This window comes from Streptomyces sp. NBC_00344, from assembly GCF_036088315.1.
Lineage (GTDB): Bacteria > Actinomycetota > Actinomycetes > Streptomycetales > Streptomycetaceae > Streptomyces.
This window is the reverse complement of sequence record NZ_CP107996.1, coordinates 112,753-566,960: the sequence shown is the minus strand read 5'-3', so window position 1 is coordinate 566,960 and position 454,208 is coordinate 112,753. Positions and strand designations below refer to the sequence as shown.

Genomic DNA, 454,208 nt, shown 5'->3' with positions numbered 1-454,208 from the left:
GCCTCGTCCGAGTCATGGGCCGTCCTTCCCCCATACAGATCCGGGGCGAGCGCCACGAACCCCGCCCGGGCGAACCGGTCCGCCACATCGGCGATGTGGTCGGTGAGACCCCACCACTCCTGGATCACGATCACGCCGGGGCCGCTGCCGGAATCCGGCAGTGCGAGATAGCCGTACGCGGTGCCCTCGGCGCTGGGGAAAGAGAGGTTCTGACGGGCATGCTGTGCCGACACTGGGGACGCTCCTTGGATCATGAGAGCCGTGCGTGGTTCGCCGTGCTGCACTCCACGCTGTCATGATCCGGCAGCGGAGGCGCCGACTGTGCTCGAAAGTCCGTTCCGCCGCATCCTCGGTCTGGGAGCTGTCGGGGAAGTCCGCTTCGCCGGCGTTCGGGCTCGGACGCGTCACGGCTGTGCCGGCGTACTGCTCGGGTTCGGTTGTTGAGGGCCCGGGCCGGATGCGGCCGGTTCGCGGTCGTCCACGGGTGCGGGACGCCGCCGGCGGGGCAGTAGCAGCGGGCTGGTGAGGATGAGCAGTCCCGCTACCGTGAGAGCGGTGCGCGGGCTGGTGACGCCGGCGAGCAGCCCGCCGAGCGCGGTGAAGACGGCGATGGACGCCTGCTGGCCGATCGACCAGGCCGACAGGGTGCGGGCGACGAGCCGCCTGGGGGTGTGTTCGAGCCGGTAGGTGGCGAGCACCGGGGTGTACAGGCTCATGTTGACGATGATCGCCAGCTCGACAGCGATCACGGTGACGAGCCCGACGACGCCGGGACGGACGAAGGCCAGGCCGATGAGCCAGATGGCGCGCAGGGTGCCGACGGTCCGGAAGACGCCATGACGGCCGTAGCGGGCCACGACGCGGGGGGCCAGCCGGGAGCCGATGAGTCCGCCGACACAGGGGGCGGCGAAGGCGAGGCCGTACTGCCAGGGTGCGAACCCGAGCTGACGAAGGAGGAGCACCGCCAGCAGCGGCTCGGTGGCCATGATCAGACCGGCGACGAGCATGTTGTTGAGGTAGAGCGGCCGCAGACCGGGATCGCCCAGGATGTGCCGCCAGCCGTCAAGCAGGGCGCCCGCCCGGACCGGGCTCCTGCCGGTGGTCTGCGGTGGTTCCTCCCGGCCGCGAATCGCGGTGATGCCCAGCGCGGAGAACAGATAACTGAGCGCGTCGGCCGCCACGGTGGTGACCGGTCCGAACAGCCCGATCGCCATGCCGCCCAGCGGTGGCCCGACCGCGATGGAGCTCCAGTTCGTGGACTCGAACCGCGCGTTGGCCACGAGCAGGTCATCCGGCCGGACGAGGGCCTTCAGGTAGGCGCCGGCGGCCGCGTTGAAGGCGATCTTGGATGCGGCGACCACGGCCGAGACCACGAACAGCTGGACGAACCCGAGCCGGCCGAGGGCGTAGGCGACCGGGATCGTCGCCAGGACCGCAAGCCGGGTCAGGTCCATCGCGATCATGACCGGGCGCTTGCGCCGGAACTCCACCCACGGCGCGAGTGGCACCGCGATCAGCGCACCCACCGCAGGCCCCACCGCAGCCAGTGCGGACACTTCGGCCGGGCCGGCATGCAACGCCAGCACGGCGATCAGCGGGACCGCCCCGAACCCCAGCGCGGTGCCGTAGGCACTGACCGCATAGGCCGCCCACAGCCAGCCGAACTGCCGCCCCAGTGACCGTCTCGCCACCACGGTGCGCACCTTCCTTTCGCATGACACAACTCGTCGTTGGATCGCTGCGCATCAAATCAATGCCTGCGAGGGGGGAGCAAACAACCGACCCGGCGGCGAGCCACAACCATGTGTTGTCCCAGTAGAGTCACGTGGATGGACCTCGACGCCGTGCGCACCTTCGTCGCTGCTGCCGAAGCCGGCCAGTTCCAGCAGGCCGCCGCTGCGCTGTCGATCACCCAGCAGGCCGTCTCCAAGCGCATCGCCGCACTGGAGCGAGACCTGGATGTGCGCCTGTTCACCCGCACCGCCCGCGGCGCCGGGCTCACCATCGACGGCCAGGCATTCCTGCCTCACGCCCGTGAACTTCTCCGGGTCGCAGAGCGGGCCGATGCGTCCGTCCGCCCCGGCCGGCGCGCTCTGCGCGTCGATGTCGTCAACCGGCGGATCGTGACAGCGGGGCTTCTCCAGGACTTCTACCGCATACATCCCGGGACCGAACTGGATGTGGTGACCCTGGACACCGACGTCGACGGCGCGATCGCCGCTGTCGAAGCCGGGACGATCGACGTCACCTTCCACGGCGTTCCCGCTCAGCAGCGGCTGCCCGGGGCGATCAGGGCTGTCCGGGTGATCGACGAGCCGCATCAGCTCCTCGTCGGACCCGGCCACCCGCTCGCCTGCGCCCGCGCCGTCACGCCCTGGCAACTCGCCGGACACCGGATCCGCATGCCCGGTCTGGACGCTCGCGGCGAGGTGGCCGCCTACTACGACGAACTCGCCACCGCTTTCGGCGTCACCATCGACGTGATCGGACCCGTCTTCGGGAACGAGGCGCTGCTGGCCGAGATCGCAGGCTCCTCGGACCTGGCGACCCTGGTCGGTGAAGGCTCGCGGTATCTGTGGCCCGACAGCTATGACCTGAGGCGCATACCGATACGTGACCCGGCGCCCGTCTACCCGATGTCACTGATCTGGCGTGGCGACAACCCCCATCCCGCGCTCATCGAGCTGCGCCGTTACCTCGACTCCAGACGACCGGACTCACCCGATACCAACATCTGGATACCGAAATGGGAACAACGGGCAGCCTCGAGGTCATGAGCGGGACTCGCACATCACGAGACGACCCGGCGGGCGTCCCGCTGCGTGGGCTCCGGGGCACGGGCCTGCCGCAGAGCGCACGTCCACACGACCGCTTCCACACCTTCCCCGGAACCGGTGATCAGCCCGGTGTTGACCGCGGTTGCGTGGCTGCCGCCGGGCAGAAGGCGTACCGTCCGTGCGCCCGGCTGGTAACTGAACGCGGCCGACGGTCCGTTCGGGCCGTGCCCCGCACTTCCCACCATCAGTCCGTGCCGGTTGACCGCTTCGACCTGCCCTGTGGTCTATCCGGACGGCAGCGGCACCCGGTGCACCGACCGGCCGGTCCAGCAGACCGGCAGTGACTGCGAGACGCCGACCGTCAGGCCCCGCGGACCGAAGCCGTTCACCTGGCTGCTTCCGGTGTCCGGCAGCGAGTGCAGCACCCTGATCGATGGCGTGCAGGCAGCGGCACCTGCGGCGGACACCCTGGCGTGCGCCGGTCCGGCGGGCACGGTGCCGATGAGCGAAACCGCGGCCATCGCGGCCAGTGCGGTCGGACGTCCGCTTCTCGTGGCCGATTCCCCCTGCCCCGGGAAGCCCCGGAGTGACGTGTCCATGGAAGTCATGGTGGGGGCGCCGACCGGCATCCGTGCCAGGAACCGTTCATTCCTACGTATATGTGCGCAGTGTCGCTCGCGCCCGTACGGTCCTCACCGGGGCCTGCCGGGTGGGCGTGGTCGGCGCAGGCTGTCACTCTCCGGCTGCGCCGTCGGAGAGCTCACGTGCGATGTCGAGGTGTCCGGCGTGCCGGGCGTACTCCTGGAGTACATGGAAGAGGATCCAGTTCAGCGTCGGCTGCTCGTCCGCGCCGAACCTGCCTCCGACCGTGCCGGGCGCGGAGGTGTCGGCGCCGGTGACGATCGAGCGGGTGTTCTCGCCTCCGGCATGCAGCAGAGCCAGCAGTTCCGGGAGGGTCTCCCCGGGCTCGACCTTCCAGCGGCCGTCCGGATCTCCCCCGGCGGAGTCGCCCCACGGCTGGTCCACCTGCTCTCCGGCGAAGCCCCAGCGCAGCCACCTGCGCTCCATGAACACCAGATGCTTGAGGAGCTCCAGCGGCGTCCAGCCGGACGGCAGGCGGCTGGACCTGAGGTCTGTTCTGCTGAGGCCGGTGAGTTTGTTCTCGATCTCCGATCGGTAATAGTCCAGATAAGCCAAATGCAGCTCAAGCGAGTCGCTGAGGTTGCGCTCGGGCTCCGTCATCACAGCCTCCTTGGGAACGGATCCAAGATAGCCCGCCCTTCCAGTGAGGTTTCCGGCGTACGGTCCAGTGCGCCAGGTCCGTCGCACTGCGGGTGCAGCCGCTGCGGGGGGACCATGGAAGGCGACGGTCAGCACGGGTCCGACGCAGTGACGGCAGGGAAAGGTCGGCTATGGGCGGCACCGAGGAGTTTGCGGCCGGCGATGACGAAGCGCAGGCAGGTGTGGTCCCCTCGTCGACCGGAGGGCTGCTGGACGTCCTCGGGGTCGCTGCGATGGTGCTGGATGCCGAAGGGCGTGTTGTGCTGTGGAGCCCGCAGGCAGAGCATCTGCTGGGTTACTCCGCCGATGAGGCGCTGGGCCAGTACGGCGCTCAGCTCATGGTCGCCGAGAGGCATTTCGATCTCGTGCTGAGGCTGTTCTCCCAGGTGATGAGCAGTGGGGAGAGCTGGGCGGGGGTATTCCCCGTACGGCACAAGGACGGAACCACACGGCTGCTGGAGTTCCGCAACATGCGGCTGCTCGACGACCTCGGGGACTTCTACGCCCTGGGGCTCGCCACGGACCAGGAGACGCTGCGCCGGGTGGAGCGGGACCTCGCGCTGTCCGTGCGGTTGGTGGAGCAGTCGCCGATCGGGCTGGCAGTGGTGGGAACCGATCTTCGGTATCGGACCATCAACGCCGCGCTGGAACGGATGGACGGCCAGAGCGCGGGAGACCGCATCGGCCGACGGGTCGGGGAGATCCTGCCCTTCGTCGACGCCAAAATGATCGAGGCGCAGATGCGGCAGGTCCTGGAGACCGGCACACCGCAGGTGGACCGGCAGGTGGTGGGTCACAACGCCGCCGAACCCGGGGCCGACCGCGCCTGGTCGGTTTCGCTGTACCGGCTCGAGGACTCGGGTGGCCGGATTCTGGGCCTCGCCGTCTCGGTGATCGACGTGACCGACCGGTACCGGGCGGCGGCCGAGGCGGAGCGGGCGCGGCACCGTCTCGCCCTGGTCGCGGACGCCTCGGTACGGATCGGTACCACCCTTGATCTTGAGCAGACGGCCCGCGAGCTGGCGGATGTGGCCGTGCCCGCGCTCGCCGACATCGCGGCCGTGGACGTCCTCGACACGGTGCTGCAGGGCCAGCCGAGCCGGAAGGAGGGTCCGGCGGCCATCCGGGCCCTGGCTGTCGCCTCCGCCTACCCGACCGTCGCGACGGACGCGGCCGATCCGCCGGGGGAAGCGGCCCACTACGGTGCGGACCGGCTGGTCACCCGCTGCGTGCGCACCGCCAGACCGGTCAGGGAGCCGCACCTCGACGCGGAGAAGATGTCAAGCGTGGCCCGCGACAGCCATGCGGCGGCACTTCTCACCGAAGCCGGAGTCCATTCGTACCTGGCGGTCCCGCTGATCGCGCGCGGCGAGGTGCTGGGCGCTCTCGACCTCAAACGCGCCCGCAACACGCTGCCCTTCACCGAGGACGACGCCCTGCTGGCAAGCGAACTGGCCGCTCGCGCCGCGGTGTGCATCGACAACGCACGTCTCTACCGCCAGCAGCGGGAGACCGCGCTGACCCTGCAGCGCAGCATGCTTCCCCGGACGCCCGGCGACCTCGTCGGACTCGAGGCCGCGTCCCGCTACGAACCGGCGGGTTCCGGCTACGAGGTGGGCGGCGACTGGTTCGACATCATTCCGCTGCGTGACGGCAGGACCGCGCTGGTGGTGGGCGACGTCATGGGCAGTGGCATCTACGCCGCCACGACCATGGGGCGACTGCGTACCGCTACCCAGACGCTGTCCAGACTCGCCCTCGATCCCGCCGAAGTCCTGCGGCACCTCGACGGGATCATCGCCGACCTGGACCCCTGGCTCGCCACCTGTGTCTATGCAGTCTTCGACCCGGACAAAGGGCAGTGTTGCGTGAGCACCGCCGGTCATCTTCCACCGGTCCTGGTGCCGGCAGCGGGCGTCCCGCACCTGCTCGACCTGCCCACCGGCGCACCGCTGGGCGTGGGCGGTATCCCCTTCCGGGACCTCACCATCGACCTCGCTCCGGGAGACCGGCTGGTGCTCTACACGGACGGTCTTGTCGAAACCCGCGACGAGGACATCGACGCCAGGCTGGATGCTCTCCTCGAACTGCTGCGCACCCCCGACCGGACGCTGGAGGACACCTGTGACCGGCTGCTGCGTGAGCTCCGCAATCCGGATGAGCAGGACGACGTGGCCCTTCTCATCGCACGCGTCCGCCCTCCTCACTCGAGTCCGCCGCCCACGACGGATGTCCGGACCGGTTGAGCCTGGCCGCTGTCCCTCTGCCGGGCTGAAGTGTGTTCACGGGCCGGTTCCAGATGCGCCGAACGCGGCTGAGCGCCGTTTTCGGGGGAACGCTGCATTGACCGAAGCGACTCGAGTGAGGCAGCGCATGGCAGAGACGAAGGACCAGCTTGTCGGGGAGCCCGATGGGGCCGACGCCGAACCGGCTCCGCCGGGGGACGAGGAGAAGGCGGGCTGCGCCGAGGTGCGCCGCAGGGCCAGGGGCCTGACGCACCACGAGGCCAAGGCCGGGCTGAAGGAAGCCAGGAGCCGGCTGGAGGGCACCGGGAGCGGCGACCGCGCACAGGGCGACGGCGCCGTACGTGCCACCGCCGAGGTCGAGGAGTGGGAGCGCATCGTGCAGCTGCTGGCCGATGAGGCGGGTGCCTACGACCCCGCTGCCGATGCCTACTTCCAGGGGCAGCTGGCGGCCCGAGCCGATCACGCGAAGGACCGGGGGGACGAGGCGGCCGCCGATCGCCACGACGCTGACGGCCAGGGGTGAGGCGGGAAGCGCAAAAGGGACATTGTTGTGCAAAAAATATAAAAGTAGCGTTAAAGGTATTTACCTCCGGGGTATCGGCGAAGTATGAACCTGTCGCAATGGGACTTCGCCGCCTCCCCGGGGTTGAACCTCATCATCGCTCCGGTAGTGGGGCTGATCGTCGTGGGCGTGCTCATCGCTGCTTTCGCGTGGGGACGCCGGATCAGGGCGCGTGAGTCCCGCACCCCCCGCCCGGACGAGCAGCCGAAGCTGCCGGAGGGCGGCCCGGTGTGGGAGGTCACCGAGGTCCGGGAGCCCGATGAGATGCCGCGCCAGGCGCATGACCGGATCCTCCCGCACGAGCTCAAGGGCAACGGCGGCACACGTACGAGTTCGTCCGACAAGCCGCGTGAGTGGAACGAGAACTCGGGCGGCGGTTTCGGGAGCGGTGGTTTCGGAGGCTGAGGCAATGACGCCGGAGCGCCAGTGTTCCTTCGTTCGGCCGAGCCCGCCCGACCTCACATTGCAGGTCATCCGACGGGGGATTTGAATCACTTCTGTCAGGTATCGGCGTGGAGGTGGCTGTGGTGCTTTCGGCGCGTGGCATTTTCCAGGAGATCGTCCGCAGCGACGAGGCCTTCAGGCTCTTCTGTTCCATTGCGGCGGGCGGGGAATCGCAGGGCGGCTGGGAGAACGGCCGTATCGCCGCGCTCGTCCCGGGAACCATGGCCGATCTCGCACCGAAGATCGCCCGGCACGGAGCCGACGAGGACAAGCACGGGAGGATCTTCAACGCGCTGCTCAAGAAGCGCGGTCTGGAGCCCGTTGAGGTACCGCGGGAGATGGACTACACCATGCTTCTGGAGCGGAGGGGCATCGGGCTGAGCCACGAGAAGCTGCGCCGGGACGACCGCCTCTCGGAGAGAGACATCGTCGTCTACCTCTCGCACAGCCGGGTCACCGAACAACGGGCATCCGACCAGATGAACGCGCTGGTGAAGTACGTCGGCGACCAGCAGGACATCGGCCGGGCGGTGCGGATGATCTGCAAGGACGAGGACAACCACCTCGCCTACTGCCACGAGGAACTTCTGCGCCTGGTGATGATGGGCCATGGGCAGACCATCAGGGCGGTCCTGCGGGAGAGCGCCATGGCGGAGATCCAGGAGTACCGGAAGGTCGGTCTAGCGGTGATGGAGCAGATGGGCCGCATCCTCGGCTGGCCGAGGAGCAAATCGGCCGTGCTGGCCGCGGGCATCAACTCCCTGTACGGATATGAGCGGTTCGGAGGGTGGCACCGGATGGTCAGCCTCGCCATGCCCGAACGACGGGACCCGCTGGGCACCCCGGCGCCCGCCACCGCCTGACGGCGGGCGCGGGTCCTTCGGTGGGTGGGGGCCCCGGCGAGCCCGCACGTCCCTGCGGTTGCCGGCTTCCGCGGGCGGCAGTTGTCGGCGCGCGGTCCGGCCGCCCTCGTCATCCGATCTCGGACACCCGGCGGACACCGGCCGGCCCGCGGCCGGTGTCCGCCGGGTGGGGCGGATCAGCCGAGGCCCACCCGGGCGGCCGCCTCGGCCCAGGACCGCCGACTGCCGCACGGCTGGTAGTGGCGCAGATGCTGGGTGCCGGCCACCAGCCTCCGCATGTCGCTCCGGTCGCCCACCAGGCCGTGGGCCCGCGCCTGCACGAGTACGTTGCCGAGCGCGGTCGCTTCGGTGGGACCGGCGATCACGCGCAGCCCGGTGGCATCGGCGGTGAGCTGGCACAGCAGTTCGTTACGACTGCCCCCGCCGACCAGGTGCACCACGTCGATCTCGCGCCCTGACAGCTCGGCGGCCGTGAACAGTGCGGCACGGTGCGCCAACGCCAGGCTCTCGATGATCGACCGGACCATCGAACCCTGATCGGGGGGCGGTTGCTGGCCTGTTCTGACGCAGTACGCGGTGATGCGGGCGGGCATGTCGCCCGGTGGCAGGAACTCCGGCGCGCCGGGGTCGACGAGCGCGCCGAAGGGACGGGCCCGTGCCGCCAGCGCGAGCAGCCGCCCCAGATCGGTGGGCAGGCCGCGAGCCGACCAGACCCGCTGCGTCTCGGAGAGCAGCCACATCCCCATGATGTTGCGCAGAAAGCGGTAAGTGCCGTCGATTCCCCGTTCGTTGGTGAAATTCGCCTCCCTGGACGCCTCGGTCACGACCGGCGCGTCCAGTTCGAGTCCGGCCAGTGACCAGGTGCCGCATGAGATGTAGCCGAAGCGGTCGGTGCGAGCCGGCACCGCGGCGACGGCCGACGCCGTGTCGTGGGAGGCGACGGTGGTCACCGGGGTGCTTCCGGCCAGGCCGGTCCTGGCCGCCACCTGGGGCAGCAGCGTCCCCGCGGCCTCGCCCGGCAGGCGTATCGGCGGCAGCAGCGAAGGGTTGATGGCCAGGCGTTCCAGGAGAGCGGCGGACCATGTGCCCGACCGGGCGTCGAACAGACCGGTCGTGGACGCGTTGGTGGCCTCGGCACCCACGGAGCCGGTGAGCCAGTGCACGATCAGGTCGGGGATCAGCAACAAGGTGCGTGCCGCCGCGAGCTGAGCGCTCCCGCCGGCCGCGGCGAGCTGGAAGACCGTGTTGAACGGCAGGTGCTGGAGACCGGTGATGCGGTACAGCTCCTCCGGGGGCACCGACGCCCATACCTCAGGGACCGCACTCTCGGTGCGGCTGTCCCGGTAGTGGTAGGGGTTGCCCAGCAGATGTCCGTCCGCGTCGAGGAGACCGTAGTCCACCGCCCAGCTGTCCACCCCGACCGACAGGACATCAGTGGACTGCGACACGGCCCGCAGCCCGTCCAGTACACCCCGGAAAAGACTCTGTACATCCCAGTGCAGGCCGCCGGACAGACGCAGCGGCCGGTTCGGGAAGCGGTGCGCCTCACTCAGGCTCAGATGCTCTCGCCCCACCCGGCCCATCATCACCCGTCCACTGGTGGCGCCCAGGTCGGCAGCGGCGAATACCGGGTGTGAGGCGGAGGAGTGACTGGGGGACGGCACGGTGGCTACCTCGTTCGGTACGCAGCGGAGCGACGTGGGGGTTACGGGGCCGGTATCCCTCAGCGCAGGAATGCGGCGGCCACACCGGCATCGACGGGGATGTGCAGGCCGGTGGTGTGCGTGAGGTCGCCGCCGGTCAGTGCGAAGACCGCGTTGGCGACGTGCTCGGGCAGCACCTCGCGCTTGAGCAATGTGCGCTGGGCGTAGAACTCGCCGAGCTTGTCCTCCTCCACCCCGTACACGGCGGCGCGCTGTGCGCCCCAGCCGGCGGCGAAGATGCCCGAGCCGCGCACCACGCCGTCAGGGTTGACGCCGTTGACGCGGATGCCGTGGCCGCCGAGCTCTGCGGCCAGCAGCCGCACCTGATGTGCCTGGTCGGCCTTGGTGGCCGAATAGGCGACGTTGTTGGGGCCGGCGAACACCGCGTTCTTCGAGGCGATGTAGACGATGTCGCCTCCCTGTCCCTGGTCGATCATGAGGCGGGCGGCTTCCCGGGAGACCAGGAAGGAACCACGGGCCATGATGTCGTGCTGAAGGTCCCAGTCGTGGGCACTGGTCTCGAGCAGTGGCTTGGAAATCGAGATACCGGCGTTGTTGACGACCAGGTCCACGCCGCCGAAGGCGAGTGCGGCCTCCTGGAATGCGGCCGTGATCCGGTCCTCGTCGGTCACATCGACACTCACGGCGACAGCCCGGTCGGGGCCGCCCAGTTGCGCGGCGACAGCGGCGGCGGTCTCCGCGTTCAGGTCGGCGACCACCACACAGGCACCCTCGGCCGCCAGCCGGTGGGCGATGGCCTTTCCGATACCGGATCCCGCTCCGGTGACCAGTGCGACCCGGGCAGCCAGCGGTTTGGGCCCGGGCATCCGCTGGAGCTTCGCTTCCTCGAGCGACCAGTACTCGATGCGGAATTTCTCCGACTCCTCGATCGGGGTGTACCGGGACACCGCTTCCGCACCGCGCATCACGTTGATCGCGTTCAGGTAGAACTCGCCCGCGACCCGCGCCGTCTGCTTGTCCCTGCCGAAGGAGAACATCCCCACGCCGGGAACCAGAACGACTGCCGGATCAGCGCCGCGCATCGGCGGTGACCCGGGCGTCGCGTGCCGGTCGTAGTAGGCCGCGTAGTCACCGCGGTAGTGCGCGTGCAGCTCCTTGAGGCGGTCGGTCACCTCCTGCAGCGGGGCGGTGGGGGGCAGATCCAGCACCAGCGGACGGACCTTGGTGCGCAGGAAGTGGTCCGGGCAGGAGGTACCCAGCGCGCTGAGCCTGGGATGCTCGGCGCGGGCCAGGAAGTCCAGCACCGGGGAGCTGTCGTCGAAGTGGCCCACCTGCCGGCGGTCGGTGGACGCCAGGCCGCGCAGCAGCGGGGCGAGGGCGGCGGCGCGCTCACGGCGCTCGGTCTCCGGCAGCGGCCCGAACCCGTCGAGCGGCGGGCCGAAGGGCTCAGGAGCGCCCTTCTCCTCCAGGAACATCTGTGCCTGGCGGATGATCCGCAGCGAGTTCTCCTCGCACTCCCGCGACGTTCCGCCCCACGCGGTGATGCCGTGCCCGCCCAGGACGCAGCCGATCGCCTGCGGATTCGCCCTGTGCACCGCGGCGATGTCCAGGCCGAGCTGGAAACCGGGCCGGCGCCACGGCACCCACACCACGCTGTCGCCGAAGCACTCGGCTGTCAGCTTCTCGCCGTCGGCGGCGCAGGCCAGTGCGATGCCGGAGTCGGGATGCAGGTGGTCGACGTGCGGGGCGTCCACCAGACCGTGCATGGCGGTGTCGATGGACGGCGCGGCACCGCCCCGGCCGTGCAGGCAGAAGTCGAAGGCGGAAACCATGTCGTCCTCCCGCTCCACCCCCGGGTACACGTCCACCAGCGCGCGCAGCCGGTCAAGCCGCAGCACGGCGAGCCCGGACTCGGTGAGGGTGCCCAGGTCTCCGCCCGAGCCCTTGACCCAGAGGAGTTCGGTCGGGGCGCCGGTCACCGGGTCGGGGGCGGAGCCCTTCGCGGAGGTGTTGCCGCCGGCGAAGTTGGTGTTCTGCGGGTCGGCACCCAGGCGGTTGGAACGCGCCAGCAGTTCGGCGGCCTGCGGAGATGACGTCATGACGTGGATTCCTTCGGTTCCTGGGAGGAGGAGCAGTGGCCGGGGTACGGCCCGGGGGGCACTGCGGGCGCGCTCAGGCGCCCCAGCCGGCCTGCACGCCACCGACGCGCTCCTTGACGATCCGCTGCTGCCAACCGGAGGCGCGGTAGGCGGCGACCGGGTCCGGGTCGAGCCCCTGCTCCTGGCGCACTTCTGCCAGCAGCGGGCGCACATCCGCGTTGTAGGCGTCCATCAGCACGGAGTTGGCCGTGAGGACGTCACCGCTGTTCTGCGCCTCGCGCAGCACGTCCGTTTCGACCAGCAGCGCCTTGGCGGTGGCCTCCTGGACGTTCATCACGGAGCGTATGACGGCCGGAATCTTGGCCTCGATGTTGTGGCACTGGTCGAGCATGAACGCCACACCGGTGCGCGGGGCGAACCCGTCGTTCTTCGCCACCTCGTGGAGGATCCGGAACAGCTGGAACGGATCGGCGGCCCCGACCATCAGGTCGTCGTCGGCGTAGAAGCGTGAGTTGAAGTCGAAGCCGCCGAGCTTTCCCTGCCGCAGCAGGAAGGCGACGATGAACTCGATGTTGGTGCCCGGCGCGTGATGCCCGGTGTCCACCACGACCTGTGCCTTGTCCCCGAGCGTCAGGCAGTGCGCGTACGACGTCCCCCAGTCGGGCACATCGGTGGTGTAGAAGGACGGCTCGAACAGCTTGTACTCCAGCAGGATCCGCTGGTCGTCGCCGAGGCGCTCATACACCTCGCTGAGCGCATGCGACAGCCGGTCCTGCCGGGCGACGATGTCGTCCTGGCCGGGGTAGTTGGTGCCGTCGGCGAACCACAGCTTCAGGTCGCGCGAGCCGGTGGCATCCATGATGTCGACGCATTCCAGCAGATGGTCGATGGCGCGACGACGCACCCCCGGGTCGGGGTTGGCGACGGACCCGAGCCGGTAGGCGTCGTCCTGGAAGACGTTGGCGTTGATCCCGCCGAGCCGCAGCCCCAGATCCTTCGCATACCGCGAGAGCCCGGCGAAGTCGTCCACCCGGTCCCAGGGGATGTGCAACGAGACGACGGGAGCGACGCCGGTGGCCGCATGCACCTGCGCGGCGTCGTCCAGTTTCTCGAAGGGATCACGGGGGACCCCTTGCTGCGTGAACACCTTGAACCGGGTTCCGGAATTCCCGTAGCCCCATGACGGGGTCTCGATCACCTGCGATTTCAGGGCGGCCTTCACGGCCGACAGGTCAGACATGGTGGTCACTCCTGGAACAGGGGCGGACGGGGGTACAGCGCGATGTGCGGAGGCCGGCCCATGGAATGAATCGATTCACGCGATGAACGTAAAGTGCCTCCAGGTCTGTGTCAAGGCGTGCTGCCATCACTGCGGAGCAGTTCAGCGGCGGCGATCGGCGCATGACTGGGGAAGCCGGGCCGGGGTTCCCGGCATCGGAACGGAGATTTGAATCAATTCATGCCCCAGCTGCCCTAGCTGCCCCGAGCCGGGTGCCGGATCCGGCGCGCCACTGGCTTGAACCCGGGCGGGTCTCACGGGGCCGCGCGGCGGGGACGCGCCGGTGGCCGGAGGTGCGTCCCCGATGAGGCGACGGACACCGGCCGGCGCGGTGAACACCCGTGCCGTGTAATGGCGTTGACCGATGCAGGGTCACCCGTGGTACTTCTCGATCTCCTCGCCCTGCTCACAGTTGAGCCCGCCGCAGTCACCCGGGCGATCGGCCTCGGCAGGTCGGGTGGGCTCGAACGCACACCGCGGGGCGTGCGTGAGCAGGCGGTGGGGTTCAGCTCTTCCCGTGAGCAGACGGGGCAGACGGGGCAGACCCGAAACAGTCGAACAGGAAGGGCGGGCACGATGCGCGACATGACAGAGGACGAGTGGCGGGGATTCGTCTCCCACGGCACGCGTACCGGCAAACTAGCCGTCACCCGCGTTTCCGGTGAGCCGCATGTGACACCCGTCTGGTTCCTGCTCGATGAGACCTCCGCGGCACTGCAGGTGGTTTTCACCGTCTGGGGAGACTCCGTCAAGGCACGCGCCCTGCGTCGCACACGCCGGTTCAGCCTCTGTGTCGATGACCAGGAACCGCCCTACTCCTATGTGCAGTTGCGCGGCACCGCCGAACTCAGCGATGACGCGACCGCGTTGCGCTCCTGGGCCCGCCGGCTCGGGAGCCGCTACATGGGCCCGGAAAACGCCGAGGCCTACCAGCAGCGCAACGCGGTACCCGGCGAGTTCCTCGTACGGGCCACGGTGGAGCACGTCATCGCCCGCTCCGGCATCGCAGACTAGCGCCGTCGCAGTCAGTTTCTGTCCCGAAGTCTGCCCCGAACGGGTGGTGCGTCCCGGCCCGGCCGGCCTCCGGCCGGGGCCGCCGCGCTCAGGCGTCGGCGCGATCAGCGGACGCGTCCACGCGGTTTCAGCGGTACGGGCGGCAGCTCCGGAGCGGCGAGCCTGCCGCCGTCATACCCCACCACCTCGCCGAATCGGTTCCCCGACATCCAGTCCGCACGCGCCTGCGCGATCTCCTCGTTGGACCGACCGACGAAGTTCCACCACATCACGATCTCCTCCTCGAACGGCTCGCCGCCCAGCAGCATCAGACCCGCGTCCGACACCCCGCGCAGCGGGAGCCCGGTACGCCCGCAGCCGAGGTAGAGCATCGCGCCCGGTTCCACCGGGACGTTGTCGACATGGGCCTCGCCCGACATCGCCAGCACCGCGTACTCGAAGTCGGGATCGAGCGGCAGCGTGACCTCCGCGCCTGCGGACAGCGCCAGATCGGCGCCGACAAGAGGGCTGTACACGGTGCCGGGGGAGCGGGCTCCGTCGAGCTCACCGAGGATCACCGTCGCGGTGAGGCCCTGGCCGGTCAAGGCCGGCAGATCGGCGTGGTGCTGGAAGTGCGGCTCGACGGCGCGGTGGGCTTCGGGGAGAGCCACCCAGAGCTGGGCTCCGTGCAGCAGGCGGGCGTGCGAACGCGGGCTCTCCTCCGAGTGGCTGATCGCCCGGCCCGATGTCATCAGCCCCAGCTCACGCGGGCGGACGGTCTGCAGGCTGCCGATGCTGTCCCGGTGCAGCACCTCGCCCTCGTGCAGCCAGCTCACCGTCTGCAGACCCATGTGCGGGTGGGGTGGAACCTGCATCCCCGGCTCGTCAGCGATGTCGTCAGGCCCGTAGTGATCGACGAAGGCCCACGCACCCACCATCCGGCGGCCGAGATTGGGGAGCAGCCTGCGTACCTCGGTCGATTCGCCCAGCTTGACCCGGCGAGGGCTGAGGAGCTCGCGTACCGGCTCGGCCACGACGAAGCCACGGCCGCCACAGACGGAGAGGGTCGACCGGCGATCAAGATTGCTCATGACGGACAACCTAGCGCCGTGGCAGGCGCACTCGGACCGACACCGCTCGTCCCGGCCACGGGGGCCCGGCTCGCGAGCCGGGCACTCGAACAGCCCATCGGGGCGGGCGCCGTTGCGGCCTCCGGACTGAATCGGCACCTGACCGCGCCCATCGAACCGACCTCGGGCCGGACCCCGGTGGGCGGCTACGGTGCCGCGTCCGTCAGGCTGGACCCTGCCCACCTGACCACGGGCCCCCGCCGACCTGCTGCGTCCGGGCCCCCGGCGGCGCCTTCCGGGTGGCTCATACGGCGCCCGATCCATTCGATCGCATGAATCGTTTCATGATTGTGATGGCGTGACTGTTCGGTACATGGATAATCGACCGCCTCAAAGGTCGTCGAATTTTTCGCTGCATACCCATTGACGTCGCGTGACGATCAGCCCTAGCTTCCGTGCCATTGGGTTGAAACCTTTCATGTTCAGCGGGACACTCGCCGTCCGTCACCGAGGAGCTCTCATGACCAAGTCCGACCCGGGCGCGGACACCGTTCCCGTGCTCGCGCTGGAGGACGTCTCCAAGTCCTTCGGAGCGGTCCGGGCCCTGCAGAACGTCGCGCTGCGCCTGTCCGCCGGTGAGGCGCACGGGCTGGCGGGTGAGAACGGGGCCGGCAAGTCGACCCTGATCAAGATCCTCGCCGGAGTTCACAGGCCCGATCACGGGCAGGTGCTGCTCGATGGCGTACCCGTCGAGTTCCACGGCCCGGCCGACGCCCGCGATGCGGGTGTCGCCGTGATCTACCAGGAGCCGACGCTCTTCCCGGATCTGTCCATCGCCGAGAACATCTTCATGGGCCGCCAGCCCCGGCGGACGCTGCGCCGTATCGACCGCAGGGCCGTGCACGACGCGACCGACGCCCTCATGCGCAGACTCGGTGTGCGGCTGGATCCGGAGAGGCCCGCGCGTGGGCTGTCCATAGCGGACCAGCAGATCGTCGAGATCGCCAAGGCGCTCTCTTTCGACGCCCGCGTTCTGATCATGGACGAACCGACCGCCGCGCTGACCGGCAGTGAAGCCGCCCGCCTCTTCACGGTCGTTGAGACCCTGCGGGCCGAGGGCGCGGCGGTGCTGTTCATCTCGCACCGCCTCGAGGAGATGTTCCGCCTCTGCCGTCGCGTGACCACACTGCGCGACGGCCGGCTGGTGGCCACCGAACTGCTCGACGGGCTGACCGAGGACGATCTTGTCCGGCGCATGGTGGGCCGTGAACTCGGTGAGCTCTATCCCAAGGCGCTCACCACGCCGGGTGATACCGCCCTGTCCGTCAGCCGGCTGACCCGCGAGGGCGTCTTCCGGGACGTCAGCTTCGATGTGCGCAGAGGGGAGATCGTCGCACTGGCCGGGCTGGTCGGTGCCGGACGCAGTGAGGTGGTCCAGGCCGTGTTCGGGGTCGACCGGGCGGATGCGGGTGAGGTGACGGTGAACGGGCAGCGGCTGCGCGCCGGTTCACCGACCGCTGCCATGGATGCCGGGATCGCGCTCGTCCCCGAGGACCGGCGGCAGCGCGGTCTGGTGATGGACATGTCCATCGAGCGCAACATCGGGCTCACCGGCCTGGACAGCCTCGGCCGCGCCGGACTCGTACGGCGGACGCTCGAGTCGGCAAGGGCCGCCGACTGGGCGGTGAGGCTGCAGCTCAAATACAACAGGCTCGGCGACAGCGTCGGTGTGCTCTCCGGCGGCAACCAGCAGAAGGTGGTTCTCGCCAAATGGCTCGCCACCGGTCCCAAGGTGCTGATCGTCGACGAACCCACCCGCGGGATCGACGTGGGCACCAAGGCGGAGGTGCACCGGTTGCTGTCATCGCTGGCCGCCGAAGGCCTCGCCGTGCTGATGGTCTCGTCCGATCTGCCCGAAGTCCTCGGGATGGCGGACCGGGTACTGGTGATGCGCGAAGGCCGCCTCGTCGCCGAGATACCCCGGGCCGACGCCACCGAGGAATCGGTGATGTCCGCGGCCGCCGGGCGCACCGGGAAGGAGAACGAGGCCGCATGACCACCACACTCGACAAGCCCGCGCCCACGCGGGACGGCGCCCGCTCTCTCGTCGACACCGTATTCCGGGCCCGCGAGATCAGCATCGGCGGCGCTCTCGTCCTGCTGATCCTCGGCACATGGATCGCGAACCCCGGATTTCTCGACGACCAGGGCATCAAGGACCTGCTGCTCAACTCGTCGATCCTGGTGCTGCTCGCGGTCGGCCAGTCCGTCGTCGTGATCACCCGCAACATCGACCTCTCGGTCGGATCGGTCACCGGGCTGACGGCGTTCGCCTGCGGGCACTTCGTCTCCGGGACGGACCGCAGTGCGTTCACCGTCGTCCTGCTGGGTCTCGGACTGGGGGTCGTCTGCGGCCTGGTGAGCGGCGCGCTGGTCAGTTTCGGACGGGTGCCCGCGCTGGTCGTCACCCTGGGCATGCTCTATGTCGTCCAGGGAGTCGACCACGCCTGGGCGCACGGCGAGCAGATCAACGCCGTCAATGTCCCCGACGCGGTGCTCGCCCTCGGCACGGGGAGCATCCTCGGCATCCCGTATCTTCCGCTGATCTCCGCCGTGGTGCTCGTCGCCACCGGCTACTTCCTGCGGACCTACCGCAGCGGACGCGAGCTGTACGCCATCGGCTCCAATCCCGAGGCCGCCCGCCTGGCCGGCATCCCCATCCGCCGCAGGATCCTGGCGGCCTACGCCTTCTCGGGCGCGGTCGCCGGATTCGCCGGGGCGCTGTGGCTGGCCCGGTTCGGCACCGTTGTCGCCGACGCGACCAACGGCTGGGAACTGACCGTCGTCAGCGCGGTCGTGGTCGGCGGCGTCGCCATCACCGGCGGCACCGGGGCGGTATGGGGGGCGGCGCTCGGCGCGCTGCTCCTCACCACCATCGGCAGCGCCCTGGTCGTGCTCAAGGTCGACTCCTTCTGGCAGCAGGCGATCACCGGAGTGCTGCTGCTCGCGGCCATCACCACCGACCGCATCGTGCAGGTGCGCACCACCAGTGCCCTGAGGAAGAGGAGCAGGCGATGACCGCTTTCACCAAGTACGTCCGCTGGGACACCGTGGTCACCGTGCTTCTGGTCGCCGTCTTCCTCGCCGGCGCGGGCACCACGGGCGGTTTCGCCGACACCTCCAACCTCTCGGCCGCCCTCGACGACACCGCCGAGATCGCACTGATCGCGCTGCCGATGACGCTTCTTGTCGTCGCCGGGCAGGTCGACCTCTCCGTTGCCTCCATGCTCGGGCTCTCCAGCGCGCTCGCCGGGGCCCTGTGGGACGCCGGCTGGGCCTTCGAGCTGATCGTGCCCGTCTGCCTGCTGGTCGGTGCGGCCGGCGGGCTGCTCAACGGCTGGCTGGTCACCCGGATCGGTCTCCCCTCCCTCGCGGTCACCATCGGTACGCTCACGCTCTACCGGGGTCTCGCATCGGTGGTGCTCGGCGACAAGGCGGTGGCCGACTTCCCCGACGCCTATGCGCAGTGGGCGGCGTACACCAGGACGGTTCCCGGCACCTTCGTCCCCTACCCGGTCGCGCTGTTCGTCGTGCTCGCGGTGATCACCGCCGTCGTACTCCACTGCACCGGTTTCGGACGCTCGCTCTTCGCGATCGGGGCCCAGGAGGACGCCGCGTACTTCGCGGGTGTCCGGGTCAAAAGGATCAAGATCGCGCTCTTCGCGGTCTCCGGTCTCGTCGCCTCCTTCGCCGGGATCGTCTACACCCTCAGGTACGGGAGCGCCCGCGCCGACAACGGCATCGGCCTGGAACTCGTGGTCATCGCCTCCGTCCTCCTCGGCGGGGTCGACTTCGACGGCGGGAAGGGCACCCTGGGCGGCGCGGTGGCCGGAGTCCTGCTGATCGGGCTGCTGGGCAATCTGCTCACGCTGAACGATGTGTCCAACGAAGTCCAAGTGATCGTCACCGGCCTGCTGCTCATCGCGTCGGTCCTCACCCCCCGCGTCATCAGCGCGGTCTCCGAGCGCCGCCACCTTCCCGACCAGATCTGACCAGAGAGGCCTGTTCCGTCATGAACCTGCGCACCCGCACGATCGCCGCCACGGCCGCGGTTTGCTGCCTCGCCCTCGCGGGCTGTTCCGGCACCACCAAGGACTCGGCGAAGAACGACGACAAACCCACGGCCGGCGCCGCCAAGGCCAACCCCGGCGCGCCGCTGAAGAAGGGCCTCAAACTGGCCTTCCTGCCGAAGCAGATCAACAATCCCTACGAGCAGATCGTCGACAACGCGGGCATCGCCGCGGCCAAGGAGTTCGCCTCGACGGGCAAGGAGGTCGGCCCGTCCGATGCCAAGGCCTCCTCCCAGGTCTCGTACATCAACACCCTCACCCAGCAGCGCCAGAACGCCATTCTCATCGCGGCCAATGACCCCAACGCCGTGTGCGGTCCGCTCAAGCAGGCCATGAAACAGAACATCAAGGTCGTCGCCTACGACTCCGACACCGCCAAGGACTGCCGGCAGATCTTCATCAACCAGGCGAGCTCCGAGCAGATCGGCCGCAGCCAGGTCCAGCACATCGCCGAACAGCTGCACCACAAGGGTCAGATCGCGATCCTCTCGGCCACCCAGAACGCGACCAACCAGAACACCTGGATCTCGTACATGAAGGACGAGCTCAAGAAGCCCGCGTACAAGAACATGAAGCTGGTGAAGGTCGCCTACGGGGACGACGACGACCAGAAGTCCTTCCAGGAGACCCAGGGGCTGCTCAAGGCGTACCCGAAGCTGAAGGGCATCATCTCGCCCACCACGGTCGGGATCGCCGCCGCCGCGCGGTACATCAGCGCCTCCTCGTACAAGGGCAAGGTCGTGGTGAACGGCCTCGGGACGCCCAACCAGATGCGCAAGTACGTCAAGGACGGCACGGTCGGCCAGTTCGCGCTCTGGGACCCCAAGAAGCTGGGGAAACTCGCCTCGTACGCGGCCGCGGCGCTCGCCTCGGGGCAGATCACCGGAGCCGAGGGGGAGAAGTTCAAGGCCGGCGACCTCGGTGAGTTCACCGTGCTGAAGGACGGCGAGGTCATCCTCGGACCGCCCACCGTCTTCGACAGCAAGAACATCGACCAGTTCGACTTCTGAGCGACAGGGCCGGGGGACATGACATGAGCGCACGCACACCCGCCGTGGCCCGCCGCCCGAAGATCGGGCTGGTCGCGGGCGGACTCGGCGTGTACTGGACGCAGTTCCCCGGGCTGCTGCCGCAACTGCGCCGCTCGGCTGCCAGGGTGGCCGAGCGGCTTCGGGGCCATGACGCGGATGTGGTGGACGCAGGGTTCATCTCCGACGCCGAGGAGGGCGCCGCGGCCGCCGAGACCCTGCGTGCCGCGGGATGCGATCTCATCGTCGGCTTCCTCACGACGTACATGACCGCGACCATGCTGGCACCGGTCGCCCAGCGCAGCGGAGCACCGGTGCTGCTCGTCAACCTCCAGCCCACCGAGGCGATGGACCACGCGTCCTTCGGCACCGGGGAGTGGCTCGCCTACTGCGGCGCCTGCCCGCTGCCGGAGATGGCCTCCACCTTCGAACGCGTCGGGGTGGACTTCCGCTCGGTCTCAGGACATCTGGAGGACGAACGGGCCTGGGAGCGGATCGGCCGCTGGGTCAGGGCCGCCGGGGTCCGGTCGGTACTGCGCCAGGGCCGGCACGGTCTGCTCGGTCATCTCTATCCGGGGATGTACGACGTCTCCACCGACCTCACCATGGTGCCGGGCAGTCTCGGCGGACATGTCGAGGTCCTGGAGATCGACGACCTGCGGGTCCGGGTCGAGCAGGCAGGCGACAGGGAGACCGAGGCGAAGCTCGCCGAGGCGCGCGGCGTCTTCGAGATCGCCGGCTCGGTGGCGGCCGACGATCTCGCCTGGGCCGCCAGGGTCGCCGTCGGGCTCGACCGGCTGGTCGCGGACTTCGACCTGGATTCCCTGGCCTACTACCACCGCGGTCTCGGCGGTGACATCCATGAACGCCTGGGAGCCGGTCTCATCCTGGGCGGTTCGCTGCTGACCGCACGCGGAATCCCGGTCTGCGGAGAATACGAACTGCGTACCTCCCTCGCCATGCTGATCACCGACCGGCTCGGCGCCGGCGGCTCCTTCACCGAGCTCCAGGCGCTGAACTTCCGGGACGGGGTGGTGGAGATGGGCCACGACGGGCCAGGGCACCTTGCGATCAGCGACGGCCGTCCCGTTCTGCGCGGTCTCGGTGTCTACCACGGCAAGCGAGGATGGGGGGTCTCCGTGGAGTTCGACGTCCGACACGGACCCGTCACCCTGGTGGGTCTCGGCCAGAGCCGTGACGGCCGCTACCGGATCGTCGCCGCCGAGGGGAAAGTCGTCGGCGGACCGCTGCTGCAGATCGGCAACACCACGTCCCGGGTCGACTTCGGAGCCGATCCGGGGGAGTGGACCGATGCCTGGAGCGCCAGCGGTGTCGGCCACCACTGGGCGCTGGCCACCGGGCGGCTGCTGCCGGACCTGCGGGCACTGGCGGGCCTGACCGGCCTCGAACTGGTGGAGGTCACTGTCTGAGCGTGCGCGCGGATGGTGGACGATGAGGAACGTCGTCCGTACCACCAGGAGCCCTCGTGACCAGCTACCGCCAGCCCGGCCTCGTCCTCACCGACCACCGCTTCCGGGTGCCCCTGGACCACGCTGAGCCGGGCGGAGAACAGATCGAGGTCTTCGCCCGCGAGGTGGTCGCCGCGGGCAGGAAGGCTGCCGGGCTGCCCTGGCTGCTCTACCTGCAGGGTGGCCCCGGCTTCGGGGCCGACCGCTTCACCGGAAAACAGTCCTGGCTCGCCCGCGCGGTGCGGGAGTTCCGGGTGCTGCTGCTCGACCAGCGCGGAACCGGCGCATCCACGCCGGCCAATCGTCAGACCCTGCCCCTGCGTGGAGGTCCCCGTCAGCAGGCCGGCTATCTGGCGCACTTCAGGGCCGACTCCATCGTCCGCGACTGCGAGCTCATCAGACAGCGGCTCACGGGCGGCGAGCCCTGGACGGTGCTCGGGCAGAGTTTCGGCGGCTTCTGTGCCGTCCACTACCTCTCGGCGGCCCCGGAGGGCCTGGCCACCGCGCTGATCGCCGGCGGCCTGCCCGCGCTCGACGCGCACGCCGACGACGTGTACCGGGCCGCATACCCCCGTATCGCACGGAAGACCGCAGCGCACTACGCCCGCTATCCGCAGGACGTGGGGCGCGCCCGCGAGATCGCCGCCCATCTCGGCGCCGAAGGGAAAGCCCTCAACAGCGGTTACACGCTCACGATTGAGGCCTTTCAGTCGCTCGGTATCGTGCTGGGTACCGCGGACGGCAGCCACTCACTGCACCACCTCCTGGCGGACGCCTTCGTCACGACGGAGCAGGGTCCCCAGCTGTCCGACTCCTTCCAGGAGCGGGTGCACGGGGCGCTCTCCTTCGCGGCGCACCCGCTCTACGCCCTCGTCCACGAGTCCATCTACGGCCAGGACAACCGCCCGACCGCATGGTCCGCCGAGCGGGTACGCGCGGAGTTCCCCGCCTTGGACGTGGGCCGGGCGCTGGCAGGGAACGGTCCCGTGCCGTTCACCGGGGAGTCGGTGCACCCGTGGCACTTCAGTGTGGACCCCGCGCTGCGACCGCTGCGCGAGACCGCCGACCTGCTGGCCGCCCGCACGGAGTGGGCCCCGCTCTACGACGCCGGCCGGCTCGCGGTCAACGAGGTGCCGGTCGCGGCCGCCGTCTACCACGACGACATGTATGTGGACACGGAGGACGCACTGCGCACCGCCCGTGCCATCCGCGGTCTGCGCACCTGGGTGACCGACGAGTACGAGCACGACGGGCTGCGGGCGGGCGGACCGCGGGTACTCGACCGGCTGCTCGCGCTCGCCAGGGACGAAGTCTGAACGACCGGCGGGGGCGCCCGGACGACACGGCCGGTGATCTTCGGCCGGGTCACGCGGTGCCGCGCCCTATCCTGCGGCCATGACAGGCCAACTGGAAGCCATGCCCACCGACTGGCAGCGAGCGCTCGCCGTCGTCGCCCACCCCGATGACCTGGAGTACGGCTGCTCGGCGGCCGTCGCAGCCTGGACCGACGGCGGACGGGAGGTGGTCTATGCCCTCGCCACCCGAGGTGAGGCGGGCATCGACACCATCGAACCCGGCAGGTGCGGTCCGCTGCGCGAACAGGAGCAGCGGGCGAGTGCGGCGGTGGTCGGGGTGCGCACCGTGGAGTTCCTCGGTCACCAGGACGGTGTGATCGAGTACGGCACAGGGCTGCGCAGGGACATCGCGGCCGCCGTCCGACGGCACCGCCCGGAGCTGGTCATCACGCTCAACCACCGGGACACCTGGGGCGGGGTCGCCTGGAACACGCCGGATCATGTGGCCGTCGGCCGGGCGGTCCTGGATGCGGTGGGGGACGCGGGAAACCGATGGATCTTTCCCGAGCTGACCGAGCGGGGACTGCCGCCGTGGGACGGCGTGCGCTGGGTTGCCGTCGCAGGGTCGTCGTCGCCCACGCATGCGGTGGACGCGAGCGACGGGCTCGAACGGTCGGTGCTGTCCCTGCTGGAGCACCGCAGCTATATCGAGGTGCTGACGGACGAGGATCCGGAAACGTACTGCCGCACCTTTCTGACCGGCAACGCGGAAGCAGCTGCCGAACGCTTCGGCGGCAGGCCCGCCGTCACGTTCGAGGTCTTCCCCCGCTGAGCGCCGCCGCTGCCGCATCCGCCGGAAGACTGGGGAAACGGGTTCACAACGAGGCAAGCGACCGCTTAGTATGCGCTGAGCGCAGTTCAGCCTACGGTGTGTGGAGGCCCCCCGATGCAGGCATGGCAAGTGCACGAGAACGGCGAGCCGGGTGAGGTGATGCGCCTGGACGAGGTGCCGGAGCCGGAAGCCGGACCTGGGCAGCTCAAGCTGAGGGTGCTTGCTGCGAACATCAACTTCCCCGACGCGCTGCTCTGCCGCGGCCAGTACCAGGTGCGCCCGCCGCTTCCGTTCACCCCCGGTGTGGAGATCTGCGGCGAGACGGCCGACGGGCGCCGGGTGATCGCCAACCCGGCCCTGCCGCACGGCGGTTTCGCGGAATACGTCGTCGTCGACGAGGCGGCGGTGCTCCCCGCACCGCCCGCGCTGGACGACGCAGAAGCGGCGGCGCTGCACATCGGCTACCAGACCGGCTGGTTCGGGCTGCACCGCAGGGCGCGGATCCAGGCCGGTGAGACCCTGCTGGTGCACGCCGCCGCCGGCGGTGTCGGCAGCGCGGCCGTACAGCTCGGCAAGGCTGCGGGCGCCACGGTCATCGGTGTCGTCGGCGGTCAGGACAAGGCCGTGATCGCCGCGGAGCTCGGCTGCGACCTGGTCATCGACCGGCGGTCCGAGGACATCGTCGCGAAGGTCAAGGAATTCACCGGCGGCAGGGGCGCGGACGTCGTCTACGACCCGGTCGGTGGGGACGCCTATGCCAAGTCCGCCAAGTGCGTCGCTTTCGAGGGTCGGATCGTCGTCGTCGGCTTCGCCAGCGGCGCCATCCCCAGTCCCGCGCTCAACCACGCGCTCGTCAAGAACTACACGATCATGGGGCTGCACTGGGGGCTGTACGCGCAGAAGGACCCCGCGTCCATCGGCCGTTGCCACGCCGAACTGACCGCGCTCGCAGCGCAGGGCACCATCAAGCCGCTGGTCTCCGAGCGGGTCGCCCTCAAGGATGCCGCGGGCGCCGTCCAGCGTGTCGCCGACGGCGTCACCACCGGCCGCGTCGTGATCATCCCGGAAGGAGCCGTCCGATGAAGGACAGCAGCCCGAAGCCGGACGCCGGCGAACTCCGGCGCCGCACCCGTGACCTGCTGGCGGCGCACCCCCCGGCGGTCACCGGCCACACCGACTTCCTCAAGGCACGCTTCGACGCCGGGCTCGCCTGGGTGCACTACCCCGAGGGGCTCGGCGGGCTCGGCGTCCCCCGCTCCCTGCAGGAGGTCGTGGACGCCGAACTCGCCGCCGCCGACGCGCCCGACAACGATCCGCGGCGTATCGGCATCGGGCTCGGCATGGCCGCACCGACCATCCTGCGCTACGGCACCGAGGAGCAGAAGCGGCGCTTCCTGCGCCCGCTGTGGGTCGGCGAGGAGGTGTGGTGCCAGCTCTTCAGCGAGCCCGGCGCCGGCTCCGACCTGGCCGCACTCGCCACCCGTGCCGTGCGTGACCCCGCGACCGCTGAACGAGCGGGCGATGACGCGGCCGAGGAGAGCGACTGGATCGTCAACGGCCAGAAGGTCTGGACATCCAGCGCGCATCTTGCACGCTGGGCGATCCTCATCGCACGGACCGACCCTGATGTGCCCAAGCACCGCGGCATCACCTACTTCATCTGCGACATGACCGACCCGGGCGTCGAGGTGCGGCCACTTCGGCAGATCACCGGTGAGGCGGAGTTCAACGAGGTCTTCCTGACGGATGTGCGGATCCCCGCGGCCCACCGGCTCGGCCCGGTCGGCGAGGGCTGGAAGGTCGCGCAGACCACCCTCATGAACGAGCGGGTCTCGATCGGCGGCTCCCGCATCCCGCGCGAGGGGGGCATGATCGGACCCGTCGCGCAGACCTGGCGTGCGCGACCCGACCTGCGGACACACGATCTCCATCAGCGGCTCCTCACCCTCTGGGTGGAAGCCGAGGTCGCCAGGCTCGCCGGTGAGCGGCTGCGCCAGCAGCTCGTCGCCGGGCAGCCGGGCCCCGAAGGCTCGGGCATGAAACTCACCTTTGCCCGGCTCAACCAGGAGATCAGCGGCCTCGAGGTCGAACTCCTCGGTGACGAAGGCCTGTTGTACGGCGACTGGACCATGAGCCGTCCCAGCCAAGTCGACTTCACCGGCAGAGACGCCGGTTACCGCTACCTGCGTTCCAAGGGCAACTCCATCGAGGGTGGCACCAGCGAAGTGCTGCTGAACATCGTCGCCGAGCGAGTCCTCGGACTGCCGTCCGAGCCACGCAACGACAAGGACGCCGCCTGGAAGGATCTGGCCCGATGACCGACCTGCTCTACTCCGAGACCGAGGACGATCTCCGTGCCGCGGTCCGTTCGCTGCTCGCCGGCCGCCTCGACACGCCGGGCCTGCTGTCCCGGGCCGAGTCCGACACGCCGTACGACCATCAGCTGTGGACGTCCCTCGCCGCCGAGATGGGGACGGCGGGACTGCTCGTCCCCGAGAAGCTCGGCGGCCAGGGCGCATCCCACCGCGAGGCCGCCGTCGTGCTCGAGGAACTCGGGCGAAGTGTCGCCCCGGCGCCGTATCTCACCAGCGCGGTCGTCGCGACCGAGGTACTCCTCGGCCTCGACACGGACAGCGCACCGGTCGCCGGGCTGCTCACCGCGCTTGCCTCGGGCGACGGCGTGGCGGTCCTCACCCTCCCGCTGGCGACCGCCCCCGGCGTGTCGCACCTGCCGGCCGGCCTGACCGGCACGGTCACCGGCGTCGCCGACGCGATCGCCGCCCGGACGCTGCTGGTGCCCACGTCCGAGGGGCTGTACGCCGTCGACGCCAAGGCCCCCGGCGTCACCGTCGAGCCGCTGGTGCCGCTCGACCTCACCCGACCGCTCGCCGCCGTCACCTTCGACGGAGTGCGTGGTGACCTCCTCGCGGACGCGGCCACGTCGCGGACGGCTGTGCACCGGGGACTGCTCGCCGGTGCGGGGCTGCTCGCCTCCGAGCAACTGGGCATCGCCGAGTGGTGTTTGGAGGAGACGGTCAGGTACACCCGCGAACGGCATCAGTTCAACCGGCCCGTCGGCGGGTTCCAGGCGCTCAAGCACCGGATGGCCCAGCTCTGGCTCGAGGTCGTGTCGGCCCGGGCCGCGGCGCGCAACGCGGCCGACGCACTCGCCACCGGCAGCCCCGAGACCGAACTCGCGGTCGCCGTCGCCCAGGCGTACTGCGGACGGGTCGCGGTGCGAGCGGCGGAGGAGTGTATTCAGCTGCACGGCGGGATCGGCATGACCTGGGAGCACCCCGCACACCTGTATCTCAAGCGCGCCAAGTCGGACGCCGTCGCGTTCGGTTCGGCCGGCGCGCACCGCACCTTGCTGGCCGGTCTCGTCGACCTGCCGGCACCGCGATAGTACGCACCTGACGGTCACCGTCAGTCAACACCCGAACGGCCTACAGAGCTTCTGCCGGTAACGGGCGCCTCCTCCGCCACACTGGCGGCCGAATGCCGCATATCCGGTGCGGCGGAGGAGGGTGACCATGGCCATCTCGATCTCACTGCTGGTGCTTCTGCTCGTTCTTGCGGTGATTTTCCTGCGCGGTGGCGGACTCAAGATCTCGCACGCGATCGTCTGCGCCCTGCTCGGCTTCATGCTGGCCAGCACGAGCGTCGCACCGACCATCCAGCAAGCCGTCACCGGTACCGCGCGCCTGGTCAGTACGATCCAGCCCTGACCATGCACCGAAGGGCGACGTCACAGCAGTTGTGACCGGATGAGGAAGCGCACCCCCTCCGGTGCCTCGAGGGAGAAGCCGCTGCCCCGCCCCTGCACGACATCGACGATCAGCCGGGTGTGCGACCACACCTCCTGCTGGCTCGCCGAGATCCAGAACGGGACGGGCTCCGTGACGCCGTCGACGGTCAGCGACTGCAGCAGGACGTCCGAGCCCCCGGTACGGAACTCACCGTCCGGATAGCACATGGGCGCGCTGCCGTCGCAGCAGCCGCCCGACTGGTGGAACATCAGCGGTCCGTGGGTCTCGCGCAGCCGCCGTATGAGCAAGGCGGCCGCAGGGGTGACTTCCACGCGTGGTGCGTCGGACATCGCGGCCTCTCCGTCATGACCCGTCTCCGTGGTCCGGCCCGGCGACCGCGGACGCAGCCGCCGGTGCGGTACCCCCAGCAGAACCCCGGCGACGTTGCGAGAGGGTTGCACTCGTCCTCAGGAGCGGCGTACTCCTCCGCCCCACTGCCCGCGGGCCGCATCGAGTGCGGCGAGGTAGGCGGCGTAGCCGTCCTCGTACACCTGACGGGACGCGGGGCCCGGCTCAACGGTCCGGAACGACTGGGGCTTTGTCTCCGCGGGTTCGCCGAGGAAGCGGCGGGCCACCCGCACCGCGCCGAGCGCGCCCACCTCGTTCTCCACCGGGATGCGGATGCCACGGCCCAGGACGTCCGCGAAGAGCTGTGCCCAGGGCCCCGAGCGGGTGCCGCCGCCGCAGGCGGCGAGGGTGCCGGTGAGACCGGCGGCTTCCAGACAGTGCCGAGCGGCGTAGCCGATGGCCTCGCACATGGCGCGCACCGCGTCGGCCGGAGTGTGCGTGAGGCTGAGCCCGTCGAGGCGGCCCCGTGCCCCCGGGTCCACGAAAGGAGCCCGCTCCCCTGCATCGGAGAGGAACGGCAGCGCGCTGACGCCATGCGCACCCGGCGGGCTGTCGGCGAGCAGTTGGTCGAGGTCGGACGTGGTCCTACCGGTGAGAGTGAGGATCCACTCGAGGGCGGCGGTGCCGACCATCGCGGGCATGGAGCGCAGCCAGCGCCCGGGGTCCGGTGTGCACAACCACATGCCGGCCGGCTCCGCGGAGTCGTCGGTACGGGCCTGATCGGTGAGAACCTGGCACGCCAGGGTGGTGCCGACGATCAGCAGGCCGTCGCCCACCCCGCGGACACCGCTGCCCACCGCACATGCCGGAAGGTCATAGGGGCCGGCGGTGAGCGGCAGCCCTTCGGGAAGTCCCAGCAGTGCGGCTCCCCTTGCGTCGAGCGCCAGCACGGTTCCCGGTGCGGCGGGAGCGGGCAGCAGGCGGACCTGCTTCTCGATCCCGCAGGCGGCCAGCGCCGCGCGGGAGTAGGTGCGGCTCACCGGGTCGAGGAAGGGCAGAGTGGCATCGGACGCGTCCACGCTGACCCGGCCGGTGAGGCACTGGGCCACGGCGTCCACGCAGTACCCCGCCGTGGCCGCGCGCCGCAGGGTCTCCGGTTCGTGTTCCTGCAGATGGGCCAGGAGCGGGGCGTGGCACCCCGGGAACATGCCGGAGCCGGTGTGGCGGTACACCTCCTGGACAATGCCGTCCTGCAGCCAGTGCGCCACCCGGTCGGACGCCCGGCCGTCCATCCAGGAGATCGCCGGGCGGACGGCGCGCCCGTCGTTGTCGCGCAGCCACAGGCCGTCTCCCTGCCCGGTGAGGGCCAGCGCGGCGGGCGCCTCGTTGAGCACGGCAGTGACTTCCCGTACGACCTCGGCGACCGTACGGACCACATCGCCGAGGTCCTGCTCGACCCGGCTGCCCGACAGCCGCTCAAGGACGCTGCGGCGGGTGGCGGAGGTCAGGGTGATGCCCTCGCTGTCGAAGGCCACCGCCTTGGTGACGGAGGTGCCGATGTCGATGCCGATGAGCACGCTCATGGCCGCGGAGCCTCCTGGACCTCGGGATTGGCGGGATGGGCAAGCTTCTCGCCCCGTACGAACCGGGCCGCCTCCGCGGCGGTGATGGCGGCGGCGCGGTGCGCGGTCTGCCGGGTGGCACCGGCCAGATGCGGGGCCGTGACGACATTCGGGGCGTCGTGCAACGGCCAGTCGGCGGGCGGGGGTTCGATGTCGTACACGTCGAGCGCCAGGGCGCCGATGCGGCCGCTGCGCAGCAGCCGCGGAAGCGGGCCGTAGTCGATGAGACCGCCGCGCGCGGAGTTGACCAGCACCGCCCCCCGGGGAAGGAGCTCCAGCTTTTCGGCATCGATGAGGTGACGGGTCTCGGGGGTGAGCCGGGCGTGCAGGCTCACCACACTGCTGCGGCGCAGGAGTTCGTCGAGAGTGACGTGATGCACGCCGTCGGCCCTGACGGCCTCGGGATCGGCGTAGGGGTCGGCGACCAGGACGTGGGCACCGAAGGCGCGCAGTACCCGGGCGACGATGCGGCCGATCGCTCCGTATCCGACGAGTCCCACGGTCGCGCCGTCGAGTTCGATGCCGGCCTCGTCGTAGGCGTAGAAGTCACCGCGCCACTTTCCGCGTTTCAGCTCGGCGTCGGCGGTGGTGATCCGCCGCATGGCGGTGAGCATCAGGCCGATGGCGAACTCGGCGGCGGCGGGGGCGTTCCTGCCGGGTGCGAAGGAGACGGCGACGCCGTGCCGGGTGGCGGCGGCGAGATCGACGTTGACCGGGCCGCCCCGGGAGACCGCGACCATGCGCAGCTTCGGGCAGGCCGAGAAGACCCGCTCGGTGAAGGGAGCCATCTGTGTCACACAGATCTCGGCGTCGGCGAGGGCTTCCACGATTTCCTGCTCGGTGCCACTCGCCTCATGGACGTCCCCGACCGGTCCGAACGGCTCATAGGGCCAGGGGAGTGTGATGTCGGTGATCTCCGGAGCCGTGCCGAGCTCTTCGCGCAGAGCCGCGCGGAGGAGATCCGGGCGGACGAAATGATCACCGGCGGCGAGGATGCGCATGGATCGGGGCCCTTCGTCGGGTCACGGTGGCGCCGCGGGGCAACTCGGCCGCAGTGCCACTGTCACTGGCGCTGATAGATTTAACATCATTGTTTTGAAGAATCAATGCGACTGCGGCCGCGCCCGTGCCGCCCGCTCGGCCGGCGCCTGCGGCGTGGGTGAGGCCCGCGGTGAGGGAGAGGCTTTCGATGACGTCCCGGCTGTTGCTCGTGCGGCACGGCGAGACCGAATGGCACGCGGAGAACCGGTATGCAGGTGTCTCCGATGTCGCGCTGACCGCGAAGGGCCTGCGGCAGGCGGACGAGCTGGCGGGCTGGGCGGTGCGGCGCGGTGTCGACGCCGTGGCCTGTTCACCGCTCAGCCGCGCTCTCTTCACCGCCCGGCCCGCTGCCAGGGCCCTCGGCATGGAGCCCGAGGTCGTCGAGGCGCTCCGCGAGGTGGACTTCGGCTGGGGCGAGGGCCGTACCGTCGCGGAGATGGCCGCCGAGGACCCGGAAGCCGTACGGCGCTTCCGGGAGGACGCGGAGACCGGTGCTTTTCCGGGATCCGAGGCGCCGTCCGCCGCCGCCGCCCGCGCGTCGGTGGCACTGCGCGGTCTGGCGGCACAGCACCCCGGGCGCACCGTCCTGGTGGTGGCGCACAACACCCTGCTGCGCATGGCGCTGTGCGCGATGCTCACGATCCCGGTGGGCCGCTACCGGCTGGTGTTCCCCCGGCTGGACAACGCGGCGGTGACCGAGATCGAGGTCGGCGGCGACAGGACCGCGCTGCGGACGCTGAACGTCCCCACCGGGACGTCCGTCCCCGGCCATGCGCGAAACTTGGGCGCATGACAACGACCGGTGCGGAAGCCCGCAGGCAGATCATCACCGAGCATGTGCTGGAACACGGGACGGCGACCGGGGCCGAGCTCGCGGAACTCACCCGGGTGAGCCTGATGACGGTGCACCGGGATCTGGACGAGCTGGCCAGGCGCGGGGTGCTGCGCCGCTTCCGGGGCGGAGTCTCCGCGCTGCCTTCGACCGTGTTCGAGTCAAATCTGGACTACCGGCTCGGCGTGAACACCGCCGAGAAGGAGGCCATCGCCGAGGTGGCGGCCGAACTGGTGGAGCCGGGCATGTCGGTGATGCTGGACGACTCGACCACCGCGCTCGCACTGGCCGGGCGGCTGGTGGACCAGACGCCGCTGACCGTGGTGACCAACGCCCGCCGGGTCATCGACCTGTTCGCCGGCCGGGACGGGATACGTCTGATCTCGCTGGGCGGTGAGTACTCCCACCCCCATGACTCCTTCCTGGGCGTGCCGTGTCTCGAGTCCATAGAGGCCCTCTCGGTGGACATGGTGCTGGTCTCCACGTCGGCGATGGACGCCCGGATGACCTATCACCAGGAACAGGATGTCGTGCTGGTCAAACGGGCGATGCTCGCCTCCGGTACGCGCAAGGTATTGCTGATGGACCGCACGAAACTGGCCAGGACCGCGCTGCACCGACTGGCGCCGGTGGAGGACTTCGACCATCTTGTGGTGGACGACGGCGTGAACGGGGAACTGCTCGCGGCGCTCAGGGAGCGCGCGGAGGTCCGGGTCGCGGCCATCCGTCGATAACAGGCTTCTTAAAGTATTGCGTGTTAATTTCACAGAGTTCATGATGCGTTCTCGTTGCGGCATCACATCCGCGGCCCATGACACCTCACTGTGGAGGCACGAGCAATGAGCACTGACGCACCCGCCGAACGCTCGGTCACAGCCTGGGACCGCGCCGGTATCCCGCGCCCGCTCCTCTTCGGTTTCATCGGCGTCCTGATCTTCATGATCGGTGACGGAGTGGAGTCCGGCCTGATCGCTCCCTTCATCGAGGACCACGGCGGCGGCAGCGAGGTACGGGCGAGCTATGTGATCACCGCGTACGGTGTCGCCGTCATGCTCGCCTCCTGGCTGTCCGGTGCTCTGTCCGAGCTGTGGGGACCACGGCGGGTGATGCAGATCGGCCTCGCCGTCTGGATCGTCTTCGACGCGCTCTTCCTGGCTTTCGGAGCGGCCCAGGGCAACTACGCGCTGATGCTGGTCTTCTACGGCCTGCGCGGATTCGGCTACCCGCTCTTCGCCTTCTCCTTCCTGGTGTGGGTCACCGCCACGGCGCCGGTGGCCAGGCTCGGCGCGGCCGTCGGCTGGTTCTACTTCGCCTTCACCGGAGGCCTGCCCACCCTCGGCTCGCTCACCGCCTCCGTCACCAATCCCCTGCTGGGCAGGTTCGGCACCCTCTGGGTGGCCCTCGGCCTGATCGTCGTCGGTGGTGCCTTCTGTCTGTTCGGCGTGCGGGAGCGCACCGGGTACTCCCGGCTCGCGCCTCCCGGGGTGAAACCCGTCCAGTCGCTGACCCGCAGTCTCTCCATCGCCTGGACCAACCCCAAGGTCGCTGTCGGCTGCGTCGTCCGTGTCATCAACACCGCCCCGCAGTTTGGTCTCTGGGTGATCCTTCCGGCCTTCTTCACGGATGAGATGGGATTCACCGACGGTGACTGGCTGCGGCTGCTGTCGATCATGTTCGCGACCAACATCTTCTTCAATCTGCTCTTCGGGCTGGTCAGCGACAGGATCGGCTGGCGCACCACGATCGGGTGGTTCGGTGCGGTCGGCTGCGCGCTGAGCGTCCTCGCCCTGTACTTCGTGCCCAAGCTGATGACCGGCAACTACTGGGTCGCGGTGGGAGTCGGCATGGTCTACGGCGCCACACTCGCCGGGTTCGTCCCGATCTCCGCGCTGATGCCTTCCCTGGCTCCCGAGAACAAGGGCGGTGCGATGGCTCTGCTGAACCTCGGGGCGGGCGGCGCGGCCTTCGTTGGTCCGGCCATCGTCTCGGTCTTCCTGGGCCCGCTCGGCCGCGACGGCGTTGTGCTGATCTTCGCCGGCCTGTATGTGGTCGCCGCCGTGCTGACAGTCTTCCTGAAACTGCCCAGGGCGTCGGAGGAGGCCATCGAGCAGGGCAAGACGCTCCATGAGGCCGCCGAACCGATCGCGGCGCCCGCCACCTGAGCCCCGCCCCGGTTCGTACGCAGCCGAGCCGGGGCTCGAGCCGGCCAGGCATGATCTGTCCGGGCACGAACGGCCCGAACCCGAAAGGACCTGTTCCCAGGATGAGCACCACCGCTGACACCGCCCGCGCCCATGCCCCTGTCGTGGCCGGTATCGATGTGGCCACGGCCGCGGTGCGGGTGCTGTGCGCGGATGCCGAAGGACGGATTCTCGCCGAGGGGCGCGCACCGCTGCCTCAGCCGGTACGCGGCCCCGGCGGCCTCAGTGAGCAGGACGCCCGCACCTGGTGGCCCGCCACCGCCGCGGCCCTGCGGCAGGCCACCGCAGCGTTGCCGGGCGGCGGCCGGGAGGTGGTCGCCGTCGCCGTCTCCGCCACCTCGGGGACCCTCGTACTGGCGGGGCCGGACGGGGAACCGGTGGCCCCGGCCCTGATGTACGACGACCGCAGGTCCGCAGACCTCAACGCCAGGGCGCAGGAACTGGGCGCACCGCGCTGGCGGGCGCTGGGTCTTGCCGTCGGCCCGACAGCCGCGCTCGGCAAGTTCGTCCGGTTCGCCGAACGGGCGCGCCAGGGTCAGAACGTCCTGCACACCCCGGACCTGATGGGCCGCAAGCTGACCGGCCACCCGGTGGCCACCGACTGGAGCCACGCGCTGAAGAGCGGCTACGACCCGCGCGCGGGGGAATGGGCCACCGAGGTCTTCGGGGAGCTGGGCGTCCCCGCGAGCGCGATGCCCGCTGTACAGGCTCCGGGCACCCGGTCCGGCACCGTGTCGGCCGCCGCTGCGGATGAAACAGGTCTGCCCGCGGGCTGCGAGGTCCGGCTCGGTATGACGGACGGCTGCGCGGGCCAGATCGCCACCGGGGCCGTGCGGCCCGGTCAGTTCGTCGGCGTGCTGGGCACCACCTACGTCCTCAAGGGCGTCACCCGCGAATTGGTCACCGACCCGGCGGGCGCCCTCTACAGCCACCGGCACCCGGACGGCTGGTGGCTGCCCGGTGGAGCGTCGAACACGGGCGGCGAGGCCGTGGCGTCGGTGGATCCGGCCCGTCTGCCGGGCCTCGACGCGGGAGCGGAGGCCCAGGGCCCGGCGTCGTATGTCAGCTACCCGCTGCGCCGTGAGGGCGAGCGGTTCCCGTTCGTCTCCGGTGAGGCGCGCGGCTTCTCCACGGGTGCTCCCGCGGACGAGGTCGAAGCGCACCGGGCAGCGCTCGAGGGGGTGGCCTTCCTGGAACGCCTTTCGCTCGAGCGCGTCCAGGCACTGGGTGTCGAGGTGAGCGGCCCGTTGCACGCGGCCGGCGGCGGGAGCCGCAGCGCATTGTGGTGCCGGGTCCGGGCAACGGTGCTCAACCGGCCGCTGCGGGTGGCCGAACGGGCCGAAACCGCGTTCGGCGCAGCCCTGCTGGCAGCTGCCGGAACTCTTCACCCCGACCTCTCCGCGAGCGCGGCCGCGATGGCCACGGCGGGCCGCACGGTCGATCCGGTGGAGCGGGAGCGGGCCCAGCTCGAGGAGTCGTACCAGTGCTTCCTCGCGGAACTGCGGACGCGGGGCTGGCTGAGCGGCGGCTGACAGCGGCCCGTGCCCGTGGCGGAGGTGGCCACGGGCTCCCCGGCCGGGGAGCGCCGGAACGTGGTGCCGCCGGGGGCAGCCGTTCCGGCGCCGGCGGACAGCGGCTCAGGAGCCGAAGATGTCCGCGAAGGCCAGCCGGTTCTGCGACACACCACTGCAGGTCGGCGACGCGGCCGCGGCCACGGAAGTGCATGCCTGGTCACGGTTGACCGACCAGTAGGACAGCCGTCCCACACCGTTCGTGGATGCCCAGCTCTTCACCGTCGAGGCGTCGGCCGTGGTGAAGACCGAGCCGTCGTCATTCACACCGATCATGGGTGTGATGCCGAGATTGGCGTACGTGTAACCGGAGTCCACGGACTGCAACTGAGCCAGGGTGCTCTTCGCCGCGCTGATCGCGGCCTGTCCCATGTCCTGGGAGCCCTGGTAGTAGTCCATCGTCATGATGTTGACGACGTCGATCCTGACACCGGCGTCCTTGGCGGCCCTGATGATGTTGACGCCGTCGGCGGTCAGTCCGTCGGGCAGGACGGGGAGGGTGACCGAGAACGACAGGCCGGGATTCGCGGCCTTGAGTGTCTTCATCGCGCTCATGTTCCGAGCGGCGGCCGCGGTGTCCGCGATCGCCGCGCCCTCGATGTCGAAGTCGAGCGAGCTGGGCGCATAGGAATCGATGATCTTCTGGTAACCCGCGTTGACGGCGCTCTGGTCGCTGCAGCTCCAGGCCAGCGGCAGTCCTGCCGCACCGCCGGACGACACGATGACGGAAGCACCCTCGGACTTGGCCTTGCTGATCAGTGGATCGGTGTAGGAGTCGTTGCCGACCGGCAGGGTGTCTCCCCAGATCTGATTGCATCCGGAGCCGATGACGAAACCCGCGGTGAACGTCTTGACGCCGTGCTCCGTGATCGCGGTGTCGAGCACACCCTCCTGGGAGTTGGACATGTCGGTGTAGGGCGCGAAGCTGCCCGCGGCCGCCGGAACCGTGGTCGACGCCGATGCGGGGAGGGCGGCGATTGCGGCCCAGGCGACGGTGGCAGCGGCCGTCAGAACGACGGCTGCCCGGGAGGCGGGGATCGTTCGACGGGGCGAGGTGGGGGACGCCGATGCATCATCCGGTCCTTTCGATGACAGTGGGGAACGTCATCAAGGTGCGGCGGGCCGAAGTGCAGGGGGCGTCCCGAACGGCAACTTGACGGCGTGCAGACAAGAGATTGGACTAGACCAAGTCCCCTGTCAATACGCCGGTCGCCCTGGGGGAAGCAGGCAGCGCACCCCCCCCATGCCGCCGCCCGCAGGCCCGAGACAGGCGGTGGATGCGATCGCGGGGGCACTCGCCGCGGAAAGCGAGCCCTCGAACCGGGCCCCGGCACCACACTTGTGGCAAAGGACCACGCCCGCTGACGCGCGCGGGGGCCCGGCCTCCCGGGCGCTCTTCCGCGAGTGCGCCGTTCCGAAGGCGACGGCGGAATCCACACCGCGTCAGATGCCCGTGCGGCGGCCTGTTCGCACGGCCGGCGTGCCTGTTCGCACGCCGGCCGTGACCGGGCACCCGGTGTTCCCCGGAACTTCACCCCCGCGGAGCTTCCGGCCCGCGGCCGCTGTTTCTAGTCTCACCGTGCACACCGTCCCCGTTCAGTTGCCCGCACACCGGAGGTAAGCCGTGTCCGGCCGGTCCCCGCGATGGTCCACGCCCCGCCGCACCCGTACCGCTGTTGCCGGTTTCGCCGGCCTCGCCACAGCCGCCGCAGGACTGTGGGCCGCCTTCGGCGGCGCTTCCGCAGCTCAGGCGGCGAGCGCCGTCCCGACCCCCGACCACGTGGTCGTGGTGGTCATGGAGAACCACGCGTACAACCAGGTCATCGGCAGTTCGAGCGCGCCGTACATCAACTCTCTGAAGTCCGGAGGCGCCAACCTCTCGGCCTCCTATGCCGAGACGCACCCGAGCCAGCCCAACTACTACGCCCTGTTCTCCGGCTCCACCCAGGGTGTCACCGATGACAGCTGTATCAAGCCCGGTTTCTCCTCCGCACCCAACCTCGCCTCCGAGCTGATAGCTGCGGGCCGGACCTGGGCGAGTTACAACGAAACGCTGCCCAGCCAGGGTTCGACGACCTGCAGCAGCGGCTCGTATGCGCAGAAGCACAACCCGTGGTTCGGATTCAGCAACGTTCCGGCCTCGTCGGCCCGCACCTTCAGCCAGTTCCCCACCGACTACACCGCGCTGCCGCAGGTGTCTTTCGTCACACCGAACCTCTGCAGCGATATGCACGACTGCTCGGTCGGTACAGGTGACACCTGGCTGAAGAACAACCTCGGCGCGTACGCGACCTGGGCGAAGACCCACAACAGCCTGCTCGTCGTCACGTTCGACGAGGACAACCGACTCGCCGGGAACAAGATCCCGACTGTGCTGTACGGACAGCCGGTCACCCCGGGCTCTTCCTCGTCGACGACCTACAACCACTACAGCCTTCTGCGCACCATTGAGGACATGCACGGCACCGGACACGCGGGCCAGGCCGCCGGCGCATCCGACATCACGGGGATCTGGGCCTCCTGACATGTACGTAGCAGACAGTCGCAGCTCACCTGCTGCGGCGGACGCCGCCCGGCTCATGTCCGGGCGGCGTCCTCGCGTAGCCCCCACCGTGCTGGCTCTGGGCTCCGTCAGCCTGATCACCGATGTCTCGTCCGAGATGGTCACCGCGGTTCTGCCGCTGTACCTCGTGACCGGGCTGGGCCTTTCGCCACTCGGGTTCGGGCTGCTGGACGGCGTCTACAACGGATTCAGTGCGCTGGTACGTCTGGTCGGCGGGCATCTGGCCGACCGCGGCGGCCGTCACAAATCGGTGGCGGCGCTGGGATACGGGATATCGGCGCTGTGCAAACCCCTGCTGCTGATGGCGGGTTCACTTCCGTTGATCGGAGCCGTGCTCGCCGCGGACCGTACGGGTAAGGGCCTGCGGACGGCTCCCCGCGACGCTTTGATCTCGCTGGCATCCGCTCCCGAATCCCGGGGCAGGGCGTTCGGTGTGCACCGGGCGATGGACACGGCGGGCGCACTGGGCGGCCCCCTGGTGGCCTTCCTGATCCTCAGACAGGCCGCCGGGGGATACGACGCGGTGTTCTCGGTGAGTTTCTGCTTCGCCGCGGCGGGTGTGACGGTACTGCTGCTGTTCGTACCGTCACGAACGGCAACCCTCCCGGCTGCCGACGACGGCCTCCGGGTCTCCTTGAGGTCTGCGGTGGCCCTGCTGCACGTCCGGAACGTGCGGCGAACGGCCCTCTGCGCCCTCCTGCTGGGCCTGGCGACCGTGAGCGACTCCTTCGTCTATCTGCTGCTCCAGCACCGGACGGGGGTTCCGGACCGTTGGTTCGCCCTGCTGCCGGTCGGTACGGCGGCCGGGTTCCTGCTGCTGGCCGTACCGCTGGGACGACTGGCAGACCGGGTGGGCAGCTGGAACGTCTTTCTGGGCGGGCACATCGCACTGCTGGCCGCTTACGGGCTGCTCCTGCCGTCCTGGCGGGGCGGTGCACTTCCGTATGCGGTCCTCGCCCTGCACGGCTGCTTCTACGCCGCAACCGACGGAGTGCTGATGGCCGCGGCGGCCGGTTCGGTGCCCGCTGAACTCCGTTCCAGCGGGCTGGCGTTGATCCAGACCGGTCAGGCCGCGGCGCGGTTCCTCTGCTCGATCGCCTTCGGCGCTGCGTGGACCGTGTGGGGGGACCGCACGGCTCTCACCACGGCGGCTGCCGCCCTCGTCTTCTGTGCCACAGGGGCTGCACTTCTGCGTCCGGCCGGGGAAGAGGCCGTATGAACCTGCACAGGAAGCTGCTGGTTCTGGGGGTGACGATCATCGTCCTGGCGGGCATCGCGCTGACGTCCGTGCGACATGCCGCCTACCGTGCTGATCACAGGAACCAGGCGCAGGCCGGTGGCCCACCGGTGACGGCAGGCCCGGTGTCCCTGTCGGCGGGGCCCGGCCGGCAGATCGTCTTCCGCAACATGGCCTGGGGCCCGCACCGTGACGAACTCTCCACGGTCCCGGCGTCGGACCCGTCGGGCCCGCGCACGGCATCCGGTACGAAATGCCTGCGCTTCTACGCGGCCGCCGGCACGGGGGTCTGTCTGCAGGCCGAACGCGGAGCCATGCGGGACACGTATCGCGCAGTCGTCCTCGACGCCCATCTGAAGGCGCGCGCCCACTATCCGCTCCCGGGCATACCGACCAGGGCCCGTGTCTCCCCGTCCGGCCGTCTGATCGCCTGGACGGTATTCGTCGGCGGCGACTCGTATGCGGGGACGAATTTCTCCACCCGAACCGCGGTCCTGGACACCCGGACCGGCCGGCTCGACAAGTCCCTCGAGGACTTCCGTTTCGTCAGGGACGGTCGGCCCCTGCACTCTGCCGACATCAATTTCTGGGGTGTCACCTTTGCGGACGACCAGCACTTCTACGCGACCGCGGCCACGCACGGTACGACCTATCTCGTTCGCGGTGATCTGAGATCCCGCTCGGTCACGACCCTCCGGACGAACGTCGAGTGCCCTTCGCTGTCGCCCGACGGCACCCGGATCGCCTTCAAGAAGCGCGTGCCGGGACTGCCGGCGGATGCGCCCTGGCGCCTGTACGTCCTGGACCTGCCCTCGATGGAGGAGACCCGTCTTGCCGAGACGCGCAGCGTCGACGACCAGTTGGTGTGGCCGGACGACCACACCGTCGTCTACTCGCTCCCCGGCGACTACGGCGCCGATCTCTACTCCGTGCCCGCAGACGGTTCCGGCACCGCGCACCGGTTCATGCGCGCCGCACTCGCGCCCGCCTATCTCGGCTGAGGGGCGGTGGGAGTTGCCGCATCCGGTCTGTGGGCGCCTCCGCTCGTCACTCGGGGCCGGGACCGCCCCGCCGCGGGCGCTCCGCGGTTGTGCGGGTACGTGTCAGGGCGGATTCTGTAGGTAATGAACCGAGCCGGTGTGGCGCAATGAGTGAGTGGAACACGGCGAAGAGTGACGACTTCCGTGGTCCCCTCGATGTCACCCGGGCTGCCACGGTGGTTCTTGATGCCCAGGACAGGGTCATCGGCTGGAGCGCCGAGGCAGAGGCCCTTCTGGGCTACCCGTCGGACGAGGTCGTCGGGCGGCCCGTGGCCGCGCTCCTCTCACCCTGGCCGGCGGCGGGCCCGCAGGAAGCCGAAGAGCCCGCAGAGGTACCTGCCGGTTCGCCGTTCGGCCGCAGCGAGATCCGCTTGGCGCTCCACCGGGACGGCCACCGGCTGAGGATCGCCACCGCGCTGTGTCCGCTGACCGGCGGCGGCCCGGCTCAGTGCGTGCTCGCAGCGGCCGAACTGGGGGATGCCCGCCTGTGGGAGTCGCGGCTGTCCATGCTGCACGGGCTGGCCACCCAGTCACCCGTCGGCCTCGGTATCTACGACACCGATCTCCGTCTGACCTGGTGCAACTTCGCCTACGAACAGCAGGTGGGGCAACCCTTCGAGGAGTTCCACGGCATGCGGGCCGATGAGCTGTACTCCGAGGGCAGGTTCGTGACCCCGGGATATCCGGACACCCTCGACACGGTGATGCATCACGTTCTCGACACCGGCGAGCCGATCCTCGACCTGCACTTCCGTGGCGAACCGCCCAGCGACCCGGGCACGGATCACCTCTGGTCCTGCTCCTACTATCGCCTGCAGGGGGCCGACGGGGAGGTCATCGGCGTCTGCGAGGACGCCTTCGACATCTCCGACCGTTACGAGGCACAGCGCCGGCTGGCCCTGCTCGTCGAGGCGGGGCGGGGCGTCGGCGCCGCCCTGGACGCGGTCGCCACGGCGGAGGAGTTGACCTCCGTGGCCGTGCCGGACTTCGCGGACGCGGTCACCGTCGATCTGGCCGCGGCCGTACTGGACGGGGATGTGCCCGGCCCGGGAAACGCCGCGGAGATGGCCCTGGTGCGCATCGCCACCCGGTCCGTTACCACCCGCCGAGAGGGCGGCTCCCCGGCCAGGGAAGAGCAGCTGCGCTCTCCGCCGTTCCCCGTCGACCACCCCCCGGACACCCCCCAGGACCGTGCGCTCGCATCGGGCGGTTTGGTGCTCCACGAGAACACCCTGGTCGTGCCGCTCCGGGCGGGAGGCAGCACGCTGGGACTGCTCACCTTCGTCCGCGCCGTGGACTCGGCCACCTTCGACAGCGGTGAGGTGGCGCTGGCCGACGAGCTGGCGGCCCGTACCGCGGTGAGCATCGACAACGCCCGCCGCTTCACCCGGGAGCGCTCCGCGGCCCTCGCCCTGCAACGTCAGCTGCTGCCGCAGCACCTGCCGCGCCAGTCGGCGGTCGATGTCGCCCACCGTTATCTCCCCACCGACGACGTGAGCGGAGTCGGCGGCGACTGGTTCGACGTCATCCCGCTGTCCGGCACCCGTGTGGGGCTGGTGGTGGGGGATGTGGTGGGCCACGGCCTGCAGGCGGCCGCCACCATGGGCCGGCTGCGCACGACCGTCCGCGCGCTCGCCCAACTCGACCTGCGTCCGGATGAGTTGCTCAAACGCCTGGACGATCTGGTGGGACAGACGGCGGACGAGATGAGGGAGGTCCCCGACGCGCAGGCCGGCGGTGACGATCTCGCCACCGGGGCGACCTGCCTCTACGCCGTCTACGATCCGGTCTCGCGGCGATGCGTGATGGCCAGGGCCGGGCATCTTCCGCCCGCGATCGTGGACTCCGGCGGTGAGGTGTCCTTCCCCGCCCTGCCTGCCGGCCCGCCGCTGGGACTCGGCGGCCTTCCGTTCGAGTGCTCGGAGATCGAACTGCCGGTGGGCAGCCTGCTGGCTCTCTTCACCGACGGTCTGGTCGAAGCCCGTGGCCGTGACGTCGACGAAGGTCTGGGCACCTTGGTGCGGGTGCTCGGCGACCGGGAGAAGCCGCTGGAAGACCTCTGCGACCGGATCGTGGCGGAACTCCTGCCGGAAGGCACGGCGGCCGATGACACCGCACTGCTGCTCGTCCGCACCCGGGAGCTGGCGGCGGGCTCGGTCGCCGAATGGGAGCTGCCCGCGGAGCCCCTGTCCGTGGGCCGTGCCAGAGACCTGGCGAACGAGCAGCTTCACACCTGGAATATGGACGAGATGTCCTTCACGACCGAGCTCGTCGTGAGTGAGCTGGTGACCAATGCGGTCACGCACGCCGACGGGCCGCTGAGCCTGCGCCTCATCCGCGACCGCACCCTGCTGTGCGAGGTGGCGGACGCCGGTCACACCTCTCCTCATCTGCGGCACAGCGCGGAGGACGACGAGGGCGGACGTGGCCTTTTCATCGTCGCCCAGCTGGTCCAGAGATGGGGAACGCGCTACACCCCCTCCGGGAAGACCATCTGGACCGAGCAGGCCCTGCCCGCGGCGCCGTGAAACCGGCGCTCGTCAAGGGGGCGGTGCGGGCGGCCCGGCGACCGGGTCCCGGACCGTTCCGGGGTTCGTTGCCGCGTCCGTACACGGGCCATCCGTGCGCCTGGCACCGATGGAAAGATCAAAGTAGGGAGGGGTTAGCATATGAGCACCGCCTAGCTCGAAAGATAAACCTGTGACTGTCAATGACGACGCGTTCACCAACTGGAAGAACCGCGAGGAGATCGCGGAGTCGATGATTCCGATCATCGGGAAGATGCACCGGGAGCGGGACGTCACCGTCCTGCTTCACAGCCGGTCCTTGGTGAACAAGTCGGTGGTCAGCATCCTCAAGACCCATCGGTTCGCCCGGCAGATCGCCGGTGCGGAGCTCTCGGTCACTGAGACACTGCCGTTCCTGCAGGCTCTCACCACGCTCGATCTCGGCCCTTCCCAGATCGACATCGGCATGCTCGCCGCGACGTACAAGACCGACGATCGCGGACTGTCGGTGCACGAGTTCACCGCCGAGGCCGTTGCCGGCGCCACGGGCGCCAACAAGATCGACCGCCGCGAGCCCCGCGATGTGGTCCTCTACGGGTTCGGCCGCATCGGCCGCCTTCTCGCCCGCCTGCTCATCGAGAAGGCCGGCTCCGGCACCGGCCTGCGGCTGCGCGCCATCGTCGTCCGCAGGGGCGCCGGCGAGGACATCGTGAAGCGCGCCTCGCTGCTGCGCCGTGACTCCATTCACGGTCAGTTCCAGGGCACCATCACCGTCGACGAGGCGAACAGCCGGATCATCGCCAACGGCAACGAGATCAAGGTGATCTACTCCGACGACCCGACGTCGGTGGACTACACGGCGTACGGCATCAAGGACGCCATCCTCATCGACAACACCGGCAAGTGGCGTGACCGCGAGGGCCTTTCCAAGCACCTCCGCCCCGGCATCGCCAAGGTCGTCCTGACCGCGCCGGGCAAGGGCGACGTCCCCAACGTCGTCCATGGCGTCAATCACGACATGATCAAGCCGGACGAGCAGATCCTGTCCTGCGCCTCCTGCACCACCAACGCGATCGTCCCGCCGCTGAAGGCGATGGCTGACGAGTACGGCGTCCTTCGCGGGCACGTGGAGACCGTGCACTCGTTCACCAACGACCAGAACCTGCTGGACAACTACCACGACTCCGACCGCCGCGGACGCTCGGCACCGCTCAACATGGTCATCACCGAGACCGGTGCCGCCTCCGCGGTCGCGAAGGCGCTGCCCGATCTCGACGCGAAGATCACCGGCAGCTCGATCCGCGTGCCGGTGCCCGACGTCTCCATCGCCATCCTCAGCCTGCGGCTGGCACGCGAGACCACCCGCGAGGAGGTCCTCGACTACCTGCGCAACGTGTCGCTGACCTCGCCGCTCAAGCGCCAGATCGACTTCACCAGTGCACCCGACGCGGTCTCCAGCGACTTCATCGGCTCGCGCCACGCATCGATCGTCGACGCCGGGGCCACCAAGGTCGACGGTGACAACGCGATCCTCTACCTCTGGTACGACAACGAGTTCGGCTATTCCTGCCAGGTCATCCGCGTGGTCCAGCACGTTTCCGGGGTGGAGTACCCGACCTACCCGGTTCCGGTGGTCTGATCCCACCAGGCTGATACCGACCGGTTGATCCCGTGGTGGTGGAGCCCGGGTCGATGGCGGTGGGCCGGGTCTCGTGGCCCACCGTCTCGTCTTCCGTGAACAGATGTGTCGTAACTGTCCTCGAAATGGGCGAGGGGGTGGCCGCGCCGGCCGGCGCGGCCACGAGAGCGGCCGACGTGTCGTGGCGCCCCGGAAGCCCGCCGAGCCCGTGAGACCGCCGCCGCGCCTTCCCTCTCTCCTGTCCCGGCCCAAGTGCCGCGGACGTGAGCGGGGTCAGGGGTGTCGCCGGCCGGCTCCCGTTCCGTGCCCGGTTGCTTCACCGGCCTGCCCGCCCATAAGGTGAATGCGCTTTCATTCAGCGCCTTCATGCAGGCCGGTGCACCGGCGCAGCACGCGTCGCACGTGGCCGTGAATGCGCGCACGCACCACCACAGAACGGGGCCCCACCCATGAACGGCGCCGCACCGTGAACGCCGCGCCCACGGTGTACGACGTGGCTGAACGCTCAGGCGTGTCCATCGCGACGGTTTCCCGGGTGTACCGCAGCCCGGATTCCGTACGCGCCGCCACCCGTGAACGCGTCCTCGCCGCGGCCCGGCAGCTCGGATACGTGCCCAGCGGCAACGCCCGCGGCCTCGCCAGCCGTTCCACCGGCGTCCTCGGTCTCTGCTTCCCCGACTACGCGGACCCGGACACCGTCGGCGCCGAGGACGACGATGCCGCGATGCTCTACTCGGACCAGATCATCCGGGGCATGGAGCGCGCCGCCCGCCGCCACGGCTACGCGCTGCTGATCGCCGCCTCCCTCGAAGGAGGCCCGGAGAACCTCGTCGCCAAGGTGGCCGGACGGGTGGACGGCTTCGCCGTACTCGCCCGCACCGTGCCGACCGAGGAGCTCGAAGTGATCTCCCGGCGCCGGCCGGTCGTCATGCTGGCCGGGCCCCGCGCCCAGGACCCCTCCCTCGACCACCTCGACCACGTCGAGGTCGCCAACGAGGAAGGCCAGTACGCGCTGACCCGGCACCTCGTCGACGACCACGGGCTGCGCCGCCTCGCCTACATCGGCCTCGCCGACGATTCACCGGACGTCGAGGCCCGGTTCCGGGGCTTTGGCCGGGCCTGCCGGGAGGCAGGCATCGAGGCCGGTGCCGACCCGGCGTTGCGTATGCCGATGATGACCCAGGCGGAGGGCGCCCACGCCGCCGACCTGCTGTGCGAGAAAGAGGCCGAGCGGCCCGATGCGCTCGTCTTCGCCAACGATCAGATGGCCGTGGGCGCGCTCCAGGCGCTTGAACGGCGTGGACTGCGCGTGCCGGACGACGTCGTCGTCACAGGCTTCGACGGCATCCCGCTCAGCCGCCTGGTCCGTCCCACGCTCACCACCGTGCGCCAGCCGATGGTGCGCCTGGGAGAGGAGGCCGTAGAACTGCTGGTGCAGCGCCTGAGCGGGGAGCGTGAAGCGGGTCCCGTCTCCCTGGTGCTCCCCGTCGGCCTGTCCCGCCGGGCGAGCTGCGGCTGCGCCGACCAGGAGACGACTCCGTTCCCGGTCGGCTGACCGCACGGTCTTCGGGATCACGGGCGGACCACCCGGTGGCGCACCCGCCGACTGCCGCGGCCCTCCGGGCGCCGGGTGCGCCACGGACTGTCCACCGGATCCGGACGCCTTCCGGCGCGACCATGGCCGGTCGCCTCCGCCCGCGCAGCTCCTCGGCGGGATCAGCGACGTGGCTCACACATGGTTTCTCCGCGCGCGGATTCGTTTTACGTTGCTGTCGCACCGGTGGTACGCGGACGGCGTCGCGCTGCGGGTGCCGCAAGGGCCGTACCCCAGGTGTCCCGCCCGTTACGGGAGTGTGACCGAGACCCCCTTGCCAGGCCGGGAAGAGCTGCAACAGACTGATGTATGCGCTTACAGACAGCGCATACATTCTGGAGAGCTCAAGGAGGAGCCGTCCATGAACCGCGCCGCCGTAACCGGGTCGCTTGCCCTCACCGTGGCGTCTGCGCTCACCCTCACCGCCTGTGGCGGCTCGGGTGGCGCCGGCGTGGCAGCCGACGCCAAGCAGACGCTGACCGTCTGGGCCATGGGGACGGAGGGGGAGAAGCTCGGCGACGTCGCCAAGGAGTACGAGAAGTCCCACTCCAACATCACCGTCAAGGTCACCCCGATCGGATGGGACGTGGCCCATCAGAAGCTGGTGGCCGCGGCCGCCGCCGGAAAGCTGCCCGACGTGGCGCAGATGGGCGGCAGCTACCTGGGCGAGTTCGCCGACATGGGCGTCCTGGAGCCGGTGGATACCAAGACCGTCCACGAGGGCGACTACTTCCCCGCCGCCTGGCAGCAGGGTTCGTACGACCGCAAGGTCTATGGCGTCCCGTGGTACGTCGACACGCGCGTGCTGTTCTACCGCACCGACCTCGCCCGCAAGGCCGGTGTCGACAAGGCCCCGGCCACCATGGCCGCGTTGCGGAGCGCCGCCGAGGCGTACCGGAAGAAGGCCGGCACCAAGTGGGGACTGTCCATACAGCCGGGCGGCCTGGACACCGTGCAGAGCTTCTACCCGTTCCTTTACTCGGCCGGGGGAGCCATCCTCGACAAGGACGGCAAGGCCGTCGTGAACTCCGCCGCCGCCGTCAAGGCGCTGGAGAACTACGGCAGCTACTTCGGCAAGAACCTCAGTGAGAAGTCCGTCCGTCCCGGCTATGACGTGACCAAGGACTTCAACACCGGCGCGGTGCCCATGTTCTTCGGCGGCCCCTGGATCACGAACCTCCTCGACGAGAACTACCCCGGCCTCAAGGGCAAGTGGGCCGTCGCCCCGGTCCCCGCCGACCAGGCGTCCGTCTCCTACGCCGGCGGTTCCAGCCTTGCCGTCTCCGCCGACAGCGATCACAAGGCAGCCGCCAGGCAGTTCGTCTCCTATCTGACGGATGCCAAGGGTCAGGCCGACTGGTTCGACCGCACCAACGACCTGCCGGCCAACACCGCTGCCTGGAAGTCGGGCGAACTCGCCACCGACCCCACCATGAAGGTGTGGCGCAAGCAGATGGACACCGCCCGGACCATCCCCTCGCAGCCCAAGCTGACCGAGATCACCTCCAAGGTGGACACCGCCATCGAGTCGGTCACCCAGGGCAAGTCCACGGCGAAGGAAGCCCTGGACAAGGCCCAGTCCGAGATCGAAGGCCTCGTGCGGTAGGAGAGCGTCCCCCCATGTCCCTCACGACAGAACCGGCCGCACCCCGAGCGGCCGTCGGAAAGAGCCCCCGCGGCGGGAGTTCCCGCCGCGGTCCGCGAGGCCGCCGCTCGATCAGTCGCCACAACCTGACCGGATGGCTGTTCTCCACGCCCTTCCTGGCGCTGTTCGGCGTCTTCATGCTCTTCCCGATCGTCGCCACGCTGTTGATGAGCTTCACCGACTTCGGAGCCAGGGACGTCACACGGCCACTGGAGACCGAATTCGTCGGCCTGAACAACTACACGCAGCTCTTCCAGGACGAGAAGTTCCTCACCGCCCTGTTCAACACCGCCTACTTCGTGGTCGTCGGCGTTCCCGCGACCCTCGTCCTCGGACTGCTCGCGGCAATACTGCTGAACAACGGCATCGACCGGGCCCGCGCCTTCTTCCGGGTCGGCTTCTACGCGCCCGTGGTCACGTCCATCGTCGCCGTGGCCGTCGTCTGGCGGTTCGTGCTGGACCCCTCGGACGGTCTGGTCGCCTCGCTCGCCTCCGAGGTCGGCCTGAGAGCACCGGACTTCCTCGGCTCGGAGACCTGGGCGATGCCGTCGCTGATCGCCATGGCAGTGTGGCGCAACCTCGGCACCGTGATGGTCCTGTGCATCGCCGGCCTCCAGGCGATCCCCGCCGATGTCCGCGAGGCCGCCCGCCTCGACGGCGCCGGTGCCTGGCAGGAGCTGCGCCGCATCACCGTACCGTTGCTGCGACCCACCCTGCTGTATGCGACGGTCATCACCACCATCGGCTATCTCAACGTCTTCGAGGAGCCGTTCGTGATGACCCAGGGCGGACCCTCCGACTCCACCCTGACGGTGTCCCTCGACATGTACCGCGAGGGTTTCAACTTCTTCCACATGGGCTACGCCAGCGCCATGGCGTACGTCCTGTTCGTCGTGATCATGGCGATCACGATGCTCCAGCTCCGTCTGCTGAAGGACAACACCTGATGACCGCCGAGCCGGCCGTCAAGGCCCACCGCCCAGGGCGCACCGGACGGGTGCGCAGGCCCCTGCTCTACACGGTCGCCTCGGCCGCACTGCTGGTGATGGCCGCCCCGTTCCTGTGGATGGCGCTGTCCGCGTTCAAGACGAAGCAGGACCTCACGGCGAGCCCGCCGGTGTGGATCCCCTCCCGCTGGACACTGGACAGTTTCACAGCGCTCCTCGACCAGCTCGACATGGGGCGCTACTTCCTCAACTCGCTGATCGTGGCCGTACTGGTGACCGCCAGCAACCTGCTGTTCTGCTCGATGCTCGGCTACGCGCTGGCCAAGCTGGACTTCACCGGCCGCTCCAAGGTCTTCGCGCTCGTCCTCGCCGCCCTGATGGTCCCCGGCAACCTCATGATCCTTCCGCTGTACGTGCTGATGAACGGCCTCGGCCTGATCGACACCTACGCGGGCCTCGTCCTGCCGTTCGCGGCCGGCGCGTTCGGGGTCTTCCTCATGCGGCAGTTCATGCAGTCGGTGCCGGACGAGCTGCTGGAGGCGGCCCGCCTCGACGGGGCGGGGGAGTGGTACATCTTCTGGCGGATCGTGATGCCGCTGGTCAAGCCCGCCCTGGCGACGCTGACGATCTTCACCTTCCTCGGTTCCTGGAACAACTTCATCTGGCCCCTGATCGCCACCAACGACCCCGGCAAGTACACCCTGCCGGTGGCCCTCGCGACCTTCGCCAACGACCCCAACCGCACGGTCGGCGGTGGCAACGGCATGCTGATGGCCGGCTCCCTGCTCGTCGTGCTGCCGGTCCTGGTCGTCTTCGCCCTCCTGCAGCGGCACTTCACCCAGGGCATCGCCACCGCGGGCCTCAAGTAGCCCGGCCGGCACCACACGTGCGGGGCTGCCGCCCCCGCAGTCCCCGGGGCCCGCCGGAACATGCCCTCCCCCCCCACCCCCAGAAAGAACAGCGACAGACGATGACGCACACCACCCGCTTTCCCGACGGCTTCCTGTGGGGCGCCTCCACGGCCGGTCACCAGATCGAGGGCAACAACGTCAACAGCGACTGGTGGCGCAAGGAGCACGACCCCGCGGCCGGCATCGAGGAGCCCAGCCTGGACGCCTGCGACAGCTACCACCGCTGGGAGCAGGACATGGACCTGCTCGCCGGACTGGGGTTCAGCGACTACCGGTTCGGTATCGAATGGGCCCGCATCGAACCGGTCCGCGGCACCTTCTCCCGCGCCGAGATCGCCCACTACCGCCGCATGGTCGAAGGCGCGGCCGCCCGCGGTCTGCGCCCGATGGTCACCCTCCACCACTTCACCGTCCCGCAGTGGTTCGAGGACCTCGGCGGCTGGACCGCCGACGACGCGGTCGACCTGTTCGCCCGCTACGTCGACCAGTGCGCGCCGGTGATCGCCGACAGCGTCCGCCATGTGTGCACCATCAACGAGCCGAACATGATCGCCGTCATGGCCGGCGCCGCGAAAGCCGGGAACCAGGGCTTTCCGCCCGCGGGCCTGCCCACCCCCGACGAGGAGACCACCCGCGCGGTGATCGCCGCGCACCACGCGGCCGTCAAGACCGTCCGCGCGAACCACCCCGGCATCCAGGTCGGCTGGACCATCGCCAACCAGGTGTACCAGGCCCTGCCCGGCGCCGAGCAGGTCACCGCCGACTACCGGCATTCCCGTGAGGATGTCTTCATCGAGGCCGCCCGTGGCGACGACTGGATCGGCGTGCAGTCCTACACGCGTACCAAGATCGCCCCCACCGGCCCGATCCCGGCCCCCGCCGACGCCGAACGCACCCTCACGCAGTGGGAGTACTACCCGGCGGCGGTGGGCCACGCCCTGCGTCACACCGCCGACGTCATCGGCCGCGACATGCCTCTGATCGTCACCGAGAACGGCATCGCTACCGCCGACGACAGTCGCCGCGTCGACTACTACGCCGGCGCTCTCGGCGAGGTCGCCGACGCTATCGAGGACGGCCTCGAGGTCCAGGGCTACCTGGCATGGAGCGCTCTGGACAACTATGAATGGGGCTCCTTCAGGCCGACCTTCGGTCTGATCGCGGTGGACCCGACCACCTTCGAGCGCACCCCGAAGCCGTCCGCCGTCTGGCTGGGCCGCCTCGGCCGCGATCGCGCCCTGCCGCGCACCACGTCCTGACCTCTCCATGCCCGGGAGCCGGCCGGCCCTGACACCGGCCGGCTCCCGTCACCGTCCGACACGACGTGCCCCGGCGTCATGGCCGGCCCGGCACCCGGGCCAACGGATCCCCGCACCACAGCAACTCGGCACCATCACGGCACGCGTACCTCCCGTCTGCCCCACCGCACAGGAGAGAAGACCCGTATGAACCGTCGTAGCTTCCTGACCGCTGCCACTGCCGCCGCGGCCGTCACCGGCGCCGCACCGTTCACGGCCACCGCCGCGCCCGCTCGCCGCACTGACTCCGAACGCCGTCTGCTGCGCGAGTGGTTCACTTCCACCTACCGCTCCATGGCGGCCATGACGACCGAACTCGGCCTGGCCGCAGACAAGATCGACGTCAGCGGGGGCGGAACGCCGGTGCCGTCTGCGCAGACCTCGCCGACCAACATCGGGTGCGGTCTGTGGTCCACCGTCGCCGCCGCCGGTCTCGGTGTCATCTCCGATGCGACCATGCACCGCAGCCTGACCCGCGCGGTCACCGCCGTCGAGCGGCTGGAGCGTGCCCACGGTTTCTGGTTCAACTGGTACGACCCGCACGACGGATCGGTGCTGACGACCTGGCCGGAGAGCGGCGACCCCGTACGCCCGTTCCTGTCCACCGTCGACAACGCGTGGCTGGTGACCGGACTGCGCATCGCCGCACACGCCGACCCCGCCCTGCGGCACCGCATCGGTGCACTCCTCGACGGTGCCGACTGGTCGTACTTCTACACCCCCTACGACCCCGCCGACCCGATCGCTGGACCAGGTCAGCTCCGGGGCGGCTTCTGGCCGGACAAGCCCGGCAAGGGCGAACCCACAGGCCACCACTACGGCGCCCTCAACACCGAGCCACGAATGGCCAGTTACCTCGGAATCGCCGACGGATCGCTGCCCGCCGAGCACTACTGGCACCTGATGCGCACCATGCTGCCCGGCATGGGACAGGAACAGGAGCCGCAGGGCGAGTACGTCGTGATCGACGGGGTGCGGGTGTGGGAGGGGCACTACACCTACCGGAGCCGCAAGCTCGTGCCCACCTGGGGCGGCTCCATGTTCGAGGCGCTGATGGTTCCGCTGTTCGTACCCGAAACCCAGTGGTCCCCGCGCTCCTGGGGCACCACACACCGGCGCTACGTCCGCAGCCAGATCGAACATGGCCTGGTGGAGGAGAAGTACGGCTACTGGGGCTTCTCCCCGGCCTCCATCCCGGCCGGCGGCTACCGCGAGTACGGCGTCGACGGCATCGGCATGCAGGAGGACGGCTACGACTCACTCGGCGTCGTCACCCCGCACGCCTCGTTCCTCGCGCTGCCCCAGGCGCCGGCCGAGGCGCTGTCCAACCTCCGCGGCATGGAGCGCGCTTTCGGCGTCTACGACGACCGCTACGGCTTCCGCGATTCTGTCTCCATCGACACCGGCCGTGTCAGCGACTTCGTTCTCGCCCTCGACCAGGGCATGATCACCGCGGCTCTCGCCCAGCACCTGAGCCCGGGCCTGCTCCAGACCCCGTTCCGGACCGGCGGCTTCAACGCCCGGGTGCGCCCGCTGCTGGCGAAGGAGCGGTTCTCGATCTGAGGCCGGAGGGCGTCTGACGGGTAATCACTGCGGTCAGGCGCCCTTCACCCGGGTCCGGACCGTACCCACGAACGCCGCCCACTCGCCCCGGCCGACCCGCACTACCGGCCCACCACCCACGACCTTCGAGTCCCGTACGTACACGGCGTCCAGGCCGGGGGCCACCTCCACGCAGTCGCCGCCGCTGGTTCCGCTGTAGCTGCTCTTGAACCAATTCAGTTCAGCGGCCGGAGCCGTGTGCTGGTCGGTGCTCATAGCTCCCCTGCCATGCGCTCGATGAGACGAGAGGACTCCTCGGTGTTGAGAGCCTGTGTGCGCAGCATCCCATACCGTAGCCAGAATTCGCTGACCTCGTTCTGAGCCGACCTGACGGTCACCACGTCCTGTGCCTCGACGTAGACCTGCCGTGCGCGATCCATTGACTCCAGCAACACCATTGGCCCGTTGAGTCCGCTGTGGGCCCCTCGGGAGGTCGGCATGATCTGGAGTTCGACGTTTCGCCTCTGTGAGCAAGTCAGCAGGCTTTCCATCTGCTCGCGCATCACCGCGGCGTTGCCCACCACTCGTCGAAGTGCGTCTTCCTCCACCACGAACACGAAGACCACGGGCGGGCTCTTGGGAGCGAGCAGGCTCTGCCGCGCCAGGCGAGCTGCGACACGTTGCTCGATCGTCTCATCGTCCAACGGTGGGAAGTGAGCTTCCAGCAGTGCTTGTGCGTAAGCCTCTGTCTGCAGGAGCCCAGGGATGAGGAGGGGATCGTACGAAAACCTGCTCAGTGCCTCCGCCTCGATCTGCGCGAAGTTACGGAAGAACCGTGGCAACTTGGCCCGGTCCACCTCGTCCTGGAGCGCCTCCAGAACCCCACCTGCCTCCAGCACCCGCTCCGCCGACACCGTGAACGCCGCCTTCGCCGGCCGCCGCCCCTGCTCGACCGAGGCCACCTGCTCCAGCGAGTAGCCGATCGCGTCCCCGAGTTGCTGCTGATTCAACCCCGCCCGCTTGCGGAGATGCTGGAGCAGCACCCCGTACGCCGACCACACCCCCGGCGGCTCGGACCCTTCGTCCTTCGTCCTCGCCATGCGCTCCGTCCGTGTGTCCCGCACGTCCCGTTCCGTCTTCACAGTCCCACGCCCTTCCATCCCGCGCCGCACCCGCCCGAGTCCGCGCTCGCCACCGGTTCATGTCCAACGCGCATCGCGGGAACCGGGACACGGACCGAACCCGTACAACGCTCGTACAGGACCCGTACGGTCGGGCCACAGCCGGTCGCCCGTACCGTACGACCAGGGCGACGTACGGCCTTCATCCCTGTTCAGCGGATCAAGTGGGCTACCACGCTGACACCGTGACAGACCATCAGTTCGCTGACGAAGCGAAGCCGCCGCTCGCCCCCACCCGCCGGCTCACCCTGCGCTTCAGCAGTACGAGACGCGGCGCCCGCCTCGCCCGGCGGCTCGCCGTCCAGCAGTGCACCGAGTGGACAGGCCACCCGCACACCTCCGACCCTGCCCGTACCGTCGCTCTCGTCACGGCCGAGCTTGCGTCGAACGCCATCCGCCACGGCAGCCTCCCGGGGCGGGACTTCCGGCTGACACTGCTCCTGCTGACCCACGGCATTCGCGTCGAGGTGACGGACACCCGCCCCGAGCACCTGCCACCGCTCGTGACGCCACAGCCCGTCGACGACGAGACCTCGGGCCGCGGACTGCTCATCGTCCAGGCGTGCGCCGACCGCTGGGGATGCTCGGTCCGGGACGCGTACACGAAGACCGTCTGGGCGGAGATCCTCACCCATGGACACGCCCCGGCGGCAGTCGTCGGCCACGCGCGCCAGACGTAAGAGGTCAGCCGCTCCCGAGCCCGGCGGGTCCGGCGTCGAAACCGACGCCCAGCAGCGCGCCGACCGGATACCCGGGCGTGGGCGAGCGGATACCCCCTCGCGCCCGGACCACAACCGGCGGCATAATCCTTCGAGTTCCTCCCACCGGACGCCTACTCTGCCCACATGGCCCACGCGAAGACCTCTTACGTCTGTCTGCCCTGCCGGGCCTCGTACAAGCAGCCCTACGACCGGGACAGGCAGCGGATCTGCCCCCGCTGCGCGCGGCAGCTGATCCATGTGGGCTCGTCCTTTGCCGCACCCCGCCGCCGGGACACAGCGGCCTGGCGGACGCTGTCCGTGCTGTTGCACGCAGGCGTCCGCTTCCACAAGAGCTGCTGCGGCGGGCCCGGTTACCGTCCCCGCACCCTGAGCGAGGTCCGCGAGCGGATGACGTACGCCCTGCGCAGCGGCGAGCCCTTCGCGAGGGCGCTCGTACGGCGCGAGGTGCCCTGACCCCGACGCGTGGCGGAGACAGGCAACCACCCGACGGGGCGAAACCGGCCCGCCTGTGGCCTAGTTCTCCAGGCGGACCGGCATCAGGAGTGAGAAGGCGCCCTCGTCGTCGGGGCGGCGAATCGCGAGCGGTGCCGTGGGAGCGCCCAGCTCCAGGACCAGTTCGTCCCGCGCTCCGGCAGTGAGCGCGTGCAGCAGGAACTCGCGGTTGACGGCGACGTTGTTCTGGTCGTCGGCATCGTCGCCGCCGTCGTCGCACACGATCACGGTCCCGTTCGTCACCCTGAGCACACTGAGGTCGCAGGGCTCGCTGTCCTGCTTGCGCGTCTCGCTCGCGCGGACCGGACCGCTTTCCAGCGCCTCCCGGAAGGTCGCCGTGTCGACGTGGGCCCGGCGGCCCGCCGGGAGGCGGACGAGGCGGCGGTAGTCGGGGAACTCGTGGCCGAGGCTCTGGCCGGCCGTCTGCCGATCGCCGTTCTCCAGCGTGACGCGGTCACCGTCCACCGCCAGCTGGACAGGCTCATCGCCCGTCAGCAGCGCCCGCATCGCGTCGGCGAGCGGGAGGGGCACGACAACCTGCGTCCGGGGCCCGCCGTGCCTGGTTGTGCGTGTCTGCGCGACGGCCATCCGGTACCGGTCGGTGGCCACGAGGTGGAGTTCATCTCCCTCGATGTCGAACAGGATGCCACCGAGCATCGGCAGCTCCCGGTCGGTACTGGCCGCGAAACGGACCGCCTCAAGCGCGGCGGCCAGCTCCGGGGCGGGGACGGACAGCCGGGCCGTGGCGGTGCGGGGCGAAGTCATGGGGTTCTCCCTGTGGTCGAGTAGCGCTCGGAGCGTGGAGAACTCACCGCGGGCGTCGGACAGCCCCAGTGCGAGGCGGCGCAGATGGGCATCGAGGAGACCCCGCACCAGCTCCGTGTCCTGGCCGGCCCAGCCGGCCAGGACGAGCCGGATGTCGGCCAGAGGCATGCCTGCCCGTCGCAGCCGGGCCAGCAACCGGGCCTCCTCCAGCTGCGGGGGCTCGTACCAGCGGTAGCCGCTGCCCGGGTCCACCCAGGCGGGGACCAGCACGCCGGCCCGGTCGTAGAACCGGAGCGCGCTCACGCTCAGTCCGCCGTCCCGGGCCATCTCCCCAATGCTGCGCATCTCGTTCTCCACACCCGGAACTCTGCGCCCTCGACATGGTCGAGGGTCAACATCGGCCACTGCCAGGACCTAGGGCACGGGCAAGGCGGTCTTCGCCGGCACCTGGGTGCAGACGGTGGATGCCGTGGGACACGGTGTGGGCAACAGCCTCAAGGCTGTCAACACGCTCGTGGATATGCCGGATCCGATCGCGAACTTCGTCGGCGGTCCGCCGGATGACCCGAACGCTCTGCGGATCGGACGGCCATTTCGCCTTCGCCGAGTTCCCATCGGCGGAGGGGGGGCACGACGAGCGGCCTCTCACCGGGAACGGGAAGGGTCCCTGGTACCTGTACCGCGGCGGCAAGGACGCCCCACCTCCCTCCCTCGACCTGAAATACAACGCGGAGCTGTTCTCGCTCTACTTCACGCGCTCGTCGGACGGCACGGTGACCGCGATGGGGTTCGACGAAGAGGACCGGACCTGTTCGTTCAAGGAGAGGGAAGAGGCATGACAGAGCACTGATTCCGTGGACGGGTCCGGCCGGAGTTGCCTTGTTGCCCGTTCCCAGGACGGCACGGGCGGGCCCCAGGAGCGCCGCTCCGGGGAACCGCCCCCGCGCTCAGGCCCTCACCAGTCGTGCATGGTCCCGTCGGCCAGCCGGTTCACCGGGAGGTACGCCGGCTCGTACGGGAACCGGGCCGCGGCCCCCTCGTCCAGCTCCACACCCAGCCCCGGCTGATCACCGGGGTGCAGCAGGCCGTCCCCGAACCGGTAGGAGGTCCGGAAGACCTCCAGGGTGCGGGGCGAGTGGCGCATGTACTCCTGGATGCCGAAGTTGTGTACGGCCAGGTCGAGATGGAGCGCCGCGGCCATGCCGACGGGGGAGATGTCGGTGGGACCGTGCATCCCGGATTTGACGCCGTACACGGCGGCCAGGTCGAGGATTTTGCGCATCGCGCTGATACCGCCGGTGTGGGTCACCGCCGAACGTACGTAGTCGATGAGCCGCTCGTGCAGCAGCGTGGTGTAGTCGTGGACGGAGTTGAACACCTCGCCGATGGCCAGGGGAGTGGTCGTGTGTTCGCGGACCAGGCGCAGCGCGGCCTGGTCCTCACCCGGAGTGGCGTCCTCCAGCCAGAACAGGTCGTACGGCTCCAGAGCCTTGCCCAGCCGGGCTGCCTGGATCGGCGTCATCCGGTGGTGCCCGTCGTGCAGCAGGGGCAGTTCGGGCCCGAACTCGTGGCGCACCGCCTCGAAGACGGTGGGCATGTGACGCAAATAGGCCCGGGTGTCCCAGATTTCCTCGGCAGGACGGGCGTGGCCCGAGCCGCCGCGGCGGGCCGGTTCGTAGTCGTACCGTTCACCGCCGCCGGCGGCAGAGGCGGCCACCCCGTAGACGGACTCCAGGCCGGGGATACCGCTCTGCACGCGAATGGCGCGGTAGCCGTCCGCCAGATGTGCGCGGACGGAGTCCAGGAGTTCGGGGATGTCGCGCCCGGAGGCGTGCCCGTAGGCCAGCGCCCCGGTGCGGGAAGCGCCGCCGAGCAACTGGTAGAGCGGCATACCTGCGGCCTTGGCCTTGATGTCCCACAGGGCGGTGTCGACAGCTGCGATGGCGGCCATGGTGACCGGCCCGCGCCGCCAGTAGGCGCCCCGGTACAGGTACTGCCAGGTGTCCTCGATCGCACTCGCGTCGCGGCCCGTGAGCAACGGGGCGACGTGTTCGCGCAGATAGGCGTCGACAGCCAGCTCGCGGCCGTTGAGCGTGGCATCGCCGAGTCCGGTCAGCCCGTCGTCGGTGGTGATGCGAAGGGTGACGAAATTCCGGTCGGGACTGGTGACGACGGTTTCCGCTGAGATGATTTTCATGGGTGCTCCTCGATGACGTGCGGGGTCAGGAGGCGGGTGCCGGGCCCGCCGGACGGGTGGGGAACGCCGGCGTGCGGCGCGTCCTCACGGCTCCCGCCTGGCGACGACCACGCCGTAGGGGGCGAGTGTCACCTCGTCGAGCGCCCCGCCGTCCAGGTCGGTGAGCTTGCCCTCGTGGACCTCGGGGCGCACGGTCAGGCTGTCCGGGTGCTGGCTGATGAACCAGACGAAGGAGTGTCCGTCGGGGTGTGCCATCTCGCCGGTCACCACCCTCCCGTCGGCCACGGTCACCGCGGGTGTGACACCAGCCTCCGCGGCCAGTGCCGCGTAGAGGCGCCAGGTGGGCTCCGGGTTGACCGCGGCCGTGACGGCGGCCATGTGCTCCAACGGGTAGGTGCAGAGGATCATCTGACCCGATCCGACCCGGTGCCGCAGCAGCGCCGGCCGGCCGAGTGCGTCGGTGGCCACGACCTCGGCGCCATTCGGCACCACCGGCAGATAGGTGCGGGAGTGCTCGGTGCCGCCCACGGGGAAGACCATTTCGTCACCGGCCGCGAGGGTGCCGAAGTCCTGCTGGAAGACCATGCGCAGCTGGTCATCCTCGATGGTGTCGGTCAGGCCGTAACGCAGCTGCTTGGTGACACCGAATGTCTCGTCCAGCTTCGGCCACCAGGGTCCGCGCTGGGTCCCGTGCGTGCCGACGAAGTACGACGCGTAGACCGTCGCGCCCCGGGCGGCCTGCTCGCGCAGGGTGCGCCAGCCGGGCGCGGTGAGCTGTTTGGTGCTCGGCAGCAGATACAGCGAGCTGTCGGCAGGCAGCCCGTCCGCCTCCCGTGCCACCCCAACCGGCAGGTCGGCCTCCCGGGCGGCCACGTAGGACTGCCGGGTCACCGACAGGACGGCTGCGGCGTCATCGGGCTGGGTGAACGGGTACATCTTCTCCAGGAACGAGGAGACGACCAGGGTGATGCCGGAGTCGGGGCGGGTCAGCCGGTCGAAGTCCGTGCTCCGGAGGACCTCCGTGAACCTCTTCACCTCGCGCAGCTGTTCCTTGGGCCTGCCCAGATCGTCGGTGAGCCCGAAGTGCATCTCGAAGGGGTGGTGGCTGTAGGGCTCCTGGTCCTCCAGCGCGTCGTAGTCGGTGTTGTTCCACGGGATCCAGCCCGTCGCGCCCGCCAGGAGGGTGTTGTGCAGGATCTGCCGGTAGTAGTGGGCGGCGTGCTCCTCCGATGTGTAGTCGGACGTCACCCCGAACTCCTCCATGATGACCGGCTTGCCGCCCAGATCGAGGAGTTCGCAGGTGAAGGCGGCGCCGAGATTCTGACGTACCGGATCGTTCTCCATGCGGTACACGTGAGGGCCGTGGAAGTCGATCAGCGGCTCCAGGTCGCGTACCCGGAAGCCGTTGTCGGCCCCGGTCATCTCCACCCCCCAGGAGCCGTCGCCGACCGACACGGGCTGGTGCGCGCCGGCCTCCCGCAGGGCACCGATCAGGGTGTGCGCCCATGCGGTGACGTGCCGGTGGTCAACGGTGCCGATCCCGCGCGAGCGCCAGTCGGCGTAGATGGGGATCTCGTTGGACAACAGCCATCCGGCGACGGCTTCGTGGTCCTTCCAGCGGGACGCGCACTCGCTCACGTACCAGGCCTGCCGCTCGACAAACCACTCGTCGGCGAACACGTCGCGTCCCTCGCGCCAGGCGGGATCCCAGTTCTGGCCCGACATGTGTCCCACGATGAACGTCGGCACGGTCGTCATGCCGAGTGCCCTGTGCCGCTCCAGGAAGTCGTCGAAACGCTCCAGCATCAGGGGGTCCAGGCGGTCGGGCTCCGGCATGAAGTCGGGCCAGTACAGAAAGCTCCTGGTGAGGGTGATGCCGTGGTCACGCAGGGTCCGCAGTTCCTCGTCGATGACCGCGCCGTCGTAGGAGCGCCACATCAGTGGACCGCCGGTCCTGGACCAGAAGTTGACGCCCACCCAGGTCATGGGGCGGTCCGACGGGCCGAGTTTGGCTGCGTTGCGGTGCATAAGTGTCCTGTCGGTCGAGATTGATCGTTCCCCACAGGTATATCGATTGACTGGCTGTCTGTCGAGTCATTGCCAGCTCATGAAAGGGCTGTTAAGGTCCGGCGAAATCCGAAGTAAATCGTTTTCCCGCCCCGTGTGGGGCGGTGACGTACAGGAGCGCCGATGAAACGAAGGCTGGCCGTCGTGGTGGCCACCGCTGCCGCGACCGTCCTGGTGGCTTCCTGCGCAGGACCTCTCGATCCCAAGACCGACGATCCGCGAACTCTCGTCGTGCACAGCCGGTTCTCCGCCGGAACCCAGGGCGCGGACGTCTACGCCTCGGTGGTGAAGCAGTTCGAGCGGGAGAACCCTGGGCTGCACATAAAGAACCTGTACAGCGGCGACGACATCTTCAACACGTTCGAGACGTCCCGCCTCGCCGACAAGGAGTCGGACGTGCTGATGGTCAACCTCTACGACAAGTCCTTCTCCTGGACGGGCCTCGGCGCCACCCCGCCGGTCAACCGCTACCTCAAGAACTGGGGCCTGACCGGCCGGGTGCAGCCCGCGGCGCTGAAGGCGTGGACGGACGGCAAGGGACGGCTCCGGGCCTTCCCGTGGATGGGCTTCACCTGGCCGGTCCTGGTCAACACCGACTTGCTGCGCAAAGCGGGCGTCAGCCACCCGCCGCGAACCATGGACGACCTGATGGACACGGTGCGAGCGCTCAAGGCGAAGAAGATCCCGCCCATGACCATCGGCGGGAACGACTGGTCGGGGCAGAAGTTCCTGATGCAGGTCATGCAGGGCTATCTCCGGCCCGAGGTGGCCCGGCGGGTGTTCAGTGAAGGCGGCTACTGTGCCGAACCCCAGGCCATGAAGGGGCTGGAGCTCTTCGCCAGGTTGCGTGACGCCGGACTGTTCGTCAAAGGGGCGCAGGGCCTGGGCGCCGACCAGATGAACGCGGACTACTTCGAGCAACGCGCCGCGATGATGCCCGCGCTCTCTTCCACGATCGCTGCCGTCCCCCCGGCCGTCGCCGAGCACACCGAGGCCACCGGCTTTCCCTCCCCGGCCGACGGCACCTACGGCAAGCCCACGCTCTACAACGGCATGACCTCCACCGGGATATGGGTCACGCCCAACGGGACAAAGAAGCTGGGGCTCAGCGAGAAGTTCGTGAAGTTCATGTACCGCAAGGACATCGTCCAGAAGTTCATCGACCGGTCCGGATACGTCATGAACCTGCGCGGCCAGGGCCCCTCGTCGCAGCTTCCCCTGGTCGGCCGCTCCGTCGGCGTCTCGCACAGCGACGACGTCAGCGAGGTCGTCATGCCCGACTCCTACGTGCCCGCGGCGGTCTCGACGCCGCTCAACCGCGCCACGTCCATCGCCTACACACCCGGGACAAGCGCCGGCGCCATGTGCAAGGCCCTCGACACCGCCTACCGCAGCTGACCGGAAGGGTCATGATGGCCACGACAACGATGTCCACCACCACTACACCCGCGCCCGCCCCCGGCGCGGTCCGCCCATCGAGGCGTACACCTCGCACCACCGTGATGGCCGTGCCGGCCCTCCTCTGGTACGCCGTCTTCATGGTCGGCCCGATCGGTGCGATCTTCGTGATCTCGGTCCTGCGCTGGCCCGGCATGCTCGCCGAGGTCGGCTTCGCCGGACTGGACAACTACCGAGCGGTCCTGAGCGACACCCTGTTCTGGGACTCGGCTCTCAACAGCGCCGTCCAACTGGTCATCGCCGTCCCCGTGATGATCGTCGGGGCGTTCATGCTGGGCTACTTCATCTCCACGAAGCCGCGCGGCTACCGGGTCCTGAAGGTCATCGTCTTCACCCCGGCGCTGATCTCCGCCTCCGCCAAGGCCATGATCTTCTGGGGCATGTTCGCGCCCAACGGCATGATCAACAAGCTGCTGTCCGGTATCGGCCTCGGTTCCCTTCAGCACGCCTGGATCGCCGACACCTCCACCGCGTTCGGCTGCATCATCGCCATCGACATCTGGAGTGGCATCGGCTATACCGCCACCCTCTACGCCGCCCGCCTGGACGCCCTGCCCACCTCCGTGTACGAGGCCGCCGAGATCGATGGTGCCGGACACTTCCGGCGCATGTGGCGGATCGCCTTCCCGATGGTGCGTGAATACGTCGGCATAACGGTGATGCTGCAGTTCCTGTGGACGCTGTTCACCTCCGCCCAGAACGTGCTGCTGCTCACCCAGGGCGGCCCCGGCAACAGCTCCACCAACCTCTCCTTCCTCGTCTACCAGAAGGCGTTCGTCCAGTCCGACCTGGGCTACAGCCAGGCTGCGGGAGTGCTTCTCTTCGCGGTCGGGCTGGTCGGCATGCTCGTCATCCGCCGGCTCTTCCGCCAGCCCTACTGACGCCGCGCGGGCCGGCACCCCGCCCGTATCCGATTACCGCCGAGACCGCCCCCTGGAAAGGACCTAACGTCATGGCCCGTCACCCCGTGAGCCGAACCCGCCGCCTACCCGGTGCCGGGCGCATCGCCGCCTACCTGGGTGCCTGGGGCTACGCCCTGGTGCTGGTGCTGCCCCTCTACTACCTGTTGGTGTCCTCCTTCAAGAACAACGACGAGATCTTCTCGGATCCGCTCGGACTGCCCGACTCGCTGTCCCTCACCAAGTTCTCCACCTCGATCCATGACGCACGCCTGGATCTGGCCATCCTCAACTCGCTCATCGTCACGCTGTGTTCGCTGGCCGTCGTACTGATCCTGGCGGTTCCCGCCTCCTATGCGCTGGCCCGCGCCAAAGGGCGGGTCGCCACCGCCATCGAGCGGGCCTTCTCGCTCGGCTTCCTGATCCCCACCTTCGCAGCCCTCGTCCCCACCTTTCTTCTCGCCGCGCAACTGGGCCTCTTCCACACGCGTACCTTCATCATCCTGTTCCTGCCCGCCACCTCGCTTCCGCTGGCGGTGGTGCTGCTGACCCAGTTCATGCGCACCGTGCCCGACGAGGTCGAGGAAGCCGCCCGGATGGACGGTGCGGGCAACTGGACGGTCCTGATCCGTATATATCTGCCCATGGTGGTCCCGGGCATCGTCACCGTGCTCATCCTGAGCTTTCTGGCCTTCTGGAACGAATACCTCTACTCACTCGTGATCATCGGGCCGGACCAGGCCCAACGCACCATCCAGGTCGCGGTACCGACGCTCCGTTCCTCGCTGTCCACCGATTTCGGGGTGCTCTCGGCTGGTACCGTGGTCACTCTCATTCCTGTGTATGCCGTGTACTCCGTTCTGCAGCGGCGTATGGAGGGGGCCCTGATGGGCGGCGCGGTAAAGCTCTAGTGAGGAAGGGGCACTCGCCGCTCGCGGCGACAAGGACGAAAGTGGCCCAGCGCAAGAGCAACCGGACGACGATCAGCGATGTCGCGGCGCTGGCAGGTGTCTCGGTCTCCGCCGTCTCGAAGATCGTCAACGGCAAGGGATCGTTCCCCGAGCCCACCCGCGAACGGGTGCTCTGGGCTGTCAGCCAGCTGAAGTGGTCCCCGTCGGCTGCGGCCGTCGCCCTGCGGGGCGCGAAGACGCGGGCCATCGGCATGGTCGCGAGCCGCGCCCCGGACGTCCTCAACACCGACCCGCACTTCGCGTTGCTGATCGCGGGCATCGAGAGCGAACTCGCGCCACGCGACTACGGGCTTCTCCTGCACATCGTCGGTGAGCACCCCGCGGCCGAGGAACGCGCCTACCGGCGGCTGGCCGACGAGCGGCGCGTCGACGGGGTGATCCTCACCGAGAGCCGCATCAACGACCACCGGTTCTCCCTGCTGCGCGGTCTGCGGCTGCCCGCCGTCCTGGTCGGCACGCCGTGGGAGCAGGACCCGATTCCCACGGTGCAGGCTGCCGACCAGGACCAGGGCATGAAGGACGCGGTCGATCACCTGGTGGCGCTCGGTCACCGGCGTGTCGCCTACGTCGCAGGGCCCGAGGACCGTGTGCACACCGGCCATCGCCGGCTGGTCTTCACCGAGACGCTGGAGTGCCACGGTCTGCTGGCCAGCCACATGCTGACCTCGGACTTCGCGGCCCGCACCACGGGCCAGGTCGTCGAGCAGGCCCTGCGGGCCGACAACGCCCCTACCGCGATCGTCTTCGCCAACGACATGATGGCGCTCGCGGGAATCTCCGCGGCCCGTCGCGCGGGCCTGGACGTCCCCGGCGATCTGTCCGTCATCGGCCACGACGACCTGCCCGTCGGTCAGCTCATGTATCCACGTCTGACCACCATCAGGCAGGACCTGGAGCGGCTCGGCCGGGTCGCCGCTCTGAGTCTTCTCCAGCAGCTCGGCGAGGAAGAGATCGCGCCGGTGCCCACGGTGGTCTCTCCCCAGCTGATCGTGCGGGAGTCCACCGCACGGGCCTGCTGAGGGGAGGCCCGCAGGCACTTCACGAGGGAGTCCCTGGCCGGTGCCCGCGCCTTGGCTCGAAAATGCCCCGGGACAGCTAAGCCGTCCACGAAGCGCCAGACGCCGTCTGTGCCACAGTCGTGCGCGGGGGCGCTAGGCGTTGCTCCACCCGGCTGCGCTGGAATACGAGGCCAGCAGGTCCACCACGAAGAGGAGGGTCGAGCCCGCAGGGATCAACGGTGATGGCGACTGATTGCCGTAGCCGAGACGTGGGGGAATGATGATCTCGCGTCGACCGCCGACCTTCATCCCCTTCACCCCCCGGTCCCAGCCCTTGATGACTCTGCCACTGCCCAGGGCAAACTTGAACGGCTGGCCCCGGTCCCAGGAGGCATCGAACTCCTTCCCGGACTCGAAGGCCACCCCGACGTAGTGGACCCTGACCACCATGCCCGGCTTCACTTCGGCGCCGTGCCCGACGACCAGGTCCCGGATGGTCAACTCGGTAGGCGCGTCCCCCTTCGGAACGTCGACCTCGGGCTTCGTCAGTTCACTCATTGCACCCTCATCGCTCTCCGCCGAATGTCCTCCGCATGGGCCGGCCGGACACATGACACCCCATGCGGCAGATGGACACGCTACCGGGAGTGCCGAATCCGCCTGGAGGTCACATCCCGTGTTGCTGGCAACGCCGCTCGGTGCCCCGGGGCTGGTTCGACGAGGCCGCGTCCACGTTCGGCTCGCCGTCATGGCGCCGGAGCTTCGGTGACTGGGCGGCGGCGCCCGTCCCGTCCGTCATCAGGAGAGCCGTGCCGATCTCGATGAGGCGGTCGGCGAGGTCCGGGCGCTCGCCTGTGACTGTCGTGCGGGCCGTTGGCCTGCACACCCAAGGGCGCGACGCCCGCCTCCGCCGAAGCGAACCGTGCGGCCGTGGCCCGGTACGACATGGACGACCGGCAGGACTTCCACGACAACGACCGCGGGTTCATCGCCCCGTTCCCCGACAAAGCTGTACGCCGCCGACGGCCGCGTCATCTTCGACGCGAGCCGGTTCGACCACATCGACGACGACGCCCCGGCACCCGACTTGAGGCTCTAGAAGAACCCAAGTTTCTTCGGGCTGTATGAACAAAGAACGTTCTTGGTCTGCTGGTAGTGGTCGAGCATCATCCGGTGGTTCTCGCGGCCGATGCCGGACTGCTTGTAGCCGCCGAAGGCGGCGTGCGCCGGATACGCGTGGTAGCAGTTCGTCCAGACCCGACCCGCCTGGATCGCCCGGGCCGCCCGGTACGCGGTGTTGATGTCACGGGTCCAGACACCGGCGCCGAGCCCGTACAGCGTGTCGTTGGCCGTGGTGATCGCGTCGTCGAAGTCGCTGAAGGAGGTGACCGCGACGACGGGGCCGAAGATCTCCTCCTGGAAGACCCGCATCCGGTTGTCGCCCTCGAAGATCGTCGGCTGTACGTAGTACCCGCCGGCCAGCTCGCCGTCGTACTCGATCCGCTGTCCGCCGGTGAGGATCTTGGCTCCCTCCTGCTGTCCGATGTCGAGGTACGAAAGAATCTTCTCCAGCTGGTCGTTGGACGCCTGGGCGCCGATCATGGTGTCCGTGTCCAGCGGATGGCCCGGAACGATCTTCTCCGTGCGGGCGATGCCCGCTTCCAGGAACTCGCCGTAGTGCCCGCGCTGGATCAGCGCGCGCGAGGGACAGGTGCACACCTCGCCCTGGTTGAGCGCGAACATGGTGAAGCCTTCGAGCGCCTTGTCCCGGAAGTCGTCGTCCGCCGACCAGACGTCGTCGAAGAAGATGTTCGGTGACTTCCCTCCGAGTTCCAGGGTGACGGGCCTGATGTTCTCCGATGCGTACTGCATGATCAGCCGGCCCGTGGTGGTCTCCCCGGTGAAGGCGATCTTCGCGACGCGAGGGCTCGACGCCAGCGGCTTGCCCGCCTCGGCGCCGAAACCGTTCACGATGTTGACGACCCCCGGCGGCAGCAGATCGGAGATCAGACTCATCCAGAAGTGGATGGAAGCCGGGGTCTGTTCGGCGGGCTTGAGCACTACGGCGTTGCCCGCGGCCAGCGCGGGCGCCAGCTTCCAGGTCGCCATCAGGATGGGGAAGTTCCACGGGATGATCTGGCCGACCACCCCGAGCGGCTCATGGAAGTGATAGGCGACGGTGTCGTCGTCGACCTCGCTGAGCGTGCCCTCCTGGGAACGCAGCGCCCCGGCGAAATACCGGAAGTGGTCGACGGCCAGCGGGATGTCGGCGGCGAGGGTCTCGCGCACCGGTTTGCCGTTCTCCCAGCTCTCGGCGACCGCGAGTTCTTCGAGATGGGCCTCCATCCGGTCGGCGATCCTGTTCAGGATGTTCGCCCGGTCACCGGCCGAGGTCCGTCCCCAGGCGGGGGCCGCGGCGTGGGCCGCGTCCAGGGCGCGCTCGACGTCTTCGGCCGTTCCCCTGGCGATCTCGGTGAACGTCCGGCCGTTGACAGGGCTCGGGTTCTCGAAGTACTGGCCGCGGACCGGCGGTACGAACTCGCCGCCGATCCAGTGGTCGTAGCGGGACTCGTACGAGACGATCGCGCCGTCGCTGCCGGGCGCTGCGTAACGGGACATCTGTGTGGCCTCCCGGAATCCGCGCCGCCCACCGTCGGACGACGCCCTGGCAGAGGCTAGGAACCGGGAGGTTGCGAACAGGTTGCGGCGGCCGTCGTCAGTTCCCGCCCGGCCGGTCCGCCTTGATCATGTCGGCACACTTCTCGCCGATCATCATCGTCGTGATGCACGGATTCACGGCGGGAAGGAAGGGCATCACGGAAGCATCGGCGACCCGGAGTCCGCGTACGCCCTTCACCCGCAGCTGGGGGTCGAGCGGGGAGTCCTCGTCGGCCGCGGCTCCCATCCGCACGGTTCCCGCCGGGTGGTAGACGGTGTTGTGCGTCTCACGGATGTAGGCGAAGAGCTCGTCGTCGGACTGGGCGTCCGGCCCCGGTGCGAGCTCGGCGCCGGTCCACCCGGACAACGAGGCCTGTCCGGCGATCTCCCGGGCGAGCCGCAGCCCGTAGGTCATCACGCGGATGTCGTGGGCGTCGGTGAAGTAGCGCGGGTCGACCCTGGGCTTGTCGCGGAAGTCGCGGGTACGCAGCCGCACCGTGCCCATCGAGCGCGCCCTGGTGACGTTCGGAGTGAGACAGAACGCGTTGTCCGTCGTCGGGTAGCCGCGCCGGTAGGTGTTCATGTCGAACGGCACCGAGCCGTAGTGGAACATCAGGTCGGGCCGGTCCAGTCCGGGCACCGTGTCGGCGAAGATCCCGATCTCCCACCACTGGGTGGAGGCCGTGACCATGGGCTGCTTCGCCTCCCACATGATCACGCCCTCGGGGTGGTCCTGGAGGTGCGAGCCGACGCCGGGGGAGTCCACGCGGACATCCACCCCGCACTCGCGCAGATGCCCGGCCGGCCCGATTCCCGACAGCATCAGCAGTTTGGGCGAGTCGATCGCCCCGCAGCTCACAATGACTTCGCGCGCGGCTGTGACGCTGCCGGTGTGGATCGTGTCCGGTTCCAGATACTCGACCCCGGTGCAGCGCTTGTTGTCGTCGAAGAGCAGTCGCTTGGCCTGGAGGCCGGTTCGGATCTCCAGATTCTTCCGGCTGAGCACCGGGTGCAGATACGACACCGAGGCCGACGAACGAGTGCCGTCCGCACGGCCGTTGATCTGGAACCAGTGTGCCCCGCGGACCACGGTGGAGCCGGTGTTGAACGGCGTGGTGGGGATACCGGCCTCCGCACATGCGGCCAGCAGCGCCTCACCGCACGGGTCGTTCGGCGGGACGCTGCGGATCGTGACGGGGCCCGAGCGCCCGTGGTGGTCGCCGGGCGCGTCGTTGGTCTCGAGCCGGCGGTACAGCGGGAAGCAGTCGGTGGCGCTCCAGCCGGTACACCCCAGAGCGCCCCACTCGTCCAGATCCTCGGCCGGTGCCCAGAAGGCGATGCAGGAGTTGTGCGACGAACAGCCGCCGAGCACCTTGGCACGGGCATGCCGCATGAAGCTGTTGCCGTTCTCCTGCGGCTCCACGGGATAGTCCCAGTCGTAACCGGACTCGAGCAGCGCCATCCAGCGGTCGAGTTGCAGAACGTTGTCGTCACCGACGTCCGATGGCCCCGCCTCCAGCACACAGACGGTGACGTCGGGGTCCTCGGTGAGCCGGGAGGCGATGACGGCGCCCGCGGTACCGCCGCCCACCACCACGTAGTCGTACTCCTGCACAGGGTTCTGGGCGGACATCGCTGCTCCTGTATCCGGGTGTTCGGAGGGGTGAGGCCGGACGGTCACGGCACGGTGGGCGGCGTCGCGTCCGCGACGACGGCCCGGTGCGCCTCGAGCGTGCCGGTCCGCTTGCGCTGGACGAACCAGTAGTAGAGGAACCCCCCGCCCGCGACGATGCCGATGAAGACGAACGCCCCCCAGCGCAGATACCAGTGGTGCGGGCCTGTCGCGTTGTAGACCTCGGGGCGCGGCCAGGCCAGGTTGAGGGACATGGCCGCACCCCACAGCACCGCGAGGATGTTGACGGGAAGGCCGAACCTGCCCAGCGTGAACCGGCCCTCGACCGGCTCCCAGGTGCCGCGCAGCCTCCGGACCAGCATCGGCGCCGTGACCAGCAGATAGGCCAGATAGATCATGATGATCGCGATGCTGGTGATCACCGAGAAGATCTGCGGCTGATTGATGTTGACCACGAGGATCGCGACGGCCACCAGTCCGATGATGATCGCGGGGAGCACCGGTGTCTTGAAACGGGGGCTGACCCTGGCGAGCAGCGAGGAGGCGGGCAGACAGTTGTCGCGGGCCATCGCGAACGCCAGCCGGATACCGGCCGCCTGCACCGCCAGCTCGCAGACGGTGATCGCGATGACCACACACCACAGCACGATCTGGCCGACGGTCGACCCGAGCGTGGAGAGGACCACGTACTGCAGTCCGTCCACCGCCAGCTTCTTGGACTGCAGATTGGGCACGGCCAGCAGGGCGAACAGCAGAATCAGCCCGCCGAGGAGGAAGGAGAAGCACAGCGCGCGCAGAATCGCCCGGGGGGCGTTACGACTGGGGTCCATGCTCTCCTCGCCGAGGGATGAGGCCGTGTCGAAGCCGTACATCACGTAGGCGGAGGCGAGGGACGCGGTCAGGAACGCGCCGAAGTAGCCCAGGGGCATGCCCGCGCCGATCCCGTAGGTCTGGGTGATCGCGGAGGGGCCGCGGGTGATGTGGGCGGCGAGCAGGATGATCAGTACGACAGCCGCGATCAGCTCGATCATCACACCGGCGGAGTTGATACTTGCCATCAGTTTGACGCCGAAGGCGTTCACCAGGGTGGTGAAGAGGATCAGCACCGTGCCGAGCAGTACGGCGTTCTTCGCGGCGTCGGTCGAACCGCTGCCGTCCCCCACGAACTGGAACACGCTGGAGATCTGAGGCAGCGTCACCTGATAGGCGAGGGCCACCGCGGCCAGCGACACCATGGTCGCGGTGAGCATCATCCAGCCGCCCAGCCAGCCGATGTGCGGCCCGCCGAGTTTCTTCGCCCAGTTGTAGACGGAACCCGCCACCGGATAGCGGGCAGCCAGCTCGCAGAAGCAGAGGGCGACCATCAGCTGGCCGATGAAGACCATCGGCCAGGACCACCAGTAGGCGGGCCCGCCGAAGCTGACACCGAAGTAGAACAGCTGGAAGGTGCCCGTGAGGATGGAGATGTAGCTGATCCCGGCGGCGAAGGTGTGGAAGTTACCGAGTGTGCGCTTGAGTTCGGGCTTGTAACCGAACGCCGAGAGCGAGTCGTCGTCCTCCTTGCTCTGCTTCGCGCCCCGCTCTGCTTCATCGGGTTTGCCGGCTCTGTCCTTCTTCACTCGAACCACCTCAGCGGCTTCGGAGAGAGATTGCGCCAGATGTGTTTGGCTTCCTGGTACTCCGCCAGTCCTGCCGGCCCCAGCTCGCGGCCGAACCCGGACTGCTTCATCCCGCCCCATTCCGCCTGGGGCACATACGGCTGGAAGTCGTTGATCCATACGGTGCCCGCGCGCATCCGGGACGCCACCCGGTGGGCCTTGCCGACATCCTGTGACCAGACCCCGCCCGACAGACCGTAGACCGTGTCGTTGGCGAGGGCGACGGCCTCGTCCTCGTCACGGAACCGCTCGACGGTGAGCACCGGGCCGAACGACTCGTCCCGCACCACGGACATCCCGGGGGTGCACTCGTCCAGCACCGTCGGCAGGTAGTAGAAGCCGTCGCTCAGCGCCGGGTCGTCGGGGCGTGCCCCGCCGCAGCGCAGCACGGCGCCCTCGGCAAGACCGGCGGCCACATAGGTCTCGACCTTGTCGCGGTGGCCGGCGGAGATCAGCGGTCCGGTGCGGGCGTTCTCGTCGAACGGCCCGCCCAGCGGGATCGCCCGGGCCCGCTCCACCACGTCGTCGACGAAACGGTCGTGCAGCTCGTCCTGGACCAGAAGTCGCGCCCCGGCCGAACACACCTGGCCCGAGTGCAGGAACACCGCGGTGAGCGCGTAGTCGACGGCCGCCTCGTATTCGGCGTCGGCGAAGACGATGTTGGGATTCTTGCCGCCCAGCTCAAGGGCGACCTTCTTCACCGTGGGCGCGGCAGCCGCCATGATGCGGCGTCCCGTGACCAGACCGCCGGTGAACGAGACCATGTCGACCCGCGGGTCCTCACTCAGCGGCGCCCCGGCGGTCGGCCCCGCTCCCAGGACGAGGTTCGCGACCCCGCCCGGCAGGCCTGCTTCCGCCAGCAGCCGCATCAGGATGATGGCGGTATGGGGGGTCAGCTCGCTGGGCTTGAGCACAAAGGTGTTGCCCGCGCCGAGCGCGGGTGCGACCTTCCAGGCGGTCTGCAGCAGGGGGTAGTTCCACGGAGTGATGAGTGTGCAGACACCGACCGGCTCGTGCACCACGCGGCTGTCCACGCCGGGGTCGCCGGTGTCGACGATCCGGTCGGTGCCGCCCGCCGCCACCAGGTTCCCGAAGTAGCGGAAGCAGTTGGCGATGTCGTCCATGTCGTACTCGCTCTCCACGAGCCGCTTCCCGGTGTCCAGGGATTCGGCGCGGGCGAGCGTGTCCTTGTCCCGCTCCAGCAGAGCGGCGACGCGCAGCAACAGGGCGGCCCGCTCGGCCGCGGGTGTCGACGGCCAGGGTCCGCGGTCGAAGGCCTCACGCGCGGCGGCGATGGCGGCAGCGGCATCCTCCGCCCCCGCCTCGTCCACGGTCGCCACCAGGGTGCCGTCGGCGGGGCAGCGGATCTCGCGTACCTGCCCCCCGGCTGCGGCGGTCCAGGTGCCGCCGATGAACAGCTCAGGCATGCAGACTCCTCCGGGTCGGGCGCTCGGTCATGCCGGGCACGCCCCTGCGGTGCTCCATGAAGTGACAGTAAGGAGGTTCCGGAGTCTTCGCAGTGCGGGACGGGGCAGTCGGGGGCCCGGATCCCTCAGCCGCTCTGCCGGATGTCCAGCTCCCGCAGGCGCTCGAGAGCGACCTGGCGCTGCGGAGGCGGCAGGGCGGACGCGAAGGCGCGCCAGACGGGCAGATCGTCCTCGCCCCATGGGCTGTACGCCCAGTCCGCCAGCAGTGCGGGGTCGGCGCGGGCTATCAGCGCCGCCCGCAACTGATCCGAGATCCTGCGTCGCAGCCGCGCCACCCCGGGTGCCGGCGACCCGGGCAGCAAGGGTCCCGGATAGCCGCTCATGGCGGAGGCCAGAGCGCCCGATGCCAGCCGGCGCCGCACCTGGTCGAAGTCCGTGACGAGAGGTGCGGCCAATCGGTACGGGCGCGACCGCAGCAGATCCGCGCCGAGCTGTCCGCGCAGTCTGAACATTTCCGCGCGCAGCGTGACCGGGGTGACCGACTCGTCTTCGTACAGATCCACCAGCAGCTCGTCCCCCGTCACACCGTCAGGCCGCTGTGCGAGCAGGGTGAGCAGCTCGCTGTGTCTGCGGCTGAGCACGAGCTTCCGGCCGTCCGCCACGAGCAGCCCCTCGTCCCGCCCCAGCACCGACAGCTGCATCGCCCCGGTCGTGGGGGCCGGCGCGAGGAGCGCGAGCTGCGACTCGGCGGCCCGCGCGACCGCGCCGATGAACGCCAGGCTGTGCGGATGGGCGAGCCGGTCGCCGCCGGTGATGTCCACCGCGCCGATGAGCCGTCCGGTGGACGGATCGTGAATGGGCGCGGCGGCACAGGTCCACGAGTGGACGGGCCGCTGGAAGTGCTCGGCCGCGAAGATCTGCACAGGACGGTCGACGGCGATCGCCGTGCCCGGCGCGTTGGTCCCGGTGGCCGTCTCCGCCCAGGACGCTCCGGGGACGAAGTTCATCCGGCCGGCCTCCCGCCGGGCGCCCGCATGTCCCTCCACCCAGAGCAGCCGGCCGTGTGCGTCGCACACGGCGATCAGATGCTCGCCGTCCATGGCGTAGGCGCCCATCAGTTCCCGGAAGAGCGGCATCACCCGGGCCAGCGGATGCCCGTCGCGGTACGCGGCGAGTTCATCCGCCGGCAGCTGGGTGCCTGCCGCACCCTCCCTGCTGACCCGCGCACGCGAGGAGCGCTGCCAGGAGGCGGCCACCACGGTCCGCACCGGGCGCTCGACCCGGCCCCTGGAGGCGAACGCCTCGTAGGCGCCATGCAGTGTCCTGCGGCGCTGCGCGGGGTCGGCGCCGCTCCGCAGGGCCACCCATGGATCGGTCAACCGGGCCTCCCGGACGACGGTGTCGGTCCTGACATCGTCGTCGCGGTGGAGCGCATCGGCAAGGACCCCGGCGTCAGACGCCGTTGACCAGCCGGATGTAGCGCACCCAGTCCCAGAGGGGGCCGGGGTCCGTGTGGTCGGTTCCCGGCACTTCGACATGTCCGATGATGTGGGTCCGGTCCTTCGGGATGCCGTACCGCTCGCAGACGGAGGCGGTCAGCGCCGCCGACTGGGTGTACAGGGCATCGGTGAAGTACGCGGGCTGGTCGACCCAGCCCTCGTGCTCGATCCCGATACTGCGGGTGTTGTAGTTCCAGTTCCCGGCGTGCCAGGCGATGTCGTGCTCACGTACGCACTGCGCGATGTAGCCGTCCGCCGAGCGCACCACATAGTGGGCGGAGACCGCTTTCGCGGGATTCTGGAAGATTCCCAGTGTATTGCCGAAGGTCTCCTGGGTGACGTGGATGACCACGCGGTCGACGGCATACGTGGAAGGCCGGCTTGACGCGCTGTAGTTGGAGGTGGAAGCGGGGTTCCAGTGGGCGGACGGGTAGTCGACCGCGGCGGTGCCGGCATCAGCGCGGGTGGCGGGTAACAGGAGCCCGGTCGCGGCCAGTGCTGCGCCCTGAAGAATCCGTCTGCGGCCGGGGCCCGATCCAGTGCGTGTCATGGAAGCCTCCTGAAGGGTGGGGGAATCAGAGGTGGGTGAGTGCGGCCACCGTGTCGCGGAGATGCCGGTGCAAGGCGCGGTGGGGCTCGCCCGGGGGCAGCCATTCCTTGCGGATCTTCGCGACACAGGTGTAGTTGGTGTCACAGACATTGGCGAGCGGTGCCTCACCCGCCTGTGACACGAGTTGGTAGGCGTGGGGTTCGGACAGACCGTAGGCGCCGGCCGTTCCGGATGCCTGCGCGCCACCATCGCGAGCACCGCGACACCGGTCAGCATCCACCCGCCGACGACCGGACCCGCGTAGGACACGGGAGGTGTGAGCTCCGGGACGAAGCCGAAGGCGGAAAATCCGGCGGCGGCCGGCGGCGCCGGGACGAATGCGGAGATGGTCACCGCCATCATCACGAGGGTGTCCGGGGGTGTACGTCCTCGTCGACCCGGTCCGCTTCGGCTTCACCCGCCCCCACCACCCGTGTGCGATGGCTTCGCCTCCTGGACCAGAACCCGATCCCTCCGGCATTCCCGACTCCCTGCGCCCGACGACCGTGCAAGAGTCTCGCGGGCCCTACGGTACGACGCGGGCTGGTGTGGCGGAAGAGGTCTACGGGCGTAGGAGGGTTGCCGCACCCCGTCCGGCGAAGGCCGGCCGGCGGCGCCGGACCGGGTCGCCGAAGGTGCCTCACCCGACGGATCCCGGCGTACGCCTCCACGATGCGACGCGGTGCCCGCAGGCTCGCGTTGGTGGCAGCACCACTACCGCGGCAGGGGGGTTCCCCCTCTCCTTTCCGGGTGGTGGCGCCATGGGTTCCGGCGTCACTGGGCCATACGTTTCATGAGGTCAGCGCATGGCCCAACAGACCGGAGACCGATATGCCGCACACAGCCTCGCTGCTGGTTGGACCGGAGCAGCGGACGGGCAGTGATTTCGCCCCCTTGCTGAGGACGGTGAAGGCGCACGGACTGCTGGCGCGGCGCACCCGCTGGTACATCGTCAGCATGGCCGCCAACCTGGTCGCCCTTGCCGCGACGGTCACTGCCATGGCTTTCACCGGTGACTCCTGGTGGACCCTCGCGGCGGCCCTCCCGCTGGCAGTTCTCTGGTCGCGTACCGCCTTCTTCGGGCATGACGCAGGACATGCGCAGATATCCGGCGACCGCAGGGTGAGCAGGGCTGTCGGCCTCTTTCACAGCGATCTGCTGCTCGGCATGAGCTACAGCTGGTGGAACGACAAGCACAACCGGCACCACGCCAACCCCAACCACGTGGACAAGGACCCCGATGTCGGGGTCGGCGTCATGGTCTGGACACAGAACCAGGCATCGCAGCGGGAGGGCCTCGCACGCTGGCTCACCCGTAACCAGGCCCGCCTGTTCTTCCCGTTGCTCCTGCTCGAAGGCATCGCCCTCAAGGTCTACGGGTTCCGAACGGTGCTCGCCAAGGACGACTGCCGTCAGGCGCCCCGCGAACGGGCCGTCGAGGGACTGCTGCTCATCACCCACCTCGCCGGGTACGCCGGCTTGCTGCTGATGGTCATGTCGCCCGGCAAGGCCATCGTCTTCGCGCTGCTGCACCATGCACTGTTCGGCCTTCACCTCGGCATGACCTTCGCGCCGAACCACAAGGGCATGGAGATGCCCGACCCGGCCGGCGAGCGCTGGGGACATCTGCAGCGACAGGTGCTGACCTCGCGGAACGTGCGCGGGGGAGTGTTCACCGACTGGCTGCTCGGCGGTCTGAACTACCAGATAGAGCACCACCTCTTCCCGAGCATGCCGCGGCCCCATCTGCGGCACGCTCAGCCGCTGGTCATCGAGCACTGCCGAGCACTGGGCATCCCCTACACGCAGACCTCGCTGATCGACTCGTACCGGCAGGCGCTGACACATATGCACCAGGTCGGTGAACCGCTGCGCACGGGCCGTGGATGACCGGTCGGCGGAACCGTGGGGCGTGTCCGTGCGTTCTAGCAGTCAGAGGGTGGCAGCAGCCACCGAGGAGGCGTCCAAGATGTCCAAGCCCGCAATGATCGCCGTCGGAGGCGTGGTCGCCGGAATCATCCTGATTCCCCTGATCGGCTTCTTCCCCGCCCTGCTGGTGCTGATCGGTGTGCCCGTGGTCGCCTATCTGCTGCTCGACTCCAGTCAGCGCCGGAGGCTGCGCCGGATCACCCGTAAGGAGATCGGCCGCTGACGCCGCTCGCCTCGAACCTGCCGGGCTATCGTCGGCGGACGATCACCGGTACACCGAGGGGGTTTCCGAATGACGGGTGGCACGGTCACTACGGTCAGCAGCAACGGTGAGTACACCTTCACCAAGCCGAACCGGGAGAGCATCACGCTGTTGAGGGGGCTGGGTGTCGAGGGCGACATCCACGCGGGTGTCACGGTGAAGCACCGGTCACGGGTGGCGCAGGATCCGACTCGCCCGAATCTCCGCCAGGTGCACCTGATACATGAGGAGCTTTTCGACGAGGCACGTGCCGCGGGGTTCGACGTGGGCCCGGGACAACTCGGTGAGAACGTCACGACCGGCGGAATCGATCTGCTCGGGCTGCCGGCCGGCACGCTGTTGCGCCTCGGCGGCGAGGCGGTGGTCGAGATCACGGGGCTGCGCAACCCGTGCCTCCAGATCGACGCCTTCCAGCACGGTCTGCTCAAGCAGATGGCCGGGCGCGACGACGAGGGCAACATCGTCCGGAAGGCCGGGATCATGAGTGTGGTCGTGACCGGTGGTGTGGTGCGGCCGGGCGATCCGATCGGGGTCGAGCTCCCGGCCGGTCCGCACCGGGCCCTGGAGCGGGTCTGACCTCCCAGGCCGGCCCGGGCTCAGGTGGGGCGTACGGCCAGGGAGTCCAGCGCCTTCAGCAACCCGGGCAGCTCGGTTCCGCGTCCGACCGGCACCACTTCACCCGGCTGGTCGTCGAGCAGCACGAACGCGATGTCATCGGTCCTGGCGACCAGGGACCAGCCAGGACCCTCGGCCCGTAGCGTGCGTGCCCCGTCGGGTGCGAAGGACGAACGCACGCGTCCCGGCGGCGGCGGGGACTCCACATAGGCGTGCAGCTCTTCGATGACATGGCGTGCCGGTCCGGACAGCTTTCCCTCGCTGTCGGCAGGTGTGGTGAAGGATTCATCGCCGCCGATCTGTTCCCGCCAGGCGGCCCATTGCGAGGCGATCTCATCGGCACCGAGACGCCGTTGAGCGGGCCCCCATTCCTCCGTGTCGGGCGGTGTCAGCGGTGGCCGGCTGCCTTCGGGCAGTGCTTCGGGGCCGGGATCGTGCGGAGCGGGCACATTCGGCGCCGCGACGGCGACGGCGAGGGGCCAGCCCGGCAGCGAGACGACGATGGAGCGGTCGTCCGGTGAGAGGTCGTACTCCATTCCGCAGTCCCAGGAGGCGATTGCCACGGCGACCAGCGATACGTCGTCGATGACCACGGTCCATCTCGCGCCACCACCGTCCTGGCCCAGCACGATTCCGTAGCCCTCGGCATACGGCGCGAGCCCGAGCGCCTCGCACGCGGCCGGGTAGTCGTCGCCGAGCACGCTCGGGAACTGGGCTGGGGTCAGCAATACCGCAGTCAGCACAAAAAGTGCATCCTCGCTGGCATCGTCCGTCCCGGTCACGCCGCCTCCTGATTGATCAGTCGTCGGCGCACCTTAACCAGTGGGTAACCCCGGCGTCGAGTGCTTGAGCGGGGGAAACGGCTGCGACAGGCTCAGGCGGCGGGAAGGCCGAGCAGGGTACGAGCCACCGTTTGCGGGCTCTCGTCGCGTTCGCGGGCCAGGGCGATGACCGCCCTGCAGGCCAGTTCACTGACGCCGAACGAGAGCGCCTCGGGCGACACCCATCCCACGGCCTGGTCCATACGCTCCTGATCATCCTGGGCCGACGCCGACACATAGGCGGCCGCGGCCTCGAATATGTTGTGCTGCCGTCCCGCTTGTTCCACGGCCGGCGAAGTGCGGTCCGGATCCACAGCGAACATTCTTCTGAGCCTGGTCAACACCTGGACCACCTCTCCCTGGAGCGGGTCGCACCGTCCGTCGCTTGCCTCGTTTCTTCCCCCTTGGCCCCGGCGGAACACCGAAGAGCCGAAGAACAGGACGGCCCGGAGCGGTACGGCGCCGTTCGCTCGGTGCCGCCACTCAGCCCCGGCGGACGGCCAGCGCGAGAAACCGGTCGCTTTCATCGACATAGCGACTCAGCTGCCAGCCCGCTGCGGCGAGCAGCGGCCGCAGCCGCGACTCGGCCCGCTGATCGTCCCCGGTGAGGACGCGTCCCTGCCGGGCGGCCAGAGCCGCCCTTCCGATGGGGTGGAAAAGGGCCAGCAGACCTCCGGGCCTCACCACTCTGGCCAGTTCGCGGAGATTCGCCTCCGGCTCGGGAAGATGGGCGATCAGCCCTGCCGCGAGCACCGCATCCAGCGACTCGGTGAGCAGCGGAAGCCGCGCGACATCGGCGAGGATCAGCAGTGCCTCGCCGTGCCGTCCGGCGCGCTGTGCCGCCTCCAGCATGGCGGGAGTCACGTCGACGCCCACCACATGGCCTGCCGGTCCCACCGCCCGGCGCAGCGGGGTCAGGGCCCGGCCGGTACCGCAGCCCGCGTCGAGGACCGCATCTCCCGCACGAAGCCCCAGATCGGCCACGGCACGCGCGAACGCAGGTCCGTCATCAGGGAAGCGCGTATCCCAGCCTGCGGCTCGCGTGCCGAAGAACGCCTGGACATCTGTGTGGTCATGGGCCATGGGGAGATGATCCCAGCCGATGCTCCCGCGCAGGCCTCCAGGCGGCACCATCGAATACCATGAAAAGGAGCAGATGAGGCATTTCGGCGCTTCGTACGCGTCCCCGAGGTGGCGATCGGGTGGGGTGTCTCCGTCGTGGAGGAGGATCACCGATGGCGACGGGCCATGCACTTCGCACTCCCCGGCACCATGTCGCGCTGAACGAGCACCTGCCGGTCGACCACAGACTCAGTCGCGTCTATCGCTTCGGCGCCGGACTCACGGGGCTGTTCCTGCTGGCCTTCGGAATCCTCGGACTCATCGACCGGATCGGCTTCTTCAATACCGGTGGCGACATGGTGATGGGGCTGAACACCAACGGGGCGCTCAGTATCATCTCGATCGTGATCGGTGGACTGCTGCTGGCAGGCGCCGCCATCGGCGGAAACATCGCCTCGATGCTCAACATGGTCGTCGGCGTGGCGTTCCTGGCCAGCGGGTTCGTCAATCTCGCCCTGCTCGACACCGGTTCCAATTTCCTTGCCTTCCACATACAGAACGTCCTGTTCAGTTTCGTGGTCGGCGTTCTGCTCATGACTTTCGGCATGTACGGACGGGTGAGCGGCAGCCTGCCGCACGACAACCCCTACTGGCGGGCCAGGCACACCGATCAGGAGCGTGCCGGGCACCCCGAGCACTGAACACCGGTGACGACGGACCGACGCGGACCGAGAGGCGCCGGTGCTGCGGCCGGGCCTCGCCGCCCCGGCCGTAGGCGGCGCTGCCCTCAGCCCGCAGCGAGCGAAGCGAGATGCCCGGCGAGTGTTTCCCTGGGCTGGAACGTCGCCCCGAACAGTGCCACGTGCTTCCAGTGGAGCGAGCCGTCGGGCGCGATCAGGAACACCGCGCGACGCAGCCCGATGCCGGGCGCCGCGATACCCAGAGCCCGGGCCACCGAGCGGTCGGTGTCCGCCAGCAGCGGCATCCGCAAGGCGTACTTGCGCGCGAACTCCTCGTGGCTGTCCACACTCTGCGGGCTGATCGCCCAGACCTCGGCGCCGCAGTCCGTGAAGGTCTCCAGGCCGCTGGAGTACGAACACAGCTGTTTGGTGCAGACGGAGGTGTCGTCCCCGGGATAGAACGCGAGCACCAGCGGGCGGCCCCGATGCTCGCTCAGGGTGTAGTCACGCCGGTGGAACACGCCATCGTTCAGAACTCCACCGGGCAGGGTGAAGTCCGCAACGGGCTTGCCGGGCGCGGGGGTCGATGCCATTGATCACTCCGAAGATGTTGGGTACCGGTGAGTATGCGGCCCGCGAGTGCGGTGGGAACACCCTCAGCCGGCCGTGACCACGACCGAGTGCCACCCGCTCGCCCCGTTCGGGATGGTGTTGGTGCGCTTCTCGGTCTGGACCGCGCCCGTGCGGTCGGTGGCCCGGACCGTCAGGGTGTGACTGCCGGAGGTGGGTTTCCACGGCAGGGACCACTGACGCCAGGTGTCGGTCGTGTCCTCCGCGGCGAGATGAGCCTGCTGCCAGGCGCCGTCGTCCACCCGGACCTCGACCCTGTCGATACCGCGGTGCTGCGCCCAGGCGACTCCCGCGATCATGATCGTCTTCCCGGTGGAGGGGCGGCCGAACGGCTTGGGGGTGTCGATGCGCGACTCCGTCTTGATCGGCGCCTTCTTCGACCAGTCCCGCTTCACCCAGTACGGGTCGTAGCTGTCGAACGTGGTGAGCTCGATGTCCTGGATCCACTTGCAGGCGGAGACGTATCCGTACAGGCCGGGGACGAGCATCCGTACCGGGAAGCCGTGCGCGAAGGGGAGCGGCGTGCCGTTCATGCCGAGTGCGAGCATCGCGTCGCGGCCGTCCATGATGTCCTCGACCGGGGTGCCGATGGTCATGCCGTCCACCGAGCGGGCCACCAGCTGGTCGGCCGGACCTCCCTTCGACGGGGGCCGCACACCCGCCTCCTTCAGGAGGTCGGCGAGGCGTACGCCGATCCAGCGGGCATTGCCGACGTAGGGCCCGCCGACCTCGTTCGACACGCAGGTCAGGGTGATGTTCCGCTCGATGAGTTCCCGGTGCAGGAGATCCTGGAAGCGGACGGCGACCGGCCGGGAGACGCCCTTGCCGTGGATGCGCAGCTGCCAGCTTCCGGCGTCGACCTTGGGAACCACCAGGGCGGTGTCGACGCGGTAGAAGTCACCGTTGGGGGTGATGAACGGGCTGACCCCGGGGACCCGGAGCTGTGCGCCCCTGGGAACAGGGGCAGCCGCGGATGCGGGCCTGGGCAGGACCAGAGCGGTGCGTGAGGCGACGGCGTCGTCCCCGCGGGAGCTGTTGAGTACGCGGCCGACGGCGCCGGCGCCGGTGGAAGCCGCGGCGGCGGCGGTCGCGGCGATGATGAAGCCACGGCGGTCCCAGCCACTTTCCGTATCCTCGCCCCGAGCCTCCGTGCCGGTCCTCGCCCTGCCTGGCAGCAGCCCGGCCAGCCAGTACAGCAGAGCGGCGCCCGCCAGCGCGCCGACCACCGAGGGCAGCGCATCGGCGAATCCGGTGGAATCCGGCCGGCCGACCGCGGCCACGCCCCCGACCACACCGAAGAGCAGTACCCCGGCCGCGCCCACCCGCCGGAGGCGGAGCGACAGGAGGCCGAGAGCGACGGCCAGTGCAGTCAGAACAGCGAGAATGCCCAGCTGCAGTACGAGTTTGTCGTTGGTGCCGAACTGGCGGATCGCATAGTCCTTGACGGCCGCGGGAGTGCGGTCGATGGCCGCACCGCCCACCGCGATGACCGGCCCGGCCTCGGGGCGCACCGCGGCCGCGACCAGTTCCGCGACGGCGAGCGCCGCATAGCCCGACAGCAGCCCGGCCAGTGCGCCCAGTGGTGGGCGAATCCATTTCCTCGCTGTTTTTGTCACGTTCCGGTCTTCGGAACCGAGAGCTCCAGGGATTGGTCGGATCACGCGAACGGGCCGCTGGAAACGCCCGATCGGCTCCCCCCGTCAAGCAGGCCGGCCGGACACCGGCCTGCACGAGCACGCGCCGCCCGTCCGTCGATCCACGGCGAACGCGGGCGGCGGCCACCGGCCGACGACGCGATCGCGACTCTCCGGTAACGCATCTCCTTGCCGACAGAGCGGCATTGGTGAAGGCTGGCCGCAATTCTCTGGAGCCGGGGAACCAATGATCGGGGAGGGCCGGGACATGGCGCTGGGCAAGGGACTCGACTGGCTGCTGGACGATCTGACGAACCGGGTCGAGCACGTGCGGTACGCGCTGGTGCTGTCCAACGACGGTCTGGTGACCGGTGCGAGCAAGGAGCTGGCGCGGGAGGATGCCGAACACCTCGCGGCTGTCTCCTCGGGCCTGCACAGCCTCGCCAAGGGGTCGGGGCGCCACTTCGGGGCCGGGGCGGTCCGGCAGACCATGGTCGAGTTCGACGAAGGGGTTCTCTTCGTCACGGCGGCCGGGGACGGAAGCTGTCTCTGCGTGCTGGGTACCGCTGAGGCGGACATCGGGCAGATCGCCTACGAGATGACCCTGCTCGTCAACCGTGTCGGTGAACATCTCGCCGTAGCGGTGCGGCAGCCCGAGGACACCGCGGCGCCCTGGTGACCGACGGCCTGTGTCATGCCTGCGGGGCCCATGGGACGGGTCTCGGTGACGGCGCGCACGATCGAGTGACAACTTGAGGTTGACAGTCGGCAGGTGTCAACCTAAGGTTGACGCATGGTGAATCCCGTACCGATGGCGAATCCGGTCCGCCTCGACGACCTGATCGCGGCCATCAAGAATGTCCACACCGACGCACTCGAGCAGCTGACGGACGCGGTCATGGCCGCGGACCACCTGGGGGACGTGGCCGACCATCTGATCGGTCACTTCGTGGACCAGGCGCGCCGCTCGGGCGCGTCCTGGACCGACATCGGCAGGAGCATGGGCGTCACGAGACAGGCCGCCCAGAAGCGCTTCGTCCCCAAGGCGCCCGCGGATGGTGGGCCGCTCGACCCCGCGCAGGGGTTCGGCCGCTTCACACCGCGTGCACGGAACGTCGTGGTGGCGGCGCAGAACGAGGCCCGCGAAGCGGGAAACGACGAGATCGGCCCCGTGCATCTCGCGCTGGGACTTCTGACCGAGCCGAACGCGCTCGCTGCCAAGGCGATGCTCGCCCAGGGGGTGCGACTCGACGCTGCCCGCGCGGCGATGGCCGGCGGGCTCCCGCCGGCGGCGGACCAACTGCCCGATCTGATCCCCTATGACACGGCTGCGCGGAAAGCGCTGGAGCTGACCTTCCGAGAGGCCCTGCGGCTCGGGCACAACTACATCGGGACCGAGCACATCCTGCTCGCCCTGCTCGAACTCGAGGACGGGGCAGGTCCATTGACACGTCTCGGCATCGGCAAAAGGGCCGCCGAAGCCGACATCGCCGACGCTCTGGCAGCCGCGGTGGACGCCCAGAACCAGGAGTGACGCCGGGCCCGGGCCGGGTCTGCCCGACCGGGCCCCGCCGGGCGGACCGGTGACCGGAAGCAGTGGCTGCGTCACCGACCGCGCCTCCCACCCGATACGGTTCTGTTGTGGTGATCAACGGGGAGTACACGACGCCCGGAACCGCGCTGCTGCTCGCGGCGGCCCCGGCGGGCAGGGGCCGGCTGACTGACGCGGCCTCCGTACTGGCTGCGCTCGCGGCTGTGCCGCCGAGCGCTCTCACCGGAACCGATGCGGCGACGGTGGTCGAACTCGCGGACCCGTTGGAGCCGCAGACCGTGCTGACACGGCTGCGCGCGGTCGCCTCGGCCCCCGGCCCGCTGTACCTGTATCTGGCCGGGCAGCTGCAACTCGACCGCAAACAGCGGCTGGTGCATCTCGCGCTGGCCCGTACGACGCCGGCCACCGTGCGCTACACCGGCCTGCCGTGGCACTGGCTGGCCGGTGAACTCGCCGTCCGCCCGCCCGGATCCACGACCGTGGTCGTCGACCTGGTCGCCGACGCGGAATGCTGGCAGCATCTGTCGGGCGGTGGTTTCGGTCTCGGCCCGGGCGTCCGGATGTACGGGCGAATCGCCGCGCAGCCCTTCCGGCGTACCGCATCCGCTCCCGGATATCTGAAGGCCATGGCCGCGATCTGGCGCAGCGGTGCGAGGCCGCCGATGGACCAGCTCCATGAACTGGCCGCGGCACGGAGCGAATCCGAGGGCGCCCTGCTCTTCGCTCCGGTACACGGCGCGCCGTCGGGGCCGCCGGCTGCGGGGCCGGCTGTTCCCGGGCAGTCGGACCGCCGGCCCGGGCCGGCCGATGCGCCTGTTCCTGCCCCGGATCCGCATCCGGCGATACTGTCGGCCGCACGCGCGGGACGCCACACCGAAGCCGCCGCGGCGGCCTCCGCGTGGGAGAGCGAGGCGCTGCGTACCCACGGACCGGGTTCGGTGCAGGCGCTGCACTGGCTCGAGGTGCGGGCCGACCTGGCCCATCTCGCCCAGGACCCGGGCCGCAGCTGTGAGTTGTGGATGATGGCCGCAGGCGTACGTCTTCGCGGTGCGCAGACCGCGGACGATCCCGAGGTCGAGGCCGCAGTGGACCGCGCCCATCATGAATGGGGGCAGATCGACGACCCGGCTCGCGCCCGCACCCTTGCTCAGGACCTGGTCGCCTTGCGCCGTCGGGTTCCGGGACGCCAGCGCGGCGCTCTGCAGCTGCTGCAACAGCGCCTGGACCAGCTGGAGATCCGTGAGACAGGAGCGGCACGGCCGAGCTGAACGAGGCCACCGGTTCCGAGAGGGCTCCATCCGGCCGGACCCGCAGTGCGGGACGAGCGGCATGACCGGAGAGCAGGCCCGTTTCGACCGGCCCGCCGATGTCGCTGGGGAACCGTGCGCAGGAGTGCGGGCCGGGCTCCGGCCTCCTCGGGATTGAGCAACATTTTATCCATGGCCTGATCACGCCGCTTCGCCGTCCTCCGGCAGGAGCGACGGCCGTGTGCGCCACGGGATCGGCCTGCGGACCGGCCGGCGCGGCCTGTTCCGGACGGCCGAAACCCCGGCGTGAGAGCGGTGAGCGGCGCACGGGCCGCGTTGACTGCGTGCAGCTGTGTGACTCACGCTCGTTACATAGGTGCTGATTACAACTGATCCGACCGGCGCGTCGTTCCCCGTGCGTCCGCGGAATTCTGCGGAGTTCCGGCGCCCCCGGTACGCGATCGGAAGCAGGAGGAGATACATGTGTGGCATCACCGGCTGGGTCGCCTACGACCGTGATGTACGTGATGAGTCCGCGACTCTGGATGCAATGACCGAGACGATGTCCTGCCGTGGCCCCGACGACCGCGGCACCTGGATCAGCGGCCCGGTGGGACTCGGCCACCGCCGGCTCGCCATCATCGATCTGCCCGGTGGCCGGCAGCCGATGACCGTCGAGACGCCACAGGGCACGGTCGCCATCGTCTACTCGGGAGAGACGTACAACTTCACCGAGCTGCGCCGCGAGCTGGCCGGACGTGGGCATCGCTTCACGACCGAATCGGACACGGAGGTCGTGCTGCACGGATACCTGGAATGGGGCGCGGGCGTCGCCGAACGGCTCAACGGCATGTACGCGTTCGCCGTCTGGGACGGCCGCCACCGGAAACTGGTGATGATCCGCGACCGTATGGGCATCAAGCCCTTCTACTACTACCCGACCCCGGACGGCGTGCTGTTCGGCTCCGAGCCCAAGGCCATCCTCGCCAACCCGCTCGCCCGCGCCCGGGTCGGCCTGGACGGCCTGCGGGAACTCTTCGCCTTCGTGAAGACTCCCGGCCACGCGTTCTGGGACGGCATGCACGAGATCGAGCCCGGCACCGTCGTGACCCTCGACCACGGCGGACTTCGCCGGCATGTGTACTGGTCACTCGAGACCCGCGCGCACCTGGACGACCGGGAAACCTCGATCGCCAGGGTGCGCGAACTTCTCGAGGACATCGTCGAGCGGCAACTCGTCTCCGACGTACCGCGCTGCATTCTGCTCTCCGGTGGCCTCGACTCCTCCGCCATGACGGCACTGGCCGCCCGCCAACTGGCCGGGTCGGGCGAGGCGGTCCGCAGTTTCGCCGTCGACTTCGTGGGTCAGACGGAGAACTTCGTCGCAGACGAACTGCGCACCACCCCCGACACGCCCTTCGTGCACGACGTGGCGCGGGCATCCGGCACGGACCACCAGGACATCGTGCTCGACTCGCAGGCCCTGGCCGATCCCGCGGTGCGAGCGCATATGATCACCGCTCGTGATATGCCCATGGGGTTCGGTGACATGGACGCATCGCTCTATCTGCTCTTCCGCGCCATCCGGGAGCAGTCCACGGTGGCACTCTCGGGGGAGTCCGCCGACGAGGTCTTCGGTGGCTATCTGCAGTTCTTCGACGCGGACGCCAGGAACGCGGACATGTTTCCCTGGCTGGTGCGCTTCGCCCGGCACTTCGGCGATGACGCCGATGTGCTGCGCCCCGATCTGAGCAAGTCCCTGAACCTCCCGTCCTTCATCGGCGACAGCTACGCCGGCGCTGTCAGCGGCATAGCGCGGCTCACCGGTGAGAGTGACTTCGAGTACCGGATGCGCAAGATATGCCATCTGCACCTCACCCGGTTCGTCCGGGTGCTGCTCGACCGCAAGGACCGGGCGAGCATGGCCGTCGGCCTCGAGGTACGGGTGCCGTTCTGTGACCACCGGCTGGTCGAGTACGTGTACAACACCCCGTGGTCCCTGAAGTCCTTCGACGGCAGGGAGAAGAGCCTGCTGCGGGAGGCCACGGCGGACGTGCTGCCGAAATCGGTGTACGACCGGGTGAAGAGCCCCTATCCCTCCACCCAGGACCCCGAGTACGCCGTCGCACTGCAGCGGCATGCCAAGGAACTGCTCGCCTCCCCGTCCCATCGGGTCTTCGACATCGTCGACCGCGCGCGGGTGCGCCGAGCGGCGGGCCGCGAACTGCCCCAGATCACTCAGGCGTCACGACGCGGACTGGAGCGCACTCTCGACCTGGCGCTCTGGCTGGACCTCTACAAACCGGAGCTGACTCTCTCCTGAGCGCGGTACCGGTGGGCGGCCCGAGCGGGGCCACCCACCGGTCTCGGTCCGAGAAGGCGCAGGTGAGGCCCTTCGGATGGCTGCGCGTTGCGAATTCACCCGGGTGGGGGGACGCTTGTAGCAGTCAAAGTGTGTTCACCCGATTACTTTCGGTGTCCTCGGGGCTGTCATGTCAGACGAGGTGAGGTCGGCCCGCCGCCGCTCACCCTGATGAGGAGACGCAGTCGTGATCACTGAAGTTCATCGCGAGTACGTACTGGACTTGGAAGCAACTCCAGCGAGAGTGCCGCAGGTCCGGCGTATCGTCGCAGCGCACCTTCGCCACTGGCAGCTCGAAGAGCTGATCCAGCCCGTCAGTCTGGGTGTGTGTGAGCTGCTCACCAACGTCCACCGGCACGCGGGTGAGGACAAGCACTGCACACTGGAACTGCGCTGGACGGGCCGGAACCTGACCGCCGCGGTGCTGGACACCAGCCCGCAGCTGCCCAGACTCCGGTGTGCCAGCCCCCTCGTGACCACCGGACGCGGCCTGCCCATGGTGGCAACCCTCAGTGACAGCTGGGGCACCCATGCCACTGCGGACGGCAAGGTCGTCTGGTTCACCATTCGCGGCGAGGCCGGCACCGGCCGCCCGCGATCGCTGCGTATCCCCACCCCGTTCGTCGCCACAGCGGCCCGCGCCGCCGAACAGCCGGACACCGGACTGCTTCAACGGCCCGCCGATGACGTGCAATTCGCCGGACTCGCGGAGGCGGGCCGGTCCTGACGGCTGTCTCTGGCCTCCTCGCGGAGCTGCGGCGCCGGCCCCGCCCCGATACCACCGTGCCCTGCGCAGGCAAGCCGAGCTGTGCAGGGCACGTGTGCGCCTGCGTGCCGCGGTCGGGAGAGCACACCGGCCGGACGGGCCCCCTGGAGCCGCCCGCCGGTCATCCGCGCAGCAGGCCGGTCACGGCCCGGCCGAACACCAGGTTCCCCACCCGGGAGGTGAGGCCGTCGAAGAACCGGGGCAGCCGGGAGACCCGCAGCTCCTCACGCCATACCACCTGGCAGCCCGGGCCGACCGGACGGACCTCGATCTCAGCCCATCCCCGAATGATCCTGCCGCGCTTCTCAAGGCGGCAGAGTCCCGGGTGACCCTCCACGGGCGGCTGCCAGCGCACCACCTCCATGGGGTCGTCGAACCCCGCGAACCCCGCGCCGGTGCGCGCCACGAACCTGGTCCCCGCATCGGTCGGCCCCGGTGTGGTGACGGTGATGCGGGTCAGCGGGACATGCGCGGCGTGCTGTTCCCATCGGGTGAGCCGTCGCCACGCCTCGGTCGCGGGCAGTGCCACGGAGCGTTCGATACGCAGGAGCGCCATGTGCCGACCCTATGGCTGTCCGGTGATCCCGGCCGGGCACGCGGCGTTCGACGGCACCGGCACACACGCAGGACGAAGGTGGTGCGTCTCCACTCGGAAGACACACCACCCTCGGGCTGCTGACCGTGCGATCGCGAGGCGGACTCTGCCGCCACGCTCCTGGCCCGGCGCCTCAGTGGCGGGGGCCCTTCTTCTCGTCACGCATCTGCTTGCTCTGACCGTCGTCGTACTCGATCTGCTCCTTGCGGAGCTCGGCAGAGACCTCCTGCTGCTCGGTCACCTTCTGGGTTTCCATGTGCACCCGCTCCACGGCCACAGCCTCCTTGCGTACAACGGCCTGTTCGGCGTGCAGGATCACCTCGGTCTCGGCCTCGCCGATCCGGGTGCGGCCTGCCGCTTTACGGTCGCCGTCCTTGATCGGCTCCCGCACCAGATGGACCTCTTCGTGGCTGACGGGGACGGTGGTGGTGACGTTCTCGGTGACGACGACCTTGCGCAGGTGCGCCCGGCCCGATTCGTGTTCCTCGGTGCCGACCCGCAGCTGCTCCTCGGAACGGACGATTTCCTCGTCACCCATGCGGCCCGTCATGCCCTGGGCGCCACGAGTCCCGGAAGCGGTGTCCGCTCCGACGGCACCCGCTGTCGTGCCGGAACCGGCAAGCCCGCCGTACATGCCGGCTCCCGACGTGTCCTTGGCGCCGTCGGTGTCGCGCATGTCGGCGTCGGCCGATCCGCTCTTCGCGTCCCGGGTTCCCGCGGTATCCGCTGCCTTGCCGTGCAGCGGCATGGTCGGACGGTTGCCGCCGACGCCGGGGGCGCCGCTTGCCTGACCGGGCCTGCTGAGGCCGTAGTGCTCGTAGAGTTCCTGTTCCTGCACGAGGTCGAGGTGCTGTTCGGCGTCCAGGCGCGGCGCGCCCTTGACGAGTTCCTTCGCGTGCGGAATGTGCAGGGCATCGCCCTCGCGCCGTGCCCCTTCGAGGGGGACGAAGGTCTCCTTGCTGCCGAAAAGGCCGGTCTTGACGGTTGCCCACTCGGGCTTACCGCTCTGGTCGTCGAGGTAGATCTGCTCGACGCCGCCGATCTTGTCCCCGGCGACGTCGTAGACCGTGAGACCGGTCAACTCATCGGGGCTGCGGAAGTCGGCTGCCATTAGTGATCACTCCCTTGTGCGTGGTCCGGCAAGGGGTCGGCTGGCCCCCGCCCGGGGAATCGCGCGTCCTTCCATCGGGTCCTCTGTCCCGCCTCCCGGCAACCATGGACGGAACGGGACGGCTGCCGCGCGAGGCGAGGAGGGCGCTCAGTGCCCCCTGGTCATCCATCTTGCGACGATATGACCCATATACGCCATTCGGGTGGCTGGTCCCGCTGATGGGGGAGGCCTGCTTGCCGAACCAGGGCATCGCGGCGTTGTGGTCGGCGCGTTCAGCGGAGAGCATGGGCGTGGAGGCTGATCGTGCCCAGAAATAGCTCTGCCGGCCGCTCCCGCGACACGGCGCTGGTTCTGCTCACCGCCGCTTCGGGTTCGGTGGACGCCCTGGCGTTCATCGCGCTGGGTCACGTCTTCGCCGGAGTCATGACCGGCAACCTCGTCCTGCTGGCGATCGGCCTCGGGAGCCGGTCACCGGGGGATGCGGGATTCGCCCTGGTCGCGCTGGCCGGATTCTCCGTGGCGGTGGTCGTCACCGGCCGGGTCCTCCGCCCGGTCAACCACCTTGGCGCTGATGGAAACAGGACCGGGCCCGGCGGGAGCGTGGGTCGCGGATGGTGGACCGGTGGCGTGTACGCCTGTCTCGCCGTCGAGACGTTCGTCCTCGCCGTTCTCGGCGTGGTCTGGGCAGTCGTCGGGGGCAGACCGGACGGTGCCGAGCGGGGCGCTCTGATCGCCGTGCTGGCCGTGGCCATGGGGCTGCAGACCGGAGCGATGCTCGCCGCGGGCCCGGGCGGTGCGCCGACGACGTACTTCACCAGCACCCTGAGCAATCTGCTGATCAGTCCGGCCGGCGGTCTCGTCGCCGCTGCCCGGGTCGTCGCACTGGTCGTGGGCGCGGTCGGTGCGGCGGCGCTCCATACCTGGGATCCGGCATGGGCCGCGTTGCCCCCGCCCCTTCTCACGGCCACCGCGCTGATCCTCGCCATGTCGAAGGGACCGCGCAGACGCGGGACATGAGAAGCCCACCGCCGCGGAGCGCGCATCCGGGGGCTGGTCCCCGCGCTGCGTGCACCGTGCCGGTCTTTTCCGGATCCAGGAGGCGTCATGTGCTGGAGCGCGACGGCCGACCTCGCGGCGGGCTCCGCTATCGCCGCGATCGGGGTGGCTTGCCTGGTGCGGGTTCGCAGGGCCAGGGATCTGCCCCTCGCCGCGCTGCCGTTGCTGCTGGGAATCCACCAGATCGTCGAATCGGCCGTCTGGCGTTCCGGCGGCGGTACCGGCGCGGACGTCACCGCCTGGGCCGTGATCGCTCTGCCGCTGCTCGCCCTGTGGGTGCCGCTCGGCGTGCTCCTCGCCGCCCCGCGGTCCGCACGGCGCCGCCTCGTCCTGCCGGCCGCGGCCGGGCTGGCCGCCGCTGCGACCCTGGCGATCTGCATGGCGCGCAGGCCGGTCATGGCCGAAGTCCGCGGCCACACCGTCGGGTACGCCGTTCATCTGCCGGATCCCTCGCTGGTGATCGTCGGCTATCTCGTTGCCACCATCGGCTCGCTGCTTCTCGCGGGTGATCCGCTGCTGCGCCTGTTGGGCGCTGTGACGGCGGCCGGGGCGGCAGTCTGTCTGCTGCTGTGGCGGCTCGAGTTCGCATCCACCTGGTGTGCCTTCGCGGCGGCCTCCTCGGTGCTGATGCTCATCTGGGTCCGCCGGGGCCCGGCGGGCGGAGCTTCGCCCGGATGCGAACCGGGCGAAGTGCGGTGACCCTGGAGGGGTGGGGGAATCGCGGTGAGAGGATGACTCATGTCCATGATGGACAAGCTCAAGAACATGATGAAGGGCCATGAGGACCAGGCAGGTAAGGGTGTCGACAAGGCAGGCGACGCCGTCGACAAGAAGACCGAGGGCAAGTACAGCGGCCAGGTCGACACCGGCCAGGACCAGCTGAAGGACCGGCTCGGCACCGACCGTGACCAGGGCGGCCCGCCCCGCGCCTGACCGAACGTCCTGCTGCGGCCGTCCCGGTCGAGCGCTGTTCACGTCCGAAACTGTCGTGTACGGCGATCCGGCGCCGGGTGGTGGAGCCCAGCCATGCTGGGCTCCACCACCCGGCGCCGTCGTGCGGATGCCAGGTCCCGGATCAGTCCGCGAGTTCGTCCTTGATGGAGGAGATGCTCAGCACGTCGTCGAACTCGGACAGCTCGGCGACCAGCTGATGCACACTGCCGGTGCCCTCGACGTCCAGCTGGACGAAGACGGTGCCGGCCTCGTCATGCCCCGCTTCGGTCTCCCGGGGTGACGTACCGGCCGGGTGGTCGACCCTGACCTGCACCACCTGGAAGCCCTGGGCGGTGGTGTGCTCCAGAATGCGGGTCAGCACGCTCGTGCCGATCCGGTACGCGAGATGCAGTCTGGTCTGCTCCGATGTGGCGAAGGCGGGGATCCGGCGTGTGGCCCAGGGGTAACCCTGGGCCACCACGAAGTGCACCAGAGTTGCCCCGACCGCCAGCAGCGGCAGACCTCCGCCGCACGCCATACCGATGGCACAGGTGAGCCAGACGGTGGCAGCCGTGGTCAGACCTCGCACGGCATCCCTGCGCACGAAGATGAGACCGCCGCCGATGAAGCCGATACCGGAGACCACTTGGGCAGCCAGCCGCGAGGGGTCGAAGGAGACGTTGTGCAGCGTCAGAACGGCGCTGAAGCCGTACTGCGACACCACCATGAACAGCGCGCTGCCCACGCCGACCAGCGTGTGGGTGCGCAGCCCGGCACTCTTCTGCCTGGTCGCGCGTTCGGCGCCGATGAACGTGGACAGCACGAGAGCCAGGCCCAGTTCGGCGAACTGACGTGCTCCCTGGCCGGCGCCGGGATCGAACAGAGGCAGGGCGACAGCGTGCAACAGATCCTCCAAACCGTGGTGGGACGACCATAGCGAGCCCCGGCTCGGCCGGCTTCGCGCCGGGCCAGCGCCGGGGTGTCCTGCCTGACGCGTGCATCAGTGTTGGTCTAGACCTTGACAGGTTCAGACCATAGGCGCTTGAGTGCCTACACCCCCACAAGCGGACATCGTCGTGCCGGTGTGCCGCGCGAAGGAGTGATCACGTGTCACGACGTATCGCAGCTCTACTCACCGCTCTGTCGGCGGCCATCGGCCTTGCCGCGTTTCTGCCGATGCCCTCGGCGTCGGCGGCCACCTGCGCCACTGCCTGGAACTCCTCCTCCGTGTACACCGGCGGCCTGGTTGCCTCGTACAACGGACACAACTGGTCGGCGAAGTGGTGGACCCAGAACGAGACCCCCGGTTCCGCGGATGTGTGGGCGGACCAGGGATCGTGCGGCGGCGGCACCGAGCCGCCCGCCGACTCGGGCTTCGTGGTGAGTGAGGCCCAGTTCAACCAGATGTTCCCGAACCGCAATTCCTTCTACACGTACAGCGGGCTCACCGCGGCACTGAGCGCCTACCCCGCCTTCGCGAACACCGGCAGCGACACGGTCAAGAAGCAGGAAGCGGCTGCCTTTCTGGCCAACGTCAGCCACGAGACCGGCGGGCTCGTCTACATCGTCGAGCAGAACACCGCCAACTATCCTCACTACTGCGATGCATCCCAGCCGTACGGCTGCCCGGCGGGCCAGTCCGCCTACTACGGACGCGGACCCATACAGCTGAGCTGGAACTTCAACTACAAGGCCGCGGGAGACGCTCTGGGCATCGACCTGCTCGACAACCCGGGTCTGGTGCAGACCGATGCGGCCGTGGCCTGGAAGACCGGCCTCTGGTACTGGAACACGCAGTCCGGCCCCGGCACGATGACCCCGCACAACGCGATGGTCAACGGCGCCGGATTCGGTGAGACGATCCGCAGCATCAACGGCAGCATCGAGTGCAACGGAGGCAACCCGGCGCAGGTGCAGAGCAGGATCGACAACTACCAGCGATTCGTTCAGATCCTGGGAACCACCGCGGGTTCCAACCTGAGTTGCTGACGGGTCGCCCGGAGTCCGGGACACCAGGCGGCGTGGAGCGGCAACCGCTCCCCGCCGCCTGCCGCATTCTCCGGTGCCGCCCGTGACGGCGCGGAAGCCCTCAGGGCAGGTGCGCCTGCTCGGGAGCGCAGGTCCAGATCACCGGGTGCGCGGTGCCCGCCGCATCCGCCGCACCGCCCTCCCCTGCCCGTTTCCGTGAGGGACATCGTGCCGCTCGGAGCGCGGGGCGGAGAGGGATTCGCACGGAAGAGAGCCGGGGCGCCGGCGCCGGGAACACGAAAGCGCGTCGCCGCCCCGCCCGGAAAGGGGAGGTGCGGCGACGCGCGAAGGAGCCCAGGGATCAGGCGACGTTCTTGAACGAGGACTGCTGGGGAGGGTTGCCCGTACGGCCCCGCGAGGAGGAGCCGGAGGAACGGCGGGCCTGGGCGGGGCGGCTGCGCCTGCCGCGAGCCGATGAGGAGCCGCCCTTCGGCCGGTCGGAGACCGGTGACGAGATGGTGACCGGCACACCGGAGGGGGCCTGGGCACCGGTGATGCGGCTCAGCTCGGCTTCGCCGGAGCGCACCTGCGCGACCTGCGGGGTGATCCCGGCATCGGCCATCAGACGGGTCATCTCCCGCCGCTGGTTGGGCAGCACGAGAGTGACCACGCTGCCGGACTCGCCGGCGCGGGCGGTGCGCCCACCGCGGTGCAGATAGTCCTTGTGGTCGCTCGGCGGGTCGACGTTGACCACCAGGTCGAGGTTGTCGATGTGGATGCCACGGGCCGCGACATTGGTGGCCACCAGCACCGTGACATGGCCGGTCTTGAACTGCGCGAGCGTCCGGGTGCGCTGCGGCTGTGACTTGCCGCCGTGCAGTGCGGCGGCGCGGACACCGCTGTTGAGGAGGTGCTTGGTGAGCTGGTCAACGGCGTGCTTGGTGTCGAGGAACATCAGCACCCGCCCGTCGCGGGCGGCGATTTCCGTGGTCGCGGCGTACTTGTCGGCCCCGTGGATGTGCAGGACGTGGTGCTCCATCGTGGTGACGGCGCCCGCGGAGGGGTCGACCGAGTGGACCACCGGGTCGTGCAGATAGCGGCGGACCAGGAGATCGACGTTACGGTCCAGGGTCGCCGAGAAGAGCATCCGCTGGCCGTCCGGGCGCACCTGGTCGAGGAGCTCGGTGACCTGGGGCATGAAGCCCATGTCGGCCATCTGGTCCGCCTCGTCCAGCACCGTGATCGCGACGCGGTCGAGGCGGCAGTCACCGCGCTCGATGAGGTCCTTGAGGCGGCCGGGCGTCGCCACGACGATCTCGGCTCCGCCGCGCAGCGCACTGGCCTGCCTGCCGATCGACATGCCTCCGACCACGGTGGCGAGCCGAAGCTTCAGCGACCGGGCGTACGGGGTGAGCGCATCCGTGACCTGCTGGGCCAGCTCCCGGGTGGGAACGAGGACCAGAGCCAGCGGCTGGCGGGGCTGCGCGCGCTGCCCGGAGGTGCGGGCGAGCATCGCCAGGCCGAAGGCGAGGGTCTTGCCCGATCCGGTACGCCCGCGGCCCAGCACGTCGCGGCCTGCCAGCGAGTTCGGCAGCGTGGCCGACTGGATCGGGAACGGCTGGCTGACGCCCAGCGCGGTGAGCGTCTTCAGCAGCTCGGCAGGCATGGCCATCTCGGCGAAGGTCGCGGCCGCCGGCAGTCCCGGAGTGAGGGTGACAGGCAGGGCGAACTCGCCCTGCGGTGCCGATGGCCGGCGGCCTCGGCCGCCGGAGCGGCTGGGGCCACCGGAACGGGCGGGTGCGCCCGAGCGGTTCTGCCCCTGCGAGCGATAGCCGCCGCGTCCGGCGCCCGAGCCGGTACGGGTGCGTGAATAACGGTCGTTCGTGCGAGCTGTGCGGTCCATGCGGATCCTCCCTCGATGTGGCACGTATCGAGGAATTCTCGGCAGAGAAACAATGGCCGAAGAATCGCAAGAACGAGCCGAAGAAAACAAGCAGTCCTGGCCGGGCGATTCAGTGAGGCGCCGAGCCGGAAACATTGAAATGGCCGGCATCTTCCGTGCTAAGGCGGATGAAATGCCGGCTCAAGGTGTTCGGACGGAGTGCGTCCGTACGTGTGGAGCGGTGCGACCTGATTCGGACGGAACAGTCAGCACTTCCGGTCCCGGGCGGGCCTCGTGACCTCGGAGGCGACCGGAGGGGGCCGGGAACAACGACGAGCTGGGGCCCGCACCCCAAGGTGCGGGCCCCAGCTGCGTGTCATGCGTCAGGCGGGGACGATGTTCTCCGCCTGCGGGCCCTTCTGGCCCTGCGTGACGTCGAAGGTCACCTTCTGGCCTTCCTGGAGCTCGCGGAAGCCCTGCGCGGCGATGTTCGAGTAGTGGGCGAAGACGTCAGCGCCGCCACCCTCCTGCTCGATGAAGCCGAAACCCTTTTCCGCGTTGAACCACTTCACGGTGCCAGTAGCCATGTCAAACTCTCCTTCAGGGCAATAGAGCCCGGAGAACCGCACTGTGCGATCCTCACATCACTGCGATGATTACCCCGTCCGGAATACCCCGGAAATACAAAAGTGCGCTCATCAGCACAGAAAGCCGACGAGAGCACTTGAAGTCTTTGGGAACCACAACTGCAACTGGTAACGACAGTAGCACGCTGCGGACCGCGGGGCACGGCGGGCATATCCGCTGACACCGCCATGTCGCAGATCCTGGTTGCTTCCCAGGTCTATTTCTGTACCAGCAGAAATAGATATTCAAGCCCGCCCGTCGGGTGTTTCGGCGAGCACGGTGCGAGGCGGCTCATCCGGCCGGTCCTGCGGCCCGGTCCGGGTGCTGTCACATCGGTCGTGTCGCGTACGTCACCGTTCGGACGAAGGGGCGGCGGCGACGGCAGGGGTCGCAGGGCCGGTGCCGGTGCTCCGCGCGGTGCTTCCATGGGTCTCAGCCCGCGGCGGTGGTCTCCACCGCCTCGACGGCCCTGACCAGAGGGGCGAGTTCCGGATTCACGGACGCCTCGTCGAGTGCGGCACGCAGCGCCGCGTTGTTGGTGGGGCGGGCGTGCTCGAGAAGTTCCAGGCCGGAGTCGGTGACATTGGTGTAGATGCCGCGCCGGTCGGTGGGGCAGAGGTAACGGGCGAGCAGGCCGCGGTCCTCCATCCGCGTGACGAGGCGGGTTGTCGCGGACTGACTGAGAACCACCGCGTCCGCCACCTGCTTCATCTGGAGATGGCCGCCCACCCCGTCGTGCTGGCGGCTGAGCACGTCAAGCAACGAGTACTCGCGCACGCTCAGCCCGTGGTCCGCCTGCAGCCTGCGTTCGATGTGTGCCTCGATCCGCCCGTGCAGCAGGGAGAGCGCGCACCAGCTCTGGGCGAGGGCGGTCAGTGCCGGGTCCGTTGCGGTCATCAGTGCCTCCTGCGGTGACGCCCGGCGTGCGGATGGGCCGGGGCGCCGTCGTGTGGTGCGCGTACCACTATACCGCGCTTGCAATTAACCAGCGTCTGCAATTATTGTGTTCGCCAGTAAGGCGCTAGCGCATCAATCTTGGAAGGTGCATGTCTCATGCCTCTCGCGCTCCTGGCCCTCGCCATAGGGGCCTTCGGGATCGGGACCACCGAATTCGTGATCATGGGGTTGCTCCCCGATGTCGCATCCGACTTCGGTGTCTCGGTGCCCACTGCCGGCTTCCTGGTGACCGGATACGCGCTCGGAGTCGTCGCCGGTGCTCCGCTCATGACAGTGCTGGGTACCAAGGTCCCCCGGAAGCGGATGCTGATGCTCCTGATGGGATTGTTCATCGCGGGCAACCTCGTCTCCGCGCTGGCACCCACGTTCGGCCTGATGCTGACGGGGCGGGTGATCGCCGCGCTCGCCCATGGTGCGTTCTTCGGTATCGGTTCGGTGGTCGCCGCAGATGTGGTGGCCCCTGAGAAGAAGGCCGGCGCCATTGCCATGATGTTCACGGGTCTGACCGTCGCGAACGTCGTGGGCGTGCCGCTCGGCACCTTCGTCGGCCAGAGCGCCGGATGGCGGGTCACCTTCTTCGTGGTCGCCGCCCTCGGCCTGCTCGGTCTGCTGGGCATCGCCAAGCTGGTGCCGGACATGCCCAGGCCCGGCGGCGTACGTCTGCGACACGAACTGGCCGCCTTCCGTAACGTGCAGGTGTTGCTCGCCATGGCGATGACTGTGCTCGGATTCGGCGGAGTCTTCGCCGCGATCACCTACATCGCGCCGATGATGACGGGTGTCGCCGGCTTCGCGGACTCCTCGGTGACCTGGCTGCTCGTGATCTTCGGCCTCGGAATGGTTGCGGGCAATCTGACCGGCGGGAGGTTCGCCGACCGGGCGCTGATGCCCATGCTCTGCTCCGCGCTCGGCGCGCTGGCCGTGGTCCTGGCCCTCTTCACGGTGACCGCGCACAACGAGGTCACCGCCGCCGTCACGATCTTCCTGATCGGCGGCCTGGGATTCGCCACCGTCCCGCCCCTGCAGAAGCGCGTCCTCGACCAGGCGTCCGGCGCCCCGACCCTGGCGTCGGCCGTGAACATCGGCGCCTTCAACCTGGGCAACGCCCTGTCCGCATGGCTCGGCGGGATCGTCATCGCCGCCGGCTTCGGCTACACCGCCCCGAACTGGGTGGGCTCGGCACTGGCCGCATCCGCGCTGCTGCTGGCCGTACTCTCCAGCGCCCTTGAGCGCCGCTCCACCCGAAGTGCCGCGCCTCGAGCGGCGCTCGCGGACAACCAGGCCGAGCGGCAGCCCGAGGCCGTCCACCACTGACCGGCGCACCGCACGGTCCGACGCCACACGCGTGCGGGACCGCGCACCGCAGCAGACAGCACTCGAGAACAGACAGAAGGACACCATGAGCCCCGTCCCCGACATCACCCTCAACAACGGCGTCACCATTCCGCAGCTGGGCTTCGGCGTCTTCCAGGTGCCCGATGGCGAGACCGCTGCCGCGGTGTCCAGCGCCCTGGAGAGCGGCTATCGCAGCATCGACACCGCTGCCGTCTACGGCAACGAGGCCGGCGTCGCACGCGCACTGTCCGCGTCCGGCCTGCCCCGTGACGAACTGTTCGTCACGACCAAACTGTGGAACACGGACCAGGGGTACGACTCGACCCTGACGGCCTTCGACGCCAGCCTCGACAAGCTGGGTCTCGATCACGTCGACCTGTATCTCATCCACTGGCCCACCCCGGCCCGCGACCGCTACCTCGACAGCTGGCGTGCTCTGGAGAAGCTGCTCGCCGACGGACGCACCCGTGCGATCGGCGTGTCCAACTTCCAGCAGGCCCATCTGCAGCGGCTGCTCGACCACTCCGGCATCGTGCCGGTGGTCAATCAGATCGAGCTCCACCCGGGCCTGGCCCAGGCCGGACTGCGGTCCTTCCACGCGGAGCACCGGATCGCCACCGAGGCCTGGAGTCCGCTGGCCCAGGGCGCGCTGCTCGATGAGCCGGCCCTCACGGAGATCGCCGCGCGGCACGGAAGGTCTCCCGCCCAGGTGGTGCTTCGCTGGCACCTTCAGCTCGGCAATATCGTCATCCCCAAGTCGGTTACACCCGCCCGGATCCGGGAGAACTTCGATGTCTTCGGCTTCGGTCTGACCGTCCAGGACATGGAGACGATCGACGCGCTGGACCGAGGCATGCGCACCGGGCCCGACCCCGACGCGCTCAACTGACCGTGTCACCATGCCGGGCTCGGCCCGTTCCCCGGCCGGGGAACGGGCCGAGAGCCCGGCGCGCATGCCGTCGGCCCCGCCCAGGACCGTCCGGTCACGAGCGGGGCCGACAGTGTCACCCGGGCTTACTGCTTACTTCTTGAAGCCGTAGTCCAGGAGCTTCTTCGCGTCGGCGGTGCGGTTGGCCACCGATGTGGAGGCCAGAACCGTGCCGATGACCGTCTTGCTGCCACGGGTGGCGGCGAAGACCAGGCAGTACTTGGCCTCCGGACCCGAGCCGGTCTTGACTCCGATGGTCCCCGAATAGCTGCCCAGCAGCGTGTTCGTGTTGGTCCACGACATGTAGCGGTAGCCACCGCTCTTCGTCGTGACCTTCTGCTTGGTCGACTTCGTCTTCACGACCGTGCGGAACATCGAGTACTTCAGCGAGTTGCTGGCGAGCTTGGTCAGGTCGCGCGGTGTCGAGTAGTTCGCGCCGCTGCCGATGCCGTCGAACGAGTCGAAATGCGTGTTCGTCAGGCCGAGGCTCTTGGCGGTGGAGTTCATCTTGCCGATGAACGACTTCACCCGGGCTGCCCGAGTGGATCCGCTGCCGAACTTGTCCGCGAGCGCGTATGCGGCGTCGCAGCCCGACGGAAGCATCAGACCGTAGAGAAGCTGACGGACGGTGACTTTGTCCCCGACGATCAGATGGGCCGACGATGCGTTCTTCGAGACGATGTAATCGCTGTAGGCCTTCTGGATCGTGACCTTGGAATCCAGATTGAGATTCTTCTGGGCCAGCACCACCCGGATCGTCATGACCTTGGTGGTGGAGCCGGTGGAACGACGGGTGTCTGCGGCCTTGGTGAAGAGGGTCTTCCCGGTGCCGTTGTTCATCACGAAGCCGCCCTTGGCGACGATCGTGGGTGTCTTGAGCGTGGCGGCCTCGGCCGGGGCTGCGAACGCCCCGGCTGCCAGGACTGCCCCCCCGGTGATGACGACCGTGGATACGCGACGAATGCCTCTAATGCCGGTGATCAAGTTGAATGCTCCAAATGCCCCTATGGTGCGGCCACATGAGAGTGTCGCTTCCTGTGAGACGCGTGGGAGGGGGCGATGGATGTGCAGCTTTGCGATCTTTTTCCGGAGAGCTCCGGAGCGTCGCGCCTTTCACCCGGGTCATGTCGTCACGGCCCCGGCCTTCGGACATCTGAGCCCATCCGGGTGTTCCGTTCCCGCAGGGTGCCCGGCCGGTCACACGGCCGATGTCACCTCTGCGCGCCGACGTCCGGTGGGGTGGTACGCGCCGGGCCCGCGGGTCAGGATGTGCCGCCCGAGAGGATGTCCGGCAGAGCGTGTCCGGCCGGCTCCTCCAGTTGGGCGTAGGTGCAGCTGCCGGGAGCGCGGTCGGGCCGCCACCGGCGCCACTGAGTGGTGTGCCGGAACCGTACGCCGTTCTCCAGGTGGTCGTAAGCGACCTCCAGTACCCGTTCGGGGCGCAGCGGGATCCATGACAGATCCTTCTTGCCGGTCCAGCGGCTCGGTGCCCCGGGGAGCCGGGCCGACTCGTGCGCCGCCTCCTCGGCCCATGCAGCCCACGGGTGGTCCTCCGGCTGTTCCATCCGCAGCGGTTCGAGCTCCGTCACGAGCTCCTCACGGCGCTTCATCGAGAAGGCCGCGCAGACGCCGACATGCTGCAGGACGCCCGCTGAGTCGTACAGGCCGAGCAGCAGCGAACCCACCACGGGTCCGCTCTTGTGAATGCGGTAGCCCGCGACCACCACATCCGCCGTCCGCTCGTGCTTGATCTTGTACATCAGCCGCTCGTTCGGCCGGTAGGGAAGGTCCAGCGGTTTGGCGACCACACCGTCGAGTCCCGCGCCCTCGAACGTCCGGAACCATTCGGCGGCCAGGTCCGGGTCGGTGGTGGCCGGAGCGACGTACACCGGCGCCTCAGCGGCCTCCAAAGCCTCTGTGAGCCGGGTCCGCCGGTCGGCCTGAACGGTCGCCAGCAGGGACTCGTCGCCCAGCGCCAGCAGATCGAAGGCCATGAAGGACGCCGGGGACTGTGCGGCCAACATCTTCACCCGGGACTCGGCGGGATGGATCCGTTCGGTGAGCGCATCGAAGTTCAGCCGCCCCTCGCGCGCGATCACGATCTCGCCGTCCAGCACGCATCGTGGCGGCAGATTCCGCAACAACCCCTCGGCCAGTTCGGGGAAGTACCTGGTCAGCGACTTTCCCGTACGGCTGCCCAGCTCGATCTCCGGTCCGTCCCTGAAAACGATCGCGCGGAAACCGTCCCACTTCCCCTCGTACTGCATACCGGGTGGGATCTTCTTCGCGGACTTGGCGAGCATCGGCTTCACGGGAGGCATGACCGGCAGTTCCATAGCTCGATTCTGCGGCCGCACAGGACGTGACGCCCGATATGCGCATTCCGGGTGCTGCGCCTACCGTGACGCGCATGGGTGCAGCAGTGGAGCTCGAAGTGGGGGAGCGGACCGTACGCCTGTCCAGCCCCGACAAGATCTACTTTCCGGAGCGGGGCTTCACCAAGCTCGATCTCGCCCGGTACTACATCACCGTCGGCGCGGGCATCACCCGTGCGCTGCGGGACAGGCCCACCACTCTCCAGCGTTATCCGGAAGGGCTGGCCGGCGAGTCCTTCTACCAGAAGCGCGCCCCGAAGAACCTCCCCGACTGGATCCCCACCGGGACCGTCACCTTTCCCAGCGGCCGCACAGCGGACGAGATCTGCCCCACCGAGCCCGCCGCCGTGCTGTGGGCGGCGCAGTTCGCCACCTTCACCTTCCACCCCTGGCCCGTACGGCGCACGCAGCCGGACCACCCCGACGAACTGCGCATCGATCTCGACCCTCAGCCGGGCACCGACTTCTCCGATGCTGTGCGCGCCGCCCATGAGCTACGAGCCGTTCTGGCCGACCACGGTGGCCTGCGTGGCTGGCCCAAGACTTCGGGGGGACGAGGACTGCACGTCTTCGTTCCCGTCGAGCCGCAGTGGACCTTCGTGGAGGTGCGGCGTGCCGTCATTGCCTGCGGCCGTGAACTGGAGCGGCGCATGCCGGACCGGGTGACCACGGCGTGGTGGAAGGAGGAACGGGGCGAACGGATCTTCGTCGACTTCAACCAGACGGCCCGCGACCGCACGATCGCCTCCGCCTACTCGGTCCGCCCCCACCCGCGGGCCCAGGTCTCGGCCCCGCTGCGCTGGGACGAGCTGGACTCCGCGGTACCCGGCGACTTCGATATCGCCTCCATGCCCGGGCGCTTCGCCGAACTGGGCGATGTGCACGCGGACATGGAGGACGAGTCGTTCCGTCTGGATGCGCTTCTCGAGCTCGCGGACCGCGACGAGCGGGACCGTGGCCTCGGCGATCTGCCGTATCCGCCCGAATATCCGAAGATGCCGGGCGAGCCCAAGCGGGTCCAGCCGAGCCGCGCCAGGCACGACGAGGCATGAGGTGTCAGTCGCCCGCCACCATTGACGCGGTGTGTGCACGGACCTGCTCCGGCGTCAGGTAGGAGTCCGTGTACTCGAAGTCGCGCAGCGTGGCGCGCTTCTGCGCCTGGAAACCGGTGCGTACGAAGTCGTCCCCGGCGATCGCGTTGATCATCCAGTTGGTCAGCACCCGGGTCTTGGCGACGTTCGTCCGCAGCGCCGACCAGTGGTAGCCGCGTGCCACCGCCTGTGCCGGGAGTCCCCTCAGTTCGATGCCCAGCGGCTTGGACACCGCGTCCTTGCCACCGAGGTCGACGACCAGCCCCAGGTCCTTGTGCACGTAGGGCTGCAGCGGCCGGTGGCGCAGCAGGGCCATGATGTTGTCGGCGATCTTCCGGCCCTGGCGCATCGAGTGCTGCGCGGTGGGCGGGCAGACGGCTCCGTCCCCCTTGGCCAGGTCGGGGACCGCCGCGGCGTCGCCCAGCGCGAAGACACCGTCATGACCCGGCAGAGTCATTTCCGCTGTCACCGCGAGGCGGCCGCGTACCGTCTCCGCGCCGAGGGTCGCGATCAGCGGACTCGCCGCCACACCCGCCGTCCAGATCAGGGTGCGGCACGGCAGCACCCTGCCATCGGTGAACGTGACCTTGTCGGGACCGGCCTCGGCGATCGACACGCCCAGGGACACCTCGATCCCGCGCGCCCGGAGGATGTTCAGCGCGCTGAGGCCCAGCTTGTCACCCAGCTCGGGCATCAGCTTCGGGGCGATGTCGATGAGATGCCACTTGATCAGTTTCGGGTCGATGTGCGGATAGTGCTTGACGGCGTTGGTGGTGAGCCGCTGCAGGCACGCCGCGGTCTCGGTGCCCGCGTATCCGCCGCCGACCACCACGAACTGCAGACGGGAGATCCGCTCGTTCTCGTCCTGACTCGCGTCGGCGAGATCCAGTTGCTCGATCACGTGGTCCCGGACGTAAGCGGCTTCCGCCAGCGTCTTCATGCCGCGGGCGTTGTCGATGAGCCCAGGGATGTCGAAGGTACGGGTGATGCTGCCGGGAGACAGCACGATGTAGTCGTACCGCTCATTGACGATCTCCCCGGTGACCTTGCGGATGACACAGACCTTCGCCTTGGTGTCCACCCCGATGGCACCACCCGGGATGATCCTCGTGCGGTGCTTCTGGCTGCGGCGCAGCGATACGGCGACCGACTGCGGAGTGAGCACGCCCGACGCCACCTGGGGGAGCAACGGCAGGTAGAGCTGGTAGGAGAAGGGCGCGACCAGCGTGATCTCTGCTTCGCCCACAGAGAGCTTGCGCTCCAGTCGCCGCACGCACTCCACTCCGGCGAAGCCGGCGCCCACTACGAGAATCCTGGGTCGTCCCACGGTGTTCGTCCCTTCTCAGGTCTGCACGGTCGTCCCCACCCGCCTGCCCACTAACCGCTGCCTGGCACAGCCCATCTTCGCGGGCCGATCGTGAGTTCGCCTGCTGAGCATGTCGGAGGAGCCCGGTGTGGTGGCGTTCCGGGCGGAAATCAGGCCTGTCCATCGGAAGTACACTCCACACATGGGTGACACGGATGCGATGAGGGAGCGCCTGCGACAGGCCCCTCGGACGCAGGGCCCTGCCGCCCCCAGGGCGCGCTGCCGTGCGCTGCACGGTCACGGCTAGCCGGTTCTCCGCGGTCTCCGTCCGGACTCTTCGTCCGGCCCCATTGTCCGCAAGGGGTTTTTTCCGTCGCCGCTCTTGTGGTGACGCCCCCTGGCGTCCCCGCGTCACATCATTCCGCAGCCTCTGGTCCGGCTCCGGCGCAGCTTCAGGCGCCGGCGCGCGGGCCGGCCGCCGCATCCCCCGAGAGGACCCCCGTGAAGTTGAGCGAGTTGCTGGCCGGGTACGACCACGAGGTTCTGTTCGGCGACCCTGGGACGAGGATCACCGCAGGGGCCTGTTTCGACGCTCACCGTGTCTCGCCGGGTTCGCTGTTCATCGCTGTGCCCGGCCACCGCGAAGGGGGGCCTGAGGCTGTCGGATCCGCGCTGGCCAAGGGAGCCGTGGCGGTGCTCGTCGACGGCGCGTCGCCCTGTCTGCCGGCCGAGGTGCGGACCACGGCTGCGGACGCGTGCGTCGTGAGGGTGGCGGACACCAGGGCGGCCGCCGCGGTCGTCACCTCCCGCTACTACGGCGAGCCCGGCCGGACCATGGACATGGTGGCGGTCACCGGCACCAACGGGAAGACATCTGTCTCCTCCATGGTGGAGTCCTTGCTGCGGATCGCCGAAGGTGTCCGGGCAGGGGTGATCGGGACTGCCGGCAGTCGGATCGGTGACGAGTTGATCCCGATGCCGCGTTCGGTACTCACGACGCCCGAGTCTCCGGACTTCCAGTATCTGCTGGGCCATATGCGCGACCACGGGGTGGGCACGGTGGTTCTCGAGGCCACATCGATGGGACTGCTCCACCACCGGGTGGACCACGCCTTCATCGACGTGGGTATCTTCACCAATCTCACCCAGGACCACTTGGACGACCACGGCACCATGGAGCACTACCGGGACGCCAAACTCCGGTTGTTCGACGGGCTCTGCCGCAGTGCGGTGGTCAATGCCGATGACCCGGTCGGAGCCGCCATCCCGTCGATGATGCCGGGCGCTGTCAGCACGTACGCCCTGGATGCCGATGCCGACTACCGCGCCACGGATCTCGATATGGACGCATTCGGTACGCGCTTCACGCTCCATCACGCGGGACGTAAGTACCCTGCGGCGATTCCTGTCCCCGGGCGGTTCTCGGTGGCCAACGCGCTGGCAGCCGTGGCCGCCTGTCATCTGCTGGGTCATGACCTGGCAGGACTGGTCGCCGCGCTCGACCGAATGCCCCCGGTTCCCGGGCGCCTGGAGCGCTTCGAGACACCTCAGGGGGCCGCTGTGATCGTGGACTACGCCCATTCACCCGATTCGCTGGACAAGGTGCTTTCCGCCGTCCGGGACTTCGCCGAAGGGCGCGTCATCACCGTCTTCGGCTGTGGAGGAGACCGCGACACCACCAAACGAGCGCGCATGGGCGAGATCGCCGGAACCCACTCCGACCTCTGTGTCCTCACCTCCGACAACCCACGGAACGAGAATCCCGAGAAGATCATGGATGAGATCACGCCGGGGCTTACCGCCGTCGGCACCCGCTTCGAGCGGATCACCGACCGCCGCGGGGCAATCGCCTTCGCGCTGTCGGCTGCGGGCCCCGGGGACATTGTGCTGGTCGCCGGAAAGGGCAGCGAGCCTTATCAGATCGTCGGCGAACAGCTGATCCCGTTCAGCGACATGGCCACTGTGCGGGAGCTCGCAGCCCAGCAGGGGTAGCGGAAGGCGCTGTTGAACCGCCGACCCTGCGGGCGGGAAAGCGCAGGACCGCTTCTGGCGGGCGCCGCTCGCCTGCGTCGTCCTCCCGATGCAAGCGTCGCTCCCGCCGGACTCCGGCCGCCCGCCCCTTCCGTGGGGGACGACATGCCGATGTCTCCGTGACCGGCGGGCACGACTGCCTCCGGCCCCTACAGTGGCGGCATGGGGGAATCACGGCCGACCTCGGCTTTCCATTCGGACAACATGGACGCCTCGCACACCGACCGGCTGATCGAAGCACTGGATACCCAGGCGGCAAGCGCGGGCGTGCGGCGACTTCGTGACTGGGGGCACCAGGGGCTGGCCGCGCAGCCCGGTGAACGGGCACTGGACATCGGCTCGGGAACCGGTTCGGAGATCCGGGCGCTCGCGGCGGCTGTGACATCGAGCGGCTACGCGGTAGGTGTGGAGCCCAATCCGGGACTGCGGGAAACCGCCCGGCAACGCGCGGCCGACGCGGGCAGCGTGGCCCGGTTCGTCGGCGGTGACGCCCTCGCCCTGCCGGTCGATGACGCCGACATCGATGTGGTCTGGTGCGAGCGGGTGTTCCAGCATCTTGCCGAGTCGGACAGGGCGGCGGAGGAGATCGCCAGGGTGCTGCGGCCGGGCGGGCGGGTCGCGCTGCTGGACACCGACTGGGCGACGACGATCCTTTATCCGGGCGAACCGGAAGTGGTGGCCGTACTGACCGGCGGTGCGCTCTCCGCGGCCGCCAACCCGCACGCCGGACGGAAACTCGTGGGCCAACTCGCCGCGGCGGGACTGGAGATCGACGATCTCGGCTCCCAGGCGCTCATCCAGGACCCGGGCAAGGTCACCTGGCCCCTCGTCCGTATGCTCGGTGAGAAGGCCGTACAGAGTGCGCTGATCACGGAGCAGCAGCGGGACCGGCTGTACGCGGATCTCACCGCGGCGGCCGAGCGGGGCGGGCTGCACATGTCGGTGACCATGTTCGGAGTCATCGCCCGCAAGCCCCGCTGACCCTCGCCCGGCTGCTTCCGAACTCCCCTCCTCAGGAACCGTTTTGGAGTTCCGCCGGGGAGTCCGTACCATCCGGTGATGATCATGAGAAAACGGTCGGCTGCCGGGGCGTGTCTGCTCCTGGCGGCCCTGGCCGCCGGAACCTTCCCCTCTGCTGCCGTGGCCGGAGAACCGTCCGCGAAGCCGGCACCCAAGGTCGAGCTGGTGCTCGATGTGAGCGGCTCGATGCGGACGCGGGACATCGACGGTGGCTCCCGGATGACCGCGGCGAAGCAGGCGTTCAACGAAGTCCTGGATTCGGTGCCCGAGCATGTGGAACTGGGCATACGCACGCTGGGCGCCGACTATCCGGGCAACGACAGGAAGACCGGGTGCAAGGACACCCGGCAGCTCTACCCCGTCGGTGACCTGGACCGCACCGAGGCCAAGACCGCCGTTGCCACCCTCGCCCCCACCGGCTGGACCCCGATCGGCCCCGCTCTGCAGGCCGCGGCCCGCGATCTCAAGGGCGGGACGGCGACCCGCCGGATCGTGCTCATCTCGGACGGCGAGGACACCTGTGCCCCGCTGGACCCCTGTGAGGTGGCCCGCGACATCGCCGCCCAGGGTCTCCATCTCGTGGTCGACACACTCGGGCTTGTGCCCGACACCAGGACCCGTAAGCAGTTGACCTGTATCGCGGCGGCCACCGGCGGTACCTACACCTCGGTGCGGCACACGAACGAACTCTCGGGACGCGTCACCCAGCTGGTGGACCGCGCGGCCGCGCCGGTCGCCACGCCTGTCGCGACCGAGGGGGCCGGCAGCTGCGCACAGGCCCCCCAGCTGAAGCCGGGCCTCTACAGCGACCGGCAGCGGTTCGCCCAGCACCGCTGGTACCGCGTGGATGTCCGGCCGGGTCAGGAGCTGCGTGCTTCGGTGAGCGTGGCTGCCGATCGGGTGGTCAACGGCGACTACGGAGTCCTGCTGCAGGCCATGACCCAGCACGGCAGGGAGATCGTCCGGGGCCAGGAGACGGGCACCGGTCGTACCGACGCGATTTCCACGGGCCTGCGCTACCCCAAACCGCCGGCCGGCTCCGATGACGCGGACGGCTCATCGGCACCCGCCGAGACGGTCTGCCTCCAGCTCAGCAACTCCTTCTCCGCGCCACCGGCGGTCAAGACCGAACCCGGCCTTCCTGTCGAACTCGACATCGCGCTCGTGGACGCACCCGACCAGGCCTCCGACGTCGCCGCCTTCGGACTCGGCCGCGGCTGGTGGCTGCTCGGCGTTCTGACGCTCACCGGGCTCCTCGCGGGCCTGCTGTGGGGCTGGATCTCACGCTGGCGCCTCACGGTCTGGAGGACCAACTGATGCGTACCACCCGGATACTGCCGGCGCTGCTGGCCGGCCTCGCCCTCTTCGCCTCGGCAGGCACAGCCGTGGCGGGCACGCCTTCGCCGTCCGCGTCTTCGCCGCGGTCGGCGGACGGCGGTGACGACGCCGGTGCCCCGACCGAGGCGGGCACCGACTTCCGTACGGCGACAGCCGTCGCACAGGGACAGCGCGCCACGGCGAGCGCCTCCACCGGCGACTACCTGTACTGGGTCTTCCCGGCCGACGCCGGTCAGAACGTCACGGTCGACGCGACGGTGAAACTCCCCGAAAGCGCCACCCGGCACGGCGCCGCCACCTGGCAGCTCGACATCTACGACGGACTGCGCCGCCGGCAGGCCTGCCGGTACGGCAGCCAGACCCGGGTCGCCGCACCTGACGCCACATCGGTCACCATGACCTGTCACCTGCGGGCCGTGCGGTCCTGGGCAGAACCGTGGGCCAACGACCCACTGCCCGGGAGTTACTACATCAGGCTGACCGTCCTGGACCTGCCGCAGCAGGATCTGGGGCTGCCGGTGCAGACGGAGGTGCAGGCCGCCGCGGAGGACAGCGGCGGTTCCCACGATGTCGGCGGCAGGCTTGCCGCACCGCTCGCGCCGGCCGCTGCCGCCGGAGTGTCACAGGCCGCGGATTCCTCCACGTCTCAGCCTGCGGCCGCCACCGCCGTCGAACCCGAGGACGGCTGGTCGTCAGGCTGGTGGTCCGACCGCTGGATCTGGACCGCGGGCGGAGGGGTCCTGGGGGCTCTCGCCGGCATTGCCGGGTATGCGCTGACCCGCGGGCCCGGCCGCCCTTCCCGCGGAGCGCCCGCCGGACGGGTCTGACTCCCTCCGCCCCGTCCGGCCGGAAGGATCCGGACGGGGCGGACGCGCACGCCGGCGGTCAGCGGGACCGGAGTCCGAGATCGCGCAGCAGCCCGACCGCCTCGGCCGCGCGGGCGTGGGGGACGAACAGATGGTCGTGATGGAACCCGGCGACCACATTGCAGCTCATGTCCGACGCGGCGAGCTCCCGGGCGACCGCCGCGGTGAGGCCGACCGCATCGAGCGCGGAGTGCACGCGCAGTGTGATCCAGCCCGCCACATACCCGTAACCCAGTCCGGCCGCGTCGGCTTCCTGCTGTGTGAGGACGAGGGTGAGGCCCTCCGGCTCAGACACCGTCACCACGGGTGTGACCCCCGGAGGGACATCACCGGTCAGGGTGGCGAACACGTAGCGCCCGTCGTTCAGTTCGGGGCGCATGCCGCTCAGCAGTGTCCGTAGCTCTCTCTCGCCGCTCATGACCAGCAGATTACGCTTGCGGGGGCCGCCGGTCCTTCCCGTCGGTTCCGGGACCGAACCAGGCGCTCAGAGCTTCGCGCAGGACCCGTTGGGGCCACCGACGATCACGACGTCATGGGTCATCGCGGATCTCCTCCCGCCCGGGGGCGTCCGGTGACGGCCCCTTTCTTGCTGTCAGCCTGGGTTGACACGAGGTGCGTGTCAACCCAGACTGACATTCATGGAAACGCGAGATATCTCGGAACGTCTCAGGTCGCACGACCCCGCCGTGGGGCTACGGGCGGTGGGCGCCCTGCACCGGCTGGCCGAGCAGGTCGAGGCGGCATCGGTGGCGCGCGCCCGGGAACAGGGCTGGTCCTGGGAGCAGATCGGGGACGCGCTCGGCGTGTCACGGCAATCCGCACACACCAAACACGGGAAGTGAGACAGCGATGTTCGAACAATTCGCGGCAGGTGCCCGCGCTGTGGTCGCGGCGGCTCTGGACGAGGCGCGGCTGCGCGGCGATCGCCGCATCGGCACCGAGCACCTCCTGCTGGGTGTGCTCCACGATCCTGACTCGTCCGCGGTACGGACCCTCGGCGTCGACCTCGATACCGCCCGCACCGCCCTCGACACTCTCGACCGGTCCGCGCTGGCCGCGATCGGCGTCGATGTCGAGGGTGTCGAGCGTCCGCCGGTCCCGGTTTCGCGCAAGCGCACCCCTCTCACCTCGGGGGCCCGCGCGGTCCTTCCGCGCGCCGTTGGCGAGGTACGCAGGGACGGCAGCCGCCGCATCGGTCCCGAGCACCTGCTGCTCGCGCTTCTCGACTGCGAGCAGCCGGACCCCGCTGCGGAGCTGATGGGACAACTGGGAATCGACAGGACCGCGGTACGCGGTCGGATCCGGAAGGGGTGACGACGCGTCATTCCGGCCAGGCGGAGTTCAGAATGATGTCGACGAAGTCCTGCCGGGCGAATCCGGGTACGAAGTGGGCGAGCACGTCGTCGTTCATGGTCCCGAACGTGGTGTCGGGACGGTCCTTCATCCCCTCGGTGAACGCCCGCAGGATGCGCCGCTTGAAGTCCGGCCGGTGATGCGCGTCCGTCACCGCTCCGATCTGCTCGGTCGTGATCTCATCGAGGTCCAGGCCGATAACGTCGGTTTCCACACCCGCGGTGACCAGGGCGATCTCTGGTTCCAGGTGCTCGGCGATGCCGGGAGTCGTGTGCAGCGCGATGGACAACCACACGGCGCGTGCCTCCGCCTCACTGCGGCCGTGCGCCAGCAGGAAGTCCCGGGCGAGGTCGGCGCCGTCGACTTCGAACCGCTGGTCGGTGCGCCGGTAACGTTCGGTCAGACCCAGGTCGTGGAACATCGCTCCCACGTAGAGGAGTTCGGGATCGGGGTCCAGGCCCCGGTGCCGGCCCTTGAGCGATCCGAAGAGAAATACCCGGCGGGAGTGGTCGAAGAGCAGGGGGCTGGTGGCCGCCCGTACCAGTTCGGTGGCCTCCTGAGCCAGCGCCGTCCCGGGGATCGTGATCCCCGCGATCGTCTCGGTCATCGCGCTCTCCGTCGGTCGTTGTGTTCTGCGGTGTCGGTGTGGTTGTCGGTGCCTGTGAACGTGGCCGTGGCCGTACTCGTGCCCGTGCGAGTGCCCGTGGCGGTACTCATGCCTGTGCCTGCACCTGTGGCCCTACTCGTGCCCGTGCACATGGCCACGGCCGGAGTGCCGACGGATCGCGGGCGGGCCGAACGGTCGGCGGTCCCGCCGACCGTACCGGGCCCGGCAGCGCGGGAACCGCCGGCTGCGGTGGATGCCACCACCGTCACGGCTGACCGGCGGCGGCCCTGAGCGCTGCGATGTCGATCTTCTTCATGCCGAGCATCGCCTTCATCGCCCGTTGTCCGCGTGCGGGATCCGGGTCGTTCAGGATCTCGACCATCCCGTCGGGGGCGACCTGCCAGGAGAGTCCGTACCTGTCCTTCAGCCATCCGCACGGGCCCTCCTGCCCGCCGTCGGAGAGCTTCGCCCAGTAGTAGTCGATCTCTTCCTGGTCGGCGCAGGTGATCATCAATGAGATCGCCTCGTCGAATGTGAACTCGGGACCGCCGTTGATCGCGATGTAGTCCTGGCCGTCGAGGGAGAAGTCGACGGTCAGCACCATTCCGGCGGGCCTGGGGCCGGCCTCGCCGTAGTGGGTGATGCCCTTGATTTCCGAGTTCGGGAACACCGACACGTAGAACTCGGCAGCCTCCTCGCTCTCGGTGTCGAACCAGAGGTTGGGCGTGATCCGGGGCATGACTCTCTCCTTTGGTCGTCGCGATTCCGCCTTGCATCTGTTCCGACTCCCGCGCAGGCCGAAACTCATCGCACCTGACGGCGGAGACCTGCCGCCCATGACCGGCAGGGGAGGGGCCGGAGCGCACCCGGAGAGGTCCTGTCCGGAATCTACTCACCGCGGCTACCAGGCAGTAGCGTCAACGGCGTTCTCCACCCGACTCCGCTGGAGGCTCCATGCGCGCATCACTGTTCAGACCCGCCGGGACTGTTCTGTCCACGGCACTGTTCACCGCGGTCGCACTGTTCGGCACGTCGGCACCTGCCTCGGCCACGGATACCGCGGGGCCGCGTTACTACCTGGCCCTGGGCGACTCGCTGGCCGCTGGATACCAGACACTTCCCGGCGGCGGCCATGTGACCGGTCGCGGCTATGCGCAGGACATCGCCCGCACGCTGGCGGCGCGCGCGTCGGCCGGCGGGGGTTCCTTCGGCTTCGTCGGACTGGGCTGTCCGGGCGAGACGACCGGCTCCATGATCGACGGCGGCTGTCCCTATCCGCACTCCTACGCCGACTCGCAACTCGCCGAGGCGGAGACCTTCCTGCGTACCCATCACGACGCACGGACCGTGGTCACCCTGGACATCGGAGCCAACGACGTCGACCGGTGCATGACTGCGGGAAACATCGATGTCGCCTGCACGGTGGCGGGTATCGGCAAGGTCCGCAGCGGGCTGGACACCATCCTGGACCGGCTGAAGGCCGCAGCGGGTCCGCGTACCCGGATCGTCGGTATGAACCTCTACGATCCCTACCTGGCGGCGTGGATGACGGGCTCTCAGGGACGGTCCGCGGCAGCTCTGTCGGTACCGCTCGGGGACGCGCTCAACGCCACGATCGGCCTCACGGACGCTCTGCACGGGATACCGACGGCCGATGTGGCCGCGGCGTTCCGCACCAACAGCTTCCTTCCGCTCACGCCGCTGGGCGGGCAGCAGGTGCCGCTGAATGTGGCCCGTATCCTGCAGTGGACCAATATGGCACGCGGTGACATCCATGCGAACGACACTGGCTACCAGGTCATAGCGGATACCTTCCTCAAGAAGTTCTGAACCGGCGGTTCATGACCCGGCCCCCGCAGTGAAGACGGGCAGTGCGACCCCGGGGCCGGCGTGCCGCTGCCAGGCCCGGGGTTGCACTGCCCGTCCGGGACGGCCGGCCCACGGAGCCGGCGCGGCTGCGCCCCCCGGCTCCGTGGGCCGGCTCAGGGGCTGCCCGTGCACTGCGGATCGGGTACGACCGCCTGGTGAGCAGGGATGATCTTCGTGTCATCTTCTTCGGCCCGGACAGCGCGGGTCGTGGTGTAGGCGCGCTGTCCCACGGCCACGCATTTAGTGGTGAGACTGCCGGATCCGTCGGGGAATTCGTAGATCTCGGCGGCGGAGTCCTCGCCCGCCCGTCCGCTGACCGGCGCATCCGCCTTGCCCCGCTCATCGTCGTGCTGTCGTGAACACCCGAGTGTGAGCGCGAGGGGGACACAAGCGGCGAGGGCGGCTCGTTTCACCGGCTGCCTCCGCAGGTGCTGTCCTCGACTATCTGGACATTCGACGGGGCCGAGGCGTTCGTCGTGACATACGCGCGATTGCCGTGGCCCACGCATTTGGTGGCGATGTTGCCGAATCCGTCGGGGAAGTTGAACACCTCGGCAGGGGTGTTGTCGCCTGCCTTCCCCGATACCGGAGCGTCGCCCTTGCCGCGCTTGTCGTTGTAGTCCTGCGAACATCCGGACAGAGCCACGAGTACCAGGCTCGCGGCCAGTGCCAGGCCTGTTGCCGTCCTGAAGTCTCGCTGCATGGGCCCCCCTTGGTCGGAACGATCCGGACCTGAAGACGCGGAGCGGCGTGCGGTGGTTGCCGGAGGCCGGTGGCGGTCCGGCCGGAATGCCGGATGAGGGCGTCGGCGGGCGCCCAGCCGCCGGAGGGCGCCGGCGGGCCCCCGTGGACGCCGGGCAACTGTGCCGTGACCGAACAGTCTTCAATCCTTTAACGCGGCCGGGCCTATTGACGTGTTCATGGCTCCATCGCTTTGATGACGGCCGGGCCGCTGACTGCCCTCGTCGTCTCCGGGTGGTGGAAGCCGATCCGGAGTGCGTGGGTCCGACTGCGCCGACACACCTATCTCCCCATGTCCCGGGGGCGAGGTGCGATGTCGAATGGGAGCGCTCCCATTCGACACCGCACCACTCCACCTCAGAGAGAGGAACCATCCCGTGCCCCACCCTCTCCGCACGTTACGAAGAGCTTTCAGGATCGCAGCCGTGCTGGCTGCCGCGCTGTTGCTGCCCCTGGCGGGTGTACATGCGGCGCAGGCCGCGACCGCCGCAGCACCCGGCGACGGCTACTGGCACACCAGCGGCCGGCAGATCCTGGACGCCGAAGGCCATCCGGTGCGCATAGCCGGGATCAACTGGTTCGGCTTCGAGACGGCCAACTACGTGGCACACGGCCTGTGGTCTCGCGACTACAAGAGCATGATCGACCAGATGAAGTCGCTGCACTACAACACCATCCGGCTTCCCTACAGCGATGACATATTCCGGGGCACCCAGCCGTCCAGCATCAACTTCTCCTCCGGCATGAACAGCGATCTGCAGGGCCTGGATTCGCTTCAGGTGATGGACAAGATCGTGGACTACGCGGGCCGGGTCGGGCTGAAGGTCATCCTCGACCGGCACCGGCCGGACGCGGGTGGCCAGTCGGCGCTCTGGTACACCGCGTCGGTCCCGGAATCGACCTGGATCACCGATCTGAAGGCGCTGGCCACCCGGTACGACGGCAATGACGCGGTGATCGGCATCGATCTGCACAACGAGCCGCACGATCCGGCGTGCTGGGGCTGTGGTGACACCACGAAGGACTGGCGACTGGCAGCCGAACGCGCGGGCAACGCCGTGCAGTCGGTCAACCCCGATCTGCTGATCTTCGTCGAGGGTGTCCAGACCTTCGGAGGCGAATCCGGCTGGTGGGGCGGCAACCTCAAGGGCGTCGCACAGTACCCGGTCGAGCTGAACGTGCCCCATCATGTCGTCTATTCGGCGCACGACTATGCGACGAGCGTGGCCCAGCAGCCGTGGTTCACCGACCCGTCCTTCCCCGCCAACATGCCCGGCGTCTGGGACACGTACTGGGGCTACATCTTCAAGCAGAACATCGCGCCGGTGTGGGTCGGCGAATTCGGGACGACGCTGCAGTCGGGCGTCGACCAGAAGTGGCTGTCGGCCCTGGCCGACTACATGAGGCCCACCGGCACGTACGGCGGCGACAGCTTCTCGTGGACCTTCTGGTCGTGGAACCCGGACTCGGGAGACACCGGAGGCATCCTCAAGGACGACTGGTCCACCGTCGACACCGTCAAGGACGGTTATCTGACGGCCATCAAGGCACCGGACTTCAGTGGTGGGGGCAGCGGCGGCGGTGACGTACAGGCCCCGACCGCCCCCAGCGCCCTCAGAGTCACCGGCCGCACCAGCAGTTCGGTGTCACTGACCTGGGCGGCGGGTACCGATGACACCGGGATCGCGGGTTACGACATCTACCGCGGCTCCAGCAAGGCGGGCGCGTCGACCGGCACCACCTTCACCGACACCGGTCTCGCGTCCGGCACTCCGTACACCTACACCGTCCGGGCGCGTGACGCGGCCGGCAACACATCGGCGGCCTCGGCAGCGGTCACCGCCACGACCAGCGGCGGCGGCACCGGCAATGCCGGATGCAGCGCGGCGTACAGCGTGAGCGATGACTGGGGCACCGGTTTCACCGCGGAGGTGACCGTGACCAACACCGGCTCCGCGCCCATCACTTCGTGGCAGGTCACGTGGGGCTGGTCCGGGAGCCAGCAGGTCACCAGCATGTGGAACGCCTCAGCCACCCAGACCGGTAGGACGGTCACCGTGAAGAACGCCGATCACAACGGCGCCATCGCTGCGGGCGGTCACACCGGATTCGGATTCCAGGGAACCCCTGGAGCCGGCGGTGTGCCGACCGTGAGCTGCACCGCCTCCTGACAGGACGCCCCCCGGAGGGGGCTGTCGCAGGCCGCAGGCCTGTGGCGGCCCCCGCGCGGCGCGAAGACCAAGAAGCCTTTAGGGGTAAATGACAGGCACTTGGTAACTTGTCGTTTCTTCTCCTGTCCTGCGGAAGAGGCTTCTCCGGGTGTGCGCCCCAGATCGAGCGCTGCCTGTGCGGCCGTGTCCGCAGCTAGCCGAAAGCGCTGACGATGTCTGAAGTCGGTTCCCCCGCCGCGGGTGCGGTTCCGGATGTCTCCGTCGTCATGGCGGTGTACAACGCCATGCCTGTTCTCACCGAGTGCCTGGATTCGGTCCTTCGCCAGTCGATCGGCCTGGACCGGATCGAGCTGCTTCTGGTGAACGACGGCTCGACCGACGGGAGCGCGGCGGAACTCGACCGCCTCGCGCACCTGTATCCGCAGGTACGGGTGGTGCACCAGGCGAACTCCGGAGGGCCGAGCCAGCCCCGTAACCGCGGGCTGGATCTCGCCCGCGGCCGCTATGTGTTCTTCGCGGACCCCGACGACTACCTCGGGCCGGAAGCGCTGGAGCGCCTGGTGGCGATGGCCGACTCACGGAGCAGCGACGTGGTCGTCGCCAAGGTGGTCGGAATCGGCAGAGCATCGGCACCGCAGGCCTACAAGCACGCCGAGCAGGTGGATCTGTACACCTCCGAGGTGTACCGCTCGCTGCTGCCGATGAAGCTGTTCAGGCGCTCCCTCGTCGAACAGCACCGGATCCGCTTTCCGGAGGACCTCTGGCTGGGCGAGGACCAGATCTTCGTCACCGAGGCGTTCCTGGCGGCGGAGGTGATCTCGGTGGTCGGAGACTATGACTGCTACTTCCTCCGCGCACTGGACAACGGCGGCAACCTCACCGCGCGGCGGCGCGCCCCCGACGACCGCCTGCTGGTCTTCGAGCGGGTGATGGCGCTGGTCGCCGAGCGGGTCTCCGACGCGGTGGGCCGTCGCCGTATGCTCGCCCGTCACTTCCGGTCACTGATCGCGAAGGCGCTGATCCTGTCGCTCACCCAGGACCAGGACATCGCCGACCGGACCGAGGTGACCGCCCGCTGCCGGGCCCTGTGCCACGCCTACTGGGACGACTCGATGGCGCCCGAGCTGTCCGCCCTCGCCCGGCTGCAGCTGTACGCGCTGATGACCGGGCATGATCATCTGCTGCCCGAACTGGCCCAGTACACCGCTCCGGGCGCACCTGATCTGGTGATCGAGTCAGGGCGGGCGTACCGGAGTGACTTCCCCCGCTTCCGGGATCCCGCATCCCGCATTCCCGACGATGTGTACGACGTGACGGACCGGCTGAAGGTCAAACAGAGCGTCTCCGACGTGCGGTGGGCCGACGGGCTGCTGCACGTGGCGGGGGCCGCTTTCATCCCGATGATCGACACTCATGACATGGCGACCCGGCTGGTCCTGCGCGGACGCAGCGGGGAAGGCGAGCGGTCGGTCGCGGTGCGGCACACGGCGACGCCGGAGCTCACGGAGAAGCACGGCGGGGGGCGTTACGACTACGGGCTGGCCGGGTGGACCGCGGAACTGGACCTGAATCACATCGAGGATGACGGCCCGCTGCCGGACGGCGTCTGGGACGCGTACATCCAGGTGCGGGCGCAGGGGGTGATGAGGGAGGCCCGGCTGGCAGCGCCGCCGGTTCTGGCGGACGGGCCTCGGACGCCGCACGGCCATCTCGAGACCGCGGTGGCCTACCGCACCAAGGGCGGCAGGCTGAGTCTCGACATAGGAGGTCTCTTCCACACCGCCCCCGCCCGGGTTCGTGTGCTGGAGGCGGTCTGGGCCGGAGGCATCCTCTGTTTCCGCGGCACGGGGTGGATCAGCGGGGTGCAGGAACGTCCCTTCCAGGCTCAGGTCTTCCTCCGGCGCCGCACCGACGGCCATGAGGTCGCCGTCGAAACCCAGTACGTCCCGCAGCGGGTGGGCCCCGATGAAGCAGTGGAAGGGCTCGCGTTCACGGCGGCGTTCGACCCGCTGACGGTCTACGCGGGAGACCAGCTGCCCGGGGGGGTGTGGGACGCCTTCCTGCGGCTGGCGGTGCCCGGCCTGGTGCAGGACGGCCGGCTCGGAGCGGATGACACCCTGGACAGGCGTCATCTGGGGCGCACCCGGATGATGGCCGGCCCGCAGGGCGAGCCAGGTTTCATCACCCCGGTAGCCACGGCCAACGGGCACCTGGCGGTGCACAGCGGAGAGAGCCTCTTCATGCCGGGAAAGCAGCTGCTCATCTCCCAGGTGTCGCGGGGCAGGGGCCAGGAAGCGCTTGTGCGGGGGCGTATCGGCCTGCACGACCTGCAGTACGGCCAGCTGGCCCTCGTCCTGACCGAGAGCGCAGGCGCCGCACACCGGGTGCCGGTCACCCCGGAACCGGCGCGGCCCGGAGACTCCGCGTCGCCGGAGCAGGAGGCGAACACCGATCAGTGGCCGTCGTTCACGGCGGCCTTCGCTGTCGGAATACAGCAGCTCCGGCGCGCGGGTACGACGGCCCGCTTCGAACTCACCGTGGGCGGGCGCAGCTATGAATCGACGATCCGGCTGACGTGACGGACGCAGGGCCTGTCCGCCGAAGCGCCGTCGCCCGGACGGCCGGTACGGCTGTCCGGCGCTGCGGCCCCTTCGCGGGCTGCGCCAGGCTGCGGGGCCGACGAGCCGGATCGGCCTCGCAGGGCAACGGCCGGGAGGACACGCGGAGTTCCGGTACCGGGTCAGCTGCCGTCAGTCCACCGGCTCGGCCGTCCAAGTGATCAACGGAGGTCGTACCGATGCGCACACCGGGCGCCCCTGGGGGTCGGTGAGCCGCAGCCGCGCGGTCAGGCGCCCGGACCGGACTGCGGCCTCGAGCACTTCGGGTTCCACGGCATCCAGCATCAGTTTGGCCCGGCGGAACATGACGGGCCGTCCGCTGTCGTCCAGCGTGACCCAGGAAAGATAGACGAACCGGCCACCCAGGCCGTTCTGGACATAGGGCCCTGTGATGGTGGTGCCCGTCGAAGCGGGAACGGCTGTGCATTCCAGGGTCCAGACGGCCGACGCGCTGTCACCGGCATGCAGAGCGATCACCTCGTCCGGCTTGTTCCTTGCCTGGACGCCCACATGGATGTCCACGGCGTCGGCGAAGTCGGCGGCGCGGTTGGTGCGACCGGGGAGTGCGGAGGCTTCGATGCGGATCTGCATGAAGTCATTGTCGCGCCGCGGGCGTGGAGCGTTCGCCGTGGGCAAGCAGCTCTCGCAGCCTTATTGACGTGAACCTGTCGATCAATCAATTATTGAGAGCGCTCTCATTCCTCGTGCTTGCTGTCCGCCCCGCCGGTCGTGGAGTTCTCGGAGGTTCCGCATGGAAGCAAAGCGGCAACGGGGGCGGATGCCATGAGCCGCACCATCCGCCGCGACGGCCGCGGCCATGTGTCCGGTCCGCTGAGCGCGTCCCCCGATCCGGCCCCGGCGGCAGGCGGTGGCCGACTGCCCCCGCGTCCACGGCCGGCACGGGTGTACCCGCTTCACACCGAATGATCCGAGTTGTGCTTCGGGGTCGCGTCCGGCTGCGTCGGCCCCTCCCCCCTTCACCCCTTCACCCCTTCACAAGGAGGAAGAGCGTGTACCGACTGAGACTCAACGGGCCCGGACCGCTGCGGAAACTGCTGGCGCCGATGGTCGCCGCGCTGACCTTCGCGGCCGGCTGCACCGTCTTCGGTTTAGCGGCGCCCGCCGCAGCGGCGGTCCCGGCAACGATTCCGCTGACCTTCACCAACAACTCCGGGCGAGCCGACCAGGTCTACGTCTACGACATCGGGACCCAGCTGTCGACCGGCCGGCAGGGCTGGGCCGACGCGAGCGGCGCGTTCCACGCCTGGCCCGTGGGCGGTAATCCGCCGACACCGGCTCCCGACGCCTCGATCGCGGGCCCGGCCAACGGCCAGTCCATGACGCTCCAGCTGCCGAAGTTCTCCGGCAGGATCTACTTCTCCTACGGGCAGAAGCTCGTCTTCAAGCTGACCACCGGCGGACTGGTGCAGCCCGCCGTGCAGAATCCCACTGATCCGAACAGGGACATCCTCTTCAACTGGTCCGAGTACACGCTCAATGACGCCGGACTGTGGATCAACAGCACCCAGGTCGACATGTTCTCCGCCCCTTACGCGGTCGGTGTGAAAGCCCCCGACGGAACCACCAAGAGCACCGGCCATCTGAAGCCGGGCGGCTACAACGGCTTCTTCAGCGCACTCAGAGGCCAGCCGGGCGGCTGGGCCAATCTGATCCAGACGCGTTCCGACGGCACGGTTGTGCGGGCGCTGTCGCCGGGTCACGGCATCGAGTCGGGTGCGCTGCCCGCCACGGTCATGGACGACTACGTCAGCCGGGTGTGGAGCAAGTATGCGGGCTCGACGCTGACCGTGACACCCTTCGCCGACCAGCCCAACACCACGTACTACGGTCGGGTCTCGGGCAACGTCATGAACTTCACCAACGGTTCGGGAGCCGTGGTCACCTCGTTCCAGAAGCCCGACGCCGACAGTATCTTCGGCTGCTACAAGCTGCTGGACGCGCCGAACGACCTGGTACGGGGGCCGATCTCCCGCGCTCTGTGCGCCGGGTTCAACCGCTCCACCCTGCTGGCCAATCCCAACCAGCCCGACACGAGTTCCGCGAACTTCTACCAGGACGCGGTGACCAACCAGTACGCCCGCAAGATCCATGCGCAGATGGCCGACGGCAAGGCGTACGCCTTTGCCTTCGACGACGTCGGCAACCACGAGTCGCTGGTCAACGACGGCAACCCGCAGCGCGCATACGTCACTCTCGATCCGTTCAGCTGAGGGCTGTCCCGGATGGCCGGGCAGCCCCGGACGGAGCTGCCCGGCCGGCTCAGGTTTCGGCGAAGTGTGAGCGTATGGGGGAGATCGCCACGCGCTTGTTCCGTGCTCTTCACCTCTCGGCCCGGGGGGTGTGGGATCGTCCCCGAGACCGTACGCCGTCATCGCCGTGCCTGAACACGGCAGTTGGAGAGGACACCCCACATGTCCCGTCTATTGGCCACCAGATGGATATCCGCCGCCGCTGTCGCCGCCGCGGCGGTCCTGAGTGCGGCGCCCCCCACCTTCGCCGCCCATCCGACGAGCGTCACGCTGTCGTCCACGACGTCGAGCACGCTGGACGACACGTACTACGCGGACGCGGAAGGCAAGACCGGTGCCGCCCTCAAGGCGGCGCTGCACACCATCATCAGTACGCAGTCCAAGGTGACATACAGTCAGGTCTGGACCGCCCTGCAGAAGACCGACGAGGACCCGGCCAACTCGGCTGACGTGATCGAGCTGTACACCGGGCGATCGGTACCCAAGAGCAGCAGCGGCGGCAGCACGGGTGACTGGAACCGTGAGCACGTCTGGGCGAAGTCGCACGGCGATTTCGGCACGGCCACCGGCCCCGGCACCGATCTGCATCATCTGCGGCCGTCCGATGTCACGGTGAACGGCATCCGGGGCAACAAGGATTTCGACAACGGCGGCACTCAGGTTTCAGGCGCCCCCGGTAACTACACCGATTCCGATTCGTTCGAGCCGCGGGACGCGGTCAAGGGTGACGTCGCCCGCATGATCCTCTACATGGCCGTGCGCTACGACGGGGGCGACGGGTTCCCCGACCTCGAGCCGAACGACAAGGTCGACAACGGCACCGCCCCGGCGATCGGCCGCCTCAGCGTCCTCAAGCAGTGGAGCCAGCAGGACCCGCCGGACGCCTTCGAGGAGCACCGCAACGACGTGATCTACAACGACTACCAGCACAACCGCAACCCGTTCATAGACCACCCCGAATGGGTCGCCGCCATCTGGTGAGCACGCCCGGAACGTAGTCGGTGACAGTGAGGGGCCCGTGCTGCCAGGTGCACGGGCCCCTCACTGCCGCCGGAGCGGTGGCGTGCCGCTCATGGGGCGCGTGTCGTCCGGCGCTGTGACCCGCCAGAGATCACCGCGCAGCCCTTAGAATGCCCTTTACGGACAAAACGGAAGGGTCGGCATGGGGCACTGGCTGTACCGGAACATCGTCGAGCCGGGAAAACTTCCGCTGCTGCTGGCTCTGGTCGCCTTCGTGCTGTCGTTCCTCATCGTGCGCTCCATCGCCCGTCTCATCCGCGCGGGGCGCGGACCCTTCGGCAATGTGACGCCTGGCGGTCTCCATATCCACCATGTGGTTCCCGGTGTCGTACTGGCAGTCATCGGCGGCTTCGGCGCAGTGGCCAGCGGCAGGTTCGGCGTCGGGGCCTGCGTGTTCGCCGTGGTGTTCGGAACGGGGGCCGGCCTCGTCCTCGACGAGTTCGCCCTGCTCCTCCACCTGGCCGACGTGTACTGGAGCGATCAGGGCCGCAAGAGTGTGGAGATCGTGGTGCTCACGGCGGCGCTGGTGGCTCTGGTGCTGGGCGGGTTCCTGCCGTTCGGTGTCAACGAGCTCACCCCGCAGGAGGAGCACGGCAGGGCTGCGATCGTCGTCAACGGCGTACTGAACTTCGGCTTCGCGCTGGTCGCTTTGGCCAAGGGCAAGCCACGTATCGCGCTGATCGGTGCGGTGGTCCCCTTCGTGGCCCTGATCGGCGCGATCCGGCTGGCCAGGCCGGTCTCACCGTGGGCGAAGCGCTTCTACCGCAGCCGGTATCGCACGCGCGCCAGGTCGATCCGGCGCACCTACCGGCACGACAGACGCTGGGCCGGGCCCCGCCGCCGGGTCGAGGAACTGATCGGAGGTGCGCCGGACCCGCCGGCCGCTGCCGGCGGGCCCGGACTGCCCCGCTGACCGGTCGGCGGTCCGCGAAAGGCCCACGGTCTGCGAAAGGCCGCCGGTTACGACCTCTGCGGGGCGGCAGCTTTTTTCAGGAAGCTGTTCCAGCCTCCGGCGGGGGCCTGGCCGACGTCGAGCGTGCGGAGCCCGGCAAGAACCCGGGAGTCCTGTACGTCGAGCCAGTCGACGAACTGCCGGAACGAGACGAGTCGTACGTCGCTGATGTCGTGAATCCTGGTGAGGACGGCTTCGACGGCGTCCATGTAGATTCCGCCGTTCCATTCCTCGAAGTGGTTTCCGACGAAGAAGGGCGCCCGGTTGGTGGTGTAGGCACGCTGGAAGCCGGCGAGGTACGCGTCGGTCGCCTGTTTGCGCCAGCCCGGATAGTTGGCGGACGGGCCGTGCGTCGCGTTCTTCGACTGGTTGGCCAGGATGTTGTAGTCCATGGAGAGGACTTCGAAGGAGTGACCGGGGAAGGGGATTCCCTGGAGTGGCAGGTCCCACAGCCCGCCTCGTTTGACGGGCCAGGTCTGACGCCCGCCTGGTGAGCTCGCGTCGTAGCGCCAGCCGAGCTGTGCGGCTGCGGGCAGCAGGTTGTCCTGGCCGAGGAGGCAGGGTGTGCGGGAACCGATGAGTTCCTTCTCGTAGTCGAAGGGCAGCGGCTCCAGATCGCGCCGTCCGGTGTTGGTGCGCCACTGTGTGACGAAGGACTTGGCCTGCTCGATCTCGCTCGACCACTGGGCCGGTGTCCAGTTCGCGACGGAGCCGCTGCCGGCGCAGAAGTGGCCGTTGTAGTGGGTGCCGATCTCATGCCCGTCGAGCCAGGCCTGACGGACGTACTTGAGCGTGAGCGCGAGGTGTTCGTCCGTGAGGTAGCCGATGTCCGATGCGCCGACGGGGTTGTTGGGCGGACGATAGAGGGACTTCTTCGATTCGGGCACGAGATAAAGCCCGGAGAGGAAGAACGTCATCGCCGCGTTGTGCTGTTCGGCGAGATCGAGGAATCGCGGGAAGAGACCGTTTCCCACTTCTCCGGCCCCGTCCCAGGAGAAGATCACGAACTGGGGCGGAGTCTGTCCCGGCTCGAGGGGAACAGGGGGCTCGGGCTGATGCGGCTGCTTTCCGGTGTCGGCTGTCGAGCCGTCTCCGATGAGTCGTACCGAATTCTTGTCGGGGGCGGCACCGGCCTGCGGTGGTCTGTTCTTGTTCGGCGGGGGTGTCTGTCTGCTGCTGTCACAGCCTCCGAGGGCAATCGCTGCCGCGGCCCCCAGTCCCGCACTCAGAACGCTGCGTCGGCTCGCTTCTGGCATGCCGCTCCCTTCGCACCCCAGTGGAGAGAGTGCTTTTTCAGGTTCCATTAGTGTGTTTACCTGAAAGTCATACCGCTCCGAAGGGGTGTTTTGTCCGTGCCGCGCTCAGCGCCGTGACCGAGCACCCGCGCGGCGTAACGGCGAGGGAGTGCGGGCAGCTCCACGCCCCGGGGGCACCGATGCGCCCGACGTCATGGAGGATGGGCGGGATCATGTCCCATGGTGCGTTCACCCGCATCCCCGCGACCGGCCACCGGTATCGACGAAAGCTGACACCTCCCGTGCCCTCAGTGATCCGCCGGTCGGCCGGCGTTCTGCTGCTCACCGCCCTCGCCGGATGCTCCGCCGGTCCGGCCGCGCCTTCCGGTTCCGCCGGTGCGGCCCCGGCCTCAACGGCCGTTACCGGAAAGGGCGTACACCAGCCGACCGCCAACGCCGCTTTCGACTACCAACTGGGCGGCGCCTATCCGCCTCCGGCAGGGACCCGCGCGGTCTCCCGCGACCGCGTCGAGGATCCCGTACCCGGTGTGTACAACATCTGCTACGTCAACGCCTTCCAGTCGCAGCCCGGCGATGCGGTGGCCTGGTGGAAGCGCAAGCATCCGGGGCTGCTGCTCCGCGACGGCGCCGGGGCGCCTGTCGTTGACACGGACTGGAATGAGCCGCTGCTTGACATCTCCACCGGCGACAAGCGCCGCAGTCTCGCGGGCATCATCGGCGGCTGGATCGACAGTTGCGCGGCAGCGGGCTTCGACGCCGTCGAGCCCGACAACCTGGACTCCTACGAGCGGTCGGACGGTCGTCTCACTCCGGCCGACGCGGTGGAGTTCGCCCGGCTGCTGACGCGCCGCGCACACCGTCAGGGACTGGCTGTCGCCCAGAAGAACGCGGCGGACCTCCTCACCAGGCGCGCACGGACCGGCTTCGACTTCGCCGTCGTGGAGGAATGCGGCAGCTATCAGGAGTGCCCTGACTTCGCCGGCGCCTACGACAACAGGGTCTTCGACATCGAATACCGGCAGAAGGACTTCAGGAAAGCCTGCCGTTCCTGGGGAGGCGACCTGTCGATCACCCTGCGGGACCGGGAGGTACGGCCTGCCGGTGAGGAGGGATACGTCCAGCGGCGCTGCTGAGCCCGGTTGCCTGCGCTCGGCTGTCGTGTCCTCTCAGGCACGGGCGGGATAGTCCGGTGCACGTGCGCTTGAGGAGGGCATTCCGTGCGGCGTCCCGACCGCACGGTCGGGACGCCGCACGGAAGCGGGGTGCCCGCGTCCCGGCGCCGCACTCAGGCGGGGCAGCCTGCATCGGAGATCACGTAGTAGCCGGCGCCGGTTTGCGCGAGGGTGTGGCTGATGAAGACGTTGTAGAGGCCCATGTTCTGATTGGACCCGTCGGCGTAGGTGTAGCCGCCGCTCTGGTGAGCCCGTCCCGCCGCGACCTGGCTGTAGTTGGTGGCGGTGTAGCACTGCGGCTTCGAGCCGGTCGTCGTCACGGTGATCCCGGTGGAGCGAGCTCCGGCGGCGCCCTGGGAGTCGACTGCGGCGACCGTGTAGACGTAACTGCCCCCCGCGCTCAGTCCGGTGTCGGTGAAGGATGTCCCGGTGGCCGATCCGGTGGCTGCGCCGTCGCGGTAGACGGTGTAGGAGGCGGCGCCTTCCACCGCGTTCCACGTCAGGGACGCGCTCGTGTCGGTGGTCTGCCCGGCTTTCACGCCGGCTGGGGCGGGCAGGGATCCCGTTCCACCGCCGGGGGTTGATCCGTCCAGCCCCCAGAACAGTGCGGTGTAGTAACTGGAGCAGATGGAGTTGATGTAGTAGGTGCCCGTGGTGCCGCACTGGTCGGTGCCCGACCCCGGGCTGACGGCGAGTCCATGGGCCATACCGGAGATCGAGTAGAGCTCGACGGCGGGTTGTCCGGTGGAGTCGTTGTACGTGCTCAGAGTGGTGCCTCCGGGCAGGCTCCGGGTGCTGGACGCGGTCTGGCCGACACCCCAGACATTGGTCCACTGATCGCGCAGTTCAGTGCCGTTCACCGGGTTCACCGTGGTGTCCGACGTCCCCTGCCAGATGGCTACGCGCGGCCAGGGCCCCGTATGGCCCGGGTGCGAGGCGCGCACCCTGTCGCCCCACTGTGCGGGGGATAGGTTCTGGTTGCTGTTCTGGCAGCCGGAGGCCGCGGCCGATGTGGTGGCACACTGCGCGGGCAGACCCGAAGCCACCGCGCCGCCGGCGAAGACGTCGGGGTAGTCGGCGAGCAGATCGGCGGTCATACCGCCGCCGGCGGAAAGACCGGTGACGTATATCCGGTGGCTGTCGGAGCCGTGCTGTGCTGCGGCCTGGTTCACCATCTGCATGACGGACGCGGCTTCGCCCTTGTCCCGGGTGTCCTTGGTGGAGTCGAACCAGCTGAAGCAGGAGAGCGAGTTGTTGGACGGGTCGGTCTGCGGGAAGACCACTTCGAAGCCCCACAGATCGGCGTACTTCTGCCACCCGGAGTGTGTGTAGTAGTCGTTCGCCGACTGGGTGCACCCGTGCATGGCGACCACCAGAGGCGCGTTCGGCGGGAGGCCTGCCGGAGTGTATGTGTACATGGTCAGATGTCCTGGGTTCGAGCCGAACCCGGTGATCTGCTGGAACCCAACGGCGGCAGTACCGGTCGGCGCCGCCGCCGCGGTGCCGGGCCCGACGGCGAGAATGCCGAGGACGGGGACGAGCGCGAGGTACCTGAAGAGACGGAGTGGACGGAACGGGCGCATGGGGACTCCTGTTGAGTGGGGAAGCCGGAAATCGGGGACGGCATCGCGTCGCCGAGGTGAGGGACGCGGGACGCGCTGCTTCAGCCACCGAGGCCACTGACGCCGGAACCTACGGCCCGGTGGTGTGCGGCGGATATATGAGGGGCCGATACGGACCTGCCGGCCCCGGTGGTGGACCCGGCCATGGCGGGAGCCCTCCACTTGTTCTACAGAACGCCCCTCAAGAGGCACCGGTCCATGGACACGGGCACCACAGCTCGCCACGCGTGCCCTGGCTCCGGGGCAACTCCTCTGAGTCATAAAGGAACTGAGTACGTGTACTCATTCGTGAGTCGGTGGCCTGCCGGACACTGGACCGGAAGCAGGCCTCGACCGGAGACCCGCAGGGGGAGGACAACGCCATGACGGTGCACCGGACGCCTGCGGTTGTCGCGCTGACGGCCCGCCTGCTGGTCGCGGCAACTGCCTTAGCGGCGCCCCGCCCTGCACGGCGCCGTCGCCCGTCCCGTGCCGTCAGGAGCGTGTTCGGTCTCCTCTTCCTCATCGTGCCGTTCGCCGTATCCGCCTGCTCATCCGAATACCGCGCCACCAGTCCGGAAGAGGTCCGCACGCTTGCGGGCAGCAGCGAGGCGGTACAGGCCCGCCAGCGGGAGGAAGCTCGTCTGCGGAGTGTGGTGCGGGCGTACGCTGACACCCCGCTCACCCTCGCCCTGGTCACGGTGCGGGACACCTGCGCGGGAGGATCGGCGAAGGAATGGTTCTTCCAGACGGGTGACGACACTTACAGGATCGACTGCTCCCTGGTTGTCACCGCCTACTACGGAGCCGACCCCGAGCGCATGGGAGACATCGTCGACGCCATCCTCACCGCAGGCGACCGCCCTGGCTCTCTCATCTCGTTCGGCCACGACCAGTACCGCAGGAACCTCGTGGACTACTACCGGGGACATGGACCCAACCCCCTGGGGCCCCATGCACAGGAGCCGGGCATTCTGTCCGACCTCTCTCAGTCGTTGACCTGGGATCCGGTGCACGACCACAACCCGCACCTCCTGACACAGGAGCCTGACCGGTGCATCCGGCACGATCCGCCCGTGACACGGTGTCTGCACGAGCCGGAGTCCCGAACGGTCGCAGCCATCCGCAAGCGCTACGGCTCGGTGTTCGGACTCGAGCTCGGTTCCGCCGACTACTACAAGGTATTCAAGAGCGGCCGGACGAGGGGATGAGTCTGCCACCGTGCAACGGCGCTGCCCGTCCCTGGCCACGCTGACCACGGAGAGACCCGTCGGACCATGACATCCGGGGCCTCCTTCCGCTGTCGGTCAGTGGCATGGCCTCTCTGCGGACGACGGTATGGCGTCGGGAACCATGCCGGGCAGCGTCAATATGGCTGTCGGCCACGTGTGCCCGGTCCCTCATCGTTCCTAGCGTGTGGGCCATGGAAAGTACCCAGAAAACCGGGAGTCGTCCCGCACCGGCCTTCGGACCTGGCGTTGCCGATGAGGCCGGCGGGCGGTTTCTCGAAGGCCGCAAAGCCCTGGTCACGGGCGCTGCCAGCGGTATCGGGCGGGCCTGCGCCCAGGTGTTCGCCACAGCCGGCGCCACCGTGTACGTGGTGGACAGGGCCGCTGAAGCGGCCAAGCGGGTAGCCGAGGAGATCGGCGGCAGCGCCCACGTCGTCGACCTCTCCGACCTCGACAGTGTGGACACCCTGCCCGCCGACGCGGACATCGTGATCAACAACGCCGGGCTTCAGCACATCGCGCCCATCCATGAATTCCCCCCGGCACGGTTCGCTCTCATCCAGCGCGTCATGGTGGAGGCACCGTTCCGGATCCTCCGCAGGACGCTGCCGCACATGTACGCGCAGGGATGGGGCCGGGTCATCAACATCTCCTCCGTCCACGGGCTGCGGGCCAGCGCCTACAAATCGGCTTACGTGACCGCCAAGCACGCCCTCGAGGGGCTCAGCAAGGCAGCCGCGCTGGAAGGCGCCGCGTACGGCGTGACCAGCAACTGTGTGAACCCCGGATATGTGCGCACACCTCTGGTCGAGGAGCAGATCGCCACTCAGGCACTCGCCCATGGCATCCCGCCGGCCGAGGTGGTCGACAAGGTGATGCTGGAGCGGACGGCGCTGAAGCGGCTCATCGAACCGGAAGAGGTCGCCCAGGCCGCGCTGTGGCTCTGCTCCGCCCACACCGGCTATCTCACCGGAGCATCGCTGCCGCTCGACGGCGGCTGGAGCGCCAGCTGACAACCCGTGCCCGGGACCCGGTACACCGTTCACCCCCGCACCCCACCGGCTCCCGATCACCGTGCCCCGCAAACCACCCACGTCCCCACCCCCTCAGAATGGTGATCTCATGGCCGGCGCCGCCGCGCACTCTCCCCGGAATCCAGTACGACCCACCGAACCAGCCGCGCTGCGCCGAGTGGTGGCAGCCAGCCTCGTCGGGACAACGGTCGAGTGGTACGACTACTTCCTGTACGGCTCAGCGGCGGCCCTCGTCTTCGGCCATGTCTTCTTCCCGGAGTCCGACCCGCTCACCGGCACTCTGCTGTCGTTCCTCACCTATGCCATCGGCTTCGCCGCACGACCGCTCGGAGCCATGGTCTTCGGCCACTTCGGTGACCGGATCGGCCGCAAGAAGCTGCTGGTGATCAGTCTGCTGATGATGGGTGGTGCCACCACTCTCATCGGCTGTGTCCCCGGCTACAACACGATCGGTGTGGCAGCACCGGTCCTGCTCACGGTGCTGCGCCTCATCCAGGGCTTTGCTCTCGGCGGTGAGTGGGGCGGCGCTGTGCTGCTGGTGTCCGAACACGGGGACGCCGAGCGACGCGGATTCTGGGCGTCCTGGCCGCAGGGCGGAGCCCCTGCCGGAAACCTGATCGCCGTGGGTGTCCTGTCACTGATGACCACCTTCCAGAGCGACGCCGACTTCGTCGCCTGGGGCTGGCGCGTCCCCTTCCTGCTCTCCGCCGTCCTGGTCGGTGTCGGTCTGTGGGTGCGTCTCTCCGTCGACGAGTCCCCGGTCTTCAAGGCGGCGCTGGCCAAGGCCGAGCAGCGCAAGGCCGATGAGGGCGCTGTCGAGCAGCCACCGGTACTGGCCGTGCTGCGCCACCACTGGCGCGACGTGCTGGTCGCCATGGGGGCGCGGATGGCCGAGAACATCTCGTACTACGTGATCACGACCTTCGTCCTCACCTACTGCGTGGAGCACCTCAAGATCGAGAAGCAGACGGCGCTGAACGCCGTGCTGATCGGCTCGGCCGTGCAGTTCTGTCTGATCCCGCTCTTCGGCGCTCTGTCCGACCGGGTCGGCCGCAAACCGGTCTATCTGGTGGGTGCGGTGGGTGTCGGCATATGGTCCTGGGCGTTCTTCGGCCTGCTGGACACCAAGTCCTTTCCGGCCCTGGTGCTGGCCGTCACGGTCGGCCTGGTCTTCCACAGCGCCATGTACGCCCCACAGGCGGCGTTCTTCTCCGAACTCTTCGCCACGCGCATGCGGTACTCCGGTGCCTCGATCGGAGCCCAGTTCGCCTCCGTGGCGGCCGGGGCACCCGCCCCGCTGATCGCGGTAGCACTGCTCCAGTCGTACGGTGACTCCACACCGATCTCGGTCTATGTCGGTCTGGCCGCGGTGATCACCGTGATCGCGCTGATCGCCGCCCGTGAGACCAGGGGCCGCGACCTCGCCCGGGTCACACCGGGCCAGGACGGCCCCGCGCCCGTGAAAGCCGGGGAGACAGCAGGAGACACGGCCGCGACATCCGCCTGAGCTCGCCGGGAGGGGGCCGCACCCCCGGCCCCCTCCCCAATTCCACATCCCTGCGGCACGATGGTCCACCTCATGTCCCAACAGAACCCGCCGGCCGCCCGCCCGCTCCGACGCCTCCTCGATCTCCTCGCCGACGACGCGCCGGCCGAGGACTTCGGTGCGGTCGCCGCTGAGGCCCGGGCAGCAGGTGTGCCGCCCCAGGAGCTGTCGGAAGTCGAGCAGGCGACGGCAACGGCGCTGCGAATCCGGCGCACCCTGCGCCAGCACCGGCGGCGCGAGATGGAGCTGAGCGCGCTGTTCGACACGGCCAGCGATCTGGCCGGACTGCGCGATCTGGATGCCGTGCTGAAGTCGATCGTCCGCCGGGCACGACAGCTGCTCGGCACCGACACCGCCTATCTCACCCTCCCCGACGAAGAGGCCGGGGACACGTACATGCGGGTGACCGACGGCTCCGTGTCACCGCTCTTCCAGAATCTGCGCCTGGAGCTGGGCGACGGCCTCGGCGGTCTGGTGGCCCAGACAGCCCGCCCGTACGCCACTCCCGACTACCGCACCGACCAGCGCTTCCACCACACCGGCAATATCGACGCCGGGGTGGTCGACGAGGGGCTCGTCGGGATCCTCGGAGTACCGCTGCTGCTCGGTTCGAGGGGCAGCCGGGGCGGCAAGGTCATCGGCGCGCTCTTCGCGGCCGACAGGTCACCGCGCCCCTTCACCCCCGACGAGGTCGCTCTGCTGTGCTCCCTCGCCGCTCATGCCGCGATCGCGATCGACACCGCGGGTGCCATCGCCGATTCCCGGGCTGCGCTGGCCGAGCTGGCGGACGCCAATGCCGTCATCAGGGAACACTCCGCGGCCATGCAGCGCGCGGAGGAGGCCCACGACCGGCTCACCGACCTCGTACTGCGCGGCGGGGACCTGACTGAAGTGGCCGCCGCCGTCGCGAGGCTACTGGACGGGGCCCTGAGCATTCACGACAGCCAGGGCCGCGTTCTCGCAGCGGTCGGACCCGACGGCAGGGCTCCCATGGGGGATGCCGACGATCCGGACCGGGTGGCCGCTGCCACCGGGGAATCCCTGGCAGCGGGCCGCGCCGTGTACCGGGGCGCCACCTGGACCTGCGCGGTACTCGCGGGCCCACGGCTGCTGGGCAGTCTGACGCTGTACCACCGGCCGCATCTCGACGACCCCGACCGGCGGTTGTTCGAACGCGCGGGGGTCATCACCGCACTGCTTCTGATGCTGCGTCACTCGGTGGCCGAGACGGAGAACCGGGTACGCGGCGAACTGATCGCCGACCTGCTGGCAGCTCCCGACCGGGACCCAGGCGCACTGGTCGGCAGGGGCCGCCGCCTCGGCATCGACCTGGAACAGCCGCACCTGCTGCTGGTGGCCGAGGCAGTGGGCTGCGGGCAGGAAAAACTGCCCGGTGCTGCCGTGCAGTATCTGTTCGGCAGCGACGGCATCAGTGCCGAACACGCCGGGACGGCTGTGCTGCTGGTCAGGGCAGCGGACGACGGTTCGCCCGGAGAGGCGGCCAGAACCGCGGCCGCCCAGCTGGCCCACCTCGCGGGCGCCCCGGTCACGGTCGCCGCCGCAGGCCCCGCCGCGGGCCCGCAGGCCGTCGCGGCCGCGTACGCCGAAGCCGCCCGCTGTCTGCGCGCCATGCGAGCCCTCGGCCGGGTGGGGGAGGGAGCCGGCGCGCTGGAGCTGGGCTTCGTCGGGGTGCTGCTCGGCGATGCACGTGACGTGACCGGCTTCGTCGAGGCCACCATCGGATCGCTGCTGGAGTACGACACCAGGCGGGGGACCGTCCTGGTCCGCACCCTGGAAGCCTACTTCGCCTGCGGCGGGAGTCTCACCCGGGCCAAGGACGTGCTGCACGTCCACGTCAACACCGTCGTGCAGCGACTGGACCGTATCCAGGCACTGCTCGGGCCCGACTGGAACTGCCCCGAAAGAGCACTGGAACTGCGTCTTGCGCTGCGGTTGCACCTGCTGGCCGGTGGTTAGGCAGTGTGTGAGAATTCCCGGCTCCCCGAGTACCGGGTTGAGAGAGGCTCCACGAGTTCCGCGGTGGCCACGGCCACGAGACGTGCTGGGACATCGTCGTTCAGCAACTGCCAGTAGACGATCCACACCAGCTCGTGTTCCTCGACCTGGACCACGGCCATGTGCATCGCGTCCACACCTGCAGTCGCCCATTGATACTCGCGGTCCAACTCTTCCTCGAGATGCGGACCGCAGCTTCTCATCACGTGTCCAGCATCGACTTCGGGCGCGGACTCGGCCAGCACCCTGTGGCGTCCTGTATACGGGTCTCGATTGGTTCTGATGGGTCGGGAGTTGAGCTCCGCCGGCAAAGGCCCTTCAAGGGAGTGGAGAGCGGCTCGCGGACGCTGAACAATCGCGGCAAGTGGTCGTAACCGGGGGCCCGTTGGCCGGGTGCACCCGACCGCAGCGCACCGGGGCGGACCTGAGCACGATGACATACGCGCGACCACATACGCACGATGACCCGTTCACGGTGAAGCGGACCGGGCCGACGCGCGCGGGGTGGCGGTGGCACGACGGCGGGCACGGGCGACGGCGATCCGTTCGGGGATCCGCACCACACCGCCGGGAAGCAGCCGGACGATCACGACGAAGACCACTCCCAGCAGGAACAGCGGCTGGGAGAGAGGCACCCGCAGCACGGCCGGAAGGTCCGCGACCGAGCCCGACCCCGCCAGATCGGTGAGCCGGTGGTCGGCCCAGGTGTAGAGCACACCGCCGACGAGCGGCCCCCAGCGGGAGCCCGATCCGCCCAGGACCACCATGACCAGCAGCGAGAGTGTGAAGTCCGATGTGGTGGTCTGCGGGGTGGCGCCTCCGGTGAGCAGCAGATGGACGATGCCGCCCAGCGAGGCCAGCGCCCCGGCCAGCACGAACGCCACCAGCTTGAACCCGTAGGGCCGGAGCCCGAGTACCTCCACCCGGCGTTCGTTCTCCTTGATGCCCTCCCACACCCGGCCGGCCGGTGAGCGGACCGCCCACTGGACGGCGGCCAGGGTGAACACCAGGTAGGCGAGGGCAACCCAGTAGAGGTTCACGGTGTGTTCGATACCGATCAGGCCCGCGGGCAGCCGGTCCGCGGGAGCCGCGCGGCCTTCCTCCCCGCCGGTGACGCCGCCGGGGTTGCGTTCGGCGAGAATGGATCCCGCCTGAGCGAACGCCAGCGTGACCATGGAGAAGCGGATCCCGCTCACTCGCAGACTCACCGAGCCCAGCAGGGCGGCCAGTACCACGCCGAAGAGCAGGCCGAGCAGCGCCGAGACCGCGAAGGGCAGACCGGCTTCCAGCATGAAGGTGTTCGTCGCGTAGGTGCCGCCTGCGAAGTACAGGGCGTGGCCGAAGGAAAGCAGTCCTGTGCGGCCGAGCAGCAGGTCGTAGCCGGTGGCCAATGCCCCGAACAACAGGCACAGCGACATGAGTTGAAGGTTGCCCGGGCTGCCTATGGGGCCGTCGAGCAATCCCGGCAACGGCAGCGCGCTGAAGGGTGCGGCAAGAAGTGCGGTCAGTGCGGCAGCGGGCCACCAGCGGGCGAGCCGGCGTGTCCCGGTGCCCCGGTTGTTGACGGGCATCGGAGCGGTCCCGGTCTTTTCGGCGGTCTGGGTGGCAGTCACGCGAGTCTCCCGGTGAGGCCGCGCGGGCGGGTGAGCAGCAGCGCGGCGAGCAGCACGACGACGGAGAGGTCGCCGAGCCCTGCGGTGGTGCAGTAGTTGGCGAACTGCTGGACGAGGCCGACGACGGCGGAAGCCAGGGCGCAGCCGGCAGTGGAACCCATCCCGCCCATCACCACGACCACGAAGGCGAAGATCAGCAGTGAGGTGCCCTGTCCCGGGTCCACGGACCCGAAGTACAGGCCGCTGAAGGCCCCCGCCAGGGCTGCTGCCGCGCCGCCGATGGCGAACACCAGCGTGAAAGCCTTCCGGACGTCCGTGCCGAGGGCTGTCACCATGGCCCTGTCCTCGACACCGGCGCGCACCACGAGACCGTGCCGGGTGCGTGTGAGGAACAGCTTGAGCACGATCAGAACCAGCAGCGCGGCCGCGATCAGTACCGGACGGTTGACCGGTATCCGGGCGCCGAACAGCCCGAAGGTGCCGGACAGCGCGCGGGGGCCGGGGAACGGGCGGGCGTCGGCCCCCCAGACGGCGGAGAGCAGCGCGGGAACGGCGAGGCCCACGCCCACTGTGGCCAGGACCTGATCGCGTGGACGGGTGTAGAGCGGCCGTATGACGGTGAGTTCGAGCAGCACTGCCGCGAGTGTGCCGGCGGCCGTGCCGAAGGCCACCGCGAGCACGAAACCTGCTCCACCCGTACCGGCACCCGGGAGGTGGCCGGCAGCGGCCCACCAGGTGGCGTACGCCCCGACGGACAGCAGCGCTCCGTGTGCGAAGTTCAGCACATCCATCAGGCCGAAGATCAGTGACAGACCGGAAGCGACCAGGAAGTAGAGGGCCCCCAGGCCCAGACCGGTGAAGACGAGCAGAACAACGGTGGACATCAGGTACCCGCTTCCACGGCCCGGGACGACTTGCGGTGATCCGCGGTGCTGCCGACCCCGAGCAGCCTGCGGGTGGCATCGGCATCGGAGAGCAGGTCTGCCGCCGGCCCGCGGTACGCGGTACGGCCGTCGGCGATCACGGCACAGTGCACGGCGAGGCGGCGAACCACCGCCAGGTTCTGCTCCACCAGAAGGACAGGCACTGCTTCCGCCGCGCGCTCCAGCACCTGTGCCACCTCGGTGACGACCCTGGGCGCGAGGCCCTTGGTCGGTTCGTCCGCGATGATGAGCCGATTGTCGTTCAGCAAGGTGCGGGCGATCGCCACCATCTGCTGCTGACCCCCGGAGAGGGTCCCCGCAGGCTGGCGCGTACGCTGCCGGAGCTCCGGAAAGAGTTCGTACACCAGCGCATACGCGGGTTCACCGGCGCCACGGCGCTCGGCGATGCGCAGGTTCTCCCCGACGGTCAGAGCGGCGAACACACCGCGGTCCTCCGGGGCGTAACCGATGCCGCGCCGGACCAGCGCATGGGTGGCCAGACCTGCGGTCCGCCTTCCGTCGATGAGCACATCGCCGCTGTGAGGAGCGAGTCCGATCACGGCGCGCACGGTGGTCGTCTTACCTGCTCCGTTGCGTCCCAGCAGGGCGGTGACCCCGCTGGGCGGTACATCGAGATCGACACCGTGCAGTATGTGCCGGCCGCCGATGACGACCCGCAGATCCCGCACGCTGAGCCGTGGTGCGTCGGACACCGTCACAACGCCTCCCCCAGGTAGGCCTCTTGGACAGTGGGGTCGTTCATCACGGTTTGCGGAGTACCGGCCGCCAGCAGGGTGCCGTGGTGCATCACCGCCAGCCGGTCGGCCAGGCCCAGCAGCGTGTCCATATGGTGTTCGATCATCAGCACGGTGCGGCCCTCGTCCTGATGCAGCGAGCGGATCAGTGCGGTCAGCGCGGGCACCTCCTCGGCGCTCACACCGGCCATTGGCTCGTCCAGCAGCATCAACCGTGGCTCGCCCGCGAGCAGTACGGCCAGTTCCAGCTTGCGTTTCTCACCGTGGGACAGGGCGCCCGCGACCGTGTCGGTGCGGTGGGTGAGACCCGTACGGTCCAGTACCTGCCCCACCTGGTCCGCGAAGCCGGCGGCGCGATGCCAGAGGCGGAGCGATCCGCCGGCCGCCGCCTGGGCGGCGAGCCGCACATGGCCGGCCACGGTCATCGCGGGCCACAGGCTCGATGTCTGGAAGGTGCGGCCCAGACCGGCCCGGGCACGCTCGTGCACCGGCTGGGCCGTGATATCCGTACCGCCGAGTTCGATGGTGCCTCCGGAGACCGGAGCGATCCCGCTGATCAGATTGAACAGGGATGTCTTTCCTGCGCCATTGGGTCCGATGAAGGCGATGAACTCGCCTTCGCGGACATTTAGGGAGACATCGTCGATGATCGTCGCACCGCCGACTCTCCAGTCGATGTCGCGAAGCCGCAGTACCGGGGTGGCGGGGCTCGCATCCGTCATCCCGGGCGCACGCAGTGGTGAAGTGGCGGGGGAGGTCACGGGATCAGTCCGCCAGCTTCTTCGCCGGGGGAGTGGTGGCCGACCTCGGCACCGTGGTCAGCAGCCGTGGTTCGACCGAGGCGCCGCTGCCGGTCAGCCCGGCCGTGAACATCGGCTGGAGCAGGGCATGGTCGGCGGCGCGGATCTGCTCACGGCCCTTGGGGCCCTCGAAGCTCCAGCCCTCCAGCGCAGTGGCCATCGCTGTGGTGTCCGTCGCGCTCCCGGAGTCGATGGCGTGCACGATCATCTGGGCGGCGGTGAAGCCGTCCGGGCTGAACAGGTCCGGTGTTCCTCCCGCTTCGGTGATGCCGTCGAGCATGGCAGTCTCCACCGTGTTCTTGCCCGCCCCCGGGAAGTAGTGGGCGAGGAAGGACACCTTCGAGCCCGCGGAGCCGAAGACGGGGTACGACGCGGTGCCCGCGAGCCCGGTGACCACCTTGCTGGAATCCAGAACGCCCTGCTGGTCGAGAGCCGTCCACAGCGCGGGGGCACTGGCTCCGGCCCAGGCGACATAGACCAGATCCGGCCTGCCGGATCTCACCTGCCTCGCGAAGGGTGTGAGATCGCCGGCACTCGGCGGAGCGAGCACGGAACCGACGTGGGCGCCCTGCTTGCCCAGAACCGTTTTGACGGCAGCCACGTTTGCCTGCCCGAACGCCGAGTTCTGGGCCAGTACCGTCACCTTCCTGCCCTTGGCGTCACCGAGCAGCGACCCGGCGGTCAGGATGTCCTGGTAGGACTGCCTGCCCGACCGGAAGGTGTACTTGTTGATGCCGGTGACCGCATCGGTGGCCGCGGGGCCGCTGATGTTCAGGACCTCGTTCTGCGCGGCCAGCGGCGCCATCTGCAGGGCCACTCCCGAGTCGGTGCTGCCGGCCAGGATCCTGCAGCCCTTGCCGATCAGGGTCTTCGCCTCCGAGACTGCCTTCGCCGGGTCGCCCGCGTCATCCTGTTCGGTGACCACGATCCGGTGACCGGCCGCCTTGCCGGTGTGGTGGGTCGCATGGTCGAGCCCCGCTCTGAAGCCTTCCTCGTACTGCTTGCCGTACGCCGCGAGCGGTCCGCTGCGGGAGTACACCAGACCCACCTTGACTGCGGAGGGGCCCGCACCGTGCGATGTACTGGACCCAGCGGTGCCTGCCGCGCTGCACCCGGCCAGCACAATGCCTGCGGCGAAGGCCGACAACGTGCGCGCATATCTGCTTCGGACGATGTCCGCGGGGCTGAGAGGCATGTGTGCGACTCCTGGAATGTTGCTGTCCGCCGTGATGGATGGCCCGAACGGTAGAAGCAGTGCCGGGAAGCGGACATGGTGACAGCCACCGCATCTTTACGAGGAGCCATGTGCGCCGGGCACATGGCGAGCGGTGTGTGCTGCGGCAAGGGTGTCCGGTGAATGGACAGCCGAGTGGGAGGCAGGAAAGTGAAGCGCGGCGAACTGAGTACCGGCGTACGACGCGGGGCCATCGACAAGGTGGTCGGCTCGGCCGCCGCGGCGGTGGCCGACATCCCGGACGGAGCCATGCTCGCGGTGGGAGGATTCGGTCTGTGCGGCATTCCGTCGGCACTGATCGGCGCACTGGCCGCGGCCGGAACCGCGCAGCTGAGCGTGGTGTCCAACAACTGCGGCGTCGACGACTGGGGCCTCGGGCTGCTGCTGAGCGCCGGCCGGATCCGCCGGATGACGTCCTCGTACGTCGGGGAGAACAAGGAGTTCGCCCGGCAGTACCTGTCCGGTGAACTCGAGGTGGAACTGACCCCGCAGGGCACCCTCGCCGAGCGGCTGCGTGCGGGCGGTGCCGGGATTCCGGCGTTCTTCACTCCGGCCGGGGTGGGCACCCTGGTCGAGGAAGGCGGTCTGCCCTGGCGGTACGAGGCCGATGGATCGGTCGCCGTGGCCTCTCCGGCGAAGGAGGTCCGGGACTTCGGGGAGCGCCGTTATCTCATGGAGGAGGCGATCGTGGCGGACTTCGGGCTGGTTCGCGCGGCCGTCGCGGACCGGCACGGCAACTGTGTCTTCCACGCCGCGGCCCGCAACTTCAATCCGCTCTGTGCCATGGCCGGCCGCGTCACCGTGGTGGAGGCCGAACGCATCGTCGACGCCGGTGAACTCCCTCCGGACTCCGTGCACTTGCCCGGTGTCTACGTGGACAGGGTCGTCGCGGCCGGCCCGCTGTCCGAAAAGCGCATCGAGCGCCGCACCGTCCGTCCCGCCTCGTCCGAGGAGAACTGAACATGCCGTTCGACCGAAACCAGCTCGCTGCCCGCGCCGCCCGGGAGCTGCGCGACGGCGAGTACGTCAATCTCGGCATCGGACTGCCCACGCTCATCCCCGGCCATCTTCCCGCAGGTATCCAGGTGGTGCTGCACTCCGAGAACGGCATCCTGGGTGTCGGCCCCTACCCTCGTGCCGGCGAGGAACATGCCGATGTGATCAATGCCGGGAAGGAGACCGTGACCGTCAACCCAGGTGCCGCGTACTTCGATTCGGCGTTCTCCTTCGGCATGGTCCGGGCCGGCCGCATCGATGTGTCCGTGCTGGGCGGTATGCAGGTGTCGGCCCGCGGAGATCTGGCGAACTGGACGGTCCCGGGGAAGATGGTCAAAGGCATGGGCGGGGCCATGGACCTGGTGCATGGCGCGGGCCGGCTGATCGTCGTGATGGAGCACACGGCCCGGGACGGCTCCCCGAAGATCGTCGAGGAGCTCACCCTGCCTGCCACCGGCAGGCGCGTGGTGGACCGGATAGTCACCGACCTCGCGCTCATCGACGTCACCCCGGAAGGACTTCGCCTGGTCGGGACCGCCCCAGGGGTGAGCCCGGCCGACGTCAGGGTGAGGACCGGCGCGGAGCTGCTGACCGGGGAGCTGTCATGGGCCGACAACTGAGGCACGGACACCGGCCGCAGCTGCATCGGCCCTCTTCTCGTACGGCTACGGCCGGGTGGCGTGTAGCGCTTCATGATCCACCTGGTCCCCGTTTCCCCTCCCGCGCTGTCTCGTCGAATCTGTGACAGCTGCTGGGGGGGGCAGCTGCCGGGGTGGAGAACCAGGCAGGTGGTGGTGGCGTGTGCGACCAGTCTTCCGCGCTCGTCGAGGACTTTGCCTTCGGCTGCGGCGGGTGCGGCGGCCGCCGTGGATGACGGCGCCCTCGGCGGTGAGCGTGCGTCCGTCGGTCCCTGCGGCCCGGATGTGGTTCACCAACCACCGGTGCAGCCGGGTCGTCCTGCGTACGGCGGTGTCAGCCGAGGGGGTTGGCGGTGTCGCGCAGGGTGGCAAGGGCAGGCGCGTACATGCGGGCCTTGATGGTGCCGAGGGTGTCTCCGGCCTTGTTCACCTGGGCCTGGGCGAGTTCGACGGCGGCGGTGCGGACGGCGTCTTCGGCGACCGCCTGGTCGACGATGCCGGCCGCTTCGGCGTCGGTGCCGCCGTAGCGGTGGGCGGTGAGCATGGCCCGGTGCGCGGTCTGCGGGGCCAGCCGGGCCTGGATGAGGGCGGACATCCCGGGAGTGAAGGGGATGTTGATGTCCGCCTCGGGCAGGCACCAGTAGCCGCGGTCGGAGCGCATGACGCGGAAGTCGTGGGCGAGGGAGAACATCGCGCCAGCGGCGAAGGTGTGCCCCTGCAGGGCGGCCACGGTGATCACCGGCAGCGAGAGTATCCGCGCGAACAGTGCGTGGACCGAGACGACGTAGTCCTGGTGCTGGTCGGCATGGGCGAACAGCCAGTCCAGGTCCAGGCCGTTGGAGTAGAACTTCCCCGTCGCGGTGGTCACCAGGGCCCGGGGCCCTTCGGCCTTCTCCACCTCGTCCAGCGCCGCGCCGACGGCGGTGAGCCAGTCGGGGTGGAAACGGTTTTCCCCGTCTCCGAGGTCGATAACGAAGACGTTGTCCTGACGGTCGAGCGTGGGCATATCGGCTCCCTCAATGATGGGCTGGGTGGGGGGTGGTGGGATGGTCAGAGCCTTGGTTCAGGACCGACTGGGGCAGGTCCCGCAGCGCATGGAGCAGCAAGTCGTGGATCTCGGCGGCGGCTGCATCCAGTGGAGCGGTGCTCTGCTCCGCACGGCACATGATCACTGCGCCTTCGACGGCGGCGATGACGAACGCGGCCAGCCTCTTGCCCCGCTGCTCAGGCAGACCGTGCCGGACGAAAAGGCCCGCGAGCGCCTCCTGCCAGCGGGCGAAGACGGTGGCGGCGGAGCGGACCAGCTGCGGGGCGTCGTCGTTGGTCTCCACGGCCACCGCCACGATCGGGCAGCCGGACCGGAAGCCGCTCTCTACGAGCCGCTCGCGCCACAGCGCGAAGAACGCGTCGACAGCCTGCACCGGGCCGTCGGCCTGCATGGCCGCGTCGATCAGGCCGGCGATGAAGTCACCGGCGAGCGCCACCGCTTCGTCGATCAGCTGTGCCCGCCCGCCGGGAAAGTGGTGGTACACCGAGCCGCGGGGCGCACCGCTGTGCTCCAGCACACGGTCGATACTGGTGGCGCCGGCCCCGTACTCGCGCAACAGTGCGGCGGCACTGAGGATCATCCGCTCGCGGCTGTCGCTCTTGCGGGGGCTCACGTGTGCGCCGTCCCTGGGAGGGCCTGTACGAGGCGAGTGTGGACGGGCATACCGGTGGCCTTCCTGGCACGGTCGGGTGAAGCTCACCCACGTGAACTACCTGTCGGTAACTTATGAGATATGGCATAGAACATGCAAGGGCCGATCCCTCACTGCCTGGGCCTCTCGACACTGCTCCACGGCACCTGGCCGTAGCTGTACGAGACCAGGGCCGCATCGCTCGCCCCGGCAGTCCGTGGCTCAGGTGAGCCACGGGCGGCCGGCGGCCGCACCTCCCGTACGGGTCACTTCACCGCGCCTGCCGGTTCCTCCGGTGGTTGGCTGGGAGACGTTCCTCCCGCCTGCGGCCCGACCCGTGGTTCCCGATCGCAGCCCGGGCCGCCCGCCCGGGCACACCCGCTCCGGAAAGCTCAGCGTGAACATGGATCTGATCAGGCCCGGTGGGCGAAGCGATGCCTGACGACCGTGACACTGTCCGGGTGCTGCCGGCCGGCCACGGCCGCCCGTTCGCCGCGGGGGCGGACATCCGGCTCCGTGGTACGCCTCAGCCGCTCTGCCGGCTTCTGGTGCCGGCCTGCCTGCTGAGGGCCCGGAACCACCGCGGCACCGGTACGCGCTGCCCTCGACGGCAAGGTGGCCGACGCCTGTGTCGCACGTGCCGCAGGGCGCGGTTGAGCGCGGCTGCGGGTATGTTGCAACCGGGTCGCCCGCCGGTCCGCTGCCGCCGGTGGACGGTCGGAAACCGCCGCTCCCCGGCAGGCGCACCGATCCGCGCGCCCGGGAAGGGGTAGGCGGATGCCTGAAGTACCCGCACCTGTGGTCAAGCTCGTTCGCAGGACCGCCGAGCCGGTAGCGGCGCAGACACTGCGTTCCACCACGGCTGCTGTCATCTCCTTCGTGATCGCACTGCTGATCCTGCCGCAACATCCTGCCCCGCTCACCGCGCCGCTGACCGCTCTGCTGGTCGTCCAGGTGACGCTCTATGCCACGCTCACCACCGGCATGCGGCGGGTGAACGCCGTCATCGTGGGAGTGCTCATCGCCAGTGCGTTCAGCTCCCTGGTGGGACTGACCTGGTGGAGCCTCGGTCTGACGATCTTCACGGCGCTGATCGTGGGACGCCTGGTACGGGTGAACGAGTTCGTGCCCGAGGTCGCGATCAGCGCCATGCTCGTCCTGGGGGTCTCCCAGGTCGCGTCGATGGCGTGGAACCGGGTCCTGGAAACCCTGATCGGCGCCGGTGTGGGCCTGTTGTTCAATCTGTTCTTCGCGCCACCCGTGTGGGTCCAGCCGGCCGGGGCATCGATCGAGGGGCTGGCCCGCGACATGGGCCGGATGTTCCGCGAGATGGGGGAGGACGTCGGCAGCCGCATCTCGGTCGCGCATGCCGCCGCTCGGTTGCACGAGGCCCGGCGGCTCGACCACGACATCGCCGATGTGGACGCCTCGCTGCGCCAGGCGGAGGAGAGCCTGCGGCTCAACCCCCGTGTCAGGCAGGGGCTGCTGTCACGGGTCGTTCTGCGCACGGGCCTGGACACCCTGGAGATCTGCGCCGTGGTGCTGCGGGTGGTCACCCGTACGATGACCGACCTGTCGAAGGCGCGGACCGGGGAGCCGCTCTTCCCGGCGGAGGTGGCGGCGGAGATCAAGGAACTGCTGGGGCAGCTCGCCGACGCCATCGAGAGTTTCGCGGTGCTGATCACCACGCCGGTCGCTGCCAGTGCCGAGGAGGCAGAGGCCCGGCTGACAGAGGCCCTGGCCGATGGGCACGCAACGCGCGACCGGGTGGCGCATCTGCTGTTGCAGAACGTGCACAAGTACCCCGACCAGTGGCAACTGCACGGCGCCCTGCTGACAGAGGCCGAGCGCATTCTGGACGAACTCGACGTGGACAAGCGCACCGAGCGCCTCACCGAGGAACTCACCGTCCGGTCCGTGGCACTGGGCGAACGGCATCCGCAACTGGCCGCCCTGGCACGCCGGCTGCGTGGCACCACGGATGCCGTCAGGTCACGGGTCGAGCTCTGAACGCAGGCCTGCTGGGCCCGGGCACCGCCCGCCCGGTGGACCTGTACGAACGGGCCGCCGAGGGTGAGTGTTGCCTCGTTGCCCGGCGGTGCGGTGTGCGAGTGGTGTGGCCCCGTACCCGTGGAGACCGTGGCCAGGACGGCCGGAGGCCGTTCCCACCGCGCCCGCGCCCGTTATGTCCGGGCACGGTGGGACGTTGAGCGAAGCCGTGTGCCATCCCGGCCCGCCCGACCGACCGGCCGAAAGAAGTGTGTGTTGCCGTGGCCCGCCGGATCAGGCGGTGGCAGGGGCGGACGCGGCGGCGCTGTCCGAAGTGTTCGACTTGGTGGCGCTGGTAGCGGAGTAGAAAACGGAGTTCTGCTGCTTTGAACGGAGTGCCTGTCCCTTGGCGACCAGCGCTTCGAGAGTGTTGCGCACTACCGTGGCACCCACCTTCCGCTGCGGGTGTGCCTGGGTCAGGGCGGTCGTGACCTCGGAGGCGGAGCGGGGCTCCTTCTGCTGGGCCAGCTGATCGCTGACGAGATCGCGCAGGGTCGGGGCGCCGTTCCGGGAGGCGTGGGTGGTGCTGCTCTTCGACGATGTCTTCGCCGATGTCTTGGCGGGTGCCTTCTCCGATGTCTTCTCGGATGCCTTGCGCGACGACTTCTGCGATGTTCCGGCCGCAGCGGCCGTGCGTGCCGGCTTCTTGACGTTCCGGGGGCGCGGCACCGATGGAGCGGCCGCGCCCGCGGTGCGAGCTGCTCCGCTCGAGGAAGAACCCGTACCCGCCTCGGAAGTCGCCAGTGCCTGCTGCATGTTGGTCAGGAGTGCGTGGTCGAGTTCGAGAGCGGTCAACTGCTCCTTGAGAGCCGCTACTTCAGTGGTGATGCGCTCCTGCTCCTGGCTGTTGGATTCCAGGTCCGCGGTCACCTGCGCGTGGTACTGCGACTTCAGCGTGTGGTCGGGAGAGTTGACTGACATGGGTTCACCCTTCGTCTGTGGGATTCGGCGCCGTACGGCCGATCGGAACGGCCGCCGTCTCCGCCTTCAACGGTGTTCACCGTGACGTGTGAAGCTGATTTCAGGACAGTCTACGGCTGCCGTGCCAGGACATGTTGAGGTGGCAGTCGGCCAACACGTCTCCTGGGTGTGGGCATCGGCGCAAAAAGCACCGTTGTTCGCGCCCCCGAGGGCTTCTGGGATGCGGGCCGTGCGGTTGCTCACACGGTGTACCGGCGCTGGGGCAGCGACAACATGGTGTGGTCCGCCGTTCATCCGTACGTGGGTACGGAGCAGACGCTCCGCCGGCCTCATCCACTGTCCACGGGGCGGGATCGAACCCTCTGATACGCCGCAGAGCCGTCCGCAGTGAGGGATCTCCGACCGTGCTCGTCCGCATACCCACGTACGCGAAGTCAGCGGTGGTTGCCGATACCCGTGCGGAGACAGAGGCGTTGATTCATTCGCCATCGCGTGATGGTGCGAGACGGGGACAGCGGGCGGGGGCAGCCGTTCGGGTGAGGTGTTACCCAGGTGCGCCCGGTGAGTGACACGCGAGGCAGCCGGGGGCAGATAGGGGAACATGAGCGATGAGCAGTCGGCACACGACAGCCCCGATCGGGCCCACCTCCGCCCCGCCGGTGTGAGCGACGCGACCGTCGAAGCACTGGGAACACTGTCGGAGGCCCTGGAGACCGTCGAGCGGGCCCGGGGCCATCTCTACGCCTTCCATCAGCTGACCGGCGGCGCCGATCTCACCCTGGGCAGAGCCGTGGAGCAGCTGCGGGCCGCCGGTCACCGTGAACAGGCCGACCTGGTGGAACACGAGATGGTGGGCCGTAACGTCATCCCCGGCCGGTGGACCTTCCAGATCATGGAGGAGTACAACGCGACCTACTACCGGCCTTTCGCGGCTACGGAGGAACGCGTCAGAACGGACCTCGCCGACGGCCGGGAGCATCTCCATGAGGCGGAGATGAAGGAGGCCCGGCGCACCCGTCACCACCCGGATCACACGGCGAGGCCGCAGTAACCCCACCGCGGCGGGGCCGGGCGAAGCCGCCCGCGTGTTCATCCGTCGGCGCCGTGAACTGCTCGAAAGGCCGTCCTGCCCCGTGTGGCGTATACCGGAAGAGGGGCAGTGGCATGCACGCGCGCGGATCCGTTGGCGCTTGGAGGCAACATGCGAGCTTTGACCTGGCAGGGAAGGCGCGATGTCCGGGTGGAAACGGTGCCCGACCCCCGGATCGTCGATCCGGACGACGTCATCGTCCGGATCACCTCGTCGGGCATCTGCGGATCGGATCTGCATCTGTACGAGGTGTTGGGCCCCTACATGAGCCCCGGCGACATTCTGGGTCACGAACCGATGGGCGTGGTCGAGGAGGCCGGCCCCGGAGTCACCGCACTGTCCGTGGGGGACCGGGTGGTCGTACCCTTCAACATGTCCTGCGGCACGTGCTGGATGTGCAACCAGGGCCTCCACTCGCAGTGCGAGACCACCCAAGTACGCGAGCACGGCACCGGCGCTTCGCTGTTCGGTTTCTCCAAACTCTACGGACAGGTGCCCGGTGGGCAGGCGGAGTTCCTGCGCGTGCCCTTCGGCAACACACTGCCGGTCAAGGTGGAGCACGGCCCTCCCGACGACCGCTTCGTCTATCTTTCCGATGTACTTCCCACCGCCTGGCAGGCCGTCGCCTACGCCGATGTTCCACAAGGTGGCAGCGTCACCGTGCTCGGTCTCGGACCGATCGGTGAGATGGCGGCACGCATCGCCCTGCACCAGGGTGCGGAACTGGTCATCGGGGTGGACTCGGTCCCCGCGCGCATGGCCAGGGCCCGAGCACGGGGTGTGCACACCGTGGACTTCACGGAGCACGGCAAGAACGTGGGTGACGAAGTCCGCCGGCTCACCGGTGGGCGCGGTACCGATGCCGTCATCGAAGCCGTCGGCATGGAGGCCCATGGCGGCGTGACGGCACGGGGCGCGCAGCGGGTTGCCGGAATGCTTCCGGACACACTTGGCCAGAAGGTCATGGAACGAGTCGGCCTCGACAGTATGGCGGCCTTCAACACGGCCATCGACGCGGTGCGCCGGGGCGGAACGATCTCCGTGGTCGGGGTCTACGGCGGAGCAGTGGACCCGGTGCCGATGCTGACCTTGTTCGACAAGCAGATCCAGTTGCGTATGGGCCAGGCCAATGTCCGGCACTGGGTCGACGACATTTTGCCGCTGCTCAATGAATCCGATCCCCTGGGAGTGGACGACTTCGCCACGCACAGGCTGTCGCTTGAGGACGGGCCGCAGGCGTACGCGACGTTCCAGGCCAAGGAGGACGGGATGGTCAAGACGCTGCTGGCGCCCTGACGGCCACCGCACCGACCAAGCATGAGACGGCCCGGAGCATCCGGACCGACCGCGCCCGCGCAGCTGGCCGGTTCGAACAACGGAGGACAGTATGGCCGTACGCCACCAGCTCGTCAGGCGGCCCCCCGACGCGGTATGGGCGGTTCTTGCCGACGGCTCGCGCTACGGTGACTGGGTGGTCGGCACTTCCATGTCGCGGCCCACCACTGATCGGTGGCCCGAGGTCGGCTCCACGATCGAGTACGCGGTGCGGTTGGGCCCATGGACCGCGGTGGGCCACACGATCGTCCGCCGGGCGGAGCCTCCACGCGAGCTCGAGCTCGAGGTGGACAGCGGACCGCTGGGGACTGCGAGGGTCGCTCTCGACGTCCGCCCGTGGGGCGACGACAGCCTTGTCATTGCCGATGAGCATCCCCTTCGCGGGCTGGGCGGCGCCCTGCACAATGCGGCGCTCGACTTCCTGGTCCAACTGCGGCACCGCAGCATGCTCAACAGACTGGCGCAGGTCGTGGAGCACACCGAACAGCCCGCGCCGCAGTGATCGAGCCGGCCGGCCTGAGCGGCGGCGTCATCTCCGCGCGGCGGTGCGGTCAACGGGGGCGCGACCGGCGTCCACCAGCCGCTCGTCGGGCAGTGGCGCCGTGACGGCCGAGTGCCTTCACTCCCGTTGCTGCGAGCGCCTGCGCACAATGACGGCGAGGTCGACGGCCGTCAGTGCGGCGATGATGCCGCAGGCGATGGCCAGGCCCGCCAGCAGTGCGGAACTCGGCGACCCATGAGGACTCGAAGCGGCCGCCCACAGCCCGAACAGCACCGCCCCGGCGACGAACACCGGCAGGGCGGCCGAGGAGAGCACCAGTCGCAGGCCCAGCGCGCTGTACGCGGACAAGGGCTCGGTGCCCGTACGTTCCAGCTTGCGACCGAACATGAGCAGCCCCCTTTCACGGTGCGCCGGCTGATGCACGCCGGCACACCTCCAGTGTGCTCCGACGCAGACGGTTACCTTGCTCGACAGCAACGCAAAATCTGTAGCGCACAGAGTAGACATTGGTGCTCAGGTCGATTAGAGTTGTTCTTGCAGCCAGGAGTGTCGGCTGCACTACCACTGACAGAAGAACGAAAGGGAGGAACGGGCGCCATCAGGATCGCCCGAGCGGAGGTCCAGTTCGCCCGGGCGCGGCAGACCCAGGATTGGCAGGTGGTCCCCGGTCACGCAACGACGATCCCCCGCGACGTCACCGCCTTCGGCGGAGCCGCGGAAAAAGTGAGCCGGTGTACGAAGCCGGCCGATGGTTGATCCCTTCGGGGCCTTGGTGCCATATGCACCAGGGCCCCTCTCGCAGTCCGGAACTGTGCCCTTGGCCGCCGAGCCGAACAGCCGTGACGACAGCTCCACGATGACGACTGCCCCGCGTACACCATGGGCCGAGCTGCCGGGATGCTCGGCACCGCACCGGCATTTCTGAGCGCCGTCGACGAGATGAGCAGTCACCCGCGGCCGCCCGCGAATGCCACGATCGCCTCGAGCGCGGGGTCGTATCCGTCCGCGGTGTCGACCTCGATCCAGGGGGCGTCGATGCGGATCCGGTCGAACGCGTGGTGGTGGGAGGCGTGCTCCGTCACGCTGTCCGGTACAGCGGCCTCGTGCGCTCTCCGTACGGGGTCGTCCGCGAGCCGTCGACGCCGTCGTTGCAGAGCCACGTCGGCGTCGACCACGCAGTGCACGATCCGGATGTCCGCAAGCTCCCGCAGCGGCTCAAGGCCGGGCCGCCAGAGCCGGTCCTGGAAGGCCGCCTCCGCCACCGTTGTCACTCCGGCCCTGAGCAGCAGTTCCAGCACGCCGAAGAACGTGGGCAGCGTGCGCCGTGACAAGTCGTCCGCCGGTCCCGGAGCGAAACCCGGGGTGGCGTGCACCATGCCCTCCTTGATCTCGTCCCGGCAGACGGCAGGGCACCCCACCGCGCGTGCGATGTCATGCGCGAGCGTGGTCTTGCCCGCTCCCGGCGGGCCGCTGACAACAATGAGCAGGGGTCGCGAGTTCACTCTCCAGTGATAGCAGGACGATCCTGAAGCGGAACTCGCGCCCCATGGTGCGCGCTCCCTTCCCGGCCGGACCTGCGTCTGTCAGTCCGTGCGGACCGGCAGCGCCGACTCGCCTTCGGTGTCCACATGCGGCAGCGCCCGGTCCAGCCAGCCTGGGGTCCACCAGGCCCTGTTGCCCAGGAGTGTCATCACTGCGGGTACGAGCAGCAGGCGGACGACCGTGGCGTCGATCAGCACACTCACGGCGAGCCCGAGACCCAGCATCTTGACCACGATGTTGTCACTCAGGAGAAACGCGGCGAACACGCTGACCATGATGAGCGCGGCGCAGGTGATCACCCTTGCCGTGATCTCCAGTCCGTGCGCGACGCTGCCCCTGCTGTCGCGGGTGCGTACCCACGCCTCGTGGACCCGGGCGAGCAGGAACACCTCGTAGTCCATACTCAGGCCGAACACGATGGCGAACATCATCATCGGTACGTAGCTCTCGATCGGCACCTTTCCCGAGACGCCCAACGACGGTCCGCCCCAGCCCCATTGGAAAACCGCGACGATCACGCCGTACGAGGCGGCGATCGACAGCAGATTGAGTACGGCCGCTTTCAGAGCCACCAGGACTCCTCGGAACACGATCAGAATGATGATGAATGCCACGGCGACGACCACGCCGATGATCAGCGGGAGCCGGGCCGAGATGATGTCGAGGAAGTCCTCCTGCGCGGCGGTCGTGCCCGTCACATAGGTGCTGGCATCAGTGCCCGACACGCCTTTGGGCAGGACGTTGTTCTTGAGGTTACGGAAGAGGTCGGTGGTGCCCGCGTCCTGTGGTGAGGTGGTGGAGATCGCTGTTCCGGTCAGCACCGCGGCGTCGCTGGTGGGCTTGAGGGCGCTGACGCTCGCGGCGTCCGGAACGTCGGTCAGGGCCTTCTTCAGATTGTCCGCGAGCGAGGAGCGATCGGCGGAAGGGACCTTGCTCTGGTCGATCACCAGAGTGAGAGGACCGTTCGCACCGGGTCCGAAGGCCGTGCTGATGAGGTCGTAGGCCTTCCGGTCCGTGAAGCTTTTCGGGTCGGCGCCGTCTCCGATGTGCCCGAGGCGGATGGAGAAGAGCGGGATGGCGAGAACCACCACCACGGCGAGCCCGGCGGTAAGGAACAGTGAAGGATGGTGTTCGATGCGCCGCGCGTAGCGATGCCAGCCCCCGACCGGAGCGCCTGGCGTACCTTCGTCTCCGCTGCCCCCCTCGGCGACGGGCTGCCTCACCCGGAATCTGTCGATGCGCCGGCCGGCGAGGCCCAGCAGTGCGGGCACCAGCGTGACGGCACCGAGCACCGCGGTGACGACCGTGACCGCCGCGGCCACTCCGAGCTTCCCGATGAAACTCACCTGTGACACATACAGGCCGGCCAGCGCGACGATGACCGTGCAGCCGGAGACCAGTACCGCCCGTCCACTGGTGGCGACGGCGCGGCCCGCCGCGGTCACCGCGTCCGCGCCGTCAATCACCTGCTGGCGGTGACGGGTGATCAGGAACAGGGCGTAGTCGATGCCCACGCCGAGGCCGATCATCGTGGCGAGAGTCGGCGAGACGCTCGCAAAGGTGAACGCGGCAGCGAGCAGGCTCAGGCAGCTCAACCCGGCGATGACACCGATCAGCGCGGTAACCAGAGGGAGACCCGCGGCGATGATGCTGCCGAACCCGATCAGCAGGACAACGATCGCCACCCCGAACCCGATCGCCTCGCTCGTGAGATCACTGGCCTTGGGCCGGGCGAGTTCGCCCAGTGGGCCGCCGTACTCCACCTGCACACCGGCGGCGCGCAGCGGCTGAACCGCCTGGTCGACGCCATGCAAGTAGGAGGTCCCGTATGTGGTGGGGTTCGCCGCGAACCGTACGGTGATGTATCCGGTTTTTCCGTCGGACGAAAGGGCCCCGGTCGGGGGTGCCGAAGGGCTGGACGGCAGCGGGTTCATGGCGGACAGGACGTGGGGGAGTTTCTGCAGCGAGGCAACGGCCTGGTCGATCTGGTCCGCGAAGCCGCTGAGCTGCTTCTGTTCGTCGTGCAGCACGATCTGTGCGCCGATGCCCCCCGCGCCGGGAGCATGGCGGCTGAGAACCTCGGCGCCTTCGCTCGACTGCGTACCCGGCAGGCTGAAATCGTCGGAGTACACGCCACCGAAGGTGTTCTGCAGGGCGTGCAGCGCTCCGAGCCCGATCAGCCAGATCACGATGACGACGATGAAGTGACGGGCACACCACTCACCGAGTCGCTGCAGCCGCCCCGGGCGGCCTGTCTTCCCGGGCCCTGTCGCCCCCGTGCTTGCTCCGCTCGGTGAGGCCATGAGTTCCCCCAGAGGGTGTGAGCGTCCATCGGATCTACCGAATTGCACTATTCCAGTCATTCAGCCGTAAATCGTGCTTGGCATTGATTCGCCACGCGCTCACGGCGCACGCCGTCGATCCGGCTGTTCCCGGGCGGTGAACGACTCGATGAAGAGTTCGACTCCATGGCGTGCGGTCGGTCGGGGGCTGCCCGCGAGCAGGCGTGATGACAGCTGCCGCGGGCCGGCGGCACGTTCGCCGTTCCCCGCCCGGACACTAGGTCCGGACCCGTGCCGCATATTTCTACCGGCGTCGCGTTGAGAATCCTGGGGCTTTCCCGCGTACTCCCGGTGGACAGGACGAGCCCCCTCTCCCCCTGGAGGACAGTGAGTTGAGCCACCGACATGCGAACAAAAGGACCGGCCTGATAGCCGGGGCTTCCGCGGTAGCCATCGCTGGAGCCGCCTTTCTGCTGCCGAATGCCGACGCGAGCTCCGAACACGACCCTGGCACCAAGGCCTTCGCCCCCCAGGCGGCCGCTCGGCTCGGGACGACACTCGCATCGGCGCTCGGCGATAACACGGCGGGCTGGTACTACAACGCCGATGTCAAGGAGCTGGTCGTCGATGTCCTCGACGCGAAGTCGGCCGAGCGGGTCAAGCGCACGGGTGCGGTCGCGAAGGTCGTGCGCAACAGCCGGGCCGAACTGCGGGGTGCGGCCCGTACGCTGAAGGAGACGGCCTCGGTGCCCGGCACCGCGTGGTCCGTCGACCCGAAGACCAACACGGTCTCCGTCCTCGCCGACAGCACGGTGACCGGCACTCGGATGGCGACGCTCAACCAGGCCCTGCGCAGACTGGACGGCCTTGTGAGCGTCAAGCGGGCGGCTGGTGAGTTCACACCGTTCAACGGGCGGCACCAGGACGGCAACGGCGATGCGGACGGAATGAGCGCGGGCACCGGTGACCAGGGTGCGGCCGATCCCGGTGACCAGGGTGCGGCCGACCCGGGTGACCAGGGTGCGGCCGACCCGGGTGACCAGGGTGCGGCCGACCCGGGTGACCAGGGTGCGGCCGACCCGGGCGATACTCCGACCGACGCCCCCACGGCGGATCCGACAGCGGATCCCAGTGACCCGGCTGCGCCCCCGGCGGCCACCGGCGGTGTCCAGGGAGGCGAGGCCATCTTCGGCGGCGATGTCCGCTGCTCGCTCGGCTTCAACGTCAGTCTGAACGGCGCCCCCGCTTTCCTCACCGCGGGGCACTGCGGCAACGACGCCAAGACCTGGTCCTCGGATCAGAACGGCACCGATCAACTGGGCACGGTTCTGAAGACCACCTTCCCTGTGTCCGACTTCGCGCTTGTGGCGTATGACGACACCACCACGACGCCGCCCAGCTCGGTGGCTCTGGAGGGCGGCGCAAGTCAGGACATCACCCAGGCCATCGACGCGTCCGTGGGTCTTGCGGTGCAGCGCAGCGGCAGCACCAGCGGGCTCCACGACGGCACGGTGACCGGCCTCGACGCCACCGTCAACTACGGCAACGGTGACATCGTCAACGGCCTTGTGCAGACCGACGTCTGTGCCGAGCCCGGAGACAGCGGCGGACCGCTCTTCGCCGACGACGCCGCCGTCGGCCTCACCTCCGGTGGCAGCGGAGACTGCACCGCCGGAGGCGAGACCTTCTTCCAGCCGGTAACTGCGGCGCTGCAGGCCACCGGCGCCACCATCGGTGACGCGGGTGCCGGGCGTGCGGACGACCCCGGTGACGGCGCGTCAGGGACCGTTTCCGTCAACCCCTGACCGACCCGGGGGCGATGCCTCCCGACAGGTCAGCAGCCTTGTCCCGCCGCCACCGGGCGGCCCCGAAGCCCCGGCGTTCCCGCCGGGGCTTCGTTGACGGTGCCCGGCGGACCCGCATTCCGGCCGGGGCGTCCGGCGGGTTCGGAATGCGTCCGGCGGGCACGGACGCGGCGCCCGGTCTTCCCGGGGTGCATGAGACGGATGTGCGGGCCGCCGTGACGCGCCCCGGCGTGCATGTCTTTCGGGTGGGGGAGTCGGCGGGTGCGACGGAAGCCGTGGAGGTCCGGCCCCGGCTGATTCCTGGACGGGTTGTCCAACACGCCTTTTCCATAGGGCCGTTGAATGAGGCTTGACGGTCGATGACAACGGTGTCTCAATACCAGGGAGCCGAACGCGGCTCCCCGGAACCTGTTTTCGCTGCTCCGCCGGGGAGCGCTCTCGGACAGTGTGCGTGACCGGTGCTGCGGGCCACGAGAGGGAGAGGTCCCCGTGAGAAGACCGAAGCTTCTGCTCCTCCTCCTGGTCTGTCTGCTCGTCGGAGCGGCGCAGCCGCCCGCGACAGCCGCGGCTCCGGCCGTCTGTGCGCTGTCCTGCGACGCCCGCGACCCCTCCCTGGCACAGCAGGAGCGCTTTCCGGTCGCGACCAGGGCGGTGAACGGCAGGCGTATCCAGCTGCATGTGTCCGATCCCGACGGTATGGCCTGGGCCGGCATCGACGACGGCAGGCCGGACGATTCGGTGTGGCTCGACCGTTCCTGGGACGGCGGCGTGACCTGGGACGGACTGCTCGGCAAGGCAAGTATCCCCTCGACCTGGACCGGTACCCGGACGCTGATGTACAACCTCTACGATCCGGCCGCCCACCGCCGTGCCGTCCTCCGCGCCTGCGGTGACGCCCAGGGAGTGGCCTGCACCGACTGGGCGTACCCACGGGTCTGTGCCGACCGGTGCGACGGTGCGGACGCCTCCACCGGGACCGGAAGTACCGAACCGGTGCCGGCGACGGTCCTGAAGGGCCGCACCATCGCCCTGCACATCGACAGCGGCGCCATGGCCTGGGCCTCCCTGGCGGGGGGTGCGCAGGGCGACGAGGTGTGGCTGGACCGCTCGTGGGACGGAGGCACGAGTTGGCCCGACGGCTCGTCACTCGGCAGAACCGGCGTCCCCGCAGGCATGACCGGTGTGAGGACCACCGAGATCAATACCTCGGACCGCACCGGACACCTCTACGGCGGCGCGGTGCGGGCCTGCGGCCGCGCGGTGGACGGCGCGAACGGCAGCTGCACCGCCTGGGCCCGGCCCGACGCGTCCCGGACGGCGGCAGCCGCGGACGCTCTGATGTGGTCCTATGACCCGGGCACGGCGTACTGGAAGTCGAGCTGGTGGAACTCCGCGGTAGCCCTTGCCACAATGATCGACTACATGCGGCAGAGCGGAGACACCACCTACGCCTGGATCGTCGACCGCACCTTCGAAGTCAACAAGGGTGCATTCCCGGCCGGAGCCCGGAGTTCCGACCCGATCGAAGGGCACTTCATCAGCCGGGCGACGGATGACGCCGAGTGGTGGGCTCTCGCCTGGATCGACGCCTACGACCTCACGGGAAACGCCAAGTACCTGAACGAAGCGGTGACGATCGCCGACTACGTGCACGGCTACTGGGACACCGGCACTTGCGGCGGCGGCGTGTGGTGGGACCGCGAGCGGACCTACAAGAACGCGGTGACGAACGGCCTCTACATCCGGCTCGCCGCCGAACTCCACAACCGGATCGCGGGGGACACCCAGTGGGTCGGCCGGGCTACCACCGCATGGGGCTGGCTTCTTTCCAGTGGCATGATCAATTCATCGGGTCTGGTCAACGACGGCCTGAACACCGGGACATGTGACAACAACGGCCAGACCGTCTACAGCTACAACCAGGGGCTGGCCATCGGCGCGGGTGTGGAGCTCTGGCGGGCGACCCATGACGCCACCGTGCTGGCCAAGGCCAGGCAGCTCGCCGACGCGGCGATCGCGTCGCCGTCCCTGACGTCGGAAGGGCTGCTCACCGAATCGTGCGACGCAGGCACCACCGACTGCGATGACAACAGCAAACAGTTCAAGGGTGTCTTCATGCGCTATTTGCAGGATCTCGACCAGGTGACGGACGGCGCCTATCACGGCTTCGCGGCCACCCAGGCCGACGCGATCTGGAACAGAGACCGCGACCCACTCAACCGCCTGGGCGAGCGCTGGTCGGGCCGGACATCCGCCGACCACCCCAACGTCCGGGACTGGCGGACCCAGGCTTCCGCGCTCAGCGGCCTGCTGGCCGGCGGCTGACCCGGTTCCCGCCCGCCACGTCCGGGACTATTCCTCGGCGGTCGTGGGGAGTTGCGATGTCGGTCCCGGCCGGAGGGTGCGGACGCGCCGCACGCGTCGTGCGTGCCGTATCCCACTGCGTCACTGTCCGGCTGTGAAGTGCCTGACATAGCGCCGCTGCCACGGGGTCTCCACGGCGCCGGCCGCGTAGTGCCGGCGCACGAATGCCACCGCCCGGTCGGACGGCACCCCGTCGAGCACGGCGAGACAGGCCAGAGCTGTGCCGGTCCTGCCCCGGCCGCCACCACATGCGACCTCGACTCGTTCGCTCGCGGCCCGCTCCCAGGCTTCCAGGAGCACACTCCTCGCCTGCGAGCGGTCACCTGGCAGTGAGAAGTCGGGCCAGCGCAGCCACCGGCTCTCCCAGGGGATGCGGGGTGGCGGCTTGCCCAGGAGGTGCACGGCGAAGGTGGGCGCCGGCCCCGGGGGGAGCGGCCGGCGCAGGCCACGGCCCCGCACCAGGCGGCCGGACGGCAGCTGCAGGACACCGGTGCCCGATGGATCCCATGATTCAGTCACCGGACCAGCCTGCCACGCGGGGCGCCGGCCGGAAGCGAGGATGTGAACTCATCGCCGGTGCGGAACGGTCAGTCGCCTCCCGGGAGCCCGCCCCGTCGCCGGGGTAACCGTTCACAACCGTTCGCGGCCCATTTTCGTCCTACGGTGGAGTGGTCCGCGACGTCCGTGGCCACCGCTCCGTTCCACCCGGATGCGCTCGTCCACGGAGCGTCCAGCGAGAGGCACTTCATGACGACGTCCGTGACAGGCCGGCGCGGCTCGCGGCTGGTTCTTGCGGCAGCCATTGTCATCACCGCCACCCTGACCGGTCCGGCCTCCCGGGCCGCCTCCTCCGCCGGTGCAGGCGGCACACCTACGCCCGGCGCCGCCGGCCTCGGTGATCCCATGTTCCCCCTCGACGGCAACGGTGGCTACCACGTGGGTCGATACACCCTGGACTTCGACTGGCAGGCCACTGCGACACCCTTCGAGGCGAAGGCAGTGATCAGAGCCACCGCCACCCAGGCACTGTCCCGGTTCGACCTCGACTTCGCGGGCAACACACTGCACACCGTGGCGGTGAACGGCGGTACCGCCACAGCGGTACGCACCGGTGACGAACTGGTCGTCACCCCCGGATCGCCCATCCGCAAAGGCGCCGTCTTCACCGTCACCGTCACCTACACCGCGGATCCCACCGGGATGCGTCACCGCGACGACGCCATCGAGGACTACGGCTGGATCCCCACACCCGACGGGACGGTGCTCTATCCACAGCCCAACGGAGCGAAAATGATCTTTCCCGCGGACGATCACCCCAGCAGGCGGGCTCCTGTCACCTTCCACATCAGCGCCCCGAGCGGGCTGACAGCGGTGGCCAACGGCACGCTCGTATCGCGACAGCCGCAACCCGGCGGCCGTACGCGCTGGACCTACGACTCCGAGCAGCCGATCGCGGCGCAGCTGGTGCAGATGGCGATCGGCACGTTCACCGAGGTCGACCGCACGGGTCACGGTGGAATCCCGATTCGTGACTATGTACCCGACGCGCTCGTCGGCCCGACCCACACCTTCCGGGGGCTCACCCCCGGACAACTGTCCTGGCTCCGACAGCGACTGGGGCCCTATCCCTTCCGTCGCTACGGTGTGCTGGTCGGCGACACGGACCTCGGCGCAGCTCTGGAGACCCAGACCCTCTCGCTGATTCCCGCGGCCGATCTGCTCGGCACCAGGGTCGATGCCGAACGGAACATGGTGCACGAACTGACCCATCAGTGGTTCGGTGACAGCGTGGCCCTGCGCACCTGGTCGGACCTGTGGCTGAGCGAAGGCCACGCCCGCTTCTACGAACGCCTCTACTCCGGGGAACACGGGGGCGACAGCTTCGAGGCCGCCATGAGGACGGCCTACGAAGCACACGATCAGTGGCGCCACGACTACGGCGCCCCGGCCGAGCCGACCGAACCCGACCTCTTCAAGCGCATGCGCTACGACGGCTCGGCACTGGTGCTGTACGCACTGCGCGAGAGGGTCGGGGACGCGGCGTTCCAGAAGATCGAACGGGCCTGGCTCAGCACATACCGCGACAGGGCTGCCGGGACGCGCGACTATGTGCGCACGGCGTCCAAGGCAGCCGGCGAGGATCTCGAACCCTTCCTCAACCCGTGGCTGTACGGCCCGAAGACCCCACCGATGCCGAACCATCCGGATTGGGTGACCACACCCGTGCAGGGCTGAACGCCCTGCACGTCCTCACCCGGGGCGGCCGGACGGCCGATGACGACGAGTCGCAGCCCTTGGACGCGGTGGTGCCGAGAAGCACGTCCAGATAGTCACGATCGATGTTGATGGTGGTTCCGGCATACGTCTCCGAGACGTTTCCGGCGTACTGGTGCACTCGCTGGTGATGTGACCAGACGGTGCTGGGCAGGGCGTCGTCAGCCGTGTTGGCGACGCCGTTCCACAGGCCGTCGAAGATGACATCGGGCTGGACCGTGGCGCTTCCGCGGGCATCCACCAGATCGGTGACGGCGGATGAGGAGGAGCTGTAGACGGCCGACTTGTAACCCTGGGAGTGCAGTTCCGTAGTCCAGGCGGAAAGGAAGGCGAGCGCCGTGGAGCGGTAGCCGGAGCTGTACGCCTCCATGTCGTAGTACAGCGGAGTGCCTGGGCCGAATCCCAGGTTCCGCGCGTGGTCGATGGCGTCGTCGGCTGCTGCCGTGCCGTTGCTTGTGGCGGAGGTGATCTGGTGGGCCTGCAGGCCCACATAGAGCGGGATGAAGTGCCAGCCCGCTGCGGCCTGGGCCTTGACCCAGGAGGCGGTCAGGTTGGCCTGGCTGCACGCTCGCTCGGCCCCGCCGATGTAGATGCCCACCGCGCGGTAAGGGGATTCGGCCCTCCAGTCGGACATCGCACTGCTGCTGGGGGCGGTGCAGGCGTCGAAACCCTTGCCGGTGAAGTCGGTGGCGCCGAGCGGCAGCGTGGCCGGGAGTTCAGGTGCGGGAGGCTGCGATTTCCCTCCGGGCGGAAGATGGGTGGGCAGCCCCGCACCGCTGAGAATTTTTCGCACCAGGGATTTGTCCGTGCCGTAGGAGGCGGTCACCCGGACCCTGGTGCCCGCTGCCAGGTACTGGTGGTCGAGTCTCTGATCGATGGTTCCGGTGTCCGCCTTCCTGGTGACGGCCGGCTGCACCAGAAGGGCCTCGGTATGGCCGATGGCTCCGGCCGGGCAGGACTGTCCGGCGCTGGGATTGCCCAGGTAGAGGGCGTGCTGATCGAATCGGACACAGGCGTCGGGCTGGGTGGCGAGGTCGATCACGGACCAGGAAGCGGGAATGACGAACCGGTGACCCCGGTAAGTCACCGTCCGCGTGGCGGAGGCCGGATCCGCGTCGGCGATACCGACAGCGACCGCCCCCAGCAAACCGGTCAGGGCGAGGACGCAGAGTGATTTCCGCATACGGGGAGGGCGCACGAGAGCTCCTTCGGCAAGTGGCGGGTATGACGGCGCGAGGCGGTGAAACCGGCACCGGCCTGCTGGGACGCCGTCGGGCCGGGCGCCGCACTCAGTGCCCGGACACCCAGGAGATTTCACCGCGGGTCATACGTTCCACGTCCGCGGCACCGGCGCACTGCTGCATCCGGGGGATTGGCCGTACGCGGCGAACGGCCGTACCGGGCGCCCGCGGAACATGTTTCCGTGTGCATACGGGGCCCGGTGGATACGGGGGCCGACAGAGCGGCCGGCCCCCGTATGTCCTGTCGGTGGGGTCAGCCCTCGCTGAGGTGCGATGAGACATCCGAGGCGTCGACCAGCGCGACCCGGTGGTTGTACTGAATGGTGTAGAGCTTCCCGCTGCCGACGACCCGCCTGCGGCCGGCGGTGAAGTAGTCGTCCGTACTGGCCGGGGCCCGCGTCGCTGTGTACGCCTGTCCGGCCGGTACCGAGTAGAAGCTCAGCGGCGTCTCGGCCGAGGGGGGCAGATCGGCCGGATACTCCGATGCCCGGGGGTAGCCCGCGCCGTAGACCCGCACGGGCGAGCTGCCCTCGGCCTTGATGATCCGGACACCTCGGCTGATGACGGTGTTCTCGCCGTGCGGGTTGAGGAACCACACCTTCCTGCCGCTGAACCAGATGCCTGTCCAGTCACCGCTGCGCCCCGCGACCACGTACTGCTGCCCGGCCTGCACCGTGCTGCCCCAGTCGTTGATCTCGGCGGTGCCCGCCTTGGCGCCGGGATGGATGGCCGGGTCGGCGAACAGCCCTGCGGAGGCGCTCGGTCCCGTGCGTACCGGAAGAAAGCTCGACGCCTGGGTCCGGTGTGTGCAGGCGCGGGTGGCGCCGGTCGGATCCTCGGCCGGGCAGATCCTGACGGTCTGTTCGTTACGCGAGAACCCGGGAGCGATCGTCAGTACGGATCCCACCGGTCCGACACCCGGCTTGTCCGTCTTCACCGTCCTGAGCATGCTCATGAACTCCGACCAGTCCCAGGAGGGCCCCGGGTCCCAGTGCATGCCCGCGACATAACGGTCCGAAGGACCGGGCACGTTGTCGTGGCCGATGATGTGTTCGTGGTCGAGGGGGACTCCGTACCGTTTGGCGAGGTATTTCACCAGGTCCGCAGTGGCCCGGTACTGCGTCGGGGTGTACCAGGCCGCTCCGTGTGCGGCGAACCCTTCGTGCTCGATACCGATGGAATGCATGTTGAACCAGTAGTTGCCCGCGTGGAACGCGATGTCCTTGCCCTGCGTCATCTGGGTCACGGCACCGTCCGACGCCCGCATCACGTAGTGCGGCGCGGCGCCCTCGGCCTTCCGGAAAGCGGATACGGCGGCATCGTAGGACGACTCCGTGTCGTGGATGACGATGTATCTGACGTCGATCCCGTCGGTGGGCCGGTCGGCTACCTGGCCGTTCGGAGGGGCAGCCGCGAGAAATCGGCAGTCCACGCTCGGGGGGCACTCCGTGGGTGTCTGCGCGGCTGTCTTCAGATGCAGGGCGGCCAGTTGACCGGTGGCCGGCCGCAACGACGGGCGGGCGGGGAGCCGCAACCGCTGGCCGTCCTCCGTACGCCGCTCGATGCCTGTCCTCATGGCGGCGAACACCCGGTCGGCGAATGCGCCGGCCGCCTTCCGGTCGGGCGACTGGGCGTAGTGCGCGACCGCCCCGTACCAGTCCGAGGGGCCGGCGGGCGTGGCGCCGGTCAGCCTCTTCTCGTACCGGGCGAGCAGTGCGGCGCCTCCACGGATGTTGGCCCGGTCACTGGTGCGCAGCTGTCTGGCGGAAAGACCGGTGAGACGCGCGGCCAGCGGCAGGGTGTGCAGGGCCGGATCGGCGAGGAGACCTTTGCGGCCGGTGCGTCCGGCGTCGCCTGCCCCCGCGGATTCCAGCATGCCCGCCGTCACTTCGGTGAGGTTCATCGGGCCGTAGCCGCCGCCGGTGTTGTAGCGGCCGGCGTGCCCCTCCCACCGGGATTCCTGGTACGACACACCGAGCAGGACGGACTCCGGTACATGGAACTCGGCGGCCGCAGCGGCGAATGCCGACTGCCGGGCCGTCCGGTCGGTGCCGCCGGGCCCCTGCGCCTGCGCGGTCGCGGGAAGCAGTGCGAGACATCCCGCCGCCACCGTTCCGCTCATGACGGTGGCCGTCAGCAATCTCCGTGACTTGTCTTTGCGCAAGGCTGTCGCTCCTTGATCCGGGGCCACATCGCGGGCCTGGGGCCGGAGGCGACCCCTGCATGGAGCAGATACTGCACCAGGCGCCCGCCCTTATCGCTGACCACCGGGTAGTGCATTCGGCTGGTTCCAGTGGCGGACACGGTCCGCGGCCGGTACATCCGCTCAGCCCGGCAGGAGCCGGTCCGGCATGTCAGCAGCCGCGCGTGCGGCTTCCCGCGCACGTGGTACCGGCGCCCCGGGCTGCTCCCGGACGATCAGTCGCCGCTCAGCGAACCGGCCCCGGCGGTCTCGTCGCGCAGGACCAGGGCGAGCAGGCCGGGGAAGCGTGCGTCGAACTCGGCGCGCCGCAGCCGGTTGGCGCGTCTGGGCCCCTGGTCGCGCTGCTCGAGCAGCCCGGCCGCACGCAGCACGGCGAAGTGGTGGCTGAGAGCCGCCTTGCCGACCGGCACATCGAAGGTGCCACAGGTGCGCTCCCAGTCACCCGCCCGCGCGAGTTCGCGAACGAGACGGAGGCGTACCGGGTCGGCGAGGGCAGCGAGGGCTGCCTGGACGGGAACGTCGTCGGGGTGGGTGTGCTCGGGTTCCGCCCGGTGGCCCATCGCGGTTCCTTTCTGCTTGCAGAGTGTTCGATGGAAACCATACACTCGGAGTGTTCGGTTTCTGTTGAACAGTCTGATCAGGGGTGGCAGCCATGCGCGCAGTTGAGTTCCACGAGTTCGGCGGGCCCGAAGTCCTCCGGATGACCGATGCTCCCGACCCGGAGCCGGGCACCGGTGAGGTGACCATCGACGTCGCCTACGCAGGCGTCAACTTCGCCGACACCAAGGCCCGGGCCGTCGGATACCGGGTTCCGGCCCTGCCCTTCCGCCCAGGACTCGAGGTCTCGGGCCGGATTCGTGCGATCGGTGCCGGCGTCGAGGGCCTGCGCCCCGGCCAGGAGGTCGCGGCACTCACCCCGCACAGCGGTTACGCCGAGATCGCCCTCGCCCCCGCCTCCACGGTCTTCGCACTCCCGGCGGGTGTCTCCCTGCGCACCGGCGCCACACTGCCGACGGTCCTCCCCACCGTCCAGGCACTCGTGCACGAAGTGGGCAGGCTGCGTGCAGGAGAGACGGTCCTGGTCCAGGGTGCGGCGGGCGGTGTCGGCACCGTGGCGGGCCAGGTCGCCCGGCTCGGTGGCGCGGGCGCTGTCTACGGTGTCGTATCGCGTGCCGAGAAGGTCGAGGAGGCACTCAAGTACGGCTACGACGCCGTGTTCGTGGGCGACGACTTCACCGCTGGTGTCCAGCGGGCCACCAGCGGCCGTGGCGTCGACCTCGCGCTCGACCCGGTAGGCGGCGACACACTGCGCCGCAGCCTGGATTCCCTCGCGCGCTTCGGCCGTCTGGTCTCCTTCGGCAACGCCGGGGGAGCCGCCCCCTGGCAGCTCGGCCAGGACGACCTCTACCCGCGTGGGCTCTCGGTGAGCGGCTTCTCCATCCTCGCCCTCGCCCAGGACGATCCCGAGGCGCTGCGCTCCATCGCCGGCAAGTCCTTCCTGCTCGCCGCCGGCGGCGAGGTCGAACTTCCCGTCACCGCCGAGTTCTCCCTCGACCGGGCCGCCGAGGCCCACCGCCTGATGGACACCCGCGCGACCACCGGCAAGCTCCTGCTGTCGGTCGCCGGGAAGTGAGGAGCCGGGGCCGGTCCCGTCGCCGGTCATGCCGGTAGGATCAACGACCGGGTTCGATCGAGGACTTCGTTTTCGCGGGGGGCAGCCGGTGCGTGGAGGAGAATCAAGTCCGGAGCGTTCTGCGGACACAGCACCGGACATGCCACGGCCCCTGGTGGACGCCGACTGGCTGGCACGCCGGCTTGGCGAACCCGGCCTGGTGGTGCTCGACGCCTCAATCGGCCACCACCGGGATGCCGCGACACGGATCCCCGGCGCGCGGCCCTTCGACATCGACGGGGCGATGTCGGATCACACCGGCCCGCTGCCCCATACGATGCCCGGTCCCGAACGGTTCACCGATGAGATGCGCTCCCTTGGTGTCAATGACGCCGACCGCGTCGTCGTCTACGACTGTGCGGGTGTCTATTCGAGCGCGCGCGCCTGGTGGATGCTGCGGGCGATGGGCTTCGACCACGCCGCGGTACTCGACGGCGGGCTGCCGGCCTGGGCGGGCGCAGGACTTCCGCTGCAGCGAGGGGAGTCCGCCCCCGTTCGCCGCCGAGGCGACTTCACCGCACGGCCCCGTACCGGCCTGGTCGTAGGCCGTGACGAGGTGACCGCCGCCCTCTCCGGACCGGACTCCGCGGTTCTCGACGCCCGCTCCCGGGAACGGTTCGCCGGCTCGGGCACCGAACCGCGGCCCGGGCTGCGGTCCGGTCACATGCCCGGAGCGGTGAATCTGCCGTTCGGCGAGATTCAGCGCGGGGGACTGATGCGTCCGGCAGTGGAAGTGCGCGCTGCCTTCTCCGCTGCCGCGGGCGGCCGGCGGGAGCTGGTGTTCAGCTGCGGGTCGGGCGTCACCGCCTGTGTCCTGGCGCTGGGCGCCGACTTGGCCGGATATCGCGAACTGGCGGTGTACGACGGGTCGTGGAGCGAATGGGGTCTGCCGTCCGGGCCCCCGGTCGTGAACGGCGCGGCCAACGGTGACCTGTTGCTCTGACAGTTTCGCCGCGCCGGGGCGCGTCCACACCGGGCATCGCGGAGGCCCGCGGCGGCCCGTCTCGAAGAGCCGGGCCTGCCCCCGTCGCGGCCCGGAGAAACACAGCAGAGGCCGCCGGCCCGCGCCTGCGGCTCCCGGGTGCGGGACAGGGTTGAGGAGTTGGCCGAAGAGTGTGTAGACCTATTAGGTGGCGGTGACATCTAGTGGAGGGGAGACCGGTAGGACCCCTCCACTACCTGACGCGAGGCCCCATGGCAGTCACCGAAACCGTCTCCTTCCCCCAGGACCGCACCTGTCCCTATCACCCGCCGACGGGCTATCGGCCCCCACAGCCGGGGCAGCGGCCGCTGGTATCCGCCACGCTCTTCGACGGCCGCAGGGTCTGGCTGGTGACCGGACATAGCGAGGCCCGTGCACTGTTGGTCGACCGCAGGCTCTCGGCCGACCGGGAGAACCCGGATTTCCCGATGTTCACCGAGCGGCTCGCCCGTTCCGCCAGGCGCCGTATCGAACTGCTCGGCGTCGACGACCCGGAGCACCACGCGCAGCGGCGGATGCTGATTCCGAGCTTCACCGTCAAGCGGGTCGCCGGACTGCGGCCGCGCATCCAGGAGACCGTCGACCGGCTGCTCGACGCGATGATCGAGCAGGGCCCGCCCGCGGAACTGGTCAGTGCCTTCGCACTGCCCGTTCCCTCGATGGTGATCTGTGCGCTGCTCGGCGTCCCGTATGCCGACCACGAGTTCTTCGAGGCCCAGTCGCGCACACTGCTGCGGGGCCCCGGCGCCGCCGATGTGCAGGACGCGCGGGATGCACTGGACGATTACTTCCGCACGCTGATCGACCGTAAGCGGTCGGACCGAGGGGAGGGACTGCTCGACGAACTCATCAGCCAGCAACTCGACACCGGCTCCATCGATCGCGACGAACTGGTCCAACTTGCCGAGATCCTGCTGATCGCCGGACATGAGACAACCGCGAACATGATCTCTCTGGGTACTTTCACACTCCTGCAACACCCGGTCCAGCTGGCCAAGTTGCGGCAGAACAAGGACCTGCTGCCCTCCGCCGTCGAGGAACTGCTGCGCTTTCTGTCGATAGCCGACGGCGTGTCACGGGTGGCCACCGAGGACATCGAGCTGAGCGGAGTGACGATCCGGACCGGCGACGGAGTCATACTCTCCACCTCGGTGATCAACCGGGACGGCTCGGCGTACGCGTCGCCCGACGAGCTGGACCTCGGCCGGGAGTCGCGCCACCATGTCGCCTTCGGTTTCGGTGTCCACCAGTGCCTCGGCCAGAATCTGGCGCGGGCCGAGCTGGAAATCGCGCTGCGCACGCTGTTCGACCGGATGCCGGAGCTGCGGCTGGCGGCTCCGGCCGACACGATTCCGTTCAAACCGGGCGACACGATCCAGGGCATGATCGAACTGCCCGTCGCGTGGTGACCGGCCCCCTCCCGGAAAGGGTGTTGTGGTGAAGCAGATCAGTATCGATACGGATGTGTGCATCGGAGCCGGTCAGTGTGCGCTGACCGCACCCAGGGTCTTCACCCAGGACGACGACGGCTTCAGCGAACTGCTGCCCGGCCGGGCGGAAGGTGACCCCATGGTCGGCGAGGCCGCGCGCGCCTGCCCGGTTCAGGCGATCACGCTGACGTAGCGGGCGGGGCCCCGGACGGGGAGGGCCCACCGCCGGCGACCGGGCCGATATCAAGAGCGGCCCGGCGCCGGACCCCGACGGCGGTGAAAGAGTGGATGCGCCGGCGCGCCCCCTCGTGGGAACGACGTCCACGCAGGGGCCGGGGCAACACCCATAGCCCGCGCCGGTAGGCTCGCAGGTATGTCAGCCGCTCTTGTTCTTGGTATTGATCCGCATACCGTGGCCGGTATCGACGCGGACGCCATTCGCCGCACCCTCGACGGCGAACTGACCCGATTCGGTGAACGCGGTATCGAGGCATCCATGACCTTGGTGGCGCTCGACGAGTCGGCCGAACCGGCGATTGTGGCGGCACTTGCCGAGCGCGCGTGGGATGTCGTCGTCATCGGGGGCGGCATCCGCAAACCTGAGCCCCTTCTGACGTTGTTCGAGCTGGTCGTGAACCTGATTCGACGTCATGCACCGCAAGCCGCGATCTGCTTCAACACCAGTGGGGGTGACAGCGTCGAGTCGGCCGAGAGGTGGCTCTGACGCCCCGGCGGAACTGCCCGGGCCGGCGTCCTCGGCTCCGGCCCCGGCGCGGCAGGTCCCGGGACGCTTCCCGGGACGTGGCTGCGAGTTCCCGTTGTCCCGATTCTGTAACAGCGCGTGACCGTACAACCTCCGGACGGTTATGCCGGTCGTACCAGATGTGTCGTTGACCAGCGGCACATCGCACGTACATCACAGAGGAAACGGGGAGACATGAAACTCAACCGTCGCATTGCCATGACCGTCACGGGCGTGACCACTCTCGTCGGTGCCACCGTGGCACTCGCACCCGCCGCCGGAGCCACCGGGACGACCACCGCGACCACCAAGACCGCGGTGACCGCCTCCGCTCCGGCCACGAAGGCGGCATCCGCTGCCGCGGCGGCCGCCTACAACGGGGCCTGCGGTACCGGCTATCGGGTCGTCAACTCCGCACAGATCGGCACGCCGAAGTCCCTCGGCACGGTGTACCTGACGTACAGCGCCGCCACCGGCAAGAACTGTGTGGTGACCGTCCGGAACGCCGCGGGCTCAGCAGTGCACATGACCGCTGAACTCACGATTACCGCTACCGGGGAGAGGTCCCGGGACAGCGGTAACTACACCACCTACGCAGGCCCGGTGTATCTGCACGCGGCCGGCTACTGCGTGAACTGGTACGGCGAGATCTCCGGCATCTCCGCCGGAAAGGTCGGAACGAACTGCTCCTCAGCCGCGCGCTGACTCCGAATGGTCCGCACCCACTGACCGGACCGCGTAGTGGACGATCGTGCCGGGGGTATCGCTCCCGGCACGATCGTTTGTGCTCTGCGCCGTTGGAGGCCGCCGCGGGACGGGCTCGGTGTAGGCCAACCGTGTCAAAGTCGGGTGCCACACGGCGGGGGAACACCGTACCGGTATGAAAAGATGGAAAGTGGCACCGTGATTGATCTCATGTTTTTGATCTTCGGAGTCATTGGTGCCTCGCTGCTGATCCAGGCCGTCTGGGACATGGGCCGCAGCCAGTACGAGGGTGAAGACGTGATCATGGTGGAGGCGAGAGCCGTCACCATGGCGGCGAGCGGATCGTTGTGCGCTCTCGTCGGTCTCGCCGGCGCGCTGGTCCTCGCTGCCGCAGGGTGACGGGGCCGTCGGGTTCTCATGATGCCGCGCACAGTCCTCGGTCTGACGGTCTCGCAGTGTGAACTGCCGTCAGTCAGCTGGTTGTTTGCGGTCGGCGACAGCTGAGCCTCTGGTCCGACCCGATCACGCCCCTTGCCATGCGGGCGAGGCGCTCATCGGCTGCGCGATCTTTCTGGCCACGGCGATCGGAGCCACGGCGGGTGTGTCGCTGCTGCACGCGCAGCGCTGTGCCGCTGCCGCCGAGGTCAGCCGCAATGCGCGGCCCCGGCACCCGTTCACCGTGGTGCGGCCGGAGACCGTCAGGGCCGGCGCAGAGGCGGTGTGGGCGGGCACCGGCACGACGGGTTTCTCGACGCCTCACGCGAACGGCGGCTGTTGCTCGACGACTGATGACCGGTCTTCGGCGGGCGGCCGGGTCACGGGGCGGTGGCTCGGTCGCCTTCCCATGCAGCGCGCTGCCGTACCTCCAGCGACTCGATGCGCGCAGACTGCTGCTCGGTCAGCACATCGCACACCCAGTCCCAGTGCAGAGCGACGCGATCACCGGGACTGAGCCCGCCGATCAGTGACCTGCCTCCGACCGACCAGCGCACCACCTCCTGTTGGGAGGGGCCGGTCACCATCGACCGCCCGTCCCAGCGGAGATGACGCGATTCCACGGTCGCGGACTCACCATCGACACGGAGTACGACACCCGTACGGATCCGGCACTGATCGAGTACCGAAAGCGCGGTCGGGTTCCCGCTGGTGCGCAGCATGCGAGCCCATGGGTAGACGTCGAACACCTGGAAACTGTGGTGAGCGAGCGCGCGGTGCGCCGCGTCGCGCCAGGTCCCGCCGGTCTGGCCCCGGAACCGGTCGAGCATGCGGTTCACCAGTGCGGCGGAATCCATCTGCTCCAGCAGGTCGTTACCGATCCAGTAGGCCTCCACCACCCGTACGTCGAGCGGATCGGGAAGCCCCGCCGATTCGGCGAGGAACTCCAGGTAGCACCAGGCGCCGTCGAACTGCCGTGCCCGCCGCTCGATGCCGTCGGTCGCATCGGCCCGTAGCAATGCCGAGGCGTCGGCGGGCCCGCAGTAGCCGAGTTCATTGGGCGGATATGCGTACCGGGCGAAGAGAAGCGCACCCTCGGCGCTCATTCAGCAGATCCTCGGCAGTTGTTCACCGATCGGCAGGCCGACGACGCGTGTTCCGCCGAGACCGGTTCTGGCGACGACCATCCCCGGGTGGTCGGCGACGCACGTGCCGATTCTGCGTGCCCCGTGACCGAGGGGGTGTGCCTGCAGCGCCGCCAGCACCTGATCGGCGGATTCGGCAGGCACGATGGCGATCAGTTTCCCCTCGTTCGCCACCTGCAGCGGATCGAGTCCGAGCAGACTGCACGCGTCCCGCACCATGTCCGGGACGGGCAGTTGCCTTTCGACGAGTTCTACGCCCACCGAGGACGCGCGGGCGATCTCGTTGAGCGAGGCCGACACCCCGCCCCGAGTCGGATCGCGCAGTACATGCAGGTCCGCTCCGGTGGAGAGCATCCCGGCGACCAACCCGGCCAGCGAGGCGGTGTCGCTCTCGATCGCGGTGCCGAACTCCAGGCCTTCCCGGCAGCTCATCACGGCCACACCGTGCACGCCGATGTCGCCGCTGATGAGCACCGCGTCGCCGGGCCGTGCGCGGCGCGGGTCGATGTCGACGCCGTCCGCGATCACGCCGATGCCGGAGGTGTTGATGTAGACACCGTCACCGCTGGCGCTGTCGACGACCTTGGTGTCGCCGGTGACGAGCCGCACACCCGCGGTCCTGGCCGCCGCACCCATGTCCTCCGCGATCCTGCCGAGTTCACTGAGCGCTGTGCCTTCCTGGAGGATGAACGCCGTCGACAGGTACAGGGGTGTCGCGCCCGACATGGCGAGGTCGTTGACCGTGCCGTTCACCGCAAGATCACCGATCGAACCGCCGGGGAAGAACATCGGCTTCACCACGAACGAGTCGGTGGAGAAGGCCAGGCGCCTGCCCGCGTCGACGGTGAGTACGGCCGAGTCGCCCAGCTCCGCCGTGGCGGCGCTGCCGTATCCGGGCAGGAACAGATGCTCGACCAGTTCGCCCGACATCGCCCCGCCGCCTCCGTGGCCCATCACGATGGCGGGGGTGTCCCGCAGAGGAACCGGGCAGGTCCAGCTCTCGAAGTCGAGGTCGGCCAGGGCGTCGGTCACTTCATGCATGGCGTCGGTCACTTCGCATCGACCAGCTCAAGTCGGCGGTACGTGTGGTAGGCCGCGCAGGCGCCTTCGGACGAGACCATCGTTGCGCCCAGGGGGTTCCGCGGAGTGCACTCCTTGCCGAAGGCGGCGCACTCATGTGGCTTGATCAGGCCCTGCAACACCTCTCCCGACCTGCACAGCGAAGATTCGGCCGTGCGAATCCCCGTGACGTCGAAGCGCAGTTCCGCGTCGAAGTCCCGGTATTTCTCCGACAGTCGCCAACCGCTCTGCGGGATCATGCCGATACCCCGCCAGGTCCGGTCGGTGATCTCGAAGACATCCCGCAGCATCGCCATGGCGGGGACGTTGCCCTCGTCGCGGACAGCCCGCGGATAGGCGTTCTCCAGTTCATGGCGGCCCGCCTCGAGCTGGACGATCGTCCGGCGGACGCCTTCCAGGATGTCGAGCGGCTCGAAGCCGGTGACCACGATGGGCACCTTGTACTTCTCCGCCAGCGGAGGGTACTGCGCCGTGCCCATCACGCTGCACACATGCCCGGCCGCGAGGAAGGCCTGCACCCGGCAGCTGGACGACTCCATGATCGCGGAGATCGCCGGCGGGACCAGTACATGGGACACCAGCAGCGAGAAGTTCGGTACTCCGAGGCGCTTCGCCTGGTACACGGTCATCGCGTTGGCCGGAGCCGTGGTCTCGAACCCGATCCCGAAGAACACGACCTCTCGCCCAGGATTCTCCCGGGCCAGCTTCAGCGCGTCGAGCGGTGAGTACACCACGCGGACGTCACCGCCCGCACTCTTCACGGAGAACAGGTCCTGGCTGCTGCCGGGCACCCGCAGCATGTCGCCGAAGGAACAGAAGATGACGCCGGGGGTGGCGGCGATCGCCAGCGCCCTGTCGATGACCTCCAGCGGTGTGACACACACGGGGCAACCGGGACCATGAATCAACTCCACGCCGTCGGGGAGCAGTTGGTCGATGCCATGCCGGATGATCGAGTGGGTCTGGCCGCCGCAGACCTCCATCATGGCCCACTTCTGAGTGGTGGCTGCATGGATCTGGTCGAGCAGCTTCTTCGCCATGTCAGGGTTGCTGAACTCGTCGAGGTACTTCATCGGCCCACTCCTTCGGTGAACTCTTGCTGTTTCGCGGCGCGTTCGAAACCGTCACCGAACTCTTCCGCCAGGATGCCCAGCCTCTCGAAGTTGGCGAGCGTCTCCTGGGCCGACCGCTCGTCGAGTCGCTGAATGGCGAAACCGACGTGCACCACGACGTACTCACCCACGACCACATCGGGGATGTACTGGAGACAGACCTCTTTGCGTACTCCGCCGAAGTCGACATCGGCCATCAGGGCGCCGTCGACTTCGGCGGTACTGAGGACGAGCCCCGGAACTGCCAGACACATGATCCCTCTTCCTTCGCTGTGAATCCCTCAAAGGTGCGCCGGAAGCCGCGAGTTCAGCCCGCTGCGGCGATCAGCAGCTGACCGAAGGCGATGCCGCCGTCGTTCGGCGGCAGCAGCCGTGGGCGGAGCACGGTGAAACCCCGGCGGCTCAGTGCTCCCTGTGCGGCCTCGAGCAGTACGGCGTTCTGGAACACGCCGCCGCCCAGCGCGACCACGTCGAGCGAGCTGCCCTCACGGCAGAGCTCCGCGAGGTCCACGACGAGGGCGGCCACGGCCGCGTGGAAGCGTGCGGCGATCAGCTGCTTCGAGGTTCCCGCCAGTACGTCGGAGACCACCGCGCGGATCACCGGACCGGGATCGGCGATGAAGGGTTCCTCCTCCGCCGATCGGCTGACGGCGAAGGAATAGGTGTCCCGACCGGTGTCGAGGAGGCGCCCCGACCGGGCCAGGCCCTCGAGCTCGACGGCCGCCTGCGCTTCGTACTGCACCTCGTGGCGGACGTCCGTCAGGGACGCGACCGCGTCGAACAACCGCCCCATGCTCGACGTGGGCACGCAGCCGAATCCCGTGTCGAACTGGTGGGCCAGTACATCGCGTTCTCTGGCGGGGCAGGCACGTACCGGCGGCAGTCTGTCGTCCCAGCGGACACCGGCCGAGTGCAGACAGGCGAGCGCCATCCGGTAGGGGCGCAGCACGCTGGCATCGCCGCCCGCCAGCGGTACGTAGCCGAGGTGCGCGGCCCGGTGGAACGACTTGTAGCCGGCGATCAGCGCCTCACCGCCCCAGGCGGCTCCGTCGCTACCGAAGCCGGTACCGTCGAAGGCGATTCCGATGACTCTCTCACCGGCGCCCAAACCGTGTTCCCCCATGACGGAAGCGATGTGCGCGTGATGATGCTGCACGGTCCGCACCGCTCGTCCGAGAGCGTGGTCCCGGGCCCAGTCGCCGGAGCGGTAGCCGGGATGGCTGTCGGCCACCAGCTGGCCGGGCTCGACTCCGGTCAGCTCCCGCAGATGCCTCTCGGTCCGTGTCAGCGCCTCGACGGTGGAGAGGTCCTCCATGTCGCCGATGTGCTGGCTCATCCAGGCGTAGCGACCTTCTCCCAGTGCGCAGGTGTTCTTCAGATCCGCGCCTACCGCGAGCATCGGCGGTACATCGAAGGGCAGCGCCACAGGCAGCGGAGCATAGCCGCGGGACCTGCGGACCGGGAGTTCCCCGCCCGCGACGAATCTGCTGACGGAGTCGTCGCACGGCACATGGATCACCCGGTCGTGCCGCAGCCAGGCGTCGACCAGTGGGGCCAGTTCCGTCAGCGCACGGGCGTCATCGGTGACGATCGGCTCACCGGAACGGTTGGCGGAGGTCATCACCAGGGCATCGGGGCCCGAGGGGTCGTCCCCGATACCGAAGAGCAGGACGTGCAAAGGGGTGTACGGAAGCATCAGTCCGAGGTCCGGGCTGCCCGGTGCCACGGAGTGCGACACCCCGGTCCCAGGCAGCTCGGCGCGGAGGGGCAGGAGGACGATCGGTTTTCGCACACCGGCGAGCAGCGCTTCCTCGTCGCTGTTCATGGTCACGAGCGCGGAGGCCACCCCGAGGCCGCTGACCATCACCGCGAACGGCTTGTCGCCCCGCTGCTTTCGGCGGCGCAACTCGGCGACCGCCTCGTCATTGCGGGCGTCGCACACAAGGTGGTAGCCGCCGAGTCCCTTGACCGCGAGAATCCGGCCGGCGGCGAGCAGTCGACGGGCCCCCCGCAGTGCGTCCTCACCGTCTTCGGGCTGCCCGTCCTTGCGGATCAGTTCGAGCCGCGGCCCGCAGGTGTGGCAGGCGATCGGCTGGGCGTGGAACCGGCGGTCACGTGGATCGTCGTACTCGGACCGGCAGACATCGCACATGTCGAAGGCGGCCATGGTGGTCGCGGCCCGGTCGTACGGCGTACCGGTGACGATCGTGAAACGGGGCCCGCAGTGGGTGCAGCTGATGAACGGATGGCGGTAGCGCCGGTCCGCCGGGTCGCCCATCTCGTCCAGGCAGTTCCCGCACGTGGCGACATCCGGGGAGACGAGCGTACGGGCCCGGCCCGTCCCGCTCGACTCCTCGATGGTGAACCCCGTACCGCCCTGCGTCGGCCGGTCGCTCTCGTGCACGGCCTCGACGACGGCGAGGGGCGGCGCGTCGGTGCGCAGGCGCCGGCCGAATTCCTGCACCGCGCGGGCATCGCCCTCGACTTCGGTGACGACACCCGCACTGGTGTTGGCCACGGAGCCGGACAGCGTCAGCTCCGCAGCGGTGACATAGACGAACGGTCTGAATCCCACGCCCTGCACCACGCCGTGCACCTCGAACCTCCGGCGGATCCGGTCGCGGGGGCGTCCCATCATCTCCAGTCCTGACAGGGCTTCCTGTGCCCGGCCCCGGTCGATGATCTCCATCGCGAAACCCATGTGCAGAAGGACCCAGTCGCCGCTGCCCGGGGGCTCGTCGAGCATTCCGATGTTGATACGCCGCTGCGCCCCCTCCACGTCGACGAGTGCGAGCTGGCCCGCGAAGCCGTCCACGATCTCGACGACTTGGCCGGGGATGCCCAGGCACATGGGTCAGGACCTCCGGGACTCGGTGGATTCGGCGATGCGGTCGGGCCCGGACGGCAGGAGCCGCCGGATCAATGCGTGCACTGCGCCGACCGCTTCGGGTACGGCGGCGGAGACCGGCTCGCTGAGCCCGATACCCTCCTCGACCCCGGCGGGGGTGCAGCCCACCACGTAGGTGAACGGAAGACTACCGCCCAATTGATCCAGATTTGCCAGAACTGCCACGGGATTCATCCCGTGTGCATCGAAATCACCTGTTCCGAGGTCCTCGGCCCGGACTTCGAGTACGGTCAGCTCGCCGGGCGGGCCGTCGCCGGGACAGGCGTCCACCAGTACCAGCGCGTCGTATCCGTCGAGCAGGTCGTAGGCGAGGTGCATTCCCCGGATGCCGTAATCGGTCACCCGGACCCGCGGCGGCAGGCCGCCGGCCTCGGCCAGCCGGCGTGCCACCTCGGGGCCGAATCCGTCGTCTCCGAGGAAGAGGTTGCCGATGCCGGCGACAAGCACGCCCCCGGCCACGTCAGGTCCGGCCCGTGGGGTTCGCAGCGCACCCTTCGGTGCGGGGCCGGATCGCTTCGCTCGTCATGTTCCTGACTCAGCCTCCGCCGGACTGCAGATCGGGAGCGTCCGGGTGCCGGGACTTCCTGGGCTTCACGGAGGTGTCCGAGGTGTCACTGCCCTTGCCCTCGGGGCGGTCGGCAGGCCCGGCGGACGGCTGGTCCGAGCCGGTGCCGCGCGAGCCCTTGGCGCCCCGCTCCTCCTGCGGTTCCTCGGGCCTGTTCCTCTTCGGCGTTTCGTTCATCGCATTCACTTCCTTCGCTCACATCGAACGCATTCTCAGATACCGGCGGATGTCGGGAATCGACATCACCCCGACGGCCACGGCGGCCGCCGCCGCGACTGCGGCGACGGCTGTGGTGATCAGGCCCATGGTTCTCATGACGTGCTCTCCTCTCGGTGCTCCGGGGGGCTCTCGACGGGCAGAGGTTCCAGCTCGTCGGGCGCGAAATAGAAGTAACGGCCGTACCAGTCGTGCATGTCCGACGCGGGGTCGTCCACCAGGACCAGCGCCACATGGGTCTCACCATCGACGTCCGAGAGCACTGCCGTCACCCTGGCCACCTGGCCGGCGAAGAAGAGATCCTGCGCGTCGGCGCGTCGGGACGGGTGCACCCGGACGAGGCTGCCCTTGGTGACGGTGACACCGTCGATCACCACGGCGTCGGACTCCGGGTTCACGGCCGCATCGGCCGCCGGATCCCACCAGGGTGCTCCTCCGGTGTCGAAGCAGGCAGGCTCGGCGTCACGCAGGTCGGCGGCAGGAGAGACACGCGGTCCGTCGACGGTGAGCGCCTCCGGAGCGTGCGGGTCGCGCAACAGCCCGTGCAGCTGCTGCAGCTCTGCGGCGGACATACCGTCGCAGCGGTCGATGATCTCCCGGGCCCGGGGGTCGGTGGCCCTTGCCTCCGCCTTCTCCGACTCGGTCATGGTCATGACCCGCAGTGTCAGGATCTCGTCGATCTCGGTGGAGTCGAAAAGGGCGCCCGGGCTCTGTTCGGCCACCTCCGGATGGTCGTAGAGGATGATCGGGGCCCCGAGCACGACGTCGGTGGACCCTTTCGCTCCGGCAAGCACCGGCCAGCACCTGTGCTGGCGGCAGCGTCCGGCGGGGCCGACCGCCTCATCGGCGGGTTCGAGGAGTGAGGCGAATTCGGTGCCGTGTGCCCGGAGCAGAAGATGCGAGCCGATCAGAGAGACACGGATCGCGGCGTTCTTGTCCGCGGCCGTCCCGGGATGTTCGTTGGCCACCGACACCGACAGCCGGACGAAGCCGTGGTCGACCGTCGTGTGCGCGCGGATCCGGACCGTCAACGGCTCTCGGCGCCGCACGATACGGCCCACCGCGGCGCCGCTCGCGTCCGTCAGCGCCTCGACGTCCTCCCCGCCGGGGACCGTACGGAGCTCATCTGCCGGCTCCTCCAACGAGACCGCGGGCAGCACGATTTCCCGCTCCACCGCCTCGTCCCAGCTCAGCACGGACACGCCGTCCACACTGAGGCCGTCGGTCGCGGTGTGCCCGCCGTCCGCGTTCCGCCGCTGCACCTCGCGCACCTGCAGCTGAAGAAAGCGCAGATGGACGCTGACCGCCGCCGGCCCAGCCGCCGGAGCCTTCAGCAGGCACTGCATCGCCATCCCCGGTTCCTCGCCGAAGCTCGCGGGCGTGGCGGACGGCGGCCCGAGCACCCCGAACTGCCAGCGCGACTGGTTCTTGTGCGAGCTCGCACGGTACGGGTAGAGCAAGTACCCCTCGTAGAGCACCGCATCCGCGATGGCGCGCACCTGGTCGAGCCCTGTGGAGCCGGTGGGACTGACAGTGCTCATGGGACCACCTCACCGATGTCGGCCAGCAACGTGCGCACCGTCTCGTCCCAGCTGATCAGCCCACGCCGCGCACGGAAGTCGGCGATACGGTCCACCACGTCCTGATCCAGCCTGATCCAGCCGGAGTTCGGAAAGTGGAACGTGATCATCTGCCGCCACACGGAGACCGGCATCCGATGGCCGGCCTCACAGTCCCAGGACACCTGCCGTACACCGAAGCCGGCACTTCCCTTGGTGAACACGGTGCCGGAGAACAGCAGGGTGAGCGGTACCGTCCCCTCTTCGAGAGCATGCAGATACCGCGAGCCGATGACGTCGAAGTCATAGGTGCACGGCAGGGCGAGATCGACTTCGGTGGTGCCGGTGAATCCCTGGACCGTCGTGTTGCACTGCATCCAGAGGAACGGCTTCAGGGTGTCGGGCCACCTGTCCCGCCCGCCGAAGAGACCGCGCAGCCCTTCCTCCTCGGACTCTCCGTACGACCTGCGCTGCGGCTCGATACGGACCTGACAGCGCAGCACGATCGCGTGGACACGCTCGGCGGGATCCCCTTCGATGCGCAGCCGGGCGGTCAGCTGCGGGACGACGGTGAACGGCTCGGCGAGAACGTCGAGCACGGAGAACCCGAGGGCGCTCATCGGGGGCCGCCCACGGCTGCGGGCCGGCTGCGGTCCTCCACCTGTGCGAAGAACGCTTCCGTCGCGTCGTGTGCCTGACGGCCGCCGTCGAACCCCCGCCACAACGTCCGCAGTGTGCCGACCAGTTCGTAGCAGGCGTCGATCGGCACCAGATGGCAGCTGCCCTCGCCCCCTTCTGGGCGGCGTACCAGCAGAGCTTCCACATCGGGGCGCAGCACCGACAGCGCGGGGTGCGTCGCGACAATGGTGTCCCAGGTGTTCAGCGGCAGTTCGGACTCGGTCGCGCCTGCGGGGCCGGGATAGAAGGCGGCGAGGCGGCCCTGGACCGAATTGCGGAACAGGAACGCCAGCCCGACCGGGATCTGCATCTCGTCCCAGGTTCTTTCGTCCAGGGCGAGTCCGGAGAAGTGCAGATAGCGTTCGGGAACCGCCCGGTAGCGCAACTGCGCTTCCTCGTCGCTGAACAGCAGATAGCAGGGCCGGCAGCTGCACATCAGTGCTCGGCTGTCCAGGTTCACCACATGAGGATGACTGTGCCCGATCGTGTCGGCGCACATCTCGCAGCGTTCGCCGGCCGCGGGCTTCGGGCGGTTGCGAGTGACCCGCAGCAGCGACGCCACCGGTGATGCGCCGCGTCCTCCGGTGATCATGTGGCCACCGGTGCGGGCACCGCGACCGAGACGGTCGCACCGTCGGCCAGCAGGGGAAGGGGATCCAGGTGGAGAGATTCCGACTCGACGCAGGCACCTGCCCGCCGTACGTCGAAGTGTGCGCGGCAGACCGGGCATCGCAGCACCGCATCACCCGGGGCCCCGCCCAGCCGCCGGGCCAGTGCTGCGCCCTCCAGCGGATTTTCGCACCGGGCACACCAGTCACGGAAGGCGAAGAAGTCCGCTCCGATCCGGCAGGCCAGCACCGGGAACCGGGCGGTCGTGAAACGGACTACGGCACCGGATTCCAGGCCGGTGAGCTCCGGCACCGGCTGCCAGGCCACTCCCGACCCGTCCGAATCGACCGCGGTTTCATGGATCCGCGAGAACAGCGCACCGACCGGGACCATCGGACCGGAAGCTTCGGACGCCACTTCCGCCGCGGTCTCCACCTCGATGGTGGTGATCTCCGGAGCCGCTGCTTCCACCGCACTCTGCACGGCGAGTTTGAGCGTGACCGAGGAGGACGGGCATCCGTCACAGCTGCCCAGCAGGCGCAGCCCGACGACACCGTCAGCGGTGACGCCGAGCAGCTCCACATCGCCCCCGTGGGAGCCGAGGTACGGCCGGACGCTCTCCAGCGCTTTCTCGACCCGGGTCTCCACACTGTAGGGATGCAAGCCGTGCACCATCAGCAGACTGGCCACCAGGTCGTCCGCGGCGAAGCCGGCCAGGACATCGTCGTCCAGTCGGCCCTTCTCGTGCAGCAGGTCGAGGAGCCGCTCGAGACCGGCACCGTAGAAATCGGTGACCAGCCGGACCAGTTCCTCGCTCCGTTCGCGGGCGACGGCGCCCCCCGACGCGCTGGCGGCGATGAGCGTGTCGATGCGCTCGCCGGTCGCCCGCCAGTCACCCGAAAGGGTGTCCACTGGTGTGGGTTCCGGCTCCCCCCGACCGTGCCCGAGGTGTTCCGTCACGTCACCTGCCACTGAGTCGCTCGCTGCGGCGCCGTCCACGGCCGCGTCATCCACTGCCACGTCATTCACTGCCGGCGGACTGGGTGGGGGAGTGCACGAGTTCCAGCTTCTTGCCCTCGCCGAGATACATGTGGACGCCGCAGGGCAGACAGGGGTCGAAGCTGCGCACCGTGCGCATGATGTCGATGCCCTTGAAGTGCTCCCGGTCGTTCTCCTCGAAGATCGGCTGCCCCTGCACGGCGTCCTCGTAGGGTCCCGGAGTGCCGTAGGTGTCGCGCGGGCTCGCGTTCCAGGGGGTCGGCGGATAGGGGTGGTAATTGGCGATCTTTCCGTCCCGGATCACCATGTGGTGGGAGAGGACGCCGCGCACCGCCTCGGTGAACCCACAGCCCACACCCTCCTCCGGGACCTCGAACTTCTCCCAGGTCTTGGTCCGTCCGGCCCGGATCTCCACGAGGGCCTTCTCCGCGAAGTGCAGTGCGCACGCGGCCGCATAGGCCTGGAAGTAGGTGCGTGCCCGGTTGCGCTCAATGGTGTTGCTCCACTTGGGTACGTGCCATTCCAGTTCCACCGGACCCTTGAGCGCGGTCTTGGGAAGATTGATCTTCACGCTGTTGCCGGTGGCCTGGATGTAACCGATGTCCACCAGGCCGGCCAGTGCCGTGGTCCACAGCCGGGCCAACGGGCCGCCGCCGGTGTCGAGCGCGAGATAGTCCTTGCCGTCGAACCACCGCGGGGACATGACCCAGCTGTACTTGTCGTCGAGGTCGCGCTTCTGAGGCTGGGGATTGGTGTGCTGGTTCCACGGATGACGCCGGTCGACGGGGTTGCCGAGGGGGTCGTGGGTCACGAACATCTCCTGGTCCTCCCAGTCGCCGTAGTACGACGAACCGAGCAGGATGCGGATGCCGAGGTTGATCTCCACGAGGTCTGTGGTGACGAGTTTCCCGTCGACGACCACACCGGGGGTCACGTACATCTTCCGGCCCCAGTTGGTCATGTCCTTGTACTCGAAGTTGCAGTGCTCGGGATCCTGGAAGGAGCCCCAGCAGCCCAGCAGGATGCGCCGGTTGCCGACCTGCTCGTATCCGGGCAGGGCCTCGTAGAAGAAGTCGAAGAGATCGTCGTGCATCGGCACGACCTTCTTCATGAACTCCACGTAGCGCTGGAGCCGGGTGATGTAGTCGGTCATCAGCTGGATGGTCGCCACGGTGCCCACACCACCGGGGTAGAGCGTGGAGGGGTGGACGTGCCGGCCCTCCATCAGGCAGAACATCTCCCGGGTCATGCGGCTGACCTGGAGTGCCTCACGGTAGAACTCGCCGGTGAACGGGTTCAGCGACCGCATGATGTCACCGATGGTCTTGTACCCGTGGGCATCCGCATGCGGCGAAGCGGTCCTGTTGGCCTTCTCGAGCACCCCGGGATTGGTCTCGGCGACCATCTTCTCGCAGTAGTCGACCCCTACCAGGTTCTCCTGGAAGATGTTGTGGTCGAACATGTACTCCGCGGCCTCACCGAGGTTCACGATCCATTCGCCGATGTGCGGCGGTTTCACTCCATAGGCCATGTTCTGCGCGTAGCAGGAGCAGGTCGCGTGGTTGTCACCGCAGATTCCGCAGATCCGGCTGGTGATGAAATGTGCGTCGCGCGGATCCTTGCCCTTCATGAAGACCGAATAGCCGCGGAAGATGGAACTGGTGCTGTGGCACTCGGCGACCACCTTCTGCTTGAAGTCGATCTTCGTGTAGATGCCGAGGCTTCCGACGATGCGGGTGATGGGGTCCCACGCCATCTCCACCAGTTCGTCTTTCCCCTGTTTCCCGCTCCCGCCCCTGCGCTGCGTCGCCGTCATGTGGGCCGCCCTCAACTTTCTCTCTTGTGCGGAGTTACCAGTTACGTGTGGCGCCGGTGGTCAGTGCGGGACCTGGCTTACGCCACTTCGGCTCCTGGTCGAGGGTGTGCGTGGTGATCTGACGCAGACGCCGCATCGTCGAGCCGTACGGACCGACGGCCACCGACGAGAGCTTGCCGCCGGGCGGTTCGTCCATGAAGGGCATGAACTTGTCGGGGAACCCCGGCATGGTGCAGCCGATGCAGATCCCGCCGACGTTGGGACAGCCGCCGATCCCGTTCATCCAGCCGCGCTTCGGCACGTTGCATTTGACGGTGGGACCCCAGCAGCCCAGTTTGACGATGCACTTGGGTGAGCCGTATTCGCTCGCGAAGTCACCCTGTTCGTAATAGCCGGCCCGGTCGCAGCCCTCGTGCACGGTCTGGCCGAACAGCCACGTCGGGCGCAGTGCGTCGTCGAGCGGAATCATCGGGGCCTGGTCGGTGGCCATGTAGAGCAGATAGGTGAGCGTCTCCGACAGGTTGTCCGGCTGAATCGGGCAGCCGGGGACGCACACGATCGGGATTCCGGCCTTGGACTTCCAGTCCCAGCCCAGATAGTCGGGTACGCCCATCGCGCCGGTCGGGTTGCCTGCCATGGCGTGGATGCCGCCATAGGTGGCGCAGGTGCCCACGGCGACGATCGCGGTGGCCTTGGGCGCCAGGCGGTCCAGCCATTCGCTGGTGGTCATGGGCTGTCCGGTGGCGGGGTCGTTTCCGAATCCGCACCAGTAGCCCTCGTCGTGCAGCCGCTCGTTGGGGATCGATCCCTCAACGACCAGGACGAATGGCTCGAGCTCGCCCCGGTCCGCCTTGAAGAACCACTCGAGGAAATCGTCGGCTCCGCCGTTGGGGCCGCATTCGAAATCGATGAGGGGCCAGTGCACGGCAACCTGCGGAAGGCCGGGCAAGGCACCGAGCGCAATCTCCTCGATGCTGGGCTGCGTCGCGGCGGTCAACGCCACGGAATCACCGTCGCAGCTGAGACCTGCGTTGATCCACAGGACATGGATCAGCGTATCTTGCGCTTTTACTGCTGCTTCCGTCGGCATAGCACAGCCGCCTTCCGGGGTTGGCTGCCGGCCCTTAGTTTTCCGTAGTCCGGCCCTCGACCCACGCGGGTTATGTCACTCACATTGCTACCATCTAGACCCGGGCCGATCTTCCTGTCAATGCGGGAAAGCGCAATACGATCATGCTCGGTCACGGCATGGGGTGAACGTTCCCGCCGGGCGGTTCTGTAGTTCCCGGGCGGCCGTTACCGGGGAAAGGGCGACGGTCGGAATTGATTCGGGACGGGTTCTGCCACGCGCGTCTGCTCCGGTCGGGTGATTCCGCCCGACGGTCGGTCCGTCGGAGTGTTGTAGGGATCGGCGGCACTTCTACGGTCGGACCCACCGACGCGGGATCGAGGCCGGCATGCATGAATTGTCAATCACGCAGAGCGTTGTCGATGCGGTATGTGAACGCGCAGCGGGCCGTCCCGTGCATTCCGTCAGGGTGCAGGTGGGGATGCTCACCGCGGTAGTGGCCGATTCCATGCAATTCTGCTTCGACCTGGTCACCGAGGGCACCGTGGCCGAGGGGGCGCGGCTGGAGATCGATCAGCCGCCCGGAACCGGGCGGTGCCGTCTGTGCGACACCGTTTTCGCGCTGACCGACCTTGTCCTGCTGTGTCCCTGCGGCAGCGTTGACGTGGAGGTCATGTCAGGTCGGGAGCTTCAGATCGTTTCGATGAGAGTGGGCTGACGTATGTGCGGTACGTGCGGTTGCGATGAAGAGGGCTCCGGCGGAGGTGGCGTCAGGATCGCGATGCCCTCCGCAGGAAATGCGGTGGCGCGCGAGCACCCGCACGGGCACACCCATGAGCACGGCGGCAACCACCAGGAGAGCTCCGGTGAAACCGTCACGCTCGAGCAGAGGGTGCTGGCCAAGAACGAGGGTCTCGCCGAGGCCAACCGTGTCTGGCTGGCGAGTCAGGGAATCGTCGCGGTGAACTTGATGAGCTCCCCCGGTGCAGGGAAGACAACGCTGCTCGAACGGACCGTCAGGGACCTGGCGGAGCGGCGGCAGGTGGCGGTCATCGAGGGCGACCAGGAGACGATGCTCGACGCCGAACGGATCAAGCGGGCCGGATGCACGGTCGTGCAGGTCAACACCGGGGCGGGTTGCCACCTCGACGCGGAGATGATGAACGGCGCGCTGGCCGCGCTGTCTCCCGGCGCCGGATCCCTGGTGTTCGTCGAGAACGTCGGCAATCTGGTCTGCCCTGCCCTGTTCGACCTGGGTGAGCGCAGCAGAGTGGTGATCATCTCGGTGACAGAGGGCACGGACAAGCCGCTGAAGTACCCTCATATGTTCGCTGCTGCGGACCTGGTGGTGATCAACAAGATCGACTTGTTGCCGTACGTGGATTTCGACGTCGACCTCTGTGAGAAGTACGCACGGTCGGTCAACCCGGACGTGCACGTACTGACCGTCTCCGCTACCACGGGTGCGGGGATGGACGACTGGTACCGGTGGGTGGCGGCACAGAACTGACGCGGAACACGGGTTCCACGTCGTCGCAGTGGGCCGTTCGCGCCGCGCCTCCCTCTTTCGGTGCATTCGGAGCCGGTTCACCGGCGGGCCGCGGCCGGATCCGCAGCTGCGGTGTGACGATCAGTGTGCCGGTACGCCGCGGGTCGGTGCCGGGGTGCGTGCGCGCCGGCCCCGCGCGGCCGTCCGCCGCAGTCCGATCGCCAGGAGGTTGTGGTGCGAATCCTGCTCGTCGCCAGCGCGTTCAACAGTCTGACGCAGCGGGTGTACGCGGAGCTCTGCGACCGCGGGCACGGTGCGGCGCTCGTCCTTGCCGGGGATGACGCGTCGCTGCGCGCCGCCGTACACCTCCGGGCGCCACAGTTGATCATCGCGCCCATGCTGAAGACCGCGATCCCCGAGGACATCTGGTCCCAGTACGTATGCCTGGTCGTGCATCCCGGCCCGCCGGGGGACCGGGGTCCCTCGTCGCTGGACCGGGCCGTCCAGGACGGTGAGAACCAATGGGGTGTGACCGTGCTCCAGGCCGCCGCGGAGATGGACGGCGGCGACATCTGGGCCTCCGAATCCTGCTTCCTGCCACCGGTGGGCAAGAGCGATCTCTACCGGGGTGAGATCGCGGATGCCGCGGTCACCGCCGTCCTGCTGGCCGTCGAGCGCTTCGCCGCGGGCAGCTACATCCCGAAGCCGCAGCACGGCCTCGCCGTGCGTTCCCGGCCGTATCTGAGGCAGCACGAACGCAGCATCGACTGGACGGCGGAATCCCGCGAATCGGTCCTGAGGACGTTGCGTGCGGCGGACTCCCAGCCCGGTGTTCCCGACGAAGTGCTGGGGGTGCCCTGCTTTCTGTACGGCGGCCATGCCGAGGACCGTCTGCGGGGGGAGCCGGGGAGCATCCTGGCAAGCCGGGACGGAGCGATCTGCCGGGCGACCGTGGACGGGGCGGTCTGGATCCCGCAGGCACGGCTGCGCAGCGCGCCGGGTGAGCGGCCCGCTGTGAAGTTGCCCGCCGCGACGGTGCTGGGCGACCGGCTGGTGGATGTGCGGGAAGTTCCTGCACCGCTCGAGTTGCTGGAGGGCCGTCGTACCTGGCGTGAGATCCGCTATCGCGAACACGCGGACGTGGGCTTCCTGAGATTCTCCTTTCCCGGCGGCGCGATGAGCACCGGTCAGTGCCGCCGCCTCCTCGCCGCCTACCGTTTCGCCTGTACCCGGCCGACCCGGGTACTGGTTCTCGGTGGCGAACGTGACTTCTTCTCCAACGGAATCCATCTGAACGTCATCGAGGCCGCGGCCGATCCCGCGGCGGAGTCATGGGCCAACATCCAGGCCATGGACGACCTGGTCGAAGCCGTCCTGACCACCAACGACCGACTGGTCGTCGCCGCCCTCTCGGGCAACGCCGCGGCGGGCGGCGCCATGCTGGCGATCGCCGCCGACGAGGTGTGGTGCCGGGAGGGCGCGGTGCTCAACCCGCACTACCGGCTCATGGGACTCTTCGGCTCGGAGTACTGGACCTACACCCTCCCGCGCCGTGTGGGAGCGGACAGGGCCGCCGCCCTGCTGCGGGACGCGACTCCGCTCAGCGGGTCCGCCGCGCAGGACATCGGACTGGTCGACCGGGTGGTCCCAAGCTCCCCGCAGGAATTCGCGGCGGAGGTCGCCGAACGGGCGGCCTCTCTCGCCGGCGGGGCCGCAACGGACCGCCGGATCGCCGACAAGAAGGCGGCTCGTGAGCGCGACGAGTCGGTGCGGCCTCTCGCCTCCTACCGCGATGAGGAATTGACCCGGATGCGGCAGGCCTTCTTTTCGCCGGATGCGCCGTACCACGCGTTGCGCTCGGCGTTCGTGCACAAGCAGCCGTCACCCGATCCGTCCGGCGTCTCAGCGGCTCTCCTTCACTCCGCGCCGTGATCGCTGCTGTGTGACGGGGCGGGAACCGCCGCCTTCGATGGCCCGACCATCGTCACCGGCGTTCGTGCCGCGGACGGCCGGCCGTACGGGCGGCCTGGGCAGGATCCGGCCTACGAAACGGCGCCGCGGGCCCGGCCATCCGAAAGGAGGGCGCTCTCGGTGATGAGAGCGACGGAACCGGGCGCGGTACACGCGTAGGCACCTGCCACCGTGCCCAGTCGGGCGCACTCCTGTACGTCCCGGCCGCCCAGCCGGCCGTACAGGAAGCCGCAGACAAATGCATCGCCGGCGCCGTTCGAGTCGACCACCGGCGCCGATGGAACGGCTGCCGGAATGTGGTGCGGAGTGGGACCGCCGTCCCGGGTGAGGACGTAGGCGCCCTCGGCGCCCGCAGTGGCGATCACCGCCCCGGCCCGACCCTCGCGGAGAATCTCCCGCATCAGGGCCGTGGTGCCCAGGCCCGCGCCCGCCGCGCTCAGAAAGACCAGATCCGAGCGTAGGGCGAACTCCCGGTGGTGGTCGGCCAGTCCGTCCCAGTCATGCAGATCAGCGGAGACGGGCACGCCGAGATCCACGATGTCGTCGAAGAGGTGACGTGTGAAGTCCGAGATGGAGAGGTGGATGTGGCGCGTGCGCCTGAGCCGGGGGAGATAGAACTCCCGGGGCATCCGCAGGCCGGCCGGGTCACGCCCGTCGTAGAAGGACATCCGGCGGCCGGTCGCATCCACCAGGTTCACCGCACGACGGGTTCCCGCTGCGGAGAGCAACGGCACGAACTGCACGTCGCCCGCGGCCAGTCGCTCACGTACCAGCGTGCCGGTCCAGTCGTCCCCGATGAAGTCGAGCAACGCGACGTTCAGGCCGAGTGCGCGGGCTCCGAGGGCCACGTTTCCCCCGGTGTGGCCCGCCCACTCCTCGATCGGCCCGACGTGCACGGAATCGGCGAGCGGTACGGGCAGCGAGCCGACGCGGACCACCGTGTCCACTCCGCTGCCCCCGACCACCAGGACGTCGTACTCCGTGTGTTGTTGGTTCACGGTTCCGCCTCTCGGTTCCGCCGCTGGCCAGTATGACGTGGGGTGCGCGGCCCGTCCGGGGGACGGGCACTCGTCCTGCACGGAAGGCGGATACGGAGGCTGCCCGGGGCCCAGGAATCCGGTGTTCACGCATCCGCCCGGAGTGGGGCATGGGAAACTGGCCACGATCGGGCGGCGGCGCGGGGCCGGGTGTGAGCTGCTCCCCGCATCGAGGCTGTGACGGTCGCAGAAGGACGACGCACGGGGGCAGGCGGACAGCACGGTGAATGCGCAACGGGTGGACGACGGGAAGGGCGCGAGCGGGGGAGGCGCGCCCGACGGCGCGGAGCTGCGCGCGCCCGTGCCCGTCAGTGCGGCGGCGGCACGCTTGCAGGTTGCGGAGATGCTGCACCGCAGGTTCGGCGGGAGTGCCGGAACGGCCCTGGGCGATGGAGTGCTGGCGGACGCGCTTCTGGTGACATCCGAGCTGGTGACCAACGCGTTCCGGCACGGTGGTGGGCTGACCGGCTTCATCGCCGAATGCGGCCCCGACGGGCTGCGACTGGTGGTTGCCGATGCCAGCTCCGATCCGCCTGCCACCACCCCGCGCCCGGCCGGCCAGTTCATCGGCGGCTACGGCTGGCCCCTGGTGTGCCGTCTGGCCAAGAGCGTCGCCGTCACACCGACCGGAACCGGCAAGCGGGTCGAAGCGATCCTGCCTCTGGAGTGAGACCCGGCAGGCCGGGCCGAAGGCAGGCACTTCCCCGGAACCTGAGGTCAGGGTCGTCCGTCCGCTCTGCCGAACCAGTCGAGGCAGAGCACCAGAGCGTCGTCGGGGGTCTCGGTCGCGCGGTGACTGGCCAGCTCGTGGAGCAGCGCGCGGGGGACGGCGGCTGCCGGAAGCAGACTGGTGGAGTGGATCGCCCGGGCCAGGGCACGGTCGCCGTAGACCTCTCCCAGCGGGGAGACGGCTTCATAGACGCCGTCACTCAGGAACAGCAACCGGTCCCCGGGCTCGACGTGGAATTCCTGCGCCGTGTACGGAGTCTCCTCGAACATGCCGAGAGGGAGCTGGGCTTCGAGGGCGATGCGCTCCACCTTTTTGCCCCGTTTTCGCCATAGCTGCGGTGAACCGGCGTCGACCACCTCCACACGGCCCGTAGTGAGAATGAAGCGCAGGAGCAGTGTCGACACGTACGCGTCGCCGCGGTGCTGCTCGTAGAGGGCCTGGTCCGCCAGCGCCGCTTGGTCCGCGACGCCGATTCCGGCTCGTCGTGCGTTGCGCAGGGCGTTGACGGCGAGATTGGTGAGCAGCGACGCGCGGATGCCCTCGCCCATGCCGTTGGTCACGGCGAGCGTGAGTTCGTCCCGGTCCGCGGCCCAGTCGTAGTTGTCACCGTGAATGGAGTACGCGGGCTCCAGTTGGGCTCCGATCGCATACTCCGGTGCGCTGCACGCGCGAGCCGGTAGCAATTGCCACTGCATCTCGGCCGCCAGGGTGAGTCTGCTCACTCTTCGGACCCTCTGGTACAGGTCGGTGTCCCGTTCGGCGACAAGAAGCTCGTGCCCCAGGAGATCCGCGGCATGGGCCAGGTCGTCGATGGCCGCCGGAGTGGACCGCTCGCCCGGCAGCCTGACGGTGAGGATGCCCAGTCGTTCCCCGCGCACCGTCACCGGCAGATGGTGATCCACCGCGTCACCGTGCCGGACCTGCTGCTCGCGTGGCTCCTGGCTGCCGAACGCCCGTCCCTCAGGCGTGTTGTGGAGCGACCGTGACTGCTCCGGGTCGGCAACGGGCTCGAGCGGGTTGAGTACCGAGAGCCCGTAGTCCACGAGATACAGCTGCACGGAAGTGGCACCATGCGACGTGGCGAGGAAGTCTCGGACCGTGTCCACCAGGGCGTACGGTGCCGCCGCGCGTACCGCTTTCTCCATACCGCTGTTCTGGGTCACGGTCTCCAGCATTCTTCAGTGCGATCGGGGAGGTGGCCGCTGCCGGGCTGACAGGGACCTTCGTCGGGTGACACAGTGATGGGATGTCCCGCTTTACCGGTCGGCCCCAGGCGCGTGCGAAGGCCTCCGATGCTGCCCGGGCGGCATCGGAACTACTCGAGCTGCTGTGGGGACGTGGCCAGGAGGCCGCCCCGGCGGGCACCATCTCACCTTCCCAGCTCCGCGCCCTGCTCATCATCGAGAAACGCGAGGGCGCCAACCTGCGTTCCCTGGGCAGGGCCCTCGGATCGCGCGCTTCGTCGGTCAGCAGGCTCTGTGACCGGATGCAGGCCATGGGCCTGGTGGAGCGGTGCCCCAGTCCCACGAGCCGCAGAGAGGTCGAACTGCGGCTGACCTCGCACGGCCATGTTCTGCTCAACGAATACCGCGGCATCCGGGCCCGTGAGGTCGCTGTCGTTCTGGACGCGATGGAGCCGGCCGCCGTTGAGGCGCTCACCAAGGGCCTCACGGCCTTTCACGCCGCGGCCACGGTCGCGCTCGACGTGGAGGCCGGTGGTTCCGGGGATCACCGGGGCGACCAGGTCGCGGACAGCGCATAGCGTCAGGCGGGTCCACTCCCGTGCCGGGACTCCGCACAGCGGGCCGGCCGTCAACTGACTCATGCGTGCAGACTGTTGCCTTATGGTGAATGTTGTCAAACGGCAACTATTACTCCTATCGTGGGTTCGGATCTCCAGGGCGGGCTGTCCGTGCGGCAGCCCCCGTGGCGCCCGACGTCCATCCACAGCTGAAGGACACCACGTGCAAAGACCACCGAAGGCCGGCCAGGCCGTCCTCGTCGCCACCCACCGGCATCAGGGAGCAGCCGTCGTGGTCGTGACCGGAGAGCTCGACATCGACAACGTCGATGCCCTGGAAGCGGCCCTTCACGACGCCGGGACACAGGACACGACACCCGTGGTCATCGACCTCTCGGGTGTCACATTCGCCGACTCCACCACGGTGAACGTCATTCTCCACGGCCGTTCGCAGCTCGACTCCAGGCTGCGGCTCGCAGCCCCCTCACCTTTCATGGAGCGGCTCATCGGCGTCATCGGCCTGGACGGTGCCATGCCGGTGTATGCCACGGTCGACGAGGCGGTCTCCGCGACTCCCTCAGTCACCCCCGGCCCGCATGGCAGTGAGTGACGACGCCAGGTACCGGCACCCGGCGACCAGACCGCGCCGGTCGCGCGCGGGCATCCGGCCGAGTGCGTCCACCAGCGACTCCACCCGCCGGACCTCGACGCGCTCCAGGCGTGCGATGCCGCCCGGTGTCAGGGCGAGCCCGATCTCTCTGCGGTCGGAATCGGCCGGGCTGCGCGACAGTAAGCCGGCGGATTCCAGTCCGCTGCACACACGGCTGGCCCGGGGCAGGCTCAGCCCCACGCCGCGCGCCAAGGCCGTCAGGTTGATACCAGGGCGCTGCCGCAGCGACGCCAGCACTCTCAACTGCTGCTGAGACAGGTGCCCGTCCTCCATAGCGGCACCTTGCAACACCGACGAAATAGCGTCGACAGCCTCTGCGAGTTGCTTTGCTGTCTCGTGAAGAGCTTCGGGGGACACATCTGCGCGACGACGGCGTTGCATCAGGAGATACCGATTTCCCTGTCCGACAATCAGCCCGGCAGCATCAGGTCGGGGCGGACGATCTGTCCACCGGATGACCTGAGCACCTGGTGAGATGCCTGCCCGTTCTCAGGCAGCCCACACGGCGGCTGCCGACGTAGCGGAGGGCCCGACCCGCCCGGCCCGGGTGGTCTCCGAGGATTGGACGGCGCCGTTCTTGATGAGGGCCCACTGCCGGGGTCCACAACTGCTCGACTTCCTTACGCAGCGCGTGGCCGGCGGTGGTGGCCTCGATGAGGGACGCGCGTCTGCCGTCGGCGCAGGGGAAGCCTCCGATCGTCCTGGTCGGCCGGCGGAAACCCTGCGCCCCGTCTCAGCGGAGTCTCTGACTGATGAGCAGGCCGAGGCCTACGGATCCCGAGCCGCGGGCACCCCCGTGTGTGCGTCCGGTCCCGGTCGTACGGCATCCTCTGCTGAGCAAGCAGAACGGGCCCCGTACGGTGAATCGGCTTCCGGTACGGGTTTGTGACGGTGGAGGATTCGGCGCTGATGACAGACAACTCCGACATGGTGGCCTTTGTCCGGGCGCGCCTTGCCGACGAGGAACAGATCGCGCAGGCGGCGGGTGGGGAGAGCTGGCGATGTCCGGCCGAGGTGCCCGGCGAAGTCCATGACCGGACCGCTGCCATCGCATTCACCGTACGGACTCGTGGTTACGACGCGCACATCTCTCTCCAGGACCCTGCGCGCACACTGCGGCGCACCGAGACGAGCAAGGTGCTGCTCGACGAGTACGAGGAGGTCGCGGCTCTGGACACCGACCGTCCGTACCACGACTTCCCCTCCGGCCGCGCGGTCGGACTGGGCTTCGTGGTCCGGCAGATGGCGGCTGAGCATGCGAATCATCCCGACTACCAGGTGAAGTGGCTGCCCAGGTTCACCCAGTAACCGCCGGCCGGGCGCGGCGTCGGGCCACTCTCGGCTGTGCCGGGGTGGAATACGGAAAAGGCTGCAACGACGGCAAGGGCCGATGTCCTGCGGCGCCGTGGAGTGCTGTGGCTCCGCTCGTGCCCTTCGTCCGGCGCCGGCCTTCGACACCCAGGGAGAAGCGGTATGGGCACGGTGCATGCGAAGGCCTCAGGCTCCGCATCCGCTCAGTTGGTGTGGGAACGCTACGCGGTGTACCGCCACTGGGCGCAGTGGGCGCCCCAGATCACGGCCGTCGACGCCCCGGGAGAACGCATCGCACCGGGTGCGCGGGGCACGGTCAGCTCCTGGTTCGGGGTGACCGTTCGGTTCCGCATCGACGACGTGGACGAGACGGGCCACACCTGGTCCTGGCAGGTCCGCCTCGGCCCGCTGAAGGTGCGGCTGCTCCACGCCGTCACGCCGACCGCCGAGGGTGCACTGACGACGTTGACCCTCCGGGGCCCGTGGATCGTCATCGCTCCCTACACACCGCTCGCCCGCCTCGCGCTGCGCCGTCTGGTGCGCGGTGGGCGGTCAGCGCTGCCGGGTCGTTGACGGCGATGCGGGGCCGCCACCGCCCGTGGGCCGGTGTCGTGGCGGGAGACGGTGCAGCCGTACGTCGCTCAGCCGGCCCGCGGCCGCATCGACGGTCATGAAGGTGCAGTACGGCTGACGCCGTCTGTCCGTCGGAGAACCGGGATTGAGCAGCCGTAGGCCCGTCGGCGCTATGGTGTCCCACGGGATGTGACTGTGGCCGAACACCAGTACGTCCAGATCAGGAAAGCGAGCGGAGCATCTCCGCTCGCGTCCCTGCGCGGCTCCCGTTTCGTGCACGACCCCGAATCTCAGCCCGCCGAGAACGGCACTGGCCACCTCGGGCAGCCGGGCCCGGAGCTCCGGGCCGTCGTTGTTCCCATAGACCCCGATGACACGTCGCGCACGGGATTCGAGCAGGTCCAGGGTTGCCGGGTCGACCCAGTCACCCGCATGGATGACGGCGTCGGCTTGTTCGATCGCGTCCAGGAGCGGGTGGGGGAGCAGGCCTGCCCGCTTCGGGAGATGCGTGTCGGAGGTCAGAACCAGATGCATGGGCGTTCTCACCTCCCTGTCGGTGCGGTTCGAGGGTGGCGGCTGTGCCTGGGCAGTGTACGCAGGAGAGGGCTGCCGCGATGGACTCTGTCCCCTGCCGTTGGGGTGGAATCCGGGCGGGCGGTGGCGTGGTGCGTGCCGGTGCCGCGAGCTGGTTCATAAGGTCGGCAGGACCACGGCCCGCCCGGCAGACGGATTCGGCCGGGTTCGGTGACGGGACGTCATAGCAGTACTCCCGGCCTCTTCCGCCGTGTGCGCACGAGGTGTTCGCCGTCTCCGCCGGCCGGTACGGCATCCGGCCGCCCGGCCAGAACAGGTTGGTGTGTCATGTGCCGCTCTTCAGTGCCTCGTTCTCCTGAGCCGCGCAGGCGGAAGCCGTCTCCTCCTGCCGGGCAGGGGCGCAGGTCGGCGCGGCGGCGTCTGTCTGCGGCGGCAGCGATCCTGGCGCTGTGCACGGCCGGGCTGGTGTCCCTGGCGCCGGGTACCGCCGCGGCGGTACCAGCGCCCGGCAGCGCGCCACTGTACGTGTCCGACTACACCGACGGCACCGTGCTGGAGGTACCTGCGGACGGCGGCTCCGGGACGGATGCCCCGATCACCGGACTGACCCGTCCCACCGGTATGGCGCTCAACGCCGCGGGAGATCTCTATGTCTCCGACACCGGCAACAACAGGGTGGTGAAGGTGCCGGGGAACGGCGGTCCGCAGACCGTGGTCCCCGCCACCGACCTGTCGCGGCCGATCGGTCTGGCGCTCGATGCGGCGGGCAACCTGTTCATCTCCGACAGTTTCAACAACAGGGTGGTCGAGGTGCCCGCCGACGGGGGGCCGCAGACCACCGTCCCGACCACGGGCCTGGTCCACCCGGACGGTCTGGCGCTCGATGCGCTCGGCAACCTCTTCGTCGCGGACTTCAGCAACGACAGAGTCGTGAAGGTGCCTGCCGACGGGGGACCGCAGACGACCGTTCCCGCCCGCGGTCTCTCCCAGCCGACCGGGCTGGCGTTCGACTCCGACGGCGACCTGTACATCTCCGACTCGGCGAACGGCAGGGTCGTGAAGATGCCCGTGGACGGCGGACCGCAGGAAACAGTGCCCACGTCCGGTCTGCGCAGCCCGCAGGGGCTGGTGCTCGACGCGGTCGACAACCTCTTCGTCGCCGACTTCGGTAACGACAGGGTGGTGGAGGTGCCGGCGAACGGCGGCGGGCAGAGCACCCTGCCCGTCTCGGGTCTGAGCACCCCGGTCGGGTTGGCCGTGCCACCGGCCCCGGTCCCGCCCACCAATGTGACCGCTGCTCCCGGCCACGCGCAGGCCACGGTGTCGTTCATCGGCAGCGCTTCACCCGCGGTCACCGGCTACATCGTCACCGCCATCGATCTCACCAAGCACTCCCGGGGCGGCCAGGTCGCTCAGGGGCCCGGTTCCCCCATCACGGTCACCTCTCTCACGCCGGGTGACAGCTATGAGTTCACGGTGACAGGGACCAACGCCGCCGGGGCCACCAGCCTCAATTCCGCCCCGTCCCCGGCCGTCACCATTCGCCGCGTCCCCACACGGCTCGCGGCGCGGCCGGCCTCCATGCAGCAGCGGTCGGGGCCGTCGGCCCTGATCGTCAGGGGCCTCCACGCCACCCTCAGCGAGGCCGACGGCACCCCCCTGGCGCGTCAGTTGATCACGTTCACCAACACGGCAAGGACGCGACAGCTGTGCACCGCGGTATCCGACGTTCACGGTGTGGCGCATTGCGAAGCCACCGTCCCGGACCGGACCCGCGGAAGCCGGAGTCTCTACGACGACCTGCGGCATCACGGCTACCTCGCCACCTTCCGGGGCAGCACCACGTATCGGTCCGTCGTGGACACCGCCCCGGTGCGGGTCAGGCACCGGCCCTGACCGGAGGCCCCGGGCCCGGGGTGTTCCGCGTCGCCGTGGCACCGGCACCCCACGGCACTGATCATTTCCAGCCATGTTCGTGATGCGGCGAAACAAATCAAGGGGTCCAGCGCATCGGTGAAGTAGAGGCCAAAGCTTCACGGAGGGCAGGCGATGGACGGGGAGGGGGCTACGCAAAGCCTTCCGGCTTCCGTTCCGTGAACCACCGTATATCCGCCGGAAGTTCACTGATCTTCACCAAAAGTCCGGACTGTGCTCGCCGTAGAACGTCGTTGCCGCAGGTCGGCGGCCCCCGCACCTCATCGCCCTGACCGACCGCACAATTCCTCGGTCACGCACTGTCGTTAGGAATCCCCCAGGTATGCAGCACATACTCCGCCACGCCTGTCGCATCTCGCCGGAAGGTCCGGAGACGGCCAGCAGATCCGACGGCACGGGCGATTGCGGGGGAGCCTCGGAGTGACGCACCGAGGACGGGCAGGCGCCGCGTCGGGTGCGAGGGTTCGTGCACGCTTCTCGCGCATGGTCGCGAGGCTCGCCGGCATACGGGTGGACTATCCGCGCTCGAACCGTGCCGGCCTCCGGCGCTGGCTGCCGTCATGGCGTCAGATCCTGGCCCTCGTTCTGCTCGGGGCGACCAGCGGCGCCGCACTGGTGATGTACGCCTACGCCCGGACGGACATACCGAATCAGCTCAATGCCTTCGCGACCCAGCAGGACAACGTGTACTACTGGTCGGACGGTACGGAGCTGGCCCGCAGCGGCTGGGTCAACCGGCAGGAGGTGCCGCTGTCCAGAGTTCCGCGGCGCGTGCGGAACGCGGTACTGGCGGCCGAGAACGCGAGCTTCTACTCGGATCCGGGCGTATCCGCCTCGGGTATGACCCGCGCGGCTCTGCGGATGATCACCGGGGGCGACACCCAGGGCGGCTCCACCATCACACAGCAGTACGTGAAGAACGCCTACCTCAATCAGGACCAGAATCTCAGCCGGAAGTTCCACGAGATGCTCCTCGCGGTCAAGGTGGACAACCGGCTGAGCAAGAACGAGATTCTCGAGGGCTACCTCAACACCAGTTGGTTCGGCCGGGGAACGTATGGCGTCCAGCGGGCAGCTCAGGCCTACTACGGCAAGGAGGTGGGTGATCTCACGGTGAGCGAGGCCGCGTTCCTGGCCTCGGTCCTCAAGGGGGCGTCCCTCTACGATCCCGCGATCAGCGCGAAGAACCATGACCGGGCGGTGCGCCGCTGGAAGTGGATCCTCGACCGGATGGTCACCACCGGAGCGCTGTCTCCGGCCGAGCGGTCCGCGTACAAGGTCTTCCCCGAGCCGAAGGCTCCGCCCAAGCCCTCCACGGCGAGCGGTCAGCCCGGCTATCTCGCGGCTCTCGCCAAGACCTATGTCCAGAAGGCGGGCCACATCTCGGACTCAGCGTTCGACCTGGGCGGTTATGAGGTCCACACGACGTTCGACAGAATGCGCACGACGGAGCTGGCGACGTCGGTACGCAGGGTCACCAAAGGCTTCGATCCGGCCCACCGGGCGGCCGACAGGCATGCGCACACCGGCGCAGCGTCGATCGCATCCGACGGACGGATACTCGCCGTGTACGGAGGGCCCGACTTCCTCACCCAGGGGTTCAACGAATCCAACTCGATCACCGTCCCCGCCGGATCGGCGTTCACCCCCTTCGTGTACGCGGCCGCTCTGCGCGACGGAGTGCAGCGAAAACGCGGTGAGCCCCGCACCCCGGTGTTCCCGGCCACCGTTTACGACGGTGACGACGACATCCCGGTCATCACACCCGAGGGCCCCTACTGGGACCGCAACGGCAAAGTGGTCAAGGCAGAGAACGACGGGGGCCGTTCGTGGGGGCACATCAGTTTGCGTGACGCGATGGTGCACTCGGTCAACGCACCGCTGATGCAGCTCGGTACGGACGTCGGTTATGAGCGGGTGGCCCGCGCGGCCCAGGACGCCGGGCTCCTCGCCACCAGCCTCGGGGCACGTGTTCCGGGGTTCTCACTCGGCAACTCGACGCCGAGCGCCCTGCGGATGGCCGCTGCCTACGGGACGTTCGCCGCGGGCGGGGTCCACACGGAGCCCTTCTCGGTGGCCCGGGCATCCCGCGGTGGTGAACCCGTGGCCCTGGCGCGGCCGCACCGCGACCGTGCCTTCAGTGCCGAAGTCGGCGCTCAGGTCACCGACGCCCTTCGCGGCGCACTCCGGGGAGGTGGCTCTGCTTCAGCGAACGCGCCCGCCGGCGCCGCCGGCAAGGCCGGAACCACAGCGGACCACACCGCCGGCTGGTTCGTGGGCTACACCGCGCAGGAGGCGACGGCCGTCGTCGTCTACCGCATGAACCTGGGAGACCTGAAGCCGCTGCCGGTCACCGGTCTTGGCGGAGATGCCAAGGCCGATCGGACGTACCCCTCACGGATCTGGAACGCCTATCTGACGTCCGTGGCCGGCAGGAGACCCGATGGGAGCGGCATGTGACGAGGCAGCGCCCTGCCCCACGACGCCGCCCGTCGACCCGTACAGGAAGTGACATCGCGATGACCCGCATACCCCGCACGCTCCGTACCGCGCTCGGCCGACGGCATGTGACGCTGTCCGCGTTCCGCGTCCGTGCCGCCGTGGGGGTGGTGCTTGCCACCGCGGCGGCCGCGGTGGTGGCAATCCCGTTCATCGGCAGCGACACCGACGGGCCCGCAGCGTCACCGCAGCCGGGCATCGCGGCGTCCGCGAACGGAGCCGCACGACCTGCCGGAGCCGGCTCAGCGACCGGGGCAGTCGGAGAGGACGACGAGGCGGGCTGGGACGGGAAGGTGAAGGTGCTGGGCGACGGGTCCACCTCGTACACCGGTCCGCAGCCGGGACAGCTGAAGCCGGAGCGCCTCAAACCGGGTGAGAAACCGCCGCAGTTCGTCGTGTTCTCCTGGGATGGCGCGCTGCAGGGCGACGACAGGCTCTTCTCGCGGTTCCGCAAGGTGGCACGCGAGAACAACGCGCATATGACGTTCTTCCTCACGGGCATCTACCTACTGCCGGAGTCGAAGAAGCATCTCTACAAGCCGCCACAGCACTCCGTCGGCGACTCGGCGATCTCGTACCCCACCCGCGAACACATCCGGATGACCCTGGAGCAGGTGCGCAAGGCATGGGCCGAGGGCGACGAGATCGGCTCGCACTTCAACGGACACTTCTGCGGGAAGAAGGGCGGTGGCGAGTGGAGCCCCGCCGAGTGGAAGAGCGAGATCGACCAGACATACCAGTTCATCAAGAACTGGAAGACGAACACCGGCTTCAAGGACCTTCCCCCGCTGCCCTTCGACCCCGACCGTGAGATCACAGGCGGGCGCGCGCCCTGCCTCGAGGGGCAGAAGACCCTGCTGCCCGCCATCAAGCCTTTCGGCTGGCGCTACGACGCGAGTTCGGCCGGTGACTTTCAGATCTGGCCGGCCAGGAAGCACGGTGTCTGGGATTTCCCCCTCCAGCTGCTGCCCTACCCGGGCGGCACGTTCCAGGCTCTCTCCATGGACTTCAACTTCCTCTACAACCAGACGGGCGGCACCACCCAGGGTGATCCGTCCCGGTGGGCGACGTGGCAGGAACAGGCAAAGAACGCCTACCTCGACGGCTTTGAGCGCGTCTTCCACGGCAATCGCGCGCCGCTGTTCATCGGCAACCACTTCGAGAACTGGAACGGCGGAATCTACATGGACGCCGTCGAGGACGTGATACAGGATGTGTGCCCCCGCAAGGGCGTGCGCTGTGTGTCCTTCCGTGAGCTGGCGGACTGGCTCGACGTGCAGGACCCGGACACGCTCGCCCGGTTGCGGAATCTGGATCCCGCCCAGGAGCCCACCTGGCAGACCCTGATCCGGTAGCGCTCGGCCGGCGGGCCGGGCTCGAGGGCGGCGACGCGTTCTCGCACCGCGGTGCCTGATCCGACCCCGGTGGTGATCACCTGATGCCGGTTGGCGGCTCGCGGGTGAACCGCCCGGGAGCCATACCCGCTACGGGGCCCCGGTCCACCCCTGTTCAGGGGTCCGGTCCGTCCGCGCCGTTGTGCCTATGGGGTTGACGGGAGGCGGAGTCATGGGCACCTTTGTCATGCCCTGGTAAGGAAACTTTCCTAACAGAAGGAGCTCCCCCATGCGTCGTCGTCTCCTCGCCGCGCTCCTCGTCACCGCAGCCGTGCCACTCGCTGCCGCCCTCCCCGCCGCCGCGAGCCCCCATCGAACCGCCACCCCCAGCGGGGTCCAGGAGGGATCGGTGAGCGCATCCGCCCTGCTGGCCAAGGTCACCGGCTGTTCGCAGCTCTCCAACGGCAAGTACCGCACCGATGAGGAGACTTCGGCGACCGTCGCTGTCTGCGGCAAGAACGGAGCGGTCTTCTGGAAGGCGGACATGGACGTCGACTGCGACGGGCAGGTCACCTCACAGTGCAACGGCGACACCGATCCGTGGTTCCAGGACGACACCGCCTTCCATCAGTCCAACGGTGAGCCGCTGAACGCCGCGGCGCTTCCTTACGTGGTCGTACCGAGTTCCAGCAGCATCTGGAACTACTCGTCGGCCGGCATCGAGGGCGGCGGTGTGGTGGCCGTCATCTACAACAACAAGGTCGAGTACGCGGTCGTCGGTGATACCGGGCCGAACCAGATCATCGGTGAGGCCTCCTACAGCGCGGCGAAGGGCCTGGGCATCGACCCCGACCCGGAGACCGGTGGTGCCGAATCCGGCGTCACCTACATCTTGTTCAAGAACGCGACGGCAAACCCCATCGAGAGCCATGACGCCGCGGTGACCCGCGGTGACGCGCTGGCCAAACAGTTCCTGGCCGACAACTGAGGATCGCCGACAGGCCGTGGCCCGATATGTGGCCACGGCCTGCCGGCGATTCCGGGCCCACAGGGCCGCGATGCCGCACCCCGGCGCGCTCCGGCTGCCCGTGGTCGGCGACTACGGGACGGCCCTCAGTCGCGGCCGCCCTTGCCACTTGGCCATGTGCCGGTCATCCGCCTTATGGCGACAGCGCCCGACCGGTCCACCGCACTGCGCATCGCGGCGAACAGAGCGCCTTGCAGGGCAGCGGCCAGCAGGATCTCGCTGAGACCACGGTCCTCGTCCAGGGCGTCCGGGGCGTCGTCCTCGTGTGCCACTGCCTTCCAGGCCTTCTGGAACACGAGCCCGGCCAGTGACCCTGCCGCCCAGCCGAGCACGAATCCGACAGGCTTGTAGGCCAGTGGCAGCTTCTTCTTCTTTTCCTTACTCACCAGAGTCCTTTCGGTGGTGGCTCCAGACAGGGATTCCGGCTGAAACCACCGTATTCCCCGCAGGTGCGCCCTCTAACTGCCCAGAGGGCGCAAGCGACGGGACCTCACGAAGAGGCCCGTTCGGCATGCCGCGCAAGTACGTTGATGTGGGGATTGGTTGGGGTGGATGATCCGGCCTACTCTTCTCCAAGCTTCCGCTTTCCGGTCCATTCCGCCACGGCGAGTCCTGATCCAGACGTTCTCGTTCTGTTTCACGCCTCTCCGGGTGGGTGCCGGGCTTAACCCTGGGGGGTTCATGCACAGATCAAGAGGGTTGTCGGCCACTCTCACCCTGTCGTTCGTCGCCGTCGGCCTGGGGGTGGTCGCGGCGCCCGAGGCGAGGGCCATCACCCCGCCGGTGGCGTTCACGGCGGACGCCCTGCCGACCTGGCAGACGAACGGCATCGTGTGGGCGCTTGCCCAGTCCGGCGGCGTCGTCTTCGCAGGGGGCACCTTTTCCGCGCTGCGGCCACCGGCCGGTGTCTCCGGCGCCCAGCGGGCCGCGGTGAACTTCGCCGCCTTCAACGCTGCGACCGGCGCACCCACCGGTTGCAAGCTGTCCTTCACCGTCGGCAGCGGTACCGCTACGGTCAGGGCTCTGGCCGTGTCTCCGGACCAGAAGACCCTTTACGCGGGTGGCTACTTCGGTGCCGTCAACGGCACCCCCGTCTCCTCGCTGACCGCGATCGACATCGCCACCTGCAAGCCCAGAACCAGCTTCCATGCCGCCTTCTCGGCCACCGTACGGGCTCTGGCCGTCACGAAGGACACGGTGTACGCGGGAGGTGACTTCAGTACGGTCAGTGGCAAGAAACACCAGCGCTACGCCGCGGTCAAGGCCGCCGACGGAGCTGTGCTCCCCTTCACCGCCGATGTGGACAAGCCGGGCCGGGCCATCGCGCTGACCCCGGACGGCACCAAGGCAGTGCTCGGTGGGGACTTCTTCACCGTCAACGGGACCGCTTCGCACGCCTTGGCGGTGGTCGATGCCACATCGGGCAAAACGGCGAAAGCGTACCCGGGCTTCATCCCGGCCAACTCGGTGGTGAAGACCATCGACACGGACGCCACCGGTATCTACACCGGCAACGAAGGTACCGGCTTCGGTGCCTTCGACGGGCGGATCGCGCTCAATGCGAGTAATCTCGCCCAGCGCTGGCGCGACACCTGTCTGGGCGCCACGCAGGCGGTCAAGTCCTATCAGAGTGTGCTGTACAGCGCCTCGCACGCACACGACTGTTCCAGCGTCGGCGAGTTCCCCAACGGTGCGCGTCACCACTTCCTGGCAGAGCCCACCACGGGCACCGGGAAACTGGGCTGGTTCCCGGACACCAATGACGGCAACGGTGAAGGGATCGGACCCCGCGCCCTGACGGTCGCGACGTCCGGCGCCGCTCACTACCTCTGGTCCGGTGGCGAGTTCACCACGGTCAACCGTTCCGCGGCGCAGAGTCTGACCCGGTTCGCCTCCACGGGCGACACGGGAGCGCCCTTGGTGCCGGTCGTCTCCGCAACCTCCGTGAAGGCGGGCGAGGTGCAGGTGCACTGGAAGGCGAGCTTCGACACCGACGACTCCAAGCTGACGTACAAGGTGTACCGGAACGGTGCCGGCACGCCGATCGCGACCGTACAGGCCAGTTCACTTATGTGGTCACGGCCTCAGGTCACCGTCAAGGACACCTCGGTCACGGCTGGGAAGAGCTACACCTACCGGGTCACCGCCTCTGATGCGGCGGGCAACACCAGCGCCAAGTCGGCGACCGCCACCGTCACCGCGGCCTCCGCCAAGGCGGCGACGGGCACCCGCTGAGCAAATGCTCAAGCCGGAACGACCGGTAGGTCCGAACCGAGTGCGGACCTGTCGAGCCGGGAGTTCCGGCGGGTCGTGGCAGTGCCGGCTCCGACCTCAAGCCCGGGCCCCCGGCCCGGGCTTGACGCGTGGACCGGGTCAGCCGACCCCGTCGCCGGGCGCCACCCGGTGGGCCTCGAGCTCAGGCGCGGCCAGCAGCTCGTCGATCAGCTCTCCGGACCCGCCGATGTAGGTGCTCACCAGGTCCACGTCACCGCCCAGGCACCAGGCGCGGTCCTGGGGCCACCAGAGGTCGGGCAGCTCGGCGAACTCGTCCAGGGACGCCGGCGAGACGGCGTCGCTCAGCGTGCCGGCAAGCAGCACCTCGTCCCGGCCCGGTGTCGCGAAGGAGGGCAGCTGATCGAAGTCCCACCTCCCGTACCCGTTCCACAGCCCGTACCAGCAGTGCTCTGAGGTCGCGGTGTGCCGGGCCAGGACGGGGATCAGAGCGCGGGCGACGCCGAGTGGGGTGGGCCCCTCCGCCGGGTGCTCGTCCCACACGCCGGGCAGGCCGTACACCTCGGCGTTCGGGTAGTCGCGGTCCATCCCGATCAGTGTGTGCCAGTCCGTACCCGGCACGACCTCGTGTCCGTACGCTGCGCCCACCGCGGACCATCGCACCGGCCGCTCACCCAGGGACGCGGGATGCAGCACCCGCGCGTAGGCGGCGAATCCCGGGGCGCAGACGCCCGCCACCGTGCCGAATGCGCCGTGGTTGCGTGGCTCGCCGAGCCAGCGGGCCGGGCCGGGATCAGTCTCCACCCGCAGGCGTCCGTACCGTTCGGGAACGGGGTTGCGGTGCACCATGCGGTAGTTGTCCATCCGCTCAGTGTGCCCGGCCCGCCTCGTCATCCGCCCCGTCATCCGTGGCGCGTACCGCTTCCGACGGCCTCTGCGCTGTGGACGGGCCCGGCGCTTTCGGTTTTCGCCAAGCGGCTGTTGCGGCGCCCCCAGCACACGTAGATGAGCAGTCCGGCGGCCATCCAGCCCAGGAATCGCACCCAGGTGATCAGGGGCAGGCTTCCCACAAGCAGCAGGCACAGCAGGAGCGCGACGACGGGGACGAAGGGAACCCATGGTGTGCGGAAACCGCGCTGCATGTCCGGCCTGCTGCGCCGCAGGTACATGACGCCCACGCACACGACGACGAACGAGGCCAGCATGCCGATGTTGCCGAGTTCGGCCAGGTCCTGGATGGGCAGAGCCGCGGTCATCAGCGCCACTGTCAGTCCCAGGGTCCAGGTGATGCGACGCGGGCTGCGGGTCCTGGGATGCACCTGCGCGAACCACTGCGGCAGCAGTCCGTCGCGGCTCATCGCGAAGAAGACGCGGCTCTGTCCCAGCAACATGATCATGACGACTGTGGTCAGGCCGCAGATCGCGCCGATGCCGACGATGCGTACCGCCCAGTCGGCGCCCACGCCGGTGAGTGCGGCGGTGACGGGCGCGGCCGTGTCGAGTTCGGTGTAGTTCCGCATACCGGTGACCACCAGGGTCACGGCCACATAGAGCACGGCGCAGACGACGACCGTGGCCATCAGCGCCACCGGCAGGGTCCGCTGGGGCCGCTTCGCCTCTTCGGCGCTGCTCGCCATGATGTCGAAGCCGGAGAAAGCACCGAAGACCACGGCGCCGCCGGTCAGGATCCCGGCCGTCCCGAAGGATGCGTTGGTGGTGATGCCCGCCCAGCCGAGCAGTGGTTGCTGCCATACATCGCCGCTCCCGTCCAGGGAGCGGGACGCGGGGATGAACGGGCTCCAGTTCGCCGGATCGATGTGGAAGAGCCCGACAGCGATGAAGAGCACGATGGCGGCCAGCTTGACGATCGTCATGATCGTGTTGATGCGGGCGGTGGTGCGTACTCCGGCCGCGAGAACGGCCGTGAGCACCACGATGACCAGCACGGCCGGAACGTTGACCGCTGCCTCCGGTCCTGCGAGCGACGACGGCAGCCGGATGCCGAAGGTCGCCAGGAAGTCGGCGACATACTGCGACCAGCCACTGGCGACGGCGCCCGCCCCCATCGTCATGTCTAGGATGAGATCCCAGCCGATGAGCCAGGCGACGGTTTCGCCGAGAGAGACGTAGGCGAAGGTGTACGCGCTTCCGGCGACCGGGACGGAACTGGCGAACTCCATGTAGCAGAGGGCCACCAGGGCTGAAACCAGCGCGCCGAGGGCGAACGAGACAGCGATCGCGGGTCCGGCGTAGTTCGCGGCCGCGGTACCGGTGAGGACGAAGACTCCGCCGCCTATCGTCACGCCGATGCCCATCATGGTGAGCTGCAGCGGTCCCAGAGTGCGGCCGAGCCGGGTCGCGGGACGCTCGGCGTCGTGCAGGGTGGCTTCGATCGATTTGGTGCGCACGCGGTGCTTCCTTGCTTGTCGTCAGCTGCTGTGGCCCGGCCCGGCGCGGGAACTACCGGGGTGCGTCGGCCAGGCAGCGGGGGAGCTGCTCGGCCAGATGGGAGTAGTCGGCGGCAGTGTTGTAGAGGTGAGCGGACAGGCGCAGGAAGCCCTGTCCGTGCCAGGTGGTCACGGCGATCTCGCAGCCGGTGCGGGCCGAGATGTGGCGCTGCAGCGCGTGCGCGGCGTCCTGGTCGGCGGCGTGCCCGGCCGGGAGCGGTACGAGGCGCATCGCCGGAACCTGGTCTCCGGTGGCCGGCGCGATCTGCGTCTCCAGGGCGTCGGCCAGGGTCTGCTGGGCATGATCGGCGAGTTGCTGCGAGCCGACCCGGAAGGCGTCCCAGCCGTAGTGTTCCTCGATGAAATCCAGTGCGCGCGGCGCCGCGAGCCAGGCTGTCAGGTCCACGGTGCCCTGGCGGTCGAAGCGGCTGGGAAAAGGGTCAGCCGCGCCCCATGAGTCGATGACCGGAAACAGGCGCTGAGTCAGGGGGCCCCGGGCGAAGAGCACGGCGGTGCCGCGTGGCGCGCACATCCACTTGTGCAGATTGCCCACCCAGTAGTCGGCTTCGCCGATCAGGTCCAGGGGGTCGGCAAGGAGCCCCGGTGCGTGCGCTCCGTCGACGAGTACCCGCGCGCCGACGGCGTGGGCGCGCACCGTGATGTCGCGGACCGGGAGGAGACGGGCGGTTGCCGAGGTCACCTGGTCCACGACGACCAGAGAGGTGGCGGGGTTCATCGCGGCGGCCATGAGCCCGGTGACTGCCGAGGAGTCCGCGTCGAGCGGCACATGCACGACGCGCACCCGCGCACCGTCCCTCGCCGCCGCACGGCGCGCGGCCATGTCCACTGCGCCGTAAGCGTGATCGGTGAGCAGCACCTCGCTGCCGGTGGGCAGCCGTTCCGATCCGAGGACCGCGCTGACGCCCGCACTGGCGTTGGCCACCAGCGCGAACGTGTCCGCCGGGGTGTGCATGTGGTGTGCGAGGGCGGCGCGGGTCTCCGCGACGCGGCTGGGCAGGTCCCGGAACCAGCGGTCGGGGTCGCCTTCCATCTCATGCCTCAGCCTCCGCTGTTCGGCCAGGGCGGCCCGGGGTACTGCGCCGAAGGAGCCGTGGTTCAGATGCCGTACGCCCGGGTCGAGAGCGAAGTCGTCGAGGGCGGCGCTGAGGGGAGCAGTGGCAGTGGAGTGGGTCATGATTCTCACAGAGTTGTCTGATGACTCGCTGGAACTGCGGGAAACGGTAGAAGGTGCGATCCTGTCTGAACAGGGGTGTAGCGAAAAAATCTCATTTCTTGATCTCATCGTGGGGCGTAGTCATCAGATGACTGGTGTGTGTCATCGTTGGTTCCGCCGCAGGCCCGGCAGACGGCGCGACGCGGAGGCCGGCGGGGGCGGGGGCGGCCGGACGGGACAGAGGGGGCATGGCAATGGCGGCAATGGACACAGCGGCGCGCGGACTGCGCGCCATGATCGCCGGCGGTGAGCTGGTCGCGGGCCAGCAACTTCTGCCCGAGCCTGAGCTGTGCGCCCGGCTCGGAGTGTCACGTGGTTCACTGCGCGAGGCGGTCCGCTCTCTCGCGGCCCTCGGCATGCTGGAGTCCCGGCACGGATCGGGCACCTATGTCTCCGCGCTGCATCCGGCCCAGATGCTGGGAGGCTTCTCGGCCGTCGTCGACGTCCTTCCCCTCGATGGGCTGCTGGAGCTGTTCGACGTCCGGCGTGCTCTCGAGTCGCACGCCGCATCGCTGGCCGCAGCACGTGCCGATGCCTCGGTCGTCGAGCGGCTTCGTGCCCTGCACGACCGGCTTGTCGAGGCACAGCAGGAGGATGAACTGCACGCGCTGGACCGCGAGTTCCACGCCACCATCTGCCGGGCGAGCGGCAACGAGGCACTCGCCGCCCTGACCGAGGTGCTGCGTTCGCGAGGCAGGCACTACAGCGTGTACGACACCGAGCAGGCCGCCGCAGTACGCAGGGCCAGCGACCTCGGACATGAGGCGGTCATCCACGCACTGAGTGTCAGGGACCCCGCAGCCGCGGCCGCCGCCATCAGCGCCCATCTCTCCCAGACAGAGACCTGGTTGCGCCGTCTGCGGCCCGCACCGTCGACGGAGGAACCAGGGCTCGACGAAGTGCCGCGCGCCTGACGGCCCGTCGGCCGCGGCCACCGCTCGCGTGTTTTGCCGGGACAGCAACAGGATTCACGCCGCCCGCACCGTCCGCCGCATGATCGTTGTGCGGAGCGCTGAAGGGCCGGCCGGTCCGGTACGGGCTCAGCGCACGGCCGACCGAGATCCCAGGAGGACTGATGCGACAGCAGAGCACCGCGGCAACCCACCGTCTGATCCCATCGCCCGCAGGACGGACCCATCTGGTCGAGCAGGGCTCCGGGCCCCTGGTCCTGCTGGTGCACGGATTCCCCGAGCTCTGGTACTCCTGGCGCCATCAGCTGCCCGCGCTGGCAGCGGCCGGGTACCGTGCGGCCGCCATCGACGTCCGCGGCTACGGACGCTCCTCGAAGCCGGACGACGCGGCGGCCTACCGGATGCTCGAACTCATCGAGGACAACGTCGCCGTAGTGCACGCACTCGGCGAGGAGACCGCGGTGGTCGTGGGCCACGACTGGGGCTCCTCCATCGCTGCCAACGCCGCGCTGGTGAGGCCGGACGTCTTTCGCGCGGTCGGGCTGATGAGTGTGCCGTACGTCCCGCGCGGCGGGCCGCGACCCAGCGAGATCTTCGCGCAGATGGGTGGCGACGAGGAGTTCTACGTTTCCCGTTTCCAGGAACCCGGCCGGGTCGAGAGCGAGATCGAACCGGACGTCCGCGGCTGGCTCGCCGGCTTCTACGCGGCGCTGTCCGCGGACACCATGCCCCATCCCGGTGCCCCGGACCCGCACTTCGCCGACAGGGACGGCACGCTGCGCGAACGATTTCCCACAGGCCGGCGACCCGCCTGGCTCAGTGCGGATGACCTCGGCATCTACAGCACGGAGTTCGAGCGGACCGGCATGGCCGGGGCGCTCAACCGTTACCGCGCCATGGACCGGGACTGGGAGGACCTGGCCGCGTTCGACGGTGCGCCCATCACCCAGCCTTCCCTGTTCGTGGGCGGGGCGCTGGACGCATCCACCACCTGGCTGGCCGATGCCATCGAGGCCTACCCCGCCACCCTGCCCGGGCTGCGCTCGTCCCGGATCATTGACGGCTGCGGCCACTGGATCCAACAGGAACGACCCGACGAGGTGAACCGGCTCCTCCTGGACTGGCTTGCCGCACTTCGCGCCTGAAGAGTTCCCGGACCCGGTGCCCCCGCCCCGGGCAGGGGCGGTGTGACAGCCGATGCCCGGCGGCACTGGAACAGGGTGGGTGGAGAGGCGGATACTGGGCGTATGGATGTGTGGGCCAACGGCGTCGCCGACGTGCGGGAGCGGCTGGGGAAGAGCCTCTTCAGCCGTGTGGCGGGTCCTGCGGGGCCCGAGAACCGCGCCCGCATTCACGGAGCCCCCGGGCCGCGCTGGTTCGCCCCCGACCGGCCCATCCGCACCGTGCACGGGGACGCATCCATGTTCATCGGCGGCCTGCGGGCTCTGTTGCTCCAGTCGGTACACCCGCTGGCCATGGCGGCCGTCGCGGCTCACTCGGGCTACCGCGGAGATCCCTGGGGGCGCTTGCAGCGCACCAGCACCTTCCTCGCCGTGACGACCTACGGCACCGCGAACGACGCCCAGGACGCGGTGGACCGTGTGAGGGCCGTGCACGAGAGCGTGCGGGGCACCACAGCGGGCGGGCAGCCGTATCACGCGGCCGATCCCCATCTTCTGGGATGGGTGCATGTTGCCGAGGTCGACAGTTTCCTCCGCGCACACCAGCGTTACGGTGCGCATCCGCTGGACGCCGCAGGCTGTGACGGCTACATCGCGGACACCGCTCGGGTCGCGGCGGCGCTCGGTGTCCTCGACCCGCCGCGTGACCGGAACGAGCTTGCCGCACGGATCAGGGCTTACCGCCCCGAGTTGCAAGCCACTCAAGAGGCCCGCGAAGCCGCGCGCTTCATCCTGTTGCATCCGCCGCTGCCCCTCGTGGCGAGGGCTCCTTACGCGGTCCTCGCGGCGAACGCGGTGGCCGGCCTTCCGGTCTGGGCCCGCAAACCGCTGAGACTTCCCCGCGTGCCGATCGTGGAGGACACGGGGGTGCGGGTGACCGGGCTGGCGATGACGAAGGCGATCCGGTGGGCGATGAAACCCGCCTGATCTCTGCTTGCGTCAGTCACCTTCCGGGTATCGGCCGGGCGAGTGGAGTGCAGCCGAACTGCCAGGACGGGCGCGGACCGCAGGGGCGATTCGAGGGTTGACGGCCCGGTGCCTCCAGTGACGCAGCCCGCACCCGGACGACCGCCGTCGCGGCGCCGGTCGGGTGCACCGGTACCTCCCACGAGTGACAGGCGGCAGGGCCTGGGGCCGCCCGTCCGCTGCCGGCCCTACGGTTGCTTCCATGCCCGATCACCCCGGCCGGGTCGCGCCGATACTCGCCACCGACGGGCCTGCCCCGGCCGACACGAGCGGATGGGCCGCAGAGGTGAAGTGGGACGGCATGCGTGTGATCACCGGCGTAGGCGGTGATGGCACGGTGACAGCGTTCGCCCGTTCCGGGGCCGACGCCACCGACCGCTACCCCGAGCTCCAGGCACTGACCGCGTTGACGCAGGACGCCCCACTCGTTCTGGACGGCGAGATCGTCGCCCTGGATCCGGCGACCGGCAAACCGTCGTTCGGTCTGCTGCAGCAGCGGATGTCGCAGCGCCGGAGTTCCCGCATCCAGGCTGCCGCCGTGGAGGTACCGGTGACGCTGATGCTCTTCGATGTGCTGCAGCACCGCGGGCGGACCGTGGCCGGGCGTCCCTACAGCGAGCGCCGTCGTCTGCTGGAAGGGCTGGCCGCGGAGGCGGCGGGCGACCGGATTCTGGTGCCGCCCGCGTGGATCAACGACGTGCGGTCGGGTATCGCCTGGAGCCGTGAGCACCAGCTCGAAGGTGTGATTCTCAAGCGACTGAACTCCGCCTACCGGCCCGGCCTGCGGACCTGGGACTGGATCAAGGTGAAGTTCCGTCCCTCGATCGATGTGGTCGTCGGCGGATGGCTGGCCGATGCCCGCGGTGGGCCCCGTTCCCTGCTCGTCGGCACACGGAGCACCGATGGCCTGCACTACGTCGGAGCTGTCGGCTCTGGCCTGTCCTCCGTCCAGCGCCGGATTCTGCTGCCGTTGTTGACCGAAGCCGCAGCCGGGACATCACCGTTCACCCAGGGGTTGAGGAGGGCTCCGGACGAGGTGCACTGGGTGCTGCCCCTGCTGGAGGGCGAGGTCCAGTACGCGGAACGCACGCACGGCGGATATCTGCGACAGCCTGCATGGAAAGGGCTGCGAGGACTGCCCGGGGAGTAGGCGGGTGGGGGAGCGACCGGGAGTGCTGCCACCCGGTCGGCGTACCGGAGCCGCCGGCCCGGACCCTGCGCCTTCGCGGGTGTCGGACGGACCGGAGCGGCGACCGGGTCCGACGCTCACGATGTACACGTTCAGGTGTCATACAGGTCCGGAGTTCAGCGAGCGATGGAACGGTGTGTGTTGTGCGGGCGGGGTTAGCGTGGCGCCCGGTAACGTCGTCGGGCCCCGCAGCGACCGGCTGCGGGGCCCGACGAACACGTTGTGGTTACTTCTTGAAAGCGTCCTTGGCCTTTTCCTTGGCCTGGCGCAGGTCGCCCTTGGACTCCTCGGCGTGTCCTTCGGTCTCCATGGATTCGTTGCCCACGGCGGCGCCTGCGATTTTCTTGATTTTGCCCTTGGCCTGCTCGGTCTTCGCCTGAGCCTTCTCGTCCGCAGTCACAGTCGTTCACGCCCTGTCGTAGTCGGAATCAGTGACAGCTTACGCTTGTCCCCGGGCTCCGAAGCCGAAACATTGTGTGCGCGCAGCGCTTTCCTCTCGGGAGTGCGCCGGATAAATGCAATACGAACCGTGGAGTGGTCCGAGCTTTCGGGGGAATCCGGTCCATCGGAGGTTGATGACTATGGTTCCGGTTCTTCTCGTTCTTCTGCTGGCCCTGATCCTTTTCGGCGCGGGTTTCGCAGTGCAGGCGCTGTGGTGGATCGCCGTTGTGGTGCTGGTGTTGTGGCTGCTCGGTTTTGTTGTCCGGCCCACCGCGAGTGGCGGGAGGCGTGGCCGCTGGTACCGCTGGTAAGCCGTGTCCGGCAGGGATGTGAGCGGGTGGGCCCGGACGAAGGACCGGGCGCACCCGCTTTCTGCGCTCCTCGGGTCCTGCGGCCGGTCGGAGATCTCGACGCCGGACGTGAATGTGCTCCGCAGGTAGGACGAGGTGTCTGGATCGACGATGCCCCACCCGGTGCGCACGGTATCGAAACTGAGTCAGTGGCTGCCGTAGGCCTGATTCGGGAACCGCCTGATTCGGGCGCCGGGTGAAATCTCAGCTGACGCGGGTAGCTGTCAGCAGCAGGGGCAGAATTCCTGCTCCTCATCGTCATCGTCGAGGGCCGCGCCTTCGGTTACATGACCGGGTTCGAGGAAGAGGTCATGGTGCTGGGGAGATACCAGGGACGTCGCGGGCTTCTGCGCTCCGGTTCCGTGAAGCAATTCGTGCTGGGCGTCAGGAATCATGACTCAGCCGTTTCGAAGAGGACGGGGCGGACGGGCGCGGGCGCAGGGCCGCGGGAGACGGAATGGGTCACGGCACTCTGCAGCGTGGTGTGGAGCTGGAGCAGAGTGTCGAAATCGCTCGAGGTTCGCACGCGCAGGACTTCCGTGCCCGGCGTGACGGGGCGAAGGTCCGTGACCCGGTGGTCCCGGGCGAGGAGATCCAGCAGGACGGGGTCCGCGAAGATCACGGCCCCGGCGTCAAGTACCACACAGGGGCGGCTCCTTGCCGCGCGGTGCAGCGCTTCCCTGAGGGGGCCGATGGAGTCGGCGTCGATGACCCGGGCCGGCCCGACGGCGTCCTGGGCGCCCAGGACGCCGTAGCGGCCGTTCGTGAGCGAACTCGGATCCCCGGCGGGAACTTTGGGCATGTCCGGAGTATGCCGTGCTGCTGCCCGGCCGTGAAGGGACAGGTGCCGGGCACGGGGCCGCTCCCCCCGCGGCGGCCTTTCACTGTTCACGGTGCAGGGGTCTGCGCAGGGAACTTCGAGCCACCAGGTGTGGTCGGTAGGTCTGCGGGCACAAGCCGTCTGCCCGTACTTCAATAGGGAGTGATCGTCGTGTCGATGCCCGTGCAGGCCCCTGCGGCGTCCGTGCAGCCGGCTGAGGCCGTCGTCCCGGCCTCCCGAGGCCTCGATGTCGGTGAGCTGCCGTGGATCGAGGACGCCAAGAAGGTCGCCCCCAAGGATGCCCGGGCGCTGGGCAGAACCTTTTTCGATCAACTGCGGGTACTCGAAGAGGGCACGCACGAGTACCAGTACGCGCGGAACACTCTGATCGAGATGAACCTGTCTCTGGTGCGGTACGCGGCCAGCCGCTTCCGCAACCGGGGCAGCGGTGACATGCAGGACATCGTCCAGGTGGGCACGATCGGTCTGATCAAGGCCATCGACCGCTTCGACCTCTCGCGCGAAGTCGAATTCACCTCTTTCGCCATTCCTTACATCGTGGGGGAGATCAAGCGGTTCTTCCGCGACACCACGTGGGCCGTACACGTCCCGCGGCGGCTGCAGGAGCTGCGGGTGACGCTGGCCAGGGCGCAGGAGTCCCTCTCCGTGGACCTGGACCGGCAGCCCACGGTCCGGGAACTCGCCGATCATCTCGGACTGAGTGAGGAGGAGATCCTCGACGGCATCATCGCGTCCAATGGCTACACCGCCGGCTCGCTGGACATGCCCCAGGACAACAACGAGCAGTCCCAGGGGTCAGCGGGGCACTCGAGGAGCCTCGCCGATGTCGTCGGCTCGTGCGACCCCGCCATGGAACTCGTCGAGGACTTCCACGCGCTCGCACCTCTGCTGCATACCCTCGACGAGCGTGAGCGCGAGATTCTGACCCTGCGTTTCGGCCAGGAAATGACCCAGTCCCAGATCGGTGCGGAACTCGGTGTCTCCCAGATGCATGTATCCCGCCTCCTCAACCGCACTCTGACGAAATTGCGCAACGGAATGCTCACCCAGGACTGAGCGGGCACACGGGACCCCGTCGTTGCGATCAGTGAGGCTTTGGCCGGAAGTGTCGATGAGTGCAAGACTGCCCGCCATGGACGTGCGGAGCAGGAACAATGTGGTGGTGACAGGGTGCGACAGCGGCCCTGTGCTGGTTCTGTCGCACGGGTTCGGATGCGACCAGAACATGTGGCGGCTGGTGGCCCCGGTATGGGCCAAGGACTTCAGGGTCGTGCTGTTCGATCACGTAGGAGCGGGCGGCTCCGATCTCTCGTCGTGGAGTGAGGAGCGATACGCCTCGCTGGACGGCTATGCGCGGGACGTGGTGGAGATCCTCCGCGAACTGGACTGCGGGCCGGTGATATTCGTAGGGCATTCGGTCAGTTCCATGATCGGTGTGCTGGCCGCGGCGCAGCAGCCCGAATTGTTCGCGAAGCTGGTCCTTCTGACTCCGTCGCCGCGCTACATCGACGACGAGAACTACCGGGGCGGGTTCAGCGCCGCGGATATCGACGAGCTGCTGGAGTCGCTGGAAAGCAACTACCTGGGCTGGTCGTCGGCGATGGCGCCGGTCATCATGGGCAATCCGGAGCGTCCTGAGCTGGGGGAGGAGCTGACCAACAGCTTCTGCCGTACGGATCCGGCGATCGCGCGGGCGTTCGCCCGTGCCACCTTCCTGTCCGACAACCGTGCGGATCTGGCCGCCGTCAGCGTTCCGACGCTGGTGGCACAGTGCTCGAACGACGCGATCGCACCGCCGGAAGTGGGCGCTTTCGTGCACGCCTCGATCGCGGGCAGCGAACTGGTCACCCTGGACGCGACGGGACACTGCCCGCAGCTCAGCGCCCCCGAGTCCACCGCCGCGGCGATTGCCGCCTTCGCGGCGAGAACGCCGTGATGAGCCGCACGGAGCATGACCCCGCACCCGAACCGGGGCCCGACAGCGATGAGGTCCGCTTCTCGTCGCTGCTGGAGGACAGTGCCGAGGACCTCTACGAAAACGCGCCATGCGGCTACCTCTCCACCCTGCTCGACGGACAGATCGCCAAGGTCAATAACACCCTGCTGGGCTGGCTCGGATACCGGCGCGAGGATCTTGTCGGGCGTAAACGCTTCAGCGACCTGCTCACCGTCGGCGGCCGTCTCTACCATGAAACCCACTTCTCCCCGTTGCTGCGCATGCAGGGAGAACTCAACGGCATCGCCCTTGAAGTGAGAACCGCGGACGGCACCCGGCTGCCGGTCCTTGTCACATCCAGCGTGAAGACCGGCATCGACGGCGAACCGCTGCTGATCCGCACCACTCTGTTCGACGCCCGCGACCGCAGGGCCTACGAGACCGAACTGCTGCACGCCAGCCGGCAGGCAGAGGCCGCGCGGCTGGAAGCCGAGGCGGCACGTGCCGAAGTGGAACGGGAACGAGCCCGCCTGCAGCACCTGACCGCCACTCTGCAGCGCACCCTCCTCCCCCCGGCCCTGGACCCGGTACCGGGTCTCGATGTCTGCGCTTATTACCACGTCGCCTCCACCGACCAGGTCGGCGGTGACTTCTACGACCTCTTTCCCCTCAACGGCGGCGCTTGGGGTCTGTTCCTCGGCGATGTGTGCGGGAAGGGCGCCGCGGCCGCAGCGGTCACCTCGCTGGCTCGTTACACCCTGCGCGCGGCAGCCGTCTACGACCCCGACCCCGTCGCTGTCCTCACCAACCTCAACACGGTCCTCGGCCACGAATACCACGGCGACGACCCGCGCTACTGCACCGTCGTCTACGGCCTGCTCACCCCCGTGGGAGACGGCGGGATCCATGAACTGACCCTGGCCGGCGGCGGTCACCCCCCAGCGATCCTGATGCGCGCCGACGGCACCGCGGAGGAACTAGCCACACCCGGCGGCCAGCTCATCGGCGTGCTGCCCGAAGCCCAGATCTCCACCGTGCAGGTGCGCCTGGCCCCCGGTGACACCGTGCTTCTCTACACCGACGGACTCACCGAGGCCCACCACGCCGCGGGCAACCGGGAGCGCTATGGGGACGAGGCCCTGCTGGACTTCACCACAGCACTGGCTCCCACCACCGCCCCCGCTGTCGTCGCGGCCCTCACCGGCCTGCTCGACACCTTCGGCCAGGGTGTGGACGACGACACCGCACTGCTCGCCCTGAGCGTCCCCGCAGCGACCCCCGAAGAGCCGCAGAAGTGAACGACCTGACCTGTACCGTGCGCACCTCGAGTGCCGGGCCGGTGCTCGCGCTGGCCGGCGAGCTCGACCACCACACCGTGCCGCTTGCCCAAGAGGCCCTCGCCGATGCCACCCCGGAGCCGGGCCAGCAGCTCACCATCGACCTGACCGGCCTCGCCTTCTGCGACTCCAGTGGCATCGGCCTGCTCATCGCAGCCCGTAACACAGCCCTAGCCGCGCGCGCCGGCATCGCCCTGGCGTCGGTACCCGAGCACGTCGCCCGCGTCTTCCGGATCACTGGACTCGACCGGGTCTTTGCCACTCACCTCACCGCGCGGGACGCCACCGAAGCCTGGCGCCGGGCTCGCACCGTCTGACAGCGGCCGTGGCGGGACGACGCCGTCCTCGGTGTCCAGCTGTCCGGTTGCAGGTCCACGGCTGCGGCGGGGTCCACTCGGCGATGGGGAGACGCGTGCAGGGCGTCCCGGCTCTCAGGCGCAGCCGGAGCCCTTCCATCAACGTGTGGGGGGTGCAGTCGCTGGGATACGCGGTGGACACCGCCGCTGAGGAGTTCTTGCGACGTCACGTCCGGGTGCGTCCCTGGCGCGCCCCACGCGCATCCACCTGGGCGGTGGCGGGCCCCGGCCGTGGGCCGGCACCGCGCGCATCGGCGCGGATGCCGGGAGTATGGAAGGGGAGCCCAGCGCCGCCCTCCTTTTCCGCAGCCGGCCCCGGTGGACGGACGCCTGGCCAGTCCCCAGCCGGACCAGCGGCTCGGCGCGGATGCCGGGCCCACCGGCCGTCCGGCACAGGCGGGTGTGCTGGGCCGCAGCACTCAGGAGGCACTGCCATGAACAGGAAGACGGCGACGGGTACGGAGTCGAACGGGCCGTGGCCCTCCCCACGGGAGCGTGCCGCCCGGGGCAAGGCGGCCCGCTCCCGGGCATCGCGCTCCAGCCAGGGCGAGTTCGCACCCTCCTCGCACCGGGCCGACCCGGTGGCTGCGATCGAGAAGCAGTCGGCCGACCGGGTCCCGGAACTGGTGCCGATCCGGTACGGACGGATGACGGAGTCACCGTTCCGCTTCTACCGGGGTGCCGCGGGAATCATGGCGAGCGACCTTGCGACCACCCCGGACACCGGCCTGCGCGTGCAACTGTGCGGCGACGCACACTTGCTGAACTTCCGCCTGCTGGCCTCCCCGGAGCGGCACCTGCTCTTCGACATCAACGACTTCGACGAAACGCTTCCCGGCCCCTGGGAGTGGGACGTCAAACGGCTGGTGTCGAGCCTTGTCATCGCCGGACGGGAGAACGGCTACTCCGACGAGGAACGCGCCTCCATCGTCCAGGCCACCGCTCGTTCCTACCGGGAGCAGATGTGGCGCTTCGCCGGGATGCGCCACCTCGACGTCTGGTACAGCAGAGCGGAAGCGGAGCAACTGCAGACCCTGGCGTCGGGTGAACTGCACAAGCGCGGCCGCAAGCGCCTCTCGGGTGCACTGGCGAAGGCGCGTACCAGGGACAGCCTGCAGGCCTTCGGGAAACTGACCCGGGTGGTCGGCGGAGAACGCCGGATAGCCGCGGCGCCACCTCTGGTCACACCACTCGCCGATCTGCTGCCCGGCGCCGAACGGGCCCTGCTCGAAGCGGAGATCAACACGTTGATCAAGCGGTACCGGAACACCCTGCAGCCGGACCGGCAGCACCTTCTCGAGCAGTTCACCGTGGTCGACATGGCCCGCAAGGTGGTGGGTGTCGGCAGTGTCGGCACCCGGTGCTGGATCGTGCTCCTGCTGGGCAGGGACAGCCAGGACCCGCTCTTCCTCCAGGCCAAGGAGGCCGGGGAATCGGTTCTTGCCCCGTACGTGGGGGCGAGTTCGTACGCCTCCCAGGGGGAGCGGGTGGTCGCGGGCCAGCGGTTGATGCAGGCCGCGAGCGACATCTTTCTGGGATGGCAGCGCACCGAGGGCATCGACGGACGTGAACGAGACTTCTATGTGCGCCAGTTGCGCGACTGGAAGGGAATCGTCGAGCCTTCGCTGATGGTGCCGAGGGGCATGCGGCTGTTCGGTGAGGTCTGCGGCGCCACCCTGGCCCGCGCACACGCCAGGTCCGGAGACCGGATCTCTCTGGCCGCCTACCTCGGACGCAGCGACGTCTTCGACCGGGCGATGGTGCGGTTCGCCGAGAGCTATGCCGACCAGAACGAGCGCGACCACCACGCGCTGGTCGGGGCCGTGCGGACCGGCAGGGTGCGTGCGGAGTCCGCCTGAATGGCCGACCTTGGGCACGGTCCTTCCGGCGGTCGATCTCCCGGTAGCCGAGTGCCGACCAGAACGCCAAGGGGACCGGGTTGTTCTCCAGTACCGCGAGCCGGACTCCGTCATGCCCTGCTGTTCGCAGGTGGTCCTCGATGAGAGAGACGGCCTGACGCCCGTACCCATCTCCGTGCAGATCCTCGTGGATCAGCAGCAGCCTGATCCACGGGTCCGGGTCCAGGGGATCGGGGTGCTGATGCAGCAGGAAGGCGACGCCGGTCAAGAGGTCCGCCGGGCCGCGCAGCAGCAGCTGGGGGAGGCGGGGAGCGCGCGTCCCGCGCGACCGGAGGCGGCCTGCGATGAGGCGGCGCCCGGTCGGTGGTGCGCTCCGGAAGCGCCCGAAACCAGCGGACGGAGCCCGGAGTTGCGGAACAACTCTAGAAGCGGGCACAGGGCGCCTGTCATGCTTACGCTGGAATGACTGGCCCCGGTTGCGCCACGAAGTGGTTCTGTCTGCCCGGAGGGCTGCCCGGTCGGCTGGGACTGGTCGGAATCGAGGGACGATGAGACGTCCGGCGTCGGTGTCACCGAGCCATGGGGGCACCCGGTGGATCCACGCGAGCCGCGTCCGCGCGGAGCTGCCACGGCGCTTCGGGCTGCGGCCTTGATGCGGGTGTTCGGCGGGGCGGTGCTTGCCGCTGTCTATGTGAAGGGCAAGCAGGACGCCGGTCTGCGACTGACCGAATCCGCCGGAACGCCGGGCGCCCGCTACGGGCTGTCATCCAGCTGTTCCCTGTCGGGACACACACCCGTGGCGGACGCCTTCCGCACCGGCTGCCCCCTGTGGTTGGACGCGTCCGGTCTCTCCGCCTACGGAGGCACCCCGGATGAGGCGTTGCCCAACGGTGTCTCCCTGGGCGTGCTGCCGCTGCGAGCGAACGGCGGGCCGCTGGGCTGTCTGGTCGTCGTGGACGACGTCGGCGCCGGTTTCGACGCGGATCAGCGCAACCACCTGGAGCTCTACGCGGACCAGGTCACGGCATGGCTCGAGGCGAGCGGCGACCCGGAGCGGCACGCCACCGGCCCTGGCGGGTCCCGGCAGGTGCCGGGCTCCGCCCTGGGCCGGCTCCGGGTCGGCTCGTTCACCCTGGTACTGAGCAGCGGGCAGATCGACGCGGACGCATGGGTGCTCGACCTCCTCGACATCTCCCGCGACGATTTCGACGGACGGGTGGAGACCTTGCTTGCCCACACCGTCCCCGACGACCTGCCGGCGCTCATGTCCATCGTCGAGCCGGCGCATCTGATCTCCGGGGGCCGGGATCTCGAGTTCCGTATCCGCCGCCCCACCGGTGAGCTGCGCTGGCTGCGCCTGCGGTGCCGGGTGCTGGCGAACGGGGACGGCAAACCGGAGCGAGTGCTCGGCGTGGTGGCTGACGCCTCGCATCTGCGGGCCGGCGCGGACGAGGTCTCCCGGGTGCAGCGGCTGTCGGTCGCCCTGGCCGGTGCGATGACCGTCCGAGACGTGAGCAGGTCGGTCGTCGAGGCCCTGCGGGATCCGCTGGGAGCCGATCGGGTGGCGCTCGCCGAACTCGAGGCCGACCGGCTGCGCGTCACCGTCCTCGACCCGCCGGAGTCCGATGCCTGGCCGGATCTCTGGCGATCCGAATGGAGATCCGAGTGGCCCGATGCGCCCGTGACGTCCCTTCCCGCCCTGACGGCTGCGCTGCGCGAGGGCCGGGTGAGCCTCTGGTCGGCGGGCTCCGCGCTGGAACCGGGCCTCGCGGGTGTCGGCCCCGGCGGCCTGGCTGTCCTGGCGCTCCCCGCCGGGGACCGGGTGGTCGGGGTATGCCTGGTCGGCTGGGACGAACCGCATGTGTTCGGTCCGGAGGAACGTGCACTGCTCACCGCGACGGCGGGCCTGGTGGGGCAGGCCCTGGTGCGCGCCCGTTCGCTGGACGCCGAACACGAGCTCGCCACGATGCTTCAGCGCAGTCTGCTGCCGCGCAAACTTCCGCGGCTGCCCGGCGGAGTCGCGGTGGCCCGCTATCTGCCCGCGACGGTGGGTCTCACCGTGGGCGGCGACTGGTACGACGTGATCCGGCTCAGCGAGAACCAAGTGGCGCTGGTCGTCGGTGATGTGCAGGGACACAACGCGGGCGCCGCGACGATCATGGGCCAGATGCGTACGGCGATCCGGGCGTACGCGGTGGAGGGCCACCCCCCCGATGTCGTCGTGTCCCGCGCGAACCGCCTGCTCGTCGGCATGGAGACAGACCTCTTCGCCACCTGTTGCTACGTCGCCATCGACATGGAGGAGGGCGACGCCTGGTGCGTGCGTGCGGGACACCTGCCGCCGCTGCTGCGTGACCCGGATGGCAACACCCGGGAGGTGGAGACAGAAGGCGGCCCGCCACTGGGCGTGCTCGCGGAGGCGGAATTCCCGATGTCCATGGTGGCGCTGGCTCCGGGCGCTGTCCTCGCCCTGCTGACCGACGGCCTCGTCGAGTCATCGAACCTGCACCTGGAGATCGGAATGCGCCGTGTGCGCACCCTGCTCGCCGGTGCGGACCCCTCGGATACCGGCCGGATGGCCGACGCACTGCTCGGTGGTGTCAATCGGCGCGACGACGATGTGGCCCTGCTGCTCATGCGCTACGACGGGATGGGAGCCCGGCCGCTCCGCTCGGGCTGGGCGGTGTGGAGGCTGCCCGACGCGGTCGCGCACGCGCGGCGTTTCACCACCCGTACCCTGCGCTCCTGGGGCGTGACGGAGCAGCCCGATGCGATCCTGCTGATCGTCTCGGAACTGGTCACCAACGCCCTGGTGCACACCAAGGGGCCGGTGCGTGTCGACCTCACTCTCACCGGGGAGCGCCTGAGGGTGGCCGTGAGCGACGCGTCGCCGCGCACGCCTGTCAAACCGACGAGCGTGGAATGGGATGCGACCGGCGGCAGGGGGATCCTGCTCGTCGAGGCGGTGTCGGTGGCCTATGGTTCTGTGCCCCTCGGCGGTGGCAAACAGGTGTGGGCCGAAACCGCCCTGCCGTCGATCGGAGCCTGAGCGCGCGGTCGCCGGGACGCCGGGGCACCTCTTCACCGCATCCCGGCGAAGAACCATCGGTCGGGGAAGTGCGGGCTTTTCTGCGACGCGCGACTGAAATGGCGATGTGGTGAGCTGGATGTATGGACTCCAGTGGGGGCGACCGCGCCGAAGGCCGGAAGCCTGCCGTACCGGCGCGGACGGAGCAGGCGCCGGACGACGGTTTCGAAGTGGACCAGGCGGTGCAGCAGGCTCTGGACCGGCTGACACTCCTGGCCAACGCCGCCGATGCACTGGGCAGCACCCTGGACGTGGAAGAGGGGCTGAGGAGGCTGTGCCGCACCCTCGTTCCCCACCTGGCCGACTGGTGCGCGGTGGACCTGCTGGAGGACAACGGCGCGGTGCGGAGACTGGTGGTCGAGCACCGAGACCCCGAGCGGCTTTCTCCAGGGTTGTACGAAGGGCTTCTCCCTTCCTGCAGGGCGAAGTCGGCTGCTCCGCTGGCCCGTGCGCTGCGCGGTGTCGGACCGCTGCTCCTGACCGACTTCCCCGCTCCGCAGACAGCGGTCGACCCCCTGCACGCCAGGGAGCTGGAACTCTTCGAGCATTTGGGAGCGCACACGGCGGTGGTCGTACCTTTGCGCTCCCGGAGGCAGGTTCTGGGAGCCCTCACCCTGGCCCGCACCGCCCATGACGGCGCCCTGAGCGAAGAGACCTTCCCGTTGGTGGAAGATCTCGCCCACCGGGTCGCGCTCGCCGTCGACAACGCGCGGCTGCATTCCCAGACCCAGCACACATCCGAGCGGCTGCAACGCTCTCTCCTGCCCGAACTGCCCACGGACGGTCCGCTCCGGCTGGCAGCTCGCTACCAGCCTGCGGTGTCGACGGCTGAGGTCGGCGGAGACTGGTACGACGCGTTCGTGATGCCGGACGGGGCCACCGCCGTGATCATCGGGGATGTTGCCGGGCACGATCTGCGAGCCGCGGTGACCATGAGCCAGATGCGCAACATGCTGCGCGGCATTGCCTGCGACCGTAAAGAGCCGCCCGGCAAAATCATCGGTCGCCTGGACGCGGCCATCCACATTGTCTCTCCTCACCAGACGCTGACCTGCATCTACGGGCTCGTGGAGAAGCTCGGCCCGGAGGAGCCCTGGGTGCTGCACTACTCGGCGGCCGGCCATCCCGCGCCGCTGCTGGTCACATCGGAGGGCGAGACCCGTCTGTTGATGGGCGGTCGCGGCATGCTGCTGGGGGTGGAGCCCACCGGGCACCGGACCGGCGCGAAGGAAGCGCTTCCCCCTGACAGCACGGTTGTGCTGTACACGGACGGTCTGGTCGAACGCCGCGACGAGGTTCTCGACCGCGGGCTGGCCCGGCTGCGTCAGCATGCCGCGGCCCTTGCGCGTGAACCGCTGGAAACCTTCTGCGACGAGCTGCTCAGCGGCCTCTCGGCCTCCAGCACCGACGACGTCGCCCTCATCGCGGTCCGTATCCCCACGTTGCACGCAGGACCGCACACCGCAACCACTGAATGAGGGCGGTGGCGGTACCGGCCGCCATGGTGATCGTTGACCACGGTCCGCGGATCGGCCGCTGCGGGACCGATGTGCCACGGACCCCTGGTGGCGCGGGGAAACACGCAGGTCACGAATGCTGCGTTCGGACGGCCGCTCGGTCCTGCATCTCGGCTTTGGAGGCAGGGCCGGGCGCTCGGGCGCCGGCGTCCGATGGCCTCAAAGTTGCGACATGCCCTTTTGGTGTCTGCAAGTGCATCCAACTGGTTCGGTTCAGCTGCTTGACGCCTCCCCGGGGCGAGCTTAAAGTCTGCACATCTGATCACCATCTACATACGTAGACAGTCTGGACGCGAGGAGGCGGGGGCGTTGTTCGACAAGATCGCCGTCAGCGAGGCGGCCTGCCGGTCGTAGGGCCGGGCCGGCGGTGCGCCCGTCACGGCAGTGAGGCGCGCGGGGAAGAGAGCGGCTCCTCGGCGGGCGGGCCGGACCATGTCGCTTTTCAGGGACAGTCGCGTCTCCGGAGATCTGCCGAAGTGCGGTTCCCCGGCCCGGGCTAGGCGGATGCGGGACTTCACCCACGTCTGAGTTCATGGCATGCGCACGCCATATTTCACCCTGATAGAGGAGAGTCGCCAGATGAACGTGCACCCCGAGCCGCGACCCGCGCCTGCCGGCCGGAACAGGTGGGCCAGGTCGCTGCTTGCGCTCGCGCTGGCCGCCGGCGCCGCTGTCCCCACGGCCGGCACAGTGGCACACGCCGCGACTGCTCCGACAGGTGAGCCGAGCACCTTCTCACTGAACGTTCCGGCCGGTGCCGGCGGCGCCGAACTCGCCGACGGTCACCAGGGTTTCTCCGTTGAATCGGCCGACTTCGCCCACGGCTTCCTCACGAGGGACAGGATGGCAGGGCGGCTCAAGACGCTCGGCTCCGACGGGGTGCTGAGACTCGGGGGTTACTCGATGGACCTGGTGTGGCCGGCGTTCGGCAAATGGAGCCGGACATCCGCGCCGAAGGAGGCCATCGGAGGGACCGTTGACCAGTCGGACCTCGATGCGCTGAGGAAGCTCGTGGACGCGACCGGCTGGAAGGTGACGCTCGGCCTCCCTCTGAAGGCTGTGATCGACCCGGCGAAACTGAAGAACCCCGCTCAGGACCCCGCCCCCCGGGTGACGCTCGACCAGATCGTCGCCGAGGTCGAGGCAGCGCACAGAACGCTGGGAGACGACCTGCTGTCCGTCGAGGTGGGCAACGAGTTCGACAACGTCACCACTCTCTCCGGGGGCGAGATGTGGGACACCATGAAGCAGTACGAAGCTGCCGTGCGCGCCGCCGTACCGCACGCCGCCATCAAAGTGGCCGGGCCATCCGCCAACACCGCGGCGACCAACACCAAGCTGGACGATGTCAGCAGGGCCATGCTGGCCGACACATCGGTCGATCCGCAGAAGACGGTGTCCGAACTCTCGTCCCACCTCTACCCGGGCAGCCACTGCGGGACGTCGACCATGACCGTGCCCCAGTTGATGTCATCGGACAGCTACGTCAGAACCCGCACGAAGCTGGCGGGCATCAAGGAGATCGGCGATCGCTTCGGCGGTCGGATACCGATGACCATCAACGAGTCGAACAGTGCTTCGTGCAGCGGGCAGCCGGGGGTCAGCGACTCGTACGCCACCTCCCTCTGGTCGCTCGACTACCTGTTGCAGACCGCGCAGGACGGCATCGACCGGGTCGAGTTCCACACCAACACGGCGGCACTGTGCGGTGACTTCAAACCCCGCAACTCGGCGGACTATCCCATCTCGTACCGCTACTACGGGGCGTTCTGCGCCGCGGACCAGGCCCAGCTCGACGCGAACGGACTCGCGGCGGCGCCGCTGTACTACGGACTCTGGGCCTTCAGCCAGGTGCCGCGCGGCCGGTTCGTCGACCTCGGGCTCGCCGACACGGACCTGGACAAGGTCAGGGCCTACGGGATCAAGGGCCGGGACGGCTCCCTGACGGTCGTGCTCCTCAACGTCCAGGACCCCTCGACTGCGGGTACGACCGCCGACGAGGTGAAGCTCAACTTGCCGGCACGGTACCGAACGGGGCGGCAGGTGACCATGCGCAGCTCCGCGACGGACGGTCTTGGCTCTCCGGACGCGAGCCGGATCACCCTGGGCGACCGCAGTGTGACAGCCGCGGGCAGGGCATCGGGGGTACCGCGGTCGAGGCCGGTGCCGGTCGGCCACCTGTCGGCAACCGTCCGCGTCACCCCGGGAACCGCGCAGATCATCACCTTCAAGCGCTGAGGGCGGGGCCGGACCCCGGAACAAATCCCCGCCGGACACATGTCTTCCCTCCCTCATCTTCATTCCCACGTCTTCATTCTCACGGCACTGCGTGCACCGCATCCGTAACGAGGAGTTCCCATGGCTGTACTGGACTGGGTCGCGCTGGGCGGCTATTTCGTCGTGATGCTCCTCATCGGGGTGTGGTCGCACAAGCGCGTCAGCGGCGTCAGTGACTACTTCACCGGCGGTGGCCGGATGCCCTGGTGGCTCACCGGTATCTCCCACCACATGTCGGGCTACAGCGCCGCGGTCTTCGTCGCCTATGCCGCCGTCGCCTACAGCTACGGCATCACCGTCTACATATGGGCGTTCGTACCTTTGGCCGTGGGTACGGGCGTCGGCGCGATCGTCTTCGCGCCCCGGTGGAACAGGCTGCGCCGCCGGTACGGGGTGGCCTCGCCGCTGGAATACCTCGCGACGCGCTACAACATCTCCACGCAGCAGGCTCTGGCCTGGAGCGGGACACTTCTGAAGGTCTTCGACGTAGCGGCCAAGTGGGCGTCCGTCGCCATCCTGCTCAATGTGTTCACCGGCATGGCGATGAACACCGGCATCGTCGTGACCGGAGTGGTCACTCTGCTGTACTGCACGGTGGGCGGTCTGTGGGCCGACGCGCTGACCGACTTCGGCCAGTTCATCATCCAGGGCATCGCCGCAGTTGCCATGGTCGTCGTGGTGCTCGGAAAGCTGGGCGGAATCTCCGGGGTGAGCACACTCTGGCACCGGTTGCCCGACCACCACACGGAGCCGCTGGTGGGCCCCTACACGGCAACCTTCTTCACCGCGTACATCGTTATCAAGATCTTCGAGTACAACGGCGGTATGTGGAACCTCGCCCAGCGCTACATGGCCACCGACAGCCCGAAGTCCGCGCGCCGGTCCGCCGGGCTGTCCGCGGCCCTCTATGTGATCTGGCCGGCGTTTCTGCTCTTCCCCTCCGTCGCGGCACCGGTGCTGCTGCCGCATGTGGCGGACCCGCAACAGGTCTACGCACTGATGAGCGAGAAGTATCTGCCCGCCGGTCTCGTGGGCCTCACGCTCGCCGGGATGTTCTCCCACACCATGGCGATGGCGTCGTCGGACGCCAACGCGATCTCCTCCGTGGTCGTCCGGGACATGATGCCTGTCCTGTCCCGCAGGGCTCGTGGCATGAGCGAGCGGGCAGGGCTGCTGTCCGCCCGGATCTGCACGGTCGTCTTCATCACACTCAGCATGCTGGTCGCCATCGAAGCCGACCATTTCGGAGGTGTGCTGGGCATCATCGTCGCCCTCGTCGCCGCCGTCATGGGACCGATCTCGATCCCGCTTCTGCTCGGCATGCTTCCCGCCTTCCGCAAGTGCGGACCGCGGGCGGCGCTGATCTCCTGGGCCGCCGGGCTGGCCGGCTACTGGATCGTCAAGTACGGCATGGGCAGCGCCGACCAGACGGCGATCATCGTCACACCTCTGGTGACATCTCTGGTTCTCTATGTGGTTGTCGGCCTCGTGAGCCCCGAGCCCAACGAGGCGGCCGACGCGATCGTCGTGGCCGTGGCCCCGGGCGGCGACGAAGGGGCCGCTGCGGCCGGCCGGATCCCGGTGCCGGCGGACGAACAGCCGCTCATGACACGGGCCGAGGACTGAGCCGCCGCACTCCGGCCCCGAGGCGCTTCCCGCGACATCCTTCCCCGCACGGGGGCCGCAGCACATCACGCGCTGCGGCCCCCGCACCCCGGGCGCACTCTGCCGCCCGGGGCCATCGAGAGGCGGAACAGTGACGCCCGAACAATCGGCCCGATCCACCGCGCTCCGCACCGGAACCCGTCGCACCCGCGGCCGGCGCGGTCTCCGCACCGCGTGCTGCGCAGCTCTTGCCACGATCGCACTGATGGCGTCACCCGGCACCGGCCGGGCCGCCTCCGCTCATGACGGCTCCACCACTCAGCGGCAGCCGGCCGCACGCCACGATTCGCGCCCGGAGCGCGGAGGCAGCATCCCGGCGAACTTCGTGGGACTGAGCATCGAATGGTCCCTGGTGGAGCGGTACATGAGCCCGACGGCCAGGCCGGCCTTCATCCGGCTGCTGCGCAACCTGGGCACCGGTGTGCTCCGTATCGGCGGCTCCTCGCAGGACGTCACCCCCTTCGAAGCAAGCGGCCCCAACAGTGACCGGGTGATCACCCCGCAGGACCTGACGTACATCCGCTCCACACTCGACGCCGTCAACGCCGGACGTCACAGGGCTGAGCGGCCGGCCTGGGGCGTGGTACTCGGTACGGCCATGTCGCCCCCGACCGCGACCCGGCCCTTCGTGAGCCCCGCACACGCACATGCCTTCGTGACCGAGGGGGTCGCCCGGGTCTTCACCGGCGCCGCCGCCGGATATGTGGCAGGAATCGAACTCGGCAACGAACCCGACCTGTCCTACGGGACAGCAGGCCTCGACCACTACCTGAGCGACCTGGCCACGTATGCGTCGCCCGACGTCATCGGCGGATACCCGGTCATCGCACCCAGTACCAGCGAGGACATCCTGCCGTGGCGCAGTGTCGCCGACAGCACCGTGCCCACCCGCTACTTCTGGAACTGGCCACGGATCGTGGACACCGTCGCCGAACGGGCGAAGAGGAACGCGGGGGTCTTCGGCGCATACGCCAGTGACCACTTCTACCCGCTGGCCCGCACCTGCACCGGCAAGCCCTATCGCTGCCCGAGCACCGCCGCACTGCTCTCCCGGGAGCACATGGACAGCCTCGACTACCAGGTCTTCACCCACGCCGAGGCAGCGGACGACCGCGGACTCGGCTACCGCCTGGAGGAGACGAACACCGCAGCGAACCGGGGCGCGGACGGGGTGAGCAATGTCGCCGCTTCCGCCGCCTACGCCCTCGACCTCATGTTTCACGCCGCCTGTCCCCGGCCGCCCGACAACCCGGCGGCAAACGCCGGTTGTGGCACCGGCGCGATCGGTGTGAACTTCCACAACGCGGAGGTGCGCGCCTTCTACGCCCCGGAGGAGGGCAACGCCTACTACAACGCCGTCGACTACGACCCGACCCCGGCCGTCGGGGCCCCCACTGCCGCCCCGCTGTACTACGCCATGCTGATGTTCGGCCGGTTCGCGCAGGGTACCGAAGGGCTGCGTCCCGTCCCGCTGGCCACCGACGAGGGCGCCACTTCGCAGCTCAGCGCCTGGCAGGTCCGGGGCCGGCACGGGGAGCGCCGCCTGTTCCTGATCAACAAGAGCGACCGGCCTTCCACGGTGACTGTCCCGGTGGGTGCTTCCTCGCCGCGGGTCGACCGGATGACACCGTACGACCCTGCCGGCCAGGGCCGGACCGTCGACGCCCCGTACGTGCGCATCGACGGCCGCCAGGTCACCGCGGGAGGTCGCTGGCCCGGCTTCCGGCCCACGGCCGAGTCTGCGGACGGTCATCGGATGACGACGACCGTCGCACCCGGCGAAGCTCTCGTGGTGACCTCGTAGCCCCGCCGCGGGTCGCATACCCCCCCCAACGACCTGAAGGTGAGGACCACCTTTCCCAAGGAACGGCGCGCACACACCGAACCCTTCACGCGAAACAGGAGGACGTACGCATGCTTCGACGCACTCAGGCACTGATACTCGGGCTCGCGACAGCAGCCTCGGCCGCCATACTGCCCATGGCCGCCGGACAGGACTCGACGGCGCAAGCCGCGGTTCGTAAGCAGGTGACGACCGACTACACCCTGCTGCGCCGCAGCCCGGCGTCCTACGTCCTGGGCACGGCCTACCGGAACTGGACCGTGGACGTGCACGGTGACCAGAACAACGGCTACCGATGGGGACGGGTGTTCGGCGACCTGAACACCTGTCTGTGGACCTACTCGGGTGCGCTCGCGGGTGACGCGGCCGCCGACGACAGCTGCGGAGCGGCCACCACCCTGCCGACCTCGATGTTCACCAACGGCCAGATCGGAGGCTCGGCGGACGACGGTGCAACCGTGGCCACCGTCGCGGGCGCCGGCTGCGCGACCTGGGACGGATCGCACATAACCGGATACGGAAATGTCCGTCCCTGGGATGTGCCCGCCGGCGCGAGCGCTCCTGTCAACGGCCAGGTGACGATCGGTCAGACCGTGCTGTGGAGGTATGTCTCTCGCGACGGCAACTGGGTCATGGTGCGCGACCCACGCGCCGGAGGAACCGACGGACAGGGCCTCCAGGGCTGGTACTTCATGCCCCGCGGCTGCCTGCCGGCCGTACTGCCCGGCTGACCGGGACCGCGCGATGCCCGTGCACGGCCCGGCCGTTCCGCGGCTGGGTCCTGCACACGTTCACGGGCACGCGGCCGCACTCGACCGGTCGCGGGCAGGCCGCGATGCGAGGGGCCGATGCCGTCAGAAGCGGGCTCAGTATGCGGAGTTGACGTTGTCGATGGAGCCGTACCGGTGGGCCGCGTAGTTGGCCGCTGCGGTCAGGTTGGCCACGGGGTCGGTGAGCTTGTTGGCGGTTCCGGCGACGTGGTAGGTGTCGAAGGTGGGCTGGATCACCTGGAGAAGGCCCTTGGACGGAACGCCGTTGATGGCGTTGATGTCCGTGTTGTTGACGGCGTTGGGGTTGCCGCTGGACTCGCGCATGATGTTGCGGTGCAGGCCCTCGTAGGTGCCGGGGATGCCCTTGGCCTTCATGATGGCGAGGGAGTGCTTGATCCAGCCGTCGAGGTTGTTGGTGTAGTGCGTGGTGATGGTCTTGCGGTGGGTGGAGCGGTTGGCGGCCTGCGTGCTTGTGTGCTTGTGGGCGGCTGCCTTGTGCTTGGCGTGCTTGGTGTGCTCGGCGGGGTGGGGCTTGGGCGCGTGGGTGGTGGCGCTGGGTGCGTGAGATGCGGCGGGGGTCTGTGCGTGGGCCGGGGCCTGGGCGGCGGCCACGGCGGTGGTGGCGCTTGCTGCCATCAGAGCGGCGGTGGCGATCTTGTGGGTGCGGGTGACGCGGGTGGTGCTGGGCAGGGTGATGCGGGGCATGTGTGGCTCTCTTCCGGTGCGGGGGTGGTGGGGCGGCGACCTGGGTGGCGCGCGTGTGGTGGGGCCGTGGGTCCGGGCCGCCTGGGGTGGTGCTGGGTAGTTGTCGGTGTGTCCGGGATCCATGGTTAGCGCGGACATGAAGCGGTGGCAATGAGGCGATGTACTAACTTTGTTCGTGAGATGGATTGATATGTCCGTTATGGACATGATTTCCGTGGGCGAAGGAGTAGGTGGGTGGGGACTAGTGGGGTTAGTAAGTGACGTAGGTCTCGTGTCTGGCGTCACCCCTGGAGGTGCTCCCGATCGGTGGTGCGGTGTTCCGAAGTGGCGTGGACCACAAGGGGCAAGGGCCAAAAAGGCAGCGACCATACGGAAACGGGTCCCGGCTGCTCGGCCGGGACCCCCGGTTCCTCACCTGCGGTGATGGGCGCCCAGGGGAAGGCGCCAGGTGCGTCGACGGCACACGGCAGCGCCTCTGCTGCCTCCTCGGCGCCACACCGTGACAGGGGGTGACCAGGCGACGAGGGCGCCGCGCTGTCTGCCGGCCGCGCGCACCCTTCTTCCCGCCACCTCGGGCGGCGCGATCCCGTCACATCCCCCCTGTTCTCCCGCAACGCCCGGCCGGGCCGGGTGCGCGACCGTACGCCGGAGGGGTTTCACGGGGGCGCCCGGTCAGTGCGGGGCGGGTGGCTGGGAATCCCCGGGGCCCCGGTCGGTGCGGCGGAGGGTGAAGGCGGGTTCGCCCCGGCGGACGGCGCCGGCGGCCCGGCCCACGGGCCGGTAGCCCCTGCGCTCGTAGGAGGTCAGGTGCCAGGGAACGCTGACGACCATCACCCCGGGGGTGAACAACAGGCGGCTCTTGAGCCACAGGGCGGACTGGTTGTGAAGGAGGTTCTCCCACCAGTGACCGACGACGTATTCGGGGATGAAGACACTGACGACGTCGCGGGAGCTGTCCCGGTTGACGGCCCGCACGTAGTCCACGACGGGCCGGGTGATCTCGCGGTAGGGAGATTCCAGGGTCTTGATGGGCACTTGAATGCCGAAGCTCTCCCACTGCGCACGCAGCGCCTCGGCCTCCTGCCGGTCGACGGCGACGGTGAGGGCTTCAAGGTCGTCCGGGCGGGTGGCGCGAGCGTAGGCCAGGGCCCGCAGGGTCGGTTTGTGGACTTTCGAGACCAGGACCACGGCGTGGACCCGGGAGGGCAGGATTGCTTTGTCGCTTGGGTCGGTGATGGCGAGTTCGGCTGCGGTGTTGTCGTAGTGGCGCCGGATGCCACGCATCATCAGCCACAGCAGCACGGCCGCGATCACCGCGAGATAGGCGCCTTCGAGGAATTTGGTGGCCAGCACGATCACCAGGACCAGGCCTGTCACCAGCGCCCCTACCCCATTGACCACGCGGGCACCGTACTGGCGGCGCCGCACGGCGGGATCGGTTTCGGTGCGCAGGGCGCGGTTCCAGTGCCGCACCATGCCGGACTGGGAGAGCGTGAAGGAGGTGAACACACCAAGGATGTAGAGATGGATGAGGCTGGTGACCGACGCGTCGTACGCCCAGAGCAGGGCGCTGGCGACCACGGCCAGGGCGATGATGCCGTTGGAGAAGGCGAGGCGGTCGCCGCGTGTATGGAGCTGGCGGGGCAGGTACCGGTGCTGAGCGAGGATCGACGACAGCAGGGGGAAGCCGTTGAAGGCGGTGTTCGCGGCCAGGACCAGCACGAGGGCGGTCGCGGCCTGGATGTAGAAGAATCCGATGCTGTCACTCCCGCCGAAGACGGCCGCGGCGAGCTGGGCGATGACGGTGCGTTGCGGGGTGGTGTGGCAATTCCCCCTGAAGCCGGTCAGATCGCAGGTGTTCGTGGTGATGTGGACTTTGGCGACCGTCGCGAGGGTGGTGATGCCGGAGAACATCACCACGGCAATGATGCCCATGGCGGCCATTGTGGTGGCGGCGTTCTTCGACTTCGGTTTGCGGAACGCCGGTACGCCGTTGGAGATGGCCTCCACGCCGGTCAGCGCGGTACAGCCACTGGAGAACGCGCGCAGCGCGAGCATCAGCAGCGCGAAGCCGGCGAGGTCGGCGTGCCCGGGTGTCGGGGTGACGCCGTAGGCGGCGGATTCGGCCACCGGGGCGTCGCCGAAGGCCCAACGGAACAACCCGCTGGCGCACATGATGAGAACGCCGCCGATGAACAGGTAGGTGGGGGCCGCGAAGACGTTGCCTGATTCCCGGACGCCGCGCAGGTTCACCGCAGCGAGCAGAACGACGAAGATCACGGCCAGGCCGGCCCGGTAGTCGTTCAGTGCCGGAATGGCGGAGATGATGTTGTCCACGCCCGAGGCGACGGACACCGCAACGGTCATGACGTAGTCCACCAGCAGGGAGGCGGCCACCACGAGTCCGGCGGACGGGCCGAGATTCGTGGACACCACCTCGTACGACCCGCCGCCGGAGGGGTAGGCGCGTACCACCTGGCGGTAGGACAGTACGACCACAGCCATCAGACACACCACCGCGACCGCTACCCACGACGTCAGATAGAGGTAGGCCAGGCCGCCGAGCGTGAGCACCAGAAGGATTTCCTGTGTCGCGTAGGCGACCGAGGAGAGCGGGTCGGAGGCGAAAATAGGCAGGGCGAGGCGCTTGGACAGCAGCGTCTCCTGAAGCCCCTCACTCGGCAGTGCCCTGCCGATCACCACACGCTTGACCGCATCCGCGAATTTCGCCACGCAGTGAGCGTAAAGGGCATAACGGGCAAGCCGTGACAGCCACACGAGGCGTGGAGGGTTCTCCACAAGCGTCAGCCCGTGTGTCGCTCCAGCGCGCTCACAGGCTACTGCGCAGCGCTTGGCCGCCGGACCGATGTGATCGCCCGTCAGCCGTCAGCCGTCAGCCGTCAGCCGCCGGCGACGCGCCTTGCCGTCGTCCACGTGCCACCGCAAGCGTGAGAGCATTCCGTACATGGATCTCACCGCCCTTGAGCTGGCAGTCCACCGCCTCCGGGATGCCGAGGCGGCGCTGGACGCGGCGCGCGCAGATGTCGAGCTGGAAGCGGTAGCCGCCGTCCGGAAGGGCGGCCCAGTGGACAAGGTCTCCGAACTCTGCGACCTGACCCCTCACGACCTGCTGAGGATGGAGAAACTCACGGGCGACATCCCTGTGAGGTAACCGGCTTCCGGGACGGATTCCCCGGCCCGGAGCGGATCGTCGCGGCGGAAACGCCGGCACCGTGTATCAGCGGAGCCACCGGTCCTCGTCCATGGGACGGTAGAGCGTCACGGCCTTGGGCAGCTTGTCCAGGATCAGCCGCCGGTGGGCGCCGTCGGTGACCTCTCCGTCGTAGGCGAAGTGCGGGTCCCCGCCCTGTACTTCGAGGTGCAGGCGCCGGACCTGTGCCGTGGTCAGTACACGGGAACTGTGCAGCGTCCCGGTCAGGACGGCCAGCAGCAGCCGGGTGCGGGCCAGTGGAGTGCCGGCTTCCACCGCGCGTATGTCGAGGAGTCCGTCGTCCAACTGCGTGCGGTAGGTCGGCGCGAAGCCGGCCGGGTGGTAAATGCCGTTTCCGGCGAACAACAGCCACAGGCTGCGCGGACGGCCGTTGACGACCACGGACAGCGGGCTGCCCGTCGTCAGGACCTTGGCAAGCCCTACGGCCAGTGCCGGCCACTTGCCGATGCGCTTCTGCAGGGCCTCTCGCGCATGGACAAGTTCCGAGTACACCCCGAGGCTGAAGGTGTTGAGGAACAGTTTCTGTTCGTCACCGTCGACCGACGAAGCCCGGCCGACATCGGCGGAGACGGCGTCGCCCGACCGTATGGCGCGTGCCACGTCTTCCATGGTCTGGTTGCCGAGGTCCATGGCGAAGTGGTTGAAGGTTCCGCCCGGAAAGACAGCCAGCGGCACCCGGTGCCGGGCCGCCGTCTCACTTCCCGCGTTGACGGTCCCATCGCCGCCGCACACGCCGAGCGCTCCGTCATCGCCGACCGCCGCGACGGCGGCGTCATGGAGTAGGCCGGTGAGATCGTCACCCGGCTGCATGACCGAGATGTCGGCCTCGGGCAGCAGCGTGCGGAGCGTTTCCTCGGTGTCCTTGCTCCAGGCGATCCCCGACGAAGGATTGACGACAAGATGCAACCCCTTGCCATCGGGGAGGGCCGGGGCGGGCGTGCGCGGCGGGGCGGCGCCTGCCGGGGCTTCCGGTTTGACCGGCCACCAGCGACACGTCACCAGGGCCGCCGCCGCACCGATGCCGATACCGACCGCGGCGCGCCTGCGGCGGTCGGTTCCGGTGCGGGCACGGACAGCGGCGACAGCTGCCGCAGCGGGAAGTGCGGCGAGGCCGTAGCGCGGTGACTCGAGCAGCGCGCCTGCCGCGAAGGCGGCAGCCGACGCGGTCCGGCCCGATGGCAGTGAGGCGGTTCGCGGGCCGGGCAGAATCCCCGGGATGGCATCGAGTACCGGGCGTGCGCTGCGAGCGGCAGGCTTGGCGAAAGCGTGGTTGACGGCGGAGACGACGGCGACCGCCCCGACGCCGCGCAGTGCCGCCCTGCGTGCCGTTCTGCCGCCCGACAGGCCGAGTACGGTCCCGACTCCGAGCCAGATGAGGTCATGGCCTGCGGCCCGGTGTACCAGAGGCGGCAGGAATCCGCCCCGCTCGCGCCCTGGTCTTTCCGCCGATGCGATCCGGCCCGTGAGGGCCAGGGCCCTCCGCAGCGGTCCACGTTGCTTCACGCTTCCACCCATTTCTTGAACGTAGACACTCCGCGGCGCGCATCGGCGTGCTGCCTCACCCTACTTGTGCGGGCCGGGGGCAGTACGGCGATACGGCACGGCGAGCTGCCGGTTGTATGACCGCCGCGTACCCCGGGAACGGCGGATCAACAGGGCCGGCGTGAACTCCCTTCCGGGGCCGGGAGCCGTCCGTACCGATCCGGCCGGGCGCGGAGTTCTGCCGCACGGGTCGCGCAGGAGACCCGAAGACTGTCTTCCTGCCGGCCGGGGAGCTCGCCGGCCGGTCCGGGATCTGGCTGGCAGAGCATCCGGCCGTGGACAACCTGGATGCCCTCAAGTGACGGCCCGTCAGTATTCTGGGCCTCCGGTCAGGACGCGCCCCTGGGGTGAAACCGGAATGTGAACGACCCTGCTCAGTATGCGGAGTTGACGTTGTCGATGGAGCCGTACCGGTGGGCCGCGTAGTTGGCCGCTGCGGTCAGGTTGGCCACGGGGTCGGTGAGCTTGTTGGCGGTTCCGGCGACGTGGTAGGTGTCGAAGGTGGGCTGGATCACCTGGAGAAGGCCCTTGGACGGAACGCCGTTGATGGCGTTGATGTCCCAGTCGTTGACGGCGTTGGGGTTGCCGCTGGACTCGCGCATGATGTTGCGGTGCAGGCCCTCGTAGGTGCCGGGGATGCCCTTGGCCTTCATGATGGCGAGGGAGTGCTTGATCCAGCCGTCGAGGTTGTTGGTGTAGTGCGTGGTGATGGTCTTGCGGTGGGTGGAGCGGTTGGCGGCCTGCGTGCTCGTGTGCTTGTGGGTGGCTGCCTTGTGCTTGGCGTGCTTGGTGACGTGCTTGACGTGCTTGGTGTGCTCGGCGGGGTGGGGCTTGGTGGGGAGCCCGTTGGTGGCGACAGGCTTGATGGCGGTGGGTGCGTGGGTGGCGACGGCGGTGGTGGTGGGCGCCTGGGCGGCCGTGGTGGTCTGCGCGTGGCTGGGGGTCTGGGTGGCAGCGATGGCGGTGGTGGCACCTGCTGCTATCAGGGTGGCCGCGGCGATCTTGTGCGTGCGGGTGATGCGGGTGGTGCTGGGCAGGGTGACGCGGAGCATGCGTGGCTCACTTCCGGTGCGGGGGTGGTGGGGCGGCGGCCTGGGTGGCGCGCGTGTGGTGGGGCCGGAGGTCCGGGCCGCGTTGTTGCTGGTGTGTCCGGGGTCCATGGTTAGCGCGGAGGTGGAGTGGTTGCAATGAGGTGTTGTACTAGCTTTGTTCGTGGGATCAAGTGATATGTCCGTTATTCGCATGGTTTTTATGGGTGAGTGAGTGGGTGCGCGACGACTACAGGAGTTAGTAGGTGACGTAGGTCTCGTGTCTGGCGTCACCTCCGATGGGGCCCTCGGGCCGGTGGCGGGGTGTTGCGAAGTGGCCTGGACCACACGGACATGGACCCCCGAGGGCAGGGACCTCGAGGAACAGGGGGCTGATCGCAAACCCAGGACGTACAGCCGGATCCACGTCCGGCTGCCGGCCTTCATGCGCCGGGAAGCTCCTGGCGGGGTTCCGAGCGCGATGATCTCGGGGCCCGCAAGGAAACTGCCCGGTCCTCCATCGGCGGCGCGACGGAGAACCGGGCAGTTCCGGATGTGGATGGCCGGGGCACCCGGTGTGCGATCAGCTGGGGAACATTCCGGCGGTGGCGTTGATCCAGGTGCCCGTGATGGTGCAGCCGGCGTCGGAGGCGAGGAACGTCGCCAGTGCGGCGATGTCCGCGATCCTGGGTGAGCGTTTCGTCATCCGCATGCTGTCGAGGTGGTCCCTGACACCCTGTACGGCCGCCTCGTCCATGGCCGGAGCACCCGCGGCGGCGAGTTTCTCCGGCGTCAGTGTGTCGGTGACCCCCGCGGTCCAGATCCCGCAGACACGTACTCCGGCCGGGCCGATCTCCTGGGCGAGTTGACGGATCAGGGCGTCGGTCGCCGCGTCGGCAGCTGCGGTTCCGCCCATCATCGGACTGCCGTTGGCGGATGCGCTGTCCAGGGAGAGGATCACGCCTGACCCCTGCGCCGTCATCCGGCGGGCCGCGGCCCGAGCCGTGATGAACTGGCAGGCGATGCCCTGCACGACGGGCCGTGTGTAGTCCTCGACCGACATCTCGGTGAGCGGCACTCCCTGGAAATCGCCACGCGGTACGAGGTTGAGGGAGATGTCGATGCGGCCCGCCCGCTCGACGACCGACGCGGCATGGGCTTCGACGGCCGCCTCGTCGCGTGCATCGAGCACGTCGTACTCTGCGTCGATCGCGGCAGCGACCTTGTGCAGTGTGGACTCCGTACGGCCGGCCAGGAACACCCGAGCCCCCGCCTGTACGTATGCCTGTGCGACACCTGCGCCCAGCGAACCTGCCCCGCCGTAGATCACCGCGACCTTGTCGTTCAGCATGATGATGTCCCTTCGGTCGGACGCCGAGTGCGTCCCTCACCTCATGAGACGCGTATGCCGCGGAAAGTCATCGGTGCCGTGCAGTTCAGAGTGTCATCGGTAGCCCGAACGCGGGGAACAGATGCGGCTCGAATGTGGTGATCTCCGCGATCAACCCGTCCTGGACCCGCAGGACGTCGATCAGCTGGGCCCGGAAGACGCTTGTACCCGGCCGTTGCAGATAGCCGGCGACCGCCGGCTGGCCGTTGGCGCGCACGGGCAGGTGACGCCAGCGGCCGGCGAACATCGGCGACACCGGATCGAGGTTCGGCCGGACGAAACCGAAGAGCGCGTCACGGGTGGTGAACCAGAACGGGTTGGGCGGCATGGTGAGGACCGCGTCAGCCCGTACGAGATCAACCATGGCGTCGATGTCGGCCCGGGCGGCGGCGTCCATGTAGCGATGCAGGAGTGCCAGCTCCTCGGGGCTCGGCTCGCTTGCCGACCAGTCCGTGCGGCGCGCGGGCAACGCTGCCCGCAGGGCGGACCTGCCTCGCTGGACGGCGCTGTTCGCCGAGGCCTGGCTGCTGCCCAGCAGGTCGGCTGTCTCCTTGGCCGACCAGCCTGCGACGTCACGGAGGATCACCGCCGCCCGCTGGCGCGGCGGCAACTGCTGGATCGCGGTCAGGAAGACCAGCTCGAGTGTCTCGCTCGCCACCGCCGCGTCGTCCGGAGCGTTCCGCGGTGCGGGGAGCTCCGGAAGCTGACCGTCGGGAAAGGGCTGGAGCCACGGAAGACGCGGCGGTGGCGGCCCGTCACCGGAGTCCATGCCGGGAACCGGGGCGTACACGGTCGGACGCCGGTTGTTCTTGCGCAGGAAGTCCAGGCATACATGGGTCGCTGTTCTGTAGAGCCACGCACGCGTGTTGTCGACGCCCGCCAGCGTCTCCCGGGCCCGCCAGGCACGCAGCAGAGCCTCCTGAGTGAGGTCCTCGGCTTCGTCGTACGATCCGAGCATCCGATAGCAGTGCACCCGCAGCTCATCCGTGTGCGCGTCGACCAGCGCTGTGAAAGCGTCTTCCCCCATTTTCGTCACACCGCTGGGTGTGACGCTTTCCTCGGTCCGCGTACCGTCCGCCTGCTCCTCGGAGGCCGCGGGCCCGGCAGGGCCACGTGCCAGGCGCGCCAGTCTCCGCAGCTGTGAGAAACGGTTCGACAAAGCCTCGACGTCGGCGTGGAACGCGAGCGGCGGATCCGGCTGCAGCCGCCGCAGCCGGTCCCCGATCTCGGTGATCAGTTCCCTGACGGGAGCCGCCACCGGCTGCCGCCGCTCACGATAGGCGCGCTGCCTGCACGCCTGCGAACAGTACGACGCGGCCCGCCCCGGGCCGTCGCCGCTCTCGATCGGACGCCCGCAGGATCGGCACTTCCCAGTCATGTCCCAGACGCTAGCGTTTCGAACACGGCCGTTCACCGGGAACGGTGTTTCGGGCAGACAGTGAAGTCGTTGACCTCAAGTCGAGTCGAGGTCGTACCTTCCTGCCATGAGTATGGAAACCACCGCGTGGACACAGCTCCACAACGTCATGAACGCGCAGCAGGACCGACGTCCCTTCGACCCTGCCACGCTACGGCGAATCGCCGCGTTCGCCCGGCCGCACAGCCGGCGTATCGGCTTGTTCCTCCTGGTGAGCGTCGCCACGGCACTCCTCGCGGTCGCCACCCCGGTCCTCGCGGGCCATGTGGTGAACGTGATCGTCAGCGGTGGCGAGACGACGACGGTGACGCGCCTGGCCGTGCTCATCGCCCTGATCGCCCTCGCCGAGTCGGGCCTCGGACTGTTGAACCGATGGCTTTCGGCGAACCTCGGAGAAGGACTGATCCTCGATCTGCGCACCGCTGTCTTCGACCATGTGCAGCGCATGCCGGTCGCGTTCTTCACACGTACCCGTACGGGCGCACTCGTCAGCCGGCTCAACAACGATGTCATCGGGGCCCAACGGGCCTTCAGCAACACGCTGTCGGGTGTGGTCAGCAATGTGGTGACACTGCTGCTCACCCTTGTCGTGATGCTCGGCATCTCCTGGCAGATCACGGTGCTCGCCCTGGTGCTGCTCCCGGTCTTCGTGCTGCCGGCCCGCCGGATGGGCACCCGGATGGCGCGGCTCCAGCGCGAAGCGGCCGAGCACAACGCGGCCATGGGAACCCGGATGACCGAGCGCTTCTCGGCGCCCGGGGCAACCTTGATCAAACTCTTCGGCCGACCGGCGGACGAGTCCGCCGAGTTCGCCGCCCGGGCACGCCGGGTGCGCGACATCGGGGTGCGCACGGCGATGGCGCAGTCGGCGTTCATCTCCGCACTCACCCTTGTGTCCGCGCTCGCGCTGTCCCTTGTGTACGGACTTGGTGGTTACTACACGCTGCGCGGGCATCTGCAGGCGGGTGCCGTCGTCTCCCTCGCGCTGCTCCTCACCCGGCTCTACGCACCGCTCACCGCTCTGGCCGGGGCACGCGTCGAGGTGATGAGCGCGCTTGTCAGCTTCGAGCGGGTGTTCGAAGTGCTCGACCTCGAGCCGCTCATCGCCCAGAAGCCGGACGCGCGGCCCGTCCCACTGGGTCCGGTGTCCGTGGAGTTCGACGCTGTGCGCTTCGGATACCCGTCCGCCGACAAGGTGTCGCTCGCCTCGCTGGAGGAGGTGGCCGCTCTGGACACCCGCGGCAGCACCGAAGTGCTCCGCGGGATCTCCTTCCGCGCCGAGCCCGGCCAGATGGTGGCACTGGTCGGCTCCTCCGGCGCGGGAAAGTCGACCATTGCCCAACTGCTGCCGCGGTTGTACGACGTCGACTCCGGCGCTGTCCGCATCGGCGGTGTCGACGTCCGCGATCTGACCACCGACTCCATCCGCGGCGCTCTCGGCATGGTCACGCAGGACGGCCACCTGTTTCACGAGTCGGTCCGCGCCAACTTGCTGATCGCCCGCCCGGCAGCCACCGAGGAGGACCTGTGGGACGCCCTGCGGCGCTCCCGTCTGGACACCCTGATCGCCACGCTGCCCGACGGACTGGACACGGTGGTCGGCGAGCGCGGCTACCGGCTTTCCGGCGGTGAGCGTCAACGGCTCACCATCGCGAGGCTGTTGCTCGCACGTCAGCGTGTCGTCATCCTTGATGAAGCCACCGCACACCTCGACAACACGTCGGAGGCGGCAGTCCAGGAGGCGCTCGGCGAGGCACTCGAAGGCCGCACCGCGGTGGTGATCGCGCACCGCCTGTCCACCGTACGGGCAGCGGACCTGATCCTGGTGGTGGAGGACGGTCGCATCGTCGAGCGGGGTACGCACGAGGAACTTCTGGTGCTCGGAGGCCGTTACGGCGAGCTGTACCAGACCCAGTTCGAGCCTTCCCGCACCGCGACGGCGGATCTCGACTGAGCGCACCACCGGGCGGTGGTTTCAGGGCTGCCTGGAAGGCTGGTTGAGGCCGTGTCCGCCGGGCCGTGGCCTTGGAGTGAGTTGGCATGGGGCCGCGCGAAGGGCCTCACCGCACATTCTCACCCGGGGCCTCGGCCTCGGCGCGCGTCCACGATGCAAGATTTTGCATCTGCTTTCAGTCGCCTCTACGCCAAGCGCCCGTCAGAGGAGCGGAATTCCCTACGGGCCAGCCTCGGGAAGCCGTCCGACGGCGCCTCGACGGGATCCTCCGCTGGCTTTCGCCGGCTGCGATGCGCGTGGGTAAGGATGTCCTGTCTGCGGGAATCGGGTGCCCGACCTGCGGAGAGCCCAGTGGCCCGGGCCGGGATACGTGCGTCAGCTCTCCCGACTTGATCACTTGCGCAAAATGGCGAAATTTCTTTCATGTTCTGCCCGTTCGACCCTACGCTCGGACACTTCCCGTTCGAAATCCGCAAGGCAGGAACCCCATGCAGAGTGCGTTACGTTCTACCGTCCGGGCCCTCGCTCTGGGTCTGTCCATGGTCACGGCCGGGCTCGCGCAGTCCGCTGAAGCCGCCGGGGGCGATGCGGAGGGGCAGGCACCGGGCTGCGTCCAGTACGCGACGAGTTGGCGCTACACCTTCGTCACCAACAGTTGTGACTCCACCCAACTGCTCGCCGTCGATTACCTGCACGGCGACGAAGTCCCGTGCAGGATCGCCGCTCCCGGCGACACCGTCACCTTCCCGGGGTACGGGACCGACGGCAACCAGGTACTGGGGGTGCGACTGTGCCTTGATCCCGCCTCTTGAGGTCTGTGAGGACTGAAGGGGCTATCGGGGCCGTACGTGCTGTGGGCGCCGCCGGCTGTTCGGATGCCGCCCGGGCCGCGGAACCCGGCATCCCCGCCGGCGGCTTGCCGCTGGGGGGGTGGGGAGGCGCCCGGACGCCTCCCCACCCCCCCGCAATCCGCTATCGGACGGTCGGGTCAGCGGTGGCCGTGGCCATCCTGTCCGGGCCCGCGACCGTCGTGGCCGCCGTCGTGCTGTCCGTCGCGGTTGTGGTTGCTTCCGTCGTGGCGCCCGTCGTGGTCGCGGCGCTCGTGCTGTCCGTCACGGTCGTGGCCGCGTCCCTCGTGGCGTCCGTCGCGGTTGTGGTTGCTTCCGTCGTGGCGCCCGTCGTGGCGCCCGTCGTGGTCGCGTCCGTCCTGCCGTCCGTCGCGGTCGTGGCTGCGCTCGTTGTGCCGGTTGTCCCCCTCGTGCCGGGTGCGGCCTTCCTCGTTGCGCCGCCCCCAGGACTTGCTGTCGACGACATGCCCGCGACCGTCGCGGAGCGTCGCGGTGTCGTCGTGGCTGTCCCACACGGACGAGCGACGGTCCTGGTACACATTGCTGCCGGTGTCACGGCCGACGCCGGTGTGGACACGCACCGATCGGTGTCCGCCCAGCAGCAGGTGATGGAAGCGATAGGTGTGGTGGTCGGCGTCGGAGAGCGTCCAGCCGCTCAGGTTGACCGTGTTGCGGCCGGTGTTGGTGACGGTGGCCCACTCCGTGTTCAGGGCGCGTGCGGAGCGGATGTGTCCGGCGCTGTGAATCGTTCCCAGGACAACAGGCGAGCGGTGTGCGGAGCGGCCGTGGTCTGCGGCGGCCGCAGGCAGAGCCGCGGCAGCCAGGAGAGCGCTCGAGGCCACGAGGGTGGCGGCCAGGTGCGTAGCGAAACGGGACACGGGGATCCCCTTCATGCGAGGGCGCGGCACACAGGCCGCGCCGGATGGTTCGGATTCCCGGCAGTGCGCCGAGAGCCATCACTTTCAGGGATCCGTGTCGTCCAGCCGCGGAGAAACCCGCTCACGTTACCAAATCAAGACATGTCGGAATTGGGAGCAGGTCTTGTGCGCGATGGGCAGTCCGAGTCGGCTTCGCCTGGTGCGGGGCAGGGGTTCTGTCCGGAGCGCGCAGCTGTCCGGCCACCTGCATCAGCTGCCCCGCCGCCACGCCCCCGGCACATGCTCCTCGTCCTCGCGGATCCGGATGCGACGCCGGTGCGGCCGCCCGGAAGCTCGCTTCGAGCTGCCCGGGGTGCGCCGACGGTCGGGAACTGGTTCGCTGGTCAGAGTCCTTTTCCTCTGAGGACATATGGAGTGATCATGGATGTGTCAGGCGAATTCGGCAGCAGGATCAAGCAGATGCGTGCCAAGGCGGTAGATCTGAAACAGGAAGCCGAGCGCACCACCGACCCGGACGAGCGGCGGCGGCTCAACGAGAAGGCGCGCAAACTGCAGGACCTGAGCGAGCAGGAGAGCGGCATGGCGAGCGGGGACATCTATCCGCTCGAATGACCACCTGTCCCGGGCCGGGGTCGACGGCACGGTCGCGGCCGGCGAGTGCGAGGAGCCCGCGGGCCGTGCCGAGAAGACGTGGGCGAAGTCGCGCGCCGTAGTCAGCGGGCCGGGCTCGATCTGCTCAGGGCGCCTCGGCTCGTGACCGCGACGGTCAGCTGAGGGGGCGTTCCGCCGGGCACGGAGCCGGAGGGTGCGTTTCCGACCCGCACGGCGCCCATCTTCCGGTAGAAGGATTCGGCGTTCGGGTCCGCGTCGATCCTGAACCGGGTGAACCCCAGCTCCCGTCCTCGAGCGAGGTTGTGTTCGAAGAGCAGGCGGCCCACCCCCTGCCCGATGGCGCTCGGTTCGACGAACATCATGCCCGCATCCCCTTCCGGCGGCGCACCCTCCAGCATGGTGAAGCCCACGATGGTGCCGTGCTTGTCGGCGACGGTGGTCCGTCGGCCGGTGACATCGTTTGCGTGCAGCGTGAGTCATCTCTGCACACGGCGAGGAACATGCATGGCGAGGAGAAAGTACATAAGAGAGTTAAATAAAAAGGTGATACATTCTCCGTATGACGGTGCAGAGTCCCGACGGTGACGGGGTCGACGTCGACGACTTCACCACCGTCGTGGAGACATTCGCAGGGATCTTCATCCGGCTTCCGTCGGTCGAGAAGCTGAGTTTCACGACGCTCTCGGTGCTGCACACGCTCACCCACCAGGGCCCCATGCGGCTGTCGAAACTCACGGCCACCGAACAGGTCAGCCAGCCGGCCATCACGCAGTTGGTGGCCCGGCTGGAACGCGACGGTCTGGTGGAACGCCGGCCCGACCCCAGCGACGGGCGTGCCGTGCTCGTCCGGGTTACGCCCGCCGGGACCCGGGTCGTACACACCCGCCACGATGACCGGACCACACAACTCGCCATTCTCTTCGAGCAGTTGACAGCTGAGGAGCGGAAGGCTGTCGGCGCGGCGCTGCCTGCGTTGATGCGGATGGCCGCGCTGCAAGGCCGGCTCTGACCAGGGGCCTCAGGTGCCCCACTCGCGAAGGGAAACCTCATGGGAGACATGAACATCCCGCTGGAGAAAGCCCCGATCCATGTTACCGATACCGTGCTCGACGACCTCAAGACGCGCCTGCGGCTGACTCGTTGGTCGGCCGACGCCGGCAATGACGACTGGTACTACGGTGTCAGCCGCGCCTATCTCCAGGAGTTGGCCGACTACTGGCTTCACCAGTACGACTGGCGCAAGGCGGAGGCCGCGATCAATGCGTACGAGCACTACTGGGCGACCGTTGACGGCGTTCCTGTGCACTTCATGCGCAAGCCCGGCGTGGGCCCCGACCCCGTCCCGCTCATTCTCACCCACGGCTGGCCCTGGACGTTCTGGCACTGGTCCAAGGTCATCGATCCCCTCGCCGACCCCGCGGCCTTCGGGGGCGACTCCGCCGACGCCTTCGACGTCATCGTTCCCTCACTGCCGGGCTTCGGCTTCTCCGGCCCGCTGCCGGGGAATCCGGACATGAACTTCTGGAAGGTCGCGGACCTGTGGCACACCCTGATGACCGACACGCTCGGCCATCAGAAGTATGCGGCGGCCGGCTGCGATATCGGCGCGCTGGTCACCGGTCAGCTCGGGCACAAATACGCCGATGAACTCCATGGGATCCACATCGGATCGGGCCAGAAGCTGACCCTCTTCAACGGTGACCGCGCCTGGGACCTCAGCGGAGGCCACCCCATTCCCGAGGGCCTGCCGGAGAGCGTGCACCACCGGATCCTCGCACTGGACCGGCGCTTCGCCGTCCACCTTGCCGCCCACGTCCTTGATTCGAGCACCCTCGCTCACGGTCTCAGTGACTCGCCGGTCGGACTGCTCGCCTGGATCCTGGAACGCTGGGTCAACTGGAGCGACAACCAGGGCAATGTCGAGAACGTCTTCTCCAAGGACGACATCCTCACCCACACCATGATCTATTGGGTCAACAATGCCATCGGTACGTCGATGCGCTACTACGCCAATGCGAACCGCTATCCGTGGGTCCCCTCCCATGACCGCCGGCCGGTCATCGAAGCTCCGACCGGCATCACGTTCGTCGAGTACGAGAACCCGCCCGGTGTCACCACGGACCAGCGCGTGCAGCACTTCGCCGGCTCCGAGCGAGGGGAGTGGTACAACCACGTGAATCTCACCGTGCACCCCGACGGCGGTCACTTCATTCCCTGGGAGATCCCGGACGGCTGGGTCGCCGACCTGCGCCGCACCTTCCGCAACCGACGCTGAAGCAATTCTTGGGGCGGTCATCCGGAGACCGTTCGGCAAAAGCGGGGTGCCGGTCGCGCGGTTCGTCGCGTGGCCGGCACCCGGGGTCTCGCAGTGGGTTAGTCCCCGCCTTCGTGGTCGCTGCCCGCGTCGCCGGTTCCGGTCTGGGTGTTGGCCGTACGGTCGACCTCCAGCCAGGAGTCGGCGTGCGAGTTGTCCACTTCGACGGCCGCGACGTGGGTGGGCACGGATACCGAGGACGCGACCAGCGGGCCCCCGGTCGCGGCGGCAGCTGTCCCCTGGCCGAAGGCCGCGCCGATCGCCAGGCCGGCGGCCACCGAGAGGACGCCCCGGACGCCCGCGACGAAGTGTGCCCGGTACGCGGGTGGCCCATCCGACGGGTTTGTCCCGCGGGGGGACCCGACGGGGGTGTGGGTGGTGGATGGTTCGAAGGACGATGTCACGGTCTGGCTCTCCTCACGGCCACCGCGACGAGACGGTGGCCGTTGGTGGTCATGGCCGTCGGGCGGCCGGACGGTACGTCAGGTGAATGCCTCAGAACGAAAGCCGGAGGCTGACGTCAGACGCCCAGGAGCGAGGGGGAGTCGTGGTGACGGCTGATGTTCCGCTCCAGCAGCTTTGTCGACTCCGGTACCCCGATGCCGCGCCCGCCGCCCGCATCCGGGAGGCGTCCGTCCGCTTCCTTCAGATTCCGCAGAGCCGCATCGATGGCCTCGTGTGCGGCGAACAGGCAAGGGGTGGAGTAGATCGCCACGTCCACGTCCAGCGCGTCCAGCTCCGGAAGCGACAGGCGCGGGGACTTGCCACCGGCGATCTGATTGAAGAGCAGCGGCTTGTCGCCGATCACCTTACGGATGCGGCGGATCCACTCCACGCTGCGTACGCCGTCGACGAGCACCACGTCGGCGTCGGTCTTGGCCAGTGCCTCGGCGCGGTAGAGGATGTCGTCCTCCTCGACCGCGTCGGTGCGGGCCACCACGACCATGTCGCCCCGGCACTCCAGGACCATGTTGAGCTTGTCCAGGTACTCCTCGAACGGCAGGACCTGCTTGCCGTCGGCGTGCCCGCAGCGGCGGGGGCGCTTCTGGTCCTCGAGGATCACACCGGATGCGCCGGCCCGGTCCAGTCGCTGCACGACGTGGCAGGCGACCTCCGGGTCCACGTAACCGTCGTCGATGTCGACGAGGAGGTGCCGGCCCGGGAAGGCCAGACGCAGCCGCTCGACGAACGCGACCATGTCCGGCCATGCGATGTAGCCGATGTCGGGAAGGCCGTAGTGCGAGGCCGCGAAACCGAATCCGGAGACGAAGAACCCGTTGTAGTGGTCGGCAGCGACGGACGCCGAGTACATGTCGTAGATACCGATGAGCGGTGTGGTGCCCGGCGCGGAGATTTCCTCGCGCAGCGCGTTTCCATAACGCATCGAACCTCCAGATTTTTCATTTTCAAAGAGCATTACCGCCCTTTGCTTGACCGTAAATTTACAGATCCTTGAAGTTTCGTCCCGGCGTTGTCGGGCTTCGCTCGTGAGCTCTAAGGGGATGCGGCGCCCCGCATATCTATGCAGAATCGTTTCCACCACAGGGCCGATCGGATGATTGAAACGGACTTTCGCCCCGGGAATGTCTGGGCGTGTCGCCCATCCGCCGGCCGTGGTCCGCCGCCCGCACCGGGCCTGGGTGGCAGCCCTCGGCCAGGAGATGGGACAGCGCTTTCCGCCGTGTGAAAACAGGCCCTGGTCGATGGCGGCCGAGCGCCCCCGCGGCCGATACGGCGGGCGCCGGTGCGGGGGGGGCAGAGCGGGTTCCGGGCATGAGCCCGTACCCCGAACGGGCCATCCGGGTGGCCGGCGGAGGCGACCCGCTGTGCAGTGGTGCACGGCGGCCGGTTCCTTGGCCGTCAATGTGCGCTGCCGGAAGGGCGGCCGTTCTGGAGGAGCCTTCCATGAAGAGCAACACCACAAAGGCGGCCGCCATGGCCGCGGTCGCTGTGATCGCTGCCGCGGTCAGCGGGTGCTCCAGCGGGGGCGGGTCGACGTCACAGGGGAGCGCCGCGGGTTCCTCACCGTCGAGCAGTATGCAGGCGTCGAGCACCTCGACCGCATCCGCGGTGAAGACGGTGATGCTGAAGAACACCCCGTTCGGCAAGATTCTCGTCAACGGGAAGGGCCGGACGCTCTACCTCTTCGAGGCGGACAAGACCAGCAAGTCGACCTGCTCGGACGCGTGTGCCCAAGCGTGGCCGCCGCTGATCGTCAAGGGCACGCCGACCGCGGGCAGCGGGGTGCAGACCAAGCTGATGAGCACGTCCGTCCGCAGCGGGGGAAGCAAGCAGGTCACTTACAAGGGCCACCCGCTCTACACGTACCAGGGCGACCACAAGGCCGGCCAGACCAACGGACAGGGGCTCAACCAGTTCGGCGCCAAGTGGTACGTCGTGAACGCGGACGGCAAGAAGGTCACAGCCAAGCCGACGAACAGCAGCAGTTCGCCGACGAGCTCGAGCAGTCCCAGCGCTTCGAGCAGTTCCGGCGGCGGATACTGAATCGGCTCCGTCCGGGCTCGGCGCGGCCCGGCGACGACATCGCGGGTCCCGGCGAAAGGGCGCCCGTGCCAGGTTGAAATCCGGGAGTCCCGGTCCGATGTCCGGACCTGGGACTCCCGGCAGCGTTCCTGAGGGGCGCCCCTCAGGAATCAAGCACGGCGGCGACGGCTTCGATTTCCACCAACTGGTCCGTGTAGCCGAGCACGGTGACACCCATCAAGGTGCTCGGGACGTCGTGGTCACCGAACGCGTCCCGGACCACCTCCCAGGCGGTCACCAGATCCTGTCGCCGAGTGGACGCGACAAGAACCCGTGTGCTGATGACGTTGTTCAGGGATGCCCCGGAAGCAGTGAGAGCACCCACCATGTTCTCGAGGGCCTTGGCCGCTTGCCCGGCGTAGTCTCCGGCGGCCGCCGTTGAACCGTCCTCGTTCAGCGGACACGCGCCGGCCAGGAAGATGAGACGAGCGTCGGCCGGTGCCGTGGCTGCGTAGGCGTACTCGGCCTCGGTCAGGGAGGCGGAGCGGATCAGAGTGATGGCTCGGGCCATGGGCTGTTGGATCCTTTCGCATCGGGCATGAGAGCGCGGCCATCCTGCCAGGGCCTCCCAGCCGTCGCCTGCCCATTTCTGACGCGGTGCCAGGGCGCCCGCCTCCGGACCCGAGTTCCGCTCAGGGGCCCGGGCTTCACCGAGTCGCACCACCGGCCTCTTGGTCCGAATTCCGCCAGCACCTCAGAGTGCGAGCCGTCGACACTGAACTCATGACCGCTTACACGCCTCTCCCCATTCCGCCGGCCACGCTCAAGGAACTTCGCGACACCGACGACGCGGGGCAGCCGCTCCAGCCCGGCACCGCGAGCGAAAACGGCATTCCCTTCCACTGCGTCGGCAGCCCGCTGCGCTGCTGTCTGCGGACCATCGAGCCGGGTGAGCGGGTCGCGCTCGTCTCGTACGCGCCACTGCGGCGCTGGGCGGCGGAGACCGGCGCCCAGCCCGGGGCGTACGACGAATCGGGGCCGGTGTTCATCCATGCCGGGGAGTGCGAGGGGCCTCGAAGCACCCACGACTATCCGTTCGCGCGGCAGGGGGCACTGCGCACCATCCGTCGCTACGGCGCCGATGGCCACATCGTCGGGGGCCGCTTGTTCGAGATTCCCGAGGACGCCGGTGGCGGGTTCGACCAGGCCTTCGATGCGGCGTTCGCCGAGCCGGAGGTGGCGCTGGTGCATGTGCGGGCGCTGGAGTACGGCTGCTTCCAGTTCGAGGTACGGCGGCCGTAGCGGTACCCGAGTACTCCGTGATCCGTACCTGCCTGAGTGGGCGGCGGCTGGCGTCGAGTCGGGAACGCGCATGTGCGCCATAAATCGAACACATGCTCTACTGGGGTCATGGACCGCACTCCTTTTCCCGACGACCTGGTGGCGGCGCAGCGGGACTGGATCCGCACCTACGAAGCGCTCGCTGCTCCCCGCCCGTGCGACGTCACCGGTCTGCGCCGACGACTCCTGCGGCTCTCGGCCCAGATCCTCACCCACCCCTTCTGGCACGTAAGCGGAGGACGCGCGGCCGACCGGGTGGAGCTCCACCGGGTGGCCCGCGCCTGCGAGCGGACGCGTAGCGGCACGGGAGGCGTCACGCGGGTCACGTAGTTCGGGCGTCGCCCCGGCGGTCCGCCTTCAACCGACGAACGCCGACCGGGGAAGGCCGCACCGGTGACCACGAACCGGCCGGCGCACACATGTCACGATGGTGAGGCCGTGCTGCGCGCTGACTGAGGAATGTGGCGGGTGGCGGGCGGCCGCGGTGCGGGAGGCCGAGCACCGATCCACCACGGATACAGGTCGGCCCTCAGCCGGTGAGGGCGTCTTCCGGTGGGGCCGATGTACGGCACATGCCACGTCCAATGGCGCGCGGTACAGCGACTGAAACGCAGCTCCCACATTCCGATCCAGGGGAGGGGCTGGCGCAGTTGCGATAGCCGAGATCGCGTTCAGTCATGCAGGTCGCCTCGAAGTGAGAGATCCACCTGTCAATACCGTCCGTCAGTTCTCTACCTAGGACCGGCCGCGAGGCTTACCGCGCTTCGCGCCTTTGGGGCCTCCGGAACCGCTCCGTGCGTTCTTGCTCGTCGACTTGCCGGTGGCGGGTTTCCGGCGCGCACCAGCTGTATCGGGTCGCTTGGCCTGCTTGGCCTGCTTGGCCTGTTTGGGCTGTGCGGAGGCGGGAGAGCGTCCCCGTGAGCTGTTGACCGTGCGCCCGCGGACGATCCCGATGAACTGGTCCACCAGATCAGTCGTCTCGTCCTGTGGCCACGACAGCGCGATGCGTGACTGGGGGGCTTCCGGGACCGGCCGGTATGTGAGGTCTTTGCGGTGATGGAGGCGGGCGAGTGACTGCGGGACGAGGAGGAGTCCCACCCCCGCTGCCACCAGTTCGACGGCGTCCGCCGTGGTCGCGGGGCGTTCGTTCGCCGCAAGGCCGGGCCGGTGCTCCCAGCTGAGGGTCTCGTCGAGCGGGTGCAGCACGATGTCGTCGGCCAGATCGTCTTCGGACACCTCGTCCACCGCCGCCAGGATGTGGTCCTTCGGGATCACGACCACAGTCGTCTCGGTGTACAGGGGGATCGCACTGAGATCCGTGCCGTCCACCGGCAACCGTACGAATCCGGCGTCGGCGCCGCCGCCCCGCAGCACCTCGAATGCTTCGGCGGGGGACACCGCGACAAGGGTCAGCGGGACCTCGGGCAGCCGTTCGTTCCAGATCCGCACCCACTTGGTGGGTGTGACCCCTGGGACGTACGCGAGCCGGAACGAAGGGGGTACTTCCGAGCCTGTCACTCGGCCAGGTTACCGGGCGTGGTCGGAGGTATCGCACACGCTCGCTACTCTTGACACCATGAAGTCCCACCAGACCGCCCAGACGATGAAGCCCGCCACTGCGGCGAAGAAGCTGGGTGTGTACCTCGAGGCCACGCCCGCAGAGTTCCAGGAGGGTGCAGTCTCGCGTACCGAGTTGAACGCGTTGCAGGCCGATCCGCCCGAGTGGCTGCTGGAACTGCGGCGCAGCGGTCCGCATCCCCGGCCGGTGGTCGCGGCGAAACTGGGTGTCTCCATCGCCGGTCTCGCCCGTGGCGGAGTCACGGACGCACTGACCACCGAGCAGATCGACGCGTTGAAGAGTGATCTTCCCGACTGGCTGCAGAAGGAACGCGCCACCCAGGCGGAGGTCCGGAAGGAAGCGGTGCGGATCAAGGAGAAGAATGCGGAGCGGGACGATCAGTCCCGCCGGCCGCGTTCCTGATCTCCGGCCCCGGCTCTGCCGGGGCTGTCGTCGACGGACCTGCCGGAGGACGGGGCTTCGGCAGAGCCGCAGTATGGCGGAGTCCACGCCGGTACTGATGACGGCCGGGACGCTCGTGACGGCGGCAGCGATGGTCCGTATCCGCTGGGCGCCGGTGGACCCCCTGCCGTTCGTCAGGAACCATCCGCGCCGCACGTCAGCGCCGTCGTGGCATCGGACGGTGACCGGCTGAGGACGATCGCCGGTGGCGAGCCCAACTCCGCGACAGGAGCGCCGTATGGGCAGCCGGAATCGTGAAATGGACGCTCCGGACGCCGAGTTGCCGGACACCCTGAACACACGAGGCCCGAAGCGTCTCCGGCCCGCGAGGAACCCAGGCCGGCGGTGAGATGCCGGTCGCTGTCGGCCCCAGTAGCAGCCAGGTATCAGCACGTTGACAAAAACGCCAGTTCGGGCAGATGGCCGCGGATATATTGTCACCCCGTGATCGACTATGACCGTGAGGCCACGCATTACGACGCCTCCCGCGGAGGTGAGCCCCGGGCAGCCGCAGCGGCAGCGGCGGTCGAAAGGCTGTTGCCGGAGGGTGTGCGGACGGTGGTGGATGTCGCCTGCGGCACCGGGATCGTGACATGGCGGCTGCACCGCCCAGGGCGCACCGTTCTCGGCGTGGACCGCTCACAGGGAATGACCGCCGTGGCCGCGAGCCGGCTGCCTCGTGGTGTGGTGTCCGGGGACGCGACATGTCTGCCGGTCGGTTCGGTGAAGGCCGACGCGGTGGTGCTCATCTGGTTGCTGCACCTGCTGACCGATGTGGCGCCGGTACTTGCTGAGGCCGCTCGGGTCCTGAGCCCGGCAGGCACGCTCGTCACGACGGTCGACAAGGAGGAGGCCGCGTTCACCACGGACAGCGACATCGCGCATGTCACCGCGCCCCTGCGTCGCCAGTATGCGCGCCGCGCACCCGATCAGTTGGATGTCGTGGTGCAGTTGGCAGCCGGCCACGGGCTCCGGCCCGTTGGTGAGACCCGCTTCGCGGGAACCGGACAGGGACAGAGCCCCCGAAGGTGGCGCGAACAGATCAGCAGGGGCCGTGTCCCGTGGGCCGGAGCCGCCGATCCGGAGCAGGTCGAGGGGGTCTGCCGGGAGCTGGCGGCATTGCCGGATCAGGACATCGATCGCCCCGACCCGGTCTACCGCCTCATATCGCTGTCCTGAGCTCCCGCAGCTTCGGCTGCATCAGTGCATCGGGCAGAACCCGGGCGCCATCGCCCCGACCAACGGTATGACCCCTTGAACCGCCGGTGACCGCGGAGTGCCTCGCTGCGGTCGGATCTCACACAGCGAGGCACTCGGAAACATCGTTGCGCCGACTCGCGCCGAGGGAGCCTCAGCGGTGGTTGCTGCTGCGGTGGTTCTTGCTCTGGTGCTTGCTGCTGCGGTTGTTGTCGCGGCGGTTGTCGTCGCGGCGGCGGTGGTGGTCTCCGTTCCGGCCGTCGTCGTAACCCCTGCCGAACTCACCGTTGATGCAGGTGTTGCCGAAGGTGGGGTTGAAAGCGCCGATGAGGTTGACCGAGTTGCCGCAGACGTTGATGGGAACGCTGATCGGCACCTGGATGACGTTGCCGGACAGGATGCCGGGGGAGCCGACTGCGACCCCCCGGGCGCCGCCGTCGGCGGAGGCGCCGGCGGCACCCGCCAGGATCAACGTGCCAGTAGCAGCCAGGAGGGCGGCGCTTTTGAATCGCATGTGCGTGCATCCTTCGTGATCGTGGCGTGCTCGGATACGGGCGTATCCGCACGAGGACCTACGGCCCATCATGTGATCCTCAGCTCACAGGTGGCCTTTGCCCGATGCGGCTCACCGTGCTTCACCCGAATGCTTCTGGGCCTCCCTGACTGCCGCTACCGCTGTGGTCGTTCCCGGTCCGGGGACGCTCGCCGTTCCCGCAGCACCGCCACCGTGCGCTCGCACCAGTCACGGTTCCCCCGCTCGAAGGCCAGACCGCGCAGACAGGTGAGGTACGGGCCGATCCGTTCGCCGTGGCGCAGAAAGTCCTCCTCGCTGATGCTGCCTCGCATCTTCCGCAGCAGTGAGTCGAACAGTCCGATCTTGGCCTCGGCGAAGGCGGTCCGCTCGGTGAGCTGCTCGATGAGCGCCTCGGTGCCGACGTGATCGGCGGCCTGGACCTTGACGAGCAGGTCGTCGCGGACGAAGGAGGGTTTGGCGGCGGCCGCCGTGAACTGTTCCAGTTCTGCCAGCCCCTCGCCGGTGACCCGGAAGAGGCGTTTGTTCGGTCTGCTCTCCTGGACGACCTCCCGGCCGTCGATCAGCCCCTCCTGCTCCAGCTTGGCCAGCTCGGAGTACAGCTGCTGCGGCAGCGCGTGCCAGAAGTTCGCCACACCCATGTCGAACGCCTTGGCGAGCTGGTACCCGCTCAGCTCCTCGTCGAGCAGAGCCGCCAGCACGGCGTGACGCAAAGCCATCGGACCGTCTCCTCCACACCTCTGTTCATGGAACCTCAGTCATGATAGTCAAGAAAATGACTAGTCATAATGTTGATTATCAACCAGACGATCCATCCCGATCAAGGAGAAGCCATGACCACTGTGGACCGCTTCCGCGGCGCCGTCGACAGCAGCGACCTCACCGCGCTCAACGACCTGTTCACCGAGGACATCCGGCTCTACAGCCCTGTGAAGTTCACGCCGTTCGAAGGCAAGCCGATGGTGATGGGGCTCTTCGGAGTCCTCCTGCGTACCTTTGAGGACTTCCACTATGTCGGGCATCTCGACGGCGTGGCTGAGACCAGCGCCGATGGAACGGAGGCGCCGGCCGCCGTGCTGCTCTTCCGGGCCACCGTGAACGGCAAGCAGATCCACGGCATCGATCTGCTGCACCTCGACGGCGACGGGCGGATCAAGGAGTTCACCGTGATGGTTCGCCCGCAGTCGGCGGTTCAGGCCCTGGGCGAGGCGGTAATGGCGGGCCTGGTGGCCGACGGCCTCGTCCCTGCCACGGCCGGTCACTAGGGGCTTTCCCGAAATCCGTGGTGGATCAGCCCGCGGTGTCGGATGCCGGTGTGCCGCTCGGCGAAGGAGCGTCCTCATCCCGGACGTATCCGGACGTTCCGACAGCGTGGCGAGGTGTCGTGGCTGTCGTCGCGCGCCCGCGAGGGGTACGGCGCAGCCCTTGGCCGGGGGAGTGGCCCGCCCTGCGGGCGGGCATGTCGGCCGGCGGACGCGGCAGGACGGTCCGGACCGGGTGAGTCCGGGGAGGGCCTGCGACTATTCGAAGCGCGAGGTGTCGCCCGCTCCCCGGCGTACGATCTCGGCCTCACCGCTGGAGAAATCGATGACCGTGGTCGGCGCGGTGCCGCAGTCGCCGGAGTCGACCACGGCGTCCAGCACATGGTCGAGCCGTTCCTTGATCTCCCAGCCCTGCGTCATCGGCTCGTCCTCGTCCGGCATGAGCAGGGTGCTGGACAGCAGCGGCTCACCGAGTTCGGCGACCAGGGCCTGAGCGACAATGTGGTCGGGGATGCGCACCCCGACGGTCTTCTTCTTCGGATGCAGCAGCTGACGCGGCACCTCCTTCGTCGCCGGGAGGATGAAGGTGTAGCTGCCGGGGGTCGCCGCCTTGATCGCGCGGAACACATCGTTGTCGATGTGTACGAACTGGCCCAGCTGCGCGAAGTCCTGGCAGACAAGGGTGAAGTGGTGACGGTCGTCGAGGTTGCGGATCGACCGGATCCGGCCGATGCCGTCACGGTTGCCCAACTGGCACCCCAGCGCATAGCAGGAGTCCGTCGGGTAAGCGACGAGGGCGCCTGAGCGGATGCTGTCCGCCACGCTGTTGATGGTGCGCCGCTGGGGATTGTCGGGGTGCACGTCGAAGTACTTCGCCATCCGCCAAGCCTATGTGATCAGGGCGGTCAGGTCAGCAAGCGGAGTGCGCGGGAGCCGTGCCGGTGCCCGCGCACTGCCGGTGTCCCGCACCGCCCATACGAGCGGATGTCCCGGACGTCGCCCCGGTCCTCGGCCGGCCGATGCGTGCCCGGCCGGGCGTCGCGTGGGCGGGAACCGCACAGCGCCCGGGCCGGCAGCGGCCCCGCGGGTCAGGAGTAGAAGTTGCGCGGCCAGCGGTGCTTGGCCAGTACGGCGAGCTGGTCGGCGGTGAGGAGACGGCCGTCGCTCAGAGCCGCGTTGCGCTCCACGTTGTGCAGGGTGCGCATACCCGGGATGACGGTGGAGACCGCCGGTGAACTCAGCACGAAACGCAGCGCATGCTCAGCGATCTCATCGGGGGCGATGCCGAGATCGGCGACGATCGCGGCCACCCGCTGTTCGACCTGTGCCGGGCGGTCGCCGCGGAAGTAGCGGTTACGAAAGTCGCCTTCCGGGAACGTCGTGCCGGCAGTGATACGGCCGGTGAGGCCACCCTCGTCCAGCGCCACCCGCACAATGACACCGACGCCGTTCTCCTCGCAGGCCGCCAACAGTGCGTCGGCGGGTGCCTGGTCGAAGATGTTGTAGATGACCTGCACGCTGTCCACGGCGCCGCTCCGTACGAGTGCGAGCGCGCTCTCGGGTTCATGGTCATTGATGGAGACGCCGAACAGGCGGATTTTCCCCTCCTGCTTCAGTTCGCCGATCGTCTCCAGCCAGTCGCCGCGGCCGATCCAGTCATCGTTCCAGACGTGGAACTGAAGTACGTCGAAGTGGTCCAGGCCGCTGGTAAGCAGACTGGTCTCCAGGCTCGTCCGGATGTGCTCACCCGGGAAGGTCCCGGCCGGGTCCAGACCGTCCGGCGCGGGCCACACGCGGTTCTTCGGCGGCACCTTGGTCGCCACGTGCACCTCGTCACCGGCCCGTTCACGGACGACACGGCCGACGATTCGCTCACTCTCTCCGTAACCCCGGGCGGTATCGACGAAATTCACCCCGAGGTCGATGGCCCGGTGCAGCGCGCGTACGGATTCGTCCTCCGTGGCACCCACCCAGCTGGACTCACCGATGCCCCACGCGCCGTAACCGATCTCGGACACGGCCAGTCCACTGCGTCCCAGCTCGCGGTAGCGCACAATCATCCTCCACGTCATGGACCTTGACCCGGTCCGAGCCGGCCCGGGCCGGGAATCACGTCGACGATAGGTGACCGCGTCGTCGGAGTCAGGCGGTTTCGCGGCGCCGTGTGGAGACCGGCCGTGGTTCAGGCTGTGCTTCAGGAGACGCCGCAGCGGGCGATGAGTTCGGTGCGGCCAGGCAGTCTCCATCGCAGTGGGCCAGGAGAGCGAAGAGGAGCGAGTCCCATGCGCATCGTGATCAGTGAGTTCATCAGTCTGGACGGTGTCGTGCAGGCGCCGGGCGGACCTGACGAGGACAACGAAGGTGGCTTCGCGCACGGCGGCTGGTCACACCGGTTCTTCGACCCGCCGTGTCACCCGGGATGCGCGTGGTGTTGTCCCACGCCAGATCGTCGTCGCCCAGTGTCGCGGACACGACGTATTTCGGAATGGCGTTCATCTGGTCTGCGAACGGGTCACCGGCCCGCTCCGGCCACGCCGCGGCCATCGTCTGCCAGGTGCGGCGTCCGAACAGCAGGGCTTGCGCCCTGGTCATCGCATCCTGAACGGCACCGCCCAGCACCTCCGCAGTCGACCGTATCCGGGAACTGCACGAGACCGAGGGCGGAGACCTGTTGGTCATGGGCAGCCCGACTCTCGTACGCACTCTTCTGCGCGAGGACCTGGTCGACGAGCTCCGGCTCATGATCATGCCGGTGGTCCTCGGCGGAGGCAAGACGATCTTCCCTGGAGACGGCATGCTGCGCACGCTCGAACTGGCCTCCACGGCCATCAGCGGCACCGGTGTGCATGTCTGCACCTACCTGCCGGTTTCGGCATCATGAGCCGGGTCGGGCGCTTCCACCGGTGTTTCCCCCCGGCAGACCGGTCTCAGTGGTTCGGCCGTGCAACCGGGCATGGAGGCCCATCCGGGCAGGGGGTCAGGAACGTGTGAGCGCATCCATCGGCGCCGCGGGAACTTCCTCGGTGGGGGAATGGCCGCAGGCGGGCAGGGTCAGGCTTTCCGCCCTGTCGGCGGCGAGCCGCATCGTGTGCCCGGCCTGCTCGCCCGGGCACTGCGCGGCGGCGGTGGTCAGCACCGGGGCGTCAGCCTGCGCTTGGCGCGCCGCTTGTTCTGTACGGTCGTCACGTCGGCGGTTCGGTAGAACGCGAAGCTTGGCGCGCAGTGCTTCGGGGCCGGCGGGGTCGGCGGCGAGGGTCTCGACCCAGAGGTCCTCGATAACCCGTTGCGGCGCGTGAATGCCGAACGCGATGATCGCGGGATGGCTTCGAACCCCTCCGACGGCCGCGCCGGCATTACTGCCGCGCTGGTGAAACGGCTGATCGCTGAGCAGTTCCCGCAGTGGGCCGGTCTCCCGGTGACCCCGGTGGAGGTTGACGGCTGGGACAACCGGACCTACCGACTGGGCGACAGCATGACCGTCCGGCTGCCCACTGCGGCCGGATACGTACCGGCTGTCGACAAGGAGAACATCTGGCTGCCCCGGCTGGCTCCGTCGCTGCCGGTTGCCATCCCGGCGATCGTGGCCAAGGGCGCCCCCGGCCATGGTTATCCCTTTTCCTGGTCCGTACGCGGCTGGCTCGAGGGCAGCACCGCTGCCATCGGGCCCATCGATGACATGGCTCGGTTCGCAACATCGGTGGCGGAGTTCATCCTCGCCCTCCAGCGCTGCGACACCACGGGCGGTCCGCTCGCCGGGGAGCACAGCTGGTACCGGGGGGCGTCGCCGGTCCACTACGACGACGAGACCCGCCGCTGCCTGTCCGCGCTCAGCGGGCGCGTCGACACCGAGCGGGCGACCGCGGTCTGGGACTCGGCTCTGGCCGCCGAGTGGCACGGAGCGCCCAGGTGGTTCCACGGCGACGTCGCCCCGGGCAACCTGCTGGTCGTGGAGGGCGAGCTGGCAGCCGTCATCGATTTCGGAACCTCGGGGGTGGGGGATCCGGCCTGCGATCTGGTGATCGCGTGGGGGATGTTCCAGGGCAGCAGCCGGGAAGCGTTCCGCCGGGCGGTTGCCCAGGATGACGACGTCTGGGCACGGGCCAGGGGCTGGGCGCTGTGGAAGGCCCTGCTGGTGCTGGCCGGCTGCGTCGACACCGACGAGGTGCAGGCCGCCGTCAACCGGCGAGTGATCGACGAAGTCCTCGCTGACCACGACCGCCTCGCCGGCGACGGCACGAACGGGCGTCACCCGGACGTGTTGCGGAAGTAGTGGCCCTGGTCGAGATCGTCGATGAGTCCGGGTCGAGTCGGCTGCCATCCCAGCAGCTCGCGGGTCAGCGCACTCGATGCCGGGGCGTCGGCCGCGAGGAACGCGCCCAGCCAGCCGAAGTGCTCGGCTGTGTCCTCGGGGGATATGGCGGCGACCGGGAGGCCGAGGTGCCAGCCGATCACCTCGGCGATGGTGCGGACCGGCACGTCCTCGTCGGCGACCCCGTGCAGTACGGATCCCGCCGGGGCGATCTCCAGGGCGAGACGGAAGAGGTGCGCGGCATCGAGCCGGTGCACAGCGGGCCAGCGGTTGGAACCGTCGCCGGCGTAGCCGGATACGCCCTTGTCGCGGGCGATGGCGATCAGGGTCGGGATGAACCCGTGATCGCCTTCGTCGTGCACTGAAGGGGACAACCGCACGACGGACGAGCGGACGTTGCACGAGGCGAGGGAGAGCGCCGCCCGCGCGCCGGCGGCCCGGGGCGACACGCCCGACCCGGGATCGGGTGTGTCTCGTTCGGTCGCGACGCGCCCCGGCGTGAGCCCGAGCGTTCCGGACGCGATCACGAGCGGCCGGCCGGAGCCTTCGAGCGCGGCGCCGAGAGTCTCGATGGCCTGCGCATCGGTTCGTGCAGCGCTCTCGTACCGGGAGAAGTCGTGGATGTAGGCAAGGTGGATCACGCCGTCGGACGCGGCTGCACCTTCGCGGAGGCTGTCGAGGTCGTCGAGAGCACCGCGGAGCACCTCGGCCCCGGCGGCGGCGAGGGCATCGGCGGAGGCGTCCGAGCGGGCGAGCCCGACGACCCGATGCCCCGCGCCGATGAGCTCGGGGACGACGGCCGAGCCGATGAAGCCGGACGCGCCGGTGACGAAAACACGCATGGGAAGAACCTCCGGGTGATCGACCGTCCCCGCCTCGGGATCTGCGCCCGGACAGAACGATGTCAGTTGCTGTCATCAACCGTAGCACTCGATGTCAGGCACTGCCATCACGTAGGATCTGGGTATGGGTCGATGGGAGCCGAACGCACGCGGCCGCCTGGAGCAGGCAGCGCTGGAGCTCTACAGCGAGCGCGGGTTCGAACAGACCACCGTGGCGGAGATCGCCAAGCGGGCGGGACTCACGGAGCGAACGTTCTTCCGGCACTTCGCCGACAAGCGCGAGGTGCTGTTCGCGGGAGCGGGGTCGCTGCAGGAGCTCTTCGTGACCACCCTCGCAGGTGCGGCTGATTCCGCGGCGCCGATCGACGCGATAGCAACAGCACTGCAGGCCGCTGCCGCTCCGTTCCAGGCGCGCCGCGAGTATGCACGGCAGCGCCAGGCCGTCATTGTGGCGAACGCGGAGCTGCAGGAGCGTGAGCTGATAAAGCTCGCGCGACTGTCCGCGGCACTCGCCGATACGTTGCGTCGGCGGGGTGTGAGGGACCCGGCCGCCAGCCTGGCCGCCGAGGCGGGTACCGCTGTGTTCAAGGTTGCGTTCGAGCGCTGGATCGAGGCGCCCGACGAGCAGGAGCTGTCGCAGTTCATCAGGGAGTCGCTCGACGAGCTCAAAACCCTGACTGCGGGCACATAGTCGCCTCCGCTGTACGACCGCGACGTCCCGCCTGCGGCCCGGAGGGCCCCGCTACGTCCCCCGCCCAGCGAAGCCGGCCTTCGGTAACGGGACAGGGCCGGACGCGTACAGCGATTGCCCGCCCCTCAGGGGCGGGGGGAGTCGGTCATGCGGCCTCCTGTGCGGCTGACGCCGGCCGTGAGCCCGCTGCTCTGCCCGGGAACCTCGGGGGGCGAACAGGACGGGTCCGCACAGGCCCGCTCACAGGTCGTAGTCCAGCGTTTCCAGGTCCCATACCTGCGCCGGCAGCCCGCCGCCCGGGGTCAGTTCGGCCCAGATCACCTTCCCGGTGGCGGTGTACCGGGTTCCCCAGCGTTCGGCGAACTGGGCGACCAGGAAGAGCCCGCGCCCGCCTTCGTCCATGCCTGCCGCGTAGCGCATATGGGGAGATGTGTTGCTGGTGTCGGAGACCTCGCAGATCAGCGTGCGGTCCCGGAGCAGCCGCACGTGGATGGGCCCGGTGGCATAGCGGATTGAGTTGGTGATCAGTTCGCTGAGGATCAGTTCCATGGAGAAGGCCATCTCGTCCAGTCCCCACTGCGTCAGCTGCTCGGTGACGGAGGCACGCATGCCTGCCACGGCCGCCGGGTCCGAGGGCACCTCCCAGTCGGCGATCCGGTCGGGCGGCACGACCCGGGTACGGGCGACGAGCAGCGCGATGTCGTCGCTCGGGTGCGGCGGGAGCAGTGCGTCCAGCACCGCCTCGCAGGTTGCCTCCGGCGACTCGTCGGACTGGGCCAGAGCGGTCTGCAGGAGGTCCAGGCCCTCGTCGATGTCGCGGTGACGGTCCTCGACGAGCCCGTCGGTGTAGAGCACCAGCCGGCTGCCCTCGGGCAGCTGCAGTTCGGCGGTCTCGAAAGGCAGCCCACCCACACCGAGCGGCAGGCCCGCGGGGACGTCGGGATAGTCCACGGTGCCGTCGGGGTGTACGAGGGCGGCCGGCAAGTGGCCGGCGCGGGCCATGGTGCACCGGCCGGAGGCGGGATCGTAGATCGCGTACAGACAGGTCGCGCCGGTGATGGGCGCGGCGTCGGTCGCCGACTCGCCCAGGTCGATGGTGCCGACGAGTTCGTCCAGGTGGCCCAGCAGCTCATCAGGGGGCAGGTCAAGGGCGGAGAAGTTGTGAACCGCGGTCCGCAGGCGGCCCATGGTGGCGGCGGCATGCAGGCCGTGGCCGACGACATCGCCCACGACAAGCGCGACACGGGCGCCGGACAACGGGATGACGTCGAACCAGTCGCCGCCCACCCCCGCCTGGGCCGGAAGATAGCGGTACGCCACATCCAGGGCGTTCTGCTCAGGCAGGGCGCGGGGGAGCAGGCTGTGCTGGAGCGTGACGGCCATGGCGTGTTCACGGGTGAAGCGGCGAGCGTTGTCGATGCAGACCGCGGCGCGTGTGGCCAGTTCCTCGGCGAGTGACAGTTCGTCCGGTTCGAAGGGGTCCGGTTTCTCGGAGCGCCAGAACGCGACGACCCCCAGCAGGACGCCGCGGGCGCGCAGTGGGGCACTGATGAGCGAGTGGATTCCGTAGGCGACCACGTGTGCGGCTCGCGGCGGGTCCTGGGCCTGCCATCCGGAGTCCGCTTTGAGGTCGGGTGCCAGTACCGCCCGCCCGCTGTCGAACCCGGCGGCCTGAGGTGAAGAGGGGACGAAGGTGATCGTCGCGCCCGTGGGGAAGAGGGGATGGTCGTCCCGGATGCCCACGGTCGCCACCCTCCGCATCTCCATGTCGCTCTCCGCGGTCGGCTCCTCGCCCCGCAGGACGGCCTCGGACAGGTCGACGGTGACGAAGTCCGCGAACCGGGGGACCGCCACCCCGCCCAGCTCTTCTGCCGTCCGGGTCACATCGAGGGTGGTGCCGATGGCGACACTCGCGTCGTAGAGCAGCTCGAGGCGTTGACGCGAGATCTCGGCCCTGCCCGAGAGCGCCCGCAGCTCCGTGTAGTCCCTGAGGGTGGTGACACTGCCCGGCGGCCCGCCCTTGCTGTCCGTGGGCCGGTTGCTCAACGCGAGCAGACTGCCCCCCGAGCGCACGATCTCGTCGGTGACGGTGTGACCGGCGGCCAGCAGGGACGCCACCTGCGTATCCAGGCCGAGCTCGGTGACCCGCTGCCCCTCTGCCTCACCGGGCAGTTTGAGCAGACGGCGCGCCTCGTCGTTGACCAGCAGGAGCCGGTCGTCCCCGCCCACGATGAGGACCCCCTCGCGCACGGCGTGCAGTACCGCGTCATGGTGCTCGTACATCCGGGTCATCTCGGCGGGCTCGAGCCCGTGTGTCTGGCGCCGCAGCCTCCGGCTCATGAGGGCTGTTCCCACCGTGGCAAGCCCAAGTGCGGCGGCGGACGCGCCCAGGAGGAGCGGCAGCTGACGGTTGACTGCGCCGCTGACCTTGTTGATGGTGATCCCCGCGGAGACCAGGCCGACAACCTTCCCGCTACCGTTTTTGACCGGAACCACGGCCTGTACCAGAGGGCCGATGGTTCCGTTGACTTTCTCGGTCAGCGAGCGGCCGGCCTGGGCGGGTGCAATGGTGCCGACGAACTTCTTTCCGATTCTGTCCGGCTTGGGGTGGGTGTAGCGGATTCCGTCGGTGTCCATCACGACGACGAAATCGACGCCGGACCCCTTCCGTGCCGCCTCCGCCCGCGGCTGGAGTACCGCAGTCGGATCGGGGGAGTTCAGCGCCGCGATCAGCCCGGGCGAGTTCGCGAACGTCTCGGCGACGGCCAAGGACCGGTTACGGGCCTCCGTCGTGCTGTCGTGCCGCGCCTGCAGTACGAGCTCCGTGACGGCGACCGCGACGAGCAGCAGCACGATGACCACTTGCAGAGCGAGCACCTGGCCGGCGACCGTGCGTCCCCTGAGCGCGGATTGCACGCGCCGGTAAGGCTGCGGCGCAGCCTGGCAGCCGTCCGCCGTTCGCTGCTCGCGTCGACTCTGAGGGCGCCGACCGGCGAACAGGGAGACCGACAAGGCCCTGAATCGACCCATCAGTCGGGCCATAGGATTATGTTTACACCGACAGCACTCGCCCGGCCAATGGTACGGCGGAGGTTCCTGCATCCTGTGAGGTCGTCCGGGCATGCCGGTCCACCGTATGTGGCTCATTCTGTTGTTGTTGTCTGTGGTTCGTGGGTGTTTCGCCGGTGGCTCGGCCGGGCGAACGGGATCTCAGCCGGAGACGGGGGAGGTCTTGCTGCGGGCCGCCGCGAGTTGCACCGGATCTTCGGCGGGTGGGCCGGGGCCCCAGCGCTGCGGGTCGGTTCACTCTGTCGGCCGGTGGTACGGGACGCCGGGCGCGTCGGGGACACCCCCTGCACTGCGGTCGTCGTCGGGCGCTTCAGCCGTTCCTCGTGACCTTGTCCCCCTGCCGGCCGGTGATCCCATCCGCACCTGGGAGCGAGCGCGGCCCGCTCCACGAACGACAGTGCGGCAGATCATCAGGGGTGGAGCGGGCCCGCTGCTTCCGGCGTCCGGCGGTCAGGACGCCGGCATGACCGGCCCTGGCGTCGCGTCACACAATGGATCATGATGTGGGCATGGCAGGCGCTGGCAGAAGAGCCGAACTGTTCCCGGGAGCTGAGAGCGGCCGCCGGTTCAGCAGTTCCGCGACCGGAGACGAGCGGCGCATGCTCATCGACGTCCTGGGGGCCCAGCGCGCCACGCTGGAGCTGAAGTGCGCCGGTCTGGGCACCGAGTTGTCGCAGCGCTCCGTTGAGCCGTCGACGCTGTCGCTGCTCGGTCTGGTCCGGCACCTCGCCGATGTGGAGCGCCGCTGGTTCCGGAGGGTATTGGCCAGGCAGGAAGTGCCGCCCCTCTTCTCGTCGGAGTCAGATCCGGACGCGGACTTCGACGGCGCCGTGGCCGCCACCGTGGTCGTCGCGGTGGCGTGGCAGGCGTGGCGTTCCGAAGTCGCGTTTGCCGACGGGTTCGTCACCGAGGCACCCGACCTCGATGTCGAGGGTGATGACGCATGGCGCGGAACGGTGTCGCTGCGCTGGGTGCTCATCCACATGATCGAGGAATACGCCCGCCACAACGGCCATGCCGACCTGCTCCGTGAGCGGATCGACGGAGCGGTCGGCCTGTGAGCCGAGCAGCCGGGCCTTCCTGTCGGACCGCCGGCCCCCGGTCGGCCTCTGTGGCGTGATCCGGACCCGCCCCGCTCTCACCAGGAGGGAGTTGGTCCGGCACTCCACCTGGAGAGACCCGGCTCGTGTCTCGTTCATTCGTGCGGAGTTGTTCCAGGTGTGCGAAGAAACGTGCAGAAGGACTGTTACCCGGACCTGTCGGCCGTGCGGGTGGTGCGCCGGGGTGGTGCAACCGGTGGTGCGCCGGAGTATGCAAGGCCTTTCTGCTGATCTTCCGACGGGTGGGTGTAGCGGTCAGTGAATGTCAGGGGCACGCCGATCGCCCTTATATGTCTGATACAGGCGTCGGTCACGCAAATGTCCGTGTCCGGTAACGCACTCCGTGAGGACGGTCTGCGAGCCGGACGGTCGTTGCATGGTGTGGGTCCTCGGTCCAGTAACGGGCCGGGAACCCACACCGCACCCCAGCCACGTTGTCGGCTGGTGGGGCACTGTCCTTGAGGGAGCATCACAATGTCTGCTTCTCGCATCTCCCGCCGTCTGGCAGCCACCGTTCTCGCGGCGGGTGCCGTGGTCGGCGCTACCGCGCTGCCGGCTGCCGCTCACGACGGCGACCGTGGCCGGCACCACCAGGCCGCCCATGTGGTCATCAGTGACGTCCGGGCCGACAGCCCCGGGCACGAGAACGGAACGAACCGTTCGCTGAACGCGGAGTGGGTCGAGATCACGAACAACTCGCGGCGCAGCGTGGACCTGGACGGCTGGACCCTGCGTGACAGGGACGGCAACCGGTACCGCTTCGACGACGTCCGTCTCGGCGGCCGTTCCTCCATCCGCATCCACACCGGCTTCGGCCGCGATACCCGAACTGACCTCTACCAGGACCGTCACCACCAGGTGTGGAACAACCACGACGCCGCGACGCTGCGCGACGCCCACGGCAGGACGGTCGACACCGAGTCCTGGGGCCGTGGGCACCACCACAGTCGCTGACCCGGCTGTCGGGCGGTCATGAGCGGCTCACCATCAGCCCGTTGACGTCCGGACATCCAGCAGATTGTTGAACCGTGTGCCCCCGGCCGGCCCGACCTGCCCGGGGGCACACGCATGAGAGGGCCGCCCGGCCACCCGCCGCGGGCAGGTACCCCGTCGGATTGCGGCTCCCGCTCGCCCTGTACGTGTGCATGACGCCCTCGCTGCGGCATGAGCCGCTGTCCGTTCAGCCGAAACCCTCTGCGGCGCGCAACCGGTCGGACGGAGGCGAAAGGTGCCGGACGCCGGGATGTGGCACGGTGAACATGCAGTCCGATGGATCACCGAGAACCGAATACCGAGGAGGAGATTCCGTGTCGAATCCGCCGCTGCCCGAGACCGCGGTCGTCATGCTGGAGAAGCCCAACTCGGCCGTCATCGCGACACTCCGGTCCGACGGCCAGCCCGTGTCCACGGCCACCTGGTACCTGTGGGACGAGGGCCGCATCCTGGTCAACATGGACGAGGGCCGCAAGAGGCTCGACCACATCCGCAACGACCCCCGGGTCACGCTCACGGTGCTCGACCAGGGCAACTGGTACACCCACATCAGCATCATCGGACATGTCGCCGAGCTGCGTGAGGACAAGGATCTCGCCGACATCGACCGGCTGGCCCAGCACTACCTCGGAAATCCCTACCCGCAGCGGGACCGCGGCCGGGTCAGTGCCTGGATCGAGATCGACCGCTGGCACGGCTGGGGCACACTCAAGGAGAACAGCCAGCCCGGCTGACGGGCGTGCCCGGCGTCTGCCGCGCACCCGTTGTGCGTTGGCGGGATCTCCCGGCTTCACCACCGGGCAACGGCTGTCCCTCTGCTGCGCCATCGTGCCTCCGGCGGCCGGTTCAGCCAGTGGGAGGGATCCGGGCCGGATGCGGGCGAGAGTAGTGGTGCGCTGGGCCAGCTGAGTGCGTTCGTCCGTCCTCACGGTGGGGGCAGAACGGGAGGGCCCCCATGTACGCCGCAGTGGTCCACTCCTTCAGGCCCCGCCCCGCTCCGGGAGACTCCCGACCCCCACACTCTCGGTGCAGCACGAGGTACTGGCCGACGTCCTGGCGGCCGGACCGCACCCACGGGTGCGCCCGGCCGCCGACGGCAGCCACTGCACCTCGGACGGCACCCTGCCGCTGATCCCCGGTGTCGACGCCGTCGGCCGCAACGCCGGAAGGGTAACTGCCCTCCCTCGCCCAGGAGATCGCCTCGGGTGGGCGTGTCCCCGCTGCCGATGCCGCTCGACCAGGTCGAGCAGGCGTGGAGCATTCCGGCCGATCCCGATCGGCGTGTTGTCCTGATCCCCTGACACCTGCACGGCGCCCTTGCTCAGAAGACTCCGGCGGAGCGGAGCCCGGGGCCGGTGCCCCGGGGGGCGTCGCCGCTCGCCCAGCGGTTTCGAGTCGATCAGCGTTTCATATCGGCCGCACACCCAAACCGGCGGCGTACACGCACGGGTTGGGCGCGTGCGGAATCTGCAGACGGCCGCGGGTGAGGGAATTGTGCGCGGGTACACGGACGGGCGGTTCCTTCGAGGTTCGCGAGGGGGAACCAGGAAGGACCTGCCGGGGTGAGGGGTTCGTCGCGGTCGAACTGCTGTGGGCGCTAATGTCGCAGTGAGTACAATTCAACCGTAATTGAGAAGAGGGTTGGCGATGGGCGCGCTGCTGTTCAACGTGACCACGGCGGGACTGATGGTGCTGATGTTCAAGGCCGGTCTGGCCCTGGTCGGTCCGGAACCGGTGGGCCGCCGCCGCATCCCGTGGGCCGCCGTAGCGCTGACCGCAGTCGCGCTCGCCGCCGTAGTGACCCAGCTCTGCTGGCCGGGTGCGATGGGCGCTCTCGACAACGACCCGAATAAATCGGGCTGGTGGCGTGTGGTCACATCGGTCTTCATGCAGAACGGCGGCTTCCTGGGAGCAGCGTGGAATATCGCCACTCTCGCCGTCATCGCCGCCCTGGCGCAGTGGTTCTGGGGCGCTCCCTTAATGGTGGGCCTGTTCGCCGCGGGTATCTTCCTGCCCCAGCACATCGACCCTCTCTTCGGCGCTTCCGGCGGGGTCAGCACCGACCCCCGGAACTTCGCCGGGAGTTCGGGCGCCACCTACTTCCTGGCCGCGACCCTGGCCGCTGCCCTGCTGCTGCGCCCCGGCGCTCCGACCGAGACCCGGAAGCAGCGGCTGCTTGCCCTCGCCGTGCCGGTCCTGGGGCTGACTCTGTGGTTCGCCCAGTCCAACGGGCATGGGCTGGTGGCGTTCTACGGCTTCGCCCTCGGTGCGCTGGTCCGGTTCCTGGCCCGTCCGGTGCTCCGTCCCGGCCTCAACACCTGACGGTGCAGGCGAGAGGCCGGCGCGGGGACCGGAACCGGGGACCGCGATGGACGAGTCAGACGTACGCAACTCGGCCACCCGTGCTGCTGCTTGCACCGCTGCGTGGTTCTGCCGTGACGGATGCCGTCGAACAGAGCACCCACCACAGTGTTTCGGTCCGCGCCGGCAGCGCCGCGGCGCTGCCGGCGATCGGTCGGGCCGGGCTCAGTCACGGTCGAGGGCCGTGCAGACACAGACCTTGTTGCCATCGGGGTCGGCGAGCACGGTGAACGACGGCGCATGTGAATCGTCGACGACGACCCCACCGGCGGCGACAGCGGCCTCGATGCGCGGCTCGGTCACCTCGGGAGCCAACCACAGGTCGACGTGCCAGCGTTGGGCCGGGGGCGTACGAGCGGCGGCAGCCTGGAACCACACGTTGGGGACACGGTTCGTCGGATCAAGGACCGTGTCGTCCACCACGTGAGCGGGATCGCCGGTGAGCAGCGCGGACCAGAACGGGGACAACGCGGTGTCGTCGGCGGTGTCGAGCGCAAGCTCGAGCTGGGCCACCTCGCCGGGAACGGCGCTCAGGCCGTGCTTTCGGGCAAGCCCGCTGATCGCGCGGGCCAGCTCGAGATCCACCGCCGTGACCCACCGGCCTCCGGTGGCGTCGTCAGCGGTGGACACGGTGACATCGAGGAACCCCCGCCCCAGCCGGAACTCAGGGTGCCGGCCGGCAGTGACCTCCGCTTCCGCGACCGCGGACACGAACGAGGCCCCAGTGGCGAGATCGGCAACGCGATAGCGGGTGGCGAGGGCCTGAGCGAGCTTTCGCCAGTCGCCGAGGTCTTTCTCGATCGCTGCAAGGATCTCCTGCGTGCTGAGCATCTCCATGCTTCATGGTCCCAGCTGATCCCGGAGACGGCATCCGGCTCGTCACATCCGGCGCGGCTTCCTCCTGGTCGTCACGGGTGCCTCCGGCACATGATGTGCTCCCCGCCATCTGCCGTGGCCGTGTGTCCGAGCCGGCGCGTCTCACCTGCCTGCGGACCCGGCCGCGGGCAGAATCGCCGCGCCGGAGGACTCAAGAACGGAAAGCCGGTGATGCCGAACCCAGGTTGCGCCTCCGCTCGCCGCATCCACCCGAGGCACTGCATGACGGCCTCGACCACCTCGGGATCGAGCGGCGGGGCATGTCCTGCCGCCATGGTGGCCACGAACTGCTCCAGCGCCTGTCCGATCTGCGCGGGCGTCCACTCGCCGCAGCCCGGCGCGTACGTCCACGGCAGCGGGGCCGGCAGGTCGGAGTTGCCAAAGGCCGCGACGGACACCGCCGTGATGTTCAGCGCGCGCAGGCCCTGATCGACAACTGACAACCAGTCACCGCGACGTGGCGTGAAACAGCTGTTGTCCAGCAACGAGCCGGGGAGGGAACACAGTCGTTCGTACGCATAGCCGTACTGGAAGGCGTGCGCCTTGTCGTCACTGAAGGGGCCGCCTTGGACGACCGCGTGCAGTGCCTCGTACACGGAAGGAGCACCGTGCTCCCTCTCGGATCGGAAATAGTCGTCGTCATGCGCAAGGTCGTCCCTCCGAAACGGCCGCGGATGACCTCGAGCAGCTGATCATCGCCAGACCCGATCAGAGCATGCGTCGCGGCTGCATCGAGCAGGTACACACTGAGCGAGGAACTCATGCGACGACCTTAGGCACGGCCACTGACACTGCCGTGATGCGGTGCTCAGGCAGTCGTCGGCGAGGCGCTCGCCGGTGTCACGGATCGGGGGCCGGCTGCGGCGATGGACTGTGCTGCCGTTGAACCTCATCGTCCGCGGCAGTCAAAGACCCTGACCGTACATACGCAGGAGGAATCATGCGCACACTCGCGATCACGCAGAACATCACCGTCGACGGCTCGATCGAAATGATCACGGACTGGTTCGATCCGAAGGGTCAGGCCAGCGCTGACATGAGCGATGTCCTGGAAGAGAGCCATCGGCAGGACAGCCGGGCCGACGCCTTGCTCGTCGGCCGGCGGACGTTCGAGGACTTCCGCAGCTACTGGCCACTGCAGACCGACGACACCTCGGGCATCACCGACTACCTCAACGGGGTCCAGAAGTACGTCGTCTCCACCTCGCTCACGGACCCGCGGTGGGAGAACTCAACCGTGCTGCGCGGCGATCCGGTCACGGAGGTGAACGAGCTCAAGATGCGGGACGGCGGCCAGGACATCGTGCTCGCCGGCAGTATCACCTTGGCGCACTCGTTGATCGAGGCGGGTCTCGTCGACGAGTACCGCCTGTTTGTCCATCCGGTGGTCCAAGGCCGGGGCCGCCGCCTGTTCCCGGACGGTTACGAGGTCCCGCGACTGCGGCTCCTGGAGTCGAAGGCCTTTCGCAGCGGAATCGTCCTTCAGCGGTACGCGCCCGCCGGACGCTGAGCCTCGGGTGCCCTGCGGTCATGGCCCCGGTCGGTTCGGACGCGGGCCTTCGGCTCTCCAGCCGCGCAAGCACTCCGGCCCAACGGTGGCGCCCTCGAGCCACGAAGCAGGGTTCTCGGGCGCCGGAGGGACCGAGGTCAGGCCGGAGGCCGATTCCGCAGGGCGAAGTCGAGGGTCTCCAGGGCCCACGACCAGGAGGCATCCGCCTCGCGTGGGGTGTGGCGGAATCCGCCCGCGACCTCCAGGCTCACGTACCCGTGGAACGTGCTGTGCAGGAACCGCACCGCGTCCGTCTGATCGGGTTCCGGCAGGTTGTAGCCGCGGAGGATCGCCCGTGTCATCTCCGAGTGTCTGGGCGCGGCGCTGGCGGCCGCCGTCTCCGGATCGAGTTCGAACTGGGCCGCGGCGTACCGGCCAGGATGCTTCTTGGCGTAGTCACGGTAGGCGTTGGCGAAGGCCACCAGTGCGTCCTTGCCCGCCCGGCCGGCCAGCGCGGCCGCGGCCGCGTCGGCCAGTTCCTGCAGGGCGAGCAGCGCGACCCGCACCTTCAGCTCCCGCGCGTTCCGGATGTGCGCATACAGGCTCGGATCCTTGACGCCGAGCCTGCGCGCGACCGCCGAGACGGTCAGATCGCCAAAGCCGATCTCGTCCGCGAGGTCAGCCGCTGTCCGGGTAAGGCGTTCCGGGGTGATGCCCATCCGCGCCATGCGCCCTCCGTAAACTAATCAAATAATTGGTTTGCCTAAATATATTAGGCCAGTTAGCTTCGATGATGTGAGACACCTCAGTGAGACCGATATCCGCTCGTCGTTCGTCAACTGCTCCAAGGGCGAGGCCAAACGTCTCGGCATGCCGAGGGATCTTGAGGAGCGCCCATGGGGCGACCTCGATTTCCTCGGTTGGCGAGATCCCGGTGCCCCCGAGCGCGTCTACCTCGTCGTTGAGCACGACGGTGGCCTCGTGGGCCTCGCGCTGCGCGCGGTGACGGCAGCCAAGCGCGGATTCACCTCCCGCAGCATGTGTTCGCTCTGCCTGACGACCCATACCAGCGGTGGCGTGGGGCTCATGACCGCGCGCCGCCCCGGTGAAGCCGGCCGCCAGGGCAACACCGTCGGTCAGTATCTCTGCACCGACCTGGCCTGCTCCCTGTACATCCGGGGCAAGCGGAAGACGGCGGCCGGGTGGGGCTTCGAGGAGACGCTCTCCCCCGACGAGAAGATCGCCCGCACTCGGAGCAACCTGTCCGCCTTCATCGACCGAGTGATCGCGTGACGGCATGGTGTTGCCTGGGTCGCCGTTGTCCGTGACGGGCTGTCGGTTGATCCCGGACTGGACGGCGTGGAGATAACCACCCCCCGCGGCAGGCAGGTTGGTGCCGATAGCAGGCAGCGTTCGCCGCGAAGAGCGTCCGGTCGGCGAGATGCGCGAGCGGTGTCCCATGGTTCGGCACCGGCCGATTGATCTCCCGTGAATGCCCTCGGCGGACGTGTCCCAGGGATCTCCAGTACGACTTATCGTCACTCCTAGTAGTTGAGCAACTACTTTTGGTAGTCTCCAGGAAACGCTGTCACATCAAGCGTCACAGCCGCACTTGGGGGCCCGTATGCGCCACACATTCGTTCCTGTCGTCGTCGCCGTTTTGGCAGCGGCCCTGAGTACCACCGCAGCCGCACCCACGGCCGGTGCGACACATCCCGCATCGTCGGCTCGGGTGGGGCAGGGCCAGGTGTGTTTCTGGACCGAGCCCTCCATGCACGGCACGGCGTGGTGCTACGGCCCTCCCGGCTACGCCGACGCGGAGAACGGCACCCGCCGCCATGCATTTTCCTTCGAGTCCAAGGTTAACGGCAGTGTTTACGCGATCAGTTACGGGCCTGGGGCCGGTTGTCTGTACCGGGAGATCCGGAAGGACGACTATGACGAGAACTGGACGGCCTGGGCCGGGAAAATCGATGGTGTGAGTCACGACAAGCTGGGCTGTGAGCCGGGCTGATCGGCACGCCATGCACTTCCGTCGACACCAGGCCGGGGCTGCTCCGCGGCCTGGAAAGCGGTCGCCCCTACGCGGAGCCGCCCGGCCGGCCCTTCTCCTGGGAGTGCTGCTGCCGGCGGCACTCGGCCTTGGCGGCTGTGCGGCCGAACCCTCGCCGCCGCGGCTCAAACCGGACGACGTGGTCAACTCCGCCCAGCAGTTGCTCACCGACCGCTGCCTCACCCGGCTGGGGCTCACACCGCCCCGCCCCGGACAGCGACCGCCGAGCAAGGCTGAGGGACGGCGCGTCACGGACGCGCTCTTCGGCGCCGGCCACACCGAGCTGACCCTGACCCTGCCCACCGGCTACGTGGTACGTGCGCACAGTGACGGCTGCCTCGCCGCCGCTCAGCGGACTCTCTACGGCGATCAGCGCCGCTGGTTCCGGGCCTCGACCATCGTCAACAACCTCCGGCCCGAAGCACGTTACCGCGGCCGTAGCCTCGCCGCGGTCCGCGAGCTGCACCGCACCGAGGTCGCCGAGGTGGCCCGGCTTCGGGCCCGGGCCCTGCACCAGGCCATCACCCTGCTCAGCCAACAGCGACAGAAAGAGAACCACCCGACATGAAGAAGCCCATCATCCTGCTTTCCGCTGCTGTGCTGGCCTTCGGCGGGACGCTGGCGACCACGGGCGGCGCGAACGCCGCGGAGTGCCCCAGCGGTCAGTTCTGTGCCTGGACGGACCGTGACTTCGGCGGGCAGCGGACCAACTGGTCAGGGGACGACGGGGACTGGGAGGACCCCATCCAGGACCAGGACTCCTCCTGGGCCAACCACGGGATCTCGGGCCCGGGCATCAAGGACCACGTCCAGGTGTACGAGAACAAGGGCTGGGTCGGTCTCGGGACGGTATGCCTGGCGCCTGGCCAGGAGATCAGCTACAACAGCTGGGGCAACGACAGCGGCGACTCCCACACCTGGAAGATGAGCTGCTAGTGCCGTATCAGGCAACGTTCGCCCCGTCTTGAGTTGCCCCGTGCGCCTTGCGGTGGGGTGGGCGAGCTGGAAGGCTCCCACTCATGCCGATCTTGGTCAGGGCCGCAGAGCGGGAGGACGTGCCCGCGCTTGTTCGCCTGCGTCTCGCGAATGCTGAAAGGCATGTCCAACTCGATCCGGCCATCTACCGGGTGCCCGACGTCGAGGCCGTGCGCAGGCATTTCGAGGAGGTGCTTGCGACCGAGCCCAAAGTGCTGATCTTGGTCGCCGAGGCGGTGGGCGAGGTGGTGGGCATGGTGGAGGTAGTCCTGCTGGCGGACCCCCCGGACCATCAGATCCTGGCTCCCCGCCGCGCGGCCGAGATCCACACCGTCGTCCTGGACGGGCATCGCGGCGAGGGCGTCGGGGCGGCCTTGCTGATGGCGGCGGAGAAAGCCGCCGCGGAGCGCGGTGTCTTGATCATCTATGCCGGCATCTTCGCGCCGAACAAGGGAGCCGTTCGCTTCTACTCTTCGGCTGGCTTCGGGCCGCGCGGAATCTTGCTGAGCAAGGAGCAAGGCGCGCCCTCGGCAGGCTGATGCATCTCCGGCCGGAGAGGGGGTGCCCAGCTGTTATGCGATGTTCGCCCGAGCCTCGACCTTGTGGAGTCGTTCGTCAGCGGCGTGGCTGTTCCGCCAGATGATGTAGCGGCGGATCATGCTTCCCTGCTCCTTGTGGGTGGCGTGGTCGGTGCCGTCGAGGGTGAAGTAGCGCAGGGCGGTGAACTGGGACTCGATGCGGTTGAGCCAGGAGCTGTTGGTCGGGGTGTAGGCGATCTCGACGTTGTTCGCAGTTGCCCAGGTGCCGACCCGCTGGCATTTCTTCGTGGTCAGGTGCGGGGAGAAGTTGTCGCAGACGATCGCGACGCGGGCCTCGGGCGGGTAGAGGCTGCGCAGGTAGCGGCAGAACTCCAGGAACTGTGTCCGCCTCTTTACCGGCTTGATGTGGCCGTAGAGCTTGTCTTTGGTCAGGTCCAGGGCTGCGAACAGGTGCCGTACTCCGCCGTAGCGGTTGTAGGTGGCCCGGCGTCTGCGGCGGGGTTCGCGGTCGGGGTCCTTGTGCCTGCCGCCGCGCTCGGCCCACTGCCGACCGGGTGGGGCATCAGGTTGAGCGGGCCGAACTCGTCCACACAGAAGACCACTTCAGGCTCGTCGTCCTCGGGTATCACCTCGCCGTCGGCGATCGCATAGAGGTGCTCGACCCGGGCCTTCTTGGCCGCGTAGTCGGGGTCGCGGGAGGTACTCCAGGTCTTTATGCGTTGAAATGAGACGCCTTCCTCGCGGAGCAGGATGCACAGGCCCTCGTGGCTGATGTCGTCGACCACCCCCTCGGCGACCAGGAAGTCCGCCAGCTTGGTCAGGCTCCAGGTGTGGAAAACGGCAGGTCGTGCTCGGTGGGCTTGGACTTGGCGATCTTCTTGATCTCGCGCCGCTCGGGCAGCGTGAAGGTCTTCGGCCGGCCGCCCTTGTACTTGGGGTAGAGGGAGCCGAAGCCGTCGGTGTTGAAGTTGTGAATCACATCGCGAACCCGGTCATAGCTCGTGAACGACACCTCGGCGATCTTCGCCACCGGCATGCCCTGCGCGGACAGCAGGACCATCTGGGCCCGCCGCCAGGTCACCACCGATCCGGTGCCCCTGCGGATGATCCGCAGAAGCCGCCTGCCTTCGTCATCGTCGATCTCACGGACACGTACTCGTTCTGCCACCCGCACAGCCTGACGGCAACACGCCGCACGGAACAGGACCTGAGCGGCACGTCACATCACGACAGGGCAAACGTTGCCTGATACGGCACTAGGAACCTTCCCGTCCGGCTGCCCCGAACGGACCGGCGGGCACGGGGCAGCCGGACGGGGCCGGGCCCGACAGCATGCCGGTCACCAGAAGTGAGGTTGCCGTCAGTCGGGGTTGCCGTCGCCGAGGAGAAGCTCCCAGCCGCCGCCCTGCGGCTCCCTCCCGCCGTGGCACCCACGCCGTACGTCCATTCGGCCGCACCGGCGGTCGGGCTCCTCGCCTGAGCAGGGACGACCGCGTAGAAAAAGCAATGAGGGCGCCCTGGTGCCCCGGAACCGCCGTCCGGCACCCGAGAAAGGGACAGCTCTCTCATGAAACGCAGGATCCTCGGCGACACAGGTATCTCGGTCAGCGACCATGCGCTCGGCGCGATGATGTTCGGCGCGTGGGGAAACGGGGACCACGACGAGTCGGTCCGTATCATCCACCGCGCCCTGGACGCGGGAATCAACTTCGTGGACACGGCCGACGTCTACAGCCAGGGAGAGTCGGAGGAGATCGTCGGCAAGGCACTCAAAGGCCGCAGGGACGCTGTCGTCCTGGCGACCAAGGGTCACAGCTCGATGGGCGAGGATCCCAACGACAGTGGGAATTCGCGTCGTTGGCTCACCCGCGCCGTCGAGAAGAGTCTCCAGCGCCTCAACACCGACTACATCGACCTCTATCAGGTCCACCGCCCCGACCCGGACACCGACATCGACGAGACCCTGTCGGTCCTGTCCGATCTCGTGCGGGCAGGCAAGGTGCGCGCGATCGGACACTCGACCTTTCCGGCCGAACAGATCGTCGAGGCCCAGTGGGTGAGCGAGCGGAGAGGCCACCTCCGCTTCCGCACCGAGCAGCCGCCGTACTCGATCCTGGCCCGGGGCGCTGAGGGGTCCGTGTTGCCCACTGCCCAGCGCTACGGCATGGGTGTTCTGACCTGGGGTCCGCTCAGCGCTGGATGGCTCTCCGGCAAGTACGGGAAGCCGTCGGACGTCAACCTCGCGGCGGGCAGCGGACGGGCGGCCATGGAGCAGCACAAGTTCGACCCGTCACTTCCTGGCAACGCGGCCAAACTGGAGGCGGTGGCCAAGCTCATGGAGGTCGCCGATCAGGGGGGTCTGTCGCTCCGGCACATGGCGATCGCGTTCGTACGCGCCCACCCGGCCGTCACCTCCGTGATCATCGGCCCGCGCACGGCCGCCCACCTCGAGGACCTGCTGGACGGCGCGGAGGTCGAGCTGAGCGGGGAAGTCCTGGACCGTATCGATGAGATCGTTCCGCCAGGGACCGACCTGAACCGGGACGACTTCTACTACACACCGCCGGCACTGTCCGACAAGACGCTCCGGCGCCGCTGACACCACAGGCCACTCGGCGCTCACCAGGGCGGCGCCGATGTGCGGTGCGTCCGTACTACGGGTCTCGTCCGGGCGATCCGCGCCGGTGCGGCCCGGTCGTCACCCGGCCATCTGCCAGGAGAAGGGTCCGGTTCCCGGGCGGGTATTGGCCTTGAGTGTCCCCGGTCGCCCAGCGTCCGTACGCGCCGAGCACGCGAAAAGCCCTCCGATGAGGATGGACGCGGTCCTACGGTTTCGATGGCACAGGGGCCTGGTCTTTCTTCCAGGGGCTGACACCCAGCTCTCCCGTGGTTCCGAGGTCGATTTCCGGTGTCACGGTCACGGTCGGAGACCCTGGTTTCGCCGTCACTTCGGCGTAAGGGGCGTTTACGGGACTGCCGGAGCCGGTGGTGTTGCGCCACGCGAGAGAGGCGGATGCGGATTCGCCCGGCTGCAGCGTCACAGCCTGCGGCCGGGCGTCCTCGGTGACCGCCGTGGAGATCTGGTCGGTGCCGTGGAGTATCCGCACGGAGTCCACCGGCTTCCGTTTGTCGTCGAGCAATCGGAGGTGCGGGAAGCCGGTGATGTGGTAGACACCGGTTCCGCAGTTCGTCAGGTGGAGTCCTACGACACGCAACCCCATTGCCGCATCACCTTCGTCGGCCATGACGCGGGTTCCGGCGGGCGGACATACCCCTGGTGAGACGGGCGCCTCATCCGCAGGGACCGCCCGTACCGTGGCGATCCGCAAGTCCTCGTTCCCGGGACCGGGCAGTGGCTCTCCGGGACTGACAGTACGTTTGACGGTCCGGCCGGGACGTACCGAAGCCACTGTCTGCCGGAAGTTGTCCATGACCTCCCCGGAGTCGTTCAGGAGATTGAAGGTGATGGTGTAGGTGAACGGCTCGGTCCCGGTGTTGGTCACCTTGAAGGCGGCGTTTGAAGCGGGGGAGGGGCCGCAACCGCCTTTGATGATGCTGACGTTGTCCCGCTTCCATCCCGTGGGATCTCCGTCGGGAGGCAACGGTGTGCATGTGGATGTGGCGGAGGGACCGGAAGCGGCGTTCCGCGCACCGCATCCGCCGAGGGCCACGATGCTTGCGAGGACAGCGGACAGGGCGAGAGGTACGGCGGGACGCATTGGCTCAGGACATCAGGCGCCGACCTTGCGTGCCGTGAGGGAGGCCACAATGTCGGTCACAGTGCCGTCACATCGACGTGCCCCGGCCCAAGGGCCGCCCCGTCGCCCGGAAGTGGTTCCCAGGCTGTGGTCCGTTGCTCCGCACGGTCGGGCAGGGGACAAGCCGGCAGTCCGTCCGTGGGTGAGGTCGGATGCGAGGCAAGGGACGGGGCCGGCTCTCCTGCGCGGCATGCCGTCTCCGAACAGGGGCCGCGGATGTGACTGCCGGCTTGTGTGCTCGTTGATCGGTCGTGAGAAAGGGGAATTGACGCGACGGTGCTCGCGCAGGCCTTGTTCGGCCTCGCCGGCTGCCTTGTCACCCCCGACATGTTCGAAGCTCCAGCTAGGACCTCCCACTCATGCCTGAAGGTTCCGTGCCGTCCGAACCCGCCGAACCCAACGAACTGCGCGAAACCGTCATCATGACAACACTCACCTTGGTTGCAGGGGCGGTTGACGCAATCACCTTCCTGACCATGGGGCACGTGTTCGCCGCACTCGCGACGGGAAATGTGCTGTTCCTCGCCTTCGCGCTGGCCGACGGGGGCCAAGTTCCCGTCGCCCGGTCCGCCGTCGCCCTGAGCGCGTTCACCGTAGGGGTTGCTGTGGCATCCTTCGTTGCTCACCGGCTCGTGACGCACCGGTGGTTCCCGGCAGCACTGGTCGGCGAGGCAGCCCTTCTCGGACTGGCAGGGACACTGGCGCTCCTGCGCCACGGGATCGGCTCGCTCGCCCACGATCCTGATCTGGTGGTCATCGCGATCGTGGCCCTCGCCATGGGGATGCGGGCTGCCTTCGTACTGCGCGCCGCGGTCCCCGGCATGCCGACCTTGCTCGTGCAGATGTCCTTGGTGCGTCTTCTTGCGGATGTCGTCACGCACCTGCGGCTGCCGGCGGGCCGAGAGGCGGCGCTTCAGCGGCTCGCGCGTATCCGTCTCGGCGCGACGGTCGGTGGGATGTTCCTGGGCGGGGCCCTTGGCACGCTCATGGTTCCGTGGGGCACCGGCCGCGCACTCATCGCGGTGGCCGCCGCCGTACTGGTCCTGTCGGCAGTGCACTTCAGCCAACCGCGCCACCGGCCTCCCGAGGCGGGCGAGCAGCCGGGGTAGTGCCGGGCGGCGCTGCCCCCGGCCCGGTGCACGCGGACGCGGGGCTCCGGCGTTGCATGTTCGCATTCGGGGAGTGGTCGGGTGAGCGGTCGGGAAACCCGAGCGCAGGGCCTCCCGCCAGGTCCCGGTCACGGCACCGTGCACAGCCGGGGCCGGTCGGGGACCGCCGTACCGACCGGCCGAGGCGATACGAGACCTCGTGGGTCCGGCCTCGACCCGGAGCGGGAGCCGGGGGAGGGGCTCGGTGCGAATTCGCCGGTGGCTGTGAAGGCGGATTCGGCCCTTGCGGAGCACCCGCATGTCCGGCACCATGACGATCATGAAGACCCACCGAAAGGCCCATGCCGCGTAGGCGGCCCAGCGCGCTTCGCGCCGGAGACCCGGTGGTGCCTGTTCAGGGCCCCTGGGCCGTCCGGATTCCTGGGCTGTCCGCGCGCACCTGCGCCGAGATCCAGCGCGCGGAGCACGACTACGACGACCCCGTGGGTGCCCTGTGGAACGGCGCGGTGGAAGCCGCACTCAGGAACTACCGGGCGTTCCTGCGACAGCCGGGCCGCTATCTCGACCTGTGCTTCGAGGTGTCTCCCCACCCGGATTCCTCGCTCGTCAACGTCGCGAACGCCCGCGACACCCTGGACGAAGCGCTGCGCTTGCTGCCCTTGCCCGCCCGCGCCGAACTCGGGCGCCTTCTCGCGCCCCTCGACGCCGAGTTGCGACGCCGGACCCTGCCCGACCCACACGCCCACCGGCGTTTCTGGCGCGGTCGTGGATGGTGGCACCAGCGCCTCTACGACGGTGAGTTCCGGTGGTGACGGGCCCTGGCTCGACTGCTTCTCGCCTCTTCTCGCCCCTTCGGCGGCCGGTAGCCTCGAGGTGATGAGGACATCACGCAAGGCGGCGGCGACTGGGCGGGGATCCGCAACGCCGGGCCATCGGGTGCCTCGGCTGGACGCTGCCGGTCCTGCTTCTGGGCGCGGCGGTCACGCTGGTAGCGCGATGAAGCACCCGCAGGGCAGTTCGGTACGGACGTCCGGCGCTCGGATTGCACACGGGACGGCACGTCAGGTGCCGTCGCCCGGACGTCCTTGAGCCGGTGCCGATGCCGGCATGCCCTCCTCGAATCGGCGACCCTTCGAATCGACCCGTTTCCGGGGCCGGGCCGAAAATGTTCCGTCGTGCCATCGCGGCGGCCCGGTCACGCCTGGTCAGTCATCGGCCGAGATCTGCCAGGCCGGGCCCTGCGGCGACGCCCAGGACACCGGGTCCGCGTGGGTGGTGGGCGGCAGCACGTTGCCACGGAGGCCGGAGTCGGCCCGCAGACCAGTCCCTTCGGTACGTGCATCGGCGTCACACGGCGCATAAGGCCGGCTGCCCACGGGGCCAGGGCGTCACCGGCAGGCTTCAGCGTGGCGGCCGCGCCCTGCTTCCGTAGTGGTCGGCCACCACCCTGGCCATGGCGCCGGTCGGGTCGGCGACCACTTCCTTGCCGGAGAAGAAGACATGGCCGCGCACCCGGCTGTAGTCGCCGGCAAAGGTGAGGTGGCGCGAGAGCTCCGCCGGATCCTGCCAGGGAGCGGGTTGCGCCGGGTCGCCTGCCTTGTACAGCGCCTCGCCGATGTAGAGATCGACGTCGGTGCCGCTCACCACATCGTTCCACCAGGGCACCAGCTTGGCGTAGTCGGCGGCAGCGAAGCCGATGTTCCAGTACACCTGCGGGCAGACGTAGTCCAGCCAGCCCTCCCTGACCCACTTCCTCGTGTCGGCCGACAGATCGTCGTAGGTCTGGACTCCGGCCGTGGTGTCCGAGCCGGCCGGGTCGGTGGCGGCATTGCGCCACACACCGAACGGGCTGATCCCGAAGCGCACATGCTTCTTGATCTTCTTGATCCGGGCGGCGGTCTCCCGCACCAGCCGGTCGTTGTTGTCGCGCCGCCAGGCCGCCTTGTCGGGGAAGCCGGCACCGTAGGTGGCGTAGGTGGCGTCATCGTCGAAGATCTGACCAGCGACGGGGTAGGGGTAGAAGTAGTCGTCCCAGTGCACCGCGTCGATGTCGTAGCGGTGTACGGCGTCCAGGATCGCGTTCTGTACGAAACGCCGCACCTGGGGCATGCCGGGGTTGTAGTAGAGCTTTCCGCCGTAAGGGACAACCCAGTCCGGGTGGAGCCGCGCCGGGTGTGTGGGCACCAGCCGGGAGAGGTCGGTGTGATTGGCGATGCGATAGGGGTTGAACCAGGCGTGCAGTTCGAGGCCACGCCGGTGTGCCTCCTCGACCGCCGTGCCCAGCGGGTCCCAGCCGGGGTCCTGCCCCTGCACGCCGGTGAGGCATTCTGCCCAGGGCTCGAACGGTGAGGGCCACAGCGCGTCTGCGGTCGGCCGCACCTGAAGGATGACGGCGTTCAGTTTCCTGCGTACGGCGTCGTCCAGATACACCAGCAGTTCGGCGTGCTGGTCGGCGGCGGACAGACCGGGCTTGGACGGCCAGTCCGTGTTGGCGACTGTGGCGATCCATTCGCCACGCAGCTCGCGTCGCCTGCCGGCTCGTCCGCCGTGGCGGGCTGCTTGCGGATCTGCCACGGCCTGGCCGGTCAGCATCAGCCCTCCGACCACGGCAGTACCTCCGGCGATCAGTGCCCTGCGGCTTATGTGCCCCATGTGTCTCCCCCAACTCAGTGAGTGACTGCTGTCCCAGGGCGCCATTCATCCGCAGCCCGGGGGTGGCGTCAAGAGCTGGGCCGCACGTCCCAGATCATCAACTGGTCCAGGAGGCGGAGGGTTCCGAGGCGACGTGACCGGGAGAATGAGCGGTCATGGATGACATCCCGTCATGCGCGGGTCCGTCCGCTGCGGGGCGCGAACCGGGGGTGAGGTCCCCATCCGTTCCGGCGCCGAGACCGTCTGCCGTCCGGCGTTCTTGGAGGTGGGCGGACACGGGTCGGACCTCAGCGGGTGCGGCGGATGCGGGGAGCTCCCGTCACCGACATCACCAGCGAGTAGAGCGTCGTGGTGGCTGTGATGAAGAGGCGGTTGTTCTTGGGGCCGCCGAAGGCGATGTTGGAGACCGCCTCCGGGACGCGTAGTCGGCCGATCCGGGTTCCGTCCCTGTCGTAGCAGTGGACTCCACCGAACATGGCGGCCGCCCACAGCCGGCCCTGGTTGTCGAAGCGGATGTTGTCGAATCGGCTCTCCCCGTCAGTGGCCTCGGCAAAGACCGTGCCGTCCGAGAGCGAGCCGCCCTCACGTACATCGAAGACCCGGATGTGTCCGGCGCGAGTGTCCGATACGTACAGTTGCTGCTCGTCGGGGGACAGGACCAGGCCGTTCGGCCCGTTGAACCCGTCTGCCGCCAGTGCGACCGTGCCCGTAGCCGGGTCGACCCGGTAGACGTGGCAGGCGCCGATCTCGCTGTCCGCACAGTGACCCTCGTAGTCGCTGGTGATGCCGAAATCGGGGTCGGAGAACCAGATCGTGCCATCGGAGTGCACGACCGCGTCGTTCGGGCTGTTGAGCCGCTTGCCATCGAATCGGTCCGCCAGCACGGTGATGGTTCCGTCGTGCTCGGTGCGCGTGACACGTCGGTTGCCCTGCTCGCAGCTGATGAGGCGGCCCTCGCCGTCGAGGGTGTTGCCGTTGCTGTGGCCTGCCGGGGCGCGGAAAACACTGACAGCGCCGGTCGTCTCGTCCCAGCGCAGCATCCTGTCGTTCGGAATGTCGCTCCAGAGGAGCTGGCGCCAGGCCGGCAGGTAGAGCGGGCCCTCGGCCCAGCGGCAGTTCTCGTACAGCCGCTCCAGCTGTTCGTCCCCGTGGGTGCATCGTCCGGTCTGGAATCGGTCGTCCAGAACTTCGTACACCGATGGTCGCGATGAAGTAGACATGTCCAAGCCTCTCTGGCTTCAGCTGAATGAGATTTAACAAAGAAGTGATATATCAGAACGTGATATGGCGTCAACCGTCGATGGCGCCGACCGGAATCCGGCGGTACGTCATGCAGGCCTGCTGCGGCGGCCTGTCTGCAGGAACCGGTAAGCCGGCCGTCCGTCGTCAGTGAGCAGCAGGCGCGAACGCCGGGAACCGGCTGACTCAGGCCCGGGGTGATCGTGTGGGGGCAGCGTACGGTCGCGGACATGGCGGCGAGGGTGGGCAGAAGGGCATCCGCGGCGCAAGCCGGCGGCCGGCAGGCAACTCCCGTTGCTCCGGAACGCACTTGCCGCACCGATGGCCGAGGTTTGTCTCCCGATAGGAAGTGACGGGCATGCGCGTTCTGGGAATGATCAGTGGTACATCGCACGACGCGATGGATACCGCCGTTGTCGACCTCCGCGACCAGGACGGTGTGCTGGAGGGCAGGGTGCTGCACACCGGGGCGGTACCCTACGAGACCGGCCTGCGCACCCGGATCGTGCGTGCGCTGCCGCCCCATGAGGCCGGGGTGGCGGAGGTGTGCCGTCTCGACACCCTGATCGGGCAGGCCTTCGCCGACGCGGCCGCGGCAGCGGTTGCGTCGGCAGGACCTGTGGACCTGGTGTGCACGCATGGCCAGACGTTCTTCCACTGGGTGGAAGGCCGCCGGGCTCGTGGGACCCTTCAACTCGGCCAGCCCGCCTGGATCGCCGAACGTCTTGGCGTACCGGTGGTCGCCGACCTGAGGTCACGTGACATCGCCGCCGGCGGTCAGGGTGCGCCACTGGTCTCCCATCTGGACACCCTGCTGATGGCGGGGATGTCCGACCGGCCCGGTGCCCTCAACCTCGGCGGCATCGCGAACCTCACCACGTCGGGTCCCGACCCCGTCGCGTTCGACACCGGGCCGGCCAATGCCCTTCTGGACGCGGCGGTGGAGGAAGCGACCGGACAGCGCTTCGACAAGGACGGCCGACTCGCGGCGGGAGGCCGAGTGGTGCCCGACCTCCTCACGGACCTCATGGACGAGCCGTACTACGGGTTCGCGGCGCCGAAGAGCACCGGCAAGGAACTCTTCAACGGGGAGTATCTGCGCAGGATGCTGAGTCACCATGCCGGGCTTGAGCTGAACGATCTGCTGGCGACCCTGGCAGCCCTGACGGCGGCCACGATCGCCGACGAGGTGCACCGGCACAAGCTCGGCCGGCTGCTGGTCTCCGGCGGCGGGGTGCGCAACCCGGTGCTCATGGCTGCGCTCGGCCGGGCGCTGCCCGCCGTTCCGGTTACGACGACCGACTCACTGGGTCTCCCCTCGGACGCCAAGGAGGCCATCGCCTTCGCGGTGATCGGCTGGCACACGGCGCACGGCCTGCCGGCCACCATTCCCTCGTGCACGGGGGCGACCGCGGCACGGGTGCTCGGCACGATCGTGCCCGGGTGGGGGCCGCTGAGCCTGCCGGAGCGGGCCGGAGGGGCGGCGCCGCGGGCCGTCCGGTTCCTCGCGGAATGACTGGGAACGCGCCCGGGCACCCGGGCTGCCCCGGGTTCCCGGGCCGCATCGGATCCGTCACGCGGCAAACCGTCGACCGGTACGAATGCGGTCCATCCGTGGCCCGGACGACGGCACCCCAACTCAATTGCGGCCAGGGATTCTTCAGTGATCTGAAATGTCCTGCCACAACCCGGAATCTCATCACTTGATTCGGAAATCCGCAGGCGATCAGGAGCGCCACGATGCGTCGAAATGCAGTTCCCCGAAAGGATACGGGCCGGCCTGGCGCTCGAGCGCCATTGGTTGAACCAATAGTCGAAATCCGCGAAGGACACAGTTCAACATCCACTGGGCTTCAGCTCTTGACTGTCCTTTGGAGGGCTCCGTACGTTCCTCCGGTCTAGACATCTCTGGGGAGTGGTCATGCGGAAACATCTCATCGGTGCCGTTGGTGTATCCATGGCCCTGAGTCTCACGGCCTGTGGCAGCGGGAATTCGAGTGACAGCAACTCGAGCGACGGCAAGGGGAAGACCCTGACCGTGTGGATCATGGAGGGAACCAACCCCGACGCGAAGCCCTTCTTCGACGAGGTCTCCGCGGCCTTCAAGAAGAAGACCGGCGCGAAGGTCCGTGTCGAGTACCAGCAGTGGGCCACAGCGCAGAAGAAGTTCACCACCGCGATCGAAGGCGGGGCGAGCCAGGTCCCCGACGTCGCGGAGGTCGGCACCACGTGGATCCCGCAGTTCGCTGAGACCGGTGGCCTGGTGGATGTGAGCGACAAGGTGAAGAAGGCCGGTCTCAACAACGACCTCGTCGAGGGACTCGCCGACGCCGGCACATTGAACGGCAAGCAGTACGGCATGCCCTGGTACGCCGGCGTGCGCGGTCTCGTCTACCGCAAGGACATCTTCGCGAAGTACCACCTCAAGGCACCGACCACCTGGAAGGAACTCCGTGACACCGCCAAGGTGCTCAAGGAGAAGGAGCCGGGCATGACCGCGTTCCCGGTGGCCGGAGGCGCGGAGATGTTCGCAGCGCCCTTCATCTGGGGGGCGGGCGGCGACCTGGCCAAGCTGGAGGGGGGCAAGTGGAAGTCCACCATCAACTCCCCCGAGTCGGTGAAGGGCATCACGTTCTACACCGACCTTGCCAGGAAGGACGGGGTTTCTCCGGCGAAGGCCACCACCTGGACCGAGAAGGAGGTGGCGACGGACTTCGAGAAGGGGAAGGTCGCCATGACGATCTCCGGCAACTGGACGCCCAAGGCCTTCGTCCAGGCGGCGCCGGACCTCAACGGGAAGCTCGCCGCGGCGCCCATCCCGGGTGAGAACGGCGGAATGAGCAAGTCGTTCCTCGGCGGCTCGTACCTCAGCACCTTCAAGGGAAGCCACCAGGACCTGGCCTGGCAGTTCGTCCAGATGGTGACGACCGGCAAGTTCGCCACCAAGTGGGCCGAGCAGACGAACTACTTCCCGGGACAGAACTCCCTGCTGAAGAAGGTCCAGGAGAAGAACGACCCGCTCGTCGCGCCGTTCGCCAAGCAGATGACCGAGGCCGGAGCGACCGTGCCCAAGACACCGGCCTACGGAAAGATCCAGGCATCACAGGTCGTGCCGAAGATGGTGCAGTCCATCCTGACCGGCAAGCAGAGTGTGCAGGCGGCAGCCGACCAGGCGGCCAAGGAGATGGACAAGATCTTTGCTTCCTGAAGCCACTCCGCAAGGCCGCGCGGCCGCGACGACCCCCGCCGAGGAGTCGCCGCGGCCCCGTGGCCCGAGGCGCACGGTGACCGCGCGCCGCAGACGACTGATCTCCACAGCGCGTCCCTGGGTGCTGTTGACCCCGGCCCTCGTGGTACTCGCGGGCCTGCTGTTGTGGCCGCTGGTCAAGGTCGTCCTGCTGTCGTTCCAGGACTACCAGGTCAAGTTCGGCGGTGGTGTCGCCACCTTCACCGGCATCAGCCACTACCGGGAGCTCTTCGCCGACCCGCGGCTGTGGAAGACGGTGCTGCCCAACACCGTTGTCTTCGCCACCGCCTGCGTGGGCCTGACCGTCGCCCTCGGCACCCTGGCCGCGCTGCTGCTGCAACGCCTTGGCCCGTTCTGGCGGGTCATCTGCTCCACCGCGATCATGGCCGCCTGGGCCATGCCCGCCGTCACCGGAACGTACGTCTGGATCTGGCTCTTCTCGCCGAGCGACGGCATGATGAGCCATTTCGCCGGCTCCCTGGGACTGATCGATCCGGACACCACGAACTGGTTCACCGACCGGCTCTCATTTTTCGCCATAGCCACCGTGAACGTCGTCCACCACGGTTTCCCGTTCGTCGCCATCACGGTGCTCGCCGGCCTGCTGACCATTCCCAGAGAGCTCTACGAAGCGGGGATGATCGACGGGGCGAATGCCTGGCAGCGGTTCTGGAAAATCACGGTGCCGACCATCCGGCCGATTTTCCTGGTGGTCACCATTCTGTCGACCATCTGGGACTTCAAGGTCTTCACCCAGATCTATCTGATGCCCGGTGGCAGTGGCAGCAACGAAGATGTCTACAACCTCGGTGTCTGGTCCTACCAGAGGGCGTTCGCACAGAACGACTACGGTATGGGAGCGGCAACTGCTGTTCTGCTCACCCTGCTGCTCCTCGCGATCACGGTTGTTTACATCCGTACGCTCTTCAAGGAAAGTGACGAGCTGTGAAGCGGACGACGACCTTCTCGCGTATCGGGCTTCCCCTAGCCGTTGTCGCGCTCCTGGTGTTCAGCCTGTTCCCGGTGTACTGGATGGTCACCACCGCCCTTGACCCGAACGCGGTCACTCGTGGTGCCGACCTGCTGCCGAGCGGCATCAGCTTCAAACACTTCAGATACATCTTCGACCAGGGGAACTTCGGCCCTTTCCTGCTGAATTCGCTCCTGGTCGGGTTCGGCACGATCGTCGTGGCCGGTCTGCTCGCGCTGTTCGCCGCGGTCGCCGTCGCCCGCTTCCGCTTCCGGTTCCGCACTTCGGTGCTGATCCTGGTGCTGATCGTCCAGATGGTGCCGTTGGAGGCCCTCGTCATCCCGCTGTTTCTGCAGATGCGTGACTACGACCTGCTGAACAGTCTGCTCGGTCTGACCGTCGTCTACATCGCCTTGTCACTGCCATTCGCGATCTGGACACTGCGCGGCTTCGTCGCCACCGTGCCCAAGGAGGTGGAGGAAGCGGCCTATCTGGACGGGTGCTCCTGGCCGCGGATGTTCTGGTCGGTGCTCCTGCCGCTCGTCGCTCCCGGTCTCGTGGCGACCAGCGTGTTCGCGTTCATCACCGCCTGGAACGAGTTCGTCTTCGCCTACACGTTCATGAAGGACAGTTCCCAGTACACGGCGGCGGTGGGGCTGTTCCAGTTCTTCGGCGAGAACTCCACGGCCTGGGGACCGGTCATGGCCGCCTCCACCCTCATCACCCTGCCGGTCCTGGTCTTCTTCGTCATCGTCCAGCGACGCCTGGCCTCCGGACTCGCAGCTGGTGCGGTGAAGGGGTGAACGCCCGCGAGCGTCAGTTGCTGCGTCAGGTCAACGGCGTCCTGCTGCCGGGCTTCCACGGCACGGAGCCACCGGCCTGGCTGCTCCGGGCGATCGACGACGGCCTGGCCGGAGTCGTGTACTTCGCGCACAACGTGCCGGACCTGGCGACGGCAGCAGCTCTGTCGGGCCTGCTGCACGGGCGGCGGGGTGACCTGATCATCGCCGGCGACGAGGAGGGCGGTGACGTCACCCGGATCGAGGCCGCACAGGGCTCCTCGTATCCCGGCAATGGGGCGCTCGGCCAGGTGGACGACCCCGCTCTCACCGAACGGCTGGCCCGTGGCATGGGCCGCGATCTGCGCCTGGCAGGTATCGGCCTGAACCTCGCGCCCGACGCGGACGTCAACGCCGATCCGGACAACCCGGTGATCGGAGTACGGGCGTTCGGCGCGCATGCCCCCATGGTGGCCAGGCATACCGCCGCCTATGTCACCGGCCTCCAGTCGGCAGGCGTCGCCGCCTGCACCAAGCACTTTCCCGGTCACGGTGACACCACTGTCGACTCGCACCTCGACCTGCCGCAGGTCGACGCCGGACTCGGTCTGCTGAGACGCAGGGACCTGCTGCCCTTCGCCGCCGCGATCGACGCGGGCACCAGGTGTCTGATGACCGCACACATCAGGGTGCCTGCTCTGGGCGACGCCCCCGCGTCGCTCAATCCCGAAGTCACCAGACTGGCACGCGAGGAACTGGGTTTCACCGGTGCGATCGTCACCGACGCGCTGGACATGGGTGCCGTGGCCCGCGATCCGGGGTTCGGCCCGGCCTGCGTACAGGCCGTGTCCGCCGGCGCCGATCTGCTGTGTCTGGGCAACCCCGTCGGGTCCGATGACGAGGCCGCCTATCTCACCGCTCGCGACGCGTTGCTGGACGCCGTCTCCAGCGGCCGGCTCCCCACGGCCCGCCTGGCCGACGCCGCACGGCGAGCCGGGGAGCTGGCGGAATGGATCGGCCGCGCCAGGACGGTCGAAGTTCCTCAGGACGAGCGTGACATGGCTCTCTCGGTGGCCCGTGCGGCGCTGTCCGTGCGGGGCGATGTGCGTCTCACGTCGGCACCGCACGTCGTCGACCTCCGGCAGCGGATCAATCATGCAGCAGGGCGTCACGCACCCCATGTGCAGAAGCTCCTCGCCCGAGCGCTGCCCGGCCTTTCGGCCACCGGTTCTCCACCTCCCGGGCCGACCGTGCAACGTGCCGACAGCGCGCTGCGGGGTGCGCAAGGGCGACCGCTGGTCGTCATCTCCCGCGATCCGCATCGTGACGGCGGGGACATGCCACTTCTTGCCGAGCTGGTGCGCCGGCGCCCCGATGCGGTCGTGGTTCTCACTGGCTGGCCACATGAGGTGGAATCGCTGGCGCGCAACACCGTGGTCACCTACGGATCGGGCAGGGTCAACGCCCAAGCGACTGTCGAACGTCTGGTCGGCTGACGGGACCTGGCGGCCGGGTGCAGGGCGCCCGGTGCCTCCGGAAACGCACGGCGGCAGGCCCGCGAACGCCGACCCGGGGGGCTCGTTCCGCAGGAAGGGAACCGGCGGATCGAGACCAACACTCCATGCGGAGTACAGTTGTTGACCGATCCGAAGGCGTGTGGTTCTCGGGTTCATGCTGATGTGGCTGGCGGGTTCACGTGTACGCCGGTGATGGTTGCATGCCGGCGGTGGCCCAGGAGTGCCGCCAACCCGCGTCCCCGGTGATCGGCCGGGTGTGTGACGGCGGACGGGTTTCTTCACAGCGTTCGCAGACCGGCTGAGATGGATGAGAGGCGCGCGACCGCGGGGACTTGCCCGGCTGAAGGGGCCGCACGGGAAGCCGGAGGGGCAAGGTCTCCGAAGGAGGCGCCCGTTGGTGCAGGCGCGATGTCCGTTGGACCGTTTGACGCTGCCCTCGGGGACCTGGTGGTGGAGCCGGTTGTGGCCTTATGTAGAAGGGCTGTGCCCCATCGGCAGGAGGACCCTGTGCACGACCAGGACAAGACCCGGCAGGACCAGGACCAGAGCGGACGGACATCCGCTCGTGGACCGGTGACCAACACCCGTGGCCCCGTCCCGGGCATCCTCGCTCTGCAAGGGGCCGTTGGCAACGCAGCCGTCGTTCAGATGCTCCGGAGCACCGGCCACCAATACGTCCAGGAGGAACACCGCCACGGCGACGGCTGCGCCCACGAGCAGCCGGCGGTGCAGCGATCCGCTGTCCACGATGTGCTGAGCGGGTCGGGGCGGCCGCTCGCTACCGACATCCGTACCGAGATGGAGACCCGGCTCGGCGCCGACTTCTCCGACGTGCGTGTGCACGATGACAGTGCCGCCGGCGCATCGGCCGCCGAGATCGGTGCCCGCGCCTACACCTCCGGCAGTCATGTCGTCATCGGTGACGGCGGAGGTGACAAGCACACCCTGGCCCACGAGTTGACCCATGTGATCCAGCAGCGTCAAGGGCCTGTCACGGGCACGGACAACGGCTCGGGCCTGAGGGTCTCCGACCCGTCCGACCGGTTCGAGCGCGAGGCCGAGGCGAACGCGCGGCGTGCGATGAGTGAGGCGCCCCCGCTGCAGCGAGCGGCCGAGGCGTCCGCCCCGGCGGTGCGCTCTGCCGGTGCTCAGACGCTGCAGCGCATGCCCAAAGCGCCGAAGCGCACAGGGAAAAGCCGTGCAACGAGCCAGTCGGCGAAGGATCTGCTGGTCAGCGCACTCACCCATACACACGGATGGCAGGCCTACGGCGGCGCGCAGAACAAAACCGTGCACCTCACGAACGCTCCGAAGGAAAACAAGGATGCCAACCTGAAGGCGAATGAGAAAATATACAAGGGTAGCGATAACACCCGGCAGCCGAAATCGTACGCCGGGAACCGCACCATGCAGGGCATGCGATGGATTTCCACCCTTGCGAAGGACTACCTGACCTCGATGTCGGCAAGTGCGGCGGAAGAGGTGCAGGCCACTGTCATCGACGGCACGATGTACATCTCGGCCAACAGGAACACCCATAACGAGTTGCTGCGCGGGCTGGCCGGGCAGCACAAGACCGGCAGGGCGTTCGCGAAGGCATTGATAGAAGCGGTCGGTGATCAGGATGCACCGGACCGATTCCCGCGCCACGCCGGAAAGCTGGCGGACCGGGTGTCGAACGCGCCGGCCGACAACACCGGGGACTACGGCGAGATAGCTTCCGTTGCGGTCAAGGTACCCGACGATGTTTCGAAGGACGACGACGGATTTCACGCGGAACGCCGGCTGGCAGCGTTGCCCGGCTTCGACGCCAAGAAGACAATCGGTGTCAAGCGGCCTTGTGTGGTCTGCTTCACGCAAATCTACGCGGAACTGCAGGAAGATGGAGATCTCGAGGTGTACCCGGGTCCGTTGTGGCCCAGTGCGGCAGCGAACAAGGGTATGGAGAACTACAAGGAAGAGAGCGTCGCGGACTACGCCAAGTATCTCCATGAGACGGTGGAGAAGGCCGGTGGCACCCGCATCAGCTTCACTCAGGCCGGTGAGTACACATGGGATCAGAACAGTGACTCCGATACGGACCGCGACGGCAACCCGGTGAACCAGGGACAGTCGGGCAGCGAAATGGAAATTGATTCGGAAGGCTGAAGGCGCGGCGCCACCGCCCTTCCTGTGCCCGCACCCTCTTCATCAGGGTGTCGGACAAGGGAAGCGCCTCCCTCTTTGCCCGTCGGCACGTTCAGCGTCTCTTGCGAGTTGGGCCACGAGACGAAAGCGATCGCTAGAGCCAGCCCGCTCTTCGGCCGTCCCGGCCGGTCGGTGTCCGCCAGACCCTCCAGCCGTGACTCCCCGAACCGCTCGCGCCACTTGACGACCGTCATCGCCGACACACCCAAGTCATCGGCGACCCCCGCATACACAACGTCCGGCTCGGCACACCGCTACACAATGCACGCCCGCACGGCCCACCTCGATGCCCTCTGCGACCAACGGACCAGCTGATCACGCTCGTCAGCAGTCAACACGAACTCGACGAAAGGGCGCCCCCAGAACAACATCCGGAACCCAGGCAACTTGATGCCCGAATTTCGGGCCCCCGAGGTTAAAGATCAAGTTAGTGCCGGTGCACCGCCTGCTCACGAAGGGCTTGGATTAGTGTCGTGACGTGGGGCCGGTCGTTTCGGCTGATTGCGGCGACGCCGATGTGCCGGATCGGCACCGGCGGCTTGATCGGGACGGTGCGCAGGCCAGGGATCTCCGGGGTGAGCGCGATGGAGGGGATCAAGGAGATTCCCATGCCTGCGGCGACGAGGGAGCGGGCGAAGAAGTAGTCGGTGGTGGTGCCTCGCACTTCCGGGTCGAAGCCGGCGCGCTCGGCGAAGCGGCGAAGGTACGCCTCGGTCTTGAGGCAGCCGAGCACCCAGGGTTCGGCTGCCAGCTCGGCGAGGTCGAGCACGTCGCTTCCGGCGAGTCGATGCCTCTCCGGCAGGACGACGTGCAGGGGGTCTTCCAGGAGTGGGGTCCACTCCAGGCCGGAAGTGGGGCCCGGCCCAATGGGTAGCGGGCCGTCGAAGTGGTAGGCGAGTGCGAGGTCCACGGCGCCCTGGCGGACGAGCGGCAGAGTGCTCTCGGGTTCGCCCTCCCTGACGTGGAGCACGGTACGGGGATGGGCTGCCCTGAGCCGGGCGAGAGCGGTGGGCAGCAGGAGCCTGCCGCCGCTGGTGAAGGTGGCGATGGTGAGCTGTACGCGCCCCGTGCTGAGTTGGTTCACCTGCTGTTGTGCGTGTTCGAGCTCTGCGGCGATGGATTCGGCGGCGCCGACCATGATCTGGCCGGCCTGAGTGAGAGTGACGCCGCGGGTGCTGCGGGCGACGACCTGAGCGCCGAGGCTGCGCTCCAGTATGGCCACGTGCTGAGAGATGGCCGAAGGGGTGAGGCGGAGAGCCATGGCCGCCTGGTTGAAGCTGCCGTGCTCCGCCACCGCCCGCAGGACGCGAAGCCGCTGCATATCAATCAACAGTTTTCCTTAATACGCATCCAGTAGGACGGCACTTCTGCTGATGACGGTAGACCATCCAGGATGGGGGCATGGAAAAGATCTGCGTCGTCGGCGGAAGCCGGTACTTCGGAAAGCTCCTGGTGAAACACCTGCAGGCGGCAGGCCACCAGGTCACTGTGATCAACCGCGGTTCCACCCAGCCGCCCGCCGGTGTTGAGCACCTCATCGTCGACCGCAACGACGAGGCCGCTCTCACTGCCGCGCTCGGCTCCCGCACCTTCGACGTGGTTGTCGATCAGGTCTGCTACACCCCCGTGCAGGCCGCTATCGCCGCCCGCGTATTCGACGGCCGCACCCGGCGCTACGTCATGACCTCCACGATCGAGGTCTACGATCCGGCGACCGCCGCGCTGCAGACTGTGCCGGCGGGTACACCGGTGCCGGAGGAGATCGTGGACCCGGCCGCCTGGCTCGTGGCCATGGACCTGCCCTGGCACGACGACGCCTACCTGGAGGCGCACTACGCCGAGGGCAAGCGCCAGGCGGAGGCCGTCTTCACCCGAGCCGGCAGCTTCGCGTTCTCCTCCGTGCGCAGCGCCCACGTGCTGGGCGGTGGTGCGCAGGAGTTCACCGGCCGGCTGGCGCACTACGCCGCGCACATTGCCCGGGGCGGGGCGATCACTGTTCACACGAGGGCGCTCCCCACGGTCTTCATCCACTACGAGGAGCTGGCGGACCTGCTGCTGTGGGCGACCACGGCCGACTTCACCGGTCCGATCAACGCCTGCTCCGACGGCCCGCTCGACGTACACGACCTCGCCGAGATCATCGCAGCGCAGGCCGGCCGGGAGCCCGTCTACCGGACCGTCCCGGCGGGCGAGGAAGCTTCGCCCTTCTCCTTCGACCGCCACTACGCCATGAGCAACGCCCGCGCGAAGGAGCTGGGCTTTTCGTTCTCCCGCGCCACCGAATGGCTGCCCGGCGCCGTCGCCGAAGCCCTTACCTCCGAGCCGTCACCCACCGCCTGAGGAGCACGTCGCCATGCAGTACCGCACCATCGCAGACACCGCCGTCAGCGCCATCGGCCTGGGCGCCATGCCGCTGTCCATCGAGCACCGCCCGGACGAGGCGCGGGCCATCGCCACCGTCCACGCCGCCCTCGACGCCGGCGTCACGCTCATCGACACCGCCGACAGCTATCAGTGGCACGCCGACGAGGTGGGCCACAACGAGCTCCTGATCGCCCGCGCCCTGGCCCGCTACGGCGGCGACACCTCCGGCGTCCTGGTCGCCACCAAGGGCGGCCGCGGCCGCCCCGGCGACGGCAGCTGGACCGTCACCGCCACCCCCGCACACCTCAAGCAAGCTGCCGAGGCCTCCGCCAAGCGTCTGGGCGTCGGGACCATCGGCCTGTACCAGCTGCACAAGCCGGACCCGGCCGTGCCCTGGGCAGAGTCCGTCGGCGCGCTGAGCGAGCTGCTCGACGCCGGCACGATCCGCGCCGCGGGAATCTCCAACGTCACCACCGCGCAGATCTGCCAGGCGCATCAGATCCTCGGTGACGGCCTCGTCTCCGTGCAAAACCAGTACTCGCCCGCCGTCCGCGACAGCGAGCCCGAGCTGCGGCTGAGCACCCAGCTCGGTCTCGCCTTTCTGCCGTGGAGCCCACTCGGTGGTATTGCCCGCAGCTCCCTTGACGGCCCCTCAGGCCACACCCCGGTCGGCACCCCCTTCCACCACATCGCAGCCGAGCGCGGCGTCAGCCCGCAGCAGATCGCCCTGGCCTGGCTGCTCGCCCGCTCCCCGGCAGTGATCCCGGTACCGGGAGCCAGCCGCCCGCCCTCCATCACCGACTCGGTCAAGGCTGCGGAGCTCACGCTGAGTACGGAGGAGCTGTCACGGCTTGAGGACGCTCTGCTGCCTGAGGTGGGTCACGGTCCCTTGCCGGCTTGACCGAGGACGGCTGGGACCTGGTGCCTGTCGCTGTTCCGGCGCGGTCGCCGGCCGGCCGGGGTGTCGTCGGGGCGGTACGGGCGGATGCTGCCGATGCGACCTCGGACGGCGAACAGCTCTTGAGCTGGGAGTGGACGCAGACGTTCTTGCGCTCGGCATGCCAGTAGATCATCACGTCGTTGCCGCCGTACCGGACGTGTACCAGGTCATGTAGGTGCTGGACCAGGAACCGAGTGCGGACCCCGGCCTCGAAGACCTTCTCGTGAACGCTCCCACCCCTGCGTCGACTATTCGTTCGGTTTGACGGAGGAGGCAGACGCAATGCAACGGGACCGTCAGCAGGCAGGGCGGGCAGTTGCCTTCCACCGCGGGTCCGAGAGAGGAGACCAGGGCCGAGTCGTCGGACTGCGGTGCCGCGACTCCATGGCGTGATGGGCAGTCAGTATCGTTGCTCGAGCGACCTGTTCGCTGCTGGCATGATTTTCCGCGCGCGGCGGCCTGCAGCGAACCGTTGCAAGGGGCATAACCGCAGGCGGGTCGCTCGGAGTGGGGGCCCGGACGGCGTGTGCCGAAGACTCATGCCGCCCAGCTTCGCCTCACCTCTCACATTCCACTATTGACATGTTGGTACTGGACCTTCTAGTTTTGACATGTCGGAACGGAAACGCTGAAGCGGAGACCTCAATGTCCTACCTGCGCACCTTCCTCCCATGGATCATCTTCGCTGTGCTGCCGTCGGGGGACTGGCAGTGGGCGGCGCTGGCCGCCTTGGCCGTCGCGGTGGCAGTGATCGTCCAGCAGGTCCGGACGGGTGCCGGATGTGACGCGCTGATCATCGAGCTCGGCTCCGCCGTCTTCTTCGCGGTACTGGCCGCCATCGCCTTCGTCAACCCGGACTCGGGCGTGCACGACTACTCGGCGGCGCTGTCATCGGGCACGCTGGCGGTCATAGCCGGGATCTCGCTGGCCATCGGTAAGCCGTTCACCCTGGGCATCGCCAAGCGCACCACCCCGCCCGAGGTTTGGGGGCTCAAGCCGTTCATTCGGACCAACGTCATCATCACCGCCGTATGGACCGCGGGCTTCGCGCTGACCGCTGTCGTGCTCGTCCTCGTGGCGCATGCAGGAAACGCCCACTCGACGCTCTCCACGCTCATCCAGATCGCCGGCTTCGTGATCCCGATGCTCTTCACCGTCCGCTACATCGCCCATGTCCAGGCCAAGGCCGCTGTCCGATGATCCCAGCGGAAGAGTCCCGGCCCCACCTGGCGGGCAACTACGCCCCCGTCGGTGAAGAACTCACCGCGTACGACCTGCCGGTGACCGGGCAGATCCCGGCCGAACTGGCCGGTTGGTACCTCCGCAACGGGCCGAACCCCGCTGACGCCGCATCCGGGCACTGGTTCTTCGGCGACGGCATGGTCCACGGCGTCCGGATCGAGGGCGGTCGGGCTGTCTCGTACCGCAACCGCTGGGTGCGCACCCGCAGCTTCACCGACGGGGCCCGGACCTACGACGACCACGGGCACCGCGATCTCACCGCAGGCCCGGCCAACACCCACGTCATCCGACACGCGGGCCGGACCCTCGCCCTGGTCGAGACGGCCCTGCCCTACGAGCTCACCTGCGACTTGGAGACGGTCGGGGCATACGACTTCGGCGGCAAACTGGGCACCGCGATGACCGCGCACACCAAGGCGTGCGCGGCCACCGGAGAGCTGCACTTCTTCGGCTACGGGATGCTGGAGGCCCCCGGCCTCACCTACCACCGTGCGGATGCCTCGGGTGAGCTGGTGATCAGCAGGCCTGTCGAGGTGCCCGGGCCGACGATGATGCACGACTTCAACCTCACAGCCGGGCACGTCGTGTTCATGGACCTGCCCGTGGTCTTCGACCTGGACCTGGCCACCGCCGGGACCATGCCCTATCGATGGGACGACGGCTACGGCGCGCGGTTGGGAGTGCTGCGCCGCAACGACCCGTACGGTGAGGTGCGTTGGTTCGGCATCGACCCGTGCTACGTATTCCACCCGCTCAACGCCTATGACGCGCCGGACGGCACCATCGTGCTGTACGTCATGCGCTACCCGGAGCTGTGGCGGCGGACCGGCGATGTCGTCGACCGCAAACAGCAGGCCACACTCTGGAAGTGGACGATCGATCCAGGCACCGGGACGGTCCGCGAAGAGCAGTGCGACGACCGCCCCGGCGAGTTCCCCCGAGTCGACGACCGGCTGACCGGGCTCGACGCCGCTCACGGGCACGTGACGTGCGGCAATTCACTGGTGCGATACGAACTGGCCAGCGGTGCGGCGACGGAGCACAGCTTCGGGCCCGCCCGCACGCCCGGAGAGGCCGCCTTCGCCGCCGCCGACAATGCGGCGGGCGGCCCGGGCTGGCTCCTGACATACGTCTACGACTCCGCCACCGGCCGCAGCGACCTGGTCATCCTGGACGCGGACGACCTCGCTGCGGCCCCGGTCGCCACCGTTCATCTGCCGGCCCGTGTGCCATACGGCTTCCACGGCAACTGGCTCGCGGACTGAGCGACCGACCCCGCACGGCTCCGGCTGCTCAGCCGGGGCCCGAAGCACGCCCGAGGCCCCGCCCGGAGATTCCGGACGGGGCCGTGTGGTTCCGCAGTCGGGCGGTCAGCCGCTGGTGGTGCGGCGTCGTCGCCACCAGATCAGTGCTCCACCGGCTGCCAGGAGCACCACAGCGATCCCGGCGACGGCGAGGACCTGGGTTCCGGTGTCGGCGAGGCCTCCGCGGTCATCCTTGCCTGCCGGGCCGGACGGGCTCCGCGGTCCGTCCGACGGGGTGGACGAACTCGGCGGGCGAGTGTGAGTGGCCGGGCTGGAGGGAGCGCTGGTGTGGGTCGGTTTCGGACTCGGCGTGCTGCCGCCGTCCCCGCCCCCGGCCTGCTGTTGCCCGCCGCCGCCGAGCAGCAGCAGGTGGTCGTTCTCGGCGTTGTCCGTCATGGCCTGCACGCTGGTTCTGGTGGACCTGGGCAGGTGGCGGTGCTGCACCTGGAACTCGCCGCGGCTGATGTTCCGCTTGGGTGCCTTGGAGAAGTCGACCCCGCCCATGACGCAGGTCTTCTGCTGCCCGGCGAACTCGCAGGGGTAGCTGTAGTCGCCCTGCGTGAACGACTTCACGTAGTCGTCATAGGTCTGCTTCGGCCTCCACGTCCTGTTCGGGCTGCGCAGCGGCCACCGGCTCACGTTGTTGCTGTTGATGATCGTGTGGTACTCCGACGGTGCCTGGGCGTCCTGCTGACGGACGTACTCGGCGGCCACGCGCGCACTGTAGACGCGACGCAGATCGGCGTACTCAGGTGCGGTGTTGACCCGCTTCTCGATGTCCGGCGTGATGGTCTGCCGGGCCAGGTCGGCAGCGGTCTTCTGCTGCTCCTTCGTCAGGTGACAGTCGCCGTTCGGACTCGGGGTCTTGAAGTTGATCTCGAGCGTGTTGACCTTCAGCGGTGTGTCGAGGATGTAGAGGCCGCCGGCGTCGGCGCGGACCTTGGCCTGCTTGGGCACGATCCAATTGCGAAGCGAGGTACCGCACTTCAGCCCGGCGGCCTGCATGGCGGCCCAGTACTGCTTGCCCAGACCCTGGCGCGGGTCCAGGTCCTTGGCGTAGTCGTGCTTCATCTGGAGGTCGGCCTGCAGCAGTACGCGACCGGCGTCGGTCCTGCCGAACGTGGCGTCCATGATCTTGTCGGGCTGGTCCGGGTTGAGGTTGACCCAGAACTTGTCCGGCGTCAGGGCGAGCCAGGCGAAGAAGCTGTCGGAGATGAGCTGTGCCTTGGCCCTGCCGCCCCATCCGTACTGCGGGGACTCGTCCTGGACCTTGTTCGCGGAGAACGCGTACGGCAGGCCCTTGCCGTTGACCGGCTTGCCGACGTAGGCGAGGTCGAGGGTGGAGAAGTCGACACCGCCCGGACCGCGCACTCCGTTCGCGCGGGGTCCGTTGACCCCGATGCGCTTGATCTGCTCGGCCATGTCCTTCGGGGTGGCGGGGGACTGGCCGACCGTCCGCGAGGCCCCGCCGGCGGCCTGGTTGTTGCCGCCGGCGGCGAAGTTCGGGTCGCTCCGCGTCACCCCCTTGACGGCGTTGTACCTGGGGAGGCTGGTGGATCGGTGCTCATAGGCGGTTACGCGGGGGCGCCCGCGGTCATCCATCCCGAACTCATCGGCCAGTTTGCCGAGGTACTTCGTGGTGGCTGAGTTCTTCGACTCGCCGTTGACATAGGTGACGCGGGAGTTCTTGCGGGCAGGGTCCTCGAGAAATGCCTTGTTGGCCCTGTCCTGGTCGGTGTCGCGTCCGGGACCGGCCTTGAACTCCAGGAACTTGTCCTGCTTGTAGTTCACGGCGTCGAACTTGCGGACCATCGGCTTCATCTTGCCGGTCTTGGGGTCCTTGACCATGACCGTCCGGCCGTTTTTGTCCTTGACCTCGACCTCTTCGTTGCACAGCCAGTCAGGGCCGAGCAGACCGAGATCCTTGACGGCCTTCTTCTCGAAGAAGGCCCCGCGTTTGTTGTTGTTGTTCGGCAGGATCCACGCGTCCGACAGCCACTTCTCGAAGCTGCCGTAGCGGGTGTCCGTCCAGGACTTCCGCGCCATGTAGTCGCGGTACTGGGCGTAGACACGGTCGGGTGTGTTCTTGCCGTACTGCGTGTACGGCTTGAGCCCTTCGAGGAAGTTTCGCTGTTCCTCCGGCGTGCCCTTGAGCGTGAGGCCGTCCATGGCCTGGCGCGGGGCGTCGTACGCATAGGAGTCCCAGTTCCGCTTGTCACGGACGTGGATGTTCTGCTCCCACGGCTGGACAGGGTTCTCGGCGCCGGTGAAGTCGTACTTCTCGTCGCAGCGCTTGCCCTTGTCGGCGTATGCGGTGCCCGAAAGTAACGGCAGGCCGACGACAGTGAGGACTCCTGCGGTGGCCAGGGTGAGAGCGGTGTGCGTGATGGATCGGCGGCGCCTGGAAGGCGTGGGTATGAGTCGGTTCACTGTGGGTTCTCCGACGGGAGCCCGGACGATGATGTGCGCGCGGCGCCAAGGCCCCCGTGACATGTATGGCGCCGCCGAATCCCAGACACTAGTTGGCGCCGCGGACAGGAGTCGCACAGTTTCCCGGGCGTGCCGCCAGTCAACGCCCTTTGCACACAGTTTCGTTACAACGGAAGTGCCGGGCGATCTAGGCTCTGACGGCATGGATGCGATCGACACGCCCGAATGGGCCGACAACCCCCGGCTCAGCGCCTGGCTGGGCACCCAGCGGGACGACTTCCCCGCCTGGTCGCAGGAGCACGGCGGAGGCTGGGACTTCACCCCCGCCTCGCTCGACCGGCTCGAGGAACTGGTCCGCGCCCGGTTCTCCGCGTGGAAGGAAGCCGACCTGGCCCGTGACACGGTGCTGCTGCAGGTCGCGTCGTGGTATCTGGGTGAGGTCCAGGTGCGTCACTGCGGAGCGCAGTGGCGCTGCGACCCGGATGAACCGGACCAGCTGCCGGTCGCGGGAGGGTACCCCCTCGTGACGGTCCCCCGTGCGGCGCTGAGCCACGCCGAGCAGGAGATGCTCGCCCGCGAGGAGGAAGAAGACGGCAACCCGACCCCGGTGGTGGATCCCGCCGCCACGATCCGCTCTCTCTTCGCCGCCCCGGACAACCACCTGCGCGACGTGATCGGCTGGTTCGACGGCTTCCGGAGCTGGCTGCGTGACGCATAGCGGATCGGAGGCGCACCTTCGCCTCCGCGTCCCCGGTGCCGCACTGTGGCATGTGGTGAGGTCCAGCTCGGCAGGCACACGCGACGGCCGGGACCTCGTCGTGGGCCGAGGAACACGCGACCGGACCGGTCAGGAATCGAGAAGCGCGGTCACCGGGCCGCAGCTAGCGTGATCGCCATGGACGTCACCCACTGGGCCCTCCTCCCGCGCAGCGACGCGGACGAATCCCTGCCGTGCCAGGCCGTACGGCGCGACTGCAAGGGAGTGGTCCCGGTGGTGGCCGTCCTTACCTCGCGAGCCGTGCCCGCCTGACGAACGGTCGGCACAGAAAGCGCCATCCGCAGTGATCGGCTGTCGCTCTTCGGCTTCCGGTTCGTCCTGGAGCCGGAAAGCGACAGCCCGATCGGACCTACGACTTCAGGAGTGACCATGACCAGCTCTTCCACCCAGGGAATCAAGACCGTGCTGCACCCCGTGTCCGACCCGGCGAAGGCCAAGGCGGTGTACGCCGCCCTGCTCGGCGTGTCGCCGCAGACCGACGAGTCGTACTACGTGGGCTTCGAGGCCGAGGGCCAGCAGATCGGCCTGGTGCCCGGCGGCGGGCCGCAGGGCATGACCTCACCGGTGGCGTACTGGCACGTGCCGGACATCGAGGCGAAACTGGCCGAGGTGACCGCCGCGGGCGCCACTGTGAAGGAGCCCGCGCACGACGTCGGTGGAGGCCGCCTGGTGGCCACCTTCACCGACGTCGACGGCAATGTCCTCGGGCTCCTTCAGGACCGATGAGTGCCGGCCCCCACCCCCTCGCCCGGCATCGCCGCCGTACCGGGCACCGGCTCGCCCGCGGACCGACGTCCGAGCGGCCGGTGCTTCGGCGGGCGGTGCGCCGTACGTGGGGCCGCTGCCCGCCGACCGGGACGGCGAGGGGCAGCCGCGGGCCACGCCCCGGTGAAAGCCCTGGCTCCCACGCAGGGGAGAACCGGACAATGGAGAGCGGACGCACCGCTCGCGGCCGGTCGGATCGAGCCGGGCGACACCGGCGGAAACCGCGAAGGCGGATCTGCCCGACGGATGGAGACACGATAAGCATGGCCACCAGGACGCAGTCGCAGTCGTCTGCGCCGCATGTTGCCGACAGCCACGATCTGATCCGTGTGCACGGTGCTCGCGAGAACAACCTCAAGGACGTCAGCATCGAGATCCCGAAGCGCCGTCTGACGGTGTTCACCGGTGTCTCCGGCTCGGGCAAGACCTCACTGGTGTTCAACACGATCGCCGGGGAGTCGCAGCGTCTGATCAACGAGACCTACAGCGCCTTCGTGCAGGGCTTCATGCCGACGCTGGCGCGCCCCGAGGTCGACGTGCTCGAAGGTCTGACCACCGTGATCACCGTCGACCAGCAGAGGCTGGGTGGCGACCCGCGCTCCACGGTCGGCACCGCCACCGACGCCAACGCGATGCTGCGCATCCTCTTCAGCAGGCTCGGAAAGCCGCACATCGGCCCGCCCGGCGCGTACGCCTTCAACGTCCCCTCGGTCCGGGCGAGCGGCGCGATCACCGTCGAGCGCGGTGCCAAGAAGACGGTGAAGGCGACCTTCAACCGCACCGGTGGCATGTGCACCCGCTGCGAAGGCCGGGGCACCGTCTCGGATATCGACCTCACCCAGCTCTACGACGACTCCAAGTCGATCGCGGAAGGCGCGTTCACCATCCCCGGCTGGAAGTCCGACAGCTTCTGGACCGTGCGGGTCTACGCCGAGTCGGGCATCCTCGACCCGAACAAGCCGATCCGCAAGTTCACCAAGAAGGAGATGTACGACTTCCTCCACGGGGAGCCGACCAAGGTGAAGGTCGAGGGGGTGAACCTGACCTACGAGGGTCTGATCCCCAAGCTTCAGAAGTCATTCCTGTCGAAGGACAAGGAGGCGCTGCAGCCGCACATCCGCGCGTTCGTGGAGCGGGCTGTCACCTTCACCACCTGCCCCGAGTGCGATGGCACCCGGCTCAGTGAGGGGGCCAGGTCGTCGAAGATCAAGCGGATCAGCATCGCGGACGCCTGCGCGATGCAGATCAGCGATCTGGCCGAATGGGTCCGCGGTCTCGACGAGCCTTCGGTGGCGCCGCTGCTTTCCGCGCTGCGGCAGACCCTCGAATCGTTCGTGGAGATCGGCCTCGGCTACATCTCGCTCGACCGGCCGTCGGGCACGCTGTCGGGAGGCGAGGCGCAGCGCGTCAAGATGATCCGCCATCTCGGCTCCTCGCTCACCGACGTCACCTATGTCTTCGACGAGCCCACCGCGGGCCTGCATCCCCACGACATCCAGCGGATGAACGGCCTGCTGCTGCGGCTGAGGGACAAGGGCAACACTGTGCTCGTCGTGGAGCACAAGCCGGAGACGATCGCGATCGCCGACCACGTCGTCGACCTCGGCCCCGGCGCCGGCGCCGGGGGCGGCGCCGTCTGCTTCGAGGGCACCGTCGAGGGACTGCGGGCCGGCGGCACCGTCACCGGCCGTCACTTCGACGACCGGGCCGCCGTCAAGGAGACGGTACGCAAGCGCACCGGCACGCTGGAGATCCGCGGCGCCTCGGCGAACAACCTGAGGGATGTCGACGTCGACATCCCTCTCGGGGTGCTTGCCGTCGTCACCGGTGTGGCCGGCTCCGGCAAGAGTTCGCTCGTGCACGGGTCGATCCCCGCCGGCGAAGGTGTGGTGTCGGTCGACCAGAGCCCGATCCGCGGTTCGCGGCGGAGCAACCCCGCGACCTACACGGGGCTGCTCGACCCGATCCGCAAGGCCTTCGCGAAGGCCAACGGCGTGAAGCCGGCCCTGTTCAGCGCCAACTCCGAGGGTGCCTGCCCCACCTGCAACGGCGCGGGCGTCATCTACACCGACCTGGCGATGATGGCGGGCGTCGCCAGTACCTGCGACGAGTGCGACGGCAAGCGCTACCAGGCATCGGTGCTCGACCACCACCTCGGTGGCCGCGACATCAGCGAGGTGCTCGCGATGCCGGTGACCGAGGCCGAGGAGTTCTTCGGTGCCGGCGAGGCGCACACTCCGGCCGCGCACAAGATCCTCGACCGGCTCGCCGACGTGGGGCTCGGTTACCTCAGCCTCGGCCAGCCACTCACCACGCTGTCCGGCGGCGAGCGTCAGCGGCTGAAGCTGGCCACCCACATGAGCGGGAAGGGCGGCGTCTACGTCCTCGACGAACCGACCACCGGCCTTCACCTCGCCGACGTCGAGCAGCTGCTCGGCCTGCTCGACCGGCTCGTCGACTCCGGCAAGTCCGTCATCGTCGTCGAGCACCACCAGGCGGTCATGGCGCACGCCGACTGGATCATCGACCTCGGACCCGGCGCCGGTCACGACGGCGGGCGGATCGTCTTCGAGGGCACACCCGCCGACCTCGCCGCCGCCCGCGCAACCCTCACAGGTGAGCACCTCGCGGCGTACGTCGGTACCTGACAGAGACCTCGAGGAACCTTGCATCCCGTTGTGCGCACAGTCGCATGTGGCACGATTTCGTATGTGACCAGCAGACCAGCCACAGCGCAGCACCTGCAGGATCTCGTGCGGCTGCGCCGTGTCCGTGACCGGATCGACCGGGAGTACGCGCAGCCGCTGGACGTCGAGGCGCTCGCGCGCGGCGCGCACATGTCGGCCGGGCACCTCAGTCGCGAGTTCCGGCAGGCATACGGCGAGTCGCCGTATGCCTATCTCATGACGCGGCGTATCGAGCGGGCGATGGCGCTGCTGCGGTGTGGCGACCTCAGCGTCACCGAGGTGTGTTTCGCGGTCGGCTGTTCGTCGCTGGGCACCTTCAGCACACGTTTTACCGAGTTGGTCGGTGTGACGCCCAGCGTCTATCGGCGCCAGGCGACGCGCGCGACGGCTGGGATGCCGTCGTGCGTCGCGAAACAGGTGACGAGACCGGTCAGGAATCGAGAAGCGCGGTCACCGGGCCGCGGCTAGCGTGACAGCCATGGACATCACCATTCACTGGACGTTCCTCCCGCACAGCGACGCGGAGGCATCCCTGGCCTTTTACCGCGACATTCTCGGATTCGAGGTCCGTAACGACGTCGGATACGGCGGCATGCGCTGGATCACCGTCGGCCCCGCCGACCAGCCCGGCACGTCCATCGTCCTGGAGCCCCCGGCCGCAGACCCCGGAATCACCGACGACGAGCGCGACACCATCCTCGAGATGATGGCCAAGGGCAGCTATGCCCGCGTCGTTCTGGCCACCGCAGACCTCGACGGGACCTTCGCGCGGCTGGAGGCCGGCGGCGCCGAGGTCGTGCAGGAACCGACCGAGCAGCCGCACGGGATTCGTGACTGTGCCTTCCGTGATCCTGCGGGCAATCTGATCCGCATCAACGAGGTGCACTGACCCTTCGGCGAGTGCAGCCCGGTCCCGGGCGGACATCACGGTGAGGCGCCGGGACAAAAGCCCGCGGCGGCCCCGGCCCTCCGGGCACGGTTCATCCCTGGCCTGACAGGTGGTCTCGGGGTGCGGCCGGTCCGAGATGCGGGATGTCCCGGGTGGCGGTATGCCTGAGGAGACCGGATCAGATTCCGCGGCAGCGCGCGGACTGGGCGTGGAGGGCTGCGCGATGGACGACTATCCGCTGCTGGATCTGTTTCTGACGATGCTCTACTTCTTCCTGTGGGTCATGTGGTTCTTCCTGTTGTTCAAGGTGATCACTGATCTGTTCCGTGACCATTCGCTCAGCGGGTGGGCCAAGGCGGGATGGCTCGTCTTCGTGCTGCTGGTGCCGTATGTCGGGGTGCTGGTGTACCTGATCGCGCGCGGCCGGAGCATGCGGGAACGGGATGTGGAGCAGGCCAGGGACCAGGAGCAGGCGTTCCGTTCCTATGTGCAGAAGGCCGCCGGCGGGCCAGGGCCGGGTCACGGCGGTGGAGGCGGCGGGGGCGCTCATGCCAGCGAGCTGGCGAAGCTGGCCGATCTGAAGCGCAACGGAGACCTGACCGCCGACGAGTACGAGAGGGCGAAGGCGAAGATCCTGGCTTGAGCCGCATTCACCGCGTCCGAACCGAGTGGAGACGGCTGTCGTACACCCGCCGCGGTTGCCATGATCCGTACAGCTCGGCCCCGTTCGGGTTGCCGGAACGGACAGGCGGAGTTCAGTCCTCGGCGCGGGTCACGGCCAAGGCGTCCATCTCGACCCGGAAGGCCGGATTGACCAGCCCTGCCACCTGCACGAGCGAGCAGGCGGGAGGACGGGTGGCGTCCTGGTGCTCGTCCCGCACCCGGCGGAAGGCCGGCAGATCGGCCAGGTCGGTCAGGTAGACCGTCAGCTTGACGACGTGCTGGAGGCTCGAGCCGGCCGCCTGAAGGACGGCCGTCAGGTTTGCGTAGACCTGGCGCACCTGAGCCTCGGTATCGTCCCTGCCCACCACATGGCCCTCCTGGTCCACCGGAACCTGCCCGGAGACCGCGACCATTGTTCCGGTGAACGCGACCGCATGACTGTAGCCGTTGACGGGCGAAGAACCCTCCGGACGGACGAAGTGCTGCATCGGGCTCTCCTGCAATAGGACGGCGCGGACAGGTGCCGCGGGCTTGTCGAACGTCGGTGGGACTGGGCTGCCCTCCGTCAGCCTGGTGGCGTCAGGCCGTGGAGACTGCGGACCACACGTCGCCCGGGGGAAGGCCCCCGGCACCGTGTCGCGCGGCCGAACTCGTCTCCTCGGCGGGCCACTTCGAGCAGCGGGTCTCTGACATCGGCAGCCTCAGCACACGCGGCCGGGCGGGCGGCCTTGCGGGACACCCGCTCGGTCCGCGGTCGGCCGTGTGGACGTATCCGGGGATCGCCTGATCGTCAGGTACGGGTCCCCCTCACCTTCGCGCGATCGATCGGCCGAGCGCGCAGAAGCGAGCTCATGGTCATTCACCGCTCCGCCGGAGTGCCTGAGAGAACCCCGGCGGGCTGGGTCAGCTTCGACGAGGACGGCGAGACGCGGCGGCCGGCGGGAAGGCCGGAGGCGGAGGCTCCTCCTCCTCTTCTTCGTAAGGAGACAGGTCGGTGCTGAAGAGCGGTTCGACGAACAGGTTGTGATGCTGCGGCTGGGCCGCGAGTACCGGAGTCGTGTCCGATGCGGTTGCGGGCGAACGGCGGGCAGGAGCAGTGGTCAAGGTGTTCCATCCGGTCGGGCCGGAATGGACGGTGCTGTCCCGCGGGCGCGGGTCGGCGTGTTCCATTCCGGCTTGGCCGCCGATGACGAGGTGTCGCCATGGGGCACGCGAGGTGTCCAAGTAGAGCAGATGTCCGACGAAGCGGCCCGCCTGGGGGAATGTGACGCAGTGAAAGCATTGCGGCGCCCTTCGTCCCGGGCAACTGTGGCAGGCGCGGGCACCGTTGTGCGGCAACGTCCTCGTGACACCGCCCGCCGGTTTCACCGTCGCGAGCAGCAGCGCCGTATGGGCGGGACGAAGGAATCCGCGAGGTGGCGGTATGACTGCCCGGCTCCCGGCCCGACCTGTTCGGCCGGTGCGAGCGGTCGGACATCCGCCCTCGGCGACGGCGGACCGGGTCGCTGCCTGTGGCGCACGGGACGGAGCGGCTCAGTGTCCTGCCGTGGGGTAGGCGATCCTCGTTGTGATGCGTGCGATGCGCCGCGCCGTCTGTGTGGGTGATGCCCCGGGCTGGACGATATGGCTGACCGTGAGCCGCACGATGGTCTCGACAGCGAGGCTGCGGGACTCGGCGTCGACCTCGGGCCAGGCCTCGGTCGCATAGGCGTCAAGCATGGCCATCGCAGTGTCGAAGACGGGCTCGGCTCGCGTGGTCAGATAGAGCAACAGATCGTCTTCACCGCCGCGCGCGGCCAGCATGACCGCTTTGATCAGCGAGTTGTCGACCGCCTGTCGGAGCGTGAAGCCGACCCCGGCCGTTGCTGCCGCCTCCAGGTTGTCGCGATGGGCGTCGAGCTCCCGCTGGATGCCGAGCAGGAAGCCTTCCAACTCCCGCTGGATCAGTGCTTTCCCGACGGCTTCCTTCGACCCGAACTCGTTGTAGAGGGTCTGTCGGCTCACGCCGGCGGCACGCGCGACCCCGGCGAGGCGCAACTTGCCCCAGCCTTCCGAAGCGACGAGCTCATGGGCGGCGTCCAGAACCTGCTCGCGGAGCAGCGACCGAACACTTTCGCGAAATCGTGTCATTGTGCCCCCACTTTAGCTACCAATGACTGTCCAAAGTATTGACGATTCCAGGGTCAAGTGTCTAACTACTGGACAGTAGGTGATGAGAGTGTCCGAGCGTAGCGATGGCGGGGAGGCCGTACATGGCAAGGCCGGCCGCGGGGGCAGGAGTCCTGTTGCCGCGGAAGTACGGCGCCCAGCCCGGTTCGAACGCGGGAACAGCGGGTGATGCGGAGGTCGCGGGCCGTATCCAAGAAGGTCCGCCGGTTCATCGAGCCGGTCACCGGCTCCACCGGGGAGAACGCGGTGGCGGACGTTCGCGGGCGCGGCCCGTGGCGACGCCTGGCGGCTCCTGCTCGAGCCTGGGCACCTCGTGCTCAAGCTCGACCCGCGCACCGGTGGCCCTCTCACCAAGCGCAGTGAACGCTGACCGGCCGGCATCACCTGTTGGACCTGCCGTCCGTAAGCAGCAGAGCATCCACACCCGACCGTGTCCACGCATCGGAGGTACTGATCATGACTGACACGGGAACTCAGTCCCACCCGCGCACGACGGCCGACGAGGACGCCTCGAGGCGTCTGCTGGACTCGGCCGCCAAGCTGTCGTACGACCCGTCGGTGGAGGTCGACTGGGACTCGCCGCTGCCCGGCGATCTGTACGGGCTCAATCCCGAGTGGAGCACGCTGTACGGCACACCCCTGTGGAACGAGATGACCGTCGAGCAGAAGGTCACACTCAGCCGGCACGAGGTGTGCTCGATCATGAGTACCGGCATCTGGTTCGAGATGATCCTCCAGCAGATGGTGCTCCGGGACCAGTACGTCAAGAATCCGGTGAACCCCCAGTTCCGGTTCGCGCTCACGGAGATCGCCGATGAGTGCCGACACTCCATCATGTTCGCGCGAGCCTGCGAGAAGATGGGCGCCCCCGCCTACCTCCCCCCACGAGGCGCCATCGAGCTTGCCCGTGGATTCAAGACGCTGGCCACCGCCGAGGTTGCCTACGGCGGAATCCTGGTCGCCGAGGAGATCCTCGACGTGATGCAACGGGACTGGATGCGCGGCGAGAACGTACTGCCGATCGTGCGGACCACCTCCAAGATCCACGTCGTCGAGGAATCACGCCACATGAAGTTCGCCCGCCAGGAGATGCGCGAGCGGCTGGCGGGGGCGGGCCCTGCGCGCCGCCAGGCAAGCAGCGTGGTCATCGCGATCGTGGCAGCCGTCATCGTCACGAACATGGTCAACAAGGACGTCTACGCGGCGGCGGGTCTGGACACCCGACGCGCAGTCGCCGAGGTCCGCGACAGCGAACACCGCAAGTCGATGCTGCGCTCAAGTTCGGCGCACCTGATGGACTTCCTGTCCGATGCCGGGCTGCTGTCGCGCCCCGCGATGTCCATCTACAAGCGCATCCACATGCTCTGACCGCTCCGCCGCCGCAAGGAGTACGACACAGCGCCATGGCCTACGCAATCACCCAGACCTGCTGCAACGACGCGTCCTGCGTGTCGGTCTGTCCGGTCAACTGCATTCACCCCACTCCGGACGATCCGGCCTTCGGCACCACCGAGATGCTGTACGTCGATCCACAGACGTGCATCGACTGCGGTGCCTGCGCGGACGCGTGCCCGGTTGAGGCGATTTTCCCGGTGGACAGCCTTGTCGGGCCCGACTCCGGCTACGCCCGTCTCAACCAGCAGTACTACGAGGCCCATCCCTCCGACAACACCTGGGGCGAACCGCACTTCCCCCGTTCCGTGCCGCAAGAGGCCGGGACTCTCCGTATCGCCGTCGTCGGCACCGGGCCTGCCGCCAACTACACCGCGCAGTCGCTCCTGCGCGCCGTCGGCGCCGAGGTGACGATGATCGACCGACTGCCGGTGCCCGGCGGCCTGATACGACACGGCGTGGCGCCGGACCATCAGTCGACGAAACGGATCGCCGACGCCTTCGCCGGGCTGTACCGGCACCCACGACTGCGGATGCATCTCAACGTGGAGGTCGGCAAGGACCTGACCCACGCGCAGATCGCCGCCCACCACCACGCCGTCGTCTACGCAGTGGGTGCGTCAGCCGACCGCGCCCTGAACATTCCCGGCGAAGACGCTACCGGGAGCGTCGCCGCGACGACGTTCGTCGGCTGGTACAACGCCGACCCCACAGTCCCGGCCACCGCCGTCGACCTGTCAGCGGAACGGGTCGTGGTCGTGGGCAACGGCAACGTGGCCCTGGACGTGGCACGCATCCTCGTGTCCGACCCGGAACAGCTCGCCAGGACCGACATCTCCGACCACGCCCTTGCCGCACTTCGCGCGAGCAGAGTCCGCGAGGTCGTTCTGCTCGGACGCAGGGGACCCGGGCATGCGGCCTACACGCGCGCGGAGTTCCTCGCTCTGGGGCGTCTTCCGGGGGTCACCCTGGTTGTTGACGACCACCCCGATGTCCGCAGCGCTGTCACGGCGGCGGCTCCATCATCCAAAGCGGCGCTCCTCGACGGCATCGCCATGCAAGAGGTGGACCTGACCGTGCCGCCCTCAGGCGGACGACGGATCGTCCTTCGCTTCTTCTCCTCGCCGACGGAGCTGCGCGGTGACGGCAGGGTCGAATCGGTCCGCGTCGCCCGCAACACCGTGAGCGACCGCGACGGAACGACGCACGTGGAACGGACCGGCGAGCAGGAAACGATCGCCGCGACGCTCGTGATCAGGTCCATCGGCCACCGGGGTGTCCCGATTCCCGGCCTGCCCTTCGACCCTGCGACCGGCACCGTGCCCCACCGCGCCGGACGGGTGATCGACACCGGATCGGACGGACCACTGCCGGCAACCTATGTCGTCGGCTGGGCAAAACGCGGACCGTCGGGCGGGATCGGCACCAACCGCACCTGCGCGGCGGAGACCGTCGACGCCATGATGGACGACGCGGCCGACGATCTTCTGCCCGCACCGACAGGAACGAGCAGGGACTTCGCTCGCCTGGTGCGCCGGCAGAAGCCGGGAGCCGTCGGGCTCCGCGAGATGCTGGCAGTCGACCGAGTGGAGCGGGCGAACGGACAGGCTGCCGGCCGCCCGCGGATCAAATTCGCCACGCTCTCGGAGCTGCGTCGAGCCGGCAGCCGATTTCGCCGCCTTCCCTTGTGAGGGACACCGCTTGTCACGGATGCCGGGCGAGCCGAGCGGCTGTCCACGCCGGGGCCGCGTGGCCGGTCCGGGCGCCGACGCGGTGCTCGGCCCCGGAACCGGAGCACAGGTCGCTGCGCGTGCACCGTCGGGACCGGCGACGGTCAACTCAGGTAACAGCCCCCACCGGTTGAGCGCGTGTTCCGGATGGGCCGCTCAGCGGCCGATACCTCGTGGCGCAGGAGGGCGGAGCCACTCCGAGAACCTGCGCCGCGGGGGCCGGGCGATGATGTCGCCTCCGCGGGACCGTCCTGTCAGTTGCACGCGGAGGGTGACGGGAGTATCCGGGCCGGATGCGGGCCGGATCTTGACATCGCCGCTGCCGCGCTCCAGTTGGTCGGTGTCGACTTCGATCCCCGGCCTGGTCACCAGGATCAGATTTCCCCCGATGCGCAGGTCGACATCGATATGAAGGGTGTTGTGGGTGATCATCGCATCGGTGAAGTCGAGCTTCGCTTCGCCGAATGTCAGGCGGATCTCCATACGGCGCGGAACCAGCCAGCGCCCGGTGCGTGTGACATCCCCGAAACGCTGGTCGATGCGGACCAGATCTCTGGCTCGTGGGGGCATGCCTTCGGATGGCAGGTCGGCGGTCAGCGACGCCAGGTCGTCGAAGGTGCGGGCGGACAACGCGGCGTCCAGGCGCTCGTCCAGCTCAGCTGCAGTGATCCGGCCGTCGCCCGCGGCAACCTGCAGGATCTCCACGACCTGGTCCCGGTCCAGGTCGGATGCGCGCAGCCCGCGCGTGGTGCCTTCCCCGGCAGAGCCCTCAGCCGGCTCGAGTTCACCCGTCATTCCCGCATTCTGGTGCACGGCCCGCATTCCCACAACGTCGGAGATCGGGACTCGCGTCAGGAGACGGTCGGCCGTCGCGGTCCCGTACAGCGGTGGCGGCATCGCAGGGCCGACGCGCCACTAGCACTTCCGTCGGCGGCGCTACGCGGGCGGCGGCAGAATGCGCGCGAACATGACCTCCCGGACGTTCTCGGTTTCCAGCAGGGCAAGGCGCTGCGTCTGGGGGCCGAGCAGTGCCACCCGGCCGTTCTTGTTGTGTGCGTACAGCAGATGGCCCGTGGCTTCGACGCCGTACAGCTCACGACGGACCCACACTCCTGTGGTGCCGGGGCCAGGCTCGTGGACTGCCCGGATCACCGTGTCCCAGTCGGCGCACGGCCCCACTTGGGCGGTCGGGAGTGGGCGCCGCAGGAAGTCCTCCCACCACGTCGGAGCCTCGTGCGAGGGATGCCACGGCAGCGCTGCCGCCGGCGCCCCGCCGACCCACGCGTGCGCCGCGACCACGGCGCCACGGGCGTTCGTACGACGGGACTGTACGGCCAGGTCTCGGTGCCGGGGTTCGCTCTCGAAATCAGCCAGGTCGCCCCATGGGCCGCCGGTGACGGGGTGGAAGGGCGTCATGCCGTTCTTCGGTACGCAGACCAGGGACGTCAGCACGGGCGCCGGCGGGACTGACCTGGACCCGGGCACCGGGAGGGCGGCGACGCCGAACACCCAAGGGGGGGACAGCATCTACCGGCCGGGCCCCTGAGGGGGAGTGGCGTTGAACAGTGGCGAGGTTGGTGGTGTACCCGATTCGGCCTGCGTCTCTTCCGCCTGAGGGACTTCCCGGTTCGTGGTGAAGAGCGTCCGGATTCCTGTGATGCCCAGGATCCGTTCCAGGAAGGGCGGCGGATTGTCGAGGTGGAGCCGCACCTCGCGGGCGGTGGCGAGTCGGTGGATCATCAGAAACGTGGAGACGCCCATCGAGTCGCAGAGCCGGAGCTCCGCGCAGTCGAGATGCAGTTGGCGCAGGTCCGGGTGCTCGGCCAGGCATCGGTCGGTCCGCTGGACCAGTTCGCCGCTGGTGTCGTAGTCCAGGTCGCCTTCGAGCCGCAGGTGTGCGGTGCCCGGCCCGGCTTCAACGGTGACGGTGAAGGGCGGGCGGGGCAGGGAGGTCATGCGGAGGCTCCGGGGTTCTGGCCGGTTGTGAGCAGGGCGCTGTCCAGGGCAAGACATGCCGCGTCGAGCAGCCTGGTACATCGGGGGAAGTCCTTGAGTTCGGCTTTCAGGACGCCGAGGGCGGGCTGCAGGGATCGCGCGGGGACGTGCCGGGCGGTGAGGATGCCGGCGGTCCAGGTCACGAAGGTGGTGAACAGATCGTCGTCGTCGGTGTAGAGGGCGACGGCCAGGAACTCGACGATGTGCGCGATGTCTTCGGCTGTGTGCTGGCGTTGCTGATCGGTATAGGCGGCCATCGCCGGGAAACGCTTCTCCAGCTGCGTCAGGACTTCCCTGACGAGCTGCGCTTGGGAGCGGGCGACGAGGGTGTATTCCTGGTCGGTGAGATGGGGCAGGTCGTCGATCTGCTGCCGCCCGGTGGCGAGCCCGGGGGCGGGGATGCCGTCAGCGAGCTGCTGGGCGGCGCTGCGCGCATCGGGGGCCCAGGCGTTGGCGCCGAGCAGACGTGCGTAGCGGCCGTCCGGTCCGAAAGCCGCGCCGCCGGCCAGGACGGGTACGCCGACGGCCCGGCACGCGGTGATCGCGGCGTGCGCTGTGGGCAGCCGGGTGGGAATCGAGGAGGACAGGGCGACCGCGTCCGCACCGCTGTTGTGGAGGTGTGCGATCAGGTGCGGGGTGGGTACCTGAGCACCGAGGAAGTCGACCTGCCAGCCCCGCAGCGTCAGGACTTCGGCGAGGAGGCGCGCCGGCAGGACGTGCCATTCCCGGTCCACGCAGGCCACGGTGATCCGGCCCGGGCCGGGTGTGGTGCGGGTGGCGGGGTGGTGGGCGAGGGCGGCTATGACGCGCTCGGCTATCGCGCTGGCAGCGTGCTCCTGGGCGACGGTCAGGCGGTTGGCGGCCCATTCGGTGCCGACCTTTGCCTGCACCGGAGCGATGACGTCCAGCAGGACTGTCTCGGCTTCCATGCCGCTGTCCAGTGCGGCGAAGGCGATGCTCGCGGCGCCGAATTCGTCGCGACCGGTGACCGCCTCCCACATCTCGTCCCGCAATGCCTGGGCGCCGCCCACGACGGCGGTAGTTGCGTTCATGCGGTGTACCTGCCCCGTGTATGCCCGTTCACCGCGCTGAGATGGGTGGTACGGGGTGCGGTGATCGCGACCACTGCCATGTCGTCGTGGCTGCCGTCGCGTACCCACTGGGAGGCGAGCATCTGAATCCGCTCGACGACCGCTTCACTCGGCATGTCCGCGCATTCCGCGAGGGCGAGCTTCAGGCGTTCCTCGCCGTACATCTCCGTGCCGAGCGGTCCACCGCGGGCCTCGGTGATGCCGTCGGTGTAAAGGAGGCACGTCTCGCCGGGCTGGAGCACCGTTTCCACGGAATGCGCCTCGATGTTCGGGAGGGCTCCGACCAGAGTGCCGTAGGTGTGGATCTCCTCGACACTGCCGTCGGTGCGGACCACCAGTGGTGTGGGGTGGCCGGCCGAGGTCAGACGCAGCCGCACCTGGTTCTCCGCACGCTGGACCGAGGCCATGACCATCGTCGCGAAGCGCGTGTGGTGCGAGCTGAGGAGCGCCCCGTTGAGGAGCTGCAGCATCCGTTCGTGGTCGTCGGCCATGGGCACCAATGCCTGCAGGGTGTTGCGGATCTTGCCCGTGAGGACAGCCGCGTCCAGACCCTTGCCGCATACGTCGCCCAGGACGACGAGGGATGCCTCGTCCGCTGTGCTGCCGGGATGCACGTCGTAGAAGTCTCCGCCCACCCGCTCCCTGGCCCCGGAGGGGTGGTAACCACCGGCGAACTCCACTCCGTTGATCCGGTGGAGCCGGGGCGGCAGGAGGTCACGCATGAGCGTCTGGGTGATGTCGCTCTGCTCCGCGTAGAGGCGCGCGGCGGACAGGGCGGCACCGACCCGCCCGGCGAAGAGCCGGGCGAAGATCTCCTCGTTCTCGGTGAAGCCGCTCTCTCCCGTGCCGCGCAGCAGGATCAAGGCTCCTGCGGGCATGCCATGGCCGGGCAAAGGCGTGATGACGACCGATCCGACCGTTCCGGTGAAGTCCTCCGGAAGCACCCACTCGGGCAGCGTCGCGGGGTCGATCCAGCGTGAGGGGACGGGCGGGAACCCCTGGAGCGCCTCGCTCAGGCCCGGCAGGTGGGACGGGTCCGCCGCGATCACGGAGCGGGTGACGTCGTGGCCCGCGACGGCGCGTGCGACGGGCAGCTTGTGTCCCGTCGCGGGGGTCACGACGACCGCCACGTCCGCCAGATATTCGGAAGCCAACTGCGCGGTGGCGAGCATGCACCGGTCGGTGTTCAACGAGGCCAGAAGAATATTGGAGGCCTCAGCGAGGAAGGTCGTGCGCCGCCGCTCCGTGGCGAGCGCCTCCTCAGCGAGCCGCAGCCCGGTGTTGTCGACCAGCCACCACACCACGTTCCCGTCCTGGCCACGAGTCGGATGTGCCTCGAAGCTGTGCGCCTGGATAGGTCCTGAGACCGATGGAGATGCTCCAGCGTCCTCGGTGTCCCCGCCGGGCAGCTTCGCGCCCAGGGCCGCCGCGTGGTGGGCCTGGGCCAGCCAGTCCGGGACCGCGTCGGCCATGGTGACCCCGGGCGCCACGCCCTCCAGCAGGAGGGCGGCAGCCCTGTTCACCCCGACTACGATGCCGCCGGGGTCGGCGACGATCACAGGACACGGGGCCGCGCCCCACACGTCGGACATGGGGCGTTGCTGAGTGTCCGTGACGGAGACTCCCTGGGTAGAGGCCATGAAGGGGGGCCCGCCAAGGGCGAGCCGCACCACCTTCCAACTGGAAGAAAAATTACTTACCTTGCGGCAACCATCCCGTAGGCGTGCTTCGAATAGCAACCCACCCCCCCACGCGATCCCTTCCGAAGGCTCCGCACTTTCGCCTTCTCCACGCCATGGGTTCCGAATCTTCACCAAAAGGCCATGGGGGTGGTGTGTGTGATCCACCCCTTTGGGAAGCATCGAAGGTTCGGTGTCTCACCCTCTCGACGGGCGGCCGTGCCAGTCCAGACACACGACCAGGGAGTCGTCCGCGGCAGGGCCGGGGCCGCGGTGCCCCAGCAGTTCCTCCAGCATCCCCCTCGGGACCTGCGATGCGGGCAGCAGTCGGGTGCTGGTGATCGCCTCGGCCAAGGCGTGCAGGCTGTACTTCTCGCCGGCGGGGGACAACGCGTCGTAGACCCCGTCGCTGATGAACAGCAGGCGGTCTCCTGGCTCGACGCTGAAGTCCTGCGCCGTGTAGGCCGTGTCCTCGAACATCCCGAGCGGCATCTGCGCGTCCAGCTCGATCGCCTCGACGGACCCCTTGCGCAGCCGCCAGATGCGGGGGGACCCGGCGTCGATGATCTGCACGTTCCCCGTGGGGAGGTGGAAGCGGAGAAGCAGTGTGGACAGGTACTGGCGCCCTTGGTGCTGGCCGTAGACGGCCTGGTCGGCGAGGAAGGCCTGGTCGGCGAGGCTCAGCCCGGCGCGGCGGGCGTTGCGCAGGGCGTTGACCGCGAGGTTGGTGAGCAGGGCGGCGTCGATGCCTTCACCCATGCCGTTGCTGACCGTCAGGGTGAGGTCGTCGGCGGACGTCGACCAGTCGAAGCAGTCACCGAAGATGGCGTAGGCAGGCTCCAGCTGAGCGCCGATGCTGTACTCGGGCCGGCAGCAGGATCGCCCCGGGAGCAACTGCCACTGCATCTCGGCAGCCAAGGTCAGCCGCTCGGCCCGGCGGGCCTGCAGGAACAGATCGGTGTCCCGCTCCACGACGACGATCTCGTGGCCCAGCGCATCCGCGTACCCCTGGAGGTCCTCCAGGACGTCCGCGCCGATTCCGTCCGTGCCGACGGGCAGCGTGACGCTCAGCACGCCCAACCGGTCCCCGCGGACACTGACCGGAAGACAGACCGTTACGGTGGATGCTGGTCCGTCGTGAACCCAATGCGGTTTCTGGGATCCGAAGGCACGGCCCGGAGCGGTGCCGTGTGCCGGGACCGGCGGCCGGGTGTGGGGGAGGACACCCACGGGCTGGAGCTTGGTCATGGCGTAGTCGGCCATCAGCAGCTCGACGCTCACGGCCTGGTGGCGCTGCTCGATCAGGGCGCGGGCCATGTCGAAAATTTCATGCGGCGCGGCCTCACGCAGAACGCGCTCGACCGCACTGGGTCTCTCCACCGGTACCGGCCCTGCTTTCCTTGACATATCTTCATCACACGACTGCTCACATCGACCAGTCGTAACGAGCACGGAATGCTCACTCGGGAGTGTCACATGCGCGAGGACCTCGTTCACCTCCACCAGCAGGCACCCCACACCCTGCCCGATGTCAGCCACGTCCTCGAGCTCCTGGAGGCCACCTGGGAGCACAGCCGTGACGTCCTGAGCACGGCGCCGGTCTCGGCCGCGCAGACACGTGTGATGCACATCATCGAACGCGAACCCGGCATCAATCTCAGCGCCCTCCGCCGCCACCTGTCCGCTGCCGCGCCCTCGGTCACCCGTCTCTGCGACCGCCTCCAGGCCGCCGGGTTCCTCCGCAAGACCCCGCGCCCCGAGGACCGACGCGAACTGCAGCTGACGCTCACCGATGCCGGCACCGCACACCTGCGCGAAATCCGCCGCCGCCGTGAGCAGGCTCTCCGCCAGGCCATGAGCCGCATGACACCCTCCTCACGCGAAGCCTTCGCCACCGGACTCGCCGCGTTCTGCGACGCCGTATCCGATCTCCACCTGCCGGCAGACGACTCGCTCAGGCGGCATACCGCCTGAACAGAGGTCGTCGACGGGCTGATGAGCCCTTTGTGCGAGGGTCTCTCCTTCGGCCCGCCGCCCGGAGGCCACTGCCGTTCCCGCCGGCCGGGCCCCGAGCCACGAGCCACGCCGGCGGTGGTGCTCGGTGCCTCGGGCCTTCGCGAGGCGGTGCCACCCGGCCTGATCAACCGTGCCGATCGTCCACGGCTTGCGCAGTCGCTTCGCCGAGCGTGGGGAACATGCGGAATACGGCGTCCGTTCCAGTCGTCCGGAACCGCCGCCGGGCGTAAAGGCTGAGCGGTCCCGCGATCCACGGGAGCCGACCGCCCCCGCGCAGAGGTGACAGGAACGCACTGAGCACTCCGGCGCTCATGAAGCCGAGCTGCGACAGGTCCACGATGATTTGCTTGCCCGAACGCTCGGCCGACTCGACCGCCAATGACACCAGCTCCAGTTCATCCTCCGAATCCACGTCCCCCTGCAACGCGATGACGAAGGCGAACCGCTGCTCCGACATCAACGCGATCGGACTGGGGTGGCGTGCGGCACTGGGCATGCAGTTCATTCTCCCAGGTGCCCGCCTCCTTGCTCGCCGGCGCCCGCCGCCCGGCGAACACCGGGGCGTCAGCCTGGCGGCACCTTCAGGATCGGCGCGTACGCAACAAGCGGTACGTGTGCGCTCGAGGCTCCTCTGCCGTTTCCCAGCGCGGATGCGCAATGGTGAAGGAACCACCCCGTTCCCGGTCCTGGCCGGCGGGATCGAAGGGTTCTCGCGACCCGTGTTCGGCCAGCCCGCGAACGTCAGCCGCGTACACCAGCGCCCGGTCTCCGGACCGCCGATCCGTACCGGTGCTCACACTGCGGGAGTGACCGCCACGTGGACACCACGCGTGGGCAGCCCGCGACTCACTTCACCCTGTGCGGGTTCTGTGATCCGGGCAGGCATTCGTGACCGATAGCTGGGCACACGGTGTTCGTAGCCAGCGATTCGGCATCCGACGATCGAGCGGCTGCCACCGTCCTACCAGGCCCGGATACGAAGCGGGCAGGACGAGGGCACTGCGCGTCTCGCTAGGCGGACAACGCATGCCGAGAACACCTGAAGGGGAACACACATGATTGTCCTTGGAGCCATTCTGCTCATCATCGGCCTGTTGGCCGGTGTCTCTCTCCTGACGACCGTCGGCGGGGTGCTCGTCGTGGTCGGCGCGGTTCTGTGGATCCTCGGGGGGACGGGTCACGCCATCGGTGGGCGTAAGCACTACTTCTGAGAGTCGGGTGGCATCACACCACCCGCGAGTCCGGGGGCGCATCCGGACCGGTGAACAGCAAGGCACCCCCACTGCAGGTGGTTCCGCAATGGGGGTGCGCAGCCTCAGTGTTGTCCCGGCGTCCGGTCCTTCCACCCAGTGAGTCCACAGTGCTGGTGCTGCCAGGACTCGGGCTCACCAGATGGTGGAGGAGGGCCCGAGCGCGAGGCAACCTGTTCCGCGCCTTCCCCCGGAGGGCACGGACAGCGTTCTTCATGGACCGGTGCGAAGCGCCGTCTGCCGAGGCACGGCTGAGGTGCTGGGGTCAGTCACTCGTTGACCGGCGCGGTTCAGACCTTGTCCGCCGCAACCAGCAGGTACTGGAAACTGCCATCCTTGTAGGCGTCCAGGAAGGCCTTCTCGATGCCCGTGGCCAGGGGTGACTTTGCGCGCAGTTCCCAGTAAGGGATGGTGGCCGCTGTGAGGTCGATGACGCTGACCGGGACGAGCCGGTTGGCGGCCATTTCCTTGAAATACCTGCTGCGGGGATGAATGCTGCAGATGTAGTGGGCGTTGATCTCGCTGACGGCCCGGGACGGCAGTCCGTAAGTGTCGTTGTAGCAGCCGGTGATGGTTACGTAGCGACCGCCGTGCTTGAGGAGCCTGGCGTATTCGGGGAACAGAAGCGCCAAGTCCACGTACATGGTGCTCTCGTTGTTCCAGATGGCCTGGAAGCTGTCAGTCTCGAATCCGGTGTGGAGCATGTTCTTGAGGTGGAAGCGAACCTTGTCCTCCACCCCGTGTTCCTTGGCCTGGCTGTTGGCGAAGGCGACCTGGGTTTCGGAGATGGACACGCCGTCGACGCGGCAGCCGAAACGACTGTGGGCGACGAAGCTGCTGCCACCGCGTCCCGAACCGGAGTCCATGAGGCGGTCCGCGGGGGTGATGTTGCCGAGGTGGGTCATCAGCAGATCCGCCTGGGCGCACTCCAGGCGATGGAGTTCGGCGGTGAGGCGTTCCTGACGGGTCTCCTCGGGACCTTCGAGGACGGACCAGTCCACTTCGCCGATGCCGTAGTGGTGGTGGTAGACCCCGTCCACCTCGCCCAGGCGAAGATTGACGGGGTTCATCTCCTGGTTCCAGTAGTTGGCGACCGACCTCTGGTAGAGGCTGCGCAGGGGGTGGGCGGTGGTGGTGTCCTGGACGGTCATTCTCTTCTCCCTTTGTATGGGTTTCTCAACGGGGTTCAGTTCGCCTGGTGGTAGCGGGCGCTAGTGGCGTGCCACTGCTTGCTGCCGCCCATCCACGCCCACAGACCGGCCAGGTATCGGCGCAGCTGCGGGGAGCCGGCCGCTGACAGGACGGCGCAGTCGGCTTGGACGGTGTGCATGAGTTCGTCGTGGATGGCTGCCGTACGGTCGACGGCTTCCTGGAGGGAGCAGTTGTCCTCAAGGGCGATGAGGTTGGGCAGGTTGGTGTCTCCGGGGTCTTCCTTGGCCATCGAGTAGAGGTCGTTGAGCAGGACGTTGGCCATGCCGGCGTAGAGGTAGGTGCGGCGCACGGTGGGGTCGGCGAACTCCTGGGCGGGCAGTTCATAGCCGCCGACCGAGTCGATCAGCACCATGCAGGGGTAGAAGGCGTTCTCGTAGCGGTGCAGGAGGTACTCCCACACCGCGGGCTTCCGCCCGCTGCTGCGCCATTCGGCCTCTTGCCCGTATGCGACGAACATGACCGCGAGTTCGTGGCGCAGACGGGCCACTTGGGTGGTGTCGGCGATCCGGGACAGGTGGGCGAGACTGGACCGGAAGGCGCGCAGCACAGGCTGCTGGTGAACGACTTCTTCGAACTGAGCCAGGTAGCGGGCGGGGAGCCGGACGGGGTCGATCACCGCGTGGGCCATCGCCAGGCGGGAGCCCAGGAGTTCCGGTTCCGTGTCGTCGCCCTCGTCCACCCAGTGGTCGTCCACGGCCCATTCGGCGAGTCCGCAGCGGGCCGCGGTCAGCAGTCGGTCGGGGTCGTCGCAGTCGGGGTGGGCCAGCATGAACAGGCGCCCGAACTGGTGCGAGCGCAGGCGTTCGAGGCGTCCGGTGAAGATGCCGATCTCCGCAGCCCACTCGACCAGGCGGTTGTTGACCTCCTCCCCCAGATCCGGATCGTCGCGCACGGCGTCGGGGCAGTACAGAGGCGGGATCCGCACCGTCTGCCGGCCGGCCGACGGGCCTCCTGCGCCGGACGGGGCATCGTCCTGGGGAGAGGACCCGGTTGTCTGCGGGGCCGTGGACGTGGTGGGGGAGTGGAAGGCGCGACTGGCGGCCGTGCCTTGTCCCGTGGGGCCGGCCAGCAGGCGTTCGAGTGCGAGGTGCGAGGAAGGGTCCGGCGGCGTCCGCACGGCCGTACGGAGTGAAGGTGCGGTCGGCCGGACTGGTGGGTGGGCGGCAGGCGGCCCGTCCCACGTCCACGTGGGGACGCCTGCGCCGCTGGTTCGGGTCATGCGAGGAGTGCCTTTCGGGTCGGGCGAATGGGTGCGCCTGATGGTGCGGGCGGGTGGCCTGGGAATGCGGGCAGGCATGCTCGGCTGGCCTGCCCGGGGTGGCATACGTCCACGGAATCCCGAGCAGCCCTATATGGCCGGGTGGCAGTACGGGTGGGGGAACGCCGGTCAGCTCAAGTCAGCGCCAGCGGCCGACTTCGACGCCCTCCAGGATGCCGAGCGCATCGGGGACCAGAACCGCGGCCGAGAAGTAGGCGGTGACAAGGTAGGAGATGATCGCCCGCTCATCGATGCCCATGAACCGCATCGACAGGCTCGGCTCGATCTCGTCCGGGATCCCCGCCTGTCGCAGCCCGATGACGCCCTGGTCGTCCTCACCCGTGCGCATGCAGAGGATCGAGGTCGTACGAGCCTCGCTGACCGGGATCTTCCCGCACGGATAGATCGGCACACCGCGCCAGGAAGGAACGCGGTGGCCCCCGACGTCCAACCGCTCCAGGACCAGGCCGCGTTGACTGCATTCGCGGCCGAACGCGGCGATGGCCCGGGGGTGGGCGAGGAAGAACTTGTTGCCGCGCCGCCGCGAGAGCAGCTCGTCCATGTCATCGGGACCGGGCACCCCGTCATGGGGCTGCAGGCGCTGCGCGTAGTCGCAGTTGTTGAGCAGTCCGAACTCCGGGTTGTTGACGAGCTCGTGCTCCTGGCGCTCGCGCAGCGCCTCGAGGGTGAGGCGGAGTTGTTGCTCGGTCTGGTTCATCGGATCGTTGTAGAGGTCGGCGACGCGGCTGTGGACTTTCAGGACCGTCTGCGCGAGGGAGAGCTCGTATTCGCGTGGCCCCGGGTCGTAGTCGACGAAGGTGTGCGGGACGAGCGGCTCGCCCGCGTGTCCGGCCGCGAGATCGATCATCGCCTCGCCGTACGTGTTGGTGCGCTGCTGCGGAAGTGCCGCCGCTCTGTCCAGGTGGTCGCCGAGCGACCTGGCGCGCGCGGCGACGTTGTCGACGTCTCTCCTGGACAGCACCAGAAGTGTGCAGGCGGTGGTGGCGCGGAACGTGCACTCCCAGGCCGGGGCCGTTTCGGTCAGGCACTGGTCGCCGAAGTGGGCGCCGTCGGCCAGGAATCCGATAGTGGCGACTGCGCCGTACCGTCCGGTGCCAACCTTGTCGACGCGGCCGTGCGCCAGCAGGAAGACCCGGTCCTTCGCGTCGCCTGCACGAGCCAGCACCGTGCCCGGCGCGCAGTCGACCTGCTCGCAACGACCGGCCAACTCGTTCAGTACCGCCTCGTCGCCGTAGCCTCGGAGCGGCGGCAGTTCCCCCAGCTCACCCGGGACGACCGAGACCCGCCCGCCGGTCTGCACGAAGGTCACCCGCCCGTCACTCACGGAGTGGCTCAGTCTCCGGTTGACCCGGTAGGTTCCGCCGTGCACATCTACCCAGGGCAGCATCCGCAGCAGCCAGCGCGAGGAAGTCTCCCTCGTCTGCGGAACGGACTTCGTGGTCGTCGCCAGGTTCCGTGCGGCGGACGTCGCCAGACTCTGCTGCCCGGACGGTTGCGTTCGCACGGCTCCCTGCTCGGCTCCAACGGCCATATGTGATCCTCGGCTCTCCTGTAGGCGCCTACTTACCCTCGTTCCTCTGTACTTCGCCTGTCATCACACGAAAGGAGGTGAATGCGCCTTTCTGATCCGGGGTAGCGAGGCAGCCGAGTCGTTTCTTCGCACGCATGTCCACATGCGATGGATCACTGACCCGCCGTTGGTGATTTAGGTGCGGGCGGTTCAGGTGCCGGTGGGAGGGGTGATGGAGAGGGCCCAGCGGCGAGGTGGATCTCGCCCAGCGGTGGATCTGCCCACTGAGATGTCCGGCCCGGCATCGGGTGGAGGCAGTGGATGATCACCTGACCGCGGATGCCGGATCCACTGACGTGCCCTCAGGTCCGAAATCCGCGGAACGGGGACGGCGGCAGGGCGCGCCGCCCGGCCGTGACCGCGAGCCGGGTCGCGGCGGCTCTCGCGCCGGAACGAGGCTGGACCGCTGCCGCGTGCGGACCGGAACGCCACCTCGGGCCGGTGACACACCACGGCCTGGAAGGGCCCCACGGTTCGGAGCGGCCCGGTTCGGGGACGGAGAACCGCATGCCGGAAAGCCTGGACTTCTCACCGAAGGTGCGCCTGACGAACCGCTCAAGAGGCCTGCGAGCCATGAGGAGGTTCCGAGCAGTCCCTACGGACTTGTTCCGGTCGAGGCCAGAAGCTGTACGCGCCGCTATGCGGGTGGTGGGGATACCGGGCGCGCCCCGCCCGGCGCTTCACTTCCGGCCCGAATTCGGCCGGCGCGACCGAAGCCCCCGGAGCATCCGCATCTGCCGGATGCTCCGGGGGGAAGCACGAAGACCTGAATGCAATGTGCCGTATCGGCCCCCGGAAACTCGGCCTCAGGGTGCGAGCGGCAGCTGGCGCTTGTGCTCGGTCAGGCGGTAGCGGCGGACGATCGACCGAAAGGCGGATTCGACGACGGGCTTCCCCTCCAGGAAGTCGTCGATCTCGTCGTATGTCACCCCGAGGGAGTCCTCGTCGGGCTTGCCGGGATCAAGGGTCTCGAGGTCGGCCGTAGGTGTCTTCCACACCAATTCGGCCGGGGCGCCCAGCACCTCGGCCACGGCCCGCACCCGGCGTTTGGTCAGCCCCGTCAGCGGTACGACGTCAGCCGCGCCGTCTCCGTGCTTCGTGAAGAATCCGGAGACGGCTTCGGCCGCGTGGTCGGTGCCGACGACGAGGCCGTCGTGAGCGCCCGCGACCGCGTACTGCGCGATCATCCGCTGCCGGGCCTTGATGTTGCCCTGCACGAAGTCCTGATGGTGTGCGTCCTGAAAGGTCAGCCCACCGGTCAGCAAGTCGGCCAGCGCGGCGTCAGTCGCCGACTTCACGTCCACGGTCAGGACCTGGTCGGCGTCGATGAAGCCCAGGGCGAGCTGCGCGTCCTTCTCGTCCGCCTGGACCCCGTACGGCAGACGCATGGCGTAAAAGGTCGCGTCGTGCCCGGCAGCGCGCGCCCGCTCCACTGCGAGCCGGCAGAGGCGTCCCGCAGTCGTGGAGTCAACACCCCCGCTGATACCGAGCACCAGCGACTTCAGCCCCGTCGAAGTCAGCCGCTCGGCGAGAAAGGCCACCCTGCGCTCAATCTCCTGCGCGGGATCGAAACTCGCGGACACCTGGAGATCCCGGGCGATCTCCTGCTGCAGGGTTCTGGACGCCGGGTCGGTCACGGCTGCTCCTTGTGGTCGGTCGTGGGTACGAGAAGAGGGCCTCGGGCACCGGAGGGCGGAGCGGGACCTCGCACCCCCGACTCTATGCCGCGCGAGAGCCGGACCCTCGGACAGGGAGGGGCCGGGCGAGCGCGCAGGGTGGATGTACCGTCCCAGGCGGCTGCCGTGATCGTACGAGCCGGTGATCGACGAGATCCTGCGGGCGGATCAGGGTGTGCCGCGACAGCAGTCGAACTCCCTCCCCGGGCTTTCCTGCAGGCCGGCGGAGGCGCACGGGGCTCACGTCTCCGGTGGGTGTGCGCGTTACTGCGCCGCAGGGCGGAAGCGGCGCAGCCTGTGTCGGGCCGATGCATCCGAAGGTTCGGGTGAAGCATGAGGCCGCTGCGCGATCAGAGGCGATCCGAAGGGATGAGGCGGTGACGTCGGCCGGGTGCCTCCGGTCGTCACGTCCGTCCGCCGAACTGCCAGTGGTGCACCTCAGTCCCGGAATGAATTCCTCAGTATTCACGCAAGATCCGCGCTCCTTCATGTCCGCGTGGTGAAGGCGTCGACTCCGGTGAGTTCGGCCGACAGCCGCCACAGCCGCGCTGCCCGCTCCCGGTCGGTGGCCCAGTCCCTCACACCGCTTCCGAGAACGGTGTCCTCTGCCGCAGGGCCGGCGATGTCACAGTCTTCGCAGTACACGCCGCCCATGCCTCGCAACTGTGGTGAGGTCGCCGCCCATACCTGCGTCGCCGCCCCCTGTTCGGGCGTCTTCCAGCCACTGTTCGTCGCACTGGCGCCGATCGTCGCCGTCAACTCCGCCAGCTCCTCCTGCGACATATGGCGGGCCAACTGCGTGGAGATGGTTCCCGGATGAAGCGAGAACGCCCGCACCCCGGCGTCACGGCCCAGTACGTCCAGATGGAGGGCGAACAGGGCATTGGCCGTCTTCGCCTGCCCATATGCCTGCCACTTGTCGTAGCCGTGCGCGAAGTGCATGTCGTCCCAGCGGATGTCCGAGAGCTGGTGCCCGTTGGACGACACCGAAACTACGCGCGCACCCCCACGCTCGATCGCCGGCCAGAGCCGGTTCACCAGCGCGTAGTGGCCGAGGTGATTGGTCGCGAACTGCGCCTCCCAGCCGGGGCCGACCAGCGTCTGCGGGCTTGCCATGATCCCGGCATTGTTGATCATGATGTCGATGGCGCGATCCGAGGAGAGGAAACGCTCGGCGAAGGACCGCACACTGTCCAGGTCCGTCAGCTCCAGTTTCTCCACCTCCACGCCGTCGATCCCGTCCACCGCTTCATGGGCAGCGGCGCGGCGCCGGGCAGGCACGATGACACGTGCTCCCGCGCCGGCCAGGGCCCGTGTCGTCTCCAGGCCCAGACCCGAAGAGCCACCGGTCACGATCGCGAGCCTGCCGGACAGGTCGATGCCCCGCAGAACATCACTCGTGGTACTGCCGGCGCCGAATCCGCTGTTGATCTTTTGCTGTCGAGTGGTCATGCACCGAACCTACGATTTCGAGCGCGCTCCAAGGCAACCCCGACATCCTGACCAGGGACTGTCCCGCACATCGGGGCTGAATGCCGGAGCAGATGGCGCCAGTACGGGAAGGCAGCCGGCCCGCACCGTCCGCCGGGTGGATCGCACCGGAGCAGCCGGCGGTCCCCGACGAGCGGATCGCTGCCCGGACCGAGGCCCACCCCCGGCTGGAGCCGCACGTCGTCAGCGCACCGGCTGTGGATCCACCTGGGAGTCCGTACCGTGGGCCGGTGGTGCGGCGTGCCCCCCGTGTACCGGTGCCGGGTCGGGCGCCCGGCGTTCCGGCCTTCCCGAAAGCGGTGGTCCCGGTGTGTCCCTTGCGCGGCTGCTCGTTCGTCGTGAAGGTGAGAGCCCACCGCCCCGGAGGTTGCGATGCACTACGCCTTGCTCATCTACACGGAGCCCGGCCATGAGGAGGCGTTGTCGGATGTGGAACGTGAGACGGCGTATGCCGAGTATCTGGCGCTGGCCGATGACGACCGGTGCCTCGATGCTGCGCAGCTGCAGCCCGCCGAGATGGCGACCAGCGTGCGCGTGGCCGGGGGCCGGACGCTGATGACCGACGGCCCGTTCGCGGACACCAAGGAGGTGCTCGGCGGTATCTGTCTGGTCGAGACGGCCGATCTGGACGAAGCGATCGAGCTGGCGGCGCGCGTCCCGGCCGCCCGGCTCGGCGGCGTGGTGGAGGTCAGACCGGTGGTGCGGCGCTGAGCGTGCTGGAGCAGGTTTTCCGCGACGAGTGGGGCCGGGTGCTGGCCTCGCTGGTCGGGTTCCTGCACGACTTCGACAAGGCCGAGGACGCTGCGCAGGAGGCGTTCGCGATCGCGGCGGAGCGCTGGCCTGCGTCGGGCGTGCCGGACAACCCGGGTGCGTGGCTGGCGACGACGGCCCGCAACCGGGCGATCGACCGCATGCGCCGGGAGCGCACCCTGGCCGAGAAGGTCCTTCCCCGCGTTCTCGGCTTCGCTCGAGCAGGGGATACCCCATTGCTGTCGGCATCCGAGGCCGTCATGGACGAGTTCGACGACACCGTGATCAAGGACGAACGGCTGGAGCTGATCTTCACCTGCTGCCACCCGGCGCTGCCGCTGGAGGGGCAGGTCGCTCTCACGCTGCGGGCCCTCGGTGGCCTGGAGACCGCCGAGATCGCCCGGGCGTATCTGGTCTCGGAGGAGACCATGAAGCGGCGCCTGTCGCGCGCCAAGGCCAAGATCAAGGCGACCGGGATCCCGTTCGCAGTCCCCGGCGCGCGTCTGCTGCCCGACCGGCTCGATGCGGTGCTGGCCGTCATCTATCTGATCTACAACGAGGGCTACCGAGGCCGGGTCGACCTGGGCGCCGAAGCGATCCGCTTGGGACGAGTGCTCGCCGCACTCATGCCCGACGAGCCGGAGGCGCACGGGCTGCTGGCGCTCATGACGATCCACCACGCCCGGCGACGGGCCCGGTTCTCCGGCGAGGATCTCGTGCTGCTCGACGATCAGGACAGGTCGCTGTGGAACATGAGCGAGGTCGGGTCGGGACGGGCGGCGCTCGACCGGGCGCTCGCGCTGGGCGGACGCGGCGCATATGTCGTTCAGGCCATGATCGCGTCGATGCAGACGAGGGAGCGGATCGACTGGCCGCTGGTCGCCGAGATGTACCGGCGTCTGGTCGCACTCACCGGCTCCCCGGTGGTCGAACTCAACCGCGCCGTGGCGGTCGCTCAAGCCGGCGACCCTGCCGCGGCGTTGTACGCCGTCGACCGCCTCGACCTGGACGGCTACCTGTACTTCCACTCGACCCGCGGCGAGCTGCTGCGACGCCTCGGCCGTGAAGCGGAGGCCGGACTGGCGTTCCGTCGGGCGATCGAGCTGGCGACCTCGCCCCCCGAGCGGCGGTTCCTGACGCGGCGGCTCGAACAGCTCTGACCCGGGCTGTCGATGCCGTTCTCGGGTACGCCGGTGCGCCGGGCGTTCTCACGGCATCGTTCGGTGAGGCACATGCGGCTCACCTAGTCAGTGGGGTATGAGGAGCCACACAGCTCGGGCCCCCACCTCGCCGCCAGCAGGGTACCGAAGGCCCCAACGACGTCCCGCGCCCAGCAAAGCCCCGGGCGCGATGAGCGGACCGGGGCAGATCTGGAGGTGGGATGGAATCAGTGGTGGCCGTGGGCGGTGTCGGAGGCTCCACCGAAGAGCCGTGCGACAGCGCGGAAGGGCAGGGTCACGACGGTGGCGATGGCACCACCGATAGAACGAATAACGTCTGCGATCGCCTTCAGCATGTGATGTCCTCCCTTTCGATGCCACCGCGGCGCCGGGGAGCCGCGGTGCGGTGTTCACTGAGCCCGTACCCGGTCGGCCCAGGAGGAAACTCGGGCCGTTATGGACGATGAAATGGGTGCGAGCCGGCGCTGTCCGGGAAATGCGGCAGCGACGTCTTGCGAACTGGTGGGCCCGTGAAAGCTCGGTTCGGCCACTCGGGCAGATGACGCCGCGTACGGCTCGAGACGAAACAGGCCCGGTCGTTGCCGGGGCGGGTCAATTGATGTCGGCGAGTTCGCGCAGAAGTTGCTGTGTCTCCACGACGAGTTCACCGCCGACCGCAATCGCTGCCCCTTGTTCCCGCTGAAATTCTGTGGTGAGTTCCTCGTGTACGATCCGTGCCCTTTCCAGTGCGGCATGTCGTTGATCGCGCAGAGGCTGCGATGGTCCGGCCCCCTCGAGAAGGTCGGCTTCCGCGTTGCATACGGCCGCGGCGTTCTCCGCGAGGTCGGCCCACCGGGCCAGATACGCGTACGAAGGGGAAGTGAGCCGTGCGTCGGCGCCGGCCGTGTTCTGGAGCGTGCGGGTGATGGCGACGAGGTGAGCTCCTACCCGCTCCCAGACCGCGTCGATCTCTGCCGGCGGTTGCGGGGAGCCCCGGCGCAACCGCCAGCCCGGATTGAACCGGTAGCTCTCAGAGGTCCACTGCCGGGCATCCGCCAGGGCCTGGACCGTCTGGCCGAGCCGGCAGGCGCGGTCATGCCACCCCCCGGCGCGCGCGAGCCCCTCTTCCTCGCGGAGGCCCTCGGCCACCATGGCGAGCAGTTCCCCGCTGCCACGGGCCAGTGCGTGGAGGTTGTCGCGCACGCTGCGCAGATGCACCGGTGGCAGGATGAAGGCGTTGACGGCAACACCCACCACGGCGCCGATCAGAGTCTCCAGCAGCCGGTGCCCGACTTGGTTCAACGTGGACGCACCGTAGGTAATGACGAAAAGAGCGGTGGTAGCCCCGTAGATGCCCTGACTGCCGAGCCGGCGGTAGTTGCCGAGCAGCACCATGAACGGCAGCGTGAGGGCCATGGCGCCCAGCGTGGAATTTCCGGTGACGGCCATGGCCGCTGACGCCCACAAGGTGCCCACCATGATGATGGCGAACTGCTGCACGCCCGAGTACAGGGAGCGGTAGACAGTGCTCATGACCAGCGCAATGGCCGTCCATGGCGCCATCAGAGCCAGTGGCGCCTCGAGCCACCATCCGGTCAGGGCCCAGGCTGCGATTGCAGCACCGGCAGCCTTGAGCGACTGCACCATGGCGTCCCGTTCAGGTCCCGAACGCCTGACCGCGGAGCCGGCCGTGCGGCCCACCGCAGCGAATTCCCAGCCCAGCCACTGAACCGCCGCACGCCACCGTACCCGCACTACCGAACCGCTTTCACTTCGCATGCAAGGCGCCCGAACACGTTGCGGCGCCAAACCGATCCCGACTCTCAGCGCTGGTACCCACCGTCGTTCCGCCCATCCGCCGCGCCCGGCACAGTGCTCGCTGATGCTCCGCGCGGCCGCCTGCCGGCCGGGAGGCTTTCCACGCTCGCACGACACACTCCACCGTGACCGGGTTCCGACGGCGACATGGGGCGGCCGGCCGAGGACCGGCCCTGAGGTCCCTGGACGACCGAATGGCGGCGGGACAGCCCCTCACCGTCCCCCGCCGGCTCGAAGAGCCCGCGCGGTAGACGGACCCGAGCAAGATCAATCTCAGCGGCATTTTCTGCACCGCTACTACTCACACCCGGAGGCCCGTGGGTTCAGCTGAACTGAAGCTTGTTCAGGGGGAACTCGGGGGTCGGTCCGTGTGCGTCAGCTGGGGCTATCCGTGGGTTCGACAGGAATGCGTGTGTGGTGCGGCCTGGCTGCGCAGGCCTATCCCTGGGCGGTGGGGCGAACGACGATGTCACCTATATCGACACCGTCCGGCTGTTCGATGGCGAAGGCGATGGCGCGGGCCACCGCGTCCGGCGAAAGAGCGATCTCCATCATCTTGTCGATCTGGTCCTTCACAGCCGGATCCATACGCTCTGCGAAGTCCGTGCGGACGGCGCCGGGCGAGACGACGGTCACGCGCAGGCTGTCGCCGGCCTCCTGGCGCAGGCCCTCAGAGATGGTGCGCACGGCGTTCTTCGTGCCGGCGTACACCGATTGGAGCGGCACGATGCGCAGTCCGGCGGTGGACACGGTGTTGACGAAGTGCCCGAAGCCCTGCTCCCGGAAGACGGGAAGGGCTGCGGCGATCCCGTACAGGACCCCTTTGAGGTTGACGTCGATCATCTCCTCCCAGTCCTCGACGCGCAGGTCATCCAGACGGGAGATCAGACCGATCCCGGCATTGCTGACGAGGACGTCGAGCTTGCCGTATCGATCGCGTGCCAGCTTGACGAGGCCGGAAAGGTCCTCGCGTCGCGTCACGTCCGTGCGGGCCCAGGCGGCTTCACCGCCGGCCTTTTCGATGCGGGCGGCCAGGGCCTCAAGGCGCTCCGGACGGCGTGCCCCGAGGACGATCTTCGCGCCGTGCTCGGCGAGCAGGAGCGCGGTCGCCTCACCGATGCCGCTGCTGGCGCCCGTGATCGCCACGACTTTGCCTTCGATTCCCGTCATGATGGCCAGTCCTTCCAGTAGAGAAGTGGGGGCGGCCATGCCCTACAGTGAAAGTGGAGGCTCCGCCACTTCATCCACACTAAGTGGCGGCTCCTCCACTTAGCAAATGGAGACTGGGGAGAGAATTGATGGCCCGGGATGCAGGACGCCCGCTGAGGGCTGACGCACAGCGGAACCGGGACAAGATCCTGGCCGCCGCGGTGCGCGTGTTCACTGAGGAGGGACTGGATGCGCACTTCGAGCGCATCGCCAGAGAAGCGGGCGTGGGAACCGGCACCCTCTACCGCAACTTCCCGACCAGGGAAGGTCTGATCGAGGCGGCGTACCGCAACGAAGTGGCCCGGCTGTGCGACGCCGTCCCCGGCCTCCTTGGCGCGATGTCGCCGCCTGAGGCCCTGCGAGCCTGGACTCGCCGCTTCATCGACTACGCCACCGCCAAACTCGGCATGGCCGACGCCCTGCGAGCCGTCGTCAACTCGGGAACCAATCCCTACGCCGACAGTCACGAGATGATTGAGGCCGCCCTCTCCTCCCTCATGGACGCCAATACCGCTGCCGGAACGATCCGGTCCGACATCAGCCCGACCGACATGTTCGCCGCCCTCGCTGGTATCGCCCTCACCTCGGCCAAGCCCGAGCAGCGAGAGCAGGCCGAACGCCTCCTCGACCTCACCCTGGACGGACTGAAACCTGCGCCGTCGCGGCTTCCCGAAAACTGACGACAGCAGCCCGGACCTCATCGAACCTGCTCTTCAGCGGCCTGTTCCAGTAGTGCTCGCGCGGAGTCCGCGTAGCGCATCGCGGTCTTGTCGCCGAGCCCGAACGCCTCGGCGAGGCGGAGCGGGCTGGGCCCGTGGGTCAGGGCCTCTTCGAGTTGCCGGTCCCGACGCGGGCGCCCAGTGCTCACGCGGGTCCCGTACGACAGCCGGCGCAGCCTCCTCGCCTTCACCCTGATCGTGAACCGATCCGGATGCAGTGAGAACGCTTCAGGAATCGCGAAGTACGTCAGCCTGCGAACTGCTACGGGAGAGAGGGCGGACCGCCGGGCCACGGGGTTGAGGGCCCGGGGAGGCGCAGAGCAACCCACGGGATGTCGCGCACTCGGGCGATCCCGGCCTCCCGGGCGAACCTCGGGCACCTGCTCGGCCACGGCGTCAAGGCCGTCATCCAGGGCGGGAGCGAAGGCCTCACCTGCTGGACGGCCGATTCCGGAAGTCCGTGCGAAATGCCCTTGCGCAATGGTCAAGAATCGTTGACCATTGCTTGCATGCCTACCGATGATCTTCCCCAGACCTTTCACGTCACCACGGACGAGCAGCTGCGCGCCGTCTCCAATCTCACGCGCCACCGGATCATGGCCGTGCTCCGCTTCGAGCCGGCGACGATCACGCAGATCGCCGAGCGGGTGGGGCTCGCGAAGGGGAGTTCCAGCTATCACGTGCGGCTGCTGGAGCGGGCCGGCCTGGTGAAGGTGGTGCGGACGCGGAAGGTGCGGGGGGTCACCGAGCGGTACTACACGATGGCCGCGCGGGCGATCGTGCTGCCGGATCCGGGCGAGGGAGGCCCGGATGTGCTGATGCGGAATGCGGTGGCCGACCTGGAGGCAGCGCCGACGGAAGGCGAGCGGCACGTACGGATGGCGCATCTGCGGCTCACCGAGGAGCAGTTCGCACAGCTGGGGGCGCGGCTGGAGGCACTGGCGGACGAGTACCGGGAGCTGTCCGATCCGTCGCTGCCGGACGCGTCACTCGTCTTCGCATTGTTCCACCCGACACCCCACGAGCAGGCCGAAGGGAACGTCAAGTGACCCCAGAGGTTCAGAAGTTGCCGACCGAGTTCGGACGGCTGTGGACCGCGCAGACGATCTCCTCGCTCGGTGACGGGGTGACACATGCCGCGCTGCCGCTGATCGCGTTGACCTTGACACGGGATCCGATGGCGCTCGCCGTCGTCACGGCCGCCGGGACGCTGCCGTGGCTGCTCTTCGGGGTGCTCGGCGGCGCGCTGGTGGATCGCTGGGACCGTCGGCGCACCATGTGGGTCGCGGACGCGTCACGTGCGGTGCTGCTCGCGATACCGGCGGCGGCGGCCGCGCTCGACGTGCTGAGCATTCCGCTGCTCGCGGCCGTCGCCTTCCTCCTCGGCCTCGGCGGGCTCTTCTTCGATACGGCCGCGACGGCCTATCTGCCGGATCTGCTCGGCCGCGACCCCGCGCTCCTGGAGCGAGCCAACTCCCGCCTGCGCGGCGCCCAGACCGCCGCCTCCGGCTTCGCGGGGCCGCCTGCGGGCAGTGCCCTGCTCGCGCTCGGGCGGGCAGTTCCGCTGCTCGCCGACGCGGTGTCGTTCCTGCTCTCCGCGCTGCTCGTCCGTACGCTGCCCGCCATGCCCCGCCCCGTGCCGGAGGTCCGCGAGTCGCTGCTCAGGCAGGCGCGGGCCGGGGCCTCGTACGTCTTCCGGGGCCGGGTCCTGCTCGGGCTCGCGCTCCGCCCGGCGGTCGGGAACGTCGCCTTCCTCGCTGTGGAGACCGTCCTCGCCCTCTTCGCGCACGACCGCCTCGGCATCGACACCTACGGCTTCGGCCTGCTCCTCACAGCGGAGGCCACCGGCGGTCTGCTCGGTGCAGGCATCGCCTCCTACCTTGGCCGACGACTCGGCACCGGCACCGCGCTGACCTGCACGGCCGCCGTCGAAGGGCTCGCCATCCTGGGCCTGGCCGCTGCCCCGAACCCGTACGTGGCGGGGCTGGCGCTCGCCGTCTGCGGGGCCGGCATGGGCGCCACGATGGTGCTCGGGCCCTCGCTCCGGCAGGCGATCGTCCCGGCCCACCTGATGGGCAGGGTCGCCTCCACCTCCCGCATGCTCGCCATGTGCGCCGCCCCGTTCGGGGCTTTCCTCGGCGGCTGGCTGGCCACCACCTACGACATCCGCACCCCGCTCTACGCCGCCGCCGGCCTCCTCCTCACCATGACCGCCGTCACGGCTTCCATGACCAGTAACCGCCGGGTCGAGGCGGCGCTGCGTGCCGCAGCCAAGGCCGATGGTCCAAGTCACCCGGAATCCTGGGATCCCGTTCAGGAGGGTGCCATTTAGGGCTCCGCGAGGTCGTGGAGCCAGTGCTGAGCTCGGCGTTCCGCCTCGGCCTGGAGCGTCGGGCGCCTGGCCTTCACGGGATGCTACGAGTGGCCGGCGGGCCGGGTGCGCCGCCGTCAATCCTCGTCATCGACAGCCAACGGGTCCCGGAAGGGGCAGGTCCTGACCGGGACTGCAAGCCTTGATGTTGAACAGGTGCAGCGGCCCAGGAAGTTGATGTGCCGGTCCTTGAGCGGTGAGAGACGGGCGAAGTCCTTGGTGTCGTGGCCCCCGGCGCGGAGCTGGGCCACGGCGGCGTCCGGGTAGCGGGCGTTCCACAGGATGACGGCGTTGAGGACCAGGCCGAGGGGGCGGGCTGGTCCTCTTGGCCGTCGCGGTACGCCTCGCACTCCACACGGCCCGAGTTCTCTACCATGAATTCCGGTTGCATAGGCTGCGGCCCGTCCCGGCGGCCCAGCTGACAGAACGGGGCAGCGTCTTCCATGCGTCGCGCGTGGCCGTGGGCACTGACTGCTGAGGAACTCGGGAGAACGCATGGAACCACTCGGCCCGCGGCAGACGTCCAGCGGGCGCCACGAATCGGCGGAGGAGCGTGCCGACCGCCGGTGGAATGAATTACTGCAAGAAGTCCGTGTCACGCAGACAGGCGTTCAGATCCTCTTCGGCTTTCTGCTCACCGTTGTCTTCACACCGCGCTTCGCTACGCTCAGCCAGGCGGACAAGAATATCTACGTAACGACTGTCCTCCTCGGTGCCGCCACGACAGGCGCGCTCATCGGCCCTGTCACACTCCACCGGCTGGTCACCGGACACCGGATCAAGCCCGAGACGGTCACCTGGGCCTCGCGGCTGACGGTCGCCGGGATCGTGCTGCTGCTGGTCACCATGACCTCGGCCCTGCTCCTCATCCTGCGCGTCGCGATGCACAACAGCGCCGTGCCGTGGGCTGTCGCAGGACTCGTCGGCTGGTTCCTGCTCTGCTGGTTCGCACTGCCGACTTGGGCGCGGCACCGGTACCCACTGCGGGAGTGATCCGGCGCGGGCGACGCGTGTTCGCAGGACGGGGGCGTGGGACAGGGGCACGTCCACTGTGGCCGGCCACGGCCGGGCGCCTGACCGTGTCGGCTCCGAGTCCGCCACCCCATGGCAGGTCAGTCGCGGGTCGCCTTGAAGTCCGGTAGCCGGTTCAGGGATTCGGCTACCGCGGCGAATCCGTAGTCGATCATCTGTCGCTCGTAGGCTTCGACGGCCGGCAGCAACTCCGACTCACCTCGGTGCGCGGCGATCAGGGAGCGGCTCAGAAGCGACGCGTCCCGGAAGGCGGTGTTCGCACCCTGGCCACCGCTCGGTGGCATGACGTGGACGGCGTCTCCCATCAGCGTGACCCGGCCGGTCCGCCAGGGAGGCACAGCCTTTGCGTAACGGACCTTGAGCGGTGATCCGTTGATCACGTCCGACTGCTTCACCAGTTCCACCAGGTCGGGGTGCCAGTCGCGGACGACATGCAACAGGAGTTCGCGGATCTCCGCCCACTCCGAGGGGAACGGTGCGGGCCGATCGGGGAGAGACACGACCCACCGCAGATAGTCGGGAGTGACCGGCAGCGCCACATCGGAGTGTCTGCCGGCCGCGAGGTGTGGAGGGCAGCGGAACTCCATCTTTCCGATGAGCATACTTGCACTCTCGCCGCGCACTACGGTTCCGAAACCCGGCACGAGGTGGGCCGACCGCGCACTCACGGGTGTGCGCCCCAGGAAGCTGCTGCCGCTCAGGGTGACGACCTCGGCGTGCGGCAGTAACTGACGGCGCACCGTGGAAGCCACCCCGTCCGCCCCGACCAGGATGTCTCCTTCGGTGCTGCTTCCGTCGGCGAAGTCGGCGCGAACCGTGCCCTCGTGCGACTCGGTGCTGCCGATCAGATGCTTGCCGAATTCGATCCGGTCGCGGAGACCGGTCAGCAGCAGATGTCGCAGGACATAACGATCAGTGGCCGTGCCACCTGTGACGTCGCCGAGTTGAGAGATCTCGTTGAGACGGGGATCGACCACCCGCCTGCTTCCCGCCAGCTCTCCTGTCGTGGCGTGCAGTACGTCGTGCAGACGGTCGGGGAGACACTCCCGCAGTGCGCCGGCGCCGCGTTCGTCCAGGACGATCCGAAAGCCCTGATACCGGCTGTCGACGGCCGATTCTCGTTCGAAGAGGCGCACGTCCACGCCCGCCTGCAGCAGCCCTTGAGCAAGTGCAAGACCTCCGATGCCCGCCCCGATCACGATGACACGCATGTCCAAGACTCCACATCAATACGACGGTCCGGAAAATACTTACAGGTGTTCGCTGTCCGGCGGCGGGACTTCGCTTGCGGACCGGACTGCGCACAGCCCGTTCCGCAAGCCGATCCGCAAGCGAATCAGCTGCGGGCCTGTACGGCCCGGGGCCTGGGGGGAACGGTGAGGGCATCTCGTCACCCGTGGCCCCCGCGGCGGGCGGCCGTGTCAATTCGGCGCGACCGCATCGGCGTTGTCGATGCGGTGTCCGGCCGGCCGCCGATGAACGTACTGCCTTGCGCATCACCTAGTCCATCTCCTCCACCCGGGCATCCACACCCCACACACTGGGTCATCGAGAAGACCTTGGACAGGGCCATTGATCCTCGGAGACCGATGACATATGTCACCGGTCAGGACGTCGACTCGCCCGCCCGCCGAAGGGAACCGCCCGACGAGCAAGTGTGTTTGAGCCGCGCCATGTCCGCCCCGTGGTGACTGTGATCAGACGGTGCGTCGTGGCCGCGCCGACACCCGGCCATGGTCTGCCGAACGGCCACCGTGCGAGTCCGTGAGGGTGGCCGGCAGCGGGACGCGTGCTCATTGCGTGCACCACCACCTGCGCGGTGGTGCGTCGGCCGACCGGCGCCCGCCGCTGGGGACGGAGCGGAGACCACCGGGTACAACGGCCCCTGTCGAACCGGTAGTCGGATTCCCCGGACGGTACGGCGTGGCCGACACACAAGGCCCGGTCGCCCGGAGCGTGTTTCGCTGCGGCTGGTGAGATAGCTCACCGGCCGGGGCCGGAACGCACGGGTGGAGAATTCCGTCCGGCCGACGGCCGGAACCCGGCGTGCTCAGGTTCGGGCCGGATGACCTTGCCTCTCGCCGTATGAAATTGCGCTGTGCGCACCTCGATTTATCTTTCAAATAACCCGTATACCGGTCGAGTTGATTGGGAGTTTCCGTAAGTCGTGGCATAGCATCGCGCCTCGAAGTCGCCTGGATGGAAGTGGCGTTCTCGAACGCTTCCCGATCCGGCCACTCGAACCAGTGGATGCCGCACCATCATCAGCGGCGTCCGCGCCCTTCATTTCCCGCAGACGGCGGCGCACACCCCGCGCCGTCGCCTCACTCCGCATGCCGAAAAGCAGGAGAACGATGCCCGTTCAACCTTTGCCGGAACTCATACGCTTCGTGCGTCACACGTCGCCGTTCTACCGGAATCTCTATGCCGGTCTCCCCGACGATGTAAGCGAGTTGACGGACCTTCCGGTGATCCCGCAGGCGGAATTCTGGCAAGCCAACACGCCACGGAACAACCGGCTGCTGACCGAGGAACTGAACGAAGCGGTGGTGTTCAAGAGCGGTGGCACCACCGGAGCCCCGAAATTCTCCTGCTTCACCCGCACCGAATGGCAGGAGTTCACCACCGCGTTCGGCGACGGGCTCGTCGAAGCAGGTCTGCGGCCGGGCCACCGCGTGGCCGACCTGTTCTACGCGGGGGAGCTGTACGCGAGCTTCACTTTCATCCTCGACTCGCTCCACCGTGCCCCGGTCGCCAATGTCCGGCTGCCCATCGGCGGTGGCACACCCCCCGAGTCCATCGTGCACACGCTGGAGGAGTTCGACGTCGACGTCGTCGCGGCCACCCCGACGACGCTGTGCGCCCTGGCCGACCATCTCGGGCGCGAGGGTCGCCGGCTCCCTCAGGTGAAGATCCTCTTCTTCGGCGGCGAAGGTCTCTACGAGGACCAACAGCCCCTGCTGAGAGCCGCATTCCCGAACGCCGTAATGCGGTCCATCGGCTACGCGGCCGTTGATTCCGGACTCCTGGGCCAGGCCGTGCCCGGCGACGACCCCCGCGTACACCGTGCGTTCGGACCCCACACCGTGGTGGAGATCCTCGACGAACACACCGGATGCCCGATCACCCTGCCGCACGTCCCCGGCCGGGTCGTCGTCACTGATCTGCGCCGTCGCCTGATGCCCATCCTGCGCTACCCCGTGGGTGACCGTGCCGAATGGACCGACGTGTCCGCCGGACACTTCCGCATCCTCGGCCGTGCCGATGAAGGGGTCCGGGTCGGCCCGGTGTCCCTCTACACCCAGGACGTGCAGGACACCGTGCGCGCCGCCGATCCCGAAGGCCGTGTCACCGGTACCCAGTTGGCAGTCCGGCGCTGGGACGGCCGCGACGGACTGGTGCTGCGCCTGGTCTGCCAAGGTGCGGCAGCCGCCGACGGCGCGGGCTCCTCGGCAACGCATTCCCGAACCGGCGGCGGATCACCCGGCGAACTCGCCACCCTGGAGGACGCGATCACCCGGGAGCTTCTGCTCGCCCGCCCGATGTACGGCCAAGCGGTCGACGCCGGGCACGTCCATCCGCTCGGCGTGGAGTGGGTCACCCGCCACGGCGACCTCGCAGTCAACCCCCGATCCGGCAAGCTCATCCGCGTACTCGACGAACGGCTTCAGGCATGACCGGGAACCTGGCTCCGCGGCCCCTGCCCGTCATTCTCCGCCATCCTGCTTTCGGCGCCGTGTGGGGGGCCCAGGTCCTCACGCAGGCATCCGGCCGTATGTTCCAGGTCGGTGTGGTGTGGTGGCTCGTGTCCCACGCTGCCGGCTCCGAACGCGGCCTGGCCTCGGGCCTGTTCCTGGCAGTGAGCACGCTGCCCGCTGTCGCCCTCGCTCCGCTGGTGGCGCGGATCATCGCCCGCACCCCGCACCGCAAGGTCATGAGTGGCGCAGCGGTGGTGGCGGGTCTGGTCGCCGCCGTCACCGCCGGGTGGTCGTACGTGACACCGCCCCCCTTGTCCCTCGCATATGCTGCGGCGCTGATGCTGGCGGGCTGTCAGGCGCTCTTCGACCCCTGTCTGACCACCGCTGTCCCCGACCTGGTCGACGAGGCCGACATCGAGGCGGCGACCGGCTTCGAACTGTCCACCCAGTCGCTGGCCGGCCTGGGCGGCGGACTGCTCGGCCCGCTCGTCGTCGACGCCTGGCAGCTGAGCGGCATCGTCACGGGGTGCGCCTGCGCCTATCTGCTGGCGGGCGCCCTGGTGGCCGCCACCCGATTCCTGCGCCTCCCGGCCGGGCCGGCGCTCACCGGTGCCCAGACGGCCGCGGCAGCCGGCATGAACGCGCCGCCCGCGACCGGGCCCGCACCGGTCGAGCCCGTACCCCGGACCCTGCGCCAGGTGCTGGCAGGTCTGCCGTTCGTGCGGCGTGTGCTGCTGTGCTTCACCGCCGCCAACCTCTTCACCACGGCCGTCTATGTCGTCATGCCGCTCTACACCCGCTCGGTGCTGCACGCGCACGGCTCGACCGTGGCCGCACTGGAGGCTGCCCTCGGTGCGGGCGCCCTGGCCGGCTCGTTCACGGGTGCCCGCCTGCCCGGGGCCCCCGCGAACGTCGGGGGTGCCTGCCTCGCGCTGATGGCCGCCGCCCTCGGCCTGCCCGGTGTTGTCGCCGACCGCGTGACGGCGGTCGGCGCGCTGGCGGTGGCCGGCTGGTGCGTGGGAGTTCTCGGAGTGCGGTTCGTGGCGCTGTTCCAGCGGCTCGTCCCCGCCGCCGACAAGCCAGCCTTCTTCGCCATGATGCAGGCCCTGCTCGGTGCCGCCTTCCCGGTGTCGTCCCTCGCCTTCGGCGCCCTGGCCGAGCGGCTCTCCCCTCAGGTGCTGTGCCTCGTGCAGGCCGCGGGCCTGGCACCCGTCGCCGCACTGCTCTGGTGGTGCGGCCGTATCCCCGCGAACGGGCCTGACGCCGGCCACACCTCCGACCCGGAGCCGGCCACAGGCACGGTGTCCCCGGCCCGGGCGGCCGACCGCGCGGGTGACACGGGCGCCGCCGCGTGCGACACCACTGACCGCGCCGGCGATGCGGCCGTGCCCGGAGGATCCCGGTGACAACGATCCTCGCACCGGCCGTGCCCCAGGACATCGCGGAGCTGCGGCAGTTGTACTACGACGTCTACGGTCACGGCTATCCGGTGGCGCTCGGCAGCGACCCCACCGTCATGCACCGCCTCATCACCGACCCGCACACGCACTGGCTCACCGCCCGCCGGACCGGCACCGGCGAGCTCGTCGGCTCCGCCGTCGTCCAGACCGACCGGCCCGCGCGGGCCGGCAAACTGGTCGGCCTCGCCGTTGCCCCGAGCCATCGGGGCCACGGGCTGGCCGGCCGGCTCACCGGCGCCGTCACCGACGACGCCTTCGCCACCGGCGGACTCGACTCCGTGCACGCCACCGTGCGCACGGTCTCGCCCGCACCCCAACAGGTCGTCGCACGCAATGGATTCCGGCCACTCGGTCTCATGCCCAATGCCGCTGACGTCTCCGGTTGCGAAACCCTCGCCCTGTTCGCCCGCTTCGCCGACGGCGTCCTCGGCCGCCGGGCCGGTGTCGAGGCCGTGCCCGAAGCGCTGCTGCCCCTGCTGCGCGCCGCTGAGCAGAGCACCGGCGTTTCCTACGGTGACCAGCGTCCGGCCGAGGCCCCCGCACCCCACACCGCCGCCCATCGAGATCCGGCCGCTGCCCGTGCCCCGATGGAGGTCATCACCGCACCTGGTTTCGTGCGGCGCCGTTTCCGTGAACTGTTCCCCGAACCGCTCGCGGCCCGGCTCCCGTTGCACCTCCCCAACGCGGTCCTGACGCCGCCAGACGGCGAGTTCGAGTTCTACGCCGACGTCGACACCGCCGCACGCAGCTGCACCCTGCTCGCCGTCCACCCCTACCCACCGGCCGCCATCCCGTCCCTGGACGCGATCGTCGCTGCCGCCTCACGCGCCGGAGCCGGATACGTACAGACCCTGCTTCCGCTGTCCGACACCGCCGCGCTGCATGCCTACCTGTCCGCGGGCTTCGTCCCCAGCGCGCTCTACCCGGCCATGCGAAGGACCGGCGATGTCTTCCACGACCACGTCGTCCTCTCCCGCAGCGACCGCCGTACCGACTTCCGCACCATGGCCGTCAGCGCCCTTCTCCAGCCGTACCTCAGCGCCTATCTGACCGCCTGGACCGCCACCTACCTGCCCCGTCACGAGGTTGCCCGATGAATCCCCATCTCGCTCATGTCGCGGTCCCCGACCCCGAGCGCCTGGCGCACGTCCAGCGCCTGTGCGACCTGACCTCGCCCTACGCCGCAGGGCCGGAAGCCGACACCCTGTTCGCGGCCGCCATGGCCGAGGCCAACGCCTGGCACGCCGAGCGCTCGCCCTTCTTCCGCGCACTGCTCACGGACCCGCCGGAGCGTCCGGCGCCCTCCATCGGCGCCGGCGTCCGCGCACCGCTGCTGCATGCCAATTTCTTCAAGCGGCACGAGGCGCTGTCCGTCCCCCGCGACGACATCTTCCTGCACCTGACGTCCTCCGGCACGACCGGCCAGAAGTCGCAGATGTTCTTCGACGAGTGGACCATCCGCAGCGCCCAGCGGATGGTTGCCCGGATCTTCGACCACTATGGCTGGATCACCCCGCAGCAGCCCGTCAACTACCTGCTCTACAGCTACGAACCCGCTCCCGACGTGCGGCTGGGGACCTCCTTCACCGACAACTACCTCTGCGACTTCGCCCCCGCCGAAGGCATCACCCACGCCCTGCGGCGCACCGGCTCCGGACATGCCTTCGACGTCCACGGCTGCATCGAGGCCCTGCGGCGCTACGCCAGGGAACGGCTGCCCGTGCGCATCCTCGGCTTCCCCGCGTTCCTGCACTTCACCCTGGAACGCATGCGCGCCGACGGCCTGCCGCCCCTTCGGCTGCCGCCCGGCTCCCTCGTCGTCCTGGGCGGCGGCTGGAAGAACCACGCGGACCAGCAGATCAGCAAGGACACCCTCTACGGGGAGATCACCGAGCGGCTCGGCGTCGAGTCCGACCGGATCCGCGACACCTTCGGCTCCGTGGAGCACTGCGTGCCCTACGTGGAATGCGCCCGGCACCGGCTTCACGTGCCCGTGTGGGCGAGGGCCTCCGTCCGCGACACCCGCACGTTGGAGCCGCTGCCGTCCGGCGACATCGGATACCTCCACCTCGTCTCCCCGTACATCACCTCCGTACCCGCGCACAGCGTCGTCATGGGAGACCTCGCCTCCCTGCACCCCGGCGAGGAGTGCGACTGCTCGCTGTCCACGCCGTGGTTCCGCATCCACGGCCGGGCCGGGGTCAGCCGCAACCGCAGCTGTGCCGTGGCCGCCGCCGAACTCCTGAAGGGCCTGTCATGACCAGCGAACTCCACTTCTGGCAGGGTGTCTTCCTCACCGAGGAACAGGCCGCCGAACGGCTCGCGGACCTGCCCGCACTCGTCGAGCAGGCGCTGGCCCGGCCGCTGGCCACGGCAACCGTCCTGGACGCCTGCGATACCGTCGGCCGGGCGCTCGCCACCCCCGGAAGTGACCTGCACACCAGGCTCACCACCGACCTCGCCGACGGCGCGACGGGCCCGGACGAAGCCCGGGCCGTCATCGCCGAGCTCGCCCGGGCCATCTCCCGGCCCGTACTCGAACGCAAACTGCGCCGCGAACTGGGCAGCCCGCGCCCCGAGCGTCTCACCCGTCCCGACGCCCGTGACACCGTCTACGAGGCCTGGGCGCCGGTCGGCCTCCTGGCGCACATCGCCCCCGGCAACGCGCCTGCCGTCGCCGCGCTGAGCGTCGTCGAGGGTCTGCTCGCCGGCAACGTGAACGTCCTCAAGACCAGCAGCGGCGACAGCCTCCTCGCCCCGCACCTGCTGGCGGAGCTCGCCGCGGCCGATCCCAGCGGCGCCGTCGCCTCCCGTGTCGTCGCGCTGCGCTTCTCCTCCAGCCGGCAGGACCTGCTGCGGCTGATGTGCTCCCCCGCGGACGCCATCGCCGTCTGGGGCGGTGAGGATGCGGTGCGCGGCGTCACGGACCTCGCGGAGCCCGGCTGCCGTCTCGTGGTCTGGGGCCACAAGATCTCCTTCGCGTACCTGACCCGCGACGCCTGGCAGGGGCCCGAAGCGGGCGACTCGCTCGCCGCGCTCGCGGCAGACGTGTGCCGCCTCGAACAGCAAGCCTGCTCCAGCCCCCAGGTCGTCTACCTCGACACCGACGACACCGCTGAACTCTTCGCCTTCGCCGAGCGGTTCGCCGCTGTTCTCGGTACCGTCAGTGCCGGTTTCCCGCAGCCGGCGCCCGGCGCCGGTGACCTGGCGGACCGCGCTGCGCAGGCCGAGGTCACCACCACCGAACTCGTGGCCCGGGCCGAGGCGCATCTCGGTCTGACCCGTGTCATCGCCGCCGACGACGGCAGCTGGCGTGTCATCGCCGACACGCGGCCGGCCCTGACAGCATCCCCGCTGCATCGCAGCGTATGGGTCAAGCCACTGCCCCGCACCGACATCACCACCACTCTGCGGCCCATGCGCCGCTATCTGCAGACGGCCGCCATCGGCGGCAGCCGTGCCGACATCGCACGGATCTCCCGCGCCGTCGTCGCCGCCGGCGTCGACCGGATCACCCCGCTGGGCGCGATGCTGGACAGCTACGAGGGCGCGCCCCATGACGGGGTCTACGCCCTCCAGCGCTACAGCCGGCGGGTCAGCGTGCAGGCCGACGCCCGCTTCACCACCACCCCCTGCCTCGACGACCTGGCCGGACCCGCGCCGGTGCCTCCGGCGCCCCGGGGGCCACTCATGGACAAGAGCGGCGCCCAGGAGCAACTTCGCTCCCTGGCACCCGAACACGCCCAGCTGTACTTCCGCAGCGGAGGCAGCACCGGCGCCCCGGCCCTGTCCGTCTTCACCTGCGACGACTACGACACCCAGATGCGCGCCTCCGCCGACGGCCTGGTGGCCGCCGGCTTCGACCCGGCCCGCGACCGGGCGGCGAACCTGTTCTTCTGCGGCGGCATGTACGGCAGCTTCATCAGCTTCTTCTCCATCCTGGAACGCCTGAGCGCCACTCAGATTCCGCTGGCCGCCGGGCCCGACCACGCCGCCGTGGCCGAAACCCTCGTCACCCACCGCGTCGACACCCTCTTCGGCATGCCCTCCTACCTGTGGCAGCTCTTCCACGCCGAGGGTGAGCGGCTGCGCGCCTACGGCGGGATCCGCAAGGTCTTCTACGGCGGTGAGCACTTCACCGACGAGCAACGGCGAATCCTCACGGACACGTTCGGCGTACGGCTCATCCGCTCCGCCGCCTACGGCAGCACCGACCTGGGCCCGCTCGGATACCAGTGCACCCACGCCAGGGGATCCGAGCACCATGTGCTGACCGACCTGCACACCCTGGAGATCCTCGACCCCGAGGAGGACCGTCCGGTGCCAGTCGGCCGGCCCGGCCGACTCGTCTTCACCACCCGCACCCGCACCGGGCAGCGTCTGGAGCGCTACCAGATCGGGGACCTGGGCCGGGCGATCGAGGGTGTGTGCGGCTGCGGCAGCCACACCCCGCGCATCGAACTCCTTGGACGGCACGGCGACATCGTCCGCATCGGTACCTACCACTTCAACTACCGCACGTTCGTACGCAGCGCGCAGGAAGGTCTCGGCTACCGCGGTGAACTTCAGCTGCTGCTCGCCTCTGGTGACTGCCGGGAACGCCTGATGATCCGTCTGGACCGCCAGTACGCGAAGGACCAGGACGAGGCCCGCCAGGTCTTCCTCGACCGGATCCCGGAGCTGGGCGCGGCGGTGACAGGCGAGGCCTTGCTGGACTTCAGGGTCGAACTCACCGGCACCGACGCGTTCGAGCGCACAGCGACCAGCGGGAAGCTGCGGACGGTCGTCGACCGGCGCAGGACGCGGACGGCCGCCACGTCCTGACCGTAGGTGTCCAGCCGTACCCCGGTGTTGCCGCCGGTGCGTGCGGGTTGCCGCCAGGGGGTGTGGTTCGAACGGGGGGAGGAGGGGTGTTGCTGCGCGGAAGCTGTGACACCCCTGTTGCCGGAACTATGGCCTCCGTCACAGCAGCAGTGATCTTGTGCTGGTGGACTCGACCGATGGTGCTCCTGCTTCTGCTGTTCATTCCGGTCGGCCTGCTGCTCAGCTTCGCGTTCGCCGGCTACAGCTTCGGTACCCTCGGCCGGATCGGTCTGCGGCGGGCCGATCGAGAGACGTGGTTCCGGTGCCTCGCCGCATTCCTGGCCGCAGTCGCGGCTGCTGTGTACACGTGGGGCCTGCTTGTCGTCGGCCTTGCGGTCCTGGATGCGGAGGACGGTGGCGCAGGCTCCTCGCCGCTTCAGCCCTGCCGGACGCCGGGCCAGTGGGAGCGAGCGCTGCACGTTGTGGGGTACACCGTGGACTACGTGCCCCTCCGGTTCGTCTGCGAGACGAAAGACGGCGGTAGCTACGCCGCAGAGTCCGTTCCCGGCTACGTCGACCCGGCCGCGCTGGGCTTTGCGCTGGCCGCCGTCGTATGCGTCGGCGCCGCGGCCCTCGGATCGGAGCACCGTACCGGAAAGGGCCCGGCAGGATGAGTGGCCTTTGACCCGTCACCTGTTCAGCCCGGTGTCCTCAGGGGTGGTGCTGGCGGGTTTCGACATACCTGGTCCGGCGCTGGGGAGTTGCCGCACAGCACGACGTGCCGACCGCCGGCACCGGGGCCGTGCCCTCCTCGTACGTCACCCCAACCCGGCGCAGGACCTTCAAGCGGGTGTGCGCCCGCAGTCGGAGCGTGGCGCGGTTCCGATCACCACAGAACGAGGCCGCCGTGCCCGTAGTCCGCACCACTCCCCGACCTTAGGCTGGCGGCCGACTATCGAATGGGGGCAGTGCGGATGCTGGTAGCCCAGTGGATGCCGCGTAACGGGGAGCACTTCGGGCCCATGTCGACCGGGCCTGCCGTGGCCCTACTGGGGGCCGGCGGCGTGGTCGTCGTGACAGCAGGCGCCGTGGCCGTGCTGTCACGACGGGAGCGCGATTCCGGACGCCTGCCCGGCTGGCTGTTCGGGGTCGGACTCGCCATGTGCGGTCTGGGCGGGCTCGGACTCTTGGTCCATCACTCCGAGGACGAGCAGGCGAGCGACGGGCTGCATGCCGCCGGTCAGCAGGTCATCAGCGCGGCACTGGACTCCGCCCGGAGCTGCGCCACTGCCGCGCCGGAACCCACCTTCGTCTACCCGAGCGGACTGGTGCCCGGCGGTGCGGCCACCTACGTTCCGCCGCCGTGCCGCACGTCGCCGCGCGACGCACTCCTGGACTCGACAGCGATGACCTCCCTTGGCCTGTACCGGGCGCGGGAGACGCCATCCTTCGACACGAGCGGGCAGGTGACCGTGACCGACCCGAACAGTGGGAAGCAGGTCTGTGCCACCGTCCCGGACACCGCTGACGGCACCGGCACTGTTGTCGACAGCCCGTGCGCGGGCTGAGGGCCGAGGGCCGTCCCGTAATCCCTGGCGGGCGCGCGACACCGGTCACGGCACCCAGCCGCGTTGTCGCACCGCCCGAATGGGATATCCGCCGTACGCCGATGACGCGTACCCCTACGCGTCGAGCCACCGCTTCGCGAGAGGCTTGTCGGTTCCATGGGACGCCAAAACGCAAAGGCAAGGAGAGAGCTCTCCTTGCCACTCTCAATTTATAGCGCGCTGGGGGGCTTGCCGCAAGACCCGGGTCACGGCGCAGAATCATCGGCCGATGCCACAACCTGCGGAAATGAGGGGACACGACGTGCGTGAGTTGTTGTCGGCGTATGGGGGACGCGGCGACGTCGGACCAGTGGCGGGACCGGCAGTCCACTTGCGGGTCTCCGGCGCGGAGGTGCGGGGTGCGCTCCGCCCGACTGTGCGGAGCGGCCGGCCGACTCGCCGGCGGCGAGGAAGCCAGCGATGAGGACGTGCTCGACAAGAGGTTCGACAGAGTGGGATGCGCCGGTGACTCGACCTGTCACCGCAGTGCAACGGAGCGCGGCTGCCTCGGAGGTATCGCAATGAGTGAGCAGTACACCTTGGATCTGCAAGAGATTGACGAGATGCAGGTCGCGGTCGTCGGTGGCAAGGGTGCGCACCTGGGCGGGCTGTCGCGGATAGAAGGCATCCGCGTGCCGGGCGGCTTCTGCGTGACGACGGACGCCTTCCGGCGGATCATGGCGGAAGCGCCGTCGATCGCCGATCGGCTCGATCAGCTGTCGCGCTTGAACCCGGACGACCGGGAGGCGATCCGCACGCTCAGCGCGCAGATTCGCCGGACCATCGAAGGGATCGCCATCCCGGACGATCTCGCGGTGGCGATTACTGGCGCGCTTGCCCGGTCCGGCGAGCGAGCCGCCTACGCCGTCCGGTCCAGTGCGACGGCAGAGGACCTGCCGACGGCTTCCTTCGCCGGCCAGCAGGACACGTACCTGAACGTCGTGGGGCCGGCGGCGGTCCTCCAGCACGTCAGCCGGTGCTGGGCCTCGTTGTTCACCGAGCGGGCCGTGATCTACCGCAGGCGGAACGGCATCGACCACCGAACGGTCCGCATGGCCGTGGTCGTGCAGCAGATGGTTTTCCCGCATGCGTCCGGCATCCTGTTCACGGCCGACCCCGTCACGGGCAACCGGAAGGTCGCCACCGTGGACGCCGGCTTCGGCCTCGGCGAGGCCCTGGTCTCCGGCCTGGTGAACCCGGATGTCTTCACGGTGCGACACGGCGAAGTCGTCACCAAGGCGATCGCCGCCAAACACTGTGCCGTGCAGGCCCTGCCGGCCGGCGGTACGCAGGAAGTGCCGATCGACTCGCAGCGTCAGGAGCAGCCGGCGCTGACGGATGCGCAGGTCGTGCGGCTCGTGCAGCTCGGACGGCGGATCGAAGCGCACTTCGGCCGCCCGCAGGACGTCGAATGGTGCCTGGCCGATGACGGCTTCCAGATCGTTCAGAGCCGGCCGATCACGACGCTCTTCCCCATCCCCATCCCCGAGACCGGCGACCAGGAGAATCACGTCTACGTATCCGTCGGCCATCAGCAGATGATGACCGACCCCATGAAGCCCCTGGGGCTCTCCATGTGGCAGCTGACGGCCATGGTGCCGATGCACGCGGCGGGCGGGAGGCTGTTCGTCGACGTCACCCGCCGCTTGGCCTCACCCGCGAGCCGCGCCGGCCTCCTGGACCTCATGGGGAAAGGCGATCCGCTGGTCAGGGACGCCCTGGAGACCGTCATCGAGCGAGACGATTTCGTCCCGTCGCTTCCGGACGCCGGTCCGGGTCGGCCGCCGGCCGGCGGTGCGCTCGCCCCGATCGAGACGGATCCGGCCGTCGTCACCGCGTTGCTGGAGCGCAGCCAGGTGTCCATCGCGGCCCTGGAGCGCGACATCCGGACGAAGACCGGACCGGCGTTGTTCGACTTCCTGCTGGAGGCCTTCGAGGAGCACAAGCGCGTTCTCAGCGATCCGCTGAGTATCCAGGTGATCATGGCGGGGATGGAGGCCACGTGGTGGCTCAACGACAAGCTGCGGGAGTGGCTTGGCGAGAAGAACGCGGCTGACACGCTCACGCTGTCCGCCCCCGACAACGTCACGTCGGAGATGGGACTGGCGCTGCTCGACGTCGCGGACGTGATCCGCTCGCAGCCGGAGGTGGTGGCGTTCCTGCAGGGCGTCGAGGATGAGGGCTTCCTCGATGAACTGGCCAAGCTCGCGGGCGGGACCGAAGCGCGCGACGCCATCGAGAGCTACCTCGACCGGTACGGCATGCGCTGCGTCGGCGAGATCGACATCACGAGGCCGCGTTGGCGCGAGCGCCCCACCACGCTCGTGCCCGTGATCCTCGACAACGTCAGGAACTTCGAGCCGGGCGCCGCCGGGCGGCGCTTCGAGAAAGGGCGGCAGAAGGCGCAGAAGAAGGAACAGGACGTGCTGTCACGCTTGCGGGCCCTGCCGGACGGGGACCGGAAAGCCGACGAGGCCAAGCGGATGATCGACCGGGTCAGAACCTTCATCGGGTACCGGGAGTACCCGAAGTACGGCATCATCTGCCGCTACTTCGTCTACAAGCAGGCCCTGCTGGAGGAGGCCGAGCGCCTCGTGCAGGCCGGCGTGCTTGCTGTGAAGGAGGACGTCTTCTACCTCACGTTCCAGGAATTCCACGAGGTCGTGCGCTCGAACCGGGTGGATGACCGGCTCATCCAGCAGCGCAGGGACGCGTTTCGGTCGTACCGCGCGCTCACACCGCCCCGGGTACTCACATCGGATGGTGAAGCCGTCACCGGGGCGTACCGGCGCGATGACGTGCCCGCCGGCGCCCTGGTCGGCCTGCCGGTTTCCGCCGGGACCATCGAGGGGAGGGCCCGCGTCATCCTCGACATGGCGGAGGCCGATCTCGAACCCGGCGACATCCTGGTCACGGCCTTCACGGACCCCAGCTGGTCGCCGCTGTTCGTCGGAATCGCGGGCCTGGTGACGGAGGTGGGCGGCCTGATGACCCATGGCGCGGTGATCGCCCGGGAGTACGGCCTGCCGGCCGTCGTGGGCGTGGACCAGGCCACCCGGCTGATCAAGGACGGGCAGCGGATCCGCGTGCACGGAACCGACGGGTACATCGAGATCCTGCCGTGACCGACCACACCGGGAAGCCCTGCCCGTAGCTTCCGGCCACACAGCGCCAATTGGTCGATGACCACCCCACGACCGCCGAAGCCCGGGCTCAGACGGCGTGGGGTGATCGCCGGCGCCACATGGCGGTGAGCAGGCACAGGGCAGAGGCTGCGAAGAGAGCTGCGGTGATGAGCAGCCAGTGCCCCAGGAACACACCGGCCGACAGGCCCGTGTACGAGGGATATCCCGGAACGCGTCTCAGGATGAGCGGATACCAGACGACGAGCAGCAGCAGGGCCACGAAGGCCGGCACGCGGATGTAGTTGATCCGGCCGCCGACGCGGTCGGGGTGCTTCGCCTCGCCCTTTCCGTGCCGGAAGACGAATTGGAGTACCCGGTCGGTGACGGTATAGAGCGGCAGGAACACCAGGTCGTGGAGGAGCGCGGCGCCCACGAACCAGATGACGACGGCGAGAGTGTCTCCCTTGAGGAGTCGGAGCCCCGCGTAGACGGTGAGAGCGAAGGAGCACAGAACCAGGAGGAGATGGAGCGGCGACGCTCCGTAACGTGCGCGGATCGTTTTCACGATGTCCCTGCCACCGTTCCGAAGGTGAGCCGGGTGACCCATTTGGTGTTGTGGACGCCTGGATTGGCCGGGACGATGATGCGGGCCGGGTATCCGTGGTCCGGAGAAAGATCGCTGCCGTTCACTCGCAGGGCGAGCAGCGATCTGGGGTCTCGGACCTGGTTGTCGCGCAGGTGCGTGGAGTTGAAGGATCCGCCGCGCTGAGCGGACTCGACGAAGACGCCGGGAGGATCGGCGCCCAGTCCGACCAGCGCCGCCAGATCGGCAAGACGGACCCCGGTCCAGTCCTGGTCGTCGGTCGACCAGCCCTCGACACAGGCGATGGGCAGCGCGGCAGTGTGCTGTGGCAGGGCGAGGACCTGCCCGCGGGTGAAGCGCAGCTCCCGGTCCCCGCCCCGGACAACGAGCCGCCACTCGGGCCCGATGTCGCGGGCACGGATGCCCACATGTGCGGCGGTCTTGTTGATCTGGAATCCATTGGGGCCCGTACCCGGATCCCGTCCGTGCGGCGCCAGGAGAGCTGTTCGGCGCAGGGAACCACCGATGCTCTGCCCGGCCGTCACGATGAGGAGGGCCAGTGAACCGGCACCCACCAGGCCGAGCGCACCCCGACGCGACATGGTGGGAGGTGCCGGATTCGGCGTCACCAGCCCCGTGTCGTCCGCAGGCTCGGTCTCCGTCAGGGCGGCCGGGGTTCGCAGCACGCCGCGCAAGCGACGGCTGCGCAGCGCCTTGAGCATGGTGGGAATGCGGAAGGTGATGTGCACGATGAATGCACCGATGAATACCCAGGCCCCGTAGAAATGCAGGGTGTAGAACGAACCGGGGAAAATATAGTGGAGCTGGATGTTCAGGATTCCGGTGACGAACTCGAACAGGGCGCCGCCGACGAGAAACATCAGCGACAACCGGTCCAGTGCGTGACCTGGTGAGCGCACAGGCGGCCAGGAGAACAGTTTCGGGATGACCGACCACAGTTTCCCCAGCAGTACCGGGATCAGCACCACTCCCAGCGTGACGTGAACGCCCTGCGTGAGGCGGTAGAGCCAATAGGGGCTCGTCGGCCAGGAGAAGAGATAGAAACCGAGCCAGCCCTTGTCCGGTGTCCGGTCGTTGCCCGGCAGATTCGGGTTGTAGGCCGCGTAGGACAGCAGCCCGGTGACGAACAGCACCGTGATACCGACCAGCAGGATCACACCGAAGACCGATGTCAGCCATGGCCCGCGCAAGGGACTGCGCCAGAACGCCGGGCGCGCGGGGCCGGGCGGAGGTCCACTCGGCAGGGCCGGGAAATACCGGCCGCCTCCCGTGCTCGATGAGCCGTCCCCCTCGCCCGCTGACGAGCCCTGCCGGGGATGCCGGGGCGCCGCAGTGGACCCGGTCGCCGGCCCCGGGCCGCCGGGCGGCCTCGCCGCGTCGCTCGCATCCGGTCGCCGGAAAGCCGTACGGCGTCGTGTCTCACCGGGGTCGCTGGGCTCCATCCCGTTCCCTTCGCCTGTGCACGGCGGGAGGAACCACCATGCAGAGGCAACCGTATGTGGCGAAACTCTGATAAGGCGTGAACCCGGGCAAACAGAAAGTGGATGGCGCGAGGGCCGACGGCATCGCCTGCATCAGCGCGACGTCATGGACACCCGGCGCGCACCGGGGCGTCCGGCCTTCTACTAGTGGACCGGCTGAAACGAATGAGCCGGTTACCCGTACGTAGGGACACCCGCACCACAGCCGTGCCGGAGCGCACCGACGTTCCGGCCGTGGACAGGAGCCCCTCGTGTCACGCAAGAAGACTCTCAGCCGGAAGAAGAAGCTCACCCTGCTGATCGCCGCTGCCACGCTTGCCGGCGGGACAGCCGCGGTCGTGGCCGGGACCAGCCAGGCCGCGGAGTCGGGCCCGGCAGACGCGGCCTCTTCGGTCGTCTGTACCGGACTGGCCACCGCACTGAGCAACAACGAGCAGTTCATCGCAGGTCAGAAGGCGAATCCGGACGCCCAGTCGGCCGCGCGTATCGCCAACCGGCAGGCCGTCGTCGAGGAGATCAAGCGCAAACAGGCTGCGTCCGGCTGCGCCGGCGAGGCGGCGGGGGCGCAGGGGGATGTGGCCGCGCCGCCCGGGGGAGACGCCCAGGCCGGTACCGCACCGAGTACCGCACCCCCGGCGGGCGACCGGGCCGGCACCACAGGGCCCGGGGGAGGGGACCAAGCGACCGGTGACGTCGTCTGTGCCGGGTCGACCGTGACGCTCTCCGGAGAGGCCGGCGCACCGGCCGCGTCCAGCAGTGAGTTCCCGGCCGGAACAAAGCTCAAGGTGACCAACCTCGACAACGACAAGTCCACGACGGTGGAGGTCACTGCGACCTCCGGCAGCTGCGCGCTGCTGAACAACGCGGCGTTCGAGCAGGTCCGTGAGCCGGGTAAGTTCCTGATCCGTCACGCCCGCATCGAGCGCGTGGGCTGACCGGACCGAGCGTGCCGGCACCGCTCGACGGACAACCCGTCGGCCGAGCGGGTGCCCGGCCGACGCACTGGCGGGCGTTCTCTCCACGGACGCCCGCACAGGCAGCGGCAGGCCCTGCGCATTGCTGCGCCGCCACCATGGCCGCCACCACCTCTCCCGGCTGCGGCTGCGGGTGACGCTGTTGCGCGGCTGAAGCATGCGAGGGCCGTCGGTGACATGTCCCCGGCGGCCGGCCGTGGAGGTCGTGCCTGGACCGCACCCGGCTCGCACGACCCGACGCCGGGACGTGCGAGCCGGGGACGATGCAGCGGGCAAGATGTTCCAGGGCTCCCAGTGCTCTCCGTAGGCTCGGTTTGCCCCGCGGGCCGCCCGGGTGGGTTTCCCCGGCTGCGCGGAGCAGCCGACGGCCGGCCGCCGCACGCCGCCGGCAGGCATTCCGCAGCCCCTGGCGTCTCCTCCTCGGCCAGGACGTGTCTCTACGCACCCGCGACGCGTTCGGTCGGTGATCTGGCTGCCTCAGCAGTGCTTCCGGCCGGCCACTGGCCACGCCGGGGCGGTGTGACGGTGGTGATCTATGTCACCCATGTCTGTCCGCCGATGCCTGGTTGAGGGTCGCACCGATGAGCTCACCGCGGCGTGCTGCGAACCACGGCGGGCGAGTGGGCCGGTCTCGACCCGTGCACCATCCAGCGCTCGACGCGCCGGTCCGAGCGGCCCTTCGGACCGCCCACGGGCTCATCGAAGCGGCCGGCCATACGCCGCCCCCCGCTCCCGTCCCGTGGTGTCGAGCAGCGCCAGGCCGGGCGCCTGCCGGGTCGGCGCCTACGCCTACTTGGCGGGCATACCCCCACTCGACCGCCTCCACGGGCGCGCCCCTGGCGGCGGACGCGGCGCTGACCGGACGGCGATTCGCAGGGGTCCCGGTCATCCGGTCCCGATCGCCCGCGCCGCGGTCGCCCGGGGCCGGATGTCTGTCCGGACCGGACATCGTCCCCCCACGCACGGGAGTGCCACGAGGCGGGGCAGGCACACCGCCGCAGGGTCGGGAGTGACACCTGGCAGGCGACCACGCAACACAGCGTGAAAGCAACGATACGGATTCAGGTCTTCCGTAAGAAGCCTTCGAAAAGTTCTAATGCGGGGGCTCGTAACCCCAGAACCAGGGGCTGAGGGGGCCATCCCCCCAACGACCCAGTGCTAAGACTGCAGTGAAGGAACGTGCATATGAGCGCGACACCTCCGATCATGGCCAAGGAGCCGGCGACCGGCGACCCCGGCTCGTCGCCAGCGTCGCCCGACGGCCTCAGGGCCGGGCTCAAGAACCGTCATCTGTCGATGATCGCAATCGGCGGAGTCATCGGCGCGGGCCTGTTCGTCGGCTCGGCCAATGGCATCGCCGCGGCCGGCCCCGCCATTCTTCTGTCGTACGCCCTCGTCGGCGCGCTGGTCGTCTTCGTGATGCGCATGCTCGGCGAGATGGCGGCCGCCAACCCGACCTCCGGATCGTTCTCCGCCTACGCGGACCGGGCTCTCGGCCGCTGGGCCGGATTCTCGATCGGCTGGCTGTACTGGTTCTTCTGGGTCGTGGTGCTGGCGGTCGAGGCGACCGCCGGAGCGAAGATCCTCGAAGGCTGGGTCCCCGGCGTCCCGCAGTGGGCCTGGGCGCTGATCGTCATGATCGTCCTCACCGCGACCAACCTCGCCTCGGTCAGCTCGTACGGAGAGTTCGAGTTCTGGTTCGCCGGGATCAAGGTCGTCGCGATCGCCGGCTTCATCGTGCTCGGAGCGCTCGCCCTGTTCGGCGTGCTGCCCGGCTCGGACAGCCACACGGCCGCCTTCTCCAATCTCACCTCGCACGGCGGCTTCATGCCGCACGGACCCGGGGCGATCCTCACCGGTGTACTGATGGTCGTCTTCTCCTTCATGGGCAGCGAGATCGTCACCCTCGCCGCCGGTGAGTCCGAGGACCCGCAGCGGGCGGTCACCAAGGCCACCAACAGCGTGATCTGGCGCATCGGCATCTTCTACCTCGGCTCGATCTTCGTCGTGATCACTCTGCTGCCGTGGAATTCCAAGGCGATCGCCGACAAGGGCTCTTACGTCGCGGCGCTCGACTCCATCGGGATCCCGCACGCCGGCCAGGTCATGAACGTCATCGTGCTGACCGCCGTTCTGTCCTGCCTCAACTCCGGCCTCTACACCGCCTCCCGGATGGCCTTCTCGCTCGGCCGCCGAGGTGACGCTCCGCGGTCCTTCGCCCGTACGAGCGGCCGTGGTGTTCCGCGGGTGGCAATCCTCGCGTCCGTTGTCTTCGGCTTCGTCGCCGTCGGTTTCAACTACCTGTGGCCGGACACGGTCTTCCAGTTCCTGCTGAACTCCTCAGGTGCGATCGCCCTGTTCGTGTGGCTCGCCATCTGCTTCTCGCAGCTGAGGATGCGCGGGATCATCCTGCGCGAGAACCCCGAGAAGCTTGTCGTCCGGATGTGGCTGTTCCCGTATCTGACGTGGGCGACCATCGGAATGATCTCGTTCGTGCTGATCTACATGCTCACCGACGACTCGGGGCGCGAGCAGGTCATCCTCTCGACTCTGGTGGCCGTGTTGGTAGTGGCTCTCGGCTTGGTGCTCGACCGGCGCCGGTCCGCGGCGCGCTCGCAGTGAGGTGACGGCGCGCCCTTCCCGGGGCGTGCACCGTGGGTCGGCCGGATGCCCGTCAGGGCCACCGGCCGGCCCACGGGCTCGTGTGCGGCCACCGGCGCCTGACGTGCCGTCCGGTGGGCTCGCGCCTCTGGTCTCCTCCGGGAGTGCCCGTCCCACGGGAGACCCGCTTAGCACTGGAGCGGCCGCCGGCGCCGCACCGGCGGCGGCAGCGGGTGCCGAGCAGGCCCATCTCACGCGCTGTTGCACCCGCGCGCAGGCAGCACGACCCAGTGTCCACCGCGCCGTGCACGCGCCGCAGGGGGTGGCGCCCGGACCCGCTCGGGGTTTCCCTGGGTCAGTCCACGAGCACTCCTGGATTGAGGATTCCGTGCGGGTCGAGCGCCGTCTTGGTGGCGCGCAAGGCCAGGGCGAACGGCTCGGGGCGCTGCCTGTCGTAGCCGGGGCGGTGGTCGCGGCCGACCGCGTGGTGGTGGGTAATGGTGGCGCGGTGGCGGTGGAGGACGTCGGTTGCGACGTCCTTGACGTGGTCCCAGACGGCGACCTCGTCGCCGGGCCGGCCGGCGGCCAGCACGGTGAAGTAGGGCGCTGCACCGTCGGGATAGACGTGCGTGAGACGGCAGTTGACGGTGGCCGGATGGCCGGTGGCTTCGCGCGCGGCGGCGCCGACCTCGTCGCGGACGGCATCGATCAGCGCGGGAAGCCGGTCCCAGGTGGTGGCCGTCTCGAAGGTCTCGACGACGGCTCCCATCCGGGCCAGGCCGTCGCGCAGGTACGGCATGCGCAGGAAGGCCGAGCGCCACGCGCCGACGGCCCCGTCGGCGGAGCCGGCGGAGGGAACGGCGGTCACGCCGCCGTGGGCGCGGGCCAGGTCCAGTGCTTGGGCGAGGTCGGTATCGACGGGCGCGGCAGCGGATTCGAATCCGAGGACGAGCAGGGATCGGCCGTCCCGGGCAGCGCCGGAAAGGGCGGCTTCGCCGGGATCGAGCAGGCGGCAGTTGGCGGGGGTGAGACCGGACTGGGCGATTGCTCGCACCGCGCGCAGCGCTGCGGGGAAGTCAGCGAAGGACACGGGGGCGGATGCCTTGTGCCGGGGGCGTTCCTGGAGGCGCATCCACGCCTCGGTGATGACGCCCAGAGCGCCTTCGGAGCCGAGGAACAGCCGGTCGGGAGACGGCCCGGCGCCGGACGCGGGCAGGCGCCATGAGGTGCCGACACCCGCCGGGGTGACCACCTGCAGGGACTGTACGAAGTCGTCGATGTGTGTGTGGACGGTGGCGTAATGACCCCCCGCGCGGGTGGCGAGCCAGCCGCCGAGGGTGGAGAACTCGAAGCTCTGCGGGAAGTGGCGCAGCGTCAGTGAGTGCGGCCTGAGCTGGTCCTCCAGCGCGGGGCCGAGCGCGCCGGCCTGGATGCGGGCGGCGCGGCTGTCGGTGTCGATCTCCAGGACCCGGTCCATCGCGGTCAGGTCGAGGGACAGCACCACCTGGTGTGCGTCGCCTCGGTACTCCACGCCTCCGGTGACCGAGGAGCCCCCGCCGTAGGGGATCACCGCCACGCCGTGGCCGCCGGCCCACTCCAGGAGGTCGGCCACGTCCTGGCCGTTCGCCGGACGGGCGACGAGATCGGGTATCCGGCCGGGCCGGCCGCGCAGGGCGCGGATGACATCCCGGTACGCCTTGCCCATGGCGTGGGCGGCGCGCACCCCGGGGTCGGCGGTGACCAGATGCGCGAGGCTTCGGGGCGGCTCGGCGGCGGGCCGGCCGATGCGCAGGTCGGCAACGCGCGGGATGGGCAGCGGGCGCGGCAGCGTACCGGGGAGCAGCGCTCCCATCGCGATGCATTCCGCGTCGTCCGGGTGCTCGTCGGCCCACCCCCAGCCCCACCAGGAGCGGGCGCGGGCGGTGCGGGGCGCGGTCGTAGCGTCGGCCATGAAAGTTCCGTTCCGCTGATCCTGCGAACTAACCACTGGGTAATTTACCGTAGGGTAATATCGTGGACATGGCAATCTCTCCTCGCTCCCGAGCAGGTACCAAGGGCGTTCCCCGGGCGGTCCGCGAACGGCAGATCCTCGCCGCCGCCACCGAGGAATTCGGCCGCCACGGCTACGAGGCCACCTCTCTGACCACCGTCGCCGCGCGGGTCGGGGTGACCAAAGCCCTGCTGCACCAGTACTTCGGCTCCAAGCAGGACCTCTACCTCGCCTGCCTGACTCCGGTCGGCGACGAACTGCTCGGCGCCGTACGCGCGGCGATGGGGCAGAGCGAGATCACGGCCCCGCACACGCCCCTGCTGGTGCTTCGTGCCCTGTTCACCGCTCTGGAGGGACGGCGTGAGGCATGGTTCGTGCTCTACGACCCGGCTCTCCCGGCCGGCAGCGAATCCGCCCAGCGCGCCGCAGGGTACCGGGCCGCCATCGACCAGCTCGCGGCAACCGGAAGTGCCGGCCTGCTCCGTGCCGCCGGATCCGCGGACCCCCTGGACGCCGACGCGCTCAAGTACGCCTGGCGGGGCGTGGTCACCGCCCTGGTCCGCTGGTGGATCAACCACCCCGGCCAGTCGGCGGATGCCATGACCGAACGCTGCGCCCGCCTCTTCGCCGCCACCCGGGCCGCCCTCGCCGTCGGCGGAGATACCTGAGGCCCCCAGAAGTCGCAGGGGCCGACGGCCGTCGCCGGCTAAGGGGGTCCCTCGGGCAGCTTCCGTTCACCACGCGGGAGTCGGCGGCCGGCTGCGACGGCGCGCGACGTTCCCGGTCAGAAGTCAGGAGCCAGGGCCAGAGGTCGGAGACCACAGGAGCCGGAGCGGACGCACGGTGCGCACTGTCCGCGCACACACGTGACACCGCTGCCATGCACATCCGCACCACGGACGCATCCGCGCCACGGACGCTTCCGCACCACCACAGAACCGCTCCGGATCTCATGCCGAAGTGACGCTCGTTCTCGCGCCGTGCAGTACGACATGCAGTCCTTCCGAAGTCACTTCGGCCGACCTGACGGACATGCCGAGCGGATAGGACGTGCCACCCGAGCCGTCGGGGAGCTTGGCCTCGATGGCTCGTCTGGTCGCTTCGGGGGCCGGCCTGCCGAAGATCTCCACCGCGCCGAGGCTAAGGGTGAGACGGCCCGAATCGGCCTCGGGCCTGAGGACGACCTGGGCGATGCCGCCGGGGCCCATGCGCAGGGTGAGCGTGCCGGCCGCGGCGTCGGGGCGTACCTCCGCGACCGTGATACCGCCCGCGCCGATCTGCTGCGCTATCGCGGCCGCCGGGATGTCGATGGCGGCCTGTGAACTGCCGATGCTCGTCCTGCCGCTCCCGAACCGCACATCATCCAGGCGGATGTGCACTCTCGCGCCGGAGAACGTACCGACCTTGGTGTTGTGGCTGGTCACGTCCACCGCAGCGACGTGCTTGCTGAGAACGGCGAGCAGAGACAGCTGACCACTTGGTTCCACATCGGGATCGGAACCCGTCATCCTGGACATGACAGAGGCGATTCTCTGCTCGATGATCAGGCGGGCGGCCAGGTTCGCTCCGGCGAGCAGGGCCACGAAGGCGGTGAGCGTCAGTGTGCTCACGAAGAACTTGTTTCTGAACAGTCGCCGCAAGCGCACCGGCTCCCGTCGGGCCACAGGCTTCCGTCGCATCAGATGGCTCCGCTGGGGGATGCGGTGACCGCTTCATCAGCGCCGGTCAACGGAGGGGGCCCCTCGGGGTCGAAGTGCGGCAGAACGCGGTCGAGCCATCGCGGGATCCACCAATTGGCGCCCCCGGACAAGTACATCGTCGCCGGGACGAGCAGGAGACGGACGACCGTGGCATCGATGATCACGCTGGCGGCCAGGCCCAGGGAGAGCATCTTGACGACGATGTTGTCGGACAGCAGGAAGGCCAGGAAGACACTGGACATGATGAGTGCCGCTGCGGTGATCACCCGGGCGGTGGCGCTCAGCCCGGTCGCGATGCCGGCGTCGTTGTCCCCGGTGAGGGTCCACGCTTCCCGGACCCGGGACAGCAGGAACACCTGGTAGTCCATGGACAGGCCGAAGACGATGGCGAACATCATCATCGGGACGTAGGACTCGATGGGAACGCTCTCGCGGACTCCTGTCCACCGTCCGCCCCAGCCCCACTGGAAGACGGCGACCACGACACCGTAGGAGGCGGCGATGGAAAGCACGTTGAGGACGGCGGCGCTGATCGCGATGACGATGCTGCGGAAGACAACGAGCAGCAGGAGGAACGCGGCGCCGACGACCACGGCGATGATGAACGGGAGGCGTTCGACCACGATGTCGGTGAACGCGACCTGCGCGGCCGTCGTCCCGGTGACGTAGAAGCGCGCGCCGCCGCTGCCGGCCTCGTCGGGGAGCGTCTCGTCCTGGAGGGTGTGTACGAGGGCGGCGGTGGCGTCGTCCTGGGGGCCGGTCGACGGTGTCACGTTGAGTGCGAGGAGGGCGTTGTCAGGGCTGGCGACGGCAGGGCCCACGGAGGCCACGCCGTCGGTGTCCACGACGGTGCTGCGGACGGTGTCCCCGAGTGCGGCCAGATCGGTCCGGCTGGGGCGCTGCCCGTGGCCGGGCCGGACGACAACGGTGAGGGGGCCGTTGGAGCCGGGGCCGAAGCCGCCGGCCATCAGATCGTAGGCGTGGCGGCTGGTGGTGCTGGTCGCATCGGTGCCCGCGTCCAGGTGGCCGAGATCGATCGAGGCGGCTGGGACGGCGAGGACACCGAGCGTGATCAGGCCCGCGGCCAGACAGGCTTTCGGGCGCCGTTTCACTCCCGTTGCCCACCGCGCCCAGATGTCGTCCTGGGTGCCGGGTTCGTCGACCGGGGGGCGAACGTGCCATCGGTCGATCTTCGTGCCGGCGAGGCCGAGCAGCGCGGGGGTCAGAGTGAGGGAGGCGATCGCCGACACCACGACGGTGATGCCGGCCGCCGCACCGAGCGTACCGATGAACACGATGCCCGACGCGTAGAGCCCGGCGAGGGCAAGAGCGACGGTCAGGGCGGCGACGAGCACGGCCCGGCCGCTGGTCGAGACGGTACGGGCGACCGCCGTGACCGCGTCGGGACTGTCGTGCAGGAACTTGCGGAAGCGGGTGGTCAGGAACAGCGCGTAGTCGAGACCGACGCCCAGCCCCATCATCACCGCAAGCGTCGGAGAGGCAGCTCCGAAGGTGAACACCGCGGCGAGCAGCCCCAGCAAGGAGACACCGCACAGAACGGCGACGACCGCGCTCATCAGCGGAAGGAGTGCGGCGGCGATACTTCCGAAACCGATCAGCAGTACCAGCAGGGCGACCCCCAGACCGATGATCTCCGACAGGTGCCCGCCCCCCTTGGGCTTGGCGAGCAGTCCCAGCTGACCGCCGTACTCCACCTGGACATGATCGGAACGCAGGGCCGCCACTGCCCCGTCGACCGAGTCGAGGTAACTCCTGTCGAAGGTGGCGGGGTTCGTTGAGAAGCGGACAGAGATGTATCCGGTCGTCCGGTCCCCGGACAGTGCACCATGCGTACTGAAGGGGTCGGAGACCGAAAGCACATGACCGAGGCTTCCGAGCTTGCTGGACGCCTGCGCCACGGCCTCCCGGTGGGCGGTGAGTGTGCCACCGCTGGTGTGCAGCACGATCGGCGCGGACGTACCCCCGGCCAGGGACTTGTGCTCGGCGAGGAGATCGGCTCCCTTCTGGACGGATGTGCCGCGGAGGGTGAAGTCGTCCTCGTACGTACCGCCTGCCGCGCGGTTGGCGGCGACGGACGCGATGAGTACAAAGAGCCAGACGGTGAGGACCCGCCAGGGCTTACGGGCACACCAGCTTCCGATCCGGTACAGCCTGGATACCGGTTGCGGTGCTCGGGAGTCGCCGTCCGACGTCACGGAGGAGGGGGCGGTAGCCATGTGCGAGATTGTGTGCGTCCTGCGTTCGGACCCCGTCAGAGCAGTGTTCGGGGAGTGCAAGGATCACCGCCGATACGCCGTCACGTGGCTCCGCACAGGTTCGGCGAGCAGGAGAATCGTGGAACACGTGCGCTCATGAACGGAAGGGAACCGACCGTGGAAGCCCATGGCAAAGGCTTGGTGCTGATTGTCGAGGACGAGAAGCACATAGCGGACCTGGAATCCCTCTACCTCCGGCGTGAGGGCTTCTCCGTCCATGTCGAGACCGATGGGGAAACCGCTCTGCGCGCTGTTCACCGGCTGAAGCCGGTGGCCGTCATCCTGGACGTGGCACTTCCCGGAATGAACGGAATGGACGTCTGCAGGGCCCTGCGGGACGCGTACGACTGGACTCCGGTCCTCCTGGTGACGGCCCGCGACGACGAGCCCGACCGCGTACTGGGGCTGGAACTGGGAGCTGACGACTACGTCACCAAACCCTTCTCGCCACACGAGCTGGTGGCCCGGGTGAAGTCAGTCCTGCGCCGCTCGCGCATCACCGCCACCGGCGGCACGGTCAGGAGCCTGGGGCGCGTCCGCATCGATGTGGCGAAGAGATCCGTCACCACGGACGGCACACCGGTGGAACTGACGGCCACGGAATTCAATCTCCTCGCGTGTCTGGCGGAGCAGCCGGGCACCGTCTTCACCCGGGCGCAACTGCTGGCCCATGTCTGGGGGTACGGCGACTACAACGAACGCGTGGTGGACGTGTACGTAGCGCAGTTGCGGGCCAAACTCCGTGAGGCCAGCCCCATCCGCACCCACCGCGGCACCGGCTACAGCGCGACCGACGAACGGTGAGCATCGTCCGCCTCAAGGGGAAGTGCCCCCGCCGAGATACCGTCGAGCGGCGCGGCACCCTCAACCGTGCGATCATCACGTCAACCGCTTTCGTCGCCGCCCTCGCCGCTCTGCTGACCTGCGTATTCGCATGGCAACTCGTGCGCTCCAGCACCGAATCCGAGCAACGCCGCACCTTGTCCCGGCAGGCAAAGGTGCTGGCCGGCTATCCGCTGTTGTCCGTACCCCTCCTCAACCAGGAGCAGCGGCTCGCCGGTTACAACGGCATCCGCATGGCGTTCGTACCGGCGGCGGGTCACGCGTCGGGCCCGTCCGCCGCCGCCGTGGCCTCGGATACGGCCGAGGCACTCCGCTCGGGGCGAGGGGTGTCAAAGACCGGCGAACTCCACGGCGAACAGGTGCTGCTGGAAGGCGCACCCACCGACACGGGGGGCGGAATCGTGCTGACCCAGCCCCTCACGACGGTGGAGGACGCCGCCGACCGAACGCGCCGGGCTCTGCTGCTCCCTGCGGCGATCGGACTGGTCGGAGCCACCGTGGCGGGAAGCCTCCTGGCCCGGCGCATCACCCGGCCGATCGGGCGAGCCGCGTCGTCTGCCCGTCGGCTTGCCCGCGGAGAACGAGGTGTGACACCGGAACCCGGGCGGCACCGCGAAATCGCGGAACTGGCCGAGGCGCTCACCGCTCTGGACAGCGATCTCCGCCGCAGCGAGAAACAGCAGCACGACTTCCTCATGTCCGTGTCCCACGAACTGCGCACACCACTGACGGCAATCCTCGGCTACGCGGAAGCGCTCACCGAGGACGTCATCGCACCGGACGACACCGCTTCGGTCGGCGCGATCATGCTCTCGGAAGGCCGCCGCCTAGAACACTTCGTCCAGGACCTCCTCGATCTAGCCCGCCTGGAGGCGGACGACTTCCGCCTCGACGCCCAGCCGATCGACCTCGACGACCTGTTCGCCCAGGCGGCGCGGACCTGGGCCGTGCGGTGCACGGAGAAGGACGTACGGTTCCGGTACGACGGGCCCGGCAGGCCGATGACCGTCCGAACGGACGGCTTCCGGGTACGGCAGGTCATCGACGGCCTCGCGGAGAACGCGCTGCGCGTCACGCCGTCCGGACGCCAACTCGTCTTCGTTCTGCGCCACATGCCGGCCGGCGCGGAGTTCCAGATCCGCGACGGGGGCCCCGGACTCACCCCCGAGGATGTGGCCGTGGCCTTCGAGCGCGGCGTGCTGCACGACCGGTACCGAGATCGCAGGCCCGTCGGCAGCGGCCTCGGCCTGGCCATTGTGCACCGCCTCGTTCTGAGACTGACCGGGCGCATCGACATCACCGGAACATCACCCGAGGGCGGAGCGTGCTTCACCATCAGCCTTCCGTCGGAGCCGGTGACGCCGGGGCACTCCGCCGGCTGACCGGGAGGGACCCGCCCTCCCGAGTCGTCCGAGGACACCGCCTGAGATTTGCCTGAGCCTTGATCGGCGTGTCACTTCCGTTGACGGTGGATCAGATCCGTACCGTCCCCTCGACGCCCGGGCTGACAACGTTGTCAATTCTCTGATCGATCCGAACAGGGAGGGAGCCGTCATGCGTCGTGAGAAGGGGATCTTCATGCGCTGCGTGATGGACCTCGCCGACACCACAGGCGACGGCACATACCGTGCCTTCGCCGTCCAGCAGGCGAACAGCATCTGGACGGGGCCGCGATGCCCCAAACCGCCCGGGGGAGCGCTGGTCCGGTGGGGATCCGGCCGCATATCCCCATGCCCGTGACCGGCGCACCCAGGCCGGCGCTCCTGGCGTACTGGTCGCGGCGCACCCCAGGCGCACGCACCATGCCGCCGTGTCCGGGGGGTAGCGACGAGCGCCGGAGCAGAAAGCGACATCCCGATTGCCTTCAAGCCCCGAGGGGCGTTCCGAACGGAGACATCATCCATGCGCTCACGTCATTCACGGTTCGTTCTGACGGGCACCATCCTCGCGGTCCTCGCCGCGGGTACGATTTCCGCGGCCTCCCCTGACCTGAGCCGGTCGGCCACGTCGCCCCGAGCCGAATCTGCGGCACGCGCCACCGCCGCGTATGCCGCTCTGGAGAACTACTTCGGCACCACTGACGGTTCGGGGCTCTTTCGCGAGCAGTATCCTGCGGCAGCGGGTGACAACCCGTACTCCTATGAGTGGCCGCATTCTCAGGTCCACATCGCCGCGCTCGACATATCGATGGTGGACAGGCGGTACGAGGCGAAGCTCACCGAGGTCTCCAGGGCTCAGGAGCACTACTGGAACCCGGTCGGCGGAACGACCGGGCTTCCCGGCTACGACTCCTATCCCGTCGGTCCCTACGGATCGGGTGGAGACATGTTGTACGACGACAACGAATGGGTCGGGCTGGCGAAGGTCCAGCGCTACCTGCAGGCCGGCGACCGGGCGGCGTTGTCGCGGGCGGAGCAGATCTTCAAGCTCGTGGAGTCGGGCTGGGACACCGACTCCAGCCATGCCGATCCGGGGGGTGTCTTCTGGACGCAGGCCGACTGGAGCCAGGCCCGCAACACCGTGTCGAACATGCCGGCCGCCGAACTGGGGCTCCGGCTCTACCAGATCACCGGCAAACGCGGCTATCTCAACTCCGCCAAGCGGTTCTACGACTGGACCAACGCCCATCTGCGGAGCCCCAGCGGCCTGTACTGGGACAATCTCGACCTGAAGGGCTCGATCGACCAGACCTTCTGGTCCTACAACCAGGGCGTACCGATCGGCGTGAACGTCCTGCTCTACAGGGTGACCCGCGACCGCACGTACCTGCGCCGCGCCGAGCAGGTCGCCGAGGCCGCCTACACCTACTTCGTCACCGAGGGACGTCTGCTCAAGCAGCCGCCGTACTTCAACTCGATCTTCTTCAAGAACCTGCTCCTGCTCGAGTCGGTGGACGGCGGCCACACGTACCAGCGGGCGATGGCCGCCTACGCCGACCATGTGTGGTCGACGCTGCGCGACCCCCGGACCGGCCTCGTACGGTTCGATGCCGACGGCACCACCCAGGCGATCCAGCAGGGCGCCGTCGCGCAGATCTTCGCGGTGCTCGCCTGGCCTCGCAGCAAGTGGCCGATGCTCTGCTGATGATGGGCCGCAGCGGCCTTGGTCCTTTCCGTTCCTTCCGCCCGCGCCGGTGGAGGGCCAGGGAGACGGCCGGGGCCGCTCAGGTTCTCGGGCCGGCAGTGGTGGATACGCGTCGCTCCTGACGCAGTGCGCCCGCGGTCCGCCCGTGCGTCTCGCATAGAGTTCTCCCGTGCTCCCCGGGATGATCTGTGCACTCGCCTCCGCGGTCTGCTTCGGCACGGCTTCCGTGTTTCAGGCTGCCGCGGCCGTTGCGTCCACGCCCGGAAGGGATTCGGGCCTGGACGCGGTGCTGCTGCTGCGCGCGATCCGCCAGTGGCGCTACATCCTGGGACTCGGCCTCGACGGTCTCGGCTTCGTCCTCCAGATCATCGCCCTGCGTTCCATCCCGATCTATGAGGTCGCAGCCGCCCTCGCCGCCAGCCTGGCGGTGACCGCGGTGGTGGCGTCCCGCGTACTCGGCGTCCGCGTCGCCGGTCGCGAATGGGGCGCCGTCGGTGTCGTGTGCGCGGGACTCGGGATGCTGGGACTCGCCTCGGGAGCCGAGGGCGACCTGACCGGGTCGACGGCGCTGCGCTGGTCGATGCTGGGTATCGCGCTCGCCGTGCTGCTCGTCGGCGCTGTGGCGGGCAGGCTCCCCGGCAGTAGCCGCGCCCTGGCCCTCGGTCTCGGCGCCGGCACCGGCTTCGGCGTGGTCGAGGTGGCGGTGCGGCTCATCGACTCCGCGGACCTCACCAACCCGGCGCTGTACGCCCTGCTCGCAGGTGGCGGAGCAGGCTTCCTGCTGCTCACATCCGCACTGCAGCGAGGCTCGGTGACCACGGCGACGGCGGGCATGGTGATCGGCGAGACGATCGGACCAGCGCTGGTCGGTGTGGTCTGGCTCGGTGACCGGACCAGGGACGGTCTGGAGTGGCCGGCCGTTGCGGGTTTCGTGGTGGCAGTGGCCGGCGCGCTCGCTCTGGCCCGCTTCGGTGAGGCTCCCACCGCGCCTGCTCCACCGGACGACGGACTGGACACGTCAACCCGGGCCGTCGGGATGGGGCTGTGAGGGCGGCCTGAAGCAGTCCGCTGACGGTCGGCTCGTACCGCGAGGGCATCGTCGTTGGTTCGCCGGCCCGTGGTCATCCATGTCTCCGGCAGGGGAACATGCATGGCGTTGTTTCACCGAGGGCCGGTGATATGCCGTGAGCTTCCCGCACGCAGGCGGGCGTGGGCGCCAGCGGCCTCTTGCGCACATCTCGGACCCCGGCTCGGGGTCAGCGCCAGTCGGGGTCCCCGGCCGAAGGCGGCAGCAGGGTCTCGATCCTCGTCTGCACGTCCCGCATGACGGAGACGATGCGGGCCTCGTGATCCCTGGTGAGCCGGTGCACCGGGACCGAGCAGCTGATGGCGTCGATGGCCGGGCTGCCGTAGTGCAGGGCGAACCCGAAACCCGCGATACCGGCCACGGTCTCCTCACGTTCGATGGAGTAGCCCCGCTCCCGCACGGCCGCCAGGTCGGCGATCAAGCGGGCCGGGTCGGTGAGCGTGTTCTCGGTGAGGGCGCGCAACGGTAGTTCAGGCAGGGGAAGTCCGGCGTCGGGGTATTCCGCGAGGAGTGCCTTTCCGAGGGCGTTGGCGTGCGCCGGGATCCGGCGGCCGACGCGGCTGATGGTGCGCGGGTACTCGTGGGATTCGCGGGTCACGAGGTAGACGACGTCGGAGCCGTCACGTCGCGCCATGTGGATCGTCTCCCCGAGCGCGTCTGAGGCCTCGTCGAGGTACGGACGGACCATCCGCGCGTGACGGTCGCTGTCGAGATAGCTGGTACCCGTGAGCAGGGCGCGGATCCCGATGCCGTACAGGGAACCGGTGGTGTCCGAACGCACCCAGCCACGGTCGACGAGGGTCTGCAGCAGCTGGTACATGCTGCTGCGCGGCACGCTCAGGTCCGCGGCGAGTTCGTCAAGGCGGGACGCCCGGTCGCCGCGGTCGGCGAGCAGTTCCAGCAGGGCGACAGTGCGCGCCGCGGACTTCACTCCAGGGACCCCTGTGCTCTGCGGCATGCGCCCATCGTAAATACCGCTGGCGCATCTATTGACCTGCGAGGTTCACGAATCTAGCCTCCATTCTCATACGTAGACGCCATCTGCATATAGGGATGTCATTCATGCCAGGGATCAGCCCGGACGCCGGGCGGGGGGTGCGGCCGGCTCAGAGGGTCGCACCGCCGCTGCTGGTCGAGTTGCGGGAACGGACGCCGGGATACGTGCTCTCGCCGGCCGAGACCGCCGCCCGGCTGCGAGACCTCCCGGCCGGCCATCAGGGGAGGGCGCCGCACCACGGCCCGGGGCCGTCCGGCCCCGCCGGCCTGGAGAAGGCCGTCCACGGCTGGCCCGCCCTGGGCGGAGCCGAACGCCGACCTGACTGACGGGGTCCCGGGTGGCCCACGGCCCACGGCGACCTCACTGATGAGGGGCCTGCGAGCCCCTGCCGCCTCCGTCACCCGCTGGTGAGCGCAATCCGTAGAGGACCGGCCCCGGCCGGCCTCACATGTGCGCCACCTGCTCGACCCACAGTTCAAAGGGGAACTGCCATGCCACTGCTCGTAGTCGGAATCAGCGTCCTGATTCTGCTGCTCCTGATGACCAAGCTGAAACTCAACGGCTTCGCCGCCCTGCTCCTCGTGGCGGTCGGCGTCGGCGTCGTCCAGGGGATCCCTCTGGAGAAGATCCCGGACATCCTCGCAGAGGGTATCGGTGGCCAGATCGGTGACACGATGCTCACCATCGGACTCGGCGCGATGGTCGGCCGCGTCATGGGGGACTCCGGTGCCGCACAGCGCATAGCCGGCAAGCTCCTCGATGCCTTCGGCCCCCGCTGGGTTCAAGTCGCCATGGTGGTCACCTCGATGCTCATCGGCGTGACCATGTTCTACGAGGTCGCCTTCATCATCATCGTGCCGATCGCGTTCACTCTGGTGAGGGTCACTGGATCGAAGCTGCTCTGGGTCGGGCTGCCGATGTCGATCGCCCTGTCCACCATGCACAGCTTTCTGCCTCCGCACCCCGGCCCCACAGCAGTCGCATCCACCTTCCACGCGTCCATCGGGCTGACCCTCCTCTACGGCCTGTTCATCGCCGTCCCGGCCGGTGCGCTCGTCGCCCTCGTGTGGCCGCGCCTGCCGTTCATCAGGGCGATGGACCCCCAGATCCCCAAGGGCCTCGTCAATGAGCACGAGTTCACCGATGAGGAGATGCCCGGGCTCGGCTGGTCGCTGTCCGTGGCTCTCTTCCCGGTCGTCCTGATCGCCGGTGCGGCGGTCACCGATCTGGTCACCTCCGCGGAAACCCCATTCCTGCATCTGGTCGCGTTCATCGGCTCGGCGCCCATCGCGCTGCTGCTGACCCTGGCCCTCGCGGCCTGGGCGTTCGGGCCGCGGATCGGCCGCAGCCTGGCCGAAGTGAACGCCTCCTGCACCTCGGCGGCACAGGCGATGGCGATGATTCTCCTGGTGATCGGCGCAGGGGGCGCTTTCAAGAACGTCCTGGTCGAAGGCGGGATCTCCGACTACATCAAGGAGGTTACCGACAGCTGGTCCATCTCGCCGATCATCCTCGCCTGGCTCATCGCGGTCATCCTCCGCATCGCCCTCGGCTCGGCGACGGTAGCCGTCGTCACAGCCTCCGGCGTGGTGCTGCCGCTCATCTCGGGCAGCGGGACGCACGCCGAGATGATGGTGCTCGCCGTGTCCTGCGGCTCCATCGCCTTCTCGCACGTCAACGATCCCGGATTCTGGCTGTTCAAGGAGTACTTCAACCTGTCGGTCGTTGATGCGATCAAGGTCCGGACCACCTACACGACGGTGCTCGCCGTCCTCGGCCTGGGAGGAGTTCTGGCGGTCGAGTGGGCCCTGGACGTTCTCGCTCTCTGATCGCGGAACCCGCGTCAACCCCCGTAACTAAGGATTTTGATGAGAATGACACAGCAGCCGACCGTCACCGAGTTCTCCGTCTATCCGGTAGCAGGCCGGGACTGCATGGAGCTGAACCTCTCCGGTGCGCACGGCCCCTACTTCACGCGGAACGTCGTGGTTCTCAAGGACTCCGAGGGCCGTACGGGTCTCGGCGAGGTCCCCGGCGGGGAGGCGATCACACAGACGCTGCGTGACGCCGGGTCCCTGGTGCTCGGTGCGAGGGTGGGCGATTACAAGCGGGTCCTGAGTGCGATCGCGGACCGTTTCGCCGATCGCGACGCGGGCGGACGCGGCGCCCAGACCTTCGACCTGCGCACCACCGTCCACGCGGTCACCGCTGTCGAGTCCGGGCTGCTCGATCTCCTGGGGCAGCACCTCGACGTGCCGGTCGCTGCGCTGCTGGGCGACGGACAACAGCGGGACGCCGTCCGGGTGCTGGGCTATCTCTTCTATGTGGGCGATCCCGGCCGGACGGACCTGGAGTATGTACGCGAGCCCGAATCGGACGTGGACTGGTACCGGATCCGCCACGAGGAGGCCCTCACGCCGGAGGCGATCGTCCAGCAGGCAGAAGCCGCTCACGCGCTGTACGGCTTCCGGGACTTCAAGCTCAAGGGCGGTGTCCTGGAGGGTTCCGAGGAGGTCAAGGCCGTACGTGCGCTCAAGCACCGCTTTCCCGACGCCCGGATCACCCTCGATCCGAACGGGGCGTGGTCGCTGCGCCAGGCCGTCGAGCTGTGCACGCCCCTCGTCGGCATCCTCGCGTACGCCGAGGACCCCTGCGGCGCCGAGGGGGGCTACTCCGGGCGGGAGATCCTGGCCGAGTTCCGCCGCGCGACGGGCCTTCCGACCGCGACCAACATGATCGCCACCGACTGGCGGCAGATGACCCACGCCTTGGCCCTCCAGTCGGTCTCCATCCCGCTGGCCGACCCGCATTTCTGGACGATGCAGGGCTCGGTGCGGGTGGCGCAGCTGTGCAACGCGATGGGTCTGACCTGGGGTTGTCACTCGAACAACCACTTCGACATCTCGCTCGCCATGGTCACGCACTGCGGAGCCGCTGCGCCCGGCGCGTACAACGCCCTCGACACGCACTGGATCTGGCAGGAGGGTCTTGAGCGGCTCACTGTCGCCCCACCGCGTATCGTCGACGGCGAGATCGCCGTCCCCGACACCCCAGGCCTGGGTGTCCGGCTCGACATGGACCGGCTCCTCGCGGCGCACGAGCTCTACCGGGAGAAGACGCTCGGAGCTCGCGACGACGCCACAGCGATGCGGCAGCTCGTCCCCGGCTGGGAGTTCGACGCCAATCGACCGTGCCTGGTGCGGTAGCTGGACAATCCAGCGGGTCGGCCGAATTCCTGCAATGTGGTCTCCCCCCCCAGCCGGTGGCGAAGCCGCCGGGTGCGGTGCTGCCGTGACTGCTCATGGCACCGCGTTCGGCTGAACACACAGTGCGCTGCCGGGGGACGGCTTCATGCTTCGGCTTTCGACGGGCGGACCCGCTCCCTTCCGCCCGCCCCCATGTACCGTCAATGACAGACCAGGTGCGGTCGCGTGTGCTGATCTTCCTCTCGCTCCCGCCCTGGAAGCGCAACCGGTGGTCAACCGGCGCTCGGTCAACCACCAACGACCGTGGACTGTACGGCCGTTCAGGGCGGGCGGGCGGCCGAGAGGCGGCCCATTCCCCGGTATTCCCAGCCGGCTCCGAGCCAGCGCGTGGCATCCAGGCAGTTCCGTCCGTCGACGACGCGGCAGCCCGCGACAAGCCTCGCCACGCGAGCGGGATCAGCCGAACAGAACTCCTGCCACTCCGTGAGTACGCAGAGCAGATCAGCGCCAGTGACAGCCTCGTCGGCGCTGGTCGCGTACAGCGCCTGCGGTACCTCGCGCCGGGCGTTCTCCATGCCGCGCGGATCGTAGACGGTGACCTCCGCCCCGGCGCCCAGGAGGCGGCCGACCACGTCCAGCGCCGGCGAATCCCGCACATCATCCGAGTCGGGCTTGAAGGTCGAGCCCCAGACGCAGATCCTTGCCCCCATCAGGGGACGTCCCGCAGTAGCCCTAGCCGCCGCGTCGCGGCCCGCGAGGAGCTGGACGGCCAGTTCCAGCACCCGGGCACGACGGCGTTCGTTGATCTCGTCCACTTCCCCGAGGAAGCGCAGCGCCGGCCCGGCCCCCACCTGTTCGGCACGGGTGCGGAAGGCCCGGATGTCCTTGGGGAGGCAGCCGCCGCCGAAGCCGAGACCTGCCTTCAGGAAATGGCCTCCGATCCTCGGATCGAGACTGATGCCCCGGGTCAGATGGGCGATATCAGCGCCGGTCGCCTCACACACCTCGGCGACCGCGTTGATGAAGGACACCTTGGTGGCGAGGAAGGCATTGGCGGCGACCTTGGTGAGCTCCGCGGTGGGCAGGTCGGTGACCACCACGGGCACCTCGCGGCCTTCCACTTCGGCCAGTTCGAGCAGCCGGGCATGGGCGGCGCGCAGCATGGTCTCGGCCCACTCGCCGTCCACGCCGAAGACGATGCGATGAGGGCGCAGCACGTCCTCGACCGCGCGGCCCTCCTGAAGGAACTCGGGACTCCAGGCGACCTCTGCCCGTACGCCCGGCGGAACCGTTTCCTCGACCAGCCGGGCGAGCCGTGCCGCCGTGCCGACCGAGACGGTGGATTTACCGACGATGAGGGCGGGCTTGGACGGATGATGTGCCAGTTCACGCACTGCTGCGTCCACATAGGAGAGGTCCGCGTCGTCGGTTCCCGGGCGCTGGGGCGTGCCGACACACACGAAATGCACGTCGCCGAAGTCTGCGGCGCTCCGGTAGTCGGTGGTGAACCTGAGTCGGCCGCTGTGCAGGTTGCTCTCCAGCAGACTGTCGAGTTCGGGTTCGTGGAACGGGAGCTGTCCCTGAGCCAGTTTGGCGATTCTGGTGGCGTCGGTGTCAACGCCCAGGACCTGGCAGCCCAGTTCGGCGAAGCAGACGGCATAGGTCGCACCGAGGTATCCGCAGCCCAGGAAAGGCAGCTGGGGCAGGTCTGAGGGCGCTGGGACGGGCAGTTTGTTCGCGCGGTCGGTCATGCGGATCCTTTCGGGGCCGGCGGGCGGGCCGTGGTGCTTGTGCCGCGGTGGGGTGTCATGCACCGGCGGGCACGGGCGACAGCGATTTTCCGGCGGTCTTCGTCGGGGTGCCCAGGAGCCTGCAACACACCGTCGAGTGTCAGATGCTCGATCACGACGACCCTGCCCATGGCCGTGTCCTCCTTCTTGGTTCGGCGGGCTCGGATGCACCGCCATTCATATGAACGGCAGACCGCTGGGACCGGCGCGACTCATCGGTCAGCGGCAAAAAGGGGCCTGTTCCGGTCAGGACAGCCCTGATGGGTCCTGGACATACGTTGGCCGGACGGGTTCCGTTCACCGCCGCGCCGGTCGGATGGGTCACATTGACCAAGTAAATTAGGCATGCCTAACCTAAGCATCCTGTTAGTCGGATGCGAGCAAGGGTTACCAGCCATGCCCCTACCCGGTCAGATGCCCCACGGCGTGCCTTTCTCCGCGATGGCGGCGCCATCGACCCCTCTCGGCCCGTTCGAGGACAGCGCCGTGTCATGGGCGACCTGGACGGCCTTGATGGGTTTTGTCGGCCTGATCGCCCTTGCGTTGGTGGCCGCGGGCCCCGCGGCCCGGGTTGCCGGATCGGACACGCTGGCCGCTGTTACTGCACGGCTGTCCCGAGTCGCGGCTGTCCTGGGGCTTCTGGCCGTGCCTGCGGTGCTGACCGGCGTTGCCCATGCGGCGTCGGCGAGCGGTGGCTACGACTACGCAGCGGCCGGTAACTCGCTGTTCGACGGCAGCAACGACGGCCGCCTGTCGGGGCTGGAAGTAGTTCTCGTTCTGGTCGCCGCGGCGCTGGTCGCTCCGCTTGCCGTCCGCAGGATTGCGGCGAGTGCAGCCCGGCGCTGGCTGTTGGCGGCTGGGCTCTGTGCCGGAGCGATCGCGCTCGGAACCACCCGATTCCCGGATGCGGTGCCCGACGACTGGGGCCGGACCATCTTCGAGACCCTCATGTGGATGATGCACCTGCTCGGCGGGGCCGTCTGGATCGGCGGCCTGGCTGGATTGCTGCTGCTCGCCTTCCCGGGCGCGATCGCCCCCGTCGACCGGGGTGCGTTCTGGGCCCCGGCGATCCGCCGCTTCTCAGCCGCTGCGATGAGCTGCGTCGGTGCGATCGCACTGTCCGGGTTGTTCCTCTACTGGGAGCATGTGGATGGCCTCTCGCAGCTCCTCACCACGATGTACGGGCGCGTGCTCGGAGTGAAGATCCTGATGTTCGGCACCCTTCTGCTGATCGGCGCCTTCAATCAGTTCTGGCTGCACCCGCGCATCGACGCGCTGCGTGCCGCGGGCGACGAGCGCCCGCTGTACGCCATCCTCGTGCGGAAGTTCCCCGTGACGGTCGCGGTCGAGACCCTGCTCGGGCTGGCGGTCCTGTTCGTCGCACCCTTCCTCCACGGATCAGCCCGCAACCAGGCATATCAAGCCGGTATCGCCAAGCACTCCACCATCGCGGCGGACGATCTGCCCAAGCTCCCTGTCAAGGACGTCAGCCTCTCCACCTGGGTATGGGGCACCACCGAAACCGTCGCTCTCATCGTCCTGCTGATCGCCGGTTACGTGATATCGGGGTATCTCGCCCGCCGCCGTACCGCAGGTCGCGTGACGGCCACCGCGAACGCGCAGGGCGAGCTCAATGCGGCGTGAGCCCCACTGATTCCCGACGTCCTGCTGGTGGGACAATGACCGGGAGGGGCCGGAGAACGCGCCGGCCATCCGGAAGCCCAGGGGGGGCCGTGATCACACCGTGGCGCAGAGCCGTGGCCTATGCAGTAACCGTCACTCTGGCCTCACTGGCGGTCCAGGCGGTCGTGGGCTTCCTCGTGCTCATCGTCTCCGAGCACACCGCCGCAGGGCTGGCCGACTTCTACGGCTCGGACACGCTGCTCTTTGTGTTCTGTGCGGTCATCGCGCTGAGCGCCGCGCGCCTGTGGCTGCCGGCACTGTCGCAGTGGCGTACCGCCGTCCTGGATGCCACGGTGTACACCGTGGTGCTGCTGGTGGTGTCCGTCGCCACCTCTGCCGGTAACGGCTTCGGTGAGGCAGTGGACTTCGGTTTCATCAGGCTGACCCTTGGCCTGTTCACCCTCCAGATCCCGGCTGCGCTTGCCGCCTGTGCGCTCGCCTACGGGCGTCTGGTGCCGGTTGCCAAATCCGGCAGGGCGCCGATGAACACGGTGAAGTAGACGCCTCGGCTACGGGAGCGTTCCGCCGGCGCGGCTCGGCAGAGCCCTCCCACCGTTGGCCGGGGGGCCGCCGTTCATGGGCACAAGCCTGCGGAGTACTCCTGGCGGATGCCGCCTGACGATGCCGCAGATGTCGTGGGTCGCGCTGTACTCCGCGACCCGGGCGTCCTCACGTGAGTGTAGGCTGCCTAGTTGATCTTGCATCGATTCATCGGGGGATGGGCGATGAAGAACACGTCCGGCATACGTCAGGTGCGGGCCGTGACCCAGGCGGTGGGCCGACGTACCGCGTTGCGATACCTGGCCATCGGTGTGGGCGCGTCGCTGCTTGCCGCGTGCCGCACGGATCACGACAACAGTAAGGACGCTGATCGCACGTCCGGGGCGGGCACCGGTCCTGTCGGGCAGGCCTTCAGTGCCTTTGTGCTGGGCAAGTGGCGGGTCGAGGTCATCCCGGCCGGCAACGGTTCGGCCGGCACCGTCCTCGCGGAGATCACGGCGAGCAGTTGGACCATCGGTAAGGACGGGCAGGATTCCTCGTGGGGTGGGCAATGGGCCCTCCTGGGCAGCAAGTTGGCTATCCAGGGTCCGGAATCTCCCAATGACCTGGACGAACTGGTCGAGGTGGCCGCACTTCACGTGCCCGGCAAGGTCGGTCGGACCGAGTCGTTGCTGCTTCCGTGGCAGCCTCCCGGCGGCAGCTCCGCCGACACGGGCCAGGAACTGAAAGTCACATACGCCAAGGGCACGTTGAAGATCGTCCACATCGACGGTGCGAGCCGTACGGAATTCACCTGCACCCGGATGTAGAGCGGGCTGAACACGTCGCTGCGGGCTGACTTCATCGGGCCCACACCAAACCGAGCCCCGCCCCGCCCTTCAGGGGTCGGGTGGGGCTCGGTGTTTTCGAGCCCGGGTTCCGGCAGCCCCATGGTCTGGGTTCGCTGACACCAGCTGACAAAGCGGCTGACAAAAGGAGACGCCAGGGGCCTTCACTTCAGACGTCTCCCGTGCGGCCAAGGAGGCACCGTGAGCCCTGGACAGGTGTGGGCGATGTTCGATGGCAGTACGGTCGCGACGGGGGAGGGCGAAACATTCAAGGCTGGTGCGCCGCCGCTTGTGCGGATTGTTGCTGCTGAGCTGGGAGAGGGCTTGGCGGGGATCGGGCGGGGATTGCCGCGGACGTGCTGATCTTCTCCACCATGGATGATCTGAGGCTCTCCGGCACTGCTGGGCGCGTTCAGTTCGGCGGCGTTGACGTTCTGGCGCTGCTCTGGGCGGTCAATCTACTGGTGTCCCGGCCGCGTCAGCTGCGTGCGTTCAACTGCGCCGTGGCGGTCCAAGATGTGTCGGTGCTGGAGTCGACCGAGCAGCGGACCCTTCGGTTGCGGCGAGGCTGCGTTCGTGTGCGGCCTTCGTTCTCCTGGTGGCACTGGGAGGCGCATACGTCGACCATTGGCCGCTGATCGGCCTGGGCGTTCAGCTGATACTGGGCATCGGCCTCCTTCATACCTGGCGTACCGCGGTCTGGTGGGAGCGTCGGGACGGCGTTCATCCATGGAAGCCGGCACTGTCTGCCGTTGGTCGCGAGAACGGCAGGGCGAGGAACCCTCCGGTTCCGCGTGGATCTGCAGCCAGGACGTTAAGATGCGCTCATGCACCTTTCTTCATGTCTGAGCTGGTGGCGCTCCTTGTAGGAGCGGCCGCCTCTCATGCATGACCGGGCCGTTCGGACGGACGGCCCTTTCGTGTTTTCTGGCTCTGGGGCCGTGTCGTCCTGACGGCAATACCGACCCACCAGGAGACCCCGTGAACACCACCCCTCGGTCCGCAGGCGCCGACGTCCCGTCCTCCGATTCCGCCGCCGACGAGCTCGGGACGTCCGCAGCGCAGGCCCGCAGTGCGGTGCTGGAAGAGCTGATCCTCAAGGACCCAGGCAAATTCCGTGTCCTGACAGGAGATCGTCCAACGGGGCGTCTGCACCTGGGCCACTACTTCGGCACCCTCCACAACCGTGTACGGCTCCAGGACCTCGGAGTGGAGATGTTCGTGATCATTGCGGACTACCAGGTGCTGACCGATCGCGATGTGGCGGACAACCTGACCGGGCATGTCGAGGAACTGGTACTGGACTACCTCGCCATCGGCGTGGACCCGGCACGCAGCACGATCTTCACGCACAGCGCCGTTCCCGCCCTCAACCAGCTGCTGCTGCCCTTCCTCAGCCTGGTCTCCGTCGCCGAGCTGAACCGTAACCCCACGGTCAAGGACGAGATCGCCCACTCACGGCAGTCCTCCGTCAGCGGTCTGATGTTCACCTACCCCGCTCATCAGGCGGCCGACATTCTCTTCTGCAAGGCCAACCTTGTCCCGGTCGGCCAGGACCAGCTACCTCACCTCGAACTCACCCGAACCATCGCCCGACGCTTCAACGACCGCTACGGCAACGGCGCCGACGTGTTCCCCCAGCCCGATGCGCTGCTGTCGAATGCCCCACTGCTACTCGGCACGGACGGCACCAAGATGAGCAAGAGCCGGGGCAATGCCATCACCCTGGCCGCCGATGCCGACGAGACCGCCCGCCTGATCAAGGGCGCCAAGACCGACTCGGAGCGTCACATCACCTACGACCCGGCCACCCGTCCCGAAGTGTCCTCGCTCCTCCTCTTGGCAGCGCTCTGCCAGAACCGCACTCCCCAGCAGGTGGCCGACGACATCGGCTCGGCAGGAGCTGCCGCGCTGAAAAGGACCGTGACGGAGTCGGTCAACGAGTACCTGGGCCCGATCCGGGCCCGCCGTACCCAGTACGCACAGGACCGCGCCTACCTTCGCGAGACGCTGCGCGAAGGCAACGAGCGAGCCAGAGCCGTTGCCGACTCCACTCTCGCCGGGGTGCGTGCCGCCATGAACAGCGACTACTGAAGATGTCCAGCACTCTCGCTCACGAGACGCCGACAACGGCTACCAGGAGCGATACCGATTCCGTGCCGAAGTCGACCTGGCTCCGGTAGGCGCGCTGACGCTGCTCGGCGGAGATGCGGACAGTTTCGCTCACCTGCAACGGAGTGGCGCTTCCGTCCTTCATCTCGGTGACTGCGAAGACGCCGATCAGGTACGAGCTGCGTTCGACGCTGGACGCCAGCAGTGTCGCGCTACCGGACGAAGTCGTACGCGTGCTTGACCTCACGAGGCGATGCCTTGCTCGAGCTGGGCGACTCGCTGTCAGGCGCGTAAGGGCCCGTACGGACGCTGGTCGCTCCTGTGCTCGCCCAGGAGCACCGGTTACGGGCGGCGTCCCCATGCGGAGATCATGGGGGCGGTGGCAAGGTCGAGGCGTCCGGTGGCGACATTCGCCAGGTGGCGGTCGATCTCCTCGTCGGTGGCGAGCCCTTCCGCGACCAGCAGGCGGCGGATCTGACGCACAGTCGCGGCTTCGAGGACCGCGCATGCCGGGGAGGTGATCGGGAAGTACGCGTCGGCCTGAACATCCTCCAGAGGCGCCTCGCGCAGCAGCCTGGGCAGAGTTCGCCCGTACGCGAGATCCGCGCCGCGTGACGCCATCAAGGCGCGGAAGCCGGATCGCAGCCGGTTGGCGAGTCGTTGTTCGGGACCGGACTCGTCCGGACACAACAGCGGCTGCAGCGCCGGGTCGGCGTCCTCCAGGAGCAGTCGCCCCCCGGGCCGCAGCGCTTGGACCATCCGGCGCAGCGCCTCGGCGCGATCGGTGACGTGTACCAGGACCAGCCGGGCGTGGACGAGGTCGAAGCCGCCGGGCGGCGGAGGGTCGGCCGCCACGTCGTGGCGCAGCACCTCGATCACGCCACCGGCGATGTCCCGGGTCCAGGACACGTCGATGTCGGTGGCGACCACCGCTCCCGCCGGGCCGACTCTCTCGGCCAGCCCGAGGGGTACGGAGGGAGCGCCGGCACCGACCTCCCAGCACCGCATGCCGGCAGTGATTCCGAGCTGGTCGACATGTCGGAACGTCACCGGGTCGAACAACTCGCTGAGGGCGCCGAAACGGATCCCTGCCTCCGATTGCTGGTTGTCCAGCAGATAGCCGTGATCCGTGTTGTGTTCAGCCATGCAACGAGTCTGGCAGAAGGGGCAGTCGGACCCCGGTCGCCTGCTGCGTGGCCCGCTCTCCTGGACCCTCGGTTCCCCCCGCGACGTCACCCAGGTCGTGGGCGCCGAGTCCTGGCCGGGCCGACCCGGCTCCGGCAGTTCCGTTCAGCGCCCGCCTCAACTCCGCAGGCCCCGGCGGTAAGCAGCATGGGCTGGTTGGGCAGAGCCCGGCCCGCTTTCTTCGGGCCGGGTGGTACGGGTCGTGTCACCGAAACAGCGCTGGCCTACGAGCCGTGAAGGGCGACCGCTCTTCCTGAAACGCTGTGCTTCGGGTGGTTCAATTTCTCTGCCCGCGAGGTGAGGGTTTGGGGCGTCGCGTACGGAGTGTTTTTACCGCAACTGACAGAGTGGAATTATTAACAGTATGTGGGCCGCTACCACGTGCTACTGTCGATCTCAGTTGCAGGTGTGGTTCCCAACACTTCAAGCGCCTTCGCCGGTATTTTCAGCCACTGGCAGCGTTTTCGTACGGCCGGTCATTTTCCGGACGGGGCATCATCGCGGCGGCCCGGTATCCACGCATCGCGGGTCCCGGCGTACTGCCCCAAAGGAGATATGGCATGGCGTCAGGCACCCTGAAGTGGTTCAACTCGGCCAAGGGTTTCGGCTTCATCGAGCAGGACGGTGGAGGCGCTGACGCGTTCGCCCACTTCTCGAACATCGCCGCCGATGGCTTCCGTGAGCTGCTCGAAGGCCAGAAGGTCACCTACGACATCGCACCGGGCCAGAAGGGCCCGACGGCCGAGAACATCGTTCTCGCCTGACGCTGACGCGCACTTGCAGCTGGGGCCCGCATCCCTCGGGGTGCGGGCCCCAGCTGCGGGCATTTCCGGCAGTGGTGTCACCTGTGGGACAACACCGCCCGCCGCCCCTTCCAGGGATCCGGGCCGCTACGGAGCTGTATGCGTCAACGTCCGGGATTTCACGTCCACATGGCGTCACCCATTTGATCGACCCCGCCCCGCCCCGGATTCACTGCAAACCATATCTGCTTTCGCATTCCATTCGGCTCGTTCTTGCGATTCCCCGCGCTGCTCTTCCGCTGCGGGAATTCCTTGATACGCGCTGTATCAAGGAAGGTTCTCAATGAATTCCACCCGTACGAACGGCCGCTCCTCCCACTCCCGCCGCACCGACGGCCCCGCTTTCGGCACCGGCGCCGCTTCGGGGCGGGGCGGCCGCTTCGGCACGCCCGTCCCGGACCGATCGGGGGATCCGAGCCGCTCGGGGGGTCACGGCAAGCGGCCCGCAACGGTCCGGAGTGACTTCGCCCCGCTGGAGACGATCACTCCCGCGCTGCCCGCGGTCGAGGCGTTCGCCGACCTCGTCATGCCCGAGCAGCTTCAGGCCGCGCTCACCGCCGAAGGCGTGAGAGTCCCGTTCCCGATCCAGGGCGCGACCTTGCCCAGCACCCTCGCGGGCCGCGACGCCCTGGGACGCGGACGCACCGGCTCCGGCAAGACGCTCGCCTTCGGCCTGGCCCTGCTGGCCCGCACCGCCGGCCAGCGCGCCGAGCCCCGCCGGCCGCTGGCCCTGATACTCGTGCCGACCCGTGAGCTGGCCCAGCAGGTGACCGACGCACTGACCCCCTATGCCCGCTCGGTGAAGCTGCGCCTGGCCACCATCGTCGGCGGAATACCGATCGGCAGGCAGGTCAATGCGCTGCGCGGTGGCGCCGAGGTCGTCGTCGCGACGCCGGGCCGTCTCAAGGACCTCACCGACCGCGGCGACTGCCGACTGAACCAGGTCGCGATCACCGTTCTGGACGAGGCCGATCAGATGGCCGACATGGGCTTCATGCCCCAGGTCACCTCGCTCCTGGACCAGGTCAGCCCGGAGGGCCAGCGGATGCTGTTCTCCGCCACCCTCGACCGCAACGTCGACCAACTGGTCCGCCGCTACCTCACCGATCCGGTCGTCCACTCCGCCGACCCTTCCACGGGTTCGGAGACTGCGGCACGCGAGGGCCGGGTGATCATGTTCTTGGACACCAAGCACGCCGTCGACCGGCTGACGCAGGACCTGCTGAACAGTGGTGTCCGGGCTGCCGCCCTGCACGGCGGGAAGTCGCAGCCGCGCGACCGTGCGGCAGTCCTCCTTCGGTGAGGCGGCCTAGAAGCTTCGTGACCAGGAACCGACCCATCTCTGCAGGAGGCACGTTTTGACGCTGATTCAGATGCAGCCCCGCTCGGCGAATGCCACTCCCGTACACAGGACGGCGGCCGACGCCATGGACACAGGCGGACCGCAGGTCTGCGACTGCATGACCATCGAGGTCGCCCTGTCCGTCATGGCAGGCGCCCGCACCGGGCACCTGCTCGTCTGCGACAACGACGGCCTGTGCACCGGGCTGGTCACCCGGGCCCAGCTCGCCGCAGTCCGCGACAGCTCCGCGTACACGGACCGGATCCAGCTGCGCGACATCTTCCGCGACCGCGGACCGTTCACCTCGCCCGTGACCTCGATGGCCGAGGCCGAGCACGCGATGCGCTCCCGCCGGCTCGTCGCGCTGCCCGTCGTCGACGATCAAGGCAGTGCTCTGGGCGTCCTCGCCCTCACCGGCTGAACCTCCCCATCCGCGGCAGAACCATCCCCCTTCGTTCCTCTCCCTGTGAGGCATCATGCGCTGTGTCATCGCCCGCTTCCCGTTCGACCTCACCAAGAGCGGCGTCCTGGAATCGATGAAGGGCATCAGGCCCGAGCAGGTCTTCGGAGAGTCCGTGATCATCGGCCGCCGCACCTACCCCGCAAAGCAGGTCGGCGAGGTCGTCACACGCCAGGACCGCCGCGACTTCACCGTCGGTGAAGTCCTCCGGGCCATGACCCAGCTCGGCTTCACCTGCCGTGGCCTTCCTCAGGCTGCCGCGCCCACGCGCCTCAACTCGTTCGAACAGGCTTCCGCGATGCTCGGCGCCCCCGCGGTCGTCTGACCGACCGGCAGCCGCGAGTGCGGGCCGGGTGGAGAGTTCCGCCCCGAGAGACCGGCCGCCCGGGGCGGCACCGCTCACAGCATGACGTGCTTGGCCTGGGTGTAGTCCAACAGACCCGCCATGGACAGATCGCTCCCATAACCCGAGTGTTTGACCCCGCCGTGCGGCATTTCGGAGACCGTGGTGCCGTGGGTGTTCACCCAGACGATTCCGGTGTGCAGTGCTCGGGTCGCGCGCATGGCTCGGCCGTGGTCAGCGGTCCATACGCTCGCCGCAAGCCCGAACCGCACACCGTTGGCCAGCTGGAGCGCCTCGGTCTCGTCGGCGAAGGGCTGCACGGTGACGGCCGGGCCGAAGATCTCCTCGCGGACGACCTCGTCGCGCTGGCAGACACCGGCGATCACTGTGGGGGAGTGGAACCAGCCTGGACGCAGCACCGGTGTGCCGCCGGTCACCACCTCCGCATGCCCGGGAAGTCGGCTCAACATGCCTTCCAGGGAAGTGAGTTGCTGGAAGCTGTTGAGCGGCCCGTAGTCCGCGGGTGACTCGTCCGGCGGGCCGGTCCGCAACTGTGCCGCGCACGCGGCGAATGCGGTGAGGAACGCGTCATGGATGCGCTCATGCACCAGGAAACGGGTGGGGGCAGTGCAGTCCTGGCCCGCGTTGTAATACGCGACGGCCGCGAGCTCGCCGGCGGTGGCCTCGATGTCCACGTCGTCGTGGATGATGACCGGGGCGTTCCCGCCCAGCTCCAGATGGACCCTTTTGAGGTCCGTCGCTGCGGCCGCGGCGATCTCCCGGCCGGCTCGGACACTGCCGGTGACGGCGACCAGACGGACGGCCGGATGGGCGGTCAGTGCACGGCCCGTGTCGCGGTCACCGCAGACCACGTTGAGGACGCCGGGCGGCAGGTGTTCGGCGGCGATCCGCGCCAGCAGGGCGGTGGAGGAAGGCGTGGTGTCGGCCGGTTTGAGGACGGTCGTGTTGCCCGCGGCCAGCGCCGGAGCGATCTTCCACGCGGCCATCATCAGCGGGTAGTTCCACGGGGTGATCTGGGCGCAGACACCGACCGGGTCGCGACGCAGCAGCGAGGTGCGGCCCGGCGTGTACTCGGCGGCCGCGGTGCCCGGCAGATTCCGGGCCGCTCCCGCGAAGTAGCGCAGCGCGTCGGTGACCGCGGGGAGCTCTTCCGACCGGAACTGCTGCGGTGGTTTGCCGGTGTCCCCGACCTCGGCGGCCACCAGTGCGTCGGCGTGGTCCTCCAGTGCATCGGCAATCCGCAGCAGCGCCTGCTGCCGTTCAGCCGGAGTTGTCAGGGACCAGTCGGGGAACGCCGCCTCGGCGGCCGCGCAGGCCGCGTCCGTGTCCGAAGGGCCGGAACGAGGGGCGGTGCGGTGCACCTCTCCGGTCGCGGGGTTCACCAGCTCCATGAGTGCTCCGGTGGCGGCAGGCCGGTCGCTCCCCGCGATGTGGTTGAGGACGGTAGCAGAGCCGGGAGAGTCAGCCATGACGCAGCACCTCCCGGGCTGTGGCGCGGCCGGTGCGGACCGCGCCTTCCATGTATCCGGCCACCCACTGGTCGGATCCGCAGACGTAGAAGGGAGGTTCGTGGGTGCCGTGCAGTGGGCCGACAGCCATCACGTCGCCGGGGTTCCACTGGGTGACGTACCCCTGGGTCCACGGGTCGGTGCCCCACATCCGCAACGAGGAGGTGAAGGGCCGCAGCGCCTCGTCGCCGTAGAGGCGGGCGATGTCGCCGAGCAGTTCCCGGTCGCGCAGTGCGGCGGGCATGCCGAGCAGTACGCCGTAGCGTTCGGGCGGTATCAGGGCGGAGAGGATTCCCTCGCTCTGCGGCCAGGTGCTGCCGAGCACGCCTTCGCACTCCGAGAGGCCGTTGAGGCCCTGGTGACGCCAGAACGATGTGTCGTAGGCAGCGGTGAACTTGGCTGCGACCGCTTGCCGCTGGCGGTGCAGGGAGCTCATACGCGCGTCGGATACGCCGTCCACGGTGACCGAGCGCAGTGGCCCGACCGGAAGGGCGCTGACAACGGCATCGGCCGACAGGGACTCTCCGCCGGCCATACGCACGGCGCAGTGCCCGGGGCGGATCGTGAGCTCTTCGACGGGTGCGCCGAGCCGTATCCGGCCATCCAGCTCGCCGGCCATCCGGAGCGCCACCGTGGCGGAGCCCTCGGCCACCCGCAGCCCTTCCCAGTCCTCGTAGTCGTAGGGGCCGTCCCCGGGGACTGCGGCGTGTTTGCGCAGTGCGGCGAGCAGCGAGGTGCGTTCGTAGGAGCCGGAGGCGAGAGCGAGCTGGCCTATTTCCCAGAGGCGGACGACGGCGGCGCTCGCGCCCCGGGAGCGCAGCCAGGCGCCGACCGAGAGGTTGTCGAGGGCGGTGGCGTCGGCGTGTGACCAGGGGTCGTGCGGGTCGACGGTCCGGGCCAGCGCGACGAACTCCGCGGTGACCTGCTGATGGTCCGCCTCGTCGCCGGGGCCGAACCAGTGCGGGGGTTCCCCGGTCGACAGCCCCTCGGGTGTGGCACGGGCCATCCGGCCGGGCTCGCCGACGTAACTGGGGACGAGTGTCAGCCCGAGTTCCGCAGCGAGTGCGAGGTAGGCGGTGTGGGCCCGGCCGACCACCTCGCCGCCGAGCTGGACCAGCCGTCCGTCGGGCAGGACGGACTGCTCGACGCGACCGCCGACCCGCTCGCGGGCTTCGAGGACGAGGACGTCGGCGCCGCCCGCGCTCAGGTCCCGGGCCGCGGCGAGACCGGCGAGGCCGGCCCCGAGCACAATGACATCGTGGTTCATGGGACGTGTGTTCCTCTTCTTGCGTGGAGGGGGCGGACGGGGCTCAGTCGAGGACCAGGCAGTGTTCGGGCCGCCAGCCGATCTGCACGCTTTCGCCGCCGCTCCAGCGGTCCTCCATGCGTGAGCGGTCGGTGTTCTGCTCCAGTACGGACAGGGAGACGTCGGGGGCGAGTTCGATGAGATACGTGGTGGTGGGGCCGGAGTAGACGGTCTCCCGGACCACCCCGCTCACCACCGCCATGCCCGGTTCGAAGTCGGAGAGCCAGATCTTCTCGGGCCGTATCGACAGGCTGACGCTGCTGCCGTCGGTGAGCCCGGGGCGGCGGCCCACCGGCAGCGCGGGGCCGCAGTCGAGGACGATCTCGCCGGAGCGGTAGGTGCCGGGCACGAGGTTGGAGGTGCCCATGAAGGACGCCACGAAGCGGCTCGACGGGCGTTCGTAGACGTCCTCGGGCGGGCCGCACTGTTCGACGTGGCCCGCGTTCATCACCGCCACCCGGTCCGACATGGTCAGCGCCTCGTCCTGGTCATGTGTGACGAAGACGAAGGTGATGCCGACCTCGCGCTGGATCTGTTTGAGTTCGACCTGCATCCGGCGGCGCAGCTTCAGGTCGAGCGCGGCCAGCGGCTCGTCGAGCAGGAGCACCTGGGGGCGGTTCACCAGGGCGCGGGCCAGGGCTACGCGCTGGCGCTGGCCGCCGGAAAGGGTGCGGGGCTTGCGGTCCGCGAGGTCCGCGAGCTGTACCCGTTCGAGCATGGTGGCGACACGTTCGCGGATCTCCGCGCGGGGTACTCCTTTCCGCTTGAGGCCGAAGGCGACGTTGTCCGCCACCGAGAGATGGTCGAAAAGCGCGTAGCTCTGGAAGACGGTGTTGACATTGCGTTTGTCCGGCGGGAGCGCGGTCACGTCCTCGCCGCTGAGCAGGATCGTGCCGGCGGTGGGATCGGTGAAGCCGCCGATCATCCGCAGGGAGGTGGTCTTGCCGCAGCCGGAGGGGCCGAGCAGGGAGAAGAACTCGCCGGGCGCGATGTCCAGGGAGAGGTCCTGGACGGCGTACCCGCCGCCGTAGCTCTTGCTGACCGCGTCGAGCCGGACGGCGGGCTGCGGGACGGATGCCGCGGTGGCGGTGGTGTCGTGGGACGTCATGTGTGTCACTCCCCGGAGAGCAGGTCGAGGCCACCGCGGCGGCCGAACAGCCGCGGGATGGCCAGCGCGAGGCCGATGAGGCCGATGGATCCGGCCAGCATCAGCGTCCCGACGGCGTTGATGGTGGGCTGCACGCCGAAACGGATGGCCGAGTAGATGCGGACGGAAATCGGCTGCGGGTCGACGCCGGTCGTGAAGTACGCGAGTACGAAGTCGTCGAAGACGAGGGCGAAGACCAGCACCGCGGCGGCGAGGATGCTGGGCAGCAGGGCCGGCAGGGTGACCAGGCGCAGCGCCTGCCAGCGAGTGGCGCCGAGGTCCATCGCCGCTTCCTCGACCTCCGGATTGAGGGCCGCGATGCGGGAGCGGAGAATCACCGTCACATAGGAGATGGAGAAGGTGATCTCCGCGAGCATCACGGTGCCGGAGGAGAGGGTGATGCCCATGCCCTTGAAGAGCAGCATCGCCGCGACGCCGGTGACGATCTCCGGAGTGACGAGCGGGACGAGCATGATCAGGCCGGCCAGGGAGCCGAGCCGGGTGCGGGAGCGGACCAGGCCCAGCGCCAGTGCCACACCGAGGATCACCGACCCCGCCATGGCGACCAGGGACACCTTGAGGCTCATACCGAGGGAGTCGATCAGCACGTGGTCGTGGAAGAACGCCGAGTACCAGCGGAGGCTGAAGCCCTTGAAGACGGTGAGGGACTTCTGGGCGTTGAACGAGAAGAGGACGACGACGGCGATGGGGAGGTAGAGGAGGAGGAAGAAGACTGCCGTGATAGCGAGCGCTGCGCGCGGCCGGCGATCGGTTCCGCGTCGCCGCCGGAGGGGGCGGAAGGTCATTGGGTCGCCTCCGCTTCGTCCTTGCGGGTGCGCCGCAGGTAGCCGAGCATTCCGATGAAGAGCACCGCCATCATCAGCATCGTGAGGGCGGAGCCGAGCGGCCAGTTCTGGCCCTCGAAGAACTTGTCCTGGATCAGGTTGCCGATCATGATCTGGTCCGGGCCTCCCATCAGCTGAGCACTCACGAAGTCCCCCATGGCGGGCAGGAAGACGAGGACGGCGCCCGCGGCCGCGCCCTGCCGGGTGGCGGGCAGGGTGACGAAAAGGAAGGTCCGCAGCGGACCGCCGTAGAGGTCGCGGCCCGCTTCGATGAGCGAAAGGTCCATGCGTTCCAGCGCCGCGTACAACGGAATGATCATGAAGACGACGAAGCCGTAGACGAGCCCGGCGACCACTCCGACACCGCTCTGAAGGATCTTGGTGTTGCCGTCGGCGAGTCCGACGGCGCGCAGCGTTCTGAGCAGCGGCCCGCCGTCGGAGAGTACGACGGACCAGCCGTACATCCGGACCAGGTAGTTGGCGAAGAACGGGACGACGATCGCGGCGATCAGGAGATTCTTGAAGCGTCCGCCGTGCAGCGCGATCGCATAGGAGACCGGATATGCCACGAGCAGACAGATGACGCAGGCGATCAGCGCATAGCCGAGCGACCGCAGCAGCACGATCCGGTAAGCGGGGTCGGCCAGTGCCGTGATGTTGGAGAAGTTGAGCCCGAAACGCGGGTTGCCGAGGGGGTCGGTGGTGCCGAGGGCCAGGGTGGCCACCAACACAAGGGAGGCGATGAGGAACCCGGTCATCCAGAGCGTGCCGGGCAGCATGAGCCAGGTCCACAACCGGGCGCCCGAGGCGGAGGAGCCACGCTGTGGCCGGGACGGTGCCGATGGGGTGCGTTGTGCCATGTCAGCCGGCTTTCACGTGGGTCCAGGCGGTATCCCGGGCTTGCTCGCCCTTGGGCGAGGTGTTGCGGAAGAAGAGGTCGGCCTTGAGGTCGTCGGGGGTGACCAGGCACTGGGGAAAGGGCTTAACGATCGAGGCGTAGACGTCTTCGCTTCCGCCGACCGGCATGGGGTAGCCGATGTACTCGATGTTCTTCCGTACGTTCGCGGGACGGAGCATGTAGTCGATGAAGAGCATCGCGGTGCCCGGGTGCCGGGCGTTGGCGGGGATCGCGTAACAGTCGGAGTTGATCGGGGCGCCCTCGCGGGCCACCTCGAAGCCGAGGACCGAGGGGTCCTTGGCCTGTCCGAGCATGGCGGCCATGTCGCCGCTCCACGCCTGCGTCATGACCGCGTTGCCGTTGAGCAGGTTGTTGTAGCTGTCGCTGGAGAAACCGCGCAGCCGGGGCCGCAGATCCTGCAGTGTGGCGGTGATGCGGTCGAGATCGTGCCGCTCGGATGTCCCGATGCCGAGGCCGAGCTTGAGCGCCGCCATGGCGAGCACCTCGTCGCGGTCGTCGAGCACGAAGACCTTGCCGCGGGCGCGGTCGTTCCACAGGTCGTTCCAGGAACCGGCCAGGTCGTCCCCGATCCTGTCCTTGCGCCACCCGATGCCCGTCTTGTACATGGTGAACGGCACGGTGTGCGCGGAGTGCCGGTCGTACCAGGGGTCGGCGAAGTAGTGGTACCGGCCGAAGACGGCATCGGCGTGGGTGAGCCGTGAGTGGTCGATCCGGCGCAGCCGGCGGCCCGCGGCCAGCCGCTGCGCCCACTTCGCGGTGGGGAAGATGATGTCGTAGCGGTTTCCGGCGTTGAGCTTGGCGGCCATGCCTTCCATGGAGTCGAAGTTCGACTGGATGACCTTGACGCGGTATTCCTTCTCGAATCCGTCGAAGACCGCCGGGGACACGAAGTCGGCCCAGTTGAAATACACCAGATCGCCATCGGCCTTGACGTCGATCGGTTTGTCCGGGTCGCCGAAGGCGTTACGGTCCTCCGGCAGGAAACCGCAGCCCGCGAGAGTGAGGCCGAGGGTGGCGGCGGCGCCGGCGAGGACGGCGCGTCGAGTGGGTGGCGGGGGTGCCTCGGGGGACATCGGTGGTCCTCTCCGTAGGGGGCGAGCGCTGCTTCAGGGCGCGGTCGTGAGTGCACGGAAGCCCTGGTTTCCGTGCGGGACCCGTCAGCCGTGGCGCGGTGCGGCGTGCGCCGGGAGCTGGCTGATAAAGCGGAGGGGGACGGTGCGTAAGGCTGCTTCGCCGGCGTCCGGCTCAGCGGTCGGTGCCGTCGAGGTCCGCGCGCACACGGCCGGCGAACCAGCCGACAGCCGCCTCGCGCCGGGACAGCGGGCCGGGCTCGAAGCCGGGAGTGGTGAGGCCGCTTTGTACGCGGGCCACCAATTCGGCGTCCTCGTCATTGGTGATCCAGCCGATGTGGATGTTGAGCCGCCGGGCGAGCCGGGTCCGCGGACTCGTCCCGCGGCGGGTGTAGAACGCGCCCGGTACGGCCACGCGGTCGACTGCCGTCGGTATGGCGGTCCAGGCAAGCACATGGTCGGGGTAGAAGTCGATGAGTGTGTTGGGATAGATCACCGCGTAGCGCCAGATCCGCCGGTCCGCATCGGTCAGCCCCGGCATGGGGGAGGTGATGCGCTGGTACAGGCGTTCCGCCCAGTTCGAGGACGGCTTGTCGCGCAGCGGCGAGGCGAACAGTGCGTAGGACTCGTCGATCTCGCAGGTGTAGCCCTGGTAGTCGAGCAGTCGCATCAGCCCTGGGTGGGCGACCGGGACGTGATAGCCCTCCAGGTAGTTGTCGACGGCCACCTTCCAGTTGGCCTGCTGTTCCTCGGCCCCTGCCACATCGTGGATCCGGCTGCGGCCGACCGGGACCAGGTCGGGCCCGGCGTAGTGCCCCACTGCCTCCGCAAGTCCGGCGCACTGCTCGGCCAGCGGCACGGCGTCCGCGTCGAGGTTGGCGAAGACGAAACCGAGGAAGGACTCCACCCGGACCGGGAAGAGGCCGAGCGCCGGTTTGTCCAGACAGGGGATCTGCCGCGCCTCGGGTGCGCCGACCAGCCGTCCGTCGAGCTTGTACGTCCAGCCGTGATAGGGGCAGCGGATGGCCTTGCCGGCCGGTTCAGGGGTGGTGACCAGACGGGTGCCGCGGTGCCGGCATACGTTGAGGTGCCCGGCCAGCGTGCCGTCCTCGGTACGGACGACCAGCACCTCACGGTCCGCGACGGTCGCGGCCAGCCGGGCTCCGGGCCCCGGCAGATCCGATTCGTGGCACACCAGCTGCCAGGAACGGGCGAAGATGTGCCGGGTCTCGGCGGCGGCCGTCGAGGGGTCGGTGTAGTAGCGAGCGGGCAGTGCCTGCCCGGGGGACTGCTGCGTCGGCGGTGATGTCTCGACGGCTTCGGACTGCATCGGTATCTCCTAGTGCCGCACGGTGACGAAGGATGTCGCGGCGGGCCCGGAGACGCTGGGCGAGCCGGACCGGCGTACCGGAATCCTGTGCTGACTAATTGGTCAGTCAGACTGCTGAGGTGTTTCCGCGAAGTCAAGACTTGTGGACTGACTAATTGATTAGTTAGCTTAGTCGTATCGCTGCTCCCGGCGTTCCGTCGCAGCGGACACCGGCAGCGAGCGGGCGTCCCGCGCCCTTCTTCCCCTCGCCGAACCCATCCCACGGCACCGCAGTGCCGCCTCGCTGCGGACCTCACTCGAAGCCCGCAGCCCGGCGCCCAGGCCGTGCACCGTTCCCCACCCTCTCCCGGAGGCACGTATGAGCGGTCGTCGGAGTCTGATCTGGCTCGGGCTCACCCCCGAACCGGAGCGGGAGCTGCCACCCGCCGTCGCGTCCCTCCGGACCGGACAGGGCGCCATGCCGGCGCCGCAAGGAGTGGCGGCCGAGCGCCGCCGCGTCGAGGCCCTGATCCTGCACGGCACACAGCGCGGCTGGCTCCGGTATCTCGCCGAAGTGACCTCCCTGGTGACTGCCGTCGCCGAGGGCACCGCCCGCGGCGACCCGCGGGAAGCGCTCCTCGCAGCAGAGGTCGTCCTTGACCACCACCGCATGCTCATCGGCCTCCCGGGAACCGGATACGGCCGGACGGCGGCGGACCGCAGAGCCCTGGAAAGCGCGGTGCGCACGCTGCGCGCCGCCCCACCGGACGGAGACCGACGATGACCGGGACCGACTCCCTGCTGTCACGAGGAGCCCCCGCCGTGCTCGGCATGACGCCGGAGCGGACCGAGGCGGCCGACGAGTACGCCGCGACCGGGGGCTACCGCGACGCGACAGGCCCCGGCGAACTGCTCGGTCACATCGCCGCCGCGGGCCTGCGCGGCCGCGGCGGGGCGGGGTTCCCCGTCGCCGTGAAACTCCGCGCGGTCCGCGACGCCGGAGCCCCTCCCGTCGTAGTCGCCAACGGTGAAGAGGGGGAACCCGGTTCCGTCAAGGACCGCTGGCTGCTGCGGGCCAGGCCGCACCTCGTCCTCGACGGGCTCGCCCGCGCCGCCGCGATCACCGGTGCGCGCCGCGGCTACGTCTATCTGGCCGACCCGGTCGCGGGCGAACGGATCCGCCGGGCGCTCACCGAGCGGGAAACGGAGCTGCCGGTGGAGGTCATCGAGACCCCGCACACCTACGTCGCCGGCGAGGAGACCGCCGTGGTCCGCCGGATCAACGGCGGCCCCGCCCTGCCGACCGCCAAGCCGCCCCGCCCTTACGAACAGGGCGTCGGTGGTGCACCGACACTCATCGCCAACGTCGAGACCCTGGCCCGGATCGCGCTCCTCGCCGCACGGCCGGAGGAGCGGCGCCGCACGGCCCGCGCCACCCTGGTGACGCTCTCCGGCGGGAGCGCCGGACCGCTGCTCGCCGAGGTGCCGTACGGCACCACGCTGCGCACCCTGGCGCGGACCCAGGGCACTCCGGAGCCGGTCGGCGCCCTGATGGGCGGACTGTTCGGCGGACTCATCGGACCCCGGTCCCTGGACCTCGCCCTCGACCCCGACACCCTGAGCGCCGCCGGCACCGCCCTGGGATGCGCAGCGATCCGCTTCCTCGCCCCTGACGAGTGCCCGGTCTCCGTCGCCGCCCTCGCCGCCCGCCACCTCGCGGCACAGAGCACACGCCAGTGCGGCGTCTGCGTCGCGGGTACCGGATCGATCCACGATGCGCTGACCGCACTCGCCTCCGGCACCGCTGAGGCCGGCGTGCACACCAACCTCCACCGCTGGTCCACCGCCCTGCCCGGTCGCGGCGCCTGCGGGCTGCTCGACGCCGCGGCGGGTACGGCCGGCAGCCTGCTGCGGGCTTTCCCGCACCTCGTCAGCTCCCATCTGGACGGCCCCTGCCCGACCTGTGAACGCGATGCCCGCGCGGCACGGCAACTGACCGTGGCCGTACCGAAGGTGACCGACCGGGCCGAAACCCTCCCGGACTCCGCACCCTGCCCTCGCTGAAAGGAATCCCCCGTGAAGCTTCTCCTCGACGCCACCCGCTGCCAGGGCTACGGCCTCTGCCATGAACCGGCTCCCGATCTCATCGACCTCGATGAATGGGGCTATGCCACCGTCGTCGCCCAGCCCGGCTCCGGCGCCGCCGAAGCCGCCGCCAGCGCCGCCGCGGCCTGCCCCAACTCCGCCCTCAAGTGGGAGAGGTGACCATGGGACGTGACCTGTCGGCCCTGTTCGACCCCACGTCGGTAGCGGTGGTCGGTGCCAGTGACGACCCGGCGAAGTACGGCCACGCGGTCGCCTCCCAGGCCCTGAGGGCTCCCGGCCGCCGGCCCGTCCACCTCGTGAACCGCCGCGGCGGAACGGTCCTGGGACGCGCCGCCGCCACCGGCCTCGCCGACATCGGCGAACCCGTCGATCTCGTGGTGATCGCCGTACCGGGTGCCGGGTTCGAGACCGCCGTCGACGACGCACTGGCCTGCGGCGCCCGTGCCATCGTCGGTATCACCGCCGGCTTCGCCGAAACGGGTCCCGCGGGACTGGCGCGCCAACAGGCCATCGCCGCACGGGTGCGCGAGGCCGGCGCCGTCCTCGTCGGCCCCAACTGCCTCGGCATCACCGACAACACAACCGAGCTCTATCTCGCATCGGACCGGTTCGCGCCCGGCGGCATCGCGCTGCTCAGCCAGAGCGGCAACCTCGCCCTCGAACTCCAACTCCGCTGTGCTCCACACGGGTTGGGATTCTCCCGCTTCGTCTCCCTCGGCAACCAGGCCGACGTCACCCTGGTCGACCTCGTAGAGGACGCCGCCCGGCACCAGCCCACCCGCGCCATTGCCGTGTACGCGGAGGACTTCGGGGACGGCCGTGCCTTCGCCGAGGCAGCCGCCGCCGCGGGTAAACCGGTCGTGCTGCTCACCGCGGGTCGCGGCTCCGCATCCGCCCGCAGCGCACAATCGCACACCGGCGCCCTGACCACCTCCGCCGACGTCGTGGCCGCGGCCTGCCGCGACGCGGGTGTGGAACTGGTCGCCACACCACGCGAAATGGCCGTTGTGCTCGCCGCGCTCGACGGCGGACGACGCGCCACCGGGCACCGGACAGCGGTGTGCACCGACGGCGGCGGTCACGGAGCCATCGCAGCGGACGCCGCGGAATCCGCGGGACTTTGCGTTCCCGAACTCGGCCCCGCCGACCAGGACCGGCTCCGGACCCTGCTGTGGGCCCAGTCCGCCGTCGGCAACCCCGTCGATCTCGCCGGGATGGGCGAGCAGAACCCGCACTCGTACGGTGACACCGTCGGTGCGCTGCTCGCCTCCGACGACATCGATTCCGTCCTGCTGACCGGTTACTTCGGCGGCTACTCGGCCGCCAAGGGTGGGCTGGGCGGCCCGGCATCCGACAGCGGAACGATGGGCGGCGGCAACGCACTCGCGGCCGGCGAGCTGGAGACCGCCCGGCAGATGGTCAGCCACGCGACGGCGACGGCCAAGCCCCTGGTGGTGCAGTCGATGTTCCCCGAAGCGCCGAGCTGCCGGACACTGGTCGACGGGGGCATCCCGGTGTTTGCCGCCACCGAGGACGCGGCGCGTGCGCTGACAGCCATGACCGCGGCCCGGACCGCGGGACCCGCCGGCGTGTGCCCGCTGCCGCCCGCGGCGCCACCCCTGCGGGACAGCGGATACCACGGCATCCGGGCGCTGCTCAGCGCGGCGGGAGTGCCCTTCCCCGCAGCCCGGGAGATCACCGACGAGGCCGGACTGCGCGCCGCGGCGGACGAGTTCCCCGGGCCGTACGTCCTCAAGGCGCTGCACCTGCTGCACAAGTCCGACGCCGGCGGGGTGGCGCTCGGGCTGCCCGACCGGGAGGCCCTGGTGGCCGCCTACCGGGAGATGGCCGGCCGGCTCGGAGCCGCCTCCTACTCCGTCGAGGCGATGGCCGATCCCACAGACGGCGTAGAACTCATCGTGGGTGTCAACCGCGACCCCCGGTTCGGGCCGGTCGCCATGGCAGGCCTGGGGGGTGTGCTCACCGAGGCCCTGCACGATGTCGCGTTCTCCCTGGCGCCCGTACCGGCAGCCCGGGGCGAACGACTGCTGACCGGCTTGCGGACCTCCGCACTGCTGAGAGGAGTACGCGGCAGGCCCGCGGTCGACGTGGCGGCAGCGGCGGCGGCCATCGAGCGCATCACCGAAGTGGCCGCCGCCCACCCCGAGATCGCGGAACTCGAGGTCAATCCACTGCTCGTCCGCCCGGACGGTGTCCTCGCGCTCGACGCCCGCGCCGTACTCGCCTGAATCCAGCTCCCCGCAACCACCCTCTCCGCCACCGCGCCCCGTCCCCGGAGGACACCATGGACTTCCGCTACACCCCGCACCAGGCCGGCCTGAAGGCCAGGGCCGCCGCATACACCGAACTCCTCATGCGCTACGAGAACCAGTCCGAGGAAGCGGGCGGACCACTGCCCGCCGACACCGTCCGCGAGCTCACCCGGGCCGCGATCGACGCAGGCGTCTACGCCATCAACATGCCCGAGAAGTGGGGCGGTCCCGGCCTGTCCCTGCTCGACCAGGTCATCGTCGAGGAGGAGTTCGGCAAGGTCACCAACTGCCTGTGGGACATCCCCTGGCGCCCCGCCAACGTCCTGGCGTACGGCACCGAAGCCCAGCGGGAGAAGTACCTGCTGCCCGTCATCCGGGGGGAGCGCTTCGACGCCTTCGCGGTCACCGAACCCGGCGCGGGCTCCGACCCCGGCTCCGGCACCAGCACGGCCACCCGCGCCGACGGCGGCTGGCTGCTGAACGGCGAGAAGTGGTTCGTCACCTGCGGCGACATCGCCGACTTCCTGCTCGTCCAGGCGGACGCCGGCCCCGAGCGGGCGGCCACTCTCTTCTTCGTCGACAAGCAGGCACCGGGCGTCGACATGACCCGGGTGCCACGCTTCATGCACTCCGCCGTGAACGGACACCCCGAGTTCACCTTCACCGACGTCTTCGTCCCTGACGAAGACGTGCTCGGCGGCGTCGGCAACGGCTACGAACTGACCAAGGAATGGTTCACCGACGAGCGGCTGATGATCGCGGCGCGGACGACGGGTGCGGCCGAGCGGGCGCTGGGGCTGGCACGTGACTGGGCCGTGGAGCGGCGGCAGTTCGGAGCGCCGATCGCGGACTTCCAGCTGGTCCAGGGCATGCTCGCGGACTGCGCCGTGGACATCGCCGTCAACCGCGCCTACACCCATCAGGTCGCCTGGGAAGCCGATCAGCCGCACACCGACCGCAAGACGCTGCATGCGAAGGCGTCGACCGCGAAACTCGCCGCGAGCGAGGCTGCCGGGCGGGTCATCGACCGGTGTGTGCAGATCTTCGGCGGGCGGGGCTACGACCGGTCGTACCCGGTGGAGCGGCTGTACCGCGAACTGCGGGTGGACCGGATCTGGGAAGGCACATCCGAGATCCAGCGACTGATCATCGCCAACGAGCTCATCAAGCGCGGCACCCGCGCCCTCGACCTCCCCCTGACCTGACCCCCCTGCCCCCACCCGTCCAACGGTCTGTCTGCCACCGAACTCCGAGGAATGACATGGACTTCCGTCTCACCGCCCGCCAGGCGGAGCTCAAGAGCACCGCACGCGAACTCACCGCAATCCTCACCGCCTACGAGGTCGACTGCGAGGAGAACAACGGCCTGCCGCCGCAGGCTCACGCCGACATCCGAACTGCTGTCCTCGACAGCGGACTGCAAGCGGTCAACATGCCGCGGGAATGGGGCGGCGCGGGTCTCACCATCCTGGAGCAGGCCATCGTCCAGGAGGAACTGGGCCGGCTGACCGGGGCCCTGTGGGACACCGTCTGGCGCCCGGCCAACGCCCTGCGTTTCTGCACCCCGCAGCAGCGCGAACGGTACCTCGAGCCGGTCATCCGCGGTGAGCGCCGCGACTGCTACGCCGTGACCGAGCCAGGCGCGGGCTCCGACCCGCAGAACCTGGCGACCACCGCGACCCGCACCGCGGACGGCTGGGCGCTGAACGGCGAGAAGTGGTTTGTCACCGTCGGGGACCACGCCGACTTCCTCATCGTCCTCGCCGCAGCGGGCGACGACCGGGCCCCCACCTTGTTCCTCGTCGACAAGGACACCCCGGGCATCGAGATGACCCGGGTGCCGCGCTTCATGCACACCTTCGTCTACGAACACCCCGAGTTCACCTTCACCGACGTTCGGGTCGCCGAGGACGCCGTTCTGGGCGGCATCGGCAACGGTTACGACATCACCCGGTCCTGGTTCACCGAGGAACGGCTGATGATCGCGGCGCGGACGACGGGCGCGGCCGAGCGGGCGCTGGGGCTCGCACGTGACTGGGCTGTGGAGCGGAAGCAGTTCGGTGTACCGATCTCGGACTTCCAGCTCGTGCAGGGCATGCTCGCGGACTGCGCCGTGGACATCGCCGTCAACCGCGCCTACGCGCATCAGGTGGCCTGGGAGGTGGACAACGGAACCGCGGACCGCAAGACCCTGCACGCCAAGGCCGCCATCGCCAAACTCTCCGCCAGCGAAGCTTCCGGGCGGGTCATCGACCGGTGTGTGCAGATCTTCGGCGGGCGGGGCTACGACCGGTCGTACCCGGTGGAGCGGCTGTACCGCGAACTGAGGGTGGACCGTATCTGGGAAGGCACATCCGAGATCCAGCGCCTCATCGTCGCCGGCGAACTGATCAAACGGGGCACGGGAGTTCTGCAGATGCCCACCGCCGGCTGACACCCCGCGGCGTGCCACGGCCCTCCGCCGCGGCACGCCGTCTCCCGGACACGGATGCACACGGATACGCCCGCCCGCACGGACCCGGACAGAGCCATACCCGGACACAGCGCACGTACGGACACAGCCACCCACAGACACATACAGGCGCAGGTGAGAACAGCTCACCTCGGCACGGGCGCTCCGCCCGCACCCGGATGTTCACGAAGGAGCACGATGGCCGCTATCGACATCGCACGGACCGGCGTCGTGGGCTGCGGCCTGATGGGAGCCGGCATCGCGGAGATCTGCGCGCGGGCGGGGCAGGACGTGGTCGTCGTCGAGACGGACCAGGTCCTGGCGGCCTCCGGGCGCCGCCGGATCGCGGCTTCTCTCGAACGGGCCACCACTGCCGGCAAACTGTCCGCCGAGGGCCGGGACGCCGCTCTGGCACGGATCACGACCACCACGGACATGGACGCGCTGACCGACCGCGATCTCGTCGTCGAAGCGGTCGCCGAGGACGAGGCCACAAAGGTGGCGGTGTTCGCCCGGTTGGACTCCACCGTGCGACGGCCCGACGCCATCCTGGCGACCAATACCTCTTCCCTGCCCGTCATCCGCCTCGCCGCGGCCACCACCCGACCGCACCAGGTGGTCGGCCTGCACTTCTTCAATCCCGTGCCGGTACTGCCGCTGGTCGAGCTCGTTCCCTCCCTGTTGACCGCACCGGACACCACCCGGCGTGCGCAGTCGTTCGCGACCGATGTGCTGGGCAAGGAGGTCGTGCGCGCAGGTGACCGGGCAGGCTTCATCGTGAACGCGCTCCTCGTGCCCTATCTGCTGTCCGCCATCCGGATGGTGGAGTCCGGCACCGCTTCAGCGGACGATGTCGACCGCGGTATGCGACTGGGCTGCGCCCACCCACTCGGCCCGCTCGCTCTCGCTGATCTGATCGGCCTGGACACCGTCCAGGCCATCGCCGAATCGATGTACGACGAGTTCCGCGAATCGCAGTACGCGCCCCCGCCGCTGCTGGCCCGCATGGTCGAAGCGGGCCTGCTCGGCCGTAAGTCCGGCCGGGGCTTCCACACCCACCTATGACGCACCGGGCGCACCGTGCGCCCGGAAGGTGATGCGAGAGGATGGAGGGAACGAGACAACGGGCCGTTCGACGGCCCGTCGGCACACTGACACCAACCCGGGGAGCACTCACGTGGCCAAGGCCGAACGCACTCTCGAAACGCGTGAGCGGATCCTGTCCGCGGCGTGCGAAGTGATCGCCGAGGTCGGCTTCGAAAAGATCCGGATGCGCATGGTCGCGGAACACGCCGGAGTATCCACGGCACTGCTCCACTACCACTTCGAGAACCGCGAGAAGCTCTTCGCCGAGGCGATGACCCACTCCTTCGGCCATACCGGTACGGAACTCGAACGGGACGCCGACACGGTCCCGGCCGCGGTCGTGCTGGCCCGCATTCTGCACAGCATGCTGCCCACCGACCCGGAACTCCGGCAGGACTGGCGGCTCTGGCAGGAGCTCTGGGTCAGGGCGCTGCGCGACGACACGGCCCAGCAACTGGCCGTCGACCTCTACGATCAGTTGCACGCCTGGGTGGGCCAGGCATTGCAGCGTGGCATTGACTCCGGCGAGTTCGCCGACTGCGACGTCGATGCAACCAGCACGCTGCTGCTCGCCCTGTGCGACGGGTTCGGCATCCGGCTGATGCTGGGTGACCCCCGGATCGACCTGGCCGCCGCCCAGTCCGCCGTCTGGGGAGCCGCCGCCCGGGAGCTGGACATCGCCCCGGAGTTTCCTGAGCTCTAGGTATGGGCCGGGTTGGAGAGCCTGGGCCGTGTGTGAGAAGTCCCGGCTGTCCTGGGCGGACGCTACTACTCAAACACGGCAGGCTCTCGACCTGCTCGGCTCCCTCGTCCTTGCTCATGATCTCCGGGACGATCGTCCGGCCGCCCCGCCCTCAACTCTCCAGGGCCAGTACCGCGAACGTGGCCAGCCAGTGATCCGTGGTGAAATCCCCGGACGTGGTGGCCGGCAGGCCCGCGGTCAGATGTGCGTCGGCCGCCGCCGTGAGGACATCCGTGCGTTCGTCACCGGCCGGCAGAGCGCGGGCGATCCTGCGCAGCGCGGCCGCCCGGCTGAGACACAGGCCCAGCAGGTGCCCGATCTGCGGGTCCGCGCTGTCCGAGATATGCGGGAGCGCCAGGAAGACTGCCGCCCAGCGGCTGATCGTCGCCTCTGTGAGTTCCGGAAGGAACGCCGTCAGCCAGTCGGCGAACGCCACGCGGGGGAGGACCCGCGCCATTGCTTCCGCCTCGGCCAGGGCGGGGGAGAGGAAGTCCTGCCCCGACGGCTCCCAGCGCAGCGCGGCCCCGTGATCGGCCCCGAACCAGTCGCGCAGGCGGTCGGTCACCGGCTCCACCAGCTCGGGGACTCCCGCGCCGCCCGCGCTGTCCAGTACGAGACCGAGCCCGAAAGCGCTGTTGACATGCGTGCCGTGCCGAACCGGGTACGTCGCCTTCGGCAGCCAGTCCAGGATGAGCCCCGACACCGTACGGACGGCCGGCGCGAGCGCCGCGGACCAGCGCGCGTTTCCCAGCGCGGCGCACTCGGCGCTGAGCGCCAGCAGCCACGCCCAGCCGTAGGGGCGTTCGAACGAGGGGTGGGTCAGCAGGTAGTCGGCCTCGGTTGCCAGCGCGTCGGCCGTCAGATGGGCGTCGAGTGCTCCGGTCACCGCGGCGGCGTCGATGTGGTCGCCGCAACGGCGCAGCAGCCGCACCATGAGCCAGTGCATGTGCACGGAGGAATGCCAGTCGTAGGCGCCGTAGAAAGCCGGGTGGTGCGTGCGTGGCGGCACCAACTCCTGAGGGCCGCCGAGCAGATGGGCCGGGGCGTTGGGGTATTCGCGGGTCACGTTCTCCAGTGCGAGACGGGCGAAGGCGGCGGCTCGCCCGGCGAGTGCCGCACAGGGGAGTTCCGAGGGATGCGGTGCTGCTGTGTTCAATGTGTCGCTCCGCCGGTTTCCCGGATGTCGGTGACGGTGTCGCGCGCCGCGACCAGGATGGCCCGGAGGCCGGTTGCGATGTCGTCGGCGGCCATGGAAGGGACGGCCCGGTGGGCGACCTGAGCGGGGACGTACGGCACGTGTACGAACCCACCGCGTATACCGGGATGCTGGGTGGCGATGAGGTGTGCAAGCCCATAGAAGAGGTGGTTGCACACAAAGGTGCCCGCGGTCTGCGACACCGAGGCCGGCACGCCGGCCTTGCGGGCGGCCGCCACGCATGCCTTGACCGGGAGCGAGGAGAAGTACGCCGCGGGACCGGCCTGCACGACGGGCTCGTCGACGGGCTGCCTGCCGGCGTTGTCGGGGATACGCGCGTCGTCCACGTTGATGGCGACGCGCTCGACGGTGAGGTCCGGCCGGCCGCCCGCCTGTCCGATGCAGAGCACGAGTTCCGGGGACTGCGCCTCGATGGCGTCACGCAGTTCGTCGATGGCCGCTCCGAAGACACAGCTGATCTGAACGGCGGTGACGTTGGTGCCGGGCGGGGGATGCTGGGCGACGCGGCGGGCCGCCTCCCAGGAGGGATTGGCGTGTTCGCCGTCGAACGGCTCGAAACCGGTGACCAGCACCCGTGTCGGAAGAGTACTCATGGGGGACCGTTCAGAAGGCGAAGAGGTAGAGGATGCAGACGTTGCAGGCAAGAAGGGCCACCGCGGTGGGGGCTTGGGCCTTGATGGGCCCGTACTGGTCCTTCAGCTCCAGCAGCGCGGCCGGAACGAGGTTGAAGTTCGCTGCCATGGGCGTGACGAGCGTCCCGCAGAAGCCGGCGAGCATGCCGATGGCGAGGACGGCGGGCGGGTTTCCATGCATCTGTGAGATGAGGACCGGCCAGCCTATCGCCGCGGTCATCACCGGGAAGGCAGCGAAGGCGTTGCCCATGATCACCGTGAACATGGCCATGCCGATGCAGTACAGCGCCACGGCGGCGAACTTCTGGCCGTCGGGCAGGACGCTCTCAGTGAGCGTGCGGACCTGGGTACCGACACCCGCGGCCTGAAAGATCGTGCCGAGCACGGACAGCAGCTGCGGCAGCAGAAGCGCCCAGCCCATGGCCTCCAGCAGCCCTCGTCCCGCATGCACCGGAACGGACACCCGGCGCTCGCGGAGGACCCACATGCCCACGCCGACCGCGACGATCGCGCCGATACCCAGTCCGAGGATCGTCTCGGATCCCGGCTCCAGAACGGGCCTTCCGCCGATCGACACCTTCTTCACCAGCACGGCGCACACCATCGCCACCACCGGGATGGTGAGGGCGGGGATGAAGAGCTTGTTGCCGAAGCGAGCGGCGAGCGCCGATCGCTCCTTCTCGGAAGTGGTTTTCGGCTCGCCCCTGCCGACCAGGTTGAAGCCGCCCAGACAGATGAGGGCGAGGACGGCGAGCCCGAGCGGCTCGGCCGGCACCGACTTCTGCGTGACACCCGTGCTGTAGAGGAAGCACGCGCCCAGCAGTCCCCAGAAGGCGGCCGATGTGAACCGCTTGGGATTGCTGGTGTCCCGCATCATCTGCAGGGCCATGACGATGAAGACCGCGCCGACCAGCCAGAAGAACCATTCGGACTTGATCATTCGGTGCCTCCTGCGATGCGGCGGGGGCTGTTGTCACCCGGCGTCTGTACGGCGATCTCCGCGTTGACGGTGATCAGCTCGCGCTCCAGCGCGCGGTCCAGGTACAACAGCCGGCCACCGTGGATCACGAAGGCGCACACGGCGCTGGGTATGGCCCACACGGCGAGGCTCAACGGCTCGAGGTGCGTGTGGTACGTCGCATTGACGAAGCCGGTGATGAGAAGAATCGATCCGATGGCGAGGAAGCAGTCCTCACCGAAGAAGACGCCGACGGTGTCGGCCGCGGCCGAGTGCGAGCGGACCTTCTCCCGCAGCCGTTCGGGAAGCGGGCGGCCACCGTTCGCGCGTTCGGCGGCGGCTTCGGCCATGGGCGCGACCATGGGACGCACGCTCTGCGCCGGGCCGCCGATGGTCTGCAGTCCGACGGCGGCGGTGAGCTGGCGCAGCAGGAGGTACAGGGCCAGGAAACGCCCCGTTGTCAGCTTGCCGAGTCTGGTCACCAGGGTGCGGGCCTGCTGCTGCAGACCATTGCGCTCCAGGAGGCCGATCACCGGGAGTGTGACGGCGAAAATCGTCACCGAGCGGCTGGAGGCGAAGCCCTCCCCGAAGGTTCTGAGGATGTCGTCGGGGGACAGGCCGCCGAGCAGGCCGGTGGCGATACCGGCGACCCCAACGACCAGCAGAGGGTTGCGTCGTGTGGCGAATCCGAGGACCACCACGAGGACGCCGAGCAGAACGATCATGCTGACTCGGCCTTCCAGGCATGAGGGGCAGGGACGGCGACCCGGGATGCGGTCGCGGAGGCTGGGAGCCATCTCTGCTGCCAGTCGCCAAGGAGGCTAAGGGATTGTTCAACGATTCGACTATGACGTACGTCTCATTCGTGCCCTGCGGACGACTGGGTTCAGCGCGCGCTCGGCGCAGCCGCCTCTGGGTACGCCTCGGTGAGCTGGCGCCGGGAGTCCTCCAGGTAGAAGCCCAGCAGCCGCTCCGCGGCCGGGGCATCGCCCTGCTGGAGCATGGTGAGAATGTCACGGTTGCGGGTGAGGTAGGGCTCATGGAAGCGGCGTGGATCGTTCATCACGTGGAAAGCCAGCCGCAGCTCGGCGAGTACCCCCCGCATCAGATCGTCGGTCCGCTCGCTGCCCGCCAGCCCGGTCACCGCCTGATGGAAGCGGATATTCGCGGTGGAGCAGTCCTGCCAGCGACCGTCGGCGGCGGCATCCTCGCCTGTCAGGACCGCTTTCTCCACGTCGGCCAGCAGGTAAGGCGGAGCGGCCAGCGACCGCAGGGCCGCACACTCCACCAACAGGCGGACACGGTAGATGTCCACGATGTCCGCCGTGCTGAGGCGGCGAACGAATGTTCCCTTGTTGAGGTGCTGCACCAGTAGTCGTTCGTGGGTGAGCAGCCGGAAGGCCTCACGCAGCGTGTTGCGGGATACACCGAGGGCGCCCCCGATCTCACCCTCGGTAAGCCGATCGCCCGGACGCAGTGTGCCCCGGGTGATGCGAGCACGCAGAACGTCCGCCACCCGCTCCGCGGTACTGGTGCGTCCCAGCAGCGCGCGGTCCGCGCTCAGTTCGGACGCGAGGTCGGCATCGGTCGGCATGAAGGTCTCCCCCAGGGTGAGTGCTGTCTCCAGTGAAGCGAAGAAACACGAGCCGAACAACAGGCTCTTGTAGAATTGTTCAACAATCGCTTACTTTGGTGGTGATGACCACCAGGAATGACACGCCCATGAGCACGATCGACCTCAACGCCGACCTCGGCGAGGGCTTCGGCCGCTGGGAACTGACCGACGACGAGGCACTGCTCGCCTCCGTCACCAGCGCCAACGTCGCCTGCGGATTCCACGCGGGCGACCCTTCGACGATGCGCCGGGTCTGCGAACAGGCCGTCGCCCACGGTGTACGCATCGGCGCTCAGGTCTCCTATCGCGACCTGGCCGGCTTCGGCCGACGGGCGATGGATGTGCCGGCCGCCGAGCTGGCCGCCGAGGTGGCCTACCAGATCGGCGCTCTGGACGTGTTCGCCCGCGCTGCGGGCGGCCGCGTCGCGTACGTCAAACCGCACGGCGCCCTCTACAACCGCGCGGTCCGCGACGGGGAGCAGGCCGCCGCGGTCATCGAGGGAATCCGCCTCGCGGTCACCGCGCTCCCGGTGCTCGGCCTGCCAGGATCGGAACTGCTCGCGGCAGCAGCCGCCGCCGGCCTGCCCGCCGTACAGGAGGCTTTCGCCGACCGCGCCTACCGCCCCGACGGCACGCTCGTACCCCGGACCGAGGAGGACGCCGTTCTCGAAGACCCAGCCCTGGTGATCCGCCGCTCCGTGCGTATCGCCCGCGACGGCGCCGTCACCGCCGCCGACGGCAGCACGCTGCGGATGCCCGCACGCTCGCTGTGCGTGCACGGCGACACTCCCGGAGCCGCCCGGCTGGCCGCGGAGATCCGTGGGGCGCTGGCCGGATCCGGGGTCGATGTCCGGGCCTTCGCATGAGCGCCCCGCTCGTCCACCGCGTCGGCCGGAACGGACTACTGGTGGAGCTCGAGGACGCCGAGGCCGCGGAGGCCCTGCACGCCGAGATCCTGCGCCGCCGCGTCGACGGCACTCTGCCGCCCGTACGCGAGGTGGTACCCGGCGCCCGCACGATCCTGCTCGACGGCCTGTCCGAGCCGCAGCGGCTTGCCGCGGAACTACCGTCCTGGGACGTGCCCCCGCTGCGACGGGACGAAGGCAGCGCCCTGGAGATTCGGGTCCGTTACGACGGTCCCGACCTCGACGAGGTCGCCGGACTGTGGGGGGTGGACACCGCCGAGGTGGCCCGCATCCACGCGGGCACCGTGTTCCGGGTCGCTTTCTGCGGATTCGCACCGGGTTTCGCCTACCTCACCGGGCTCGACCCGGAGTACCACGTGCCTCGCCGTGCCGATCCGAGGACCAGTGTTCCCGCCGGGGCCGTCGCCCTGGCCGGCCCGTACACCGGCGTCTACCCGCGTTCGTCGCCCGGCGGGTGGCAGCTGATCGGCACTGCTCCCGGCACCGTGCTGTGGGACAGCGCCCGCAAGCCCGCCGCGCTGCTGGCCCCGGGCACCCGGGTCCGCTTCGTCCCCGAGGAGAGCCGTTGAGCGGCACCGGTATCCCGGGCCCGAGTGCCCACAGTCCGAACTCCACCGCCCGAGGGGCGCTGGTCGTCGTACGGGCCGGCGCGCTGACCACCGTCCAGGACCTCGGCCGCCCCGGCTACGCCCATCTCGGGGTGTCGCGCTCAGGGGCGCTCGACGAACCGGCGCACCGGCTGGCCAACCGGCTGCTCGGCAACCCGGAGAGCGCCGCCACCCTGGAGACCACCTTCTCCGGCTGCGCCGTGCGCGTGCCGGGTCCCGCCGTCGCGGTGGTCACCGGCGCGCCGTGTCCCGTCACGGTCGACGGCAGGCCGGCCCCCTGGGGAGTACCGGTACGGCTGCCGGCCGGCGCCGTGATCGACGCCGGTCCCGCCACGCACGGACTGCGCAGCTACCTCGCATTCGCGGGAGGCATCCAGGTGCCCGCCGAGCTGGGCAGCCGGGCCACGGACCTCCTCTCCGGCATCGGCCCCGCACCCTTGCGCGATGGCGACCGACTGCCGGTCGGCCCACCGGGGCCGACTGATGGGCCGGGACGGGCAACGGTCGAAGCGGCGCGCTGGCAGGCGCCGCCGAGGGAACTGGTGCTGCCGGTCCTGTGCGGCCCGCGCACCGACTGGTTCACCGCGGATGCCCTGCGCACGCTGATGACGCGTACGTACCGCGTCTCTCCGAAGGGAAACCGGATCGGCCTGCGCCTCGACGGCCCGGCGCTGGAACGGGCACGTGACGACGAGCTGCCCAGCGAGGGGATGACGCTCGGCGCGGTCCAGGTCCCGCCGGAGGGCCGCCCGGTCGTCTTCCTCGCCGATCACCCCGTGACCGGCGGTTACCCGGTCATCGGTGTCGTCCCACCCGAACATCTGGCTCCGGCCGCCCAGGCCGTGCCGGGAACCCCGGTACGTTTCGTCCCGGCAGGCCCGGCGCCCCGCGACCGCTGACCCTCCGGCACGGGGCACGCCGGGCGGGGACGGAGACCCACCGCGGTGGCGCTCCGACACGATGCGACGCGCCACCGGAAGAGCCGCACCTGTATTTCACCCGCTTTCGGCGATGATGATCCGTGCACGCCCGCAGCCGATGTCCGCTGTGCGCACGGCCGTGTCCCCGCCCTGTAAGGGCTGTTCCGTGATTTTCGGCGGGCGCACGACGACAGCTACGCCACCTCGCCGCGTTGTCGCAACACACGAATACATCCAGTCCGCGGATGTCCCTCCGCTGTGCGATGTACCGCAACTGACGCCGTAGGCAATTCGACCTGGGATGACGGGACAGCCTTGAGGAGCCGTTCGTGTATCTGCCCGGCAGCCTTCCTTTCGAAGAAGCCGTACGGCCTCTGTCGATCGCCGCAGGTGCATCCCCGGGCGGGCTGTCGGCCGCGCGCGCCCAGATGGGTTTCTCTCTCGCCTGGCACATCGTCGTGGCCTGCCTCGGCGTAGGGCTGCCGCTGCTCACGTTGATGGCTGAGTGGTACGGCATCCGGACCGGCAACCCGGCCCATCGGCTGCTGGCCCGTCACTGGGCGCGGGCCATGGGGGTGCTGTTCGCCGTCGGCGCCGTGTCCGGGACCATTCTGAGTTTCGAGCTGGGCCTGTTGTGGCCCGGCCTGATGGGCAGATTCGGCCAGGTCATCGGACTGCCCTTCGCTCTGGAAGGAATCGCCTTCTTCGTCGAGGCGATCTTTCTCGGGATCTATCTCTACGCGTGGGACCGCATGCCGCCGCGCCGGCATCTGCTGATGGGAGTACCGATCGTCGTGGCCGGAGTCGCATCGGCTTTCTTCGTGGTGTGCGCGAACGCCTGGATGAATCAGCCCCGCGGCTACACCCTGCGCCGCGGAAAGGTGGTTGACGTTGATCCGTGGGCAGCGATGCTCAACCCGGCCGGTCCTCCGGAGACCGTCCACATGATCCTTGCCGCCCTGATGGTGGCGTCTTTCCTGACGGCTTCGGTGTACGCCGTCGCCCTGCTGCGTGGACGGAACGACACCTACCACCGGGTGGGCTTCTTGATCCCGTTCGTGTCCGGGGCCGTTGTCACGCCGTTCCAGCTCGTCGTCGGTGACTGGGCGGCCCGGTTCCTCGCCGACTACCAGCCGATGAAACTGGCCGGTATCGAAGGCGTCTACCGCACTGGTTCGCACGTGCCTCTGACACTCCTCGGCTTCGCGGAGGACGAGCGGCTGCGGTACGGACTCGAAGTCCCCAGCGGGTTGTCCCTGCTGGTGGGGTACCGGCCGGGCACGGTCGTCCGGGGACTGCGGGAAGTGCCACGGGACCAGTGGCCGCCGGTGACCGGAATGCACCTGGCCTTCGACACGATGGTCGGCGTCGGCTGTTTCCTGCTGGCCATGGGGCTGTGGCTGTTGCTTGGCGCGTGGTGGCGCCGGCGAAACGGGGGAGAACTGCTGACGATGCGTGGCTCCCGGGTCTTCCTGCTGCTCGCCGCGGTCAGCGGGCCGGCCGCCGTCGTCGCTCTGGAATGCGGCTGGTGCGTCACCGAACTCGGGCGCCAGCCCTGGATCGTATGGGGCGTGATGCGGGTCAGCGATGCGGTGAATCCCGCACCAGGACTGATGGCAGGGCTGTGGACGGTGCTCGTCGTCTACGCCGCGATGACCACGGCCACGGTGTACGTACTGCGCCGGATGACCCGCGACAGGCCCGTACCGATCGCCCCTCAGGAGAGCGATGTCGAGGACTACTCCGTCGTGTGACGACTGTCGCCGTCCTGTCGTGCCCCGCCCGCAGCTGAGGAGGCAATCGTGCTCGCCGACGTGACACTGGCCGTGATGTGGGCGGGACTCACCTGCTACGCGCTGTTCGGCGGAGCCGACTTCGGCGCGGGATTCTGGGACCTGCTGGCCGGCCGGGACCGTCGCGGACTCCCGCAACGCCGGCTCATCGAGCACAGCATCGGCCCGGTGTGGGAGGCCAACCATGTCTGGCTGATCTTCGTCATCGTGCTTCTCTGGGCCGGCTTTTCGCCCGTCTTCGCAGCTGTGCTGTCCACCTTGTACATTCCGCTGACGCTGGCTGCCCTGGGCATCATCGCTCGCGGGGCGGCATTCGCCTTCCGCAAGGCCAGTACCGAACTGTGGCAGCAACGTTTGTTCGGTGCCTGCTTCGCCCTGTCATCCGTAGTCACCCCGTTCTTCCTGGGTACCGTCGCAGGCGGGGTCGCTTCGGGCCGCGTACCGCCAGGGATCGCGGCCGGTGACACGCTCACCAGCTGGGTGAATCCCACGTCCCTGCTCGGCGGCGCACTCTCCGTTCTTACCTGCGCTCATCTGGCAGCCGTCTACCTGTGCGCCGACGCGGCCCGCGAGGAGGACGCGGCACTCGTGTCGGGCTTTCGCCGCAGGGCGATGCTGAGCGGACTGCTGAGCGGTCTGGTCGCGCTGGCCGGCATCGCCGTCCTGGATCACGACGCGCCGCTCCTCTTCCACGGCCTCACCCATCGAGCGCTCGCCCTGGTCGTTGTCAGCGGTGTCGCCGGCGTGCTGGGACTGGTCCTGCTGGCCGCCAGGCGCTTCGTTCCGGCCCGCGCGGCAGCGGCCCTCGCGGTCGCCACCATCCTCTGGGCCTGGGGCGCCGCCCAGTACCCCGCCATGCTCGTACCGGGCGTCACCGTCTCCGATGCGGCCTCCGTCGACAGCGTCCTGACCGCGTGCCTGATCGCACTCGGCGTCGGCTTCCTGATCCTCATCCCCTCGCTGTGGCTCCTGTACGCGACCTTTCAGCGAAAGCCGTCACCGGTGGGAAACAGGACGCGATGATCTTCCCGGCCACCGGCCACCGGCCACCGGCGGTCGGCCACCGGCGGTCGGCCACCGCCGGTGGCCTCCGGAGCGGGGGCGGCGTCGGTTGCCCGGCGGCCGTCGCCTGATCGGAAGTGCCGGCACCGGTATGTCTCCCCGAGGTACCCCGTGGAACGGAAGGCGTCGCGCCGACCGCTGAAGACATGGCGCGTGCCCGGTATCGGCCACGCGCCGGAGCGGGGCATGGCGCACGGCCCCCGGCCGCCGGGAAGCGCCTCCCCGCATGCGGGGCAGCGTACGGCCAACGTCCGCTCGATGACAGCAAACGGCCGTATCGATTTCTGAGTGACCGTGAATGACATTTTTACTCTTGACTTTGACTGAAACGGGCCATCAGTCTGTGGGGCATGCAGCCAACCGAACGCATCACACCTCTCGACCGTGCGATCGCCGCCGCCCTCCAGCTGAACGGGAGGGCCCCCTGGAACGAGATCGCCCGGCACGTAGGTGCGGAACCTCGGACGGTCATGCGCAGGGCCGCGAAGCTCGAGGAATCCGGTCTCGTGCGTGTCGTGGGGTTCGTCGACGTCCTGCGGTGCGGTCTGGGCGTTCCCGTTCAGGTGCGCTACAAATGCCGCCCCGGCACCGCGTCCGGTGCCGCCGCGGCGCTCGCGGCTCACCCGCAGATGCGATTCGTCGCCTCGGTGGCGGGCAGCACCGACTGCGTGGCCGAGATGGTCGTCCCGCGCTACCAGGACGTGGACAGGGTCCTGGAGTCGGCTCTGAGCGCGCTGCCCCAGGTCGTCGACGCGGAGAGCCTGCCCGTACTGCACACGTTCACCTCGGCACCCGACTGGAACCCCGGCCTGCTGGACGAGGCCGCCGCACAGGCGCTCCGCGGGGAGGCGGGAGCCCGGCCGTTCGAGAGCGGGCTGCGGGACGAAGAGACATCCGCAGCGCTCGACGAGACCGACGTACGGATCGTGAGACTGCTGGGTGAGTCCGGACGGATGGCCTACCGGGACATCGCCGAGCGTGTCGACTGCAGCGAACGGACCGCGGGGCGCCGGGTGGAACGGCTGGTGAACACCGGATGCCTGCGGTTCCGCACCCTGGCGGAACCGGAAGTGCTCGACTACGAAGTCGAGTTCATGCTCTGGCTGTCCGTCGACCCGGCCGAACTCGACCGGACGGGAATCACGCTGGCCGCACACCCCTCCACGAAATACCTGGCCGCCACCGCCGGCCGCTACAACCTGGTGGGCCAGATGGTGCTCCGGCGCTACGGCGAGCTGTACCCGTACACCACCGACGTCGTAGGCGCACTGCCCGGCGTCCACGCCGCGGATCTGACCCTTCAGCTGCGCACCCTCAAACGCGCCTGGACCCCCACCCAGCACGCCACCGCCGATGATCCCAGGCCTCGGCACGGCCCGCTCCCCCCGTCGGCAGCGGACCTGCCGGCCGCCCCCACCGATCAGCCCGTCCCCGCTGAGGAGTACCACCATGACCGCTGACACCCGAGAGCCCTGGCAGTGGGACGAGACGACGTGGCGTGGCCACGTCGGAGCCGTCCGGGCAGGCCGTTCCCTGCGGCCTGCCGTGTGGCCCGGCGCTGCGCGTGCCGCCGTCGCGCTCTCCTTCGACTCCGACCACGAGACGATTCCACTGCGGGAGGGGGAGACCCGCCCCGGCAAGCTCTCACAGGGCGAGTACGGCTCCCGGGTCGCCGCCCCGCGCATCCTGCGTCTGCTGCGCGAGCGGAATCTCCCGGCCACGTTCTTCATGCCCGCCGTGTCCGCCCTGCTGCACCCGCGGGAAGTACGCGCCTACGTGGATGCCGGTCACGAAGTTGCCCTGCACGGCTGGATCCACGAACGCAACATGCTGCTCGCTCCCGCCGACGAACGAGACCTGGCCCTGCGGGCCGCCGACACGCTGGAAAGCCTCACCGGTACACGGCCATTGGGCATCAGGACACCGTCATGGGACTTCTCCGACCACACCCTCGAGATCTCCCGCGAACTGGGCCTGCTGTACGACTCCTCGCTGATGGCCGACGACGACCCCTACGAAATCCTCGCCGAAGGGCAGCCCACCGCAATGGTGGAGATCCCAGTGGAGTGGATCAGGGACGACGCTCCCTACTTCATGATGGAACGCCATGCCTCCCTGCGCCCCTACACGCCTCCGCGTGGCGTGCTGTCGATCTGGCGTGACGAGTTCGATCAGGCGGTCGAGGAAGGAGGCGTCTTCCAGCTCACTCTGCACCCGCACATCATCGGCCACCGCTCCCGCATGACCATGCTGCGGGAACTCCTCGACCACATAGCCGGCTTCGACGTCTGGTACGCCACCCACGCCCAGCTCGCCGCATACGTCAAGGACGCGGCCCCCGCCGAGGGGAGCGACTCATGAGTGCCCCCTACCCCACGGCACCGTCGCGCGACTCCGCACCGGAACCGCCCCGAGTGACACATCGGATGACACCCGCTCAGCGCAGAGCGGTGGTGGCCGGTTCCATCGGCAACGCCGTCGAGTGGGTGGACTGGGCTGTCTACACGACCTTCTCCTCCATTTTCGCGGGACAGTTCTTCCCCTCCCACAGCGAGACCGCCAGTCTTCTCTCGACGCTGGTGGTGTTCGCCGTCGGCTTCCTGATGCGGCCCATCGGCGGAGCGCTGCTCGGCGCATTCGCCGACCGCCACGGCCGCAAGAAGGGCATGTCCCTCACCATCTCCCTGATGGCGGGCGCCTCCCTGGTGATCGCCGTGTGCCCGGCATACAGCGTCATCGGCGTCGGCGCACCGGTCGTACTGGTCGCCGCCCGGCTGGTGCAGGGGTTCTCCGCGGGAGGCGAGTTCGGTTCGTCGTCGGCGTTCCTCATCGAGTCCGCCGCACCGGGCAGGCGGGCGTTCGCCGGGTCCTGGCAGCAGGTCTCGGTCGGTGCGGGCACACTCATCGCCTCGCTCATGGGCTTCCTGCTCACGTCGACGCTCGGTGACGAGGCCCTGCACACCTGGGGCTGGCGGGTGGCTTTCGGGGTCGGTGGACTGCTCGGCCTCGTCGGCCTGTGGCTGCGCATGAACGTCGAGGAGACAGAGGCGTTCACGCGCGTCTCGGCCGAAGGGCGCAAGAAGGCCAACGCCCTGCGCGCCATGCTGGTCGAACACCCCGGCGCCGCGCTGCGAGTCGCCGGCATCACCATCGCAGGCACCCTCATCTACTACGTGTGGGTGAGCTACATGCCCTCCTACGCACATGTCACCACGGGCATTCCGCTGAGCCGGGCCCTGCTGGCCAACACCATCGCTCTCGGCGTCTTCCTGCTCCTGCTGCCTTTCGGTGGCCTGCTGTCCGACCGCATCGGCCGGAAACCGACCATGACCGCTTTCGCGGCGGGCTTCCTGCTGCTGTCCTGGCCCCTGTTCCACCTGGTGTCCGGCGGTTTCTGGAGCCTGCTGGCGGTCGAGCTGGTCGGGGTGGTCCTCATCGTCGGCTACTCCGCCAACTGCGCGGTCGTGATGGCCGAACAGTTCCCTCCGGAAGTACGCACCACCGGCATCGGACTGCCCTACGCGCTCGCGGTCGCGATCTTCGGCGGGACAGCCCCGTACGTCACCACCTGGCTGAGCACATCGGGCCACCGCGACCTGGTGTGGGTGTACGTCGCCACAGCGGCGCTGATCGGCGTGGCCGTCTACCTCACCATGCCCGAGACCAAGGGAAGGGACATCTCGTGAACGCGCCGCTGCACACCGGGTCTCGACCGGAGAAACCGCGACACGTCGTCGTGACGGGAGCGGCGAGCGGCATCGGCGCCGCGGTCTGCGAAATCTTCGCCCGGGAAGGTGCCCGCGTCACAGCCGTGGACCGGCGCGGCGACACGCTCGCCGGCGCAGCGCGGAAGCTGCGCGAGCGCTACGGGTCGGTGGTCACCGAGATCGTGACCGACCTCGTCGACACGGAGGCGGCCGGCGCCCTCATCGAGCGTGCTGCCGGGCCGGGCCGTGACGTGGATGTCCTGGTGAACGCCGCGGGTATCTATCCGGCCGTTCCGCTGCTGGACATGACGCCTGAGATCTGGGACCGCGTGATGGACGTCAATGTCCGCGCGGCCATGCTGACGACCGTGGCATTCGCCCGGGCGTGTGTGGCGAGCGGACACGGCGGCGCCGTCGTCAACATCAGTTCCGGCGCCGCTGTCCGGGCCCGCCCGGGAGCATCCCACTACTCCACGTCCAAAGCCGCCCTGGAGATGCTCACCAAGTCCTGCGCCGTCGAGCTGGGCCCGCACGGTGTGCGCGTCAACGCCGTCAGCCCGGGTTTCGTGACCGTGGACAGCGCGGCCAATCCGGTCACCGAGGAATATGCGGCCGCCGTGTCCGTCAACCCGCTCGGCCGTCGCGGCATGCCCGACGACATCGCCCGCGCGGTGCTCTGGCTGTCGGGCGGGCAGTCGGACTGGATCACCGGGGCGGTACTGCGCGTGGACGGCGGTTCCACCGCAGGGACAACCGCCCTACCGCTGCATTGGCCGGGCCTGACCGATGTCCAGCGGCACGGGCTCACCGACGTACCCGTAGAAGGCAGGACCGCATGACGACCAGGGACACCAGCCGCGCGTACACCGTCGTGGGCGGTGGAGCCATCGGAGGGACTCTCGCCTTCCACCTGACGCGGGCAGGCCACTCCGTGCTGATCGTCGACAGCGACGAGAACCACGTGGCGGCAGTCAACGCTCACGGACTCACCCTGCGCGGCCCGGCAGGGGAGAGCACCGTACGCGTCGACGCGGTAACCCCGGAGCAGGCGCGCGGCCCCTTCGAGCGCGTACTGCTCTGCGTGAAGGCACAGGCCACCGAGGCGACGGCGCGCTGGATCACCCCACGTCTCGCCTCGGACGGCTTCGTGGTCTCGCTCCAGAACGGCTTGAACGAACACGTGATATCCCAGCACCTGGGAGCGGAACGCACCGTCGGTGCCTTCGTCAATCTCTTCGCGGACGTCGTGGCGCCCGGCGCCATACGCGACGGGGGCGCCGGCGCACTCGTCGTCGGAGAACTGGACGGCCGGCCCAGCACACGTGTCCGGCAGGTGGTGGCCGACCTCCAGGCGTGGGGCCCCGCGCGCCTCACCACGAACGTGTCGGGCTACTTGTGGGCCAAACTGGGCTTCGGGGCCATGCTGGCCGCCACTGCCCTCGCCGATGCCCCCATGGCTGACCTGATCGACGCGCACCGGCCACTGATGTACACACTCGCCGGTGAGGTGTTCGCCGTGGCCACCGCACGGGGCGTAGCGCTTGAGCCCTTCGACGCGTTCGACCCGTCCGGGTACCTGCCGACGGCGGCTCCCGCCCACCGGGAAGCGGTGACGGACCGGCTGGTGACATGGCTGCGCACCCAGCCGAAGGACCGCAGCGGCATCTGGCGTGACATCACGGTCCGCCGCAGGCCGACCGAAGTGCCGCACCACTACCGCCCGGTGCTGGCCGCTGCCCTGGAACACGGCCTGTCGCTGCCGCACCTGGCGGCGATGCTCGACCAACTGGCACATGTCGAAAGCGGAGAAAGCAATATGACGGAGAAACACCTCGACCAGCTCGCGGCCGGCACTCCGGAGGTGAACGCGTGACCACGGGCAGCAGCACGCCGACCGTCGACCTTCTCCGCCTGCGCGATTGGACCCGGGAGCAGCGCGCGACGATGACCGAGGACCTGCGCGACTACGTCGGTCTCGAATCGCCCAGCGACGACAAACCCGCCCTTCGCGCAACGCTGCAGTGGCTGGAAGGCTGGCTTGCCGACCGTCTGGGCCCGCCTCTGCGGGTGCGGAGGTTCGACGGCGGCGAGTACGGCGACACCATCGTGCACGACTATCCGGGCGCATCCGGAGAAGCCGCCGACCCGGTGGTGATGCTGTGCCATTACGACACGGTCTGGCCGATCGGAACACTCACCGACCGGCCCTTCCGGGTCGACGGCGACCGGATCACCGGTCCCGGGGTGTTCGACATGAAGGCAGGTCTGGTGCAGGCCGTATGGGCCCTGCGCGCACTGGACGCCGCCGGCGCGGACCGGCCGCCCCTGCGGCTGGTGCTCAACGGCGACGAAGAGATCGGCAGCCTCGCGTCCCGGCCCGTCATCGAGTCGGAGACGGCAGGCACTCGCTGCGCCCTTGTCTTCGAAGCCTCCGCCGATGGCGCGGTCAAGACCGCGCGCAAAGGAGTGGGCCTGTTCCGTGTGGAGGCCCACGGCGTCGAGGCGCACGCCGGTCTCGACCCGGCATCGGGTGTCAGCGCCGTCGACGAGCTGGCTCGCGCCGTACTGACACTGCACGCCCTGAGCGACCCCGGTGCCGGTACCACGGTCAACGTGGGCACGATCAGCGGCGGCACCCGGAGCAACGTCACCGCCGGACACGCCAGCGCCGACATCGATGTGCGGGTGGCTACCCGTGCGGAAATCGACCGCATCGACGCAGAGCTCGCCGCCCTCGCCCCGCACGACAGCCGGGCGACTCTGACGGTCAGCGGCGACTGGAACCGCCCCGTCATGGAACGCGGAGCGGGCACCGCGGGGCTGTACGCCCTGGCCCGCGACCTGGCCGCCCCGCTGGGTCTGGAACTGCGCGAATGCGCCGTGGGCGGTGCCAGCGACGGCAACTTCGCAGCGCAACTCGGCGTACCGGTCCTGGACGGCCTGGGCGCCGTGGGCGACGGCGCGCACGCCCGCCACGAATACGCCAGCGTGAACGGCATGCTGGAACGCACCTGCCTGGCCGCCGCCCTCCTGAATGCCCTCGCCCCGCCGCGTGAGCCCCGCCTGTCGCCCTGAAGCGCGGGCCCTCCCGGGGCCGGCCTGCCTCGGGAGGGCCCGCGCCGCCTCCACCCTCCGAAGCAGTCGCGCGGACCGTCCCGGCCGCCGCCAGGAACGGGACGCGAGAGCTGAGCGACTGGGGTGACCGGCGCGAGCAAGCGCGTGGCTGCGTGTCCCTGGTTACCGGGTCCGTATGCGGAGAAAAAGGGCTTCAGCCATGAACGGCCCCCGTGCTTACATGTGCTCCATGATGTCTACCGACCGGCTACTGGCGTTCGCGGCCATGTCGTTCCTGCTGATCGTGATTCCCGGCCCCAGCGTGCTGTTCGTGATCGGGCGGGCGCTGGCGCAGGGGCGTCGTGCCGCGCTGACCACGGTCGTGGGGAACACCCTCGGAGCCTACGTGCTCGTCGTAGCTGTTGGGCTCGGGATCGGGGCCGTCGTGGAGCGTTCGGTCCTCGTCTTCACTGCGTTGAAGCTCGCGGGCGCCGTGTACCTGGTGTACCTCGGTGTCAAGGCGGTGCGGCAGCGCGGTTCGTTGCATGCCGCGTTCACCGGTACCGGCTCCGCACACGGCAGCCTGCGTACGTTGTGGGAGGGGTTCGCAGTCGGCGTGGCCAACCCCAAGACCATCGTTTTCTTCGCCGCCGTACTGCCTCAGTTCGTCGACCGCAGCCAGGGGCACGTAACTGTTCAGATGCTGTTGCTCGGCCTGGTCTTCAATCTCATCGCGGTGGCTTCCGACAGCGTGTGGGGATTGGTCGCGGCCACCACGCGGAACTGGTTCGCCCGCTCACCGCAGCGCCTCGCCCTGGTTGGCGGCGTTGGTGGCCTCACGATGATCGGCCTCGGCGTCACCGTCGCCGCAACAGGCCGCCAGGACTAGGCGGTCGAGCTGCTGTCGCAGGCGGATACGCCGCCGTGACGGGCCGAACGCTCCATGGGCGCGGTGCTAGTGGATCGTGATGCTGTCGAACGCGTCCAGCAGGCCGATGCCGATGCCGTCGGTTTTGGTGCGGGCGAGCACGGTGTCGAACGCGGCGGGAGTGTTGTCGAGGCGCGATTGCGGCCTTCGGTGGGGACACGAAGACCTCCGTGCGGTGGGTTCGTGGACAGCTCCGACCACACGGAGGTCTTCTTCATGTTCAGGCTCCGGCACGTGTCGACACCACCCGTGATCGAAACGCCTATTCGCAGGTCAGCGTCGGTGTCGCCCAGTCGCCGTGGTCGTTGCCGTTGCCGTCGTCGGCATCGCCGACCTTCAGGTCGACCACCTGCACGTCCGTGACGTCGACGTCGATGGGCACCGCGGCCTGCTTGCCTTTGATCTTCTGGGTGGTGACCAGGGTTTTGCCGTCGGCGATCACGGAGAAGGTCACTGTCCCACCGCCACCGGTCTCGTCGTCGACACCGACGTCCGCGGTCAGCCGCGAGCACTTTCCGGCGAGATGGATTTCGACGTCGCTGACCGAGTTGGTGCCCAGCCCCTTCGCGTAGCCGACCCCGGCCATGCTGATCGGGACGCCGTCCCCGGCCGCCTGGTCCCCGACACTGCTGTCGCGCTCAACGGGGCCCCACCCGTTGGTGGATGAGAGAAACGGCAGATCGCTCACGGCGTCCTTGCCGGCGGGCGGAGCAGGCGGGATGCCGCCGACGATGCGCTCGTCACCACGGGTGGCCTCCCGGCCGTGCTGCACGTACCGCACCGTGGCCGTGAGTGCGGAAGCCGATGACAGGGTTCCGGCCGGCGGCCGCACCTTCCAGGTGAAGTCCGCCGACCTGCCGGGAAGGAGGTGCTTCACCGAGGAGGGGCTGGTGGCGCTGGCGCTCCAGCCGTCGGGCAGTCCGAGTGAGGCCGTCAGCCGGCTGGCCTGCGGTCGGCCACCGGGTACGTGCACCGTAGCCTTCGCAGTGAAGGCGTGCCCTGATTCCGTGGTGTTCGGCACGTCCAGGGCGACATCCACTCCCGGCCTCTCGGGCATCGCATAGGTCCGCCGGTCGTAGCCAGGGCTGTTGTTCTGCGCGACTCGAAGGGAGGAAGCGTAGCTCCCGTAGTTGGTGAGCGACACCTTGCCGAGGCCGCCGCTGCTGCCGTCCAGGTTCCACACGGCGATGGCGATGGTGTTGTGCCCGTTCGGGTTCAGGATCCCGTTCGGCACCGGGAAGGTGTGCTGTGGGCCGAGGTAGTTGACGTAGTTGCCGACCTGCCAGCCGTTCACGAAGAGCGTGGCGCGGTACTTGCGCGACGGATCGTCGGTCAACGTCAGCCCCAGAGAGGTGTCCTGGCCATGGGGCAGTTTCAGGCTGGCGTCCGTGCGGTACCACGAGACACCTGGCCGGGTGTCGGTCGTCGGCAGGGACGTGTGGCTCCAGTTGTCGTCCGGGAAGCCGGCAAGGGACCAGCCGGCCCGCTCGCCGTACAGACCGCCCGTCGAGAGCGGCCCCCGCACCGTGTCGAGCAGGTTCTCGGCGCCGCGCACGCCCTGCAGCCGCCAGGTGACGGGGGTCAGCGGTGCTCCGATGAGAGAGGTGCTGGTCAGGCCGCGGGCGGTCTTGTTTCCGTTGGTCGAGTTGTAGTCCTCCTCGTGTCCCATGTTCACGGTGAGTACGGAGATGACATTGTCGCCGTTCGGCTTCACCGAACCGGCCGGGTAAGTGAAGTCGCCGCTGCCGGTCGTGGAACTGCCGAGGAAGGTGCCGTTGAGCCAGGCGGAGAACGCCTGCGCTGTGCCGCCGGAGTCGGAGACCAGGTGGATGCCTGTCTCCTTGCCGGTGGCGCGGAAGCGGCCGCGGTACCACGTGTTGCCGGTGTGGAACCCATAGTCGTCCGCATAGAGCACCGGCAGTGAATTGATGCCGGAGACGCTGTTGGTGGTGGTCTTGTCGGCCACCTGCCAGCGGGAATCGTCGAAACCAGGGGCAGCTTCCGGCGATTCCTCGGAGTGCTTCCAGTTCGTCAGCGACGGCAGCTGGACCGGGGCCGCGACCGGTATCCGGCCGGTGCGGCTGCCGCTCTCGGTGGCACTGTCGTCAAGCGCGCTGCCGTTCCATGTGACCCGGTCGGCAGAGGTGAACACTTCGATGTTCTTGTCATCTGCGTTGTCACCGGTGAGGGCCACGGTGCTGCCGTCGTTCCGGCTGGTCGCCGTCCGCAGCAGGTGGGAGCCACGTACGAGCACCGGGCCGGCCGCGGTGTCCTGGCGCCAGAACGTCTCGGCGTTCGCCTTGTCGCCGACGAGCAGCAGGAGCGGGCGCGTTCCTCCGCCGCTGATGCTGATACGGGTCAGGCCCTTGTGCGTGTAGTTCAGACGCAGGTCACCGGTGGCGGCGTCCCAGGTGGTCGTGACCGGCCTGCCGCTGCTGGTCACGGTGGGCTTGGAGGAGTAGCGCAGGACGGTTTCGCCGTCACTGCCCGGGTCGCCGTAGAGGACCGCCACGTCCCGGTCGCGGATGGTCGCGTGGGTCATGATCTCGGAGGTGGAGTACTGCAGCTGTGAGTCCCCGAGCCGGTAGTTCGCCACGATGACGTGCGAGTCGCGCCCGGCGAGCGTGATAGCTGTGCCCGGCTGCTGCGGCACGACCGGGTACGTCGGCGTCGATGCTGCGGCCGTCGGCACGTCGACGGCATCGACGGACACGAAGTCGTCCGACGAACCGGAACTGTGGTTGCCGGCGACAACGATCTTCAGCGTGTGCGCCCCGGGGGCCAGGCCGGTCTGCTGGAAGACCACTGCCTGGCTGTCGTCGCCGGAGTCGTCGACCGTCGCCGCCTTGGTGCCGTCGAGGTAGACGTCGGCACGGCCGTGATTGTTGGTCTTCGACCCGATCCAGCGGACCGCCGTGCCGTTGAAGGGGACGGTGACCGAGTCGCCGGCGGCTTTGGAGAACGACTCGGTCTTCTTGTAGTCGCTGCCGGTGTAGCTCTGGTCGGCCACGTGCGACCACGAGCCGGTGTAGTGCAGCGCGGAGTCGGTGTCGTCCCAGGTGTAACTGGTGTCCGTGGACACCTGGGCATTGAAGTCCAGCGCGATGTGGGTCGTGTCTGCCGCAGTGGACGTCGAGTTGCCGTGCCGAAGGACGTGGAACTGCGTCTTGGTGTCGGGGTTCATCCGCGCGGTGTCGGCGACCGCGGAGTTGTCCGGCGGTGTGGTCCTGATCGAATCGGTCTTCGTCAGCGGAGCGACCGACTGCGTGAAGTAGCCGATCAGCTTGTCCTCGTAGTACTTCGGGTCCAGCTGGCGGTTCTCCCGGATCGCCGCACCGTAGTCGTAGGAGGTGTAGTTCTCCGGCATGCCCAGCCAGCCCCAGTTGGTGCCGCCGTACGTCATGTAGAAGCTCTGCGCGGTCACACCGACGGCGATGTTCTGCTTGTAGAAGACGTTGGCGAACTGGTCGTTGATCAGCTGGGCGCATTTGTCGTAGCCCGGCCCTCCCCACGGGTCGAAGGCGCCGCCCTGGAACTCCGGCGAGTACAACGGCTTTCCGGCCGGGTGGTCGTAGCTCAGGTCGGGGACGCCGTTCCATTTCGCGGGATTCGAGCAGTTGAAGCCCTGTGGGTAGGAGTCCGGGCCGTCGACGTCCAGAGCGCCTTCACCCGAGTTGAAGGTGCCGTTGTTGTTGCCGGTGAGCGGCACGGTGATGCCGTCGGCACGCGCCTTGTCCTCGAGGTGCTTCATATAGGCGCGGGCGGTCGCCGAGCCGTTGTAGTACTCGTTCTCGACCTGATAGGCGATCACCGACCCGGTGCCGTTCGTCATCTGGTGCCGGGCGATGATCCGGTCGATCTGGCTCAGCCACTCGTCGGAGTACTTGAGGAACTGCGGATCGTCCGTGCGGTTGTGCCCGGCCTTGCTGGTCATCCACCCCGGCAGACCGCCGCTGTCGACTTCCGCGTTGATGTACGGGGCCGGGCGCGCGATCACGTAGAGCCCGGCCTCCTCCGCCATGTCGAGCAGCTTGTCGACGTCACGTACCCCGCTGAAGTCGTACACACCCGGCTTCGGTGAGTGGTACCCCCAGTCGAAGTACAGGGATGTGGCGTTGAAGCCGGCAGCTTTCATCTTCTGGAAGATGTCGAGCCACAGATCCGGGCTCGGCAGCCGGAAGTAGTGGAATTCCCCGGACCACAGGTAGGTGCGTTTTCCGTCGACGAGGAACGAGTAACCGTCGAACGTCACCTTGTGCGCCGATGAGTTGACGGCGGAAGCGGCGGACACGGCGGTCGGCGCCGGCCTGCCGGCAACTCTGGCCACGGCGGGCGCCGTCATCCCCGCGAACAGGGCGATGGCCACGGCCGCTGCGAGGACCGCCCACCACCCTCGGCGGTAGGTGAGTCTCGCGACCCCGGAACCGTCCTGATTCCGATGAGTGTGCACGGGGGCCTCCACCCTGCTTGAGGGATCAACACCAAACAGATTCAAGCGATTTCGAACAGTAAGGGGGGCTGAGTTGCGGCACAAGGGGTGGGGCGTGCCTGAAGTGGGGGAGGCGGAACCGGGTGTTGCCGACTGCGGATGCCATGGCGGGGAACGGTGTGACGGCCTTCGTGCTTCGTTCCGCACCGTCGGGCCGGGAGGCCGGCCGGGATGCAATGCCGGGACGGGCCTGAACAGGCAACGCCCGGGCTGAGGTCCCTGGGCCGATCACCGCTACGCGCCGAAGCAGCGTGTCCGACCGCTGGGCCGGCCGTATCCGAGGCCGGCCGCCGTACGGCCGGTTGTTGCATTGCGTTGCATTGTGATCCAGCGTGATCGCCGCCCACCGGCTACGGCCCGTGGCGGTCCTCGGCGATCCGACCGAGCCAACGGGCCCGGGAGGCCGAAGCAACCGGCGGGAGGTTTGCTGCCGGGTTCACCGTCGCCGCGAGACGGCCCGAGGGGGGCCGGTCGGAACCGTTCCACCGGCAAGCGCGGGTTCAGGGAATGCGCTGCGGACCGAAGATCGTCGGCATGATCGAGAACACGATGCGCAGCGACCCGACCATCGTAGGTGTCACCGGGCTCGACCAGAGCCGCCGGGCAACGATCACGACCATAGGCGAACTCACGCCCCAGGGGCGCGCGATGTGGGCGAGAAGACCTGCGAGTACAAGGGCCTCGTGTTCTTCTCCGGCCGTTCCGAGGACTTCGAGACCGTCCTGTCCGCCATCAACGACTGCTGCGGGCCACTCCGCGCTGTACCTCTGCACCCCGCGCCGCCCCCGTGCCGGCGAGGCGGACGTGGGGGAGCTGAGCCCTGTCGCGCCGGGGTCACCCTCGCTGGGGAAACCAGGGAAACCCACCGCACGGTCCGATAACATGTCCGAACTCAAGACGATCGTACTAATCGCCCGTCCTTCACTAGGGAACTGTCTAGCGCGAGGGGTGAGTCAGTCAGTCAGTCAAAAAATCCAACAAGGCGACCAAACAGTTGATATCTCTCATATCGCGAATGAACTGCAGAGTTGCGTTCGCCGCGTGGCGTCAACCACGGGTGATGCTGTGGGCCACGGCGGGTGTGGCGGTCCTCGGATTCCTCATCACGCTGGAGATTGCCGCGCGTCGCTACGGCCTGCCGGGGCCGATCACCAACCAGGCGCGTGAGGTGATATTCGCCCCCCATTCGGGACCCCTGCTGTACGCCGGCCTGGCGTTGATGATGGTGGTGCTCACCTGGCGGCAACGGTTCATCGCGGCCGGCGCCGCGATCGGCATCGACGTCGCCTTCTGGCTGGTGCGGTGGGCGGCCGACGCCAGGATGAGCTTCGGCAATGGCGCGTTGTGGGTGATTCTGGGCTATGCGGTCATCGCCATCACACGCCGCACCGGCAGGGAACGCGTCCTGCTGCTGAAGGGTGTCGGGCTGGGCCTCCTGCTGGTGGCCGGCCACAAGACCGGCGACACCTGGCTGCTGATCACGTCGAAGACCCGCCCGGCGGTGCTCGACCAGTACGTGGCAACCGCCGATCACGCGCTGGGCAACCCGTCATGGCTGGCAGGCCGGATCGTCGAGGCCAGCGGCCCGATCGGCGCCCATGTGCTCCAAGGCGTCTACGGTCAGCTCCCGCTGGCAGCGGCCATCGTCGCGCTGTACCAGCTGCGTAACGTTGCGGTCGAACGCCGCTTCCCGGGCCATCATCTGGTGCGCACCTTTCTGGTCATTGGCCTGCTCGGGCCGGGCATCTACATGATCTTCCCGGTGGTCGGGCCGGTGTTCGCCTATGGCGCCGACGGCGGGCACTGGGCGGTGACCAACCTGTGGCCGAACACCCCTCCGCCGATCCATACCCCGCACCGGATACCGTTCGACGAGATCACCCCTCGCAACTGCATGCCCAGCCTGCACACGGCGTGGGCGACCACGATCTTCATCCACTCCCGCAAGGGCCCACGCCTTCTGCGACACGCAGGCACGTTCTGGCTGATTGCCACGCTCGGCGCGACGCTGGGATTCGGCTACCACTACGGCGTGGATCTCGTTGCCGGCGTCGTGTTCGCGTTCACGGTCGAGGCGGCGATGCGCTCGCTCGACCGTGGCTGGGACCGGTCACGCATCCGGCTGGTCGCCTACGGCACGACGATCTTCGCCGCGCTCCTGGTGTCGTATCGCTATCTGCCGAAGGAGATGGCCGGCCATCCGTGGGTGTCCGGTCCACTTCTTGTACTGGCGATGGCCTCCGTGGTCCACGGCTACGTGCGGATCGCCAAGCTGTGGGACGTGAACGCCGCACCGGCGCAGCAACCGGAATCGCACATCGCGAAACCGCAGCCCGAACTGATCTGAGACCTCCGTATCAGGTTGTGGTCCGGGGGATTCCCCGGCGGGACGGAAGGCTGAGCGTCGCCGGCAGATGAGCGAGCGTCCTCGCCGGCGACGTGCGGGTGGCCGTCATGGAGGTCGTCCTCCGCGAAGGCGTCGGTGCAGCCGTGGGACCTGTCGCTCCAGCCCGATGCGGGAGGCTCCCAGGTCACGCAGCTCGATGTGGCCCGGCCCATCGGCGTCCCTCATGTCGTTGCCGGCGCCGCTCGGTACGCGCCAGAGGCACCGCCTGTGCGGAGCCTCTGGCCGATGGGGTCGCGCAGGGGATCGACGACCACGCCGGGGGGATTTCTGCCGGTCGGGTACGGCTTGTCGGCCCCGTACGGCTTGTCGGTCCCCCTGGTCGGTTCGTTCAAGGTCCTGTGCGGTTCCCGCTGCCGAGCGGCCAGGCCTCGATGTCGCGGTAGTGGATCGGTCCACTGCTGCGGCCGGCGTTGCTGCCGACCAGATGCAGCCGTTCGGCAGACCATCGGTGACCGGTGAATGCGGTGAACCCTGCGGCGATCTCCACTGCCGAGGTCCGATCGCCTCGGCGGGCACGGGCCAACGTCAGGTGGGGGCGCAGGGGACGGTTCTCGAAGGCGACGCCGCAGCTCTGGGCTGCGGTTCGCACGTCGGCGGCCAGCATGTGCAGTTCGTCGAGGTCTCCCTCGATTCCGCTCCACAGCACCCGCTCGTCGAAGGTTCCGCTGCCGTGCAGCGCCAGGCGGGGTGGTCGGTGGGATGCTGCGATCTCGGCGAGCGGCGGGCGCAGGAGGGGAACGGTGCCGGCCGGTAGCTCCCCGAGGAACGCCAGGGTGATGTGCCAGTCCTCGATACGGTTCCACCGCATGTGCGGGTGTGTGCCATAGGCGGTGCCCAGCTCCCGGGCCAGTTCGTCTTTCGCTCGGTCGGGTGGGGCGAGGGCAATGAACACGCGAAGCGTCGCGGGCTGAGTCTGTTCGTTCACACCGGTCTTCGTACCGCATGCGGGGCAGCGACCGCCCGCCGCCCCTCGGGCATGCGCGACGTGCACTCCCCGATCGTCCGCGCGTCCGCGCCGCCGGCTGCCCTTCGCTGTTCGGGTGCAGGCTGGGTGGCAACCGGATCGGCACTCGCACCGTATCCGGTCGGGACCCCGGTTCGGCCGAGCGGCCCGTGGACGACGGGTGGGCGGTCCCTCAGCGTGACACCGTGCGGTAGCCGGCGGGCTTGTCCCGGACTTCCGCGTTGAGACGGCTCTGGAGGGACGACGTGAAGACGTTCGGTGCCGGCTCCGGCAATGGTCAGCCGTGGCTGCGCAGCGGTGGGACCGCGGGCACCTCGATCGCGTTCGCGATGTCGGCCTCGGTCAGTTTGAAGCTCTCCGGGTAGGCGTCACGACGGGTTCGGCGGGCGGGTTCACTGGTGCGCCAGGTGTAGAGGCAGCGTCCGCACTGGAGCACGTCCCACACCCCGGGGACAGGCGATGTGGCGAGGCGGGTGAGCACCGCAAAGGCACAGCGGGGGCACTCGGCGGGCAGGTCATTCACAGGAGTAGTCCTTTCGGCGTATGACGGTGGGCGTCAGTGGCGGTCGGCGATCAGGCGCTGCAGCCGGGCCGCCCACGCGGCGGTCTCCGGCAAGTCCTTGGCCGGGGTGGAGAAGTTGCCACGGACGTCGGGCGCGACCGGTGTCGTGGCATCGATGATCATCTTGCTGGTGATGCCGGCAGGCTCGGCGGCGGGCGCGAGTTCGACGACCGACAGATTGGGAATGATGACGACGTCGTCCTTGGGGTTGACCTTGGCGGACATCGCCCACATGACCTGCGGCAGGTTGAACGGGTCGACGTCCTCGTCGACGAGGATCACCTGGGATACGTAGCCGAGCCCGTGCGCCGTCGTCATGGCCCGCATCCCGACTGCCTTGGCGAACCCGCCGTACCGCTTGGCCGTGGAGACGATCACCATCAGGCCGTGCGTGTACATGGCGTTGACCGCCTTCACCTCGGGGAACTCGGCACGCAGCTGCTTGAGCAGCGGTACGCACGTGTTGGGCCCGACGAGGTAGTCGACCTCGCTCCACGGCATGCCCAGGTAGAGCGACTCGAAGACGGGGTCGGTGCGGTACGAGACGCGGTCGACACGGATGACCGGCATCCGGCGGCCGCCCGAGTAGTGGCCGGTGAACTCCCCGAACGGGCCCTCGATCTGCCGCTTCCGGGATTCGATGACGCCCTCGATGACGACCTCGCTGCCCCATGGCACGTCGAAGCCGGTGAGCGGCGCGGTGGCGATCGGGGCGGGCGCCCCGCGCAGCGCGCCGGCCATCTCGTATTCGCTCTGGTCGTAAGCCATCGGCATCCCGGCGACGATCGCCATCACGGGGTCGTTGCCGAGGGTGATGGCGATGGGCAGGTCCTCGCTCACTTCCTCGGCCTTACGCAGGTGCTGGGCGACGTCGTGCATGGGGACCGGCTGCAGCGCGAGCCGGTTCGGGCCGATGACCTCAATGCGGTAGGTGCCGACGTTCTGCTTGCCGAAGTCGTCGGGGTCATCGGGGTCACGGGAGACGACGGCGGCCTTGTCGAGGTAGAAGCCGCCATCGCCGTCGTTGAGACGGAACAGCGGCAGCACGGAGAAGAGGTCGACGTCGTCGCCCTCCTGGGTGTTCGCGCGCCACGGCGCGTCCACCCGGCGCTCGGGCGCGACGGGGAAGGCGTCCCAGCGCCGGGCGAACTCCTCCACCTGCTCTTTGACCGGGGTGTTCTTCGGCAGACCGAGCGCCAGGGCGTGGTTGGCCCAGGAGCCGTGCACGTTCATCGCGATACGGGCGTTGGTGAAGCCCTTGACGTTGTCGAAGTGGAGGGCGGGGGCGTTCTCGCCGATGCGTCCGGTCGCGTTGGCGGCAGCCGCGAGATCGGGCTCGGGCAGCACCTCATCGGTGATGCGCAGAAGCTGTCCCTCCTTTTCCAGGGTGTCCAGGAAGCTGCGCAGATCGTCGTGGGGCATGGGTCATTCCTTTGCGTGGCAGGGGAGTTCAGGCGACGTCACGTTGACCGGCACGGGCCGCACGCATACCTGCCCAGCGCCGGGCGGCGGGGGCGGGCAGGTCGAACTGGTCGAGCACGCGGGCGGTGACGTGGTCGACAATGTCGTCGACGGTCCGCGGATTGTTGTAGAAGGCGGGCATCGGCGGCACCAACTGCACTCCCATACGGGACAGTTCGAGCATGTTCTGCAGATGGATCTCACTCAGCGGTGTCTCGCGCGGGACAAGGACGAGCTTGCGCCGCTCCTTGAGGATCACGTCGGCGGCGCGAGCCACGAGCCCGTCCGCGTATCCCGTCCTGATCCCCGCGAGGGTCTTCATGGAGCACGGCACGATCACCATGCCGTCGGTCCGGAACGAACCGGAGGAGATGGCGGCGCCCTGGTCGTCGGGGTGGTGCGTGACATCGGCGAGGGCCGACACCTCGGCCACGGTCAGTCCGGTCTCCAATTCGATCGTGGTGCGGGCCCAGCGGGAGAGCACCAGATGCGTCTCCACGTCCGGCAGCTTCCGCAGATGCTCCAGAAGACGGACACCGAAGGGGGCGCCCGTCGCCCCTGTCATTCCCACGACCAACCGCACCGGACCGCTCCTCGCATGTTGCTGACCTGTGCTTTCACGCTAGGAGGCGGTTCGGGCGCGGCAGCGGTACCCTCGGGACTCACGATGGGGAAAAACGGACACTCTCCAGGACACGCCGACGTCAGGGACCTGGCGTACACACCGACCGTGGGCGCGCCGGCCGGGGTCGAGGTGATGGAGCTCGCCGACCTGTACCAACGCTCCCGCAGTCATGGCAACGACCCGTACACGCCGCTGCGGCCCGCATTCCACCAGGTGATCGGCGCCCGCACCCGGCCCCTTCGGGTGTGGGTGGACTTCATCGAGCACGAGCTGAGGCCCGGCTCGTGGCTGTGGATCCGGCCGGGCCAGGTGCAGCGGTTCGGTGCGGACCTCGTCGAGGCGGACGGGGTGATCGTTCTGTTCCAGCCGGGATTTCTGCCGCCCGCGACCGTGTCAGCCGCGCACATGGATCCGCCGTACGAGCAGCGGCCGTTCACCCCCGATGGCCCGCAGGCCGAGGGGCTGCGCAGGGCCCTGGAGCATCTCGCCTACGAGTACGGGCAGATGGCGTCCCTGCCGCTGGAGTTCCACACCGAGGTCCTGCGTGCCCTGCTGTCCGTGCTGCTGGTGCGTCTCGCGACGGTCCGCGAAGCGGCGCCGGGCCCGATCGCCGCGTCGGACACCTTCCGCCGCTTCCACGCGGCCGTTGAGCGGGACCACGCGCTGACCCGCCGAGTCGAAGACTACGCGGCGGCGCTCGGCTACAGTCCGCGCACGCTGACCCGTGCGGCCTTCACCGTCACCGGCCGGACGGCGAAGCAGTATGTCGACGACCGGGTGCTGCTCGAGGCCAAGCGTCTTCTGTGGCACAGCGGCCTGCCCGCGAAGGACGTCGCGGGACGCCTCGGGTTCGCCGACGCGAGCGACTTCACGAAGTTCTTCCGTCTCCGCACGGGCGAGACGCCGGGGGCGTTCCGCGGGGACCGCAGCCACGTCGGCGAGCCCGGCGCCGCCCTTCACGACCGGTAGCGCAGCGGTGCCGTTTCTCATGCCCCTGCCGCGGCGGTTCCCGTGGCTGCGAGTGCTGGCCCCGCCCGGATCGTGGCACCGTCTGTATCGGCTACTGCCCTGGCAGTGCTGATCGTCAGCCCTTCGGGACATCCTGACTCCAGCACCGGCCGCATGCGAACCCGTTGGGCCGTTGGCTGTCACGGCGGGTGCTGGTGGTGGGGGGGGGTGGGGGGGGGGGGGGGGGGCTCTTTGCCTGGTTTGCGGGGTGGATTGGGGGTGGTGTGTCGCGCGCGCCGGGTTGTGTTCGTGGTCGGTGGTGTGGTGTGGGGGTTGTGGTGCCGGGGCTTCTGATTACCGGTATGTATTGCGCAAAGGAAGGTAATGCGGAATGGGCTCCACCGGAAGTCAATCGGAGTAATAACACACCGATTCGCCTTGACAGGTGACACGTTAACTATCGTATTGTTCAATTGATCGCTCGGGGGAGGGTCAGTGCGGATGGTTCCTCCGGGGTTCGATGCCGACGCGTCGCGTCATGGGCGCAGAACCAGGGGGAAGCATGGACATCGGGATTCTCGGGCCTCTCACCGTCGGATCGGCTGGGCGTGAAGCGGCGCCGTCCGCGCCGAAGCCTCGCCAGTTGCTTGCTCTGCTCGCTGCGCGTGCCGGTCATATCGTGCCGGTGGGGCTCTTGGTGGACGATCTGTGGGAGCACGGTCCGCCGGCCAGCGCCTTGACCGTGGTGCAGACCTACATTGTTCTGCTGAGACGTTCACTCGCCGCGACGTTGCAGGTCAGCACCGAGGAAGTGTCCCGGAACGTGTTGCCGTACACGGGGTGGGGCTATCAGCTGTCGCCGGGCCAGGACGGGGTTCAGGACGCCGATTCGTTCGCCCGGCACTCGGAGCAGGGGCGCCATGAACTGGCGGGGGGCGACTATCGGAGTGCGAGGGTGTCGTTAGGGAGGGCCCTGCAGATGTGGCGCGGTCCTGCTCTGGCGGACGTCCAGGTCGGGCCGCAGCTTCTGGCCCATCGCACCGCCTTGGAAGAGGCCCGTACGGTCGTGCTCGAGCAGCGGATAGAAGCCGATTTGCACCTGGGTCATCATCATCAGTTGATTGGCGAACTATCCGGCCTGGCGATTCAGGATCCTCTTCATGAGCACATCCATTCTCTTCTCATGATTTCTCTCTGTCGTTCCGGGCGTCCGGCGCAAGCGCTCGAAACATTCCGGAAACTGCACAAGACGCTGCGGGCGGAACTGGGAATAGCGCCGTCATCGAACGTTCAGAATATTCATCAGCAGATTCTCTCCGGTGCTGCCCCCCAGCTGCGGCGCAAGGCTGCGGCGTAGGCGAGCAGTCTCCAAGGGCCGGCGTCCTGTCGGCTTGGAGGGCGATCGGTTCTTTGCCGCCCGGCGGCCGTGCCCCTGGTCCCGCACTGTCTGCGGTGGCGGGCCGGTGACCTCAGGCCCGCGTCCGGCAAGTTCGAGCGAGGTCCGTGTCCTGCGGCAGGAAGCCGTAATTCCCGCTGTACCGCGTCTGCCCCGGTTCTGTTGCTGCCATGAGCACCTCGCCGCGCGCCCTGCCGGGTGCGTCGCTGCCGGGGTGAGTGCGTCCAGGACATGGGCTTCGTGAGCCGCGTGGACAGCGAAGGTATCCCGATCCGGACGCGTGTCCGCCGCCGTACTCGTGAGGCGGCTATCCCGGCGTGCACGAGCGGTGCGGGCCGGGATGCTCCGGCCCGCACGATTCCTGCCTGGCGATGCCCCTGACCAGCGGAATCCGTCACGATGTCAGTCAGCTGGCGCCCCTGCTGGGCGCGATACACACTTCCGGGGTGCCCGCGGCCGGCCCCGCCACCGGCCCGCGGGTTTCCGCGTGTGTTCCTCATGGTGCGGTTCTCCACGAACCGGCCGGCGGGTTCGGGCCCTGCCGACGATCCGCCCAGTCGGCCTTCGGGGTGGGGGAGCGGTCCGGGGTCGCGGTGGGGCGCTGTGCGGTGGCGTGCAGTACGACCAGAAGTACGGCGAGGTCCTCGTTGCTGGGATTTCCGTGCAGTACGCGGATGCGGTCGTGACCGTCCGGCGTCACAGCGGGGGATTGCCGTGTTTGCGCGACGGCAGATCGGCGTGCTTGCTGCGCAGCATGGTGAGGGAACGGATGAGGCAGGATCTGGTGTCGCCCGGGTCGATGACGTCGTCCACCAGCCCTCGCTCCGCTGCGTAGTAGGGGTGCATGAGTTCCGTCTGGTATTCCTTGATTTTCTGCTGCCGTACCGCTTGCGGGTCGGAGGCGGCCTCGATCTCACGCCGGAAGATCACGTTCGCCGCACCTTCCGCGCCCATCACCGCGATCTCGTTCGACGGCCAGGCCAACGAGATGTCCGCTCCGATGGACCGGGAGTCCATGACGATGTACGCCCCGCCGTATGCCTTGCGCAGGATCAACTGGATACGCGGGACAGTGGCGTTGCAGTACGCGTAGAGCAACTTCGCGCCGTGTCGGATGACGCCGCCGTGCTCCTGGCTCACGCCGGGCAGAAATCCGGGTACGTCGACGAGGGAGACCAGGGGGATGCTGAACGCGTCGCACCACTGGATGAAGCGGGCGCCTTTCTCCGACGCTCCGATGTCCAGTACTCCCGCGAGCGAGGAGGGCTGGTTGGCGACGATGGCGACCACATGGCCGTCGAGGCGGGCGAGCACGCACAGGATGTTGGTGGACCAGGCGGAATGGACTTCGAAGAACTCACCGTCGTCGACGATCTCCTCGATCACCGTGCGCATGTCGTAGGCACGGTTGGGGTCGCGCGGCACGAGGTCGTACAGGGCGTCGGTGCGTCGGTCGGCAGGATCCGAACCGGTTTCGGCAGGCGCGAGTTCACGGTTGTTGGCGGGCAGGAGTGACAGGAGGAAGCGGACGTCCTCCAGGCAGGACTCCTCGTCGTCGTAGGCGGCGTGTGCCACACCGGAGAGGGCCGCGTGCACATCGGCGCCGCCCAGGGCGTTCTGGGTGATCTCCTCACCGGTGACCGCGCGGACCACGTCCGGGCCCGTGATGAACATCTGTGAGGTCTCGCGGACCATGAGGACGAAGTCGGTGAGGGCGGGGCTGTAGGCCGCGCCGCCCGCGCACGGGCCGAGCATCACGCTGATCTGCGGGATGACACCGGAGGCCCGGGTGTTGCGCTGGAAGATGCCGCCGTAGCCGGCCAGCGCCGAGACGCCCTCCTGGATACGGGCGCCGGCGCCGTCGTTCAGGGACACCAGCGGCGCACCGGCCGCGATGGCCATGTCCATGATCTTGTGGATCTTCGTGGCGTGGGCCTCGCCCAGCGCGCCTCCGAAGATCCGGAAGTCGTGCGCGTACACGAAGACGGTGCGGCCGTGCACCGTGCCCCAGCCGGTCACCACTCCGTCGGTGCGAGGCCGCCGTCGCTCCAGGCCGAAGCCGGTGGCGCGGTGCCTGCGCAGTGCCTCGATCTCGGTGAACGAGCCGTCGTCCAGCAGCAGTTCGATGCGCTCGTAGGCGGTGAGTTTGCCCTTGGCGTGCTGGCGTTCGGTGGCTTCCGGGTCCGGTCCCTGGCGCACCGCTTCCTTGATCTCGCGTAGTTCGGTCAGCTGGTGATGGGCGGCGGTGTCCTCAGCGGTTGGCATCATGCTCACTCTCTTTGCGTGGATCGCATGGATGGTGGGGATCGCCGACGGGCGGCGCCGGCCGGTCTTTCGTGACATGGGCGGTCGTGGTCACGGCAGCGGGGCCGTGGACGGCGCAGGCAAGTACGTAGCCGGGCGGGCCGGGCAGGACGGCGCCCGCCAGATCCCGGTTGCCGGGCAGCGGTGTCAGCTGCCGGGAGGCGCCGGGGGCGGTGCCCGGTGGCGGGCTTCCCACAGGTCTGCGCAGTCCGCCGCCGGCGAGTCCCAGGCCGACCGCCTTGCCCGCCGACTCCTTGCGTGTCCACAGGTCCAGCAGGCCGACGTGGCGAAGGGCGGACGGCAGGGCCAGGAGCCACGACGCCTCACCGCAGGTGAACCACCGCTCGGCGAGCGTCACCGCGTCGAGCGGGCGTATGGCCTCCACGTCGACCCCGATGCCAAGGAGCTCCGCGTGCGGCTCGGTGACCGCGACCGCGACGACCCCGCGGGTGTGGCTGACGCTGGCGCACAGCCCGGCGGCGGCCCCCAGCAGCTCCGGTCGTCCCGAAACCGCCCGCCCGATCCGCACATCGGCCGGGCGGGCAGCGCAGGCTTTCGCGGCGGTTGTCCGCAGCAGGTTCCGGGCCTGGGAGCGCGGGTCGGTCCCGGCGTACGCCCAGCGGACGGCGACGGCGCTTTTCATGAGCCGCGTTCAGCTGCCGGGCGCGGGGGCCAGGTTGCCCTGGGCGAACGCCTTGGCATGCTCCAGGGTGATCCGGCTGTTGCCGGTGAGTGCGTTGCGTGCGAACTCGAGGGCGCCGGCCACACTCGCCCCGTCGCCCAGGACGCTTGTCACGGCGGCAGGGTCGATCACCACGGTGTGCTCCGAGGTGATGGTGACGCCGCCGTCGACGGCCCTCACTCGCCACTGACCGGTGTGGGCGCTCAGCAGCGGCGGTAGCACCGTCTGTTTGTAGACGATGCGTTCGCCATCGAAGCAGACCCGAACGGACTTGGTCGTGTGCCGGTCGCCTGCCGCGGTGATGGTGTCCATCTCCATGGTCTGGACGCCCTCTTCGTCCTCCGTCAGGTCCATCCGGGAGACGTGCGGCAGCCGGTCGGGCCACCGTGACGCCTCGTAGAGGAAGGCGTATGCGTCCGCCGACCGGCCGCCCTCCACCATGATGGTGTCCTCGAAGGTCAGCCGGCCCGCCGCCCGCGTATCCGCCTGCTCGGCCGACGCCTTCAGGTTCGCCAGCTCGGCGCGGCTGTTGCGGTCCGTCACGCCGGCGATCCAGGCCAGCGTCGCAGGGTCGTCGTCGATCGCCCGGTAACGGTGGTCGAGAGCGATCTCGGTGCCGCCGTCGGCGAGCGCGGTGAGCCTCCATGCGCCCGACATCGCCGCGACAGGCGGCTGGGAGACTTCCTGGCGGAAGGTGATGCGCAGCCCCTGGGGGTCCAGTTCGCGGTGGGAGGTCCACGTCTTGACCGTGTCGCCGGCCAGTGCCCAGATCCGTATGCGCTCGCTTCCGCCGTCCTGTTCCGGCCGCTCCAGTTGTTCCACGTGGACGGTGGGACGGAAGTCGACCGGCCACCGGGTGGCGTCGGCGAGGAGTGTGTAGAGGGTCTCCGGCGCTGCCGCGACGGTGATGGTGTGCCGTACTTCGTTCATCGCACTCGGCTCCTTGTCGTCGGGTGGTGGCAGGTGTCGGTCGGCATCAGTAGTTCCCGAGCCCGCCGCAGACGTTGAGCGCCTGGGCGGTGATCGAGGCTGCGAGGTCCGTGACGAGATAGCCGACCAGGCCGGCCACTTCCTGCGGGGTGGAGTAGCGGCCCAGCGGGATCTTGGTCTCGAAGCGTTCCAGGACCGCCTGTTCGCCGGTTTCCCAGATCCGCGCGTAGTTGGCGCGCACCTGCTGCGCCATGGGTGTCTCGACGTAACCGGGGCAGACCGCGTTCACGGTGATCTTGGACTTCGCGAGTTCGAGACCCAGCGCTTTGGTGAATCCGATGACGCCGTGCTTGGACGCCGAGTAGGGCGCCCCGAGGACGACGCCCTGCTTGCCGCCCGTCGAGGCGATGTTGATGATGCGGCCTCGTGTCGTCTCCCGCATGCGGCCGGTGGTGAGTACCTCGCGTGTCAGCAGGAACACGCTGTTGAGGTTGGTGTCCATGACGTCGTACCAGGTGTCGTCGTCGAGGTCGGCGGTGACGCCGCCGCCGCTGCGGCCCGCGTTGTTGACGAGGATGTCGATGGCGCCGTAACGCGCGACGGCGGCCTCGACGAAGGCACGCACCTCCTGCCGTGAGCGGACATCGCAGGTTGTGCCGTCCACCTCGAGTCCGCGTTCGCGCAGATCCTTGATGGTGACGTCGAGGTCCTGCGCGCTGCGGGCGCAGATGAAGACCTTGGCGCCGGTGGCGGCCAGGCTCTCGGTGACTGCGTGTCCGATTCCGCTGGTGCCACCGGTGACGATGGCGGTCGCGGCGCTTTCGTATGCCATGCCTTGCTCTCTCTGTCTGGTGTCGATGAGGGTGTGTGCAAGGGCCGGTGGCGCGGGCCTGCCACGTCGGGTGCGGCAGGCCCGCGGCTCACGCGGCCGAAGCCGAAGCGGTGGCCGGTATCCCCGCGTTGACAGCGGCCAGCAGCAGACGCGGCGTCCGGGCCTCGCTCACGGCGTCGTCGGAGAGTTTGACGCCGGCTTCGCGCTCGATGCTGCTGGAGGCCTCCAGCAGGGCCAGGGAGTCGTAGCCGAGGTCGGCGAACAGGGTGTCCAGAATGTTCCCGTCGAGGTCGACGCCCTCATCCTCACCGGCACACTCGCGCAGGATGCGGGTCAGGTCGGCGATGGTCAGTTCACGTGCGGTCATGGTGGTGTCCTCATGTCGGCTGGCGGATATGTCGGGCAGATACGTCAGGCAGGTGCGAGATGCCGGAACACGGGCGGAGGCTGGTTGTCAGCCGGCGTCGGGGGCGCGCAGCACCAGGGCGGCGTTGAATCCGCCGTGGCCGCGGGCGACCACCAGCGCGTGGTGCACGGGCATCTCGCGTGCGGCGCCCCGGACCAGGTCGATCGCGCAGTCCGCTGCCTGGTCGGTGACGCGTAGGGTGGGCGGGACCACACCGTCCCGCATGGCGAGCAGGGCCGTCGCCGCGTCCAGGGATGCCGCGCCGGAGTAGAGGCGGCCGGTCATGGTCTTGGGGGCGGTGACCGGCACCGCTCGCGGCCCGAACACCGCGCTCAGGGCCGCGGCCTCGATCCGGTCCAGCTCGCGTACTCCGGAAGCGTCCGCGAAGACGACGTCGATGTCCGCCGGCGCCACCTGGGCATCGGCCAGAGCCGTTTCGATGGCCCGGCGCAGGCCCGGCTCGCGGCCGGAGCCGGGCCTGGGGTCGAACGTGGCACCGTAGCCGGTGATCGTGCCGTAGATCCGGGCGCCCCGCTCCCGAGCCCCGGACTCACGCTCCAGCACCAGGATCGCGCCGCCCTCGCCGGGCAGGTAGCCGTCCGCGGACGTGTCGAACGGCGCGTAGGCACGCTCGGGATCGGCGGTCGGACTCAGACGCCCGGTGGTCAGCTGGGAGACCAGGCCCCACGGCGACAGGGAGGCGTCCATCCCGTCGGACAGCACCACGCCGGTGCCCTTGCGGATGTGCCGCCGTGCGTGGCCGAGTGCGTCCAGGCCGCCGGCCTGGTCGGTGACCAGGACACCGCTCGGGCCGCGCATGCCGTGCCGGATGGAGATCTGGCCGGTGTTGACGGCGTAGAACCACGCGAACGACTGGTAGGCGCTGACGTACCCGGGGCCCTTGCTCCACAGCTTCTGCAGTTCCTTCTGGGCGAACTCGAAGCCGCCGGAGGCACTGGCCGTCACCACGCCCATGCCGAACTCCGGCAGTGTCGCCGGGTCCAGGCCCGCGTCGGCGAGCGCCCAGTCCGAGGCCACGAGGGCCATCTGGGTCATCCGGTCGGTCTGCGGCAGCAGCCGGTTCGCGAGGTGTTCGCCCCCCTCGAAGTCCTTCACCTCTCCGGCGAGCCGGGTCGGGTAAGCGCTGGGGTCATAGCGGCTGATCCGGTCGATGCCGCTGATGCCCTTCTGCGTCGCGGTCCAGAACTCATCGGTGCCCAGGCCGTTCGGCGCGATCACGCCGATACCTGTCACCGCTACGGACTCGCTCATGCCGTCTTCCTCTCCGAGGGCCGGGTCAGCACCATGGCGCTCTGGAATCCGCCGAATCCACTGCCGACGGTGAGCGCGGTGTCCACTCGCTGTTCGCGGGCGGTATGGGGTACGTAGTCGAGGTCGCACTCCGGATCGGGGGTATTCAGGTTCGCGGTGGGCGGCACCACCGCGTGCTCGATTGCCAGCGCGCAGGCGGCGATCTCGATGGAGCCGATCGCGCCGAGGGAGTGGCCGATCATCGACTTGATCGAACTGACCGGCACGTCGTACGCGTGCCGGCCGAGGCTGCGCTTGAACGCGGCTGTCTCGTGGCGGTCGTTCTGCTTGGTGCCGGAGCCGTGCGCGTTGATGTAGTTCACCTCCTGCGCGTTCATCCGGGCCTCGGCCAACGCGGCCTCGATGGCAACGGCCATCTCCCGCCCGTCAGGTCGCAGTCCGGTCATGTGAAAGGCGTTGCAGCGGGACGCGAAGCCCGCGATCTCGGTGTAGATGTGTGCGCCGCGCCGCCGGGCGTGCTCGTACTCCTCCAGGACGAAGACCGCCGCACCCTCGCCGAGCACAAAGCCGTTGCGGCTCTTGTCGAACGGCCGGGAGGCGTGCTGCGCGTCGTCGTTGCGCGGCGAGGTCGCCTTGATGGCGTCGAAGCAGGCAACCGCGATCGGCGAAATCGGGGCATCGGTGGCACCGGTGACGACGATGTCGGCGCTTCCCTCGGCGATCAGCTCGCGGGCGTATCCGACCGAGTCGATGCCGGAGGTGCAACCGGCCGAGACAACGGCCGCGGGGCCCTCGGCGCCCACGGACCGGGCGACCTCGGATGCGATGCTGCTGGGCACGAAGTGCCCGTACAGGTGCGGCACTCCGTATTGGGCGTCGACGACCCACTTGCGCCCGCTGTCGCTGAGGACGACGTACTCCTCCTCCAGCCCCATGGTCGCGCCGACCGCGCTGCCGATGGTGACCCCGATCCGGGCCGGATCGGGGCCCTGGAAGTCGAGGCCGCTGTCCTGCACCGCCTCGCCGGCGGCGACCACCGCGAACTGAGTCGCCCGGTCCATACGGCGGATCTCACGCGGCGTCAGTCCGTGGAGCGCCGGGTCGAAGTCGCACTCGGCCGCGATCTGCGAGCGAAACGGCGAGGGGTCGAAGAAGGAGATGCGTCCGGTCGCTGTGCGCCCCGACGTGATGAGGTCCCAGAACGCTTTGGTACCCGTGCCGCCGGGTGCCACCACGCCGATGCCGGTGATGACCACCCGGCGGGGGGTTGTGGGCTCGCGCCCCGGCTCCGCTGCGCGGTATGCGCCAGGGTCTGTCGCTGACATGTCGGCTGCCTTTCGTAAAAGGGGGTCCCCTCGCATCACGGCCGGACTGCCGGCTGCCGGAGCGCACAGGGACACAGATCGTGGAGCTGCCGTCGGCGGGAAGGCCGAACCGGCTGAGTACACGCTCTCGAGGCGGCCTCAAGGTCCGCTCAAGGACGGGCCAAGGACTTTCGATCCACCACCGCTACGTGCGCGAGCGTCCGGGGGCAGGCCTGTGGCCTGCGACAGAGTCGCAGGCCACAGGGGTAGGTAGGTAGGGGCAGGTGGGTGCGCTCAGCGCATGAACTTCCAGACCAGCCAAGTGTCCAGGGCGCTCCAGGTCGTGAAGGCCGTCGTGCGCACCCAGCTCACACCGAGCAGATGGGCATGGACGGACGCCGAGAAGCGCTCGGCGAGAGCGACCCGGTCGGGCGTGGCAACGGCGCCGGAGAGAACCATGATCAGGACCAGGAGTGCCACGGACAGCAGCGCCGCCCAGAGCGGGACCGCGTCGCTCCTGGCCACCACGAGCAGTAGTGACGTCAGGCCGGCCACCAGCAGGCCGGGGGCGAGGACCCGCCAGAACATCTGGTTGTGAGCGGCCATGTACGACTCCGACGCGCCTTGCCGGAGCCTGGCCACCATGGGGTAGTCCATCAGCTGCAGCGTCCAGACGAAGCCGGTGGTGTAGAGCACGGCCAGCGTCTGGGCCAGCACCAGGGCGGCGGTGGCACCGCGCGAGGCGGCGAGGCAGATCATCCCTGGTTCTCCTCGTCCCGGCCCGCTCGCGGATCGGGCTGCTTGTCCCACAGCAGATGCAGCTCCTCCCAGTCGGGGGAGGGCTGGGGCAGCGTCATGCGCTGTGTGCCGGGCGCTGATCGCATTCCCTCCAAAGCCATGTGCAGGTAGCGCAGCCGCAGTTGGCAGATGCGTTCGGGCCGGCCGGGGAGCCGGGTTCTGAGGTGCACCACCAGCAGTACGAGATCAGCCGCGCCGACTCCCTGCCGCAGCACTCCTTGCGCCCGGGGGCGTTCCAGGAGGGCGTCAACGGCGTCGTACAGCCGGGCCGACGCCTGGTCGACCGCCCGGGTGGCGGGCAGGATGCCGCCGATCAGCGGCAGTAGCGTGCCGGCCGGTCCGCTCACGGCGTCGCGCATGAAACGGACCAGCGCCTCCCAGCCGTCCGGCTCCTCGGCGGCCGCCCGGGCGGCGTCGGCGAGGCGCTCCATGCTGACGACCCGTACGTGCTGGGCCAGCGGCACCTTTCCCCGGTAACGGCGGTAAAAGCTGCCCATACCGATGCCGGCACGTTTGGCGATCTCGGTCACCGAGACGCTCCAGCCGACCTCCGAGAGCGCCTCGTGGGCGGCGGCGATCAGCCGTTCGTCGTTGCGTTCGGCTTCCCGGCGGCGGCCGCGGGGGGCTGGGGCGGGTGCAGGGGTTGCGGGCACTGGGCGGCTCCTTGCACTCATCGTCGAGTGCCGGCGGGCGGGCGGGCGGGTGATGGGGTGGGGCGCACCGCGGTCATGCGGCACAGTGTGGAGGGGCCCCGCAGTAGTCGACGATCTCCCCGAACACGGCCGGGACGTCCAAGGGCGCGGCCGGCTCGGCGCCGTGCTCCTCCGCGTACGCTCGGAACAGATTGCCCACCAGGCGTTCGCTGTCGAGGAGTTGGGCGTAGTGCCCCAGGTCCGTCGCCCGGGCGAGGGGCAGGGGGGCCAGTTTCTCGGCGATACCCTGGCGCGCGAGTTCGCGCACCCATCGCAGGTAGCCGGCGTCGGCATCCAGCAGTTCGGGGCCGCCGACCGGTCCGTGCCCGGGCACCACCACCATCGGTTCCAGGGCCCGTAGCCGGTCGAGCACCCGCAAGGTTCCCGCCACCGAGCCCATCAGCGTGAACGGTGTAGCGCCGGAGAAGACCAGGTCGCCGGTGAACAGCACGCGCTGGCCGGGAAGCCAGACGACCGCGTCACCCGCCGTGTGCCCCGGACCCAGGTGGAGCAGCTCGATCCGGAATCCGGCCGCCGGCAGGGTCATGCGGTCATCGAAGACGACCTCGGGGGCGCCTGCCTCCACGTGCCCCCACCGCACATCGGGCCACAGTGCCGTCAGGGCCAGGCCGTGCTCGGCCATCTCGGCAGCGGCTCTTCGGTGTGCGACCACCGTGGCGTGCCCGAAGAGGTGGTTGCCGAAAGTGTGGTCGCCGTGGCTGTGGGTGTTCACGAGGATGTCCACCGGAGTCGGGCTGATATCGCCGACCACGTTCCGCAGGTGCCGGGCGCGTGCCTCGGTGGCCGCGGTGTCCACGAGTACGGGCCCCGCACCGGCCACGATGATGCCCGCGTTGTTCAGGCACCAGCCGCCGTCCGGCTGGAGGTAGGCGTAGACGCCCTCCTCGATCTCCTGCACCTTGTGCGCCGGGGCCGCCGGGGCCGCCGGGGCCGCCGGGGCCGCCGGGGCCGCCGGGGCCGCCGGGGCCGCCGGGCCGGTCTGGGCGGGTGGCATGTCATGCCTCCAGGGATGAACGCTCGAGGACCGGGCGGTAGACCGTCGCTTCGCCGGTCGCCAACGCCGCCAGGGGACGCAGGCGTTCGATGACCTCGGGCCGGGCCAGCGCGTCGCGCAGCGACTGCTCGTCCTGCCACTCCGCGAGGTTCACGTACGTCGAGCCCGCGTCCTGGGAGCCGAGCAACCTGTGGTGCCGGAATCCGGGCTGCGCCCGCATGCATTCGGAAACATGGGTGAATATGCGTTCAAATTCGGAGAGTGATTCGTGGACCCGGAAGACATTCACGAGGACAATCACGCGCGGATATACCTTTTCCTTGGCTTGGGGCTCACTATGCATGGACTTGACTGTTTCCGCCGGGCTCACGGGGGTGCGCCGAAAACCGTGTGCCCACAGAGGGGCCCGGGGCCGACGGCGGGGGAGGCGTCGGACCCGGGCCGGTAGGTGGGCGACTGCGCTACTCGCCGACGGCGACCGTGGACCTCGCCTCGTACGTAATGGCGGCCGGTACGGCCTCCACCGGTGCGACCGCCGGGCGCTGACGGGGCATCAGCAGCGCGGTGACTGCGCCGAGGGCGACGAACGCGAAGCCGACCCACAGGGCCACGTGCATGCCGTGCACGTAGTGCTCCCGGCTGTCGTAGCCGCCGTGGCCGGCGAAGACCGCTGCGAGCACGGCCACTCCGAACACGCCGCCCAGTTCACGGATCGCGTTGTTGGCGCCGGAGGCGATTCCCTCCTGATCGCGGCGCACCGAGCCCATGACGACATTGCCCGCCGGACCGAAGTACAGGCCCATGCCGAAGCCGTTGCAGACGAACGCGGGCACCAGGGACAGGAACGAGCTACCTGTTGTGATGGACAGGGCCAGCCAGAGCAGACCCACGCTCTGCAGCATCAGACCGGCCACGATGATCGGCTTGCCGCCGATCTTGTCGGACAGACCGCCGCCCAGCGGGGCCGCGATGAGCACCACACCGGTCCAGGCCAAAAAGCGCAGCCCCGCGCCGAACGGCGAGTATCCGAGAGCGGTCTGCAGGTACTGGGTGATCAGGAAGATCGAGCCGAACATTCCGAAGAACATGAACAGGGACAACAGGTTCACCGTGGTGAAGGCCCGCCCGGCGAAGAGCCGCATCGGCAGCATCGGGTGGGGCGTCCGCAACTCCCAGGCGACGAACGCCACCAGCGCCACGAGGCCGCCGATGCCCGTGCCCAGGGTCTGCGCGCTGGTCCAGCCCTCCGCGTCGCCCCGGATGATCGACACCACGACGCCGAGCAGTCCGAGGCAGGCCAGTACGGTGCCCACAAGGTCGAGCCTGGCCGCCGGGCCGAAGCTCTCCGTCAGCCAGGTCGAGGACAACGCGAGCAGTACCACGCCGATCGGGACGTTCAGCCAGAAGATCCACTGCCAGGAAGCGCTCTCGGTGATGAATCCGCCGACCACCGGGCCCAGGGCGACGCCCAGTCCGCCCACTCCGCCCCAGATGCCGAGGGCGGCTCCGCGCTTACTCGGCGGGACCGCGGCGGAGAGCAGGGTCAAGGTGAGCGGCAGCACGATGGCCGACCCCAGCCCCTGGATCGCGCGGGCCGCGATGAGCACGCCGATGTCCGGCGCGAGTGCGGCCATCGCCGACGCCCCGGTGAACAGGGCGAGGCCGGCTAAGAAGAGCCGACGCCTGCCGAAGCGCTCGGCCAGGGCGGAGGCCGTGAGCAGGAAGACCGCGAAGGTGAGGGTGTAGGCGTTGACCGTCCACTCCAGTCCCGCGAGACCGGTGTGCAGATGCTCCCGGATCTTCGTCAGGGCAGTGGTGACGACCAACTGGTCCAGAGACACCATGAAGGTGGCGACGGCGGTCACGGTCATGGTGCGGCCGAAATGGCCGGTGGTGGTATCGGACGTATCCGGAGAGGTGGTGCTGTCCATCTCCGACTCCTTTGGATTTCGAATGGACTACGGATGGGTGTGAGGTGCCTGGAAGCCGGTCGGTCTCGCGGTCCTGCGCACCCGAGAACGGGGATGCACCGGGCGTGACAAATGCGGTTCGTCGTGAAATAGTTAACCTGGAAACCGCAACGCCAGGATAGGCAGGGCAGAGTTAGCATGTCAACTGAAGCGGGTGTCACCCCCGGCGAGACCCACGCCCCGACCGGAACCGACGGCCCGGAATTCCGGGCGTGGATCTCCTTGGCGCACACCTACGGCCATGTCTCCAAGGCCCTCGACCGCTCCCTGACCCAGGAACACGGCATCTCCCTCGCCTGGTTCGAGGTCCTGGCCCGGCTCAACGGCGCCGAGGGCTCACGCATGCGGCTGCTCCAGCTCAGCCGCGACCTGGTCGTCTCCAAGGCCAGCGTGACCAAACTCGTCGACCGTATGGAACTCGCCGGACTCGTCAGTCGTCAGACGCCTCTTGAGGACAAGAGGGCCGTCTACGCCGTACTGACACCGCGCGGCAGCGCCGCTCTGGCCAAGGCGCTGCCGCTGCAGATCCACAACATCCGCCAAGCCCTTTCCGCCCTGGGCCGCAATGAGCTGGAGAGCCTGCAGGGGATGCTCGACGACGTCATCCGCGGGTTCAACCCCCAGTGGCGGACCAAGGGTTGAACGCGGCAGGGCTCCGGCCGATCACCACTCGACCGCACCGATGTCGAGCGGCTGCGGCGGCCTTTCCCGCATGCGCGCGACCAGATGCACCAGCCGCCCGTGCAGTTCCCCGGCCGGCCGGTGACACCGGTCGCCGTGGCCGGGCAGCACCCAGCTGAAGCGTGCCTGCTCGGCCAGACGCAGCAGTGAGTCCTCCAGCTCCGGGCGGGAGTACCAGAGCACCGTCTCGAAAACCTCGAGGTCCTGCGCGGTCCGCGACCAGTACAGCGTGTCCCCGGTGAAGCAGTACCGCTCGTCCACCACGTACACGACGCTTCCCCGGGTATGGCCGGGCACGGGCCGCAGCATCACCCCCGGCAGTACCTCGGCCGGCTCCGTGCCCCGCACCACCATGTCGGCGTAGGGTGCGGCGTCCTCGTCACCCTCATGGATCCACACCCGGGCGCCGAAGTGCTCCGCGAACCGCCGGGCGTGAGCGGTGTGGTCGCGGTGCGTCAGCAGGATGTGGGAGATGCCGCCCAGCCGCTCGTACGAGGCGGCGATCGCCGATGTCCAGCGCGGCGTGTCCACCAGCAGATTGCCCTCCGGGCGGCGCACCAGGTAGGCGTTGGCTCCGAAGGTCCGGGCGGAATTGTGCCCGCAGAGATAGACCTCACGATCGAGACGCATGGGGAAGGGCGCTGCCGCGACGTGCCCTGGACCGCGGCGGATCGCCCGCACGGGACAGGCGACCGCCGCCCGCTCCAGCGCCAGCTGTTCCTCCGCATCGGCCGGCTGGCGGACCAGCACCGAACGGGCGTCTGCCTCGATCACCGTCTCCGGCGCCAGCTGGCGCGCCACATCGCAGTTGATGCAGCCCTCACTGATCTCCCACAGGGGCCGCGGCCACTCCTGCGGCTCAGGCGTCGGCAAGGCGTCCCCTGAGTTCGTCCCGGGCCACCTTGCCGGTGGCCAGCCGCGGGATGTCCGTCACTACTTCAACCCGGCGGATGCGCTGACCATTCGTCAGTTCCTTGTTGACCGCGTCCAGGACCGCTCCGATGCCCGCGCCACTACCCTCCTGCAGTACGACGAAGGCCACCGCGGACATACCGAGCACAGGGTCGGGGCCGCCGACGACAGCGCAGTCCCCGACCGCCGGATGAGCGTCCAGCCTGCGCTCCACGGCGGTCGGCGAGACCAGCTCGCCGCCGCACGAGAAGGCGTCCTTGACCCGGTCGAACAGGAAAAGGTACCCGTCCTCGTCCAGATGTCCCATGTCCCCCGTGGCGAGCCAGCCGTTCTCGTCCACCGGCGAGGAACCGGTGTGACCGTGGTATCCCTGCATCACATGCGGACCCTGGATCCGGATCTCCCCGATGCCGTACGCCGGCAGGGCACTCCCGGACGCGGGATCGACGATCCGTATCCGACTGCCCTCCAGTGGCAGACCCACGGACCCCTCCCGGGGCGCGTCCGGATCGTCGGAGGACGCCAGCGACGAGGTCTCACACATCCCGTATCCCTGGAGCAGCGGGAGACCGAAGGTGTCCGCCAGGGCACGCACCACGCGCGGCGGCACGGCCGTGCCGCCGGACGCCATCACCCTCACGGTGTCCAACTGCAGGGAGGAGAGTGCAGGTTCGGCCGCAAGTTCCAGCAGTCGCACCGGGAACGTGTAGTAGTGCGTCGCACCGGTGCGGTTGGCCAGCTCGATCGCCTCGACCGGACGCCCACTCGTGCACAGGACCTGCGTCGCCGCCACGCAGACGGCGGTGTTCATGTGCATCGGATGGTATATCGGCAGATGCAGCAGGACCGTCGATGAGGCATTGACACGGTGTGCCGCCGCCATCTGGGCCGCGTTCACCTTGATATTGCGATGGCTCAGCTGAACGGCCTTGGGTACACCCGTGGAGCCGCTGGTGAAGAGCATCACAGCCCGTTCCTCCTCGCCCCCCGCCGCCGTCCGCAGGCCCGCGTCGCCGGCGCCGTCCGCCAGGTCCTCACCCAGGACGAGCACGCGCCGCAAATCCGGCAGCGTATCCAGGAGCGGCAGCAACCGCTCCCGGACCTCACGCGGAACGATCGCCACACGAGCCTTCGACAGTTTCAGCACATGTGCCAGCACAGGCGCCGGAAGCCACGGGTTGACCACAGCGGCCGTCCCGCCCGCCCGCAGGATCCCGTAGTACACGGCGGGAAACCTGGGATCGAGGGCCTGGGCGACGGCCACCGTCCCCGGCGGCCCGCCCTCCGCCCGGTACAGCGTCCGGGCCCAGTCCGTCGCGGCGGCGTCCAGTTCGGCGTAGGAGGTCTCCGTGTCGTCGCTGCGGATCGCCACCCGCGCCGGATGGGCACGCGCCGCATCGGCGAGCATCCGGTCGACAGGGCCATCGGCCCACCGCAGCGCAGGGGCCTCCAGGGGTGTCTCGGCAGTCAGTGCAGCCGATTCGGTTCTGGTCATCTCGTCCTCATCTCCGGCAGTCCTGTTCACGGCAGCCCCGCTCCGGCGTGCCGCACGAGCGTCGACCTTTGTGAGCGGCGCTCAAAGGCGGCTGTAGACCGGGTCAAGAAGGGCCCAGGCGCATCGTCCCCCTTTGACCCGCTCTACAGCCGCCTTTGAGTCAGGACACCCAACCTGCCTGTGAAATCCACCCGTTCCCGAACGAGCCTTGAGGAGACCCCCGTTATGGTCCAGGCGGCAGCAGTGGCGACAACCCCGGTCACCGCGGAGGTCTATCAGGACCTCCAGCACTTCTATGCCCGGCAGATGCAGTCTTCTGACGACCTCGACGTCCCGGCCTGGGCGGGCACCTTCACGCAGGACGGGGTCTTCGCCACCAACGCCTTCGACGAACCCATCAAGGGCCGGGCCGCGATCGCCGAGCACTGCGACCGCGCCTTTGCCGCCCAGGCCCGGGCCCGGATCGTCCGCCGGCACGTCATGACCATGCTGGCGGCCGTCCACGCGCCGGACGGCGCCGGCGAACGCGTCGACACCCGCTCGTACGTGATGGTGCTCGAGACCCGGCATGGGGAGAAACCCACCATCTACTGCAGCACGCTGTGCGAGGACACTCTCATCCGGGTGGACGGCGGCTGGCAGGTGCTCCGGCGCCAGGTCAGCCGCGACGACCTGTGACCGCCCGCGCCGGACCGTCATGACGATCGGGGAGGAACGAATGACGCCGCAACAACCATCGCCTGAAGGCGAGGAGCGAACCGTGAGTCGGCTCTGCGGAACCGAACAGCCGAACGTTTTCACCACGCGAGCCCCTGGCGCTCCCGCCCGGCCGGCCGGATACGAAGAGGACCCCGAGGACGCCTCCATCGTGCGCGGCATCGACTGAACGGTGCGCCGCTGCCTAGTCGGGTCGACAGCAAGGCTCGCCTCATCACGGGGCGGGCCTCGCGCCTGGAACACCTCCGGCCGTCGCGCTGTCGCGACCGGCCCCGACGCTGTGCCACGGGGGAGGACCGAAGAGACACTGGCGCTCGAGCCTCCCAGCGGGATGACGGTTCACGCTTCGCGGACGAACGTCGCACACTCCGGACACTCGTCGAGATAGCGATGCCGGCAGTCAAGGGTGTGCTGCAGGAAGGTAATTGCCCTCTGCCTGTGGACGACTTCGCTTTCGAGGGCGGCGATCTTCGCCCTCACGATTGCCTGTGCCGCCGACTTCCTCGGCGACATGGCGGCGGTCACCTCGGGCAGCGAGAGCCCGACACGTCGCAGTCTCAGCACGGTGCGTGCCTGTTCCAGAGCGTTGTCGTCGTAGATGCGGTAGCCGTTGCCATCGCGACGCACGGTGAGCGCCCCCACCTGTTCCCAGTGCCGAAGCACATGGGATTCGACTCCGAGTTCTGCGGCTACTTCTCCGATCGTCCTCACCACACGCGCCTTGCCTTCATGTCGGCCTGAACCCCTAGCGTCTCGGTCATGCCTGATATCACTCGCCCCCCGGGCGCCCGTCACAGTCCATCGATTCTGGTCACCGGCGCGGCCGGCAATCTCGGCCGGGAGGTCGTTGACCGCCTCCAGACACAGGGTGCGCGCGTACGTAGCCTTCTACACCATCAGGCCGGCCCGCGCCCCGGAGCCGAGCCGGTGATCGGAGACCTGACCGACCCCAGTGCCGTCCGCGCGGCGCTCGTGGGCATCGACGCCGTCTTCCTGATCTGGCCCCTGCTGGATTCCGCCCCCGCCCACGACCTGGTTGCGGAACTCGCCGCAGCGGCACCCCGCGTCGTCTACCTGTCGTCGACAGCCATAGACGACGAAGCCGCTCACCAGAGTGATCCCATCGTTCAAGTGCACGCGGACATGGAAGCCCTGCTCCATGATGCGGGTCTGCGACCCAGGACGCTTCGCAGTGACACATTGGCCTCCAACGCCCGCGGCTGGAGTGCACAGTTGCGGGCCGGCGACGTGGTGTCAGGCCCGGATGTCGCGCGCACAGCCGTCGTCGACGAGCGCGATGTGGCCGATGCGGCCGTAGCCGTACTGCTCGCGCACCAAGACCAACTGGACGACGAACCATCAGTGTTGACGGGACCAGCGGTGCTCAGTCGCGCCGACCAGGTCGCTCTCATCGGTGCCGCACTCCGGCGCCGCCTGCGCTTCCGAGCGCTCCCCGCCGATCTCGCGCGATCACGGATGCTCGCAGACGGTCGTCCCGAGCGGCTGGTGGAAGCGCTGATCGCAGCGTCGGTGTGCCGACCGGATTCCAACCGCACCACCGATCATGTTGAGCGTCTCACCGGCCGACCCGCCGGCACCTTCGCGAAGTGGGCCATCGACCACGCGGCAGAGTTCAGCTGACGGTAGACCGCGGCACGCCCACGAGACCACTACGGACGCACCCGACGACCTGCACGGGGCGCCCGGGTCCGGCCATCGTTCGGTGGCGGGCAGAAAGGCGCACATGGCGCGCACGCCAAGACGCGTTCACGTGCCCGGCCACCCCGACGAGGCCGAAGCGCTGATCAGGCACGCGGCCGCCGCGGACAACCAGGTGTATGTACGTCTCAGCGAACAGTCCAACCGCACCGCCCACCCGGTGCCCCCGGGCCGGTTCAAGGTGCTGCGCGAGGGCCGCTCCGGGGTCGTGGTCGCGGTGGGACCGCTGCTCGATGCAACGCTCGACGCAGTGAAAGGAATGGACGTGACCGTGTTGTACGCCTCGGCGGTGCGGCCCTTCGACGGGGCCGGACCGCGGACGGCAGTAGCGGGCACGGATGCGGCGCATGTGGTGCTGGTCGAGCCATATCTGGCCGGCACATCAGTGACTTCCGCCAACGAAGCGCTGCAGAACGTGCCCCACCGCATTCTCCCGCTGGGCACGGCGCGTGCGGAGTTGCGCCGCTACGGCACCTGGCGCGAGCACGTCACTGCGCACGGACTGGATACGGAAGGCCTGCGACGGCGGATCGGCGGCTTTCTCAACCGGTAGGTGAGGCGGCTGCCGAGCCGCGCCGGACACCCGTGTGTGCCCCACCGTCCTGAACAGCGGCTCCGGGAGCCGCGTCCTGGCCTCGTGGGAGCGCTTACTGGTATTGAGCCGTGGCCGTGGGGGGTACGGCCGCATCCACGCCACCCGGCGCGGACGGAACTCATCCGTGTCGCTCGCGATAGACCATGAATGAGTGTGGGGCCTGCCGGGCCGCAGGGCCGGTAGGTGCTGTCCGTGCCCCTTCCGGCTCAGGCCAACGCGCCGACGGCTCGTAGAGAGGGTCAACTGGGTGGACGGCTCCATACCTCTTAGCAAGGGAACTCAGCATGGCAATCGTGGTGGTTCTCGATATGCCGGGGATGACTCAGGCCCAGTACGAGCAGAGCGCGGAGAAGGTGGCCGGCCGGCCCGGTCCGGTCAAGAGCCTCGCCGACTGGCCGGTGGCCGGTCTTATCTCGCACACTGCCGCTCCCACCGGCGATGGTTGGCTCGTCGTGGACGTCTGGGAGTCCGATGAGGCGTTCCAGCAGTTCGGCGAGACCATCGTCCCGATGCTGCAAGAACTCGGTGTCGCGGACGTACAACCGCGAATCTACCCCGTGTTCAACGTGGTCACTCGCTAGTACCACTCGCGCACCATGTTCTGGGCCGGCGCGCGCCGTTGCTCCGCTCATTTGAGGGCCTCCGATCCGGTGAAGGCCCGGTGGGCCGGCTTGGTTTCCCAGCGGTGGCCCCGGGAGCACCCGGACGAACGGGGAAGCTGCCCAGCAGCCGTGCTGGGTCGGTGGGTGCGGTCTGTCGCAGTGTGCGGGGTGTGCGGGGCGGGGGAACGGCAGGGGCTGGGGTGGGTTCGTGGGTGGACCTGTTCCAGTGCCTGCCGGGACCTGAGTCCTGCCGTTCCTGGGGGAGCCGGCCGTCCCATGGACTCAGGTGGTCGTGGGGTGTGTGGTCGATCCGCTGGGTCAGTAGGCGGAGTTGACGTTGTCCATCGAGCCGTATTTGTCGGCGGCGTAGTTGGCTGCGGCGACGATGTTGGCGACGGGGTCGGTGAGGCTGTTCTTGGTGCCCTTGACGTGGTAGGTGTCGAAGGTGGGCTGGATCACCTGGAGGAGGCCCTTGGAGGGGATGCCGTTCTGGGCGTTGACGTCCCAGTTGTTCTGGGCGTTGGGGTTGCCGCTGGACTCGCGCATGATGTTGCGGTGCAGGCCGTCGTAGCTGCCGGGGATGTGCTTGGCCTTCATGATGGCCAGTGACTCGCGGATCCAGCCGTCGAGGTTGTTGCCGTATTTCGTGCTCTTGACGATCTCGGTCACGGCGTCGGTGTGCTTGGCGCCGGAGGTCTTCTTCACGGCGGCGGTCTTCTCGGCGTGGTCGGCCTGCTGGGCGACCTGGGCGGCGGTGACGGTGGAGGCCGACACGGGCGCGGTGCGGACGGGCTCGGCGGCGTGGGCCGGGTGCGGGGCCAGGGTCAGTGCGCAGGCCGCGGCGGCGGCGGCGAGGCCGGCCGCGGAGGTCTTGCGGAGGTTCAGGGTGCGGCGGGTGGTGGCGGTCATGCGGGTACCTCTCCATTCGGGGACGTCGTGGGGAGGCCGACTGGGGGGTCGGCGACACGGGTGAGGCGCTGGCGCCCTGGTTCGTGTCGTGGGGCCGGTGTCTGGATGGCGGGCGGTGTGCTCTGCCCGATCCGGCGCTCGGCTCCCCGGTACGTCCAACACCTTGCGAGACGGTCCCGGCCGCTGGCAATCGTGTGACCTACGACCATAAATAGTGACAAAAGGGACAAGGGTGTGGAGAGGTTGTGCGGCAAGGGGGCAAGCCCCGCCGGGGGCCTACTAAGCACCGTCCTATGTGACGCGGACCCTATGCCCGAGCTCACAGACCACCGGCCCCAGCACCCCCGGATTCCCACTCCGCGTCACCGCGCGTACACGGCAACACCCCGTCCCGCCCCGCCCTCGACCGGCCCTGCGGCCGCCTCGGCCACACCCCCACCCATCGCGCCATGGGGGGGTGGGGCTCGCTCGGTGTTTTCTTGACGTCGCGGCTGGTTTCGGTGTGATCCGTGTCGGCGCGGTGGTGGCTACGGCTGGTGCCATCGCCAGGGATGGGACCAGGCGGGTGGAGATGTCCTGGCCCAGGGCGTTGATGGCTGCCAGGCACACGGTCTCGCCGGCCACCAGTAGCCGGGCCCGAAAACGCCCCGTCCCGATGCGCCCCGTGCGAGGAAGCTCCTCCGCCTCGCGAGGCATCGCATCGTCCGCTCGGAGTTCGAGGTGGAACTTTCCGAGGCGCAGTTCGCAACGCGTCCGCCGCAACCGCCGCCTGTGCGGAGCGGGCAAGGATCCAGGGAACTTTGCGGGTGGCGCTTGCCATCGTCTTCGGCCTGTCTCGGACGCATGTGTGTCCGCAGCGAAGGCTGGAGCGGGAGTGAGCACATGGTCTGCTCGCCGCACTCGCCGCACTCGCCCCACGTGCGTACGACTTTCAGGTCCTCGGTCGCGGGTGCACGTCCCCGACGGACGATGGCCGTAAGTGCACAGGGGGCCGGCTGCGGACAGCACGCCGATGTCGCAAGGCACTCCCCGGCAGGAGCACCGTTCTGCGAGACCACTCCAGGGCGCACCGCCCTCGACGCGGACACGTGGGTACGACTCGATGCGGCGCTTCACCTGGGGAGTGCTGCTTCCTGACACGTACAGGACTCTTCACACACCTCATCGCCCCAGATCAGAGGCACTCCCTGCTCGTCCGATCAGGCCTCGGATACCCCGGCTGGTGAAAGCGTGGGGCTAGAGGTCGTACGCGGTCGGGTGCAGCGGCTCGTACAGCCCCACCTCGCCGCCGCCGGGCAGCCGGAAGGCGGTGAGCCTGCCCCAGCGCTGCTCGCTGACCGGCGCGGTGAACTCAACACCCTTCTCCTTCAGCTCGGTGACGGTGGCGTCGACGTCGTCGCACATGAAGTAGAGCTCGTGTTTCTGGTCCGCGTCCGTCGGGTGGACGGCCACCTCAGCGGGCGGCAGCTGCAGGACGAGCCAGCCGCCGCCGGCGTCGACGCTCTTCGCTCCGAGAGTGTCCCGCAGAAAGGCGCGATCCCCTTCGGCATCGCGGCTGTACAGGATGACGTGCGCTCCGTTGATCACGTTTCCCGACTCTACGTCGCCACGACCCACAGCTCGGGCAAGACCCACCCGCGTCGTCGCAGCGGGAAAGGCATTCAGTGGCGCAACCCGTCGCTCTCCACAACGTCTCGACTGGCGCCGAACCTGGTAAGCCTTTCCGGTCACAGCACTGCTGTGCCTCGTGTGCCCTTTCCAGCGGTTTTACGTTGCTGCACGCCGGTCAATGAATTGGGCCTTGCCCGGCGCGCCTGGAGCAGTGTCCGTCGGCGTTTGAGTCAATCTCCTCGAGGGCGGATGAGCTGGCCCAGGCGAAGAGCGAACGCAGGGCGATGAGTTGATCGCGGGGTGACGGCCGTGCAAGGTCCGTAGAGGTCTCTCCCCCCCCGCTTAGGCAAGGAACCCATGCAGAGAATCGCACTCTTCGGACCGCCCGCCACCGGGAAGACAACCCTGGCCAGATGGCTCTCGGCAGAGCTCGGTCACCCCCACACAGATCTCGACAACCTCCTGTTCACCCCTGACGGCCCGCTGCCCCTGGAGGAGTTCCGCCACCAGGCAGGTGAGATCGCGCGGCAAGATGAATGGATTGTCGAAGGGAACTTCTCCCAGCTCGCCGATGTGGTCTGGCACCGCGCCGACGTGCTCGTGTGGCTCGACTTTCCGCTGGCCCTGATCGTGTACCGAATCGTCCGCCGTAGCTTGTGCCAGCTCACAGGCCGCGAAGACAGTGCACAAGCTCGGCGGCTGACGTGGAGCAAGGCATTCCTCAGCCGCCGATCGCTGCTGCGTACCGCCATTCGTAAGTACCGGAGGAACCGGCCCCGCTATGCCCGACAGGTAGCAGAGACCGCCGACCTGGGCGTTGAGGTGGTCAGGCTCCACAGCCCGCGGGAAGCCCAGTGCTGGAAGAGGGGACTGATGAAAGGGTTGATGGAGAACCGCTCACAGGAGCCCGGCGCTACCGGCCCGTGACCAACATCCGTGCCGCGAGACGCCAACGTAGGGAAGCACCAACTGCCGAAGCGGTTTGCCGGCCCTGCGGTCGACCCCGCTTCTCACCGACCCGCAGGTGGTGGCGGGGCTCCGCACCGGCCGGGCTCTGTTCTTGTTTGTCGGCGACGTGAACGATGTGTTCGAGCAGACAGTTCCCCACGCACGTCGAGAAGGTCAGGTGACCTCCCAGGCCGCCTCGATCATCCGGAAGATCTCGTCCACTGCGGCCTTCGGATCGGGCGCCTCACGGGCCAGCGAATAGGCGTCGATCACGAACCTCGCCAGCGTACGGCAGGCCGTCGTGGTCTGCGGGAGACCGGGGTCGGCGGAGATCGCCGTTGCCAGCGACTCTGCATGGCGCAGCCTCATCGAGTCCTCGTACTCGCGCAGGGCGCGTGATGCGTCGATCATGCGCCAGATCGGGGCGGCGCTGTCCGCTGTGCAATGGCTGACCAGGGCCTGGATCTCGCGGCGCAGCGCGGGGATGAGCGGCTCGTGCGGGGCCCGGCCGGTGACGGCATGCGTGAGGCGTTGCTCGAAGTCGTCGTCCTGCTCGAAGACCAGGGCCTCCTTCGAGGCGAAGTGGGAGAAGAGCGTGGTGACGGCTACATCGGCCTCGGCGGCCACGTCACGAATGCCAACCGATTCGTATCCGCGTTCCAGGAAGAGCCGCAGGGCAGTGTCAGCGATCTTCTGGCGGGTCGCGGCCTTCTTGCGCTCTCGGCGTCCGGTCGGCACGGTCATGGCGTAACCCTATCAGGCACAAAAGTGCATCTGTTGCGAAAGACTAACCGTTAGTGGTATGGTCGTCCCATGAAGAAAGTGAGCTTCGCCGAGTTCGGCGGTCCGGACGTTCTGCAACTCATAGACGCCGAGAAGCCCCACGCGGGCCCAGGCCGGATACGTATCGCCGTGCGGGCGGCGGGTGTGAACCCTGTTGACTGGAGGGTCCGTGAAGGCCAGGTCCTGGGGGCCCATCCGACCGAGTTGCCCTCCGGAGTGGGGCTGGACGCCTCCGGGGTGGTGGACCAGGTGGGCGAGGGTGTTGCAGGGGTCGAGCTCGGCGACCAGGTGTTCGGTGAAGGGTCAAGCACCTATGCCGAGTTCGCCGTGCTGTCGGCCTGGGCCCGTATGCCCGCGGGGCTGACGTTCGAGGAGGCGGCCGGGTACCCCTCCGTGGTGGAGACCGCCCTGCGCATCATCCGTGAGGTCAATGTGCAGCCCGGGCAGACGCTGCTGGTCAGCGGCGCGTCCGGGGGAGTCGGTTCGGCGGTTCTACAGATCGCCCGCGACCGCGGCATCACGGTGATCGGCACCGCTGGGGCCGCGAACCAGGACTATCTGCGCAGCTTTGGTGCTCTTGCCACGACGTACGGCGAGGGCTGGGTCGAGCGGGTGCGTCAGCTCGGCCATGTCGACGCGGCTCTCGATCTGTCCGGCTCGGGCGTGATCCGCGAGCTCGTGGAACTGACCGGGGGTCCACAGAAGGTGATCTCCATCGCCGATCTCGGTGCGCCGGAGCTCGGTGTCCGATTCTCCGGCGTGGCCGGGAGCGTGCCGGAAGCGCTCGCCGAAGCCGCCGGTCTCATCTCGCGGGGAAAGCTCCACATACCGGTCGAGAAGTCATACACGCTCGCCAGGGCCGCAGCAGCACACATCGACAGCCAAGCCGGCCACACGCGCGGGCGCCGGGTCGTGGTCGTCTGAGTCGTTTCCTGCGGAGTCGCACGGCGGCCTGTCGCAACCTTTCGAGGTAGGTGACACCCCTGATCTTGGTGGTCGACGCCACGTTGAGAAATGCCGAAGCCGTACCGTTTTCCGTTGTTCCCGTTCCCGCGGCCCGCACGGCGGTAGCGTCAGCCTCATGATCGTATGGCTCAACGGTACCCACGGTGCAGGCAAGACGACGACCAGCGCACTCGTGCAGCAGCTGATCCCGGATTCACGGGTGTTCGACGCCGAGAAGGTCGGCGAGACACTCATGGACATCACGCCGGGGCTGCCCGGGACCGACAACTTCCAGCACTGGCCGCCGTGGCGGCCGCTCGTAGTCGAGACCGCCCGCCACGTACTCGACTACACCGGCGGCACTCTGGTGATGCCCATGACTGTCCTGGTCGAGCAGTACTGGCGGGAGATCAGCACGGGCCTCGCCCACCATGCCATCCCAGTACGGCACTTCGTCCTCCACGCCGACCAGGACACCCTCCGAGGGCGCATCGAGGGAGACACTCTCATGGGGCCCTCCCCATTCCGTCTCGCCTACCTTGAGCCCTACGCCGAGGCGGCTCGCACGTGGCTACACGGTGAGGCCGAGGTCGTGGACACCACACACCTCACGCCAGCCCAGGCGGCTCTGCAGATCGCGGAGGCCGTCAAGAGCTGAGGTCCAATCGACCCGCGAAACAAGCACAGGTGGCAACAGATCGTGGAAAGGACTACGAAGCGGCGGTCGGGCAGGGCCAAGCTGAAGCTCGGCCGAACGGGGTCGCGCCTCGCGAGGAAGCGACGTGGAACGGCAGCGCACCTACAGCCGCGCGCCCAACCAGCCGTGAGCCCAATGTGGCGAACCCAGCGAGCCCGGTGTTCAGTGGCCGGCGCGCGGCTCGAAGCAGCCGGTCTCCAGGAACCGGCCATTGACCGTGACCTGGTAGTTGGTCGGCTGCGTGAACGCGGTGACGCAGGCGTCGTGACGGACCAGCAGAGCGATGCGGGCGCCCGCGGGCCTGACGGGGTGAGTGTCGGTGAGCCCGAGCCGCGTTCCCATGTCCTCCACGAAGAGCGTTCCACGACCCTGCTCGCTGTCGGGGCCTTCGTTGCGGTAGCCGAGCTGGAGCAGCGCCGCCCGCACGCTCTTCGGGTCCCACACTCCTTTGTCCCAGAGGCGTTTGAGGACGGGTTCGATGCGATCAGCCTCGCTCCGGGCGATCTTCTCGCTGTCCGGGGACATGTCCTTGGGGATCTTGAATCCGTTGTTCTCCCGGTAGTGCGGGGCTCCGCCGTGGGAGTCGGGCTCCACGTTGCCCTGTGCGGGACCGGTGGAGGAGTGCGTGGGCGAAGGGGAGAGGGGGGCGCCGAGACTCGGGGCGGCGCGCTGCTGGGCGCAGGCGGTCAAGATCAGAAGGGCGCCCAGATTGAGGCCCGCAACAACGTATCTGGATCTGGGTATCTGCATGAGGAGGACTCTGGCACGAGTGCCGGGCCGACCCGTGACGTCTCAGTCAACCCGAGGTATCGAGGCTCGGGCCTCGGATTGACTCCGGTCGCCCATACCGCAGGGGCATCAGCCAGGTGGTTGCCGCGGTCGTTCCGGGCCAAAAGTCCAGCGGCGGTGTTATTGCCGCTACAGGCTGGGGACTCTTACCGTTTCCAGGGTCTTCGGACCCGAAGTACGGAGCGGACGGAGACATGCGATGGCCACCCACATTGATGAGGCCCGTGCGGGCACGGGGCCCGTAAGCCTGCAGTTACCCGGCATCGTGCTGGGGGTGGGGTTGGGCGGCTTCGTCGACGGCATCCTTCTGCACCAGCTCCTGCAGTGGCACCACATGCTCACCAGTACCAATCACGACCGCATCGGGGTGAAGTACTACAACCCCCACACCGTCTCCGGTCTGGAGATGAACACGGTGTGGGACGGCATCTTCCACGCCATCTGCTGGATCGCCGTCCTGCTGGGCCTGGCCATCCTGTACTCCCGTGTCGCCCGCGACCGGCGCCGTGTGTGGGCCTCCCGCGTGCTGTGGGGCTGGATCCTCGCCGGCTGGGGCCTTTTCAACCTTGTCGAGGGGCTCCTGGATCACCAGATCCTCGGCATCCACCACGTCCACGGCGGCCCGTACCAGATCTGGTGGGACATGGGCTTCCTCCTCCTCGGCCTGCTCCTCCTCATCGGTGGCTACCTGCTTCAGCACAGCGGAAGGGCATTCGACCCTGACGCCCCCGCCCCCAGCGGCCACCAGGCCCGGCGCGTGTGATGGACCACGACATGCCCATGGACGGCCACACCGCCCCCGGCACCCCGTTGGAGACGGCGGGCCCCGCCTTCGCACTGCTGCTCGTCGCGGTCGCCTACCTACTGCTGACCCGCCGGGCCCGCCACCGTAACCCCGCCCAGGGGCAGGGCCGATGGCGAACGGTCAGCTTCCTGACCGGTGTCGTTCTGCTGGCCGTAGCCCTGCTGCCGCCCCTGGCACCGTTCGCCCACGACGACTTCCGCGGCCACATGGCCCAGCACATGCTCATCGGCATGTACGCACCGCTCGCCTTCGTTCTGGCCGCACCGGTCACCCTGCTGCTGCGCACCCTTCCCACCGCCCGCGGCCGGCAGCTCACCGCCGTACTCCATAGCAGCCCCGTCCGGATCCTCACCCACCCCGCTGTGGCACTGCTCCTGTCCACGGGCAGTCTCGCGCTGCTGTACTTCACCCCCGTGTACAACGCGATCATGGTCAACCCGGCAGGGCACTGGCTGCTGCACGCCCACTTCCTGCTGTCCGGGTGCCTGTTTGCCTACGTCATCGCCGGACCCGACCCAGCCCCCTCACGACCAGGAGTACGTGCCCGCCTGGTCTACCTCGGCGCTGCGATCGCCGCACACGCCGTGATCGCACAGCTGATGTACGGCGGCTTCTGGGTCAACATCCACGCCCCCATCGACCAAGTCCAGGGCGGCGCGGAGATCATGTACTTCGGCGGTGACATCGCGGAACTCCTCCTGGCCGCTGCCCTCGTCAGCACCTGGCGCCCCATATCCCGCCCACGGCGCCGTGGTGGTGCCGCGGTCCCGGCTCTGGCTACTGGGGCGATAGCCGAGATGTGACGCCAACTGACGGTGCTACACGGCCGCAAGAGGGCGGCTGGCATGGCGAGCGAGGGCTCTCGACCCCGGCCACCAGTGCGTCCAACCCCGCCTGGATGAGGCGGTGGACCCGATATGCCGGCCGAGCGTTCTCTCTCGCGCGCTAAGCGGCTGAGTTGCTGGAGGGCGTCGTCGTGGTTCATCTCGGTTTTCATCACCGGTGGCTGTGGTGAGCACCTTTCCACAGCCACCGAAGCTGTCGCCATCGAGTTCCGGGCTCACGCGGTTGAGGCCGGTGATCAGGACATCAGGACGCATGGCGGAATGTGTTCACCGGTCCCTGAAGCCCGATGTGCCGGCCGGATCTTCCCTTACAGGGGGCCCGCGCCTGTCTCGTCCCGGGCCCCCTGTAGGGCTTGATCGCAGTGAAGGGATCAGATCTGATACCGGTGGGGCGAGAAGAGGTGGATGTTTTCCTCGACCCAGCGGGAGGTCTGCTTCAGGCCGACCTCCAGGGAGACCTCGGGCTGCCACCCGGCCCACTCGCGGGCCCGGGTGTTGTCGGAGAGGAGCCGCTCCACCTCGCTGCCGCCGGGTCGCAGCCTGGCCGGGTCCACGACCACCTCGGCGTCCCGCCCCGACGCGGCGATCAGTGCGCTCGCCAGGTCCCTGATGGAGATCTCCCGGCCGGTGCCCAGGTTGACGGAGGTGCCGATGGCCCGGTCGCAGTCCGCCATGGCCAGGAATCCGGCTGCCGTGTCCGTGACGTAGGTGAAGTCGCGGGTGGGCGTCAGCGAACCGAGCCTGATCTTCGTTGCGCCGGAGTGCAGCTGGGCGAGAATGGTGGGGATGACGGCGCGTGCGGACTGCCTAGGTCCGTAGGTGTTGAACGGGCGGACCACGGTCACCGGAAGTTCGAAGGCGTGCCAGTGCGACAGCGCCATCATGTCCGCACCGATTTTCGACGCGGAGTACGGGGACTGCGGCTGCAGCGGGTGGCTCTCGCTGATGGGAGCCGTCAGCGCGGTCCCGTACACCTCGCTCGTGGAGGTGTGCAGCAGCCTGCGGACCGAGTGGCGGCGGCACGCCTCCGCCACGTTCTCGGTGCCGACGATGTTCGTCCGTACGTAGGCCCCCGGGGCGTCGTAGCTGTAGGGGATACCGATCAGCGCGGCAAGGTGGAACACGGTGTCGCAGCCGGCCACGGCGTCCATCACCCGGCCCGCGTCGCCAATGTCACCGGCGATTATCTCGACAGAGCTGTGCGGGTCGCCGAGGTAGCGAGCGAGATACCCCTTCTCCGCGTAAGGCTTGTAGTGGACCATCGCGCGGACGGTCGCTCCGCGGTCGACCAGCATGTCGACCAGCGTCGAGCCGATGAATCCTTCGGCCCCGGTGACCAGGACGGTACGGCTGTTCCAGTTGATGCTCATGCGGGCTTCTCCATGTCGTACGAAGGGGCGGTTTGGGCCAGACGGATGACCTTGGCGGCGAGCAGGTCCGCCGCCCTTGCGTGATGGCCCGGATCGGCGGCGCGACCCATCACGGCAAGCCGGTCGGGTACTGCGAGCAGCGGTTCGACGAGGGAGGCCAGCCGGTCGGCGGTCGTCTCGGCATCCGGTAGCAGGTGCGCGGCGCCCGCATCGGACAGCACCCGGGCGTTGTGTGTCTGGTGGTCGCCGGGGGCGTGCGGGTACGGCACGAGGACGGCTGGGACTCCAACCGTGGCCAGTTCGGCAACGGTTGCCGAGCCTGCCCGGCAGACGACCAGATCGGCGACCGCGTACGCGAGATCCATCCGGTCGAGGTATGCCAGGGCTCGGGCGACCTGCCCGGCACCGGCGTCGGAGAGCCGCTGCCGCGTCGCCTCCAGGGCCGCAGGGCCAGTCTTGATCAACAGGTGCACGTCCTCCCGGTGGCGCCAGCGGGAGGCGAGCCCGACCGCGGCCTCGGTGAGCCGGGCCGCGCCGAGGCTGCCTCCGTTGAAGAGGAGCACCCGGGCGCCGTCAGGTATCGCGAAGGCCCGTCGCGCCTCTTCGCGCAGTGCGGCCCGGTCGAGGACGGCGAGCCCCGCGGCGATCGGCATGCCGACGGTGTCGGCGTGCTCACCGCCGGACAGGTGAGCGCGGCTGCGATCGAAGGCGACGGCAATGTTCGGGGTAAGGCGGGCCGCGAACTGGTTGGCCCGGCCCGGGACGGCGTTGGACTCGTGGATCACGCTCGGCACCCCCGCCATCCGCGCCCCGAGGATGACCGGCGCGCTCGGATATCCGCCCATGCCGACCGCGACCTGGGCGCGCTGCATCCGCAGGACCGTTCGGCACTGCGCACCGGACCTGAGCAGCGCGGCGGGGAGCAGATAGCGCCGTGCACCCAGTGACGGGTCGAACGGGATCATGTCGACGGTGTGCAGCCGGTATCCGGCCCGTGGGATCAGCTCGGTCTCCAGGCCGCGTTCGGTGCCGACGAAGGAGATCACCGCTTCGGGGGAGGTCCGGCGCAGTGCCTCGGCGAGTGCGAGACCGGGATAGATGTGGCCGCCGGTGCCGCCGGCACCGATCACGACGGAGAGTGGTGTGCGCATGGCGCCACACTTACGAAGCGGCTTAAGAAGGTTCTAAGAGCGCGCTTTGACAGTATTTACGGCATGACCAAGATCCTTGTAGTCGACGACGAGCCGGAAGTGCGGGCGGCCGTCGAGGACGCGTTGACCCTCGAGGGGCACGAAGTGAGGGGCGCCGCGGACGGTCTTGCTGCTCTCTCGGATATTGCCTCCTGGGAGCCCGACGCGATCGTGCTCGACGTGATGATGCCGGTCCTTGACGGGCTGGGGGTCTGCCGCCGGCTCCGGGAGATCGGCGACCGCACGCCGGTGCTCGTCCTGACGGCGCTTGACCAGGTCAGCGAGCGCGTCGACGGGTTGGACGCGGGCGCCGACGACTATCTGGTGAAGCCGTTCGCTCTCGAC

General features: G+C 68.8%; 416 protein-coding genes and 12 pseudogenes (2 of these 428 only partly in view). 236 read left to right on the top strand and 192 right to left on the bottom strand.

Going from position 1 to position 454,208, the window contains the following annotated elements; all coding sequences use genetic code 11:
- Positions 1 to 254: the 5' portion of a dienelactone hydrolase family protein gene (locus OHS16_RS02720; protein ID WP_443042544.1), read on the bottom strand. The gene continues 481 nt to the left of window position 1, outside the view; 254 of the gene's 735 nt are visible here — the first part of the coding sequence; it begins with the start codon at positions 252 to 254; its stop codon lies off the left edge, out of view.
- A 150-nt stretch (positions 255 to 404) separates the two neighbouring features.
- Complete coding sequence (locus OHS16_RS02715; RefSeq protein WP_328535522.1) at positions 405 to 1,694, bottom strand: MFS transporter; 1,290 nt, start codon at positions 1,692 to 1,694, stop codon at positions 405 to 407.
- Positions 1,695 to 1,829: 135 nt separating this feature from the next.
- Here OHS16_RS02715 and OHS16_RS02710 point away from each other — a divergent pair, with 135 nt between their 5' ends.
- Complete coding sequence (locus tag OHS16_RS02710; RefSeq protein WP_328535521.1) at positions 1,830 to 2,777, top strand: LysR family transcriptional regulator; 948 nt, start codon at positions 1,830 to 1,832, stop codon at positions 2,775 to 2,777.
- 14 nt (positions 2,778 to 2,791) lie between these two features.
- On the opposite strand, the gene OHS16_RS02705 is transcribed toward OHS16_RS02710, so the two are convergent.
- From OHS16_RS02705 to OHS16_RS02695, 3 genes are all read right to left on the bottom strand, one after another.
- Positions 2,792 to 3,022: a hypothetical protein gene (locus tag OHS16_RS02705; RefSeq protein WP_328535520.1), complete on the bottom strand. Its 231-nt coding sequence runs from the start codon at positions 3,020 to 3,022 to the stop codon at positions 2,792 to 2,794.
- Between the two features lie 39 nt (positions 3,023 to 3,061).
- Positions 3,062 to 3,376 carry a hypothetical protein gene (locus tag OHS16_RS02700; protein WP_328535519.1) on the bottom strand — a complete coding sequence of 105 codons (315 nt, stop codon included), beginning with the start codon at positions 3,374 to 3,376 and terminating at the stop codon, positions 3,062 to 3,064.
- Positions 3,377 to 3,509: 133 nt separating this feature from the next.
- On the bottom strand, positions 3,510 to 4,019 hold the full coding sequence (locus OHS16_RS02695; protein ID WP_328535518.1) for a DinB family protein: 510 nt from the start codon (positions 4,017 to 4,019) through the stop codon (positions 3,510 to 3,512).
- A gap of 170 nt (positions 4,020 to 4,189) precedes the next feature.
- Between OHS16_RS02695 and OHS16_RS02690 the strand changes: the two genes are divergently transcribed.
- From OHS16_RS02690 to OHS16_RS02675, 4 genes are all read left to right on the top strand, one after another.
- Positions 4,190 to 6,304 (top strand): SpoIIE family protein phosphatase, encoded by a 2,115-nt coding sequence (locus OHS16_RS02690; protein WP_328535517.1) that lies wholly within the window; start codon positions 4,190 to 4,192, stop codon positions 6,302 to 6,304.
- 127 nt (positions 6,305 to 6,431) lie between these two features.
- Positions 6,432 to 6,827: a hypothetical protein gene (locus tag OHS16_RS02685; RefSeq protein ID WP_328535516.1), complete on the top strand. Its 396-nt coding sequence runs from the start codon at positions 6,432 to 6,434 to the stop codon at positions 6,825 to 6,827.
- 84 nt (positions 6,828 to 6,911) lie between these two features.
- A complete protein-coding gene (locus OHS16_RS02680; protein ID WP_328535515.1) occupies positions 6,912 to 7,271 on the top strand; it encodes a DUF6479 family protein in 360 nt (119 codons plus the stop codon).
- 122 nt (positions 7,272 to 7,393) lie between these two features.
- Positions 7,394 to 8,173 carry a ferritin-like domain-containing protein gene (locus OHS16_RS02675; protein ID WP_328540689.1) on the top strand — a complete coding sequence of 260 codons (780 nt, stop codon included), beginning with the start codon at positions 7,394 to 7,396 and terminating at the stop codon, positions 8,171 to 8,173.
- Positions 8,174 to 8,349: 176 nt separating this feature from the next.
- Here OHS16_RS02675 and OHS16_RS02670 read toward each other — a convergent pair whose 3' ends face one another.
- The 3 genes from OHS16_RS02670 to rhaI form a co-directional block, all read right to left on the bottom strand.
- Positions 8,350 to 9,837 carry a rhamnulokinase gene (locus OHS16_RS02670; RefSeq protein ID WP_328535514.1) on the bottom strand — a complete coding sequence of 496 codons (1,488 nt, stop codon included), beginning with the start codon at positions 9,835 to 9,837 and terminating at the stop codon, positions 8,350 to 8,352.
- Between the two features lie 59 nt (positions 9,838 to 9,896).
- Complete coding sequence (locus tag OHS16_RS02665) at positions 9,897 to 11,936, bottom strand: bifunctional aldolase/short-chain dehydrogenase (protein ID WP_328535513.1); 2,040 nt, start codon at positions 11,934 to 11,936, stop codon at positions 9,897 to 9,899.
- A 73-nt stretch (positions 11,937 to 12,009) separates the two neighbouring features.
- Positions 12,010 to 13,176 (bottom strand): L-rhamnose isomerase, encoded by a 1,167-nt coding sequence (rhaI, locus tag OHS16_RS02660; RefSeq protein WP_328535512.1) that lies wholly within the window; start codon positions 13,174 to 13,176, stop codon positions 12,010 to 12,012.
- A 624-nt stretch (positions 13,177 to 13,800) separates the two neighbouring features.
- On the opposite strand from rhaI, the gene OHS16_RS02655 reads away from it, so the two are divergent.
- Complete coding sequence (locus OHS16_RS02655; RefSeq protein ID WP_328535511.1) at positions 13,801 to 14,229, top strand: PPOX class F420-dependent oxidoreductase; 429 nt, start codon at positions 13,801 to 13,803, stop codon at positions 14,227 to 14,229.
- Between the two features lie 104 nt (positions 14,230 to 14,333).
- Here the strand turns inward: OHS16_RS02655 and OHS16_RS02650 are convergent, their stop codons facing one another.
- Positions 14,334 to 15,299 (bottom strand): pirin family protein, encoded by a 966-nt coding sequence (locus OHS16_RS02650; RefSeq protein WP_328535510.1) that lies wholly within the window; start codon positions 15,297 to 15,299, stop codon positions 14,334 to 14,336.
- Positions 15,300 to 15,798: 499 nt separating this feature from the next.
- Between OHS16_RS02650 and OHS16_RS02645 the strand changes: the two genes are divergently transcribed.
- The 11 genes from OHS16_RS02645 to OHS16_RS02595 all read left to right on the top strand — a co-directional run bounded on the left by OHS16_RS02645 (position 15,799) and on the right by OHS16_RS02595 (position 27,760).
- Positions 15,799 to 17,334 carry a sugar ABC transporter ATP-binding protein gene (locus OHS16_RS02645; protein WP_328535509.1) on the top strand — a complete coding sequence of 512 codons (1,536 nt, stop codon included), beginning with the start codon at positions 15,799 to 15,801 and terminating at the stop codon, positions 17,332 to 17,334.
- Positions 17,331 to 18,356 (top strand): ABC transporter permease, encoded by a 1,026-nt coding sequence (locus tag OHS16_RS02640; RefSeq protein WP_328535508.1) that lies wholly within the window; start codon positions 17,331 to 17,333, stop codon positions 18,354 to 18,356. Before OHS16_RS02645 ends, OHS16_RS02640 begins: the two co-directional genes overlap by 4 nt.
- Complete coding sequence (locus OHS16_RS02635; RefSeq protein ID WP_328535507.1) at positions 18,353 to 19,330, top strand: ABC transporter permease; 978 nt, start codon at positions 18,353 to 18,355, stop codon at positions 19,328 to 19,330. The genes OHS16_RS02640 and OHS16_RS02635 overlap by 4 nt, the downstream gene beginning before the upstream one ends.
- A gap of 20 nt (positions 19,331 to 19,350) precedes the next feature.
- A complete protein-coding gene (gene rhaS, locus OHS16_RS02630; RefSeq protein WP_328535506.1) occupies positions 19,351 to 20,418 on the top strand; it encodes a rhamnose ABC transporter substrate-binding protein in 1,068 nt (355 codons plus the stop codon).
- A gap of 23 nt (positions 20,419 to 20,441) precedes the next feature.
- Positions 20,442 to 21,866 carry an L-fucose/L-arabinose isomerase family protein gene (locus OHS16_RS02625; protein WP_328535505.1) on the top strand — a complete coding sequence of 475 codons (1,425 nt, stop codon included), beginning with the start codon at positions 20,442 to 20,444 and terminating at the stop codon, positions 21,864 to 21,866.
- A 56-nt stretch (positions 21,867 to 21,922) separates the two neighbouring features.
- Positions 21,923 to 23,221, top strand: a complete 1,299-nt coding sequence (locus OHS16_RS02620; RefSeq protein WP_328535504.1) for an alpha/beta fold hydrolase — start codon at positions 21,923 to 21,925, stop codon at positions 23,219 to 23,221.
- 79 nt (positions 23,222 to 23,300) lie between these two features.
- Complete coding sequence (locus OHS16_RS02615; protein ID WP_328535503.1) at positions 23,301 to 24,032, top strand: PIG-L deacetylase family protein; 732 nt, start codon at positions 23,301 to 23,303, stop codon at positions 24,030 to 24,032.
- Between the two features lie 114 nt (positions 24,033 to 24,146).
- On the top strand, positions 24,147 to 25,115 hold the full coding sequence (locus tag OHS16_RS02610; RefSeq protein ID WP_328535502.1) for an NADPH:quinone oxidoreductase family protein: 969 nt from the start codon (positions 24,147 to 24,149) through the stop codon (positions 25,113 to 25,115).
- On the top strand, positions 25,112 to 26,350 hold the full coding sequence (locus OHS16_RS02605) for an acyl-CoA dehydrogenase family protein (protein WP_328535501.1): 1,239 nt from the start codon (positions 25,112 to 25,114) through the stop codon (positions 26,348 to 26,350). The genes OHS16_RS02610 and OHS16_RS02605 overlap by 4 nt, the downstream gene beginning before the upstream one ends.
- A complete protein-coding gene (locus tag OHS16_RS02600) occupies positions 26,347 to 27,438 on the top strand; it encodes an acyl-CoA dehydrogenase family protein (RefSeq protein WP_328535500.1) in 1,092 nt (363 codons plus the stop codon). Before OHS16_RS02605 ends, OHS16_RS02600 begins: the two co-directional genes overlap by 4 nt.
- A 127-nt stretch (positions 27,439 to 27,565) precedes the next feature.
- Positions 27,566 to 27,760, top strand: a complete 195-nt coding sequence (locus OHS16_RS02595; protein ID WP_328535499.1) for a hypothetical protein — start codon at positions 27,566 to 27,568, stop codon at positions 27,758 to 27,760.
- Positions 27,761 to 27,780: 20 nt separating this feature from the next.
- On the opposite strand, the gene OHS16_RS02590 is transcribed toward OHS16_RS02595, so the two are convergent.
- From OHS16_RS02590 to OHS16_RS02580, 3 genes are all read right to left on the bottom strand, one after another.
- Positions 27,781 to 28,131, bottom strand: coding sequence for a DUF779 domain-containing protein (locus OHS16_RS02590; protein WP_328535498.1), 351 nt, complete (start codon positions 28,129 to 28,131; stop codon positions 27,781 to 27,783).
- 117 nt (positions 28,132 to 28,248) lie between these two features.
- Complete coding sequence (locus OHS16_RS02585) at positions 28,249 to 29,712, bottom strand: FGGY-family carbohydrate kinase (RefSeq protein WP_328535497.1); 1,464 nt, start codon at positions 29,710 to 29,712, stop codon at positions 28,249 to 28,251.
- Positions 29,709 to 30,752, bottom strand: coding sequence for a 2-hydroxyacid dehydrogenase (locus tag OHS16_RS02580; protein WP_328535496.1), 1,044 nt, complete (start codon positions 30,750 to 30,752; stop codon positions 29,709 to 29,711). The genes OHS16_RS02585 and OHS16_RS02580 overlap by 4 nt, the downstream gene beginning before the upstream one ends.
- 188 nt (positions 30,753 to 30,940) lie before the next feature.
- Here OHS16_RS02580 and OHS16_RS02575 point away from each other — a divergent pair, with 188 nt between their 5' ends.
- The 4 genes from OHS16_RS02575 (at position 30,941) to OHS16_RS02560 (ending at position 35,357) form a co-directional block, all read left to right on the top strand.
- Positions 30,941 to 31,585 carry a histidine phosphatase family protein gene (locus tag OHS16_RS02575; RefSeq protein ID WP_328535495.1) on the top strand — a complete coding sequence of 215 codons (645 nt, stop codon included), beginning with the start codon at positions 30,941 to 30,943 and terminating at the stop codon, positions 31,583 to 31,585.
- Entirely contained in the window at positions 31,582 to 32,358 is a 777-nt protein-coding gene (locus tag OHS16_RS02570) for a DeoR/GlpR family DNA-binding transcription regulator (RefSeq protein WP_328535494.1), read from the top strand. Before OHS16_RS02575 ends, OHS16_RS02570 begins: the two co-directional genes overlap by 4 nt.
- Before the next feature lie 105 nt (positions 32,359 to 32,463).
- Complete coding sequence (locus OHS16_RS02565; RefSeq protein WP_328535493.1) at positions 32,464 to 33,786, top strand: MFS transporter; 1,323 nt, start codon at positions 32,464 to 32,466, stop codon at positions 33,784 to 33,786.
- A gap of 101 nt (positions 33,787 to 33,887) precedes the next feature.
- The gene (locus OHS16_RS02560; protein WP_328535492.1) at positions 33,888 to 35,357 is read left to right on the top strand and encodes an FGGY-family carbohydrate kinase; all 1,470 of its coding nucleotides are present in this window, start codon (positions 33,888 to 33,890) and stop codon (positions 35,355 to 35,357) included.
- Positions 35,358 to 35,462: 105 nt separating this feature from the next.
- Here the strand turns inward: OHS16_RS02560 and OHS16_RS02555 are convergent, their stop codons facing one another.
- A complete protein-coding gene (locus OHS16_RS02555; RefSeq protein ID WP_328535491.1) occupies positions 35,463 to 36,302 on the bottom strand; it encodes a chitinase in 840 nt (279 codons plus the stop codon).
- Positions 36,303 to 37,191: 889 nt separating this feature from the next.
- Here OHS16_RS02555 and OHS16_RS02550 point away from each other — a divergent pair.
- A pseudogene (locus OHS16_RS02550) lies at positions 37,192 to 37,848 on the top strand (alkaline phosphatase family protein); the annotation flags it as partial.
- Here the strand turns inward: OHS16_RS02550 and OHS16_RS32050 are convergent.
- A pseudogene (locus tag OHS16_RS32050) lies at positions 37,729 to 37,977 on the bottom strand (hypothetical protein); the annotation flags it as partial. The pseudogenes OHS16_RS02550 and OHS16_RS32050 overlap by 120 nt on opposite strands.
- Here OHS16_RS32050 and OHS16_RS02545 point away from each other — a divergent pair.
- The 10 genes from OHS16_RS02545 to OHS16_RS02500 all read left to right on the top strand — a co-directional run bounded on the left by OHS16_RS02545 (position 37,922) and on the right by OHS16_RS02500 (position 52,340).
- Positions 37,922 to 39,178: an MFS transporter gene (locus OHS16_RS02545; RefSeq protein WP_328535489.1), complete on the top strand. Its 1,257-nt coding sequence runs from the start codon at positions 37,922 to 37,924 to the stop codon at positions 39,176 to 39,178. The pseudogene OHS16_RS32050 and the gene OHS16_RS02545 sit on opposite strands and share 56 nt — an antisense overlap.
- Entirely contained in the window at positions 39,175 to 40,197 is a 1,023-nt protein-coding gene (locus OHS16_RS02540; protein WP_328535488.1) for a TolB family protein, read from the top strand. Before OHS16_RS02545 ends, OHS16_RS02540 begins: the two co-directional genes overlap by 4 nt.
- 146 nt (positions 40,198 to 40,343) lie before the next feature.
- The gene (locus tag OHS16_RS02535; protein WP_328535487.1) at positions 40,344 to 42,764 is read left to right on the top strand and encodes a SpoIIE family protein phosphatase; all 2,421 of its coding nucleotides are present in this window, start codon (positions 40,344 to 40,346) and stop codon (positions 42,762 to 42,764) included.
- Positions 42,765 to 42,936: 172 nt separating this feature from the next.
- Positions 42,937 to 44,382, top strand: coding sequence for a glyceraldehyde-3-phosphate dehydrogenase (locus OHS16_RS02530; protein WP_328535486.1), 1,446 nt, complete (start codon positions 42,937 to 42,939; stop codon positions 44,380 to 44,382).
- A gap of 412 nt (positions 44,383 to 44,794) precedes the next feature.
- Entirely contained in the window at positions 44,795 to 45,937 is a 1,143-nt protein-coding gene (locus OHS16_RS02525; RefSeq protein ID WP_328535485.1) for a LacI family DNA-binding transcriptional regulator, read from the top strand.
- 400 nt (positions 45,938 to 46,337) lie between these two features.
- The gene (locus tag OHS16_RS02520) at positions 46,338 to 47,582 is read left to right on the top strand and encodes a sugar ABC transporter substrate-binding protein (protein WP_328535484.1); all 1,245 of its coding nucleotides are present in this window, start codon (positions 46,338 to 46,340) and stop codon (positions 47,580 to 47,582) included.
- 14 nt (positions 47,583 to 47,596) lie between these two features.
- Positions 47,597 to 48,568 (top strand): carbohydrate ABC transporter permease, encoded by a 972-nt coding sequence (locus OHS16_RS02515; protein WP_328535483.1) that lies wholly within the window; start codon positions 47,597 to 47,599, stop codon positions 48,566 to 48,568.
- Positions 48,568 to 49,437 carry a carbohydrate ABC transporter permease gene (locus tag OHS16_RS02510; RefSeq protein WP_328535482.1) on the top strand — a complete coding sequence of 290 codons (870 nt, stop codon included), beginning with the start codon at positions 48,568 to 48,570 and terminating at the stop codon, positions 49,435 to 49,437. Before OHS16_RS02515 ends, OHS16_RS02510 begins: the two co-directional genes overlap by 1 nt.
- 101 nt (positions 49,438 to 49,538) lie before the next feature.
- Positions 49,539 to 50,738: a glycoside hydrolase family 1 protein gene (locus tag OHS16_RS02505; RefSeq protein WP_328535481.1), complete on the top strand. Its 1,200-nt coding sequence runs from the start codon at positions 49,539 to 49,541 to the stop codon at positions 50,736 to 50,738.
- A 186-nt stretch (positions 50,739 to 50,924) separates the two neighbouring features.
- Entirely contained in the window at positions 50,925 to 52,340 is a 1,416-nt protein-coding gene (locus tag OHS16_RS02500; RefSeq protein WP_328535480.1) for a glucoamylase family protein, read from the top strand.
- 33 nt (positions 52,341 to 52,373) lie between these two features.
- Here OHS16_RS02500 and OHS16_RS02495 read toward each other — a convergent pair whose 3' ends face one another.
- Positions 52,374 to 52,595 carry a DUF397 domain-containing protein gene (locus OHS16_RS02495; protein ID WP_328535479.1) on the bottom strand — a complete coding sequence of 74 codons (222 nt, stop codon included), beginning with the start codon at positions 52,593 to 52,595 and terminating at the stop codon, positions 52,374 to 52,376.
- Positions 52,592 to 53,419, bottom strand: a complete 828-nt coding sequence (locus tag OHS16_RS02490) for a helix-turn-helix domain-containing protein (RefSeq protein ID WP_328535478.1) — start codon at positions 53,417 to 53,419, stop codon at positions 52,592 to 52,594. The genes OHS16_RS02495 and OHS16_RS02490 overlap by 4 nt, the downstream gene beginning before the upstream one ends.
- 266 nt (positions 53,420 to 53,685) lie before the next feature.
- Here OHS16_RS02490 and OHS16_RS02485 point away from each other — a divergent pair, with 266 nt between their 5' ends.
- Both OHS16_RS02485 and OHS16_RS02480 read left to right on the top strand, forming a co-directional pair.
- The gene (locus OHS16_RS02485) at positions 53,686 to 54,180 is read left to right on the top strand and encodes an ATP-binding protein (RefSeq protein WP_328535477.1); all 495 of its coding nucleotides are present in this window, start codon (positions 53,686 to 53,688) and stop codon (positions 54,178 to 54,180) included.
- Positions 54,181 to 54,345: 165 nt separating this feature from the next.
- Entirely contained in the window at positions 54,346 to 54,675 is a 330-nt protein-coding gene (locus OHS16_RS02480; protein ID WP_328535476.1) for a deoxyxylulose-5-phosphate synthase, read from the top strand.
- A gap of 60 nt (positions 54,676 to 54,735) precedes the next feature.
- On the opposite strand, the gene OHS16_RS02475 is transcribed toward OHS16_RS02480, so the two are convergent.
- Positions 54,736 to 55,824, bottom strand: a complete 1,089-nt coding sequence (locus OHS16_RS02475; RefSeq protein ID WP_328535475.1) for a DNA polymerase III subunit beta family protein — start codon at positions 55,822 to 55,824, stop codon at positions 54,736 to 54,738.
- Between the two features lie 215 nt (positions 55,825 to 56,039).
- Between OHS16_RS02475 and OHS16_RS02470 the strand changes: the two genes are divergently transcribed.
- The gene (locus tag OHS16_RS02470) at positions 56,040 to 56,318 is read left to right on the top strand and encodes a hypothetical protein (protein ID WP_328535474.1); all 279 of its coding nucleotides are present in this window, start codon (positions 56,040 to 56,042) and stop codon (positions 56,316 to 56,318) included.
- Positions 56,319 to 56,434: 116 nt separating this feature from the next.
- On the opposite strand, the gene manD is transcribed toward OHS16_RS02470, so the two are convergent.
- Both manD and OHS16_RS02460 read right to left on the bottom strand, forming a co-directional pair.
- Complete coding sequence (manD, locus tag OHS16_RS02465) at positions 56,435 to 57,676, bottom strand: D-mannonate dehydratase ManD (RefSeq protein WP_328535473.1); 1,242 nt, start codon at positions 57,674 to 57,676, stop codon at positions 56,435 to 56,437.
- A gap of 84 nt (positions 57,677 to 57,760) precedes the next feature.
- Positions 57,761 to 59,704, bottom strand: coding sequence for a glycoside hydrolase 5 family protein (locus OHS16_RS02460; protein ID WP_328535472.1), 1,944 nt, complete (start codon positions 59,702 to 59,704; stop codon positions 57,761 to 57,763).
- Between the two features lie 162 nt (positions 59,705 to 59,866).
- On the opposite strand from OHS16_RS02460, the gene OHS16_RS02455 reads away from it, so the two are divergent.
- The 4 genes from OHS16_RS02455 to OHS16_RS02440 all read left to right on the top strand — a co-directional run bounded on the left by OHS16_RS02455 (position 59,867) and on the right by OHS16_RS02440 (position 64,090).
- Positions 59,867 to 61,141, top strand: a complete 1,275-nt coding sequence (locus OHS16_RS02455; protein ID WP_328535471.1) for an ABC transporter substrate-binding protein — start codon at positions 59,867 to 59,869, stop codon at positions 61,139 to 61,141.
- Between the two features lie 14 nt (positions 61,142 to 61,155).
- Complete coding sequence (locus OHS16_RS02450; protein ID WP_328540688.1) at positions 61,156 to 62,082, top strand: carbohydrate ABC transporter permease; 927 nt, start codon at positions 61,156 to 61,158, stop codon at positions 62,080 to 62,082.
- Between the two features lie 71 nt (positions 62,083 to 62,153).
- On the top strand, positions 62,154 to 63,011 hold the full coding sequence (locus OHS16_RS02445) for a carbohydrate ABC transporter permease (protein ID WP_328535470.1): 858 nt from the start codon (positions 62,154 to 62,156) through the stop codon (positions 63,009 to 63,011).
- Between the two features lie 41 nt (positions 63,012 to 63,052).
- On the top strand, positions 63,053 to 64,090 hold the full coding sequence (locus OHS16_RS02440) for a LacI family DNA-binding transcriptional regulator (protein WP_328535469.1): 1,038 nt from the start codon (positions 63,053 to 63,055) through the stop codon (positions 64,088 to 64,090).
- A gap of 132 nt (positions 64,091 to 64,222) precedes the next feature.
- On the opposite strand, the gene OHS16_RS02435 is transcribed toward OHS16_RS02440, so the two are convergent.
- From OHS16_RS02435 to OHS16_RS02395, 9 genes and pseudogenes are all read right to left on the bottom strand, one after another.
- Positions 64,223 to 64,627 carry an FKBP-type peptidyl-prolyl cis-trans isomerase gene (locus OHS16_RS02435; RefSeq protein WP_328535468.1) on the bottom strand — a complete coding sequence of 135 codons (405 nt, stop codon included), beginning with the start codon at positions 64,625 to 64,627 and terminating at the stop codon, positions 64,223 to 64,225.
- Positions 64,628 to 64,736: 109 nt separating this feature from the next.
- Complete coding sequence (locus tag OHS16_RS02430; protein ID WP_328535467.1) at positions 64,737 to 64,955, bottom strand: hypothetical protein; 219 nt, start codon at positions 64,953 to 64,955, stop codon at positions 64,737 to 64,739.
- Between the two features lie 209 nt (positions 64,956 to 65,164).
- On the bottom strand, positions 65,165 to 66,688 hold the full coding sequence (exaC, locus tag OHS16_RS02425; RefSeq protein WP_328535466.1) for an acetaldehyde dehydrogenase ExaC: 1,524 nt from the start codon (positions 66,686 to 66,688) through the stop codon (positions 65,165 to 65,167).
- 97 nt (positions 66,689 to 66,785) lie between these two features.
- Positions 66,786 to 68,360, bottom strand: a complete 1,575-nt coding sequence (locus OHS16_RS02420; RefSeq protein WP_328535465.1) for a GMC family oxidoreductase — start codon at positions 68,358 to 68,360, stop codon at positions 66,786 to 66,788.
- A 44-nt stretch (positions 68,361 to 68,404) separates the two neighbouring features.
- Positions 68,405 to 69,979 (bottom strand): APC family permease, encoded by a 1,575-nt coding sequence (locus OHS16_RS02415; protein WP_328535464.1) that lies wholly within the window; start codon positions 69,977 to 69,979, stop codon positions 68,405 to 68,407.
- Positions 69,976 to 71,445, bottom strand: coding sequence for an aldehyde dehydrogenase family protein (locus OHS16_RS02410; protein WP_328535463.1), 1,470 nt, complete (start codon positions 71,443 to 71,445; stop codon positions 69,976 to 69,978). The genes OHS16_RS02415 and OHS16_RS02410 overlap by 4 nt, the downstream gene beginning before the upstream one ends.
- Positions 71,446 to 71,570: 125 nt before the next feature.
- Positions 71,571 to 72,824, bottom strand: coding sequence for a GAF domain-containing protein (locus tag OHS16_RS02405; RefSeq protein WP_328535462.1), 1,254 nt, complete (start codon positions 72,822 to 72,824; stop codon positions 71,571 to 71,573).
- A 73-nt stretch (positions 72,825 to 72,897) separates the two neighbouring features.
- Complete coding sequence (locus tag OHS16_RS02400; RefSeq protein WP_328535461.1) at positions 72,898 to 73,494, bottom strand: N-acetylmuramoyl-L-alanine amidase; 597 nt, start codon at positions 73,492 to 73,494, stop codon at positions 72,898 to 72,900.
- A 25-nt stretch (positions 73,495 to 73,519) separates the two neighbouring features.
- Positions 73,520 to 73,708, bottom strand: a pseudogene (locus OHS16_RS02395) (acetamidase/formamidase family protein); the annotation flags it as partial.
- A gap of 656 nt (positions 73,709 to 74,364) precedes the next feature.
- On the opposite strand from OHS16_RS02395, the gene OHS16_RS02390 reads away from it, so the two are divergent.
- The 3 genes from OHS16_RS02390 (at position 74,365) to OHS16_RS02380 (ending at position 76,300) form a co-directional block, all read left to right on the top strand.
- Positions 74,365 to 75,423, top strand: coding sequence for a fatty acid desaturase family protein (locus OHS16_RS02390; RefSeq protein ID WP_328535460.1), 1,059 nt, complete (start codon positions 74,365 to 74,367; stop codon positions 75,421 to 75,423).
- Between the two features lie 79 nt (positions 75,424 to 75,502).
- Complete coding sequence (locus tag OHS16_RS02385) at positions 75,503 to 75,685, top strand: hypothetical protein (RefSeq protein ID WP_328535459.1); 183 nt, start codon at positions 75,503 to 75,505, stop codon at positions 75,683 to 75,685.
- Positions 75,686 to 75,754: 69 nt separating this feature from the next.
- The gene (locus OHS16_RS02380) at positions 75,755 to 76,300 is read left to right on the top strand and encodes an MOSC domain-containing protein (protein WP_328535458.1); all 546 of its coding nucleotides are present in this window, start codon (positions 75,755 to 75,757) and stop codon (positions 76,298 to 76,300) included.
- 20 nt (positions 76,301 to 76,320) lie between these two features.
- Here OHS16_RS02380 and OHS16_RS02375 read toward each other — a convergent pair whose 3' ends face one another.
- From OHS16_RS02375 to OHS16_RS02365, 3 genes are all read right to left on the bottom strand, one after another.
- Entirely contained in the window at positions 76,321 to 77,121 is an 801-nt protein-coding gene (locus OHS16_RS02375; RefSeq protein ID WP_328535457.1) for a hypothetical protein, read from the bottom strand.
- Between the two features lie 92 nt (positions 77,122 to 77,213).
- On the bottom strand, positions 77,214 to 77,483 hold the full coding sequence (locus OHS16_RS02370; RefSeq protein WP_328535456.1) for a hypothetical protein: 270 nt from the start codon (positions 77,481 to 77,483) through the stop codon (positions 77,214 to 77,216).
- A 160-nt stretch (positions 77,484 to 77,643) separates the two neighbouring features.
- Positions 77,644 to 78,243, bottom strand: coding sequence for a class I SAM-dependent methyltransferase (locus OHS16_RS02365; protein ID WP_328535455.1), 600 nt, complete (start codon positions 78,241 to 78,243; stop codon positions 77,644 to 77,646).
- 152 nt (positions 78,244 to 78,395) lie between these two features.
- Here OHS16_RS02365 and OHS16_RS02360 point away from each other — a divergent pair, with 152 nt between their 5' ends.
- Positions 78,396 to 78,923, top strand: a complete 528-nt coding sequence (locus OHS16_RS02360; protein ID WP_328535454.1) for a DUF4383 domain-containing protein — start codon at positions 78,396 to 78,398, stop codon at positions 78,921 to 78,923.
- An 86-nt stretch (positions 78,924 to 79,009) separates the two neighbouring features.
- Here the strand turns inward: OHS16_RS02360 and OHS16_RS02355 are convergent, their stop codons facing one another.
- On the bottom strand, positions 79,010 to 79,495 hold the full coding sequence (locus tag OHS16_RS02355) for a peroxiredoxin (RefSeq protein WP_328535453.1): 486 nt from the start codon (positions 79,493 to 79,495) through the stop codon (positions 79,010 to 79,012).
- Positions 79,496 to 79,558: 63 nt separating this feature from the next.
- Complete coding sequence (locus OHS16_RS02350; RefSeq protein WP_328535452.1) at positions 79,559 to 81,148, bottom strand: molybdopterin-dependent oxidoreductase; 1,590 nt, start codon at positions 81,146 to 81,148, stop codon at positions 79,559 to 79,561.
- Between the two features lie 286 nt (positions 81,149 to 81,434).
- On the opposite strand from OHS16_RS02350, the gene OHS16_RS02345 reads away from it, so the two are divergent.
- The 5 genes from OHS16_RS02345 to OHS16_RS02325 all read left to right on the top strand — a co-directional run bounded on the left by OHS16_RS02345 (position 81,435) and on the right by OHS16_RS02325 (position 87,054).
- Positions 81,435 to 81,845: a roadblock/LC7 domain-containing protein gene (locus OHS16_RS02345; RefSeq protein ID WP_328535451.1), complete on the top strand. Its 411-nt coding sequence runs from the start codon at positions 81,435 to 81,437 to the stop codon at positions 81,843 to 81,845.
- Between the two features lie 114 nt (positions 81,846 to 81,959).
- A complete protein-coding gene (locus OHS16_RS02340; protein ID WP_328535450.1) occupies positions 81,960 to 82,700 on the top strand; it encodes a Clp protease N-terminal domain-containing protein in 741 nt (246 codons plus the stop codon).
- 107 nt (positions 82,701 to 82,807) lie between these two features.
- Complete coding sequence (locus OHS16_RS02335; RefSeq protein WP_443042543.1) at positions 82,808 to 83,986, top strand: hypothetical protein; 1,179 nt, start codon at positions 82,808 to 82,810, stop codon at positions 83,984 to 83,986.
- Positions 83,987 to 84,446: 460 nt separating this feature from the next.
- Entirely contained in the window at positions 84,447 to 86,288 is a 1,842-nt protein-coding gene (asnB, locus tag OHS16_RS02330; protein ID WP_328535449.1) for an asparagine synthase (glutamine-hydrolyzing), read from the top strand.
- 226 nt (positions 86,289 to 86,514) lie between these two features.
- Positions 86,515 to 87,054, top strand: a complete 540-nt coding sequence (locus tag OHS16_RS02325) for an ATP-binding protein (protein WP_328535448.1) — start codon at positions 86,515 to 86,517, stop codon at positions 87,052 to 87,054.
- A gap of 160 nt (positions 87,055 to 87,214) precedes the next feature.
- Here the strand turns inward: OHS16_RS02325 and OHS16_RS02320 are convergent, their stop codons facing one another.
- Positions 87,215 to 87,649: an SRPBCC family protein gene (locus OHS16_RS02320; RefSeq protein WP_328535447.1), complete on the bottom strand. Its 435-nt coding sequence runs from the start codon at positions 87,647 to 87,649 to the stop codon at positions 87,215 to 87,217.
- Positions 87,650 to 87,821: 172 nt separating this feature from the next.
- A complete protein-coding gene (locus OHS16_RS02315; protein ID WP_328535446.1) occupies positions 87,822 to 88,799 on the bottom strand; it encodes a PRC and DUF2382 domain-containing protein in 978 nt (325 codons plus the stop codon).
- Positions 88,800 to 89,102: 303 nt separating this feature from the next.
- Here OHS16_RS02315 and OHS16_RS02310 point away from each other — a divergent pair, with 303 nt between their 5' ends.
- The 3 genes from OHS16_RS02310 to OHS16_RS02300 all read left to right on the top strand — a co-directional run bounded on the left by OHS16_RS02310 (position 89,103) and on the right by OHS16_RS02300 (position 90,788).
- A complete protein-coding gene (locus OHS16_RS02310; RefSeq protein ID WP_328535445.1) occupies positions 89,103 to 89,816 on the top strand; it encodes a YoaK family protein in 714 nt (237 codons plus the stop codon).
- A gap of 87 nt (positions 89,817 to 89,903) precedes the next feature.
- Positions 89,904 to 90,554, top strand: a complete 651-nt coding sequence (locus OHS16_RS02305) for a DUF6629 family protein (RefSeq protein WP_328535444.1) — start codon at positions 89,904 to 89,906, stop codon at positions 90,552 to 90,554.
- A 39-nt stretch (positions 90,555 to 90,593) separates the two neighbouring features.
- Positions 90,594 to 90,788 (top strand): antitoxin, encoded by a 195-nt coding sequence (locus OHS16_RS02300; protein ID WP_328535443.1) that lies wholly within the window; start codon positions 90,594 to 90,596, stop codon positions 90,786 to 90,788.
- Between the two features lie 142 nt (positions 90,789 to 90,930).
- Here the strand turns inward: OHS16_RS02300 and OHS16_RS02295 are convergent, their stop codons facing one another.
- The gene (locus tag OHS16_RS02295) at positions 90,931 to 91,692 is read right to left on the bottom strand and encodes an MgtC/SapB family protein (protein ID WP_328535442.1); all 762 of its coding nucleotides are present in this window, start codon (positions 91,690 to 91,692) and stop codon (positions 90,931 to 90,933) included.
- 203 nt (positions 91,693 to 91,895) lie between these two features.
- On the opposite strand from OHS16_RS02295, the gene OHS16_RS02290 reads away from it, so the two are divergent.
- Complete coding sequence (locus OHS16_RS02290) at positions 91,896 to 92,777, top strand: glycoside hydrolase family 19 protein (protein ID WP_328535441.1); 882 nt, start codon at positions 91,896 to 91,898, stop codon at positions 92,775 to 92,777.
- A gap of 340 nt (positions 92,778 to 93,117) precedes the next feature.
- Here the strand turns inward: OHS16_RS02290 and OHS16_RS02285 are convergent, their stop codons facing one another.
- The 3 genes from OHS16_RS02285 to OHS16_RS02275 form a co-directional block, all read right to left on the bottom strand.
- On the bottom strand, positions 93,118 to 94,659 hold the full coding sequence (locus OHS16_RS02285; protein WP_328535440.1) for a DEAD/DEAH box helicase: 1,542 nt from the start codon (positions 94,657 to 94,659) through the stop codon (positions 93,118 to 93,120).
- 362 nt (positions 94,660 to 95,021) lie between these two features.
- On the bottom strand, positions 95,022 to 95,225 hold the full coding sequence (locus OHS16_RS02280) for a cold-shock protein (RefSeq protein WP_030072012.1): 204 nt from the start codon (positions 95,223 to 95,225) through the stop codon (positions 95,022 to 95,024).
- A 472-nt stretch (positions 95,226 to 95,697) separates the two neighbouring features.
- Complete coding sequence (locus OHS16_RS02275; protein WP_328535439.1) at positions 95,698 to 96,162, bottom strand: MarR family winged helix-turn-helix transcriptional regulator; 465 nt, start codon at positions 96,160 to 96,162, stop codon at positions 95,698 to 95,700.
- A gap of 156 nt (positions 96,163 to 96,318) precedes the next feature.
- Here OHS16_RS02275 and OHS16_RS02270 point away from each other — a divergent pair, with 156 nt between their 5' ends.
- Positions 96,319 to 97,536, top strand: a complete 1,218-nt coding sequence (locus tag OHS16_RS02270) for an MFS transporter (protein ID WP_328535438.1) — start codon at positions 96,319 to 96,321, stop codon at positions 97,534 to 97,536.
- 85 nt (positions 97,537 to 97,621) lie between these two features.
- Positions 97,622 to 98,446, top strand: coding sequence for an aldo/keto reductase (locus OHS16_RS02265; protein WP_328535437.1), 825 nt, complete (start codon positions 97,622 to 97,624; stop codon positions 98,444 to 98,446).
- Between the two features lie 132 nt (positions 98,447 to 98,578).
- Here OHS16_RS02265 and OHS16_RS02260 read toward each other — a convergent pair whose 3' ends face one another.
- Both OHS16_RS02260 and OHS16_RS02255 read right to left on the bottom strand, forming a co-directional pair.
- Entirely contained in the window at positions 98,579 to 99,469 is an 891-nt protein-coding gene (locus tag OHS16_RS02260; RefSeq protein WP_328535436.1) for a D-alanyl-D-alanine carboxypeptidase family protein, read from the bottom strand.
- A gap of 278 nt (positions 99,470 to 99,747) precedes the next feature.
- On the bottom strand, positions 99,748 to 100,821 hold the full coding sequence (locus OHS16_RS02255; protein ID WP_328535435.1) for an ATP-dependent DNA ligase: 1,074 nt from the start codon (positions 100,819 to 100,821) through the stop codon (positions 99,748 to 99,750).
- A gap of 74 nt (positions 100,822 to 100,895) precedes the next feature.
- Here OHS16_RS02255 and ligD point away from each other — a divergent pair, with 74 nt between their 5' ends.
- Positions 100,896 to 101,912 (top strand): non-homologous end-joining DNA ligase, encoded by a 1,017-nt coding sequence (ligD, locus tag OHS16_RS02250; RefSeq protein WP_328535434.1) that lies wholly within the window; start codon positions 100,896 to 100,898, stop codon positions 101,910 to 101,912.
- A 4-nt stretch (positions 101,913 to 101,916) separates the two neighbouring features.
- On the opposite strand, the gene OHS16_RS02245 is transcribed toward ligD, so the two are convergent.
- Positions 101,917 to 103,278: an NAD(P)/FAD-dependent oxidoreductase gene (locus OHS16_RS02245; protein WP_328535433.1), complete on the bottom strand. Its 1,362-nt coding sequence runs from the start codon at positions 103,276 to 103,278 to the stop codon at positions 101,917 to 101,919.
- Positions 103,279 to 103,758: 480 nt separating this feature from the next.
- Between OHS16_RS02245 and OHS16_RS02240 the strand changes: the two genes are divergently transcribed.
- From OHS16_RS02240 to OHS16_RS02225, 4 genes are all read left to right on the top strand, one after another.
- Positions 103,759 to 105,249 (top strand): UDP-N-acetylmuramoyl-L-alanyl-D-glutamate--2,6-diaminopimelate ligase, encoded by a 1,491-nt coding sequence (locus tag OHS16_RS02240; protein ID WP_328535432.1) that lies wholly within the window; start codon positions 103,759 to 103,761, stop codon positions 105,247 to 105,249.
- A 201-nt stretch (positions 105,250 to 105,450) separates the two neighbouring features.
- The gene (locus OHS16_RS02235) at positions 105,451 to 106,269 is read left to right on the top strand and encodes a methyltransferase domain-containing protein (RefSeq protein WP_328535431.1); all 819 of its coding nucleotides are present in this window, start codon (positions 105,451 to 105,453) and stop codon (positions 106,267 to 106,269) included.
- Positions 106,270 to 106,347: 78 nt separating this feature from the next.
- Positions 106,348 to 107,625: a VWA domain-containing protein gene (locus tag OHS16_RS02230; protein WP_328535430.1), complete on the top strand. Its 1,278-nt coding sequence runs from the start codon at positions 106,348 to 106,350 to the stop codon at positions 107,623 to 107,625.
- The gene (locus OHS16_RS02225; RefSeq protein ID WP_328535429.1) at positions 107,625 to 108,473 is read left to right on the top strand and encodes a hypothetical protein; all 849 of its coding nucleotides are present in this window, start codon (positions 107,625 to 107,627) and stop codon (positions 108,471 to 108,473) included. Before OHS16_RS02230 ends, OHS16_RS02225 begins: the two co-directional genes overlap by 1 nt.
- A 58-nt stretch (positions 108,474 to 108,531) precedes the next feature.
- Here the strand turns inward: OHS16_RS02225 and OHS16_RS02220 are convergent, their stop codons facing one another.
- Positions 108,532 to 108,930 carry an ACT domain-containing protein gene (locus OHS16_RS02220; RefSeq protein ID WP_328535428.1) on the bottom strand — a complete coding sequence of 133 codons (399 nt, stop codon included), beginning with the start codon at positions 108,928 to 108,930 and terminating at the stop codon, positions 108,532 to 108,534.
- Between the two features lie 220 nt (positions 108,931 to 109,150).
- On the opposite strand from OHS16_RS02220, the gene OHS16_RS02215 reads away from it, so the two are divergent.
- Both OHS16_RS02215 and OHS16_RS02210 read left to right on the top strand, forming a co-directional pair.
- On the top strand, positions 109,151 to 109,354 hold the full coding sequence (locus tag OHS16_RS02215; RefSeq protein WP_328535427.1) for a helix-turn-helix domain-containing protein: 204 nt from the start codon (positions 109,151 to 109,153) through the stop codon (positions 109,352 to 109,354).
- Positions 109,355 to 109,361: 7 nt separating this feature from the next.
- Entirely contained in the window at positions 109,362 to 109,826 is a 465-nt protein-coding gene (locus OHS16_RS02210) for a Clp protease N-terminal domain-containing protein (protein WP_328535426.1), read from the top strand.
- A gap of 7 nt (positions 109,827 to 109,833) precedes the next feature.
- On the opposite strand, the gene OHS16_RS02205 is transcribed toward OHS16_RS02210, so the two are convergent.
- Together OHS16_RS02205 and OHS16_RS02200 are read right to left on the bottom strand one after the other, a co-directional pair.
- Entirely contained in the window at positions 109,834 to 110,472 is a 639-nt protein-coding gene (locus OHS16_RS02205) for an HD domain-containing protein (protein WP_328535425.1), read from the bottom strand.
- 265 nt (positions 110,473 to 110,737) lie between these two features.
- Positions 110,738 to 111,211, bottom strand: coding sequence for a VOC family protein (locus OHS16_RS02200; RefSeq protein ID WP_328535424.1), 474 nt, complete (start codon positions 111,209 to 111,211; stop codon positions 110,738 to 110,740).
- A 215-nt stretch (positions 111,212 to 111,426) separates the two neighbouring features.
- Between OHS16_RS02200 and OHS16_RS02195 the strand changes: the two genes are divergently transcribed.
- Positions 111,427 to 112,302: an SGNH/GDSL hydrolase family protein gene (locus OHS16_RS02195; protein ID WP_328535423.1), complete on the top strand. Its 876-nt coding sequence runs from the start codon at positions 111,427 to 111,429 to the stop codon at positions 112,300 to 112,302.
- A gap of 152 nt (positions 112,303 to 112,454) precedes the next feature.
- On the opposite strand, the gene OHS16_RS02190 is transcribed toward OHS16_RS02195, so the two are convergent.
- Positions 112,455 to 112,754: a hypothetical protein gene (locus OHS16_RS02190; RefSeq protein ID WP_328535422.1), complete on the bottom strand. Its 300-nt coding sequence runs from the start codon at positions 112,752 to 112,754 to the stop codon at positions 112,455 to 112,457.
- Positions 112,751 to 113,044, bottom strand: a complete 294-nt coding sequence (locus OHS16_RS02185; protein WP_328535421.1) for a hypothetical protein — start codon at positions 113,042 to 113,044, stop codon at positions 112,751 to 112,753. Before OHS16_RS02185 ends, OHS16_RS02190 begins: the two co-directional genes overlap by 4 nt.
- Before the next feature lie 415 nt (positions 113,045 to 113,459).
- Between OHS16_RS02185 and OHS16_RS02180 the strand changes: the two genes are divergently transcribed.
- A complete protein-coding gene (locus OHS16_RS02180; RefSeq protein ID WP_328535420.1) occupies positions 113,460 to 115,253 on the top strand; it encodes a cellulase family glycosylhydrolase in 1,794 nt (597 codons plus the stop codon).
- Between the two features lie 212 nt (positions 115,254 to 115,465).
- Entirely contained in the window at positions 115,466 to 117,832 is a 2,367-nt protein-coding gene (locus OHS16_RS02175) for a glycosyltransferase family 2 protein (RefSeq protein WP_328535419.1), read from the top strand.
- Between the two features lie 171 nt (positions 117,833 to 118,003).
- On the opposite strand, the gene OHS16_RS02170 is transcribed toward OHS16_RS02175, so the two are convergent.
- Positions 118,004 to 118,462, bottom strand: a complete 459-nt coding sequence (locus tag OHS16_RS02170; RefSeq protein ID WP_328535418.1) for a DUF5990 family protein — start codon at positions 118,460 to 118,462, stop codon at positions 118,004 to 118,006.
- A 473-nt stretch (positions 118,463 to 118,935) separates the two neighbouring features.
- On the opposite strand from OHS16_RS02170, the gene OHS16_RS02165 reads away from it, so the two are divergent.
- The 3 genes from OHS16_RS02165 to OHS16_RS02155 all read left to right on the top strand — a co-directional run bounded on the left by OHS16_RS02165 (position 118,936) and on the right by OHS16_RS02155 (position 122,074).
- Positions 118,936 to 120,102: a glycoside hydrolase family 64 protein gene (locus tag OHS16_RS02165; protein ID WP_328540686.1), complete on the top strand. Its 1,167-nt coding sequence runs from the start codon at positions 118,936 to 118,938 to the stop codon at positions 120,100 to 120,102.
- A 201-nt stretch (positions 120,103 to 120,303) separates the two neighbouring features.
- The gene (locus OHS16_RS02160) at positions 120,304 to 121,122 is read left to right on the top strand and encodes an endonuclease I family protein (RefSeq protein ID WP_328535417.1); all 819 of its coding nucleotides are present in this window, start codon (positions 120,304 to 120,306) and stop codon (positions 121,120 to 121,122) included.
- Positions 121,123 to 121,303: 181 nt separating this feature from the next.
- Positions 121,304 to 122,074, top strand: coding sequence for a hypothetical protein (locus OHS16_RS02155; protein WP_328535416.1), 771 nt, complete (start codon positions 121,304 to 121,306; stop codon positions 122,072 to 122,074).
- Between the two features lie 47 nt (positions 122,075 to 122,121).
- Here the strand turns inward: OHS16_RS02155 and OHS16_RS02150 are convergent, their stop codons facing one another.
- Positions 122,122 to 123,369: a hypothetical protein gene (locus OHS16_RS02150; RefSeq protein WP_328535415.1), complete on the bottom strand. Its 1,248-nt coding sequence runs from the start codon at positions 123,367 to 123,369 to the stop codon at positions 122,122 to 122,124.
- A 281-nt stretch (positions 123,370 to 123,650) separates the two neighbouring features.
- Between OHS16_RS02150 and OHS16_RS02145 the strand changes: the two genes are divergently transcribed.
- On the top strand, positions 123,651 to 124,502 hold the full coding sequence (locus tag OHS16_RS02145) for an endo alpha-1,4 polygalactosaminidase (protein WP_328535414.1): 852 nt from the start codon (positions 123,651 to 123,653) through the stop codon (positions 124,500 to 124,502).
- 152 nt (positions 124,503 to 124,654) lie between these two features.
- On the opposite strand, the gene OHS16_RS02140 is transcribed toward OHS16_RS02145, so the two are convergent.
- Complete coding sequence (locus OHS16_RS02140) at positions 124,655 to 126,124, bottom strand: extracellular catalytic domain type 1 short-chain-length polyhydroxyalkanoate depolymerase (RefSeq protein WP_328535413.1); 1,470 nt, start codon at positions 126,122 to 126,124, stop codon at positions 124,655 to 124,657.
- A gap of 521 nt (positions 126,125 to 126,645) precedes the next feature.
- Between OHS16_RS02140 and OHS16_RS02135 the strand changes: the two genes are divergently transcribed.
- The 4 genes from OHS16_RS02135 to OHS16_RS02120 all read left to right on the top strand — a co-directional run bounded on the left by OHS16_RS02135 (position 126,646) and on the right by OHS16_RS02120 (position 131,928).
- Positions 126,646 to 127,353: a hypothetical protein gene (locus OHS16_RS02135; RefSeq protein WP_328535412.1), complete on the top strand. Its 708-nt coding sequence runs from the start codon at positions 126,646 to 126,648 to the stop codon at positions 127,351 to 127,353.
- A 212-nt stretch (positions 127,354 to 127,565) separates the two neighbouring features.
- Positions 127,566 to 128,384: a 3-hydroxybutyrate dehydrogenase gene (locus OHS16_RS02130; RefSeq protein ID WP_328535411.1), complete on the top strand. Its 819-nt coding sequence runs from the start codon at positions 127,566 to 127,568 to the stop codon at positions 128,382 to 128,384.
- A gap of 109 nt (positions 128,385 to 128,493) precedes the next feature.
- Positions 128,494 to 129,912: an MFS transporter gene (locus tag OHS16_RS02125; RefSeq protein WP_328535410.1), complete on the top strand. Its 1,419-nt coding sequence runs from the start codon at positions 128,494 to 128,496 to the stop codon at positions 129,910 to 129,912.
- 72 nt (positions 129,913 to 129,984) lie between these two features.
- Positions 129,985 to 131,928, top strand: a complete 1,944-nt coding sequence (locus OHS16_RS02120) for a helix-turn-helix domain-containing protein (protein ID WP_328535409.1) — start codon at positions 129,985 to 129,987, stop codon at positions 131,926 to 131,928.
- On the opposite strand, the gene OHS16_RS02115 is transcribed toward OHS16_RS02120, so the two are convergent.
- The 6 genes from OHS16_RS02115 to OHS16_RS02090 form a co-directional block, all read right to left on the bottom strand.
- Positions 131,925 to 132,173: a hypothetical protein gene (locus OHS16_RS02115; protein WP_328535408.1), complete on the bottom strand. Its 249-nt coding sequence runs from the start codon at positions 132,171 to 132,173 to the stop codon at positions 131,925 to 131,927. The genes OHS16_RS02120 and OHS16_RS02115 overlap by 4 nt on opposite strands.
- Before the next feature lie 264 nt (positions 132,174 to 132,437).
- On the bottom strand, positions 132,438 to 133,538 hold the full coding sequence (locus OHS16_RS02110; RefSeq protein WP_328540685.1) for a branched-chain amino acid ABC transporter permease: 1,101 nt from the start codon (positions 133,536 to 133,538) through the stop codon (positions 132,438 to 132,440).
- Positions 133,539 to 133,576: 38 nt separating this feature from the next.
- Positions 133,577 to 134,464: a branched-chain amino acid ABC transporter permease gene (locus tag OHS16_RS02105; RefSeq protein ID WP_328535407.1), complete on the bottom strand. Its 888-nt coding sequence runs from the start codon at positions 134,462 to 134,464 to the stop codon at positions 133,577 to 133,579.
- Positions 134,464 to 135,216 carry an ABC transporter ATP-binding protein gene (locus OHS16_RS02100; protein ID WP_328535406.1) on the bottom strand — a complete coding sequence of 251 codons (753 nt, stop codon included), beginning with the start codon at positions 135,214 to 135,216 and terminating at the stop codon, positions 134,464 to 134,466. Before OHS16_RS02100 ends, OHS16_RS02105 begins: the two co-directional genes overlap by 1 nt.
- A gap of 2 nt (positions 135,217 to 135,218) precedes the next feature.
- Complete coding sequence (locus OHS16_RS02095) at positions 135,219 to 135,980, bottom strand: ABC transporter ATP-binding protein (RefSeq protein WP_328540684.1); 762 nt, start codon at positions 135,978 to 135,980, stop codon at positions 135,219 to 135,221.
- Positions 135,981 to 136,023: 43 nt separating this feature from the next.
- A complete protein-coding gene (locus tag OHS16_RS02090) occupies positions 136,024 to 137,253 on the bottom strand; it encodes a substrate-binding domain-containing protein (RefSeq protein WP_328535405.1) in 1,230 nt (409 codons plus the stop codon).
- Between the two features lie 288 nt (positions 137,254 to 137,541).
- Between OHS16_RS02090 and OHS16_RS02085 the strand changes: the two genes are divergently transcribed.
- Positions 137,542 to 138,252 (top strand): CoA transferase subunit A, encoded by a 711-nt coding sequence (locus OHS16_RS02085; protein WP_328540683.1) that lies wholly within the window; start codon positions 137,542 to 137,544, stop codon positions 138,250 to 138,252.
- 2 nt (positions 138,253 to 138,254) lie between these two features.
- Positions 138,255 to 138,908, top strand: a complete 654-nt coding sequence (locus tag OHS16_RS02080; RefSeq protein ID WP_328535404.1) for a 3-oxoacid CoA-transferase subunit B — start codon at positions 138,255 to 138,257, stop codon at positions 138,906 to 138,908.
- A 352-nt stretch (positions 138,909 to 139,260) separates the two neighbouring features.
- Here OHS16_RS02080 and OHS16_RS02075 read toward each other — a convergent pair whose 3' ends face one another.
- Together OHS16_RS02075 and OHS16_RS02070 are read right to left on the bottom strand one after the other, a co-directional pair.
- Positions 139,261 to 139,932, bottom strand: coding sequence for an enoyl-CoA hydratase-related protein (locus tag OHS16_RS02075; RefSeq protein ID WP_328535403.1), 672 nt, complete (start codon positions 139,930 to 139,932; stop codon positions 139,261 to 139,263).
- A 10-nt stretch (positions 139,933 to 139,942) separates the two neighbouring features.
- Entirely contained in the window at positions 139,943 to 140,587 is a 645-nt protein-coding gene (locus OHS16_RS02070) for a TetR/AcrR family transcriptional regulator (RefSeq protein ID WP_328535402.1), read from the bottom strand.
- A gap of 795 nt (positions 140,588 to 141,382) precedes the next feature.
- Here OHS16_RS02070 and OHS16_RS02060 point away from each other — a divergent pair.
- Positions 141,383 to 142,615: an FUSC family protein gene (locus tag OHS16_RS02060; protein WP_328535401.1), complete on the top strand. Its 1,233-nt coding sequence runs from the start codon at positions 141,383 to 141,385 to the stop codon at positions 142,613 to 142,615.
- A gap of 273 nt (positions 142,616 to 142,888) precedes the next feature.
- Here OHS16_RS02060 and OHS16_RS02055 read toward each other — a convergent pair whose 3' ends face one another.
- Positions 142,889 to 143,575 carry a hypothetical protein gene (locus tag OHS16_RS02055; protein WP_328535400.1) on the bottom strand — a complete coding sequence of 229 codons (687 nt, stop codon included), beginning with the start codon at positions 143,573 to 143,575 and terminating at the stop codon, positions 142,889 to 142,891.
- A 601-nt stretch (positions 143,576 to 144,176) separates the two neighbouring features.
- Between OHS16_RS02055 and OHS16_RS02050 the strand changes: the two genes are divergently transcribed.
- The 3 genes from OHS16_RS02050 (at position 144,177) to OHS16_RS02040 (ending at position 146,502) form a co-directional block, all read left to right on the top strand.
- The gene (locus OHS16_RS02050) at positions 144,177 to 144,626 is read left to right on the top strand and encodes a hypothetical protein (RefSeq protein WP_328535399.1); all 450 of its coding nucleotides are present in this window, start codon (positions 144,177 to 144,179) and stop codon (positions 144,624 to 144,626) included.
- A 150-nt stretch (positions 144,627 to 144,776) separates the two neighbouring features.
- Entirely contained in the window at positions 144,777 to 145,961 is a 1,185-nt protein-coding gene (locus OHS16_RS02045; protein ID WP_328535398.1) for an alcohol dehydrogenase catalytic domain-containing protein, read from the top strand.
- 91 nt (positions 145,962 to 146,052) lie between these two features.
- A complete protein-coding gene (locus OHS16_RS02040; RefSeq protein ID WP_328535397.1) occupies positions 146,053 to 146,502 on the top strand; it encodes an SRPBCC family protein in 450 nt (149 codons plus the stop codon).
- A gap of 117 nt (positions 146,503 to 146,619) precedes the next feature.
- On the opposite strand, the gene OHS16_RS02035 is transcribed toward OHS16_RS02040, so the two are convergent.
- Positions 146,620 to 146,889 (bottom strand): DUF6343 family protein, encoded by a 270-nt coding sequence (locus OHS16_RS02035; RefSeq protein WP_328535396.1) that lies wholly within the window; start codon positions 146,887 to 146,889, stop codon positions 146,620 to 146,622.
- Positions 146,890 to 147,348: 459 nt separating this feature from the next.
- Between OHS16_RS02035 and OHS16_RS32045 the strand changes: the two are divergent.
- Positions 147,349 to 147,441: pseudogene (locus OHS16_RS32045) on the top strand (MerR family transcriptional regulator); the annotation flags it as partial.
- Between the two features lie 8 nt (positions 147,442 to 147,449).
- Here the strand turns inward: OHS16_RS32045 and OHS16_RS02030 are convergent.
- A complete protein-coding gene (locus tag OHS16_RS02030; RefSeq protein ID WP_328535395.1) occupies positions 147,450 to 148,004 on the bottom strand; it encodes an AAA family ATPase in 555 nt (184 codons plus the stop codon).
- Positions 148,005 to 148,085: 81 nt separating this feature from the next.
- Complete coding sequence (locus OHS16_RS02025; protein ID WP_328535394.1) at positions 148,086 to 150,347, bottom strand: MMPL family transporter; 2,262 nt, start codon at positions 150,345 to 150,347, stop codon at positions 148,086 to 148,088.
- Positions 150,348 to 150,718: 371 nt separating this feature from the next.
- Between OHS16_RS02025 and OHS16_RS02020 the strand changes: the two genes are divergently transcribed.
- Positions 150,719 to 152,131, top strand: a complete 1,413-nt coding sequence (locus OHS16_RS02020; protein ID WP_328535393.1) for a S1 family peptidase — start codon at positions 150,719 to 150,721, stop codon at positions 152,129 to 152,131.
- Positions 152,132 to 152,620: 489 nt separating this feature from the next.
- A complete protein-coding gene (locus OHS16_RS02015) occupies positions 152,621 to 154,456 on the top strand; it encodes a glycoside hydrolase family 76 protein (RefSeq protein ID WP_328535392.1) in 1,836 nt (611 codons plus the stop codon).
- Positions 154,457 to 154,576: 120 nt separating this feature from the next.
- Here the strand turns inward: OHS16_RS02015 and OHS16_RS02010 are convergent, their stop codons facing one another.
- Positions 154,577 to 155,014 carry a protein-tyrosine phosphatase family protein gene (locus tag OHS16_RS02010; RefSeq protein ID WP_328535391.1) on the bottom strand — a complete coding sequence of 146 codons (438 nt, stop codon included), beginning with the start codon at positions 155,012 to 155,014 and terminating at the stop codon, positions 154,577 to 154,579.
- Between the two features lie 228 nt (positions 155,015 to 155,242).
- Between OHS16_RS02010 and OHS16_RS02005 the strand changes: the two genes are divergently transcribed.
- Positions 155,243 to 156,730, top strand: a complete 1,488-nt coding sequence (locus OHS16_RS02005; RefSeq protein ID WP_328535390.1) for a M1 family metallopeptidase — start codon at positions 155,243 to 155,245, stop codon at positions 156,728 to 156,730.
- Here OHS16_RS02005 and OHS16_RS02000 read toward each other — a convergent pair.
- From OHS16_RS02000 to OHS16_RS01990, 3 genes are all read right to left on the bottom strand, one after another.
- Positions 156,651 to 157,967 carry a DUF1906 domain-containing protein gene (locus OHS16_RS02000; protein ID WP_328535389.1) on the bottom strand — a complete coding sequence of 439 codons (1,317 nt, stop codon included), beginning with the start codon at positions 157,965 to 157,967 and terminating at the stop codon, positions 156,651 to 156,653. The two genes, OHS16_RS02005 and OHS16_RS02000, sit on opposite strands and share 80 nt — an antisense overlap.
- A gap of 296 nt (positions 157,968 to 158,263) precedes the next feature.
- The gene (locus OHS16_RS01995; protein ID WP_443042732.1) at positions 158,264 to 160,132 is read right to left on the bottom strand and encodes an N-acetylmuramoyl-L-alanine amidase; all 1,869 of its coding nucleotides are present in this window, start codon (positions 160,130 to 160,132) and stop codon (positions 158,264 to 158,266) included.
- Positions 160,133 to 160,428: 296 nt separating this feature from the next.
- Positions 160,429 to 160,773, bottom strand: coding sequence for an ArsR/SmtB family transcription factor (locus OHS16_RS01990; RefSeq protein ID WP_328535387.1), 345 nt, complete (start codon positions 160,771 to 160,773; stop codon positions 160,429 to 160,431).
- A 92-nt stretch (positions 160,774 to 160,865) separates the two neighbouring features.
- Here OHS16_RS01990 and OHS16_RS01985 point away from each other — a divergent pair, with 92 nt between their 5' ends.
- The 7 genes from OHS16_RS01985 to OHS16_RS01955 all read left to right on the top strand — a co-directional run bounded on the left by OHS16_RS01985 (position 160,866) and on the right by OHS16_RS01955 (position 166,143).
- Positions 160,866 to 161,846, top strand: coding sequence for a quinone oxidoreductase family protein (locus OHS16_RS01985; RefSeq protein ID WP_328535386.1), 981 nt, complete (start codon positions 160,866 to 160,868; stop codon positions 161,844 to 161,846).
- Between the two features lie 139 nt (positions 161,847 to 161,985).
- Positions 161,986 to 162,828: a sulfurtransferase gene (locus OHS16_RS01980; protein ID WP_328535385.1), complete on the top strand. Its 843-nt coding sequence runs from the start codon at positions 161,986 to 161,988 to the stop codon at positions 162,826 to 162,828.
- A 251-nt stretch (positions 162,829 to 163,079) separates the two neighbouring features.
- A complete protein-coding gene (locus OHS16_RS01975) occupies positions 163,080 to 164,276 on the top strand; it encodes a cytochrome P450 (RefSeq protein ID WP_328535384.1) in 1,197 nt (398 codons plus the stop codon).
- A 28-nt stretch (positions 164,277 to 164,304) separates the two neighbouring features.
- Positions 164,305 to 164,490 carry a ferredoxin gene (locus OHS16_RS01970; protein ID WP_328535383.1) on the top strand — a complete coding sequence of 62 codons (186 nt, stop codon included), beginning with the start codon at positions 164,305 to 164,307 and terminating at the stop codon, positions 164,488 to 164,490.
- 180 nt (positions 164,491 to 164,670) lie between these two features.
- Positions 164,671 to 165,021: a hypothetical protein gene (locus tag OHS16_RS01965; protein WP_328535382.1), complete on the top strand. Its 351-nt coding sequence runs from the start codon at positions 164,671 to 164,673 to the stop codon at positions 165,019 to 165,021.
- A 213-nt stretch (positions 165,022 to 165,234) separates the two neighbouring features.
- Positions 165,235 to 165,744 (top strand): spore-associated protein A, encoded by a 510-nt coding sequence (locus tag OHS16_RS01960; protein ID WP_328535381.1) that lies wholly within the window; start codon positions 165,235 to 165,237, stop codon positions 165,742 to 165,744.
- Positions 165,745 to 165,942: 198 nt separating this feature from the next.
- On the top strand, positions 165,943 to 166,143 hold the full coding sequence (locus tag OHS16_RS01955; RefSeq protein WP_328535380.1) for a hypothetical protein: 201 nt from the start codon (positions 165,943 to 165,945) through the stop codon (positions 166,141 to 166,143).
- Between the two features lie 416 nt (positions 166,144 to 166,559).
- Here the strand turns inward: OHS16_RS01955 and OHS16_RS01950 are convergent, their stop codons facing one another.
- The 14 genes from OHS16_RS01950 to OHS16_RS01890 form a co-directional block, all read right to left on the bottom strand.
- Positions 166,560 to 167,285, bottom strand: a complete 726-nt coding sequence (locus OHS16_RS01950) for a DUF6390 family protein (protein WP_328535379.1) — start codon at positions 167,283 to 167,285, stop codon at positions 166,560 to 166,562.
- On the bottom strand, positions 167,286 to 168,365 hold the full coding sequence (gene hypE, locus OHS16_RS01945; protein WP_328535378.1) for a hydrogenase expression/formation protein HypE: 1,080 nt from the start codon (positions 168,363 to 168,365) through the stop codon (positions 167,286 to 167,288).
- 8 nt (positions 168,366 to 168,373) lie between these two features.
- Positions 168,374 to 169,477: a hydrogenase formation protein HypD gene (gene hypD / locus OHS16_RS01940; RefSeq protein ID WP_328535377.1), complete on the bottom strand. Its 1,104-nt coding sequence runs from the start codon at positions 169,475 to 169,477 to the stop codon at positions 168,374 to 168,376.
- On the bottom strand, positions 169,474 to 169,770 hold the full coding sequence (locus tag OHS16_RS01935) for a HypC/HybG/HupF family hydrogenase formation chaperone (protein ID WP_328535376.1): 297 nt from the start codon (positions 169,768 to 169,770) through the stop codon (positions 169,474 to 169,476). The genes hypD and OHS16_RS01935 overlap by 4 nt, the downstream gene beginning before the upstream one ends.
- A 53-nt stretch (positions 169,771 to 169,823) precedes the next feature.
- Positions 169,824 to 172,367 (bottom strand): carbamoyltransferase HypF, encoded by a 2,544-nt coding sequence (gene hypF, locus OHS16_RS01930; protein ID WP_328535375.1) that lies wholly within the window; start codon positions 172,365 to 172,367, stop codon positions 169,824 to 169,826.
- A gap of 3 nt (positions 172,368 to 172,370) precedes the next feature.
- Positions 172,371 to 172,883: a hydrogenase maturation protease gene (locus OHS16_RS01925; RefSeq protein ID WP_328535374.1), complete on the bottom strand. Its 513-nt coding sequence runs from the start codon at positions 172,881 to 172,883 to the stop codon at positions 172,371 to 172,373.
- A 76-nt stretch (positions 172,884 to 172,959) separates the two neighbouring features.
- The gene (locus OHS16_RS01920; RefSeq protein ID WP_328535373.1) at positions 172,960 to 173,166 is read right to left on the bottom strand and encodes a hypothetical protein; all 207 of its coding nucleotides are present in this window, start codon (positions 173,164 to 173,166) and stop codon (positions 172,960 to 172,962) included.
- 18 nt (positions 173,167 to 173,184) lie between these two features.
- Complete coding sequence (locus OHS16_RS32040; RefSeq protein ID WP_443042542.1) at positions 173,185 to 173,304, bottom strand: DUF6893 family small protein; 120 nt, start codon at positions 173,302 to 173,304, stop codon at positions 173,185 to 173,187.
- Positions 173,301 to 174,746, bottom strand: a complete 1,446-nt coding sequence (locus OHS16_RS01915) for a hypothetical protein (protein WP_328535372.1) — start codon at positions 174,744 to 174,746, stop codon at positions 173,301 to 173,303. Before OHS16_RS01915 ends, OHS16_RS32040 begins: the two co-directional genes overlap by 4 nt.
- The gene (locus OHS16_RS01910; protein ID WP_328535371.1) at positions 174,743 to 175,384 is read right to left on the bottom strand and encodes a DUF6084 family protein; all 642 of its coding nucleotides are present in this window, start codon (positions 175,382 to 175,384) and stop codon (positions 174,743 to 174,745) included. The genes OHS16_RS01915 and OHS16_RS01910 overlap by 4 nt, the downstream gene beginning before the upstream one ends.
- Positions 175,381 to 176,034, bottom strand: coding sequence for a DUF5947 family protein (locus OHS16_RS01905; RefSeq protein WP_328535370.1), 654 nt, complete (start codon positions 176,032 to 176,034; stop codon positions 175,381 to 175,383). Before OHS16_RS01905 ends, OHS16_RS01910 begins: the two co-directional genes overlap by 4 nt.
- Positions 176,031 to 176,963: a NifU family protein gene (locus OHS16_RS01900; RefSeq protein ID WP_328535369.1), complete on the bottom strand. Its 933-nt coding sequence runs from the start codon at positions 176,961 to 176,963 to the stop codon at positions 176,031 to 176,033. The genes OHS16_RS01905 and OHS16_RS01900 overlap by 4 nt, the downstream gene beginning before the upstream one ends.
- Before the next feature lie 109 nt (positions 176,964 to 177,072).
- A complete protein-coding gene (locus OHS16_RS01895) occupies positions 177,073 to 178,866 on the bottom strand; it encodes a nickel-dependent hydrogenase large subunit (RefSeq protein WP_328535368.1) in 1,794 nt (597 codons plus the stop codon).
- Positions 178,867 to 178,900: 34 nt separating this feature from the next.
- Complete coding sequence (locus tag OHS16_RS01890) at positions 178,901 to 179,956, bottom strand: hydrogenase expression protein HypE (RefSeq protein WP_328535367.1); 1,056 nt, start codon at positions 179,954 to 179,956, stop codon at positions 178,901 to 178,903.
- Between the two features lie 367 nt (positions 179,957 to 180,323).
- Between OHS16_RS01890 and OHS16_RS01885 the strand changes: the two genes are divergently transcribed.
- The 3 genes from OHS16_RS01885 (at position 180,324) to OHS16_RS01875 (ending at position 183,356) form a co-directional block, all read left to right on the top strand.
- On the top strand, positions 180,324 to 180,653 hold the full coding sequence (locus tag OHS16_RS01885; RefSeq protein WP_328535366.1) for a hydrogenase maturation nickel metallochaperone HypA/HybF: 330 nt from the start codon (positions 180,324 to 180,326) through the stop codon (positions 180,651 to 180,653).
- Between the two features lie 63 nt (positions 180,654 to 180,716).
- Positions 180,717 to 181,445: a hydrogenase nickel incorporation protein HypB gene (hypB, locus tag OHS16_RS01880; RefSeq protein ID WP_328535365.1), complete on the top strand. Its 729-nt coding sequence runs from the start codon at positions 180,717 to 180,719 to the stop codon at positions 181,443 to 181,445.
- 213 nt (positions 181,446 to 181,658) lie between these two features.
- Positions 181,659 to 183,356 (top strand): hydrogenase maturation protein, encoded by a 1,698-nt coding sequence (locus OHS16_RS01875; protein ID WP_328535364.1) that lies wholly within the window; start codon positions 181,659 to 181,661, stop codon positions 183,354 to 183,356.
- Positions 183,357 to 183,466: 110 nt separating this feature from the next.
- Here OHS16_RS01875 and OHS16_RS01870 read toward each other — a convergent pair whose 3' ends face one another.
- Positions 183,467 to 184,393, bottom strand: a complete 927-nt coding sequence (locus tag OHS16_RS01870; protein WP_328535363.1) for a carbohydrate kinase family protein — start codon at positions 184,391 to 184,393, stop codon at positions 183,467 to 183,469.
- Positions 184,394 to 184,655: 262 nt separating this feature from the next.
- Between OHS16_RS01870 and OHS16_RS01865 the strand changes: the two genes are divergently transcribed.
- Entirely contained in the window at positions 184,656 to 185,102 is a 447-nt protein-coding gene (locus OHS16_RS01865) for an ATP-binding protein (protein WP_328535362.1), read from the top strand.
- 47 nt (positions 185,103 to 185,149) lie between these two features.
- Here OHS16_RS01865 and OHS16_RS01860 read toward each other — a convergent pair whose 3' ends face one another.
- Positions 185,150 to 186,307 carry a PP2C family protein-serine/threonine phosphatase gene (locus tag OHS16_RS01860; protein WP_443042731.1) on the bottom strand — a complete coding sequence of 386 codons (1,158 nt, stop codon included), beginning with the start codon at positions 186,305 to 186,307 and terminating at the stop codon, positions 185,150 to 185,152.
- Positions 186,308 to 186,408: 101 nt separating this feature from the next.
- Between OHS16_RS01860 and OHS16_RS01855 the strand changes: the two genes are divergently transcribed.
- Together OHS16_RS01855 and OHS16_RS01850 are read left to right on the top strand one after the other, a co-directional pair.
- Entirely contained in the window at positions 186,409 to 186,924 is a 516-nt protein-coding gene (locus tag OHS16_RS01855; protein ID WP_328535360.1) for a MarR family winged helix-turn-helix transcriptional regulator, read from the top strand.
- Positions 186,925 to 187,126: 202 nt separating this feature from the next.
- Positions 187,127 to 187,513 carry an STAS domain-containing protein gene (locus OHS16_RS01850; RefSeq protein WP_328535359.1) on the top strand — a complete coding sequence of 129 codons (387 nt, stop codon included), beginning with the start codon at positions 187,127 to 187,129 and terminating at the stop codon, positions 187,511 to 187,513.
- Here the strand turns inward: OHS16_RS01850 and OHS16_RS01845 are convergent.
- Entirely contained in the window at positions 187,481 to 187,846 is a 366-nt protein-coding gene (locus OHS16_RS01845) for a MarR family winged helix-turn-helix transcriptional regulator (protein WP_328535358.1), read from the bottom strand. The genes OHS16_RS01850 and OHS16_RS01845 overlap by 33 nt on opposite strands.
- A gap of 636 nt (positions 187,847 to 188,482) precedes the next feature.
- Between OHS16_RS01845 and OHS16_RS01840 the strand changes: the two genes are divergently transcribed.
- Positions 188,483 to 188,881 carry a DUF6221 family protein gene (locus OHS16_RS01840; protein ID WP_328535357.1) on the top strand — a complete coding sequence of 133 codons (399 nt, stop codon included), beginning with the start codon at positions 188,483 to 188,485 and terminating at the stop codon, positions 188,879 to 188,881.
- 165 nt (positions 188,882 to 189,046) lie between these two features.
- Positions 189,047 to 189,457, top strand: a complete 411-nt coding sequence (locus OHS16_RS01835) for an SRPBCC family protein (protein WP_328535356.1) — start codon at positions 189,047 to 189,049, stop codon at positions 189,455 to 189,457.
- On the opposite strand, the gene OHS16_RS01830 is transcribed toward OHS16_RS01835, so the two are convergent.
- The gene (locus OHS16_RS01830) at positions 189,437 to 189,991 is read right to left on the bottom strand and encodes a metallophosphoesterase family protein (RefSeq protein ID WP_328535355.1); all 555 of its coding nucleotides are present in this window, start codon (positions 189,989 to 189,991) and stop codon (positions 189,437 to 189,439) included. The two genes, OHS16_RS01835 and OHS16_RS01830, sit on opposite strands and share 21 nt — an antisense overlap.
- A gap of 525 nt (positions 189,992 to 190,516) precedes the next feature.
- Between OHS16_RS01830 and OHS16_RS01825 the strand changes: the two genes are divergently transcribed.
- From OHS16_RS01825 to OHS16_RS01810, 4 genes are all read left to right on the top strand, one after another.
- Entirely contained in the window at positions 190,517 to 191,887 is a 1,371-nt protein-coding gene (locus tag OHS16_RS01825; protein ID WP_328535354.1) for an SMP-30/gluconolactonase/LRE family protein, read from the top strand.
- Positions 191,888 to 192,409: 522 nt separating this feature from the next.
- Positions 192,410 to 194,386 (top strand): transglycosylase domain-containing protein, encoded by a 1,977-nt coding sequence (locus tag OHS16_RS01820; RefSeq protein ID WP_328535353.1) that lies wholly within the window; start codon positions 192,410 to 192,412, stop codon positions 194,384 to 194,386.
- 59 nt (positions 194,387 to 194,445) lie between these two features.
- Positions 194,446 to 195,780: a hypothetical protein gene (locus tag OHS16_RS01815; protein ID WP_328535352.1), complete on the top strand. Its 1,335-nt coding sequence runs from the start codon at positions 194,446 to 194,448 to the stop codon at positions 195,778 to 195,780.
- A 268-nt stretch (positions 195,781 to 196,048) separates the two neighbouring features.
- Positions 196,049 to 196,747, top strand: a complete 699-nt coding sequence (locus OHS16_RS01810) for a glycoside hydrolase family 75 protein (protein WP_328535351.1) — start codon at positions 196,049 to 196,051, stop codon at positions 196,745 to 196,747.
- Positions 196,748 to 196,872: 125 nt separating this feature from the next.
- On the opposite strand, the gene OHS16_RS01805 is transcribed toward OHS16_RS01810, so the two are convergent.
- Complete coding sequence (locus OHS16_RS01805; protein WP_328535350.1) at positions 196,873 to 197,172, bottom strand: DUF4235 domain-containing protein; 300 nt, start codon at positions 197,170 to 197,172, stop codon at positions 196,873 to 196,875.
- 295 nt (positions 197,173 to 197,467) lie between these two features.
- Here OHS16_RS01805 and OHS16_RS01800 point away from each other — a divergent pair, with 295 nt between their 5' ends.
- Positions 197,468 to 199,021 (top strand): fibronectin type III domain-containing protein, encoded by a 1,554-nt coding sequence (locus OHS16_RS01800; RefSeq protein ID WP_328535349.1) that lies wholly within the window; start codon positions 197,468 to 197,470, stop codon positions 199,019 to 199,021.
- 138 nt (positions 199,022 to 199,159) lie between these two features.
- Here the strand turns inward: OHS16_RS01800 and OHS16_RS01795 are convergent, their stop codons facing one another.
- The 3 genes from OHS16_RS01795 to OHS16_RS01785 are packed head-to-tail and all read right to left on the bottom strand — an operon-like array spanning position 199,160 to position 202,660.
- Complete coding sequence (locus tag OHS16_RS01795; RefSeq protein ID WP_328535348.1) at positions 199,160 to 199,882, bottom strand: hypothetical protein; 723 nt, start codon at positions 199,880 to 199,882, stop codon at positions 199,160 to 199,162.
- 38 nt (positions 199,883 to 199,920) lie between these two features.
- Positions 199,921 to 201,426 (bottom strand): amino acid permease, encoded by a 1,506-nt coding sequence (locus OHS16_RS01790; RefSeq protein WP_328535347.1) that lies wholly within the window; start codon positions 201,424 to 201,426, stop codon positions 199,921 to 199,923.
- Between the two features lie 52 nt (positions 201,427 to 201,478).
- Complete coding sequence (locus OHS16_RS01785; protein ID WP_328535346.1) at positions 201,479 to 202,660, bottom strand: aminotransferase class V-fold PLP-dependent enzyme; 1,182 nt, start codon at positions 202,658 to 202,660, stop codon at positions 201,479 to 201,481.
- Positions 202,661 to 202,893: 233 nt separating this feature from the next.
- On the opposite strand from OHS16_RS01785, the gene OHS16_RS01780 reads away from it, so the two are divergent.
- The 4 genes from OHS16_RS01780 (at position 202,894) to OHS16_RS01765 (ending at position 206,907) form a co-directional block, all read left to right on the top strand.
- Positions 202,894 to 203,613, top strand: coding sequence for a FadR/GntR family transcriptional regulator (locus OHS16_RS01780; RefSeq protein WP_328535345.1), 720 nt, complete (start codon positions 202,894 to 202,896; stop codon positions 203,611 to 203,613).
- 161 nt (positions 203,614 to 203,774) lie between these two features.
- Positions 203,775 to 204,755 carry an alpha/beta fold hydrolase gene (locus OHS16_RS01775; RefSeq protein WP_328535344.1) on the top strand — a complete coding sequence of 327 codons (981 nt, stop codon included), beginning with the start codon at positions 203,775 to 203,777 and terminating at the stop codon, positions 204,753 to 204,755.
- A 102-nt stretch (positions 204,756 to 204,857) separates the two neighbouring features.
- Positions 204,858 to 205,718 (top strand): oxygenase MpaB family protein, encoded by an 861-nt coding sequence (locus OHS16_RS01770; RefSeq protein ID WP_328535343.1) that lies wholly within the window; start codon positions 204,858 to 204,860, stop codon positions 205,716 to 205,718.
- 241 nt (positions 205,719 to 205,959) lie between these two features.
- The gene (locus OHS16_RS01765) at positions 205,960 to 206,907 is read left to right on the top strand and encodes an ATP-dependent DNA ligase (RefSeq protein WP_328535342.1); all 948 of its coding nucleotides are present in this window, start codon (positions 205,960 to 205,962) and stop codon (positions 206,905 to 206,907) included.
- Between the two features lie 265 nt (positions 206,908 to 207,172).
- On the opposite strand, the gene OHS16_RS01760 is transcribed toward OHS16_RS01765, so the two are convergent.
- A complete protein-coding gene (locus OHS16_RS01760; RefSeq protein ID WP_328535341.1) occupies positions 207,173 to 207,346 on the bottom strand; it encodes a CsbD family protein in 174 nt (57 codons plus the stop codon).
- Positions 207,347 to 207,527: 181 nt separating this feature from the next.
- On the opposite strand from OHS16_RS01760, the gene OHS16_RS01755 reads away from it, so the two are divergent.
- Entirely contained in the window at positions 207,528 to 207,698 is a 171-nt protein-coding gene (locus tag OHS16_RS01755; protein WP_328540682.1) for a hydrophobic protein, read from the top strand.
- A 430-nt stretch (positions 207,699 to 208,128) separates the two neighbouring features.
- On the opposite strand, the gene OHS16_RS01750 is transcribed toward OHS16_RS01755, so the two are convergent.
- A complete protein-coding gene (locus tag OHS16_RS01750) occupies positions 208,129 to 208,539 on the bottom strand; it encodes a hypothetical protein (RefSeq protein WP_328535340.1) in 411 nt (136 codons plus the stop codon).
- A 195-nt stretch (positions 208,540 to 208,734) separates the two neighbouring features.
- Here OHS16_RS01750 and OHS16_RS01745 point away from each other — a divergent pair, with 195 nt between their 5' ends.
- The 5 genes from OHS16_RS01745 to OHS16_RS01725 all read left to right on the top strand — a co-directional run bounded on the left by OHS16_RS01745 (position 208,735) and on the right by OHS16_RS01725 (position 214,066).
- Positions 208,735 to 209,634 (top strand): RNA polymerase sigma factor SigF, encoded by a 900-nt coding sequence (locus tag OHS16_RS01745; protein WP_443042729.1) that lies wholly within the window; start codon positions 208,735 to 208,737, stop codon positions 209,632 to 209,634.
- A 76-nt stretch (positions 209,635 to 209,710) separates the two neighbouring features.
- Positions 209,711 to 210,514 (top strand): alpha/beta fold hydrolase, encoded by an 804-nt coding sequence (locus OHS16_RS01740; RefSeq protein ID WP_328540681.1) that lies wholly within the window; start codon positions 209,711 to 209,713, stop codon positions 210,512 to 210,514.
- Positions 210,514 to 211,812 (top strand): SpoIIE family protein phosphatase, encoded by a 1,299-nt coding sequence (locus OHS16_RS01735; RefSeq protein ID WP_328535338.1) that lies wholly within the window; start codon positions 210,514 to 210,516, stop codon positions 211,810 to 211,812. Before OHS16_RS01740 ends, OHS16_RS01735 begins: the two co-directional genes overlap by 1 nt.
- Positions 211,809 to 212,168 (top strand): STAS domain-containing protein, encoded by a 360-nt coding sequence (locus OHS16_RS01730; RefSeq protein WP_328535337.1) that lies wholly within the window; start codon positions 211,809 to 211,811, stop codon positions 212,166 to 212,168. The genes OHS16_RS01735 and OHS16_RS01730 overlap by 4 nt, the downstream gene beginning before the upstream one ends.
- A gap of 473 nt (positions 212,169 to 212,641) precedes the next feature.
- Positions 212,642 to 214,066, top strand: a complete 1,425-nt coding sequence (locus OHS16_RS01725) for a DUF2252 domain-containing protein (protein ID WP_328535336.1) — start codon at positions 212,642 to 212,644, stop codon at positions 214,064 to 214,066.
- Between the two features lie 55 nt (positions 214,067 to 214,121).
- Here the strand turns inward: OHS16_RS01725 and OHS16_RS01720 are convergent.
- Positions 214,122 to 214,502: pseudogene (locus OHS16_RS01720) on the bottom strand (hypothetical protein); the annotation flags it as partial.
- Between the two features lie 216 nt (positions 214,503 to 214,718).
- Between OHS16_RS01720 and OHS16_RS01715 the strand changes: the two are divergent.
- The 6 genes from OHS16_RS01715 (at position 214,719) to OHS16_RS01690 (ending at position 225,187) form a co-directional block, all read left to right on the top strand.
- The gene (locus OHS16_RS01715; RefSeq protein WP_328540680.1) at positions 214,719 to 217,115 is read left to right on the top strand and encodes a SpoIIE family protein phosphatase; all 2,397 of its coding nucleotides are present in this window, start codon (positions 214,719 to 214,721) and stop codon (positions 217,113 to 217,115) included.
- Between the two features lie 122 nt (positions 217,116 to 217,237).
- Positions 217,238 to 218,632, top strand: coding sequence for a PP2C family protein-serine/threonine phosphatase (locus tag OHS16_RS01710; RefSeq protein ID WP_328535335.1), 1,395 nt, complete (start codon positions 217,238 to 217,240; stop codon positions 218,630 to 218,632).
- A 618-nt stretch (positions 218,633 to 219,250) separates the two neighbouring features.
- Positions 219,251 to 220,909 carry a hypothetical protein gene (locus OHS16_RS01705; RefSeq protein ID WP_328535334.1) on the top strand — a complete coding sequence of 553 codons (1,659 nt, stop codon included), beginning with the start codon at positions 219,251 to 219,253 and terminating at the stop codon, positions 220,907 to 220,909.
- Positions 220,910 to 221,029: 120 nt separating this feature from the next.
- A complete protein-coding gene (locus tag OHS16_RS01700; RefSeq protein ID WP_328535333.1) occupies positions 221,030 to 222,574 on the top strand; it encodes a sodium:solute symporter family protein in 1,545 nt (514 codons plus the stop codon).
- Between the two features lie 244 nt (positions 222,575 to 222,818).
- Complete coding sequence (locus OHS16_RS01695; RefSeq protein WP_328535332.1) at positions 222,819 to 224,417, top strand: hypothetical protein; 1,599 nt, start codon at positions 222,819 to 222,821, stop codon at positions 224,415 to 224,417.
- Between the two features lie 110 nt (positions 224,418 to 224,527).
- Entirely contained in the window at positions 224,528 to 225,187 is a 660-nt protein-coding gene (locus OHS16_RS01690; RefSeq protein ID WP_328535331.1) for a hypothetical protein, read from the top strand.
- A 135-nt stretch (positions 225,188 to 225,322) separates the two neighbouring features.
- Here the strand turns inward: OHS16_RS01690 and OHS16_RS01685 are convergent, their stop codons facing one another.
- Positions 225,323 to 225,931 carry a transglycosylase SLT domain-containing protein gene (locus OHS16_RS01685; RefSeq protein ID WP_328535330.1) on the bottom strand — a complete coding sequence of 203 codons (609 nt, stop codon included), beginning with the start codon at positions 225,929 to 225,931 and terminating at the stop codon, positions 225,323 to 225,325.
- 672 nt (positions 225,932 to 226,603) lie between these two features.
- Positions 226,604 to 228,664, bottom strand: coding sequence for an APC family permease (locus OHS16_RS01680; protein ID WP_328535329.1), 2,061 nt, complete (start codon positions 228,662 to 228,664; stop codon positions 226,604 to 226,606).
- Positions 228,665 to 228,896: 232 nt separating this feature from the next.
- Between OHS16_RS01680 and OHS16_RS01675 the strand changes: the two genes are divergently transcribed.
- A complete protein-coding gene (locus OHS16_RS01675; RefSeq protein ID WP_328535328.1) occupies positions 228,897 to 229,103 on the top strand; it encodes a hypothetical protein in 207 nt (68 codons plus the stop codon).
- 66 nt (positions 229,104 to 229,169) lie between these two features.
- Here OHS16_RS01675 and OHS16_RS01670 read toward each other — a convergent pair whose 3' ends face one another.
- The 4 genes from OHS16_RS01670 to OHS16_RS01655 all read right to left on the bottom strand — a co-directional run bounded on the left by OHS16_RS01670 (position 229,170) and on the right by OHS16_RS01655 (position 234,501).
- Positions 229,170 to 230,678 (bottom strand): diacylglycerol/lipid kinase family protein, encoded by a 1,509-nt coding sequence (locus OHS16_RS01670; protein WP_328535327.1) that lies wholly within the window; start codon positions 230,676 to 230,678, stop codon positions 229,170 to 229,172.
- A gap of 401 nt (positions 230,679 to 231,079) precedes the next feature.
- A complete protein-coding gene (locus tag OHS16_RS01665; RefSeq protein ID WP_328535326.1) occupies positions 231,080 to 231,757 on the bottom strand; it encodes a transglycosylase SLT domain-containing protein in 678 nt (225 codons plus the stop codon).
- 559 nt (positions 231,758 to 232,316) lie between these two features.
- Positions 232,317 to 233,084, bottom strand: coding sequence for an SDR family NAD(P)-dependent oxidoreductase (locus OHS16_RS01660; RefSeq protein WP_328535325.1), 768 nt, complete (start codon positions 233,082 to 233,084; stop codon positions 232,317 to 232,319).
- Between the two features lie 85 nt (positions 233,085 to 233,169).
- Complete coding sequence (locus OHS16_RS01655) at positions 233,170 to 234,501, bottom strand: RNA polymerase subunit sigma-70 (protein ID WP_328535324.1); 1,332 nt, start codon at positions 234,499 to 234,501, stop codon at positions 233,170 to 233,172.
- Between the two features lie 106 nt (positions 234,502 to 234,607).
- On the opposite strand from OHS16_RS01655, the gene OHS16_RS01650 reads away from it, so the two are divergent.
- A complete protein-coding gene (locus tag OHS16_RS01650; RefSeq protein WP_328535323.1) occupies positions 234,608 to 236,494 on the top strand; it encodes an ABC transporter ATP-binding protein in 1,887 nt (628 codons plus the stop codon).
- Between the two features lie 488 nt (positions 236,495 to 236,982).
- Positions 236,983 to 237,306 carry an alpha-amylase gene (locus OHS16_RS01645; RefSeq protein WP_328535322.1) on the top strand — a complete coding sequence of 108 codons (324 nt, stop codon included), beginning with the start codon at positions 236,983 to 236,985 and terminating at the stop codon, positions 237,304 to 237,306.
- Positions 237,307 to 237,482: 176 nt separating this feature from the next.
- On the opposite strand, the gene OHS16_RS01640 is transcribed toward OHS16_RS01645, so the two are convergent.
- Positions 237,483 to 238,220: a lamin tail domain-containing protein gene (locus tag OHS16_RS01640; protein ID WP_328535321.1), complete on the bottom strand. Its 738-nt coding sequence runs from the start codon at positions 238,218 to 238,220 to the stop codon at positions 237,483 to 237,485.
- A 420-nt stretch (positions 238,221 to 238,640) separates the two neighbouring features.
- Here OHS16_RS01640 and OHS16_RS01635 point away from each other — a divergent pair, with 420 nt between their 5' ends.
- Positions 238,641 to 238,832, top strand: coding sequence for a DUF6381 family protein (locus OHS16_RS01635; protein ID WP_328535320.1), 192 nt, complete (start codon positions 238,641 to 238,643; stop codon positions 238,830 to 238,832).
- Between the two features lie 101 nt (positions 238,833 to 238,933).
- On the opposite strand, the gene OHS16_RS01630 is transcribed toward OHS16_RS01635, so the two are convergent.
- Positions 238,934 to 239,242, bottom strand: coding sequence for a GNAT family N-acetyltransferase (locus OHS16_RS01630; protein ID WP_328535319.1), 309 nt, complete (start codon positions 239,240 to 239,242; stop codon positions 238,934 to 238,936).
- Positions 239,243 to 239,391: 149 nt separating this feature from the next.
- Between OHS16_RS01630 and OHS16_RS01625 the strand changes: the two genes are divergently transcribed.
- Together OHS16_RS01625 and OHS16_RS01620 are read left to right on the top strand one after the other, a co-directional pair.
- A complete protein-coding gene (locus OHS16_RS01625; RefSeq protein WP_328535318.1) occupies positions 239,392 to 239,841 on the top strand; it encodes a MarR family winged helix-turn-helix transcriptional regulator in 450 nt (149 codons plus the stop codon).
- 39 nt (positions 239,842 to 239,880) lie between these two features.
- Positions 239,881 to 241,107: an epoxide hydrolase family protein gene (locus tag OHS16_RS01620; RefSeq protein WP_328535317.1), complete on the top strand. Its 1,227-nt coding sequence runs from the start codon at positions 239,881 to 239,883 to the stop codon at positions 241,105 to 241,107.
- A gap of 98 nt (positions 241,108 to 241,205) precedes the next feature.
- Here OHS16_RS01620 and OHS16_RS01615 read toward each other — a convergent pair whose 3' ends face one another.
- Positions 241,206 to 241,550: a hypothetical protein gene (locus OHS16_RS01615; protein ID WP_328535316.1), complete on the bottom strand. Its 345-nt coding sequence runs from the start codon at positions 241,548 to 241,550 to the stop codon at positions 241,206 to 241,208.
- Positions 241,551 to 241,666: 116 nt separating this feature from the next.
- Complete coding sequence (locus OHS16_RS01610; RefSeq protein WP_328535315.1) at positions 241,667 to 242,530, bottom strand: isocitrate lyase/PEP mutase family protein; 864 nt, start codon at positions 242,528 to 242,530, stop codon at positions 241,667 to 241,669.
- 521 nt (positions 242,531 to 243,051) lie between these two features.
- On the opposite strand from OHS16_RS01610, the gene OHS16_RS01605 reads away from it, so the two are divergent.
- Positions 243,052 to 243,651: a COG4315 family predicted lipoprotein gene (locus OHS16_RS01605; protein ID WP_328535314.1), complete on the top strand. Its 600-nt coding sequence runs from the start codon at positions 243,052 to 243,054 to the stop codon at positions 243,649 to 243,651.
- A gap of 142 nt (positions 243,652 to 243,793) precedes the next feature.
- Here the strand turns inward: OHS16_RS01605 and OHS16_RS01600 are convergent, their stop codons facing one another.
- Positions 243,794 to 244,201 carry a RidA family protein gene (locus tag OHS16_RS01600; RefSeq protein WP_328535313.1) on the bottom strand — a complete coding sequence of 136 codons (408 nt, stop codon included), beginning with the start codon at positions 244,199 to 244,201 and terminating at the stop codon, positions 243,794 to 243,796.
- A gap of 212 nt (positions 244,202 to 244,413) precedes the next feature.
- Between OHS16_RS01600 and OHS16_RS01595 the strand changes: the two genes are divergently transcribed.
- Together OHS16_RS01595 and OHS16_RS01590 are read left to right on the top strand one after the other, a co-directional pair.
- Positions 244,414 to 244,932, top strand: a complete 519-nt coding sequence (locus OHS16_RS01595) for a DUF1203 domain-containing protein (RefSeq protein ID WP_328535312.1) — start codon at positions 244,414 to 244,416, stop codon at positions 244,930 to 244,932.
- 108 nt (positions 244,933 to 245,040) lie between these two features.
- The gene (locus OHS16_RS01590; RefSeq protein ID WP_328535311.1) at positions 245,041 to 245,301 is read left to right on the top strand and encodes a hypothetical protein; all 261 of its coding nucleotides are present in this window, start codon (positions 245,041 to 245,043) and stop codon (positions 245,299 to 245,301) included.
- 92 nt (positions 245,302 to 245,393) lie between these two features.
- Here OHS16_RS01590 and OHS16_RS01585 read toward each other — a convergent pair whose 3' ends face one another.
- Together OHS16_RS01585 and OHS16_RS01580 are read right to left on the bottom strand one after the other, a co-directional pair.
- Positions 245,394 to 245,621 carry a hypothetical protein gene (locus OHS16_RS01585; protein WP_328540679.1) on the bottom strand — a complete coding sequence of 76 codons (228 nt, stop codon included), beginning with the start codon at positions 245,619 to 245,621 and terminating at the stop codon, positions 245,394 to 245,396.
- An 85-nt stretch (positions 245,622 to 245,706) separates the two neighbouring features.
- Positions 245,707 to 246,489 (bottom strand): LysR family substrate-binding domain-containing protein, encoded by a 783-nt coding sequence (locus OHS16_RS01580; RefSeq protein WP_328535310.1) that lies wholly within the window; start codon positions 246,487 to 246,489, stop codon positions 245,707 to 245,709.
- A gap of 58 nt (positions 246,490 to 246,547) precedes the next feature.
- Between OHS16_RS01580 and OHS16_RS01575 the strand changes: the two genes are divergently transcribed.
- Positions 246,548 to 246,952, top strand: coding sequence for a DUF5997 family protein (locus OHS16_RS01575; protein WP_328535309.1), 405 nt, complete (start codon positions 246,548 to 246,550; stop codon positions 246,950 to 246,952).
- 483 nt (positions 246,953 to 247,435) lie between these two features.
- Positions 247,436 to 248,170, top strand: coding sequence for a class I SAM-dependent methyltransferase (locus tag OHS16_RS01570; RefSeq protein ID WP_328535308.1), 735 nt, complete (start codon positions 247,436 to 247,438; stop codon positions 248,168 to 248,170).
- A gap of 172 nt (positions 248,171 to 248,342) precedes the next feature.
- Here OHS16_RS01570 and OHS16_RS01565 read toward each other — a convergent pair whose 3' ends face one another.
- A complete protein-coding gene (locus tag OHS16_RS01565; protein ID WP_328535307.1) occupies positions 248,343 to 248,702 on the bottom strand; it encodes a chaplin in 360 nt (119 codons plus the stop codon).
- 155 nt (positions 248,703 to 248,857) lie between these two features.
- On the bottom strand, positions 248,858 to 249,439 hold the full coding sequence (locus OHS16_RS01560) for a PadR family transcriptional regulator (RefSeq protein ID WP_328535306.1): 582 nt from the start codon (positions 249,437 to 249,439) through the stop codon (positions 248,858 to 248,860).
- 114 nt (positions 249,440 to 249,553) lie between these two features.
- On the opposite strand from OHS16_RS01560, the gene OHS16_RS01555 reads away from it, so the two are divergent.
- A complete protein-coding gene (locus OHS16_RS01555; protein WP_328535305.1) occupies positions 249,554 to 249,985 on the top strand; it encodes a nuclear transport factor 2 family protein in 432 nt (143 codons plus the stop codon).
- Positions 249,986 to 250,240: 255 nt separating this feature from the next.
- Here the strand turns inward: OHS16_RS01555 and OHS16_RS01550 are convergent, their stop codons facing one another.
- Both OHS16_RS01550 and OHS16_RS01545 read right to left on the bottom strand, forming a co-directional pair.
- A complete protein-coding gene (locus tag OHS16_RS01550) occupies positions 250,241 to 250,861 on the bottom strand; it encodes an L-threonylcarbamoyladenylate synthase (RefSeq protein WP_328535304.1) in 621 nt (206 codons plus the stop codon).
- Between the two features lie 209 nt (positions 250,862 to 251,070).
- Positions 251,071 to 252,036, bottom strand: a complete 966-nt coding sequence (locus OHS16_RS01545) for an aldo/keto reductase (RefSeq protein ID WP_328540678.1) — start codon at positions 252,034 to 252,036, stop codon at positions 251,071 to 251,073.
- 228 nt (positions 252,037 to 252,264) lie between these two features.
- Here OHS16_RS01545 and OHS16_RS01540 point away from each other — a divergent pair.
- Positions 252,265 to 252,863: pseudogene (locus OHS16_RS01540) on the top strand (dihydrofolate reductase family protein).
- A 96-nt stretch (positions 252,864 to 252,959) separates the two neighbouring features.
- On the opposite strand, the gene OHS16_RS01535 reads toward OHS16_RS01540, so the two are convergent.
- Positions 252,960 to 253,118: a hypothetical protein gene (locus OHS16_RS01535; protein WP_328535303.1), complete on the bottom strand. Its 159-nt coding sequence runs from the start codon at positions 253,116 to 253,118 to the stop codon at positions 252,960 to 252,962.
- A 183-nt stretch (positions 253,119 to 253,301) separates the two neighbouring features.
- Between OHS16_RS01535 and OHS16_RS01530 the strand changes: the two genes are divergently transcribed.
- A complete protein-coding gene (locus OHS16_RS01530; protein ID WP_328535302.1) occupies positions 253,302 to 254,252 on the top strand; it encodes an aminoglycoside phosphotransferase family protein in 951 nt (316 codons plus the stop codon).
- Here OHS16_RS01530 and OHS16_RS01525 read toward each other — a convergent pair.
- A complete protein-coding gene (locus OHS16_RS01525; protein WP_328535301.1) occupies positions 254,228 to 255,133 on the bottom strand; it encodes an SDR family oxidoreductase in 906 nt (301 codons plus the stop codon). The two genes, OHS16_RS01530 and OHS16_RS01525, sit on opposite strands and share 25 nt — an antisense overlap.
- 124 nt (positions 255,134 to 255,257) lie before the next feature.
- Between OHS16_RS01525 and OHS16_RS01520 the strand changes: the two genes are divergently transcribed.
- The gene (locus OHS16_RS01520) at positions 255,258 to 255,824 is read left to right on the top strand and encodes a TetR family transcriptional regulator (RefSeq protein WP_328535300.1); all 567 of its coding nucleotides are present in this window, start codon (positions 255,258 to 255,260) and stop codon (positions 255,822 to 255,824) included.
- A 240-nt stretch (positions 255,825 to 256,064) separates the two neighbouring features.
- Here OHS16_RS01520 and OHS16_RS01515 read toward each other — a convergent pair whose 3' ends face one another.
- A complete protein-coding gene (locus OHS16_RS01515; protein ID WP_328535299.1) occupies positions 256,065 to 258,866 on the bottom strand; it encodes a SpoIIE family protein phosphatase in 2,802 nt (933 codons plus the stop codon).
- A 536-nt stretch (positions 258,867 to 259,402) separates the two neighbouring features.
- Between OHS16_RS01515 and OHS16_RS01510 the strand changes: the two genes are divergently transcribed.
- The 4 genes from OHS16_RS01510 (at position 259,403) to OHS16_RS01495 (ending at position 263,308) form a co-directional block, all read left to right on the top strand.
- Positions 259,403 to 259,954: a DinB family protein gene (locus OHS16_RS01510; protein ID WP_443042541.1), complete on the top strand. Its 552-nt coding sequence runs from the start codon at positions 259,403 to 259,405 to the stop codon at positions 259,952 to 259,954.
- 513 nt (positions 259,955 to 260,467) lie between these two features.
- Entirely contained in the window at positions 260,468 to 260,947 is a 480-nt protein-coding gene (locus tag OHS16_RS01505; RefSeq protein ID WP_328535297.1) for a lamin tail domain-containing protein, read from the top strand.
- A gap of 353 nt (positions 260,948 to 261,300) precedes the next feature.
- Positions 261,301 to 261,720 carry a PPOX class F420-dependent oxidoreductase gene (locus OHS16_RS01500; protein ID WP_328535296.1) on the top strand — a complete coding sequence of 140 codons (420 nt, stop codon included), beginning with the start codon at positions 261,301 to 261,303 and terminating at the stop codon, positions 261,718 to 261,720.
- Positions 261,721 to 262,633: 913 nt separating this feature from the next.
- Complete coding sequence (locus tag OHS16_RS01495) at positions 262,634 to 263,308, top strand: hypothetical protein (RefSeq protein ID WP_328535295.1); 675 nt, start codon at positions 262,634 to 262,636, stop codon at positions 263,306 to 263,308.
- 204 nt (positions 263,309 to 263,512) lie between these two features.
- Here OHS16_RS01495 and OHS16_RS01490 read toward each other — a convergent pair whose 3' ends face one another.
- From OHS16_RS01490 to OHS16_RS32035, 3 genes and pseudogenes are all read right to left on the bottom strand, one after another.
- Positions 263,513 to 264,178 carry a VOC family protein gene (locus OHS16_RS01490; RefSeq protein ID WP_328535294.1) on the bottom strand — a complete coding sequence of 222 codons (666 nt, stop codon included), beginning with the start codon at positions 264,176 to 264,178 and terminating at the stop codon, positions 263,513 to 263,515.
- Positions 264,179 to 264,255: 77 nt separating this feature from the next.
- Positions 264,256 to 264,822, bottom strand: a pseudogene (locus OHS16_RS01485) (DUF7691 family protein); the annotation flags it as partial.
- 110 nt (positions 264,823 to 264,932) lie between these two features.
- A pseudogene (locus OHS16_RS32035) lies at positions 264,933 to 264,986 on the bottom strand (hypothetical protein); the annotation flags it as partial.
- A 177-nt stretch (positions 264,987 to 265,163) separates the two neighbouring features.
- Here OHS16_RS32035 and OHS16_RS01480 point away from each other — a divergent pair.
- Positions 265,164 to 265,733 carry a dihydrofolate reductase family protein gene (locus tag OHS16_RS01480; protein ID WP_328535292.1) on the top strand — a complete coding sequence of 190 codons (570 nt, stop codon included), beginning with the start codon at positions 265,164 to 265,166 and terminating at the stop codon, positions 265,731 to 265,733.
- A 137-nt stretch (positions 265,734 to 265,870) separates the two neighbouring features.
- On the opposite strand, the gene OHS16_RS01475 is transcribed toward OHS16_RS01480, so the two are convergent.
- Complete coding sequence (locus OHS16_RS01475; RefSeq protein WP_328535291.1) at positions 265,871 to 266,440, bottom strand: TetR/AcrR family transcriptional regulator; 570 nt, start codon at positions 266,438 to 266,440, stop codon at positions 265,871 to 265,873.
- 67 nt (positions 266,441 to 266,507) lie between these two features.
- Between OHS16_RS01475 and OHS16_RS01470 the strand changes: the two genes are divergently transcribed.
- The 5 genes from OHS16_RS01470 (at position 266,508) to OHS16_RS01450 (ending at position 269,279) form a co-directional block, all read left to right on the top strand.
- Complete coding sequence (locus OHS16_RS01470) at positions 266,508 to 267,005, top strand: FBP domain-containing protein (RefSeq protein WP_328535290.1); 498 nt, start codon at positions 266,508 to 266,510, stop codon at positions 267,003 to 267,005.
- Positions 267,006 to 267,444: 439 nt separating this feature from the next.
- Positions 267,445 to 267,726, top strand: coding sequence for a hypothetical protein (locus OHS16_RS01465; RefSeq protein ID WP_328535289.1), 282 nt, complete (start codon positions 267,445 to 267,447; stop codon positions 267,724 to 267,726).
- A 103-nt stretch (positions 267,727 to 267,829) separates the two neighbouring features.
- Complete coding sequence (locus OHS16_RS01460; RefSeq protein ID WP_328535288.1) at positions 267,830 to 268,333, top strand: hypothetical protein; 504 nt, start codon at positions 267,830 to 267,832, stop codon at positions 268,331 to 268,333.
- Positions 268,330 to 268,701 carry a peptidase inhibitor family I36 protein gene (locus tag OHS16_RS01455; RefSeq protein WP_328535287.1) on the top strand — a complete coding sequence of 124 codons (372 nt, stop codon included), beginning with the start codon at positions 268,330 to 268,332 and terminating at the stop codon, positions 268,699 to 268,701. Before OHS16_RS01460 ends, OHS16_RS01455 begins: the two co-directional genes overlap by 4 nt.
- An 83-nt stretch (positions 268,702 to 268,784) precedes the next feature.
- The gene (locus OHS16_RS01450) at positions 268,785 to 269,279 is read left to right on the top strand and encodes a GNAT family N-acetyltransferase (protein WP_328535286.1); all 495 of its coding nucleotides are present in this window, start codon (positions 268,785 to 268,787) and stop codon (positions 269,277 to 269,279) included.
- Between the two features lie 33 nt (positions 269,280 to 269,312).
- Here OHS16_RS01450 and OHS16_RS01445 read toward each other — a convergent pair.
- Positions 269,313 to 270,447: pseudogene (locus OHS16_RS01445) on the bottom strand (IS630 family transposase).
- A gap of 399 nt (positions 270,448 to 270,846) precedes the next feature.
- On the opposite strand from OHS16_RS01445, the gene OHS16_RS01440 reads away from it, so the two are divergent.
- Positions 270,847 to 271,878: an aldo/keto reductase gene (locus OHS16_RS01440; protein WP_328535285.1), complete on the top strand. Its 1,032-nt coding sequence runs from the start codon at positions 270,847 to 270,849 to the stop codon at positions 271,876 to 271,878.
- 226 nt (positions 271,879 to 272,104) lie between these two features.
- Here the strand turns inward: OHS16_RS01440 and OHS16_RS01435 are convergent, their stop codons facing one another.
- Positions 272,105 to 272,710 carry a DUF4232 domain-containing protein gene (locus tag OHS16_RS01435; protein ID WP_328540677.1) on the bottom strand — a complete coding sequence of 202 codons (606 nt, stop codon included), beginning with the start codon at positions 272,708 to 272,710 and terminating at the stop codon, positions 272,105 to 272,107.
- 686 nt (positions 272,711 to 273,396) lie between these two features.
- Between OHS16_RS01435 and OHS16_RS01430 the strand changes: the two genes are divergently transcribed.
- Positions 273,397 to 274,146, top strand: coding sequence for a YoaK family protein (locus OHS16_RS01430; RefSeq protein ID WP_328535284.1), 750 nt, complete (start codon positions 273,397 to 273,399; stop codon positions 274,144 to 274,146).
- 383 nt (positions 274,147 to 274,529) lie between these two features.
- Positions 274,530 to 274,958: a hypothetical protein gene (locus OHS16_RS01425; protein ID WP_328535283.1), complete on the top strand. Its 429-nt coding sequence runs from the start codon at positions 274,530 to 274,532 to the stop codon at positions 274,956 to 274,958.
- A gap of 589 nt (positions 274,959 to 275,547) precedes the next feature.
- Here OHS16_RS01425 and OHS16_RS01420 read toward each other — a convergent pair.
- Both OHS16_RS01420 and OHS16_RS01415 read right to left on the bottom strand, forming a co-directional pair.
- Positions 275,548 to 276,798: a glycoside hydrolase family 10 protein gene (locus tag OHS16_RS01420; RefSeq protein WP_328535282.1), complete on the bottom strand. Its 1,251-nt coding sequence runs from the start codon at positions 276,796 to 276,798 to the stop codon at positions 275,548 to 275,550.
- Between the two features lie 287 nt (positions 276,799 to 277,085).
- The gene (locus OHS16_RS01415) at positions 277,086 to 278,018 is read right to left on the bottom strand and encodes an SMP-30/gluconolactonase/LRE family protein (protein WP_328535281.1); all 933 of its coding nucleotides are present in this window, start codon (positions 278,016 to 278,018) and stop codon (positions 277,086 to 277,088) included.
- A gap of 377 nt (positions 278,019 to 278,395) precedes the next feature.
- On the opposite strand from OHS16_RS01415, the gene OHS16_RS01410 reads away from it, so the two are divergent.
- The 6 genes from OHS16_RS01410 to OHS16_RS01385 all read left to right on the top strand — a co-directional run bounded on the left by OHS16_RS01410 (position 278,396) and on the right by OHS16_RS01385 (position 286,698).
- A complete protein-coding gene (locus OHS16_RS01410) occupies positions 278,396 to 279,553 on the top strand; it encodes an anhydro-N-acetylmuramic acid kinase (RefSeq protein ID WP_328535280.1) in 1,158 nt (385 codons plus the stop codon).
- A 405-nt stretch (positions 279,554 to 279,958) separates the two neighbouring features.
- A complete protein-coding gene (locus tag OHS16_RS01405; protein ID WP_328535279.1) occupies positions 279,959 to 281,245 on the top strand; it encodes a sugar ABC transporter substrate-binding protein in 1,287 nt (428 codons plus the stop codon).
- 76 nt (positions 281,246 to 281,321) lie between these two features.
- Positions 281,322 to 282,233, top strand: a complete 912-nt coding sequence (locus OHS16_RS01400) for a carbohydrate ABC transporter permease (protein ID WP_328535278.1) — start codon at positions 281,322 to 281,324, stop codon at positions 282,231 to 282,233.
- On the top strand, positions 282,230 to 283,057 hold the full coding sequence (locus OHS16_RS01395; RefSeq protein ID WP_328535277.1) for a carbohydrate ABC transporter permease: 828 nt from the start codon (positions 282,230 to 282,232) through the stop codon (positions 283,055 to 283,057). Before OHS16_RS01400 ends, OHS16_RS01395 begins: the two co-directional genes overlap by 4 nt.
- Positions 283,054 to 284,529 (top strand): glycoside hydrolase family 3 N-terminal domain-containing protein, encoded by a 1,476-nt coding sequence (locus tag OHS16_RS01390; RefSeq protein ID WP_328535276.1) that lies wholly within the window; start codon positions 283,054 to 283,056, stop codon positions 284,527 to 284,529. Before OHS16_RS01395 ends, OHS16_RS01390 begins: the two co-directional genes overlap by 4 nt.
- Positions 284,530 to 285,057: 528 nt before the next feature.
- Positions 285,058 to 286,698 (top strand): eCIS core domain-containing protein, encoded by a 1,641-nt coding sequence (locus tag OHS16_RS01385; protein ID WP_443042540.1) that lies wholly within the window; start codon positions 285,058 to 285,060, stop codon positions 286,696 to 286,698.
- A gap of 466 nt (positions 286,699 to 287,164) precedes the next feature.
- Here OHS16_RS01385 and OHS16_RS01380 read toward each other — a convergent pair whose 3' ends face one another.
- Positions 287,165 to 288,058: a LysR family transcriptional regulator gene (locus OHS16_RS01380; RefSeq protein ID WP_328540675.1), complete on the bottom strand. Its 894-nt coding sequence runs from the start codon at positions 288,056 to 288,058 to the stop codon at positions 287,165 to 287,167.
- A gap of 80 nt (positions 288,059 to 288,138) precedes the next feature.
- Between OHS16_RS01380 and OHS16_RS01375 the strand changes: the two genes are divergently transcribed.
- Together OHS16_RS01375 and OHS16_RS01370 are read left to right on the top strand one after the other, a co-directional pair.
- The gene (locus OHS16_RS01375; RefSeq protein WP_328535275.1) at positions 288,139 to 289,077 is read left to right on the top strand and encodes an NAD-dependent epimerase/dehydratase family protein; all 939 of its coding nucleotides are present in this window, start codon (positions 288,139 to 288,141) and stop codon (positions 289,075 to 289,077) included.
- A gap of 13 nt (positions 289,078 to 289,090) precedes the next feature.
- Complete coding sequence (locus OHS16_RS01370; RefSeq protein ID WP_328535274.1) at positions 289,091 to 290,002, top strand: aldo/keto reductase; 912 nt, start codon at positions 289,091 to 289,093, stop codon at positions 290,000 to 290,002.
- Positions 290,003 to 290,093: 91 nt separating this feature from the next.
- Here OHS16_RS01370 and OHS16_RS32030 read toward each other — a convergent pair.
- Positions 290,094 to 290,212: pseudogene (locus OHS16_RS32030) on the bottom strand (Tn3 family transposase); the annotation flags it as partial.
- A gap of 474 nt (positions 290,213 to 290,686) precedes the next feature.
- Between OHS16_RS32030 and OHS16_RS01365 the strand changes: the two are divergent.
- Positions 290,687 to 291,241: a hypothetical protein gene (locus tag OHS16_RS01365; RefSeq protein ID WP_328535273.1), complete on the top strand. Its 555-nt coding sequence runs from the start codon at positions 290,687 to 290,689 to the stop codon at positions 291,239 to 291,241.
- Entirely contained in the window at positions 291,238 to 292,548 is a 1,311-nt protein-coding gene (locus OHS16_RS01360) for a carotenoid oxygenase family protein (protein WP_328535272.1), read from the top strand. Before OHS16_RS01365 ends, OHS16_RS01360 begins: the two co-directional genes overlap by 4 nt.
- Positions 292,549 to 292,653: 105 nt before the next feature.
- On the opposite strand, the gene OHS16_RS01355 is transcribed toward OHS16_RS01360, so the two are convergent.
- Positions 292,654 to 295,017 carry an LPXTG cell wall anchor domain-containing protein gene (locus tag OHS16_RS01355; RefSeq protein WP_328535271.1) on the bottom strand — a complete coding sequence of 788 codons (2,364 nt, stop codon included), beginning with the start codon at positions 295,015 to 295,017 and terminating at the stop codon, positions 292,654 to 292,656.
- A gap of 202 nt (positions 295,018 to 295,219) precedes the next feature.
- Between OHS16_RS01355 and OHS16_RS01350 the strand changes: the two genes are divergently transcribed.
- From OHS16_RS01350 to OHS16_RS01320, 7 genes are all read left to right on the top strand, one after another.
- On the top strand, positions 295,220 to 295,735 hold the full coding sequence (locus OHS16_RS01350) for a hypothetical protein (protein ID WP_328535270.1): 516 nt from the start codon (positions 295,220 to 295,222) through the stop codon (positions 295,733 to 295,735).
- Between the two features lie 177 nt (positions 295,736 to 295,912).
- Positions 295,913 to 296,047: a hypothetical protein gene (locus tag OHS16_RS01345; RefSeq protein WP_328535269.1), complete on the top strand. Its 135-nt coding sequence runs from the start codon at positions 295,913 to 295,915 to the stop codon at positions 296,045 to 296,047.
- A gap of 117 nt (positions 296,048 to 296,164) precedes the next feature.
- Positions 296,165 to 296,521 (top strand): VOC family protein, encoded by a 357-nt coding sequence (locus OHS16_RS01340; protein WP_328535268.1) that lies wholly within the window; start codon positions 296,165 to 296,167, stop codon positions 296,519 to 296,521.
- Positions 296,522 to 296,823: 302 nt separating this feature from the next.
- A complete protein-coding gene (locus tag OHS16_RS01335; protein WP_328535267.1) occupies positions 296,824 to 299,208 on the top strand; it encodes an excinuclease ABC subunit UvrA in 2,385 nt (794 codons plus the stop codon).
- A gap of 63 nt (positions 299,209 to 299,271) precedes the next feature.
- Positions 299,272 to 299,715, top strand: coding sequence for a helix-turn-helix transcriptional regulator (locus OHS16_RS01330; RefSeq protein WP_328535266.1), 444 nt, complete (start codon positions 299,272 to 299,274; stop codon positions 299,713 to 299,715).
- Between the two features lie 10 nt (positions 299,716 to 299,725).
- Positions 299,726 to 300,136, top strand: a complete 411-nt coding sequence (locus tag OHS16_RS01325) for a VOC family protein (protein WP_328535265.1) — start codon at positions 299,726 to 299,728, stop codon at positions 300,134 to 300,136.
- A 223-nt stretch (positions 300,137 to 300,359) separates the two neighbouring features.
- Positions 300,360 to 300,779: an SHOCT domain-containing protein gene (locus OHS16_RS01320; RefSeq protein WP_328540674.1), complete on the top strand. Its 420-nt coding sequence runs from the start codon at positions 300,360 to 300,362 to the stop codon at positions 300,777 to 300,779.
- Between the two features lie 112 nt (positions 300,780 to 300,891).
- Here OHS16_RS01320 and OHS16_RS01315 read toward each other — a convergent pair whose 3' ends face one another.
- Both OHS16_RS01315 and OHS16_RS01310 read right to left on the bottom strand, forming a co-directional pair.
- Positions 300,892 to 301,287, bottom strand: a complete 396-nt coding sequence (locus OHS16_RS01315) for a RidA family protein (RefSeq protein WP_328535264.1) — start codon at positions 301,285 to 301,287, stop codon at positions 300,892 to 300,894.
- Between the two features lie 1,045 nt (positions 301,288 to 302,332).
- A complete protein-coding gene (locus tag OHS16_RS01310; protein WP_328535263.1) occupies positions 302,333 to 302,929 on the bottom strand; it encodes a TetR family transcriptional regulator in 597 nt (198 codons plus the stop codon).
- A gap of 495 nt (positions 302,930 to 303,424) precedes the next feature.
- Here OHS16_RS01310 and OHS16_RS01305 point away from each other — a divergent pair, with 495 nt between their 5' ends.
- Together OHS16_RS01305 and OHS16_RS01300 are read left to right on the top strand one after the other, a co-directional pair.
- The gene (locus OHS16_RS01305; protein ID WP_328535262.1) at positions 303,425 to 304,336 is read left to right on the top strand and encodes an AurF N-oxygenase family protein; all 912 of its coding nucleotides are present in this window, start codon (positions 303,425 to 303,427) and stop codon (positions 304,334 to 304,336) included.
- Between the two features lie 35 nt (positions 304,337 to 304,371).
- Positions 304,372 to 306,051 carry an FAD-dependent oxidoreductase gene (locus OHS16_RS01300; RefSeq protein WP_328535261.1) on the top strand — a complete coding sequence of 560 codons (1,680 nt, stop codon included), beginning with the start codon at positions 304,372 to 304,374 and terminating at the stop codon, positions 306,049 to 306,051.
- Positions 306,052 to 306,246: 195 nt separating this feature from the next.
- Here OHS16_RS01300 and OHS16_RS01295 read toward each other — a convergent pair whose 3' ends face one another.
- The 6 genes from OHS16_RS01295 to OHS16_RS01270 form a co-directional block, all read right to left on the bottom strand.
- A complete protein-coding gene (locus OHS16_RS01295; RefSeq protein ID WP_328535260.1) occupies positions 306,247 to 306,885 on the bottom strand; it encodes a DUF1707 SHOCT-like domain-containing protein in 639 nt (212 codons plus the stop codon).
- Positions 306,886 to 307,026: 141 nt separating this feature from the next.
- The gene (locus tag OHS16_RS01290) at positions 307,027 to 307,617 is read right to left on the bottom strand and encodes a toxin glutamine deamidase domain-containing protein (protein WP_328535259.1); all 591 of its coding nucleotides are present in this window, start codon (positions 307,615 to 307,617) and stop codon (positions 307,027 to 307,029) included.
- Positions 307,618 to 308,046: an STAS domain-containing protein gene (locus OHS16_RS01285; protein ID WP_328535258.1), complete on the bottom strand. Its 429-nt coding sequence runs from the start codon at positions 308,044 to 308,046 to the stop codon at positions 307,618 to 307,620.
- Positions 308,043 to 309,137 carry a cobalamin B12-binding domain-containing protein gene (locus OHS16_RS01280; RefSeq protein ID WP_328535257.1) on the bottom strand — a complete coding sequence of 365 codons (1,095 nt, stop codon included), beginning with the start codon at positions 309,135 to 309,137 and terminating at the stop codon, positions 308,043 to 308,045. Before OHS16_RS01280 ends, OHS16_RS01285 begins: the two co-directional genes overlap by 4 nt.
- Entirely contained in the window at positions 309,134 to 310,816 is a 1,683-nt protein-coding gene (locus OHS16_RS01275) for a SpoIIE family protein phosphatase (protein ID WP_443042539.1), read from the bottom strand. The genes OHS16_RS01280 and OHS16_RS01275 overlap by 4 nt, the downstream gene beginning before the upstream one ends.
- Positions 310,817 to 311,053: 237 nt before the next feature.
- The gene (locus OHS16_RS01270) at positions 311,054 to 312,235 is read right to left on the bottom strand and encodes a PP2C family protein-serine/threonine phosphatase (RefSeq protein ID WP_328535255.1); all 1,182 of its coding nucleotides are present in this window, start codon (positions 312,233 to 312,235) and stop codon (positions 311,054 to 311,056) included.
- A gap of 96 nt (positions 312,236 to 312,331) precedes the next feature.
- Between OHS16_RS01270 and OHS16_RS01265 the strand changes: the two genes are divergently transcribed.
- A complete protein-coding gene (locus OHS16_RS01265) occupies positions 312,332 to 312,829 on the top strand; it encodes a MarR family transcriptional regulator (protein WP_328535254.1) in 498 nt (165 codons plus the stop codon).
- A gap of 166 nt (positions 312,830 to 312,995) precedes the next feature.
- Here the strand turns inward: OHS16_RS01265 and OHS16_RS01260 are convergent, their stop codons facing one another.
- Positions 312,996 to 313,367, bottom strand: a complete 372-nt coding sequence (locus OHS16_RS01260) for an STAS domain-containing protein (RefSeq protein ID WP_328535253.1) — start codon at positions 313,365 to 313,367, stop codon at positions 312,996 to 312,998.
- A gap of 559 nt (positions 313,368 to 313,926) precedes the next feature.
- On the opposite strand from OHS16_RS01260, the gene OHS16_RS01255 reads away from it, so the two are divergent.
- A complete protein-coding gene (locus OHS16_RS01255; protein WP_328535252.1) occupies positions 313,927 to 314,082 on the top strand; it encodes a DUF6131 family protein in 156 nt (51 codons plus the stop codon).
- A gap of 329 nt (positions 314,083 to 314,411) precedes the next feature.
- Here OHS16_RS01255 and OHS16_RS01250 read toward each other — a convergent pair whose 3' ends face one another.
- The 5 genes from OHS16_RS01250 to OHS16_RS01230 form a co-directional block, all read right to left on the bottom strand.
- Positions 314,412 to 315,272 (bottom strand): geranyl diphosphate 2-C-methyltransferase, encoded by an 861-nt coding sequence (locus tag OHS16_RS01250; RefSeq protein ID WP_328535251.1) that lies wholly within the window; start codon positions 315,270 to 315,272, stop codon positions 314,412 to 314,414.
- A gap of 35 nt (positions 315,273 to 315,307) precedes the next feature.
- Positions 315,308 to 316,450, bottom strand: a complete 1,143-nt coding sequence (locus OHS16_RS01245) for a family 2 encapsulin nanocompartment cargo protein terpene cyclase (RefSeq protein WP_328535250.1) — start codon at positions 316,448 to 316,450, stop codon at positions 315,308 to 315,310.
- A 280-nt stretch (positions 316,451 to 316,730) separates the two neighbouring features.
- Positions 316,731 to 318,143: a family 2B encapsulin nanocompartment shell protein gene (locus OHS16_RS01240; RefSeq protein WP_328535249.1), complete on the bottom strand. Its 1,413-nt coding sequence runs from the start codon at positions 318,141 to 318,143 to the stop codon at positions 316,731 to 316,733.
- 845 nt (positions 318,144 to 318,988) lie between these two features.
- Entirely contained in the window at positions 318,989 to 319,819 is an 831-nt protein-coding gene (gene nadE, locus OHS16_RS01235) for an ammonia-dependent NAD(+) synthetase (protein WP_328535248.1), read from the bottom strand.
- A gap of 525 nt (positions 319,820 to 320,344) precedes the next feature.
- Positions 320,345 to 321,310 carry an SDR family NAD(P)-dependent oxidoreductase gene (locus tag OHS16_RS01230; RefSeq protein WP_328535247.1) on the bottom strand — a complete coding sequence of 322 codons (966 nt, stop codon included), beginning with the start codon at positions 321,308 to 321,310 and terminating at the stop codon, positions 320,345 to 320,347.
- A 411-nt stretch (positions 321,311 to 321,721) separates the two neighbouring features.
- Here OHS16_RS01230 and OHS16_RS01225 point away from each other — a divergent pair, with 411 nt between their 5' ends.
- Positions 321,722 to 322,060, top strand: coding sequence for a YciI family protein (locus OHS16_RS01225; RefSeq protein ID WP_328535246.1), 339 nt, complete (start codon positions 321,722 to 321,724; stop codon positions 322,058 to 322,060).
- Positions 322,061 to 322,062: 2 nt separating this feature from the next.
- The gene (locus tag OHS16_RS01220) at positions 322,063 to 323,259 is read left to right on the top strand and encodes an RNA polymerase sigma factor (protein WP_328535245.1); all 1,197 of its coding nucleotides are present in this window, start codon (positions 322,063 to 322,065) and stop codon (positions 323,257 to 323,259) included.
- A gap of 227 nt (positions 323,260 to 323,486) precedes the next feature.
- Here OHS16_RS01220 and OHS16_RS01215 read toward each other — a convergent pair whose 3' ends face one another.
- The 3 genes from OHS16_RS01215 to OHS16_RS01205 form a co-directional block, all read right to left on the bottom strand.
- The gene (locus OHS16_RS01215) at positions 323,487 to 323,615 is read right to left on the bottom strand and encodes an LPFR motif small protein (RefSeq protein WP_280118781.1); all 129 of its coding nucleotides are present in this window, start codon (positions 323,613 to 323,615) and stop codon (positions 323,487 to 323,489) included.
- Between the two features lie 256 nt (positions 323,616 to 323,871).
- Positions 323,872 to 325,038 carry an FUSC family protein gene (locus tag OHS16_RS01210; protein WP_328535244.1) on the bottom strand — a complete coding sequence of 389 codons (1,167 nt, stop codon included), beginning with the start codon at positions 325,036 to 325,038 and terminating at the stop codon, positions 323,872 to 323,874.
- A 477-nt stretch (positions 325,039 to 325,515) separates the two neighbouring features.
- Complete coding sequence (locus OHS16_RS01205) at positions 325,516 to 326,247, bottom strand: SDR family oxidoreductase (RefSeq protein WP_328535243.1); 732 nt, start codon at positions 326,245 to 326,247, stop codon at positions 325,516 to 325,518.
- Positions 326,248 to 326,375: 128 nt separating this feature from the next.
- Here OHS16_RS01205 and OHS16_RS01200 point away from each other — a divergent pair, with 128 nt between their 5' ends.
- Positions 326,376 to 326,966, top strand: a complete 591-nt coding sequence (locus OHS16_RS01200; protein WP_328535242.1) for a TetR/AcrR family transcriptional regulator — start codon at positions 326,376 to 326,378, stop codon at positions 326,964 to 326,966.
- 17 nt (positions 326,967 to 326,983) lie between these two features.
- Here the strand turns inward: OHS16_RS01200 and OHS16_RS01195 are convergent, their stop codons facing one another.
- Positions 326,984 to 327,154, bottom strand: coding sequence for a hypothetical protein (locus OHS16_RS01195; protein WP_328535241.1), 171 nt, complete (start codon positions 327,152 to 327,154; stop codon positions 326,984 to 326,986).
- A 360-nt stretch (positions 327,155 to 327,514) separates the two neighbouring features.
- Between OHS16_RS01195 and OHS16_RS01190 the strand changes: the two genes are divergently transcribed.
- Both OHS16_RS01190 and OHS16_RS01185 read left to right on the top strand, forming a co-directional pair.
- On the top strand, positions 327,515 to 328,054 hold the full coding sequence (locus tag OHS16_RS01190) for an ArsR/SmtB family transcription factor (protein WP_328535240.1): 540 nt from the start codon (positions 327,515 to 327,517) through the stop codon (positions 328,052 to 328,054).
- Positions 328,051 to 329,337: an MFS transporter gene (locus tag OHS16_RS01185; RefSeq protein ID WP_328535239.1), complete on the top strand. Its 1,287-nt coding sequence runs from the start codon at positions 328,051 to 328,053 to the stop codon at positions 329,335 to 329,337. The genes OHS16_RS01190 and OHS16_RS01185 overlap by 4 nt, the downstream gene beginning before the upstream one ends.
- Before the next feature lie 116 nt (positions 329,338 to 329,453).
- On the opposite strand, the gene OHS16_RS01180 is transcribed toward OHS16_RS01185, so the two are convergent.
- Positions 329,454 to 329,873 carry a Tn3 family transposase gene (locus OHS16_RS01180; RefSeq protein ID WP_443042538.1) on the bottom strand — a complete coding sequence of 140 codons (420 nt, stop codon included), beginning with the start codon at positions 329,871 to 329,873 and terminating at the stop codon, positions 329,454 to 329,456.
- On the opposite strand from OHS16_RS01180, the gene OHS16_RS01175 reads away from it, so the two are divergent.
- Positions 329,872 to 330,369, top strand: a complete 498-nt coding sequence (locus OHS16_RS01175; protein WP_328535238.1) for a DUF6328 family protein — start codon at positions 329,872 to 329,874, stop codon at positions 330,367 to 330,369. The genes OHS16_RS01180 and OHS16_RS01175 overlap by 2 nt on opposite strands.
- A gap of 119 nt (positions 330,370 to 330,488) precedes the next feature.
- Here OHS16_RS01175 and OHS16_RS01170 read toward each other — a convergent pair whose 3' ends face one another.
- Complete coding sequence (locus tag OHS16_RS01170) at positions 330,489 to 331,619, bottom strand: FAD-dependent oxidoreductase (RefSeq protein ID WP_328535237.1); 1,131 nt, start codon at positions 331,617 to 331,619, stop codon at positions 330,489 to 330,491.
- Between the two features lie 1,143 nt (positions 331,620 to 332,762).
- On the opposite strand from OHS16_RS01170, the gene OHS16_RS01165 reads away from it, so the two are divergent.
- The 8 genes from OHS16_RS01165 (at position 332,763) to rph (ending at position 345,101) form a co-directional block, all read left to right on the top strand.
- On the top strand, positions 332,763 to 334,085 hold the full coding sequence (locus tag OHS16_RS01165) for a phenylacetate--CoA ligase family protein (protein ID WP_443042537.1): 1,323 nt from the start codon (positions 332,763 to 332,765) through the stop codon (positions 334,083 to 334,085).
- Positions 334,082 to 335,512 (top strand): MFS transporter, encoded by a 1,431-nt coding sequence (locus OHS16_RS01160; RefSeq protein WP_328535235.1) that lies wholly within the window; start codon positions 334,082 to 334,084, stop codon positions 335,510 to 335,512. Before OHS16_RS01165 ends, OHS16_RS01160 begins: the two co-directional genes overlap by 4 nt.
- The gene (locus tag OHS16_RS01155; RefSeq protein WP_328535234.1) at positions 335,509 to 336,663 is read left to right on the top strand and encodes a GNAT family N-acetyltransferase; all 1,155 of its coding nucleotides are present in this window, start codon (positions 335,509 to 335,511) and stop codon (positions 336,661 to 336,663) included. Before OHS16_RS01160 ends, OHS16_RS01155 begins: the two co-directional genes overlap by 4 nt.
- Positions 336,660 to 337,826, top strand: a complete 1,167-nt coding sequence (locus OHS16_RS01150) for a LuxE/PaaK family acyltransferase (protein WP_328535233.1) — start codon at positions 336,660 to 336,662, stop codon at positions 337,824 to 337,826. Before OHS16_RS01155 ends, OHS16_RS01150 begins: the two co-directional genes overlap by 4 nt.
- Positions 337,823 to 340,390: an acyl-CoA reductase gene (locus OHS16_RS01145; protein WP_328535232.1), complete on the top strand. Its 2,568-nt coding sequence runs from the start codon at positions 337,823 to 337,825 to the stop codon at positions 340,388 to 340,390. The genes OHS16_RS01150 and OHS16_RS01145 overlap by 4 nt, the downstream gene beginning before the upstream one ends.
- Positions 340,391 to 340,566: 176 nt before the next feature.
- The gene (locus tag OHS16_RS01140) at positions 340,567 to 341,043 is read left to right on the top strand and encodes a hypothetical protein (protein WP_328535231.1); all 477 of its coding nucleotides are present in this window, start codon (positions 340,567 to 340,569) and stop codon (positions 341,041 to 341,043) included.
- Between the two features lie 348 nt (positions 341,044 to 341,391).
- Positions 341,392 to 341,937 (top strand): hypothetical protein, encoded by a 546-nt coding sequence (locus OHS16_RS01135; protein ID WP_328535230.1) that lies wholly within the window; start codon positions 341,392 to 341,394, stop codon positions 341,935 to 341,937.
- Between the two features lie 560 nt (positions 341,938 to 342,497).
- The gene (gene rph, locus OHS16_RS01130; protein WP_328535229.1) at positions 342,498 to 345,101 is read left to right on the top strand and encodes a rifamycin-inactivating phosphotransferase; all 2,604 of its coding nucleotides are present in this window, start codon (positions 342,498 to 342,500) and stop codon (positions 345,099 to 345,101) included.
- 88 nt (positions 345,102 to 345,189) lie between these two features.
- Here the strand turns inward: rph and OHS16_RS01125 are convergent, their stop codons facing one another.
- Positions 345,190 to 345,666, bottom strand: coding sequence for a hypothetical protein (locus tag OHS16_RS01125; protein WP_328535228.1), 477 nt, complete (start codon positions 345,664 to 345,666; stop codon positions 345,190 to 345,192).
- The gene (locus tag OHS16_RS01120; RefSeq protein ID WP_443042536.1) at positions 345,663 to 346,895 is read right to left on the bottom strand and encodes a molybdopterin-dependent oxidoreductase; all 1,233 of its coding nucleotides are present in this window, start codon (positions 346,893 to 346,895) and stop codon (positions 345,663 to 345,665) included. Before OHS16_RS01120 ends, OHS16_RS01125 begins: the two co-directional genes overlap by 4 nt.
- Positions 346,896 to 347,437: 542 nt before the next feature.
- On the opposite strand from OHS16_RS01120, the gene OHS16_RS01115 reads away from it, so the two are divergent.
- Together OHS16_RS01115 and OHS16_RS01110 are read left to right on the top strand one after the other, a co-directional pair.
- On the top strand, positions 347,438 to 348,121 hold the full coding sequence (locus OHS16_RS01115; protein WP_328535227.1) for a hypothetical protein: 684 nt from the start codon (positions 347,438 to 347,440) through the stop codon (positions 348,119 to 348,121).
- Between the two features lie 1,224 nt (positions 348,122 to 349,345).
- On the top strand, positions 349,346 to 350,782 hold the full coding sequence (locus OHS16_RS01110; protein ID WP_443042535.1) for an amino acid permease: 1,437 nt from the start codon (positions 349,346 to 349,348) through the stop codon (positions 350,780 to 350,782).
- Positions 350,783 to 351,116: 334 nt separating this feature from the next.
- On the opposite strand, the gene OHS16_RS01105 is transcribed toward OHS16_RS01110, so the two are convergent.
- On the bottom strand, positions 351,117 to 352,712 hold the full coding sequence (locus OHS16_RS01105) for an FAD-binding oxidoreductase (RefSeq protein ID WP_328535226.1): 1,596 nt from the start codon (positions 352,710 to 352,712) through the stop codon (positions 351,117 to 351,119).
- A gap of 68 nt (positions 352,713 to 352,780) precedes the next feature.
- Here OHS16_RS01105 and OHS16_RS01100 point away from each other — a divergent pair, with 68 nt between their 5' ends.
- Positions 352,781 to 353,419 (top strand): TetR/AcrR family transcriptional regulator, encoded by a 639-nt coding sequence (locus tag OHS16_RS01100; RefSeq protein ID WP_328535225.1) that lies wholly within the window; start codon positions 352,781 to 352,783, stop codon positions 353,417 to 353,419.
- A 282-nt stretch (positions 353,420 to 353,701) separates the two neighbouring features.
- Here the strand turns inward: OHS16_RS01100 and OHS16_RS01095 are convergent, their stop codons facing one another.
- Together OHS16_RS01095 and OHS16_RS01090 are read right to left on the bottom strand one after the other, a co-directional pair.
- Positions 353,702 to 354,361, bottom strand: a complete 660-nt coding sequence (locus OHS16_RS01095; protein WP_328535224.1) for an LmeA family phospholipid-binding protein — start codon at positions 354,359 to 354,361, stop codon at positions 353,702 to 353,704.
- A gap of 68 nt (positions 354,362 to 354,429) precedes the next feature.
- Positions 354,430 to 356,688 carry an MMPL family transporter gene (locus tag OHS16_RS01090; RefSeq protein ID WP_328535223.1) on the bottom strand — a complete coding sequence of 753 codons (2,259 nt, stop codon included), beginning with the start codon at positions 356,686 to 356,688 and terminating at the stop codon, positions 354,430 to 354,432.
- A gap of 135 nt (positions 356,689 to 356,823) precedes the next feature.
- On the opposite strand from OHS16_RS01090, the gene OHS16_RS01085 reads away from it, so the two are divergent.
- From OHS16_RS01085 to OHS16_RS01065, 5 genes are all read left to right on the top strand, one after another.
- Positions 356,824 to 357,531 carry a response regulator transcription factor gene (locus tag OHS16_RS01085; RefSeq protein ID WP_328535222.1) on the top strand — a complete coding sequence of 236 codons (708 nt, stop codon included), beginning with the start codon at positions 356,824 to 356,826 and terminating at the stop codon, positions 357,529 to 357,531.
- A complete protein-coding gene (locus OHS16_RS01080; protein ID WP_328535221.1) occupies positions 357,528 to 358,952 on the top strand; it encodes a HAMP domain-containing sensor histidine kinase in 1,425 nt (474 codons plus the stop codon). Before OHS16_RS01085 ends, OHS16_RS01080 begins: the two co-directional genes overlap by 4 nt.
- Positions 358,953 to 359,124: 172 nt before the next feature.
- Complete coding sequence (locus tag OHS16_RS01075; protein ID WP_328535220.1) at positions 359,125 to 359,310, top strand: hypothetical protein; 186 nt, start codon at positions 359,125 to 359,127, stop codon at positions 359,308 to 359,310.
- A gap of 162 nt (positions 359,311 to 359,472) precedes the next feature.
- Positions 359,473 to 360,654, top strand: coding sequence for a glycoside hydrolase family 76 protein (locus OHS16_RS01070; RefSeq protein WP_328535219.1), 1,182 nt, complete (start codon positions 359,473 to 359,475; stop codon positions 360,652 to 360,654).
- 181 nt (positions 360,655 to 360,835) lie between these two features.
- Positions 360,836 to 361,702, top strand: coding sequence for a hypothetical protein (locus OHS16_RS01065; protein ID WP_328540671.1), 867 nt, complete (start codon positions 360,836 to 360,838; stop codon positions 361,700 to 361,702).
- Positions 361,703 to 361,910: 208 nt separating this feature from the next.
- On the opposite strand, the gene OHS16_RS01060 is transcribed toward OHS16_RS01065, so the two are convergent.
- Positions 361,911 to 362,699 carry an IclR family transcriptional regulator gene (locus OHS16_RS01060; protein ID WP_328535218.1) on the bottom strand — a complete coding sequence of 263 codons (789 nt, stop codon included), beginning with the start codon at positions 362,697 to 362,699 and terminating at the stop codon, positions 361,911 to 361,913.
- 104 nt (positions 362,700 to 362,803) lie between these two features.
- Here OHS16_RS01060 and OHS16_RS01055 point away from each other — a divergent pair, with 104 nt between their 5' ends.
- The 3 genes from OHS16_RS01055 to OHS16_RS01045 all read left to right on the top strand — a co-directional run bounded on the left by OHS16_RS01055 (position 362,804) and on the right by OHS16_RS01045 (position 365,944).
- Positions 362,804 to 363,064 carry a hypothetical protein gene (locus tag OHS16_RS01055; RefSeq protein WP_328535217.1) on the top strand — a complete coding sequence of 87 codons (261 nt, stop codon included), beginning with the start codon at positions 362,804 to 362,806 and terminating at the stop codon, positions 363,062 to 363,064.
- 165 nt (positions 363,065 to 363,229) lie between these two features.
- The gene (locus OHS16_RS01050; RefSeq protein WP_328535216.1) at positions 363,230 to 364,567 is read left to right on the top strand and encodes a gluconate:H+ symporter; all 1,338 of its coding nucleotides are present in this window, start codon (positions 363,230 to 363,232) and stop codon (positions 364,565 to 364,567) included.
- Positions 364,568 to 364,612: 45 nt separating this feature from the next.
- Entirely contained in the window at positions 364,613 to 365,944 is a 1,332-nt protein-coding gene (locus OHS16_RS01045) for an enolase C-terminal domain-like protein (protein WP_328535215.1), read from the top strand.
- A 320-nt stretch (positions 365,945 to 366,264) separates the two neighbouring features.
- On the opposite strand, the gene OHS16_RS01040 is transcribed toward OHS16_RS01045, so the two are convergent.
- Complete coding sequence (locus OHS16_RS01040; RefSeq protein ID WP_328535214.1) at positions 366,265 to 367,695, bottom strand: UDP-glucose dehydrogenase family protein; 1,431 nt, start codon at positions 367,693 to 367,695, stop codon at positions 366,265 to 366,267.
- Positions 367,696 to 368,175: 480 nt separating this feature from the next.
- Here OHS16_RS01040 and OHS16_RS01035 point away from each other — a divergent pair, with 480 nt between their 5' ends.
- The 5 genes from OHS16_RS01035 (at position 368,176) to trpS (ending at position 372,839) form a co-directional block, all read left to right on the top strand.
- On the top strand, positions 368,176 to 369,378 hold the full coding sequence (locus OHS16_RS01035) for a copper resistance D family protein (RefSeq protein ID WP_328535213.1): 1,203 nt from the start codon (positions 368,176 to 368,178) through the stop codon (positions 369,376 to 369,378).
- Between the two features lie 113 nt (positions 369,379 to 369,491).
- Positions 369,492 to 369,917 (top strand): hypothetical protein, encoded by a 426-nt coding sequence (locus tag OHS16_RS01030; protein ID WP_328535212.1) that lies wholly within the window; start codon positions 369,492 to 369,494, stop codon positions 369,915 to 369,917.
- Between the two features lie 192 nt (positions 369,918 to 370,109).
- Positions 370,110 to 370,727: a hypothetical protein gene (locus OHS16_RS01025; protein WP_328535211.1), complete on the top strand. Its 618-nt coding sequence runs from the start codon at positions 370,110 to 370,112 to the stop codon at positions 370,725 to 370,727.
- Positions 370,728 to 371,101: 374 nt separating this feature from the next.
- Entirely contained in the window at positions 371,102 to 371,383 is a 282-nt protein-coding gene (locus tag OHS16_RS01020; protein ID WP_328535210.1) for a hypothetical protein, read from the top strand.
- Positions 371,384 to 371,726: 343 nt separating this feature from the next.
- Complete coding sequence (gene trpS, locus OHS16_RS01015) at positions 371,727 to 372,839, top strand: tryptophan--tRNA ligase (protein WP_443042534.1); 1,113 nt, start codon at positions 371,727 to 371,729, stop codon at positions 372,837 to 372,839.
- Between the two features lie 19 nt (positions 372,840 to 372,858).
- On the opposite strand, the gene OHS16_RS01010 is transcribed toward trpS, so the two are convergent.
- Together OHS16_RS01010 and OHS16_RS01005 are read right to left on the bottom strand one after the other, a co-directional pair.
- A complete protein-coding gene (locus OHS16_RS01010; protein ID WP_328535209.1) occupies positions 372,859 to 373,104 on the bottom strand; it encodes a hypothetical protein in 246 nt (81 codons plus the stop codon).
- Between the two features lie 95 nt (positions 373,105 to 373,199).
- Positions 373,200 to 374,003, bottom strand: coding sequence for a methyltransferase domain-containing protein (locus OHS16_RS01005; protein ID WP_328535208.1), 804 nt, complete (start codon positions 374,001 to 374,003; stop codon positions 373,200 to 373,202).
- A 599-nt stretch (positions 374,004 to 374,602) separates the two neighbouring features.
- Between OHS16_RS01005 and OHS16_RS01000 the strand changes: the two genes are divergently transcribed.
- From OHS16_RS01000 to OHS16_RS00985, 4 genes and pseudogenes are all read left to right on the top strand, one after another.
- Positions 374,603 to 374,806, top strand: coding sequence for a cold-shock protein (locus OHS16_RS01000; RefSeq protein WP_328535207.1), 204 nt, complete (start codon positions 374,603 to 374,605; stop codon positions 374,804 to 374,806).
- Between the two features lie 322 nt (positions 374,807 to 375,128).
- Positions 375,129 to 376,121, top strand: a pseudogene (locus OHS16_RS00995) (DEAD/DEAH box helicase); the annotation flags it as partial.
- Positions 376,122 to 376,203: 82 nt separating this feature from the next.
- Positions 376,204 to 376,608, top strand: coding sequence for a CBS domain-containing protein (locus OHS16_RS00990; protein WP_328535206.1), 405 nt, complete (start codon positions 376,204 to 376,206; stop codon positions 376,606 to 376,608).
- 55 nt (positions 376,609 to 376,663) lie between these two features.
- Entirely contained in the window at positions 376,664 to 376,972 is a 309-nt protein-coding gene (locus OHS16_RS00985; RefSeq protein WP_328535205.1) for an SCO5918 family protein, read from the top strand.
- 74 nt (positions 376,973 to 377,046) lie between these two features.
- Here OHS16_RS00985 and OHS16_RS00980 read toward each other — a convergent pair whose 3' ends face one another.
- The 7 genes from OHS16_RS00980 to OHS16_RS00950 all read right to left on the bottom strand — a co-directional run bounded on the left by OHS16_RS00980 (position 377,047) and on the right by OHS16_RS00950 (position 385,136).
- Complete coding sequence (locus OHS16_RS00980) at positions 377,047 to 378,480, bottom strand: aminobutyraldehyde dehydrogenase (RefSeq protein ID WP_328535204.1); 1,434 nt, start codon at positions 378,478 to 378,480, stop codon at positions 377,047 to 377,049.
- Positions 378,473 to 379,786, bottom strand: coding sequence for a flavin monoamine oxidase family protein (locus OHS16_RS00975; protein ID WP_328535203.1), 1,314 nt, complete (start codon positions 379,784 to 379,786; stop codon positions 378,473 to 378,475). The genes OHS16_RS00980 and OHS16_RS00975 overlap by 8 nt, the downstream gene beginning before the upstream one ends.
- Before the next feature lie 43 nt (positions 379,787 to 379,829).
- Entirely contained in the window at positions 379,830 to 380,933 is a 1,104-nt protein-coding gene (locus OHS16_RS00970) for an ABC transporter ATP-binding protein (RefSeq protein ID WP_328535202.1), read from the bottom strand.
- A gap of 5 nt (positions 380,934 to 380,938) precedes the next feature.
- A complete protein-coding gene (locus OHS16_RS00965; RefSeq protein ID WP_328535201.1) occupies positions 380,939 to 381,778 on the bottom strand; it encodes an ABC transporter permease in 840 nt (279 codons plus the stop codon).
- Positions 381,775 to 382,677 (bottom strand): ABC transporter permease, encoded by a 903-nt coding sequence (locus OHS16_RS00960; RefSeq protein ID WP_328535200.1) that lies wholly within the window; start codon positions 382,675 to 382,677, stop codon positions 381,775 to 381,777. The genes OHS16_RS00965 and OHS16_RS00960 overlap by 4 nt, the downstream gene beginning before the upstream one ends.
- Before the next feature lies 1 nt (position 382,678).
- On the bottom strand, positions 382,679 to 383,809 hold the full coding sequence (locus tag OHS16_RS00955; RefSeq protein ID WP_328535199.1) for a polyamine ABC transporter substrate-binding protein: 1,131 nt from the start codon (positions 383,807 to 383,809) through the stop codon (positions 382,679 to 382,681).
- A gap of 172 nt (positions 383,810 to 383,981) precedes the next feature.
- Complete coding sequence (locus OHS16_RS00950) at positions 383,982 to 385,136, bottom strand: aromatic ring-hydroxylating oxygenase subunit alpha (protein ID WP_328535198.1); 1,155 nt, start codon at positions 385,134 to 385,136, stop codon at positions 383,982 to 383,984.
- Positions 385,137 to 385,494: 358 nt separating this feature from the next.
- Here OHS16_RS00950 and OHS16_RS00945 point away from each other — a divergent pair, with 358 nt between their 5' ends.
- From OHS16_RS00945 to OHS16_RS00910, 8 genes are all read left to right on the top strand, one after another.
- The gene (locus tag OHS16_RS00945) at positions 385,495 to 385,899 is read left to right on the top strand and encodes a hypothetical protein (protein ID WP_328535197.1); all 405 of its coding nucleotides are present in this window, start codon (positions 385,495 to 385,497) and stop codon (positions 385,897 to 385,899) included.
- Positions 385,896 to 387,179, top strand: a complete 1,284-nt coding sequence (locus tag OHS16_RS00940) for an NADH-ubiquinone oxidoreductase-F iron-sulfur binding region domain-containing protein (RefSeq protein WP_328535196.1) — start codon at positions 385,896 to 385,898, stop codon at positions 387,177 to 387,179. The genes OHS16_RS00945 and OHS16_RS00940 overlap by 4 nt, the downstream gene beginning before the upstream one ends.
- 12 nt (positions 387,180 to 387,191) lie before the next feature.
- Positions 387,192 to 387,380 carry a ferredoxin gene (locus OHS16_RS00935; RefSeq protein WP_328535195.1) on the top strand — a complete coding sequence of 63 codons (189 nt, stop codon included), beginning with the start codon at positions 387,192 to 387,194 and terminating at the stop codon, positions 387,378 to 387,380.
- A 2-nt stretch (positions 387,381 to 387,382) separates the two neighbouring features.
- Positions 387,383 to 389,470: an acetate--CoA ligase family protein gene (locus OHS16_RS00930; protein ID WP_328535194.1), complete on the top strand. Its 2,088-nt coding sequence runs from the start codon at positions 387,383 to 387,385 to the stop codon at positions 389,468 to 389,470.
- Between the two features lie 56 nt (positions 389,471 to 389,526).
- The gene (locus OHS16_RS00925) at positions 389,527 to 390,699 is read left to right on the top strand and encodes an acyl-CoA dehydrogenase family protein (protein WP_328535193.1); all 1,173 of its coding nucleotides are present in this window, start codon (positions 389,527 to 389,529) and stop codon (positions 390,697 to 390,699) included.
- Between the two features lie 56 nt (positions 390,700 to 390,755).
- Positions 390,756 to 391,928: an acyl-CoA dehydrogenase family protein gene (locus OHS16_RS00920; RefSeq protein WP_328535192.1), complete on the top strand. Its 1,173-nt coding sequence runs from the start codon at positions 390,756 to 390,758 to the stop codon at positions 391,926 to 391,928.
- 216 nt (positions 391,929 to 392,144) lie between these two features.
- Entirely contained in the window at positions 392,145 to 393,011 is an 867-nt protein-coding gene (locus tag OHS16_RS00915) for a 3-hydroxybutyryl-CoA dehydrogenase (RefSeq protein ID WP_328535191.1), read from the top strand.
- Positions 393,012 to 393,123: 112 nt separating this feature from the next.
- Positions 393,124 to 393,735 (top strand): TetR/AcrR family transcriptional regulator, encoded by a 612-nt coding sequence (locus OHS16_RS00910; protein WP_328535190.1) that lies wholly within the window; start codon positions 393,124 to 393,126, stop codon positions 393,733 to 393,735.
- 151 nt (positions 393,736 to 393,886) lie between these two features.
- On the opposite strand, the gene OHS16_RS00905 is transcribed toward OHS16_RS00910, so the two are convergent.
- The 5 genes from OHS16_RS00905 to OHS16_RS00885 form a co-directional block, all read right to left on the bottom strand.
- On the bottom strand, positions 393,887 to 394,930 hold the full coding sequence (locus OHS16_RS00905; protein WP_328535189.1) for a DUF2891 domain-containing protein: 1,044 nt from the start codon (positions 394,928 to 394,930) through the stop codon (positions 393,887 to 393,889).
- Positions 394,927 to 395,583 (bottom strand): pyroglutamyl-peptidase I, encoded by a 657-nt coding sequence (gene pcp / locus OHS16_RS00900; RefSeq protein ID WP_328535188.1) that lies wholly within the window; start codon positions 395,581 to 395,583, stop codon positions 394,927 to 394,929. Before pcp ends, OHS16_RS00905 begins: the two co-directional genes overlap by 4 nt.
- 10 nt (positions 395,584 to 395,593) lie before the next feature.
- The gene (locus OHS16_RS00895; protein WP_328535187.1) at positions 395,594 to 396,562 is read right to left on the bottom strand and encodes a DUF979 domain-containing protein; all 969 of its coding nucleotides are present in this window, start codon (positions 396,560 to 396,562) and stop codon (positions 395,594 to 395,596) included.
- A complete protein-coding gene (locus OHS16_RS00890) occupies positions 396,559 to 397,305 on the bottom strand; it encodes a DUF969 domain-containing protein (protein WP_328535186.1) in 747 nt (248 codons plus the stop codon). Before OHS16_RS00890 ends, OHS16_RS00895 begins: the two co-directional genes overlap by 4 nt.
- Positions 397,306 to 397,466: 161 nt before the next feature.
- Entirely contained in the window at positions 397,467 to 398,174 is a 708-nt protein-coding gene (locus tag OHS16_RS00885) for a GntR family transcriptional regulator (RefSeq protein ID WP_328535185.1), read from the bottom strand.
- A gap of 104 nt (positions 398,175 to 398,278) precedes the next feature.
- Between OHS16_RS00885 and OHS16_RS00880 the strand changes: the two genes are divergently transcribed.
- The 12 genes from OHS16_RS00880 (at position 398,279) to OHS16_RS00825 (ending at position 411,154) form a co-directional block, all read left to right on the top strand.
- Positions 398,279 to 399,061 carry a LamB/YcsF family protein gene (locus tag OHS16_RS00880; protein ID WP_328535184.1) on the top strand — a complete coding sequence of 261 codons (783 nt, stop codon included), beginning with the start codon at positions 398,279 to 398,281 and terminating at the stop codon, positions 399,059 to 399,061.
- Entirely contained in the window at positions 399,058 to 399,690 is a 633-nt protein-coding gene (locus OHS16_RS00875) for a 5-oxoprolinase subunit B family protein (RefSeq protein WP_328535183.1), read from the top strand. The genes OHS16_RS00880 and OHS16_RS00875 overlap by 4 nt, the downstream gene beginning before the upstream one ends.
- Positions 399,687 to 400,628 carry a biotin-dependent carboxyltransferase family protein gene (locus OHS16_RS00870; protein ID WP_443042533.1) on the top strand — a complete coding sequence of 314 codons (942 nt, stop codon included), beginning with the start codon at positions 399,687 to 399,689 and terminating at the stop codon, positions 400,626 to 400,628. The genes OHS16_RS00875 and OHS16_RS00870 overlap by 4 nt, the downstream gene beginning before the upstream one ends.
- Positions 400,629 to 401,023: 395 nt before the next feature.
- The gene (locus OHS16_RS00865) at positions 401,024 to 402,403 is read left to right on the top strand and encodes a cytochrome ubiquinol oxidase subunit I (RefSeq protein WP_443042728.1); all 1,380 of its coding nucleotides are present in this window, start codon (positions 401,024 to 401,026) and stop codon (positions 402,401 to 402,403) included.
- A gap of 48 nt (positions 402,404 to 402,451) precedes the next feature.
- On the top strand, positions 402,452 to 403,465 hold the full coding sequence (locus OHS16_RS00860) for a cytochrome d ubiquinol oxidase subunit II (RefSeq protein ID WP_328535182.1): 1,014 nt from the start codon (positions 402,452 to 402,454) through the stop codon (positions 403,463 to 403,465).
- 389 nt (positions 403,466 to 403,854) lie between these two features.
- A complete protein-coding gene (locus tag OHS16_RS00855) occupies positions 403,855 to 404,964 on the top strand; it encodes an Lrp/AsnC family transcriptional regulator (RefSeq protein WP_328535181.1) in 1,110 nt (369 codons plus the stop codon).
- The gene (locus OHS16_RS00850) at positions 404,954 to 405,865 is read left to right on the top strand and encodes a polysaccharide deacetylase family protein (protein WP_328535180.1); all 912 of its coding nucleotides are present in this window, start codon (positions 404,954 to 404,956) and stop codon (positions 405,863 to 405,865) included. The genes OHS16_RS00855 and OHS16_RS00850 overlap by 11 nt, the downstream gene beginning before the upstream one ends.
- A gap of 65 nt (positions 405,866 to 405,930) precedes the next feature.
- Positions 405,931 to 407,190, top strand: a complete 1,260-nt coding sequence (locus tag OHS16_RS00845; RefSeq protein WP_328535179.1) for an MFS transporter — start codon at positions 405,931 to 405,933, stop codon at positions 407,188 to 407,190.
- Entirely contained in the window at positions 407,187 to 408,050 is an 864-nt protein-coding gene (locus tag OHS16_RS00840) for an SDR family NAD(P)-dependent oxidoreductase (protein WP_328535178.1), read from the top strand. Before OHS16_RS00845 ends, OHS16_RS00840 begins: the two co-directional genes overlap by 4 nt.
- Positions 408,047 to 409,084: a ketopantoate reductase family protein gene (locus OHS16_RS00835; protein WP_328535177.1), complete on the top strand. Its 1,038-nt coding sequence runs from the start codon at positions 408,047 to 408,049 to the stop codon at positions 409,082 to 409,084. Before OHS16_RS00840 ends, OHS16_RS00835 begins: the two co-directional genes overlap by 4 nt.
- Complete coding sequence (locus OHS16_RS00830) at positions 409,081 to 410,286, top strand: M20 family metallopeptidase (RefSeq protein ID WP_328535176.1); 1,206 nt, start codon at positions 409,081 to 409,083, stop codon at positions 410,284 to 410,286. The genes OHS16_RS00835 and OHS16_RS00830 overlap by 4 nt, the downstream gene beginning before the upstream one ends.
- Positions 410,287 to 410,506: 220 nt before the next feature.
- On the top strand, positions 410,507 to 411,154 hold the full coding sequence (locus OHS16_RS00825) for a LysE family translocator (RefSeq protein WP_328540667.1): 648 nt from the start codon (positions 410,507 to 410,509) through the stop codon (positions 411,152 to 411,154).
- A 66-nt stretch (positions 411,155 to 411,220) separates the two neighbouring features.
- Here the strand turns inward: OHS16_RS00825 and OHS16_RS00820 are convergent, their stop codons facing one another.
- The 3 genes from OHS16_RS00820 to OHS16_RS00810 form a co-directional block, all read right to left on the bottom strand.
- A complete protein-coding gene (locus OHS16_RS00820) occupies positions 411,221 to 411,394 on the bottom strand; it encodes a hypothetical protein (RefSeq protein WP_328535175.1) in 174 nt (57 codons plus the stop codon).
- Positions 411,395 to 411,455: 61 nt separating this feature from the next.
- Positions 411,456 to 415,535: a beta-galactosidase gene (locus tag OHS16_RS00815; protein ID WP_328540666.1), complete on the bottom strand. Its 4,080-nt coding sequence runs from the start codon at positions 415,533 to 415,535 to the stop codon at positions 411,456 to 411,458.
- A 647-nt stretch (positions 415,536 to 416,182) separates the two neighbouring features.
- On the bottom strand, positions 416,183 to 416,455 hold the full coding sequence (locus tag OHS16_RS00810) for a hypothetical protein (RefSeq protein ID WP_328535174.1): 273 nt from the start codon (positions 416,453 to 416,455) through the stop codon (positions 416,183 to 416,185).
- Between the two features lie 287 nt (positions 416,456 to 416,742).
- Between OHS16_RS00810 and OHS16_RS00805 the strand changes: the two genes are divergently transcribed.
- Positions 416,743 to 418,029: a phosphatase PAP2 family protein gene (locus OHS16_RS00805; protein ID WP_328535173.1), complete on the top strand. Its 1,287-nt coding sequence runs from the start codon at positions 416,743 to 416,745 to the stop codon at positions 418,027 to 418,029.
- A 388-nt stretch (positions 418,030 to 418,417) separates the two neighbouring features.
- On the opposite strand, the gene thpR is transcribed toward OHS16_RS00805, so the two are convergent.
- The 4 genes from thpR to OHS16_RS00785 form a co-directional block, all read right to left on the bottom strand.
- A complete protein-coding gene (gene thpR, locus OHS16_RS00800) occupies positions 418,418 to 419,014 on the bottom strand; it encodes an RNA 2',3'-cyclic phosphodiesterase (protein ID WP_328535172.1) in 597 nt (198 codons plus the stop codon).
- A 316-nt stretch (positions 419,015 to 419,330) separates the two neighbouring features.
- The gene (locus OHS16_RS00795; protein ID WP_328535171.1) at positions 419,331 to 419,576 is read right to left on the bottom strand and encodes a non-oxidative hydroxyarylic acid decarboxylases subunit D; all 246 of its coding nucleotides are present in this window, start codon (positions 419,574 to 419,576) and stop codon (positions 419,331 to 419,333) included.
- Between the two features lie 33 nt (positions 419,577 to 419,609).
- Positions 419,610 to 421,037, bottom strand: coding sequence for a non-oxidative hydroxyarylic acid decarboxylases subunit C (locus OHS16_RS00790; protein WP_328535170.1), 1,428 nt, complete (start codon positions 421,035 to 421,037; stop codon positions 419,610 to 419,612).
- A gap of 28 nt (positions 421,038 to 421,065) precedes the next feature.
- Complete coding sequence (locus OHS16_RS00785) at positions 421,066 to 421,659, bottom strand: non-oxidative hydroxyarylic acid decarboxylases subunit B (protein ID WP_328535169.1); 594 nt, start codon at positions 421,657 to 421,659, stop codon at positions 421,066 to 421,068.
- Positions 421,660 to 421,743: 84 nt separating this feature from the next.
- Between OHS16_RS00785 and OHS16_RS00780 the strand changes: the two genes are divergently transcribed.
- Together OHS16_RS00780 and OHS16_RS00775 are read left to right on the top strand one after the other, a co-directional pair.
- The gene (locus OHS16_RS00780; RefSeq protein ID WP_328535168.1) at positions 421,744 to 422,670 is read left to right on the top strand and encodes a helix-turn-helix domain-containing protein; all 927 of its coding nucleotides are present in this window, start codon (positions 421,744 to 421,746) and stop codon (positions 422,668 to 422,670) included.
- 541 nt (positions 422,671 to 423,211) lie between these two features.
- Positions 423,212 to 424,006 carry an AfsR/SARP family transcriptional regulator gene (locus tag OHS16_RS00775; RefSeq protein ID WP_328535167.1) on the top strand — a complete coding sequence of 265 codons (795 nt, stop codon included), beginning with the start codon at positions 423,212 to 423,214 and terminating at the stop codon, positions 424,004 to 424,006.
- Between the two features lie 535 nt (positions 424,007 to 424,541).
- Here OHS16_RS00775 and OHS16_RS00770 read toward each other — a convergent pair.
- From OHS16_RS00770 to OHS16_RS00710, 13 genes are all read right to left on the bottom strand, one after another.
- Positions 424,542 to 424,745 (bottom strand): acyl-CoA carboxylase subunit epsilon, encoded by a 204-nt coding sequence (locus OHS16_RS00770; protein WP_328535166.1) that lies wholly within the window; start codon positions 424,743 to 424,745, stop codon positions 424,542 to 424,544.
- Entirely contained in the window at positions 424,742 to 426,310 is a 1,569-nt protein-coding gene (locus OHS16_RS00765; protein ID WP_328540665.1) for an acyl-CoA carboxylase subunit beta, read from the bottom strand. Before OHS16_RS00765 ends, OHS16_RS00770 begins: the two co-directional genes overlap by 4 nt.
- Positions 426,297 to 426,992 (bottom strand): 4'-phosphopantetheinyl transferase family protein, encoded by a 696-nt coding sequence (locus tag OHS16_RS00760; RefSeq protein ID WP_328535165.1) that lies wholly within the window; start codon positions 426,990 to 426,992, stop codon positions 426,297 to 426,299. Before OHS16_RS00760 ends, OHS16_RS00765 begins: the two co-directional genes overlap by 14 nt.
- Positions 426,993 to 427,001: 9 nt before the next feature.
- A complete protein-coding gene (locus tag OHS16_RS00755; protein WP_328535164.1) occupies positions 427,002 to 427,961 on the bottom strand; it encodes an aromatase/cyclase in 960 nt (319 codons plus the stop codon).
- 46 nt (positions 427,962 to 428,007) lie between these two features.
- Positions 428,008 to 428,793: a 3-oxoacyl-ACP reductase FabG gene (fabG, locus tag OHS16_RS00750; RefSeq protein WP_328535163.1), complete on the bottom strand. Its 786-nt coding sequence runs from the start codon at positions 428,791 to 428,793 to the stop codon at positions 428,008 to 428,010.
- Positions 428,794 to 428,881: 88 nt separating this feature from the next.
- Complete coding sequence (locus OHS16_RS00745) at positions 428,882 to 429,160, bottom strand: acyl carrier protein (RefSeq protein WP_328535162.1); 279 nt, start codon at positions 429,158 to 429,160, stop codon at positions 428,882 to 428,884.
- 87 nt (positions 429,161 to 429,247) lie between these two features.
- Complete coding sequence (locus tag OHS16_RS00740) at positions 429,248 to 430,471, bottom strand: ketosynthase chain-length factor (RefSeq protein ID WP_328535161.1); 1,224 nt, start codon at positions 430,469 to 430,471, stop codon at positions 429,248 to 429,250.
- The gene (locus OHS16_RS00735) at positions 430,468 to 431,796 is read right to left on the bottom strand and encodes a beta-ketoacyl-[acyl-carrier-protein] synthase family protein (RefSeq protein WP_328535160.1); all 1,329 of its coding nucleotides are present in this window, start codon (positions 431,794 to 431,796) and stop codon (positions 430,468 to 430,470) included. Before OHS16_RS00735 ends, OHS16_RS00740 begins: the two co-directional genes overlap by 4 nt.
- A 273-nt stretch (positions 431,797 to 432,069) precedes the next feature.
- Positions 432,070 to 432,534 carry a hypothetical protein gene (locus OHS16_RS00730; protein WP_328535159.1) on the bottom strand — a complete coding sequence of 155 codons (465 nt, stop codon included), beginning with the start codon at positions 432,532 to 432,534 and terminating at the stop codon, positions 432,070 to 432,072.
- Positions 432,531 to 433,226 carry a TetR/AcrR family transcriptional regulator gene (locus tag OHS16_RS00725; RefSeq protein WP_328535158.1) on the bottom strand — a complete coding sequence of 232 codons (696 nt, stop codon included), beginning with the start codon at positions 433,224 to 433,226 and terminating at the stop codon, positions 432,531 to 432,533. Before OHS16_RS00725 ends, OHS16_RS00730 begins: the two co-directional genes overlap by 4 nt.
- A gap of 73 nt (positions 433,227 to 433,299) precedes the next feature.
- On the bottom strand, positions 433,300 to 434,280 hold the full coding sequence (locus tag OHS16_RS00720) for an MBL fold metallo-hydrolase (protein WP_328535157.1): 981 nt from the start codon (positions 434,278 to 434,280) through the stop codon (positions 433,300 to 433,302).
- 1 nt (position 434,281) lies between these two features.
- Positions 434,282 to 434,623: an antibiotic biosynthesis monooxygenase family protein gene (locus OHS16_RS00715; RefSeq protein WP_328535156.1), complete on the bottom strand. Its 342-nt coding sequence runs from the start codon at positions 434,621 to 434,623 to the stop codon at positions 434,282 to 434,284.
- A 118-nt stretch (positions 434,624 to 434,741) separates the two neighbouring features.
- Complete coding sequence (locus tag OHS16_RS00710; protein ID WP_328535155.1) at positions 434,742 to 436,211, bottom strand: MFS transporter; 1,470 nt, start codon at positions 436,209 to 436,211, stop codon at positions 434,742 to 434,744.
- A gap of 177 nt (positions 436,212 to 436,388) precedes the next feature.
- On the opposite strand from OHS16_RS00710, the gene OHS16_RS00705 reads away from it, so the two are divergent.
- Positions 436,389 to 436,892 carry a MarR family winged helix-turn-helix transcriptional regulator gene (locus OHS16_RS00705; protein WP_328535154.1) on the top strand — a complete coding sequence of 168 codons (504 nt, stop codon included), beginning with the start codon at positions 436,389 to 436,391 and terminating at the stop codon, positions 436,890 to 436,892.
- Positions 436,893 to 436,913: 21 nt separating this feature from the next.
- Here the strand turns inward: OHS16_RS00705 and OHS16_RS00700 are convergent, their stop codons facing one another.
- Both OHS16_RS00700 and OHS16_RS00695 read right to left on the bottom strand, forming a co-directional pair.
- Positions 436,914 to 437,804, bottom strand: coding sequence for an MBL fold metallo-hydrolase (locus OHS16_RS00700; protein ID WP_328535153.1), 891 nt, complete (start codon positions 437,802 to 437,804; stop codon positions 436,914 to 436,916).
- Complete coding sequence (locus tag OHS16_RS00695; RefSeq protein ID WP_328535152.1) at positions 437,791 to 439,338, bottom strand: class I adenylate-forming enzyme family protein; 1,548 nt, start codon at positions 439,336 to 439,338, stop codon at positions 437,791 to 437,793. Before OHS16_RS00695 ends, OHS16_RS00700 begins: the two co-directional genes overlap by 14 nt.
- Before the next feature lie 225 nt (positions 439,339 to 439,563).
- On the opposite strand from OHS16_RS00695, the gene OHS16_RS00690 reads away from it, so the two are divergent.
- Positions 439,564 to 440,016: a nuclear transport factor 2 family protein gene (locus tag OHS16_RS00690; RefSeq protein WP_328535151.1), complete on the top strand. Its 453-nt coding sequence runs from the start codon at positions 439,564 to 439,566 to the stop codon at positions 440,014 to 440,016.
- Positions 440,017 to 440,098: 82 nt separating this feature from the next.
- On the top strand, positions 440,099 to 440,224 hold the full coding sequence (locus tag OHS16_RS00685) for a hypothetical protein (protein ID WP_328535150.1): 126 nt from the start codon (positions 440,099 to 440,101) through the stop codon (positions 440,222 to 440,224).
- 170 nt (positions 440,225 to 440,394) lie between these two features.
- Here OHS16_RS00685 and OHS16_RS00680 read toward each other — a convergent pair whose 3' ends face one another.
- A complete protein-coding gene (locus tag OHS16_RS00680; protein WP_328535149.1) occupies positions 440,395 to 440,766 on the bottom strand; it encodes a MerR family transcriptional regulator in 372 nt (123 codons plus the stop codon).
- Between the two features lie 48 nt (positions 440,767 to 440,814).
- Here OHS16_RS00680 and OHS16_RS00675 point away from each other — a divergent pair, with 48 nt between their 5' ends.
- The 3 genes and pseudogenes from OHS16_RS00675 to OHS16_RS00665 all read left to right on the top strand — a co-directional run bounded on the left by OHS16_RS00675 (position 440,815) and on the right by OHS16_RS00665 (position 442,950).
- Positions 440,815 to 441,696, top strand: a complete 882-nt coding sequence (locus OHS16_RS00675; RefSeq protein ID WP_328535148.1) for an SDR family oxidoreductase — start codon at positions 440,815 to 440,817, stop codon at positions 441,694 to 441,696.
- A gap of 124 nt (positions 441,697 to 441,820) precedes the next feature.
- Positions 441,821 to 442,327: pseudogene (locus OHS16_RS00670) on the top strand (transketolase); the annotation flags it as partial.
- Between the two features lie 326 nt (positions 442,328 to 442,653).
- A complete protein-coding gene (locus tag OHS16_RS00665; RefSeq protein WP_328535147.1) occupies positions 442,654 to 442,950 on the top strand; it encodes a hypothetical protein in 297 nt (98 codons plus the stop codon).
- A 339-nt stretch (positions 442,951 to 443,289) separates the two neighbouring features.
- On the opposite strand, the gene OHS16_RS00660 is transcribed toward OHS16_RS00665, so the two are convergent.
- Positions 443,290 to 443,880: a transglycosylase SLT domain-containing protein gene (locus OHS16_RS00660; RefSeq protein WP_328535146.1), complete on the bottom strand. Its 591-nt coding sequence runs from the start codon at positions 443,878 to 443,880 to the stop codon at positions 443,290 to 443,292.
- 1,236 nt (positions 443,881 to 445,116) lie between these two features.
- A complete protein-coding gene (locus tag OHS16_RS00655) occupies positions 445,117 to 445,467 on the bottom strand; it encodes a VOC family protein (protein ID WP_328535145.1) in 351 nt (116 codons plus the stop codon).
- Positions 445,468 to 445,848: 381 nt separating this feature from the next.
- On the opposite strand from OHS16_RS00655, the gene OHS16_RS00650 reads away from it, so the two are divergent.
- On the top strand, positions 445,849 to 446,418 hold the full coding sequence (locus OHS16_RS00650) for an adenylate kinase (RefSeq protein WP_328535144.1): 570 nt from the start codon (positions 445,849 to 445,851) through the stop codon (positions 446,416 to 446,418).
- A gap of 195 nt (positions 446,419 to 446,613) precedes the next feature.
- On the opposite strand, the gene OHS16_RS00645 is transcribed toward OHS16_RS00650, so the two are convergent.
- Positions 446,614 to 447,183, bottom strand: a complete 570-nt coding sequence (locus OHS16_RS00645) for a TetR/AcrR family transcriptional regulator (RefSeq protein ID WP_328535143.1) — start codon at positions 447,181 to 447,183, stop codon at positions 446,614 to 446,616.
- Positions 447,184 to 447,252: 69 nt separating this feature from the next.
- Here OHS16_RS00645 and OHS16_RS00640 point away from each other — a divergent pair, with 69 nt between their 5' ends.
- Both OHS16_RS00640 and OHS16_RS00635 read left to right on the top strand, forming a co-directional pair.
- Entirely contained in the window at positions 447,253 to 448,146 is an 894-nt protein-coding gene (locus tag OHS16_RS00640; RefSeq protein WP_328535142.1) for an NADP-dependent oxidoreductase, read from the top strand.
- 157 nt (positions 448,147 to 448,303) lie between these two features.
- Positions 448,304 to 448,825 carry an ATP-binding protein gene (locus OHS16_RS00635; RefSeq protein ID WP_328535141.1) on the top strand — a complete coding sequence of 174 codons (522 nt, stop codon included), beginning with the start codon at positions 448,304 to 448,306 and terminating at the stop codon, positions 448,823 to 448,825.
- Between the two features lie 201 nt (positions 448,826 to 449,026).
- On the opposite strand, the gene OHS16_RS00630 is transcribed toward OHS16_RS00635, so the two are convergent.
- Positions 449,027 to 449,614 carry a hypothetical protein gene (locus OHS16_RS00630; protein WP_328535140.1) on the bottom strand — a complete coding sequence of 196 codons (588 nt, stop codon included), beginning with the start codon at positions 449,612 to 449,614 and terminating at the stop codon, positions 449,027 to 449,029.
- Between the two features lie 238 nt (positions 449,615 to 449,852).
- Between OHS16_RS00630 and OHS16_RS00625 the strand changes: the two genes are divergently transcribed.
- Positions 449,853 to 450,416, top strand: a complete 564-nt coding sequence (locus OHS16_RS00625; RefSeq protein ID WP_328535139.1) for a DUF2243 domain-containing protein — start codon at positions 449,853 to 449,855, stop codon at positions 450,414 to 450,416.
- Positions 450,417 to 450,433: 17 nt separating this feature from the next.
- The gene (locus tag OHS16_RS00620; protein WP_328540664.1) at positions 450,434 to 451,261 is read left to right on the top strand and encodes a cytochrome c oxidase assembly protein; all 828 of its coding nucleotides are present in this window, start codon (positions 450,434 to 450,436) and stop codon (positions 451,259 to 451,261) included.
- Between the two features lie 413 nt (positions 451,262 to 451,674).
- Here the strand turns inward: OHS16_RS00620 and OHS16_RS00615 are convergent, their stop codons facing one another.
- Together OHS16_RS00615 and OHS16_RS00610 are read right to left on the bottom strand one after the other, a co-directional pair.
- Positions 451,675 to 452,673, bottom strand: coding sequence for a GDP-mannose 4,6-dehydratase (locus OHS16_RS00615; protein WP_328535138.1), 999 nt, complete (start codon positions 452,671 to 452,673; stop codon positions 451,675 to 451,677).
- Complete coding sequence (locus OHS16_RS00610; RefSeq protein WP_328535137.1) at positions 452,670 to 453,824, bottom strand: UDP-N-acetylglucosamine--N-acetylmuramyl-(pentapeptide) pyrophosphoryl-undecaprenol N-acetylglucosamine transferase; 1,155 nt, start codon at positions 453,822 to 453,824, stop codon at positions 452,670 to 452,672. The genes OHS16_RS00615 and OHS16_RS00610 overlap by 4 nt, the downstream gene beginning before the upstream one ends.
- Positions 453,825 to 453,887: 63 nt before the next feature.
- Between OHS16_RS00610 and OHS16_RS00605 the strand changes: the two genes are divergently transcribed.
- Positions 453,888 to 454,208 carry the beginning of a response regulator transcription factor gene (locus OHS16_RS00605; RefSeq protein ID WP_328535136.1) on the top strand. 357 nt of this gene lie beyond the right edge of the window, so 321 of the gene's 678 nt are visible here — the first part of the coding sequence; it begins with the start codon at positions 453,888 to 453,890; its stop codon lies beyond the right edge, outside the window.

Coding starts and splice junctions, on each gene's coding strand:
- OHS16_RS02075 (WP_328535403.1), bottom strand. CDS start 139,932: ATGCCCACGCTCGACCGTCAGGACAACGTCTTCGTTATCGACCTCGGA.
- OHS16_RS00780 (WP_328535168.1), top strand. CDS start 421,744: ATGGGGAAAAACGGACACTCTCCAGGACACGCCGACGTCAGGGACCTG.
- OHS16_RS01895 (WP_328535368.1), bottom strand. CDS start 178,866: ATGACGGCGACGCAGCGCAGGGGCGGGAGCGGGAAACAGGGGAAAGAC.
- OHS16_RS01905 (WP_328535370.1), bottom strand. CDS start 176,034: ATGATCACCGGAGGACGCGGCGCATCACCGGTGGCGTCGCTGCTGCGG.
- OHS16_RS00665 (WP_328535147.1), top strand. CDS start 442,654: ATGGCAATCGTGGTGGTTCTCGATATGCCGGGGATGACTCAGGCCCAG.
- OHS16_RS01150 (WP_328535233.1), top strand. CDS start 336,660: ATGAATCCCCATCTCGCTCATGTCGCGGTCCCCGACCCCGAGCGCCTG.
- OHS16_RS01065 (WP_328540671.1), top strand. CDS start 360,836: ATGATCTGTGCACTCGCCTCCGCGGTCTGCTTCGGCACGGCTTCCGTG.
- OHS16_RS02610 (WP_328535502.1), top strand. CDS start 24,147: ATGCAGGCATGGCAAGTGCACGAGAACGGCGAGCCGGGTGAGGTGATG.
- OHS16_RS01170 (WP_328535237.1), bottom strand. CDS start 331,619: ATGCGTGTCATCGTGATCGGGGCGGGCATCGGAGGTCTTGCACTTGCT.
- OHS16_RS00775 (WP_328535167.1), top strand. CDS start 423,212: ATGGACATCGGGATTCTCGGGCCTCTCACCGTCGGATCGGCTGGGCGT.
- OHS16_RS02500 (WP_328535480.1), top strand. CDS start 50,925: ATGAACCGTCGTAGCTTCCTGACCGCTGCCACTGCCGCCGCGGCCGTC.
- OHS16_RS02590 (WP_328535498.1), bottom strand. CDS start 28,131: ATGTCCGACGCACCACGCGTGGAAGTCACCCCTGCGGCCGCCTTGCTC.
- OHS16_RS02580 (WP_328535496.1), bottom strand. CDS start 30,752: ATGCGCATCCTCGCCGCCGGTGATCATTTCGTCCGCCCGGATCTCCTC.
- OHS16_RS01000 (WP_328535207.1), top strand. CDS start 374,603: ATGGCGTCAGGCACCCTGAAGTGGTTCAACTCGGCCAAGGGTTTCGGC.
- OHS16_RS00890 (WP_328535186.1), bottom strand. CDS start 397,305: ATGATCGTTCTGCTCGGCGTCCTCGTGGTGGTCCTCGGATTCGCCACA.
- OHS16_RS00740 (WP_328535161.1), bottom strand. CDS start 430,471: ATGAGCGAGTCCGTAGCGGTGACAGGTATCGGCGTGATCGCGCCGAAC.
- OHS16_RS01340 (WP_328535268.1), top strand. CDS start 296,165: ATGACCAGCTCTTCCACCCAGGGAATCAAGACCGTGCTGCACCCCGTG.
- OHS16_RS01675 (WP_328535328.1), top strand. CDS start 228,897: ATGGATCTCACCGCCCTTGAGCTGGCAGTCCACCGCCTCCGGGATGCC.
- OHS16_RS01890 (WP_328535367.1), bottom strand. CDS start 179,956: ATGCCGACGGAAGCAGCAGTAAAAGCGCAAGATACGCTGATCCATGTC.
- OHS16_RS01405 (WP_328535279.1), top strand. CDS start 279,959: ATGCGGAAACATCTCATCGGTGCCGTTGGTGTATCCATGGCCCTGAGT.
- OHS16_RS02595 (WP_328535499.1), top strand. CDS start 27,566: ATGGCCATCTCGATCTCACTGCTGGTGCTTCTGCTCGTTCTTGCGGTG.
- OHS16_RS01935 (WP_328535376.1), bottom strand. CDS start 169,770: ATGTGTCTGGCAGTTCCGGGGCTCGTCCTCAGTACCGCCGAAGTCGAC.
- OHS16_RS02255 (WP_328535435.1), bottom strand. CDS start 100,821: ATGGAACTGCCGGTCATGCCTCCCGTGAAGCCGATGCTCGCCAAGTCC.
- OHS16_RS00650 (WP_328535144.1), top strand. CDS start 445,849: ATGCAGAGAATCGCACTCTTCGGACCGCCCGCCACCGGGAAGACAACC.
- OHS16_RS01775 (WP_328535344.1), top strand. CDS start 203,775: ATGCGACAGCAGAGCACCGCGGCAACCCACCGTCTGATCCCATCGCCC.
- OHS16_RS01175 (WP_328535238.1), top strand. CDS start 329,872: ATGGAACCACTCGGCCCGCGGCAGACGTCCAGCGGGCGCCACGAATCG.
- OHS16_RS01210 (WP_328535244.1), bottom strand. CDS start 325,038: ATGCGAAGTGAAAGCGGTTCGGTAGTGCGGGTACGGTGGCGTGCGGCG.
- manD (WP_328535473.1), bottom strand. CDS start 57,676: ATGAAAATCATCTCAGCGGAAACCGTCGTCACCAGTCCCGACCGGAAT.
- OHS16_RS01440 (WP_328535285.1), top strand. CDS start 270,847: ATGAAACGCAGGATCCTCGGCGACACAGGTATCTCGGTCAGCGACCAT.
- OHS16_RS02540 (WP_328535488.1), top strand. CDS start 39,175: ATGAACCTGCACAGGAAGCTGCTGGTTCTGGGGGTGACGATCATCGTC.
- OHS16_RS02185 (WP_328535421.1), bottom strand. CDS start 113,044: ATGCAGCGAGACTTCAGGACGGCAACAGGCCTGGCACTGGCCGCGAGC.
- OHS16_RS00925 (WP_328535193.1), top strand. CDS start 389,527: ATGGACTTCCGCTACACCCCGCACCAGGCCGGCCTGAAGGCCAGGGCC.
- OHS16_RS02535 (WP_328535487.1), top strand. CDS start 40,344: ATGAGTGAGTGGAACACGGCGAAGAGTGACGACTTCCGTGGTCCCCTC.
- exaC (WP_328535466.1), bottom strand. CDS start 66,688: ATGTCCCGTTACGCAGCGCCCGGCAGCGACGGCGCGATCGTCTCGTAC.
- OHS16_RS01740 (WP_328540681.1), top strand. CDS start 209,711: ATGGACGTGCGGAGCAGGAACAATGTGGTGGTGACAGGGTGCGACAGC.
- OHS16_RS01765 (WP_328535342.1), top strand. CDS start 205,960: ATGCCCGATCACCCCGGCCGGGTCGCGCCGATACTCGCCACCGACGGG.
- OHS16_RS02270 (WP_328535438.1), top strand. CDS start 96,319: ATGCCTCTCGCGCTCCTGGCCCTCGCCATAGGGGCCTTCGGGATCGGG.
- OHS16_RS02140 (WP_328535413.1), bottom strand. CDS start 126,124: ATGCGCCCGTTCCGTCCACTCCGTCTCTTCAGGTACCTCGCGCTCGTC.
- OHS16_RS02265 (WP_328535437.1), top strand. CDS start 97,622: ATGAGCCCCGTCCCCGACATCACCCTCAACAACGGCGTCACCATTCCG.
- OHS16_RS32040 (WP_443042542.1), bottom strand. CDS start 173,304: ATGAGAACCATGGGCCTGATCACCACAGCCGTCGCCGCAGTCGCGGCG.
- OHS16_RS00845 (WP_328535179.1), top strand. CDS start 405,931: ATGACACCCGCTCAGCGCAGAGCGGTGGTGGCCGGTTCCATCGGCAAC.
- OHS16_RS01555 (WP_328535305.1), top strand. CDS start 249,554: ATGACCACTGTGGACCGCTTCCGCGGCGCCGTCGACAGCAGCGACCTC.
- OHS16_RS01915 (WP_328535372.1), bottom strand. CDS start 174,746: ATGAGCACTGTCAGTCCCACCGGCTCCACAGGGCTCGACCAGGTGCGC.
- OHS16_RS01830 (WP_328535355.1), bottom strand. CDS start 189,991: ATGCATCTGGTTCTGACCTCCGACACGCATCTCCCGAAGCGGGCAGGC.
- OHS16_RS00960 (WP_328535200.1), bottom strand. CDS start 382,677: ATGGCACAACGCACCCCATCGGCACCGTCCCGGCCACAGCGTGGCTCC.
- OHS16_RS02365 (WP_328535455.1), bottom strand. CDS start 78,243: ATGGCCCATGACCACACAGATGTCCAGGCGTTCTTCGGCACGCGAGCC.
- OHS16_RS01565 (WP_328535307.1), bottom strand. CDS start 248,702: ATGCGATTCAAAAGCGCCGCCCTCCTGGCTGCTACTGGCACGTTGATC.
- OHS16_RS02370 (WP_328535456.1), bottom strand. CDS start 77,483: ATGTTCGCTGTGGATCCGGACCGCACTTCGCCGGCCGTGGAACAAGCG.
- OHS16_RS01690 (WP_328535331.1), top strand. CDS start 224,528: ATGCTTCGACGCACTCAGGCACTGATACTCGGGCTCGCGACAGCAGCC.
- OHS16_RS01110 (WP_443042535.1), top strand. CDS start 349,346: ATGAGCGCGACACCTCCGATCATGGCCAAGGAGCCGGCGACCGGCGAC.
- OHS16_RS01135 (WP_328535230.1), top strand. CDS start 341,392: ATGTCGACCGGGCCTGCCGTGGCCCTACTGGGGGCCGGCGGCGTGGTC.
- OHS16_RS01670 (WP_328535327.1), bottom strand. CDS start 230,678: ATGGGTGGAAGCGTGAAGCAACGTGGACCGCTGCGGAGGGCCCTGGCC.
- OHS16_RS00720 (WP_328535157.1), bottom strand. CDS start 434,280: ATGCCACCCGCCCAGACCGGCCCGGCGGCCCCGGCGGCCCCGGCGGCC.
- OHS16_RS02315 (WP_328535446.1), bottom strand. CDS start 88,799: ATGGCAGCCGACTTCCGCAGCCCCGATGAGTTGACCGGTCTCACGGTC.
- hypB (WP_328535365.1), top strand. CDS start 180,717: ATGCCCTCCGCAGGAAATGCGGTGGCGCGCGAGCACCCGCACGGGCAC.
- OHS16_RS02385 (WP_328535459.1), top strand. CDS start 75,503: ATGTCCAAGCCCGCAATGATCGCCGTCGGAGGCGTGGTCGCCGGAATC.
- OHS16_RS01600 (WP_328535313.1), bottom strand. CDS start 244,201: ATGGCCCGAGCCATCACTCTGATCCGCTCCGCCTCCCTGACCGAGGCC.
- OHS16_RS02600 (WP_328535500.1), top strand. CDS start 26,347: ATGACCGACCTGCTCTACTCCGAGACCGAGGACGATCTCCGTGCCGCG.
- OHS16_RS01215 (WP_280118781.1), bottom strand. CDS start 323,615: ATGCTGAAGGCGATCGCAGACGTTATTCGTTCTATCGGTGGTGCCATC.
- OHS16_RS01055 (WP_328535217.1), top strand. CDS start 362,804: ATGCCAGGGATCAGCCCGGACGCCGGGCGGGGGGTGCGGCCGGCTCAG.
- OHS16_RS01755 (WP_328540682.1), top strand. CDS start 207,528: ATGGTTCCGGTTCTTCTCGTTCTTCTGCTGGCCCTGATCCTTTTCGGC.
- OHS16_RS01735 (WP_328535338.1), top strand. CDS start 210,514: ATGAGCCGCACGGAGCATGACCCCGCACCCGAACCGGGGCCCGACAGC.
- OHS16_RS01070 (WP_328535219.1), top strand. CDS start 359,473: ATGCGCTCACGTCATTCACGGTTCGTTCTGACGGGCACCATCCTCGCG.
- OHS16_RS02005 (WP_328535390.1), top strand. CDS start 155,243: ATGACGACGTCCGTGACAGGCCGGCGCGGCTCGCGGCTGGTTCTTGCG.
- OHS16_RS00920 (WP_328535192.1), top strand. CDS start 390,756: ATGGACTTCCGTCTCACCGCCCGCCAGGCGGAGCTCAAGAGCACCGCA.
- OHS16_RS01725 (WP_328535336.1), top strand. CDS start 212,642: ATGAACAGGAAGACGGCGACGGGTACGGAGTCGAACGGGCCGTGGCCC.
- OHS16_RS01035 (WP_328535213.1), top strand. CDS start 368,176: ATGGCGGCGCCATCGACCCCTCTCGGCCCGTTCGAGGACAGCGCCGTG.
- OHS16_RS02050 (WP_328535399.1), top strand. CDS start 144,177: ATGAGCGATGAGCAGTCGGCACACGACAGCCCCGATCGGGCCCACCTC.
- OHS16_RS01325 (WP_328535265.1), top strand. CDS start 299,726: ATGGACATCACCATTCACTGGACGTTCCTCCCGCACAGCGACGCGGAG.
- OHS16_RS02055 (WP_328535400.1), bottom strand. CDS start 143,575: ATGTCAGTCAACTCTCCCGACCACACGCTGAAGTCGCAGTACCACGCG.
- OHS16_RS02305 (WP_328535444.1), top strand. CDS start 89,904: ATGTGCTGGAGCGCGACGGCCGACCTCGCGGCGGGCTCCGCTATCGCC.
- OHS16_RS02585 (WP_328535497.1), bottom strand. CDS start 29,712: ATGAGCGTGCTCATCGGCATCGACATCGGCACCTCCGTCACCAAGGCG.
- OHS16_RS01490 (WP_328535294.1), bottom strand. CDS start 264,178: ATGCTCAGCACGCAGGAGATCCTTGCAGCGATCGAGAAAGACCTCGGC.
- OHS16_RS00825 (WP_328540667.1), top strand. CDS start 410,507: ATGTGCTCCATGATGTCTACCGACCGGCTACTGGCGTTCGCGGCCATG.
- OHS16_RS02360 (WP_328535454.1), top strand. CDS start 78,396: ATGGCGACGGGCCATGCACTTCGCACTCCCCGGCACCATGTCGCGCTG.
- hypF (WP_328535375.1), bottom strand. CDS start 172,367: ATGTGCCTGGGCATCCCCGGCCAAGTCGTCGAGATCGTGGACGGCTTC.
- OHS16_RS01810 (WP_328535351.1), top strand. CDS start 196,049: ATGCGTCGTCGTCTCCTCGCCGCGCTCCTCGTCACCGCAGCCGTGCCA.
- OHS16_RS02285 (WP_328535440.1), bottom strand. CDS start 94,659: ATGGACCGCACAGCTCGCACGAACGACCGTTATTCACGCACCCGTACC.
- OHS16_RS02655 (WP_328535511.1), top strand. CDS start 13,801: ATGACAGAGGACGAGTGGCGGGGATTCGTCTCCCACGGCACGCGTACC.
- OHS16_RS01305 (WP_328535262.1), top strand. CDS start 303,425: ATGACTGACACGGGAACTCAGTCCCACCCGCGCACGACGGCCGACGAG.
- OHS16_RS00855 (WP_328535181.1), top strand. CDS start 403,855: ATGCAGCCAACCGAACGCATCACACCTCTCGACCGTGCGATCGCCGCC.
- OHS16_RS02685 (WP_328535516.1), top strand. CDS start 6,432: ATGGCAGAGACGAAGGACCAGCTTGTCGGGGAGCCCGATGGGGCCGAC.
- OHS16_RS02625 (WP_328535505.1), top strand. CDS start 20,442: ATGAGCGCACGCACACCCGCCGTGGCCCGCCGCCCGAAGATCGGGCTG.
- OHS16_RS02160 (WP_328535417.1), top strand. CDS start 120,304: ATGTCCCGTCTATTGGCCACCAGATGGATATCCGCCGCCGCTGTCGCC.
- OHS16_RS01605 (WP_328535314.1), top strand. CDS start 243,052: ATGAAGAGCAACACCACAAAGGCGGCCGCCATGGCCGCGGTCGCTGTG.
- OHS16_RS02705 (WP_328535520.1), bottom strand. CDS start 3,022: ATGGTGGGAAGTGCGGGGCACGGCCCGAACGGACCGTCGGCCGCGTTC.
- OHS16_RS02560 (WP_328535492.1), top strand. CDS start 33,888: ATGAGCACCACCGCTGACACCGCCCGCGCCCATGCCCCTGTCGTGGCC.
- OHS16_RS02665 (WP_328535513.1), bottom strand. CDS start 11,936: ATGACGTCATCTCCGCAGGCCGCCGAACTGCTGGCGCGTTCCAACCGC.
- OHS16_RS01550 (WP_328535304.1), bottom strand. CDS start 250,861: ATGGCGAAGTACTTCGACGTGCACCCCGACAATCCCCAGCGGCGCACC.
- OHS16_RS01650 (WP_328535323.1), top strand. CDS start 234,608: ATGAGTATGGAAACCACCGCGTGGACACAGCTCCACAACGTCATGAAC.
- OHS16_RS02520 (WP_328535484.1), top strand. CDS start 46,338: ATGAACCGCGCCGCCGTAACCGGGTCGCTTGCCCTCACCGTGGCGTCT.
- OHS16_RS01260 (WP_328535253.1), bottom strand. CDS start 313,367: ATGCCCAGTGCCGCACGCCACCCCAGTCCGATCGCGTTGATGTCGGAG.
- OHS16_RS02195 (WP_328535423.1), top strand. CDS start 111,427: ATGCGCGCATCACTGTTCAGACCCGCCGGGACTGTTCTGTCCACGGCA.
- OHS16_RS01370 (WP_328535274.1), top strand. CDS start 289,091: ATGCAGTACCGCACCATCGCAGACACCGCCGTCAGCGCCATCGGCCTG.
- fabG (WP_328535163.1), bottom strand. CDS start 428,793: ATGGCATACGAAAGCGCCGCGACCGCCATCGTCACCGGTGGCACCAGC.
- OHS16_RS02505 (WP_328535481.1), top strand. CDS start 49,539: ATGACGCACACCACCCGCTTTCCCGACGGCTTCCTGTGGGGCGCCTCC.
- OHS16_RS02125 (WP_328535410.1), top strand. CDS start 128,494: ATGGCCGGCGCCGCCGCGCACTCTCCCCGGAATCCAGTACGACCCACC.
- OHS16_RS02635 (WP_328535507.1), top strand. CDS start 18,353: ATGACCGCTTTCACCAAGTACGTCCGCTGGGACACCGTGGTCACCGTG.
- OHS16_RS02605 (WP_328535501.1), top strand. CDS start 25,112: ATGAAGGACAGCAGCCCGAAGCCGGACGCCGGCGAACTCCGGCGCCGC.
- OHS16_RS02150 (WP_328535415.1), bottom strand. CDS start 123,369: ATGCCAGAAGCGAGCCGACGCAGCGTTCTGAGTGCGGGACTGGGGGCC.
- OHS16_RS01800 (WP_328535349.1), top strand. CDS start 197,468: ATGCACAGATCAAGAGGGTTGTCGGCCACTCTCACCCTGTCGTTCGTC.
- OHS16_RS00610 (WP_328535137.1), bottom strand. CDS start 453,824: ATGCGCACACCACTCTCCGTCGTGATCGGTGCCGGCGGCACCGGCGGC.
- OHS16_RS01610 (WP_328535315.1), bottom strand. CDS start 242,530: ATGCGTTATGGAAACGCGCTGCGCGAGGAAATCTCCGCGCCGGGCACC.
- OHS16_RS02235 (WP_328535431.1), top strand. CDS start 105,451: ATGGGGGAATCACGGCCGACCTCGGCTTTCCATTCGGACAACATGGAC.
- OHS16_RS01745 (WP_443042729.1), top strand. CDS start 208,735: ATGCCCGTGCAGGCCCCTGCGGCGTCCGTGCAGCCGGCTGAGGCCGTC.
- OHS16_RS01980 (WP_328535385.1), top strand. CDS start 161,986: ATGCCACGGCCCCTGGTGGACGCCGACTGGCTGGCACGCCGGCTTGGC.
- OHS16_RS01515 (WP_328535299.1), bottom strand. CDS start 258,866: ATGGCCCGACTGATGGGTCGATTCAGGGCCTTGTCGGTCTCCCTGTTC.
- OHS16_RS01280 (WP_328535257.1), bottom strand. CDS start 309,137: ATGAACGCAACTACCGCCGTCGTGGGCGGCGCCCAGGCATTGCGGGAC.
- OHS16_RS01815 (WP_328535352.1), top strand. CDS start 194,446: ATGACCCGCATACCCCGCACGCTCCGTACCGCGCTCGGCCGACGGCAT.
- OHS16_RS00615 (WP_328535138.1), bottom strand. CDS start 452,673: ATGAGCATCAACTGGAACAGCCGTACCGTCCTGGTCACCGGGGCCGAA.
- asnB (WP_328535449.1), top strand. CDS start 84,447: ATGTGTGGCATCACCGGCTGGGTCGCCTACGACCGTGATGTACGTGAT.
- OHS16_RS00950 (WP_328535198.1), bottom strand. CDS start 385,136: ATGCAGTCCGAAGCCGTCGAGACATCACCGCCGACGCAGCAGTCCCCC.
- OHS16_RS01450 (WP_328535286.1), top strand. CDS start 268,785: ATGCCGATCTTGGTCAGGGCCGCAGAGCGGGAGGACGTGCCCGCGCTT.
- OHS16_RS01845 (WP_328535358.1), bottom strand. CDS start 187,846: ATGGAGGACGGGCACCTGTCTCAGCAGCAGTTGAGAGTGCTGGCGTCG.
- OHS16_RS02450 (WP_328540688.1), top strand. CDS start 61,156: ATGGCCACGACAACGATGTCCACCACCACTACACCCGCGCCCGCCCCC.
- OHS16_RS02165 (WP_328540686.1), top strand. CDS start 118,936: ATGGTCGCCGCGCTGACCTTCGCGGCCGGCTGCACCGTCTTCGGTTTA.
- OHS16_RS01985 (WP_328535386.1), top strand. CDS start 160,866: ATGCGCGCAGTTGAGTTCCACGAGTTCGGCGGGCCCGAAGTCCTCCGG.
- OHS16_RS01620 (WP_328535317.1), top strand. CDS start 239,881: ATGGGAGACATGAACATCCCGCTGGAGAAAGCCCCGATCCATGTTACC.
- OHS16_RS01145 (WP_328535232.1), top strand. CDS start 337,823: ATGACCAGCGAACTCCACTTCTGGCAGGGTGTCTTCCTCACCGAGGAA.
- OHS16_RS00690 (WP_328535151.1), top strand. CDS start 439,564: ATGGTCCAGGCGGCAGCAGTGGCGACAACCCCGGTCACCGCGGAGGTC.
- OHS16_RS02480 (WP_328535476.1), top strand. CDS start 54,346: ATGGCCCACGCGAAGACCTCTTACGTCTGTCTGCCCTGCCGGGCCTCG.
- OHS16_RS01715 (WP_328540680.1), top strand. CDS start 214,719: ATGCGGGTGTTCGGCGGGGCGGTGCTTGCCGCTGTCTATGTGAAGGGC.
- OHS16_RS00620 (WP_328540664.1), top strand. CDS start 450,434: ATGGACGGCCACACCGCCCCCGGCACCCCGTTGGAGACGGCGGGCCCC.
- OHS16_RS02700 (WP_328535519.1), bottom strand. CDS start 3,376: ATGGACACGTCACTCCGGGGCTTCCCGGGGCAGGGGGAATCGGCCACG.
- OHS16_RS00760 (WP_328535165.1), bottom strand. CDS start 426,992: ATGAAAAGCGCCGTCGCCGTCCGCTGGGCGTACGCCGGGACCGACCCG.
- OHS16_RS00755 (WP_328535164.1), bottom strand. CDS start 427,961: ATGAACGAAGTACGGCACACCATCACCGTCGCGGCAGCGCCGGAGACC.
- OHS16_RS00835 (WP_328535177.1), top strand. CDS start 408,047: ATGACGACCAGGGACACCAGCCGCGCGTACACCGTCGTGGGCGGTGGA.
- OHS16_RS01995 (WP_443042732.1), bottom strand. CDS start 160,132: ATGAGCGGAACGGTGGCGGCGGGATGTCTCGCACTGCTTCCCGCGACC.
- OHS16_RS02105 (WP_328535407.1), bottom strand. CDS start 134,464: ATGTCCACCGTTGTTCTGCTCGTCTTCACCGGTCTGGGCCTGGGGGCC.
- OHS16_RS02510 (WP_328535482.1), top strand. CDS start 48,568: ATGACCGCCGAGCCGGCCGTCAAGGCCCACCGCCCAGGGCGCACCGGA.
- rhaI (WP_328535512.1), bottom strand. CDS start 13,176: ATGTCTGACCTGTCGGCCGTGAAGGCCGCCCTGAAATCGCAGGTGATC.
- OHS16_RS01860 (WP_443042731.1), bottom strand. CDS start 186,307: ATGGAGAAAGCGGTACGCGCGGCGGCACCGTACGCCCTGGTGGACACG.
- OHS16_RS02300 (WP_328535443.1), top strand. CDS start 90,594: ATGTCCATGATGGACAAGCTCAAGAACATGATGAAGGGCCATGAGGAC.
- OHS16_RS01575 (WP_328535309.1), top strand. CDS start 246,548: ATGAAGTCCCACCAGACCGCCCAGACGATGAAGCCCGCCACTGCGGCG.
- OHS16_RS01285 (WP_328535258.1), bottom strand. CDS start 308,046: ATGACCTCCCTGCCCCGCCCGCCCTTCACCGTCACCGTTGAAGCCGGG.
- OHS16_RS02575 (WP_328535495.1), top strand. CDS start 30,941: ATGACGTCCCGGCTGTTGCTCGTGCGGCACGGCGAGACCGAATGGCAC.
- OHS16_RS02400 (WP_328535461.1), bottom strand. CDS start 73,494: ATGACACGCACTGGATCGGGCCCCGGCCGCAGACGGATTCTTCAGGGC.
- rhaS (WP_328535506.1), top strand. CDS start 19,351: ATGAACCTGCGCACCCGCACGATCGCCGCCACGGCCGCGGTTTGCTGC.
- OHS16_RS01455 (WP_328535287.1), top strand. CDS start 268,330: ATGAAGAAGCCCATCATCCTGCTTTCCGCTGCTGTGCTGGCCTTCGGC.
- OHS16_RS02090 (WP_328535405.1), bottom strand. CDS start 137,253: ATGCCTCTCAGCCCCGCGGACATCGTCCGAAGCAGATATGCGCGCACG.
- OHS16_RS01920 (WP_328535373.1), bottom strand. CDS start 173,166: ATGAACGAAACGCCGAAGAGGAACAGGCCCGAGGAACCGCAGGAGGAG.
- OHS16_RS02650 (WP_328535510.1), bottom strand. CDS start 15,299: ATGAGCAATCTTGATCGCCGGTCGACCCTCTCCGTCTGTGGCGGCCGT.
- OHS16_RS00850 (WP_328535180.1), top strand. CDS start 404,954: ATGACCGCTGACACCCGAGAGCCCTGGCAGTGGGACGAGACGACGTGG.
- OHS16_RS01090 (WP_328535223.1), bottom strand. CDS start 356,688: ATGGCTACCGCCCCCTCCTCCGTGACGTCGGACGGCGACTCCCGAGCA.
- OHS16_RS01295 (WP_328535260.1), bottom strand. CDS start 306,885: ATGACGGGTGAACTCGAGCCGGCTGAGGGCTCTGCCGGGGAAGGCACC.
- OHS16_RS02340 (WP_328535450.1), top strand. CDS start 81,960: ATGGTGAATCCCGTACCGATGGCGAATCCGGTCCGCCTCGACGACCTG.
- OHS16_RS01180 (WP_443042538.1), bottom strand. CDS start 329,873: ATGCGTTCTCCCGAGTTCCTCAGCAGTCAGTGCCCACGGCCACGCGCG.
- OHS16_RS00635 (WP_328535141.1), top strand. CDS start 448,304: ATGATCGTATGGCTCAACGGTACCCACGGTGCAGGCAAGACGACGACC.
- OHS16_RS01480 (WP_328535292.1), top strand. CDS start 265,164: ATGCGCACACTCGCGATCACGCAGAACATCACCGTCGACGGCTCGATC.
- OHS16_RS01435 (WP_328540677.1), bottom strand. CDS start 272,710: ATGGACAACTTCCGGCAGACAGTGGCTTCGGTACGTCCCGGCCGGACC.
- hypE (WP_328535378.1), bottom strand. CDS start 168,365: ATGCATGAAGTGACCGACGCCCTGGCCGACCTCGACTTCGAGAGCTGG.
- OHS16_RS02060 (WP_328535401.1), top strand. CDS start 141,383: ATGCCTGAAGTACCCGCACCTGTGGTCAAGCTCGTTCGCAGGACCGCC.
- OHS16_RS02170 (WP_328535418.1), bottom strand. CDS start 118,462: ATGCAGATCCGCATCGAAGCCTCCGCACTCCCCGGTCGCACCAACCGC.
- OHS16_RS00965 (WP_328535201.1), bottom strand. CDS start 381,778: ATGACCTTCCGCCCCCTCCGGCGGCGACGCGGAACCGATCGCCGGCCG.
- OHS16_RS01840 (WP_328535357.1), top strand. CDS start 188,483: ATGACAGACAACTCCGACATGGTGGCCTTTGTCCGGGCGCGCCTTGCC.
- OHS16_RS00730 (WP_328535159.1), bottom strand. CDS start 432,534: ATGATCTGCCTCGCCGCCTCGCGCGGTGCCACCGCCGCCCTGGTGCTG.
- OHS16_RS01885 (WP_328535366.1), top strand. CDS start 180,324: ATGCATGAATTGTCAATCACGCAGAGCGTTGTCGATGCGGTATGTGAA.
- OHS16_RS00985 (WP_328535205.1), top strand. CDS start 376,664: ATGCGCTGTGTCATCGCCCGCTTCCCGTTCGACCTCACCAAGAGCGGC.
- OHS16_RS01975 (WP_328535384.1), top strand. CDS start 163,080: ATGGCAGTCACCGAAACCGTCTCCTTCCCCCAGGACCGCACCTGTCCC.
- OHS16_RS02695 (WP_328535518.1), bottom strand. CDS start 4,019: ATGACGGAGCCCGAGCGCAACCTCAGCGACTCGCTTGAGCTGCATTTG.
- OHS16_RS00970 (WP_328535202.1), bottom strand. CDS start 380,933: ATGACGTCCCACGACACCACCGCCACCGCGGCATCCGTCCCGCAGCCC.
- OHS16_RS01910 (WP_328535371.1), bottom strand. CDS start 175,384: ATGAGCGCCCTCGGGTTCTCCGTGCTCGACGTTCTCGCCGAGCCGTTC.
- OHS16_RS01190 (WP_328535240.1), top strand. CDS start 327,515: ATGCCTACCGATGATCTTCCCCAGACCTTTCACGTCACCACGGACGAG.
- OHS16_RS01255 (WP_328535252.1), top strand. CDS start 313,927: ATGATTGTCCTTGGAGCCATTCTGCTCATCATCGGCCTGTTGGCCGGT.
- OHS16_RS01350 (WP_328535270.1), top strand. CDS start 295,220: ATGGATGCGATCGACACGCCCGAATGGGCCGACAACCCCCGGCTCAGC.
- OHS16_RS01685 (WP_328535330.1), bottom strand. CDS start 225,931: ATGCCCCGCATCACCCTGCCCAGCACCACCCGCGTCACCCGCACCCAC.
- OHS16_RS02045 (WP_328535398.1), top strand. CDS start 144,777: ATGCGAGCTTTGACCTGGCAGGGAAGGCGCGATGTCCGGGTGGAAACG.
- OHS16_RS00695 (WP_328535152.1), bottom strand. CDS start 439,338: ATGACCAGAACCGAATCGGCTGCACTGACTGCCGAGACACCCCTGGAG.
- OHS16_RS02460 (WP_328535472.1), bottom strand. CDS start 59,704: ATGCACCGCAACGCAGCCAAACTCGGCCCGTCGGACCGCCCCATGACC.
- OHS16_RS02040 (WP_328535397.1), top strand. CDS start 146,053: ATGGCCGTACGCCACCAGCTCGTCAGGCGGCCCCCCGACGCGGTATGG.
- OHS16_RS01040 (WP_328535214.1), bottom strand. CDS start 367,695: ATGACCGACCGCGCGAACAAACTGCCCGTCCCAGCGCCCTCAGACCTG.
- OHS16_RS02490 (WP_328535478.1), bottom strand. CDS start 53,419: ATGGCGAGGACGAAGGACGAAGGGTCCGAGCCGCCGGGGGTGTGGTCG.
- OHS16_RS02130 (WP_328535411.1), top strand. CDS start 127,566: ATGGAAAGTACCCAGAAAACCGGGAGTCGTCCCGCACCGGCCTTCGGA.
- OHS16_RS00625 (WP_328535139.1), top strand. CDS start 449,853: ATGGCCACCCACATTGATGAGGCCCGTGCGGGCACGGGGCCCGTAAGC.
- pcp (WP_328535188.1), bottom strand. CDS start 395,583: ATGAGTACTCTTCCGACACGGGTGCTGGTCACCGGTTTCGAGCCGTTC.
- OHS16_RS02645 (WP_328535509.1), top strand. CDS start 15,799: ATGACCAAGTCCGACCCGGGCGCGGACACCGTTCCCGTGCTCGCGCTG.
- OHS16_RS01375 (WP_328535275.1), top strand. CDS start 288,139: ATGGAAAAGATCTGCGTCGTCGGCGGAAGCCGGTACTTCGGAAAGCTC.
- OHS16_RS02435 (WP_328535468.1), bottom strand. CDS start 64,627: ATGAGTGAACTGACGAAGCCCGAGGTCGACGTTCCGAAGGGGGACGCG.
- OHS16_RS00940 (WP_328535196.1), top strand. CDS start 385,896: ATGACCGGGACCGACTCCCTGCTGTCACGAGGAGCCCCCGCCGTGCTC.
- OHS16_RS01785 (WP_328535346.1), bottom strand. CDS start 202,660: ATGACCCACTCCACTGCCACTGCTCCCCTCAGCGCCGCCCTCGACGAC.
- OHS16_RS02200 (WP_328535424.1), bottom strand. CDS start 111,211: ATGCCCCGGATCACGCCCAACCTCTGGTTCGACACCGAGAGCGAGGAG.
- OHS16_RS00790 (WP_328535170.1), bottom strand. CDS start 421,037: ATGCCCCACGACGATCTGCGCAGCTTCCTGGACACCCTGGAAAAGGAG.
- OHS16_RS01795 (WP_328535348.1), bottom strand. CDS start 199,882: ATGGACAACTACCGCATGGTGCACCGCAACCCCGTTCCCGAACGGTAC.
- OHS16_RS02680 (WP_328535515.1), top strand. CDS start 6,912: ATGAACCTGTCGCAATGGGACTTCGCCGCCTCCCCGGGGTTGAACCTC.
- OHS16_RS01595 (WP_328535312.1), top strand. CDS start 244,414: ATGACCGCTTACACGCCTCTCCCCATTCCGCCGGCCACGCTCAAGGAA.
- OHS16_RS02280 (WP_030072012.1), bottom strand. CDS start 95,225: ATGGCTACTGGCACCGTGAAGTGGTTCAACGCGGAAAAGGGTTTCGGC.
- OHS16_RS01780 (WP_328535345.1), top strand. CDS start 202,894: ATGGCGGCAATGGACACAGCGGCGCGCGGACTGCGCGCCATGATCGCC.
- OHS16_RS01105 (WP_328535226.1), bottom strand. CDS start 352,712: ATGGCCGACGCTACGACCGCGCCCCGCACCGCCCGCGCCCGCTCCTGG.
- OHS16_RS02080 (WP_328535404.1), top strand. CDS start 138,255: ATGCCGTTCGACCGAAACCAGCTCGCTGCCCGCGCCGCCCGGGAGCTG.
- OHS16_RS01420 (WP_328535282.1), bottom strand. CDS start 276,798: ATGGGGCACATAAGCCGCAGGGCACTGATCGCCGGAGGTACTGCCGTG.
- OHS16_RS01160 (WP_328535235.1), top strand. CDS start 334,082: ATGACCGGGAACCTGGCTCCGCGGCCCCTGCCCGTCATTCTCCGCCAT.
- OHS16_RS01140 (WP_328535231.1), top strand. CDS start 340,567: ATGGTGCTCCTGCTTCTGCTGTTCATTCCGGTCGGCCTGCTGCTCAGC.
- OHS16_RS01275 (WP_443042539.1), bottom strand. CDS start 310,816: ATGGCCTCTACCCAGGGAGTCTCCGTCACGGACACTCAGCAACGCCCC.
- OHS16_RS01265 (WP_328535254.1), top strand. CDS start 312,332: ATGCGCGAGGACCTCGTTCACCTCCACCAGCAGGCACCCCACACCCTG.
- OHS16_RS02495 (WP_328535479.1), bottom strand. CDS start 52,595: ATGAGCACCGACCAGCACACGGCTCCGGCCGCTGAACTGAATTGGTTC.
- OHS16_RS01360 (WP_328535272.1), top strand. CDS start 291,238: ATGATCCCAGCGGAAGAGTCCCGGCCCCACCTGGCGGGCAACTACGCC.
- OHS16_RS01770 (WP_328535343.1), top strand. CDS start 204,858: ATGGATGTGTGGGCCAACGGCGTCGCCGACGTGCGGGAGCGGCTGGGG.
- OHS16_RS02345 (WP_328535451.1), top strand. CDS start 81,435: ATGGCGCTGGGCAAGGGACTCGACTGGCTGCTGGACGATCTGACGAAC.
- OHS16_RS01710 (WP_328535335.1), top strand. CDS start 217,238: ATGGACTCCAGTGGGGGCGACCGCGCCGAAGGCCGGAAGCCTGCCGTA.
- OHS16_RS00645 (WP_328535143.1), bottom strand. CDS start 447,183: ATGACCGTGCCGACCGGACGCCGAGAGCGCAAGAAGGCCGCGACCCGC.
- OHS16_RS02710 (WP_328535521.1), top strand. CDS start 1,830: ATGGACCTCGACGCCGTGCGCACCTTCGTCGCTGCTGCCGAAGCCGGC.
- OHS16_RS00930 (WP_328535194.1), top strand. CDS start 387,383: ATGGGACGTGACCTGTCGGCCCTGTTCGACCCCACGTCGGTAGCGGTG.
- OHS16_RS00875 (WP_328535183.1), top strand. CDS start 399,058: ATGAGCGCCCCGCTCGTCCACCGCGTCGGCCGGAACGGACTACTGGTG.
- OHS16_RS00660 (WP_328535146.1), bottom strand. CDS start 443,880: ATGACCGCCACCACCCGCCGCACCCTGAACCTCCGCAAGACCTCCGCG.
- OHS16_RS02210 (WP_328535426.1), top strand. CDS start 109,362: ATGTTCGAACAATTCGCGGCAGGTGCCCGCGCTGTGGTCGCGGCGGCT.
- OHS16_RS02175 (WP_328535419.1), top strand. CDS start 115,466: ATGTCTGAAGTCGGTTCCCCCGCCGCGGGTGCGGTTCCGGATGTCTCC.
- OHS16_RS02110 (WP_328540685.1), bottom strand. CDS start 133,538: ATGCCCGTCAACAACCGGGGCACCGGGACACGCCGGCTCGCCCGCTGG.
- OHS16_RS00715 (WP_328535156.1), bottom strand. CDS start 434,623: ATGCATAGTGAGCCCCAAGCCAAGGAAAAGGTATATCCGCGCGTGATT.
- OHS16_RS00815 (WP_328540666.1), bottom strand. CDS start 415,535: ATGACGGCGCCCGCCGTGGCCAGAGTTGCCGGCAGGCCGGCGCCGACC.
- OHS16_RS00885 (WP_328535185.1), bottom strand. CDS start 398,174: ATGCCGACCGATGCCGACCTCGCGTCCGAACTGAGCGCGGACCGCGCG.
- OHS16_RS01365 (WP_328535273.1), top strand. CDS start 290,687: ATGTCCTACCTGCGCACCTTCCTCCCATGGATCATCTTCGCTGTGCTG.
- OHS16_RS01345 (WP_328535269.1), top strand. CDS start 295,913: ATGGACGTCACCCACTGGGCCCTCCTCCCGCGCAGCGACGCGGACGAA.
- OHS16_RS01520 (WP_328535300.1), top strand. CDS start 255,258: ATGGGTCGATGGGAGCCGAACGCACGCGGCCGCCTGGAGCAGGCAGCG.
- OHS16_RS02095 (WP_328540684.1), bottom strand. CDS start 135,980: ATGACGGATGCGAGCCCCGCCACCCCGGTACTGCGGCTTCGCGACATC.
- OHS16_RS01310 (WP_328535263.1), bottom strand. CDS start 302,929: ATGACACGATTTCGCGAAAGTGTTCGGTCGCTGCTCCGCGAGCAGGTT.
- OHS16_RS01410 (WP_328535280.1), top strand. CDS start 278,396: ATGCGCGTTCTGGGAATGATCAGTGGTACATCGCACGACGCGATGGAT.
- OHS16_RS01320 (WP_328540674.1), top strand. CDS start 300,360: ATGGACGACTATCCGCTGCTGGATCTGTTTCTGACGATGCTCTACTTC.
- OHS16_RS01240 (WP_328535249.1), bottom strand. CDS start 318,143: ATGGCCGTTGGAGCCGAGCAGGGAGCCGTGCGAACGCAACCGTCCGGG.
- OHS16_RS01525 (WP_328535301.1), bottom strand. CDS start 255,133: ATGCGTGTTTTCGTCACCGGCGCGTCCGGCTTCATCGGCTCGGCCGTC.
- OHS16_RS02410 (WP_328535463.1), bottom strand. CDS start 71,445: ATGCCTGAGCTGTTCATCGGCGGCACCTGGACCGCCGCAGCCGGGGGG.
- OHS16_RS02275 (WP_328535439.1), bottom strand. CDS start 96,162: ATGACCGCAACGGACCCGGCACTGACCGCCCTCGCCCAGAGCTGGTGC.
- hypD (WP_328535377.1), bottom strand. CDS start 169,477: ATGAAGTACCTCGACGAGTTCAGCAACCCTGACATGGCGAAGAAGCTG.
- OHS16_RS01005 (WP_328535208.1), bottom strand. CDS start 374,003: ATGGCTGAACACAACACGGATCACGGCTATCTGCTGGACAACCAGCAA.
- OHS16_RS02470 (WP_328535474.1), top strand. CDS start 56,040: ATGACCCGAACGCTCTGCGGATCGGACGGCCATTTCGCCTTCGCCGAG.
- OHS16_RS01665 (WP_328535326.1), bottom strand. CDS start 231,757: ATGCTCCGCGTCACCCTGCCCAGCACCACCCGCATCACCCGCACGCAC.
- OHS16_RS02475 (WP_328535475.1), bottom strand. CDS start 55,824: ATGCGCAGCATTGGGGAGATGGCCCGGGACGGCGGACTGAGCGTGAGC.
- OHS16_RS02380 (WP_328535458.1), top strand. CDS start 75,755: ATGACGGGTGGCACGGTCACTACGGTCAGCAGCAACGGTGAGTACACC.
- OHS16_RS01200 (WP_328535242.1), top strand. CDS start 326,376: ATGGCCCGGGATGCAGGACGCCCGCTGAGGGCTGACGCACAGCGGAAC.
- OHS16_RS01230 (WP_328535247.1), bottom strand. CDS start 321,310: ATGACCACTCGACAGCAAAAGATCAACAGCGGATTCGGCGCCGGCAGT.
- OHS16_RS00675 (WP_328535148.1), top strand. CDS start 440,815: ATGCCTGATATCACTCGCCCCCCGGGCGCCCGTCACAGTCCATCGATT.
- OHS16_RS02355 (WP_328535453.1), bottom strand. CDS start 79,495: ATGGCATCGACCCCCGCGCCCGGCAAGCCCGTTGCGGACTTCACCCTG.
- OHS16_RS01380 (WP_328540675.1), bottom strand. CDS start 288,058: ATGCAGCGGCTTCGCGTCCTGCGGGCGGTGGCGGAGCACGGCAGCTTC.
- OHS16_RS02420 (WP_328535465.1), bottom strand. CDS start 68,360: ATGTCCGCCCAGAACCCTGTGCAGGAGTACGACTACGTGGTGGTGGGC.
- OHS16_RS00640 (WP_328535142.1), top strand. CDS start 447,253: ATGAAGAAAGTGAGCTTCGCCGAGTTCGGCGGTCCGGACGTTCTGCAA.
- OHS16_RS01695 (WP_328535332.1), top strand. CDS start 222,819: ATGGCGTCACCCGGCACCGGCCGGGCCGCCTCCGCTCATGACGGCTCC.
- OHS16_RS02035 (WP_328535396.1), bottom strand. CDS start 146,889: ATGTTCGGTCGCAAGCTGGAACGTACGGGCACCGAGCCCTTGTCCGCG.
- OHS16_RS02390 (WP_328535460.1), top strand. CDS start 74,365: ATGCCGCACACAGCCTCGCTGCTGGTTGGACCGGAGCAGCGGACGGGC.
- OHS16_RS01505 (WP_328535297.1), top strand. CDS start 260,468: ATGTCTGCTTCTCGCATCTCCCGCCGTCTGGCAGCCACCGTTCTCGCG.
- OHS16_RS01430 (WP_328535284.1), top strand. CDS start 273,397: ATGCCTGAAGGTTCCGTGCCGTCCGAACCCGCCGAACCCAACGAACTG.
- OHS16_RS02220 (WP_328535428.1), bottom strand. CDS start 108,930: ATGAGCGGCGAGAGAGAGCTACGGACACTGCTGAGCGGCATGCGCCCC.
- OHS16_RS01225 (WP_328535246.1), top strand. CDS start 321,722: ATGCACTACGCCTTGCTCATCTACACGGAGCCCGGCCATGAGGAGGCG.
- OHS16_RS00630 (WP_328535140.1), bottom strand. CDS start 449,614: ATGCAGATACCCAGATCCAGATACGTTGTTGCGGGCCTCAATCTGGGC.
- OHS16_RS01045 (WP_328535215.1), top strand. CDS start 364,613: ATGACACAGCAGCCGACCGTCACCGAGTTCTCCGTCTATCCGGTAGCA.
- OHS16_RS02555 (WP_328535491.1), bottom strand. CDS start 36,302: ATGTCCAACTCCCAGGAGGGTGTGCTCGACACCGCGATCACGGAGCAC.
- OHS16_RS01100 (WP_328535225.1), top strand. CDS start 352,781: ATGGCAATCTCTCCTCGCTCCCGAGCAGGTACCAAGGGCGTTCCCCGG.
- OHS16_RS01475 (WP_328535291.1), bottom strand. CDS start 266,440: ATGGCGCGGATGGGCATCACCCCGGAACGCCTTACCCGGACAGCGGCT.
- OHS16_RS02690 (WP_328535517.1), top strand. CDS start 4,190: ATGGGCGGCACCGAGGAGTTTGCGGCCGGCGATGACGAAGCGCAGGCA.
- OHS16_RS00955 (WP_328535199.1), bottom strand. CDS start 383,809: ATGTCCCCCGAGGCACCCCCGCCACCCACTCGACGCGCCGTCCTCGCC.
- OHS16_RS01625 (WP_328535318.1), top strand. CDS start 239,392: ATGACGGTGCAGAGTCCCGACGGTGACGGGGTCGACGTCGACGACTTC.
- OHS16_RS02120 (WP_328535409.1), top strand. CDS start 129,985: ATGTCCCAACAGAACCCGCCGGCCGCCCGCCCGCTCCGACGCCTCCTC.
- OHS16_RS00880 (WP_328535184.1), top strand. CDS start 398,279: ATGACCACCAGGAATGACACGCCCATGAGCACGATCGACCTCAACGCC.
- OHS16_RS02230 (WP_328535430.1), top strand. CDS start 106,348: ATGATCATGAGAAAACGGTCGGCTGCCGGGGCGTGTCTGCTCCTGGCG.
- OHS16_RS01700 (WP_328535333.1), top strand. CDS start 221,030: ATGGCTGTACTGGACTGGGTCGCGCTGGGCGGCTATTTCGTCGTGATG.
- OHS16_RS02565 (WP_328535493.1), top strand. CDS start 32,464: ATGAGCACTGACGCACCCGCCGAACGCTCGGTCACAGCCTGGGACCGC.
- OHS16_RS01060 (WP_328535218.1), bottom strand. CDS start 362,699: ATGCCGCAGAGCACAGGGGTCCCTGGAGTGAAGTCCGCGGCGCGCACT.
- OHS16_RS01335 (WP_328535267.1), top strand. CDS start 296,824: ATGGCCACCAGGACGCAGTCGCAGTCGTCTGCGCCGCATGTTGCCGAC.
- OHS16_RS02025 (WP_328535394.1), bottom strand. CDS start 150,347: ATGGCCTCACCGAGCGGAGCAAGCACGGGGGCGACAGGGCCCGGGAAG.
- OHS16_RS00745 (WP_328535162.1), bottom strand. CDS start 429,160: ATGACCGCACGTGAACTGACCATCGCCGACCTGACCCGCATCCTGCGC.
- OHS16_RS01205 (WP_328535243.1), bottom strand. CDS start 326,247: ATGACGGGAATCGAAGGCAAAGTCGTGGCGATCACGGGCGCCAGCAGC.
- OHS16_RS01560 (WP_328535306.1), bottom strand. CDS start 249,439: ATGGCTTTGCGTCACGCCGTGCTGGCGGCTCTGCTCGACGAGGAGCTG.
- OHS16_RS02640 (WP_328535508.1), top strand. CDS start 17,331: ATGACCACCACACTCGACAAGCCCGCGCCCACGCGGGACGGCGCCCGC.
- OHS16_RS00735 (WP_328535160.1), bottom strand. CDS start 431,796: ATGTCAGCGACAGACCCTGGCGCATACCGCGCAGCGGAGCCGGGGCGC.
- OHS16_RS02445 (WP_328535470.1), top strand. CDS start 62,154: ATGGCCCGTCACCCCGTGAGCCGAACCCGCCGCCTACCCGGTGCCGGG.
- OHS16_RS01495 (WP_328535295.1), top strand. CDS start 262,634: ATGGGCGCGCTGCTGTTCAACGTGACCACGGCGGGACTGATGGTGCTG.
- OHS16_RS01655 (WP_328535324.1), bottom strand. CDS start 234,501: ATGACTGGGAAGTGCCGATCCTGCGGGCGTCCGATCGAGAGCGGCGAC.
- OHS16_RS01250 (WP_328535251.1), bottom strand. CDS start 315,272: ATGACCGTCCAGGACACCACCACCGCCCACCCCCTGCGCAGCCTCTAC.
- rph (WP_328535229.1), top strand. CDS start 342,498: ATGAGTGAGCAGTACACCTTGGATCTGCAAGAGATTGACGAGATGCAG.
- OHS16_RS01705 (WP_328535334.1), top strand. CDS start 219,251: ATGAACGTGCACCCCGAGCCGCGACCCGCGCCTGCCGGCCGGAACAGG.
- OHS16_RS01820 (WP_328535353.1), top strand. CDS start 192,410: ATGGTCGCGAGGCTCGCCGGCATACGGGTGGACTATCCGCGCTCGAAC.
- OHS16_RS01315 (WP_328535264.1), bottom strand. CDS start 301,287: ATGCAGCACTTCGTCCGTCCGGAGGGTTCTTCGCCCGTCAACGGCTAC.
- OHS16_RS02320 (WP_328535447.1), bottom strand. CDS start 87,649: ATGGCGCTCCTGCGTATCGAACGCTCCGTGGCACTGCCCGCGACCGAG.
- OHS16_RS00805 (WP_328535173.1), top strand. CDS start 416,743: ATGCTGTGGGCCACGGCGGGTGTGGCGGTCCTCGGATTCCTCATCACG.
- OHS16_RS00705 (WP_328535154.1), top strand. CDS start 436,389: ATGTCAACTGAAGCGGGTGTCACCCCCGGCGAGACCCACGCCCCGACC.
- OHS16_RS01415 (WP_328535281.1), bottom strand. CDS start 278,018: ATGTCTACTTCATCGCGACCATCGGTGTACGAAGTTCTGGACGACCGA.
- OHS16_RS00945 (WP_328535197.1), top strand. CDS start 385,495: ATGAGCGGTCGTCGGAGTCTGATCTGGCTCGGGCTCACCCCCGAACCG.
- OHS16_RS00980 (WP_328535204.1), bottom strand. CDS start 378,480: ATGGCTGACTCTCCCGGCTCTGCTACCGTCCTCAACCACATCGCGGGG.
- OHS16_RS01950 (WP_328535379.1), bottom strand. CDS start 167,285: ATGAGCGCCGAGGGTGCGCTTCTCTTCGCCCGGTACGCATATCCGCCC.
- OHS16_RS00710 (WP_328535155.1), bottom strand. CDS start 436,211: ATGGACAGCACCACCTCTCCGGATACGTCCGATACCACCACCGGCCAT.
- OHS16_RS01965 (WP_328535382.1), top strand. CDS start 164,671: ATGTCAGCCGCTCTTGTTCTTGGTATTGATCCGCATACCGTGGCCGGT.
- OHS16_RS02515 (WP_328535483.1), top strand. CDS start 47,597: ATGTCCCTCACGACAGAACCGGCCGCACCCCGAGCGGCCGTCGGAAAG.
- OHS16_RS01085 (WP_328535222.1), top strand. CDS start 356,824: ATGAACGGAAGGGAACCGACCGTGGAAGCCCATGGCAAAGGCTTGGTG.
- OHS16_RS01750 (WP_328535340.1), bottom strand. CDS start 208,539: ATGCCCAAAGTTCCCGCCGGGGATCCGAGTTCGCTCACGAACGGCCGC.
- OHS16_RS01990 (WP_328535387.1), bottom strand. CDS start 160,773: ATGGGCCACCGGGCGGAACCCGAGCACACCCACCCCGACGACGTTCCC.
- OHS16_RS00975 (WP_328535203.1), bottom strand. CDS start 379,786: ATGAACCACGATGTCATTGTGCTCGGGGCCGGCCTCGCCGGTCTCGCC.
- OHS16_RS01075 (WP_328535220.1), top strand. CDS start 359,125: ATGCGTCGTGAGAAGGGGATCTTCATGCGCTGCGTGATGGACCTCGCC.
- OHS16_RS01290 (WP_328535259.1), bottom strand. CDS start 307,617: ATGCTGTCCCCCCCTTGGGTGTTCGGCGTCGCCGCCCTCCCGGTGCCC.
- OHS16_RS01510 (WP_443042541.1), top strand. CDS start 259,403: ATGGCAGGCGCTGGCAGAAGAGCCGAACTGTTCCCGGGAGCTGAGAGC.
- OHS16_RS01300 (WP_328535261.1), top strand. CDS start 304,372: ATGGCCTACGCAATCACCCAGACCTGCTGCAACGACGCGTCCTGCGTG.
- OHS16_RS02155 (WP_328535416.1), top strand. CDS start 121,304: ATGGGGCACTGGCTGTACCGGAACATCGTCGAGCCGGGAAAACTTCCG.
- OHS16_RS01660 (WP_328535325.1), bottom strand. CDS start 233,084: ATGCTGAACGACAAGGTCGCGGTGATCTACGGCGGGGCAGGTTCGCTG.
- OHS16_RS02570 (WP_328535494.1), top strand. CDS start 31,582: ATGACAACGACCGGTGCGGAAGCCCGCAGGCAGATCATCACCGAGCAT.
- OHS16_RS02215 (WP_328535427.1), top strand. CDS start 109,151: ATGGAAACGCGAGATATCTCGGAACGTCTCAGGTCGCACGACCCCGCC.
- OHS16_RS01530 (WP_328535302.1), top strand. CDS start 253,302: ATGGCTTCGAACCCCTCCGACGGCCGCGCCGGCATTACTGCCGCGCTG.
- OHS16_RS02085 (WP_328540683.1), top strand. CDS start 137,542: ATGCTCGCGGTGGGAGGATTCGGTCTGTGCGGCATTCCGTCGGCACTG.
- OHS16_RS02615 (WP_328535503.1), top strand. CDS start 23,301: ATGACAGGCCAACTGGAAGCCATGCCCACCGACTGGCAGCGAGCGCTC.
- OHS16_RS01635 (WP_328535320.1), top strand. CDS start 238,641: ATGGATGTGTCAGGCGAATTCGGCAGCAGGATCAAGCAGATGCGTGCC.
- OHS16_RS02225 (WP_328535429.1), top strand. CDS start 107,625: ATGCGTACCACCCGGATACTGCCGGCGCTGCTGGCCGGCCTCGCCCTC.
- OHS16_RS01050 (WP_328535216.1), top strand. CDS start 363,230: ATGCCACTGCTCGTAGTCGGAATCAGCGTCCTGATTCTGCTGCTCCTG.
- OHS16_RS01835 (WP_328535356.1), top strand. CDS start 189,047: ATGGGCACGGTGCATGCGAAGGCCTCAGGCTCCGCATCCGCTCAGTTG.
- OHS16_RS01165 (WP_443042537.1), top strand. CDS start 332,763: ATGCCCGTTCAACCTTTGCCGGAACTCATACGCTTCGTGCGTCACACG.
- ligD (WP_328535434.1), top strand. CDS start 100,896: ATGGGTGCAGCAGTGGAGCTCGAAGTGGGGGAGCGGACCGTACGCCTG.
- OHS16_RS00895 (WP_328535187.1), bottom strand. CDS start 396,562: ATGATCAAGTCCGAATGGTTCTTCTGGCTGGTCGGCGCGGTCTTCATC.
- OHS16_RS02525 (WP_328535485.1), top strand. CDS start 44,795: ATGCGCGCACGCACCACCACAGAACGGGGCCCCACCCATGAACGGCGC.
- OHS16_RS00765 (WP_328540665.1), bottom strand. CDS start 426,310: ATGCCAACCGCTGAGGACACCGCCGCCCATCACCAGCTGACCGAACTA.
- OHS16_RS01855 (WP_328535360.1), top strand. CDS start 186,409: ATGTCCCGCTTTACCGGTCGGCCCCAGGCGCGTGCGAAGGCCTCCGAT.
- OHS16_RS02545 (WP_328535489.1), top strand. CDS start 37,922: ATGTACGTAGCAGACAGTCGCAGCTCACCTGCTGCGGCGGACGCCGCC.
- OHS16_RS01590 (WP_328535311.1), top strand. CDS start 245,041: ATGGACCGCACTCCTTTTCCCGACGACCTGGTGGCGGCGCAGCGGGAC.
- OHS16_RS02455 (WP_328535471.1), top strand. CDS start 59,867: ATGAAACGAAGGCTGGCCGTCGTGGTGGCCACCGCTGCCGCGACCGTC.
- OHS16_RS01645 (WP_328535322.1), top strand. CDS start 236,983: ATGCAGAGTGCGTTACGTTCTACCGTCCGGGCCCTCGCTCTGGGTCTG.
- OHS16_RS02205 (WP_328535425.1), bottom strand. CDS start 110,472: ATGACCGAGACGATCGCGGGGATCACGATCCCCGGGACGGCGCTGGCT.
- OHS16_RS00915 (WP_328535191.1), top strand. CDS start 392,145: ATGGCCGCTATCGACATCGCACGGACCGGCGTCGTGGGCTGCGGCCTG.
- OHS16_RS01960 (WP_328535381.1), top strand. CDS start 165,235: ATGAAACTCAACCGTCGCATTGCCATGACCGTCACGGGCGTGACCACT.